Genomic DNA, 384,320 nt, shown 5'->3' with positions numbered 1-384,320 from the left:
TATCAATAAACAATATGTTAATTTGTGGATAAAATGTTCATAATGTGTGTATAACAAATGATTTTAAAAAAATTGTAAAAAAAAGTGTGTATAACCTTAAAAAAATCAAAAATAAAATTGACAAAAATGCTAGAGTTTCTTATACTATTGGGGACTGTCTTAGTGTTTTACATTACATTTAGAAGATAGATATATTCCACAGGAGGTGTCATGAATGAAAAGAACTTATCAACCAAAAAAACGTCATCGTCAAAAAGTTCACGGTTTCCGTAAACGTATGAGTACAAAAAATGGACGTCGCGTATTAGCAAGCAGACGTCGTAAAGGTAGAAAAGTATTATCTGCTTAATAAAAAATGCAAGGATCACTGGAAACAGTGGTCTTTTTATTTGTATTAATGTAGTTTTCAATAAAAAAATATATTATAATGAATAAGATTATGACAAGATAAAGGTAGTTTAATGAAAAAAGAATTTCGTGTAAAAAGTGAAATGGATTTTAAAAAAATTTTTGATAAACGACAATCAAAAGCCAATAAACAGTTTGTTATTTATTATTTAGAGAAAGAAAATCAAACGCATATTCGTGTAGGGTTGTCCGTAAGTAAAAAATTGGGAAATGCTGTTGTTAGAAATGGCATTAAGCGAAAAATTCGTCGTGCTTTTCACGAATTGGAAGGTAGTTTTCAAACAAATTATGATATAATTGTCATTGCGCGAACACCTATCATTGATATGAGTGTAGAAGACATTAAAAAAAGTTTATTACATGTGGCAAAATTATGCCAAATTATGAATTAAGGAGACTATATGGGAAATTTATGGACTAGTTTTGTAGAATTAGCATCACAATTTATTTTGTATTTATCACAATTATTTAACAATAATTATGCAATGGGTATTATTTCATTTACGATAATTACACGTATTATTTTATTGCCATTAATGCAATATCAAATGAAAATCACACGTAAAACCGCTGAATTGCAACCTGAAATGAAAAAATTACGTGAAAAATATTCAGCACGTGATCGTCAAACACAATTAGAATTACAATCAGCCATTAGTGAATTAAATAAAAAACATGGTGTGAATCAATGGGCAGGTTGTTTACCATTATTACTACAATTGCCAATTATGATTGCTTTATATCAAGCAATTTCTACGACAAAAGAATTAACTACCGGTCATTTTTTCTGGGCAGAGTTAGGTAAAACAGATGCTACGTTTATTTTACCTGCATTGGCTGCTTTCTTTACATGGTTAAACTCATGGTTGACGTTACAAGGTCAAACAAAAGACATGCAACAAGGAAAAGCGTTACAATTATACTTTTTACCAACAATGATTTTTTTCTTATCAATTAGTTATAACTCTGCATTAGCTTTATACTGGGTAGTAGGGAATATGTTTACCGTATTACAAACATTATTGTTAAATAATCCGTTTAAAATTAAAGCAGAACGCGAAAACAAAATTAAAGAAGAAAAAGCAAAACAACGTGCATTGAAAAAAGCTAAAGCACGTGCATTAAAACGTAAATAGAAAGGAATGCCAATGAATACAATTACAATGACAGCAGCAACTGTCGAATTAGCAATTGAAAATGGTTTAAAAAAATTAAATGCTTCTCGCGAAGATGTGATTATTGTTGTGTTACAAGAAAATAAAAAAGGTTTTTTAGGTTTTGGTCAAAAAGAGGCTATTGTCTCATTAACCGTTAAACCAAAATCATTTGAACAAAATGAAACAATTGTAGAAAAATCAGTAAAATCAGTTGAAAAAGATGTTAAATTAACTGAAAAAGTTGTTGAAGAAAAAAAGGTTTCAACAACTACTCAAAAAACAGTTGAGGCAACACCACAACCGACACATCATCATAAAGTTGATGCTAATGAAAAATATAAAGAAGTTGTTACTTATTTAGTGAATATTTCAAAAGAATACGGTGCGGATATTACAGTTGATGTAAAAGAAACATCTAAAAAATTAATTTTCCAAATTGAAACGGCTAAAGCTGGTTTATTAATTGGAAAATACGGTAAAATCATTAACGCTTTACAAGTGTTGACACAAACAATGGTGTATCGTGAAGATGAAAAAGCGCCAATGGTTATTGTAAATATTGGTGATTATCGTCAAAAACGTGAAGAAAAATTAAAAGAGATGGCTGATCGTACAGCAAAAAAAGTGCTTCGTACACGCCAAGCGGTTTATTTAGAACCACTACCAGCATTTGAACGTAAAATTGTTCATGCACGTATTAGTAGATACGATCAATTGGTAACACAATCAGAAGGTAAAGAACCACATCGCTATTTAAAAGTGGAATTTAATCAAAAACCTTTTTAAAGGATAAATCATTAAAATCGAAATTTTTCAATCTAGACTGTTGATAAACTAAATCATCAACAGTCTTTTTTTATGTTCATTATCGTAAGTAGTCAAACAAAAGGTACTGTTAAATTAGATTGATGTGTTATGCTATTCGCCCTAAAAATGATACAGCCAATTTTAAAACAACAAAAAATCCAACCTATTTTTTACAAGCAAAAACAGGTTGGATTTTATTTTATAAATCTTCAAATGCTTCTTCATCAGAAACAATTGTTAATTCGTCTTCAATAGCGTCTTTATCATCCACTAATGTATCTAAATCTGATGAGTAATCGTCTAAATCAGTTGTTTCCTCACTATCATCTAATTCATCAATGTCTTCATCATCATCTAATGTATCTAAATCTTCGTCTTCTGGATCATCGTTGCTGTAATCAACATCGTCATCACTTGTAACGAACGCATTAAGTTTTTTACGTTTTTTACGACGTACAGTTGTTTCTTCTTCTAATGAAACTAATTCTTCATCAATCGAATCAATTGCATACCATGAACGTAATCCCCAACGATTATCGCCTAAAGAAATAAAACTGCCGTCAATATTTAATTCCGTATAAAATACAGGCATTTGACGTTCCAATTTTTCGTCATTTAATTCCATGTATTCTTGAACAGCGACTAACAGTTCATTAAACTCCATTACGTCACCTTTTTGTTCTAAAATAGCGTGTGCTACTTCAACCATGGATAATTCATTTTTATTGATGCCTTCTAAACCAATCAATGTCATCTATCGGTACACCCTTTCACATTTGTATGTTTTAGTTTATCAGTAAATTAGTGTTTTTTCAATGAAAGCTACATGAAATTTAATTTTTTTTCACAAATTCTGATTTTAATTTCATTGCACCAAACCCATCAATTTTACAATCAATGTTATGGTCACCTTCAACTAAACGAATATTTTTAACACGTGTTCCTTGTTTAATGTCTTTAGGAGCACCCTTTACTTTTAAATCTTTAATGACTGTAACAGTATCCCCGTCTTGTAATAAAGCACCATTCGCATCTTTAACGATTAAAGTTGATTCTGCATCACTCTCGTTTGCGTCCCACTCATACGCACATTCCGGACAAACAAGTAAAGCGCCATCTTCATAAACATACTCACTAGCACATTTCGGACAATTTGGTAAACTCATTTTCTAACTCCTTGCTTTTTATTCTCAATCATCATATAGATAAATGGTTCAAAATGCAAGTTCTTGCTGTGGTGTAAAATGCTTTCAATTTTAAAAAGATGTCGCAAAAAAGAAAGAAAACATTAAAAAGCGTGATTTTTTTGTATTTTTAGGGCAAAGTCCATTATAATGGTAGAGCAATTAATTCACTAAAGAAGAGGCAAATATGTTTCAAACAGAATTTAAAGAAAAATATCCACACATTATAGCCACCGAAAATGGCTTATTAAAAGATTATACGTATACAAAAACAGGTGGAGCAGCAGAATTACTTGTTTTTCCGAAAACTAAAGACGAATTACACCATATTTTAACATTTACAAAAGAAAAAAATATTGCATTAACCGTTTTAGGTAATGCCAGTAACGTTATTGTAAAAGATAGCGGATTATCCGGTATAGTTGTCATGCTTGAAAAAATGAATGACATTTCAATTGATGGTGAAAAGGTTTATGCACAAGCTGGTGCAAAATTAGTGGATGTATCACAATTTATTCAAAAACATACGCTAACAGGATTTGAATTTGCATGCGGTATTCCTGGAAGTGTTGGTGGTGCGGTGTATATGAATGCCGGTGCGTATGACGGTGAAATGAAAGACGTTATTGTATCGGTTGATGTGCTCACACGAGATGGTGAAATGAAAACCTATACAAATGAAGACATGCAATTTGCTTATCGACACAGTAAAATTCAAGAAACAGGCGATGTTGTTGTATCGATGACGTTACAATTAGCCGTTGGACAACAAAATCTTATTGATGAAAAAATTAAAAAATTGACAGATTTACGCCAATCAAAACAACCGTTAGAATACCCAAGTTGTGGGAGTGTGTTTAAAAGACCGGAAGGGTATTTCGCTGGTAAACTGATTCAAGATGCACAATTACAAGGGTATCGTATCGGTGGTGTTGAAGTGTCTAAAAAACATGCCGGTTTTATGGTCAATGTTGATAATGGAACAGCAAGTGACTATGAAGCGTTAATCAAACACGTGCAAAACACCGTAAAAAAACAATTCAATGTTGAATTAGAAACGGAAGTGCGTTTCATTGGAAAATAAGACGGTTCAATTACAGTTACGATCATCTATTCAACAGCAACACGATACAGATGTTATCGAAAAAAAATATGAAGCAACGTATCATCTTGTAAATGGTGTACATTATTTTCGATTTGAAGATGATGAAACGGGGAAAAATACAGTAAAAATTGATGTCAAACAAAAGGTCATGACATTTTTGTGGGAAAAACACGCCATTAAAAGAGTGGTTTTTTCACAACAGGATGACACGCAAATGCACTATCATTTGCCGCAAGGTATGATGGTTTTTGATGTGCAAACAACAAAATTAGATTATCTGTTCAATGAGCAAGGCGACATGATTGCCTTTCATTTACATTACAAATTGAAACAGGACAATCAATTATTTGGACGCTATCGCTTACAGTATACTGTACAAAACTAACACAAAAAGGGAAAATATGGCAAAAAAAGCAAAATATCATTGGGTAGAAAAAGCGCTACATAGCGAACAAGACGTTAAAGCCTTTCAAGAAGAAACGGGGGTGGGACGACTATTTGCGCAACTGTGCTTACAACGTGGCATTGATACACGGGAAAAATTAGAAACGTTTAAACGACCAGATTTATCACAATTACATGATCCGTATTTAATGCATGACATGGAAAAAGCGGTAGAGCGCATTCGATGTGCTATTGAAAATGGCGAAAAAATTCTAGTCTATGGTGATTACGATGCGGACGGTATTACGAGTACGTCGATTTTATGTGAAGCGATTGATACACTTGGTGGAAATGTTCATTTTTATTTACCAAATCGGTTTACAGATGGGTACGGACCAAACGTTGAAGTGTTTCGGTACATGATTGATGTCGATAAAGTCGATTTAATTGTGACGTGTGATAATGGGGTAGCCGGTCACGAAGCGATTGCTGTTGCTATGTCTAAAGGTGTTGATGTGGTGGTAACGGATCACCATGAATTACCTGCTGAATTACCAAATGCGTATGCGATTGTCCACCCAAGACACCCAAAAGGGCAGTACCCTTTTGGTGATTTATCGGGTGCAGGCGTTGCTTTTAAAGTTGCAACGGCATTGTTGGACGATGTGCCAATGGAAAGTTTGGATTTAGTAGCTATTGGTACCATTGCTGATTTAGTCAGTGTGACAGACGAAAATCGAATACTTATTCATTACGGATTAGATATGCTGAAACAAACGCAACGCATTGGATTGCAAAAACTCATGGAAAGTGCAAACGTTAATACACAAAAATTGACGGCGGATAATGTTGGTTTTGCAATTGGACCACGATTAAATGCGATTGGTCGATTAGATGATGCAACACCGGGCGTTGAATTAATGATGACGTTTGATGATGAACAAGCCGATGAGTTAGTGGCGTTAATTAATGCAAAAAATGATGAACGTAAACAAATTGTTGCCAATATCGTGAATGATGTGATGCAACAAATTCAAGGAAATGCAGATAATTTCATTTTATTAGCGAGTAAAAATTGGCATGCTGGTGTATTAGGTATTGTGGCCAGTCAAGTCGTTGAAAAAACCGGTAAACCAACAATTTTGTTGCAAATTGATGAAGAAACGGGTATTGCAAAAGGTTCGGGAAGAAGTGTTGAAGGCGTTAATTTATATGATGTTTTAACGGAGTGTAGCGATTTTATCGCAAAATTTGGTGGTCATGAAATGGCTGCTGGATTAAGTGTGTCGATAGATAACATTGATGCATTGAAACAAGCGTTGCAACACATTGTCCCAGTCGTTGAAAGACCAACACGGTATTATGATTTAAGCGTAGAAAGTAGCGATTTAACGATTGATTTTTTACACGAATTAAAACAATTTGAACCGTATGGTACCAATCATGACAAGCCTATTTTTAAAATTGAAAATGAGAAATTGTCACAAACAAAATCTATTGGCGACAAAAAACAACACTTGAAGGGACGTATTGGGCAACTTGATTTTGTACTGTTTAATGCAGGACATGTGCAATCCCAGTTATTAGATGATATTGAAACAACGGCTTGGGTGCAGTTAGGCATTAACGAGTGGAATGGTATTGAAAGTGTCCAAGGACACGTTTTAGATACGCAAATTACGAAAAAACAGTGGTTTGATAAACGGACAACCGTTATCAAAAAAGAAGATGTGATGATTGAAAATGCCATTTATGTCTTTTTCAATCAAAAATATTACGACTTTTTTGCTACAAAAGTGCCAACAACGTCAAAAAGTTTAATGGCAGAGACGATTGATCATCATGAAAATTTATTTTGTGAACATTTGGTAATTTTTGATTGTCCAGAAACAATAGAATCGCTACAACATGTGTTAAACAAGGTAGCCTATGACAATGTCCATGTGATGTGTCATACACAAAAGAATTTATATTTAATTGGCACACCGACACGACAACAATTCGCTAATGTTTATAAAATTTTAGCCAATGAAAAGCAAGTCGTCCTTAAAAATCAGTTAGATCGTTTGTCCAAAGTATTGGGCATGCAAAAAGATTTATTAATTTTAATTATTCAGGTGTTTTTTGAAGCTGAATTTGTTAAAATAGAGGATGGTACGCTAACTTTTGTTGGCAATACACAAAAAGTGGATTTAATGCAAACGCAAGTGATGAAAAAACATCAACAACTTATGGTAGTTCAAAAAGAATTGTTATTTACGCCGTTTGCGACACTTCAAATACATTTAAAAATGGATGATAACAAGGAGTAACTTATGGATTTAAAACAATATATTACAACTATTCCGGATTTTCCAACACCGGGAATTTTATTTAGAGATATTACACCATTAATGGCTAATGGGCCAGCATATCACTATGCAACACAACAAATTGTAGAGTATGCAAAAGAAAATCAAGTGGATGTTATCGTTGGACCAGAAGCACGTGGCTTTTTAGTTGGGTGTCCAGTGGCAACAGAATTAGGCGTTGGTTTCTTGCCTGTACGTAAAAAAGGTAAATTACCGGGAGAAACGATTGAGGTATCCTACGATTTAGAATACGGCTCAAACGTTTTAGAAATGAACAAAGATGCCATCAAACCAGGGCAACGCGTGTTAATTACAGACGACTTATTAGCAACAGGCGGTACAATCGCTGCAACAATTGAATTAATCGAAAAACAAGGTGGTATCGTCGTCGGCGCAGCATTTTTAATTGAATTAGCAGACTTAAACGGCCGTGAAAAAATTGGCAATTACGATATTAAAGTATTGATGACGTATTAAAAAAAGCATAGACTGTTGACAAATTAGACTGTCAACAGTCTTTTTTCGTATCAGACGTTAAGTTGTACGGCTTACCGCGATGTACACGATACATCGCTCGTTCTCTACTACGTGCGAGAACGAAGCCATTCGTACAACAACGTCTGATACGATAATAGCGGTTAAAAATGATATAATTATAAACAAAATAAACACTCAAAATTTAGAAAAGAACTAACATAGAAACAGTAAATCAAAAGGTTCACTGTTTTTTTTTGTTCTATGTCAAATGGTGGTTATTAGTAAAAAAGTAGTGATTTAACACAAAATAAATTAGGGTCGACAGCTTATGCCGTCAACCCTAAAAATTGTATAGTTTTTTGATTAAATTTTTTATCTATCCGCTTCGATTAAGCCGTATTTGCCGTCTTTTCTGCGGTATACGACACACATGTCTTCTGTTTCCATATCGATGTAGGCGAAGAAATCATGTCCTAACATGTTCATTTGTAAGATAGCTTCTTCAGCGTCCATTGGTCTAAAAGGAATGCGTTTAATCCGTACAATTTCTAAATTATCGTTTTCTTCAACAACGTCTTCGTTCGGTGCAAAGGCATTTTCAAAAGCAAAACCGTTATCACGTGATTTTTTTTGAATTTTTGTTTTGTAACGACGAATTTGACGTTCCAATTTATCAATTACCAAATCAATACTTCCGTATAAATCAGGTGATGTTTCTTCAGCACGGAGAACTAAAAATGGAAGTGGAATAGTTACTTCAACTTTTGCAGTTTTATCAGGATAAACTTTTAAGTTTACATGAGATATAACAGACGGCACGTGTGTAAAGTAACGTTCTAAGCGTGTCAATTTCTTTTCACAATACTCACGAATCGCTTGAGTAACTTCGATGTTTTCTCCTCTGATATTAAATGTTAACATAATTATCTCTCCTTCCAGCCGACTATCGTCTAGAATATTTTATAGATTTCTCTACGTGAATAGTGTAACATATTTTTTATTTTTTTGAAAGCCTTTTCAAACGTATTTTTTTGATTTTAGAAAATTTTTTCAAGTGATTTTTAGGGTTGTTTTTTAGAGTGATTTCAAAGGATATGAAAAAACACCGCACAAACGGTGTTTTAATTAGGTAGAGTAGTTCACATTAGTAAGTGAATTTATTTCATTCGAAATAGCCGTTTTATTTTTGGTGTATATTGTGGAAAATGCGTTTCCAATAGACCAAGTTTTAATGAGGCGTAAGCATAGGCGATTGCGCCGACAATAGCCGTAACGACAACACGAATGATATTTGGTAAAAAGCCAAATTCAGATAATAGTCTAGTTAAGATTAAGTAAGATAGACTTGCAAAAACGGACATGAAAATGGTACTCAAAATCGTTTTTTCTAACGAGTGGAAAACCGCTCGTGCATTAAAGCGTGTGAGGTGTTTCATTTCTGTCCATAAATAAAAGAGTGCCAATAGCGCGGCTGAAATATCGGCTAATCCCGGACCAATTTCTTTAAATAGCGCAATGAAAATCATGTCCATTAATAATTTGGTCGCAATTAAGATACTAAATGCGCGCAGTGCAACATGGTGTTTGCCCATACCTTGTAACATGCTAACAAAAATACTAAATAACCCGCTCGTAATTAATGCCAGTGACACAAATTTTAAGACGTGCGCACCGTTGGCATCACTATAAAACACACGATACATCGAATTACCCACAATGTTTAAACCAATAGCGGTTGGCAAAATAATAAACAAGTAAAATTGTAAGTTTTTTGTGATGGATTGTGCCAATTCTTTAAAACTTTTTTTGTGGTATAGCGTGGCAATATTTGGAATGGTTGCCGTTGTCATCGCCATGGTTAATGAACCAACGATTGATGTCAATTTAATGGTGTTGGCACTAAACCATGAGTACGATATAGCCGTTTTTCTAGCGTCGTAGTCAGAAAAATCGTGTAAAATCGGACGGTATAAAAATTGATCGATAATGGCTAGTACGGAAGCTCCCATACTCATTAAAACAAATGGAATGGAATCTTTTAAAACCGTCATCAAACTCATTTTGAAATTGATATGAATATTTTTTTCGCCTAGGCGTATACGATCCATCAAGTATGGATACGCTTTGGCAAATTCAATGAGTAAAAAGATTAAGGTAACAGCTGCCCCTACAAACGCCGCAAAAGTGGATTGTTCCACCGCCTCGATGAATGAACCGCCCTTGATTTTCATCACATAGTAGGTCATCCCTAGCATATAACCAACACGCACAAATTGTTCGATAATTTGTGATACGGCAGGTGTTGTCATCTGCTGATTACCTTGAAAGAACCCGCGCAAAATACTAATCAGTGGCAAAATGACTAGCGTCGGGGTCAATGTTCGCAACACGCGAATATTGTCCATCATGTTATGTGTCGGCTGCACTGAATTGTTCGCGATAAACCCCGCTGACAAGTAAAAGATAGAAGCAGCGATTAATCCAAATGCCACCATGACAATTGCGGAATGTTTAAACAGTTGCATACTCGCTTTATATTCTTTTTGTGCATTGAGTTGAGACACTTGTTTTGTAATCGCCATTGGGAACCCAGCCGTAGCAATATCAATAAATAAAACATACGGATTATAGGCAATCGCATATAAACTGTTCGCCAATTCGTAATGCTCGCCAATCCATTTGGACCAGAAAATAATATAAACGGCACCAATTAAACGGGACAGTAAAAGCCCGGCAGATAGCCAAGCAAAGCCGTTAATTAATTTTTCATTGTTCGATAAATTATCGATTTGTGATAATTTATTTGCTTTTCTTTTTAACATAATCGCCTCTAAAGCATAAAATCATTTGCCGTATACGACAAACACGCTAGCTTCATTATACAATTTTTTAAGAAAATGTAAAAAAGAAAAAAACGGTGGTAAAATCCATTAAAATGAATTAGAGATTGAAAATCGATGATTTTTGTGCCACTTTTTGCAAAAAAACGGCTATATTATCATAAATAGCCTATGAAAATATGCTATAATAAAGGAATGTATAGGAGGTTTCTAGATGAGTAGAGGGTTTAAAATTGTATCGCAATATGCAGATAAAGGCATTAACTTACCAAAGCGTGCTACACATCACGCAGCAGGCTATGACTTTGAAGCGGCAGAAGATACGGTTATTCCAAGTGTGTGGAAAACATTATTTAAAGCAGTGGCTATTGAATTGAAGCAGTTTATTCAGCCAAGCACCACGACACCACAACAAGCGCAAGAAAACGAAGTGAATAAAGTATTAAAACCAGTTTTGGTACCAACAGGCATTAAGGCGTACATGAACGACGATGAGTATTTGCAATTGACAAACCGTTCAAGCAATCCGTTAAAACACTTTTTAGTTTTGTCAAACGGGGTAGGTATTGTGGATTCGGATTATTACGACAACGCCGACAACGAGGGACACATTTATTTCCAAATGAGTAATTTTGGATTGAGAGATAAAGTGATTCAAAAGGGCGATCGTATCGGTCAAGGTATTTTCTTGACGTTTTTAAAAGCGGACGATGACAGCACGTCATCACAGCGTGAAGGTGGTTTTGGATCATCTGGAACGCAATCGCTTGAGCAATAGGAGTAGCCATGGCAAAAAAGAGTGAACTGATTTTTCAATGTATGGCGTGTGGATACGAATCTGCAAAATATGTCGGAAAATGCCCGAATTGTCAAGCGTGGGGCGAAATGGAAGAAGTCTCAAAATTCCAAGATAACGCAAAGACAAACACACGTGTAGATTTTGAAGGCAACACAACAAAAGCATTACCCATTAAAGATGTGGCATTCACAAAAGAAAGTCGCGTTCAAACGGAACTTTCAGAGTTAGACCGCGTACTTGGTGGTGGTATTGTTTCCGGATCACTCGTTTTAATTGGTGGCGATCCTGGAATTGGGAAATCAACCTTGTTGCTTCAAGTATCGGCACAGTTACACAAATTAAATCATCGTGTACTTTACGTTTCGGGAGAAGAAAGTGCCTCACAAATTAAAATGCGTGCTCAACGTATTGGCATTACGGACGGGGAATTTTATATCTACCCCGAAACGCAAATGGCATCTATTATTAAAGCCATTGAGCAAGTTAAACCGAAATATGTCATTATTGACTCTATTCAAACGATGGTACACGAAGGGGCAACGTCTGGTATTGCTGGAAGCGTGTCACAAATTCGCGAAAATACCGCTACATTAATGCATTTGGCAAAAGCCAATAATATTGCGATTTTTATTGTTGGTCACGTTACAAAAGAAGGCACCATTGCTGGACCGCGTATGTTAGAACATATGGTGGATACGGTACTATATTTTGAAGGCGAAAAACATCAAAGTTTCCGTTTATTACGTGCGGTTAAAAATCGTTTTGGTTCAACAAATGAAATAGGTGTATTTGAAATGCATCACGACGGCTTAAAAGAAATTATCAATCCATCAGAGTTTTTCTTGGAAGAGCGATTAAAAGGTGCCAATGGTTCAGCCGTTGTTGTATCGGTGGAAGGCACGCGTCCATTATTGGTTGAAGTGCAATGTTTATTGACGCCAACAGCATTTGGCAATGCAAAACGCACATCGAGTGGTTTAGAATACAATCGTGTGTCGTTAATTATGGCGGTTTTAGAAAAACGAACAGGCATGTTGCTACAAAATCAAGATGCGTATTTTAAAGTGGCTGGTGGTGTGCGTTTAGAAGAGCCGGCAATTGACTTAGCGATTGCTGTGAGTTTGGCATCAAGTTATTACGAACAAGAAACGCAATTAACCGATGCCTTTATTGGAGAAATTGGATTAACTGGTGAAATTAGGCGTGTAACCGCGATTCAAGAGCGGGTAAACGAAGCTAGTAAATTAGGGTTTAAGCGTCTATTTATTCCACAAAACAATATTAAAGGTGTGAAAATCCCAAATGGGATACACGTTATCGGTGTTTCAACGATTAAACAAGCGTTAAGTGAAATTTTTAAACGCTAAAAGGTGTGAAACAGGTATGCGTACCTGTTTCACATGACATTAAGGAAAAGGAGGAGAGCATATGAAAAATATAGGCAAGAAAATTATTGTGGCTGTAGCCGTACTATTAGGTGCCAGTTTAGGTGCGTTGTGGCTACCACAATTTTGGTCTCTATTAAATATGGAGAACGCTTTATTGCAAAACGGCATTATAAATGGTATTATTGGCGCTATTTTATTTAGTTTACTGTCATTATTCCTAGCCAATCCGATATTAAATGTTGTGATGCAAATTGAAAATAAATTATTAAAAAAATCACCATTCTATCTATTGTTTGGAAGTATTGGTGCGATTGTCGGATTAGTCATTGGGACGTTGATTAGTTCCATTTTCCAATACATTCCCCTTCCGGGTGTTTCAGATGTATTACCGGTCATGATTACTGTTTTAGCCGGGTATCTTGGCTTTGGTGTTGGGACACGCCGTAGTGATACGTGGGGCAAATTGTTGAATCAATTAAAACCACAAAAAGTAGAGTCACAAATTTTATCGCGCAAAGCAAATGATACAATGCATCAATACAAAGTTGTCGATACAAGTACCATCATTGATGGGCGTATTGCCGACATTGTGGATACGCGCTTTATTGAAGGGACTTTGGTGATTCCGTTGTTTGTTGTGCATGAATTGCAGTACATTGCCGATTCATCTGACAATTTAAAACGTGCTAAAGGGCGTCGCGGACTAGATGTGTTAAATAGATTACAAAAATCGGATAAAATTAGTGTGGAAATTTACGAGGGGGATTTTGAAGATATTCCCGAAGTTGACAGTAAATTGGTAAAATTGGCAAAAACGTATGAAGCCATTGTTTTAACCAATGACTATAACTTGAATAAAGTTTGTGAATTTCAAAATGTGCCTGTACTCAATATTAATGAATTGGCAAACGCTATTAAACCGGTTGTTTTACCGGGAGAAACAATGCGTGTGTTAATCGTTAAAGATGGAACAGAACGTCAACAAGGGGTAGCTTACTTAAATGACGGCACGATGATTGTCGTTGAAGATGGGCATTATTACATGAATGAAGAGATTGATGTGGTGATTACGAGTGCGCTTCAAACGGCGGCTGGGCGCATGATTTTCGCTAAACCAGTACATTCTCAAAAGAAAATAAATGAAACAAAAGCATAAAAACATGACAATTTGAATAGAAATGTTTAAACTATTCAATGGCAAAGACGAAACATTGCTAAGGAGGAATATTGACCATGTCAAAACCAATTCGCGTGCGTTACGCACCAAGTCCTACTGGACATTTACATATCGGAAATACGAGAACGGCACTTTTTAACTTTTTATTTGCTCGCCACCACGGCGGAGAGTTCATCATTCGTATTGAAGATACGGATACAAAACGAAATATTGAACACGGAGAAAAAAGTCAGTTAGATAATTTATCGTGGTTGGGTATTGAGTGGGACGAAGGTCCGGACAAGCCAAACGAAAAATATGCACCGTACCGTCAGTCAGAACGTTTGCATATTTATCGACCAATTGTTGATCAATTGTTGGCAGAAGATAAAGCGTATTTATGTTACTGTACCGAAGAAGAATTGGAAGCAGAACGTCTAGCGCAACAAGAACGTGGAGAAATGCCACATTATAGTGGTGCACATGCGTATTTAACGCAAGAAGAGCGTGATGCCTTTGAAAAAGAAGGGCGTACACCTGTTGTGCGTTTCCGCGTACCAGAAAATACAACGTATTCATTTGTAGATATGGTCAAAGGGGATATTTCATTTGACAGTAATAGTTTAGGTGGCGATTTTGTCATTATGAAACGTGACGGTATGCCAACGTATAACTTTGCGGTTGTTGTGGATGATCATTTTATGGAGATTACGCATATTTTACGTGGTGATGAGCATATCGCCAATACACCAAAACAGTTAATGATTTATGATGCGTTTGGTTGGGACCGTCCAACATTTGGTCATATGACATTAATTATGAATGCGGAAACGGGTAAAAAATTAAGTAAGCGTGACGAGTCTATTTTACAATTTATTGAACAGTACAAAAATTTAGGCTATTTACCAGAATCTATTTTTAACTTTATTGGTTTATTAGGTTGGTCACCAGTTGGTGAAGAAGAAATCTTTACAAAAGAGCAATTTATTGAATTATTTGACGAAAAACGTTTAAGTAAATCACCAGCATCATTTGATGCGAATAAATTGGCATGGGTAAATAGTGTCTACATGAAAAAAGCGCCTCTTGATAAAGTCGTTGAATTGGCGTTGCCTCACTTAATCGAAAAAGGCTATGTTTCAGAAAACGCAACAGATGCTGAACTAGCACATGCTAAACAAGTGATTAGTCTATACCATGAACAAATTCATTGTGGAGCAGATATTGTTGAAGCGTCAAAAATTTTCTTTGAAGAAACATTTACGTTGAATGATGAAGCCAAAGAGATTTTACAAGGCGAGACGGTAGGTGTTGTATTGGCAGCGTTCCGTAGTAAGTTAGAAGCATTAACGGTGTTTAACGAAGAAAATATTAAACATGCGATTAAAGAAGTACAAAAAGAAACAGGCGTAAAAGGTAAAAACTTGTTCATGCCGATTCGTGTGGCGACAAGTGGTGCGTTACACGGACCCGAATTAGCCAAAACAATTGAAGCGCTAGGCAAAGAAAAATGCTTAGTACACATTAATAGTGTGGCGTAATAACCGTATAAAAACAGCGTTAGGTTCTAGACTTAACGCTGTTTGACGTTGTATTGCTCTGCAGTGGATAAGAGAGATGCTTTATCAAAATAGGGTGGATGGCTTGTGCCATCCACCCTAAAAACTTTATTTTGTAATTGGTTTACTATTGTGTGTTTTCATAATAAAGTATTGTGCGCATAGCAAAGCCGCTACGTAAATTAATGAAAAGTAGATACCATAATCAACAATAAAGTCTGCTGTAGGGGAAATATCAAAACTTGATAGTAATACGCCAGCACCGTAGTAACTTACAAAAACAATGATAATACCAGCAAATTTGTTGCTAAATTTATTGGCAATTAATCCTAGACAATTGAATAATGTTCGAGAACCAAAAAATCCTAATAAAATTAGCAGTAGCATGATGAATGGATTAAAGACGTATGTTGCTGTCTTATAAGCATAGGCAACTTCTGTTGGTGCTGTAAAAAAGAGTGAGAATAAACATAGCACACAACCACTAATCACAATAATGATATCTGTAATGATTTGTGTAAGAAAAATTTCTAAACGTGTAAAACCACCTTGAATCAGTGTTCTGAAATAAATGGGCGTATAGGAAAAACCCATAAAAATCAAAATTAAGAAACCTATCCAAACGAATATCGTTAAAAATTCAGGAGCTATAGAAATTCCTCTACCTTTAGTGGCCAGTAGACTAAAGAGCATAACAACACCGAAAACAGAAGCTATACTAATGAGTAAAACTTTAAATTGATCGACAAGAGTATATTTTAAACCATTTAGAATACGCATTATTGTTCTCCTTCTCTTTTTGTTAAATGAATGAATAAATCTTGCAGTTTAACAGGTGTAACGGTTAAACCTTCTGGTATTTGTCCATAAATATCGCCTAAAACAACGCTTTGTTTTAAACCGCCTAAATAATCGTTACCAATGACACTCATGCCACGTGTAAATTCATCAACTAATTGTGCATTTCCTGCAACGGATTTTGCCATTTGTGTTAAATTATCGGTACTATCTGCAACAATAATTTCACCATTATCAATAATGATGACATCTTGTAATAAATAGGCAACTTCTTCAATGATGTGTGTTGAAATAATAAAAGTGCGTTGACGACGTTCGTTGGCAGCCAATAATTTTTTGTTGAATAAAATACGATGGTTAGCGTCCAAACCAAGAACTGGCTCATCTAAAAAGACGTAGTCACATGGCACGCATAGTGCAACGATTAATTTTGCGATACTGCGATAACCTGTTGAAACGGCTTTTAATTTACGTGTAATATCTAAATCAAAGGCATTACATAAATCGTTAGCAAATTCCCAATCGAATGAGCCGTATAACGTTTCCGCTAAATTGAAAATGCGTTTGATTTTATAGTCAGGGTAGAACCAATCTTCGTCACTTGTTAAATAAACGCGTCTTAACATGTCAGGTGTTGTTAATAACGGTTGATTATCTAATAAAATTTCTCCAGAGGAAACGGATAATCGATTATTAATCATATTTAACAACGTGGATTTTCCCGCTCCATTTCGCCCTAAAATACCGTAAATTCGATTAGGCTCAATGTCAAAAGAAACTTGGTTTACCGCTAATTTTTTGCCGTAATATTTGTTTACATTTTTAACTTGTAAGCTCATTTTATATACTCCTTTTCAATTAGTGTTACAACATCTTCTTGTGATAGACCAAGAGATTTTGCAAGAGAAACAAACTGTGATAGTTGTTTTTTCATAAACGTATCTCTACGCTTTTTAGCAATTAGCGTATGTGCATTTTCTGTTACAAAAATACCGATGCCGCGTCGTTTTTCAACAACGCCTTCATCGACAAGTAAATTAATACCTTTTAGCACCGTTGCAGGATTAATTTGATAGCCGTTAGAAATTTCAGTTGTTGACGGAACTTGTTCGCCAGCTGTATAAATTTTTTCAAAAATGGCTTTTTCTAATTCGTTTGCCACTTGTTGAAATAACGGTTTTTCGCCAGAATAATCAAATTTCATGATGTCCCCCTTCCCTAATCGGTTAGTTATTTATGTAATTAAGTATATAACTGAATAAGCGGGAAATCAATAGCAAATATAAAATAATTGATAAAAATAGTAAAATCTTTAAAATAGAGCTATAAAACAAAAAGTTATCCACAATTTTCATAGATATTACGTGGATAAGTGGATAAAACTGTGGAAAAGGTGAATAAATGGGACTAATCTATTCAGAAAATTTTACAATTCGTCATCGAGATGTGGATCGCTTCGGTAAGGTAAAGTTGTCAATGCTTGTTCGTTTATTGTTAGAGGTATCCGGACAACAAACGCAAAACTTAATTCATCAGCATGGTAATCCAATGGCGGATAAAAATTTAACGTGGTTTATTTTACAACACGACATGAACATTCATCGTTTACCAACATGTGATGAAACCATTACGATTGAAACAGAAGCGTTAGCGTATAATCGTTTTTTCACCCATCGCCAATTTCGTGTTTGGTGCAATGGAGAATTGATTGTTGAAACGATGATGCGATTTGCGGTGGTGGATATGCTTGAGCGAAAATTAGTGCGCATTTCACCAGAACTTGTTGAACATTATCAAGCAAGTGAGATGATAAAATTAGACGCAATGGTCAAAATAAAACGTGTTGAAAATGCCCCTATCAAAATCAATGATTATGCAACGTATTTTAGCCATATTGATATGAATCAACACGTCAATAATGCAGTGTATGTAGACTGGGTGGTGGATAGTTTAGATAGTGCCTTTTTAGAAACACACCTACCTAAAAAAGTATCCATTGTGTACGAAAATGAAGTGCGTTTAGGCGATAGCATCACACATGAATTGTACGAAATAGATGAGATAACCATTCATCATTTAAAAAACGGAGATAAAAGTGCGGCTAAGGCACAAATCCACTGGGAACATATCAAGGTATAAAGCATTTAACGTAAAAAAAGAAGCTGTTAAAAGGCTTCTTTTTTGTTTAGAAAGATTAAAAAACGATAATGTAAGCGTTGTCAGAATTAAATTTTAATGATAAAATAACGGTGTAGAAAAATTTGGCAAATGATTCCTTTTTAGTTTTGTTGCCAGAACAATAGTGTGTATCGCTAAACGTAGTTAATAACCTATGAAGCGTGTCATTTGAGTTTGTATGAATTTTAAAAATAAATCGCATAAACGGGTTTAAAAGGGGGAACGTGTATGCTTTTTTATAATATATCACGTTATCGTAATGGTGATTTACAATGAAGTGATGTGGATTGTAAAAAATCGCAGAAAGAAAGTAGGCAGAAAAATGAAAAAAGTAGTTAGTAAAGTCATGTTGGGTATTCTATTTTTATCGTCAATTCTATTGTTTTGTCCGTCAAAGGTAGACGCTGAATTTTTAGATAGAAGGAAAGACATACATCCTAATATAACGGTAATTGGCACGATATACGTTGATGAAGTTGATGGTCAGTATACGGATGCAATTAAGCCTAACATTTTATTATTAGGCTGGATACCTAATATGACGCTTACAAAAAAGTTCGTTGATGTCAAAAAATATGGAACAGGATATGTATTATATTATAGGGGAATCTTGCAAGGTACAGAAGGTTTGAGAGGTGAAAAAGGGAAGAAGCGAGTATTTAAGCCTTTCTCAGGAGTATTTTGTTTTGTAAAATCCATTCCTACTGAATGTAATCGTTGGGGAATTTGTAAGTGGTAATCTGGTATATTTGATAATGCATGACAATACGTCATTTAAGTTTATGCAAATTTAATAATCATTTTGGATAATATAAAATATTTTTAAAAAAAGGGGAACGCTTATGAATTTTTACAATGTATCACGATATAAGAATGGTGATTTTTATATTTGAATGATGTAAATTTTTAAATAAAATAGAAAGAGAATGTTTAAATGAATAATTTGGATTGGTTGGAACGCTTTCGATACGACTCATTTGTGGATAATATAGGACGTATTGGTGAAGAAATTAAAATAGGATTAATTTTTATTGCATTTTCCATAGTGTTATCAACGCTCATTTTTTGTTACTTTAAATATCGTTATGACAAAAAGAGTAAAAATGAAAATAATTTTAAAAATGGTGTTGACAATGATTAATTAGTTTTGTTATACTTGCCTCGTAAATGAAACACGACGATAAAGAAAGTAAAACAACGGATTGTTTTAGAGAGCTAACGTTTGGTGAAAGTTAGTACAAAAAATTGTTTGAAAATGGCTTTTGAGTGGACTACCCGAATAGTGAAGGTAGTACGGGAGTGCCCGTTATAGCAACACAGTATAATTCTTTTGAACGTACTGGTAGAGGTTTTATTAGTGATAATAAAACGAATAAAGGTGGTAACACGAGTAGACTTTGACACTCGTCCTTTTTAAGCGAAAGCTTAGAAAGGGCGAGTTTTTTGTTTATACAAAAGAAAGGAAGAGCAAATGATTAACTTAACAAATGTCAGCGTGACGTTTAAGCAAGATAAACGCATCATTAAAGCGGTAGATGATGTCACGCTAAATGTAGAAAAAGGTGATGTATTCGGCATTATCGGTTATAGCGGGGCAGGAAAAAGTACATTGGTACGGACAATTAATTTATTACAACGTCCAACAAATGGAACAGTTCATGTCAATGGTGTAGATTTGACACAATTGAGTGCATCACAATTGCGTCAAGCACGCAAAAAAATAGGGATGATTTTCCAACACTTTAATTTGATGAATAGTATTAGCGTGTTTGAAAATGTCGCCTTTCCGTTATATAAAGCAGGATTATCCAAAGCGGAAATCGCTCAAAAAGTCAGTTCGCTACTGGAATTGGTTGGTTTATCGGATAAAACCGATGCGTATCCGCGTCAACTCTCAGGTGGTCAAAAGCAACGTGTTGCGATTGCACGTGCGTTAGCAAATGACCCGGATGTGTTGTTATGTGATGAGGCAACAAGTGCGCTTGACCCAAAAACAACGTATGCGATTTTAGAGTTATTAAGAGAAGTGAATAAACAGCTCGGCATTACCATTGTCATTATTACGCATGAAATGCAGGTCGTTAAAGAAATTTGTAATAAAGTGGCTGTTATGGAAGACGGGCGTGTTATTGAACAAGGCGATATCTTGGATATTTTCACAAATCCACAAAATGATTTAACAAAAGATTTCATTGATACGGCAACGCATGTGAATAAAGGCATTCAAACCGTTTTAGAACATGAAGAGTTATTGAATTTAAAAGATGGCGATGTTTTAGTAAAAATTGCTTTTACGGGAGCGTCTACGGGGGAACCGTTAATTACACGATTATCGACACAGTACAGTGTTTCTGCCAATATCTTGTTTGGAAATGTGGAAATTGTTCACAATACACCGATTGGTAATTTATTAGTCGCATTGTCCAGCGAAGTTGGCAACATTGAAGAGGCAATTAACTTTATTAAAGAAAATGCACACGTTGATATTATTGAAGATAGACGAAAAGGAGGTGACAACTAATGGATTTAACATCAATTTTTCCAAATGTGACCGAACGTGTCTATCAAGAAATTGTAAAAAGTACAATTGAAACATTAACTATGACGGCAATTACCGCCGTTATTGCAGGGGCGCTAGGTATTGCACTCGGTGTTTTATTGGTCATTACAAGACGTGGCGGTATTTTACAAAATGTATTTCTTTATACCGTTTTGGATAAATTAGTCAACGTGTTTCGTTCGATACCATTTTTAATTTTATCCATGTTAATTATACCGATTACCCGTGCACTTGTCGGAACAACGATTGGTATTCCGGGGGCGGTTGTCCCATTGATTTTTGCCACTGTTCCGTTTTTCTCTCGTCAAGTGCAACTAGCACTTTTAGAAGTTGACGCGGGTGTGATTGAAGCGAGTGTTGCAATGGGATTAACGCCATTACAAATTATATTTAAAGTCTATTTAAAAGAAGGCTTACCAAGTTTAATTCGTGCCGGGTCGTTGACAATTATTAGTTTAATTGGTTTAACAACAATGGCGGGTGCATTTGGTGGTGGTGGTTTAGGAAATCTAGCCATCGCTCGTGGATATAATCGCTTCCAAGGGGACGTGATGATCATTACGGTCGTTATTATTTTAATTATTGTATTTATTTGCCAAGCAATTGGTGACTTTTTAGAAAAAGCAACAACAAAATAAAATGAAACAACAAGGAGAATGAATATGTCATTTAAAAAATTAGTATTAGCAGCAACAACTATCTTTACTTTAGCAGCGTGTGGCACACAAACAGGTGGTACAGCAACAACAACACAAAACAAAAACGAAGCAAAAGTCGTTAAAATTGGGTTAAACGGAACAAATCATCCGCAATGGGATTACGTGAAGCAACAATTGAAAGAAAAAGAAAATATTGATTTACAAATCGTTGAATTTGAAGACTATGTCACACCAAACACTGCCTTAGAAGAAGGATCAATTGATTTAAACGCATTCCAACACATTTTATACTTGAAAAAATTTAATGCTGAAAAAGGAACACACGTTAAAGCGATTGGATACACAATGTATTCACCAATCGGCGCATACTCTAAAAAAATTAAATCTTTAGATGAATTGAAAACAGGTGATAAAGTAGCGATTCCAAACGACTCAACAAACGGTGCGCGTGCGTTACGTTTATTACACAATGCCGGTGTTATTCAATTAAACGACATTAACAACACATTAGTAACTGTTGCAGATGTTGTTGAAAACAAAAAGAACATTGAAATTGTTGAATTACCAGCCGCACAAACTTTCCAAGCATTAAATGACGTTGCAGCGTCAGTTATTAACTCTAACTATGCAACAGAAGCCGGATTACAACCTAAAAAAGATGCGATTTACTTAGAAGCCGTAAACGAATCATCAAAACCATATTACAACGTTATCGCTGCGCGTGAAGATCGTGCAAACGAAGAAGTTTTCAAAACCGTTGTTAAATATTACCAAACACCAGAAGTTGCTAAAATTGCAGAAGAAGCATTTAAAGGATCTTCATTAGAAGTTTGGACACGTGCAAAATTAGAAGAGTAATATCATAAGGCTAGGCTATCCTAGCCTTGTTTTATAAGGAGAATGACGATGGGTAGTATAAAAGAGTATGTTAAAACGATTGAACAAGATGTGATTGCGTTAAGACGCCATTTTCATCAACATCCCGAGCCAAGTTTAAAAGAGTACGAAACGGCTAAAAAAATTGAAAGTGAATTGGACAAGTTGAACATTCCGCATGTTCGTGTAGGCGAAACGGGTGTTTTAGCGACTATTAAAGGTCAAAAAGGCGATGGCCGTACAATTTTGTTGCGTGCCGATATCGATGCTTTAGAGATTGCTGAAAAAACAGGCGTATCTTATGCGTCGTTAAATGAAGGGTTAAGCCATGCATGCGGTCACGACGCACATACTGCAATGGGATTAGGAACAGCGCGTATTTTAAATGATTTGCGTGATACGTTCGCTGGTAAAGTGTACATTGCTTTTCAGCAAGCTGAAGAAATTGGTGCGGGTGCCAAACAATTTGTTGCATCTGGTCTAATTGATGATATTGATGAATCGATTGGTGTACATACGAACTCAGCATCCAAAGTCGGTACGATTTTAGCGCGTGGTGGTGCTGTAAATGCCTCATGTGATATTTTTAAAATTCATTTAAAAGGGTTGAGCGCACACGTCGGTAAACCTCACTTGGGAATTGATGCGGTAGTGGCGGCAAGTCAACTTGTCGTGTCGTTACAAACTATCGTTGCTCGTGAAATATCGCCTGTTGAAGAGGCCGTTTTAGGTGTTGGTCGCTTACAAGCGGGAACACGCTATAACATTGTTGCCAACGACGCCGAAATTGAAGGAACCATTCGTGCGTATTCTAATGAAACGCGCGCACAATTAAAAGCGGCGATTGAACGTGTTGTGAGTGGTATTGCGACAACGTATCGTTGTGAGTATGACATTAAATGGCACGATGCCGCAGCACCGGTCATTAACGATGCAGAATGTGCAAAAGAGGCATTAGCAGTTGCTCAAACGATTGATGGCTTTGATACATTTGTTGATACGTATGAAAAATCAATGGGTGCAGACGATTACGCAGACTATACAGTGAAAAAACCAGGCGTGTACGTTTTATTAGGTACACAAAGTGGTCATGATACCGCATACGGTCATCACCACGAAAAATTTAATATTGATGAACGTGCGTTAAGTTTAGGGGTAGAATTTGAAGTGAACTACATTTTATCACGTTTAAATAAATAGAAATCAAACTAAGTGGTATCAAGGTACTGCTTAGTTTTTTTGTTTTATCCTTTTAGCTAGTCATTGACCGAAAGATACGTTGCGCAGGTTATATAAAAAATACCAATTACGATAAACTAAAGGTGTAAAATAATGTTGCAGGAGAAGAAGTATGACCAAAGTGGAGAGTGTAAGAAAAAGTGTTGCCATTCTAATGTTGAAAGAATTTGATGTAAGAAATTTATAAATTGACTTCTGCACCCAAAAGTATATAATTTTAGGTGCAAGGGGGGTGACTTTTATGACAACAATCACAAATGAGGTTGAAAAGACAATGAGAGAAAATCAAGGCGAAATTTATTCAATTCATGATTTTTATTCTTTAGGTACAAAAAATACTGTTAAATCTATTTTATATCGCTTGAATGAAGAAAATAAAATAGAGAGATTAATAGATGGATTATACACAATGCCAAAATATAGTGAAATATTGAATGAATACTCGTATCCTGATACAAATAAAGTAGCAGAAAAAATTGCAGAAAAATTTTCTTGGACGATTGCTCCAACAGGAGATACTGCACTAAATTATACAGGACTATCTACACAAGTACCTAATGAGTATATTTATATTTCAGATGGAGCATATAGAGAGTATGAATATCGAAATAAAAAGATTATTTTTAAGCATACGACTAATCGAAATATTACATCATACTCAAAAAAACTGTCTATTTTGATACAAGCAATAAAAGCACTTGGTAAGGATCGTATTACAAATGAAAACATTAAGAAATTAGCGATTTTTAGTAAGAACATTAAGGAAGACTTGAAAAAAGATACTTTAAAACTTCCTTTTTGGATTCAAGAAGTTTTAAATAAAATAGAGGATCAACGATATGAATAGAATATTAGATTTATCAAACGAAGAATTAGAGCTTGTTATACAGAATACATCAGATAAATTAAATCTTTCAAAGGCAATTATTGAGAAAGATTTATGGGTTTGTGTGATATTGAATTATTTGTTTGGAAGCTTTAAATATAAGGATAATATCGTATTTAAAGGTGGAACCAGCCTATCTAAAGTATACAAACTGATTAAACGTTTTTCAGAAGATATTGATCTTGCACTTGACTGGAGAGTATTAGGTTATGGGGAAAAAGAACCTTATGAGGAAAGAAGTAATACAAAGCAATCAAAATTCAATGACAAGTTAAATGAAGATACAAAAGTTTTTCTAAAGGAAGAGGTACTTTATACTTTAGAAAAAGATTTTAAAGAAATATTAAAAGATAGAGATTTTTGCTTTTATATTGATGAAAATGATGAACAGACGATTTGTTTTGATTATCCAAAAAATCATAAAGATAGTTCTATATTGCAAGTTATACGTTTAGAATTTGGAAGTCTAGCAGAACCTATTCCAGCAAATAGACGAAAAATACAAACCTATATTAAAGAGGTCTATCCCAATGTATTTGATGAAGAAATAGAGGTAATAGCTGTAGATTCGTTACGAACTTTCTATGAAAAGATTACGATTCTTCACAGAGAAGCAAATAGAGTAAACGGAAACTATCCATCAAGATATTCAAGACACTTCTATGATGTATATCAAATGGTATGTACAGAAATGAGGAAAGATAGCTTCATGAATATGGAACTATTATCTTCAGTAATTGACTTTAAGAAAAAGTTTTATACTTCTAATTGGGCTAAATATGATGCAATCATGAAGGGAAATTTAAAACTTATTCCTAATAAAGAAGCATTAGAAATATTTTCTAAAGATTATGATAGTATGAAAAACATGATATTTGGGGAGAAACCTAAATTTGATGAAATGCTAGAAGAAATAGAAAAATATGAACAGGAATTAAATAGAAAAATACAAAGTAAAACATAGTATGGAAATTCGGCGATAGAAAATGATATTCTATTGACTTTTTTATTCAAAAAAACAAGGAGGAAAATATGAGAACAAATGATTTTTATAATCTATTGGAAATGGATTGGTTAGTAATGAAAGTCTGATAATTGATAAATAAAGTAAAGTCAAAATATAGAAAGTACATTAGATTAAAAAAGTAATGCAAATTACAATAGTCAGTTGCCCACTTCTGCAAGTTATGGTGACATACATGGTTAAATAATTTACATGGATAACGATTTATCTATTGTTCAACAGTCGTTACTTCATTAGGGGTAACGGTTGTTGTGCTTTTTATGTTATACTGTCAAGGACAATAATGATGGTGGTGTGAGTTGAGCGTTGCGTATTTAATGCGTTGGATATACACCACAGCAAAGGGAAAATATGGGACAATTTGATTATTTAAACGGGCTAACTTTGGCGTATGTTGGAGATGCCATTTATGAAATTTATGTGCGGGATTACTTGGTGCGAAACGGGATTACAAAACCGAACCATTTGCATCGTGCTTCAACACAATTTGTATCGGCAAAAGCACAAGCAATGATTATGCAAGCGATGTTAGATTGTGACGGGTTGTTAAGCGAACAAGAAATCGCTATTTATAAGCGTGGGCGGAATACAAAAAGTGCAACGTCAGCAAAAAATACTGATATTTTAACGTATCGTGTTGCAACTGGGTTTGAAGCGTTGATGGGTTATTTACATTTAGATAAACAAATCAATCGTCTTGAAGAACTGATTGCATGGAGTTTTGCGTATATAGGAGACAAAAATGGAAAAGAAACAACAAAATAAGCGTGGACATTACAAAAATAGAAAAGTAGTCACAAAAAAAGAGCCGTTTGTACAAAAAGTAGAAGAGGACGCCGTTGATAATGATTTTGTTATGGGACGTGTTCCTGTCATTGAGTTATTAAAGGGAAATCGTGATGTTAATAAACTTTTTATACAAAGTGAATTGTCTGGTGAAAAAATCAATGAGATACTGACATTAGCTAAAAAGAAAGGGATACAAGTTCAGTCTGTACCAAAAACAAAATTAGATACATTGTCTAATCATGCAGTTCATCAAGGTGTTATTGCAACCGTTGCGGCGCACGCCTATGCTCAATTGGAAGATATTTTCGAAAAAGCACAGCAAAAAGGCGAAGAACCGTTCATACTGATATTAGATGGAATTGAAGATCCGCATAATTTAGGGTCTATTATGCGAACAGCCGATGCGGTTGGAGCGCATGGTATTATCATTCCAAAAAGACGCGCGGTCAGTTTGACGTCAGTTGTGGCAAAAACATCAACAGGTGCCATTGAACACGTGAGTGTTGTACGCGTCACGAATTTAACGCAAACGATTGAAGAGTTAAAAAAACGTGGTGTTTGGGTATTTGCGACAGATATGCAAGGGACAACATATACGCAATGGAACGTAAAAGGGGCGCTGGCGCTTGTCATTGGCAATGAAGGCAAAGGTGTATCACGTTTAGTTAAAGAAAGTTGTGATGAACTATTAACCATTCCAATGGTTGGGCATGTTCAAAGTTTAAATGCCAGTGTAGCTGCGGGTATTTTAATGTATGAAGTTTTTCGTGGTAGACAACTGTAACCCTTAATTATGCAAAGGGGAGTGTGTTGTCGTTGTTATCAGAAAAAGAAATGATTATGCGATATAAATTAGGGGATGAAGATTGTCTTGAAATGCTGATTCAACGTTATATGCCGTATTTTCAGTCCAGTATAAAACGGTATCGTATAAAAGGGTATGACGTTGATGATATGCTTCAAGAGTGCCGTCTAGTCATGCTATGTACGATTCAAAAATTTGATGAAACTTATAATGTTTGCTTTTTTACGTATTTAAATCGGCTATTACACAATCATTTCTGTCGATTGTTACGGAATACAACAACCCAAAAACGATGTGGTGAAAAGCAATGCGTTTCATATGATGCTTTTGAAATGGATAACTATGTAGGAAAAGGATATTCTCAATCATTAAATCCGCTAGACGTATTATTAGTTCGCGAACAATTTGATTGTGCGTACGATACATTAACAAAAAAAGAAAAAGAAGCAATTTATCAAAAATATTATGTCAACAAAGAGAAAAAAGGACGTAATCATCATTTGTATCGGGGTAAAAAGAAAATAAAAGACGCCATACGTTGCCTATGATGGTTATCGATAAAATTGAAAAATACAAAAATAAGAAAATAAAACAACGAACACTGTTGAATGCACGATGTAATGACATGTACATCTGCGACTTGATGCGTGTTCGTTGTTTTTGTGTTTATTCGTACAGCGCCAATTTATGTGGCTCCGCTTTTGGGTTGGCTTTTTCTTTTCGATCATTCACTAAATGCAGTAAAACACAGCCGATAATGTAATTCGTCAATTGAATAGGGTTATTTAAATCTAAGTTGAGTAATTGTTCGATTTTACCCATACGATAACGGACGGTCTTGTGGTGTAAATACATTTCATTGGCTGTTGCGGCAAAATTGAGATTATTTTTTATAAATGTGTGCAATGTACAAAATAGTTCGTAATGATTATCGAATAACTGCTTGAGATTATTTGGAATAGCGGCATTGTAATCATCTTTAGGTAAACGAATTAAAAAGTTGAATACACCTAAATCATCTTCATCAATGATGTAGCTTGTGAAAAATGAATCGTTAAATTCTTTTAAACGTAATGTATTTGTTAATAATGTACGAATTTCTTGGTATGTGCCTACCGTACTTAAATAATAATGAACATTATCGATTTTTGGTAACAGTTTTTGTAATAAAGTTTTTGATATTTTTTGATTTGGTTTATGTACGTTAAATAGAAAAATAAGTGTATTTTTACTCTCGTAATAAACAAATAAAATATCACTTTTTGAAAAAGCTTTTTTTAAAGTATCTAATTTTAATACGTCTATATGTCTAGGTAAGTTAATCAATAAAATTTGATAGTACGGATGATGAAATAGATTGATGTCTTCCAATAAAAGTTTTAAATCGTACGTATCATCATGCATGCCAAATAAAATCGTAGAAATGGTTTTGTTACGATGTAAAAACAGTTCATTTTTTTTGTAATAATCTGCGTCAATTTTTTGAACTAAAATATCTAAAAATTTTTCTATCGCTAGAACGAGAGAACTATCAATTGTGTCGCTATCCAATTGAATTGTTAAAGTGTATTGTCTGAAATCTGAATGGTTGTGAATGTATACGTAATGATGGTTTGCGGTGGTGTCTGGCGCAGTGTTATAGGAACGTATCCGGTAAGTGTGTTTTGCAAAACCATTATCCACAATTTGTTCGGAGTATCTTGAACTAAGTGGTTTTTCAAATTGACTAGATGTAAATAGTTTATCTTCTAATGAGAGTGAAATGTGTTGATTCGTAAAATTGACAAATTGCTGGGCAAGATCTTCATATGAAAAGCGTGAATCGATAAACGGAGAAAATTGTTTATTTGCATCATAATATTGACGTAATAAAAACGATTCATAATTTAATATTGGTTCATGGATAGATAAAATAATCGATTCATACCCTAGTGTTCCAGGAATTTGAATTAAAGGGATTTCTTTTGTTTCGCACAAATCAATGAAATATTGAGGAACTTCATCAACTAAACGTTCAATTTTAAAAATAATACCGCTAATACCAATTGCGGCAATTTTGTCAAAAAACAAAAGAAGTGCCGCTTCATTTTGGTGTTGAAAAGCAGCGTAAGAGGTAATTAAAACTTGGTTTTTAACTGCCCAACGTTCAATATCAATTGCTTCAATAATCATAACGGATTCAATAATATTATCTAATTTATGTTCTCCAGCAAGCACTTTGGCGTGTTCTAGTAATTTTAATTTGAGTAAATCAACAATTTTCATAGCTCCTCCTTTAGACAAATGGATAAAAAAACGGCAAAAATTCTAAAAAATATGGCATGGAAACGCAATCATAACCGATTTATAATTAGTTTAACAAATAAAAACAAAGGAGTAAAGTTTATGTTAGTAACTGAAATTATCAAAAATAATTATCAAGACTCGATCAACTTGATGTTATTAACTCAACAAGTTAATACAATGGACGGTGTGATCAAAAGTCAGATTATGATGGGTTCTGATGCTAATAAAGATATTTTAGAAAGCGGAGGATTACTTTCTGACGAAGCGAAAACAGCTACGCCAAATGACTTGGTTATCGTTATTGATACAGATAACCCTGAAATTAAGTCAGCTGTTTTAGAAGTGGTTGATGAATTTTTATCTGATTTATCAGTAAAAGAAAATGACTCAACAAGTTCTAAAGAAGTAACAAGTTTACAAGAAGCATTAGAACAAATGCCAGATGCTAATTTAGCGTTATTTAGTATTCCTGGTGAATATGGTGCGTCAGAAATGGAAAAAGCATTAAATAAAGGTTTAAATGTTTTCTCATTTACTGACAATGTACCGATTGAAGATGAAGTGCGCTTGAAAAAACTAGCACACGAAAAAGGGTTATTAATGATGGGTCCTGACTGTGGGACAGGTGTTATTTCTAGTGTGCCACTTGCTTTTACGAACGTTATTACACCAGGAAATATTGGTATTGTCGGTGCGTCCGGTACAGGTATTCAAGAAGTTGCAACAATTATTGACCGTTTAGGTTGTGGTGTTGTACACGCAATCGGAACAGGTGGACGTGACTTATCTGATAAAGTAGGTGCAATTACAGTTAAAGATGCGATTGTAGCATTAGAATATCACGATGAAACAGATGTGATTTGTGTTATTTCAAAACCTGCTGCAAAAGAAGTGCGTGATGAAGTTGTTGCGTTATTACAAAGTGTTTCAAAACCAGTTGTTGCTATTTTCTTGGGCGAAAAACCGGAACATCACGAAGGTAAAGTTTACTTAGCACATACTTTAGAAGAAACAGCACGTATTGCTGTTGATTTAGCAAAAGGAGTTGCTGTAAACAGCCGTTACCAACAACCGCTAGAAAACACTGTTAATGAAACGTTGGCAGACGATAAAGTTGTTATCGGTTTATATTCTGGTGGAACGTTAGCATCTGAAGCGGGTATGCTTATTTCTGAAGCACTTGATTTAGGCAAGCTTGTCAAATCTGAAGGTTATATATTACGTCATAACGGTTACGACGTAATGGATTTAGGTGATGATATTTATACACAAGGTCGTCCACACCCAATGATTGACCCAGAAGTACGTATAAATAAATTTAAAGAGTATGCGGCTAAAGCAAATACAGGGGTTATCTTATTTGACGTTGTATTAGGTTACGGTGCACATGATGATATGGCAGGTGCGTTATTGCCATCCATTAAAGATATCATTGCACAAAATCCTAACGTACACTTTATTGCTACTGTTGTCGGAACAAAACACGATCCACAAAATTACGAAACAACTATTCAACGCTTAAAAGAAGCAGGTGTTTTAGTAGAATCAAGTAATGAAAAAGCCGTACGTTTAGCATTGAAATTTAAAGGTGTTGACTATGAAGCAGACGCTAAAAGTGTTGTGTCTTATTCAGGTAAACAAGTAACACTAACACCACCATCACAAGCGGTTAAAGCGTTATTACATCAAAAACCTAAAGTAATTAATATTGGTCTAAAAAGCTTCAATGAACCAATCATTAAATACGAAGGGGAATCTGTTCAATACAACTGGAGACCAATTGCTGGTGGTAATAAAAAAATGATTAGCATTTTAAATTACTTAGAGCAATTTAGTGAAGAAATCGATGCAGAAAATGCAACAGTTGTTCAACGCATGAAAGAAGTACAGCCGTTCTTGGTAGATGTGGTGAAAGCTAAAACAGTTATTCCAGAGTTAAATGATCCACAACAAAAAACGTTACTACACGCTGGGCCACCAATCACTTGGGAAACAATGACTGGTCCAATGCAAGGGTCATGTTTAGGTGCTGCATTATTTGAAAAATGGGCAGAAACAGAAGAAGAAGCACGTGAATTGTTTGAAAGTGGTGCAGTTCGTTTCATCCCATGTCATCATGTGAATGCTGTTGGTCCAATGGGTGGGATCACGTCTGGAGATATGGCGGTTCTTGTTGTTGAAAATAAAGCGGATAAAACGCGGGCTTACTGTACAATGAATGAAGGTATTGGTAAGGTATTACGTTTCGGAGCATACTCTCCTGAAGTTGTAACACGATTAGAGTGGATGAGAGATATTCTTGGTCCAACAATTGCCAGTGCATTGAAAGTATATGGTGAGGGTATTAACTTAAACGTGTTAATAGCAAAAGCAATTACTATGGGTGATGAGTTCCACCAACGTAATATCGCAGCATCATTAAACTTTGTGAAAGAAATTGTTCCAGCAATTACACAATTAGATATTGATTCAAAAGTTAAATACGATGTTATTAAATTTTTGTCAGATACAGATCAATTTTTCTTAAATATCATGATGGCAACAGGAAAAGTTATCGTAGATGTAGCACGAAAAGATGCAAAAGGAACAGTTGTAACAACAATGACACGTAATGGTGTTGACTTTGGTGTACGTATTGCGGAAACAAATGATGCGTGGTACACAGCGCCGGTAAATACACCGCGTGGCTTATACTTCACTGGCTTTAGTGAGGAAGATGGAAACCCAGATATTGGTGATAGTGCTATTACAGAAACTGTAGGTGTTGGTGCGATGGCAATGATTGCCGCACCGGGTGTAACACGCTTTGTTGGTGCTGGTGGTTTCCAAGAAGCGATTGCGACTTCTCAAGAAATGGCACGTATTTGTGTGACACGTAATTCAAATTGGTCTATTCCAAACTGGAATTTTGAAGGTAGTGTATTAGGTATTGATATTCGAAAAGTTGTTGAAACAGGTATTACACCAATTATCAATACAGGTATCGCGCATAAACAACCTGGGCTAGGTCAAGTGGGTGCCGGAACAGTATTAGCTCCGTTAGGCTGTTTTGAAAAAGCGTTAGAAGCCTATGCAATTTCAAAAGGATATCCTGGTGAATAATCCATATTTTAAAATTTATCAAACAAGTGACTGGGTATTTCCGTATCATCGATACGGAAATACCGGAACAGTCCATAGTATCTTCGAAACATCACTAAATATTTGTGTTTCTAATCAACTACTACATATTTCTTCGAGTCAATATTTATCAAGTTACGGCATAGCCGTGTCAAAAGAAAATTTTAATACATTAAAAGCGAGTATACGCATAGGCGATATTGTAGTCTTGAAAGCGCATAAAATTGTAATTTATACCCGTCGAAATACATTTGTTTTAGATGGGGAAAATAGTGAAATTGTCTGTTTGTGTAGTCACGAGGTGTCTGTTAACCAATTGGAACGTAAAGAGCTGTTGCTGATGGTGAATCATGTTCTCAAAAGACAAACTATAGGTATTGAAAATAGCGACAGATTTGAAACGGTACAAAAAATTTTATGTACACCACCTATACAAAAACAGCAATTTGAAGATGTTTTGAATTTTTTAATTGGTCGTGGGATAGGTTTAACACCCAGTGGAGATGACATCCTATTAGGTTATCATTTTGGTATTTATATTTTAACGGGTGTCAATCAATTAACAGGCAATATGCACACACATTTTTTAAACACGACAATCATTAGTCGCTGTTATTTAGAAGCGATGGTAAATCACCGTGTTGCTTCGCCAGTTTTTGAATTAAACTGTGCGATTAAAGTAAAAGAAAAAGAAAAAATACAAAAGGCGTTGGATAGTGTTTCACAAATAGGACATACTTCGGGAGTTGATTTTTTATTCGGATTCGCTATGGCAATTACTTTTGTTATCAATAAATTTGGAGGAATACACGATGAAACATAAAGTTGAAAAAGTCAATCAAAGTTATTGGATTCGATTGGTCGTATTGTTTTTCCTAGGTTGGATTTTAATGTACGCCACACGAACCGTATTTAATCCCGTAATGGGTGAAGTTGGTAAACAATTCGGTTTATCTAAAACAGATTTAGGGTTAGCCAATAGTATATTTTTCTTAACGTACGCTTTTGCACAAATTCCATTTGGAATTTTGGGTGATAAATATGGGCGTAAATTAGTTATTACAGTAGGATTTTTCGGATTAGCGCTTACAACATTTTTAAGTGGGTTAGCTCAAACCTTTACAATGTTTTTATGGATTCGCGCATTAGCCGGTATCGCACAAGGTGCATACTACGGTCCGCAATATGCCATGTCTAGTGAAGCTATTCCAAAAAATAAAGTCACATTAGGTAATGCTTTAATCAATAGTGGTATGGCATTCGGTACATCTGGTGGATTTTTACTTTCTAGTTCGATTGTGTTAGAAGGTGGTGCGCATTGGAGTCAACCGTTTTACATGGTAGCTGTACCAACCGCGATTGTCGGTGTGCTATTTTACACTTTATTAAAAGAACGCGTTACATATAACGATGTGCCTGTAGTACCAGTTGAAGAAACAACTCAAGAAATACAAGAAAAAGTAACGTTAAAACAAATTTTTGGTAATAAAAATTTAGTAGCCGTATTTGTTGTTTGTTTTGTAAGTATTTATGCAAACTTTGTTATCTTAACATGGTTACCATCATTTTTAATTCAAGAACGTGGATTTAGTGGAAATAGTGTAGGATTTATCGCTTCTCTAGTGCCATGGGCATCTATTCCAGGTGCATTATTATTTGCCACAATGAAAGATAAAATTGGTAGCACGAAAAAAATGATGCTATTTTTAATGCCACTAGCATTATTATCCGTCTTCTTAATTGCAAATGTAACCGATCAAACATTATTAATTGCGGTATTAGTGTTATACGGATTGACTGGTAAATTGGCGTTAGACCCAATTTTGATTTCTTATGTAAATGCATATGCACCAAAAGGTAGTTTATCTACTACATTAAGTGCGTATAACTTTATCGGAATGTCTGGTTCAATTTTAGCGCCATACGTTACAGGATATTTAGCAGATAGTGTAGGTTCAATGCAAGTTGGTTTCTATCTAGCAGCCGTATTGTTAGGTATTGGATTAGTGTTCTTCATGGTTATTGCAAAAGATACTAAAAAAAGCTGAGATACTCTATAGAAAAGAAGGTGAGTAAAAATGAGCGATAAATACTTTATCAGAAAAATTCTTATAGCCATATTATGTGGTGTAATTATCGGAGTCATTTTTAAAGAATCCGCTTCTGTATTAGACGTTTTTGGAAAAACATTTTTAAGAGCAATGCAAATGGGTATTCCATTGTTGGTGTTAGGTCAAGTTGTACAAGCTTTAGGAACTCTAGATAGAAAAGATCTTTCTGCAATGGGAATTAAAACAATTGTCATTTTTGGATTGTCGTCACTCATTGCTGCTTACTGGGGTATTTTATTTGCGACAGTTCTTCAAGCTGGCGCAGGTATCACCGTACCACAAGTTAGTGATAGTACCATTCAAGCTCAAACCATCAATTTAACTGAAACAATAGTGTCCTTTATACCACAAAATATAATGGAGTCATTAGCCAACGGAACCATTATTCAAATTATTATATTTGCCATTTTTATGGGTATAGCGCTAAACATGTATGTATCCAAACAAAAAGATAATATTGTTTTGCCGTTGTTGATTGAATGTAACGACATTATTATGAATTTAATTGGTCTAGTCATGAAATTTGCGCCAATCGGTATATTTGCAATGATTGCCGTATCTGTTGGTCGACTAGGTGTAGATATTCTATTACCAATGATTAAATATTTACTTGTATTTGGTGTTGCAACCGTAACGTTTTTAGGTGCGTGGGTACTCGTTGTATCGCTATATTGTAAAAAATCAATTAAATCTATTGTTTTGGGTATGAAAACAATGTCGGTTGTAGCGTTAGCTACCACATCATCAGCGGTTACATTACCGATTGCTATGGAAGATACATACAATAAGTTAGGTGTTAGAAAACGTGTTGTTGACTTAGTTTTACCTATGGGTGTGTCCTTAAATAGTAACGGTTCAGCGATGCATATGGCAATAACCGTTGTGACAATTGGTCAATTATACGGTATACCATTTGATATTACAAAATTGTTGTATATCGGTATTTTAGCAACATTTATTTCGCTAGCAAATGCTGTTGTGCCTGGTGCGGGACTTGTATCTTTAGCGATTATTGTACCGCAATTAGGATTGCCGATAGAAAGCGTGGCATTGTTTGCTGGTGTTGAATGGTTTGTTGGTATGTTAAGAACGATTACAAATGTTAATTCAGATGTATTCTCAGCGGTTGTTGTAGACCGCATGACAGCTCGTGATGTGGCGTAATAAAATATCGCTCCAACAACTATAAAAAGTGATGGAATAAGAAAAAGTATCAATAACGTAGCTTGTTAATGATGAGCAAAATGCAAATAAGGGTGATCACCAGTTATAGTTTATCAATTCAAAATTCACTTCAGACGTGTAGACGTCATATACAAATGTGTGTTTACTTAATTTAAAGGAGATAAAAAATGACACAAAAAATATTAGTGGCATTAGGTGGAAATGCTATATTAACAGATGATCCAACAGCGAATGGTCAAATGGAGGCGTTAGAAAAAACCGCCAAACAACTCACAAGATTAGTAGAATCTGGGTATCAATTAATTATTAGTCATGGAAATGGTCCGCAAGTTGGTAATTTGTTGTTGCAACAAGCAGCGGCTCATTCGCCAAAAAATCCGGCATTGCCATTAGATACTTGCGTTGCGATGACACAAGGGAGTATCGGTTATTGGTTACAAAATCGAATGCAAGATATTTTAAATCAAAAAGGTATTGATAAAAAAGTAGCCACTGTTTTAACGCAAGTGGAAGTTTCAGCGGATGACCCAGCGTTTGTAAAATTGACAAAACCAATTGGTCCGTTTTTGACACAAGAAGATGCAGCTCGATTACATGAAGAAACAGGTGATCAATTCATTGAAGATTCTGGTCGTGGGTATCGTAAAGTTGTTGCTTCACCAAAACCGGTTAATATTGTTGAAAGTGATGTTATTCAATTATTAGTAGATAATGAAATTATTACCATTGCTTGCGGTGGTGGAGGTATTCCACTTGTTCGTAAAGATGGTCAATTAAAAGGTGTGGAAGCAGTTATTGATAAAGATTTTGCTTCTGCAAAATTAGCGGAAATATTACGTGTAGATAAATTAATTATTTTGACAGGTGTAGATAACGTATATGTTAACTTTAATCAACCTAATCAAGAAAAGTTAGAGAGAGTAACGATTAGTCAATTAGAACAATATATTGACGAAAAACAATTTGCTGAAGGGTCTATGCTACCAAAAGTTAAGGCGGCTATTGATTTTGTAACAAATTATCCCGAAGGAGAAGCGGTTATTACGTCGTTAGAAAATATTGAAAGTTATTTGAGTAACGGTACAGGAACGCGTGTTGTTCGCTAAAATAAATATAGATATATAATACACAAACCAATGTGGATAGCTAAAATATCCCGATGAAACACCCCTAAATGTAGGGGTGTTTTTTTAGGTTTTGTCCATAATTTGTGGTTATACACAAATGGCTTGGGGATAAAATTTGTTTTTGTGGATAAATCAGTTGTGAAACATCTTTAAAAAGTGTGATTTTATCGTGTGTAACAAAGTTATCCACAAAAAACGGTGGATAACATGGCGAATTTTGTGGATAATCCAAAAATTAACGCTAAATTTTGTGAAAAAACGGTGATTTATACTAAAAACAGTCTGAACATTTTATTTTAAAATAGGTGTGTGTTTCCAAATCAGAAAAAGAGCTGTAGTAGCAGTATTTTTTTGACATATACGCTAAAAACGTGTATAATATCAGAACGCAAAACGAATTATATTGTCTGAAATTAAGGGTTGAAATATTGTCCAATCGTTGATTTAAAAGGCTTTTTCAGCAAAAGAATAAGAGTGTTTCACGATTTTCTTTTGCCTTTTTTATGCCTACAAACAGATTTTGTAACGTATTTGTAATATTTGTAACAAAAAATATATATTTGAGGTGACAGTAGTGGCAGGACAAAATGTTCAATACGGTAAACATCGCATTCGTCGCAGCTATGCACGAATCAGCGAAGTGTTAGAGTTACCTAACTTAATTGAAATCCAAACGGATTCATACGAGTGGTTTTTACAAGAGGGGATTCGCGATGTGTTACGTGATATTTCACCGATCGAAGACCATGCCGGTAAATTACAGTTAGAATTTTTAGATTATCAATTTCAAGAACCTAAATATGATTTAGGTGAGTCACGTAATCGTGATGTAAACTATTCCGCACCAATGTATGTTAAATTACGTTTAATTAACAAAGAATCTGGTGAAGTGAAAGATCAAGAAGTATTTTTCGGTGAGTTTCCATTAATGACTGAAATGGGGACGTTCATTATTAACGGTGCTGAACGTGTTATTGTATCGCAATTAGTACGTTCACCGGGTGTTTACTACAACGATAAAATGGACAAAAACGGTAAACGCACATTTGGTACGACATTAATTCCTAACCGAGGAGCATGGTTAGAATTTGAATCGGACGCTAAAGACGTTGCGTATGCACGTATCGACCGTACACGTAAATTGCCAGCGTCAGCATTGGTTCGTGCGTTAGGTTTTGGTTCAGACGATCAAATTTTAGATATTTTTGGACCAGATGAACAATTGAAAAATACAATTGAAAAAGATGTGCATAAAAATCTGTCTGATACACGTGTTGAAGAAGCGTTAAAAGATATTTATGACCGTTTACGTCCGGGGGAACCTAAAACGGCTGATAGCTCACGTAACTTATTGTTTGCACGTTTCTTTGATGCAAAACGTTACGACTTAGCTCCGGTTGGTCGCTACAAAGTGAATAAAAAATTAGATTTGGCAAATCGTTTGCTTGGTTTAACGTTGGCTGAAAACTTGGTAGATGTTGAAACGGGTGAAGTTTTAGCAGTTTCAGGGACAGTTTTAGAAAAAGATGTTTTAGAAAACTTGGCACCACATTTTGCGAACGGATTAAATACAATTGTATTAGAACCAAGTGCAGATGCGGTTGTTACAGATCCAGTAACGTTACAAGTTGTAAAAGTTTATTCTCCAGTGGATGCGGATAAAGTGCTACATATTATTGGGAATGCAACGATTGCTGAAGATGTGAAAAGTCTAACGGCAGCAGATATTATGACGTCATTAAACTATTTCTTAAACTTGTCTTACGGTATTGGTGATATTGATGATATCGACCATTTAGGAAACAGACGTATTCGTTCAGTAGGTGAATTACTACAAAATCAAATGCGTGTTGGTTTAACACGTATGGAGCGTGTGGTACGTGAACGTATGTCAATTCAAGATGTTGAAACAGTTGTGCCACAAACGTTAATTAACGTTCGTCCTGTTGTTGCGGCGATTAAAGAATTTTTCGGTTCTTCACAGTTGTCACAATTCATGGACCAAACAAACCCATTGAGTGAGTTAGCACACAAACGTCGTTTATCAGCGTTAGGGCCTGGTGGTTTAACAAGGGACCGTGCGGGATACGAAGTGCGTGACGTTCATAATTCTCACTATGGTCGTATGTGTCCGATTGAAACGCCTGAAGGGCCAAACATTGGTTTGATTAACAGTTTATCGTCATATGCAAAAATTAATAAATATGGTTTTATTGAAACGCCGTATAGACGTGTTGATTCAAGTACGCATAAAGTTACAGACCGTATTGAATACTTAACAGCAGATGAAGAAGCGAACTTAGTGATTGCGCAAGCAAACTCACCATTAAATGAAGATGGTAGCTTTGTCAATCCGGTTGTTATGGCACGTTCATCACAAGGTAACTTAGAAGTATCCATTGAAAAAGTAGATTACATGGACGTTTCTCCAAAACAGGTTGTTGCCGTAGCGACAGCATGTATTCCATTCTTGGAAAACGACGACTCAAACCGTGCGTTAATGGGTGCGAACATGCAACGTCAAGCTGTTCCATTGATTAACCCTAAAGCACCATTTGTTGGAACGGGTATGGAATATAAAGCGGCACACGACTCAGGCGCAGCGTTAATCGCGAAACATGATGGTGTGGTTGAATATGTTGATGCAAACGAAATTCGTGTGCGTCGTGAAAACGGATCTTTAGATAAGTATGCCGTTACAAAATTTGCACGTTCTAATGCGGGGACAAGTAATAATCAACGTCCTTTAGTAAAAGTTGGTGATGCTGTTGAGAAAAGTGATATTCTTGCGGATGGTCCGTCAATGGAAAATGGCGAACTAGCACTTGGACAAAACGTATTAGTCGCTTTCATGACATGGGAAGGTTACAACTACGAGGATGCCGTAATCATGAGCGAGCGCTTGGTTAAAGATGATGTGTATACGTCAATTCATATTGAAGAGTATGAAATTGAAGCGCGTGATACAAAATTAGGACCAGAAGAAATTACACGTGAAATCCCTAACGTTGGGGAAGATATGTTACGTAATTTAGATGAATTTGGAATTATCCGAATCGGTGCGAAAGTTAAAGATGGTGACATTTTAGTTGGTAAAGTAACGCCTAAAGGTGTGACAGAATTATCAGCAGAAGAACGTTTATTACACGCTATCTTTGGTGAAAAAGCACGTGAAGTACGTGATACATCATTAAAAGTACCACATGGTGGTGGCGGTATTGTTCGTGATGTGAAAATTTTCCGTCGTGAAAACTCTGATGAATTATCACCGGGCGTGAACATGCTTGTTCGTGTGTACATTGTCCAAAAACGTAAAATTAATGAAGGGGATAAAATGGCGGGACGTCACGGGAATAAAGGTGTCGTTTCACGTATTATGCCTGAAGAAGATATGCCGTTCTTACCAGATGGTACACCAGTTGATATTATGTTAAATCCATTAGGGGTACCTTCACGTATGAATATCGGACAAGTGCTAGAGTTGCACTTAGGTATGGCTGCACGTGAATTAGGTATTTATGTCGCTACTCCTGTGTTTGATGGTGCATCTGATGAAGATGTATGGGGTACAATTAAAGAAGCGGGCTTAGCTAGTGACGCTAAAACGATTCTTTACGATGGTCGAACAGGTGAACCGTTCGATAACCGCGTATCTGTTGGTGTGATGTACATGATTAAGTTGGCCCACATGGTTGATGACAAGTTACACGCGCGTTCAACAGGACCTTACTCATTAGTAACACAACAACCGCTGGGTGGTAAAGCACAATTCGGTGGACAACGTTTTGGTGAGATGGAAGTTTGGGCACTTGAAGCTTACGGTGCAGCATACACGTTACAAGAAATTTTAACGTATAAATCAGACGATACAGTCGGTCGTGTGAAAACATATGAAGCGATTGTTAAAGGTCAACAAATTCCAAAACCTGGTGTTCCAGAAGCGTTCCGCGTATTAGTTAAAGAATTGCAATCACTTGGTCTTGATATGAAAGTATTAGATGAAAATGATGATGAAATTGAGTTACGTGATATGGACGATGAAGATGAACTTGTTAATAGAAGTCTTTTAGATGAATATGTAGATCGTCTAAAACAAGTGGACGAAGAACATCAAGTTGAAGAAGAATATATTGAAGTTGATGAATTTGGCTCGTTAGATGAAGATGAATTTAACGGTGATTTAGAAATGTAGTGCAAATAGGCTATTGACAATCAATAGCCTAGCACATAATTTTACGGGCTTTGGGCAGCTCAAATAAAAATAACCAAAAGGGAGGTAGCCCCTTGATAGATGTAAATAATTTTGATAGCATGCAGATTTCGTTAGCATCGCCTGATAAAATTCGCCAATGGTCATTTGGTGAGGTAACGAAACCAGAAACAATTAACTATCGTACGTTAAAACCAGAGCGTGACGGGTTATTCTGTGAAAAAATCTTTGGACCAACAAAAGATTGGGAATGTTCTTGTGGGAAATACAAACGCATTCGTTATAAAGGTGTAAAATGTGATCGTTGTGGTGTAGAAGTGACACGTGCGAAAGTGCGTCGTGAACGTTTAGGTCACATCGAATTAGCTGCTCCAGTAACGCATGTATGGTACTTTAAAGGTATTCCTAGCCGTATGGGTCTTGTATTAGATATGAGTCCACGTGCATTAGAAGAAGTCATTTATTTTGCGTCTTATGTTGTTGTGGATCCAGGAACGACAGATTTAGAAGCAAAACAATTATTAAGTGAACGTGAATATCGTGAACATAAATTAAAATATGGTAATCAATTTACGGCCATGATGGGTGCTGAAGCCATCCAACAATTGTTACGTCGTGTTGATTTAGAAACAGAAGTTGCTGAATTAAAAGAAGAATTAAAAACAGCACAAGGTCAAAAACGTACTCGTGCCATTCGTCGTTTAGATATTTTAGATGCGTTTCGCAATTCTAAAAACGACCCAAGTTGGATGGTAATGGATACCATTCCAGTTATTCCACCTGACTTACGTCCAATGGTACAGTTAGACGGTGGTCGTTTTGCGACAAGTGACTTAAACGATTTATACCGTCGTGTGATTAACCGTAATAACCGTTTGAAACGTTTATTAGAAATTAACGCGCCAACAATTATCGTTCAAAACGAAAAACGTATGTTACAAGAAGCGGTTGACGCCTTAATCGATAATGGTCGTCGTGGCCGTCCAGTTGTTGGAGCTGGAAACCGTCCATTGAAATCTCTATCACACATGTTGAAAGGGAAACAAGGACGTCTACGTCAAAACTTATTAGGTAAACGTGTTGACTACTCTGGTCGTTCAGTTATCGTTGTTGGACCTAACTTGAAAATGTACCAATGTGGTTTACCAAAAGAAATGGCGATTGAATTATTTAAACCGTTCGTCATGAAAGAATTGGTAGAGCGTGAATTGGCAGGAAACATTAAAAATGCAAAACGTAAAATTGATCGTCAAGATGACGATGTATGGAAAGTTTTAGCAGAAGTCATTCGTGAGCACCCAGTATTATTAAACCGCGCACCGACATTACACCGTTTAGGTATCCAAGCTTTTGAACCAACATTGGTTGAAGGTCGTGCTATTCGTCTGCACCCGCTAGTATGTGAGGCGTATAACGCCGACTTTGACGGGGACCAAATGGCCGTACACGTACCATTAGGTCAAGAGGCGCAAGCCGAAGCGCGTTTATTAATGCTAGCAGCGCAAAACATCCTTAACCCTAAAGATGGAAAACCAGTTGTTACACCGTCTCAAGATATGGTTTTAGGAAACTACTATTTAACAATGGAATCTGCAGGTCGTGTTGGTGAGGGAATGATTTTTGCCACAGTCGATGAGGTGAAAACAGCTTATCAAAACGGATATGTCCACTTACATACGCGTGTAGCTATTGCTCCAAATGCATTAGGTGACAAACCGTTTACAGATGCTCAAAAAGAGTGTTTATTAGTCACAACTGTAGGTAAAATTTTCTTCAACGAAATTATGCCTGTTGAGTTCCCATACTTAAATGAGCCAACACAAGAAAACTTGGAAGTGGCAACACCAGATAAGTATTTTGTGGAAAAAGGTGTTAACGTTGTTGAATTTATTCAAAATCAAGAGATTGTTAAACCGTTTAAGAAGAAAAATCTTGGAAACATTATTGCGGAAGTGTTCAAACGTTTCCACATTACACAAACATCTGAAATGTTAGATAAGATGAAAAACTTAGGTTACAGCTATTCTACACGTTCAGGTATTACAGTTGGTATTGCGGATATTACGAACTTGGAAGCGAAAAAAGACATTTTAGATGAAGCACATAAAAAAGTAGATAAAATTACGACACAATTCCGTCGTGGTTTAATTACAGATGATGAGCGTTATCAAAATGTTATTGCTACATGGAATGCTGCAAAAGATGACATTCAAGTGGCGTTAATGAAATCGTTAGATGAACGTAACCCTATTTTCATGATGAGTGATTCAGGTGCACGTGGTAACATTTCCAACTTTACTCAGTTAGCGGGTATGCGTGGTTTGATGGCAGCTCCTAACGGACGTATTATGGAGTTACCGATTACATCTAACTTCCGTGAAGGATTATCCGTTTTAGAGATGTTTATTTCAACACACGGTGCGCGTAAAGGGATGACCGACACGGCCTTGAAAACAGCCGATTCAGGTTACTTAACACGTCGTTTAGTAGACGTTGCACAAGATGTCATCATTCGTGAAACAGATTGTGGAACAGATCGTGGTTTAACGATTCGTGCGATTAAAGAAGGCAATGAAGTTATTGAAAGTTTAGAAGAACGTTTAATCGGACGTTATGCAAAACGCTCAATTATTCATCCAGAAACAAAAGAAGTGATTGTACCTGCTGAAGCGTTAATTACAGAAGACGATGCACGTCGTGCAGTTGAGGCGGGCGTTGAAGAAGCAACAATCCGTTCCGTATTTACATGTAATACACGTCATGGTGTATGTAAACATTGTTATGGTCGCAACTTAGCAACAGGTAGCGAAGTAGAAGTTGGTGAGGCAGTTGGTATTATTGCTGCACAATCTATCGGTGAGCCTGGTACACAGTTAACGATGCGTACGTTCCATACGGGTGGGGTTGCCGGAGACGATATCACTCAAGGTTTACCACGTATCCAAGAAATTTTTGAAGCGCGTAATCCTAAAGGTCGTGCAGTCATTACAGAAGTTTCTGGACAAGTTGTTGATGTTGTTGAAAATGCAAGTGACCGCAGTAAAGATGTGACGATTCAAGGAACAACAGATACACGTACATACAACGTACCATACACATCTCGATTAAAAGTTGAGAAAGGTGATGACGTTCGTCGTGGAGATGCGTTGACAGAAGGGTCAATTGATCCAAAAGAATTGTTACGTGTACGTGATGTGTTGTCAGTGGAAACTTACTTATTACGTGAAGTTCAAAAAGTATACCGTATGCAAGGTGTTGAAATCGGCGATAAACACGTCGAAGTAATGGTACGTCAAATGTTACGTAAAGTGCGCGTTATGGATCCGGGGGCAACAGAAATTTTACCGGGTACATTAATGGATATTGCAGACTTTACAGAACGTAACTTATCAACGTTAATGCAAGGCGATACACCAGCAACGGCACGTCCAGTGTTATTAGGTATTACGAAAGCATCGTTAGAAACAAACAGTTTCTTATCTGCTGCATCATTCCAAGAAACAACACGCGTGTTGACGGATGCTGCAATTCGTGGCAAACGCGATCGTTTATTAGGTCTAAAAGAAAATGTTATTATCGGTAAAATTATTCCTGCTGGTACAGGGATGTTACGTTACCGTAAAATGCAACCAGAAGTGATGAACAATAAGACTGAAGGTGTTTACAGCATTGCTGACATTGATTACGAAGTAACAAACGAAGCAGATTTAACATTAGATTAAGCCAAATTAAAAAGTAAAAGCCCCGTTTATTCGGGGCTTTTTGTGTGGCATATTCACAAATAAAAGGTGTTCTATACTATTTGGTTCTATGTCAAATGGTGTTGGTGATCAAAAATTAAGCGACTTTATTAACCGATAACGAGGAATGTTAGGTTTTATAATATCTGGTGTTGGTGAAAAAGTGGCTATATCATTTTTAAGGTTGATGGCATAAGCTTTCAACTCTAATGACATGTAAACAAAATTTCTCAAATTAAAAGTTTTATGTCAAATAGGGGTGACGGCGCATGCCGTCACCCCCGCTAGTATAGTTGTAAACTTATTTGTCTAATGAAATTTCAATAAAATAATCGCAATGAATCACTTCAATTTTAGGGTCATTACATGTCGTTTTGAATAAATGTTGTACCACAAAATCGATTTCTGTATCACGCACCGCCCGCTTTTTATTTAAGACAATTAAATTGTCGTGTGTTCGAGCTTGTGTATAAATCACAGTTGTATTACCTAATGAATACGTTTCAACTAAATGAGCATCCGTATTTTCCAGTTGCTCTTTAATCAGTTCCGAGTTTGAGTTTGTGGTGTTGACTAGTCGCATAATAACCCTTCTTTCTAAAAGTGTGTTGTTATGACTATTATATACTAAAATTCATTTTTTTGTGAATAAATACACTTGAAAAAGTAAAATGTTCTTAGTATGATGATAACAATAGAAAGGTAGGACAAAAATGCAAAGATTTAAAGTAACCATAGCGTATGATGGTAGTGCGTATGTTGGGTTTCAACGACAAATCAATGGGAATACCGTACAAGAGGAAATCGAAAAAGCACTACGTAAAGCGTCAAAAGGTAACGCGATTTCTGTTGTAGCATCTGGTCGTACCGATTCGGGGGTGCATGCTAAAGGGCAAGTGATTCATTTTGATTATCCAGCAAAAATGCCCTGTGATGCGATGCAACGCGCATTAAATAGTTTACTGCCCGAAGATATACGTGTCGTAGCGGTAGAACACGTGAGTCAATTGTTTCACGCTCGATACCACACAAGTGGGAAACGATACGAGTATCGTGTGAGCGTTTCTAAAGTACAAAATCCGTTTAAAGCGAAATACACGTTGCATCATGCGTATCGCTTGGATATTGAGCGTATGCAATGTGCGCTCAACGATGTGTTGGGCACACATGATTTTACAAGTTTTTGTTCGACTAAAACGGATAAAGAAAATTTAGTGCGTACGGTAACGCGTGCTAGTATACACGAAGATAAAGATAACGAAGAAATTATTTTTACGTTTGAAGGCGATGGCTTTTTATACAATATGGTACGTATTTTAGTTGGAACATCTTTACAAATCGGAAATGGCTTGAAAGATGTTACTGAAATGAAGCGACTGCTTGATGTGCGTGACCGAAATGAAGCGGGACCAACCGCCCCACCACATGCGTTGTATTTAATGCAAGTCAACTATAAACCTGAAAATCAATGGTTTCAGACGTATGAAGAAAATAAAAAAACGCCGAACTAAAACGGCGTTTTAATCAGACTGTTGACAAATAAACTATCAACAGTTCGTATGGGTATTGGCAACAATAGATAAAGGAGACGATCATGTCAGAAAATAAGCGTAAAAAAGTGATTGTTGGAGTAATGATCACGACCATATTGGCTTGTGGCGCTACTTTAGTGCTACTCAATCAACCAAGTAAGACAATCGCTAAAAATGAATTGGTAACGACAAATAAAGTCGAAAACAAAAGTGAGAGTGCGATTAAAGCGATAGAAAGCCAACTATTGATTGAGCCGACAGCGGAAACAAATGTACAAGAGTTAGAGAAAAAATTAGCCGAGATAACAGATGCGGGTGTAAAGGCAAAACTAACGGAAAAAGTAAATGCCTATAAAGAGAAAGTTGTCGCAAAGGTAGACGAAAAGAAAAAAGCAGAATCAGCCAATACACCAAAGGTAAATGAAGCGTCAGCAAATACACCAGTGGCAACACCGCAGGTAAATGAATCGTCAGCGACTACACAAAATGTAAACGAATCGAACGGGAGTACACCACAGGTAAATACACCACAACCACGAGTGGAAGAACCAGCGGTAGTGAAAGACGAGCAACCCGCACCACCGAAACCACAACCTGCACAAACAACACAAGCGACAACGCAAGCACCTGTTACAACGACACAAAAACCTGCACCAAAGCCAGCACCGAAAAAAATTATTATAGGTAGTATTGGTAATAGTGGGAGAATGTTTGATACGGAACAAGAGGCTTGGGATTGGGGTATGGCAGAAATAGCAAAGAATCCAAATAGATTTGTTGTATCCCCTATTATTTATGATGATGGCACGACTAAATATACAGTTCATTTTGGTTAAAGGGTAATTACGTTTAAAGCAATATAGATATTGTGAATTGATAGGACTATCTTTTTAGGTAGTCTTTTTATTATGGAAAGGGGAATAGAAAAATGGAACTGACAACAATAAGACCGAGAGATAGGAATTTTTTCTTTTGGTTAGGAAAAAATAAAAATAAAAAGAAACTGAGGTATGAAATGAAAATATTCAAATGGTTAGCCACTCTTTTTACGGGGATGGCTATTTTATTAGGCGTAACAACACCAGTTCACGCCGTTAATGGAACGTTGACACTAAACCCATCATCAGAAAGTGGGACGATGCGTTTTAGTGGTCCGTCTGGAAATACGTGGGAACAGTATATGGTATTACGTGTAAATGGTGAAGCAGTATTTTGTTTAGAGCCAGCCGTAGAAGCGATTGCGGGTGCGTATGTAGGTAGGGAATTTAATGCTAACGAGTATATTAATGCAAATGTACAAATTAATACGGAAACCCGAACAAAGTTATCTCTTATAACGTATTACGGATATAAAGTAAATCCGACCGATAAGAATTATAGTTATACACAAGCGTTAGTCTGGGAAACAACAGGTGCGCGTGCCACAAGTTTTTCAGGGACGTTATCAATGGGAGAATACCAATCATGGAAAGCGAATGTATTGAATAAAGTAAATAATTATAAATCGGTATCTTCATTTCACGGACAATCGCATACGATAAAAGTAGGAGAAAGTATCACGTTAACTGATACTTATAACGTTATTCAAAATCTGTTTGTGCCAGCCGAAAACGGTGGTTATAGATTTGTGCGTAACGGCAGTCAACTAACCATTACGGCAACACCGAACGCGGCAGATGGGCGATTCACGTTTACACAGCACCGAGATAGTGTTATTCATGGAACGTCTATTGTTTATCGTAAGGCAGGCAGTCAAACAGTTGGTTCATTTAAGTTAGGCGACCCACAAGGAACATTTGTAAACTTAACGGCAATTAAAAACGGCATTATCCGAATCCATAAAACATCGGAGTTAGACGGTCAGTCGATTGAAGGTGTAGAATTTGCGATTGTGAATAAAGCGACAGGGCGAGAATTATCACGACAAAAGACGGATAAGAGTGGTGTGATTATATTTAGAGATTTACCAGCGAATGTCGATTATCTTGTAAAAGAAACAAAAGTAGCGAATGGTTATCTCAATAAACGAGTATCAAAAGAACATCGTTTACAACCGGGACAAGAATTTACCATGACGTTTACAAACGAGCCAACAACGGCAATAACGTCACAAGCAACCGCAGAACAAGGTGGTAAAGAAGTATATGCTCATGAGAACCAAATTGAAAAAGTCAACCTTGATAGATTAATCAAAGGAAGAGATTATAAAGTTGTATCGACACAATATGATAAAGCAACAGGTAAGGCATTAAGTCACCAAGAAAAAACGTTTAGAGCAGTGGATAGAAAACACACCTTATCCTTTACTTATAAAGCACCAATTGAATTTGCAGGTACGTTGGTGTAGGATAACTTTGCGCAATATAAGAGTAGCCAGCGCACATGACATTTCATTAGTTTATATTGCGCAAAGCACGAAAAAAGGTTATCTTCTTTGCTAAAGATAGCCTTTTTTTACGATAGAGCGCATTTATATTGGTATGAATCAATTGCTTATATCATTTTTAGGGTTGACGGCGTAAGCTGTCAACCCTATTTGGTGTCTTATGGCAAGACGTTGCCTGCGCTGGTGTAAATGTCATACCATTCTTGGCGTGTTAAGTGAACGTCTGTTGCTTTTGCGATATTGGCAATGCGTTCAGCATTCATTGATCCGACAACGGCTTGTATTTTTGCAGGGTGTCTTAAAATCCATGCGATAACAATTGCTTCAACGCTGATGTTGTAAAGTGCTGCGTATTTTTGTAATGTATCGTTTAAATTTTTATAATCTGGATGATTGAAAAACGTTCCTTTTTGCAAAGTGATTTGGAAAGGAGACCAGGCTTGAATCGTCACGTTGTTCATTTGGCAATATTCCATAACACCGGCATGGCGATCGCTTGCTTTATCTGTCCACATGTTTACGTTTAATCCACTATCGATTAGCGGTGTATGTGCCGGAGAAAATTGTAATTGGTTGACAACTAACGGTTCTTTCCAAAAGTGTTGTAAATATTCCATTTGGTATCTGTTTTGGTTGCTGACACCAAAATAACGCACTTTACCAGAAGATTTTAAAGTGTCAAATGCTTCAGCGACTTCTTGAGCGTCCATTAATGCGTCTGGGCGATGTAACGCCAAAATATCTAAATAATCAGTACCTAAACGTTTTAAAATCGTGTCAACAGAGTGTAAAATATGCTCTTTTGAAAAGTCAAAGTATCCTTTTTGAATACCACATTTACTTTGTAAAATGATATTTTGACGGTCGACACCCAACTGGGAAAGTGCGGTGTTAAATCGTTTTTCCGACTCTCCCGCTCCGTAAATATCTGCATGGTCAAAAAAATTAATGCCATTTTCTAGTGCGCTGTCCACTGCTTTTGTGGCTTGTGTATCGTCTAATCTCGCCATACGCATACAGCCAAGCGCAATGCGTGAACCTTGTAGCGAGGTGTTACCAATTGTTTGTAACATATCGACTGCTCCTTCTAACTTAATGCGTTTAGTATATCACAAAAAAGACGATAAAAAATAGGTGTGAGGGTGCCCACGTTTTAAGAAATGTAAAATAACGGCGTTGAAAAATGCAACACTTTATATAGTAGGTTTTGAAATGAACGCGTAAAAAATAAAACACAACGGATAATTTACCCAATGTTTTACAAAAACAACAATTTAATCTGTTCTTCAAAACGAAAACTTTACGTTTTGTGTTTACAAATAGCGTCTCTAGCGTTACAATGAGGAATGGTTACGATTTATAAAGGGAGGATATTCATGAAAAAATGGCTACGCATGATCATGTCTTTTTTATTTGTGGGTGTATTGTTTGGTTGTTCTGCAGCAACTACCACATCACAAAAGACAGAATCTACAAATGGTAAAAAAACAGTCTATACAACGTTTTATCCGGTATATGATTTAACGAAGCGCATTGTTGGAGACAAAATGAATGTGTCGTTAATCATTGAAGGTAATCAAGAGGCGCATGATTTTGAGTTGCAACCGTCACAAATGGCGAAAATTCAAAGTGCGGATTTAGTCGTTTATAACGGCGCCAATATGGAAACGTTTATTGATGATTTAAAAGAAAAAGTGAAAGATGAATCGAAATTTTTAGATTTATCACAAGGTTTAACGTTGCTTTCTAGTGGCGATGGCGTGACGAATGATAAAGTGTCGGTTAATCCGCATACGTGGTTAAGTGTTAAAAACGCAATGACACAATTACGCACCATTTATGAAAAAGCTGTTGCACTTGACGTGGACAATAAAGCGTATTATGAAGCAAATTTAAAAACGGCATTAGAGCAATTTAAAGCGTTGGACGAAATGTTTGAAAAAGAATTGGCGCATGTGCCAGTGGATAAACGCTATTTTGTTGTATCGCATGCAGCGTTTAATTATTTAGCGTACGATTATCAGTTAAAACAAGTGGCAGTGACGGGGATTTCACCAGATGAGGAACCGAGTGCACAACAGTTAAAAACAATTGCCGATTTTGTCAAACAACATGGTATTACAACAATTTTCTTTGAAGGAAAAGCGACACCAAAAGTGGCTGAAACGTTGGCAAAAAATACAAATACGAAAACCTCAACTTTATATACGATGGAAAGTCTATCTAAAGAAGAGATGGATAAAGGGTATTTAGAATTGATGCGTCACAATTTAAAAGCATTGGTGGAATCGTTCAATGAGTAGTAGTGCCATTTGTTTAGAAAATGTGACATTTGCCTATGATGACAAAGTGCTTTTTGATGATGTGAGTATTGCCATACCAAATCATTCATTTACGGCAATCATTGGCGATAATGGTGTGGGTAAAACAACTTTATTGAATGTGATGCTTGGTGAGTTACCGATACAAAGTGGGCAAGTTACCATTGGTGGACAACCGTGTCAAAAGGCGATTAAAGAACAACAAGTTGCCTATATTTCGCAACAAAGTTTACAAGCCTACCAACAATTTCCAACATCGATTGAAGAAGTGTTAGAGGTACATTTAGCCTATTTAAACAAGCAATCTAAAAAGATGGATTATTTACAGATGGTTAATTTACTAGGGCATCAGCACAAAAAATTAAGTGAATTATCTGGTGGACAATTACAACGTCTAGGTATTTTATTAGCCTTAGTACAAGACGCTCCGATTTTATTGTTAGATGAACCGACGAATAACATTGATGTCCATTTCGCAACAGAGTTATACGCTTTATTGGAACGGTTGGTTAAACAAGGTAAAACAATCGTCATGGTCACACACCATATTCATCACGCCTTGCCGTATGTTGATTATGTTTTGGAAGTGTCCAGTGGCATGTGCGCGATATGTGATCGTGAGCATTATCATGTACATGGGAGAGTGTGTGAATGTTAGAAATTTTTGAATATGAGTTTATGCAACGTGCGTTTATTGTTGGTACGCTTATCGGTATCATTTTACCGTGCATTGGGTTGCCGATGTTACTCAAACGTTTAGCGATGATTGGAGATTCTTTATCGCACGCCTCGTTAGCCGGGGTGACGATTGGGCTAAGTTTTGGCATTAATCCAATGGTGTCCGCCATTGTAGCGTGTGTGTTCGCCGGATTTAGCATTGAAGCCATTCGCTATCGGTTAAAAGCGTATCAAGAAGTGTCCACTGTTATCATTTTAGCGCTCGGTGTCGGGGTTGCCGGTCTGTTTTCCGGTTTTTCGGGCAACGGGAACGCGATTAGTTCCTATTTGTTCGGCTCGATTATTACGATAAATGACGGTGAATTTTTAGTGATTGTAGCAACAGCTTTAGGGGTGTTGTTAGTGTACTATGCATGGTTTAAGCAAATCTTTTTAGTTGTCTTCAATCCAATGTCAGCGCGTTTATTAGGTATCAATGTAAAGGTAGTGAACTTTGTCATTACCATCTTATCGGCAGTTGCCATTGCATTGTCGGCTAAAGCGATTGGTTCGTTGATTGTGTCGTCTTTATTGGTGATACCGGTTATGACGGCAATGCAGTACACTAAAACCTACAAAAAAACATTAATCTTATCGATTGTCATATCGTTAGTGTGCATTTATGCGGGGTTACTCGTGTCATATTATTTAAATTTAAAATCTGGGTCAGTTATTGTCGTCTTGGCAGTAATTGGGTTAATGGTTTCGTTATTAATGAAAAAGAAATAGGAGAAAACTTATGAAAAAATCAGTTGCTGCAATTGTGGCAGTTTTGGCAGCCGGTGTGTGTGCAGTTCAATTGGGAACAACGATATCGGCGCCAACAGTATCAACGTCAACAACCGCTAAATCATCAAAAAATCAAGTGGTTGAAACAACGGCTTTAAAACAACAGTTGGTCAAAGATAATACGACGCAAGTGTTAGTCGATCAAGAAGTTAAGGGCGAAGATGTTGTTAAAATTGTACAACATGGGGACCATTGGCATGTGCATACACGAGATGGTCGAGAAGTGATTACGTATACTGATCCAAATCAAAATAATGGTGCCGTATTAGAAATGGTGAGCGTGGTTTCGCTAGATGAATTGAAAAATATGGACGTTGTTTCGGTTGCTTTGCATGGGGACCATTGGCACGTGCATACACGAGATGGAAAAGAGTATGTAACGTATCGTGATCCATCTGCTTTGTTTAGCAATGTGACGGTTAATCCATATGCGCCACATCCGGTGCATGTTCATCATAGTGCAGCAGCTACCGCTCAAGCGCCTAAAATAGATGTTGTGCGTATTGCAAAACATGGCGATCATTACCATTTGTATACACGCGATGGGAAAGAAGCGGTTGTTTATAGCGACCCACGTCATTTGTATCCAAACGCTGAATATAATGAATATGGTGGTGGTCATCACGATCATGATGAGACACCAGTGTTAGCGGTAAAACATGGCGATCATTGGCATTTGTATGCTGATTTAGCAGGTACAGATGAAATTGGTTCAACACATGACAATCCAAAAATTAAATACCCAAACATTAAAGTGGTAGAAGAACACCACGATCATGAGCATCACCATCATCATGACGAGACACCGGTATTAGCGGTAAAACATGGGGATCATTGGCATTTATATGCCGATTTAGAAGGCAAAGATGAAATCGGCTCAACACATGACGATCCAAAAATTAAATACCCAAATATTAAAGTGGTAGAAGAACACCACAATCATGAACACCATGACCACGAAAACCATGAAAATGAAACACCAGTGCTAGCGGTGAAACATGGCGACCATTGGCATTTATATGCTGATTTAGCAGGTACAGATGAAATTGGTGAAACACATGACGATCCAAAAATTAAATACCCAAATATTAAAGTGGTAGAAGAACATCATAATGGAGAGGGTGATCATCATCAATTTGCATTTGACCCAAAAGATATTGTGAGTGAAGATACAGAAGGGTATGTTGTCCGTCACGGAGATCATTTCCATTATATTTACAAAAAAGACCTTCCAGTTGATTTTGTGAAACCTCATGAGAAAGAAAAATCAGAAGAACCAACGAAATTGCCAGATAATTTAGAAGAAAAAATAAATTATATTATAGCGGCGTATGGTGTTCCAAGAGAAGCCATTAAAGTGCATAATGGATACTTTGTATTTAATGAACCAACACATGAATATGATCCGTCTCATATTCATCCGTATGCTATTCCAGTTGATAAATTAAAAGTCCCTGTTATGACAGATGATAAAGAGGCGGATTTTGAAAATGAATGGTTATCTATTGCAGAACGAATGGGTGTTTCTCCGGAACAATTAGAAATTAAAGATGGTTATTTTGTTATTTCACATGGCGATCATAGTCATTATGTAAAAATTATGTCAGGTGGAGAAAAAGAATACTTTAAAAATAAATTGCCAGATATTGTTGGCGCCTTTGTTCGTGGTGATTTAGATAAAGATGTTGTTATCAATAAAGCGCAAGAGCTTGAAAAACAAGCGGAGAATACTTATAAAGATGACCCTAAGCAATTAAGACGTATTAAAACCGCTTTACGTCAGTTTAAAGAAAAAGTTGCTTTAGGTGGTAATTCAACGCAAGGTTATTTAGATATGTTGGCAGCTTTTGAAAAACAATATATTTTGTTAAATAAAGAAGAAGCATTGTCAGCAGAAGACCAAGCATTAGCGCAAAAACATAGTGAGCTTGTTGATAAAATCAATCGATTGAATTTATCAAGATTTTCAATCACAAAAGAAAATCTGTTAGATAAACTTTATAAAGTTAGTGAATCAAAAAATCTGCAACGATTAAATGATTTGGATCTATATATCAATGGATTTAATGATTTGAGAGCAAGACCAGGTATTACTGGATTACAGTTTTTAGATTATTTATTAGCCCATGTAGACGATAAAGAATTGTCTTATGATACAAGAGAATCTGTGTCAAATGCGATTTACGAATCTTATGAAGCAAGTATTATGAATCGCAAATCTATCTTCTCTATTTTCCATTTGATTGCAGACGCTAAAGATGCCATTCGTTTGTCTCATGAAAAACCGGAAGAAACAAATCATACAAAAACGGGTCCAAAATATGCGAGATTAGATGAACCATTTGAGTGGAGAGTACCGTCCGTTCGAGAAGATGCGAAACGTTTTGTAGAAGATGTTAGAGGGTTAATTGGACCAACTGATCCAACACCAACGCCGTCAAATTTCAAAGAAAAACCTGTTTCTGTTACACCAAAACCAAATACGGCAGTGAATCGTGTTGAAGAAGATACTACAAATCGTGCAGTAAGCGAAACACCAAACTCTAGTGAAGAAGTATCAACGTCTGATACGCCAGAAGTATCAACATCTGAAATGCCAGAAGGATCTTCAGAAACGGAAGAAAAAGAATCAAGAGATGTTACATCAGAAATGAACAATAAAGAAACAGAATCTGAGGATAGTGATGTGGTACGTGTGGTCAATCCAACTTCAGAAGAAGTAGAGGGAAACTCGACCCAAGCGCATCATTAAAACATGAAGTCAGTGACGGGTGACACAAAGGTCAGTATATGATGAAAGTAGAGAAAATTGATTCTATGTCAACTCGTGTTGGCGGCTAAAATTAAATAACTTTATCAACCGATAACGAGGCGTTTGCTTCGTTGTCGGTTTTCTTGTTTTTAAAAAAGTGATGAATCACTAAGATTCTAGCGCTTAAATGATAGAACGGGTGTTTTTTGTTTGTCTAATAGGTGGTGTATTTCAAATGCGAAATGGAAATGCCATGAAAATTACGGTAAATTAATTTGAAAATTTTTCAAAACCTATTGCTTTTTTGAATGCCATCATTTAAAATGGTTGCTATGACAACTAAAAGAGAAAATAAACATCCAGATTTTAAAAATATTATTAAACAAATAGATGATTTTTGTAAAAAAGAAGCCATTCGATTAGAGTTGGATCATTTAGATGGTCCGCAAGGCGAAGTCGTGTGCTATTTATTTGAACAACAATCGCAAGTCATTTATCAAAAGCATATTGAAGAACATTTACACATTGAAAAATCAGTGGCGAGTCGTTTAATTAAACGAATGGAAAAAAATCAATTTATTCGCTTGGAGCAGCACCCTACAGACAAGCGCAAACAGTGTATTCGTTTGAGCGAGTTAGGGTATCAAAAATACAATCGGTTAAAAGAGTTTCGAAACATTTTACATGAAACCGTTTTTGCGAATATTGATAAGAAAGATTTAGACTGTGTTGTTGCAGTCTTTAAACAAATTTCAAAGAATTTACAGGAGGAACAACATGATTAAATTGATTAAACGATTAAATGGCAAAGAGGTAGGCTGGATTTTAAGTGCTACAGTTTTTGTCTTCGTTCAAGTATTTTTAGATTTGAAAATTCCAGAATTTATGTCCGAAATCACAACCGTTTTACAAACGCCAAATAGTAGTGTGTCGGATATTTTGACACCGGGGTTATCAATGTTGAGTTTATCTTTAGCTAGTTTAGCTGTTAGTGTGTTTATTGGTTTTTCAGCAGCGCGTGTTGCTGCTAGTTTTTCAACACGTTTACGCCAAAATGTGTTTGAGAAAGTCATCGATTTATCTCCGGCACAAGTGAATGAATTTTCCGTATCCAGTCTTTTAACGCGTACAACCAATGACATTACGCAAATTACAATGTTGATTGCGATGGGATTACAAGTCGTTGTCAAAGGGCCGGTTATGGCGGTTTGGGCAATGAGTAAAATTGCCGATAAAAATCAGGCGTGGTTATTATTAACATCTGGTGCCGTCTTGCTTATTGTAAGTGTTTTGACGGTCTTACTCATTTTTGCTTTTCCGAAACAACGTATTGCACAAACACTTACCGATAAACTCAATGCGTCTTTACGTGCGATGTTGACGGGGGTGCGTGTTGTGCGTGCCTACAACGCAGAACGCTATGAAGAAAATAAATTTGAAGCAGTGAATACACAATTAACCGATTTAAATTTATACATGCAAAGATTGATGGCCATCATGAGTCCTGTGATGACATTATTGATGGGTGGATTAACTTTAGGTATTTATTGGATTGGAGCAATTTTAATCAATGAAGCGCAATTACTAGATCGCTTAACATTATTTACCGATATGATTGTCTTCTCGTCATACGCCATGCAAGTGATCTTTGGTTTTATGATGATGATGGTGATTTTCTTTATCTTGCCACGTGCGTTAGTATCCGCTCGTCGAATTAACGAAGTATTGGATGAACCAAGTCGTTTACAGTTTGGTGAGTTAGTCGAAAGTGCGGCAAACGATAAAGGTAGTGTCATCTTTAAAAATGTATCTTTTGCGTATGCAGATGATGCTGAAAAAGTGTTAGACAACGTTAGCTTTGAAGTAAAAGCGGGTCAAACTGCTGCCTTTATTGGTTCAACAGGTAGTGGGAAAAGTACATTAGTCAATTTAATTGCGCGCTTTTTTGATGTAACCGAAGGAGAAATTTTAATTAATCATGAACCGATTGCCAATTACACGCATGAGACACTAAATAATATTGTCTCTTACATTCCACAAAAAGCTATTTTATTCAGTGGGACAATTGATAGTAACTTAATGTTTGGTGATAGCAGTGCAACACCACTTCACACACAAGATAAAGAAAGAGCGTTGTCACTCGCGCAAGCATTGCCGTTTGTCCAAGAAAAAGAAGACGGCTTGGAAAGCGCGGTCGCTCAAAACGGAACGAATTTTTCGGGTGGGCAACGTCAGCGTTTAACGATTGCACGCGCTTTGGCTCGTAAAGGAGATATCATCATATTTGATGATTCATTCTCGGCGTTAGATTACAAAACAGATCGTGTATTACGCGCGCAATTAGCAAAAGAAACACAAGGCATAACAAAATTAATTGTGGCACAGCGCATTAGCACGATTATGGATGCTGATTTAATTGTCGTACTAGATGAAGGAAAAGTTGTGGGACAAGGGACACATAAAGAATTGTTAGAAACAAATGCAGTTTATCAAGAAATTGCTTACTCACAATTATCGAAGGAGGAATTAAGCCGTGGATAATCAAGTATCATTAAAAAAATTAACATCCGGTTTAGTTTTGCCATTAGTTGTGGCGTTAGGGATGATGAGTATTGCCAATGTGATTACAGTCATTGGGCCAGATAAAATTAAAGAGATGACCAATATCATCACAAAAGGCATCATGACGTCAATTGAAATGACTGAATTGCAAGCCGTTGCTACAGGGGTATTAACACTCTATTTAATTAGCGGTGTACTCGGTTATGCTCAAAATATTATCGTCAGCTCTGTGATGCAACGTTTTTCTCAACGTTTACGTACACGCATTGTCACTAAAATTAATCGATTACCACTGAATTATTTTGACCAACACGCACAAGGGGATGTGTTATCTCGTGTGACGAACGATGTGGATACGGTAAGTCAATCACTTTCTCAAAGCTTAGGTTCGCTGATTTCGTCCGTCATTTTATTAATCGGAACGGTGTACATGATGCTAACGACAAGCGTCGCCTTAACAGGTGTATCGGTGGCGTCTGTATTTATCGGATTTGGTTTGATGGTCGTGTTGATTAAACTATCTCAAAAATATTTCACACAACAACAAAGCAATATTGCTTTGATTAACGGGCATGTTGAAGAAATGTATACCGGCCACCACATTGTATATAGCTACAATGGGAAAGAGCAGGCAAAAACACAATTTAATGTGTTGAATGAAGCGCTATACCAATCATCGTGGAAATCACAATTTATTTCCGGCTTAATGATGCCAATGATGGGATTTATTGGTAACTTCGGGTATGTTGCCGTATGTGTGTTTGGTGCAGTGCAAGTGTTAGAAGGGCATACAACAATTGGTGTCATTGTGGCATTTATGATTTATGTTCGTCAATTTACAAATCCGCTCGGACAAGTCGCGCAAGGTGCAACCAATTTACAGCAAGCGTCTGCAGCGTTAAAACGTGTCATTGAATTTTTAAATGAAGAAGAAATGCTTGACGAAACACATTTGCAAACAGAATGGGTACCAAAAGGGTCTGTTGCATTTGAAGATGTTCATTTTGGATATTATGAAGATCAACCGATTATTAAATCATTTAGTGCGGACATTAAAAGTGGGCAAAAAGTGGCGATTGTTGGGCCAACAGGTGCTGGTAAAACAACAATTGTGAATTTGTTGATGAAATTTTATGAAGTGAATAGTGGCGCAATTAAGATTGATGGCGTAGATATTAGCCAATTGTCTCGCGAAACAGTCCACGATGCGTTCGGTATGGTATTACAAGATACATGGTTATTTGAAGGTACGATTCGTGAAAACTTGGTGTACAATTTAGACCATATTAGCGAACAACAAATGATTGCGGCAACAAAAGCGGTTGGTGTGCATCATTTCATTAAAACGTTGCCACATGGATACGATACCGTATTAAATGACAATACGAGTTTATCACAAGGCCAAAAACAATTGATGACCATTGCACGTGCGTTGTTAAAAGACGCGCCGTTATTGATTTTAGACGAAGCAACGAGTTCGGTAGATACGCGGACAGAACGTTTAATTCAAGAAGCAATGGATACGTTGATGAAAGGACGAACATCGTTTGTTATTGCGCACCGTTTATCAACGATACAAAATGCAGATGTCATTTTAGTAATGAAAGACGGAAATATCGTGGAAAAAGGAACGCATGATAGTTTATTAGCTTTAAACGGATTTTATGCAGACCTTTACAATAGTCAATTTGAAGAAAACTAAATTGTTTGTCAAATAGGGTTGATGGCTTATGCCATCAACCCTAAAATGATATCATCACTAAAAATCTGCCTAGATAGGTTTTGTTGAGAAACTATTTAAATTCATCTTGATAAAGTAAGTTAAACAACCATTGTAAATTAATCATGGGTTCGGTTTGTTGTTCTATCACGGGTTTTACAAACTGTTCTATCTCTTCTATAACTTTATTTTTATCTACTGAACTAACATCAAGTATTTCCATCTTTCTAACATTCGTAACATGAATTAATTCAAATTTTCTATTGAACCTATACGAAACATCAGTCCCGTCAGCGTAACTATACTCCGTTTCATCCGAGTAGATATTGCCGAATCTTTTACTACCATCTAAATTTTTAAAAGTATTTGTTCCATCAAAATTATACTTTATCCCTTCTATATCCGGTGTATATATCCAGTACAAATTATCAATTAACATAATCAATTCCGGTTTCTGACCTTCTCCTCTTGGCATATGCTTGGCGTAATAAACTGAATGTGATTTTAAGTTCAATAAACAATGCATTGATATGCCAAACAAAACTAATATGACGATAGATAATTTAGATATGAATTTTTTCAAAATCCTTGACCTCTTGATAATGTATTGGTTTTCAAATGGGTTTAACCACGTGATTATAATTTATGATTTGTGTAATGTCATTCATTGAATGATACAATAACAAAAAAACGCAAGTTCAATAAATAACGCACGTATTGAACTTGCGGTTTTTCTATGTCATCTAGTTGTTGGCGTACCATTCGTCACGCGTAATACCGTATTTGACGCTGTCATAATAAACGCCTTGCCAAAAACGAACTTTTGGAATATTGGCTTCTTGGCGTAGACCTAATTTTACGCTGGCGCGCATCATGCCCGGATTTCCAGACCATGTTGTTAAACCAATATGCTCAATTTCTGAATAATCATCAAACGTTTTTGAAATCCATTGTTGGAGTGCGTGTGTTCCGATACCCATTGACCAATAATTTTCGTCATAGATGACGATGCCGATTTCTAGCCAACGCGTATTTTTATCTATCCAATAGCGTGAGACTGCGCCGACTAATAATTCATCGACGTAAATACCCCAGTTATCTTTTGTGTTTTTATAGAATGGGCGTTCTTTTTGGAAGTCCTCAAAACTAAAAGCAAAGTAATCGTTAAAATAAGGACCGTTAAATTTTGACCACTCGGGATTTTCCGTAGAAAATCCAATTTGCCATAATCGATAAATGTCATCGGTGGTTTCAATAGGTTTTAGTGTAATATCCATTATGTCTCCTAACTATTCATTTACGCGATAGTAGGGATCAAGTGTTTTGCCGCTAATTTTTGCTTGTGCACCGAACATGCGGTCGCGTGTCATATCTGTTGTGTCGTTACCTTCATAAAATAGATCGTCGGGTATGCTTGTTCCGCTTGGAATGAAATTGAGAATGAATCCCGGTCCAGCACTAGAAATAGCCTGTGCGTAAGTAATCTTATCTGTTTTGGTAATATCTCCGAGTCTTAGCGAACCGCCCACAAGACCATTTTTGTCAAATGTCAGTTCATATCCGGCTTTATTGCGCCACGTTCCGACAACACTACTAAAATCGCCTTTAGCAATCGCGTCAATATCCATTTTCTTTTGTGATGCTTTGACGGTTGTCATGGTCGTCGTCATTTGTGTAGTTGTTTCTGTTGCTTTTTGAGTTGATGATGCCGTTTGAGGCGCTGGTTTAGTTGTTGCATTGGTTTGTTGTGTTGTGGTGGTACTGCACCCGCATAACAAACAAGCCCCAAACAATAAAATAGTTGATTTTTTCATAGCAATATCCCCTTTCATTATAAATCTATTTCATTATACACCACTTTAAATGAAAAAAGAAAAAATAAAAAACTGACGAACCGCTTGATTGTATTGGATGTTTATCATATCAGATGTTGTGTGTGGTACGAACGGTTTCGTTCTCGCACGTAGTAGACAACGAGCGATGTATCGTGTACATCGCGTAAGATGTACAACTGAACGTCTGGTACGAAAAAAGACTGTTGACAGTTTATTTGTCAACAGTCTATACGAACCGCTTGGTTCGCCATGTTTACGTTACGCTTTATTTTTTGTAAAAGCACGGAAAATAATTTTACATACTTCAACAATAGGGATAATCGCAAATGAGAAGCCTAACACGACTAACCATTGTTCAGCATTTAATAATGCAGAGCTAAAGAATGTATTAATACCTGGGATTAAAATAACACCCACTAACATTGCTGCTGAAGCACATACTGCAATGTTAAACCATTTATTTGCGAATGGTTTTTCAGTGAATAATGAAGCAGAAACGTATTTCACGTTAAATGCGTGGAACAATTGGATTAAACCAAGCGTTGCAAATGCCATTGTTTCCGCCGCTAATGATTTACCAGACGCATCTACACCATAAGCGTGTAAAGCAAACCAGTAAACGCCTAACGTTAAACCAGCTTCAAGTAAACCTTGGTAAATAATGCTTTCTAATACACCGTTTGATAAGAAGTTTGAACGTTTACCACGAGGCTTCATGTTCATAATACCTTTTTCGGTATCTTCTAAACCAAGTGCAATCGCTGGGAATACGTCAGTCACTAAGTTAATCCATAAAATATGGATTGGCTCTAAAATCGTCCAACCTACCATTGTCGCAACGAACAGTGTAACCACTTCACCCAAGTTAGCCGATAATAAGTATTGAACGGCTTTTTGAATGTTTGCGAATACTTTACGACCTTCTTTAACCGCATCAACAATCGTTTTGAAGTTGTCGTCGGCTAAAACCATATCTGAAGCACCTTTAGATACTTCGGTACCCGTAATTCCCATACCGATACCAATATCAGCCGCTTTTAATGAAGGTGCATCGTTGACACCGTCTCCCGTCATCGCAACCACTTTATTGTGTGATTGCCATGCTTTCACGATACGCACTTTATGTTCTGGAGACACACGTGCGTACACGCTATATTGTTCAACTTGTTGACGTAAGGCGTCGTCGGATAAGTTATCTAATTCAGCACCCGTTAATACGGCGTGATCTTGACCCTCTTCAATGATACCTAAACGTTTTGCGATCGCTTCGGCAGTGTCGCGATGGTCTCCCGTAATCATAATTGTACGAATACCCGCTTTTTTCGCCACCGCAATCGCTTCGCCCGCTTCTTGACGCTCAGGGTCAATCATTCCCACTAATCCAGCAAAGATTAAGTCGTTTTCGATTGTGTTTGTATCCACTACAGATGGGATAGTATCGATAATTTTATAAGCACCGGCAAGAACACGTAACGCTTGTTTTGCCATTGTAGAGTTGTAACTTAAAATTTCTGTGCGTGACGCATCGTTTAATGCACTCACTTGTCCATTGTTATTCACTTGTGTGGCACGGTTTAATAATTGATCAGGCGCACCTTTAACCGCAACAAAATATTTGCCGTTATCCAATTGATGAATGGTAGACATTAATTTACGATCAGAGTCAAATGGCACTTCCGCAACACGTGGTAAACGTGTGTTTAATGCCGTAACGTCCATCGCTTTATCTAAAGCAAATTTGACCATCGCTGTTTCTGTTGGATCCCCAATCAATTCGCCCGTTGCGTTGAATTTTGTATCGTTTGCTAAAACGATTGATTCTAATAATGGTAAATCTAAAGCAATAGTTTCGCTGGCGTCAAATAATGTGTTGTTGTAAAACACTTTTTCAACCGTCATTTTGTTTAACGTTAATGTTCCTGTTTTGTCTGAACAAATAATTTCAGTACCACCTAACGTTTCAACGGCAGGTAATTTACGCACCAATGCGTTTTTGTCTGCCATTGTACGTGTTCCAAGTGCTAAAATGATTGTCGTAATGGCAGGTAATCCTTCTGGAATAGCGGCTACGGCAATAGAAATGGCAGTTAATAACATCGCTGTTGCCGGACGACCTTGTCCTAAACCAATCGCAAAAATAAAGGCTGCAATAATTAAAATCGCAATCGTTAACCATTTACCCAATTGGTCTTGGTTTTCTTGTAACGGTGTTTTACTTTCTTTTTCAGACACTAACATCGTCGCAATTTTACCGACTTCTGTTTGCATACCTGTTGCGGTTACAACACCAACACCGCGTCCGTAAGTAACGTTTGTACTTGAAAACGCCATATTTGTACGATCACCAATACCGGCTTGATGCCCTTCAGGTAACGTTAATGATTTTTCAACGGGAACAGATTCACCCGTTAAGGCTGCTTCTTCAATTTTTAAAGAGCTAACTTCTAATAAACGTAAATCGGCTGGAACAACATCACCCGCTTCTAACAGAACAATATCACCGATAACGATTTCTTCGCTTTTTAATGTCGTTGTGTGTCCGTCACGCATAACACGTGCTGCAGGAGATGACATACGTTTCAAGGCTTCTACCGCCTCTTCGGCTTTTGCTTCTTGAATCACACCAATAATGGCGTTCAAAAATACAACTAACATGATGATGATGGCATCGTGAAATTCTGGATGACCTTCCGCAAATGACACCGCAACGGATAGGATAGACGCTGCGATTAAAATAATAATCATAAAGTCTTTAAATTGATCTAAAAACTTTTGTAAAAGTGTGCGTTTTTCACCCTCATCGAGAATGTTTTCGCCGTACTTGGCTAGACGTTCTTGCGCTTGAGTCGTCGTTAAACCATTCGCTGATGTTTCTAGTGCATCAAGCACTTCGTTTTCTTGTAATAAGAAAAAGTCTTTGTTAGACATTGTTTTTCCTCCATTTTGTAATGTAAACGTCCTTCGGACATAAAAAATGAGACTTATAGACATTTCTATGCCTATAAGTCTCACGGTTTAAGATAACACCAGCCTTTTGGGCTTGTTGTTGATGCTACCACACAAATGTGCCAGTTACTCCCTTATAAAAAGAACGTTTCAATTACCAATTATTATACAATAAAAAATAAGATTTGCAACAACCTATTTGCGTAAAAGAATGCGTAGGGGTGTTCTAAAGGTCTGTATAAACCTTAAAAAATAACAATTCGTATTTAAATCAATCATTTTTACAACGAAAATACTTTTATATTCAAAGTTTTTAAAAAGATTACATACAAGTGTGCGCAAAAATGGTATGATAGGTCATATACTAAAAATGAGGTGATACTGTGGCAAGTATTTATACACATAATCGATTTGGTAAACATGTCAAACATCATTTTCCAAAAGAATGGCAAAAAGCTATCGTGCAAAATGAATCGTTATATCTGTTAGGACAACAAGGACCGGATTTATTTTTCTTCTATCCAAAAACATTAATGAAATCAGATAGTCCCGGAACTGTCATACATAAACAAGCGGGCAAGCAATTTATAAACAATCAAAAAGACCGTTTACGCGCATTGCCTTTAAATCATCCACAATGGAGCTATTTTATCGGTTCTTTATGCCACTATATTTTAGACGTGCATATTCACCCAACGGTTGAAGCGGTTAAAAATGATGCGACAGGGTATAGTCACATTGCGGTAGAAACAGAGTTAGATCGGTATTACATTGAACAAGACGGTATGGTCGGTGTGGAATATCGTTTAGATAAACTCATTACGAAAGATGACGTAACCTATGAACAACACATTCCACCGTTTTATAACGTGTATGATAAGGCAGATCAAAAAACAGTAATGGGAGGCATTCGCTATTTTAGATTAGTGAAAAAATGGTGCTTTGCCAAAACGCCGTTGCGTGAAAAAATCGTTGCAAAACTCATTAAAGTGATTGGTAATGATACGCCAAACTTCAACGGTTTGGTCATGCACTTAACACCACTCCCCGAAGCACAACAAAATCAAGGACGTCTCGTATCCTGTGTGGATAAAGCGTTAGAAGCGGCGCCAACGTTAATTCAAAACGCGATTGATTTTATCCGTGAGGATGTGCCGTTGGTCGACTTCTTTAATTATACTTATGATGGAGATTATGTGAATGAACAATAAAATGACAAAACTGGAAAAACAGTGGATTTTGTATGATGTGGGAAATAGTGCGTTTTCGCTTTTAATCGCAACCATTATTCCGATTGTGTTTAACAATTTAGCCAAAGGAGAATTAAGCGAAGATGTGTATTTTGCGTATTGGGGTTATGCCGTAACGGCCGCAACAGTCGGTGTTGCAATTTTAGGGCCAATTATTGGGGCAATCTCGGATAGACCAAATACACGTGCTAAATTTTTTGGCTGGAGTGTTGCCATTGGAGCGCTCGGGTGTGCATTGTTGCCGTTTTTCAATAATTGGCTACCGTTTTTAATCGTGTTTGTATTAACGAAAAGTATTTATAACGTATCGTTAGTGTTGTATGACAGTATGTTAACTGATGTGACAACACCTGAAAAAATGGACATGGTTTCTTCTCACGGGTATGCGTGGGGATACGTTGGGAGTACAATTCCTTTTGTCATCAGTTTAGGATTGATGTTGTTTTATGAATCGATAGGATTGACGTTGCCTGTGGCATTAATTATTGCGTTTGTCGTGAATGCGTTATGGTGGGGATTGTCTGCTGTTCCATTAATGAAAAACTATAAGCAAGTTCATTCGACACCGAACGTACAATCGACAAAAGCGATTTTTTCACAATTGTTTGAAACGTTGCGTGAAATTCGACGCAATAAACATATCTTTTATTATTTAATTTCGTTTGTATTCTTTATTGATGGGGTATATACCATTATCAATATGGCAACAGCGTACGGGACGGCGTTAGGCTTGTCACAAAACAGTTTGATTTTAGCGTTATTGGCTACACAACTTGTAGCGTTCCCATGTGCATTGATTTTTTCAAAAATTTCAAAAAAATATCCAACGGGGTTATTGATTAAAGAGTGTATTGCTGCTTACGGATGCGTTTCTTTATTTGCGATTCAGTTGGATCAAGAGTGGGAATTTTGGATGTTGGCAATTTTTGTCGGTATGTTCCAAGGTGCGATTCAAGCGTTATCCCGTTCGTACTTTGCCAAAATCATTCCGCCACAAAAAACAGGTGAATACTTTGGTATTTTCGATATTTGTGGAAAAGGCGCGTCTATTATTGGTACGTTAACGGTCAGCCTTATTTCTCAAATTACAGGCTCACAACAATTAGCCGTTGGTGCGTTAAGTATCATGTTTTTCATTGGGTATGTGGTGTTTGGTTATTGTGAAAAGTTTGCAAAACACACCGCATAAAGTGATCAAAAGAATTAACTAAATAAATGATGATAATGTAGAAACTAGCCAGACAAAAATGATTTTGTCTGGCTAGTATTGTATAATGGAGTTACTTGAAAAATGCATGTATGATATGCGATATGATGTGTATATTAAAAACAGGATGATAGTATGACAAAATTTTTAAAATATATTGAAGCGTTAGAAAATTTAGCACTAGACGACACATTGTTAAACCATGAACGGTTAGTGTTGTTTATTAGTGGTAGCAATCATTACTATACGGCTAGTTTATCAGCTGAGCAATTAGCACTGTTAGACACGTTGAGTGTGAATGGTTTTGTGGGTATCAAAAGTAATTTTCCGTATAATCAACAATTTCATCATGACGGCATTGCTCCTTATGTCACCGTAGCACAAGCGGCACGAAGCAACATTGTCTATTTTTACCATACGTTATTTACAAAACGATTCCATGAGCAACTCAAACGGCATATGGAACCGTTACGTCAAGCCAAGGAAGTCGTCTTTGTTGCGAAAAGCTCGGGGTTAAATGTGTTGACGAAATTATTATCGCAATTGTCGTTGTGTGATACAAAAATAACGATTATCGCATTAGGTCCAGTTTCAAAAGGGCGATTTAAACCGTTGTGTGCATCGCATCGGTTAATGGTGTTAAAAGGCGATAAAGATCACTATAGTAAAGTGTTGGATAGACACCCGATTGATTATAATGTCGCATGTAATCACTATGACTATGAATCGACTCCAGATATTATTGATTTGATTTTTAATTTGGTTCATGGCAATCGCAAATAAAAGGGAGTCGTCATGAAAAACAGGCTATGTGACTTGATAAATGTGTTAAAAAACGATACAATACTAACGTTAGCACTCTTTGTATAAGAGTGCCAAATTATAGGAGGTTATTTATGATTAAACCATTATCAAAACGTGTTGTTTTACAACCCGTTAAAGAGGAAGAGAAAAAAGTGGGTGGCTTATTGTTGCCGGGTAGCGCTAAAGTGAATGACAATATGGCAAAAGTGATTGCGGTAGCAGATGATGTGAGTGCCATTCAAGTGAACGACACTGTAATTTTTGAACAATTTGAAGGTCTATCTATTGAGCAAGACGGTGAAGCGTTTATCATTATTAAAGAAGATAATATTGTAGCGATTGTACAATAAGAAAGACATGATACCACAACAGAAAAGAGGATAATATATGGTAAAAGAGATTAAATTTTCAGAAGACGCGCGTTCAGCGATGTTGCGCGGGGTGGACATTTTAGCCAATACGGTAAAAGTGACATTGGGACCAAAAGGGCGTAACGTCGTTTTAGAAAAGGCGTACGGCTCACCGCTGATTACAAATGACGGGGTGACAATTGCCAAAGATATCGAATTGGAAGACCATTTTGAAAACATGGGAGCGAAATTAGTTGCTGAAGTTGCTTCAAAAACAAATGATATTGCTGGGGATGGAACGACAACGGCTACCGTTTTAACTCAAGCGATTGTGCGTGAAGGATTAAAAAATGTAACGGCTGGAGCAAACCCTGTCGGGATTCGTCGCGGAATCGAATTGGCGACAAAAACAGCGGTAAGTGCTTTGCACGAGATGTCTGTTCCCGTAGAATCAAAAGCGGCAATTGCACAAGTTGCAGCGATTTCATCAGGCTCACAAGAAATTGGTGAATTGTTGGCGGAAGCCATGGAACGTGTCGGAAACGATGGCGTCATTACAATCGAAGAGTCTAAAGGGATTGAAACGGAATTGGACGTTGTAGAAGGCATGCAATTCGATCGTGGGTACTTATCACAATATATGGTCAGTGACACCGACAAGATGGAAGCGGTCCTTGAAAATCCATACGTGTTATTAACGGACAAAAAGATTTCCAACATTCAAGAAATTGTGCCAGTTTTAGAGCAAATTTTACAACAAGGTCGTTCGTTGTTAGTCATTGCCGATGATGTCGATGGCGAAGCGTTGCCAACATTAGTATTGAATAAAATTCGTGGAACGTTTAATGTCGTTGCCGTTAAAGCGCCCGGATTTGGCGATCGTCGCAAAGCCATGTTAGAAGATATTGCCGTATTAACGGGTGGTACAGTCATTACCCAAGATTTAGGGTTGGAATTAAAAGACATGACAATGAACGAATTGGGAACAGCTGGTAAAGTCGTTGTCACAAAAGATTCAACAACGATTGTCGAAGGTGCGGGTTCTAAAGAAAACATTGCGCATCGCATTCGTTTGATTAAAGCGCATTTGGAAGAAACAACATCAGAGTTTGATCGCGAGAAGTTACAAGAGCGTTTGGCGAAGTTGTCAGGTGGTGTTGCGGTAGTCAAAGTCGGTGCGGCAACGGAAACCGAATTAAAAGAGCGTAAATTAAGAATCGAAGACGCGTTGAATGCGACACGTGCAGCCGTACAAGAAGGTATCGTTCCTGGCGGAGGGAGCGCATTAGTTGCTGCACAACGCGCTGTGTCAGAACTTGTTGCTGAAGGCGATGTGGCAACAGGTGTTAAAATTGTAGTTCGCGCTTTAGAAGAACCGTTACGTCAAATCGTTGAAAATGCTGGATTAGAAGGGTCTGTCATCGTGTCCCAATTAAAAGAGAAAGAAGCAGGCGTTGGTTACAATGCTGCAACAGATGAATGGGTGAATATGATTGAAGCGGGAATCGTGGATCCAACAAAAGTAACGCGTTCAGCATTGCAAAACGCTGCAAGTGTATCAGCGTTGCTATTAACAACAGAAGCGGTTATCGCAGATAAACCACAAGTAGAAAACCATTCACACGCAGTAGATAACGGCATGGGAATGATGTAGTCTATTCGGTAGGTGTTTTAAAAAGTTTTTTGAAACACACCAATGTTTACAGTAAGAAAGCAAAAAGTTTCGGCTTTTTGCTTTTTTGTGTTTAATGTGGAAAAAATGGATGCCAAAAAGCATCTAGTAAAATAGAATCGAAATATAAAAAGGACTATACAGAGTGCTGATTGCATTTGTAATGTGCGCTAATCGTGTGATGCCATTTGACGTGGAAAAATAGTGAACAATAACGTTACTTGTTCAGGTGGTGTACTAGTGTTATGATGAGTGTGATTTATAGAAACTTGCCAGCAAGTCTTTAGAAAAAGATATTAAAGCGTACGTGTTCGTGAAGTGATGATGACACCAACGTCAAATTTTAAAAAAGACTACAATTTAAGGAGTTATGATGATACAAACAAAATTACCATTACCGACTTTTCCATTAGTGCATTGCATTACAAATGGCATTACAAATGAATATGTGGCAAATGCACTTCATGCATTTGGTGCGAAACCAATTATTGTAGAAGATAGACGAAGCATCGAACAAACGGTTCGCATGAGCGATGCGCTCTTTTTAAATTTTGGACATTTAACGAATGAAAAAGAAGCCGTCATTCGTGACGCGATGGCAGTAGCTTGCACTTATAAAAAACCTGTTGTCATTGATATTGTAGGAATCGCTTTAAATGCCGATCGTTATCAACTCGCCATGGATTTACTTGAATTAGGACCGAGTGTTGTTAAAGGAAATGTTTCGGAAATGCGTCATTTATGTGGTTTGGCAACGCAAGCACGTGGCATTGACAGTGCAAAAGATGATCATGAAATTGAAGCGGTTAATGAATTGTTACAAGCCATGCGCCAATTAGCTAAACGCTATCCACAAACGACGTTTTTAGCAACGGGTCACATAGACATCGTAGCGAATGCGACCGAGTGTATGTTGTTGAAAAATGGCGTGCCGTATTTAGATCGCTTTTCGGGTAGTGGCGATGTTGTTGGCGCGTTAATTAGTGCGGTATTGCCGTTTCATCAAAGTGCGTTTGATGCGGTTTGTGATGCGGTAAGTTATTTTAATATTGCTGGAGAAAGAGCGAATGCACGTGAAGGTATCGGTACATTTCGCATTGATTTACTCAATAAACTTGAAAAAGTACAAGAAACAGAGTGGGTAGAAGCCATTGAAATGGAAAAAAGATAACGGGTGAAAAAATGGCTTACTAAATGGGTTGTCAGTAAAAAGTAATTGCATCATTTTTTAAGGTTGACGACTGATGCCGTCAACCTTAATTTTATGTAGCAGTAGAAGTGTTTTTTTAAAATAAAAAGGTGCTGGTGCATCGTTTTCAAGCCATCAACACCAAATAGTATAGAACCAAAAAACGTGTGTCGCTAAATGCAACACACGTTTTCTATATAGCTTGTTGAGCGGCGATTAAATCCATCACACGAATTGAACGTGGTAAGAAACGACGGATTTCATCTTCGTTAAAACCAACTTGTAATTTTTTGTCGTCGATTAAAATGGGACGACGCATTAACGTTGGATTGTCATGAATCAATTCCAACAAACGACTAAGTGGTAGTTCGTCTAATGGAACGTTTAATTTTTTAAATGTTTTTGAACGTTGTGAAATAATCTCTTCTGTGCCATCTTCAGTTACACGAAGAATATTTTTAATTTCTTCGATAGATAGAGGTTCCGAAATAATGTTGCGTTCAACATAAGCAATATCATGTTCTTGTAACCAGGCACGCGCTTTACGGCAAGATGCACAACTTGGCGATGTATATAAGGTAATCATTTGTTTCAAGTCACTCCTTTCAAAGTGAAACTATTTCAAAAAACGGGTTGTGATACATCATCACAATGAACATTATATCATAATTAAAATTTAAAAAACAGATGTTTTTTGAAAAAAAGCGCCATTTAGCGCGTTTCTATACACTATATTGTAGCTTTTTAAAAGAAATAAGGCTATATCTTGTGTCTTTTACATGCTGATGTGACCGCTTTAAAAAACAACAATAAAACGTGTTTCTCATTCCATTTTAATATAAACCGTGTCCGCTTTCGTGTATAATGGACGTAACATATAAAGGTGGTAAATGTATGGACGATATTATAATTTTAGATGAAATCGTCATGAAACGTTCTTTAACGCGTATGACGCATGAAATACTAGAAAAGCATAAAGGGACAAACGATTTAGTCGTATTGGGTATTCGTACACGTGGCGTTCATTTAGCTAAACGAATTGTTGAAAACATTGAAAAATTTGAAGGTGTTCGCATACCTTATGGTGAATTAGATATTACAATGTATCGTGATGATCGCCATACAAGTGATGATATGCTGGATCCAACGATTAATGAAACCAATATACCGTTTGATGTAACAAATAAAAACGTTGTTTTGGTCGACGATGTGATGTATACCGCGCGTACGATTCGTGCAGCAATGGACGCCACTATGGCGCATGGTCGAGCAAAGAAAATTACGGTAGCGATTTTGGTGGATAGAGGTCATCGTGAATTACCGATTAAAGCCGATTATATTGGTAAAAACATTCCAACATCACGACATGAACAAGTTGAAGTGCGTGTTGTCGAATGTGATGGTGAAGATAAGGTCTTATTGAAAAAGGTGTAAAAATGACAAGAAGAAATATTGGTAAATTAACACGTCTAGTGACGGTAGATGATTTAAGTGTCGATATGATGCACGGGTTGATTCATCGTGCCCTTGCTTATAAAGGTGGCGCAACCTATCGATTTTTAGAACCCAAATTTGTTGCCAATCTATTTTATGAACACAACACAAAATCACATTATAGTTTTGAAATGGCGCAACATCGTCTTGGTTTAAAAGTGTTGAGTTTTGACCCGCAATCAAGTAGTGCCTACAAGGGCGAAAGTATGTATGATGCGGGTATGATGATGAGTATGTTAGGTATTGATGTTGTTGTATCTGCATCGGAGTCAGAAAGATATTATGAAAAATGGTTAGAAAACGAAACGTTTTCAAGCATTGTGATTAATGCGGGAGATGGCGATCATGAAGATCCCTGTCACGCATTGACAGATGCGATGACCATTTACGAACATTTTGGCACAATTGAGGGGTTAAAAGTTGGGTTTATTGGTGCAACGCACTTTTCTCGTGTTACTAAATCAACGATTAAAGTATTAAATCAATTAGGTGCACAAGTATTTTTTTCAGGGCCAGAACAATATCAAAGTAGAGAATGTCACCGATTAGGGCGTTATTTACAGATTGATGAAATGATACCGAATATGGATGTTATCGTTATTTTACGTGTCCAATCAGAAAGAGAAGATGTGGCACATCTTGTTGATGGCTACTATGAACAGTATGGTATGACCGTAGAGCGATTGGCGAAACTTAAAGAAAATGCGATTTTATTACATCCGGGTCCAGTAAAAAGAGATGTTGAAATAGCAAACGAAGGTGTAGAATGTGCACAGTCTAAAATTTTTATACAAGGTCAAAATTCGGTATATATGAATATGGCTATTTTAGAGGCAGTTTTAGCCTAATAACAACCCTTTGTCGTACTAACGGCAAAGGGTTGTTACATTTTGTGACATAAAACGCCGATTTAAATTGTAGGTGTGTTAAAATATGTTACAATAGCGACGAAAGGTGGAAACAAAATGAGTGAAAAAGAGTTACGACGTTCCTTGCCAGTATTTCCGATTGGAACGATGATGATGTTAACGGAATTATCAGCACGACAAATTCGATATTATGAAGAACAGGGGCTAATTTTTCCAAAACGCTCACAAACGAATCGGCGATTATATTCGTTAAATGATGTTGATCGCCTATTAGAAATTAAAGATTATTTAGAGGAAGGGTTGACGATTGTAGCCATTAAAAAGGTGTACGCCAATAAAAAAGTATCGCCTTTGGATCAAGCAAAACCACTTACAGACGAAGATGTTCGACGCATTTTATATAAAGAGTTAATGAATCAACAACAGTGGAAGCACATATCGACAACAGATAGGTAAATAGATGAAAAAACAAATTACAAAACAAATGATATTAGATGATATTCAAGAAAAGGATGTCCGTTATTTACGTCTAATGTTTTCGGATATTTTAGGGACTGTCAAAAATGTAGAAGTGCCGATTAGCCAAATTGAAAAAGTATTGGATAATAAAATGATGTTTGACGGATCGTCAATCGAAGGTTTTGTACGCATCGAAGAAAGTGATATGTATTTATATCCTGATTTAAATACGTGGCTTGTATTTCCTTGGGGAAATGACAACGGAAAAGTTGCCCGTTTTATTTGTGATGTATACAATCCAGACGGTACCCCGTTTGCTGGGGATCCACGTCATAATTTAAAACGTGTATTGGATGAGATGCATATTTTAGGGTATACACAATTTAACTTAGGACCAGAACCAGAATTTTTCTTATTCAAACTTGATGAACACGGTCAACCAACAATGAACTTAAATGATGATGGTGGGTATTTTGACTTAGCGCCAACTGATTTAGGTGAAAATTGTCGTCGTGACATTGTGTTGCAACTAGAGGAAATGGGATTTGAAATTGAAGCAAGCCACCATGAAAATGCCCCTGGTCAGCATGAAATTGATTGGAAATTTACAGATGCCGTAACGGCATGTGACAATATTCAAACGTTTAAATTAGTTGTTAAAACGATTGCACGCCAACACGGATTACACGCCACCTTTATGGCGAAACCAGTCGTGGGGATTAACGGTTCTGGAATGCACTGTAATTTATCTTTATTTACAGAAAAAGGGAACGCTTTTTATGACGAAACAGAAAAAGATGGATTAAGCAAAACGGCTCGTCAATTTATTGCCGGTTTAATGACACATGCACATGGTTATACAGCCATTTGTAACCCTACCGTCAACTCATACAAACGATTAATACCGGGTTATGAAGCGCCTGTTTATGTGGCGTGGAGTGGCAAAAATCGCTCACCACTGATTCGCATTCCAGCAAGTCGTGGCAACTCTACACGTGTTGAATTACGCAGTGTTGATCCGATGGCGAATCCGTATTTAGTGATGGCGGTGTTGTTGCGTTCGGGATTAGATGGTATTGTGAATGAATTGACACCACCTCCAGCTGTAGATCGCAACATTTATCAAATGTCGCCTGCAGAACGATTGGAAAATGGGATTACGGATTTACCAAGTAGTTTACATCAAGCGTTAAAAGCGTTGCAGCAAGATGACGTCATTCTTTCGGGATTGGGTGAACACATTGCGCAAAACTTCATTGCTGAAAAATCGTTGGAGTATCAAGCGTATCGTACGCAAGTTACAAAATGGGAACTCGACCATTATTTGAAACAATATTAGTCTTAAAATCGGTGATACAAATCAATTGTATTCACCGATTTTTTTAATTTTATAGTGTCAAAAGATGTGTGAAATGAATAAAAAAAGATAGTCTGAAAAAATATCGGAAATACTGTACAGAAAGAATTGACAGCGCTTCCATTTTTTGGTATATTTTACTTGAAAATATCATTGGTTGACCAGAAAGATGGTGATTAACATGTACAGTTAATTGTTGTTTCAAAGTTGCGCGTCTGTCTTTTATAAATACGGGGGTATATTATCATGGCAAAACGATGTAAACAAATGGTTGTTATTTTGATGAGTATTTGGTTTGGTATGGGGTTTGTTCAATCACCTACAGTACATGCAAAAACTATCCAAAAAAATCCAATTGCTCCGATGGAACATTATTATTGGGGTGGTTATAGAAAAGAAGGGGTACGAAAATATCAAGAGTGGGGGAATATTGAACGTGTATCAGATAATCTGGTTACACCAGGATGGATTTATTCACAGAAAAAATTAGAAAGAGGCGTTGAAGTGACAGGTGCTATTGATGAGATTTTAACGATTTCTCTCTTTTCTAGGGTATCATCAGAAAAAGGATATGGAGTGTTGATAAATACACCGGGGACCTATTACTTAGGATATAAAATATTATATGAAGTAGAAGAAGGATATCGTGTTAAAGATGACGTTTTTGGTGGGACATCTAGAAACTACTACAAGGTTCGAAGACCGGTGTACGGACAATATGAACCGGTAAGGGTGCATTAGTTATGGACATAAAAAAATTATTGATTAAAGACGAAAAACCGACTTTGTTAGCCTATAGTGTTGGGTTGTTTTTAGGTTTGTGCATCATTGGTTATATCGTTTTTATTCATTGGGAATGGATGTTATATAAAGAACCGCTTGGACAGAACGGTTGGAGATACGATGGGGATGAAGCAAACATTTATTTTGGTTTTAAACTATTGCTTGTTTGGTCAATTTTTAATGCCTTATTATGTGTTTGTTTGATGATTTTTCATAAATGGTTGAAAGAACAAGATTAAAAAAGCTAGGGGAACGTCGTTAAGACGCTTCCCTAGCTATTGTTTTGTTATTCACCTAAATCAACGTTGTGGTAAACTTTTTGAACATCTTCTAAATCTTCTAAAGCACCAATGAGTTTTTCGAATTTTGTTAAATCGTCACCGCTTAAAACAACTTCATTTTGTGGCAACATTTCAATTTCTGAAATGGTAAATTCAGTAATGCCCATTTCGTTTAACGCCACTTGAACGGCGTGGAAATCGCTCGGTTCAGCATAGACAATAGCGTCGTCTTCCTCTTGAATCACGTCGCGTACATCGATTTCTGCTTCGATTAGCGCTTCAAATAATTCTTCGGCATTTTTATTTGCAATACCAAAAATGGCAGTGTTGTCGAATAAATAAGAAACTGCACCAGAAACACCCATGTTTCCGCCGTTTTTACCGTATGCTGCACGTACATCAGATGCTGTACGGTTTACGTTGTTTGTTAAAGCGTCGACAATAATCATTGACCCATTTGGTCCAAAACCTTCGTAACGTAATTCAGAGAACGTTTCGTCTGAACCACCTTTTGCTTTATCAATCGCTTTATCAATAATGTGTTTTGGAACGTTATACGTTTTTGCACGATCAATAACGAATTTTAATTTTTGGTTTGTTGCAGGATCTGGATCTCCTTGTTTTGCTGCAGCATAAACTTCAATACCAAATTTGGCATAAATTTTACTGTTGGCACCATCTAATTTAGTTTTCTTTTCAACGATATTCGCCCATTTGCGTCCCATATAGTCACTCTTTTCTTTTAAAATTTGCTCATACATTATAACGCTTTTACTATAAGTAAGGCAACTCAAATTTAAAGTTGCCAAAAATGTGTTCGTGTTATAATGTAGAAGAAAAGGAGAATGGCTATGTCAATTATTCATGTTATTGGATTAGGAGCAGGCGATATGAATCAGTTACCTTTAGGGGTGTATCGCCATCTTGAATCAAAAATCAAACAAAAAGAAACGGTTTATTTACGTACGAAATTACATCCAGTGGTGGATACGCTTGTACAAGAAGGGCTAATTATTGAAAGCTTTGATGATACTTACGAGCAGTTTGATGCATTTGAAAAAGTGTACGAAACGATTGTGGAAAAATTAGTTGCTTTAGCAAACGACAACACAGAATTGACGTATGCAGTACCGGGGCATCCGATGGTGGCGGAAAGTGTTGTGCAACAGCTTCTAAAACGCGATGATATTACCGTAAATATTGTTGGTGGACATAGTTTTATTGATGACTTGGCAGCGGCTGTTCGTATTGATGTGATTGATGGATTTCAATTAGTGGATGCGTTAGATTTTCGTGTTGAAGATGTGGTGTTGACGCAACATGTAATGATCATGCAAGTGTTCAATGATTTTGTAGCCAGTGATGTAAAGTTATCTTTAATGAAGCGCTACCCGGATGATTATCGAGTGGCACTAGTTCATGCTGCCGGAACAACACAACAACACGTTGACTGGATGCCATTGTATGAAATTGACCGATTAGATGGCGTTTATAATTTAACAACGTTATTTGTACCGAAAATGGCACAAGATGATGCAACGGCATCGTTTCAAACGTTACAACATTATATGGCGCAAATTGCTCAAAACGATATTTGGTTGAAAGAACAGACGCACGAATCGTTGTTACCTTATTTTAAAGAAGAATTACAAGAATTTGAGCAAGCACTGAAAAACGATGATATTGATAATATGATTGAAGAATTAGGTGATTTGTTATGGCAAGTGTTATTTCAAACGAGCGTTGCCGAATATGACGGTTACTTTAATTTAGAAGATGTTTTAACGACGCTAAATCAAAAAATTCGACGTAGACACCCGCACGTTTTTGACGGTGTAACGGTTAATAGTGTAAAAGAGTTGGATGCGTTGTGGCAAAAAATTAAAAAACAGGAGAAAGCCGATGAGATTAGATAAATATTTAAAAGTATCCCGTTTAATTAAAAGACGTACAGTAGCTAAAGAAGTATCGGATAAAGAACGGATTTTAATTAATGGAAAAACCGCAAAATCAAGTACCCAAGTAAAAGTTGGTGATGAGATTACGTTGTTGTATGCTACAAAAACATTGGTTGTGCGCATTGAAAAAATTGTAGAGACGACTAAAAAAGATGAAGCGGATGGGATGTATACGGTTTTAAGTGAAACACGAGTTGAAAAAGAACCGCTATTTTAAAAAATACCATGGTAAATCGTTCATTTTCTTGCTATGATAGAAAAAGGAAATAGAAGGAGGCGATACTTTGGAAACAACTGAATCAAAACGGTCGCAGCAACGAAAAAGTAATCGCGTCTTTTTATGGCTATTGGGAACGTTATTGTTTGCGGCTACGTTATGTTTTCAAATTTTTAATAATGTGCAACAAACTGAACAATTGAAAAAAAATTTAGAAATTGTAAAAGTGGAAAATCAGCAAGCGAAAACAAGACAAATTGAATTGAAGACGTATGTTGATTTACTAAACGATGATGAATATGTATTGAAATTAGCGCGTGCAAGAGGGTTTTATACATTGCCTAACGAACTGATTTTTAACATTCCAGAAGAAAATGCCATGTTACAAAATGAACAGGCACGTCAAAAAGCACTTTCAAATCAAGGAGAATAAAAGTCTATCGTGGATAGACTTTTTCGTTTACAAGGAGGGCGTATGATTCAACCGTTTTGGAAAGATGACGATACCATTGTTGTTGCGGTGTCAGGTGGCGTTGACTCGGTTGTATTGCTACATTTGTTGCACCAACAAATCGCACCCAATCGATTAATTGTTGCGCACGTGAATCACTTTATGCGTGAAAATGCAAAAAACGATCAACAATTTGTTGAAGCGTTAGCAAAATCCTATGGCGTAACCTATGAAACGAATGTTACGGCACCGAATTTGAACAGTGAAATGGATGCTCGAGCGTTTCGCTATCAGTTTTTGCAATCGGTGGTGGAAAAGTATAGAGCCAGTTACGTGGTTACTGCCCATCATCGTGATGATTTTGTTGAAACGGTATTGTTGCATTTAATTCGTGGAAACGGGTTAAAGAGCGTTACGGGGATTCCAAAGTCACGTGCGTTTAATGATTTTTGTACGTTGTATCGTCCGTTGTTGGCGTATACGAAGAAGCAATTATATGCGTACGCTAAAGCACATCAACTACAATTTGTGGAAGATGAAACAAATGCGCAAACGCACTTTACACGCAATCGATTACGACACACGATTTTACCGTTATTACGGCAAGAAAACGAAAAATTTGACGAGCATATCGTTAATTTTGCAACGCAACTCAACGAATTGGTAAATGATGTAAATGTCAAAGCAATTGAAGATACGCTTGATATACCGACATTTCGTTTGTTAAGTGATTATGAAAAGCGGGAAATGATTGTGCAATGGCTTCACACGCACAATGTGTTGACGAACGATAATGTTTCGCATATTTTACAATTGACGCAGAGCACTAATGGACAAAAAAGTTTAGACCTAGGAAATGGCAAGCAGTACATTCAAACGTACGATTCGGCAACTATTCGTGATGCGATACCACCACGTCAAAAAAGAGAAACAGTAACGGTTGAACGCGTTGGTGTCATTGACGGATGGCAAATTGAAGTGAACGCTTTGCGGGGAGTCGCTGTTTCAAAAGAGCAATTGCCTGTAAGCGTGCGGTCAGTTTTGCCCGGAGATCGAGTGAAAATTGATTCGGGGCATAAAAAGGTAGCTAGATTGTTTATTGATGGTAAAATTCCTAAAGACGAACGGCAAGAAATCGCCGTTGTGGCAACGAAAAACAATGAAATTTTAGCAATATTAGATGAACGATTTGATTATTTGTATAAATCCGTAGAAACTGATAAAATAAACGGTGATAATCAACAAGTCTTCGTGAAAATAGAAAGGATAAATAGACATGATTCATAATGATATTGAAAAAGTGCTTGTAACACGTGAAGCGTTACGTGAATGTACAGAAAAATTAGGTAAACAATTATCTAAAGATTTTGAAGGCAAAAATCCTTTAGTCGTTGGCGTATTGCGCGGATGTATTATGTTTATGACGGATTTAGTACGCGAAATGGACATTCCGCTAGATATCGACTTTTTAGATGTGAGCAGTTATGGTGATGATACAGAATCGTCAGGAAATGTGCGTATTTTAAAAGATTTAGATACTAACGTTGAAGGCAGACATTTAATTTTTATTGAAGATATTGTAGACACTGGTCGTACATTACTAAAATTAAAAGAATTGTTTGAATTTCGTCGTGCAGCGTCAATTACCGTTGTGACGTTGTTAGACAAACCAGAACGTCGTGTGGTTGATGTGAAAGCAGACTACGTCGGGTTAGAAATTCCAAATGAATTTGTTGTTGGTTATGGATTAGATTACGCACAAAAATATCGTAACTTACCGTATATTGGCGTTTTAAAAGAAGAAATTTATAATCACGCATAAGACAAGCTTTATCGTTGGTGATTTAAATACCAATGTGATAAGATGAAGCGACAAAAATAACGATCATTATCGTTAGGAGGAACAAATGAACAAAAAAAGAACCTTTATCGGAGCGAATATACTCTACTTTTTATTAACTGTTACAGTGATATGGGGTTTATTTTCAATGGTAAATTCAGGAACTAGCGAACCAGTGGGTGAGTTGACAACAAGTGAATTAGTGCAACAGTTGGATAAAAAGAATGTGCAGTCATTAAAATTCCAACCCATTAACAGTGCCTATCAAGTGCAAGGTGAGTTAGTTGAACAAATTGAAAAATCAGAAAAAAATAATTCAATGTTCACGCAAGTGTTTGGCACAAATAAAGTTGCCTTTAAAAAGTTCACAGCGGTTGTTGGGGTAAGTCCTTATGTCCAAGAACAAATCCGTCAAAGTGCGCATAAAAATGACGTTGCGGTTGAAGATGTACCGGGATCAGATGGCGGATGGTTACAAATTGTTGTACAGTTATTGCCATTGATTATCTTCACATTCTTCATGTTTCAAATGATGGGCGCTGCAAATGGTGGTGCAGGTGGACGTAATCCAATGAGCTTTGGGAAATTCCGTCCTGAAGATACAAAAGGCAAACCAAGTAAAGTCCGCTTTAGTGATGTAGCAGGTGCCAAAGAAGAAAAAGAAGAATTAATTGAAATTGTAGATTTCTTAAAAGACCCACGTAAATTTACAGCACTAGGTGCAAAAATTCCGTCAGGTGTTTTATTAGAAGGCCCTCCGGGGACAGGTAAAACGTTATTGGCTAAAGCGGTTGCTGGAGAAGCAGGCGTGCCATTCCACTCCATTTCAGGTTCTGAGTTTATTGAAATGTTTGTTGGTGTTGGTGCCAGTCGTGTACGTGATTTATTTGATAAAGCGAAAAAAAGCGCGCCGTCTATTATCTTTATTGATGAGATTGATGCCGTTGGACGTCGTCGTGGTAACGGTATGGGTGGCGGAAACGATGAACGCGAACAAACCCTTAACCAAATGTTAGTTGAGATGGACGGTTTTGAAGGTAACGAAGGTGTTATTGTCATTGCCGCAACAAACCGTTCAGATGTTTTAGACCCTGCGTTGTTACGTCCGGGACGTTTTGACCGTAAAATTATGGTTGGCAACCCTGATGTGAAAGCGCGTAAAGAAATTTTAGAAGTGCATGCACGTAAAAAACCATTAGGTAAAGATGTTGCCTTGGAAGTTGTTGCGCAACAAACACCAGGTTTTGCGGGTGCCGATTTAGCCAACCTATTAAATGAAGCGGCATTGATTGCTGCGCGACAAAACAAAACTGAAATCAACATGAGTGATATTAGTGAAGCGCAAGACCGCGTGATTGCTGGTTTAGCAAAACGTGACCGTAAACGTACAGAAAAAGCCAATCGTATTGTTGCGTATCATGAAGCGGGGCACGCGATTGCTGGTTTAGTATTAGAAGCGGCAAATGAAGTACACAAAGTAACGATTGTCCCACGTGGAAACGCTGCGGGATACGTGATTTCCTTACCAAAAGAAGACCAAGTAGTTGTTTCAAAAGAAGAATTATTCCATCGCGTCGTTGGGTTATTAGCCGGACGTGCAGCGGAAGAGTTAATTTTTAATGAAATGTCTACGGGGGCAAGTAGCGATATTGAACAAGCGTCACAAATTGTACGTTCAATGGTTCGTGTTTATGGTATGAGTGATACCTTAGGTATGGTAGACTATCGTCAAGAAGTGAACGGTTATCAAATCGCGCAACCATACTCTGATGAAACGGCTCGTGAAATTGATAAAGAAATTATTGACATTATGCAAAAAGCACGTCAAAAAGCAACGGATATATTAGTTGAACATAAAGAGCAATTGCATACAATTGCTAATAAGTTAATTGAATTAGAAACAATTGATGGTCCAGCGATTAAATCATTGTTTGAAACGGGTAAAATGCCTAATGAAGTAGATGAACCAGCTGAATTTCCAAGTGAACAAACTTTGAAAGAAGTAACAGAAGTGAAAGAACCGGTTGTGATTGATGAAGACACATTGGTCAACGATGAGTCTACACAAGCTTAACAAACGGGTATAAACGAATAAAGCAAAGAACCGTTATCTATTTTGGATGACGGTTTTTCATAGGAGAAAAGATGACAGATTATTTAGTAAAAGCACTTGCGTTTGATGGTCAAATTCGTGCGTTTGCAGTAGACGCAACACAAACGGTCAAAGAAGCGCAACGTCGACACGACACATGGCACACAGCGTCTGCAGCATTAGGGCGTACGATGGTTGGTGCATTATTATTAGGTTACAATTTAAAAGGCGAAGAAAAATTAACGGTAGAAGTGAACGGGAACGGACCTGGTGGCAAAATTGTTGTCGATAGTAACGGGAAAGGGCAAGTGCGTGGGTATATTAGTAACCCGAAAGTTGCTTTACCGTTAAATGCAAAAGGGAAATTAGATGTGCGCGGTTGTGTTGGAACATCTGGGACATTAACCGTTCGTAAAGATTTGGGTATGCGTGAACCTTTCTCGGGACAAGTGCCGATTGTTGATGGTGAATTAGGTGAAGATTTTACGTATTATATGGCGCTTTCTGAACAAACGCCATCTGCCATTGGCGTCAGCGTGTTAGTTGATACCGATGATTGTGTCCGGACATCAGGTGGATTTATGATTCAAGTGATGCCAGGAGCAACAGACGAAACGATTTCTGAAATTGAAAGACGTATTGCTAAAATGCCACAAATTTCGGATTTAATGGATAGCCATCATTCACCTGAAGATATTTTAACGTTGATTTTAGGTGAAGAAAATGTGAAGTTTTTAGATAAACTACCTGTTTCGTTTTATTGTGATTGCAATAAAGAAAAATTTGAAAAAGGTCTAATGACACTAGGTGTGCATGATTTACAAGAAATGAAAGAGGAAGATGGTGGCATTGAAGTAACGTGTCATTATTGCAATGATAAATATTATTTTGATGAAGACGATTTACAAAATATTATTGATACCATTCAAGCGGGATAGGTATTATGTGAAGCGATAAAAACGATTTTAGTACACGTGTTTTTGAATACAGTTGCATTGAAAACGGTTGACGGTAATCGGTTTAATCACTAATTTTTAGTAAGTTGAAAAGTGCCGAGTTGTAAAATAAAGTGCAAAAGCAAAATAGTGTTATAAAAACAAAAAAAGACAGATAATTAACTGACTAAAATCCACTACAAAATTAGAAAGGTAATTATCATGTCTAAAACAAATTATAACACAAAAAAACAATATAAACAGCTATCTTTGATTGAACGCACAAAAATTGAAACGTTATTAAACGAAAAGAAACCAATACGATATATTGCTGAACAACTCGGACGAAATATATCTACAATTTATAGAGAAATTAAACGTGGAAGTGTTAATCAAATCGTTAATCGAAATGGTATCCAACGTGACGAATTAAAATATTACGCTGAAACAAGCCATTACATCTATAAAGCTAAGCAACAAAATAAATATCATAATAATTTAACTGAAAAATTTAGTCAGCAATTTTTCAAAGACTTACAACAGGTAGTTACTGAAAAATATAGAACCCATAGTATTGATACCTTTGTACATTGGTATCGGCAAAATCACCCTAATGAGAAGGTCCCTTGTACGAAAACGGTTTATACGTTTGTCCATCAAGGTATTATCCCTATCAAACCAATTGATTTACCCAAAATGGTAAGCATTAGAAAACGACCAAAAAAAGATAACACCAAAACATACAAGAAAAATATGGGAACATCTATCGAAAATCGACCAGACGTAGCGAATAATCGTACAGAATTTGGACATTGGGAAATTGATTTAGTCTTATTTAAGAAGACGAAAAATGAAGCACTATTATTAACGTTAGTAGAACGACAAACACGTTATACAATTATACGTAAAATAAATGATAAAACAGCACTATGTGTCTTACGGACATTAAAGAATATTTTTAAACAATATAGGAAATCAACCTTCAAGAGTATTACATCTGATAATGGTTCAGAATTCGCCTCGTTATCTGAATTAGAATCGAAATATTTAAACATTTACTATGCACACCCTTATTCATCTTATGAGCGTGGTACTAACGAAAACCATAACGGACAGATACGGGAGTTTTTACCTAAGGGTAAATCTATCAACACCGTTAAAAAGTCAACTATTCGTAAAATAGAATCCTGCTTAAATCAGAAAATACGACGTAAATTAGGTTATCGTACACCTGCGGAGTTATTTTTATTGCGGGTAGATTAATAGTTTAATAAAAACTGGTTTCCCGTCAAGGCACACTTCGTTTTTCGCCTTGACTAGAAAACCTTTGTTTTTATTGTTTGGTTATCAACCCCGCAAAAGAGAAAGTCATTATCTGTTTTTTTTGCACTTTACTTTACAATTGCCATAAGTTGAAAAGTTGAAAAAAATTCAAAAAATCACTTGTCAAAAAGTATGAAATAAGGTATTATTACAAAGTATCTTATTTGATACGGGGAGATAGCGAAGAGGCTAAACGCGGCGGACTGTAAATCCGTTCCTTACGGTTCGAAGGTTCGAATCCTTCTCTCCCCATTTTTTCTTGGGGTATAGCCAAGCGGTAAGGCAACGGACTTTGACTCCGTCATTCGTTGGTTCGAATCCAGCTACCCCAGTTTAGACTTTCGCAATCGCGTGGGTCTTTTTTTTTACCTAAAATGCATCGGATTTCCCACAAGAGCGTGTTTATTTGCTATAATGGGAAGCGTATTTAAAGGAGAATAAGTGTGAATCAGTTGAATCGTCATCGTTTCAGAATTGATTATGGGATCATTCTGACGATTTTTATTTTATTTGTCATTAGTATGATAGCCGTCTATTCCACAACGGTATTAATTAATGGAGGCAGCATTCAAGCGACCATCATGCATTTTATATGGTATGTTTTGGGTGGTTTTGCCATTGTGCTTTTATTGCAATTCGACGCTAAAAAATTATGGCGGTTATCTCTTGTTGCCTATATTGTGGGCCTATTATTATTGATTGCCATATTGTTTTTGTATGATAGACAGTTAGCTGCAGTATCCGGTGCGCGCAGTTGGTTTAGATTAGGTTCATTTAGTTTTCAGCCGTCAGAAATTGCTAAAATTTCGTTAATTATTTTTTTATCACGTGTCGTGACACAACACAACACAACGTACCGCAGACGTAATGTCAAAACGGATTGGCAGTTGTTGGTAAAAATTGTGGCGTGGACGTTGCCGTATTTGGCGTTAGTCGTGTTACAAAATGACTTAGGGACAACGTTAGTGATTATGGCGATTGTTTTAGGTATTGTCATTACGTCAGGCATCTCGGCTAAAATTTTAGTTCCAATGATTAGTGGTGTATTTTTATTAGGGGCGCTACTCATTTATTTAACGGTAAATCATAGAGATATTTTAGTGTTTCTTGGTTTTAAACAATATCAATTTGCTCGTATTGATGCGTGGTTGGATCCATTTGGTGCCGGTTATCAAAATTCATACCAATTGCGTAATGCCATTGTTGCGATTGCCACAGGTGGTACGTTTGGAAAAGGTATTGGTGTGAGTGAGGTACACATTCCGGTTCGTGAATCGGATATGATTTTTTCAACGATTGCGGAAAACTTTGGGTTTATTGGTAGTTTTGCCGTTATTATCGTTTATTTTGTGTTGGTGTATCAATTGATACGCGTGTGCTTTACGACAAAAAATGAGTTTTATACGTATATGAGTGTAGGGATTACCTCTATGATTGTGTTCCATGTTTTTGAAAACATTGGAATGAACGTTGGGTTACTACCGTTGACTGGTATTCCGTTGCCGTTTATCTCTCAAGGTGGGACCGCTTTAGTTGCCAATCTAATTGCGATTGGGTTAATATTAAGTATGCAATATCAAATTTATGGAAAGAAAAGGGTGGATGAAAATGAGCACTTTTAATCAAGATGAGTTAAAACAACGTTTAACGCCGTTACAATACGACGTGACACAAAACAGCGCCACAGAAAGACCGTTTACAGGGGAGTACGACGATTTTTATGAAGAAGGTATTTATGTAGACATCGTGAGTGGTGAGCCGTTGTTTAGTTCGACGGATAAATACGATGCTGGTTGTGGCTGGCCGGCATTTGCCAAACCGATTGAGGACAATTTTTTAACGCGTCACGAAGATAATACGTTAGCGCGTACACGTACAGAGGTGCGTTCAAAAGAAGCGGATTCGCATTTAGGGCACGTGTTTACAGACGGTTTAGAAGAATTAGGCGGTTTACGTTACTGCATTAATTCTGCTGCGTTACGTTTTGTGCCAGTGAGCGACCTTGAAAAAGAAGGTTATGGCAAATATTTAACATTATTTCAATAAATTGTTGTGAAAATCCCCTGTTTGTCAGGGGTTTTTTGTCTTTTTGGTAAAAAGTTGTATAATAAAAGAAAAGTGCATTTTGAGGGGAACTATGACAGTAGAATTAACACAAGAAAAAGTATTCCGTGATCCCGTACACGGCTACATTCATGTGCAACATCAAACGATTTTAGATTTAATTAACACAAAAGAATTCCAACGTTTACGCCGTATTAAACAGTTGGGTACATCATCATCAACGTTTCACGGAGCGGAGCATTCTCGTTTTTCACATTCACTCGGGGTGTATGAAATCGCTCGTCGAATTTGTGATAAATTTAAACGGACGTACAGTTCAAAATATGTTGGTGATGGCTTGTGGGACGATGCGGAACGTCTAGTAACTTTATGTGCGGCGTTGCTACACGACGTGGGTCATGGACCATTTTCGCATACCTTTGAAAAAGTGTTTGAAACAAATCATGAAAATATTACGGTTGACATTATTTTGTCGAAAAACACTGAAATTAACGACGTGTTGTCGCGTGTGTCGGCAGATTTTCCGGAAAAAGTGGCAAGCGTCATTCAAAAAACATACCCTAATCCACAAGTGGTGCAAATGATTTCTAGTCAGATTGATGCCGATCGCATGGATTATTTATTGCGTGATGCGTATTTTTCAGCGGTTAGTTACGGTATGTTTGATTTAAACCGTATTTTACGGGTGATTCGTCCACATCGTGACGGCATTTGTTTTGATGCGTCTGGGATGCATGCGGTTGAAGATTATATCGTGTCGCGTTACCAAATGTACATGCAAGTGTATTTCCATTCGGTATCACGTAGTGTAGAAGTATTGATTGACAATTTGTTCCGTCGTGCAAAGTATTGCTATGAAAAAGGCTTAATGACACAAATCGAAACGATGCCATTGTTAGTGCCGTTTTTTGAAAAAACATGGACGCTTGATGATTATTTACGTTTAGACGACGGTGTGATGACGACGTATTTTACAGCGTTTATGTATCAAGATGATGATGTCTTGAAAGATTTAGCGCATCGCTATTTAACTCGTAAATTGTTTAAGTCGATAGAAATTAAAGCAGATGAAACGTGTCAGCATGTGAAAGAAGCGATTCAAGCGCATGGGTATGATGTCGATTACTACACAGGATTTAACAGTAGTTTTGATTTGCCATACGATTTTTATCGTCCAAATTCGCAAAAAGCACGTGTGTCGATTCAATTATTGAATAAAGACGGTTCGTTAACCGAATTATCTCAAGCCAGTGCGCTTGTTGCGGCTTTAACCGGAAAACAAAATGGCGATAATCGATTCTTTTTCCCAAAAGAATTGATTAAAGATAAAGCGTTTTTGGAAGTTTTAAATACCGTTGATGTGAAAAAGTATTATAGTCAGCACTTGAACTAAATGGACAAATTAAAAAAGTGAATCACCCGTATTCAACATAAAGTTGGAGCGGGTGGTATTTTTTGTTATAATGAAACGAATACTTTGTGGGTGGCGATGATGTAATCGTATCAATAGAGTTGATACTTGATGAAATGAAAGGTAATATCTTATGCCGTCAATATTAAAATAAATAGCGTCCATAAAGTATAAGGGGAATGATTCATTAATGTTGTGACGTGACAATGAAGAAAGGAATAACAATATGGTTAAATTAGTGGCTATCGATATTGATGGTACTTTGTTAAATAGTGCAGGTGTTTTAACGGATGCAGTGAAAAACACATTAAAAAAAGCGAGTGAAAAAGGCGTGAAAGTGGTGCTGGCTACAGGTCGTCCGCTAAAAGGTGTGGAGGCGTTGCTCAAAGAGTTGGATTTAGTCGGTGGCGATCAGTACGTCATTACGTATAATGGCTCGCTTGTTCAAACAACGGATGGGACGAAAGTGATTAAAGAATACGGACTGTCTTTAGAAACGTTCAATGAAGTGAATGCATTGGCAAACGACTACGACGTGAGTTTCTATGCGGCGGATCGTTCGTATTTGTACACGACGCAACGTGATATTGGTATTTATGTGGCGTATGAATCTAACTTGGTCAAAATGCCAATTCGTGTGCGAACATTAGAAGAAGTGCAAAACAGTCAACTTAGCATTCAAAAAATGATGTTTGCTGATGACCCACAAAAAATTGACGATGTAGTGGCAAAGTTACCAGAATGGTTTACGCAAAAGTATTTTACGGTAAAAAGTACGCCGTTTTATTTGGAAATTTTGCATAAAGAAGCGAATAAAGGGAACGCGTTAAAAGCGCTGTGTGAGCATTTGAATATCCCTTTATCTGATGTGATGGCAATTGGTGATAATCACAACGACATGGATATGATTGTGATTGCTGGAGAGAGTGTTGCGATGGGTAATGCGGTAGAGGCTATCAAGCTTGCTGCTAAACATCAAACGACAAGTCATAACGAAGATGGTGTGGCGCACATCGTTTCTAAAATTGTTTTAGGTGATTAAAGATGTGGTTTATAGTGCTAATGAATGAAACGTGGCTATCCTTGACAGGATAGCCCTTTTTTTCAAACATAAAATCTTGTATAATAAGACGAATAGTGAGGAGAAAAGCATGAATTTAACACAAGAAATTAGTAAGCGCCGTACATTTGCGATTATTTCGCATCCGGATGCGGGGAAAACGACCATTACAGAGCAACTTTTATTATATGGTGGAGCCATTCGACAAGCCGGTACAGTAAAAGGTAAAAAAACAGGGAAATTTGCTAAATCAGACTGGATGGAAATCGAAAAGCAACGTGGTATTTCGGTAACCAGTTCCGTCATGCAAGTCGATTATGATGGCAAACGCATTAATATTTTAGATACACCCGGCCACGAAGATTTTTCAGAAGACACTTATCGTACACTAATGGCAGTGGATAGTGCGGTGATGGTTATCGACTCAGCGAAAGGGATTGAACCACAGACGAAAAAATTATTTAAAGTTTGCCGTATGCGTGGCATTCCAATTTTTACATTCATTAATAAATTAGACCGCGACGGTCGTGAACCGTTAGATTTAGTTGCCGAGTTGGAAGATGTACTTGGTATTCAAGCGTATCCAATGAATTGGCCAATGGGTATGGGAAAAGGCTTTTTAGGGTTATACGACCGTTATAACAAACGTGTGGAATTGTCTAAACCCGAGGAAAACGGAGACAACGACTATTTACCGTTGAATGAAAATGGAGAAGTCGATGGCGATTACACGTTTAAACTATCAACGTTATACGATCAAACATTGGAAGATATGTTGTTGTTAAATGAAGCGGGGAATCCATTTTCTTTAGAAGCTATCCAAGACGGTGAATTAACACCAGTATTTTTCGGTTCAGCTTTAACAGGATTTGGTGTGTCTACTTTTTTAGATGCCTTTGTTGATTTAGCGCCGTCACCAAAAGAAACGGAAACAAAAGAAGAAGTTGTCGTTGCGCCAGACAATACAGAATTTACGGGATTCATTTTCAAGATTCAAGCCAATATGAACCCGGCGCATCGTGACCGTATTGCTTTTGTGCGTATTTGTTCGGGCGAATTTACACCGGGAATGGATGTTACCGTAACACGTTCCAATAAAAAAATGAAACTATCGCATACGACGCAATTTATGGCGGATGCACGTGAGAGCGTGCAAACGGCGGTTGCAGGGGATATTATCGGGTTGTATGATACAGGAAATTTCCAAATTGGAGATACGTTGTTTACGGGTAAAAAGCCAATTCAATTTAAAGATTTACCACAATTTACACCAGAAATTTTTATGAAAGTAACGGCTAAAAATGTGATGAAACAAAAATCATTTCATAAAGGTGTTGAGCAATTGGTTCAAGAAGGTGCTATTCAGTTGTACAAAACGTACCATACAGAAGATTATATTTTGGGTGCCGTTGGACAATTACAGTTTGAAGTGTTCCAATACCGTTTATTAAACGAATACAATTCAGAAATTGTAATGACACCAATGGGGAATAAAATTGCCCGATGGATTGAAGAAGAGGACTTGGATCCAAATATGAGTTCAAGCCGTAACTTATTGGCACGCGATAGATTTGGCAATCCGGTATTTTTATTTGAAAATGCTTTTGCAGAACGTTGGTTTGCCGATAAATACCCAGATATTAAATTGAAAACATTATTATAACGACTCTATATCAAATCGGGTTGATGATTCATAAAAGATAGTGATTTAACAGATGTTTGGTCGCTATCTTTTTATTGTTCGATGTTAAATCAGGTTGATGCCTAATAAAATGAAGCGTGACGATTGTTGGTATCAAACTTAAAAAGGATGTGTCATTTTTTGAATGTGAGAGATATCGTATTGTCTTAATGGGTTGACGGTGTTTTATAATTTGCGTAGATTGATGGGATAGGTTATTTTTCAAAGTATTTTATACAGTGTATTGATTGAAATGAACAATTCTGGTTGTAAAAAGTCTATGAAGAATAGTTGACTTTTTCACAAAAAACAGTAAAATATGGAGTGTTCTGTTTCAGTAGCTCAGCAGGATAGAGCATTCGCCTTCTAAGCGAACGGTCGGGGGTTCGAATCCCTCCTGAAACGTACAAAGCAATCGAAAGTATGCAGAAAGTAAAAAAGATTGCAAAAAACAATAGGCTAAAAACGTTGATTTATCAACGTTTTTATTCAGACTGTTGACAATACCAATAAAAAATCCAACATATTTTTTAAAAAATGAAAAATATGTTGGATTTTGAATTTTAAAATACGAAATGAAGAATAATATCTCAAAAAATGGCTATCTCCAGTGAGTAGAATTGCCATTTTTTTCATGTTTTGGGCAGCACAAGATAACCAAGTATACTGTTGCATCTTGGTTACTCCTCTATATTGCGCAAATCGATACCCATGATTTTGCTTAGAGTCTGCAAAACTACGCTCAATCGTTTCTTTCCGTCGTTTATATAATGCTTTCCCAAACGTAGATAATCGACGTTCACGACATCTATCGTATACATCAGCATCTATCGCTCGACGTAGTATCCGTTTATTACTATTATCGCTTATACGATACTGTTTATATCCTTGTCTATCAATATTTCTGTAGGTATAAATTTCTCCCGTACGTGTATCCGTAAAACAATCTATAGATGAATTATATCGAAAAAATTTATGGTCAGGATTGCGATGAAAACGTCGATACCCAATCACAGAAAATATCTTTTTCTCTTCTAAAAATTTTAAAATGTCTTTTTTATAATATCCGCTATCTAACGCGACACAATTCACATTAAAATTAAATGTTTCGATTATATGTGTTAATCGCGACACATACGGTACACTATCATGCACGTTGCCTGGTGTAATAAAGCAATCCACAATAAAATTATGTTTACCATCTACACTACGATGGTCTAAGTACATAAATCCCTTTTCTTTATTATCTCTATGGTAATATCCACTTTCTGGATCAGTCGTACTTTCTTTAATGGATTTAGAGATGATTTTATCAGTGTAATTAAAAGGCTTTTTTCCAATAGCTTCTCGTTCAGCGTTAATTTCGTTTTCTAAATCTCGTTTACGTTCTTGAACGGTTTCAATAATAGCGTTTTTAAATTTATTTTTATTGGCATTTGCTTTAATATGTGTGGAATCTGTAAATAATGCTGTCCCACTAATTAAATGATGTGAGATAGCTTGGTGTACAATAGTGTTAAATATATCTTCAAACACAGAAGTACCTTGAAAACGGCGAATATAATTTTGAGAAAAAGTGGAATAATGAGGAGTTGGTTTAGAGAAAGGAAGGTTTAAAAACCATCTAAACGCCACATCAGTTTCGACACGTTTAATGGTTTCTCGCATTGATTTAATACCGTAAATATCTTTTAAAAAGACTAATTTAAATAAAACAACTGGATCTAAACTATTACGACCGTTGGTATGACTATAGTAAGGAGAAGTAATATCATAAATAAAATTGAAATCAATTGATTTATCAATTTTACGTAGTAAATGATCTTTTGGTACTAATTCGGATAATGTGTTTAATATGATTTCGTCATTTGGATGATTTTCTTTATAAAACATAAATTGTTCCCTCCTTTTTCTTATCTCTATTATACCACTTTTAAGTGTTATTATCGTATCAGACGTTGTTGTACGAATGGCTTCGTTCTCGCACGTAGTAGGGAACGCGCGATGTATCGTGTACATCGCGGTAAGCCGTACAACTTAACGTCTGGTACGAAAAAAGACTGTTGACAGTTTATTTGTCAACAGTCTGGCTAAAAACGTTGATTTATCAACGTTTTTATTGTTTTTAGGAAAAGAATAAAGCAAACTATAAAAAGAAAGTAAAAGGAATTAAATGAATTTGAAAGACACACAGAGGATACAAGTGTAAAAAACGGTATCAAAGGATACCGTCAACTATCTTATTATCTTCTTGTTCTTCTAACTCTGCTAAAATATGCAAATAGACATTTTGCGTTGTAGAAACAGTCGCATGCCCTAATCTTTTTGAAATGTACAAAATAGAAAAGCCTTTTAAAAGTAAAATAGAGCCATGTGTGTGACGTAAAGAGTGAAGTGTAATACTTTTGATACCACAACGAACACAAGCTTTTCTAAGTGTTTTATTTACAGCATTATTTGTTATTATTTCTTTATCTTGATTCATCATAATCAAACCGTTAGAAGTGTATATGTCTTCTGCCTGTTGCCATTCTTTTATTTTTCGTAAAAAAGAAATTAACTCGTTTGATAATTTAATAAATCGAATATTGTTTGTTTTTGTAGATTTGAATGTATTGGAATGTAAATAATCCCACGATCTATCAATTTTATATTGCTGTTTTTCCCAATCTAATCTATCCCAAGTCATTGCTAAAATTTCACCAAACCGCATCCCCGTTTCTAATGCGATGATACATATATTTCGGCTTGTAAGCTGTTGATGATACCGTTCATCTAATAAAGCACTTTTCAATTTTTTCGCTTCAGTAAGACTAATAAATTTGTTATCAATTGATTTTTCTCTAGTAGAGTTTCCTTTTAAAACAATCTTAGTAGCAGGATTGAATGGTAGTATTTGTTCTTCAACGGCGTGTGCTAAACACCCTTTAAAGTGATTATGATATTTTTTGACTGTGGCTTTCGCGAACGTTGTAGCCATTTCATTTAAAGCAGATTGATAAACGTTTCGTGTAACGTCAGAAAGAAGAGTGTTCCCAAAAAGTTCATTTGCTTTTTTTACGGTAGTTATATAAAAGTCATCTGCACGATTCCCATGCGATCCCATTTTAAATAAATTTATATATTTACTGTAGTATTCATAGAACGTTATTTCCTTAGGATTAACGTTAGCGCCTTGTTTATAATTTAATTCCACTTTTTTGGCTTCAAAGTCAGCTTCTTTTTTTGTTAAAAACCCACCTGCACTTTTATCAAACACAATTTCTTTATTTTTGATAAATCGAACACGATAGTGCCAAGTTTTTCCACGTTTATAAACTCTAGCCATTGTCTTTACCACCTTTCTGTATTTATGGTAAAATAGACAACATAAAGAAGCCTATTTTATAAGGTTTTTTTTGAAAGCATCCACACTCGCAGGTCGCCAAACTAGAGAGTGTGGATATTTTTATTTTATTACGAAATGATATTTTCGGATAATTTCATTTGCCTCCAATAACGCAAAAATGCCAAGGAAGTTAATCCTTAGCATTTTTGGTTGGCTGAACTTCAGCCCTTCTTTAAGATTACATTCCGTCATAGTCGATAAATTACTTAAGTTGTTTTAGTTGTTGTAATGCCTTTTGATTATTTTTTTGTAAGATTGATAATTGTTCTAATGCAATTTTATTTAAACTTTCTAATCTTTTAGATGAAGGAATATTATTTTTAATCATTTCAGCATTTAAAGTTTGTAGATTATTCATAATCAGTAATTGTTCAATTGTTGAATTATCTCGTAGATTACCTTTTTTATCAGGATACGTTTCTTTAAATTCTTTTGCGGTCATACCGTATAAGGCGACATTTAATAAATCGGCTTCGTTAGCATACGTAAAACGAATTTGTTGCTTTGTTAATTTTGGTGTAATTAAACGTTCTTTGATAGCATCGGTATGAATACTGTAATTTAATTTTGAAATATATCGATTAACTTGCCAATCAATTTGGTTTTTATAAGCTTCTTCTTGTTTTAAACGTTGATAATCTTGGATGATATATAGCTTAAATTCTGGAGAAATCCAAGAAGCAAATTCAAAAGCAATGTCACTATGTGCATATGTTCCGCCATATCTTCCTGAAGATGATTTTATCCCTACAGCACCGGTATTTTCAATCCATTTTTTAGGTGTCATAATAAAGCTATTTAATCCTGCTTGACTTCTAAACCCGTCGAATTCGACCAGTTTAAAATTAGGATTATTCATTTTTTCCCATGTACCTAAAAATTCTAATGTGTTCCTGTTGCGCAACCAATTTTTTATAATGTCGGCTGGATTGTCCGTATTTTTATATTTAGCAATATCGGTTAAACTGATATAATCACTATCTTTATTTAATATTGATATTTCATTTCCGTTCGCAACTATTTTAACCATATATTCCTCCCTACATCACCACAACCCCGATAAGTTGAATATCATCAAACTCTTGCACAATCAAATCATCATACTTTTTATTTAATGACACTAATCTCAAACCATCCACGTCACGATAAAATTTTTTCAAGAAACCTTGTCCATTTAAAATAAATACGCCAATTTGTCCGTGATTGATTTCATGTGACTTTTTAATAAAGATAATTTCATCATCTCTAAATATCGGCTCCATACTATCTCCATGAACACGTAACGCAATATCGTGATTTGGTACTGGTTTTGGATACGGTATTTCTTCAACAACTTCATCATATAAATCTAATCCCTTACCAGCGCTTGCTGCACCGTATAATTGAACAGTTACATATTCTTCTTCGTCTTCTTTTAAATCAGGGAAATCAATGATGTTATTTTGCTCGTCTAGTTGCGTGTTAGCGTAATTTAATACGTTGTGTTGTCGTTGTGATTCTAATTGAACAGAAGTCTCCACGATTGATTGTACGGTTGATGAGAGAGTAGGGGAAGTGTTATCGATTGGAGACACTAATTCATTATCTCCCAATAAATTAAATAATTTTTCAAAAGAAATTCCCATAGCATTAGCTACATTTTTAATCATTGGTATAGATGGAATAATAGGTTTTCCATTTCTAGGGTCTTTATTTTTTTCAAGAACAGAAACATAAGCTTTGCTTATCCCTGCTTTATTAGCAAATTGTTCCATAGATAATTTATTTTTATCTCTAAATTCTTTTATTATTACTCCTAAATGCATAATTACACACCACCTTGTCTAACATTTTGAACAAATTATAAAAAAACTTTTTAAAAAAATCAACTTTTTTTGTCTAACGCGTTAGACTATACATGTAAGGTTGATTAAGACCTTAACAAAAACGAAAGGAGTAATAATATGGTAGAGATACTAAAAAACCTAGTAGATGAGAACGTACTGGCAACAATACTCATACTACTAGGATTCATAAGAGAAGCAAGATTGCTTCTAAAAATAATTTTAAACTATGGGTTGCGAAAAAACAAGAAATTATATTGTGGAGAACCACAAATTACAATAGTCATTTAGCATTTCATTCTATAAATTACTTGATGATTTTATGTATTAAATAAGCATTGATGCTTTTTAACTTTAATCATCTTTTTGTATTTTGTATAGTATGAAATCTGGTATAGTCATGTTATTTTTTTTGGCTAGTTCCTTGATTGTCTTAATTTCTTCATCTGTAAATCTAGCGCCTAACATTTTAGTGCGTTGTCTACCGGTTGCAGGTCTGCCGCGTGGTCTTTTAGGATTTTCCATCTTGTTAACTCCCCTTTTAAATTATGTATACAAAAAGGTCAGATATTCCTTTTAATTAAAGCGCCAAAACCAATCAAAGGAGAATTATCATGACCTATGCACCTAGTATACATCAATTGTTGTTGATTGTATAACACTTTGTAAATCATTTATTTAAAAACAAGAAAACCGATAATAAAGGGTCTTCCGTGTTATCGGTTGATAAAGTTGTTTAATTTTAGATTACCAAAATCATTTGATATATCATCATAGTATCCGTTTTCCAATGACAATTGTTTTAAAAAAAAGTATATTGTGATATACTAAACTAAGTTTGAAAGTTGGTCGCTTTTATAGGGACTGACTAAAAGCGCATTATTGATGAAACGTGACGATGTGAACGTCTGGAAAGATTTTGACGTTTCTGTTTTAGTCCGTCGTTAAACTAGTTAAAGGAGGCTTAGTTATGCCATACACGCAAATTCCAAAAGCAACCGCAAAACGTCTGCCGTTGTATCACCGTTATTTACGCTTATTATTTGATGCGGGGATTTTACGTACATCATCAGCCGAATTAAGTGAAGCGGTGAAAATTGATAGTGCAACCATTCGTCGTGATTTTTCATATTTTGGAGAACTCGGTAAACGTGGTTACGGATATGATGTTGAGGCGCTACTAGCATTTTTTAATAAAACATTGAATCAAGACCGTCTCACGAACGTTGCGTTAGTTGGGGTGGGTCATCTAGGCCAAGCGCTATTGAATTACCGTTTCCAACAAAGTAACAGTGTGCGCATTAGTGCTGCGTTTGATGTTGATCAAGCGATTGTGGGGACGAAGCAAAGTGGTGTTCCGGTATATCACATTGATGAACTATCAAAACAAATTAAAGCACAACAAATTGAAATTGCTATTTTGACAGTGCCAATTAGTGTGGCACAAGAAACGGCAGAGAAAATTGTAGAAGCGGGGGCGCGTGGGATTTTAAACTTTACGCCATTACGTTTAACGTTACCCAAAGGATTCCGCGTGCAAAATGTCGATTTAACTAATGAATTACAGACGTTAATTTATTTCTTAGATACGGATAAATCAGACAAATAATATTTTTGATATAGGATAAATCAGTTAATAATGTGACAGCGTTATTGATTGATTTATCCTTTTTGATTTGAAAGAACGCTTAAAGTTGAAAATAATGGGTATCTATTTGATGCAGATTGGTCAAAAGAGTGATGTATCCTATATCGTGCAACGGATAACTTAAAGGTATCAGGTTGAAAAAGCGGAATAAATCATATTCGTCCACCTAGTAAGCATTGCATAATTTTGATATAATGGTGCTATTAATCTGAAGGAGGCACTCATTCGTGGCGAAACAAACATTTTATATTACAAGTCCAATTTATTACCCAAGTGGCAAACTCCACATTGGAAACGCCTATTCAACGGTAGCGTGTGATGTCATGGCACGTTATAAACGTTTACGCGGGTATGATGTATTTTATTTAACAGGGACCGATGAACACGGACAAAAAATTGAACAAAAAGCACAAGAACTCGGTATGACACCTAAAAATTATGTCGATGAACAAGCCGAAAATATTAAAGCGCTATGGGAACTTTTAGAAGTTTCAAATGATAAGTTTATTCGTACAACAGATGATTATCATGAAAAAGCCGTACAAGATATTTTTGAACGCTTGTTAGAACAAGGGGATATTTACCTTGGCGAATACGAAGGGTGGTATTCTGTATCCGATGAAGAATTTTTTACCGAAACACAATTGTCAGAAGTGTTCAAAGATGCTTCAGGTAAAACCATTGGTGGTATTGCACCGACTGGAAATGAAGTAAAACTCGTTAAGGAAGAATCTTATTTCTTTAAAATGAGTAAATACGCCGATCGATTAGTTGACTATTATGAAAAGCATGTCGACTTTATTCATCCCGTATCGCGTAAAAATGAAATGATCAATAATTTTATTAAACCTGGTTTAGAAGATTTGGCGGTATCGCGTACAACGTTTACGTGGGGTGTGCCTGTAAAATCAAATCCAAAACATGTGGTGTACGTTTGGATTGATGCTTTGTCAAACTACATTACAGGATTAGGTTACGGTAGTGATGACACGTCGAATTTTGATAAGTTTTGGCCGGCTGATTTCCACGTTATCGGAAAAGATATTTCTCGATTCCATATGATTTATTGGCCAACCTTATTAATGGCTTTAGATTTACCACTACCTAAAAAGGTGTACGCACACGGCTGGATGCTCATGAAAAATGGTAAAATGTCGAAATCAAAAGGGAATGTGATTTATCCCGATATACTTGTTGAACGTTATGGTGTAGATGCGACACGCTACTACTTACTACGTGAAATGTCTAATGAAGGTGATTCTATTTTCACACCAGAAAAATTTGTGGAGCGCACAAATTATGACTTGGCAAACGATCTTGGAAACTTACTAAATCGTACGGTTGCCATGATCAATAAATATTGCGATGGCATTGTTCCGCAAATCGTATTGGACAGTAATGATTTTGATAAACAATTACGTGAGGTAGCGACAACTACCATTGCAGATTACACCACAAACATGGATCAAATGTATTTAGCGAATGCCTTACAAAGCATTTGGGTATTAGTATCTCGCGCGAATAAATATATCGATGAAACACAACCATGGATTTTAGCGAAAGACGAAGCACAAAAAGCACAGTTGGATAACGTTATGGCACATCTTGCAGAAGCGTTACGTCTTTCTGCGTTGTTGTTACGTCCATTTTTAACGCACGCACCAAATCGTATTTTTGAACAATTAGGGTTATCAGATGCCAATGCCGTACCGTTTGAAGACATTACTTTTGGTCAATTACCATCTGGTAGTCAAGTGATTGCGAAAGGGGAACCTATTTTCCCACGTTTAGATATGCAAGAAGAAATTGAATACATTCAAAATCAAATGGGTGGTCAACCACAAGAAGTGGGAGTTGTTGAAGAAGAATGGACGCCTGAAACGGTTGCGTTGACAAGTGAAAAAGATGCGATTGCGTATGATGATTTTGATAAAGTAGAATTAAAAGTTGCCGAAGTGATTGCCTGTGGCAAAGTTGAAGGTGCGGATAAATTGTTACAATTCCGTTTAGATGCTGGTGATGAAGGTGGTCATCGACAAATTTTATCGGGTATTGCTGAATTTTATCCAAATCCAGAACAATTTATCGGTAAAAAAGTGGTCATTGTAGCGAACTTAAAACCACGTAAACTACGTGGACTAGTATCTCAAGGCATGATTTTATCTGCTGAACACAACGGTCAATTACAAGTTGTATTTGCACCAGAAAGTGCAGTAAACGGCTCTATAATTGCATAGTAACATCACTCGAGAAAGCGACGGCTTTCTCGAGTTTTCGTATATTTAGTAGGTGATGAATATAAAAAGGCGATTAAACTGGACAAGTTCAACAGATGCGTGTGCTTTTTTGTCCTGTTAAAACGTGCTATAATCGAATGGACATTAATGAAAAGTGAGTAGAACATGAAAGATTTTAAAGTCATTGACTTAAAAAAAGTATATGGCATCAAAACATTGCTAGACGGTGTGTCATTTACCGTTCGAGAGGGCGAGCATATTGGGTTAATTGGACAGAATGGAACGGGGAAAAGTTCGCTAATGTCCATTTTAAGTGGTCAAGACAGTGCGGATAGTGGTGTGATTGAGTGTGCCAAAGATTATCGTGTTGGGTATTTGCAACAAGACCCGCAATTAAATGATGAGGATAGTGTGTTTGAAGCGGTCTATCATGGGTTTTCACCGCTATTACAAGTGGTGAAAGCTTATGAATTTGCGGTGGCTAATTTAGAAAAAGAGCCAAGTAATGCACAATACCAAAAAGCCTATACGCATGCTGAACAAGAAATGAATCGAACAAATGCGTGGCAATACGATGTTACGATTAAGACGATTTTAACAAAATTGGGCATTACCGATTTGCACAAACGTGTTGGTGAGTTGTCCGGTGGGCAAAAGAAACGTGTTGGCATGGCACAAGTGTTAATCGAATCGCCAGATTTATTGCTCTTGGATGAACCGACGAACCATTTGGACTATGACAGCATTGCTTGGTTAGAAACGTATTTAGCGAATTATAAAGGCGCTTTGATACTCGTTACACATGACCGTTACTTTTTAGAACGTGTTGTGAGTAAAATGTTTGAATTGACACGCGGTAAAATCGAAGTGTATGAAGGGAATTATCAAACGTATATTACGCAAAAAGCTGAACGTGCTGCGATTACGCAACGCATGAATGAAAAAATGGACAGACTGTATACAGCTGAATTGGCATGGATGCGTAAAGGTGCAAAAGCCCGAACAACGAAACAACAAGCCAGAATTGATCGGTTTAAGGCGATTGAAGAAACGGTTAAAAGCCGGGTGAAATCCGATGACATGGAATTGCAAGTTGAAGGATCGCGTCTAGGTAAGCGCGTCTTTGATTTTGAAAACGTGACATTAACGATTGATAACAAATGTGTCATTAAAGATTTTGAATATATTGTTCAAACGCACGATCGAATTGGTATTGTTGGTGCAAACGGTGTTGGAAAATCCACTTTATTAAACGCTATGGCGGGGGAACGACCGTTTGATAGCGGTGTGTTTCAAGTTGGTGAAACGGTTAAGTTGGCGTATTATAAGCAATTAAACGACGATTTACCAACGGATAAACGCGTTGTTGCTTATTTGCAAGAAGTGGCTGAAGAGGTTGAAGTCACCGACGGCAATCGCGTGAGTGTGACGGAGTTGCTGGAGCAGTTTTTATTCCCGCGTCATACACACGGCGCGTTAATTGGCACTTTGTCGGGTGGTGAAAAGCGCCGATTATATTTGTTGCAGTTGCTTCTACATAAACCAAATGTATTGTTGTTGGATGAACCGACCAATGATTTGGACATTGCAACATTACAAGTGCTAGAAGATTATATCGAGCATTTTACGGGTGCGGTGTTGGTCGTGTCGCATGATCGCTATTTTTTAGATAAAGTGGCTGAAAAATTAATTGTTTTAGATGGAACGGGTCAATACGAAACATTTATTGGTAACATGAGCGAGTATATCGAACGGGAAAAGTCGATTGAAAAAGAGCAAGAATCTAAAGAAAAGATGACACCATCACTGAATACGCCATCAACATCATCAAAAGTAAAAATGTCTTATCACGAGAAAAAAGAGTGGGAGACGATTGAGCAAGACATTGAAACGCTAGAGATGCAACAAGCAACGCTTCAAGAAGAAATGGTGGAAAATAGTAGTGATTTTGCGAAGTTACAACAATTACAAGCACAATTGAATGACGTTGAAGAGGCGATTATGCAAAAGATGGAACGTTGGGAGTATTTGTCTGAATTGGCGAGCAGATAACACCACATCAAAAAGCTGTTCAAAAAAATCGTGCAGCAGGGAGATGAAACGGCTATCGGTACAATAAGAAAGAATGGGAAAATAAATGAAAAATATAATTCGTGTCAATGGCGCACGTACACATAATTTAAAAGACATCACAGTGGATATTCCGCGCGATCAGTTGGTCGTGATTACGGGGTTATCGGGATCGGGCAAAAGTTCTTTAGCGTTTGATACGTTATATGCCGAAGGGCAACGTCGCTATGTGGAAAGTTTGTCGAGTTATGCGCGTCAATTTTTAGGGCAAATGGATAAACCGGATGTGGATAGCATTGATGGTTTAAGTCCGGCGGTGTCGATTGATCAAAAAACGACGAGTAAAAATCCACGTTCTACCGTTGGGACGGTAACGGAAATTCATGATTATTTGCGTTTGTTGTATGCGCGTGTTGGAAAGGCGTATTGTCCAAATGATGGGACGCTAATCGAAAGTCAATCCGTAGAGCAAATGGTCAATCAAGTGATGCAGTTGCCGGAGCGTACGAAATTGCAAATTTTAGCGCCGATGGTTCAAGGGAAAAAAGGGCAACATAAAAAAGTCTTTGAGCAGTTGAAAAAAGACGGCTACATTCGGGTTCGTGTCAATGGCGAAATAGTCGACGTCAATCAAGAAATTGAATTGGATAAAAATAAAAAGCATACGATTGAATTGGTCGTGGACCGTATTGTTGTGCGTGAGGAAAGTCGTTCGCGTTTATTTGAATCGATTGAAGCGGCGTTACGCATGGCAAGCGGTTTCGTTTTAATTGATGTGATTGATGGCGAGCCGATGTTGTTTAGTGAGCACCATTCCTGTCAACACTGTGGCTTTACCGTAGGTCAACTAGAGCCTCGTTTGTTCTCGTTTAACGCACCATTTGGAGCGTGTCCTGCATGTGAAGGTTTAGGGAGTTCGTTAACGGTGGACAGTGAGTTAGTCATTCCTGATGATACGTTGACACTACAAGAAGGTGCGCTAGCGGTATGGCAAAATAGTCATTACTACATGGCGTATTTAAAGCAAGCGTGCGAACACTTTAACATTCCAATGGACGTGCCGTTTAAAAAATTAACAAAAGCGCAAAAAGGGTTAGTATTACACGGGTCAGGGATAAAAACTTTCCATTTCCACCATCATGGTGATTTCGGGTTGCGTGATGTGGATACGGTATTTGAAGGCGTTCTAACCAATGTCAACCGTCGTTATCACGATACATCGAGTGATTTCATTCGCGATTCGCTACGTGAGTATATGACGGAATTAACGTGTTCGGTATGTGGTGGACAGCGGTTAAACGAAAAAGCGCTTTGCGTAAAAGTAGCGGATAAATCGATTGCTGAAGTCTCTAATTTATCCATTGCAGATAGCCTAAATTGGTTTTCAAATGTTCAATTTTCAAGTAGTGATGAAGTGGTAGCCAAACCCATTTTAAAAGAAATTGGCGACCGTTTAACGTTTTTGAAAAATGTAGGGTTAACGTATTTAACGCTTAGTCGTACGGCGGGAACACTCTCAGGTGGCGAAGCGCAACGCATTCGCTTGGCAACACAAATTGGCTCTAATTTATCCGGTGTGTTGTATGTGTTAGATGAACCAAGTATTGGCTTGCATCAACGCGATAACGACCGTTTAATTGAGTCGTTGAAAAAAATGCGTGATTTAGGAAATACGTTAGTTGTTGTCGAACACGATGAAGATACCATGTTGCAGGCAGATTATTTAATTGATATGGGTCCTGGAGCAGGTGAACATGGCGGTCAAATTATGGCGTACGGGACACCACAAGAAGTTGTTAATAATCCAAATTCATTGACGGGACAATATTTAAAAGGAACGAAAAAAATAGACGTTCCAAAAGAAAGACGCGTCTGTGATAAAGGGTGCATTCATGTTGCGGGTGCTAGTGAAAACAATTTAAAACATGTCGATGTTGATTTTCCGATTGGTGTGTTTACCGCGGTAACAGGGGTATCTGGATCGGGAAAAAGTTCATTAGTCAATAGCATTTTAAAACGTGTCTTATTAAAAGAATTGAATGGCGCAAAAATAAAAGCAGGTCTACACGATACGATCAGCGGGTATGAAAAATTAGATAAAGTTATTGATATTGATCAATCTCCAATTGGACGTACGCCACGAAGCAATCCGGCAACGTATACGAGTGTGTTTGATGATATTCGTGATGTATTTGCTTCAACCAATGAAGCGAAAGTGCGTGGGTATCAAAAAGGACGCTTTAGTTTCAACGTTAAAGGCGGACGGTGTGAAACCTGTAAAGGTGACGGTATTTTAAAAATCGAAATGCACTTTTTAGCAGATGTTTACGTACCTTGTGAAATGTGTCATGGTAAACGATACAATTCAGAAACGCTTGAAGTGAAATATAAAGGTAAAACCATTGCCGATGTATTGGATATGACAATTGAAGAAGCGTTGGACTTCTTTAGTGCGATTCCAAAAATCAAACGCAAACTACAAACGATAATGGACGTCGGATTGGGATATGTTCGATTAGGGCAATCCGCTTTAACGCTTTCTGGCGGAGAGGCACAACGTATGAAACTAGCGAGTGAATTGCAACGTGTGTCCACTGGAAAAACTGTCTATATATTAGATGAGCCAACAACAGGGTTGCACGTTGATGATATTAAACGACTACTAACCGTTTTAAACCGATTAGTTGATGCGGGCAATACCGTTATCGTTATCGAACATAATTTAGAAGTGATCAAAACAGCAGATTACATTATTGATATGGGTCCAGAAGGTGGAGAAGGTGGAGGAAATGTATTGGCTACCGGAACGCCAGAAGAAATTGCTAAAGTAAAAGAGAGTTTTACAGGACAATATTTAAAGAAAATATTGAAATAAGCTGGGGTTCGGTCAAGTCCGATTGATGCTTCATGATATAAGGGGTGACGGTAAAATCGTTAATCCTAAACGACACATTCAATAACAAAATACTGGTGTCAATAATAGTAAAAAATAGCCGAGGGATTTCCTACGGCTATTTTTGATGGCGTAAAGTTTGTAAAAGTTTTTGCGCCGTTTCTTGATTGGCTGTTTTTTCTTGTTTTAATAATTCAGCTAATGTGATGGCTTCTTGTGCAGTTGCGCCGACACTTAACGCAAGTGATTTGAGTTGTAATGCCATATGTCCTTTTTGAATGCCTGTACTCACTAATGCGCGTAAAGCGGCTAAATTTTGAGCCAATCCCACACTAGCCATTAAAGATGCAAGTGTTTTGGCATCTTTTGCTTGTGAAATGACTTGAGCGATTTGTGCGCTTGGGTGAACGCTAATCGATCCACCGACGAATCCAATCGGTAACGGCACTTCAATCGTTCCTTTTAACAAGTGGTTTTCCGTCATTTCCCAACGTGTTATCGGTTGGTATTGTCCAGAATGTGTGGCATAGGCATGAACGCTGGCTTCGATCGCACGCGTGTCATTTCCTGTGGCTAAAACGACCGCCGAAATGCCGTTCATCACGCCTTTGTTGTGCGTGGTTGCACGATACACGTCTGCACTTGCCAACTGATACGCTAATACAATCCGTTCCGCAAGTTCTTTGTTTGTAAGGGTGTTGTCTGGAGCCATTAAATGAGTTGGGTCAACGGTACACGATACACGCACCAAACTATCCGTTGCATAATTGGATAAAATAGACAGTAGTGTCTTTTGTCCAATCAATTCACTAATATCACCAGCGATGGCTTCAAGCATTGTATTGAGTAAATTTGCGCCCATCGCTTCTTGTGTATCCACATGTAAGTAAACAATTAAAAAATGTGTTGAGTCGTCTTGGCTTATTTTATGTTCTACGCTCAAATTTCTAGCCCCGCCACCACGTTTCACAATAGATGGATAAGCGTTATTTGCTTTTTCTATCAAATCCTCTTTTTTGTCTAAAATCAGTTGTGCTAATTGTGTATCGTTTTCGTTTGTCACAAAGACGATTTGCCCAATCATACCGCGTGAATTTTGCTCAATCGTAAAGCCACCGCTTTTACCAATGATTTTCGCGCCAAACGTTGCTGCAGCAATAACGCTCGGTTCTTCCGTTGCCATTGGTGCGTGGTAAGTTTGTCCATCAATAACAAAGTCGGGAGCAATTCCCATTGGAACGCCATACAATCCGATGCAGTTTTCAATGATCGTATCAGCAATATCTAATGAGAGTGTTTGATGATTGGCTAAAGTATCCATATTGCCTAGAGATGACAACACCTCAAGACGTTCCTGTAATGTTTTTTTATAAAATTTTGTAAAATCCGCCATTTTTGTCTCCTTCATGACAAGAGTATAGCATATTTTATAGCCATTGGCGTATTTGTGTGATAGAATAATGACGAATAACGAAATGGAGTGAAAGTATGTATAAAATTTTATTAGGTTTATTAGCCGTGTTATGTGTTGTGATTATTATTGCGATAGTGATGCAACCAACTAAATCAAATGCCGCTAGTGCGCTAACAGGTGGTTCTGAAGATTTATTTGCACGTCGTAAATCACGTGGGTTTGAAGCGTTTATGCAACGCGCAACAATGATTTTGTTAGTGGTGTTTTTTGCACTAGCATTAGCGTTGATGTACTTAACATATAAAGGATTATAATAAAAAGCCACCAAAACATGATTTTGGTGGCTTTTTTGATATGTTAAAGACAATGCTTTTCCCCTATAAATTTGTTATACTATAAAAAATGGTAATCGGTAAATAAAGGAGTAATGCGATGAATTGGTTTGAAATGAAAGTGAGTACAACCACACAAGCCGTTGAAATGGTTTCAAGCATTTTAATTGAAGCGGGGTCTTCTGGTGTGGCAATTGTTGATCCAAGTGATTACGACACATTAAATGATGGATTTGGTCAATTAAAGCCCGAAAAATCAGAATTGTATGAGAGTGATGAAGTGTTTGTATCGGGTTACTTTCCCGACACAAAAAATATGGTAGAAATTAAATTGTACATTGAACAAAAATTAGAGATGGCGAAGCAATTTGATTTAGACCTAGGGCGTAACGAGTTAATGCTTGATCAAGTTCGCGAAGAAGATTGGGCAAATGCGTGGAAAACGTACTATAAACCGGTTCGTATTTCTCGATTTTTAACCATTAAACCAAGTTGGGAAGACTATACACCACAAAATAGTGAATGGATTATCGAATTAGATCCGGGAATGGCGTTTGGAACGGGGACGCACCCGACAACAAGACTTTCTCTTGAAGCGTTAGAACAAACATTGCGTGGTGGCGAGTTTGTGATTGATGTCGGCACGGGGTCGGGTGTGTTAAGTATTGCCGCTAAAGCACTTGGCGCAGGGGTTGTGCATGCGTACGATTTAGATGAAAAAGCAACAAGCATCGCACGTGAAAACATTGCCCTAAATGATTACGCTAAAGATGTTGTCGTTGGTGAAAATGACTTGTTAAAAGGCATTGATACACAAGCGGATGTCATTGTGGCTAATATTTTAGCTGAAATTTTAATGCATTTAGTTGAAGATGCGTGGCGTAATTTAAAAGAAGGGGGTACATTGATTTTAGCTGGTATCATTCAAAGTAAACGAGATGAACTAGTTGACGCATTGGTGGCGCAAGGGTTTGATATTGCTCAAGAAAATCGCATGAAAGATTGGGTATCATTAATTTGTAAAAAGCCGGTAGCTGATGCGGAAAAGGAGTAATATGCAACGTTATTTTTTAAAGAGTGCTGATAAAAATGCGCTAATTTTAGATGATGAACAGACACATCATGTTGTGCGTGTGATGCGCATGCGTGCAGGGCAACGCATTGAGGTTGTATTATCCAATCAACAAGCGGGTGTAGCCGAAATTACAGCAATTGAAGATACTGGTGTGACATTACAATGGGTGCTAGATGACACCACAACAAAAGAGCTTTTAGTAAATGTGACCATTGCGTGTGGATTGCCAAAAGGGGATAAGCTTGAGTGGATTGTGCAAAAAGCGACTGAATTAGGTGCCAGCGCTTTTCAACCGTTTGAAACGGCGTGGTCTGTTGTGAAGTGGGAAAACAAAAAGCAAAGTAAAAAAATTGAGCGTCTACAAAAAATTGCGCAAGAAGCTGCCGAACAAAGTCATCGTAATGTGGTGCCAACGGTACAACCGTTTTTGAGTAGTAAAGCCTTTTTACAAACGTTAAAAGAGTACGATGTTGTGATTGTGGCGTATGAGGAAACCGCAAAAGAAGGGCAATATGCAGCGTTTAAACAAGTGGTGCAGATGTTAAAGCCCGGTCAAAATGTGCTAGCGATTTTTGGTGCAGAAGGTGGTTTGTCTACTCAAGAAGTAGCTTCATTTGTTCAAGAAAATGCGGTTGTGTGTGGGTTAGGTCCACGAATTATGCGTGCTGAAACGGCACCGTTATATGTGTTAAGTGCATTATCGTATGCGTTGGAGTTAAATTAAAGGAGAATAGGAATATGGAATTAAATCGTTATATTGATCATACAATTTTAAAGCCAGAAGCAAGTTTAGAAGATATTACACGTATTTGTAGTGAAGCAAAAGCATTTGAATTTATGTCTGTTTGTGTGCAACCAACATGGGTAAAAGAAGCAAGTGAACAATTAAAAGATAGTGTCGTTAAAGTGTGTACGGTTATCGGGTTTCCTCATGGCGCAAACACACCCGAAACAAAAGCATTTGAAACGGGGAATGCCATTGAAAACGGTGCTGATGAAGTGGATATGGTGATTAATGTCGGTGCGGTAAAATCAGGGAATTGGGAACTGGTCGAAAAAGATATTCAAGCAGTTATCAATGTCGCGAAAGAAAAAGGCGCATTATCTAAAGTCATTATTGAAACGTGTTTATTAACCGATGAAGAAAAAGTAAAAGTTTGTCAAATTTGTAAAACGGTGGGTGCTGATTTTGTTAAAACATCTACAGGTTTTTCAACAGGTGGAGCAAGCATAGAAGATGTTCGTTTAATGCGTCAAACTGTTGGAGAGCAAATGGGTGTAAAAGCTAGTGGTGGTGTGCGTTCAAAAGAAGATGCGTTGGCGATGATTGAAGCGGGTGCAACACGTCTAGGTGCATCTAGCGGTGTACAAATTTGCCAAGGCGAAGTTTCTCAAAATGATTATTAAAGTGAATATATAAAAGACAAAAAGAAGATAATGTATAAAAAGTTATCTTCTTTTTATGTTTTTATCAATTAATGCATTGTTAGGATACTTTTTAACATAATATTTAGGACTCCAATTGTAAAGTAAAGTGCAAAAAAACAGATAATTACTTTCTCTTTTGCGGGGTTGATAACCAAACAATAAAAACCAAGGTTTTCTAGTCAAGGCGAAAAACAAAGTGTGCCTTGACGGGAAACCTGTTTTTATTAAACTATTAATCTACCCGCAATAAAAATAACTCTGCAGGTGTATGATAACCTAATTTACGTCGTATTTTCTGATTTAAGCAGGATTCTATTTTACGAATAGTTGACTTTTTAACAGTGTTGATAGATTTACCCTTAGGTAAAAACTCCCGTATCTGTCCGTTATGATTTTCGTTAGTACCACGCTCATAAGATGAATAAGGGTGTGCATAGTAAATGTTTAAATATTTCGATTCTAATTCAGATAACGAGGCGAATTCTGAACCATTATCAGATGTAATACTCTTGAAGGTTGATTTCCTATATTGTTTAAAAATATTCTTTAATGTCCGTAAGACACATTGTGCTGTTTTATCATTTATTTTACGTATAATTGTATAACGTGTTTGTCGTTCTACTAACGTTAATAATAGTGCTTCATTTTTCGTCTTCTTAAATAAGACTAAATCAATTTCCCAATGTCCAAATTCTGTACGATTATTCGCTACGTCTGGTCGATTTTCTATAGATGTTCCCATATTTTTCTTGTATGTTTTGGTATTATCTTTTTTCGGTCGTTTTCTAATGCTTACCATTTTGGGTAAATCAATTGGTTTGATAGGGATAATACCTTGATGGACAAACGTATAAACCGTTTTCGTACAAGGGACTTTTTCATTAGGGTGATTTCTCCGATACCAATGTACAAAGGTATCAATACTATGGGTTCTATATTTTTCAGTAACTACCTGTTGTAAGTCTTTGAAAAATTGCTGACTAAATTTTTCAGTTAAATCATTATGATATTTATTTTGTTGCTTAGCTTTATAGATGTAATGGCTTGTTTCAGCGTAATATTTTAATTCGTCACGTTGGATACCATTTCGATTAACAATTTGATTCACGCTTCCGCGTTTAATTTCTCTATAGATTGTAGATATATTTCGTCCGAGTTGTTCAGCAATATACCGTATTGGCTTCTTTTCGTTTAATAACGTTTCAATTTTTGTGCGTTCAATCAAAGATAGCTGTTTATATTGTTTTTTTGTGTTATAATTTGTTTTAGACATGATAATTACCTTTCTAATTTTGTAGTGGATCTTAGTCAGTTAATTATCTGTCTTTTTTTGTTTTTATAACACTATTTTGCTTTTGCACTTTATTTTACAACTCGGCCATAATATTTAGGAACATGCATGTAAATAATAATGTTGTAAAATATCATCGATGGTATTATACTATATGTAAGCGTTTTTAATTAAAAGGGGGTTGAAAAAAGAAAAGATTTTAATTTTTGTAAACGTTTTATTTTTGGGATGAAAATTTTAATTTCATTCATTATTTAAAATAATATTAATTTTTTATGGGGGGGAGAATATGAAAAAATATTCAAGTAGACGTGATAAGTTTAAACATATGAGTGTGTGCTCTTTAGTTTTAAGTTTATCACTTACAGCAAATGCAAGTTTTGTACATGCGACATCCAATTCAACAACTGCTGGAAATGCGAATACTATTCTGACGAATGTTAATTTACGTAGTGCAGAAAACTTTACGCGTAATGCTAATCACTTAGGGGAAATTACGAGTGTAAGCGTAAACCCGGATAATCCAAATATTTTTAATGTCGTTTATTCAACGGGACAAAAAGGGCAAGTATCTTTTTATGGAAATAACGTTGTAAGATATCATGTTGTTCAAGGTTCAGATACTTTCTTAGAAACGCCCGCACCATCAAGAGAGGATAGACCGGCAAAAATCCTTGACAAAACGCTGCAAGACTATCCGGCTTCTCAAGCTACATTAAGTGATGGAGGCGAAGTTTATCGTTTAAGCAATGATACTGTTAATGTAGAGTTAAATAAAAGTAAGGGTACGCTGAAAATTACAGATAAAAGAAATAACAAAGTGGTAGTTGAAGAAGCAGAACCGTTAGAACTAAAATCTGATTCTACAAAACAAGTTTTAAAAGCAGGACAAAATGCTCACTATTATGGTGGTGGGACGCAAAATGGTCGTTTTGCTCATAAAGGCGAAAAAATTAGAATAGTCAATGAAAATAACTGGGTAGACCAAGGGGTTGCTTCTCCTAATCCATTTTATTGGACAACTGATGGTTATGGTGTGTTAAGACATACGTTTAGACCAGGTTATTATGATTTTGAAAATACAGATAGCAGTAAAGTCATCACAACTCATCAAGAAAATAGATTTGATGCTTTCTATTTTGTCAGTCCAACGCCAGTAGATATATTAAGAGATTACTATAAATTAACAGGTCATCCAGTCGTATTACCTATCTTCTCATTATATGAAGGACATTTTAATGCGTATAATAGAGATACATGGGTTGAAGCAGATGCAAATACACCTGGAGCTGTTTATTTTGATGAGGTTCAAAAATGGTATAAAGAATATCAACCAAGTCAATTAGGGGATAGACAAGGTCTTAAAGAAACTTTAAATGGAAGTCCAGGTGATCCGAACTATCCGTTTACAGCAAGAGCAGTTGTTGATCGATATGAAAGAAACGATATGCCTTTAGGTTATATGCTTGTCAATGATGGTTATGGTGCAGGCTATGGTCAAACAGGAACACTTGCAGGTAATATAGAAAACCTTAGACAATTTGGTGAATACGCTTTAACAAAAGGTGTTAAAACTGGTCTTTGGACGCAATGTGATTTAACTCCTGATTTAAGCGCACCGCCTTTATTACAAAGAGACTTACCAAATGAAGTTGAACATGGTTTAGTTAGAGTTTTAAAAACAGACGTTGCATGGGTAGGACCAGGTTATTCATTTGGATTAAATGGGATAACTGATGCGGCAAGAGTTATATCAGAAAAAGGGAATGATGCTCGTCCATTTATTGTTACATTAGATGGTTGGGGTGGAACTCAACGATATGCCGGAGTTTGGACTGGTGACCAAACTGGTGGGAACTGGGAATATATCAGATTCCATATTCCGACCTATATCGGAACAGGTTTAGCGGGTAATCCAAACGTTACATCTGATATGGATGGAATTTTTGGTGGTCAAAATAAAGTTGTGAATACAAGAGATTACCAATGGAAAACATTTACGACAATGGAATTAAATATGGATGGTTGGGGAAGAAATCCTAAAACGCCATTTGCTCTTGATACCACAACAACTGATATCAACAGATCTTATCAAAAACTAAAATCAATGCTTATTCCATATAGTTACAGTGTGGCACACGAAGCAGCTGATGGGAAACCAATCGTTAGAGCGATGTTTTTAGAGTTCCCAAATGACGCTGTAAACTGGACAAAAAATGTGCAATATCAATACATGTACGGTCCTAATTTCTTAGTTGCACCTGTATATGAAAATGTTAAAGGAAATGACAACGGTGACGATGTAAGAAATGGTATTTATTTACCGAGTGATGCAGAATGGATTGACTATTTTACAGGTAAGATTTATACAGGTGGAAAAGTGTTAAACAACTTTGACGCACCTATTTGGAAAACACCTGTATTTGTTAGAAATGGTGCAATCATTCCAATGACGAAACCAAATAACAATTATACGCAAATAGATAATGCTTATAGACAAGTTGATTTCTATCCTCATGGTTCAACAAGCTTTGATTTAGTTGAAGATGATGGATTAACACAAGCGTATTTAAATGGTAAAACGGCAACAACACATATCACAAGTCATTTAGATCAAGATGTAGCTACTTTAACGATTGAAAAAACTAAAAATAATTTTGATGAATTTAAATCAAATAAAGTGACACAATTTAATGTCAACGTTTCTAAAGAACCAAGAAATGTAAAATTATTAGTTAATGATGTAGAAACAAGTTTAAGAAAAGTTGATACAGAAGAAGAATTTAATAACGGAACGAATGTTTATTTCTATGATGCTACACCGAATATCAATAAATTCTCAACAGCTGGTGGACGTTACCATAATACCGCTATTAATAAAAACCCAGTTGTCAAAGTTAAAACAGCTGAAATGGATGTTACAAATAACAAACTAGCGGTAAAAGTTGAAGGCTTTGCGAATGAAAATAGAGAAGGTGGCATTGGTAATGAAATCAGTACACCGGCTCCAACTTTAAGTAATGTACCTGAAAACAATACGCCAACAACTATTAGATTAGATTGGACACCAGTTGAAGGTGCAACAACTTATGAATTAGAAATTGATGGTATCGTCAACTCTAATATTAAAGAAACTAACTTCACTAATGTTGATTTAAAATATTTATCAGAACATAAATATAGAGTTCGTGCGATTACACCACAAGGACATACAGCATGGTCAAGTGAAGTGGTAAGTAGAACTAAAGATAATCCATTAAAATTTGCGGTAGAAGGTATAACAGCAACAACGAACACACCAGCTCAAGGTGGAACACCACTTAAAAATTTAGTGGACTTAAATGTAAGCAATCAATTCCACTCAAAATGGGGAGTGAATGCTCTACCTGAAACATTAACGTTAGATTTAAAATATGCTTACGATTTAGATAAGTTAGTGTATGTTCCACGTCAAGACGGTGGAAATGGTACGATAACTGCATTTAAATTAGCGTATAGTAATGATGGTATCCATTGGAAAGAGTATCCAGATACAATCAATTGGGCAGCAAATGGTACTAACAAAGAATTTAAGTTCGAAAATGTTTCAGCAAGATATTTAAGATTTAATATTAGCGGTGCTGTAGGAAGCTTTGTATCAGGTAATGAAATGCTAGTCTTCAAAAAAGAAGATGGTAAAAAACGTGTTGTAGGTGATTATACGAACGATGGCAATATTGATGCTAATGATATCACTTTCTTAACTAACTATGCAGGATTAAGAAGAGACATTGATAACGATTTCGGAGGATATGTAGAACTTGCCGACTTAAATAAAAATGATGTGATTGATGCTTATGATACTTACTATGTCACATCTTCACTAGAAGGTGGTCGAGCTAAAGAACCACTTAGAGCTAGTGGTAAATTGGCATTTAGAACAGATAAACAAAAAGTAAATGCTAATGAAGAAGTCGTGGTAACATTGGAAGGTAAAAACTTAGCGAATGTTGAAGCGATCAATGCAAGTATTCCAATTGATACGGATAAATATGAAGTGGTTGACAGAACAGTTAATGTAAATTCTGAATTATCTCGAATGACTAACTTCTCTAACGTTAGAAATCATGGTAACGGAAAACAAGAAGCGTTTGTCATGTTATCAAACAAAAAACAAGATCCAAGTATCTCTGGCAATATTGAAATTGCAACGATTAGATTAAGAGCGAAACAAGCTACCGATGTTAATTTAGCGTTTGAAAACACATTTGTTGTGGGTAGTGATTATACTGTTGTTGATTCTAATGCAGCTAATAGTAATGAAGAAGGAACTATAGTTCCTAAAGAAAGAATAACAGTTAGTGGTAAAGATGGTATTTGGCAAAATAATGAAGGCCCTGATAAGTTGAATGATGGTGATGAAAGAACATTAACAGAACTTAAATGGGACGTTTCATCAAACTATGTTGATGGAAAACTTCCGCCAGAAGTAACGCTTCCACAAGATATTACATTCACATTTAGTGAAGATGAACCAACTTATTTAAAAGGTATTGATGTCGTTAAGCGACCAAATTCAAATGGTACCGTTACAAAATATAAAGTTATTGCATACAATGGTAAAGATGTCGTTTATGAATCTGATGAAATTAAAAGTGCACTTAGTGAATCTGTATCACATCATGACTTTGATAAAGTTAGATTAGTCGATAAAGTTGTATTAAGAGTTCTTGAAGCAAGCACAACTCAAGGTGTTAATAATAGAATGATGACTTTAAAAGAAGTTAAATTCTATGAAGATAAAGATGCTCTTGTAGCAAATAAAGTAGCAAATGAAGAAATTACAGTTAGTGGTAAAGATGGTATTTGGCAAGCTAATGAAGGGCTTGATAAACTAAATGACGGTAATGAAAACACATTAACAGAGCTTAAATGGGATGTTCCGGGAAACCGTGTTGATGGGCAACTTCCACCTGAAGTAACGCTTCCTCAAAAAATTACATTTAATACTACTGAACGTTATTTAACAGGTGTAAGATTAGTTAAGAGACCTAATGCAAATGGAACGGTTACAAAATATAAAGTAGCAGTTTATGATGGTGATACACTTGTATACGAATCTGAAGAAATAGACACACCAATTACAGAACCAGATTCTTATAAAGAATTTGGAGAAGGAATTGTTAAAGGTAACAAAGTCGAGATTACAGTTATACAGGCAAGTACAACTCAAGGTGTTAATAATAAAATGATGACTTTAAAAGAAGTTGAATTATATGAAGTCGATAAAGAGTTATTGCCGTATAATGTTAAAAATCCAACATCAGAAGAAGATACATACAATGTAAGTTATGAGTTTGTAAGAGCGGATGGTGTAACAGTAAACTTACCGTCAGCGATAACTGATAAACTAAATGCTAAAAATCAAACAGGCGTAGCAAATGATACATCAGTAAATACTAACGATATTAGTACAGAAAGTTATGTAGATACAGAAAATCATGGTACATGGACGTTTACAGGATGGGATAAAACCGAAGCAACGGTCAATGGCGCTGACGTCGTATTTACAGGACGATGGAACTTTGTTGCAGATACATACACGGCAAGATATGCATTTACAAAATCAGATAGTGTAACACAACAATTACCAGAAGAGTTATTATCTAGATTAAATGGTAAAGATAGAAGCGATTTAGCAAGTGGAACACAAGTGAATACAGTAGGTATTGATACACAAGATTATAGAGATCAAAATAATCGAGGAACGTGGAAGTTTGTAAGTTGGGATACAACAGAAGCAACGGTCAATGGCTCTGATGTAGTGTTTACAGGAACATGGGACTTTGAAAAAGACCCTGAACCAACACCAACTACACCAGATAACAACACACCTGCTACTCCTGAACAGCCAGCAGTAACAGATAATAACGACACACCAAGTACACCAAACAATGACGAAACACCATCTCTACCAAATAATACGGTGGATACAATAACGTCTACTAGTGGAACGACAGGAAATAATGTCGAAATGCCAACAAGACCAGATGATATGGGTGCAACGTTAGACGCTGTTTATATGAAAGAAGGTGTAAATGTTACCTTCAATGCGGATAAAACAGAAGCAACGTTTGAAGATAATAACAAAGATACACCAGTAAGTGTTCGTATTCCGGTTAGTGGTTTAGAAGAAGATGTCGTGGCATTCGTTGTAGAAAAAGTAAATGGAACTGTACCAACGTTGCGTGAAGCACATGATATTTATGACATGTACTTTGTAGACAAAGCAAATAACAAAAAACAAATTAAATCTCCAGCGTATGTAACAGTGCCTGTTACACGTGTGGTAGACAAAGTTTATTATGTTAAAGATGATAATAGTGGCGTTGAAGAAGTACCATTTACTACAACTCAAGATGGAAAAGCGATTACGTTTAAAGTAGATCATTTTAGTCGTTATGCGATTGTCTTTAAAAATGGAGATACACCAAAAGCAACACAACAAGACTTGCCAAGTACAGGAGAACAAACATCTCATGTGGCATTGATGGGTATTGGTTTGGTACTTTTAGGTATTACCATTACGATTAAGAAAAAAGAACAATAACTAGTGGATAGAGAAAAACGAACCCGTTTTTCTTAGACTGAACACTATCAACAAAAATCCAACCTATTTCGTCATTGAAATAGGTTGGATTTTGAATTTATGCTATATTAAATGGTGTTGGTGACTAATAAAAGGCAGTAAATTAAATCGACTGTATAATTTTTAGGGTTGATGGCATCAGTTGTCCACCTTATTTGATAGAGTGTCCATATTTTTGTGGTGTAAAAGATGAAAAGACCGGACTTGGTAAAGTCGGTCTTTTTGCGTATTAACTTTAATTAGTGTTGCATCAGTCGTAAAAATTATTTTCTTGATAATAGTGCGCTGATAATAAAGGAAATAAACTGTTGCAATTTTGTGGTTTCTTCTTTTGTTAAACTGTTGTACGTTTTTAATGCGTTAAACAGTTGTGACGGTGTTGTTTTTGTAATGTCGCGAAAATCTTTAATGCCCGTTGAAGCAAGTAATTGGAAAAACGTATTGACTAAAAAGGACAATTCTTCACTCGTGTAATCCGTTAAAACACTTTGAAAAGTTTGTGTAATTTTCTTGCTTTCATCGCTTGTTTCATCTAAGTAGGTGAAGTCCGTCCCCTTGATTTCCCATGTATATGTGTCGTGTTGAACGGCACTTTTTGCGCTGCTCTTAACGATTTTTGGGGTGATTTCATGATTGAGTAAAAATCCAACGATTGCCGTTTCTGGCACAAACGATAAAATTTTATCCTTTAATAATGGATAGTGCCCGCTTGTTTTTAAATGCGCGTTAAATCCCGGGCCATCAAAATTGTGAATAGCGACAATTTTATCTTGGACAGATTCACTTGTAAATAACGCGCTATAAATGGCAAGGTTCCCACCTTTTGAATGTCCGCCGACGATAATGTTTTCGTGACAATCTCTTGAATAACTTTCCATAAACGCCCGGCTTAAATTTTGCGCTGGCACAACGGTTTGAAACGCCATATTAAAATCTTCTTTCCAACCAACTAGCGAAGTGTCTGTCCCGCGAAATCCAACATAGGTTGTTTTTTCGTCTAAGTGAATGAGCATCGCACAAAATTGAACTTCTTTTTCTTCGTGTATGACGTGTGTAAAGTGTTGAACCGTTAAATGTTGAAAACGTGGTGCGTTCGCCATTTTCTCAAATAACACCGCATCATTTTCGAATAAAAAGTCGAATGGGTGTTCTTGTGTTGTTTGGTAAGTGTCGTATAACGTTTTGATGGTATGTGGTGTAGAGTAATCGGCTAAATTGTCGAGTGGTAAATAAGTGAATCGCGTTAAAATTAAACTGTCCACAATATTAAATGGGCTATTTTCAAAAGATAAATCCCCGCGCCAATCAATATAATCTAAAAATGTTGTTGTCATATAGCCTCCTAATTGTCATGTTGCGTTAGGAATGTTGTGCCCTTTCACGATTTATGTGGTATACTTGAAATGAATTTTAATAAAGGTGTGAGTACATGGATTTTCTAACACAATTGATGAGTCATCCCGTTTTAATAACGGTGGATATTCTCATTGTTACATATATTATATACATATTAATTAATTTTGCCAGACAATCGCAAGCCGTTTCGGTTTTGAAGGGGGTTGTCTCCATTGTCGGTATTAAAATTATTTCGCAAACGGTGCAATTGTACGCGTTAAATTGGATTATTGATCAAGTGATTAACTGGGGAGTGATTGCCATGTTAATTATTTTCCAACCCGAAATTAGACGTTCATTGGAAAAACTCGGTCAAAACCCGCTGTTTAATAGTAAAAAAGACGATATTGCGCAAGATAATATCGAAGCGATGGTAGAAGCAATTACCTATTTGGCAAAACGTTATATTGGGGCATTGATTTGTATTGAATATAAATCTTCATTGAACGCTTATGCGAATACGGGTGTACCGTTAAATGCAAAAATTAGTTCGCAATTACTGATCAATATTTTTACGCCCAATACACCACTTCACGACGGAGCGGTCATAATTCAAGATAATCAATTAGCTGCGGCGAGTTGTGTGTTGCCGTTATCTGAAAACACAGCGATTCCGCAAGAGTTAGGGACACGACATCGTGCGGCGATTGGGTTAAGTGAACTCACAGATGCGCTGACAATTATTGTCTCTGAAGAAACAGGACATATTAGCGCAACACATCACCACGAGTTGCACAGACAGCTAACACCCGAGGAATTGACACAACTCATTCGACAAGTTGTGATTGACGATGGCATGCAAACGGGTCAACAGCCGTTTAAAGAACGATTAAAAACGGTATTGGTTAAGTTTGGAGGTCGTAAAAAATGATGAAATTATTACGAAAAAAAGTGATGATTCTGTTGTTGTCGCTTATGGCATCAATTGTACTTTGCGCTTATGTCTATGCGAATGTTGCAGCGTTATCTACTACACAATCCAATCCAGCCAGTGTCATTATGACAAAAGATGTTGTCAATGTGCCAGTTAAAATTAAAGATACATCGAATGCAAAATACGTATCGGGTATGCCTGAAACGGTAACGGTTCATTTGACAGGTCCGCGTAATTTGTTGTCACAGTTGACAGAACAAACGTTGACCGTTGAAACAACCGATTTAAGTGATGTATCAAACGGAAAAAGAACCATTCATTTTACGGTGGTTGGATTGCCGACTAGCGTAACGGGTGCGGTGACACCGACGACTACAGAGGTAAATGTACAAAATTTAGCGACATCAGAAGTTGCCGTTCAAGCGATTGCTCCTGAAGGTTTAGCGGCTGAAGGGTATCGCGTTGGGAATGTGACGGCTAGCCCTGAAAAAGTTGTTCTTAGTGGAAGTTCAGACACGATAGCGAAAGTGGATAGCGTAACGGCTGCGATACCGTCAAACGTCCAATCGCAATCACAAACGTATACACAAAGCAATGTAACGGTAGTTGTAAAAGATGCGGTTGGTAATCTGTTAGACGTTAAAGTTTCTCGAAAAGTTTCTGTTTCTGCACAAATTGTATTGGCAGAAGTTAAAGCGCCAATTGTTGCGTCGCTCATCAATAAACAAGATGCGTACAATTATAACATTGCTTTACAGACACCTACTGAAACACCTGTTGTAAATACGTCGGGTGGAACGCCTGTATTGACGGCGTTGGTTGATGTTTCTGCATTAAGTGAGGGAACGCACGAATTAACCGTTCCAATTTTAACGCCGTACGGTGTGACACTTTCACAAATTCGTGAATTGAAAGTGATTGTTGATGTGATCAAAAAATAATAAAAGTAATTAAACAAGGAGTTCTCGAGATAGATGGGAAAATATTTTGGAACAGACGGTGTACGTGGCGAAGCTAACGTAGAATTAACGCCGGAATTAGCATTTAAATTAGGTCGATTTGGTGGGTATGTCTTATTACAACACAAGCAAACACAAACAGACGAAGCACCTCGTGTAGTCGTAGCAAGAGATCCACGTATTTCAGGGCAATTATTAGAACAAGCATTGATTTCAGGGTTATTATCCGTAGGGATTGATGTGTTACAGTTAGGTGTGGTTTCAACGCCAGCTGTCGCTTACATTACGCGTACGCAAGGATTTGCGGCAGGTGTCATGATTTCAGCCTCACACAATCCAGCACAAGATAACGGAATTAAGTTTTTTGGTGCAGATGGATTTAAATTATCTGATGATCAAGAATTAGAAATTGAAGCGTTATTAGATGCACCAGAAGATACACTACCACGCCCAAGTGCACAAGGACTAGGTCGATTAGAAATGTACTTAGAAGGTGGATTGAAATATACAGAGTTTATTAAAAGTACGATTGTTGGGGACTTATCTGGTATTAAAGTGAGTTTAGATGCAGCGAATGGAGCAACAACGCCATTATTGCCAAGTTTATTTGCAGATTTAAATACGGAATTTCACATGATGGGACATCGTCCAAATGGAACAAATATCAATGATGGTGTTGGTTCGACACATCCAGAACAATTACAAGCGTTTGTGTTAGAAAATGGCTCTGATGTTGGTTTGGCGTTTGATGGTGACGGCGATCGATTAATTGCGGTAGATGAATTGGGTCGCATTGTAGATGGCGATAAAATTATGTTTATCTGCGGTAAATATTTAGCTAGTCAAGGCCGTTTAGCGAAAAACACAATCGTTTCAACCGTTATGAGTAACTTAGGTTTCCATAAAGCGATTGAAGAGGCGGATTTAAATACTGTAAAAACAGCAGTAGGCGATCGCTACGTCGTTGAAGAAATGCGTAAAAACGGGTACACATTAGGTGGAGAGCAATCTGGACATATTGTCTTTTTAGACTTGAACACTACAGGAGATGGTATTTTATCCGGAGTACAATTATTAAATGTCATGAAACAAACGGGTAAAAAATTATCTGAATTAGCTGACGAAGTAACCATTTATCCACAATTGCTTGTAAACATTAAAGTATCACAAAAAGATACTGCAATGGAGGTTCCAGAAATTAAAGCAATCGTTGAAAAAATGGAATCAGAAATGAACGGTCAAGGTCGCATTTTAGTGCGTCCATCAGGAACAGAACCATTATTACGTGTTATGGCAGAAGCGCCGACAGATGAATTGTGTCACTACTATGTGGAAACAATTGCTGATGTGGTGCGTGCAACAATTGGCATCAAGTAGTATTTTTAAGTTTGGATGAGTGTTTTTGGAAATAGGGGGCTATAGACTTTATGGAACGAGGAAATCAATTACGACGGCAACAAAAAAATAAAAAACAACAAAATAAAACGGTAATCATTGCGCTAATACCTTTGGTTGTGTTAGTCATTGCTGGATTGTTTGTGTTTAAACCGTGGGAAAATAAACAAAATGATATGAGTAATGAACCAGTTGTATCATCACAAGCTAAAGAAACAGCGCAATCCACAATGAAAGAATCGGTAACGCAGCAAACGACAGAACAAACAACACAACAAACAACGCAACACGAAAATACACAATCGGACGGCATTAAACGTGTGAATGGTATCATTGTTGTAAATAAAAAATACGCTTTACCAAAAGATTATAATCCCGGAGAAGATCCAACGGCTAAACAGGCATTTTTAAAATTAAAAAAAGCAATGCAAGATAAAGGGTTTGCAGTAGGTGATCAATATAGTGGGTTTAGAAGTTACACTTATCAAGAGCAAGTGTACAACAATTATGTTCGTACAGACGGAAAAGAAAAGGCAGATCGTTATTCTGCTAGACCGGGGCACTCTGAACACCAAACAGGATTAGCGTTTGATTTTACTGATGCAACAGGACAGTTGTTAGGAGATGGCGTTAAACACGATGCAACAGAATGGTTAGCGCAACATGCGCATGAGTATGGTTTTATTGTGCGCTATTTACCGGGTAAGGAACATATTACAGGGTATATGGCAGAAGCGTGGCATGTACGCTATGTTGGTGAAGTTGCCGAAGAAATTTATCGTTCAGGTTTAACGCTAGAAGAGTATTTACATGTTGACGGTGGCGATTACGCCAATTAAAAAGGTTTTAAGTTAAATAGGGTTGATGACGTATAAAGGTAGTGGTTTAACAGATGTTAAGTCACTATCTTTTCGTTTTAAGTCACAAAGTGATGTACGGCTCACCGAAATGGAGCCTATTTAATTTTTAGAGTTGATGGCATCATCCGTCAGCCTTATTTCGTAGTGAACATAAAAAATAGGCAACTCATTAAAAGTAATGAATAAAAAGTCTCGAATACAAAAGTGTTGGAGACTTTTTTAGACGAATTAGGTGCGAAAGCGTTGTTTTTATGGTATAGTAAAGTGTCTAATTGTGTGTATGGAGGAAGTATGTTTAAAATTGGAAATATAGATATTGTCAATCCCGTAGTCGTTGCACCGATGGCAGGTATTAGTAATTCGGCATTTCGTGTAACGGTGAAAGAAATGGGTGCAGGTCTAGTCGTTTGTGAAATGATTAGTGATAAAGGGATTCAATTTAGAAATGAAAAAACATTAAGTATGTTGCATATTGAACCTAATGAATATCCGTTATCTGTACAAATTATGGGAGGCAATAAAGAAACACTTGTTGAAGCGGCGAAATATGTTGAAGCCAACACGCAAGCAGCAATTATTGATATTAATATGGGTTGCCCGGTAAATAAAGTCATTAAGGCGGAAGCGGGGGCTAAATGGTTGCTTGATCCAAATAAAGTGTATGAAATGGTTGCAAGTGTGGTCGATGCCGTTAATGTACCTGTAACAGTTAAAATGCGTACGGGATGGGATGCACAACACGTTTATGCGGTAGAAAATGCTTTAGCAGCAGAACGTGCCGGAGCAAGTATGGTGGCAATGCACGGTAGAACACGCGTTCAAATGTATGATGGCCATGCAGATTGGAATGTTTTACGCGATGTTAAGGCGGCGTTGACAAAAATTCCATTTGTTGGAAATGGCGATGTGACGACACCTCAAGAAGCAAAGCGCCTGTTAGAAGAAACAAAAGCAGATGGCGTGATGATTGGACGTGCCGCATTAGGTAATCCATGGATGATTAAGCAAACGGTGCATTATTTAGAAACGGGTGAATTATTACCACCACATACACCACAAGAAAAAATTGAAATTGCTAAGGTGCATTTGCAACGTTTAGTGGACTTAAAAGGCGAAGCTGTTGCTGCACGCGAATTTCGTCAACACGCTGCGTACTATTTAAAAGGTATCCCGCGTGCATCAAAAACAAAAGTTGCAATTAACCAAGCAACGAAACAACAAGAAATGATTGATTTATTAGATGCTTTTGTAGCAGAAACATTAGAACGTGAAGCGCAAATGAGCGCCCGTTTGGAAAGAGAGTAAATATGGCAAACGAAGATGTAAAAGTAGAATTAAATGATCAGTTAATCGTTCGTCGTGAAAAAATGGATGATTTAGCACAAAAAGGTGTTGATCCTTTTGGCTGTGGTTTTGAGCGCTCGCACTTATCTGGTAAACTTCAAGAACAATTCAAAGATTTTTCAAAAGCGGACATTGCAGAAAATGATCCGTATACGGTAGCTATTGCTGGTCGTTTAATGACGAAGCGTGGTAAAGGAAAAGCCGGTTTTGCGCATTTACAAGATAGTCAAGGTCGTATTCAAATTTATGTGCGATTAGACGCGGTAGGTGAACGTGATTATGCAGTATTCACACATGCCGATCTTGGTGATATTGTTGGTGTTATTGGAACGATTATGAAAACGGATATGGGTGAATTAACTGTCCGTGCGCAACAATTTGTTCACTTAACAAAAGCGCTCCGTCCATTACCAGATAAATATCATGGATTAACAAATGTCGAACAAAAATATCGTCAACGTTATTTAGATTTAATTAGTAATGAAGATAGCCGTCATCGTTTTGTGTTGCGTTCACGCATTGTGAGTGAAATTCGTCGTTACATGGATTCACGTGGTTATTTAGAGGTGGAAACACCTGTATTGCATACATTAGCTGGTGGAGCAACTGCTCGTCCATTCATTACACACCACAATGCATTGGATATGGAATTATACATGCGTATTGCGACAGAATTGCATTTAAAACGCCTTGTTGTAGGTGGTTTTGAAAAAGTGTATGAATTGGGTCGCGTTTTCCGAAATGAAGGGATTGACACCACACATAACCCAGAATTTACGACAATGGAAGTGTATACGGCGTATACGGTATATACAGATGTTATGGATTTAACCGAAGATTTAATCCGTTCGGTTGCTCAAAAAGTGTTGGGAACAGCGGTGCTGACTTATGACGGTCAAGAGATTGATTTAGAATCGCCATGGAAACGTGTGCATATGGTCGATTTAATTAAAGAACAGAGCGGTGTTGATTTCTGGAAAGAAATGAGTTTTGAAGAAGCGAAAGCGTTGGCGAAAGAACACCACGTTCCATTAAATGATCATGATACAACTGTGGGGCACGTGATTAACGCTTTCTTTGAAGAATTTGGGGAAAAAGCATGTATTCAACCAACGTTTGTTTATGGACATCCGGTTGAAGTATCGCCTTTAGCGCGTAAAAACGATGAAGACCCACGCTTTACAGATCGTTTTGAATTATTTATTGTGACGAAAGAGTATGCGAATGCCTTTACGGAGTTGACCGATCCAATTGATCAACGTGAGCGTTTCGAGTCACAAATGGAAGAGAAAAATAAAGGAAACGATGAAGCGCATCCGATTGATGATGACTTTATCGAGTCGTTAGAGTATGGTATGCCACCAACGGGTGGGTTAGGAGTAGGTATTGACCGTCTAGTCATGTTATTAACCGATGCTCAATCTATTCGCGATGTTTTACTATTCCCAACGATGCGTCATCAATAATAAACAAGATGAAAAGGCTGTTTTATCGGCCTTTTTATCTATTGTGCCAAAAAGACGAAAGGCGTGTCTTTTTGGTAATAGTCCACTGATTTAAGGAGTTTTCTATGCAAATGAAAATGATGGTGCGGTACGGTGAGTTATCGACCAAAGGAAAAAATAAGAAAATGTTTACACAGCGCTTGGCGCATAACGTTAAGGCGGTATTGAAAGATTTAACGGATATTAAGGTGAAGCCGGAATTTGATTTTATGTACATTGAGTTTCCGAATGTTTATGAAGACGCGATTATTGATAGATTGGCGAATGTATTTGGCATTCAAAGTTACTCGCCTGTTTATACAGTTGAAAAATCGTTAGAGGCGTTGTCATCACACATCGTGTCGATGTTGAAAGACGAAAATCTTGATGGAAAAACGTTTAAAATTACAGCTAAACGGAGTGACCATCAGTTTGAATTGGATACGCAAGAATTAAATCGTTATCTTGGTGGTGTGGTGTTGGATGCTTATCCAATGTTACGCGTTCAAGTGAAAAATCCGGATATAAACATTAAAGTAGACGTTCGTTTAGAAGCCATATATGTTTCAACTAAAACATATAAAGGTGCTGGCGGATTGCCGGTAGGGACAAGTGGACGTGGGATGATGATGTTATCGGGTGGGATTGACTCACCAGTTGCTAGTTATTTAGCGTTAAAACGTGGTATGGATATTGAAATGGTGCATTTTTACAGTCCGCCATATACTAGTCCGCAATCGCTTCGTAAAACACAAGAATTAACAAAGGTGTTGACAAAATTTGGTGGTGCAATTCAATTTATCGAAGTGCCTTTTGCCAAAATTCAAGAGGCCATCAAAGAAAATTGTCCAGATGCTTATTTAATGACCATTACAAGACGTTTTATGTTACGTATTACGGACGCATTGCGTGAAAAACGTAAAGGGTTAGTGATTTTAAATGGTGAATCTGTGGGGCAAGTGGCATCACAAACGTTACATAGTATGATTGCCATTAATGCGGTAACGAATACACCGATTATTCGTCCAGTTGCTGCTATGGATAAACTAGATATTATTAAAGTAGCAGAAGAAATTGGGACATTTGAATTGTCGATTCAACCTTTTGAAGATTGCTGTACGGTTTTTGCACCGCCTTCACCGAAAACGAAACCAAATTTAGACAAGGTTATTGAATACGAAGCACGATTAAATGTTGAAGCGCTTGTTCAAGAAGCGGTTGATCATGTGAAAGTGTATGCTATTGATGCGTTATCGAATTTTAATGATGTAGATGACAATGCGTTAGATAATTTATTTTAATAGCATAAATAACTTGTACTAATGATATGGTTTGCCTGTACCATAACAACACAACAGAAAACGACAATAAAATAATTTTAAGAGTAGTACAGCGTCAAAAACTGTACTATTTTTGTGAAAAAACCTTTGAATTGTCATGTTTAAAGGTGTATGATGAGTGTAACGAAAATAAAAGGAGATTAGCGATGAGTTTATTTGAAAGTTTAAAAGGAAAGATTAGCGGAAAAGGTATTCGTATTGTCTTTCCGGAAGCAACAGATGTGCGTATTTTAGGTGCGGTTGTGCGTTTAAAAGCGGATGGATTGATGGAGCCGGTATTATTAGGTAACGTTGAAGAAGTGAAAAACATTGCTAAAAAACGTCGCATTGATATTTCAGATGTTGAAATTATTGATCCTGCAAACTACGACGAATTTGATGAAATGGTGAAAGTCTTTGTAGAGCGTCGTAAAGGTAAAGTGACAGAAGAAAAAGCGCGTGACATTTTATTAAACGGAAACTACTTTGGAACAATGTTAGTATACATGGATAAAGTAGACGGTTTAGTGTCTGGTGCTATTCATACAACAGGTGAAACGATTTTACCAGCGTTACAAATTGTAAAAACTAAACCGGGCATTACACGTACATCGGGTGCGTTTATTATGATGCGTGGAGACCGCGAACGTTATGTTTTCTCTGATTGTGCCATTAATATTGCGCCAACAGCACAAGAATTGGCAGAAATCGCAGTAGAAAGTGCAAAAACAGCTGAAATTTTTGATATTGAACCAAATGTTGCGATTTTAAGTTATTCAACAAAAGGATCAGCAACAGGTGTGGATGCAGATCGTGTTATTGAAGCAACAAAAATTGCTCAAGAAATGGCGCCACAATATAACATTGATGGCGAATTACAATTTGACGCAGCGTTTGTACCAAGTGTTGGTGAGCAAAAAGCACCAAATTCAACGGTTGCTGGTAAAGCTTCTGTATTTGTATTCCCAGAAATTCAATCAGGAAACATTGGTTACAAAATTGCACAACGTTTAGGTGGTTTTGAAGCTATTGGACCTATTTTACAAGGTTTGAACAAACCAATTTCTGACCTTTCACGTGGATGTAATGAAGAAGATGTCTACAAATTAGCTATCATTACAGCAAACCAAGCGTTAATTGACTAATCACCATTTATGTCAAATAAGGTTGATGGTATCGATCATCGATTTTAAAAGTGATGTAACTTAAAAATAGGAGTACCTTTTGTGGTGCTTCTTTTTTGTTTTCGTATTGTTGAAGGAAATGTTTCGTCAGCAAAGCGACTTTAACGCATTTAAAGTGGTTTTCTTGTGTGATTAAGATTTGTTTTAGGTTATAATAAGACAGACAAATAGTTTAAGTGTGTTGAAAATATAAGGGGATATGCTTGATATAATCGAAATGTGCAGATCATGTAAAATATAGCGTATCATAATATCCGCTAATGCTGTTTTTTAGCAGAAAATAGGGTGGCTGTCTTTTCAACACAACAAAAGGAGAATGAATGAAACGAATTTTTGACGAAGAATTACATGGATTGTATACGCGATTCATGAATATGGGGACGGCGGTCAACGATGCGGTTGCCAAATCGGTGAAGGGATTTGTGTTGCACGATGTGTCGCTCGCGAAAGAAGTGATTGATGCCGACGTAGCAATCAATGAAGAAGAAGTGAAAATTGAAAAAGATAGTTTTACTTTAATCGCCTTACAACAACCCGTATCTAGCGATTTGCGGAAAATTGTGGCAATGATGAAATCAACAAACGACTTGGAACGTATCGCAGACCATGCGGTGAGTATTTCGAACGCGACAATTAACGTGAAGGGGAATGAACGTTTATTGACAATCGAAGGTAAATTGGAAGAAATGGCAAGCGTTGTTGAAGATATGTTGAGTCGGGTGTTGAGTGCGTATGTTACGGTTGACGTGGACGCAGCTCGACAAATTGTGTTAGAAGATGAAAAAGTCGATAACTATTTAACGCAAATTCATCATGAAGTTGTTGAGGGAATTGTCGAAAATCCGAGCGCAGCCAAAGGTGGCGTGGAGTACGTTTTAGTTGCTGGATACTTAGAACGTATCGGAGATTACATCACAAATATTTGTGAACGTATCGTCTACATGGAAACAGGACAAATTTTGACGTTAAATTAATTGATAGATTGATTGATGGTTGTGGCGGAGTATAAAAATTATTTGTGACCACTTAATCATTTGCATGGTTATATAATGGTTTTTGAGTGAGTGGATACGGAAAATAGGCTAGGAAAATTTTAAAAGTAGCCTCTCGTTAAACTGATGAGAAACAGGCAACATATTTTTAAATAACTAGGAACAAAAAATGCTGTTACACTAACGATTAGTAACCGATTTGTAATGAAAAAGTCCCAAAAAAACATTGACATTAGCCCCTAAACGCTGTAATATTAACAACGGTATTGTTTGCCCCATGATAGGCCCCGGAAACTTATTATGTTAACAAACAAGAAAAGAAGTAGAACTTTGGAGGAAATAAAATGCGTACAACATACATGGCTAAGCCAGGCGAAGTGGAACGTAAATGGTACGTAGTTGATGCAACAGATGTTCCATTAGGTCGTTTATCAACTGTCGTAGCGAACGCTTTACGTGGAAAAATGAAACCACAATACACACCACACGTTGATACAGGTGATTTCGTTATCGTTATCAATGCTGATCAAGTGAAATTAACAGGTAAAAAAGCATCAGATAAAATTTACTACCGTCACTCAAACCACCCAGGTGGATTAAAAGCTCGTACAGCAGGTGACTTACGTGCTAATAACTCACGTCGTTTAGTTGAATTATCTGTTAAAGGTATGTTAGGTAAAAACTCATTAGGTCGTCGTCAATTTACGAAATTACACGTATACGGTGGCGCTGAGCACCCACATGCTGCACAACAACCAGAAGTGTTAGACATTACTAACTTAATTTAATCAAACGATACAGGAGGAAAAAACATTGGCAACTGTTCAATACATCGGCACTGGTCGCCGTAAACATTCAACTGCTCGTGTACGTTTAGTACCAGGAACAGGGAAAATCGTCTTCAACAAAAAAGACATCGAAGAATACATCCCATTCGCTTACTTACATGAAGTGGTTAAACAACCATTAAACTTAACACAAACTTTAGGTAACTACGACGTTTTCGTTAACGTAAACGGTGGTGGATTCACTGGACAAGCTGGAGCAGCTCGTCACGGTATTTCACGCGCGTTGTTACAAGTAGACCCAGATTTCCGTGGCGTGTTAAAAGCTGCAGGCTTATTAACACGTGACCCACGTATGAAAGAACGTAAAAAACCAGGTCTTAAAGCAGCTCGTAAAGCTAGCCAGTTCTCAAAACGTTAATATTATTTTTATATCAACAGTTTCAAACACCCCATGGTTCACACCATGGGGTGTTTTTTGCTGATTTTTAGGAAAGTTCATACCATTTTTTACACCAAATTTACACTATTTGACATAGAGTTAATTTCAAGCACTTTTCTCAATTTTGGGAAAGGTGCTTGTTGTGTTTGAATACGTTTTAAATACGGTCGTTACTTATTTTAAAAGTTAGTTTTTTGAGTTTTATAAAAATTAAACTGTTTTGTTTGACGACCATAGAATGTTATGTTATTTTATATTTATAAAAATAAGGAATTAAAATTTTATAAATATAAAATTTAGAGAGGAAAAAGGGATATTTATGATTCTCAATATCACTGATACAAATTTGAATTAGAATAGCCTTTTATGAGTTGAAATGAACGTTATTTTCAATACTAAAATTAATTATTTAAATGAAGCTTTACTATTAGCGACATATATTTGTAATACTAGCGAAGAGAAAGATGCCGAGTTATCTATAGAGTATAATAAAATTGGAGTATCTAAAGCTACGATAAATCAAAAGAATCAAGAATTTATCATGTTTTTAAAATCTATTAGATTTGAAGCTAGAAAACTATTAAAAAATTTTTTAGGTATTGATTTATTATTTCAAAATTTTGAAACTCACAAAACACCCGAAGTTGTTTATTTTTTAACGTATTCAAAATTTAAACAGAGCATTAAAGAATACTCGCATATAGAGTTGTTTTATAAAATTAAGGAAGATTTTATAAAAAATATGCAGGCATTAGGATTTGATATAACAGAAAAATTTACTTTTGAAGAACTCGACAAATTATCTTTATTTAGCGAACAACAGAGATATGCCATTTATAAATTAATACATAATATTAATGGTTTTTTTGATGATGTATACGATTTACTTTTAAAATTAGAAAATATAATTAAAAAACATGAACATATTATTCGCGAAAATTTAAAGACATTATACTCACAAATGGAAAATATAAATTTCATGGATATAAATCCAGAAATCAATTTAAAGTCAGTTATAGAGAGTTATGAAATTGATTATCTAGAAACGACAGTATTTCTTCAATTTACAGAATTTTATGGATTTAGTGTGGTTTTTGATAACAAAAATGAAAAACAAGGCTTTTTATTTTTAGGAGCGATACCGTTTTTGGTGTATAACGAATTTAAACCTATATCTGAAGAACAAGATGATATGCTTACTAAATTTACATTACTTTCAGATATGACACGTTTTAATATTCTGATTCTTTTATCAAAAAGAGCAATGTTTGGTCGCGAAATTTCAGAAAAACTATCAGTGTCATCGGGGACAATTAGTTATCATCTATCTAATTTATTACAGGAAAAAATGATTAATTCAGAAATTAGAGGGAAGAGAATTTACTATAGTATCAATTCATTAGAATTAAATAGAATGAGTCTATTTTTGAAACATCTAGGAGGAAACGACTATGACCAATAAACTTTTTATTCGTATTATTAAGGAAAATAGTAAAGAAACGACTTTAGCGATACTGTTCAATATTTTATACGCACTGTCAGTCACATTAGTATCGTATTCTTTAACATTTTTATTTGATGCTTATCAGTCGAATCAATATGAATTTTATAATGCGATGATGTTGGTAGGTGTTATTGTGGCGGTGACCATTTTATTATCATTTTTATCGGATTATTTTAAAGCAAAATACATTAGAAAAACAAATCGGACACTAAAATTAAAAATGGCGGATAGTGTTATGGATCATTCTTATGATTTAATAGCGATACGGGATACCGGTAAAGCAATGTCATGGTTTATTAATGATGCTGGTCAAATAGAATCACAGGCATTTTCTAATTTTATTAGTGCTATTTATCTTTTCACAATTGTAATTAGCGCGATTGCATCTTTATTTTTATTGCATTGGATTATTGCTGTAGTGTCATTAGTATTTCTTTGTGTTATTTTAATTCTTCCAAATGTCACACAGCGCTATATTGTTAAGGCACAAAGTGAATATACTGACGCTAATGAGAAATATACTGAATCGATTAGAGATAATTTTGAAGGTTTGGGAGTGTTTTTTATTGGTGGTGCATTAACTCAATTTAAAAATAATGTGCAAAAAGCAATTGAATTAAGAGAAAAACAATATTTTAGTTTTTCAATGACACAAGCAAAAGTTGGTAGCATTATGCTTTTGATGTCATTGATGTCACAAATTGGGTTGCTTGCTTTCGCTTTATTTCTTGTTAGTATTGGTTGGACAAGTGCGGGTAGTATTTTGAGTGTGGCTTCATTGGCAGGTAATTTATTTAATGGTGCACAAGGTTTCATAAAAGCAATGTCAACGTTTAAAGCGGCAGATGTTTTGTTAAACAAATTTGAGTATGTGAAAGAAGAAAAACCAGCGTTTAGTGAACAATTAACGACTATTACATTAAAAAATATTGCATTACAATATAATGATAACAAACTATTTGATGATTTTTCTTTTGAATTTTATAAAAATCAAAAATACATTATTGTTGGAGAATCAGGGAGTGGTAAATCTACTTTGTTAAAATTGATATTAGGATTAACTAAACCACAATTTGGGCAAGTGCAGATTAACGATATCGATCTTCATACAATTGATTTAAAAACCTATTATAAAAATATTTCGTATATCGATCAGTCAGTTTATTTAATGAATGGTACGATTAAAGATAATATTACGTTAGGAGAAAATGTTTCTGAAAAACGTTTAAATCAAATCATTCAGGCGGTAAAATTACAGTCATTTATAAATAAACAAGAATTTGGGTTGGATACGATGCTTAATTCAAATGGTCAATATATTTCAGGTGGAGAAAAGCAAAGAATTGCATTAGCACGTGCTTTAATTAAAAACGTTGCCTTTATTATTATTGATGAGTCTACTTCGCAGTTGGATAAAGAAACACGTGTCGCCATTGAGCAAACTGTTTTAGATTTAGAAAATGTGGGTCTTATTTATGTGAGTCATCATACGGATCCTAACGTCATCAATAAATTTGATCAGTTGATTGACAGTAAACTATTTAAATAATATTTAAAAAATATAAAATTATGCGATTTTGCTTAAATGTCATAATTCAGAAATTTTATTATATATTAAATCGCAAAAAATAGGTAAGCCACGTCTCGTTTAATCAAGGCGTGGCTTTTGTGATAAGGTGCTATTTTAATATAAAAAAGGTTATCAATAGTCCGTTGACACCCTTTTAACTCTTTTACCCGTTTATGACACAATTGACAACGATGGCGACATCAATTAATCGATTGACAGCGTAGCCAAAGGTTTTAGTAAATGGGGTGTTTTTTGTGTTCTTCATCAAAGCTCACACCATTTGATATAGAACCGTACGCTTATAATTTATTAGAGTGTATCATTTTTAGGGTTGGTAGCATAAGTTATCAACGTTATTTGGCATAGAGTTCCATTTTGAATACGTTTTATGAACTACCGTAAACTAAAAAGACTGTTGACAAAATAAATCTGTCAACAGTCTTAAGTTTATCAACAATATGTTGATGCACGGTTAATTTTTTTTGCCGGGCATAATAAAATTCACAACGATGGCGACGGCAGCGCCGATTGCTACGTCGATTAATCGGTTGGCAGCATAACCGAATGTTTCCGTAAAAGGTGTATTAAAGCAAATGATAAAAAAGGTAGAGACGCCTGTAATAATACCTTCGGGGTGTTTAGTTGCGTTACAAATGACAATGAGCAAAATGGTGCCTAGCGCGCCGATAGTGGCTTGCCATAAAATGTGAGAATCAACTTGCATTTGTACACTAATTGCAAGCATGGATACTAATACACCGACAAAAGTACCGATGAGTCGATGGACACTAAAATTTAATGTGCTAGCGTGGTCAGTTCGTAAACAATACACTGTGGCCAAGCAGGCTAGTACGGGTGTTTCTCGTTGTAATGAGTAAGTTAATAATAGACAAATGAATACGGAAAGGGCGGTTTTAAACGTACGCCAACCAATTTTAAAGTGATGCATGTTTTTCCTCCAAAAAGATAATTTTACTATAATGGAATCATTTTAAAAAATCAATGGGTCATTGTATCTTGAAGGACACGAAATGATGTTAAAAATAGTTTCAAAATTGCGATATGGATTATTCGTATGAAAATGAGATGATTTTAATTGATATAAAGGGCTTTGTTTGAAAAACATGCCTTTTTTTGAGACAATAAGCGTATTAAATACTAGGGGATTATTATGAGAAGAGAACAGGGGCGGCTTCAAAAAAGAAAGAGACAACAAAAACGAAAAAATATCATTCATTTTTCCGTAGTCATGGTGTTAGCAATAATTGTAGCATTTTTAGTATCACAATTAGTTGATTTGTCCGCGCCTTCAAGGCCGGTACAAACTAATGATAACAAGGTGTCTAATACAAATGAAACGAACACACCAAATCAACAAGTGCAAAAAGCACGGATTATGGCGAGTGGGGACATGTTGTATCATATACCTATTTATGAAAGTGCGTTACAGAGTGATGGAACATACGATTTTTCAAACAATTACAAGCAAATCAAATCCTTGATTTCATCGGCAGATTTGGCGTTGGGAGATTTTGAAGGAACGATTAATGAAGATTATCCATTAGGCGGGTATCCGTTATTTAACGCTCCAAAAGAAGTCGTATCTGCTATTAAAGATGCCGGATACGATGTGATTGATTTGGCACACAATCATATTTTAGACAGTGGATTGTCGGGTTTGAAAACGACGTATCAGGCGTTTGAATCTGCGGGATTACAACCGTTCGGAGTGAGTGTTGATGGTTCACGTGATATTTTGATTAAAGAAGTTAATGGCATTAAAATTGCTATTTTGGGATATGCTTACGGCTTTAACGGCTTGGAGGCACAACTCACTGATGCTGAATACCAAACACATTTACGTGATTTAAATGAACCCAAAATAAAAGAAGATTTAGAAAAAGCAGAAAAATTGGCTGATATTACGGTGGTGATGCCGCAAATGGGAATAGAGTATATGCTTTCTCCCACTAGCGAGCAACAACGTTTGTATCGTCAAATGATTGAGTGGGGAGCGGATATTATTTTTGGTGGGCACCCGCACGTTATGGAGCCGACTGAAATTATTCATAAAGACGGCGAACAGAAATTTATCATTTATTCGATGGGAAACTTGTTGTCGAATCAACGCGTGGAATCGATGGACGATACGGCTAATAAGGAATGGACTGAACGGGGTGTTATCGTTGAGGTTTCAGTTGAAAAGGCAAACGATCAAACGAAAATCAGTGACATTGTCTTGCATCCGACTTGGGTTTCAAGAGTAGCAATCCCGGGTAAAGTGCGTCAGAATGGTCTGCCTGCCTATGATTATCAAGTCGTGCTAGGTAAAAATTATTTAGAAGACGGAGAATATGTAGATAGTGTGGATTCAGAAACATTAGAACGTATTCGTCATGCATATCACGCTACATTAGAGTTTTTAAATTTACAATTTAAACGTTAACTAATCATAATCATTGTATAAAGTTATGAAACGTTGATATAACAACGTTTTGAGCAACTTGTCGGAATAATTGACAAGTTGCTTTTTTACGTTTGACCAAGACAGACCAAATGAAAGGTTAGTCGCCTTTTTAGTGCGATTTAGACGGATGACATAAGGTGCTAACTTTATTTGCTAAACAAAAAGGTCGTGAGACAATTTGTGTGAAATCATTTGCCATTTCCCCTATTTGATAAAAAAGAAAAAGGAGATTCTATTTTATTAAATGGTAGGGGCAATGGAATGTTATAAAATTAAAAAGGACAACTTTCAAAAATGATGCGTGCATCACTAGAATGGTTGTCCTTTTCATAATGGTTTAGATTGCATGACTAGTCATCATATGCTGATTTGCTTGATCCAAAATAATGGTTGTAGCGTTTTTTAAATTTATTAAATACAAATTCAACGAAAATACGCATAATGGCATAAATTGGAATACCAATAATCATACCGACAATACCCATTGTTGTACCGGCAGCCAATAACACAATAATAATCGTTAATGGGTGCATGTTTAAGTTTTTACCAATAATCAGTGGCCCTAAAATGTTACCGTCTAGCACTTGTCCGATTGCCCATACGATGAGAACACCAATCGTAATGAGTGTGGATTGTGTAATGGCAACGATAAGCGCTGGTATGAGCGCGATTAAAGCGCCAATGTATGGAATTAAACTCAACAATCCGGATAAGAACGCCAATACAAAGGCGTAGTTTAATCCGCAAATGGAGAAGGCGATGAAAAAGTAAACGCCAATCAGAAAACTGGTTAATAAACGACCTTTAATGTATCCCCCAACTTGTTGGTTGATTTTTCGAAATACCGTGTTGAGTTCGGAACGGTTATGATGAGGAAAAAGTTTTAAAAACGTATTTTTAAAACGGCGTCCGTCAATCAATAAGAAAAACAGAAAAATAGGGAATGTTAATAAGGCAATGACGACACTTGAAACCGCTGATAAAATAGCGGATAGCCCTTGTATTGTTGAACCTAGAGTGGATAAAAATTGATTCACAATATCGGATAAACTGTTACTTACAAATTCAATAATTTGATTGTAGTAAGATTGAAATTCATAAGTGGAACTGATACGTTGCAACACTTCTGAAAAGTTATTAATCATTGTCGGTAACGCTTGTGCGAAAGCGACGACTTGTTCGACGATTGTTGGAATGGCGATACCGATTAATAATAGGGCGATACTGAGTAAAATGAGGAGTGATAAACTAGCACCCAGAGAACGTGATACTTTAAAGGATTCTAATTTATCCACTAACGGTACAAACATATAATAAAAAACGATGGCTAAAATGAGTGGCGTTCCGATGGATGCCATCACGACAGCGATTGGTGAAAAGATGTACGAAATGGTACTAAGCAAATAGAGTGAAATGCTCAAAAGAACGAGCGCCACTAATCCGAACAGTAAATTGATGCCACCTAGAAATTCAATGAAAGGCGTTGTTTTTTTGTTTTGATGTTCCATAGAAAATAAATACCTCAACGTTTTGTTAGCCTAATTATAGCATACAAACATTGTCATGTCGTTCAAATTAACGTATAATGTGACAATAATAAAATGATAAAAAGGAAAGCAAGCGAACCTTGCTTTTTTGTGCGTATGCACGCTAGGAGATATATGGTAAAAATGATTGTGGGATTAGGGAATCCCGGAGAAAAATATCACGAAACAAAACACAATATTGGCTTTATGGTATTGGATGAATGGGCAAAACGTGAAGGTGTGACGTTTAATCATTCCAAACATAAAGGGTTATTCGCCGAACTTTTTATAAATGGTGAAAAAGTCCTTTTAGTCAAACCACAAACGTACATGAATTTATCGGGAGAATGTGTCAAACCGTTGATGGACTATTTCAAAATCGATAAAGACGATATGGTCGTTATTTATGACGATATGGATTTACCAATCGGCAAAATTCGTTTACGCCAAAAAGGTTCTGCGGGTGGGCACAATGGAATTAAAAGTTTAATTCAACACCTTGGTACGCAAGAATTTAATCGCGTACGCATGGGAATTGGGCGCCCATTAGAATTTGAAACGGTTATTCAGCACGTATTGTCTAAATTTTTAGGCATTTACAAAAATGATGTAGACGTGTCAATTGATAAAACGATTGATGCCATGAGCTATTTTGCTAAAACGAAGCAAGATAACGCCTTTTTAAATACGATGAATCACTTTAATTAATGGAGAAATTATGTCAACTGGATTAGAACAATTTAAAAAAGTTGGCTTACAGCAAGATGGACTCTTAGTGACTGGCTTAAGTGGCAGCGCTAAGGTTTTTGCTGTTTGTGAAACTTTACAACAAAAACGTGAAACGGTGGTGTACATTACCCCCAATATGTTATCAGCTACGCAAGCGTATGATGACTTTAATCAAATGGCGGGGGATTTACCCGTCATGTTATACCCTGTTGAAGAGAGTGTGTTTGCACAATATAGTGTGGCATCTCCGGAATTAAAAGCCCAACGTATTCAAGTGTTACATTTTTTATTGTCAAATGAACCCGGAATCGTCATTGTACCGCAAGCGGGTGTGACACAATTGTTGTCTCCCGTAGAAAATGTTAAAAAACATAACGTTCAGTTAAGCGTTGGCCAAGATTATGACGTTACCGCATTGCAACGTCAATTAATTGAGATGGGATACCATAAAGAAGCAATGGTGGAATCGCCGGGGCAATTTAGTGTGCGTGGTGGCATTGTCGATATTTATGAATTGTCTAGTGACACGCCGTTACGTATTGAGTTTTTTGATATTGAAATTGATTCCATTCGTCAATTTGATCCGCAAACACAAAAATCAATTCAAACGTTACAAGACGTTACCATTTTACCCGCTCGTGAAATTGTGTGGAATGCGGATTCCTTAAAGAAAGCTTCAACGCGGTTAAATACGGTAAAAGACACCGCCTTAACGAAAATAAAAGATGAACAAGTTGCATCTAGTTTAGATGTCTTTTTGACCCATCTAGCAACAAGATTGTCACTTGGCGAATTACCGGAAAATGTAGAGTTGTATACCGATATTTTATTTGAAAAACCAGCAACGTTATTAGATTATGCACCTAACAAAGCATTAATCATTATTGATGACTACGCCCGTATTATCGAACAAGATAAAGCGGAACAAATGGAAGTAGCAGAGTTTTTAACGCAAAAAGTAAACGATGCGATTGCTCTGCCAACACAGCGGTTAAAGAAAAGTATTAAAGAGGTATTATCGACAAACACTTTACGAAAAATATACTTATCCCATTTGTCAAAAGGGCTAGGCCGTTTAAAATTTTCACAAATTATTGAATGTGCCTACCGTAGCGTACCGCAATTTTTCTCACAAATGCCCTTAATTAAAACCGAATTGGAGCGGTTAGTCAAACAAGGCTACACCGTTACAATTCCGTTGAGTGATCATAAGCGGGTAGAAAAAGTAGCGGCTATTTTTGATGATTTTGGTATGTCACACGTACTGTCTGACTATACGCAGTTAACACCACAAACCATCAATTTAGTAGTGGGACCACTGCATAACGGGTTCGAATTGCCGCAAGATAAATTTGCGCTATTTACGGATCGAGAGTTATTTAACAAAGTGACAAAATCAGTGGCAAAACGCCAAAACTTAAATAATGCGGAACGGTTGAAAAGCTATTCGGAGTTATCCGTTGGTGATTATGTTGTGCATGTTTCGCATGGTGTGGGTCAATATAAAGGTATGGAGACGCTAGATATTAACGGCGTCAAACAAGATTACATGTCTATTGTGTATCAAGATGGTGCGAGTTTGTTTATTCCGGTAACACAAATTCACTTAGTACAAAAATATGTTGCTAGTGATGGAAAAGACCCGAAAGTGAATAAATTGGGTGGTACCGAATGGGCAAAAACGAAGAAAAAAGTCGCGAAAAAAATTGAAGATATTGCCGATGAGTTGATTGCGCTTTATGCCGAACGTGAAAAGCAAGTTGGTTTCGCTTTTTCAAAAGATGATACGCAACAAAGAGAGTTTGAAGAGTCGTTTGCCTATGCGGAAACGCCAGATCAGTTGCGCAGTGTTGCTGAAATTAAAAAGGATATGGAAAGTAACAAGCCAATGGATCGCTTGTTAGTTGGAGATGTCGGTTATGGTAAAACAGAAGTTGCCATTCGTGCGATGTTTAAAGCGGTACAAGATGGTAAACAAGTAGCACTTCTTGTACCCACAACCGTTTTAGCGCAACAACATTTTATGACGTTGCAACAACGTTTTGAAAATTACCCCGTTAATATTGGTTTATTAAGTCGTTTCCGTACGAAAAAGCAACAAGATGAAACGATTGAACGATTGAAAAAAGGAACGGTAGATATTGTTGTAGGTACACATCGTGTTGTTTCAAAAGACGTTGATTTCAAAGATTTAGGTTTGGTTGTCATTGACGAAGAACAACGATTCGGTGTTAAACATAAGGAACGTTTAAAACAACTGAAAACGCAAGTTGATGTGTTGACGCTAACCGCAACACCAATTCCGCGTACGTTACACATGTCCATGCTTGGTGTTCGCGATTTATCCGTTATTGAAACACCGCCGGCTAACCGCTTCCCCGTACAAACGTACGTTTTAGAACACAATTGGTCGCTTGTTAAAGATGGCATTGAGCGTGAATTGGCTCGAAATGGTCAAGTATTTTATTTACACAACCGCGTCGATACGATTACGAAAACGGCAGAAACGATTCGCAACCTTGTTCCCCAAGCACGCGTCGCACATGCACACGGGCAGATGAGCGAATTGGAACTTGAAAATGTACTCATGGATTTTATGAACGGTGTTTATGATGTGTTAGTGACAACTACCATTATTGAAACAGGTGTCGACCTGCCAAATGTCAACACGCTGTTTATTGAACACGCAGACCGCATGGGATTGTCGCAGTTGTATCAATTACGTGGTCGTGTCGGTCGTACCAATCGAATTGCGTACGCCTACTTTATGTATCAAGAAGACAAGGCAATGAGTGAAACAGGTGAGAAACGATTAGAAGCCATTAAAGAATTTACGCAACTTGGTGCCGGCTTTAAAATTGCCATGCGCGATTTATCGATTCGTGGTGCGGGTAATTTACTCGGGCAACAACAAAGTGGTTTTATTGATTCGGTTGGTTTTGACTTGTACTCGCAAATGTTGCAAGAGGCAGTTGAATTTAAAAAGACGGGTGTGCAAAAGGTAGAAAAATCAGTGGAAATTGATTTAGGGATAACGGCATACATTCCGTCTACATACGTTAGTGACGAACGCCAAAAAATTGATTTATACAAACGGATTCGTACCATTCAATCCGTAGAAGATTATCACAGTTTACAAGATGATTTTATTGATCGTTTTGGTGATTACCCGCAAGAAGTTGCCGATTTAATGGCGATTGGCATGATTAAATATTATGCCGAAAAACAAGGTGTTGAAAAAATTAAACGTTTAGGCAATGCCATTCGCGTGACGTACGATAAAGAAACATCTTCTCGTTTAACGGGGCCAAATATTTTTGAACAACTGTCTAAAACGAAGTTAAAGGCGAGTGTTGAACAAAATAATCAGCAATTCGTGATTCAGCTGACGGTCACTGGCATGGAAAGTTATGCCTATTTAGATGAATTGATGCGCTATTTGACCATAGATTAATCAAAATACAGGCGCTACAAAATTTAGTGAAAAATGACGTTTAAACAGTCAGTTATGATTAGCGTGTATACGGTGTGATCACCGTATGATTTTACAATAGCGTAAAGAAATATTTTCGTTTTTTGAATCCTGTTGAAAAGGTTGGAGTGTAGGCTCTAACCTTTTTTTCTTTTATTGCAAAAAAGTGTTGACACTTTTAAATTATTAATGTACACTACAATCACAGTTAAGCATACTTAACTTTTAGATATAGGAGGATAGATTTATGAAAAAAATATGGTTAATATTAGCAGGTGTGTTATTATTAGTAGGATGTACCACTCAAAATGCACCAGCTAACACATCAAATCAATCAACAAAGCCAAATGTAACTGTAACGACATCGTTTTTAAAAGATATGGTGAAGCAACTGGCAGGCGATGCGGTAACGGTAGAGTCGTTAATTCCGGCGGGAGAAGACCCACATTTATACATTGCTAAAGCAAGCGATTTGAAAAAATTACAAAATGCTAAATTAGTGTTGTATCATGGGTTACATTTTGAAGGAAAAATGGTAGACGCGTTAGAAAAATCAGGTACGGCGGTATCAAAAGAATTTCCAAAAGACCAATTGCAAACGTTAGACGAAGATGGCGAAGTTGTAACTGACCCACATTTCTGGTTTAATATTAAGTTATATAAACTAGCTGTAGAAACTGCAAGTAAAGAATTGGTGAAATTATTGCCGAATGAAGCAGATAAAATTAAAGCTAATACAACGGCATACTTGAAACAATTGGATGAATTAGATGCGTGGATTAAAGCAGAATTAGCAAAAATTCCAGAAGAAACACGTTATTTAATTACACCGCACGATGCATTTAATTACTTTTCAAAAGCATACGGTGTGAGTGTACACGCACCACAAGGTGTCAGCACGGACTCTGAAGTTGATAACAAAGCAATGATTGAAACCGTTGATTTAATTATTGCTAAAAAAGTTAAAGCCATTTTTGCTGAATCCACAACAAATCCTGAACGTATGGAAAAATTAAAAGCGGCGGTCGAAGCTAAAGGTGGTAGCGTAACGGTTGTTCGTGGAGACGGCGAAGAGTTATTGTCTGATTCATTAGCCCCAGAAGGCGAAAAGGGAGATACATACATCGAAATGTATAAACATAACATTAATTTAATGGTAAAATATTTAAAATAAACATTTAGGAGCAAGCAAACATGCAAGAAAGCGTTATTACGCTTGATGGCGTCAGCTTAGAATATGGAAGTGTTGTTGCACTTTCCGATGTTCACCTAGCGATTCCTAAAGGATCAAGAACGGCAGTTCTTGGTCCTAACGGAGCTGGGAAAAGTTCGTTAGTCAAAGCGATATTACAATTAGAAAAAATTAAATGTGGCAAAATCACATTAAATGGAAAACCGATTTCATTGAAACAAATTAGTCAAAAAGTTGCTTATGTCCCACAATCGTCTAATACGAATGTGCAATTTCCAGCAACCATTTTTGATATTGTTTTGATGGGACGTTTTGCGTTTAGCACACATTTTTTAAAACGACCAACTCAAGAAGATAAACAAATTGCTTTGAACGCTTTAGAACGCATGCAGTTGCTTGAATTGAAAGACAGACACATTACACAATTGTCTGGTGGGCAAAAGCAACGTGTTTTAATCGCGCGTGCTATCGCACAACAGGCAGATATTTACATTTTGGATGAGCCATTAGCAGGTGTGGACGTTGTCAGTGAGCAACTCATTATGGAAACGCTCAAAGAATTTCAACAAGAAGGCAAGACGTCGATCACAATTCACCACGATTTAAACACCGTTCAAAAATATTTTGATCACGTGGTTTGGATTAATCAAACGGTGATTGCCGACGGGTCGTTGGAAGACGTTTTTAATGCACAACTTTACCAACAAACGTACCACATTTCCACTGACACCATCTTTTTTAACGAGGGGTAGCGATATGTCGATTTTATTTGATTATTCATTTGTGACAGTCGCAATTGGCGCGTGTTTATTAGCGTTTTGTGGTGCTTTAGTTGGCTCTTTGAGTGTGTTGTCGAACCAAAGTTTAATTGGAGATACGCTTGCTCATGCATCATATCCCGGTGTCATTTTTGCGTACATGTTGACCCAAGATAGAGCGCCCATCATTTTAATGTGCGGCGCAATATTTTCTGGGTATGTATCGTATTATTTAGTGCATTATTTAACGGATAAATTAAACCATTCTTATACAAATGCATTGACCATTATATCGTCTAGTTTTTTTGGATTAGGGATGGTGTTAAATCAATTTCTGCAAGGGAATGCGCATTTTTCGAAAGCGGCACAAGCGGGATTGAAAAATTATTTGTTTGGACAAGCAGCCTTTATTCAAGAAGATGATATTTGGCTAATTGTTATTGTATCGTTTATAACCATTGCTATTTTTATCCGCTATTATGAATCGTTTTGTTTATATTTAAGTGATAAAACATTTGCCAAATTACAAGGTGTCAATGTTTCGCTAATGAAGCATTTAAGTACGTTTATGGTTGTTTTACTCATTAGTGTTGGTTTAAAAGTGGTAGGTGCAATTTTAATGAGTAGTTTCTTAGTTGCCCCTGCGGTAACGGGAATGTTGCCAAGCAAGCACTTTAAACAATCGTTAGTAATCGCTTCGATTACGGCGGTAGTAAGTGCATTTATTGGGACATATGCCAGTTCGACTGTCAAAGGGTTATCTACCGGACCAGCGATTATTATCGTAATGTCATTTATAGCGTTAGTCACTTTTGTATACCATACACGCCGTGAAAAAGGAGGTGGCACATGGAAGTCGCAATAATTTTGATTTTAACGGCACTCAATTGTCATTTAGTCGGACATATTTTAGTGATGCGTAATGAATCCATGATTGCTGATGCGTTGTCACATTCGATTTTATTAGGGATTGTATTAGGTTTTTTTACGGTAAGACAATTAAATTCGCCACTTTTAGTGGTGTTTGCAGCACTGTTTGGTGTGTTGACGATTTTATTGATTAGCCGATTAAATCAATCAGTTAAAATCAATCACGATACGGCGACGGGATTAGTATTTCCTTTGTTTTTTGCCATTGCCGTCATTTTAATTACAATGTATGCGAATAATGTACATTTGGATATGGATATGGTATTGATGGGGGAAATTATTTTTGCTCCACTATCGCGTATGGACGTTTTTGGGATTGATGTATCGGTAACGTTAGTGAAAGTATTGATAAACTTTATCGGTGTCATTATCTTTTTATGTGTGGCGTATCAACCGCTCAAGTTGTATTTAAGTAATCCAACACATGCCAAATTATCGGGTGTCAATACGTCGGTATTATCAATCAGTGTGATGTTATTAGTGGCTTTTACGACCGTCATGTCATTTGATTCAGTCGGTTCGATTAGTGTGATTGCATTTTTCGTTGCGCCGAGTTTATGTGTGTTGCATTATGTGAAGCATTATGGTGCATTTTTGTACTTAAGTAGTTTAGTGGCCATTATTGTTTCATTAATCGGGTATTATGTGGCGAGTGTATTTGATTTAACTGTAGCAGGAACGACAACAACGGTTGCGTTAGTAACAGTGCTTGTTTTACCAGCCATATTGAAACGTTTAAAAAGAAATGGATAAAGAAGATAATGCTGACAATTGTTGAGCATTCAGACTGTTGACACAGTAACGTGTTGGCAGTCTTTTTTCGTATCTCATGTTAAATTGTAGAACTTACGGCTCTATGTCAAAGGCTCATAAAGGTAGTGATTTAACAGATGTTAAGTCGCTATCTTTTCGTTTATGACTTTAGTCCGTCACGCACCGTAAGGTAAGTGACAAATGATTTTTGAGCCACAAAGTGATGTACACGATGTCTATATATAGACGGCTAATGTCATTAACTCTTTAAAACTTTTTTAGCACTCGTCAAAAAAGAGTGCTAAAAAAGTATTGACACTGCATTTGGAAAGTGTATAATTAGCACTATAAGGCACAGAGTGCTAATTATACAGAAGTTATGAAACAAGTGAGGTGTTGATAAGATGAATATAGAAAAATTAACAACGACAATGCAAGAATCCCTTGCCCAAGCGCAACAAATCGCGATTGTACGGCAACATCAAGAAATCGGGATTGCGCATTTATGGAAAGTATTTTTAACGCAAGGGCATTTTGTGCGTGGGTTATACGAAGAGTTGGGTGTTCATTTAACCGATTTAGAAGGCGTTGTCGATAAACAATTAGATAGTATTCCCGTAGTGAGCGGAAACAATATGCGGTATGGAGAAGCAATGAGTGCGTCGTTATTCCAATTGTTTGCTCATGCCAATGAAATTGCCAAAACATTCGGCGATGAATTTTTATCCACTGAAGTGTTTTTATTGGCGATATATGAACTGAAAAATGATGCGATAACCATGCATTTGCAACAATCACACCTAACAAAAGAGATGTTGCAAGAACGGATTGAAACGTTAAGAGGAGGGCAAAAAGTGATGTCACAAAATCAAGAACAACAGTATGAAGCGTTGAAAAAATATGGTGTCGATTTAACGCAAGCGGTGCGTGAAGGTAAAATGGATCCTGTTATTGGGCGCGATGAAGAAATTCGAGATGTGATTCGCATTTTGTCGCGAAAAACAAAAAATAACCCCGTATTAATTGGTGAGCCGGGTGTCGGTAAAACGGCTATTGTGGAAGGGTTAGCGCAACGTATTGTGCGTCGCGATGTGCCTGAAAATTTAAAAGATAAAACGTTGATGTCGCTAGATATGGGTGCTTTAATTGCGGGGGCAAAATATCGTGGTGAGTTTGAAGAACGTTTAAAAGCGGTGTTAAAAGAAGTGCAACAAGCTGATGGACAAATTATTTTGTTCATTGATGAGATGCATACCATTGTTGGTGCGGGTAAAACGGAAGGTAGCATGGACGCCGGAAACTTATTAAAACCGATGCTTGCACGTGGCGAGTTACGTTGTATTGGTGCGACGACATTAGATGAGTACCGCGAAAATGTTGAAAAAGATAAAGCGTTAGAACGTCGTTTCCAAAAGGTAATGGTCAACGAGCCAACCGTTGAAGATACGATTAGTATTTTACGTGGGTTAAAAGAGCGTTTTGAAATTCATCACGGGGTGAATATTCATGATAATGCGCTAGTGAGTGCGGCGGTGTTGTCCAACCGCTATATTACGGATCGATTTTTGCCGGATAAAGCGATTGATTTGGTTGATGAAGCGTGTGCGACGATTCGTGTGGAATTAAATTCGATGCCAACGGAATTAGATCAGGCAACACGTCGTTTAATGCAGTTAGAAATTGAAGAAGAAGCGTTGAAAAAAGAAACAGATGACGCGTCACAAAAACGATTAGTGACGTTACGTGAAGAATTAGCAAATTTACGTGAAGCTAGTACGGCGTTGAAATTGCAATGGGAAACAGAAAAAGAATCTTTAAGTGAATTGAGTAATAAACGTCAAGAATTAGAACGTGCTAAACATGATCTGGAAACGGCTGAAGGCGACTACGATTTAGAAAAAGCAGCCCGTTTACGTCACGGTTTAATTCCAGAATTAGAAGCGCAATTGAAAGTGTTAGAAAGTCGTTCATTAAACAATGACACCGAACGTTTAACACAAGAGGCGGTAACATCTGAACAAATTGCACAAGTCGTTGGTCGATTAACCGGTATTCCCGTAACACGTTTAGTACAAGGTGAACGCGAAAAATTATTACAACTATCTTCACGTTTACATGAACGTGTGATTGGTCAAGATGATGCGGTTCAACGTGTGAGTGATGCGGTGTTGCGTTCTCGTGCTGGATTACAAGATCCAAATAAACCGATTGGCTCATTCCTATTTTTAGGACCAACGGGTGTTGGTAAAACAGAGTTGGCTAAAGCGTTAGCGCAACAACTATTTGATAGCGACACACATATGGTTCGCATTGATATGAGTGAGTACATGGAAAAACATACGGTTTCTCGTTTAGTGGGAGCTCCTCCGGGGTATATTGGCTACGAAGAAGGTGGGCAATTAACCGAAGCGGTGCGTCGTAGTCCGTATACGATTGTGTTACTAGATGAAATTGAAAAAGCGCATCCCGATGTGTTTAATATTTTATTGCAAGTGCTTGATGATGGGCGCTTAACCGATTCTAAAGGACGTACGGTTGATTTTAAAAATACGGTGTTGATCATGACAAGTAATATTGGTTCGCATTTGTTGTTAGACGGATTGGATAGTAGTGGTCAATTGACACAAGTATCACAAGATGGTGTGAATGCACTATTAAAAGCACAGTTTAAACCAGAGTTTTTAAACCGTATTGATGACATTGTGATGTTTACACCGTTAAGTGAGCAATTTGTAAAAAGCATTGTGCATAAATTGGTAGCTGATTTAAACAAACGGTTACAACAACAAAATCTACTGTTGCAATTGAGTGATGAGGTGGTAGATTGGATTGTTGACAATGGATACGATGTCGCCTATGGTGCGCGTCCATTAAAACGCTTTATGACACATCATATTGAAACACCTTTAGCCCGTGAAGTGATAGCAGGACGTATTTCATCGCAAGCAACAATTCAAGGGTATTTGGAAAACGGAGAAATCGCGTTTAAAGTCATTGCATAAGTAACAAAAAACCTCACCGGATTCGGTGAGGTTTTACGATTTATTTTAAAGTAAAGCGAACAACGTAAAGGACGACTATAAACAATCCAAACCATATGTACTGATTATAGGTGTTGTCTTTGGTTTTTGTACGGTAGGTGATCGTTAGAGCGAATACGCTTAATGCTAAAAGTAAAAATACTGCTAGTCCAGCCACTGCTAAAGTGCCTAAAACAGAAAATAGTGGGTCGGGTGCTTTGACTTGTAATATAAACATAATGGCTATAAATAGTAGCCCAATAGCCCCTGATAATATAGCGAATTTAGATAATTTTTGTAGCAATTTACCGATTTTTTGTTTTTCAAATTCCATGATGACGTCCCCCTTTGTTGTACGACAAATGATTTTTAATTAAATGATACGCTTGTTCGTTGCATATGTCGATAGGTGTGGCCTAAAAATGTTGTAGAACAGACGTTTTTGTAGCCCATTTTTTGATAGAGTGCAAAAGCGTTATCGTTACCGTATTCACAATTTAATCCGATGATGGATTGTGAGGCATTAGCGTGCAAATAATTGAAAAAAGCTTTAGCGATGCCTTGACTACGATGTTGTGGAGCGACCACTAAACTATCTAAATACCATTCATCATCACAACTTTCACGTTCCATGTGTAATGGTGTGGTGTCTACATTCGGGAAACGTTTGCGAATATAATCGATGAGTTGTTTATCGTACGCAGGCTCTTTATGTCCGTCATAGCCATACAACACCCCAACAATCCGATGATTGATTTCGTAGACGAGTGCGTTACGATATGAGAATTTACTCTCGTCGCGTCGCATTAAATCGCACATGGTGTGTTTGAATGTTGCATCGTCTAAAAGTGTGAGTAGTGGGTGTGACATATCTTCCCAAATTATGCGAATGAGTGGGTAGATGCTAGAAATGTCGTCTAAAGTGGCGTGTCGAATGGTCATTACAATATTTTTCCTATATAAATTGGTCTAAAAGTGATATAATCTTTTCTGTATCATTATCGCATAAGGAGTAAAAAATGGCAAAAAGAAGATTTGTAGGACTAAGTATTATTGCGCTTTATATTTTAGGTTTAGAAATGTTTGGGAACATGGCATTTCACTCGTTTGGCTTTAGGGAAGATGTAGCTATTTTGTTTGCATCAAGTGCGGTAGTATTCTGTATTGTTGCCCTTTTAAAAGCAACTCATCTGGAGTTATTCAATTTTAGAAAAGTAAAAATAAAAAATATGTTGCTAGCAATTGGAATGGGGTACGCCTTAACGATTGTTGCCAATCTCATTATGCAATTATTGCCGAAAGTGGTGATGCGTAATCAAGCGTCAGTTGAACAATTATTACAAGGGTCAACTTTGTTAAACGGGGCAATGATTGTCATTGTTGTTGTGCCATTTTTAGAAGAAATTGTTTTTCGCGGGGTGTTTTTAAATTTATTGTTACCAAAACATCCTGTCATTGCCATTGTTTTATCTAGTGTACTTTTTGCTTTTGCGCACAGTGGAACGACTTTTACAGAGTTTGTGACCTATTTTTTACCAGGCATGATTTTAGGTTTTCTTGCATATTATTTTAAAGGGATTGAATATTCGTATGGGTATCATGCTTTTACAAATGCGTTAGGCTTTGTGGTAATCGCAGGTTTAGTCGGATAAGTGGAGTTTGAACATGATTGTAGTTAAAAATTTGAGTTACGCCTATAACAATGGCGAAGAAAAAGTAGAGGCACTACGTGATTTGTCGTTTACGATACCGAAAGGGCAGTGGGTTGCTGTGTGTGGTCATAACGGTTCGGGGAAATCAACGTTGGCTAAACTATTGGATGGTTTGTTAGAGGCGCGATCAGGTGTTATTGAAATTGATGGACTGACACTTTCACATGAGACGGTGTATGATGTGCGCAGTAAAATTGGAATGGTTTTTCAAAACCCAGATAACCAATTTGTTGGTGTGACCGTTGAAGATGATGTCGCGTTTGGTTTGGAAAATCAAGGTGTGGATCCAAAAGAAATGCAAGAAAAAATTGATAGTGCATTAGAATTAGTGAGCATGAAGCAATTTGCAGGTAAAGAGCCGTCACGTTTATCCGGTGGGCAAAAACAACGTGTCGCGATTGCTAGTGTGTTGGCACAACAACCAAAAATTATAATTTTAGATGAGGCGACGGCAATGCTTGACCCTAAAGGTAGACAACAAGTGTTACGTGTTGTGAAAGAACTAAAACAACAGTTTGATTTAACGGTATTGTCCATTACGCACGACATTGAAGAAGTGTTAATGGCAGATCGTGCCATTGTGTTACAAAAAGGAACGTTGCAATATGACGGCGATCCCAAAACACTATTTAGTGGACAATATGATGTTGATTTTCTTGGGTTAGCGAAACCGTATGAGCGCCAAATTTATGAATTGTTACAAGAAAAAGGTGTCGCATTACCAAAAGCGTACATGACAATGGAAGAGTTGGAGGAATGGCTATGTCAATCACTTTTGACCAAGTAAGTTACATTTATCAACCTAATACACCGTTTGAACATAAAAGTTTAAATGATGTGTCTTTGACGATTTCAGAAAAAGATTTTGTTGCGGTAGTGGGACATACGGGAAGTGGGAAATCGACATTAATTCAACATATGAATGCGCTATTAAAACCATCGCAAGGCGCAGTGAGTATTGATGCGTTTCAAATTACGCCCGAAACGAAAGATAAACAACTTAAACCGCTTCGTCAAAAAGTCGGCATTGTGTTTCAGTTTCCAGAAGCACAATTGTTTGAAGAAACGGTTTTAAAAGATGTTATGTTTGGCCCGCTAAATTTTGGAGATACACCCGAAATGGCGAAACAAAAGGCGATTGATGCTTTGCAGTTGGTCGGGATTGATGAAACATTATTCGAACGTTCGCCGTTTGAATTATCCGGTGGTCAAATGCGTCGCGTGGCGATTGCAGGGATTTTAGCCATTCAACCAGATGTTTTAGTGCTAGATGAACCAACCGCAGGATTGGATCCTAAAACCCGAGATTACATGATGAATTTATTTCATCGCCTACACCGTGAACGTGAATTAACGATTGTATTGGTAACGCACCAAATGAATGATGTGGTGACGTATGCCAATCGTGTGATATTGTTAAATCAAGGGAATTTAATGTTTGACGGTCCGGTTGATGCATTATTTGCCAATGAAGCGTTTTTGAAAGAACATCATATTGGTTTACCGCATTCGTTACAATTTGTGAAAAATTTAAAAGAAAAAGGGGTTCATTTTTCGAAAAACTACTACACGACGGAAACGTTGGTTGATGAACTCGTTTTACGCTTAGGAGGCGACAATGTTAGATAATGTTTTGTTAGGCCGCTTCTTACCGGGCGATTCGTTTGTCCACAAACTCGATTCGCGAGCGAAGTTATTATTTATTATGGCTTTTTTTGTGGTGGTGTTTTCTGCTAGCACACTTGCGGATTACGGCATTTTAGTGGTATTTTTATTAGTGTGCGTGTTGATGTCACGTATCACGCTAGGTTATTTTTTTCAAGGCATTAAGCCAATGATTTGGCTAATTTTATTTACAGCCTTTTTCCAAATTTTATTTGTGCAAACAGGTGAAGTGTATACGTCATTGTGGATTATTAAAGTAACGGATGAAGGGTTGTGGCAAGCGTTTATTGTCACGCTACGGTTTACCATTATTATTGGCATGTCGACTTTACTCACGTTGACCACTAATCCGTTAGGGTTAAGCGATGCGGTAGAAAGTTTATTATCTCCATTTCGTCGTTTTGGATTACCCGTACATGAAATTGCATTAATTTTATCCATTGCAATGCGATTTGTACCGACCATTTTAAACGAAGCAAGTACCATTATGAACGCACAGCGTTCTCGGGGTGTGGATTTTAATGAAGGTTCATTGCTTAAACGCATTAAAACGATTATTCCGATATTGATTCCACTATTTGCCAATGCCATTCGTCGAGCAGATGAATTGGCGAATGCCATGGAAGCTAGAGGGTATCAAGGTGGCGATACACGTACTAAATATCGTCAATTAAAATGGACATTTAATGACACGAGTGTGTTTGTCGTACTTGTTTTATTGTATGTTATACTCTATTTTACATAATGAATAACAGTGCTATCTTTGTTAAATTGCAAGGAACGGAAACAAAATTTTCTGTGACGTAACGCAATAAAAGATGGCACTTTTTGTTTGTGCTTGTGAAATGTGTGATATAATGAGCGTGGAGTGTACAAACATGAAAAAAATAATTAAAAAAGCTATAAAAGGCTATCAAAAATATATTTCACCGGCAACGCCACCAAGTTGTCGCTATGAACCGACGTGCTCACATTATGCTTTAGAAGCGGTCGAAAAACATGGTGCATTGAAAGGCAGTTTAATGGCGGTGGGAAGAATTTGTCGGTGTCATCCGTTTATTAAAGGCGGGGTAGATCCTGTTCCGGACTATTTTACGTTACGACGAAACACATTTAAACACGAAAAACAAGCGGAGGAAAGTCATGGGGAATCTGATTAAAGTCTGTCGCATGCGTTGGGAAATATACGTGATTCATGCTGCGTTAGCCATCATTACGGGAATGGTATGGTTTATATTTCACTACACTAAAGAATTTTTTTCAATGTATCAATCTGTAGCGCAAGTGCTTAATGTTTTGCAACTACTTTGTATTGTGTTGATTATTGGATTAGTTGTTATTGTGTGGTTACAACATCAAAAAGCAGGCGTATTTGCATTTTATGAAAATGGTGTACTCAATCAAAAAACAAATGTTTTTTATTTTTATCACGATATTATGACGTATAGCTTTATACCACAAAGTAATAAATCAGCCAATCAACTCTATTTTGAAACAGATGACGACAAAGAAGAAACGTTAAGCGCATTGTTAGATAAAGATGCCTTTCGCTTATTTCAAGAAGGGCATGCGCGTATTTGGGCAAAGTTTGTTGTGAAACAAATTGAAGCCAAACGTATCATTTCTTTTGATGTTGATGAAGATGTCACATCTTTTAAAATGAAAGTACATGGCAATGATGACGATAAAACATTGATTTTATCGCATGAAGGTATTATCTGTTACAATCAATTTTATCAATGGCACCAATTGTCACGATATGAATTTTCGTATTCAGGGATGTTGACCATAAAGGATACGGCACTTCAAACGGTGTTTATGGAACCGATTGTTAATATCGAACGATTTTATTTATTTATTCATGTGTTAGATCATTATATAAAGAGGGATTATGAACAAGCAATCAATTAGACAAATTTATATATTGTGTGCGGTGATACCATTAGCTATTATGATTGTCAACTTTATTATTTTGGGTATGTATCCATTTGGGAATACAACAGTTATGGCAATTGATTTTGCATCGCAATATATCGATTTGTTTGCTTATTTAAAACGCGCAGTATTATCACTAGACGTGGATAGCTTTTTTTATTCCTTTTCCAAATCGCTCGGTGGGGATATGGTCGGATTATGGGGGTACTATTTACTCAGTCCATTTAATTTGATTTATGTTATATTACCTTTTGAAGCGTTACGTATTTCGGCAACATTGACCATTTTGGCGCGATATAGTGCGATGGGATTAACATTTGGACATTTGCTCATTAAACGTTACAACGGTTTGCGTCACAAGCCATTATTGATTCCAATATTTGCAACGTTGTATGCGTTAAGTGGGTTTGCCATTGCGTATCAAATGAATCCACTATGGTACGATGCACTTGTTTTTTTACCACTCATTATCATTGGTGTAGAGCAAGTGATGGACGGGCGAAAAAATGTATATCATTACGTGCTTTTATTAGGTGCGATGATCATTATGCAATATTACATGGCATATATGATGTGTTTATTCATCATTTTATATGCATTGTTTTATGCCACACGTCTTTCTTTTGGAAATACGATTAAGCAAAAGCTAGTGAGTTATTTTAAACCGCTATTACGTTTAGCCATATGGTCGTTAGTAGCAGTAGGCATTAGCGCCATTATTTTATATCCAGTTGTGCAAAACTTGTTGATTACGAAAGGAACGTATACAGAAGTCGTTCGTTTTCAATGGGCATTTGAATTTAATCCGTTAGAAATTATTTCTAAATTGTTTATTGGTGCGTTTGATTATGACCAAATGCCAGCAGGTTTGCCAAATGTTTATGTTGGGGCAGTTGCCTTAATCGGTTTAATGCTCTATTTTTCAAATCAATCCATTCGAAAAAGCGAACGATTTGCTGCCTTTTTTGTGCTTTTGGTGTTTGTTTTATCGATGGTGCATGATTTTACGAATAAAATTTGGCATCTCGGTCAAACGCCGGCGTGGTTTTATCACCGTTTCACGTACTTAACCTGCTTTTTTATGGTGTTACTCGCCTATCGTGGTGTTGTCGGTCTGCAAAAACTATCCAAGCGCCGAATCATCGGTATTGTAGCCGTATTGTTAGGGCTTATGAGTAGCGCATTGACGCAGCAACATTCATTTATGACGCTACCACAACAACTGTTGTCAATGGCATTTTGGCTAGTGGCGTTACTGTTGCTGGTACAAATCTCTAAAGAAAGAGCGTTACCGTTAATACTTCTTTTTACGGTTGCAGAGTTAGGTGTGAATGCGAATATTGTCCAATCACGTATTGGGTATGCCCATGCTGGCTCGTTTTTAAATGCGTACTCTGTCCAAAAAGAAGTGATTGATAAAATTCGACCGGACAACACACAATTTTATCGCACTGCAAAACTGTTTAACCGCACTAAAAACGATCCGTTTATGTTTGATTTTCCGGGATTAACAAATTTCAGTTCGACGATGGAAGCCTCAACGCTCGATTTATTTGATTATTTTGGTGATGCCGGCGCAAATGCAGCGACGAATTATGGGAATGGAACGGCATTGACGGATGCGTTATTTAGTGTGAAATATATCGTACAAATGCGTAACTTGCCTGTGGATTTGCAAAATGATGAAAATATTTATGCGTTTACGCGAGAATCGACACGTAAAGATTTAAATGCGTATTATCACCCAACGTTTGAAAGCAGTCGATTACGCGTGTATCAAAACGATAATGTTTTACCGATTGGGTTTGCATCTAGTGATGCGTTAGTTAATTTGAGAATGGAGCGCAATGCGCCTGCGTATAATCAAAATCAAGTGTTAAATGCTTTACAGCCAAGTGATACAAAATATTTTGAGCAATTCGCCTTTTCAAATATTACACTCGATAATTTTGAAACAGACAATCCGAATAATTTAAGCAGTGTTGCTTTGAAGCGTATTGATAAGAATCGCAGTGCAACAATAACGTATCGCTTTACACCACAAACCAATGAAGCGTATTACATTTCTTTACCGGCAAGTACAAACCTAAGCAAAAATGATATTACGTTTGAATTGAACGGGCAAGTATATGAATATTATCGTACGTATGATCAACGACAATTGTTCAATGTCGCCTATGGCAATAAAGGAGAACCGATTGAATTTAAAATTTCAACGTCATCTTTAGACGAATTGACAATTTATAACGTGCAATTGTGGCGGTTGAATGAAGTGTTGACGCGTGAAGCGATTGCTAAAACGAAAGAAAATGGGTTAACTGTTACGCAATGGAGTGATAATCGTATCGAAGGGACGATTACATTGTCAAGCGAACAGACACATATGATGACAAGTATTCCGTATAGTCCGGGTTGGAAAGCGTATGTTGATGATAAAGAAGTCAACACACGACAAGTATGGAATAGTTTACTCGCTGTGCCAATGACGTCTGGTATGCACACTGTCAAACTGGTGTATACACCTGTTGGGTGGTGGATTGGCGTGAGTGTGACGGCAGCAAGTTTAGTCATTGTTGGCATTTATACAATATGGGAGAGAAGAAAAAATGATTCAATTTTATAATACATTAACCAATCAAAAAGAACCGTTTAAACCGTTAGTCGATGATCAAGTGAGCATGTACGTGTGTGGTCCAACGGTTTATAACTACATCCATATTGGTAATGCACGTAGTACGGTTGCGTTTGATGTTGTCCGTCGCTATTTAGAATATCGTGGCTTTACAGTCAATTACGTTTCTAATTTTACCGATGTAGATGATAAAATTATTCGTGCGGCAAACGAAATGGACATTTCACCACGTGAAGTGGCTGATCGATTTATTCACGCTTTTTATGAAGATACGGCGGCGTTAAACGTGAAAAAAGCGACACTTAACCCCCGCGTAATGGATAGTATTGATGACATTATCGCGTTTATTCAAGTGCTAATCGATAAAGGCTTTGCGTATGTGGTAGATGGCGATGTCTATTTTAAAACACGTCATTTTGAACAGTACGGTCAATTAAGTGGGCAATCGATTGATGATTTAATTGCCGGAGCAAGCCAACGGGTTGACGATGATACCGCACAAAAGCACGACCCATTAGATTTTGCGCTTTGGAAAAGGGCTAAAGAAAATGAAATTCATTGGCATTCTCCATGGGGATGTGGTCGTCCCGGCTGGCATATTGAATGTTCTGTAATGGCAACTAAATTTTTAGGCGACACCATTGATATTCATGCCGGTGGACACGATTTAACGTTTCCGCATCACGAAAATGAAATTGCACAATCCCAAGCAAAAACAGGTAAACCATTTGCAAACTATTGGTTGCATAATGGGTTTGTAACGTTTGATGGCGAAAAAATGAGTAAATCACTTGGTAATTTTGTGTTGGTGCATGATTTGATTCAACAAGTTGACCCTCAAGTTGTTCGCTTTTTACTTGCAACAGCCCATTATCGTAAACCGCTAGAATTTAAAGAAGATATTATTGCTGAAGCAACCGTTAATTTAGAGAAATTTAAAGCGACACTTCGACAAATTCAATTCCGTTTAAATACGGCGGTAACGGATATGTGTGTTAGTGATGAAACAATGTTAGAAACGATGCGTACACAGGAAAATGCTTTTAAAGAAGCCATGGACGATGACATTAATGCACCAAACGGCATGAAAGTGTTGTATGAATTATTGCGTGATATTAACGTCTACACACAACGTGAAACGGTTAACGCATCCGTTTTAGGTATTGTGAAAACGCGACTTTTAGCCATGTGCGATGTATTTGGTATGGTGTTAGAAGAGGAAGAAACATTATTAGATGAAGATATTGTTTCGTTAATTGAAGAACGGACTCAAGCGCGTTTAATTAAAGATTTTAAACGTAGTGATGAAATTCGTGATTACTTAAAATCACAAGGGATTATTTTAGACGATACACCACAAGGTACACGTTATAAACGAGTGTAGTGAGTGGTAAACAGATAGATAGTTGCAAAAGTGGCGGTTGATGATGCGTTGACGGTCACTTTTGCATTGATGGCATAACTTAGATGTTCGTCACAACGGGTAGTAAACTTGATAAAAACGCCATATTAAAGTAATATTGTATTCATAATGAATGGGAGGTGAGTTTATGGCAAAACAAAAGGACTATACAGCACAAGATGTGCTTGATTTATGTCGGACGTATATGAATGAAGAGCACGTTACATTTGTAAAAAAAGCCTATGAGTTTGCTGAACACGCCCACCGTTCCATGCAACGTAAATCGGGAGAACCGTATATTATTCACCCAATTCAAGTAGCGGGTATTTTAGCAAATTTGCATATGGATCCGCATACGGTAGCAGCAGGTTTTTTACACGATGTTGTTGAAGATACAGAATACACTTATGATGATATGGTGACACATTTTTCACAAAGCGTAGCCGACATTATTGAGGGTGTCACAAAAATTGGGCAAGTAGAGTACCAATCAAAAGCAGAAAATAAGGCGGAAAATCACCGCAAAATGCTTTTGGCTATGGCGCAAGATTTTCGTGTCATTATTGTCAAATTGGCAGATAGATTACACAACATGCGTACAATGGAGTACCAGACGGAACATAAACAGCAACAAAAATCAGAAGAAACGCTTGAAATTTACGCGCCTTTAGCGCATCGCTTAGGGATGAGTAAAATTAAGTGGGAGTTGGAAGATTTATCGTTACGTTACTTGGAAACACAGGCGTATTATAATATTGTGTCGCTGATGAGCTCAAAACGTGAAGAGCGTGAGGCGTGGGTAAATGAGACAATCGATGAGATTCAACATTTACTTGATGAGATGCACATTAAAGCAGAAATTAAAGGTCGTCCGAAACACATTTATTCTATTTACAAAAAAATGGTAAATAAGAAAAAAGAGTTTAGCGAAATTTATGACTTGCTGGCAGTTCGTGTGTTGGTCAATGATATTAAAGATTGTTACGCGGTGTTAGGGTTGGTGCATACTAAATGGACACCACTTCCAGGGCGGTTTAAAGATTATATTGCCATGCCTAAACCAAATATGTATCAGTCGTTACACACAACCATTATTGGTCCGGGTGGGACACCGATTGAAATTCAAATTAGAACGTATGAAATGCATCGTATTGCTGAAAACGGGGTTGCTGCGCATTGGGCGTATAAAGAGGGTGTGACGAGTAAAGTTGCCTCAACGCCTTTGCAAGAACGGATGAATTGGTTCAAAGATATGATGGAGTTGCAAAGTGATGCAACAAACGCCAGCGAATTTATTGAATCCGTTAAAACCGATTTATTTAATGATCGTGTTTATGTCTTTACACCAAAAGGTGATGTGACGGAATTGCCAAGCGGGTCAGGTCCGTTAGACTTTGCCTATAGTGTGCATACTGAACTTGGGAATAAAACGGTCGGTGCAACCGTCAACGGTAAAAATGTTGGATTAGATACGGTTTTAGTGAATGGCGATATTATTGATATTCGTACAAGTAGTAGTGCAAATCCATCACCCGATTGGTTAAAGATGGTTGTGACTAGCCGTGCCAAAAATAAAATTAAACGGTATTTAAAATCTCAAGAACGTGATGCCAGTATTGCGCGCGGACGCGACTTATTGGAAAAAGCGATTGTTGAGTTAGAATTTGATCCGAAAGAAATTTTGACGAAAGAACGTATCGATGACGTATTGGAACGCCTAAATGTACATACAATCGATGATATGTATGCGATGGTTGGTTTTGGTGAACAGTCCTCTCTAGCGGTAGCCAATCGTTTAACCGAAAAAGAACGCCGTCAAAAAGAAAAAGAATTAGAAATTCAGCAACTTTTAGCCAAGCCAGAACCGAAGCGCACTGTGATGACCATTCGTGATGAAAATGGTTTAATTGTGAGTGGTGGCGATAATTTATTAATTCGTTTGGCGCGGTGTTGTAGACCGGTTCCAGGAGATACGGTGACGGGGTATATTACAAAAGGCCACGGCATTACTGTCCATCGACAAGACTGCCCTAATGTCCAGTTGCCACATGCAGATGAAGCAAGGCTGATTGATGTTGAATGGGATATGGCGAATAAAAAAGTACATAAAGATTATGATACCGAAATTATTATTACCGCATATGATCGAAACGGTTTAATTAACGACATCATTACAACGGCAAATAGTACCGTTAAAAAAATGAATGGGATTAACGCAAAAATCAACGACCACATTGCAACCATTACATTGCGAGTAGGGATTGAAAATATTCAAGAGTTAAATCGATTACTCGATAAATTACGTATGATAACAGAAGTGTACCGTGTACAACGTGTCATTTCATAATGTAAAATGATCGCCTTTGGTCTTCGTGCCAAAGGCTTTTTTAAAGGAGAAAGTATGAAAGTAGTATTACAACGTGCTCGTTGTGCGAGTGTGAGCATTGATGGAAAAGTACATGGACAAATTGAAAACGGCTATGTTTTGTTAGTGGGAATTGCTGAAACGGATACAACAAAAGAAGCGGATTACCTAGCTAAAAAAATTGTGAATTTGCGTGTGTTTGAAGATGAAGACGGTAAAATGAATCAAAATATTCAATCTGTAGGCGGTTCAATCTTATCCGTTTCACAATTTACATTATTTGCCGATACAAAAAAGGGAAATCGTCCTAGTTTTATAAAAGCTGCCAAACCGGATATTGCGATTCCGCTATATCACTATTTTAACGATACTTTAAGACAATATGATATTCCTGTTGAAACGGGTGTGTTTGGAGCGAATATGCAAGTATCTTTAGTTAATGATGGACCGGTAACGATTATATTGGATACGGCTGAATAATTTAAATGGTATCGAACAAAAATAGGGTGTAATAAAAGTAGGTGGTTGTATGCTTTGCCATGTGTCATTAGTTACGTTGCAGACGCAAAAAGTTGGTGTCTTAACGCGCTATCTTTTTCATTATACCCATTTATGATACAATGAAGCGAGATTAAAAAGGAAGATGACCATGTTATTTGATACACATACACATATAAATACACCGCAATTTCAAGATGATTTAGATGCGACCATTTTGCGCGCAAAAGAACATGGTGTGACACAAATGGCGGTTGTTGGTTTTGATGAACCAACCATTTTAAAAAGTTTAGAATTATCGAAACAATACGACAATATTTACAGTATTGTTGGGTGGCACCCGGTTGAAACGCCCAGCTATACAATGGCACTTGAAAAACAATTGCAAGAATGGCTAACGCACGATAAAGTGGTGGCACTTGGCGAAATTGGATTGGATTATCATTGGAATACCGATACACCACAAAACCAAGAAAAAGTATTTAGACGTCAAATCGCCATTGCAAATGAGATGAATTTACCGATTGTGATTCACACGCGAGAAGCTCTGGAAGACACGTACCGCATTTTGAAATCTTCGTCATTTCAGGGTGGGATTATGCACAGTTTTTCTGGGAATATTTCCGATATGCAACGTTTTCTTGATTTAGGAATGTACATTTCGCTAAGTGGCGTGGTGACGTTCAAAAAGTCACTGGATTTACAAGAAGTTGCAAAAGTCGTTCCGTTAGATCGATTGTTGATTGAAACGGATGCCCCGTATTTATCGCCTGTTCCGTATCGTGGTAAGCGTAACGAGCCAAGTTATGTGTATCACGTGGCGGAGAAAATCGCGCAATTACGTGAGTGTTCGATTGAAGACATTGCAACTGCGACGACGCAAAACGCTAGAAAGTTATTTAGACTATGAAAGAAATCATTGTTGTAGAAGGACGAGATGATACGCGCCGTTTAAAAGAGGTTTTGGGTGTGGTGGATACGATTGAAACACGTGGATCGGCAATTAATCAAGAAACATTAGAGTTGATTAAAAAGGCGCACGAGTTTCGTGGCGTTATTGTCTTGTGTGACCCCGATTTTCCGGGTGAAAAAATTAGAAAAACCATTACACAATATATACCGACCGTTAAACACGCTTTTTTAACCGTTGCCGAAGCGACGCCAAAGCATAAAGGTTCTCTTGGTGTAGAACACGCGAGTGACGCGGCGATTTTGCGCGCGTTAAATGACGTGAAAAGTGTTCAAGACTACGAAAGTCAAACGCCTATTACTAAGTCATTTTTAATGCGTATTGGACTTGTTGGCTTAAATCAATCTGCTAAACGACGTGAGGCGTTAGCGAAAAAAATGGGTATTGGGCATGTGAATGGGAAACAGTTAGAAAAACGATTGAATGCATTTGGCTATACACCCGAACAAATTATGGACACGATGGCAATCGTATGGGAGGAAAATTATGGAACATTTTAGAGACATTGCAACACCGACACGAACTGCTGAAATCGTGAAAAAATACGGGTTGTCAATGAAAAAAAGTTTAGGCCAAAATTTTTTGATTGAACCGAATATTTTAACCAAAATTATTGAAGCGTCTGGCATTGATAAACAGACTAACGTCATTGAGGTCGGTCCGGGTATCGGGGCGCTCACTGAACGGATTGCACGTGTCGCCAATCACGTGTTAGCGTTTGAAATTGATCAACGTCTGTTGCCCGTATTAGCAGATACGCTTTCTCCGTATAATAATATAACGGTTGTACATGAAGATATTTTAAAAGCAAAATTACCCGAAGATGTGACGACGCGATTGGATATGACAAAACCGTTAAGTGTTGTAGCCAATTTGCCATATTACATTACGACACCCATCATTATGCATTTTTTAGATAGTCAATTACCGATTGATACCTTTGTGATGATGATGCAAAAAGAAGTGGCACAACGTATGACGGCTAAACCGGCAAGTAAAGCCTATGGATCATTGACCGTAGCCATTCAATATTACATGCATGCAGAATTGGCGTTTATTGTACCGAAAACCGTTTTTTCACCGCAACCAAATGTGGATTCGGCGATTTTAAAATTAACGCGTCGTGATAAACCGTTAGTGGATGTGTCTGATGAGACGTTATTTTTCAACGTCGTAAAAGCAAGTTTCACTCAACGCCGTAAAACATTATGGAATAATTTAACGCAATTTTTTGGAAAAGGTGAGAGCGAAAAAGCGTGGTTAGAAAATGCACTATCTTTAGCTAAAATTGAGCCGAGTGTACGTGGCGAGGCGTTAAGTATTGCAGACTTTGCACGATTAGCGAATGCACTGCATGCAACAAAATAAACGAAACAAGATGAGATAGCGTTCTGTTAAGAGCGCTATTTGTGTAGTGTTAAAAAGGGATTGCGGTACACCTAGTGAGTGCTATTAAAATGTTTATTTAAAAAAGTTTAAACATTGCCTTTATTGATACAAGATATGATAGGATAGGGGTATTGTTTAACATTAATCGATATAAAAACAGATTGATTATTTTGGTGTGCAATAACTTTTGCAAAAACACGTAAATGAACACAGATTTAAAATGGGACGAGTCCAGATTTTAGGTATCTTTCTCGTTTTTTGAAACTGAAAAAGAAAGGAAAAGTGCGATGAGAATATTGGTTGTAGACGATGAACGCGAAATCGTTGATTTATTATCCATCTATTTAAGAAAAGAGGGTTATTCAGTTATTAAAGCGTATGATGGTGTGCAGGCATTAAAAAAACTAGAAGAACATGACGATATTCAATTGATGATTTTAGACATTATGATGCCTAAAAAGGATGGGTTATCCGTTGTCAAAACCATTCGTGAAACGAATGAACAACTGCCAATTTTATTATTGAGTGCTAAAGGTAGCGATATGGATAAAATTAAAGGGTTGACAATCGGTGCAGATGATTATGTCATTAAGCCATTTCATCCACTTGAAGTTATCGCACGTGTCAAAGGTTTATTGAAACGTACAGCACCAGTTGAAGCAACAGATGACGCTTTACAAATGATTGATTTGGGTAAAATTATGATCAAAAAAGAGTTGCATGAAGTCGTGACGGCACAAGGAAAACAAGTTGCGCTAACGGCACTTGAATTTGGGATTTTATATTTATTGGCAAGTCATCCAAATCGTGTATATAGTGCTGAAGAAATTTTTGAGCAAGTATGGAAAGAAGAGCCGATTGTATCGGCGAAAACGGTGATGGTCCATATGAGTCATTTACGGGATAAACTAGAAAAAGCAACAGGTGGTGATAAAGTTGTCGAAACGGTATGGGGTGTTGGGTACAAAATTACACAACCTTAAACGAAAATATAATTTAATTGTGCAACTTGATCCAAAAGAAATTTGGAAGTTAATATTAGAAGGTATTATCACTTTAGGGGCGATGATACTCATTTATTTAGGGTTTTTATTTTTATTTTCTAAAATGTTGTATCCAAATGATAGTGCGACATTAGGGTATGTTTGGCGATTGATGGGAATCACCGAACAAAAGATTCAAATTGTACGGCATATTTTTACGTTAGCCATGATTATCATCACCGTATGGTTTACTTACTGGCGATTAAGCCGACGGTATTGGCAAATTGAGTTGCAACACGTTTTAATGGAATTGGAATACATTGCTTCGGGGCATTATGACCACCGCATTTCAGAAGATTTAGTTGGTCGTTTAAGTAGTGTCGTCTCCAGTATTAATAAATTAGTGGATTCGACAACGCGTGCTATGGTGGAAGAGCGGATTGTTGAACAAGCTAAAAATGAATTGATAACGAATGTATCGCATGATATTCGCACGCCCTTAACGTCTGTTATTGGTTATTTAGGGCTAATTGAAGAAGAAGCGTATGATAACGCAGATGAATTGAAACAGTACGTGCATATTGCCTATACGAAAGCGCAACAAATGAAACGGTTAGCCGATGATTTGTTTGAATATACTAAAATGACATCAGCAGAGATGAATTTACATCAGCAAAAAGTAAGTGTCTCTCGTTTTTTAACACAAATTGCAGCTGAATACGATACGCTCGTTAAAGAAAATCAACTTCACATTAGCGTTGATATGCCAAAAGATTATTTTATTTTTGTTGATGCACAAGCGTTAGCACGTGTATACGACAATATTATTAATAATGCAGTTAAGTATTCGCACGGCACGCACATTGTCTTACGCGCTCATCAAAACGGCGATAACATTCATTTGGCTATTTCAAATGACGGGATACCCATTGAACAACAGGCGTTGAGTCAACTGTTTACACGTTTTTATCGCGCCGACATGTCTCGAAACAGTGGTGTAGAAGGGTCGGGTTTAGGTTTGGCGATTGCACAAAGTATCGTCCACGCGCACAACGGAGAGTTAATGGTAAATTCAAACGAAACAGAAACCGTGTTTACCATCGTCTTGGAGAAATACCATGATTGAACTAAAACCGTTAACGCGTCAAGACGTCAATGAAGCATCTTGTTTAGTTGTATCGGTGTGGAAAAAACATTATCGTGGCTTGTTAAGTCAGTCGTTTTTGCAGAAACTTTCCCCAAATGCACATACCGAAAAATTTAAGCGTCAAATTGACAAATCTGACGGCTATTTGTACGGTGCGTATGACGGCGATGTTTTGGTAGGTGTTTTACAAGCGCTTGATACGGAAGATGGCATTCATTTGAAACAGCTATGCGTTAAAGAATCTGCACAAAGACAGGGCATTGGAAAACGGTTATTAACTGTTTTACCGCCTAATCGTAGTGTCAAAGCGCATGTCATTGTTGGAAATACAGTAGCGCATGCTTTTTATGAAAAAAACGGCTTTAAGAAAACAGGCGAACGAATGATGAGTGAGTATCGTGGTGGACGTTTTGCCGTTGATGTGTATGTTAGAAACAATCAAGCCAGGTAGAAATTAAGGTTGTGGACTGACACTGTCAACCTTAAAAATAATGCACTCAAAAAGTAAGTAAGGTTTTACAATTGATTCAATGAAATAGGATAAAGGTTAGAGAATCGTCTAACCTTTTTTGTTGTACCCAAATAGGCGTATTAAAGGGAATATCGTTTATATTTCAAGCAAAATATGCTAAACTATAGGCAAATTAACTATTTTGTAAAGGTAGGCAAAGGATTGGATCAACGTCTAGAAAAAATTGAAATACCGAACAGTGATGAACAATTAGCGCTCTTTGGCGCACATAATCAATTTATTCAATATATTGAAGAAGAATGTGCAGTTGTTGTAACAAGTCGCGGTGAAACCGTACATATTGCTGGAGAAGCTACGGCAGTTGAAAATGTTAAATCGCTTTTAGAGTGTTTCGTTTGGCTCATTAAACGGGGACATACATTAACACAAAGCGATGTGATGACGGGTATTAAGTTATTGCAACGGGGACGATTAGACACATTTTATGAATTGTACGACCAAGAAGTAGGGCGCACGATTAAAGGTGAAAGCATTAAAGCAAAAACGTTTGGCCAACGCCAATACGTTCGCGCAATTCAACGTCACGACATTGTTTTTGGAATTGGACCTGCTGGAACGGGTAAAACGTTTTTGGCGGTTGTATTAGCCGTTAATGCTTTACGCAACGGTGAAGTTAAAAAAATTGTACTGACTCGCCCAGCCGTTGAAGCCGGAGAAAGTTTAGGTTTTTTACCCGGTGATTTAAAAGAAAAAGTAGATCCCTATTTACGTCCAGTGTATGATGCGTTGCATGCCGTTTTAGGTGTGGAACATACAAATCGCTTATTAGAACGTGACATTATTGAAATTGCGCCATTAGCGTATATGCGCGGAAGAACGTTAGATCAAGCGTTTGTCATTTTAGATGAAGCGCAAAATACAACAGTCGCACAAATGAAAATGTTTTTAACACGACTAGGCTTTGGTTCAAAAATGATTGTCAATGGCGATATTAGCCAAATTGATTTAGGGAAAAATGTAAAAAGTGGTTTGTTGGACGCTATGCATAAATTAAAAGGGATAGATGCCATTCGATTTGTTACCTTTGATGAATACGATGTTGTGCGCCATCCGTTAGTCGCAAGTATTATTAAGGCTTATGCAACAACACCACAAAAACAAGATGAAAATAAAGTGAATCAAGAAGATGACATAAAAACGGATTGATACACTTAATCGTTGAGGGAATTATGAAAAAGATGATTAATCAATTAGATAAAAAAATTGGAAAAATATATGTCCCGTTTATTTTGTTACTTGTATCTATAGTGACGTTGCTATTAGCGTACCCGTTTTTACGTCAAAATATTGCACAAGTCAATATTAATACGATTGCCACGCAAACGATTCGTGCCAATAAAACGATTGAAGATACAGCAGCAACTCAAAAAGCAAAAGATGCAGCAGCTGAAAACGTGACGAAAGTCTACGCGCGTGATGATGAAATTGCTACACAAACGTTACAAATTGTATCGCAATTTTTCTCCGTAATTAGCACGTATCGTTCAGCGATTGCGACAACAACGGATACGCAAACGCCTATTGCCGAACAAATTAATGCGCGTGTTACACAGTTTTTCAAAAGTTTAGAAAATGAAAATGCCAATTTAAAAAATTACACGTATGCCTTTTCTGAAAACACCATTCGTACGCTTTTGACCGCTACCGACTATGATTTTTCAAATTATGAAAGAATTACAAAAAAAATCGTTGAAAGTATTTTACAAGACAATATTTATCCAACGACAACGGATACACGTAATGCGCAAGATAAAGCCAACAGCATGTTATTAACACAAACGTATTCAGATAGTACACGTGATATTGTGCATGATTTAATGACACCAGCTATTGTGGCAACTATGGTCGTCAATGAAGAAGCAACCAATCAATTGATTGAAACAACTAAACAACAAACTTCGGCAGTTGTAATTTTGCAAGGGGACGTTATTGTTCGACAAGGTGAAGTTATCACACAAACGACTTACGATAAACTTGCGTTGTTAGGAATGATTAATAACTCCGCCTTTTTTGAAAGTGTGACAGGTTTTGTGGTCGTGCTCGTGATTCAATTCGCACTAGTGTGGTATTTTATTCACCAACAAGCTGTTGAACAATCAAAACGTAATTTATACGTGAACATGTACGCCTTTTTCATGTTGTTCATGTTAGCCATCACTTTCACGCTAAATTCAATTCAATCATCTGGAGTGGAGTATATTGGATTAGTCGCTCCAATTGGTGTCGTACCATTTGTATTAGTCCCTAAAGCGAAGCGACGACTGGCTATATTACTCGTCAGCTTTTTAATCGTCATTTTCTTCTTTGTTGGAGATAGTGGTAGCTCGGTTCAAGTACCACTCGTATGGAAATTTTATACGTTAATTGGATTGTTGTCGTTGGCGGTGGTGTCAGGGCGTTCGTTACATAAACGCAATGAAAACTTTTTAACGCTACTCATTATATCCATCGGATTTATTGTTGGGTTGGCAACTGTACACGGCGTCGAATTATTTTCAAACACCTTTTTCAGTATGTTGGCTTACGCCGTTGTCAATGTGGCGTTAACTTACGCAATTATTCGACTAGGTCAACCGTATTTCGATTTATTATTTGAAGATAAAGCCATGTTGCGTATGATTGAGTTATCCAATCCAAATCAACCGTTATTAAAAGAATTGATTTCGAAAGCACCTGGAACGTATCATCATAGCATTATGGTTGCCAATTTGAGTGCAAATGCCGTTGAAGCGATTGGTGGCGATTCATTATTCACGCGTGTGGCATGTTATTATCATGATATTGGGAAATTGAAAGATCCAATATTTTTTACTGAAAACGTGCCAAAAGGTATGGAAAGTCCACACGATTTGCTAACGCCGTTTCAAAGTCGAGACATTATTTTTGACCATGTTAGTGACGGGGTAAAACGTTTGACGCAAGAACAGTTACCACAAGGGATTATTGATATTTGTGCGCAACATCATGGAACAACCGTCATGAAATATTTTTATGTAAAAGCAAAAGAAATGGATGATGCTGTAACCGAAGATGATTTTCGTTATCCGGGTCCAAAACCACAAACGATTGAATCAGCAGTTGTATCTATTGCCGATTCTGTAGAAGCTGCAGCACGTTCAATGAGTCAGCCAACACAAGAGTCAATTATATCATTAGTGCAGTCAACAATTAGATCACGTATTATTGATGGTCAATTCGATGAGTGCCCAATTACAATGAAAGATTTAAAAATTGTTGAAGAATCATTAATTTCCGGTTTATCAGGTACATACCATAATCGTGTCAAATATCCGAAATTAAGAAAGGACAAATAAATGATTGTTGATATTATAGATGAAACGGGAGAAGTTTCGAGTGAACATATTGAGTTGGTGGAGAAAATCGTTCAATTTGCTAACGAGTATATGGAACAGACGGATAATATAGAGTGTGCCATTACTTTGGTAGACAATGAAGCCATTCGTGTGATTAATCGTGATTATCGTCATAAAGATGTACCGACAGATGTCATTAGTTTTGCGCTTGACGACGATCACAGTGACGCGCAAATTGCTATCAATACGGATGCATCGTTTGCTCATCATATTGGCGACATTATCATTTCTGTTGAACGAGCTAAAGAGCAAGCAGAAGATTATGGGCATTCTTTTGAACGCGAGTTAGGTTTTTTAGCCGTTCATGGGTTCCTACATTTAAATGGCTACGACCATATGAATGAAGCAGACGAAAAAGAGATGTTTGGTTTACAAAATGAAATTTTCGAAGCGTTTGGGTTGGTGCGCTAATGGTTTTACAAACACATAAAAATAAATCTTTTTTTCAAGCGTTAAAGCATGCCGTTGACGGTGTGGTATATAGCGTTAAAAACGAAACGAATATGCGTATCCATTGCGTTATGGCTACGACAATTATTGCACTAAGTATTGTATTTCAGATTAGTGCAGAAGAATGGTTGTGGGTATTACAATGCATTGCATTCATCTTATTCGCCGAATTAGTCAATTCGGCGCTAGAAAAAATTGTAGATGCCGTAACACAACAACAGTATTACACATGGGCAAAACACGTGAAAGATATGGCTGCTGGCGCGGTATTGGTAAGTGCCATTTATACCGTATGCGTGGGTGCGATTATTTTCGTTCCGAGAGTCATGGAATTTATATTTTAAGGAGAAAACATGCAACACAATTCAAATTTTCGTTCGGGGTTTGTAGCCATTGTCGGCCGTCCAAACGTGGGAAAATCAACGTTACTTAATCGTGTGTTAGGTCAAAAAATCGCAATTATGAGCGATAAGGCGCAAACAACGCGTAATAAAATACAAGGTGTCTATACGGATAAACAAGCACAAATTATTTTTATGGATACACCGGGTATTCATAAACCAAAACATGCGTTAGGGGAATTTATGTTAGATGCGGCCTATTCATCTTTAAAAGAAGTTGAATTGGTCTTGTTTTTAATTAATGCCGGAGAACCGATTGGGCGTGGTGATCGCTTCATTATTGAGCGATTAAAGCAACAAAAAACACCCGTTTTTTTAATTATTAATAAAATTGATTTGGTGCATCCAGATGAGTTATTCACGATTATTGAAACGTATCAAAAAGAAATGGAATTTGCACAAATTGTTCCGATTTCAGCGTTACAAGGGAATAATGTCGATCATTTATTAGAAACGATAAAAGGTTATTTACCTGTAGGGCCACAATATTATCCAGCGGATCAAGTTACTGACCACCCGGAATATTTTGTTGTGTCAGAGTTTATTCGTGAAAAAGTATTGCAACTGACAAAAGAAGAAGTTCCGCATTCGATTGCAGTAGTGGTCGATCAAATGCAAAAAAATGAGCAAGGTAAAGTGCATGTTTATGCCACAATCATTGTAGAGCGCGCCTCTCAAAAAGGTATTGTTATCGGTAAAGGTGGTAAATTACTTAAAGAAATTGGAACGCGTGCAAGACGTGATATTGAAAACTTGCTAGGTGAAAAAGTGTTCTTGGAATTATGGGTCAAAGTTCAAAAAGATTGGCGCGACAAACAATCCATGCTAGACGATTACGGCTACAAGAAAAAAGACTACAAATAATGAAATCGCAATAAAATTAGGGTTGATGGCTCGTGCCATCAACCCTAAAATGATATAGCCGCATTCGCATTAGGTGATACGGATTAAGTGCTTATACAAAAAACTGACCTTTTTGGGTCAGTTTTTTAGCTTCTATTATTAACCTAAGCGAGCGAATGCTTCTTTTGTAATGTTTTTTAAAGTATTTGCGGAATGTGTCATTGCTTCTACTTCTACTTCGTTTAATGGAATTTCGATAATACGTTTAATACCACTACGTCCGATAACGGCTGGTGCGCCAAGATACACATCGTCTTGTTTAAATTGACCGCGTAATAATACGGATAATGGTAATACGGCATTTTCATCATTAAAGATAGCTTTTGTAATACGTGCTAATGCCACACCGATACCGTAGTATGTTGCACCTTTTTTCTCAATAATTTCATAAGCGGCATCACGTACACCGACAAACAATTTATCTAATGTTTCTTTTGTAATTTCTGGTGTGGATTTAATCCATTCGTGAATTTGTAAACCACCGATGTTAGCGTGAGACCATACTGGGAATTCAGTATCTCCGTGTTCCCCTAAAATGTATGCGTGAACGCTACGCGCATCAACGCCTGTTAATGTAGAAATTGCTTGACGGAAACGTGCACTGTCTAATGATGTACCAGAACCGATAACACGATGTGCTGGTAGACCAGAAAACTTCCAAGTAGCGTATGTTAAAATATCCACTGGGTTAGCGGCTACTAAAAATAGTCCGTCAAATCCACTTGCCATAACTTCTTTAATAATTTCTTGGTAAATGGATAAGTTTTTGTGTACTAAATCTAAGCGTGTTTCGCCTGGTTTTTGAGGTGCTCCAGCTGTTAAAACAACAAGATCAGCATCGTGGCAATCTGCATATGTTGCTGCATAAATTTTTTGAGGTGCTTGATATGCTAATGCATGAGACAAGTCAATAGCGTCTCCTTCAGCTTTTTGTACGTTAATATCAATAATCCCTAATTCACGACCAATACCTTGTGTTACTAATGCGAACGCGTAACTAGAACCTACTGCCCCGTTACCAACTAAAATAACTTTTTGTTTTGTAGAAACATTTTTAACCATAAATCCTCCAAAAATTATCTTGTGATTTTTTTAACAAAGTAAGTATAACACATTTTCAAAAAAAGAAAACCTTTTTTCAAAAAATTTCATATATTTTTTTGAAAAAGTATGCAAAAAAATGAAAATGCTGTTTTTAAAAATGTGTGGTATAATTGGAAAAACCATTATTTCAATAAAAATCTAAATGGTAGCACACTAGGTGAGGTTTATATGAGTGAGAAAAAACGAATGAAAGTATCTGTTGACGGTAAAGCATATACAGTAATTTCAACTGAAACCGCACAACATATTCGAACAGTAGAAGAAATTGTAAATGAACAGTTTCGTCAATTAAAACAAGAAATGAAAAATGTAACAAATGAAGATGTTGCGATTTTATTGGCTTTAAATACGGTGTCACAACAAATACAATTGACGCAAGAAGTCATGAATTTACGAAAACAATTAAACAATCGTTTTCAAGATAGTCACACACTTAAAGGGCAAAATACAAGTGTGTTTGCAAAAAATTCTACTCGACGGAGTGTGCATGCACAACAAATGAGTTTTGATGATTTTGTATCATCAAAAGAAACGATTTCATGATATAAGGTAAGGAGAAAAGCGTGAGTAATTTAATGATTATTGCTATTTTATTATTAGGTTCATTTTCTGGTGCTAGGCGTGGTCTAATTGTTCAATTGGTGCATACGGCAGGGTTAATCGTATCGTTTATTTTAGCTTCGTTTAATTTCAAAGCGGTGGCGAATGTCTTGGAAACATTAATTCCGTACCCAACAGGAACGACAGCGTCTGATTTAAATTTATATAATGTGATGAAAGCCGTACAGTTTGATCAAACGTTTTATAATGCGGTAGCATTTGTTTTGATTTTATTAATTGGTTGGATAGCAACACGTGTTGTTGCGGCAATGTTAAATAATTTAACGAAAATTCCAATTTTAAAACAGTTAAACGGCATTGGTGGTGGTGTGTTAGGGTTTTTATGTAATTGGATAGGTTTATTTTTTATCTTGTCGTTATTGTCAACGTTACCAATTGCACCAATTCAAAATATGTTTTCAGGAAATTCTTTAGCGACATTTATTGTGAAACAAACGCCAGTCCTTTCACAATACATTTTAGATCAATGGCTTGTTATGCGTTAATCAGTTTGAATAATAGAAAACTGTAAAACGTCTATACCATTAAAGAATACTTTTGCATATTTGTGGAATGTATTGATGAGTTATTTTAGAAAATAATGATGACAATTGATAATTAGGTGTTTTATCGTATCAAGCGATAAAACGCCTTTTTTTGTCGTTTTGACGTTGCTTTGTGGTAAAATAAAAGGAATGAAATATAAGGAAATTTGTATGCAAAAAAAATATTTAGAAAAATTAGAATTTGATAAAGTGTTGGAACAGTTGGCGCAGTTTGCCAAAAGTGAAATTGGTGTGCAAAAAGTTAGAGAGTTAATGCCGCTGACACGTCCTAATCAAGTCGTTATGGCGATGGAGCAAACGCAAGATGCGGTAACGGTACTACGTTTAAAAGGCGGACTACCCAATCCAATATTAAAAGATGTCACCGTACATTTAAAACGATTGGATATGCAAGGCATATTGAGTGCACTTGAAATTGCACAAATTGGAAAAGTGTTAAGCAGTACAAAAGAAATGGTGCAATTTTTTACAATGCTTAAAGAAGAAAAAATTGTATTGGCACATTTGCCTAAATTGGTAAGCAATTTAGTCGTGTTAAATCCATTGTTACAAACGATTATACGCAGTATTCATGAAACGGGTAGTGTGCTAGATGAGGCTAGTCCGGCGTTAAAAGGTATTCGTACGTCCATTAAACGGCAAGAACAAGCCATTCGTGAAACGTTGGATCAGTTGCTTCGTACAAAAGCCTCTCAATTGAGTGATGCCATTATTACCATGCGCGGAGATAGTTACGTCTTGCCCGTTAAACAAGAATTTCGTTATACGTTTGGCGGTGTCATTCGTGATCAAAGTAGTAGTGGTCAAACCGTCTATATTGAGCCAAAAGAAATTCAATCACTCACGACAAAATTGCGTCATTTACACGAAGAAGAACAAGACGAAATCAATCGTATTTTATGGGAGTTATGTGAAAAAATCGCCCCACATTCTGTCGATATTTTACTGAATAACCGTATTTTAGGTGAACTAGACTTTATTAATGCTAAGGCGTTGTACGCTAGAGATATTCGAGCAACAAAAGTTGATGTTGATAGCACAAATGTTGTGGCACTTTACGCGGCAAGACATCCGTTAATTGATCGTCGTGTTGTGGTGAAAAATGACATTTTAATTGGTGGCGATTTCCAAAGTATTGTGATTACAGGTCCAAATACCGGTGGAAAAACGATTTTATTAAAAACGCTTGGTTTATTACAAATTATGGGTCAATCGGGATTGCATTTACCCGTTGAAGAAGGTAGCCAAATCGGTGTCTTCACACAAATTTTTGCAGATATTGGCGATGAGCAATCCATTGAACAAAATTTAAGTACGTTTTCTTCGCACATGACAAATATTGTATCGATTTTAGATCAAATTGATGAGAAAAGTTTAGTGTTATTTGATGAGTTGGGATCGGGTACGGATCCACAAGAAGGTTCATCTTTGGCAATTGCTATTTTAGATTACATTGGACAAAAGCAAAGTTATGTCGTAGCAACAACACATTATCCTGAGTTGAAAATGTATGGGTATAATCGCTTAGGAACCGTCAATGCCAGCATGGAGTTTGATAGTGTGACGTTGGCACCAACGTATAAATTTTTATTGGGTATACCAGGTAAAAGTAATGCGTTTGACATTTCTAAACGGCTGGGATTAGACGAAACCATTATTCAACAAGCTAGAAGCCTTGTTCATGAAGATAGTCAACAACTGAATGATATGATTACGGCATTGGAAGAGCTTCGACAACACCTCACAAAAGAAAAAGAGCAAGTTGAGCGTGATGTGCAACAAGCCAATGCGATGCTTAAAGAAGCGCAAAAAGAAAAAGACACTTTAGAAGCACAAAAAGAAAAAATAATGCAACAAGCGCTTGATGAGGCAAATGCGTTAGTTGAAAAGACAAAAGAAGAAGCTAACGAAATTATGTCGCAAGTGCGTCAAATGCAATTGAGACAAGGGAATGCCGTTGTTAAAGAGCATGAATTTATTGAAAAACGGACACAACTTGAGCGGTTGAAACACGAAGAATCGTTGAAAAAAAATAAAGTGTTACAACGGGCTAAACGACAAAAGAATTTAAGTGTGGGAGATAACGTTGAAGTGATGTCATACGGGCAACGTGGTGTCATTGAACAAAAACTATCCCAAGAAGAATTCATCGTTAAAATGGGCATGTTGCGTATGAAAGTTACGGATGCAGATTTGCGTTTATTAGATGGCGATACGAACGAAAAACAAAAATACATTCCACGTTTACGTGGCGCGCGTACAAAAGTAACCAGTCAGTTAGATTTACGTGGGCAACGTTACGAAAATGCGTTAGTGGAACTAGATCGCTATTTAGATGCGGCGATTTTAGCCGGTTATGCACAAGTGACCATTGTCCATGGACGTGGAACGGGTGCTGTTCGTGATGGCGTAACGAAAGCGTTGCGAAAACACCGTAGTGTAGACAGTTTTGAATTTGCGCCGATTAATCAAGGTGGAAACGGTGCAACGATTGTACGTTTCAAAGGATAATAAGAAAGGGGAATAGAGATGTTTAAAAAGAATCTTTTGCTAGCAAGTAGTGTGATGTTGCTCGTTGCATGCGTTGTGTTTGGTATTTCAATCGGGCAATTGATTTCGCTTTGGGGACTACCCTATGTGCTATTGAGTGTTTTATTCATCGGCATTGGGTATTTATTTAAACAACACTTTTTCGGTAAAGTGCTATTAGCAATCAGTTTATTCATCTATATCGTTTTAACGAGTGAACATCTCTATTTTTTTATTGCGTTAGTGGCGTTAGTTATTTGTGGTAGTTTACTCACCAAAAGTATGATGGCTCAAACGATGCACCGTATGCAAAATTTGACGATTGATAATATGCCAACGCAATACCACGCTCAAGTGACGAAAGATACGTGGTTAGATCCGAGCGTCTCTTTGGATGGCAGTTTTTCTTTTGAAGATATTCACGATACGTCTTTAATTGGAGATACCGTTATTAATTTAACACAGACGATTTTACCCGATACCAATTCTGTCATTGTTTTGCATAAAGGTTTTGGTGACATTCGTATTCTTGTACCGTTAGATGTCGGTATTTTGTTAAGTTGTCATACGTTATACGGCAATGTACTTTTTGAAAAAGAAGATTACACTTTGAAAAATGCCAAATTAACGATGTATTCGAATAATTATGTGACGTCATCTAAAAAAATTAAAATTGTCACAACGGTGTATATTGGAAATGTCGAGGTGATGTATGTATGAAAAATCAATTTAAATGGCTTAATGTATTTAGCGTTGTTTTTTCAGCCGGACTATTTGCTATGATCATTACGGTTTTTATGTTGCGTCGCCATTTGACGTTCACGCGTCCCACCTCTGAAATGATACGCCTTATTAGTATTTTATTTGTGATGTTGTTTGTGATTAGTATTGTGGTGTCGGGGCTTTTGTATTATGGTCTGCGTGCTAGCCAACGACGTGTCGTTCAAAAATTACAGTGGTTAATTTTAGGGCAATATACACATAACATTTTTAAAAAGCAACAAGACACAACATACGCTCCTTTAGATTATTTAGGGGTTATTGACGAACAAATCAATTCACTCAGCTTCCAATTAAAAGATATTTCGGATAGTTTACTCGCGTTTAGCGAAAAGCATCAGCCGATTGCTTTAGAACAAGAAGAAGAAATTATTACACAAGAGAGAAAACGATTAGCGCGTGATTTACACGATTCTGTTTCACAACAGTTATACGCCGCAGCCATGATTGTTTCTTCGGCAAAATATACTATCGACGATTCGAGTGCCTTAAATCAACAACTAACTATTTTAGAAAATGTCATTAACGCTTCACAACGGGAATTGCGGGCGCTTTTATTGCACTTGAGACCGGTAACGTTAGAAAATAAAACACTTGCTCAAGGATTGACGCTTTTGTTAGAAGAAGTTCGTCAAAAAGTAGATGTAGAAGTTATTTCGGATATTGATACGTTTGATGTTCCAACAACAATTGAAAATCATTTGTTCCGGATTGTACAAGAGCTCATATCCAATACGTTACGACATTCTAAAGCAACACGAATTGAAGTGTATTTAAAAAAGGATAATCAAAAAATCAAATTGCGATTTATTGATAATGGACAAGGTTTTGATGTGAAACAGAGTATGATTGGGCATTACGGTTTACAAAACATGAAAGAACGTGTGCATGGTGTTGGTGGTCAAATGTCGATTGTGAGTGTGGCATTTGAAGGGACAAGTGTTGATATTACGATTTAGTCAAATGGGAGTAAAATGAAACGAATCGACAATTTTGTGGTAAGATAGAACACGAAGAAAAGGTGAAAATATGATTTCTGTATTAATTGTAGACGATCATGAAATGGTCAGATTAGGTGTGAGTACATTTTTAAGTGTACACAAGCACATTCAAGTTGTAGGGCAAGCGAGTAACGGGCAAGAAGGAATTGCATTGGCGCAAGCGTTGCGACCAGATGTTATTTTAATGGATTTGGTCATGGAACCAATTGATGGCATTCTTGCTACTCAAACCATTTTGCAACAGCAACCAGATGTGAAAATTATTATTGTGACCAGTTTCATCGATGATGAAAAAGTGTATCCCGCGATTCAAAGTGGTGCGTGTGGCTATTTGTTAAAAACAACACCGGCACCTGAAATTGTACGTGCCATTGAACAAGTGTACAATGGCGAGAAAATTTATGATGCTTCTGTATTGGAAAAAATGAATGCGGATAAGCAACCTCAAAAACATGATGAACTGACGCATCGTGAATTAGAAGTGTTATTGCTGATGGCACAAGGTAAATCCAATCAAGAAATTTCAGAGGAATTATTTATCGCTTTAAAAACAGTAAAAACACATGTATCGAATGTGTTAATGAAATTAGAGGTAGACGATCGTACGCAGGCGACAATTTACGCCTTTAAGAAAGGATTAATTAAATGAAAATTATAGTATTAAAAGATGCGCAAGCATGGTTTGAAAGAGAATTAGGTGTTGGTGAAGGTCGTGGTGTACGATTTTACGGAAAAGTGTACGGGTGTTCACCGATACATGATAACTTTTCGCTAGCCATGGAAGTGAATACGCCAAGTCGTCCAATTGTTCAAACCGTCATTAACGGTATACCGTATTATGTTGAAGATGGCGATGAGTGGTTTTTCGATGGGTATGATTTAGAAATTCAATACGATGATAAACGTGACGAACCGATTTATGTTTATAATAAAATCAATGACTAAATGGTGAGATAAGGAGGAAGACGTGTGTTACATTATAGAACGATTGACACGCAAGAAGAACCGGTAGAATGGGTGAATATTGTTAGTTTGTCTAATGAAGATAAAAAAATATTGAATGAAAAGCATGATCTATCTTATGAGTTTTTGGAATATGCTATCGACTTAGATGAACATGCACGTGTGGAAGAAGATAATGACAATATGGCGCGCCTACTCAGTTTTGACGTTCCATATTTTGACACACCTGCGAATAGTTATACGACACGTCCAGTTGTCTTTATTATTAAAGATACAACGATGTATACATTTGTGGACGATGAACGAGATTATTCACAAATTAATCACCTGTTAAATCGATCTGTTCAAAATGGTGTCTATTTGAGCATGTATCATATGATATTTTCAATATTGTACAACTTTTCAATGATGTATCACGAGAAATTACGCGTATTACATAAAGAACGCGATAATATTGAAAAGGCGTTTCGAACAAATGCAGACAACAAAGAAATTTACCGATTGATGAATGTTGAAAAAGGGTTAGTGTATTTATTAACGTCTTTAAGAAGTAATAAAATTGCATTAAATACATTGCGTCGTCGTTGGGGATATGGTGCTACCGCATTTTCTGATGGTGAAGCTGAAAAAATAGAAGATGTACTTGTCGAATTATCTCAAGCAATTGAAGTGTCAGAAATCAATATGATGTTAATTGAAAAAGAGAAAAGTACGTATTCTACCATTATTGACAATAACTTAAATGCAACGATGCGTTCATTGACCATCATTACGGCTTTATTGACAATTCCATCCATTGTTTTTGGATTTTTCGGAGTGAATACACGTATTCCGTTTCAAGATGATCCATTCGGTTGGATTTATACCATCATCATTGCATTAGTTTTAGTCGTTGGAACAGCCTACGCCTTTTGGAAAATGAAACTTGTTAAATGATGATCGCCCTACAACGTAGGGCAATTTTTTAATGTAAGGAGGTGCGACATGACCACGTATGCCGTTGTTGATTTAGAAGCGAGTAATCATCCGATAACTAACGAAAAATACATTATTCAAATTGGAATTACTTATGTAGAAAATCGGCTGGTTAGCGACACGTTGACACTTGATGTGAAACCGCCTGTTCCGATTTCTCAAGCAATTACTAACTTAACGGGCATTACCAATGAGCAAGTCGCAGATGCCCCTTTATTTGAAGATGTCGCTGAATACGTTGCCACACTTTTAGACGGGTGTGTTTTTGTTGCCCATAATGTCGCGTTTGATTACGGTTTACTCGTGAATGAGATGGGACGTGTTGGCGTTGAATTTTCCGAAAAAATACGCCTAGACACGATTGAGTTAGCACAAATTGTAATGCCAACTCAGACGTCTTTCGCCTTAAAAACACTCTCACAACAATTGGACATTTCACTGAACCACCATCATCAAGCTGGTGATGATTCAAAAGCGACCGCGCACTTATTCGTGTATTTACGAGATCAAATTGCTCAATTACCGTATCACGTGAATGAGGCAATCCACAGTTTATTGAATAGTAAAAACGAAGGACTAGCGCAATTGTTTAAAGATATTGGTGTTGGTAGTCTGCACATGCTACCTAAAGTGATTGTGAATGAAGAGGATGATCACTTGAGGCGTATCCATGCTGTATTGTCTACAAGACGTTTTCCAAAGGAGGTTGTATACCAATCGTATGAAATGTTTGTGGATACGGAAATACTAGAGTATTTCACGCAGCACCCCAATCAATTAACCATACAAGAAGCGCGACAAATTTGTCGTGTCATTGTCAGCTTATTACAAGAAGACGCAACAGGGAATTTAAATGAGTTGCAACTGCCTCAAAAATTATTTAAAAAATTAGGCGCAAAAGATGCAAATAACCCCTATTATCAAAAACAGATTAATCAGTTGAGAAAACAAGAAAATGTTTATATCACATACTACGATTTCATTAAATATTTTTCGTGTTTACAACAACATTTTGACGTTTCTAAACTAACATTACAGGTTTATGAACGCAACGCTTTGCAACGTGTCGCACGTCGTGTTCAAACGAAAAGACTGTCTTTGTCGACATGGATTTCACATCTATTTGCTTTAAAATCAGAATGGACACAACAATCGAAAGATACACAAAGCATTGATAATGTATTAATGGATTTGTTTTGGGTTGTGGATTTCTTGAAAAATGGTCAAACAACACGTCTTGAAAAAATGGAGCAAAGTAGTATGATAGAGTACTACTTGTCGAAAGTATCGGAAATGGACGGGTATGTTTTCATTCGATTGAAAAACATGCTAGAAAACATGAAGACTTTAGTGAGTAGTGGGTATCAAAGTGAGTTGGACGAACTCATCGCGCATATTAAAGAGTGCTTGACGCAACCGTCTCCGGTCGATTATGTCGGGGTTAATGTACACAAAACGGACGCGATAACGTTTTATACAATTGTGATACAACCTTTTTCTGTGGCGGAGTATTTAACGCGCAACGTTTTTGAAGCGTTTCGTAAAGTTGTTTTTTTAGATGCGATTCCGCACACAAGTTCTGTGAAAACGTATGTGGCAAACATGATTGATCTAGCGTGCGATGTGGCAAGTGGCGAAGAGATGATACATGGCGAATTACGTGTATCACGCGCACATCATTCGCAAAACTGGAAAGACAACTTAATGGTCAAAAAAATAGCGCAGTACATTAAAACGGTGAATGACAAAACGTTAATTGTCGTACCGAATCAACAAATTGCACAAGCACTTGGTGAATGTAGCGATACGGCAATACTCAATGACGAAAGAAGTATTGATCGTTACAATGACGGTGTGTTATCAAACAATAGTGCGGTAATAACGTGGCATTTATTTTCGGAACAGTACACGAATTTAACAAATGCTATGGAGATAATTGTTGTTAAACTACCTTTTACGACACCCGATAGTTTACACGTACAAGCAAGTAAAGATTTTTTACCGAAACGACAACATTATTTTACAACGATTGATGTAGTTTCGGTGCTATTAGATATGAGTCAAGTGGTTATTTCACGACATGAAAAAGGTTCTATCACGTTATGGGATGAACGCATTTTTCACGATTCTTACGGACATGTCTTCATGGAGGGGTTATCCCAAATAGTGAAAATAGTTGAAGTGTAGGCGAAAAACCATTAAAATCAATAGGTACAAAGATTGAAAAGAGGCATTCATGAAGAAAATTTTAATCTATTTGTCAAGCGTGTTTGTCGTTTTATTACTGTTGACAATTGGAGTTTTAGAAAAAAGTTTTTCAAAAGAAGAGCATGCGCGTCAGCAAGCAATTAGTTTAGTATCCGAATACAATGTGTTAAAACAAGTAGAAGAGTTTTACTGGTACCGTGGTCAAACCGAAACGTATACATTATACGGTCGAAATAATGATAATCAGCTGGTGTATATTGTGATGGATGTGAAACAAAACCGCGGTTACGTATATCATGATGCTGAAATTATATCTCGTGATGCGGTAATGCAACGTGCATTAAATCAATATCCTAGTGCAACGGTTCGTCGTGTGGTATTGGGATTGGAAAATGATCGCGTTATATGGGAATTGACGTATCGATTAAATGGTCAGTACAGTTATATCGTCTTTGATGCCAAAACAGGTAGCGTTTTACATGAAATCAAAAATGCAACAAATGAATAACTCGTGTTTGTTGTCTTTTAATAGATATGATACAATGATATTACTATTTGAATAACGGAGAAAATTATGAAAAGAATCACAATGGATCAAGCCAAAAAGTTTGTTGGACAAGAAGTGACCATTGGTGCGTGGGTTGCAAACAAACGTTCGAGTGGGAAAATCGCTTTTTTACAATTACGAGATGGTAAAGTTCACTTTCAAGCAATTGTTGTTAAAAATGATGTGAGTGAAGAAACATTTGAAGCGGCAAAAAGTTTAGGTCAAGAAAGTTCTGTTCTTGTGCGCGGTATTGTACAAGAAGATACACGTTCAAAATTGGGGTATGAACTATTGGTGACCGATTTAACGGTAGTGGGCGAAAGTCACGATTACCCGATTACACCAAAAGAACATGGAACAGACTTTTTAATGGATCATCGTCATTTATGGTTACGTTCAAGTAAACAACATGCCATTATGCAAGTGCGTAACGAAATTATTCGTGCGACGTACGAGTTTTTTAATAAAGAAGGATTTATTAAAATTGACGCACCTATTTTAACGTCAAGTTCACCGGAAGGTACGACAGAATTATTTGAAACCGATTATTTTGGGACACCGGCATACTTGAGTCAAACAGGACAATTATACGGTGAAGCGGCAGCGATGGCATTTGGTAAAATTTTTACGTTTGGCCCAACGTTTCGTGCTGAAAAATCTAAAACACGCCGTCATTTGACAGAGTTTTGGATGATTGAGCCGGAAATGGCATTTGTAGAGCACGACGAATCGTTAGACGTTCAAGAAGCCTATGTCAAATATTTAATTCAAGCGGTTTTAGATAATCAACGTTATGCGCTAGGTGTATTAGAGCGTGATGTTGATTTGTTACAAAAATACGTAAACGAACCATTTAAACGAGTAACTTATGATGATGCGATTGCATTATTGCAAGAAAAACAAGCTGAAAATGATTATGAACCAATTACATGGGGCGATGATTTTGGTTCACCGCATGAAACATTTATTTCTAATTACTATGGTGTACCAACATTCATTATGAATTATCCAAAAGCAATTAAGGCGTTCTATATGAAAGAACACCCAGAACGTGAAGATGTTGTCATTTGTGCCGATTTAATTGCACCAGAAGGTTATGGTGAAATTATTGGTGGTAGTGAGCGTAGTGTTGATTACGGCGCTTTACAACAAAAAATTCAAGACCTTGGATTGAGCATGGATGACTATGCATGGTATTTAGATTTGAGCAAGTATGGTGGTGTGCCACATTCTGGTTTTGGTTTAGGGTTAGAACGTGCCGTAACATTTATTTGTGGTACAGAGCACATTCGTGAATCTAGTCCATTCCCACGCTTATTAAATCGTATTTATCCTTAATGTTAAGGCGGTTGTTTCATGTAAACAACCGTTTTTAACGTATTGTTTGACGCATTTATACGATAAGCTCATGTTGATTAGGAGATGCTATGAGAGAAAAAATTGTAAATTTATTGAAACAGACCAGTACGCCATTACCGAGTGCGTTATTTCAACACTATCAAACGTTGAATTTGACGAGTGAAGAAGTGATGTTATTGGTGCAGTATGCTATTGAAGATGGCGATATGGAACGTGTTGCCAAGCAAATGCATTTGAATGATAACCAATTGGCTAAAATGATTAATGCTTTACTTGAAAAACAGCACATTACAATGGAAACGACAACAACAAGTGATGGAAAAATAGATGTCGTTTATTCTATGGAGCCAATTTATCAAAAATTAGCGACACTTTTATTGCAAGAAACACCAACACAACAAGCCAACACCCAAGATTTAATTACAACATTTGAGCAGGAATTTGGTCGGGCTTTTTCAAGCATAGAATTAGAAACGATTATCGGCTGGGTTAAAGAGGATCAATTTGAAGAAAGTCTCATTTTAATGGCGCTAAAAGAGGCGGTTATTTCACAAGCAGTAAATTTAAGGTATATTGAGCGCATTTTGTTAAACTGGCGTCAGAAAAACATTAAAACGGCGCAACAAGTACAACAAGAAACGCGAAAATACCGTCAATCGCTTGCGCAAGATCAACTGTTACCGTTAGATGAAAAAACCGTAAACGTTTTGACGATGAATCATACAAAGTAGGTACATTATGCTGAGTTCAAAAAAATTGAATGCCGTACTTGACTTAATGGCAAACGAATTTCCGAACGCGTGGTGCGAACTCACGTTTACAAATACGTTTGAGTTGCTTATTGCGGTGTTGTTAAGTGCCCGTACAACAGATAAAGCGGTGAATAAAATAACGCCACGATTATTTAAAAAGTATCCCACGCCAGAACATTTTATAGCAGTAGACGTTGAAGAGTTGATGGAAGATATTAACACAATCGGATTGTATCGTAATAAAGCCGTCCATATTCAACAGTGCTGCCAACGGTTAATTGATGTGTATGATGGTTGTGTACCGGATACGTTTGAAGATTTAACGTCTTTAGCGGGCGTTGGGCGTAAAACAGCCAATGTTGTTTTAAGTGTAGGCTTTAACAAACCGGCCATTGCGGTGGATACACATGTGGAACGCGTTAGTAAATGTTTAGGTGCCATACATGAAGATGCCACGCCTTTAGAAGTAGAAGAAATGCTCATGAAAAAAGTACCTAAAACAAAATGGAGTCAAACACATCACTTATTGATTTTTTGGGGTAGGTATCGTTGTACACGTTCGAAGCGAAATCACAATTGCCCAGCATGTCAGGCACTTTTAAAAGAAGTCAAGAAAAGTAAATCAGATGAATAATTAAATATAATCTAGGGGAACGCTTTTGGCGTTCCCCTAGATTAATTTGTAACAAATTATGTTTATTATACCATAAAAAAAGATGTATTTTTAGACTGTTTTTATATCAAATAATGTGATATAAAGAGCATGAAATGACAAGTTTTTTGGGGGAAGATGGATGTGTAAAAAGTTCAATCGTCCTCAAAATTTAGAAAAAATTGCGTAGTGTTTAAATTTTGTAATGGGTCAGTTTAGAAAGTGTGGCTAATATGAAAACCAATAAAAAGAAAAAAATCATAGTAAATATTTTAGTTGTTTTATTTTGTTTATTTGTTCTAGTGCCTGTGTTTCCATGGCCGTCACGAATGGTATATGAACTATTAAAAGCTATTTTTGGTTAAAAGAGCATCGAACACTTTTAAAAATATTTAAATTTTTTAGGTGTACGATTTACCAACATCAGTTATAAAAAAGACAGGAGCTTTTAAAAATAAGATTTAGAAGTGTCTGTTTTTGTGTCGTGTTCCAAATGTGTATAGAGCATAAATGGAATATAGGTTTTTACATTGGGCGGATACTTAATAAAATTGGGTTGGCGGGTATACCGTCAACCCTAAAATTCTTTAAATAGTGAGAAATTAGCGTTGTGAATTTAACTAACGCATTATGCGTTATCCAACGTTTCAAATGCCATGCGTCTAATCATCTCTTCGTGTTGTGGGTAGTCTTTCAATAATTGTTCTTGTGTAAATAATTCGAAATCGCGATAATCGAACCCCGGTGTCACACCACAACTCACGAGTGCAAAATCTTCGGGGTTGTCACTGTCAATGCTTGAGCCAAAAATAACACCACGCGGAACCGTATATTGCAAATGTTCCCCCGGTTCTAAACCTAGGCGAATGGCTTCGTATGTTCCATCGGGATAAAGTAAATGAATCGTTAAACTATGTCCAGTGTGATAGTACCAAATTTCATCGTTAGATAAACGGTGTAAGTGGGATGGATTATTTGCCGTTAATAAAAATAAAATAGATGTAGCAAAAAAACGATCTTGCCCATTGTGTGTTGTCGTTTCAGGGCTAGCGTACGTTTGTCGAAAGTATCCCCCTTCTTGATGTGGTTGTAAATCTAGTCGTTTTACCCAGTCCATAGCATTCATGAAAGCACCTCTTCTTGTTTTTATAATAACTCTATTATACAATACACCTATTGATTTGAGGTGGGAATATGTTACGATTAGCAACTTTTAACGATATGCCAATTTTATTAAAAATTATAGATGACGCGATTGCGTATTTAAAAAGTAGCGGAGTCAATCAATGGCAAGATGGGTACCCAAATGAGAAGGTCTTAAGAGATGATATTGAAAAACAGCACCTATACGTTATGGAACATTTCGGTAAAGTTGTCGGAATGAGCGTTATTCAAACGTTGAAAGAAGACACGTACGATACAATTGAAGGGCGTTGGCTAACACAAGGTGACTATGTAACGGTGCATCGTTGTGCGATTGAACGAGGTGAGCGGGGGAAACAACTTGGTAAACAATTGTTTTTAGAAATTGAAAAATATGTTGAATCTATGGGAATACATTCGATTAAAATTGATACACATGAAGATAATCAAGTGATGCAACAACTACTTAAAACGTTAAATTACGCGTATTGTGGCATTATTTATTTAAATAATCCATCACAAGACGCCCGTTTGGCGTATGAAAAAGTGTTGAATATTTCATAAAAAATAAAGTAATGGTTACTTACATATCGCATATCAAGTTAAGTACGGTAACGTTGAAATGTGAGCGCAGGCGTATCCATTACTTTTTTGTTAATTGATTAAATAGGGTTGATGGCTTATGCCGTCAACCCTAAAAATGTATATTCTTGATGTCGTTATGATTAAATTAGCGTTTAATTAATGCAAGCATTTTTAGTTGTGGAGTAGGCATCGGAAATGCATCAAACTGTTTTGGGTGCACCCATTGTCCAGATAGCGACGTATCGTTTGACGAAATGACACGAATATGCCATTTTAAATGGCTAAATAAATGGGTTACTTGTCCAAGACTTTGTACGTCTTCGTTCGATTCGAAGACATCTTTTCCAATTTCAATTAGTGGGAATGTCCACATGTTTGCTAATAGCCCCTTATTTTGACGTTGTTGTAATAAAAATTCGCCTTTGTCATTTTCAATGACAAGTGCATCATAAAAAACGTGTTGTTGTTTAGCTTTTGGACGTTTAATGGGATATTTATCCATTGTCCCATGTATATAAGCTTGATTAAATGCACGAATGGGACTAATTTCAGGTTTGGGATTTTTAGCTGAGCAAATATCACTTCCTAAATCCATCAGTGCTTGGTTGAAATCGCCCGGACGGTCAGGGTCAATTAATACATTTGTTAAGTATTCAAATACTTTTCGGTTTTTTGGTTCGCCAATATCTAAATTGATTTCAAATAAACGTGCCATTACGCGCATGACGTTTCCGTCAACTGCCCCAACTGGTTCGCCAAATGCAATACTTGCAATTGCACCAGCGGTATAGTTACCAATGCCTTTTAATTTTAGTAATTCGTCATAAGTGTTCGGCATGACACCGTTGTAATGATTCATAATTTGTTGTGCTGCTATTTGCATATTGCGCACGCGTGAGTAATACCCTAAACCTTCCCAAGCTTTAAGCAATTGCTGTTCAGGTGCATTGGCTAAAGCGGAAATTGTCGGAAATTGATGCATAAAATTTTTGAAATAGGGGATAACCGTTACAACTTGCGTTTGTTGCAACATAATTTCGGATACCCAAATTGCATACGGGTCTTTTGTTTGTCTCCAAGGCAGGTCGCGCTTGTTGGCGTCGTACCATTCTAAAAGTGTGGCTCTAAAACGATTGATTTTATCGTCGTTCCACAAAGTAATGCCGTTATCATTTAATAATTTATGAGTCATAGTCTTCCTTTAATTTTTTTATTGCTCTATCAATTGCATCAAACGAATAGCCTTTTTGCAGTAAATACGTCTTAATTTTAGACCATAAGTCATATCCGCTATATCGATTGTGATAAGTATTATACGCCTTTTGAGCAATTGTAATGGCGTTTTTATTTTCGTTTTTAGTAATCGTTGATGTATCCATTTGATTTAAAATCGTCTGTACCGTCTGGATTGAAAACCCGCGTTGCATTAAATGGTTAGACAATTTTTGTCGTAACGCATTGGATGAAATGACGTCTTGACGTTTTATAAATGCCGTTGCAACTTGTAACGCAGTGTCGTTTTGTGTATCGTCGTCTATTTCGTTGAGCACTTGAGCAACAATCTCTTGCGCAATCCCTTTTTCTTTCAGTTTTCGACGAATGTGAAACTCACCTTTCCCACTAACGTTTAAAGATTCCTCAACAAACGCCTGTGCATAAAGCGTGTCGTTAATATACCCATCACTTTTTAATTGCTTAATCGCCAATTCAATCATTTTTTGTTGCGTATTTATGACCGTTTCATCTTCGCTCACATCCAACAGTTTAGCCAATTTGTCACGAACCTCTTTTTCGCTCCGCATGCGATAGGAAATATAATTTACCCCCGCACTGTACAAGCGTTGAAAATGATCATATTTCAAAATTTTAGTTTGTTGTTGTGGTGTAATTTCCATGCCCTTATGTAAAGTAAAAAATAAGAGTGTTTGCTCACTAACACCAAAAGCAAATTGGTCATCGATAAAAATATTGAAACGGTGCTTATTGTTTTGTTGCACTTCAATGGTTGTAATTTTTGCCATAGTGTCCTCGCAAAAGTTTGATACGTCTATTGTAACATGGATGATTGAAATACAAAATGCGATGCATCACGTTGTTAAAATCATCTACGTATAAAGAAAAGGTACAGCCACGATAAACGGCTATACCTTTTTAGATTTTTTCTTTTTAATGATAAAGTAGACGATTAGTCCAATTAGCGCAATTAGTAAAATGACGTAAAAAATACGTGACAGACCGTTTACAGAATCGGCAGCTGAATGCCAGTTTTCACCAGCTTGATGACCTAGCCAAACTAATAGCGCATTCCAAATGGTTGTGCCAATCGTTGTATAAATGGTAAAAGGTACCATGTTCATTTGGCTCATTCCTGCTGGAATAGAAATTAAACTACGAACAACGGGAACGCAACGTGTAAATAGTACGGTGAATGCGCCGTGTTTTTGGAACCAGCCAATAGCTTTGTCTACATCGGTACGTTTAAACCCGAGTATTTTTCCAATTTTTCCATCTAAAATATTTTCAATGGTTTCTTTTTTTAATTTTGCACCGAGTAGGTATAAAATTAAGGCACCCACAACGGAACCGCCTGTTGAAGCGATAAGGACACCTAAAAATGAAAGTGGTGTCGATGCAATTAAAAATCCCGCAAATGTTAAAATGATTTCTGACGGAATCGGCGGAAATACATTTTCTAAAGCGACAAGTAAAAAAATCGCTAAATAGCCATACTGACTCATAAATTGCGAAATAAAGTTTTCCATAGCAACCTCCTTATTCTAGACATAATAGGCATTATACATTAAAATGGCGAAAGATGCTATCAGGCTAAAGGAGAAATTAGATGATACGATTAGTTGCGGTGGACATGGATGCCACTTTTTTGAAAGACGATAAAACATACGATGTGCCATTGTTTAAAAAAGTATTTTCGCGTTTAAAAGAACGCCATGTTCGATTTGTTGTTGCCAGTGGCAATGGCGTGAGCAAATTAGAAACATCGTTTGACGATGAGGATAAAAAACATATTATTTTTGCAGGAGATAACGGCAATCACATTCAATATCGGGATAATCTCATAAAAGTTCACGGTATTGAGCGTACAACCGTAATTGATTTGGTACAATTTTTAATGACACAAGAAGGGTATTATCCCATCATTAATAGCACGCAAACCAATTACATTTGCCCCAATAATCCAGAAGATGCACTTGATGCGTTTTATCGCTATAACGTTTCTGTAACAGAGTTATCGACTATTGAGGACTTACCACTTGATGCACCACTATTAAATGTTGCCGTCTACTTTAGAGGGACGCTCGAACATACAAAAGACTTTGCTCAAAAACTTGTGAAACGTTTCCCCGAGTTAAACGCTGTAACGAGTGGTGAGCAGTGGCTGGATATTTTTCGTGTCGGTGGTGGAAAAGGCTCTGCCATTATATATTTACAACAACAGTTTGGTATTCACCCACAAGAATGCATTGCTTTTGGCGATAGTTTAAACGATGTATCCATGATGAAAAGCGTAGGTATTAGTGTCGCGATGGGCAATGCCGATCCACAGTTAAGTGAATTCTGTACGTACCAAATTGGTACAAACAACGAACAAAGCGTGTTAAAGTTGTTAGATGAGTTACTAGAACATGGTGAAGAGGCGTTACAACAATATAAAAAATAGCGATATACCACTCAGTAATGGGTGGTATAAATTTTTGCAAAAAAATTTTTATAAAACGCTTGCATTTTATTTTTTATGTGGTAATATAACCACATAAGGATTGTTACTGGGTGGCAGGCAAGACCTAAATAGATACGAGGGGGACTTACGAAAGTAACTTCTTTTGGTATCTGTTTAGGTATTTTTTATTTTTGCAGTGTAAATTGTGAAAGGAGAACACCTATGCAGATTCAAAAAGTGTTTAACAATAATATTGTGTTAGCGCTGTCCAATCAACAAGAAATTGTTGTCATGGGAAAAGGTATTGGCTTTCAAAAGAAAGTCGGCGATGAACTAGATGCCGCGTTAATTGAAAAAACATTTGTTTTACAAGATAACGACACCGCAATGATTTCGCAAGTGTATGTGGACATGCCCGAAGAAGAGATTGATGTTGTATTAGCTATTATTAAATTAGCAGAGGCGACTTTGCAAGAATCATTTCAGTCAAATCTCTACATTACTTTGGCAGATCACTTAAAATTTGCGTTTGAAAGAGTGAAAAAAGGACTAGTCGTTAAAAATCCACTTTCCTATGAAGTGAAAAAATTTTATCCCGTTGAACATGAACTCGGCAGACAAGCACTTGCGCTTGTGAAAGAGCGTTTAAATGTGACGTTGGATGAAAGCGAAGCGACGGCAATTGCATTACATATTGTGAATGCTGAAAAGGATGGACCGTTATTAGAACGCACCGTTCAAATTACGCGCATTGTACAAGAAATTATGGATGTGGTACGACTACATTATGGTCGGGAATTAGATGAAAGTGATGTATCATACAATCGCTTTACAACACATTTACAATATTTTGCACAACGTATCGTAACCAAAACGATGCAAGGAACGAATGATTCATTCTTGTTTGAACAAGTACGTGCGAACTACCCCGAGGCGTTTGCGTGTACGGATAAAATCAAAGTGTATGCCGAAGAAGCACATCACTTTGCAATGGGACGTGATGAACAAGTTTACTTGACCATTCACATCCAAAAATTAATGAATAAATAACCAATCCAACATAGGATTGTTACTGGTAAAGCAGGCAAAACCTAAATGGATAGACTAATGGCAACTCCACTGTGTGCACCTTTGGAGAACCTTTAATCTATGCGTTTAGGTTTTTGTTGTTTTTACCAAAAAAAGAAAGGTAGGAAATATAAAAATGGCTAAAAATTACGATGAATTAGCAAAAGATATAGTTGCCCACGTTGGTGGCGCAGATAACGTTTTAAGTTTACGTCATTGTATGACACGTTTACGTTTTGTATTAAAAGATGAGTCTAAAGCAGACGAAAACTACTTAAAACAACGTGAAGGCGTTGTAACTGTTGTAAAAAGTGGCGGGCAATTCCAAGTTGTTATTGGTAACCACGTACCAGATGTGTATGCAGCCGTAACAACTGTTGGTGGCGTACGCGGTGAAGGAAGCTTAGATATTACAGAAGATGATGATGTTAAACCAACAGGTTCATTATTTGACCGTTTTGTTGACACAATTTCAGGCTTATTCCAACCGTTTTTAGGCGCTTTATCAGCTGCCGGTATTTTAAAAGGTATCACAGCTATTGCCGGAGCAATGGGTATGCCAAAAACAGACGGATTATACATTATTTTAAACACATTAGGTGATGGATTATTCCAATACTTACCATTTATTTTATCAATTACTGCAGCAACTCGTTTCAAAATGAATCAATTTACAGCAATGGCAATTGCTGGAGCGATGTTATATCCAGGTTTACCTGCAGCAGTTAAAGAAGCAACATTGTTTGGTATGAAAATTCAATTACCATCATCAAGTGGATATTTATCAACAGTATTGCCAATTATTTTAGCACTATTATTAGCGTCAAAAGTTGAAAAATTCTTTAAAAAAGTTACATCTGATTACATTAAATCATTTGCTGTTCCAGCAATGACAATTTTAATCACAGTACCATTAGCGTTTATGGTAGTTGGTCCAGTTGCCAATATTGCTTCAAAAGCTGTTGGTGATGGTTTCTTAGCAATTTACAACGTTTCACCAGTATTATACGGTGCCGTATTAGGTGCTGCATGGCAAGTATTAGTAATGTTCGGTTTACACTGGGGTCTAGTGCCATTGATGATTGCGGACATTGCACAAAACGGTATGTCAGTTATGTTAGTAGCTGCAGCATTACCTAACTTTACACAAACAGGTGTGTTAAGTGCGATTTGGTTAAAAACAAAAGAACCAAAAGTTAAATCTGGTTTAGTTCCAGCGTGGATTTCTTCAATCTTTGGTATTACAGAGCCAGCAATTTACGGTTATACATTACCAATGCGCACACCGTTCATCGTTTCATGTGCGGTATCTGCAGTAATTGGTGCATACTTAGGATTCTTTAACGTTATCCAATACTCAACAGGTGGTTTAGGAATTTTCCGCTTCCCATCATACATTGATCCAAGTGGTCAAGACACATCAAGTGTTGTTCACTTAGCAATCGGAACTGTAGCAGCAATCGTACTTTCATTTGCCGTACAAATGTTTGTTAAAGTGCCAACTTTATACGGAACACCAGAAGTAAAAGTTGATGCACCCAGTAGCAGCAAACAAGAAGAAGTAACACCATTAAAAGCCCCTGCTCAAGAAACAGTAGCTGCACCATTATCAGGTACAGTAGTAGCATTGAGCGATGTACAGGATCCAGTATTTTCAAGCTTAGCATTAGGAAAAGGTATTGCGATTGAACCAACAAGCGGTGAAGTAGTTTCACCTGTAAATGGTACAGTAACAACTATTTTCCCAACAGGACATGCTGTAGGTATTACATCTGAAAATGGAGCTGAAATTTTAATTCACGTTGGTATGGACACTGTTCAATTAAACGGTGAAGGCTTTACTCAATTTGTAAAAGCAGGCGACGCAGTTGTTGCTGGTCAAAAATTAGTATCTGTTGACTTAGAAGCTGTTAAAGCAGCAGGTTATTCAACAGTAACACCAGTTGTTGTGACAAACACAGCAGATTTTGAGGACGTATTAACAACTCAAGAAGGTACAGTTACAGCTGGAGACTACTTGTTGACAGCGGTAAAATAAGACGTTAAAAAGGAGTTGGACTTAGTCCAACTCCTTTGTTTGTTGATGATGCAATTTGCGATACATTCTTGGAGAACAATTGAACAATTTTTTAAATTGTCGATTGAAATGTGCTAAATTTGAAAAACCGCATTCTGTTGCGATGGTTAATATTGAGTCGTTACTATCTTTTAATCGTGTGACGACATGTTTTAAACGGGTTTGAATGAGGTAATCAATGGCACTGACACCAACATTTTGCTTGAAAAAATTCATAAAATGTGACTGGCTATATCCACAGACTTGAGACAACGTATCAATCGTTAACGGTTCATCAAAATGTTTGTTCATATAGTCGATGACTAATCGGATTTTTTCTTCACGGCGATAGGCGTCGGGATGTTCAGCACGTGTTTGTGTGAGTGATGACGAATAAATGTGATAAAACAATTCATTGACTAAAGATTTGAGAAGCAATGAATGGAACGGTTCTTTATGTTCGATACACGCAAATATCTTGTGCAACGTTTTATACAACATCACATACGCTGGGTGTGTTGGGCGAATATGCACAATAAATTCGGTTAGTCCGTTTTGAAGTGTTTTTAAATAGCGAATACCACTGTAATCATCAATGGATAAGCCGATTAAATCTAAATGGACGTTAAACGATTGATAAACATGTGGTGTTTTATCATCAACTGGGTGAATAGAGTGCAATGCATTCGGGTGAATTAAAATAATGTCGCCTGCATTACTATAAAAGATGTGATTGTCAATATGAAAACGTGCAGAGCCTTTTTCGACAAAGATAAATTCACATTCGGGATGCCAATGAAATAAAACATCGGGTTTTCCGTTTCGCATTTCAATTTTGGAATACGAATAAGGTAATAGGGAGTGGTGATATTCAATGTGTTCACGCAAATTGTATGTACTCACAGTAACCTCCAAACAATAGAATAGTATAAGATGTTAAGAGTATTGTAACAGTATTTTATAAAAAAGAATAGTATCATATAGGTGCAAAAAATGAAAGAGGTATAAATAAATGAAAAATGTATTTCCAGATGGCTTTTTGTGGGGTGGCGCAACAGCGGCTAACCAATATGAAGGTGCTTATAATGTAGATGGTAAAGGGTTATCTGTTCAAGATGTTTTACCAGATGGAGTCGGTCGTGTGACAGAAGCACCAACAGAAGATAATTTAAAATTAGTTGGTATTGATTTTTATAACCGTTATAAAGAAGATATTGCGTTGTTTGCTGAAATGGGATTTAAAGTGTTTCGTACGTCAATTGCGTGGAGCCGTATTTTTCCAAACGGTGATGAGTTAGAGCCAAATGAAGCAGGCTTACAATTTTACGATAACTTATTTGATGAATTGGCAAAATATGGTATCGAGCCTTTAGTCACGTTATCACACTATGAAACACCGCTACATTTAGCACGTGAGTATAACGGCTGGGCAAATCGTAAAATGATTGATTTTTATGCGCGTTACGTTGAAACCGTATTTAAACGTTATAAAGGTAAAGTAAAATATTGGTTGACCTTTAATGAAGTTAACTCTATTTTACACTTTCCATTTATGAGTGGCGGTGTGAATACGCCTAAAGAGGAATTATCAAATCAAGATTTATATCAAGCTGTACATCATGAATTAGTTGCTTCCGCACTAGCAACAAAAATTGGTCATGAAATTGATCCAGACAATAAAATTGGGTGTATGGTATTAACAATGCCATCATATCCAATGACGCCAAATCCGGAAGATATGTTAGCGATGCGTGAATTTAACAATCAAAACTATTTATTCTCAGATATTCACGCGCGTGGTAAATACCCAAATTACATTAAACGCTTTTTTGAAGAAAATGGCATTGACATTCAATTTGCACCGGGTGACAAAGAATTAATGGCTGAACATACCGTTGATTTCATTTCATTTAGCTATTACATGAGCATTGGTGTGGCGCACAATCCACAAGATTACGAAACACGTCGTGGTAACATTGTTGGTGGTGTGATTAATCCTTATTTAGAAGCGAGTGAGTGGGGATGGGCAATCGACCCGGTTGGCTTACGATTGGTGTTGAATGATTTTTATGATCGTTACCAGCTACCGCTATTTATCGTGGAGAACGGTTTAGGGGCGAAAGATGTGTTAGTTGACGGGCCTAACGGTAAAACGGTTGAAGATGATTACCGTATTGACTATTTGAAAAAGCATTTAATTCAAGTGGGAGAGGCGCTACAAGATGGTGTTGAAGTGTTAGGTTATACAACATGGGGATGTATTGACTTAGTGTCTGCATCAACGGCACAAATGAGTAAACGCTATGGTTTTATTTATGTAGATCGTAATGACGACGGTACAGGAACGTTAGAACGTTACAAGAAAAAATCGTTTAACTGGTATAAAGATGTCATTGCAACAAATGGAGCTTCTTTATATTCATAAAAGTAGTGTAATGAAACGAACTTTATATTGAAGATGAGAATAGACGACAATGCGATACGATGTATGTGTGTTGTTGGTATAATTGGTGAAATGACATAACACAACAAAACGAGAGGATAAAAGCATGAGTAATTTAGAATTTCCAAAAGGATTTTTATGGGGTGGCGCGACGGCGGCAAACCAATGTGAAGGGGCGTATAACGTTGATGGGCGTGGATTAGCGAACGTTGACCTTTTACCCGTAGGAAAAGACCGTTTTTCAGTCGTAACGGGTGAGCGCAAAATGTTAGAATTTGAAGAAGGGTACTTTTACCCAGCGCAACAATCTATTGATTTTTATGGACACTACAAAGAAGATATTGCACTATTGGCAGAAATGGGCTTTAAAACGTTCCGTCTATCAATCGGTTGGAGTCGTATTTTCCCAAATGGTGACGAGTTAGAGCCGAATGAAAAAGGTTTAGAGTTTTATGAAAATGTATTTAAAGAGTGTCAAAAATACGGTATTGAGCCGTTAGTAACCATTACGCACTTTGACTGTCCGGTACATTTAATTAAAGAGTATGGCGGTTGGAGAAACCGTGAAATGTTAGTGTTTTACGAAAGATTATGTCGTGTGTTATTTACACGTTTCAAAGGATTGGTTAAATATTGGTTAACTTTTAACGAAATCAATATGATTTTACACGCGCCATTCATCGGTGCTGGCATTGTCTTTGAAGAAGGCGAAAACAAAAAACAAGTGAAATGGCAAGCGGCGCACCACGAATTAGTGGCAAGTGCTATTGCAACGCGTGTGGCACGTGAAATCGACCCAGAAGCAAAAATCGGTTGTATGTTGGCGGCTGGTCAATATTATCCAGAAACGTGTCATCCTGAAGATGCGTGGAAAGCACTACAAAGCGATCGTGAAGGATATGCGTTAATTGATGTTCAAGTGCGTGGATATTATCCAAATTACGTGTTGAAACAATGGGAAAAAGACGGTATTGAAATTAACATTACTGAGGAAGACAAAAAAGAATTGCGTGAAAACACTGTTGATTTTGTGTCATTCTCATACTATTCAAGTCGTGTGGCAACACACCGTAACGATGCGGTAAAAACATCGGGAAATATTTTTTCATCTGTTAAAAATCCATATTTAGAAGCAAGTGAGTGGGGCTGGCAAATTGATCCACTAGGATTCCGTATTACGTTGAATACGTTGTGGGATCGTTACCAAAAACCGTTATTCGTTGTAGAAAATGGATTGGGTGCTGTAGATACGCCAGATGAAAATGGCGAAATTCATGATGATTATCGTATTGCTTATTTACGCGAACACGTTAAGGCAATGCGTGATGCTATTAATGAAGACGGTGTAGAACTATGGGGATACACAACATGGGGATGTATCGATTTAGTTTCTGCTGGAACAGGTGAAATGAAAAAACGTTACGGTTTTATTTATGTCGATCGCGACAATGACGGTAACGGGACATTAAAACGTACGAAGAAAAAATCATTTGATTGGTATAAACAAGTGATTGATTCAAACGGAACAAAATTAGACTAGGGTACTATGTATTTCTTGTAAAAACAACTATTTGCCGATATAATGATTTTGTAATGAGTCATCGGCTCAAGGGGCATCTACTGCAAATTTTAAAGTAAAATAAATCTGTGATAGAGGCCAAAATTAACCGACTAAAAGCGGCTCACAAGGTGTGAGTCGCTTTTTATTCAAAGTAGTTTGATGTGTGATGGGTTTAAGTTGTAAAGGAGAAGATATGAAAAGAAGAGTGCATGTTGATTCGAAAAATAAAATAGGGGTTGCTGTTGTTCTATTGATTATCTACTTAGTTTGTATTTTTGGTTTAATGCAAACGACACCTCCAACAACGACACCAAATACGACCGCTGAAACAACTCAACCTAATGAACGTGTTCGGGTTGCTTTAACAGGTGATTTTTTGTGGGAGCAAGGGCTTTACGATTGGATGGATCATTATCAATTTGGTACTTACTTTGATAAAGTTAAACCGTATTTGCAATCTGATTTGACAATAGCAAACCATGAAGTGCCTATCGGTGGTGAAGAATTGGGCATTTCTGGAACGGAGTTTACGTTTAATGCACCAAAACAAATTGCACAACAATTACCAAGTATCGGTATCAATTTTGCAACATTAGCTAACAACCATACGTTAGATATGGGCTTAAAAGGGTTAAATAATACGTTGCAATTTTTAGATGAAGCAGGTATTGCACATACTGGAGCGTATCGTAATGCGGATGACGCTGATAAAATCAAAGTTGTTGATGTTAAAGGTATTAAAATAGCAATTTTAGCCTATACGTATGATACGAATGTACCTAGAATTGAGGGAAATCATGTCTCATACTTTTTATCAGAAAATTTAACCTTTGATGCAGCGCATCGAGAAAAATTAAAAGCAGACATTAAAAAAGCAAAAGCGCAATCCGATTTAGTGTTTGTTGCGATGCACTGGGGTACGGAATTCACATATGAGTTGACTGAAACACAAAAAGAAGTGGCTACATTTTTAAATGAACAAGAAGTTGATTTAGTTATTGGAAATCATCCGCATACCGTTCAAAAAGCAGAACAAAAAACGAATGCCAACGGGTATCACACCTTAGTTTTTTATTCACTTGGTAATACCGTTTCATCAGATGTTCAAGTCAGTCGTGCAACGCCAGATTTCCAAGTGCTGTATCACATTGGTGCGTTAGTGAATCTGGATATTGTCAAAAAAGACAGTCGTTACCAGTTTGAAAATGTAAAAATCATTCCTATTGTCAATCATTTTGAAAAAGGCGATACGAATTATCAATTGGTGCCTTTAAAAGACTATAATCAAGAAATGGCCGCTAAACACACTCAAGCGATATATAATGCAGACTTTAATTACGAATGGATTAAAAATCAAATGAAAACAGTGTTTAGTTCATCGGGATTACAATTGCTTGATGAATAGATTAAAAAATGACATAGATATTAAAACATAATCAATAAAACGACCCTTATTTTTCATGGTATAAACAGAGTATAGTATCGGTTTTTCATATGAAAATATAAGAAATGGTCGTTTTTTTCGTTTACTATGTAATAGTAAAATATAATTCTTTTCAAGGAGAACAAATATGACTAAAAAAACATTCCCTAAAGGATTTTTATGGGGTGGCGCAACAGCTGCCAACCAATACGAAGGTGGTTATTTATCAGGTGGTAAAGGATTAAGTACGTTAGACGCCATTACAGGTGGTGACGTGAATACACCGCGTATGATTACATTTAAAACGGTTGATGGTGAAATCAAACGTGTAACACGTGAAGAATCTTTACCAGCAGGTGCGGTTGGATACGTTGATCCAAATCAATACTATCCAAGCCATGTGGCGACAGATTTTTACAATCATTATGAAGAAGATATCGCACTATTTGCAGAAATGGGATTTAATTGCTTCCGCATGTCAATTGCATGGAGCCGTATATTCCCAAATGGAGACGATGCACAACCAAATGAAGAAGGTTTAGCGTTCTATGATAAAGTATTTGACACGCTTTTAAAACACAACATCGAGCCGGTTGTGACAATCAATCACTTTGATATACCAATGCATTTAGCAGACCACTATGATGGCTGGGCAAATCGTAAAACAGTTGATTTCTTTGTGAAATTCTGTGAGGTGGTATTTAAGCGTTACAAAGATAAAGTGAAATATTGGATGACGTTTAACGAAATTAATATTTTACGTAGCTGGACACAAATTGGGATTCATTCAACTGACCCACAAACGTTATATCAAGCAAAACATCACATTTTCCTAGCAAGCGCATTAGCGGTGAAATTAGGGCATGAAATCAACCCAGAAAACCAAATTGGGATGATGGTATGTTACGTGCATAGCTATCCAGAAACTTGCCGTCCAGAAGATGTTATGGAATCCATTCAATTTAACCGTGAATTAGAATTTTACATGGATGTTCAAGTGCATGGAGAATATCCACGTTACAAATTAAAACATTTAGAACGTCTAGGTGTGAATTTAGACGTTTCACCAGAAGATGCAGCGATTTTAAAAGCAGGTACAGTAGATTATATTGGATTTAGTTACTACATGACAGCCGTGTCATCATCTCAAGTAGATGAAACAAAAATGGTTATTGGTAACCAAATGAAAGTCGCTAAAAACCCATATTTAGAAACAAGTGACTGGGGTTGGTCAATTGACCCACTAGGGTTACGTATTGCCTTATCTAAAATTTATGACCGTTACCGTATTCCAATGTTTATCGTTGAAAACGGGTTAGGTGCTGCAGATACTCTAGAAGCAGATGGTTCAATTAATGACGATTACCGCATCAACTATTTTGATAAACATATTCGCGCAATGTATGACGCGATCGAATTAGACGGTGTTGAATTGATGGGATACACACCTTGGGGTTGTATCGATCTTGTGTCTGCCGGAACAGGTGAAATGAAAAAACGTTACGGTTTCATCTATGTTGATATGGACGATAAAGGAAACGGAACATTGAAACGTTCTAAGAAAAAATCATTTAACTGGTATCGTGATGTCATTACATCAAACGGTGCATCATTAAATTTATAATGTAATGATATGAAAAAGTGTACTAACAGGAGAACGTTTATGAAAATGAAAACAACATTTCCGAAAGGTTTTTTATGGGGTGGCGCAACGGCGGCTAATCAAGTAGAAGGTGCGTTTGATAGTGATGGGAAAGGACTATCTGTTTCTGATGTATATACGTTTGATAGTTCACGTCCTAAAGAAACGTGGACAGATCAATGGCATATGATGACACATGAACAAGTAGCCAATGCACAAAATCCAAATAGTACGGAATATTATCCAAAACGATACGGTGTTGATTTTTATCATCACTATAAAGAAGATATTGCTCTTTTTGCTGAAATGGGATTTAAAGTCTACCGTATGTCGTTAGCTTGGACACGTATTTTCCCTAACGGTGACGAATTAGAGCCAAATGAAGCTGGGCTAGCATTTTACGATAAGGTGTTTGATGAGTTGTTAAAATACGGTATTGAACCGTTGGTGTCATTGTCACATTATGAAATGCCACTACATTTAGTAACACAATACGGTGGCTGGGTGAATCGTCAAGTTGTTGATTTTTATGTTCGATTTGCTACAACTGTATTTAAGAGATATAAAAACAAAGTAAAATATTGGGTGCCGTTTAATGAAATTAACTGTGTGAAGCATCATCCGTATGTTAGTGTGGGTGTTGTAGAAGAAAATCACCCACATATCGAGCAGGCGAAATATCAGGGGGCACATCATCAATTTCTAGCGTCCGCATTAGCTATTAAACAGTTGCGTACCATTATTCCGCAAGCGAAAGTGGGTACAATGATTTCGTATCAGTTGCTTGTCCCATATAGTTGTGATCCAGACGATATTCAAAAAACGGTTGAAAAACAACGTGAATCGCTATTCTTTTCCGATGTTCAAGCGCGTGGATATTATCCCGCTTACACCGCACGAATGATGGCAGAAAAAAATGTTGAGTTAATCATTGAAAACGGTGATTTAGAAGTGATGCGTGAAAATCCTGTAGATTTCATTTCGTTTAGCTATTACATGTCGAGTGCGGTAAGTGCACATCCAGAACGATTAGAAGGCGCGGTTGGAAATTTAATCACTGGTGGTGTGAAAAATCCTTATTTAGAAAGTAGTGATTGGGGCTGGCAAATTGATGCTAAAGGGTTGCGTACTGCGTTAAATCAATTGTACGACCGTTATCAAAAACCGTTATTTATTGCTGAAAATGGATTGGGAGCCGTAGATGTATTAGAAAACGGGACAGTTAACGACGACTACCGTATTAATTATTTGCGTAAACACATTGAACAAGTGTTAGAAGCAATTAAAGATGGAGTTGATGTATTTGGTTATACATCGTGGGGATGTATCGATATTGTAAGTGCCTCAACATCACAAATGTCAAAACGATACGGCTACATTTATGTTAACCGTGATGATGACGGCAATGGTGATTTTAAACGATACAAGAAAAAATCGTTTGATTGGTACAAAAAAGTGATTGCGACAAATGGGCAAGATTTATCGTAGTTTGTGCACCTTTAAGCAGATGTGTTATTTATGATTGGCGAATTTGTTTTGTGATGTGTATAAAGTCAAAAAAATAAGACTTATAGAATGTCTGATAGACCCGTTCTTTAATGGAGTTAAACTTTATGGCGAATACCATCAACCTTAAAAATAATACAACTATAAAATCATCATAATACTATTCTATTTGTTTGTTAAACAATAGAATAGTATTATTTTTTAATACAAAACAACAAGAAAAAACAGACTGTAAGCGTTACACTAACTATATATTAAAACAGATTAAAGGAGATAATGTATGTTAAAAGAAACTGTATTTCCAACCGATTTTTTATGGGGCGGTGCCATTGCCGCTAACCAAGCAGAAGGGTCATGGGACGTTGACGGCAAAAAGCCAAACGTAACAGATGTTATGGTTGGTATTGGAACCGATAAAGATACACCAAGTATTCGTTTTAACTACGAAAAAGGTGTTTATGAAGAAGCGTACCGCGACGATAAAGTGTACTTGAGTCACGATGCCGTTGATTTTTATAATCGCTATGAAGAAGATTTAGATTACATGCAAGAAATGGGATTTAAAGCGTTTCGTACAAGTATTTCATGGAGTCGTATTTTCCCGAATGGTGATGAAAGTGCCCCTAACGAAGCAGGATTAGCTTTTTACGATAAGTTATTTGACGCGATTATTGCACGTGGTATGGAGCCTGTTGTTACCATTTCTCACTACGAAACACCACTTGGCTTAATTGCAAATTACGGTGGGTGGACAAATCGCAAGTTAATTCAATTTTATGAAAACTATGTTCGCACCATTTTAGAACGTTACAAAGGTAAAGTGAAGTATTGGATGACGTTCAATGAAATTAACAATTTATTTAGAATGCCTTTTGTAGCCGCGGGTGTGGCAAGTATGAATCCAACAGACCCAACACGTCCTGTAGCCGATTTAACACGAGAAGAGTTGTATCAAGCAGCGCATCATATTTTTGTAGCACATGCGCTTTCAGTGAAGTTATGTCATGAAATTGACCCGGAAGCCAAAATGGGTGCAATGTATAGTTTCTCTCACTTGGCAACATATCCACTAAACTGTGATCCTGAAAATGTTCTAGGTGCTTTGAATTTCACGCGTCATTCTTATTTCTTTGGAGATGTGATGTGTCGTGGTGTCTATCCAGGATATGTTAAACGCATTTGGAAAGAAGAAAATATTACCGTAACATTTGAAGACGGCGATTTAGATTTAATTAAACATAACACGTCTGATTATATTGCGTTTAGTTATTACCGTAGTGCAGTCTATGATAAAAATGCTGCAGTTACCGTAGATACGGGTGGAGCAGCGGGTGTTGAAAATCCTTATTTAACAGGTACGTCACCAGCACCATGGAAATGGCCAATTGATCCGATTGGTTTGCGTTATGTATGCAATATGTTAACAGACCGTTATCAGTTGCCGTTAATGATTACGGAAAATGGGATTGGTTTAGATGAAGCACCAGATGAAAATGGTCAGATTAGTGATAAACCACGTCAACAATATTTGCGTGATCATATCGAACAATTAAATGAAGCGATTAAAGACGGTAGCGATATTTTAGGTTACTTGTGGTGGGGGCCGTTTGATATTGTGTCTGCTGGAACAGGTGAAATGAAAAAACGTTACGGATTTGTTTACATTGATCGTCACAATGATGGAACGGGTACATTGAAACGTACGAAAAAAGAATCGTTTGATTACTACAAACAAATTATTGCATCAAATGGGGAAAATTTAGAGTTTTTAGCATAAAAGCGTTCAAAAGGAACTAAAAAGATTTGATTACCCAATTTGTTGTTGTGTAGGAGGACATGAAAATTGAGTAAAATTTTATTTTTAGATGTTGATGGAACGATGACCAATTATTCTGGTGAAATTCCAGAATCTACGGGTAAAGCCATTAAATTGGCACGTCAAAATGGGCATAAGGTCTACGCTTGTACCGGACGAAGTCGTGCTGAAATGCCGGATCGTATTTGGAATATGGGGATTGATGGCATGATTGGCGGGAATGGTAGTTATATTGAACATCATGGCAAAGTGCTTTTTCACCAAACGTTAACAAAGGAACAATGCCAACGCGTTGTCGATTGGTTACATGAGCGTGGTTTAGAGTTTTACCTTGAAGCCAATAGTGGCTTATATGCCAGTGAAAACTTTAAAGAAAAATCGCAACCTGTCATGCGTGAATACGAACGTCGTAAAGGTAGACAACCGAAAGAAGTGCATGAGATTCACGGAATGATTTATGATGAAACAAACCTTTATCGTGATGATGTGAATAAAATTAGTTTTATTTTAAGCACTTATCAAGACCATTTAGACTCAAAAGCAATATTCACTGATTTAGTCGCTAATACGTGGGGTGGCGCTGGAGAAATTGCGTTGTTTGGAGATTTGGGTGTCAAAGGGATTGATAAGGCAGTGGCGATTTATAAATTATTAGATTTTTTAAAAGCGGATATTAAAGATACGTTTGCATTTGGAGATGCAAAAATTGATATTCCAATGTTTGACATTTGTGAAGTTGCCGTTGCTGTAGCTAGTGGCGGTGATGAAGCTAAAGCGGCAGCAGATTACATTACCGATGCCGTAGATGATAATGGTATTTACAATGCGTTTCAGCATTTTAATTTAATTTGAGGTGCGTAAACACCACAATTCAGCGTATAGGAGGAATGAAGATGAGAAAGACGATTTATTTGACGCGACACGGGCAGACGATTTTTAATGTTGAAAATCGCACGCAAGGTTCGAGTGATTCGCCGTTGACGCCTTTAGGTATTGAACAAGCGCAAAAAGTAAGAGATTTTTTTATTGAAAAAGGAATTACCTTTGATGCGGTATATAGTTCAACGCAAGAGCGTGCTTGTGATACGGCAGAAATTATGAGTGGCGGTATGCCGTATACGCGATTAAAAGGGTTGAAAGAGTGGGATTTTGGCGTATTTGAAGCATATCCCGAACATTTAAAAAATGGTGTTCGTGATCCGAAAAAATTGTCGTATGAAGATAGTTTAGTGGCTTTTGGTGGGGAATCTCGTCAAAGCGTTGGGGAACGTATGGAACGTGCGTTATGTGAAATTGCTCAAAGTAAAGGCGATACGATTTTAGCCGTATCACACGGTGGTGCGATGTGGGCGTTTGCTTTAACGGCTAATATTGATCGTATCCCTAAACCGCCATATCCAAATTGTTGTGTGATGCATTTAGAGTATGAAGATGGTCAATTTTATTTTATTGAATTAATTGATGTTTTAAATGCCAATGTGAAATATGACATTTTAGAAAGATAATTTATATCACAGTTCTTGCAGTTTTTATTTGAACTTGTTATGATACCCTTAAATAAGGGGGGATAACAATGTTTAATTTATTTAAAAAGAAAAATGATAGTAGCAATGACTTTACCGTAAAATCACCACTAAGTGGACGTGTAGTACCGCTAAGTGATGTGAACGATCCAGTATTTTCTGGGTTATTGTTAGGAAAAGGGATTGCCATTGACCCAAGTTCTAAAGAAGTCGTTTCTCCGGTTAATGGGACGGTAACGACTATTTTTCCAACTGGACACGCTGTAGGCTTGACGTCACAAAGTGGGATTGAAGTGTTAATTCATATTGGAATGGATACGGTTCAATTGAATGGAGAAGGTTTTACGGCACACGTTAAAGAAGGAGATACCGTTTCTGTTGGTCAAAAATTAATTACGGTAGATTTAGAATTTGTTAAATCATCAGGGTATTCAACCGTAACGCCAGTGGTTGTCACAAACACAGCTAATTTTGTTGATGTGAAATCAACACTTTCACAACAAGTCGTTTCTGGTGATGAATTATTGACAATTGAAAAATAAAAATAAAGACAACGTGTGAAAAACATGCGTTGTCTTTAGTGTTAAAAAGGAGATACTATGATGATTCATAATTGGCAAGCGTTTATCGAACAGGAACGTCTGCAACCCTACTATGTGAAATTAATGCATGAAGTCAATCAGCGACGAATACTCGGGAATGTTTTTCCCCCTGAAAATCAACTGTTTAACGCTTTTGACATGACGCCGCTAGAACAGGTTAAAGTGGTGATTCTTGGGCAAGATCCATATCATCAAAAAGGACAAGCCAATGGATTAAGTTTTTCAGTGAATAAAGGCGTTAAGTTGCCCCCTTCTTTACGCAATATGTTTATCGAATTGGCCGATGATATTGGTTGCGATGTGTCAACGCATGGCGATTTAACGCATTGGGCAAAACAAGGGGTGCTTTTGTTGAATACCGTCTTGAGCGTGGATGAAGGCAAGGCGAACAGTCACAAAAACTTAGGTTGGGAGACGTTTACGGATAATGCGATTCGTTTGTTAAATGAGCAAGAACGTTCGATTGTGTTTGTGTTGTGGGGTGCACAAGCACAGAAAAAACAAACGCTCATTACAAATTCAAAGCATTATATTGTGCAATCGCCGCACCCTAGTCCCTTATCAAGCTATCGTGGATTTTTTGGTAGTCGCCCTTATTCTACCGTTAATCATTATTTAATAGCGTCTAATCAACAACCGATCGATTGGGCAATAAAAGAGAACTAAAAAACACGCCAAAAAAACACGCCAAAAAACACGCCAAAAAAACACGCTGGGTTGCGTGTTTTTTGTTTGGTATAGGTTGATGTTAAAAGGTATCGAAACTAACAGAAGTCTTATCGTTGTTGTTTGGCGAGCGGTTCTAAAAGTAATTGCGTATACGTTTTTTTATGTTTGACGACGTCAATATACGTTTTAATGAATACACCACCTAAAACAATACATTGACAAACTGTCATTAACCAAACGAAAGCGACCATCACACTACCTAGAGAACCGTATACGGGATTGCCACCGCTTGAAAAGAGTGCATTGGATATTTTGTAGAAAAGAGATAGTAAAAAAATCGCAATCGTTACAACGAGGGATCCAATAAATAACGCGTCAAATGGCATGTAGTGATGCTTATAAAAAATGCTCGAAAATTTATAAAAGAACATGAACACACCAATCGATAATAAAAATGGAAGTATTAAACTCATCATAAAAATTAAACCGTCTGATAAATCTTTTAATAACGGTGTACCGAACTGTTCCGAAATGTTTTGAATTAGGGAGATGATTTCGTTAGTAAAAATATTAAAAATGAGTAACGATGCCATTACCACTAAAAAGGCGATAGTATAAAAAACAGAGAAAATACGATCGAAAAAAGGAATTTTTTTGAAAAAATCAATTTTATCGTTCGATGGAATTTCAAAAATACTATTTAATGTAAGCGTTAAGCCTAAAAAACCTTGTGATCCTATCCAAAGCGCAGAAAATAGTGCAACGATGGACAATGAGGACGATACGTGAAAAACATTTTCGACAACAGTTGAGAAAACTTGCTGAATATCTTTAGGTAATGTATTTAACGTTTTCAAAATCAGTTGATCGAATCCAGGCGCAACAAATGAAAGCATTTGAAGTAAAAAGACAAGTAATGGAATAAATGACAAGATAAGATGATACGCCAAAAAGGTAGCGGCGAACGATGAATTACTCGTCTTTAGTTTTAATGAAAAATATTTTGTAAAATGAATGATTTTTTTCATACAACCTCCTATGCATTTTATTATAAATGAAAACATTAAAAAAAGCTAAGATAACTAGGTATATTCATTGAAAGCGCTGTTAACTTAGTGTAAAATTGTTCTACAACGCTATGAAACGAAGGGACGTTTACCAACCATAGCGCAACGATTAAAAAATAAATAAGGGGGGAAATGTATAACGGTTGGTGTTATACAATAAAAAAGATGTCAAATATGATGAGTAAAATTAGAAAAGTCTTTTTTGTACTAGTAACGTGTTTGGCAATGGTAGGTGCTACAGTATTACCAAGAACGGTAATCAATGCACAAGGCGATACAACAACACAGGAAGATGCGGGCTACATGAAAGTGTATTCTGTTGATGCCGGACGTAAATATTTTTCAGTCGATCAAATTAAACAGATTATTGATAAAATCGCTACGCTCGGATTTTCACATTTGCAATTATTATTCGGTAATGACGGATTACGTCTTGTGTTAGATGATTTATCAGTGAGTGCAGGTGGCGAAGAATATAGCCACGAACGTGTTAAAACAGCCATTGAAAATGGAAATAGACGTTACTACGACGATCCAAACGGTAACGCTTTAACACAAGCACAAATGGAAGAAATTTTAGCACATGCACAATCACGTGGCATTAAAGTGATTCCTGGTTTAAACTCTCCAGGACATATGGATACCATTTTAAATGCAATGGAAGAGTTGGGTATTACAAATACGCGTGTTGTTAATGGTTCTAAAACGTCTAAAACAACGGTTGAATTAGAAAATACGAAAGCCGTAGAATTTACAAGAGCGTTGATTAGTCGTTACGTAGCGTTCTTTAACGGCAAAGCAGAATTCTTTAACCTTGGTGCAGACGAATACGCTAACGATACAGGTTCAGGTTTTGCTTATTTACAATCACGTCGAACAAAAGATTATCAAAAATATAAATATACATTGTTTATCGATTATATTAATAGTATTGCTCAAGTGATTAAAGACAATGGTATGAAACCAGTGGCGTTTAACGATGGAATTTACTATAAATCTACTGATCGTTTCGGGACATTTGATTCAGACATTATTGTAGCTTACTGGATTGCTGGATGGAACGGCTATGATGTGGCTAAACCATTCTATTTAAATAGAAAAGGTCATAAATTATTAAATACAAATGATGGTTGGTACTATGTTGTCGGTTTAGATGAGTATACAGACAGCACACACAATAACCCATATACTGGACCTAAAGCGCATGAGCGTTTACCAAGAATCCAATTTACTGGATTACCAGGTGGTCGTGGTGAACCCGTATTAGGGGCAATCGTTTGTATGTGGGCGGATTACCCATCAAACACTTACGATGCAAGTGTACCATTTGCCTTTTTAGATAAATATGCGCAACAACATAATCAATATTTCAACCGTCGTTACATTACAGAATATGTAACAACTGACGGTGTAGAAATTGAACCATCTACGATTAACGATGAAAAACAATCAGCAAAAACATTTGATGATTATGAATTTGTAAGTAGTGAAGACACTGAATTCGGTATAAAATACAAATACGCTAAAAAATTAACAACTAAATATGTTGATGTAAACGATGAAGAACTTGAAGTTGTTAAACAACGTGAATTTGCTACAAATAAAGAGTTCCCAGGGTATACATTTGTTGAAACAAGACTTGGAGAAGAAGTGACAACACATGTTTACTACAAAAATAAAACAACAAAATTTGTAGACGAACAAAACGCAGATGTTGATACACAAGTAGTGGGTCGTGAATTTGCAGCTCAAAAAGATATCGATGGTTACACATTTGTAGAAACAACAGTTGCCGATGATGTGACAACACATGTTTACTACAAAAATAAAACAACAAAATTTGTAGACGAACAAAACGCAGACGTTGATACACAAGTTGTAGGTCGTGAATTTGCAGCTCAAAAAGATATTGACGGTTACACATTTGTAGAAACAACAGTTGCCGATGATGTGACAACACATGTTTACTACAAAAACAAAACAACAAAATTTGTAGATGAACAAAACGCAGATATTGATACACAAGTAGTGGGTCGTGAATTTGCAGATAAAAAAGTGATTGATGGTTATACATTCGTAGAAACAACAGTCGCAGATGATGTAACCACACACCGTTATGAAGTTGTAACCGATAAAGTGTTAAGCAACACTCCAACCGACGTTAGCGTTATGGGAACAAGCGTATCATTAAAAGATGCAACAGCATTAGTTGTTGAGCCAAAAACATTAGCTAATGTAACAAACGAGTATAATGCATACGACATTACATTAGTTAACGAAAAAGGTGATGTGGTACAACCAAGTGCACCTGTTCGTGTTGTGTTACCAGCTACAAAAGAAGTAGACGGTGTATTCTATATTAACGGTGACAATAAAGAAGCGATTCCTTTCACACGTGAAGGCAATACAGTTGTATTTGAAGTAGAACACTTTAGTGTGTATGCGGTTGTTTATAAAGCAGAGGCATCTACAACAATGCCAACGCCACCAACAGAAAAACCAACACCACCAACAGATGAAATGGCAAATACAACAACACAACCAACAAATAACATGACAAATATGCCAACACCGCCAACAAGCGAAATGGCAAATACGTCAAAACAACCAACAAATAACATGACAAATATGTCAACATCATCAACAGATAACATGACAAATATGCAAACACAATCAAATGAACAAAAAGATACATCAAAAATGATGTTGTTACCAGAAACTGGAACAGCAGCAAATGATTACCTGTTCATCGGTGTAGCGTTTGTGATTTTAAGTGGTATCGTATGGCAAGTACGTGCTAAAAAAGATGAAATGAAATAGTCAAAGTGACGCAAAAAGCTGGTGATTTTATCATCGGCTTTTTTGTGTGGAAATCAAAGGGTTATGTCGATTAGAGTTGATGACGTATACAATCAGCGCTAAAAATGATAAAGCCGTAAAGGTAACAACGCATACCGTCATTCTTAAAAAGTGTGCAATCAAATCAAATTTAGAACGTTAATAGAAGTTGTAACGTTTACATTTTGAAAATAGGTGTTTTTGACTAGGCAAAGGACAGCGATAGTGATAAAATAACAAAGTTATTAAGCGAAAGCGCGGAGGAAATATGAAAAAAAGAGAAGATATTCGTAACGTAGCGATTATTGCGCACGTTGACCACGGAAAAACGACATTAGTCAATGAGTTATTGAAACAATCGCACACGTTAGATGCGCGCGCAAATATTGAAGATCGTGCGATGGACTCAAATGATATTGAAAAAGAGCGCGGTATTACGATTTTAGCTAAAAATACAGCAGTACAATACCACGATACACGTATTAACATCATGGATACACCAGGACACGCTGACTTCGGTGGAGAAGTAGAGCGTATCATGAAAATGGTAGACGGTGTTGTTTTAGTTGTCGATGCGTATGAAGGTACAATGCCACAAACACGTTTTGTGTTGAAAAAAGCGTTAGAGCAACATTTAACACCTATTGTTGTGGTAAATAAAATTGATAAAGATACAGCACGTCCAGCAGAAGTTGTGGATGAAGTGTTAGAGTTATTTATCGAATTAGGTGCAGATGACGATCAATTAGAGTTCCCGATTATTTACGCTTCAGCTATTGGTGGAACATCTAGTTTATCGGATAACCCAGTTGATCAAGAGCCAACAATGGATCATATTTTTAATACGATTATTGAACATATTCCAGCACCTGTTGACAATAGTGCTGAACCGTTACAATTCCAAGTGTCTTTATTAGATTATAACGATTATGTTGGTCGTATTGGTATTGGACGTGTGTTTAGAGGGACAATTAAAGTTGGAGATTCCGTTTCCGTATTAAAAATTGACGGATCAACGAAAAACTTCCGTGTGACGAAATTATTCGGCTTCTTTGGTTTGGATCGTGTTGAAATTCAAGAAGCAAAAGCGGGTGATTTAATTGCCGTTTCTGGTATGGAAGATATTTTCGTTGGTGAAACGGTAACACCAGTAGACGTACAAGAAGCGTTACCAATTTTACATATTGATGAGCCAACTTTACAAATGACGTTTTTAACGAACAATTCGCCATTTGCTGGTCGTGAAGGAAAACACGTGACATCACGTAAAATTGAAGAACGTTTATTAGCCGAATTACAAACAGACGTTTCATTACGTGTTGATCCAACAGATTCGCCAGATGCATGGATTGTATCTGGACGTGGAGAGTTGCATTTAGCCATCTTAATTGAAACGATGCGTCGTGAAGGCTATGAATTACAAGTGTCTCGTCCCGAAGTGATTATTCGCGAAGTGGATGGTGTCCGTTGTGAACCATATGAGCGTGTTCAAATTGATTCGCCTGAAGAATACATGGGTTCAATCATTGAAACATTGAGCTTGCGTAAAGGTGAAATGCAAGAAATGGTACATACGGGTAATGGACAAATCCGTTTGATTTTCTTAGTGCCAGCGCGTGGGTTAATTGGTTATTCAACAGAATTTTTATCAATGACACGCGGATACGGTATTTTAAATCACACATTCGATTGCTACTTACCAGAAATTAAAGCTAAAATTGGTGGACGCCATAACGGTGCGTTAGTTGCGACTGAATCAGGAAAAGCAACAACGTATGCAATTATGGGTGTTGAAGATCGTGGTGTTATTTTTGTGGAGCCGGGAACAGAAGTGTACGAAGGTATGGTTGTTGGTGAACATTCTCGTGAAAATGACCTAGCCGTAAATGTGACACGTGCAAAACAAATGACAAATATCCGTTCAGCAACAAAAGACCAAACAGCAGTTATTAAACGTCCACGCATTTTATCATTAGAAGAGTCTATTGAATTTATGAGTGACGATGAATACTGTGAAGTAACACCAGAAAGCATTCGTTTAAGAAAACAAATTTTAGATAAAGGCGAACGCGATCGCGTTGCTAAACGTAAGAAAAAAGCTGAAGAAAGTGCACAATAAGATATTATGCACTTTGTGAATAGATAAAGACAAGGCTTGGGAAGACTTTCCCTAGCCTTGTCTTTATACGGAAAGGAAGTATATGTCGGTTATCAAAAAACTCGGATGGTTTTTTAAATTAGAATGGAAACGTTATTTAATCGGAGTTATATCTTTAATACTCGTCAGTGTGTTAAATTTAATTCCACCAATGATGATGGGAAATGTCATCGACCACATTGCAATAGGCGATTTAACGACAGGTCAACTTGTCCAAAATGTTGCAATGTTAGTAGCAGCTGCTTTTTCGATGTACGCACTCCGATTTATTTGGCGTCAATTCATTATTGGAACCTCAAATAAATTAGGACGATTATTACGTTCTCGCTTATTTAAACAATTTACAAAAATGTCACCGTCATTTTTTCAAAAACATCGAACAGGTGATTTGATGGCACACGCAACAAATGACGTTCGTGTCGTGAATATGTTAGCCGGACCCGGTGTTATGTCCGCGGTTGATGCATCGGTTACCGCGTTAGTAACCTTAATGACAATGTTTTTTGGATTGTCATGGCAATTAACGCTATTAGCCATTTTGCCACTACCAATTATGACCGTATTAACAACTTTTGTGAGTCGTCGTTCATATAAAAGTGTATTGGAATCGCAAGAAATGTTTTCGCAATTAAACAATAAAGTGCAAGAAAATATTTCGGGTATTAAAGTTATTAAATCATTTGGATACCAACACAGTGAGATGGCAGATTTTGAAAAAGTCAATGACGCAGCATACATGACAAATATGAAAATGACGCGTTATCAAGCACTATATGATCCAGTAACAGGTGTTTGTATTGCGGCAAGTTACGCGATTACGTTATGGTTTGGTGGTTATCTCATTTCTCAAAATCAATTAACGTTAGGGAATATGATTACTTTTGTAACGTATTTGGATATGTTAGTTTGGCCACTAAAAGCGTGGAGTTTTTTAGTGAATATGATTCAACGTGGGAACGTGGCGTATGAACGCATTGAAAATTTATTATCCCAAGAAAGCGATGTGTTTAATGAAGCAGATACTCACATGACGTTTGATCATGCCGATTTAGTTTACGCTATTGATAGTTTTCAATACGACCATTCAGAAACATTGCGCGATATTCACTTTACACTGTTTAGCGGTCAAACGTTAGGCATTGTCGGTCCAACGGGAAGCGGTAAAACAACACTTATCAAATTACTGCTTCGTGAGTTTGATGTGACGAACGGGAGTATCACATTTGGCGGTAGCGATATTAAAACGATGAGTTTGAACGCTTTGAGAAGTCATATCGGCTACGTGCCACAAGATCAAATGCTGTTTGCGACGTCTATTTTGGAAAACATCCGTTTTGCTAATCCCGAATACTCGATTGAAGATGTTAAGCAGGCGGCGAGGTTGTCGTGTGTAGCAAACGACATTGAAAGCATGAACGACCAATACAACACCATTATTGGAGAGCGCGGGGTGTCTTTATCAGGGGGACAGAAACAACGCATTGCGATTGCGCGTGCCTTGATTATGAACCCGCCAGTGTTGATTTTAGACGATTCATTAAGTGCCGTTGATGCGAAAACAGAGCACATTATTGTAGATAATTTAAAATCCAGTCGAAAAGATAAAACGACCATCATTACGGCACATCGTTTAAGTGCGGTAAATCATGCTGACTTAATTTTAGTCGTGGATAACGGTCAAATTGTAGAACGTGGTACTCACGATGAATTGATTGCTCAAGGTGGCTGGTATGCAACAACGTATCAATCACAACAGTTAGAAAGCGAGGAGGTTTTATGATGAAAACATCACAATGGGCGCTTTTTAAACGTTTAATCGGGTATTTGAAACGGTATAAAGGATTAACTTTTTTATCGATTTTATTTTTAGTTGCCTTCACGGTTACAGAAAGTGTTATTCCGTTAGTTGCGCGCTACTATATTGATGCGTACATTACAACAAATCAAATTACATCGGGGTTATGGGTCATTGCTGGGTATTACCTCATTTACTTAATGCATATCATTTTAGGTTATGTGGGTACGCTATTGTTTGCAAAAATTTCGTATGGTGTTGTACGGGATATGCGGCAAGACGTTTTTGATAACGTTCAACGTCTTGGCATGCGTTATTTTGACCAGTCAGCAAACGGGACGGTTGTATCCCGAATTACGAACGATACCGAAACGGTTGCGGTAATGTTCAATGGGTTATTAACCAATATGATTCGTGCAATTTTTCTATTTTCTGCCACGTTGTATACAATGATTTGGTTAGATGCTAAATTAACGGCGATTATTGTCCTATTTTTACCCGTCATTATGTTGTCTATGACGATGTATCGTCGCTTATCTGCGCCAATCATTATGAATACACGTGCCAAACTAGGTGAATTGAATGCCAAATTATCCGAAAGTATTGAGGGTATGCGTGTTATTCAAGCGTTTAATCAAGAAGAACGTATATTTGACGAATTTGACCAATTAAATGAAGAACACTTAGTGTCGGCTAATCGTTCAATTAATATCGATAGCATTTTCTTACGTCCAGCGATGTCTCTTTTACAGTTATTGGCGTATGCGTTATTGGCGACCTATTTTGGATTAACCTTTAAAGATGCCGGTTTAACGGCAGGCTTAATGTATGCGTTTATTCAATATGTCAATCGTTTGTTCAACCCGTTGATTCAAGTGACGCAAGATTTTGCCACACTACAAACGTCTATGGTATCGGCAAGTCGTGTATTTGACTTAATCGATGAAGATGTGTATGAACCAGAACAGTTAAATGCAACACATGCTGCGATTGAAAATGGAGATGTTGTTTTTGAACACGTTTCATTTAGTTATGATGGGGTAAACAATGTATTGAATGACATTAGTTTTACCGTCAAAAAAGGTGAAACAATTGCATTTGTTGGGCATACAGGTAGCGGGAAATCATCCATTATTAATGTATTGATGCGTTTTTATGAGTTTTCTAAAGGTAGTGTTACAATTGATGGCGTCAATATTAAAGAATATCCACAACAAGTGATTCGCGATAATATTGGATTGGTTTTGCAAGAACCATTTTTATTCCACGGAACAATTGCCGATAATATTCAAATGTATCAGCACTTAACACGACAACAAGTCATTGATGCGGCAAAATTCGTAGACGCCGATGAATTTATTTCAAAACTCGATAACGGATACGATGCACCAGTTGCCGAAAGAGGTAGCACTTTATCAAGTGGACAACGTCAGTTAATTGCTTTTGCGCGAACCATTGCACTAAATCCTAAAGTTTTAATTTTAGATGAGGCGACGGCGAATATTGATTCTGAAACAGAAGAGATGATTCAACGATCGCTACATAAAATGCGACAAGGACGTACAACGATCGCTATTGCGCACCGCTTATCAACAATTCAAGATGCTAACTGCATCTACGTATTGGATAAAGGGCGTATCGTCGAACAAGGGACACACGAAGAATTATTAGCGTTGCAAGGACAATATTACGATATGTACCGATTACAATCAGGTAAAGCATAGCGTGTGAGTTGTTATTTTTTCGATGTGAAAAGATAGCCAAAAAATAAAAAGTTTGATATAATTCAAATGTACGGCAATAGAATTTCTATGAACCGGGTCAGATACGGAAGTAAGCAGCTCTAAGTAGAAAGTCTATGTGCTGTACATTTAGTGTTTACGCAGGTAAACACCTTTTTTTATATTGTGATAAATTGTATGAATTGGACACGCATAAAGTAAAGAGGGAAATGATGAAAACCATTAAATTAAAACAACGTGCCGTACAACACGTTAAATCAGGAAATCCACTGTTAATAGAGGGGGATATTTTAAATACAAAAGATATTGTGTTTGGAGAAATCGTTGAAGTGGTTGATGCAAAAAATGGAGCTTTTTTAGGTAAAGCGCTATTGGGTCAGCAAAATAAAGGTGTGGGTTGGATGTTTACAACAAAATCATCTGAAACGCTAGATGCTAAATTTTTAGAACGATTATTGACAAACGCCAAGCAAAAGCGTCAATTGTTTTTTGCATCGTCAAAAATTGATGCGTTTCGTCTATTTAATGGTGAAAGTGACGGTTTAGGTGGTCTAACGATTGATGTTTATAAACACGCTCTCGTCATTTCTTTTTATTCGCAAGCTATTTTTACGTATCGCCAATTCATTTTTGATGCGCTAAAAATAGTGATGAGTGGCTATTCCATTTTTGAAAAATGCCGATTTGAGCAAGCGCCTTATGACACTAATCATGTATTTGGCGATAATAATGAACAATTCATCATTCAAGAAAATGAAAGTCGATTTAACGTTCATTTAAATGATGGGTTAATGACGGGTGTTTTTTTAGATCAACGGGATGTCCGTGATTACGTTAGACGTCATGCAAAAAATAAAACGGTACTCAATACGTTTAGTTATACCGCAGCGTTTTCCGTTGCAGCTGCACTTGGTGGTGCGTTAAAAACGGTAAGTGTGGACGTAGCAAAACGAAGTATTGAATTATCAACCCAGCAATTTAATGTCAATGCCTTGTTGTTAGAAAATCACGCCTTTTATGTCATGGATGTATTTGACTATTTTAAATACGCACGTAAAAAAGGTGAAATGTTTGATATGGTCGTTTTAGATCCACCAAGTTTTGCGCGTACAAAAAAACGAACGTTTTCCGTATTAAAAAATTATGGAGAATTGTTAGAAGACGCCATTCATTTGACGAATGTAGGCGGTGAAATTATCGTTTCGACAAATGCGTCGAATTGGAAACGAGATGATGTGTTGCGAATGATTGATGAAACGTTTACCCGTTTGAATCGAAAATATGCGATTAACGCTGAATTTAAACAGCCAACCGATTTTACAACGCTTAAAACATTACCGTCTACACAATATTTAAAAGTGTTTGTTGTAAAAGTAGTTGCTTAATTGACTTTTTGGTAGGTTTTAGATACTCTTGTTTATAAGAAAGTGCATGCAAAGAGGTGTGTTTATGGAAAATATAGAACTAGTCATTGTTTCGGGAATGTCGGGTGCTGGTAAAACAGTAGCGGTACAAAGTTTAGAAGATTTAGGATATTTTTGTATCGATAATATGCCACCTAGATTATTAACGGGTTTTTGGGAATTAGTGAAACAAACCGGAAACATTAAACGTATTGCGTTGGTAGTTGATGTTCGTACGCGTGAGTTTTTTAATGAAGTGATTGAAACAGTAGACGATGTGGACAATACACGCATTTTATTTTTAGAAAGTAGCGATAGTGTACTAGTCTCTCGCTATAAAGAAACGCGCCGACAACACCCTCTAGCACGAGGTGGTGTCACTTTGACACAAGCCATTGCTCAAGAGCGCTTTTTATTAAGTGATTTAAAAAGACGTTCACAAAGTGTCATTGATACGTCTGAAATTTCTCCACGCACGTTGCGTGAGCGCATTATTGCAGAGTTTAGCGCTGCCGATAGCCAACTTTTCCAAGTGAATGTCATGTCGTTTGGTTTTAAATATGGATTACCCATCGAAAGTGATATTGTCATGGATGTTCGTTTTTTACCAAATCCGCATTATGTCAGTGAATTGCGTCCTCAAACAGGGTTAGATAAACCGGTTTATGACTACGTTATGGAGCAAGAGCAAACACAACTCTTTTTTGAAAAACTAAAAGATTTAATTCAATTTACTTTACCCGGATACAAAAAAGAAGGTAAAACCAATATTGTTATTGCCATTGGGTGTACAGGTGGTCAGCATCGTTCAGTAGCATTAGCAGAACGTTTAGGTAAAACGCTATTAACTGATGGATATGATGTACAAATGACACATCGTGACATCAATAAACGAAAAGAGACGGTAAATCGCTCATGAGACGTAAAAAAGTAACCATTATAGGTGGTGGTACGGGGATTCCCGTATTGCTCAATGAATTAAAGAACTATCCTATTGATATAACGGCGGTTGTAACTGTCGCAGACGACGGGGGTAGCAGTGGTGTATTGCGTGATTACATTAATATTGTGCCACCGGGAGATATACGGAACTGCTTAGTTGCCTTGTCGGATATACCCGATATTTATCGTGATATTTTTCAATACCGTTTTCATACCGATGATAACTTTTTTGCTGGGCATGCGATTGGTAATTTAATTATTGCAGCACTAACGGAAATGAAAGGAAATATTTTCGATGCCATTACAACGTTAAGTAACATTATGCGTGTCAATGGGAAAGTGTATGCTGCTTCTGATGAGCCGTTAGTGCTACATGCCAATTTTATGGATGGCACCAGTGCGGTTGGCGAATCTGAAATTGCAAAACACCGTAAACGCATTAAAGAAGTTTACGTCACCCATCGAAACAATAGGATCGAAGACGCCACGGCAAGACCGGAAGTGATTGATGCCATTATGGATGCGGATATGATTGTGTTAGGGCCGGGGAGTTTATTTACAAGTATTTTACCAAACTTGATGATTCCAAATGTTAAGCAAGCGTTATTAGATACAAAAGCACATGTTGTTTACATTTGTAACATTATGACACAGTTAGGTGAGACGGAATCATTTTCAGATGCCGATCATGTACGCGTGCTACATCGACACTTAAAAGCAATGTGCATTGATACGGTACTTGTTAATAATGCTACTGTTCCCGATGATTATTTGAATCAACAAAAAGGTGAAGAGTATCTTTTCCAAGTCCGCCATAATTTTGATGGTTTACGTGGAGAAGGGTGCCATGTTATTTCTACAAACTTTTTAGAAATGCGTGATAATGGTGCTTTCCACGACGGCAAAAAAGTAGTAGAAGAATTGATTGGATTATTAAATCGTCCAAGAATGTAAAGGAGGGGCTTCATGTCATACGCAGCGGACATCAAAAAAGAATTAACGACGTTGACGGTTCATAAAGAACATGCCAAAGCAGAATTGTCTGCGCTAATTCGTATGAATGGGGCAGTGACTTTGCAACAACAAAAATTTGTGTTGAACGTCCAAACGGAAAATGCGGCGATTGCACGACGAATGTATTCGTTACTTAAAGAGCATTACGCAGTAGAAAGTGAATTGCTGGTGCGAAGAAAGATGAAATTAAAGAAAAATAACGTGTATATTGTACGTCTAAAAAGTGGGACAACAGAAGTGTTGAACGATTTGCGTATTATGGATGGGTTATTTTTTAGATCACACGTGTCATCCGAGATTAAAGACAATAAAGACAAAATGCGTTCGTATTTACGTGGTGCGTTTTTAGCGGGTGGTTCGGTCAATAATCCGGAAACGAGTAGTTATCATTTAGAAATTTATTCAAATTATGAAGATCATAATGAAGATATTTGTGAAATGATGAATCAATTTGGGATGAATGCACGAATTATTGAACGACGGAATGGCTACATCACCTACATTAAAGAAGCGGAAAAAATTGCAGATTTTCTTGTTTTGATTGGTGCGTTCGGTGGTATGATGAAGTTTGAAGATGTTCGAATTGTGCGCGATATGCGTAATTCCGTCAATCGAATCGTAAATTGTGAAAATGCCAATTTGAGTAAAGTGATTAACGCATCGAGCAAGCAAATTGAAGCGATTGAGTATATTGATCGTACGGTAGGGCTTAGTGAGTTGCCTGAAAAGTTACAAGAAGTTGCCCAATTGCGTTTGCAAAATCCAGAATCCAGTTTAATTGAAATTGGAGAAATGTTGAGCGGTGGTGCCGTATCCAAATCGGGTGTGAATCATCGTTTGCGAAAAATTGTAGCTTTTGCTGATGAGTTGAAGAAAAAAGGAGTATAGCATGGCGATTAAAGACGAAGATTTTATTAAACAACAAGTTGAAACGTTGGGAAAAGGATTGGCTAAATTCATCGATCCATCCGAATTAGTCAACTTATTCAAAAAAGATGACGCTACTGATAAAGACGAAACCGCAGATGAAGAGGCGTCTGAATAAAATTGGTTCTATGTCAAATAGGGTTGATGACTTATAAAGATAGTGATTTAACAGATGTTAAGTCACTATCTTTTCGTTTTAAGTCACAAAGTGATTTGTATGTTATTGCGTACTGAAAATAAGTGTTCAATGCGTGTTTATTTTCGTTACCTTTTTTGTGTAGTTATTAAAAGTATATCCTATGAGATGCTTTTTTTGTATCACTGGCTAACTTAATTCTATAATTTACTTCAAATTGCTTTAATATACTAACTACTTTTCAAAATAGTCTAAAAATGATATGATAACAATGATGTTTTATACAATTTTGAGGTAGAGGAAAATTTATATATGGCAAACTTATTGAAAAAATTTATTGAAAATGAAAAACGTGAATTGAAACGTTTAGAAAAAATTGCTGATAAAGTGTTAAGTTTTGAAGATGCAATGGCTCAAAAATCTGACGCTGAGTTAAGCGGTATGACGGAAACGTTTAAATCACGTTACCAAGCAGGAACATCACTAGATGATTTATTGCCTGAAGCGTTTGCGGTTGTACGTGAAGCAGCAAAACGTGTACTAGGCCTTTTCCCGTATAAAGTACAGGTCATGGGTGGTGTGACGTTACACGAGGGTAACGTTGCTGAAATGCGTACTGGTGAAGGTAAAACGTTAACAGCGACAATGCCGGTATATTTAAATGCACTTTCTGGTGAAGGTGTCCATGTGATTACGGTAAACGAGTATTTATCTGCACGTGATGCTAAAGAGATGGGTGAATTGTATAACTTTTTAGGCTTAACGGTTGGGTTGAATACGAGTGGTATGTCATCAGACGAAAAACGACAAGCATATGCTTGCGATATTACATATAGTACAAATAGTGAATTAGGTTTTGACTACTTGCGCGACAATATGGTGACTGAAAAAGAACAAATGGTACAACGCAAATTAAATTATGCCGTTGTCGATGAAGTAGACTCTATTTTAATTGATGAGTCACGTACACCATTAATCATTTCCGGTGGTGCGGATGAACGTGCTAACGCGTTATATTTACGTGCTGACTTTTTTGTAAAAGGGTTAAAAGAAGATGTTGATTATGAAATTGATGTTCAATCTAAATCGGTATCTTTAACAGAAGAAGGTATTACACGTGCAGAATCTGTTTTCCATACGGACAACTTGTATTCTGTAGATAATACATTGTTAGTGCATCATATTGATCAGGCGTTACGTGCCAACTATATTATGATTCGTGATATTGACTATGTTGTTCACGAAGGCGAGATTATGATTGTTGATCCGTTTACTGGACGTATGATGGAAGGTCGTCGTTATTCAGAAGGTTTACACCAAGCCATTGAAGCAAAAGAGGGTGTTGAGGTTCAAAACGAATCTAAAACAATGGCAACCATTACATTCCAGAACTACTTCCGTATGTACAAAAAATTATCTGGATGTACAGGTACTGCGAAAACAGAAGAGGAAGAATTGCGTGAAATTTACAATATGCAAGTAACGTCAATTCCAACGAATAAACCGATTAAACGTATTGATGCAGCGGATGTGCTATATCCAACGTTAGAAAGTAAATTTAAAGCGGTTGTAGCAGATATTAAAGAACGTCATGAAAAAGGACAACCAATCTTAGTTGGTACAGTTGCGGTTGAAACGTCAGAATTATTATCTAACCTACTTGTAAAAGCGGGCGTTCCGCACGAAGTGTTAAATGCGAAAAATCATGCTAAAGAAGCAGAAATCATTATGAGTGCTGGTCAACGCGGAGCGGTAACGATTGCAACGAACATGGCAGGTCGTGGAACGGATATCAAATTAGGTAAAGGCGTTAAAGAATTAGGCGGTTTATACGTTATTGGTACGGAACGTCATGAGTCACGTCGTATTGATAATCAGTTACGTGGACGTTCTGGTCGTCAAGGTGATGTTGGTGGTAGCCAATTTTATTTATCGTTACAAGATGACTTAATGAAACGTTTTGGTAATGATCGCACACGTGAGTTTTTAGCAAAATTAGCTCAAGGCGATGGCGACAACGTTGAAGTGATTCAAAGTAAAATGTTTACGAAACAAGTTGAGTCTGCTCAAAAACGTGTTGAAGGAAATAACTACGATGCGCGTAAAAACGTTTTAGAGTATGATGAAGTCATGCGTGAACAACGTGAAATTATTTATGCACAACGTCAACAAGTTATTCAAGAAACAGAATCTTTAGAAGATGTTGTGAAAGGTATGATTTCACGAACAATTGATCGTGAAGTTGATGCGTATACAAATGGTGATAAAAAGAATTGGAACTTAGCAGGTTTAGTGAAATTTGCAGGTGCCGTTCTCGTACACCCTGACACTGTTTCAGTTGAGCAATTTGAAGGTAAAACAGTAGAACAAATTAAAGCGGATTTATTAAATCGTGCAATGGCTGTTTACGACGAAAAAGTACAATTGTTAAGTTCACCTGAATATGTGTTACAATTCCAACAATTGTTGATTATTCGTTCAGTTGATGAAGAATGGACAACGCATATTGATGAAATGGATCATTTACGTACGGGCGTTGGTTTACGTTCGTATGCACAAACTAATCCATTAACAGAATATCAAAAAGAAGGTTTTGAACGCTTTAATGAAATGATTCATTCCATTGAATATGAAGTGTCTCGTATTATGTTAAAAGCCAACTTACGTAGTAACGTGGAGTAATAAAGACTAAATAAAATCGCGTAAAACATTGTTTTATGCGATTTTATGTTAATGAGAATTAAAAGGTAACAGAGCATTATAAAATAGTTTTGAAACGTGCTTTGTATTTGAGTGATACTGTAAAAGAGAAAGGGAAAATATGGAACTAGCAGAAGTTAGACAATTTATTGAGACGGCAACACAAAAATTAGTGACGTTTGGGCACTCTCTTTGACTTAGAACATTTAGAGATGACCATTGCGTCTTTAGAAAATGATATGTTGCACCCTAATTTTTGGGACAATAATGAGGAAGCACAAAAAACAATTGCCCAACTCAATGAGCACAAATTTGTTTTTGATACGTTTCAACAGTTGCAAACCGATTTATCGGATGTGTCAGATTTATACGACATGCTAAAAGAAGAGTATGATGAATCGTATGCAGATGATATGGTTCAAATGATTGAATTGTTGGATGAAAAATTGGCACAATATGAATTAAATATGCTGCTTGATGGGCCACACGATAAACATAACGCCATTTTAGAAATACATCCCGGAGCTGGTGGGACGGAATCGCAAGATTGGGGAAGCATGCTGTTGCGGATGTATATGCGTTGGGCAGATAAACAAGGATTTAGTGTAGAAACGTTAGATTACCAAGATGGTGAGGAAGCGGGGATTAAGAGTGTGACGCTGCTGATTAAAGGCGTCAATGCGTATGGCTACTTAAAAGCGGAACGTGGTGTGCATCGTTTAGTGCGCATTTCACCATTTGATGCTGCAAAAAAACGCCATACGTCCTTTGCGTCGGTTGATGTGATGCCGGAAATTACGGACGAGTTAGAAGTGACTATCAATGCAGATGATTTACGCATTGATACGTTCCGTGCAAGTGGTGCGGGTGGGCAACACATTAATAAAACGTCTTCGGCTATTCGGATTACGCATATTCCGACAGGTATTGTTGTGCAAAGTCAATCGCAACGTTCACAATTTCAAAACCGCGATCAAGCGATGAAAATGTTACAAGCGAAGTTGTATCAATTGGAAGAAGCGTCACGCATGGATGAAATGAATGCTATTCGTGGAGAACAAAAAGAAATTGGTTGGGGTTCACAAATTCGATCATACGTTTTTCATCCGTATGCCATGGTAAAAGACCATCGAACGAATGTATCGGTTGGGCAAACGTCACAAGTTATGGATGGTGACTTGTCCATTTTCATTGATGCCTATTTAAAACAACAAATCGGTCAAAGTGTTCGTCAAGATGACTAATGTCTGTTTATTGTCAATTGTATGACGTTTTACGCTGAGCAGTTGAGTCAGTTGCAAACGGATAAAACGATAAGCATGTATCATCGTAAAAAGGCAGTTTAGTCAGTAAATTAGATTAATTGTCGTGTTTTACGACAAAGTGTCGTAAAATGCATGGTTTTATGCGTGAAATTGCACAAAAAAGTGGCTATATCAATTGATTTAGCGCGATTTGTATGCTATTATAGTAGTATAAAAATGATGGAAAGGAGTAAACGGCTGTTTACTCCTTTGTTTTATCGTATGATACGGTAGGAGGTAAGATGAGTAAAGTAGTTGAATTGGTAACACAATTATTTCATGACATCAACACTGAGAACACATTTGAGTTAGTCGATGTAGAATTTGTCAAAGAGGGGCAATCTTGGTTTTTACGTATTTTTGCGGACAAACCAGAGGGTATTGATCTTGATGATTGTGCATTAATTAGTGAGCGATTAAGTGAACGATTGGATAGCATGAACCCGGATCCTATTCCGCAAGCGTACTTTTTAGAAGTGTCGTCACCGGGTGCGGAACGTCCATTGAAAACGGAAAAGGATATTGAGCAAGCAATTGGCAAATATATTCATGCATCATTCTATCAAGCACGAGATGGACAAAAATTCATTGAAGGTTTTTTAGAATCATTTGAAAATAATCAATTAACGTTGTCTGTAAAAGACAAAACGCGTCGTAAGCAAGTCGTTATTCCACGTGAGTCAGTTGCAAAATTACGATTAGCTATTGAATTTTAATAGAAAACCAAGGAGTCAATCATGAGTAAAGAAATGCTACGTGCCTTAGATGTTTTAGAAACTGAAAAAGGCATTTCAAGAGAAATTGTTATTGAAGCATTAGAATTGGCGTTAGTGTCTGCTTATAAGCGTCATTATGGCCAAGCGCAAAATGTAGAAGTTACATTTGATCAAAAGAAAGGTAACATTCACGTTTATGCGGTTAAAGAAGTTGTTGAATACGTATTTGATTCAACGCTTGAAGTGAGTTTAGAAGATGCGTTACAAAAAAATAAAGCGTATGAAGTTGGTGATAAAATTCGTTACGAAGTAACACCAAAAGACTTTGGACGTATTGCTGCACAAACGGCTAAACAAGTCATTATGCAACGTATTCGTGAAGTGGAACGTGAAATTATTTATAACGAATATATTCAATATGAATCCGATATTTTGACAGGGATTGTTGAACGTTCGGATGCACGTTACATTTATGTGAATCTTGGAAAAATTGAAGCAGTATTATCGAAACAAGATCAAATGCCAAATGAAACGTACGAATCACACGACCGCATTAAAGTGTATGTGTCTAAAGTGGAAAACACGACAAAAGGCCCTCAAGTGTTCGTTAGTCGTTCACATCCGGATTTGGTGAAACGTTTATTTGAACAAGAAGTTCCTGAAATTTATGACGGTGTTGTAGAGATTGTTTCAATTTCACGTGAAGCAGGGGATCGTTCAAAAGTTGCGGTTAAAACAAGTGATCCGTATATTGATCCAGTAGGGACCTGTGTTGGACCTAAGGGTCAACGTGTGCAGGCGATTGTAGACGAATTGGGTGGCGAAAATATGGATATTGTCTCTTATAATAGTGATCCAGCAATATATATTGCCAACGCATTAAATCCTGCGCAAGTGAGCGATGTTATTTTCTTGGATGAAGAACAAACAAGCTGTATTGTTGTTGTACCAGATTCTCAATTATCATTAGCGATTGGAAAACGTGGACAAAATGTACGTTTAGCGGCACGTTTAACGGGTAAAAAAATTGATATTAAATCTGAATCAGCATACGAAGACTATTTGTATGCATTAGAAAACCCAACAGTTGAAGAAGAAACGTTTTCGATTGAAGAATTAGCGTTAGAAGAAACAGCAACAGAGGAATAAGATGAAAACAAGAAAAATACCGATGCGTAAATGCGTGGTATCTGGAGAGATGTTTCCGAAAAAAGAGTTGACACGCATTGTTAGACAGCCAGATGGAACGGTAGTGATTGATGCAACGGGACGATTGAATGGTCGTGGTGCTTATATTTCACTCAATCCAAGTTTGGTTGAAAAAGCGAAAAAATCAAATGTATTTGAGCGTCAATTAGACGTTAAAATTGACGAAGCGTTTTACGATGAATTGTTTGCTTATTTAGAACATAAAAAAGCAAGGAGTTTATTGGAGTATGTTGAATAGTCAAAAGCAGTTAAATTTATTTGGTTTGGCGACGCGTGCTGGGATGCTGGTTTCTGGTGAAGAAACGGTGTTATCAGAAGTGAAGAAAAATAAAGCGAAATTAGTCGTTATCGCCAATGATTTAAGTGAGAATACGAAAAAGAAAATGACGGATAAATGTCATTATTATAAAGTGGATTGTATTGAGCAATTCACGACAATTGAAATGAGCCAAGCGATTGGAAAAAAACGCTCTATTTTGGCGTTTACGGACAATGGCTTTGCCAATAGTTTTAAAAAATTAGCACATATTAACACAATAGATGAAAATGAAAAAGGAGGTATTGGATGAGTAAAAAACGCGTTTATGAATTTGCCAAAGAAAAAGGATTGACGAGTAAAGAAGTGATGGAACGTGCCAAATCGTTGGGCATTTCGTTTCAAAGTCATATGTCAACAATGAGTGATGCGGATATCGAAAAATTATCCAAGCCAGCACAAAAGGTAGCGCCGACAGTCGTGCATAAAGATAAAAATCCGATGGTTGTTAAGGCGCAACAATCTCAAGCCAAAGACAATCGTCCGCGTCCAAATGGAGCAACGGATAACCGTCAAGGTGGGTACCAACAACGAGACAATCGTCAAGGCGGATACCAAAATAATCGTCAACAAGGTGAAGGTGGTAACCGTCAAGGTGGGTACCAACAACGAGATAATCGCCAAGGCGGATACCAAGGTAATCGTCAACAAGGCGAAGGAGGTAACCGCCAAGGTGGGTACCAACAACGAGACAATCGTCAAGGTGGATACCAAGGCAACCGTCAACAAGGTGAAGGTGGTAACCGTCAAGGTGGGTACCAACAACGAGACAATCGCCAAGGCGGATACCAAGGTAATCGTCAACAAGGTGAAGGGGGTAATCGCCAAGGTGGGTACCAACAACGAGACAATCGCCAAGGCGGATACCAAGGTAATCGTCAACAAGGCGAAGGAGGTAACCGTCAAGGTGGGTACCAACAACGAGACAATCGCCAAGGCGGATACCAAGGTAATCGTCAACAAGGCGAAGGAGGCAACCGTCAAGGTGGATACCAACAACGAGACAATCGTCAAGGTGGACAAGCGCGTGGGCCACGTCCGCAATTCAATGCGTTTGATAAAGACAGTGATGATGTGAGACCACAATCACGTCCTAGTCAACCACGTCAATCACGTGTTAGTGGCGATGTGCCGGTAGTAGATACGCGTAAACCACAATCACGTCGTTTCCAAGATAAACCAAAATCACCAAATCGTGATAATGATTACAGTAAAAAGAATAATAATCGTCGTAATGACCGTCGCCAAGACGACCGTTATGGAGATGATCGCGTTCGAAATGGTAAAAAACGCCCAGCTAAAAAAGTTGAAACGAAAAAAGAATTGCCACAACGTAAATTCCGTGAATTACCAGAAGTGTTAGTGTATACAGATGGTATGACAGTTGCGGAAATTTCAAAACGTATTTATCGTGAACCGTCAGAAATTATTAAAAAATTATTTATGATGGGAGTTATGGCAACATTAAACCAAGGATTAAGTGCAGATGCCATTGAATTGTTAGCCGCAGACTACGGTATTGAAGCAGAAGCAAAAGTAGTTGTCGATAATACAGACTTAGATAGTTTCTTTGATGCTGAAATTGATGAATCAACATTAATTGAACGTGCACCAGTTGTTACGATTATGGGTCACGTTGACCACGGTAAAACAACGCTATTAGACTACTTACGTAAATCTTCTGTTATTGATACAGAAGCAGGTGGTATTACGCAACATATCGGTGCTTATCAAGTCGATGTAAACGGCAAACCGGTAACGTTCTTGGATACTCCGGGGCATGCGGCCTTCTCAGCAATGCGTGCTCGTGGTGCAGACGTAACGGATATTACCATTATTGTTGTTGCCGCAGATGATGGTGTGATGCCACAAACAATTGAAGCGATTAACCACGCTAAAGCAGCAGACTTACCAATTATTGTAGCGGTGAATAAAATTGACAAACCAGCAGCAAACCCACAACGTGTGATGCAAGAGTTATCTGAACACGGCGTTATTGCAGAATCTTGGGGTGGAGACGTTCCATTCGTTGAAATTTCAGCTAAATTTGGTCAAAACATCGAAGAATTGTTAGAAATGATTCTTTTAGTGGCAGAAATCCAAGAGTTGAAAGCAAGTCCAGATCGTTTAGCGTTAGGTACCGTTATTGAAGCGCGTTTAGATCCAAGTCGTGGTGCTATTGCAACGTTATTAGTACAACACGGAACATTACATGTCGGAGACCCGATTGTTGTCGGAAATACGTTTGGACGTGTACGGACAATGGTCAATGACCACGGACGTCGCGTGAAAAATGCTAATCCATCATCACCAGTAGAAATTACTGGTTTGAATGAAGCACCACAAGCCGGAGATCGCTTTGTAGTGTTTGAAGATGAGAAAACAGCTCGTGCAGCTGGTGAACAACGTGCTAAAAACGCACAAGTTGAGCAACGTAATTTACGTCAACGTGTGACATTAGACAATTTATTCGCATCATTAAAAGAGGGCGAATTAAAAGATGTTAACGTCATCATTAAAGCCGATGTACAAGGTTCAGCAGAAGCCTTGGCTTCAAGTTTACAAAAAATTGAAGTTGAAGGTGTACGTGTTCGTATTGTGCACTCTGCAGTTGGAGCGATTAACGAAAGTGATGTGACATTAGCCGCAGCAAGTAATGCGATTTTAGTTGGTTTTAATGTGCGCCCGACACCACAAGCAAAAGTACAAGCAGAAGCAGAACAAGTGGATATTCGTTTACACAACATCATTTATCGTGTGATTGAAGAAATTGAAACGGCGATGAAAGGGTTGTTAGATCCTGAATACGAAGAAAAAGTAATCGGTGAAGTGTTAGTTCGTGAAACGTATAAAGTGTCTAAAGTCGGAACAATTGCCGGGGCGTATGTTGTTTCAGGTCATATTGAACGTAACTGTAAAGTACGTGTCATTCGTGACAGTATCGTTATTTTTGACGGTGAATTAGCAAGCTTGAAACGTTTTAAAGACGATGTTAAAGAAGTGAAACTTGGATTTGAGTGTGGTTTAATGATTGAAAACTTCAACGATATTGAAGTGGACGATGTGATTGAGCCATACGTGATGGTTGAAATTAAACGTTAGTCAGGAGGAAAATAGATGGCAAACTTTAGAGTAGAACGAGTGCAACAAGAAATTTTCCGTGATGTAACAGAAATTTTAAGAACGGTTGTAAAAGATCCGCGTGTTGAAGGGGTCACCATTACAGGTGTATCTTTAACAGGTGACTTACAACAAGCGACAATTTATTATAGTAGTTTGTCTGAACTGGCAAGTGCTAGACAAGCAGAGCAAACAGGACTAGATAAAGCTAAAGGAATTGTACGTAAAGAGTTAGGCAATCGCTTATCCATTTACAAAATTCCTGAATTGACTTTTAAACGTGATGAATCTGTTGATTACGGAAATCGAATCGAAGAGTTAATTCGTCAAATGAATCAGCAATAAAACGTTTCTCCGCCTACTTGACGGCGATGCGTTATGCGATAATTAAAAATTAAAAAATATTATGTAAAAAAATTGTAGATTTTCAATAGATGAAATGCTATAATGGTCAAGTCTGAAGAAATATCTTCAATAGTTAGAATGTTTGGAGGGAAGAAGATGCGCGTAAACATTACATTAGAATGTACAGAATCAGGTGAACGTAACTACATCACCACTAAAAACAAACGTAACAACCCAGAACGTATTGAAGTGATGAAATATTGTCCAAAATTACGTAAGCGTACGTTACACCGTGAAACTAAATAATCATTGCAAGTGCCTTTTTTAAGGCACTTTTTTATTGAAGGATTAGTATGAAAGAATTAAAAGACATTATTCACACGTTTTTGAAAAATAAAAATATAAAGCAATTGATTGTATCGTTATATGGCAATGCGGTAGTCAAATATATATTTTTTGGTGTTTTGTCCACACTAGTAAACTTCGGCATTTTTTATGTGTTGCATAAAATGATCGGTTGGGAAGTTTTTCCTGCTAACTTAACGTCAATTTCGTGTGCGGTATTATTTGCGTATGTTGTCAATGCGCGGTTTGTTTTTGAATCGAAAACGACAGGCTTTATACCAATTTTACAAGAAATGGGAAAATTTATTGGCGCGCGATTAAGTACGCTTTTATTAGAATTATTTGGTGTTAGTTTTTTAGTGGACACATTACACAGCGATGCAACCATTTCTAAAATCGGTATTAACGTCATTGTCTTGATTGCCAATTACGTTTTTTCAGCGTTTATATTTAAAAAGAGATAACCGTTTGAGCATCCCCCAAAGTTAGATTTGAGTCTAATTTTGGGGGCGTTCATTTTTGGCTATCTCTTTTTTAAGGCATCAATTTCTTTTTGCATGCTTTCGATGGTTTGTTGTTGCTGTTGTAGGCTCATTTCAAGTTGACTAAGTTGTTGTTTTTGTTGAGAGTTGATACGATTGTTCGGCTGAATCGTACCGATATAAACTTGAATAATGAGTAATACAAATAAACTAATAATGATTAAGTACAACCAGCTTAGTTGCGTAAATAGAGCGTTTATTTTTTTGAGTGTTCGTTTTGCTGACATGATTTCTCCTTATTTCACAAAGTGATAAATGGCATGCGCTACACCATCGTCTACGTTTGATAATGTTGTGTATTTTGCGACGTCTTTGATGTGTTGTACAGCATTGTCCATTGCCACGCCATACCCAACACTTTCTATTATCGACAAATCATTCATATTATCGCCTAATGCCATAATATTTTCCAATGGAACGCTTATTTGTGCTGCCAATGCGCTAACGGCGTGACCTTTAGTAGCGTCAATAGACGTAATTTCAATGTTTGTTGGATGACTGGATGTAATGACGACATTATCAATAGATGAAAGAGCTTGCTTTAGTTTTATTAAAACGGACTCATCCGTTAATGTTGTCATGAAAAATTTTAAAATGGTACGGTCATCTGATTGTGCGATGAGATTTTCAAGACTGTCAACAAATTCAATGTGTAATGTATCCATTAAATTGTTTACGGCTTCTTGAATGGTTTCTTGTGTTGCGCCGGGCAAATGACTTTTTGCAAAGCGTTGTAACATGAATTGGCGTTTTTCTCTATTATCGGTTGTGACACTTTGAACAGTCGTGATTTCAATGGCGAGTTCGTCTTCGAATTGTCGAGCGATTGTTAAAATGCTTTTGGACACTTGCTGAGAAAGGGCAAATACATCTGTTAATTGTCTATTGGTATCATAAACCGCCGCACCGTTTGCCGTAATGAGTGGACAAGAAATATTCGCGCTATCCAATACGCTAGCAGCTTCATTTAAATGTCGACCAGTTGCAATCGCAAAGGGGATACCTTTGTCAGTGGCGTACGCAATAGCGTCTTTATTTTTTTGAGAAATGAGCATGTCCTTCCCGATAAGTGTTCCGTCCATATCCGATACAATCAGTTTTATCATGCGTCCTCCAAATGTGTTATAATAATTACTAACATTGTAACATAAAGTATAAAAATATTGTAGGAAATGAAAATGAAGAAAAAAACGAAGAAAAAACTTGTTCGTACGGTACAACATAGTGGCTTGTTTTTTATGATTGTATTGGTAGGATTTGTTTTTGCGCTTTTGATGATTGTGAAAAGTCAGCAAAATACAGATGATGCGTCCAATACAACTGTTGCTCAAATTCCAGAAAGTCAACGACTTGCATTTTTTGATAAAATTCGTGCTGCTTCTCAACAAAATCAACGCGATTATGGTGTGTTTGCCAGCATTACCATGGCTCAAGCGGCGCTAGAGTCTAATTTTGGAACGAGTGGCTTGGCATCAGAATATTACAATTTATTTGGTGTAAAAGGTAATGCAGAAAATGGCGTGTTATTGCCTACGTTAGAATTTTTGAATGGCCAATATGTTGAAATAAAAGATTATTTTGTTGTCTATCCTTCGTGGGATGCCTCTATTGTGGCGCACGGGCAATTGTTATATAACGGAACGAATTGGAATAATCAATTGTATCGTGACGTGATTATTGCTAAAAATTATCACGATGCCGCTATTGGATTAGTCAGTGGTGGTTATGCAACAGACCCGAATTACGCCAGTAAAATTATTCAAATGATTGAACAGTATAAATTGTATGAATATGATAAATAATGTCGTATACATTAACGAATCATATAAAAAGACTGCTGACCCGTTAAAGTGTCAACAGTCTATAAACAGTGAACAGTCGGTGTTCGCTGTTTTTTTGTGATTGTATTTTTGATTTGTGTCAAATCGATTGAATAAACGTTTGGTAGGCGCCATATTGTTTAAACAATTGTGCAATTTGTTGGGCGTTATGTTGTGTGTCGCATAACGCGAATAAACAACCGCCTAAACCGCCACCCGTCATTTTTGCACCCAATGCGCCATTAGTTTGTGCAATAGCAACTAAATGATCTACCGTTGGGTGTGACACCCCTAATAAACGCAACGTGTCATGGGCTTCATTAAAAATAGCACCTAATGCGTGAACATCTTTTGTCAATAAAGCATCACGTGTTTGGTACGTTAAGCTTTCCAATGAGAGCATCAATTTATTGTGCAACTCTGGATGAGTGTTTTGCAAGTGAGCCACTTTTTCAATGGCTAATTTAGTTTGTCCGGTAATGCCTGAATCGGCAATCACTAAATAAGCGTTGACGTTCATGTCGATTTCTTGAGAGGTGGTACCTTTTTGAAACCACATCGCTTTTTGTGAAATGATCGTTGACGCGTCTAACCCGCTAGGGTTGCCATGAATCAGTTTTTCGGAAAGTTCAGATAAGTTGAATAATTCTTGTTGTGTTGGAATGCGCTTGTAATAGGCAAAGAGTGCTTTAATAACGGAAATGCTGACCGCAGCACTAGAGCCCATCCCTCTTTCCAATGGAATGTTACTGTCAATTTTAATGTGAAGATTCGGTTGATACTGCTTCAAATATAAAAGTGTTTCGTGTACAACAACGTTTAAACTACTTAACAATTCGGGAATATCATCCAATAATCCTTCATATAAATCACAATAAAGATAAATCCCACGGTTTGATGGGGTAATGGTTGTGGTCACGTTTACCGCAGAACATGCCATGGCAATGGCTGGTTTGGCGTAAACGGCAGAATGTTCACCGATTAAAATGATTTTACCACTAGCTACTCCGGTAGTAGCGGTTGATGTTTGTTTTGAAATTAGCATAGAATACTCCTTTATAACGACATCAGTTTACGTAGTTTTCATTAAAAAGTAAATGTTGTTAAAGAAAATTTAAAAAACAAGTGGTATTTTGATTTTTATTGAGCGATTTTGAGCGATTTTGATTGAAATTGTTTTTGAGATACGCTATAATGACGGCGTAAGGAAGGAATGTGTGATGTTAGCAAAACAAAGACATGATTATATTTTAAATGAAGTGCAGACAAAAGGTAGTGTGCTACTGACGCATTTAACAAAAGTGTTAAATAGTTCAACGGCTACTATTCGTCGTGATTTACAACATTTAGAAGACCACGGATTATTGACGCGTGTCCACGGGGGTGCAGTGCGTCGCCAAAACACGTTAGAATTATCCGTATCTGAAAAAGCAGCTTATCAAGTGTTACCTAAACAACGTATTGCGCAATATGTGAGCGATAAATATATTCAAGATGACACACTCATTTATTTGGATGCCGGTTCAACAACACATGCGTTAATTCCCTATTTAACCAATCGTCATATTACGGTCGTCACGAATGGTGTGCATCATATTGATGCGCTAATCGCAAATGGCATATCCAGCATTTTGCTTGGCGGACATATCAAGCATAATACGCTAGCGGTTGTCGGTTCTGCAGCCAGTGAGCAGTTAGATCATTACCATTTTGATGTTGCCATTTTAGGAAGTAACTGTGTCGATTTATCTATTGGTTGTTCAACACCAGATGAACGCGAAGCAATACTCAAACGGAAAGCACGCGTTAGGTCGAAACAAGCGATTGTTATGGTTGATGAGACAAAATTCAATACACAAACGCATTTTGCATTTGCAACGTTAGATGATGTTGTTATTGTTACCGACAATGCGCCAATGGATTACACCACAGTAGAAAGGATTATTTAAAAATGATTTATACGATTACATTTAATCCCGCAGTTGATTTGGTCGTTAAAGTGGACGATGTTCAGTTGGGTGATTTGAATCGGTCGACGGGCGAAGATTACGTTGCCGGTGGAAAAGGTATCAATATGTCAGTCGTTTTACAACGATTAGGCGTCGAAAATACAGCGATTGCTTTTTTAGGTGGATTTAGTGGCGAGTATATTGTGCAACAACTCGCTTTGGACAATATTCCGGTACATAAAATTGCAGTAGAGGGTATTACGCGAATCAACTTAAAACTAAAAAGTAAACAAGAAACAGAAATCAATGCACAAGGGGCGTATGTGTCTGCTGAAAATATGAATACGCTAATCACTTATTTAAAAGATAATTTATGTGATAAAGACGTAGTCATGTTAGCGGGGAATAAAGCACCGGGCATGTCAAAAGATGATTATGTGCGTGTGGCGATGGTTTGCCAAGAAACAGGTGCAAAATTAGTGTTGGATACGACTAAAGAATTATTAACAGCTTGTTTGCCCTATCGTCCGTTTTTAATTAAACCGAATCATCATGAATTAGGTGAAATTTTTAACGTAGCCATTCAATCGGTTGATGATATTTTAACGTATGTTCACCAATTGCAAGATATGGGTGCAACGAACGTTTTAGTTTCTCGTGGTGGTGATGGTGCCGTATTGGTGAGTGAAGATAATCAAGTGTACGCGGTAAATGTACCTAAAGGTGAGTTAGTAAACTCGGTAGGTGCCGGAGATTCAATGCTTGCTGGATTTTTAAGTGAGTATATGCGAACACAAAGTTATGCAGATGCGTTAAAAATGGGAACGGCAACCGGATCAGCAACGGCATTTAGTGTCGGAATTGCGACGAAAGAAAAAATTGATAGTGTATTACCACAAATTAAAGTGGAACAATTGCAATAGAAAGGAAAGATATCATGAAATTATCAAGTTTATTTTTAAAAGATGCAATGGACTTGTCATTACAAGTTGAAACAAAAGAAGAAACGTTATCTATTTTAGCAAATCGTTTTGCACAAATTGGTGGAGTGAGTGATGTTGACGGTTACGTAACCAATTTAACAAATCGTGAAGCGCAATCAACAACAGGTGTTGGTGATGAAATCGCGATTCCACATGCACAACACGAATCGATTACACAACCAGCCATTGTTTTTGCGCGTTCAACGCAAGGTGTGGAATGGGCATCGTTTGACGGACAAAAAGCAAAATTAATTTTTATGATTGCTGCACCAGCTGGAGCAGGTGGCGAGCATTTAAAAGCGTTAGCCAGCTTATCAAAAGTTTTGATGAATCCTGATGCTAAACAAGCACTATTGGCGTCTAACACACCTGAAGAAGTTGTAAGTGTTATTGAACAATTTGAAGAAAAAGAAGAAAAAGAAGCTGTTGAAGAAAACACTTCATCAAAAGACGCTTACATTTTAGCGGTAACGGCATGTCCAACAGGAATTGCACACACCTTTATGGCAGCTGAAAAATTACAACAAGCTGCTAAAGCAGCAGGCGTTGCCATTAAAGTGGAAACAAATGGACAAGGTGGCGTGGAAAACCGTTTAACAAAAGAAGATATTGAACGTGCAACAGCTATTATTGTCGCAGCCGACAAAAATGTAGAAATGGCACGTTTTGATGGTAAACCTGTGATTATTCGTAAAGTTGCTGACGGTATTCATAAAGCAGATGAGTTAGTTGAAAAAGCTTCAAAAGCCGATGCACCAATTTTTAAAGCGGAAGGTGCCGTTTCTGTGGAAAGCCAAGATGATGAAAACGAATCATTAGGGCGTAAAGCGTATAAACACTTAATGAACGGTATTTCTCACATGTTACCGTTTGTTGTAGCCGGTGGTATTTTGATTGCGATTTCATTCTTCTGGGGAATTAATGCTTTTGACCCAAAACATCCAACATACAATCAAATCGCATTAATTATTTTCACATTAGGTAAATTATCATTTGCGATGATGTTACCGATGTTAGCTGGTTTTATTGGACATTCTATTGCAGACCGTCCCGGTTTAGTTGTTGGGGTTGTCGGTGGTATGTTAGCTAACCCAGGTGCATTTGGGGACGCGGGGACATTAGCAGACGTGTTAAGTTTACAGTCTTCAGGATTTTTAGGTGCATTAGTTGCTGGTTTTGCGGCAGGTGGTATCATTATCGCTTTACGTAAAGCATTTAGCTGGTTACCAAAATCACTTGAAGGGTTAAAACCAATCTTTATTTTCCCAATTTTAGGGGTTGTATTAATTGGTTTAGTGATGATTTTAGTGAGCGCACCGTTAGCTTCAATTACAGAAGGATTAACGTCATTTATCAATTCGATTCCAAAAGAAGCAAAAGCATTAGTTGGTTTTGTTGTTGGAGCGATGATGTCTATTGATATGGGTGGTCCAATTAACAAAGCAGCTTACGCAACAGGTACAGCGTTAGTAACGGCTGCGGCAACAGGTGTTGGTTCAGACGTCATGGCAGCGGTTATGATTGGTGGTATGGTTCCGCCTATGGCTATTTTCTTGTCAGCAATTATGAAACGTGACTTATGGCCAGCGTCTCAACGCGATTCAGCATTAGTGAACTTTGTGATGGGTGCAGCGTTCATTACAGAAGGTGCGATTCCATTTGCTGCGTCAAATCCAGCTAAAGTGATTCCTGCTTTAGCAACTGGGGCAGGTGTTGGTGGTGCATTGAGTATGCTATTTGGTGCATCAAGTTTAGTACCGCACGGTGGATTGTTTGCGGCATTAGTTGGTGGTATTGTAAACATGCCAATGTTTATCGTGTCATGGTTAATTGGTTCTTTAATCGGAGCAGTATTGTTAATTGTGTTACTAGGTAAAAAAGCAAAATAATGAAAATAATAAGGGTTATCTTAAATAAGGTAGCCATTAGGGTTGATGGCGTATGCCATCAACCCTAAAATTTTAATGCTTTGTTCGATGAGTTAATCGGAGCAAAGCGTATCTATCCTATAAAATCTGTTTAAATGAGTGTTTGAAAATCAGGAAAATGCAGACAAATGCATCAATTAAACGTGATAAAACGCGGTGCCTTTGTTATAATGACAAAGGCATCGCTATTTTGGAGGGACGTATGTATTATTTAGCCTATGGGAGTAATATGAATCGTGAATGGATGGCACAGTTATGCCCGACGGTACAAATGATTGGTAAGGGCAATTTGCCAAATTATCACCTTGTTTTTAAAGGGCAAGACAATGGTGTATATGCAACGATTGAAAAATATGCAGGAGAATATGTCCCATTTATATTATGGAAAATCAATAAAGGTGATGAAATTGCCTTAGATGCATACGAAGATTATCCAAAGTTATACAAAAAAGAACATTTAACAGTCAGTGTCGATAATCAGTTATATGATGCAATGGTTTATATGATGAATGAACGACCGTTTGGTGTGCCAAATGATGCGTATTATAACATGATTCAAACGGCGTATTGCATGTACGATTTAGACACTTTATTATTAGAAAAAGCTTTACACCACTCAAGTCAACACATAGAAAAAGGAGAATAGAATGGCATATTTTAATGTTGGAAAATTAGTGAACACACATGGATTAAAGGGAGAAGTGCGCATCATTTCCATTACCGATTTTGCTGATGAGCGCTATCAAAAAGGGCAAAAATTAGCGTTATTAAAAGACGGGGAATGGATAAAAGATGTGATTGTTTCAAGTCATCGCAAACATAAAAACTTTGATATTGTCACATTTGAGCAACACCCATCGATTAATGATGTGGAACAGTATAAAGGTTTAATGTTAGCCATTGATGAAAATTATTTGACCGATTTAGAAGACGATACGTATTACTATCACGAAATTATCGGTTTAGAAGTCTATGTCGAAAATGAATTTATTGGTAAAGTGAAAGAAATTTTAGAACTTGGTTCCAATGATGTGTGGGTTGTACAACGCCAAAAACAAAAAGATGCGCTAATTCCATTTATTCATGATGTTGTTTTAGAAGTCGATATTGCAAACAATCGTGTACAAGTCGCAAATATTGAAGGGTTGTTAGATTGATGAAGTTTAATGTATTGAGTTTGTTTCCTGAAATGTTTCAAACGTTGGAACATTCGATAATTGGAAAAGCATTAGATAAAAATTTATTGTCGTTAAACGTTGTTAATTTTCGAAATTTTGCATTTAATACGCAAAAGCATGTGGATGATTATCCTTTTGGTGGTGGAGCAGGTATGCTTTTAAAAATTGAACCGCTTGTTTTAGCGCTTCGTTCCGTTATGGATTTGCCCGCCCAAAAACCACAGCAACGAGTCGTCTTATTAGATCCTGCTGGTGTGCCGTTTACACAAGCACTGGCACAAGATTTAGCAAGTGCTCAAGAAATTACCTTTATTTGCGGACATTATGAAGGGTATGACGAACGCATTAAAAACTTTGTTACCGATGAAATTTCGTTAGGAGACTATGTTTTAACGGGTGGTGAACTCGGTGCAATGGTCATGATAGATGCGATTGCGCGACTATTGCCCGACGTTTTAGGTAATCATGAATCCGCCATTACCGATTCGCACGCGACTGGCTTACTCGAACATCCGCAGTATACACGACCACGTGAATTTGAAGGAATGGGCGTTCCGGATGTGTTGTTGAGTGGCAATCACAAGTTAATCGAGGAGTGGCGTGAAAAGGAGAGCTTGAAAAAGACGTATCTCAAGCGTCCCGACATGTTTGAAAAACTGACATTAACCAAACGACAAGAAAAATTATTTGAGGAAGTGAAAAAAGAGATTGAAGAAAGTATTTAATGAAGTGCCATCGCCAAGTTTTGTAGTCGATGAGCGATTATTGCGTAAAAATTTAGAGGTGTTGCGTTACGTCAAAGAACAGACGGGATGCAAAATTTTATTGGCACAAAAAGGATTTTCAATGTTTCATTTTTATCCGGTCATGCGTGAGTATTTAGATGGAACGACAGCCAGCGGATTGTTTGAAACGAGATTAGGATACGAAGAATTTGGTGGAGAAACGCATGTCTTTTCGCCAGCGTTTACACAAAAAGACATGGAAGAAATTTTGCCGATGGTAGAGCATATTGTGTTTAATACGCCAACGCAGTTAATGCGTTTTAAAGATATGGTGAAAGCGCAAGAGCATGGTGTTGAAATCGGTATTCGAGTGAATCCACAGTTTTCAACCCAGCCAGATGAACACGCGATTTATGATCCGAGTGCGCCGTTTTCACGTTTAGGGACAACGTTATCAAATTTTGATGAAGCCATTGTGCCGTATTTAGACGGAATTCATTTTCACACGTTATGCCAACAAAATTCAGACGACTTAGAGGCAACGGTTGAAGTGCTTGAGCAAAAATTTGGCAACTATTTACACGACTTGAAATGGATTAATTTTGGCGGTGGGCATCATATTACGCGTGAAGATTATGATGTGGAACGATTAATTCGTGTCATTAAACGCGTTCAAGAAACTTATGGTGTAACGGTTTATTTAGAACCGGGTGAAGCCGTTGCGTTAAATGCGGGATTTTTAGTGGCGACCGTTATTGACATTAATTATAACGATATGAATTTAGCAATTTTAGATACGTCAGCAAGTACACATATGCCGGATGTATTGGAAATGCCGTATCGCCCTTATGTTATTGGGTCGTATGAAGCAAATGAAAAACCATATACGTATCGATTCGGTGGGCCAACGTGTTTAGCGGGAGATGTTATTGGAGATTATTCATTTGAAAAACCTTTACAAATTGGTGATCGTGTTGTCTTTACGGACATGGCAATTTATTCAATGGTAAAAACAAATACGTTTAACGGTATGCCGTTACCAAGTATAACAGCTGTTGACATGGCGGGAAATTGGCATATGGTTAAGGAATTTGGGTATAGCGATTTTAAAGAACGACTATCTTAATAAACGCATGCATATCAATTTTTGATGCCGCAAATTACAATAGTAAGTTAGCCACTTCAGGCAAGTCATAAGGACATACATAATTAAATAATTTACGTGGATAACGATTTATCCATTGTTCAACAGCCGTTACTTCGTTAGGAGTAACGGCTGTTGTGCCTTTTGGGAACCACCGTCTAATCAAGCGATTTGAATTTTCATTACTACCACGCTCATAAGAAGAGAACGGATGTGCGTAATAAATAGGACAATTGACTGCTTCATCTAATTTTAAAAACTCCGAACCGTTATCAGCTGTTAAAGAGCGGATTAAGTAATTTTGTTGAATGTCTGTCAAAGCGGTATTAACGCTGTGAGCAGTTTTATCAGGAATAAGACGAATGATTTCAAATCGCGTTTTTCTATCTGTTAATGTTAATAACTGTTGTCCACGGTTCTTGTTTAAAATGACTAAATCAATTTCAAAATGCCCAATTTCTTTTCGTTCGTTAATGTCTTGTGGACGCTGTTCAATAGAGAGAGCATTTGCTTTTCTTGGTGGACGTTTTTCATTTGATTTTATTGGCTTAGTTTTTCTAGGGTAAATCAAATGTTTGCGTGAAATACCTGCTATCCATCCTTTATATATCCATGTGTAAATTGTCGTAAAAGACGGCATATCCGGTAATTGACTAATCATTTCAGGGGAATATTTCTGCATAATTTTTTCTCTGATGATATTTTCTTTTTCTACAGTCCACGTATCCGTTCTACCTACGGCTAAACGTAAATGATTATAATCGTTCTGTGCTTTTTGAGCAGAGTATTCTATAGTGCCACCATGAAAAGATAAATCAATCAGTCCGCGTTTAATTTCGTTATTAATCGTTTGGTGATTTTTACCTAATAATCTACCAATTTCTCGGTTGCTTTTTCCTTCTTTTTTCCATTTTTCAATTAAATAACGCTCTTTTTCTGTAATATGTTTGCCTTTTGTGTTATAGTGTTCTTGCATCTCTAGGTATCCTTTTTGTGTTGTTACTAAAAGTATATCCTATGAGATGCTTTTTTTGTATCACTGGCTAACTTAATTCTATAATTTACTTCAATTTTTGATGCAGGTGTTTGCTATTGTTTTTACTGTTTTTATACAGTAAAATGGTGTGTTGTGCTTTAAAGTACATGCAAAAAATGTGAAGGAAAAAATTTAATGAAAAAACAAAATATTATTTTAACGGTTTTGATACTATTAGTTAGCATCTTTATGCCGAGTGTATCTGCTTTTGCAGCAGGAAGAGATTTAACGAATCAAGTTGCAATCAGTGATATCGTGGTGAAAGATGAAACTGGGACAAAAGCGTTGTCGGGAAATTCTGAGACAGCAGGAACAAAAAGAGCTGTAACGGCATTTTTTACAGGTAAGTACGATTTATCAAAATTCGGTGCTACGCTTGTATCTGGAGATTATTTTACGGTAACGGTTCCAGACTATATTCATTTAGTATCAGGTACTTATCCGTTGACGCATCCAGACACTAATGTTCAACTTGGAACAATGCGAACTGATGAAACCACTGGAAAAATAACATTTACATTTAATGAGAATATTGAAAGCGAAGCAAATGTAAGAGGTGGTTTTTCTGCTGAATCAACATTGAGATTACAAAAAGGAAATAATTCATTCAGATTTCCAGATGGTACAGAGTATAATGTAACGTATAAGTATGAGGAAGATCCTTATGCTTCATTTAAAATTAAAGGCGAAAGTATTTATAAAGTAACTTCTAATAGTAATGAAGAATCACTAGGGTGGGAAGTACGGATTAATCGAAAAAAGCACGATTATAAAGACTTAAATGTGACGGTAAAAGATGGTATCAATATTGAAAACAATACGCTAACAACGTATTTAAAAGATTCTTTTGTATTGAAAAAAGTAGATTTTGATGATGCGGAATCTTTATTCCCAGATACAGTATCAGAAGAAAATATAGCTGTAACTATGAATAACGCTGAATTTGATGCAGCACCAGCTGGGACAATGGCATTATTAACGTTTAAAAATGGTGGAACAGCGTTTGAATTAAACTTAGGAAATGCAGTAGGGACAAACAGCTACCTTTTAAATTATCGTACAACTAACCCAGGGGATCAAACTGAAATTAAAAATGCAGTATCTTTATTAGTCGGTGGTCAGGCGCAAAGAACGTTTGAATCTCAACTCGGTCGTGAAAACACTGCAACAGAGCATACAATAGGACAAGTTGCGGTTCAAAAAGCCGGTGCAACTATTGAATCTGATTTAGCGGGGAAAATTCAAATTACAAAGTTTGATGCTGATGATGCAACAACGTTATTAGAAGGTGTCGTATTCGTCGTTACAAAAGAAGACGATGCATCGGTATCTTATGAAATTACAACGGATAGTAAAGGTGTTGCAACAACGCCAAAATTAGCGCCCGGCACATATAGCATTGTTGAGAAAAAGGCGAAAGCTGGGTATGTTTTAGACGTTAATCCAAAACGTGCTGAAATGACAGAAGCGCAAACGCCTGTTCGAATGAATATCTCTAATAAAAAAGGTGAAGCTGTCAAACCCGTTGATGTCGTATTACAAGCAACAAAAGTGTTGAATGGCAAGGCGTTAACAAATGACCAATTCACATTTGAATTGAAACAAAACGGACAAGTTATCGCAACGGCAACGAATAACGCCGACGGTAGTGTAACGTTTGATGCCCAAACGTTTAACGAAGTAGGTGCATTCACGTACACCATCACAGAGAAAAACGATAATCAAGCGAACGTGACGTATGACACAAGTGAAAAACACGTGCTTGTCGAAGTTGTAAAAGATGACAACAACCAACTTGTTGCGAACGTGATGTACGATAACACAGCAACCGTACCAACATTTACAAACACCTATACACAACCTCAAGCAACACCAGTACAAGTGACGTTACAAGCAACAAAAGTGTTGAATGGCAAAGCATTAACAAATGACCAATTCACATTCGAATTGAAACAAAACGGACAAGTTATCTCAACGGCAACGAATAAAGCAGACGGTAGTGTAACGTTTGATGCACAAACCTTTAACGAAGTGGGTGCATTCACGTACACCATCACAGAGAAAAACGACAACCAAGCTAATGTAACGTATGATGCAAGTGAAAAACACGTGCTTGTTGAAGTGACAAAAGATGACAACAATCAACTTGTTGCAAATGTCATGTACGATAACGTGGCAACAGTACCAACGTTTACAAATACATACACGCAACCGCAAGCAACACCAGTGCAAGTGACGTTACAAGCAACAAAAGTGTTGAATGGCAAAGCATTAACAAATGACCAATTCACATTTGAATTGAAACAAAACGGACAAGTTATTGCGACTGCAACGAATAAAACAGACGGTAGTGTAACGTTTGATGCACAAACGTTTAACGAAGTGGGTGCATTCACGTACACCATCACAGAGAAAAACGACAACCAAGCCAACGTAACGTATGACACAAGTGAAAAACATGTGCTTGTCGAAGTGACAAAAGATGATAACAATCAACTTGTTGCGAACGTGATGTATGACAATTCAACGACAGTACCAACATTCACAAACGTATATACACAACCGCAAGCAACACCAGTACAAGTGACGTTGCAAGCAACAAAAGTGTTGAATGGCAAAGCGTTAACAGATGACCAATTCACATTTGAATTGAAACAAAATGGACAAGTTATCGCAACGGCAACGAATAAAGTAGACGGTAGCGTAACGTTTGATGCACAAACGTTTAACGAAGTGGGTGCATTTACTTACACCATCACAGAGAAAAATGACAACCAAGCCAACGTGACGTACGATGCAAGTGAAAAAAACGTGCTTGTTGAAGTGACAAAAGGTGACAATAATCAACTTGTTGCAAATGTGATGTACGATAACACAGCAACAGTACCAACGTTTACAAATACATACACGCAACCGCAAGCCACACCTGTTGATGTAACGTTCCAAGCAACTAAAGTATTGAATGGTAAAACATTAACAGACAACCAATTCACATTTGAATTGAAACAAAACGGACAAGTTGTCGCAACGGCGATGAACAAAGCCGACGGTAGTGTAACGTTTGATGCACAAACGTTTAATGAAGTAGGTGCATTTACTTACACCATCACAGAGAAAAACGACAACCAAGCCAACGTAACGTATGACGCAAGTGAAAAACACGTGCTTGTTGAAGTGACAAAAGATGACAACAATCAACTTGTTGCAAACGTGATGTATGACAATTCAGCGACAGTACCAACATTCACAAACGTATATACACAACCGCAAGCAACACCAGTGCAAGTGACGTTACAAGCAACAAAAGTGTTGAATGGCAAAGCATTAACAAATGACCAATTCACATTCGAATTGAAACAAAACGGACAAGTTATCGCAACGGCAACGAATAAAGCAGACGGTAGTGTAACGTTTGGTGCCCAAACGTTTAATGAAGTGGGTGCATTCACGTACACCATCACAGAGAAAAACGACAATCAAGCCAACGTAACGTATGATGCAAGTGAAAAACACGTGCTTGTCGAAGTGACAAAAGGTGACAACAACCAACTTGTTGCAAATGTGATGTACGATAATACGGTAGATGCTTTGATTTTTGTAAATACATATCATGAACCAAAACTACCACCGCAACCAACACCACCGACACCTGAACAGCCGGAGAATCCATCAAATGAAATGGAAACACCGCCTACTCAACCAAGTCAGCCAACTGATAACGCAAACGTACCTCCAGTGGAAAATAAAGTACCATCTCCTGTAAAAGAGATGCTACCACAAACAGGGTCAAATACGATTTTATCTTCTGTATTAAGTGTTATCGGACTAGGATGTATCGGTGTGTCAGCTATGATGTATCGACGTCGACAAAGATAATGAAAACTATAAAAATGTGTTAGTGGAGACAATCCGCTAACACATTTTGTGTATAAAAGATGATAAAACAACAATGATGAGTGTAGGGCGTATGTATCATTTTTGTGGTACGCTAAAAGTATGAACGCACGTATCACTACGTGGGTGCCAACGATTGAATAAAGCGTATAGAAAAAGGAACACGTTAAGTTTTTGAAACGTTAACGTGTTCCTTTTTGATGCGACTAACATCGTCTTAATGGTGTTCTTCCTGTGGTGCTTTTTGGACTGGCGGTAAAATTTTTGTTGCTAAAATAACAGTAACGGTTGCGCCAATCGCTAAATAAACCGCATGCATAGCGTTATAACTCATTTGAGTTAGTTGCGCGCCCAAGTAAAATGTAACTTGTGCAATAATAAGCGCCCAAATAAATGTGATGATGTATTTCATAACACGCCTCCTCAATATAAATGATATTATACGCCTCAATTTGTCATAGGACAACTAGGAACGTTCATAAAAATAAAATACGCCAATATATAGCAACAGATGTAAAAATTTTTTTAAAATGCGCTTTTCCATATGTAACATGGTATAATAGATGATAGTTTAATTTGTAAAGGAATTTGTATATGAAAGAGAGTATTGAAATATTTAAAAGATATACCCCACTATTAATCGAATTAGTGATGCGCGATGTCAAATTACGTTATCGCAAGTCTGTTCTTGGGGTGTTTTGGACGTTGCTCAATCCGTTGATGATGATGGTCGTGTTATCCGTTGTATTTTCACACCTATTTCGCTTTAACATTGAAAATTATCCACTCTATATTTTAAGTGGCCAATTAATTTTTAATTTCTTTTCCGAATCAACCAGTTTAGCGATGTCATCCATCTATTCCAATGCGGCATTAATTAAAAAAATATACATTCCAAAATATTTATTTACTTTATCTAAAATCATTTCAAGTTTGATTAATATTTTGTCATCGTTTTCTGCGCTCATTATCGTGATGATCGTCACCCGCGCCGAATTACACGCGACAATTATATTAGCCATCATACCGATTGTGTTATTAACGATTTTTTCGTTAGGTGTTGGTCTGATGCTAGCAAGTTTAGTCGTGAAATTCAGAGATATTATCCACTTATACAGTGTTATCCTAACGGTATTAATGTATATGATGCCAGTCATTTATAACGTATCCATATTGCCATCTGTCATTTCACGAATTGTTTTGTTTAACCCGCTTACACAAATTTTGATTTTTTTTAGAGATGTGACGATATATGGACAAATGCCAACACTCTTCACATTAGCGTATAGTACGGTTGCTGCATTCGTGATGTTAGCACTTGGGTTACGTGTATTTTATAAAATACAAGATACATTCATTTTATATATTTAAGAGGTGATCGTATGACGTATGTAGTCGATATCGATAACGTATCAATTAAATTTAATATGTCTCGCGAAAAAATTGATAACTTAAAAGAGTACATGATTAAAAAATTAAAAGGTGACATTCAAATGGATACCTTTTTAGCGTTAAATCAAGTGTCTTTAAAAGTCAAAAAAGGCGAAGCCGTTGGGTTAATTGGATTAAACGGTAGCGGAAAAAGTACCTTGCTCAAAGTGGTTGCGGGCGTTTTAAAACCCGTTAGCGGCACTAAAAAAGTAGTAGGAACAATGGCGCCACTTATTGAATTAGGCGCCGGATTTGATTTCGATTTAACAGCGAATGAAAATGTCTTTTTAAACGGAGCAATTTTAGGGTATTCACGAAAAGAAATGTCACAATTTTATGACGATATTGTAGATTTTGCAGAATTACACGAATTTATGGACGTGCCAATCAAAAACTTTTCATCCGGTATGTTAGCGCGGTTAGCCTTTGCGATTGCAACAATCGGCAAACCAGACATTTTAATTGTGGATGAAGTGTTATCCGTTGGAGATTACCGTTTCCAAGAAAAATGTGAGCAACGCATTCAAAAAATGATGGACGGCGAAACGACCATTCTGTTTGTGTCACATAGTATTGAGCAAGTTGAAAAAATTTGTAATAAAGCACTATGGCTTGAAAAAGGTGTTGTCAAAATGTATGGCGATACGAAAGAAGTGGCTCAAGCTTATAAAAATGCGTATTAAGGAATGAAAAAAATGAAATTTAAAAAAATAGCATTAGTTCTATTCGTCATATTGGGTGCGCTACTTAGTTCGATGAGTTCAAACACGCGCAGTTTATATAGCACTAAAGCAGATGCGAGTACAGAATATGCACTGTTAGGGAATCGTGGTGAACAAATGACGCTAACTCAAACCATTATTCCTGATGGATTTGGACTAAATCAAATCGAAATGAACATTCAAAATAACGTAGTTGAAGATACCGCAGTTGAGTGGGAAATTAGAAACAAAGATAATCAAGTCATCCTTTCTAACGCAACAACACTTTTCCAACTGTTGAATGATACAAAAAGTAAAGTGACGATTTCTTTAGCAAACGTGTCGAATCGTCCGCTAAATGTGGAAAACAGTCAATTAGCGATGAATGAAACGTATATGTTTTCGATAAAAGGCAATATTGGTGGGGTGTTTTTTGCAACGGCACCGCGTTACAATAACCAATTGTTACGTGTGAATGAAATGCAAACGACGCAAAGTTTAGTCGTTAAAGCCGTTTATGGCATTCAGCCATCAACATTTTTTGTACTAATCGGGTTATTGGCATATATCGTTTTCTTTATGATAGGCATGCTAAAGTTATTTAGATAGAGGTATTTATGAAATTACAGAAAGCAATACAAAAAATTGAGTACGTTTACGACGATGCATTATATTTGTGTGTTAAAGGCGCACTTGCGCTGTCGATCGAATATGATGACATCAGCATTTTTGCCACTTCGGACGACGAAGGAAAGCAATTACTTGATTATACATTAGCACAGAAAAGCGATACCTTTACACTACTGATTTCTGTAGATGAAAACTTTTTTGATAACATTTATATTTGGGCAAGTTTTGAAGATAAACACCAGTTACTACGTTGTGTTACGGAACAAAAACAAAAGCTTTTGTATAAAAAACGTCAACGCGTGTTAGGTGCAGTAGATGTTCTTGAAGATTATGGGTCATTTGTCTATTTAAGTGGATGGGGAATTCATCCCCTAACGGCAAAAAGTGTTAATGTTTCGATTGAACAATCCGGAGTGTCTATTCCTGTACAATCGTTCGAGCGTACAATCGTTCGTAATCATATTGTTGATACGTATGGCAATGAAGATTATGGATTTATCGTGACGTTTGATGGCGAACAATTAAACAAACGTAAATCATTTTCAGTTGTTTTAACAAGCGAAAACGATCAAACCGTAAGTTTACCAATGCGTATTCGCCAACATGCCAAAAAACAATTTCATATTGATCAATTACACTATGCATCAGGCGAAGATACGGCGTTAGTACAATTATCGGGTTGGTACATTGTACCGACTGATAAAGACGTTGAAATGGTACTTCAAACGCAATCGGGTGTTGAATTACCTGCTAATATCACAGCTGTTGAACGTGGCGATTTACATCAACAAAATATGGTCACGCCATTTGATAATGCGGGTGGATTTGATGTTCGTTGCGATGTGCCGAACGATGAAAGTTTAGTGCTTGTTTTTAAAACAAGTGAAGAACAATTTGAGTTACCACTTTCAATAGATATGATGAAATCGTTCAATCAAACAAATGTGATGACGCGTGTGAAACGCGCCGTCAAAAGTGTGAATAAAACAAACATTAAGCGAGCCATTGATTATTACCATATTTATGGTTTGCAAACGACATTGACAAAAGTCAAACAGGCACTATTGCATGGGACGCACACGCACAACTACGCAGCGTGGTATGACAGCGTGCAACCGACACCACAACAATTACAAGAACAACGCGAAACGGTATTTGACTATATGCCTAAAATTAGTGTTGTTGTACCAACGTATCGCACCCCTGAAAATTACTTGCGTGAAATGATTGAGTGTGTCTTGAATCAAACGTATGCCAATTGGGAATTGTGTATTGCCGATGGATCAAATGACGATGGTGAAGTCGTTAAAATTATTGACGAGTACGCTCAAAACGATGCGCGAATTGTTTACACTGTTTTAGATGAAAATCTAGGTATTTCAGGAAATACGAACGCATGTTTAAATATTGCCACAGGTGATTTTATTGCGTTATTTGATCACGACGATTTATTACCGCCTCAAAGTTTATTTGAAATTGTTAAAGTGTTACAAGACACATCTGTTGATGTGGTGTATACCGATGAAGATAAAATTGATGAAACGAGCACCGTTCATAGCGGACCGCATTTTAAACCGGCATTTAGTTTAGAATTATTGCGCTCATTAAATTATATTACGCACTTTTTTGTTGTGAAGCGTACCATTGTTGATCAAGTGGGTGGCTTTAGAAGTGAGTTTGACGGAGCTCAAGATTTTGACTTTATTTTAAGATGCTGTGAAGTGGCAAATAAAATTGAACATATTGGACAAATTTTATACCACTGGCGCATTCATTCCAATTCAACGGCAGGTAATCCAGAAAGTAAGTTGTATGCGTATGACGCTGGTGCACGAGCAATTCAAAGTCACTTGGAACGTTTAGGTATTCAAGGACATGTTGAAAATATTGGATTTACAGGATATAAAACAACTTTAGAGCCAGTCGGTAATCCGTTAGTGTCAATTTTAATTCCAAACAAAGACAATATCGATGTGTTGGAAACGTGCGTAGCATCGTTGTTTGCACAAGAAGAATATACCAATTTTGAAGTGATTATTATTGAAAACAATAGTACGGAAAGCGAAACGTTTGACTATTACGAAAAATTAAAAGCATTACATGACAACGTGCAAGTTGTTGTGTGGGATGGTATTTTCAATTATTCAGCAATCAATAATTTTGGAGCAACATTTGCCAAAGGTGAATATTTACTGTTATTAAATAATGATACAGAAATGTTAGAACCAACAGCATTGCGTGACATGGTAGGTGTTGCTGTTCAAGATGGCGTTGGTGCAGTCGGTGCAAAACTACTGTATCCGGATCATACTATCCAACACGCCGGGGTCATTTTAGGAATAGACAAAGTGCCAACACATATTTTAGTCAACGTTCCCGACTTGGATAAAAGTTATCGACATAACGCGTTAACGAACTATTTGGCAGTAACGGCGGCATGCCTATTAACACCACGTAAAGTGTTTGATGAAGTGGGCGGATTAAGTGAAGAATTTGTCGTTGCCTTTAACGATATTGATTATTGTTTAAAAGTTTATGAACGTGGTTATCGCATTGTCAATAATGGATTTGCGAAATGGTTACACTATGAATCCAAATCACGTGGGTATGAAAATACGCCTGAAAAAATTAAACGATTTTTAGGAGAAAAAGAACGCTTTAAAGCAAAATGGGATAGTCATTTTCCAAATGGCGATCCGTATTACAATCACGAATTACCACATTAATGAAAGGAGGAGATGCAATGAGTTTTCAAATGGGATTTACACTTGTTTTTTTAACGGTGTTAATTTTTTCCTATCTTGGAACAGGGTGGTGGTGGCGATACATCAAAGCAAAAGACAAACCGTCAGAACGTAAAGTCCATCAAACACCAATTGTAACAATGGGTGGAGTCGTTATTTTTGTGTTTTACTGGTTAGCCGTCATCTTTTTAACCGTGACATTTCGATTAGTCATTCGTGAACAATTACCACTTTTCATTGCATCTTTACCGGTATTCATTACAGGTGTGTATGACGATGCGTATGAAATTTCACCGATTTATAAATCAGTGGGCATTTTAATCGGTGCGACAATTATTTACTTTACGACTGAATTTCGTATTTATTCTGTATTCGTAGAGTGGTTTGATAATCCGTTGTTGGCGGAATTAGTTGGTTACGGCACGACGGTTGTGTGGATTTATTTTGTCACAAACGCCTTTAATTTGATTGATGGATTAGATGGCTTATCAACGGGAGTGTCCATTATTGCATTAGCGACATTGTCGTTTGTCAGTTACTTCTTTTCACCAATCAGTGTGTTTATTTTAACGATGATGGTATTGTTACTAATTGCAACGTTACTAGGGTTTTTGCCGCATAATTATCATCCGGCACGATTATTTATTGGCGATACCGGCGCATTGTTTATGGGATTCATGACTTCCGTATTTTGTTTAATGGGCATTCAACGTCCCGGGTATGTGTCCGTCGCCATTCCAATTATCATTATTGGCTTACCGCTAACAGATGCTATTTGTGCGATTATTCGCCGTTTGTTAAAAGGACAATCCATTACCAAAGCAGACCGGTTGCATATGCACCATAAATTTTTGAAAAAAGGAACAACACATTCTCGAACCGTCTTGACAATGTACGGTATTGCGATGTGCTTTGCAGGTGCGGCAATTTTATTATCACTAGTTGAAACTAAAATTGATAGACAAATTATTTTAGGGCTAAGTGTGATTGGCGAGTTTTTATTAATTGATTATTTAAACTTACTCGATTTAAAGAAACCGCTAATTTTTCGAAATCACAAATGGCATGATGAGGATAGATAAAGGAGTAGTATATGGCGGACAATGTAAGACGTGGCATAATGGCTATTGGAATAGCACTTCTTATTTTTATTGTATTGCGCGTGGTGTTTTGGGTTTTAGGATTATTACTCGTTTTAGCCGTTGTTTCGGGGGCGGTGTTTTGGGTTTATACGAAATTAAAGCACTCGAAACCAACAAAAGACGCTGACAATATTATAGAAATGGAATTTGAAGAATTAGATTAATGCAATAAAATGATTGAACACTAGCGATGAAAACCAAATGAAAATTATTGTTTTTTTTCAAAGCTGTTTTATAATTATCTTATAAAAAGAAAACGTAAGGAAGGAGAATACAATGCTAGAAGTTAAAGGACTACATAAAACATTCGGCGAATTAGTAGCGAATAACAATGTATCGTTTACTGTAAAAGAAGGTGAAATTCTTGGGTTAATCGGACAAAATGGAGCCGGTAAATCGACGATTTTTCGTTTAATCTTAGACTTTATTTTAAAAGATAAAGGTGAAGTGCTTTGGAAAGGTAAACCACTAGGTAAAGACGCGTACGATGAAATCGGTTATTTACCAGAAGAACGCGGATTAAACGTTAAAATGACAATTGAAGAGCAATTGTTGTATTTTGCGTTGTTAAAAGGGAAATCAAAAAAAGAAATTAGCCCTAAAATCGATGAGTGGTTAGAATTGTTCCAAGTAAAAGGAAAACGTAAAGATAAAATCAAAACATTATCTAAAGGAAATCAACAAAAAGTACAAGTGATTGCCACATTAATTCACGAACCAAAATTAGTGATTTTAGATGAGCCATTTAGTGGTTTAGACCCTGTAAATGCAGAATTATTGAAACAAGGTATTTTAAATTTAAAAGCCAAAGGTTCTGCGGTCATTTTCTCCAGTCATAATATGGAAAATGTATCCGAATTATGTGATACATTACTAATGATGCATCATGGGGATCCCGTATTATACGGAACGATTCAAGACGTTCGTGAATCATTTGGCCGTACACGTCTCTTTTTAGAATGCGACACACCAATTGAAGCCATTCAAAATGTGACGGGTGTGTTATCTGTATCTCCAGCAAAACATAGTGGTGTCAACGTACTTTTAGAAAATGAAGCAGTTGGTCATGATTTATATGATTTGGTTACAAAAAACGGCTATATTTATGCGTTTAGTCAACAACCACCAACACTTGATGAAATTTTTAAATTGAAAGTAGGTGAACGCCATGTCTAAAAAAGTGCAAAGTAAATTTTCAGTTATTTGGAAAGAAACGTATCGTCGCAATGTTAAAAGTGCCGGTTTCATTTTCATGGTGTTAATGCCGTTAATTATGTTTGGTATTTTCAGTGTTGTTTTTAGTGTTATTTCGGGTGAGCGTGCAAAAGCAAATGAAGCGACAATTAGTTTGGTATCAACGGATAACGCTTTAGTACAAGCAATCAAAGCATCTCCAATAAAATTAACTTTTGTCGATGTTGCTAACGAACAGGAGGCTGTTCAAAAATTAAGCGATAGCACGATTGATGGGTATGTTGTGTTATCACGAAATGAACAAAATGATATTAGTGTAACGTTGAATCGTAAAGCGACAAGTAAAGATGCTAATTTAGACATGCTTAGACAAGTCGTACAAGCGTATCGCCTCAATGAAAAATCAGTACAATTAGGTGTTTCTTCTGACCAATTACAAGCATTAACCGATGTAAAAGTTGCATTTTCTGAAAATAAATTAAATGAAGTAGCGCTTGCTAATGGTACGGTTCAAATTGATGATGAAGGTAATGCTAAAGATAATTTGCGTCGTGGCGTTGCGTATGCTGTTGTCATCATTATGTTTATGTTCGTCATGAATTATGCAGGGGCAATGGGACAAGAAATTGCCACTGAAAAAGGGACACGAATGATGGAAGTTGTTTTATCTAGTACAACGGCAAACACTCATTTTTACGGTAAGTTTTTCGGTGTAGTCATGGTATTATCAACACAGTTGTTGTGCTATGTGGCTATGGCGATACCAGCGTATTTCTTTATCGATACTTTTAAAGAAATGATTAATCAATTTATACCAAACGTTGATATTTTATCGACAATTAGTGATATGATTATTTTTAGTATTATTATTTCGTTAATTGGCTGCTTAATTTACATTAGTTTATCTGCGTTGTTAGGATCAATTGTTTCAAAAGTAGAAGATGTTGCTAAAGTAATGACGCCGGTAACGCTTATTGCAGTGGCTGGATTTTATGTAGGGATGTTTGCGCTAAGTATGCCAAACAATCCAGTCGTGCGTATTTTCTCATTAATTCCATTAACAACACCGTTTGTTATGCCGTTCCGTTTAGCAGCGGGAACAGTGTCAATAGAAGAATTGTTTTTAGCTACTGGAATTAGTTTGTTGAGTGCCGTTGTTATTTTATACATATCTGTTTTATTCTATAAAACAAATGTATTAATTTATTCGGACAAAGGTGCTATAAAAGCGTTGAAACAATCATTGATGTTACGCAAACAAAATAAAATGCATAAATCATAAAACTTGTCTATAAATTTAAAATCCAACGTATTTTCAAAAAAAAAAGAAAAATACGTTGGATTTTTAGTTGTATTGTCAACGGTATGAGATTTTTAAGTTAAAATAAATTTTCAATTCATGTCCTTTTTAGTATCTCGTATGATTGCATGTATCAACAACGATGAACTTGCTATTAACATAATAGGTTTTATCCATGGAATGTAATCAAACAATATTTTTCCATTAGTGCTATCAACTTTAACATAGCCAAAGAGAGCGATAATACATAATATAATATACAGTATTTTAAATAGTCTAAATAGTATTTTTTTCATGTCCATTTAATACACCCTTACATCCATATACCAAGCGTTAATATCAATTGTTAAATGATATTTATATATTGGACGCACCACTTAATATAACGCTTATTTCTCCTTATAATTACCATATTTTAAAATCGCAAATTACAATAGTAAGTTAGCCACTTCAGGCAAGTCATAAGGACATACATAATTAAATAATTTACGTGGATAACGATTTATCCATTGTTCAACAGCCGTTACTTCGTTAGGAGTAACGGCTGTTGTGCCTTTTGGGAACCACCGTCTAATCAAGCGATTTGAATTTTCATTACTACCACGCTCATAAGAAGAGAACGGATGTGCGTAATAAATAGGACAATTGACTGCTTCATCTAATTTTAAAAACTCCGAACCGTTATCAGCTGTTAAAGAGCGGATTAAGTAATTTTGTTGAATGTCTGTCAAAGCGGTATTAACGCTGTGAGCAGTTTTATCAGGAATAAGACGAATGATTTCAAATCGCGTTTTTCTATCTGTTAATGTTAATAACTGTTGTCCACGGTTCTTGTTTAAAATGACTAAATCAATTTCAAAATGCCCAATTTCTTTTCGTTCGTTAATGTCTTGTGGACGCTGTTCAATAGAGAGAGCATTTGCTTTTCTTGGTGGACGTTTTTCATGTGATTTTATTGGCTTAGTTTTTCTAGGGTAAATCAAATGTTTGCGTGAAATACCTGCTATCCATCCTTTATATATCCATGTGTAAATTGTCGTAAAAGACGGCATATCCGGTAATTGACTAATCATTTCAGGGGAATATTTCTGCATAATTTTTTCTCTGATGATATTTTCTTTTTCTACAGTCCACGTATCCGTTCTACCTACGGCTAAACGTAAATGATTATAATAGTTCTGTGCTTTTTGAGCAGAGTATTCTATAGTGCCACCATGAAAAGATAAATCAATCAGTCCGCGTTTAATTTCGTTATTAATCGTTTGGTGATTTTTACCTAATAATCTACCAATTTCTCGGTTGCTTTTTCCTTCTTTTTTCCATTTTTCAATTAAATAACGCTCTTTTTCTGTAATATGTTTGCCTTTTGTGTTATAGTGTTCTTGCATCTCTAGGTATCCTTTTTGTGTTGTTACTAAAAGTATATCCTATGAGATGCTTTTTTTGTATCACTGGCTAACTTAATTCTATAATTTACTCCATATTTTAAAATAAAAAAACAGTCTGAAAATATTGTTTTTATTGTGGTATAATTAATAAATGTACAGCGCAATAAAATGTAAAAAGAGTATATAAATTTCATGCGTTAGACTGTTGATAAATCAGAAGTGTCAACAGTTTGAGAGTCATCATTTATTGGTGACTCTTTTTACTTTCTCATTGGTTCTTAATTGGTTAATGCAGTAAAATTTGTTATAATGAGTAGGCAAAGGCGTTCGCGTCTTTTTCTATTTTTACGAAAGAAGAATGAATGATGTCTAATCTATTACAAACAATGAACGAACGTCAAATCGAAGCGATAACGACTACCCAAGGTCCGTTATTAGTCATGGCTGGAGCGGGTAGTGGGAAAACACGTGTATTAACACATCGCATTGCCTATTTAATTCAAGAAAAGGGTGTTCAACCGTGGCGTGTTTTAGCCATTACGTTTACAAATAAAGCGGCTAAAGAAATGAAAGAACGTTTAGAACACCTTGTTGGAATACTGTCTCAAGATATGTGGGTGTCAACGTTTCATGCAATGTGTGTCAAAATTTTAAGACGAGAAGCACAACACATTGGCTATACGCGTAGTTTTACGATTGTGGACAGTGCTGAACAAAAAACATTAATTAAACAAATTTTAAAGAGTAAAAATTTAGACGATAAAAAATTTAACGATAAAGTCATTGCTGCCTTTATTAGCGATGCTAAAAATATGATGCTGTTACCCAGTGATGCCAAAAAACAGGCGAATGATTGGTTTACGGGCGTATTAGCAGAGTGTTATGAAGCGTATCAAGAAAAATTGTTTAAAAATCAGGCATTTGATTTTGATGATTTAATTATGAAAACGGTAGAACTATTCCGAAATCATCCGGAAGTTTTAGCAGATTATCAACAAAAATTCCAATATATTCATGTAGATGAGTATCAAGACACAAACAAAGCACAATATGAACTCGTTTTAATGTTATCAAAAATGCATCAAAATTTATGTGTCGTTGGAGATGCCGATCAAAGTATTTACGGTTGGCGTGGTGCAGATATGCACAATATTTTAAATTTTTCAAATGACTTTCCGCATGCAAAAACTGTATTATTAGAACAAAATTACCGTTCAACACAAACGATTTTAAATGCGGCAAACGATGTCATTGCAAACAACACCCAGCGAATTGCTAAAAAATTGTGGACACAAAATGATGTGGGAGCAAAAATTGCGCGTTATCAAGCGTTTTCTGAAACAGATGAAGCAAGTTTTGTAGCGCAAGAAATTCAAAAACACACAAACGCAACAGGTTGTTATAACAATTGTGCCGTTTTGTATCGTGCTAATGCGCAGTCGCGCGTGATTGAAGAAGCGTTAATGCGTCATAAAATACCGTATCGTATTGTCGGTGGGTTGCGCTTCTATGATAGAGCAGAAATTAAAGACGTGCTTGCCTATTTAAGAATCATCGCCAACCCTGATGACGATTTGAGTTTCGAACGTGTTGTCAACGTACCGAAAAGAAGTGTCGGAAAAACAAGTTTAGAAAAATTACGCGCATTTGCACTTGAACACGGTATATCTTTGTTTAAGGCGGCACAAAATGTAATGGCTGTCGGTTTGCCGAATAAAGCAACTAAAGGTGTATCTGAATTTGTGGCGCTGGTGACACAAATGCAAGCGTATCGTGATGGGTCAATGAAAGAAATGGTAACAACGCTACTTGAAAAATCAGGATATGAAGAGATGTTGCGTCAAGAAGGTACGCTGGAAGCAGAAAGTCGTTTAGAAAATATTCAAGAATTTCAATCGGTAGCGGCGACTTTTGACGATCAAGAAAGCGAAACGAGTGAAGACGTTCCTAAATTAATCGAGTTTTTAACGGATTTTGCATTAGACAATCCACGTGATGAAGAGGATAATGAACAGGCGGTTACATTGATGACGCTACATGCTGCTAAAGGTTTGGAGTTTCCCGTTGTCTTTTTAGTTGGATTAGAGGAAAGTATTTTTCCGTCAAGTCGTAGTGTGTTTGAAAGCGATGACGAAGAAGAACGTCGCTTGATGTATGTTGGTATTACACGTGCACAAAAACAGTTATTTTTAACCAATGCCACGTCACGTTTATTGTATGGGCAAGTACAACGCAATATGCCGTCACGCTTTTTAGATGAAATTAGTGAGACGTGGTTAGAACAAGTGGGTAGCGCGTATCGTTATGGCGGTTCGTCTAAAATGGGTATGCCAACAACACCACAACAAAAAAAACAGCGAATCAATACAATATTGCCGAAGCGTCCGATAACGACAAAATCGGCTGGTGACTGGAAAGTTGGCGATAAAGTGTCGCACGGTAAATTTGGTATTGGGACAATCGTTCGCATTAAAGGTAGCGGAGACGATTGTGTGCTGGATATTGCGTTCAACGAGATTGGTATTAAACCGTTAATGGCAAGTTTTGCGCCAATTACAAAAGTGTAGAGGGTCATATGAAAGAAAGAATTGAATGGCTAAAAAAAGAATTACAACAACATAATTATCAATACTACGTTTTAGATAATCCGCGTATTAGTGATAGTGAGTATGACGCGTTGTATCGTGAGTTAGTCGCGTTAGAAGAAAAATATCCGCAGTGGATTACGACTGATTCGCCAACACAGCGTGTCGGTGGGCAAGTGTTAGAAGGGTTTTCCAAAATTACGCACAAATCGCCGATGTTGAGTTTATCCAATGCGTTTTCGTATGAAGATTTAGTCCAATTTGATCAGCGCGTTAAAGAATCAGCGCGCAGTGTTGAGTATTCTGTTGAACTGAAAATCGACGGATTGGCGATATCTTTAATTTACGAAAATGGTGTTTTAAAAACTGGTGCAACGCGTGGAGACGGCATGACGGGAGAAGATATTACGTCTAATATTAAGGCGATTGCCTCCATACCGTTACGCTTGCAAAAGCCGCTAACGCTCGAAGCCCGTGGCGAATGCTTTATGCCAAAGCAGGCGTTTGCCAAATTGAACGATGAACGTGAAGCGTTAGGAGAAACCGTTTTTGCCAACCCAAGAAATGCAGCGGCGGGAACGTTACGTCAATTGGATGCAAAAGTTGTCGCTTCTCGTCAATTGGATGCGTTCTTTTATGCCGGCGAAATTGAGGGGACATTGACACAAGTGGAGCTTTTAAAAGCGTTGCAAGAAAGTGGTTTAAAAATCAATTCGATGACACAAACGTGTGACACAATTGAACAAGTGTGGGACTATATTGCTAAAATAAACGATGAGCGTCATCGTTTGCCATACGACATTGATGGTGTCGTCATTAAAGTAAACCGCTTCGACGTTCGTGAAGAAGTTGGGTATACGAATAAAGCGCCGAAATGGGCGATTGCCTATAAATTTCCGGCGCAAGAAGCAACAACGACATTAATGGATATTGAATGGTCAGTTGGACGAACGGGTGTGCAAACACCAACGGCTGTTATGGAGCCGGTAGTGCTTGCGGGGTCAACGGTGCAACGCGCTAGTTTGCATAATATGGATCTTATTCGTGAAAAAGATATTCGTATTGGTGATACGGTGGTGATTCATAAAGCGGGCGATATTATTCCAGAAATTAAACGTGTAGTACTTGAAAAACGATTAGAGAACGCACCGGTTTATTCCGAACCGACACATTGTGTAGCGTGTGATAGTCCATTAATTCGTTTTGATGGAGAAGTGGCACTACGTTGTGTGAATCCATCGTGTACGGCGCAATTAAAAGAAGGTGTGGCGCATTTTGTTTCACGACAAGCGATGAACATTACCGGTTTAGGCGATAAGGTGAGTGCAAAACTATTTGATGCGCATTTAATTCATGACGTTGCCGATATTTACGCATTGACATTGGAGCAGTTGCTAAATTTAGACAAAGTACGAGAAAAATCGGCAACAAAATTATTGCAATCCATCGAGCAAAGTAAACAAAATTCTTTAGAGCGTTTAATTTTTGGATTAGGTATACGCCATGTTGGTATTAAACAAGCAACGCAGTTAGCGATGCACTATCAAACGATGGATGCCTTATGTCAAGCTAGCACACTAGAGTTAAGTGGAATTGACGGTATCGGTGGTGTTGTAGCGCAAAGTATTGAAAACTATTTAGCGTTAGAAAGTGTCCAAAATGTATTGACGCGTCTAAAAGAAGCAAGTGTCAATATGAATTATTTAGGTGTCCCATTGGCGCAAATTGCGCAACAAAATAGCGTGTTTTCAAATCAAGTGATTGTTTTAACGGGTAAATTAGAGCACTTGACAAGACAAGAAGCAACCGATATGATGACACAACTAGGAGCGAAAGTGACACAAAGTGTGTCTGCAAAAACAACGTTACTTGTGGCAGGAAGCGATGCCGGTAGTAAGTTGAAAAAAGCGCAGGCATTAAATGTGCCAATATGGGACGAAAATCGTCTCATTGAAGAATTAAAGAAAGCAGAGCAATAACGTGAAAAATTTAAAAAAATTCGCAACAATGGCATGTGTACTCCTGCTAGCAGCGTGCTCTACGCCATCAAATACGAATGTATCGAAAACAAAGCAAGAAGAAAGTGTTGGTCCTCAAACAACGCAAGCGGGTGTTTATGCGGGAGACTACCGTATGATTTTCCTTGATGGAAAGTATCCGGTATCAAAAGCTCGTGGGGTGACAGCTGGATTAACAACTGCAACAAATGTGAGTGAATTTGAAAATGGATTGATGGATATTTCAAAAAGCCATTTTTCCCCTGATAAGTATTACTTTTTAGAAGGTCAATTTATTACGCAAGAAGAAGTTACGAAATGGTTAGGTGTCCAAACGGATGCTAATCCGGATGGGTTAAACGTAACAACACCCGGTCAAAAAGATGCTATCGTGTCTATTTTAGAACAAGATTACATGTTACAAGTTGACGGTAATTTTGAATTAAATGGCATTAGCATTGGTATCGGTCTTAACCCAGAAATCCACTCTACTATTACGTTGAGTGATGAGCAATTGTTACAAATTGGAAAATCAGCCGCCAATAAAATTTTACACCGTTTACGTCAAAAAGACGGTATGGGCAGTATTCCAATTGTTTTTGGATTGTACAAACAATCGGTAAGTAACGGATTATCACGTGGTGTGTATTTAGAGTCTAGTGTATCTAAATCAGGTGAAACGATGGGTAATTGGTCGCAAGCCAAAATTGAAAAACGTGTTTTCCCTGTTGATACGGATAAATCAGAAGAGTTTGTCATCTTTTCTCAATTCAAGAAAAATGTAGAATCATTTTTCCCGAATTTAAATGGAGTTGTGGCTGAAGCGACTTTTGGCAATGCGTCATTAACGAAATTAAACATTACAATTACCACACAATTTTTTGGACAAGCAGAATTAATCGGTTTATCACAATATCTTGTAGAACAAGCAAGTGTGTATAACCGTGAAAATTTACAAGTTGTCATTCAAGTGCAATCCGTTCGTGGAACGGAAGTTGTTGTATCTAAAAACGCCAAAGATACACAATTCACTACGGTGATCTTAAAATAATAAGCATACATAGTATGCGCAGACTGTTGATAAAAAGTATCAGCAGTCTTTTTGTATTCATAATGAACGTACGACTTACCACAATGCACACAAAGATATCGCGTATTTTCTGAAAATTTATTCGTATAACAACGTTTGATACATTAAAGAAAAGCAATTCGCGATGTTAAGAGTAGTGTCTGTTGATGGATAGATGAAATGCAATCAAAATTATGGTATACTATTAGACAAACTGAGCAAAAGGAAGACAAGTAAATGGCTTTAAAAAAAGAAGACGTTTTACACGTTGCAAAATTAGCAAAATTATCTTTTGAAGACAATGAAATTGACCATTTAACCGAAACGTTAAGTAATATTATTGACATGGTCGAACAATTAAATGAAATTGATACGACAGGTGTTTCAGTGACAACACATGGGATACCCGTAGTGAATGTATTTAGAGAAGATGAAGCGGTTGAAGGCACTTCTCGCGATGAGTTGATGCTAAATGTGCCAAAACATCAAAATGGCTTCATTCAAGTACCTGCAATGCTAGAAGAGGGAGGAGACGCATAATGAATACACGATTTCAAACGTTAACCGATATGCGCCAAGGGCTGATTTCTAAAGAGTTTAGCGCCGTTGAATTAACGCAGTCTATTTTTTCAAATGTAAAAGCAATTGATGCTAAAGTAGAATCTTTTCTAGCGTTAAATGAAGAAAGTGCATTACAACAAGCGAAAGCAAGTGATGAAAAAGGCTATGATGCCACAACGGTAACAATGCAAGGTTTACCAATCGGTATTAAAGATAATATCGTAACAAAAGGACTGTTAACGACGGCATCTAGTCGCATGCTAGAAAACTTTAATCCGATTTATGATGCAACCGTTGTTGAAAAATTAAACAACGCTGGTGCAGTGACTATCGGAAAATTAAATATGGACGAATTTGCAATGGGTGGTAGTACAGAAACATCTTACTTTGCAAAAACAAAAAATCCGTATGACTTAACACGTGTTCCAGGTGGTTCTTCTGGTGGGTCAGCGGCGTCTGTTGCTAGTGGGATTATTCCGGCGTCTTTAGGTAGTGATACAGGTGGTTCTATTCGCCAGCCAGCGTCATTTACCAACTTAGTTGGGATGAAACCAACTTATGGACGTGTGTCACGTAACGGTTTAATTGCCTTTGCGTCTAGTTTGGATCAAATTGGACCAATGACACGCACCGTTTCTGATAATGCGTTAGTGTTACAAACGATTAGTGGGCACGACGTTAAAGATGCGACGAGCAGTACGTTAGCGGTTCCTGATTATGTATCGCAATTAGCGCGCGGTGTCAAAGGTATGCGTATCGCTGTACCAAGTGAATATTTTGGTCCGGGTATTGATGAAGAAGTCAAACAAGCGATTTATAAAGCGATTGAAGTATATAAATCATTAGGTGCAATTGTGGAAGAAGTGAGTTTACCACACTCTAAATACGGTATTCCGGCGTACTATATTATCGCCTCATCGGAAGCGTCATCAAACTTACAACGTTTTGACGGTATTCGTTACGGGTATCATGCAACCGATGCAGCAAACTTGGAAGAGTTGTACGTTAAGAGTCGTTCACAAGGGTTCGGAACGGAAGTGAAACGTCGCATTATGTTAGGAACGTTCTCGTTAAGTTCTGGATATTACGATGCATACTTTAAAAAAGCAGGACAAATTCGTACGTTGATTAAACAAGATTTTGAAGCTGTGTTGAAAACGTATGACATCATTTTAGGGCCAACGACAACGTCAGTGGCGTTTAAAATGGGAGAAAACATTAAGGATCCGATTGCAATGTACATGTCTGATTTATTGACGGTACCGATGAATTTGGCTGGTGTCCCAGCAATGTCGATTCCCGCAGGGTTTAATGCAAACGGATTACCAATTGGTATGCAATTAGTTGGTCGCTATTACGATGAGTTAACCTTGTATCAAGCAGCATATGCTTTTGAACAAGCAACTTTACACCACAACCAAAAACCAAATCTATAGGAGGCGTGTCAATGAATTTTGAAACAGTAATTGGTCTTGAAGTCCATGTCGAATTAAAAACAGAATCAAAGATGTACTCGCCAACGCCTGCACATTTTGGTTCTGATCCAAACACAAATACAAACGTGATTGACTGGGGATACCCCGGTGTTTTACCAACGTTAAATAAACGTGCCGTTGAATTTGGTATGCGTGCCGCGCTAGCGTTAAATTGTAAAATCGCCACACATACAAAATTCGATCGTAAAAATTATTTTTATCCAGACAACCCAAAAGCGTATCAAATCTCACAATTTGATTACCCAATTGGCTATGACGGCTGGATTGATATTGAAGTCAACGGTGAAACAAAACGTATTGGTATTGAGCGTGTGCATTTAGAAGAAGATGCAGGGAAAAATACACACGGCGAAGATGGGAACTCTTATGTTGACTTAAATCGACAAGGTGTGCCGTTGATTGAAATTGTATCGCATGCGGATATGCGTTCGCCAGAAGAAGCGTATGCCTATTTAGAAGCGTTACGTCAAATTATTTTATATGCCGGTGTTTCTGATGTGAAAATGGAAGAAGGTTCAATGCGTTGTGACGCAAATATTTCTATTCGTCCATATGGACAAGAAGCATTCGGTGTAAAAGCAGAGTTGAAAAACTTAAACTCCTTTAACAACGTTCGTAAAGGGTTAGTCTTTGAAGAAAAACGTCAAGCGAAAGTGTTGCGCATGGGTGGAGAAATCCAACAAGAAACACGTCGATACGACGAAGCAACAGGACAAACGATTTTAATGCGTGTTAAAGAAGGAGCAAGTGATTATCGCTATTTCCCAGAACCTGATTTACCATATTTAGACATTTCGCAAGAATGGATTGAAGCTGTCAAAAAATCGATTCCTGAATTGCCACACATGCGTCGTAAACGTTATGTTGAAGTATTGGGATTACCTGAATACGATGCAATGGTATTGACATTAACAAAAGAGATGTCTGATTTCTTTGATGCAACGGTTGTAAGTGGAGCTAATGCTAAACAAGTGTCAAACTGGTTGATGGGCGAAGTATCTCAATATTTAAATGCGACAAAAATTGAACTGTGGGATACACAATTAACGCCAAGTAATTTGGCGGGTATGATTCAATTGATTGAAGATGGCACAATTTCGTCTAAACAAGCAAAAGAATTAATGCGATTGCTTGCTAAAGATGGTGGAGATGCTAAAGAAGTTGCACATGCCAAAGGGTTAGTACAATTATCTGATCCAGCCGTATTGCTACCAATTATTCATGAAGTGTTGGATAACAACGGTCAATCTATTGAAGATTTTAAAAATGGAAAAGATAGAGCAGTCGGATTTTTAGTCGGTCAATTAATGAAAGCGACTAAAGGTCAAGCGAATCCAACCGTATTAAATCAATTATTGTTGGAAGAGTTATCTAAACGTTAGGATGGAGAGTATGACAAATTTACCAATTAAATACCGTTTAATTAAAACGGAAAAACATACCGGTGCTCGTTTAGGTGAAATTATTACACCGCACGGAACGTTTCCAACGCCAATGTTTATGCCGGTTGGAACGTTAGCGACTGTCAAAAGTATGGCGCCTGAAGAATTGAATGCCATGGGTGCAGGTATTATTTTAAGTAACACTTATCATTTGTGGTTAAGACCGGGTGAAGACATTGTTGAAGAAGCCGGTGGCTTACACAAATTTATGAACTGGAATAAAGGGATTTTAACCGACTCCGGTGGTTTTCAAGTATTCTCGTTAAGTGATATGCGCAAAATTACCGAAGAGGGCGTGCATTTTAGAAATCATTTAAATGGGTCAAAAATGTTTTTATCGCCAGAAAAAGCGATTAACATTCAAAATAAATTAGGTCCAGATATTATGATGAGTTTTGACGAATGTCCGCCATTTCACGAATCGCGCGATTATGTTGAAAAATCAATCAATCGTACAACGCGTTGGGCAGAACGTGGGCTAAAAGCACATGCTAATCCGGATAGACAAGGGTTATTTGGTATTATGCAAGGTGCAGGATACAAAGATTTACGTTTGCAACACGCCAAAGATATGATTTCTTTAGATTTCCCTGGGTATTCTATTGGTGGGTTATCAGTCGGTGAAACAAAACAAGAAATGAATACCGTTTTGGATTATTTAACGCCTATCATGCCAGAAAATAAACCGCGTTATTTAATGGGAGTTGGATCTCCTGATGCGTTAATCGATGGTGTCATTCGTGGTGTCGATATGTTTGACTGTGTGTTACCAACGCGTATTGCGCGTAACGGAACATGTATGACGAGTCGTGGTCGATTAGTTGTTAAAAATGCTAAGTATGAAAGAGATTTTCGTCCGATTGATGAGCAATGTGATTGTTACACTTGTCGAAACTACACGCGTGCCTACGTTCGTCATTTATTTAAAGCGGATGAAACGTTTGGGTTGCGTTTAACAAGTTATCATAATTTATATTTCTTGTTGAATTTAATGAAAAATGTGAGACAAGCGATTTTAGATGATAATTTATTAGAGTTTAAACAAGATTTCTTTGAACAATATGGTTTAAATGTTGCCAATCCAAAAAACTTTTAATCAACATTAAGGAGAAAAATTATGGAATTTTCTATTTTGTTAAGTGTCATGTTAGTTGTTATGATGTTTATGTCTTTTCGTCGTCAAAAGCAACAAGCACAATCTGTAAATGAAATGCAAAGCAATCTAGTGCCGGGGACAACTGTTGTTACCATCGGCGGTTTACACGGAGTTGTTACAGAAACAACAGATAAAACGGTTGTTTTAGATTGCGAAGGTATTTATTTAACGTTTGAACGTCGTGCAATTGCACGTATTGTTGAAAAAGCGCCGACACATTCCGTAACGGTTGATGAATTATATCCTGAACAAGATGTCCAAGAAGAGTCTATCGTTGAAACGGTGGACGCTGAGTAATTCGCTATGAAAATTGATCGACTATCTATTTGGTTTTTATTAAAGGCGCGAGAGTTTCATAAATTAGGTTATACTCATGTCAGCGCCAAACAAATTAGAGATTATTGTGAACGTTTTTTATGGAAGAGAAATAAACCGGACACGTATAAACAATTGAAAAGCGCTATACAACACATCACCCCTAATCAATTTTTTGATTATCAAACGCTCTTGATTCAAATGAATCAAGATAACGATGTGAGTAGTATTGATTTTTCACAACTGGATTGACAAAATTATCTATTTTTTCTAAAATATTTGTATACGAATAGTAAGTTTAATGCTGTTTGAAGAAAGCCAATGGCTGATGTGAATTGGTAACAGGTTATTCCGAATCCACGTAAGTAATGAATTAAGAAAACAATTTGATGAATTAATTCCGGGTGAGCCCGTTACCGCTTTAATAATGAGGATGCACATAGTGCATTGAAATTGGGTGGCACCGCGGAAGAGAGTCATTTCGTCCCAAAATACAGGATGAAATGGCTCTTTTTGTATTTTTATAAAAGGAAAGGAAGGCAAGATGTTAGATTTAAAAGATATTCGATTTAATCTAGATGCTTATAAAAAGGCAGGGGCAACACGCGGAGTAGATGCAAAGGTGTTCGATGAGTTGATTGCCCTAGATGAAGAACGCCGTCAACTAATTGTAAAAACGGAAGATTTGAAAAAGACGCGTAATGATGTGACACAAGAAATCGCTCAGTTGAAACGTCAAAAAGAAAATGCCGATAATAAAATTGAACAAATGAAATTAATTGGCGAAGACATTAAAGCGATTGATGAACAATTGTTAAAAATTGAAGACGCCATTACACAACATTTATACAACATTCCAAATATGCCACACGAATCTGTACCTGTTGGTAAGGACGAGAATGACAACGTGGAAGTGCGTCGTTGGTCAACACCAAGAGCGTTTGATTTTACACCAAAACCACATTGGGAAATTGCAGAAGATTTAGGCATTTTAGATTTTGAACGTGGTGCAAAAGTTTCTGGAAGCCGCTTCGTGTTTTATAAAGGCTTAGGCGCACGTTTGGAACGTGCTTGCTATAACTATATGTTAGATATGCACGTTGAAGAGCAAGGGTACACTGAAATGGTAACGCCGTATATTGTAAATGCCAATTCAATGTTTGGGACAGGTCAATTCCCTAAATTTAAAGAAGATGTATTCCAACTAACTGACGAACGTGATTTAACGTTAATTCCGACAGCGGAAGTGCCATTAACAAATTACTATGCAAATGAAATTTTAAAAGAAGAAAATTTACCAATTTATTTAACGGCGTTTAGTCCATCATTCCGTTCAGAAGCGGGTAGTGCGGGTCGTGACACACGTGGTTTAATTCGCTTACATCAATTCCATAAAGTAGAAATGGTTAAATTTGCACATCCGGAAAAATCATTTGATGAGTTAGAAAAAATGACGCAAGACGCTGAAGCGATTTTACAAGGGTTGGAATTACCGTATCGTGTATTGAGCTTGAGCACCGGAGATATGGGCTTTTCAGCTACAAAAACATACGACTTAGAAGTATGGATTCCAGCACAAGATACGTATCGTGAAATTAGCTCATGTTCTAACTGTGGCGATTTCCAAGCACGTCGTGCAAAAATCCGTTTTAGAAATGAAGAAACTGGAAAAACAGATTTTGTCCATACATTAAATGGATCTGGTTTAGCAGTTGGTAGAACGGTAGCGGCGATTTTAGAAAACTATCAAAATGAAGACGGTAGTGTAACCATTCCAAAAGCGTTAGTTGCGTACATGGGTGGTATTACAAAAATAACAAAAGGAAATTAATTATGGCGATAGAAGTAGCTACTTTAGCAGGTGGATGTTTTTGGTGCCTCATCGAACCGTTTGATACACGAAAAGGTGTAGAGTCGATTGTATCTGGTTATGCTGGTGGTGATGAAGTCAATCCAAAATATGAAGATGTCAAATATCAACGTACAGGACATGTCGAAAGTGTTCAAATTACGTTTGATAATGAACAGATTTCATTCAAAGAAATATTAGATGTGTATTGGACACTCATTAATCCAACGGATGATTCGGGGCAATTTGATGATAGAGGCGACTCGTATCGTGCCATGATTTTTTACCATAATAACGAACAAAAATTAATCGCCGAGCAATCTAAAGCGAGTCTTCAAGAAAGTGGACGATTTGCAGATGAAATTGTGACGCCAATTGTGCCGTACAAAAACTTTTATTTAGCAGAAGAATATCATCAAGATTTTTACAAAAAATCGCCAGAGCGTTACAAACAATCACATGAGATTTCTGGTAGAGATGAATTTAAAAAACAATACTGGGGAGAAAAATAAAATGAACAAACAAAAATTATACATTACAATATTTAGTGTTATTGGCGCGTTATCAGTGTTTATGCCATGGGCATCTATTTCATCGTTTGGTGTGTCACAAAACTTTTCGGGAATTGATGGTGATGGAAAAATCACATTGGTTTTATTTATTATAGCGTGTGTACTATGTCTTATTGGTAATAAACAAGAAAAATTACAGAAAAATTTTATTTATGGCATTTGGGCAATTGGTGCAGTGAATATTATTGTATTTTTAGTGTTGCAAACAAATGCAGCTAAGGCTTCAAGTTTTACAGCTCGATTTGTGAGTGCAGGAGCAGGACATGGTGCGTACGTTATGCTTATCTGTGCTGTAGCCATCATTCTATTTTCTATTGATAAATTACAATTGACAGAAAAAGCGGATAATTTCATTGCGTCAATTAAAGATAAAAACAAATAAATCATGCTGATTAAAGACGTTTTTCGCTTACAATTAGTAAGCGAAAAACGTCTTTTACTTTTTAAAAACTGCTATTTTCATAAGGTTTTTCAAAAAAACGAAAAATAATGAAAAAAAGTTAAAAAAAAGGTTGACGGTTTCAGGTGAGTTTGATATTATAACTAAGTCGTCAAGACGACATAGCCCTTTGAAAACTAAACAAAGTAAAGACAAACCAAATGTGTAGGGATTATTAAGTCAATTAATAACCAAACAAAACAATAAATCGGATGAAAATTCGAACAAGTCAGTAATTTAAATGAGCTTTAAAAACTCAAATTTTTAATGAGAGTTTGATCCTGGCTCAGGACAAACGCTGGCGGCGTGCCTAATACATGCAAGTCGAGCGGGGTTGTGAAGAGTGCTTGCACTTTTCACGCTTAGCGGCGGACGGGTGAGTAACACGTGGGTAACCTACCTACAAGATGGGGATAACAGTCGGAAACGACTGCTAATACCAAATAGTCAGCACATTCGCATGAACGTGTTGGGAAAGGCGGCGTAAGCTGTCACTTGTAGATGGACCCGCGGCGTATTAGCTAGTTGGTGAGGTAACGGCTCACCAAGGCAATGATACGTAGCCGACCTGAGAGGGTGATCGGCCACATTGGGACTGAGACACGGCCCAAACTCCTACGGGAGGCAGCAGTAGGGAATCTTCGGCAATGGACGAAAGTCTGACCGAGCAACGCCGCGTGAGTGAAGAAGGTTTTCGGATCGTAAAACTCTGTTGTTAGAAAAGAACACCTCTTAGAGTAACTGCTAAGAGATTGACGGTATCTAACCAGAAAGCCACGGCTAACTACGTGCCAGCAGCCGCGGTAATACGTAGGTGGCAAGCGTTGTCCGGATTTATTGGGCGTAAAGCGAGAGCAGGCGGTTCCTTAAGTCTGATGTGAAAGCCCACGGCTCAACCGTGGAGGGTCATTGGAAACTGGGGAACTTGAGTGCAGAAGAGGAGAGTGGAATTCCATGTGTAGCGGTGGAATGCGTAGATATATGGAGGAACACCAGTGGCGAAGGCGACTCTCTGGTCTGTAACTGACGCTGAGTCTCGAAAGCGTGGGGAGCAAACAGGATTAGATACCCTGGTAGTCCACGCCGTAAACGATGAGTGCTAGGTGTTAGAGGGTTTCCACCCTTTAGTGCCGCAGCTAACGCATTAAGCACTCCGCCTGGGGAGTACGACCGCAAGGTTGAAACTCAAAGGAATTGACGGGGACCCGCACAAGCGGTGGAGCATGTGGTTTAATTCGAAGCAACGCGAAGAACCTTACCAAGTCTTGACATCCTTTGACCACTCTAGAGATAGAGCTTTCCCTTCGGGGACAAAGTGACAGGTGGTGCATGGTTGTCGTCAGCTCGTGTCGTGAGATGTTGGGTTAAGTCCCGCAACGAGCGCAACCCTTATTACTAGTTGCCAGCATTCAGTTGGGCACTCTAGTGAGACTGCCGGTGACAAACCGGAGGAAGGTGGGGATGACGTCAAATCATCATGCCCCTTATGACTTGGGCTACACACGTGCTACAATGGACGGTACAACGAGCAGCGAACTCGCGAGGGTAAGCGAATCTCTTAAAGCCGTTCTCAGTTCGGATTGTAGGCTGCAACTCGCCTACATGAAGCCGGAATCGCTAGTAATCGCAAATCAGCACGTTGCGGTGAATACGTTCCCGGGTCTTGTACACACCGCCCGTCACACCACGAGAGTTTGTAACACCCGAAGCCGGTGGGGTAACCAGCAATGGAGCTAGCCGTCTAAGGTGGGATAGATGATTGGGGTGAAGTCGTAACAAGGTAGCCGTATCGGAAGGTGCGGCTGGATCACCTCCTTTCTAAGGAAAAGAAGGAATGCACAAAGGAGTTTTTACATTGTTTAGTTTTGAGAGGGTTATCTAAGTGAAAAGATAAACCACTCAAAGAGTTGGGGGATTAGCTCAGCTGGGAGAGCGCCTGCTTTGCACGCAGGAGGTCAGCGGTTCGATCCCGCTATTCTCCATGTACCTGAAAGGGTACAAACAGACCTTTGACAACTGAATACAATTAAGTAAAACAAACCAAAAATTTTACCGAGAAACAGAAATGTTTGAAAAAAGAGTTTTTTAATGAAAAACGAATCGCGTTTAAACTCATATTGATCATAGATTAGTATGGTAGGTTAAGTAAATAAGGGCGCACGGTGAATGCCTTGGCACTAAGAGCCGAAGAAGGACGGGACGAACACCGATATGCTTTGGGGAGCAGTAAGTACGCAATGATCCAGAGATTTCCGAATGGGGGAACCCACTACATGTAATGGTGTAGTATCCATGTGTGAATCAATAGCACATGAGAAGGTAGACGCAGGGAACTGAAACATCTCATTACCTGCAGGAAGAGAAAGAAAAATCGATTTCCTGAGTAGCGGCGAGCGAAACGGAAAGAGCCCAAACCAACGAGCATGCTTGTTGGGGTTGTAGGACTGCAACATGGGAGTTGAAAGGATAGAAGAACAACTTGGGAAAGTTGGCCAAAGAGAGTGAAAGCCTCGTAATCAAAATCTTGACAACCTCTAGCAGGATCCTGAGTACGGCGGGACACGAGAAATCCCGTCGGAATCCGCCAGGACCATCTGGCAAGGCTAAATACTCCTTAGTGACCGATAGTGAACAAGTACCGTGAGGGAAAGGTGAAAAGCACCCCGGGAGGGGAGTGAAAGAGAACCTGAAACCGTGTGCTTACAAGTAGTTAGAGCACGTTAATGTGTGATAGCGTACCTTTTGTAGAATGGACCGGCGAGTTACGATTGCGTGCGAGGTTAAGTTGAAGAGACGGAGCCGAAGCGAAAGCGAGTCTGAATAGGGCGAAATAGAGTACGTAGTCGTAGACCCGAAACCAAGTGACCTACCCATGAGCAGGTTGAAGGTGTGGTAAGACACACTGGAGGACCGAACCAGGGCACGTTGAAAAGTGCTTGGATGACTTGTGGGTAGCGGAGAAATTCCAATCGAACTTGGAGATAGCTGGTTCTCTCCGAAATAGCTTTAGGGCTAGCCTCGTTGTAAGAATATTGGAGGTAGAGCACTGTTTGGACTAGGGGCCCCTCTCGGGTTACCGAATTCAGATAAACTCCGAATGCCAAATATTTATAAACGGGAGTCAGACTGCGAGTGATAAGATCCGTAGTCGAAAGGGAAACAGCCCAGACCACCAGCTAAGGTCCCAAAGTATCAGTTAAGTGGAAAAGGATGTGGGGTTGCTTAAACAACTAGGATGTTGGCTTAGAAGCAGCCATCATTTAAAGAGTGCGTAATAGCTCACTAGTCGAGTGACCCTGCGCCGAAAATGTACCGGGGCTAAACTGAACACCGAAGCTGTGGATTTGCGTGAAGAGCGCAAGTGGTAGGAGAGCGTTCTAAGGGCGACGAAGCTACACCGTAAGGAGTGGTGGAGCGCTTAGAAGTGAGAATGCCGGTATGAGTAGCGAAAGACGGGTGAGAATCCCGTCCACCGAATAACTAAGGTTTCCTGGGGAAGGCTCGTCCTCCCAGGGTTAGTCGGGACCTAAGGCGAGGCCGATAGGCGTAGTCGATGGATAACAGGTTGATATTCCTGTACTTGTTCGAATCGTTTGAGCGATGGAGGGACACAGGAGGTTGAAAGAGGCAACTGCTGGAATAGTTGTACTAAATCACGAGTCTGATGAAGAGTCAAATGCTTTTCATCGATAAGGATGAGTGATGATGGGGTCGTGAAATATGAAGTAACGGCTATCTTATCAATCACACTGTCAAGAAAAGCTTCTAGCAAGAGACGAACAACCCGTACCGCAAACCGACACAGGTAGTTGAGGAGAGAATCCTAAGGTGAGCGAGCGAACTCTCGTTAAGGAACTCGGCAAAATGACCCCGTAACTTCGGGAGAAGGGGTGCTGACTTCAGGTCAGCCGCAGTGAATAGGCCCAAGCGACTGTTTATCAAAAACACAGGTCTCTGCAAAATCGAAAGATGACGTATAGGGGCTGACGCCTGCCCGGTGCTGGAAGGTTAAGAGGAGAGGTTAGCGCAAGCGAAGCTTTGAATTGAAGCCCCAGTAAACGGCGGCCGTAACTATAACGGTCCTAAGGTAGCGAAATTCCTTGTCGGGTAAGTTCCGACCCGCACGAAAGGCGTAACGATTTGGGCACTGTCTCAACGAGAGGCTCGGTGAAATTATAGTACCTGTGAAGATGCAGGTTACCCGCGACAGGACGGAAAGACCCCATGGAGCTTTACTGCAGTTTGATATTGAGTGTTTGTGTAACATGTACAGGATAGGTAGGAGCCTAGGAGAGCGGGACGCCAGTTTCGCAGGAGGCGCTGGTGGGATACTACCCTTGTTACATGGCCACTCTAACCCGCACCGGTTAACCCGGTGGGAGACAGTGTCAGACGGGCAGTTTGACTGGGGCGGTCGCCTCCTAAAATGTAACGGAGGCGCCCAAAGGTTCCCTCAGAATGGTTGGAAATCATTCGAAGAGTGTAAAGGCAGAAGGGAGCTTGACTGCGAGACCAACAAGTCGAGCAGGGACGAAAGTCGGGCTTAGTGATCCGGTGGTACCGTATGGAAGGGCCATCGCTCAACGGATAAAAGCTACCCTGGGGATAACAGGCTTATCTCCCCCAAGAGTTCACATCGACGGGGAGGTTTGGCACCTCGATGTCGGCTCATCGCATCCTGGGGCTGAAGTCGGTCCCAAGGGTTGGGCTGTTCGCCCATTAAAGCGGTACGCGAGCTGGGTTCAGAACGTCGTGAGACAGTTCGGTCCCTATCCGTCGCGGGCGTAGGAAATTTGAGAGGAGCTGTCCTTAGTACGAGAGGACCGGGATGGACACACCGCTGGTGTACCAGTTGTTCTGCCAAGAGCATCGCTGGGTAGCTATGTGTGGACGGGATAAACGCTGAAAGCATCTAAGCGTGAAGCCCCCCTCAAGATGAGATTTCCCATCTGTAAGAAGAGTAAGACCCCTGAGAGACGATCAGGTAGATAGGCTAGGAGTGGAAGTGTAGTGATATATGGAGCGGACTAGTACTAATCGGTCGAGGACTTATCCAAGAAACGTGAGAAAGTGAGTAGGTTTGGTTAATAATTGTATTCAGTGGTGAGAGGTTTGAAAGAACTTTTCGAAAAAGAATAAGTGTGGTAATGATGGAAAGAAGGACACACCTGTACCCATGTCGAACACAGCAGTTAAGCTTCTTATCGCCGATGGTAGTTGGAGGGAAACTTCCCGCAAGAGTAGGACGTTGCCACGCTCATTTTTTAGGAGGTTTAGCTCAGCTGGGAGAGCATCTGCCTTACAAGCAGAGGGTCAGCGGTTCGATCCCGTTAACCTCCATGAAAACGAGTGATTAGCTCAGTTGGTAGAGCATCTGACTTTTAATCAGAGGGTCACAGGTTCGAGCCCTGTATCACTCATGCTTTTTAACAAGCAGCGGATGTGGCGGAATTGGCAGACGCACCAGATTTAGGCTCTGGCGAGTAACATCGTGGGGGTTCAAGTCCCTTCATCCGCATGAAAAAGACAGCCGGCTTAGCTCAGTTGGTAGAGCATCTGATTTGTAATCAGAGGGTCGAGGGTTCAAGTCCTTTAGCCGGCATATGAATGCGAAAGTAGTTCAGTGGTAGAACACCACCTTGCCAAGGTGGGGGTCGCGGGTTCGAACCCCGTCTTTCGCTTGTGTGAAGAGCACAGATGCCGGGGTGGCGGAACTGGCAGACGCACAGGACTTAAAATCCTGCGGTGGTTAACACCGTACCGGTTCGATTCCGGTCCTCGGCATTATTTTATTGGGGAAGACCTAATAGAAGGAGCACCCATAGCTCAATTGGATAGAGTACTTGACTACGAATCAAGCGGTTACAGGTTCGACTCCTGTTGGGTGCATAGCGTAAGCTTACGGGAAGTAGCTCAGCTTGGTAGAGCACTTGGTTTGGGACCAAGGGGTCGCAGGTTCGAATCCTGTCTTCCCGATTATAATATTTTGGCGGTGTAGCTCAGCTGGCTAGAGCGTCCGGTTCATACCCGGGAGGTCGGGGGTTCGATCCCCTTCGCCGCTATATTGACTTTGAGCTATTAGGGACCTTTAGCTCAGTTGGTTAGAGCAGACGGCTCATAACCGTCCGGTCGCAGGTTCGAGTCCTGCAAGGTCCATTGTCATTATGGAGGATTACCCAAGTCCGGCTGAAGGGAACGGTCTTGAAAACCGTCAGGCGTGTAAAAGCGTGCAAGGGTTCGAATCCCTTATCCTCCTTTTATATTATCGCGGGGTGGAGCAGTTGGCAGCTCGTCGGGCTCATAACCCGAAGGTCGTAGGTTCGAGTCCTACTCCCGCAATTGATTGGTTCCGTGGTGTAGGGGTTAACATGTCTGCCTGTCACGCAGAAGATCGCGGGTTCGATTCCCGTCGGGACCGTATTAGCGGATGTAGTTTAGTGGTAAAACTACAGCCTTCCAAGCTGTTGTCGCGAGTTCGATTCTCGTCATCCGCTTTCCTTTAAGGAAGCAACAGGGCCTATAGCTCAGCTGGTTAGAGCGCACGCCTGATAAGCGTGAGGTCGATGGTTCGAGTCCATTTAGGCCCATTTTATATTATGGCCCGTTGGTCAAGCGGTTAAGACACCGCCCTTTCACGGCGGTAACACGGGTTCGAATCCCGTACGGGTCATTCAAACGTTTGTTTGATGTTTTATAATGACATGGAGGATTACCCAAGTCCGGCTGAAGGGAACGGTCTTGAAAACCGTCAGGCGTGTAAAAGCGTGCAAGGGTTCGAATCCCTTATCCTCCTTAATATTGTCGCGGGGTGGAGCAGTTGGCAGCTCGTCGGGCTCATAACCCGAAGGTCGTAGGTTCGAGTCCTACTCCCGCAATTGATTGGTTCCGTGGTGTAGGGGTTAACATGTCTGCCTGTCACGCAGAAGATCGCGGGTTCGATTCCCGTCGGGACCGTTTGGTTCAGTAGCTCAGTTGGTAGAGCACTTGATTGAAGCTCAAGGTGTCGGCAGTTCGATTCTGTCCTGAACCATATTAGCGGATGTAGTTTAGTGGTAAAACTACAGCCTTCCAAGCTGTTGTCGCGAGTTCGATTCTCGTCATCCGCTTTCCTTTAAGGAAGCAACAGGGCCTATAGCTCAGCTGGTTAGAGCGCACGCCTGATAAGCGTGAGGTCGATGGTTCGAGTCCATTTAGGCCCATTGATAAAGCAGATTTTTCAATTTTTTGGGGAAATACTCAAGAGGCTGAAGAGGCGCCCCTGCTAAGGGTGTAGGTCGCGTTATAGCGGCGCGAGGGTTCAAATCCCTCTTTCTCCGTTGCTTTATCATACTGGCCCGTTGGTCAAGCGGTTAAGACACCGCCCTTTCACGGCGGTAACACGGGTTCGATTCCCGTACGGGTCATCATGTAATCAGAGCTTGGCTCTGTTTTTTTTTATTTTAATAGGCAAATTTTTCTTTCTTGTTTATAATGGTAGTAATAATAATTGGATGAGTGAATTATGGACAATGAATTTTCTGGAATTGTAATGTTTATCAAGGAACATAAAGATGTTGATGCGATGGTCAAAGTGTTTTCACGTGAGTTTGGGAAACAGATGTTTTTTGTTAAACAATTGAATTCGGGCACTCATTATTTGAAGCCGGTGTTAGTAACGGGAACAAGGGCGCATTTTGTTGGAAAGATTAATTTGAACGGGCTGTCGTTTTTACGCGATTATAAGCACAACATATCGCTTTGGAAACAAATGGATGATATTGTCGTTCAGGCGTATTTGGCTTATTTTATTGCGTTATCAGATGCTGTCATTGAAGATCGGATTGTCAATGTTAAGCTATTTGATTTGTTGTGGAATTGTTTGGAAATGGTTCACCAAAACTTTGATATTGAAGTCATTGCAATGATGTTTGAATTGAAAATGTTGGATTTTTGGAATGTTCATCTATCGTTTGATGAGTGCGTCATTACAAAACAAAAAGGTGTACCGTTAGATTTTTCATTTAAATTTGGTGGCTGTATTGCCACTTCACAATGGGATAAAGATGTGTATCGGTTAAAATTAAATCCAAACGCTATTTACTTAATGCATCAATTGCAACAAGTGCCATTTGAAAAAGTATCTCAAATTAAAATTTCTGACAGTCTTAAAGGTGAAATGCGTCGGGCAATTGATGTCATCTATGATGAATATGTCGGTATCAAATTGAAAAGTAAAAAATATATTGAAGATTTAAAAGATTGGTTTTAGGGGGAAAATATGATTTATGGTATTGGTCTAGATGTAACCCCGATAAGCAGAATTGCCCAAGCAGTTAAAAAGAATGAGCGATTTGTTGATCGTGTGTTAACGCAAAAAGAATTGGAATTGTATCATGCTTTTACAAGTGATAATCGGAAAAATGAGTTTTTATCGGGACGTTTTGCTGCTAAAGAAGCTTTTTCAAAAGCGTTTGGAACGGGGATTGGTGCGCTTTCTTTTTTAGATATGGAAATATTGCCAGATGAACGCAATAAACCTATCATGAGTTGTACAAAGTTTCAAGGAAATGTATTTGTATCAATTACACATTCTAACGAGTTGGCGATTGCACAAGTCGTATTGGAGGTTGAATAATGGTTGTAGGTCATAATAGAGCGGTTGCTGCACATATCAATTTAGAGCACATTTCACATAATATCCAGTTAATTAAGGAAAACTACTTAACAACACAACAGTTTTTTGCGGTGGTAAAAGCTGACGCGTACGGTCATGGCGCCATTGCAGTGTCCAAACACATTGAAGCACAAGTAGATGGTTTTTGTGTGGCGTTGTTTGATGAGGCGCTTGAGTTAAGACAAAGTGGAATTGCCAAACCGATTTTAGTGTTGGGACATGTAGATCGCCATGTGATTCAAGCATGTATTGAAAATGACATTAGTATCACGTTTAGTGACATTGAATTTTTAAAAACGGTGTATGCACTAAATGTTAAAGGTCAACTAAAAGTACATGTTGCTGTCAATACGGGTATGAACCGAATCGGTGTTGATACGATTGAACAATTACAAAGTATTGAGCAATATCTTCAAGAACGTCAGGAGCAATTTTTATTTGAAGGCATTTTTACACATTTCGCTACGGCGGATGGAGAAGATGACAATAAAGTAAACAAACAATACGAATTATTTGATAGATTTGTATCGTCTTTAAATGTGAAACCACGCTTTGTGCATTTGGCAAATTCAGCGATGACACTATGGCGCGGGCATTTTCCAAGTGATATTATGCGTGTGGGGATTGCCATGTACGGTTTGAATCCGTCTGATTTTGTGTTGGATATGCCATTACCATTAAAACCTGCCTTTACATTGACTGCACAAATTGTACACGTACATGAATTGAAAAAAGGTGAGTCAGTCAGTTACGGTGCGAAATATATTGCCAAAGCAAATGAAATCGTGGCGACGTTGCCTATTGGGTATGCTGATGGTTGGCGTAGAGCGTACGGACAAGTGGGTGTCTATTTAAATGGACAAAAATGTGATGTACTTGGTGTCATTTGTATGGATCAGATGATGATTCGTGTACCAAAAGGGACACAAGTTGGAGATGTGGTGGAATTGATTGGCACACATCAAACTGCCAGTGATGTGGCGGTATCTGTCGGAACAATTGGTTATGAGGTGTTATGCGGTATTTCTAACAGAGTTGTTCGGCAATATGATTGAAAATATGCTATAATGAAAAAATGAAGAAAAGGAGAAATCACTATGGATATTAAAATTATGTCTTTAGGCGGTGTACGTGAAAATGGAAAAAATATGTACGCTGTAGAAGTAAATGATGTCATCTATGTGCTAGATTGTGGTTTAGTGTATCCTGAAGAAGAATTGCTTGGTATTGATGCTGTCATTCCGGATTTTACATATCTTGAAGAAAATGCAAGTCGCATTGCTGGTGTATTTTTAACACATGCCCATGCAGATGCGGTAGGTGCTTTACCCTATTTTTTACAAAAAATTGATGTGCCTGTTTTTGGGACAGCTTTAACGATTGAAATTGCTAAAAGTGGTGTCGTTGATCAAGGGTTAGTGAATCGCTTAGACAGTTTCCATATTATTGATGAAGATACAGAAATTGAATTTAATGATGTTGTTGTCTCATTTTTTAAAACGACACACTCTGTTCCTGATTCAGTCGGTATTGTATTAAAAACACAAAAAGGATCAGTTGTTTATACAGGTGATTTTAAATTTGACCAAAGTGCAACAACCGATTACAAAACGGATTTTGCTCGATTAGTGGCTATTGGAAATGAAGGTGTTTTAGCGTTATTAAGTGATTCAGCTAATGCAGATGCTTTATTTGAAAGTGAAAGTGAGCAAAAAGTTGGCTTAGATATTTTAGATACATTTTCTAATGCACAAGGACGCATTATTGTATCTTGTATTGCAAGTAATATTTTACGTGTACAACAAGTTATCGATGCGGCTTATAAAACTGATCGTAAAGTCTTTTTAACCGATCGTGCGTTAGTCGAAACGATTGAAATTGCATTACGTTTGAAAAAATTAGTGTTACCCGATAAATCAATTTTATGTAAATTATCTGATTTAAAACGTTTTGCAGATGATGAAGTGGTTCTTTTAGAAACAGGTTCTAAAGGTGATCCAATTTTAGCGTTGCAACTGATGGCAAAAGGTCGTCATCCTCAAGTGAACTTAAAAGAGGGTGATTTAGTGTATATCACAACAACACCATCTATTGCTATGGAAACGACTGTTGCTAAAACAAAAGACTTTATTTATAAAGCGGGTGCAACGGTTAAAACGGTATCGGATAATGTAAAAGTGTCTGGACATGCTTCACCAAATGATTTGAAATTAATGATAAACTTACTTAGACCAAAATATATTGTTCCAGTCATTGGTGAGTATCGTATGATGATGAAACATTCATTGGCAGCACAAGAAATTGGTTATGCATCTGATTCGATTTTTTTAATGAATAAAGGGGATGTTTTACATTATACAAATGGTGAAATGACATCATTTGGATCAATCCCAGTAGGTAATATCTTAATTGATGGTAGTGGTGTTGGAGATATTGGTAATGTGGTGTTAAGAGATCGTAAAATTTTGTCTGAAGACGGTATTTTAGTGGCAGTTGTTACCATTTCTAGACGTCTTGGTAAAATATTGGCAACACCGCAATTGATGTCACGCGGTTTTGTATACGCTAAAAATAGTAATGAATTGTTTAAAGAGTGTGAACAATTAGTGTCACAAACGATTGAAGCACATTTAGATCGTGGTGAATTTGAATGGGGTCGTTTACGTAATGAAGTACGTGATGAATTGTCACGTTATGTCTTTGAACAAACGAAACGACGCCCAGTCGTGTTACCAATTATTATGGAAGCATCTAATTATAAACAGTCTTAAATTAAGGAGAACATATGAAGTTAAAAGGTGTTTTATTTGAAGCTTTTTGGGCAAGTGTCATCGGTTCTGTTTTAGCACTTGGTGGATTATTTTTAAATATGCCCGTATCATCTATTGTATTACCTCTATTTGTGGTTGTTTTGATTTCTGTTCGACACGGTTTCGTATTTGCTATGCGAATTGTGCTTGTGATTAGTGTGATGGTGTTGTTGGGAAGTTATTTAAAAACAGGGCAATGGGACGCATTAGCCTATTTGACGCATTTTACCTTGTTGAATACTGGTGTTATTATTGGTGTATTTTCTAAAAACATTCACCGTAATTTAAACAATAAAAAAATTAAGGTTGTGGAAACAAATGTTGTGGCAGCACAATTGTTATCAGCAAGTATTATTGCAGTGATGCGTTTAGTGAGTGATAATGTACCGTTATCTATGTTGGATATTTTATTTTATGCGATATCTAGCATTTGTTTCGTTTTAATTATTGCATTCGTGAAACCAAAATGGATTTTAACAACACGCTCACGTTATTTATCCAGTAAAGAGCGTAGCCGATTATTAAATGATTAAATGAGACTATCGTTATCGTTGATAACGATAGTTGTTTTATATAGGAGAATTTGTGAAAAAGAAACAAAAAGAAAACATTGCCATTTTAGTGGCGATTGGTATTATGGTGCTTTTATTTATTTCATCGTCACAACCTTACGAGCAACAAACCGCTATACCGCTATTGCGACAAACGCTACATTTTAAACCGTTTGAAAGTGAATTGCGCCATATTGAATTTTTATATGCGGGGCAACTCATTAGTGTGCGGGAATTGGGTTATTTTGAATTTGTCGAATTTTTTATACGAAAATTCGCCCACTTTAGTACCTATTTTATTTTAGGGTATAGTTGGCTATATGCATTATCCGGAAAAATACGTGATAAAAAAACGGCACTGTTAGTGAGTTTGCTATTGTGTGTGTTTTATGCCGCATTTGATGAGTTTCATCAAAGTTTAACGCCTAATCGTACACCGTTATTAGAAGACGTCCTACTGGATAGTTTTGGATCGATTTTAGGGATAGGTGCTTTGTATTTGACCGATGCTTTTCGTTTCAAAAAACGACGATAGATAGATGAAGAACTGCTTTTTTAAGCAGTTTTTTGGTGTGTGATGTGGTATAATATGCAAGGATTGCAAAGGCAATAGAGTAAGATTTGGAGTAGATAAGAAATGGCACAATTATTTTTTAGATATGGCGCAATGAATTCAGGTAAAACGATTGAAATTTTAAAAGTGGCGCATAATTATGAAGAACAAGATAAGCCGGTTGTCATTATGACAAGTGCGATTGATGATAGAGATGAAATCGGGTATGTATCTAGTCGAATTGGGTTGCGTCGTCAAGCCATTGCGATTACAGATAATATGAACGTATTTGAAACGATTTCTCGTTTGCCAAAACCGGCATGTGTCCTAATCGATGAGGCACAATTTTTGAAAAAAGAACATGTGTTGCAATTGGCACGCATTGTTGATGAATTGGATATTCCGGTTATGGCGTTTGGCTTGAAAAACGATTTTAGAAATGAGTTGTTTGAAGGTTCAATGCATTTATTGCTTCAAGCCGATAAAATTGAAGAGATGAAAACGATTTGCTGGTATTGTCATAAAAAAGCGACAATGAATTTGCGTATGCATGAAGGAAGACCGGTATATCATGGTGAACAAATTCAAATTGGTGGGAACGAATCCTATTTTCCAGTTTGTCGTAAACATTACAAAAACCCATTAGACTAAAGTTATGATTGTGGTGAAATTAATTGTTTATTTTAATGCGTGATGCATGATATTACTGAATAGGTGCTAATGAGCGATAAATAAATGTTGAATTTTACTGTGTTTTAAGGGCAGTGATGTTTAGAAAAACAATAGATTAAGTGATGAGATAATAACACAGCAAGGAGAAAGACATGTTTGATCAGTTAGAAAGTTTAATTATTCGATATGAAGAATTATCGGAGTTGATGAGTGACCCGGAGGTAATTGGCGATACGAAGCGTTTTATGGAGTTGACGAAAGAGGAAGCGAATTTACGCGAAAAAGTGGCGACGTATAAACGTTATAAGGCGGTTGTTCAAGGGATTGCGGATACTCAAGAATTGCTTGGAGAAAGTTTAGATGCCGAAATGGCGGAGATGGCAAAAGAAGAGTTGTCGGATTTGAAAAAAGAAAAAGAGCAATTGGAAGAAGACATTAAAATTATGATGTTGCCAACCGATCCAAACGATGGCAAAAATATTATCATGGAAATTCGTGGTGCTGCTGGTGGAGATGAGGCGGCGTTGTTTGCGGGAAGTTTGTTTAATATGTATCAAAAATACGCTGTTGCACAAGGCTGGCGTGTGGAAGTGATGGATGCAAACATTACGGGTATTGGTGGATATAAAGAAATTACGCTTATGATTACGGGTGATAAAGTCTTTTCAAAATTGAAATATGAAAGTGGTGCGCATCGTGTGCAACGTGTACCGGAAACGGAATCACAAGGGCGTGTGCATACGTCAACAGCAACGGTTGTTGTTATGCCTGAAGCGGAAGAAGTCGAAGTGGATATTCAAGAAAAAGATATTCGTGTCGATATTTATCATGCTAGTGGTGCGGGTGGTCAGCACGTCAACAAAACGGCATCGGCTGTTCGTTTAACGCACTTGCCAACGGGAATTGTTGTGGCGATGCAAGATGAGCGTTCACAGTTGAAAAACCGTGAAAAAGCGATGAAAGTGTTGCGAGCACGTGTGTATGACCAAATTTCACAAGAAGCACAATCTGAGTATGATGCTAATCGTAAATCGGCAGTTGGGACGGGAGATCGTTCGGAACGGATTCGTACGTATAACTTCCCACAAAACCGTGTAACCGATCATCGTATTGGTTTAACTATTCAAAAATTAGACCAAATTTTAAATGGTAAATTAGATGAAGTGGTTGATGCATTAGTGTTATACGATCAAACACAAAAATTGGAGCAATTAAACAATGGCGAACAATAATCGCTATATTGACGTGTTGCAGAGTGCGCAACAAATGTATGCTAACATACGTAGCGATTTGTTTGAACGATTGCTATGTGATCGATTGGGCTGGAATAAGACAGATTTTATTTTACACGCACAGAAGTTGGCTACACCAGAGCATCAAAAGCAATTTGAAAAAGATGTTGAGCGACTTGTTTCGGGAGAACCGTTACAATACATTGTTGGGTGCGAATGGTTTTATGGGCGGTGTTTTACAGTCAATCCACAAGTGTTAATTCCTCGACCAGAAACAGAATTGCTTGTCGAAGAAGTGTTGCACATTAGCCGACGTAAACAACGCCCTTTAAATATCGTTGATATTGGAACGGGCAGTGGTGCAATTGGTGTCACTCTAGCGTTAGAATCTAAAAAAGATAATGTGACTATTACGGATATTTCTAAAACGGCGTTACAAGTTGCTAAATGTAATGCACAACAGTTAGGTGCTGGTGTGCATTGTGTGGAAAGTGACGTTTTTGATGGAGTGGATGAACGTTTAGGAACGTTTGATATTATTGTCAGCAACCCACCGTATATTAGTGAATCTGAGCAGCACCTTATGGATGAAAGTGTGTTAATGCATGAACCACATTTAGCGTTATTTGCAAAAGATAACGGTTTAGCCATTTATGAAAAAATATTGCATCAAGCCAATGACTATTTATCTAAGGATGGTATTATTGTTTTAGAAATTGGTTTTTCTCAGGCAAATGATATTCGACGGTTATCACAGTTTTATTTTCCAAAAAAGAGTGTACGTGTGATAAAAGATTATGCACAACTGGATAGACTTGTCATTATAGAGTAGGAGAAATTATGACGACAACAAAGTTAATTACACCCGAACGTTTAGATACAGCAGTTGAATTATTGAAAAATGGAGCGGTAGTTGCCTTTCCAACAGAAACGGTATATGGCTTAGGCGCTATTGCCAACAATGATGATGCCGTTAAACAAGTGTACGCGGTTAAAGGCAGACCGAGTGATAATCCATTAATTGTACACGTTGCTTCAAAAGACATTGATGGGTATATTGTTGATAAAGTGCCTTATTTGGATGCCCTAATCGAACGCTTTTGGCCAGGTCCTTTGACCGTTATTTGTGGTATTAATGCTACTGCCTTTGCCCCTTCGTTACATGCCAATCGTGATACAGTGGCATTGCGCATGCCAAATACGGCTTTAACATTAGAGTTAATTGAAAAAGTCGGCTTTCCAATTGTGGGACCTAGCGCTAATACATCTGGTAAACCAAGTCCGACACGTGCTGCGCATGTGCTGGATGACTTTTTTGGGAAAATTGAAGGTGTTTTATATGGCGAAAATGCTAAAATTGGTATTGAATCAACGGTGGTTGATGCAACTCATCCAAATGGGTTAGTCATTTTACGTCCGGGTGCTATTACGTTGGAGGACTTGGCGTGTTTTCCTATATTGGAAAATATTAAGCAGGAAACAAATCCAAGCGATGTCCCAATGGCTCCGGGTATGAAATATAAGCATTATGCACCACGTCAACCGATTTATTTAATTGACTCGCAACATCCGGATCTTTGGGATAAAGCGTGTGCGTATTTCCAAAAAGAGCAATTAAAAATTGGTATTTTAGCCGATGAAAATTTAGTTGAGTGTTATGAAAATCGCGCGTATAAAACCTATAGTTTAGGTGGTATTGAAGATACACATAGTGCTTCTAAGTTTTTATATGACGGTTTACGTTTTTTTGATAAATCTGATGTAGATGTGATTTTAGCGCAAGCGTATGAAAAATCAGGTATTGGTATTGCGCTGATGAATCGATTAGAAAAAGCGGCAGATAACAACTACTTTGAAGGTAAGTTATACGATTAAAACGTTAAAGCAAAGCCGAATTAACGAAAAGTTAAGAATCTACTTGAAAATCTATATGAATAATGGTTTAATAAGAGTAAAATAAATTTGATGATAAAGACACGATTGTGTAGCGGTCATTTTTAGAGAGAATTGGTTTGGTGAGACAATTCATTGCCCTATGCAGTTACCACTTTTGAAAAGCTATTTTGAAAAATAGCCGGTTGTAACGTTATAACACTAAAGTAGATACGTTAGTAGTATCTAAAGTTGGGTGGAACCACGTTTATTTGACGTCCCATGAAGCGCACCATGCGTTTCATGGGACTTTTGTTTTTATTATCGAAAATAAGGAGGATTATATGATTAAAGTTACATTTCCAGATGGTGCAGTCCGTGAATACGAAAGCGGTACAACACCACACGACATCGCTGCTTCAATTAGCAATGGTTTAGCTAAAAAAATGTTAGCGGCAAAATATAATGGAGAATTGATTGACCACAACCGCGAGTTAACGCAAGACGGTAGCATTGAGTTGGTTACTCCAGATCATGAAGATGCACTAAGTGTATTGCGTCATTCTAGTGCGCATTTATTAGCGCATGCTTTACGCCGTCTATATCCAGATATTCATTTTGGTGTTGGTCCAGCTATTGCTTCTGGATTTTATTACGATACGGATATGCCAAATCAATTAACTGAAGAAGAATTACCAAAAGTTGAAGCTGAGATGATGAAGATTGTGAAAGAAAATCATCCAATCGTTCGTCGTGAAGTGACTCGCCAAGAAGCGTTGGACTTATTTGCAGACGATCCATATAAAGTTGAGTTGATTACAGCATTACCAGAAAGTGAAATTATCACCGTTTATCAACAAGAAGATTTTGTGGATTTATGTCGTGGTGTTCACGTGCCATCAACAGGACGTATCCAAGTATTTAAATTGCTTTCATTAGCGGGTGCTTATTGGCGCGGGAACGCGAACAATAAAATGATGCAACGTGTTTATGGAACAGCATTTTTTGATAAAAAAGACTTGGCAGAATTTATGAAAATGCGTCAAGAAGCTAAAGAACGTGATCACCGTAAATTAGGTAAAGAATTAGACTTATTTATGATTTCTCAAGAAGTCGGTTCTGGTTTACCGTTCTGGTTACCAAAAGGCGCAACCATTCGTCGTACTATTGAACGTTACATTACCGATCGTGAAATTAGTTTAGGCTATCAACACGTATATACACCAGTCATGGCAAATGTTGATTTATATAAAACATCTGGTCACTGGGATCACTATCATGAAGACATGTTTCCACCAATGGATATGGGTGATGGCGAAATGTTAGTGTTACGCCCAATGAACTGTCCGCATCATATGATGGTCTACAAAAATGACATTCATTCCTATCGTGAATTACCAATTCGTATTGCTGAATTAGGGATGATGCACCGTTATGAAAAATCAGGAGCTTTATCTGGTTTACAACGTGTGCGTGAAATGACATTAAATGACGCGCATATTTTCGTTCGTCCTGATCAAATTAAAGACGAATTTAAACGTGTGTTAGAATTGATTGTTGCGGTATACGAAGACTTTAATATTAAAGATTATCGCTTCCGTTTAAGTTATCGTGATCCAGAAGATAAAGAAAAATACTTTGACGATGACGCAATGTGGAATAAAGCAGAATCAATGCTTAAAGAAGCAATGGATGAGTTTGGATTAGAGTATTTTGAAGCAACAGGAGAAGCCGCTTTCTACGGGCCAAAATTAGACGTTCAATTTAAAACAGCAATGGGTATTGAAGAAACAATGTCAACCATTCAGTTGGACTTCTTATTACCAGAACGTTTTGATTTAACATACGTTGGTGAAGATGGCGAAAATACACATCGTCCAGTCGTGATTCACCGTGGTGTCGTATCCACAATGGAACGTTTTGTGGCGTATTTAATTGAAGAGTATAAAGGTGCATTCCCAACATGGTTAGCACCAGTTCAAGCAACTGTTATTCCAGTTAACTTTGATATTCATGCACAATACGCACAACAATTAACACAACGTCTACAACGTATTGGTATGCGCATTGACTTAGATTTACGCTATGAAAAAATGGGTTATAAAATCCGCGCTTCACAAATGCAAAAAGTACCGTATCAATTAGTTGTTGGTGATGATGAAATGGCAAATGATACAGTAACCGTTCGTCGTTACGGATCAAAAGAGACATTAACATTAAGTGTAGATGAGTTTATCGCACGCGTACAAAAAGAAATTAGTAATTTTTCACGACCTGCTGAACAATAGGTGGGTATTGATTTAATTTTTGTAATTTTTCTCAAATTATAATCGTTAATCAGTCGCTTTATGTAGGGCATAAGGTATTCAGTATTCAATAGCCGTTACTTCGTTGTGAGTAACGGCTATTGGTTTGGTGATTGCTGATTATTTCGCGTTTATAATCTGATAGTTTTACTATTGATGTTGTCACCGTTTTTTTGTTTTTTGCTGAAATTAGGTACTTTTTCTGTCATGTGTTTACGTTTTGTGATATAGTAATAGTGCATCTCGTAGTATCCTTTTTGTGTTGTTACTAAAAGTATATCCTATGAGATGCTTTTTTTGTATCGTTGGTGAACGTAATCATATACTTTGGCCTTTAAAATTTTAGGAAAAGAGTTGATGAAATTTGGAGAAAAATTTGAATACTTGGCAGAACCTTGATATTGAGAATGTTATAAATAATGTTGAAAGAAATGCGCTATCAGCTTCTGGGAAACGTTTTATTCATTCAATGAAACCGTCATCCGATTTAAAAATAGTCAATAAAAGATTAGATGAAACTTATGAAGCGTATCAAATATTACAACATAAATTACATGTCCCTTTTTTATCGTTAGATACGTTTGAAGGATTGATGAAAAAAATTGAAATGGGATATATTCTAACACCAGAAGAGTTAGTTGAATACGCTGATTTTTTACGTGGTGTTCGATTATTGATGCAATTTTTTAAAAAGTGGCAAAGTCTTGCACCTACTTTAAATCGATATGCGCAAGGGTTAAAGACGTTAGAGCATGTAGAAACGGCAATTTATGAAACGGTGTCTAAAACGCAAGTGTTATCTACTGCTAGTCGTGAATTAAACAAAGTTCGTCAACGTTTAGATTTATTGAACAAAGAAATCTCAAAAAGTATGGGAAAAGCCGTAAAAAATCCGGCATATAAAGAATATTTACAAGAGGCGCTTGTTATTGAAAAAAATGGACGACCAACTATTCCAATTAAAAGTTCTTTCAAAAATAAAGTGCCAGGAACGATTGTTGAAGAATCGGTTAAAGGTTTAACGACGTATATTGAACCAGTGGGTGTGACTAAGTATGTTGAAGAAAAAATACAATTGATTTATCAAGAACAAGATATTGAATATCGTTTGTTATCTGAATTAACGAGTACAATTTTTGATTATTTACATGTTCATGTCCAAAATGCTGAAATTATGGTGCAATTAGATGTTGTCTTTGCACGTGCTAAATATGCACTAACCTATGGCGGTCAACGTGTATCTGTCAATAAAGACAATATTATTTCACTTAAAAATGCACGGCATCCTATGATAACACCATTTGTTCCGTTGACTATTGAACTGGGAAAAAATTATTTAGGATTAGTGATTACCGGTGTTAATGCGGGTGGAAAAACGGTTGTATTAAAGACGGTAGGCTTATTAACCGCTATGACAATGTACGGTTTATTGATTCCGTGTGATGAAGGTAGTCATATTGCTATTATGGATCATATTTTTGTATCGATTGGCGATCATCAAACAATACATCACTCATTGAGCACTTTTTCGAGTGAAATGTCGACTATCGCATATATTTTAGAAAATGCTACGAAACATTCGTTAGTGTTACTAGATGAAATTGGAACAGGAACAGATCCAAAAGAAGGCACGGCATTATCGATTGCCATATTAAACGAATTATTTACACGTCAATTATTATTGTTGGTGACGACACATTATAGTGAAATAAAAGACTATGCCGTGAAAAATCCGTATTTTGAAACAGCGTCTATGCAATTTGATGAAGAAACACTAACACCTAAATATCAAATGTTAATGCAAACCATTGGAGAAAGCCGCGCGTTTTGGGTAGCTGAAAAAATGAAAATACCAAATCACATTATTTTACAGGCGAAGCAACATGTCACAAATGGACAGTTTCAAATACCTAAAATGAATTGGATCGGTAATGAAATAGCTATTCCGGAAGATAAAAAAGAAGTACCATTTTCTAAAGGAGATATTGTATTTGTCGGTTCATTGAATAAAGAGGCTATTTTTTACGAACAAGAAACCATGTCACATGATGGATGGGTATTTGTCGATAAACAGATGTATAAAGTGCCATTACGTCGCTTGCAGTTATTAAGACAATCCAAAGATTTGTATCCTAAAAATTATAATTTGGATTTATTATTTGTTGCGGATTATCAAGAATATAAATTGAATAAAGATTTACAGCGTGGATCGAAAAAAGCATGGAAAAAGCATCGCGTGAATAAAGAAAAGAAAAACGTTGAGTCAGTAGAAAATAGAAATTTTTAAAACAGAAGATAAATTTTTATGACAAACAGTTAATAAAAGATGGTGCGGTTAGTCACTATCTTTTTATGTTTCAATGAAATAACGCTTTTTTCTAGCGTGTTTGCCTTTTGTGTTATAGTGTTCTTGCATCTTGTAGTATCCTTTTTTTGTTGTTACTAAAAGTATATTCTATGAGATGTTTTTTTTATCATTGGCTAACTTAATTCTATAATTTACTCTGTGGTTATTTTTATGAAAAACAATGTTGACAAATAAAAAAACGTTGATTATACTATCCTTAACATAAACGTACACGATGAAAAGAAAAGTAAAAGTGGCAACTTTTTAGAGAGTTCTCGGTTGGTGGAAGAGAACAAGGAAAAAGCTTTGAAAATGGTCTTGGAGTGTTAGAAATCGATAGTTAGGTTTCTACGGGTAAGCCCGATATAGCTTCGAAGTATACTACAATTGTACGTACTTTAGTTAGAGGATCATTGATCAAATCAAGGTGGTACCGCGTTATTGACGCCCTTGAACAAGCTTAGGCTTGTTCAAGGGTTTTTTGTTTAAATGGTTTTCGTGTATAGGTTTTGTGTAATTGATCATAAAGGAGACGGATAGCGATAGGTTTAATGATGGTGTCAACTATTCGTAAGATAGGTTGATTAAAAATGAATTGGTTAATGATGTGTCAGCATTAAAGTTTATGAAAAATAGGAAAATAAATTAAATTTGTATCGTTGGAATGGCGTTAGAGTGTACGCTATTTAAAATGAACGATGCGTCTATAATGGAGGAAAATATGAAAAAATTATTAACATTAGTTGCAAGTATTTTTGCATTAGCTGCCTGTGGGCAAGCGACAACAACACAACAAACAACGACAACAAAAGCACCTGAAGTCGTGAAAATCGGGGTGACGGGTTCACAAATGCAATCGGTTTGGGAATATGTTGCCGAAAAAGCGAAAGCAGAAAATATTGATTTACAAGTGGTAACATTTAGTGATTACGTGCAACCGAATACGGCGTTAGCTGAAGGTTCTTTACAAATGAATGCTTTCCAACACCGTCAATATTTAGCGCAATGGAATAAAGATCATAAAACAGATATTAAAGAAATCGGAACAACGTTTATCGTGCCGTTATACTACTTCTCAACAAAATACAAATCATTAAGTGAGTTACCAGAAGGGGCAACAATTTTAGTGCCGAGTGAGGTAGCTATTCAAGGTCGTGCGTTAGTGGCGTTACAGACAGCTGGTGTCATTAAGTTAAAAGATGGCGGAAGCTTAAAATCAAATCTTCAAGATGTTGTAGAAAATCCTAAAAACATTAAATTGATTGAAGCAGAATCTGCACAAGCACCACGTTTATTACAAGATGTTGATGCTGCTGCGGTAAATGGTTCAATGGCACATGACGCTGGGTTAAAAGTAGCTGATCACATTTTTACAGATGGTGATCATCTAGATACAATTCCACAAGATCGTTACAACATTATTGCTGTAAACGGTAAAGATGTTGACAATGCCACATACAAAAAAGTGGTAGAATTATTCCAAAGCGAAGATGTTATTGCTAAATTAAATGAAGTTGCACCGGGTCAATACTACCCAGTGTGGAAAAAATAATCGTCTTAAAGTGATATGATGAAATGAACACGAGCATGAGTTGAACGCTTATGCTCGTGTTTTTGATTGGGATTGTCTTTAGTGGAGGATACCTTAATGTGTAGTAGCCTTTAAACGTTTAGAAAAACAAAAATACCAACTGTAATTGTCGTTACAGTTGGTGTTTGCGTGTTTTATTTTGTTCCGAATAAGCGGTCACCGGCATCGCCTAAACCTGGCATAATGTAGCCATTTTCATTTAAGCGTTCATCTAGGCACGCTGTGTAAATGTCAATCTCTGGATGGGCTTGTTTTAATACCGCAACACCTTCTGGTGCAGCAACTAAACAAACAAATTTGATTGAGCTAGGGTGAGCACCGCGTTTAATTAAGGCATCAATTGCGGCAACTGCAGATCCACCTGTGGCTAACATCGGATCCACAACAAATAATTGGCGTTCTGCAATATCACTTGGTAATTTCACAAAGTATTCGACAGGTTCTAATGTATCATGGTCACGATACATACCGACATGACCTACTTTAGCAGCTGGAATTAATTCGAGAATACCATCTACCATACCTAAACCAGCACGTAAGATAGGAATAACGGCCACTTTTTTACCAGACAATGTTTTTTGAATTGTCTTTGTCATTGGTGTTTCAATTTCCACATCTTCAAGTGGTAAATCGCGTGATACTTCATAAGCCATTAACATTGAAATTTCGTCGACAACTTCACGGAACACTTTTGTACCACAATTTTTTTGACGAATCATTGTTAACTTATGTTGAATTAGCGGATGATCTAAAATGACAAATTTACCCATGTGAACTACCTCTTTTTCTATTTATTTTCAACATTTTATCTTAAAAAAAAGCGGTTGACCAGCATTTTATCATAAAAAAAGGAATAAAATGATATTTCAAAAAGAAGTGCACTTTTATGTTTTAAAATGTGATAAAATATATTTGATTTTCACTTTCGAGGTGTGTAATGAAACGATGTTCTTGGGCGCTCCATCATGATTTAGATCAGCACTATCATGATACCGAGTGGGGAAAAGCCGTACACGACGATCAATTGCTATTTGAAATGCTAATTTTAGAAGGCATGCAAGCCGGTCTAAGTTGGCATATTATTTTAAAACGACGTGACGGTATGCGTAAGGTGTTAGATGGGTTTGACTACGATAAAATTGCACAATATTCAGATAGCCAGTTAGAGTTGTTGATGCAAGAAGAAGCAATCATTAAACACCGCTTAAAAATTGAATCACTGCGTACGAATGCACAAGCATTTCAATTGGTACAACAAGAATTTGGTTCGTTTGATGCCTATATTTGGTCGTTTACGCATGGTACAGTCATCAATAATGATATTCCTGATGAATCGTATCGACAAACGTCAACAGCACTATCTGATCAAATTAGTAAAGATTTGAAAAAAAGAGGATTTAAATTTGTTGGGAGTACGATTGTGTATGCTTATTTGCAAGCTATCGGTGTTGTTAATGATCATTGGAATGAATGCGTTTTTAAAGAAGGAGGGGTATGATAATGAAATTGTTACAAGAAATGGTATTGAAGCATGGAAAAGTATTTCCGAATAATGTTTTAAAAGTTGATTCATTTGTGAATCATCAAATTGATGCGCCGTTGATGAAAGCGGCTGGCGATGCTTTTTTTGACTATTTTAAAAATAAAGGTGTTACTAAAGTTTTAACCATTGAAGCTAGTGGTATTGCGCCTGCTTTAATGACGGCATTATGTTTCGGTGTTCCCATGGTTTTTGCCAAAAAAACACAACCCTCAACGTTGAAAAAAGATACGCTATATGAAACGGAAGTGTTTAGTTTCACAAAAAATGTCGTCAGTCGGGTTATTTTATCAAAAGAGTATTTAACAAGTGACGATAAAGTTTTAATCATTGATGATTTTTTAGCGAATGGTGGCGCGGTTATCGGTTTGGATGATTTGGTGAAACAAGCTGGAGCGCAAACGGTAGGCGTTGGTATTTTAATTGAGAAATCATTTCAAGATGGGCGCAAAAAATTGGAAGACAATGGGTTTGACGTCCGCTCATTGTGTCGCATCGCTTCGTTAGATGATGGGAAGATTTGTTTTGAAAATGAGGAATAAGATGAAAAAAGTAAAATGGTTGATGTTGTTGTGTCTACTGTTGTTTCCAAGTGCCAACGTATTTGGTGAAACGCTGAATGAGTATACAAAAGAGAGCTTAACACAATTGGGCTATACACCTTATAATGATGTGACGTCAGCAATGGTTGTTGATGTGCAAACGGGTGATGTGTATTTTTCGCATAACGAAAATAGAGTGGTGGATCCAGCTAGTATTACCAAATTAATGACGGCGTATCTTGTTTATGAAGCAGTGGCTAATCAGAGCGTATCGTGGGATACAAAAGTGACCGCCACGGCCAATGATGCAGCAATTAGTCGTTTGCCTGAACTGTCTAACACAACCATCATTGAAGGTGAAACGTACACGTTGCAAGATTTGATGTATATGCATTTAATGAGTTCGTCTAATGTGGCGAGTGTGATGATGGCTAATTTGTTGAGTCATAATGATTTATCGGCCTTTGTCGGTCAAATGAATCGTACGGGTCAGCAGCTAGGACTTCGTCATACGACGTATACGAATCCGAGTGGTGCGGTGACGGCTGATTTTTCTGGGTTAATTCAAATTTCGGGATATCCTGCTAATCAACCAAGTTATAGTACGGCGTATGATGTGGCGAAATTGACGGTAGAATTATTAAAACGATTTCCAGAAATTGTCAATATTACGCAATTAACGCAAGTGAGTGTGGGAAAACATACGGCGTATCCTGAAACGTTAACGTCAACGAACGTCACTTTGCCGGGTATGCCATTAGGTTATGCGGGTGTAACGGGTTTAAAAACGGGAACAAGTGGAGAGAGTGGCTATAGTTTTGTAGCGAGTGCGAATCGTGGTGATATGCAGTTGGTTGCCGTTGTGTTAGGTGTTGGTCGATATGAAGACGGTTTAGGTAATATGGATCGCTTTTATTATACGAATGCTTTACTCGATAAAACGTATCGTACGTATTCCAAAAAAGTGGTGATTGCTGCTGGAGAATATATGGTGAATGATACGGAAATTCGTGTAGAATCGCCATATGAAGCAGTGGTGTCTCAACAAAGCGTATCACAAAATTATCGTTTAGAAAATGATGCGTTAGTGATACAACGTCCGTTTCAAAATTTATATGGAAAAACAGAAGATACGATACTTGTTACAAATGTGACTAAACTAAAACAAGAAGAAGCTAGAAGACAGCAAGAACAATTATTGTTGGGAATCGTCATTGTCGTTTTAGTCGTGTTTGTTGTTGGTGTGTTGTGGCGTAAATTAAATGGGCGTCAAGCACGAAACAAGCGTCGATATAAATAATGGGAAACTAGACTAACTTTAAAGGAGTGGTCTAGTTTTTTGTTTTTTTGATTTTGTAGCTTAAATACGCTAAAATAGAGCCATATGATAAAGGTGGAGAACGCATGGGAAATCAATTGGAATTGCGCATTACATTGGATGATTTTGAAGGTCCGTTAGACTTATTGTTGCATTTGATTAAAGAAACAAAAATGTCGATTGAAGATGTACCGATGTTATTAATCGTCGATCAATATTTAACGTTTATTCGCTCAATGCATATTTTGCAATTAGATGTTGCTGGCGATTATTTAGTGATGGCAGCAACGTTACTAGAAATCAAAAGTCGGTTATTGTTGCCACGTGTTGAAACGGTGGATACTGACGATGAGTATGAAGAAGATGAAAATTTAGAAGAAAACTTAAAATTGCAGTTAATTGAGTATAAAAAATTCAAAGATGTTGCGCATGTTTTAAAAGAAAAAGAAGATGAACGTGGTCAATTTTTTTCAAAAGAGCCGAGTGATTTGCATCATTTAAATGAAGTCGTGCCTTTACAAGATGGAGAAGTGAGCCTAGAAGATGTTGTTAAAGCGTTTCAACGCATGTTTGAAAAACAGGCACAAAAGCAACCGTTACATGCTAAAATTGAAATGAGTAAATTAACTGTAGAAGAGTCAATGCAAACGATTATCAATCAATTGACGACGTTTGAATCAGCGGATTTATCGGATTTAGTAAGCGACAAGGATACGTTATTAGCAACATTCCTTGCGCTATTAGAATTAACACGTACACAACAAATTACATTTAAACAAAGTACACCGTATGAACCGATTAAATTATTTAGAGGTAATCTTTTTGGAAAAGTGGATCATATGCAAGTGACAAGTGGTATTTAAATGTGTATAGGCTAAATAGTATAGTTTAGTGAATTTTTATGTATAGCGAACGAATCGTGAGGTTTTGTTTGCGTTAAGCAGTTGTATGGTTTAGTGATGCGCTAATAAAGGTGTAGCGTGTGAGAGATATTATTATGGACGCATCATGACAATAGGAGGAAGAATGACATTACAAGCAACCATTGAGAGTTTATTATTTGTGTCTGGCGATGAGGGGTTATCGCTAGGTGATTTAGAATTGCTTTTAAAACACCCCCAAGAAGAATTAAAAGAAGCCATTCAAGCGTTGCACGATCGGTATTTGAATGATGCAAACTCTGGTTTGGCGTTAGTTTCGTTTGCCCATCGGTACCAATTAGTGACTAAAGGTGTGTATGCGGACGTGGTGAAGCAATACGCACAAGCGCCGTTTGCGACAAAGTTATCGCAAGCGTCTTTAGAAACGTTAGCCATTGTTGCGTATAAACAACCAATTACTCGTGCCGAAATCGACCAAATTCGTGGCGTACAGTCATCGGCGACATTGCAAAAATTACAATTGCGTGATTTAGTACAGCCGGTTGGTCGCCAAGATACACCAGGAAAACCCATTTTGTATGGGACGACAGAATATTTTATGAACTATTTTGGTGTAACGGATATGAGTCAGTTACCGGATTTATCAACGTTTACGGTAGCCGACGATGAGGAATTAATGGATTTGTTTAGTCAGCGTTATACGCAAGCATCTAGCAAAGAAACTGAGGAAAACTAATGGAAAGATTACAAAAAGTGATGGCGCATGCGGGTGTTGCATCGCGTCGAAAATGTGAAGAATTAATTGTCGGTGGGCATGTAGAGGTTAACGGAAAGTTAGTGACCGAACTTGGATTTAAAGTGAGTGCAAATGATAAAATTCAAGTAGATGGCGTCCCTTTATATAAAGAAGAGTTAGTGTATTACTTATTTAATAAGCCAAAAAATGTCATTAGTGCGGTGCATGACGATAAAAATCGTCGTGTGGTAACGGATTATTTTACCGAAGTTCCGCAACGCATTTATCCAGTCGGTCGTTTAGATTACGATACGACAGGTTTGTTGTTGCTGACGAATGACGGTGAGTTGGCACAATTGTTAATGCATCCAAAATATCAAATTGATAAAACGTATGTTGCCAAAGTAAAAGGGATTCCAACAGAACGTCAATTAAAACAATTGAGAAAAGGTGTGATGATTGATGGTAAAAAAACGTCTCCAGCACAAGCTCAAGTGCTTAGTGTGGATCATGATGCACAAAGTGCTTTAGTTGAGTTGGTGATTCACGAAGGGTGGAATCATCAAGTTAAAAAAATGTTATTAAGTGTAGGGCTTCCGGTTACCAAATTACGCCGTGAACAGTTTGCGTTTTTAACATTAGGTAGCATGCCAACAGGGATGTTTCGCCCATTGAAAAAACATGAGGTCAATAAGTTAAAGAGAATGGCTAAAGGGGAACTAGTCAAGGATAACGGATAGGCAGATAGGTTATTTGTTGTAGGGGATAAAGAGAAATTTTTTGATGTTTAAATGATATACTGTGTGTTTTAAGGTGCAGTCGAATCAACTGTGCATTGCAGAAAGGAAATGGATATGCATTATAAATTTTTACTATTTGATATTGATGATACGCTTCTAGATTTTGGCGTTGCGCAAAAAAATGCGTTTCAATTGTTTTTGGCGGATTATGGGATTGTCTTTACGGATGCCATTTATGAAGCGTACCATGTTTACAATCAAGCGTTATGGCATCAATATGAAAAAAGGGAGATAGAAAAAGCACAATTGTTAGCGGTGCGTTTTCCTAATTTTTTAAAGCGTTTTGATGTACGAATTGATGATGGTCTTGAGGCGGATAATCGTTATCGCTCTTACTTATCACAAGGTAATCAGTTGATTGATGGCGCATTAGAACTCGTTCAAAATGTTGCAAGTCAATACACGATAGCCGTTGTAACAAATGGAGTGTCCCATACACAACGTACACGTCTGGTAAATAATGGTTTAAGTGAATATTTTTCTCGTATTTACATTTCGGACGAAATAGGTGCTCAAAAACCAGATGCACAATTTTTTGATGCAGTTAAATCAAGTTTGGGTGTTGTCAATCCAAGTGATGTGTTAATTATCGGAGATAGTTTAACTGCAGATATTTTTGGTGGACAGCAGGCAGGTTTTGATACGTGTTGGGTAAATAAAGAAAATAAAGAAATGACGTTAGAGCACCCACCAACAATGATTATTTCAACGATTAAAGAATTGATGGGAAAACTGTAGTACAGAGTTAGCGTCAGCTGATTGATGCGCATATTATAAACAGATACAAAAAACGGCACGCAATGATTTGCGTGCCGTTTTAACTATTTAGGCGTTGTGGCTTTTTTCAATGGTTGCGATAGCCATAGAAATGGCTGAATTAAAGGTACATTTAAAGTGCTGTTCAATTCATTTAAATGTAGTTGCTAGTCTACCAGCTAGCTTTTTTGATTCCGGGAATCAAACCTTTTGATGCTAATTCACGGAATTTGACACGTGACATGCCAAATTTTCTCATGTATCCACGTGGTCGGCCGTCGATTAAGTCGCGGTTTTTGTAACGTGTTGGATTTGAGTTGATTGGTAGTTTGCGTAGACCTTCGTAATCGTGATTAGCTTTTAATTCTAATCGTAGGTCTTTATATTTTTCAATAAGTTCACGTTGGCGTTTAGCTTTTGCGATCTTTGATTTTTTTGCCATACTAACCTCCTTAAATAGTTATGATTACGTTTTAGAGTATACAATAATTGATTTTTCTTTGCAATAAGAAAACGTAAACTTTACGATTTAAAAGTTTGATTTATTTTTTAGGTGGTGCAGAGTGCGTTGTTAGCGATAATGCAGAGCAGATAACACCACCTCACAATAAAAATAAATAGGTGGAAAAAAAGCCGTAAAGAGTATAAAATAATGATAACATTAGAGAAGGAGTCGGTTATGGCACGGGCGAATCGAAGAAAAAAAGAGCAGCAAGAGTCGTTGGTGCTTGTTGATGGTTATTACATTCCTGCTGAAATCAAAGATGCTTACATTCAACTGAAACATTACTGTATTGATGAATTAATAGAGGAGTTATCCAAAACTTGTCATCATGTCGGTTTGGAAAATGATGGTGAGTATGTGTTTGTGTACGGAGAAGATGAAGAGCACAATAAGCGGTATGTGATTGAGTTATCGCCTATAAAAATTTCACAAATTGAAAAAGCAATTGGGACAAAAAAACTCGCCGATTATATAAAGGAGTATGAAAATGGATAAATTAAAAGTTCAAATTTTATCGTTGTTGGAAAAAGATGGTCGCTTAACGTATCAAGAGATTGCCGTTTTACTTGGTCAAGAAGAATCGCTTGTTAAAAACGTTATTGATCAGTTAGAACAAGATGGGATTATTTGTGGTTATCAAGCGTTGATCAATTGGGATAAAACAAATGATTCGGATGTATCGGCCGTTATCGAATTGAAAGTAACGCCGCACAAAGGATCTGGATATGATTGGATTGCAGAAAAAATTGGGGGATATGAAGAAGTAGAAGCGTTGTATTTAATGTCTGGGCGATATGATTTGCTTGTGATTTTGCGTAAAGCGCCAATGCGTGCTATTGCCAAATTTGTGAATCGTATTGCGGTTATGGACGATGTGGTATCGACTGCAACGCATGTCGTTTTAGAACGATATAAAGATCATGGCACTGTTATGGCAGATGCTGAAACCGATCAAAGAATGGTGGTATTCTAATCATGAAGCATCCATTAAATAAAGTGATTCAAACGTTTGAAGGATCGGGCATTCGTCGTTTTTTTGGAATGGCATCACAGATGAAAGATGTTATTTCGCTAGGTGTGGGGGAACCAGATTTTGAAACGCCATGGCATATTCGTGAACGTGCGATTGAATCCATTAGAAAAGGACAAACATTTTACACAGAAAATAGTGGATTGCTTGAATTGCGTGAGGGGGTCGCTCAATTTGAGAAAAGACATCACAACTTAGAGTATGACCCTAAAACAGAAATTATGATGACGATAGGGTGTAGTGAAGCGATTGATTTGGCGTTTCGTGTCATGCTAGATCCGGGTGATGAAGTGATTGTGGTACAACCGTCATATGTATCCTATATTCCTAGTATCACGTTAACTGGCGCTAAACCTGTAGTATTACCGTTAAAAGAAGAAAATAAATTTAGATTAACACCACAAGAGTTAGAAAATGCTATTACGCCGAAAACAAAAGCGGTGGTCATTAGTTTTCCGAATAATCCAACAGGTGCGATTATGGAAGAAAATGAATTGCGTGAATTGGCGAAAGTGATTAAAAAACACGATATTTTTGTTGTGTCAGATGAAGTGTACAGTGAGTTGACCTATACGGATACACCGCACTTTAGTATTGCAAGTGTTGAAGGAATGAAAGAGCGAACGGTTGTTTTAAATGGGTTTTCAAAAGCTTTTTCAATGACTGGTTGGCGATTAGGGTATGCAATGGCACCTGAAATCATCATTCAAAATATGATTAAAGTTAGACAATATACAACGGTTGCGCCGACGACATTTGTGCAATATGCGGCAATAGATGCGATTAATGATAGTGATGATGATATAGAAATGATGCGTGAAGCGTACAATCAAAGACGTCGTTTTTTAATGAATGCATTTTCGAAAATGGGAATTGCCTGTTTTGAACCCGAGGGAGCGTTTTATGTTTTCTTGAATATTAAACAGTTCAATATGTCGTCTGAAGAATTTTGTATGCGTTTATTAAAAGACCAAAAAGTTGCGGTTGTACCCGGTTCAGCATTTGGGGCAAGTGGTGAAGGGTATGTGCGTATTTCTTATGCGTATTCTTTAGATCAATTAAAAAAAGCGATGGCACGTTTGGGTGAATTTATCGATGCGATTCGTCAAGAAAATATCAATTCATAACTTTAGGATTGATGGTGTGGTTTTTAAAAGTGAATCGTACATAAAAAGAGATTTAAAAACGGTTGCTAACTTTTTTATGAGAAGTGACCAACTGAAAATAGTAGGGAATCAAATTTTGAAGAGGTGTAAAGAAAAAAACTTGACACCTCTTTTGTTTTATATTAAACTAACAAAGTATTACATTTTAGGAGGATAAAAAATAATGGCAGTTAAAATTCGTTTAAAACGTATGGGTTCTAAAAAATCACCTTTTTACCGTATTGTTGTAGCTGATGCACGTTCACCACGTGATGGACGTATTATCGAAAAAGTAGGTACTTACAACCCATTAACAGAACCTGCACAAATTAATGTGGATGCTGAATTAGCGTTAAAATGGTTACAAAACGGTGCACAACCAACAGATACAGTACGTAACTTATTATCAAAAGCAGGCGTAATGAAAGCTTTCCACGAAGCTCGTCAATCAAAATAATAGATTGTGGAATGTTGCGTTTGTAACATTCCATTTTAGTATAGTTAAAGGAGTATGGATATGCCGAATGTTGAACAATTGCTATTAGCAATGGTAACACCGTTAGTCGAATTTCCAGAACAAATGACTGTTCAAATTGAAGAAACAGCGGAATTTATGGAATACCGTCTCATGTTACATGCAGAAGATGTTGGTCGTGTGATTGGTCGTCAAGGACGCGTAGCACATGCGATTCGTACTATTTTATATAGTGTTAAAGATCGCGGAGATAAACGTGTACGTTTAATTATTGATGGATTAGAAGATAGCGAATAATTTTCTACAAATCGTAACAAAGATACATAATATACGTAAAGTGCCTTTTTCAATTAGCAAAAAGGCGCTTTTTTTATTGCTCTATAATATATGGTGTTGGTGGCTTTCAAAAGAAAGTTATCAACACTTTTTAAATTGTATATGGTGCTGGTGATTTATTGAAAAAGCATTAAAATTATTTTATGGTGCGTGTCGATTTAATATCACACTCAAAATGTGATAAAAAATTGTACCATTTTTTAGTGCTAAGGCTATTTGATATAGGTATTTTTTCAATTTGGCGTACCGCTGAATATGCGGCGAACGATTTAATAGTTGTCCTCTAAAGCAGAATGTTTTGAGACATTCTGCTTTTTTGTGGTTTTTATTTAAAAAAATGTGGTGGAAAGTGGTGGATTGTGGTAGAATATGGTAGAAAAATTGTATCTTGAGTTAGAGGAGGTGATTGTACATGTTAATGGGCGAATATAAACACACGTTAGACACAAAGGGTCGTGTGATTATTCCAACCAAATTACGCGAAGAATTAGGTGATAAATTTATTATTACGCGTGGATTAGATGGCTGTTTGTTTGGGTATCCTATGCAAGCATGGCAATCACTGAGTGATAAGTTGAGTGAAAATTTACCGTTGAGTAAAAAGAATGCTCGACAAGTTGTGCGTTTCTTCTACTCGGCAGCAGCAGATGTTGAGTTTGACAAACAAGGGCGCATTATGATACCACAACCTTTACGTGAGTACGCTAATTTAGGGAAAAATGTCAGAATTGTGGGTGTTTCAGACCGTTTAGAAATTTGGGATGAAACAATGTGGAAAAATTACTTAAATGAAACACAAGATAACGTTCAAGACTTAACGGAAGAAATCGAATTTGAATTCTAATAAAAATAGTGATGAAAGGTGATACAGTGCATGTTCAAACACGTGAGTGTGTTGTTACACGAAACAGTTGACCAATTGAATATTAAACCAGATGGGATATATGTGGATTGTACATTGGGTGGCGCTGGACACAGTCAATATTTATTGTCACAATTATCTGAAAAAGGACATCTATATGCGTTTGATCGTGATAGTGTCGCCATTGATAATGCTAAAGTTGTTTTAAAAGAATATGTTGATAAAGGGGTGGTTACTTTTATAAAAAGTAATTTTTCAAACATTAAAGCAGAATTGCATCAACGCGCTGTTTACGGCGTGGACGGTATTTTATACGATTTAGGTGTCTCATCACCACAATTAGATGTCGTTGAACGTGGATTTAGTTATGCCAACGATGCGCCGTTAGATATGCGAATGGATCAAGAGCAGTCTTTGAAAGCGTACGATATTATTAATGAGTGGGATTACAATGAGTTAGTGAAAATTTTTTATCGCTACGGTGAAGAAAAGTTTTCTAAACAAATTGCACGAAATATTGAAAAAATTCGTCAACAACACCCTATCGAAACGACGGGACAATTGGTGGAAATCATTCGAAATAGCATGCCAATGGCGGCGAAAAGAAAAGGTGGTCATCCAGCCAAACGCATTTTCCAAGCAGTTCGTATTGCCGTTAATGACGAATTAGGTTCGATAGAACAATCGCTGGAAGATGGGTTGAGTTTGTTGAATAATGATGGCAGAATGAGTGTCATTTCATTTCATTCGTTGGAAGATCGAATCGTTAAAACAATTTTTAAAGAATATAGCAGTGTCGAACCAACTTTGGCGAAGTTGCCAATTTTAGCAAGTGAATATGAGAGTGATTTTCAGTTGGTGGTTAAAAAACCGATTTTACCAAGTGAAGAAGAAATTGAAAATAATTCGCGTTCAAAAAGCGCCAAGCTACGCGTTATAAAAAGGGTTAAAGGGAAGGAGTCATAATATGGTCGAAGAAATACTATTGACGACACAAAAAATGGTACGTGATAAATCAAAAGCATTTACGCTGACACTCTTTGAAAAAGTAACAGCAGTCATACTATTTTTAGCGATTGTATTGTTAATGTTTGTTACCATTCATACACGTTCCTCGCTTGATGCGGTTCAACAGCAAGTGGAAACCATTCGCCTTGAAACGCGTGCGATATTAGATGACAATGTCGTTTTACAACAAAAAATAGATCGTTTAACAACATCCGATCGTTTAGAAGAAATTGCTAAGTTGTATGGATTAAGTAGAAACGAAAAAAATGTAAGGTCAGTAACTAGATGAGAAATATCAAAAAACCAAGTTATATCGAATCTGTTTCGATAGGCCGATTATATTTGAAAATATTACTTGTTGTCTGTGTTATATTTGGTCTACGTTTAGCGCAGTTAATGTTATTTAAAACGTCGAACGGGCAAGATTTGACCAAATTAGTCACACAGCTATACAACCGTGAAGATGTGATTACAGCACGTCGTGGAAATATCTATGACGTATCGGGTGATATTGTAGCAACAGACGTTAAAACGTATTCGTTATACGCTGTATTAACTGACGAGTATAAAGGTGTTGCTAAAGTTGAAGATAAAGTAACTACCGCAAAAAAATTGGCCAAGCACTTAAAACTTTCGGAAAGTGATGTGCTCGGCTTTTTAAATAAAAGCAACGTGAATCAAGTTTCTTTTGGAAATGCGGGGACTAATTTATCGTTTGATACAAAAGAGGCAATTGTTGCTGAACAGTTGCCGGGTATTTATTTTAACGAAAAAATTTCACGTCATTACCCAAAAGGGTATTTTTCAAATAATATTATCGGTTTGGCACAAGATGTGCGTGAAGATACGAGTGTTGAAATTGATACGAATCCGTTACGTGGTGTTACGGGTTTGGAATTAGTTTATAATGCACAACTAACAGGTATTGATGGCATTGTACAGTATGAAAAAGACGTTCATGGCTTGCCAATTGCCGGCAGTCAGAATGTTATCGAGCAAGTCCAACATGGGCATAACATTTATACCACCATCGATAGTCGATTAAATGATTATTTAGAAACGATTGTGCAAGATGCATTTGAAACGTATAAACCTAAGGCGTTAAACGTCATGGTTGTGCGTCCGAAAACAGGAGATGTTGTTGCGGTAACACAGCGTCCGACATTCAATGTTTCTGCCCAATTGTATCCGGAAAATGGATGGGTCAATCAGTTAGTTGAAAACGCCTTTGAGCCGGGGTCGACAATGAAAGCTTTATTGTTGGCGGCCGTGGTAAATGAAGGGATATATAGCCCGATGGATTTATACCGTTCGGGAAGTGTGGAAGTTGGCAATATTACCATTCACGATTGGAACGTTTCTGGGTGGGGAACCATTACGTATTTAGACGGTTTAGCACAATCCAGTAACGTTGCATTTGTCAATTTGGTGAGTCAGCTTGGATATGATAAATGGAAAAATTATTTAGATGCATTTGGTTTTGGTAAAAGTACACAAAGTGGATTTGCCAATGAAAGTGCAGGGGTAAATAACTATAGTACGGAAGAAGTTAAAGCGTCGACTGCATTTGGGCAAGGGATTTCTGTAACGAACTTACAGATGGTACAAGCGTTTACCGCCATTGCCAACGAAGGGAAAATGCAAAAATTAAGATTTGTTGATCGTATTGAAAATGCGACAACGGGGAATGTGACGTATCAACCTGTAGAATCAATCAATACACCTTTGACACCTGCAGCAGCAAAACAGACGTTGGACTATTTAAAACAAGCGGTGTATCGAGACAGTAGTACAGCCGTATCGTACCGATTGGATAATACGGAAATCGCACTTAAAACGGGTACGGCACAAATTTATGATGAAGCACGTAAAAAATATTTACTAGATGAAGGAAATTATATTTATTCAATGGTGGGTTATTTACCTGCACAAGATCCTGAATATTTAGTGTATATCACAATGGAGCATTCATCAGCGGCTGCGTTGCCAGTAATTTTTAAACAGTTTGCCAATTTTGCGTTAACGTATATTAACAAAAACAAAACGGCATCTGATGAAGTGTCAACACAAACGAAACCTGTTGAACAAGTCACTGTGCCTGATGCGGTTAATGCTAGTGTTAAGGTGACAAAAGATGCGTTTGAAAAACTTGGATTTAAAGACTTGTATTTCTTTGGAACGCAAGATACGGTCATTAAGCAAATGCCGGTAGATAATACCGTCTATCGCACAGATGAAAAAATGATGTTTTATACAGGTGGAGCAATCGTTATGCCGAATATGGTCGGTTGGACGTATCAAGACGTACAACGGTTTGGTCAATTAACGGGATTAACGATTAAATTGAATGGTCAAGGATACGTTACACAACAATCGATACCGACTGGTCAAGTGATTGACAATCCAAGTAACCAAATTGAGTTGACCATCACTTTACAGGCGAAACAAACTGAAACAGTGACGAAAAAGGAAACAACGACAACAACGAGTGAACAAAGTTCGTCTACAACAAGTACGACACGATAGGAGAAGGATATGAATACGATGCAGCTATTTGTGGAATTAGCCATTGCTTTTTGTGCCACGTTAGCGATAACAACAAGTGTAATGCCGTTTTTCATTATTTACTTTACGAATAAAAAAATCGGGCATGTGACACGAGAAGAAGGACCAAATTGGCACAATGTAAAAAGTGGGACACCGACCATGGGTGGAATTGCATTTTTAATTGCAACATCGATTACGAGTCTTGTTTTTTCGGTATACAAAGGCTGGATTAACTTAACAACTAGTGCATTAATTGTGGTGTTTATTGCTTTTGGGATTATTGGCTTTTTAGATGATTTCTTAAAGTTAGTCCGCAGACAAAATGAAGGATTAACGTCCAAACAGAAATTTATTGCGCAATTAGTATTTAGTCTGTTTGCCATTTGTTTATTGGTGTTTTCTGGACATGATACAAGTTTATCTATACTATTTTTTGGAAAAGTGAATAACGTTGTGCTTTATGGTGTGTTTGCAATCGTGTGGATGACTGGCTTTTCGAACGCTGTCAATTTAACGGACGGATTAGATGGGTTAGTTGCGGGAACGGCTAGCATTGCGTTAGCCGGCTATGCCGTTATTGCTTACCGCCAAGCACAATTTGATATTTTATTTTTCTGTGTCGCTCTAATTGGGGGATTATGTGGATTTTTTATATTTAATAAAAAACCTGCGAAAATTTTTATGGGTGATGTCGGCTCATTAGCATTAGGTGGCGTATTTGCCATGATTTCAATGCTGCTACATGTTGAGTGGAGTTTACTTTTAATTGGATTAGTATTTGTCATTGAAACGGCAAGTGTTATTTTACAAGTAGGCTCTTATAAGTTAAGAAAAAAACGGATTTTTAAAATGAGTCCATTGCATCATCATTTTGAAATGAGTGGATGGAGCGAATGGAAAGTCGTTCTTGTTTTCTGGCTTGTTTCAGCGTGTGCAACGATTTTATATTTATGTGTATTTTAATAGATAAACAGAAGCTTTTTCGCTTCTGTTTCTATCTATTTTTGCATGGTTGTTGAAAAGCAATTGCTATGCAAAAGGAGATAGAAGAAAGGGTTATGATGAAAGTTATTGAACAATTTAAATCAAAAAAAGTAGTGGTTTTAGGGTTAGCGAGAAGTGGTTATAATGCTGCGTTATTATTGCAACAACTAGGCGCAATTGTTGTTGTAAATGATGGGAAAACGCCAGAAGACTTAACGCATGTGAAACATCTTGAAAGTTTAGGTGTTACGGTAATTACAGGGCATCACCCCGATGATTTAATTGATGAAACAATCGATTATGTTGTTAAAAATCCGGGCATACCATATGAAAACAGCGTGGTTAAACAAGCACAACAACATGATATCCCGATTTTAACGGATGTTGAATTAGCGTATTTAGTTTCTCAAGCACCAATTATTAGCATTACAGGATCTAATGGGAAAACGACAACAACAACGTTAATTGCGAATATGTTAGAAAATCATCCCAATTATGAACGTGTTTTGTTGGCAGGTAATATTGGTGTGCCATCAACAACCGTTGCGCAAAACGCAACAGAAAACGATATGATTGTAATGGAAATGTCTAGTTTTCAATTAATGGGTATTAAAGCGTTTAGACCTAAAATTGCCGTAATTGTTAACATTTTTGAAGCACATTTGGATTATCATCATACACGTGAAGCGTATGTTGAGGCGAAGTTGAATTTATTAAAAAATCAGACAAATGAAGATTATTTAGTATTAAATGGAGACATTGCTGAAAGTTTTGAATTTGCCAAGCGCACTCAGGCGAAAGTGCATTATTTTTCTAAGGCGAATACGCAATGTAGTGCTTATGTTCAAGACGAGTGGGTGTACGTTTTAGGTGAACCGATTTTTCCTGTTTCAGCCATCCAAGTGCCCGGGACACACAATTTAGAAAATGTACTTGCTGCAACGTTAGTTGCAAAATTGAGTGGACAAACGAATGATAAAATACACCAATCAGTGAGTGTGTTTTATGGTGTGGAACACCGTTGTCAATTTGTTAAAGAAGTTGATGGCCGACGTTTTTACAACGATTCAAAAGCGACAAATATTTTAGCGACACAAATGGCGTTACGCGGTTTTGAAAAACCGGTATTATTAATTGCTGGTGGTTTAGATCGTGGAAATGGCTTTGAAGCGTTAATTCCAGATCTTGTAAAAGTGAAAAAAATGTTTGTTTATGGACAAACAAAAGAAAAATTAGTTCAATTAGCCAATCAACAATCTTTAGAAGTGTATGCTTTTGAGTCGCTAGACGAGGCGACGTATGCTGCGTTTGAAAAATCGAGCAAGGAAGATATTATATTGTTATCTCCGGCTTGTGCTAGTTGGGATCAGTTTGATAGTTTTGAAAAGCGTGGGGAGCGGTTTGTTGAAATTGTCGAAACGATAAAATCATAAAGAGGAAAAATCATGAAAATTGTATTATCAGGTGGAGGTACGGGTGGCCATATTTACCCAGCTTTAGCGTTGCGAGAATATATTTTAACACAATATCCTGATGCGGAATTTTTATATATTGGTACAGAAAAAGGGTTAGAAAATACGATTGTTCCAAAGTATAATATTCCATTTGAAACGATTAAAGTACAAGGAATCCGACGATCGTTATCGTTAGAAAATATTAAAACAGCCGTTTATGCGGTAAGTAGTATTTTTACAGCTAAAAAAATATTGAAAAAATTTAATCCGGATATTGTTATTGGAACCGGTGGCTATGTTTGTGGTCCTGTGTTGTATGCTGCATCAAAATTAGGGATACCGACGATTATCCATGAACAAAATAGTGTGGCTGGTGTAACGAATAAAATTTTAGCAAAATACGTCACAAAAATTTGTACGTGTTTTGAAACGGTCAATCGTGATTTTGAAAAATACACGTCGAAAATTGTGATGACGGGCAATCCACGTGCACAAGAATTGTTACAAGCTAACGTTGATGAAAATGCATTAGAAGGATTTGGGTTACAAAAAAATAAACCGACTGTCTTGTTTTTTGGCGGTAGCCGTGGGGCGATGAATTTAAATGCACATGTTGTGTCGTATTATAAATTATATACGCAAATGAATACACAATTCATTTTTGTAACGGGGCAAGCCCATTATAATGAAATTGCGTCACAAATTAGTGATACAAAACAATTCAAAGTTGTACCGTACATTAACAATATGATTGATGTCTTGCATGCCGTTGATTTAGTCGTTTGTCGCAGCGGAGCAACAACACTCGCCGAATTAACCGCGTTAGGCGTACCAAGTGTTTTAGTGCCGAGTCCTTTTGTGACGAATAATCATCAAGAAAAAAATGCGCGTTCGTTAGTAGATAAACAAGCGGCAGAAATTGTATTAGAAGATGAATTACCAAGTGAAAAATTATATCATTACGTTTATGATTTAATGCATAATCGCGAACAACTTGAAAAAATGTCAAAAGCGGCACAAAAAATGGGGATTACCGATGCTTCAAAACGTATTTTGAATGTGATTCGTGAAATTTTACGATAAGGAGAAACACATGAGAGAAAAACAGGCAAAACCGATTATCCATCGTGATATGACACGTGTTGAAAAGATAATTAGTTTTATTTTGTTTATGATGCTAGTGACGTTTATTTATTTATCGTTACCGTTATCACGATTACAAGGTGTTTATGTCCGTAATGCTGGTGATGTAGAGAGTCAAAAAATTATTGATGCTTCAAAATTAAAAGTGAATCAGCATTATTTTGAAACCATCTTTTTATCTGGTGGCATTACACAGCGGATTCAACGTGAAGTGCCAAAAGTGAAAAATGTGACTTACTTATTAGATGAGGGCAATCATTTGACGTTATCTATTGAAGAGTATCCGGTTATTGCAACAGTAGAACACGGTAACGGGAAACAAGTTGTTTTACAAAATGGACAGCTATTAGATGAGTATGTTCAAAAATATATTGGATCTGTTCCAAGTCTTGTATGGGATGGTCCATCTGAAAGTTTATCTCGTTTTTCGCAAGAGTTTGCAAAATTAGATGATGCGATACGTCTACAAGTGGCGTCTGTGACGTATCATGAAACAGATCGATTAATGACGGTGTTATATATGAAAGATGGTAATCAAGTGAAAGTAAATTATACAGACTTTCATCAAAAGTTAAATTACTATAATCAGTTTGTATCAAATATTCGTCATCAAAAAGGAATTTTTGATTTAACGGTTGGTATATTTTTTTCACCGTATGAATAAAAAATAAAAAATAAAAAATATAAATTATAATATATAGATAAAATGCTAGGGTTTACACGATTTTTATGGTAAACTGAAGCTGATAATATACTTATCTTATGATTGAAATGTGAAATTTAAAAAGTAAAAGTTTAGGGAGGAAATAACATGGTAGAAAAATCCTTACATGTTGGTTTGGATATTGGTACATCTTCTATCAAAGTTGTCGTAAGTGAATACGCTAAAAACCAACTCAATGTTATTGGTGTAGGCGTTGAACGTTCGCCTGGTGTTAATCGCGGTATCATTGTTGATATTGATATGACTGTAGAAGCGATTAAACGTGCGGTTAAAAAAGCAGAGCAACGTGCCAACGTGACAATTAAAAATGTAGTTGTCGGTATTCCAAGTGTTCAAATTGCTATTGAACCATGCCACGGTATGATTGCTGTTTCAAGCGAAAATAAAGAAATTACAAATAAAGATGTTGATAATGTCATTTCTGCAGCGAAAGTAAAATCTGTTCCGCCAGAAAGAGAAATTATTTCTATTTTACCAGAAGAATTTATTGTTGATGGATTTGATGGTATCAAAGATCCACGTGGTATGATTGGTGTGCGTTTAGAATTATTTGCACATTTAGTAACTGGACCAAAAACAATTGTTCACAATATTCGTCGTTGTGTTGAAAAAGCGGGGCTAACAATTCAAGAATTAGTGATGCAACCTTTAGCTACAGCTAAATCAGCGTTATCAGCTGGTGAACGTAGTTTTGGGACAGTGCTTATCGACATGGGTGGCGGTCAAACAACGGCTGCTGCGATTCATGATGATCAAGTGAAGTTTGTGTACATTGATCAAGAAGGTGGCGAATATGTCACACGTGATATTTCTACTGTGTTAAATGTGACTGTTGAAAATGCTGAAGCGATTAAACGTGACTATGGGTATGTTCATGAAAAAGATACTTCAGAATCTGGCTATTTCTTAACAGAAGTTGTTGGCCATAAAGAATTAATGCGAATTGAAGATTCTTATTTATCTGAAATTATTGAAGCGCGTATTGTTCAAATTTTTGAAAATGTGAAACGTGCACTTGATGAAGTGGATGCATTGGCATTACCGGGCGGTGTTGTATTAACCGGTGGTGGTGCAATACTACCGGGCGTAACAGAATTAGCTCAAGAAATTTTTGGTACAAATGTTCGCTTATACATCCCAGAACAAATGGGATTAAGACATCCAAGTTTCGCTCAAGCACTAGGTCTGTTAGATTATATTGTGTCATTAGATGATATTCATCATGTCGCACAACACGACACAAAAAATTATCGTGCACCACAAGTGAAAAAAGTGGTGGAACAAAGAGAAAACGAAACGGTTTCTACTAAAAAACCAGAAAGACAAAATACGGATACTACACAAGCGCCTTCAAGCGATAAACCAAGGTTTATGGATCGTGTGTCAAAAACAGTTAAAGGTTTTTTTGATGCGTTAGGTGAAGAATAGGAGAAGAATATGACTATGGAATTTGATACATTAAATAATAGAGCCGTCATCAAAGTCATCGGTGTTGGTGGTGGTGGCGGAAACGCTGTTAACCGCATGATTGAAGAAGGCGTTAAAGGCATTGAGTTTATCGTTGCTAATACAGACGTTCAAGCATTATCTGCTTCAAAAGCAGAAACAAAAATTCAATTAGGACCAAAATTAACAAAAGGATTAGGTGCAGGTTCGATTCCTGATGTTGGTCAACAAGCTGCTATGGAAAGCGAAGAACAACTAACACAAGCGTTAGAAGGCGCTGATATGATCTTTGTGACTGCCGGAATGGGTGGTGGAACAGGAACTGGAGCTGCTCCGGTTGTTGCACGTATTGCTAAAGAATTAGGTGCGTTAACAGTTGGTGTTGTAACACGTCCGTTCTCATTTGAAGGTCCACGTCGTGCAAAAGGTGCTGCGGAAGGTATCGCAGAAATGAAACAATATGTGGATACATTAGTTGTTATTTCGAATAACCGTTTATTAGAAATTGTTGATAAAAAGACACCTATGTTAGAAGCGTTCCGTGAAGCAGATAACGTATTGCGTCAAGGTGTACAAGGTATTTCTGACTTAATTACTGCACCAGGATATGTTAACTTAGACTTCGCTGATGTTAAAACAGTGATGAAAGATCAAGGTGCTGCATTAATGGGTATTGGTATTGCTAGTGGCGAAAACAGAATTGTTGAAGCAACAAAACGTGCTATTTCTTCTCCGTTATTGGAAGTATCTATTGACGGTGCAGAAAATGTATTGTTAAACATTACTGGTGGTACAGATTTAACATTATTTGAAGCACAAGATGCAAGTGAAATCGTAGCAAGTGCAGCAACATCTGATGTCAACATTATTTTTGGTACATCAATTAACCATAATTTAGGTGAAGATGTTATCGTTACCGTTATCGCTACTGGAATTGATCCAGATCGTTCACGTACGTCAAGTACAAAGCAATATGCAAATTTTGCAAGTACAGCTTCAGTTGAAAAAGGACATACATTCCAAGAAAAACCTAAATTTGTAGAGCCTTCAGCAACTGCAAAAGATCGTAATTTATTTGGAGATTGGGATATTCGTCGCGATACAACTGTTCGTGAAACAAGTGTAGATAATAAAACATTGAACTATAATGAAGCGACATATATTGAGTCTGATTCAGAGTTGGATAATGATGGTTTAGATACACCGCCATTTTTTAGAAAAAGACGTAAATAATAGACGTGATCTAAATCTATAATGAGGAGCAGTTATCATGGGAATTTTCGATAATTTTAAAGGGATGCTTTCGGCATCTGACGAACAAAATGAATACGAAGAGTTAACGCAGAACTATTATGAAGATGGCGCAACCCCTGTTGTTACATCTACAACACGTCCGAACGTTAAAGCAGTGCCATCAAGAGCAGTAGTTAACATTTGTGAGCCACGTGTTTATTCAGAAGTTGAAGATATGGCGACTTTATTGATGGATAAACAAGTGATTATTGTGAACTTTAAACGTATGGATAAAGCGCAAGCTGGCCGCGTAATTGATTACTTAACTGGAATCATTTTCGCCGTGAATGGTAGCGTGCAAAAATTACAAAATGAAATTTTTCTATTTACTCCAGCAGATATTACAATTGCGGGTGTTCTAGATGGAAATGAAGATCAAAACGTTACAGATTATTTAGATATGGTGTAGTCTATGTTTGATCGTGTTCATCAGCATTTTAGAAAAGAAGAACACCAATTTATTGATAAAATCTTAGAGTATAAAAGTAGAGTTGAAGATACTTATGTCGATGTCGTTTGTCATTTTTTGACACCGCGTCAATTGAAAGTAGCTTCGGCTCTTTTTTCTAAAGATGATGTCGTAAAGTGGTATGAAAGTCAGTTGCCAACGGAACGTAAACGAGCCGTTATTTCGTATAACGTTCCAGAAAGCGATGATTTTGAAGAAGTGATTTTAAATATTCAATATCCATCTAAATTTTATCAATTGAAGCATAGTAGTATTTTAGGTGCAGTTTTAAATTTAGGGGTTAAAAGAGAATATATTGGTGATATTGTTACTGATGGTGAGCAATGGCAAATGATTGTTGCCAAAAGTATTGCTGATTTAATTTGTCAAGATTTACAGCGGATTGGTAAAGCGTCTGTAAAAGTGGTTCCCACAACTACACTTTTAGAAGCGGTGGATACAGGTGAATTGGTGGAAACGTTAGTGTCTTCTTTGCGATTAGATACGATGATTTCAGAAGGGTTTAACGTATCACGCGCACTTTCTAAAACAATGGTTGAAAGTGGAGTCGTTTCATTGAATTGGGTAGTTTGTGAGAAAAGTGAAGTCGAAGTTTGTGAATGGGATGTTATTTCTGTACGTGGGTATGGTAGAATGACGTTGCAACAGATTGTGGGCACGACTAAAAAAGGGAAATTTAAAATAATATTGCGTAAACAAGTTAATCGTAAAAAATAAATCAGTTTTTATACGACTTTTTAACCTTATTGATGATATTTTTAATAAATTCATGTATAATTAAGCAGAGCTTATTATAAAGGAGGACGCTATGGCAATTACACCGTTAGATATAAACAGCAAAAGTTTTTCAAGAAAATTTAAAGGATACAATCCGGATGAGGTAGATGATTTCTTAGATCGCGTTATGCTAGAAATGGAATCGTTACTAAAAGAAAAACGTGAATTAGAGAAAAAAATTAAATTTATGAGTGAACAAGTAGAACATTACATGAGTCTACAAGATACATTAAATAAATCGATTGTTGTTGCACAAGATGCGGCAGATCGCGTAATTGCAAATGCGAACAAAGAAGCTGATATTATTATAGGAGAAGCTAAACGCGTATCTAATGATATGTTGGCAAATGCAGCAGAAAATGCAAACAAAGTGTCAAATGAAACAGAAACATTAAAACGCACAGCATCTGTATTCCGCAAAAAATTCCAATTGCTTGTAGAATCACAATTAGACATGATTCAAAATCAAGAATGGGATCGTTTATTGGAAACACAAACGCAAATTGCTGAAGTGCCAACTATTGATGAAGTTTTAGAAGAACGTGTTCAAACAAGTCATTTTGACGATTTACATGAAACAATCGTTTTAGAAGAAAATCATATTATTGAAACACCTGAAAATTTAGAGGTGTAGCGTAGGACAAGTGCCTTTTTAATCAATTCTTAGCGAGCTAGAGTATGGTGAAAGTCTAGTGTGTTGAGTAAAGGTATATCACCTATGTTCATTTAGAAAAACTAACGGTTTGTCTCGTTATCGACAACTAGAGAAGTTATTAGGGTGGTACCACGACCACAATCGTCCCTATATTTGCTGAATGACAGCAAATATAGGGTTTTTTGTATTTAGGAGGAGAAGGTGTTTAAAAAAGGTTTATTAACAGGGGTATTATTATTTGGCTTGTTTTTTGGAGCGGGCAATTTAATATTTCCGCCTAATATTGGTGTTTTATCGGGTGATTATTTTATATATGCCATTTCCGGTTTTATTGTCTCTGCCGTTGGGTTAGCGACATTTACATTAATTGTGTCATTGTTTACTGGAAAAGGGTATCAAGAATTAATGAGTGATTTGATTCACCCAAAATTTGCCTTAGTTTATTTAGTGGCACTATATTTAACCATTGGTCCATTATTTGCGATTCCACGTACGGCTACGACGTCATTTAGTATTGGTATTGAACCAGTATTGGCCAATGAGTATAAAGGGATAGGGCTAAGCGTATTTGCAATCATTTATTTTGCCTTTACGTATTGGTTGGCAGTATCGCCTACAAAACTATTAGACCGTATTGGTAAAGTTTTAACCCCACTATTTGCGGGTATGATTGTATTAATTATTATATTAGGGTTACAACAATTGCCACATTCACCAATGAACGTAGCAAGTATTGATTATAGTGGCGCTGGAAAAGCGTTCGGATCTGGTGTTTTAGAAGGATATAATACGCTTGATGCGTTAGCAGCGGTAGCGTTTAGTGTCGTTGCAATGGACACCTTAAAAACGTTTGAATTTAAAACGCAAAAAGACTATAAACGTACCATTTTATTTGCTGGTGTGAGTGTAGCGTCTTTATTTAGTGTGTTGTATGTAGGGTTGGCGTTACTTGGTAACTATTTTAAACTGCCAGATACTTTTAAAGGTAATGTAGGAACGTACATCTTATCAGAAATGACGCAACGTGTATTTGGTCCATCTGCACAAGTGTTTTTAGCCGTTATGGTCATTGTAACGTGTTTAACGACAACAGTAGGATTAGTCGTTTCAATTAGTAAGTTTTTTAATACAATCTATACGAAGTTTACTTATATCACCTATGTCCGTCTATTTTGCTTGTTAGGCTTTATGATTTCTAATTTTGGACTAGATACAATTATTTCATTAGCCGTACCTGTTTTGTTGGTGCTATATCCGATAACGATTGTGATTGCGTTACTGGTCTGCCTGCATCAATTGGTAACACTGTCTAAAGTAGGTATTCGTTTAACGATGGGTATTGTGACGATATTAAGCTTTTTACAAGTTTTATCTACAATCAATGGATTTCATTATTTTAAAACGGTGATATCTTTAATACCGTATCATGATATAGGTGTTCCTTGGTTGTTGCCGGCTGTTGTTGGAGTAGCATTAGCCATTATATTACCGTATCAAAAAATAACAAAATTCAAAAATAATGCTGAGGAGAAAAAATGATGAAAATGAAAGAAACTTTATTAATTGGTAAAACAGATTTTCCAATGAAAGCTGATTTGCCTACAAAAGAAGTGACGTTACAAAATAAATGGAATGAAGCGAACGTTTATGAAAAACGTCAACAATTAAACGCGGGTAAACCAACGTTCGTGCTACACGATGGACCACCTTATGCCAATGGTGCCGTTCACATGGGACATGCTTTAAATAAAATTTCAAAAGATTTTATTGTCCGTTCGAAGTCGATGTCTGGTTTTAGAGCACCGTTTGTTCCGGGATGGGATACACACGGTTTGCCAATTGAACAAGCATTAGCCAATAGTGAAGGTGTCGATCGTAAAAAAATGTCAACTGCCGAATTTAGAAAATTGTGTGCAGAATATGCGTGGCGTCAAATCGATGGACAACGTGCCGAATTTAAACGATTAGGGATTGGTGGTACATGGGATAATCCGTATGTGACACTAAAACCTCAATATGAAGCAGAGCAAGTGAGAGTATTCGGTAAAATGGCTGAAAATGGCTATATTTACAAAGGGTTAAAACCAATTTACTGGTCACCATCAAGTGAATCTTCATTAGCTGAAGCAGAAATTGAATATAAAGACGTTGAAAGTCCATCCATTTATGTTGCTTTTAAAGTTAAAGATGGAAAAGGTTTATTAGATAGCGATACATCATTTGTGATTTGGACAACAACGCCATGGACATTACCTGCCAATTTAGGTATTTTCCTACATCCAGATTATACATATGCGCATATTTTAGCGGATGGTAAAAAATATGTTGTGGCTAAAGAATTAGTCAATAGTGTAGCTCAAGCTGCAAACTTTGAAAATGTTGACATTTTAGCAGAATTTTCTGGAAAAGATTTTGAATATATGACGGCTCAACATCCGTTTTATGATCGTGAATCTTTAGTGATGGTTGCAGACTATGTAACGTTAGATAGTGGTACAGGTTTAGTTCATACTGCTCCAGGTCATGGTGAGGATGACTTCTATTATTCACGTCAGTATAATTTACCGGTATTATCACCAATCGATAATCAAGGTCACTTTACAGATGAAGCACCTGGCTTTGAAGGCATGTTCTACATGAAAGGGAATAAAGTGATTTGTGAGTTGCTACAAGAAAAAGGAGTGCTATTAAGTTTATCTTACTTTACACATAGCTATCCGCATGATTGGCGTACTAAAAAACCAGTTATTTTCCGTGCGACACCACAATGGTTTGCTTCGATTGATAAATTTAGACAAGAAATTTTAGACGTTATTGAAAATGACGTGACATGGTATCACCCGTCAGGTAAAGTGCGTATTTATAACATGGTGCGCGACCGCGGTGATTGGGTTATTTCACGTCAACGCGTTTGGGGTGTTCCGCTACCTGTATTTTACGGTGAGGATAATGAGCCAATTATTACGCCTGAAACGATTGAACATGTGGCTAATTTATTCGCTGAACACGGATCAGATATTTGGTTTGAATGGGATACAAAAGATTTATTGCCAGATGGGTTCACACATCCAAGTAGTCCAAACAATCAATTTACAAAAGAAACAGATATTATGGATGTTTGGTTTGATTCAGGTTCATCACATGCAGGTGTTCTTGCAGCGCGTGAAGAATTGACTTATCCAGCTGATCTATATTTAGAAGGTTCGGATCAATACCGTGGGTGGTTTAACTCTAGTTTAACAACAAGTGTGGCGACCCAACATAAAGCGCCATATAAAGCGGTTTTATCTCAAGGTTTTGTAATGGATGGCGAAGGTAAAAAGATGAGTAAGTCTTTAGGAAATGTTATTTCTCCAGCAGCCGAAATGGAAACAAAAGGTGCAGACATTATTCGTCTTTGGGTAAGTTCGGTCGATTATGAATCAGATGTTCGTGTAAGTAAAGAGATTTTAAATCAAATTTCTGAATCTTACAGAAAAATTCGTAATACGTTACGTTTCATGCTTGCGAATACAAGTGACTTTGATCCAACAACACACGCTGTACCATTTGAACAAATGGGAGCTGTTGACCAATATATGATGATTAAAATTGATCAACTTGTAGAAAAATTGTTAAATGCGTATGAAAAATATGAATTTTCAACAATTTACCAAAGTGTAATGAATTTCTGTACAGTAGATTTATCACAATTCTACTTAGATTTTGCTAAAGATGTTATCTATATTGAAGAAAAAGACAACGTTAATCGCCGTGCAATGCAAACGGTAATTTATGATGCGTTAGTAAAATTGACTAAATTATTAACACCAATTTTAGTTCACACAGCTGAAGAAGTATGGCAATATATGCCAGAATCAGAAGAATTTGCGCAATTAAGTGAGTTTCCAACTGTGGTTGGCTACGCAAACGCTGAAAAAGTTGTTTCCGAATTTGAAACGTTCTTTGATATGCGTGATGTTGTATTAAAAGCATTAGAAGAAGCAAGAAATGAAAAAGTTATCGGTAAATCATTCCAATCAAAAGTAACGATTTACCCTACACAACAATTACAAGCATTTGTTCAAAAATATGCGCTTAACTTAGAACAGTTATTGATTGTATCTGATTGTGAAATGAAAGATGTCGATGCGACTGTGCCAGAAAATGCCGTATCACAAAATGGTGTATCTGTTGTCGTATCTGTTGCACAAGGTGAGGTTTGTGAACGTTGCCGTGCTACAAAACGTGAAGTGGGTACAATTGAAGGAGCGCCAACGTTGTGTCATCGTTGCCATCACATTGTAAGCAAACATTTTCCAGAAGCGTTAGTTACAGAGACTAATGAATAAACATGAAAAGCACTTTGCTATGGGTAAAGTGCTTTTTAGTGTGCTATAAATATGTCCGATAAAAATGTTGGCAATTGTAGAGTAAAGTGCAAAAAGCAAATAGTCACTTTTTCTTTTGCGGGGTGATAACCAAACAATAAGGGTTCTATGTCACATAGGGGTGACGGCATCAGTCGTCAACCCTAAAAAGCATTTGAAAACACGATAAATAAAAAGGACAAATCGTTGAATGATTTGTCCTTTTTGTCTGGTTAATGATTGGATTGTCTAGTGGTCTCTTGTCGAGTAGACTGTTGTTGAGACGATTCAGTTCGCGTCGTTTGTGGACGTGGTGTTTCGTCGGATTGTTGAGTAGTTGTTGAACTAGACGTTGTTGTTGACGACGATGTAGTTGATGTTGTCGTTGTTGTTTGTTGTGTTGTCCGCATCACTTCGGCTTGTCTAGAACCTTTAACGTATAATTCACTACCGTATTTAACAACACTATCTGGCATCTTCCAGTTTTCATTTTCGGTTTGTGATGCTAAGTAGGTCATGATATGTTTATAAATCATTGATGGATAATAAGACTCTTGTCGACCGACATAGTTTCCTTCTTGCATTGGGTTGTCGTAACCTACCCAAGTGGCAATTGAATAGTTTGGTGAATAACCGACATACCATGCGTCTGGTGCTGCGTAGGTGCTAATATTACCTTTTGTGACAATTGCTAATTGGTCATCTGTATAGTTTGTAGAACCCGTTTTTCCTGCGTGATACAAACCGCTAACCGTTGCGAATGCTGCCGTATTTCCGGGGACACCTTTTAACATGTCGGTAATCATATAGGCTGTAGAATCTTTCATGGCGCGTGTACCCTCACCAACGTACGTAGCGCTTTCGCCGGTAGAGGTGGTGATTTGTCTAATGGTAAATGGTTTATAATAAATACCGCCGTTACTAAATGCTGCATATGCCGCAGACATTTGTAATGTACTTGCTTCAAAACCAATTGCGTTAGATTCAACCAGTTGATTTTTTCCGTCGTTTTGTACGGTCACGCCTACTTTGTTTAGGAAGGCATTAGCATTATCTACACCAACGTCTTTCATGACACGTAGTGCAGTCGTGTTACGAGATTGCACTAACGCGTTGCGTAATGTCATGTTGCCGTAATATTCTTTATCCCAGTTGTATAGAGCAGGGCCGTTTGTATAGTTGATTGGTGAGTCACTGACAATTGTACCTGTAGAATAGTTCAAATATTCAATTGCTGGACCGTAATCAATCATCGGTTTTGATGTAGAACCGACGCTACGATTGTTGGAGATGGCACGATTAATACCGAATTGTACATTTGTATTTCGTCCACCCATCATGGCAACAATGGCACCTGTTTTAGGTGAAATAACCGTTACAGCAGCTTGTATATTGTTGTCTTGCCATTGAATATAGTCGTTTGAATTTAAAATATCTGCTAATTTAATTTGTGCTTTTGTATCTAAATGAGTGTAGATGGATAATCCTTGAGTGTAAGGGTCTAAACTTGTTCGTGTCGCTACTTCAGCAAGCACTTGTTGAATGTAGGCGTCCATAATGAGTTCGTTATTACTTTTTTCAGCACGACGATCAATCATGTCTTGTTGAACAGGTATCGCAATTGCTTCGTCATATTGCGCTTTAGTAATTTTATTGTTGTCTAACATGGCATGTAAAACGATATCCCGTCTGTTTTGTGCATCTTCTGGATGAGCCAATGGATCATATGCAGATGGCGCTTGCACCATTCCGGCTAATAAAGCCGCTTGTGCAAGATTTAATTCAGAGGCGTCTTTACCATAATAGTATTTAGCTGCCGTTCCAAATCCGTACGTGTTATTTGCCATGAACGTTTTGTTTAAGTACAGGGCAAGAATATCTTTTTTCGTATATTCTTTTTCAACTTGCGTTGCTAAATACACTTCTTGAATTTTACGTTCAATGTTACGGTGTTCTTCTCCGGTAGAGAAAACGGATAATTTAACAAGTTGCTGTGTAATGGTACTACCACCTTGAGTAGCCCCGCTTTTTAAGTTTGAAAGTAGTGCACCACCAATACGAATTAAGTCAAACCCGTTATGTTCATAAAATCGGCGATCTTCAATTGAAAGGATAGCATCTTCAATATTTTTAGGAATATTGCTCGGATCAATTAGCACACGATCGTTGCCACCTAGTTTGGTTACAATTTCGCCATCTTTATCATAGATGGTTGACGGTAATGTTCCGATTAATGCATCTTGCGTAATTTTTGGTGAGTTTGCGATAATCGTTGCGGTGTAAATGACAACACCAACCGTTAGCAAAACAAATAGTGTCACAAACGTAATGGCTAATCGTTTTAACCAAACAAGCCATTTCTTTTGTGTTTTTTTAGTGGACGTTTTTTTCGTAGGTGATTGTTTTTGATTTGTTGATTTATTTAAGCGAGATTGTGTCATAATCTCCTCCTTAAAACTTATTATTTTGCGCAATTAACTGATCAATGATTTCTAAATAAGGAATCGTTGGATTAAACCTGATTGGCATTTCGTATCCGTATTTTTCAAAGAACGCCAAAGGAATTGATTTTCTGCCTGAATCACTATGCTGTTGTTTCCAAAAATGAATAAATTCTTGGGCTTTTAATAAAAATACGCGATTTAAACTAGAAAATTTCACAAGAATAAACACAATTCCTTGTTGCTGTAAACACTTTTCCATATGGCTAATTTGGTGTTCGTGAAAATTACTTAATGGAAAAGAGGTTTTATTGCGTGTTTCTTTTGCTTCGAAATCTAAATAATAACCTTTATAGACACCGTTATAATCGGTAGTAGACGCTTGCCTGAAATACGCTTCTTTAATCATCGCGGCTGTACGCTTTGGATAATCGACTTTTACAATTTGAATGGGCGTTGGCTTTTTGTGAATGACCGCAATGCCTTTTTGCAAATAGTAAAGGTTTGATTGATTAATTTGTTCTTCAAATCCCATTCCACGATTGGCATAATAGACGTGTTGATTTTTTTGCTGTTGTGTCGTTGTGCCATTAGGGTAATTGATTGTCATATCGTATGTCCTTTTAAAAATAGATACATTAAAACAACATAATTATACCATAAAATGCGGTATAATCACATTTTGAAATTTAAAATAAACATAGTATAATACACAAGGAGGTAAAAATCATGATAAAAAAATATATAGAAAAACAATTACATCTCTTTTTTGAAGATGATACGCTACTCAAACAAGCGTTTACACACTCTTCTTACGCTAATGAGCATCAATTGTCTGCGTTGAAACATAACGAACGCTTGGAGTTTTTAGGGGATGCCGTCGTTGAAATTGTCGTTTCAGATTATTTGTTCCACAATTTTTTGCAATGGCCAGAAGGTAAATTAACACGATTACGTGCACAGCTTGTTTGTGAACAAATGCTTTCTACTCTTGCAAAGGAATGTGGCTTTGACCAATTAGTGTTGTTGGGAAAAGGTGAAGAAAATAGTGGGGGACGTACACGTCCGTCATTGTTATGCGATGTGTTTGAAGCGTTTGTTGGAGCGTTATATTTGGAAAAAGGAATTGAGGTGGCTCGAGCATTTGTGTTGAGTCAAATTGTTCCTAAAATTAATGATCAAACGCAAAATCCGTTTACGGATTACAAAACGTTGTTGCAAGAGCATTTACAACGTAATGGGAATGTATCCATAGTATATGACATTATTAAAGAAGACGGATTAGCGCATGACAAAACGTTTGAAGCGACGGTTTCATTGAATGGACAAGTCATTGGTACAGGTATTGGGAAAAATAAAAAGGATGCACAGCAACAGGCTGCAAAACAAGCCTATGAGAAAGAAGGGTTTTAGACGATATGCATTTAGAACGAATTGAAATATCAGGATTTAAATCCTTTGCTGATAGAACGGTTATTGAATTTGATAAAGGGGTCACAGCGGTAGTTGGTCCTAACGGAAGTGGTAAAAGTAATCTATCTGAAGCGATTAAGTGGGTGTTAGGTGAACAGTCAGCAAAAAGTTTACGTGGTAAAAAAATGGACGATATTATTTTTGCTGGTTCACAAACACGAAAAGCAACGAATATTGCTGAAGTGACGTTAGTTTTAAATAATGAAGATCATTTTTTACCGTTAGAATTTGCGGAAATTCAAATTACACGTCGGATTAATCGACAAGGGGATAGCGAATGCTTTATTAATAAAAAGCCTTGCCGTTTAAAAGATATTGTGAATTTATTTATGGATTCAGGTTTAGGTAAAGACTCGTTTTCCATTATTTCACAAGGTAAAGTGGAAACGATATTTCATAATAAACCGGAAGATCGACGCGGTATGTTTGAAGAAGTGGCGGGTGTTTTAAAGTATAAAACACGTAAGCAAGAAGCTTCTCGAAAACTAGATAGAACGCAAGAAAATTTAGATCGTGTGGAAGATATTTTGTTTGAAATTGACAAACAATTATTGCCGTTACAACGACAAAAAGAAAAAGCGTTATTGTATCAAGAAAAACGAACCGCATTGAGTAGTATCGATATTGCATTGATGGTAGCTGAAATTGATACAATGTCGCAACAAATGTCGATTACACAAAATGAATTAGCATCGCTTCAACAAGAGTTGACACAGACTAAAACAACGTCGCAAAACAATGATATGGCGTTGGCGCAGCACAAAATTCAATTGAATCAAGTGGATAATGCCGTTGCACAATTACAAGAGAAATATGTAGAAACGGTGCGCCATTTAGAACAAACAACGGGTGAGTATAATTTAGCGAAAGAGCGTCTATCTTTTTCAACGCAGACAAAAGGACAACAAGAATTTGCACAGTTTGAAAAAGAACAAGAAAAAAACAGACTGGAAAAAGCCATTGAGCAAATTGAGCAACAACAAGCTGAGCGTCAAAAAGAATTAGCGGCATTAACGGCTCAAGTGAATGATTTAAATCATCAAAAAACATTGTTGGATGCGCATAGTCAAGAATTAGTTGAAGAACAACGACAATTATATATTGATGCGCTTCAACAACAAGCGCGTTATCAAAACGATGTGCAAACTGCAGAAAAAGAAATACAACATGCCAATAGCCAGATGATGCGTATTCAGCAACGTGAAGACGATTGTAATCGTCAAATTGTTGTGGTATCTACTGAAAAAGCGAAATTGGAAAAACGTTTAGATGAGAGTAAATCAGAAATTGAACGGTTAAATCGTGACTATCAAGAATCGCAATCACAATTAGTCAGTCACCAGCAAGCGTTTAAGCAATTGGAACAAGACGTACAACTAAATGCGCAAAAATTAGCGCAGTTGTCGGCTAGAAAACAGTCTTTACAAGATTTAGATGAAGATTTTGCCGGGTACTATCAAGGGGTTAGAGCAGTTTTAAAAGCACAGTCACAACTAAAAGGTGTGCATGGTTCTTTAGCGCAAATGATTGATGTGCCAAAACCGTATACGGTGGCGATTGATATTGCTTTAGGGGCGAGCTTACAACACGTTATTGTGGATGACGAAAATAGCGCTAAACAGGCGATTGAATTTTTAAAACGCCAAAAATTAGGAAGAGCAACATTTTTACCGATTCAAGTGATTGCAGCGCGTCAGTTATCTAGCGATGTTTTACAAAAAGTGAAGCAAGTGGATGGGTTTATCGGTGTAGCGAGTGAATTGGTGCAGTCAAAACCAGTTTATAAAAATATTGTTGCTAATCAATTAGGTCAAACGATTATATCGAAAAATTTAGATGCGGGTAATCAAATGGCTAAAGCGATTGGCTATCGTCATCGTATTGTGACTTTAGAAGGTGATGTTATTCATGCCGGAGGATCCATGACGGGTGGTGCAACACAACAAAAAGGTCAATCGTTATTATCTCGTTCATCTACTTTAGCTGAATTGAAACAACAAATCGCACAATTAAAAGACAAGCAAAATGAAGCCAAGCAACAATTGTCGCAGTATCAATTGTTGGTGGATGAATGGTCTAAAAAAGTGTCGAGCATTCAACAGTCGGGGACGCAATCTCGATTGTTGGAACGCGAAAGTGACGTATCATTGCAACGTGCCATTGCACAGTTAGCACAGTTAAATGAGCAGTACAAACTTGTGCAAATTGAAAAAGCGGCTCTTTATGATGAATTGAACGAAAGTACGGTCGCATTGGATAATGCGCAGCACTTGTTAACACATAGCCAAAAAACAGTGAAACAAACGCAAGATGATTTGTCGAAATTGAATGTTTCTCAAGAGGAGAAGGCGGAACAGTTAGCGTTGCTGGTGCCAAGATTAAATGATGCGACGATGCAATTGGCGGTAGAAAAAGAAAAAGAGCAAGCGGATAATGAGCAAAAATCGCAATTGAACAAACAGTTGCAACAAGTGATGCATAGTTTAGATGCGTTGATGTCACAATATTCACAAGAAAATCAAACAGCTGAGCAATTGCAAGAGTTGATTGAAAAAACGGCTGAAGACATGGAGAATTTAACGCAATCTAAAACACAATTAGATCAACAGTTAAGTGATCATCGAATCGAAAAAAGTCGTTTAGATGCGTTGGTTGTTGAACTAGAAGAAACACAACGTCAACTGCAAAAAGCGTTAGAAACTGCATTGAAGCAAGAAGGTGTCGTACAAGCGCGATTGGAACGTTACGATGTGAGCATTGATACCCATTTAAATCGTTTATCACAAGAATATAATTTAACGTATGAAGCGGCAAAAGAAGAAAAAGCATTAGAGATGAGCATTACCGATGCGGTTTCGTATGTGTCGCGATTAAAACGTGAAATTGAACAAATTGGGCCTGTAAATATGACAGCTATTGAAGAATACGATCAAGTATTTAAACGATTTACAACGATGTCACAACAACAAGCCGACTTGCAGCAAGCTAAAGAGCAATTGCTTTCTACCATGTTGGAAATGGATAATGAAGTAGCGCATCGTTTTAAAGAAACGTTTTTTGCCATTAAATCTAAATTTGAACAAACGTTTCCTAAGCTGTTTGGTGGTGGTCGTGCAACGTTAGAATTAACGCAACCGGATAATTTATTAGAGTCTGGAATTGATATTATTGCGCAACCACCGGGCAAACGATTGCAAAATTTAAGTTTATTATCAGGTGGCGAAAAGGCATTTACGGCGATTGCATTGTTGTTTGCGATATTAGAAGTGAAGCCAGTACCGTTCTGTTTATTAGATGAAGTAGAAGCGGCTTTGGATGAAGCGAATGTTGGTCGATACGGACGTTATTTAAAAACATTTATTGATCAAACGCAATTTATTGTCATTACGCACCGTAAAGGGACGATGGAAGAAGCGGATGTGTTGTATGGTGTGACCATGCAAGAATCGGGTGTTTCTAAGTTGGCATCTGTTAAATTTGAAGATTATACAATCGATTAATCAAAAGACGAGATAACGTGTTGGTTATCTCGTCTTTTGGAGTAGAAAAAATAGGGTTAATGGCGTATGCCATCAACCCTAAAAGATTATAGACTATTTTTTAAAATGTTTGCGACATCGGTAGTAGTTAGGGTTTCTAATCTGCCGAGTGTGCCATAAAATGTAGCGTGTTCAGCCATTTCTTGAATTTTACTCGTATCGATATTTTTTTGTGATAACGTTGTTGGTGCGCCTAATGATGCCCAGAAGTTTTGTAATGCATCAATACCAGCGATAGCGGTATTTGTAGGCGTGTCTTTTGTAATGCCAAATACATTTTTGGCGAATTTTTCAAATCGTTCAACGTGTTTTGGCATGACGTAACGCATCCAATTTGGCATAACAATAGCTAATCCTTCAGCGTGTGCAATATCGTAGTATGCACTTACGGCGTGTTCAATACCGTGGCTAGACCAGTCTCCACTATATCCCCAACGCATTTGGCCGTTTAAAGCAATTGTTCCACACAACATTAATGTTTCACGTGCGTTGTAATCTGTAGGATTTTGAATAGCAGTAGGTGCAGTTTCAATAATTGAACGCATAACCCCTTCAATCATGCTGTCTTGTACAATGGTGTTAGTGGCTTCGTTAAAATATTGTTCAATTAAATGGCTCATCATATCAACGATACCATTAACTGTTTGATTTTCAGGTAATGTATAAGTGTATGTTGGGTCTAAAATTGAAAATTTTGGAAAGACTAGCGGAGAGCCCCAGCCAAATTTTTGGTGTGTTTCCCAATTGGTGATTACACTACCAGAGTTCATTTCAGAAGCAGTAGCCGCTAATGTTAATACTGTTCCAAATGGTGTTGCTTTTGTGACACGATGTTTTCCGATAACGATGTCCCAAGCTGGACCGTCATAATGTGCGGCAGCTACAATTAGTTTTGTACAATCGATAACGCTTCCGCCTCCGACGGCTAAAACGACATCGATATTATTTGCTTTAATCATATCTGCTCCACGTTGCGCAGTTGTGACACGTGGATTTGGTTCTACGCCAGATAATTCGAATATTTCAAAATCGGCTAATTTTTGGATGATGGTGTCATACAATCCTGTTTTTTTGATGCTTCCTCCACCGTATACCAATAGCACTTTTTTTCCAAAGTGTGCTAATTCTTTGTCTAATTGCTCGATTTGATTTTGACCGAAAATTAATTTTGTAGGATTTTGATAAATAAATTTAACCATAAGTTACCTCTTTTGTTTTGATACAATTAGTTTACAACGTAAAAAATAAAGGTGCAATTAAAAGTGCTTAATAATCCGGATTTTAGATAAGTGATGACGTCAAAAAGGCTAATGACAGCAAAAAAATGAAGAAAAAAATGAAGAAATGGTGTAAAAATCGAAAAAAATAACGAATATTATAATAAATTTTAGAAAAAGTATTCAGTTATATACGGTAATGTGTTACAATAACTATAATGTTTTTTGTTAGGATTTAGGGGTACAGTCAGTGATAACAGATATTAACAACTTGTTCGTACTAACTACAAAGAATAGAATTACTTGTGCATAGCACGAACAGGAGGATTTCCAAATGGAAAAAGGAACAGTAAAATGGTTTAACGGTGAAAAAGGATTCGGTTTCATTACACGTGAAAACGGTGAAGATTTATTTGTACACTTCACAGCTATCCAAACAGACGGTTACCGTACATTAGAAGAAGGTCAAGCAGTTGAGTTTGAAATTGGCGAAGGTGCACGTGGCCCTCAAGCAGTAAACGTTGTTAAATTATAATAAATGTTTCGCCTCCCGAAAGGGAGGCTTTTTATTTGGTGGAATGTCGTGTTATAGAATTTCGTTTGAAAGTTTAGTATAATGTTGAATAGACAAGATAGGAGAATATTTATGATTACATTAAAATCACAGCGTGAAATTGAAGAAATGAAAAAATCTGGACAATTGCTTGCGAGTATTCATGAAGCTTTGCGTACGTTTATTAAACCGGGTTTGACAACTATGGATATTAATAAATTTGTTCATGATAAAATTGTAGAAGGCGGTGGTATACCGGCACAAATTGGATACGAAGGCTATGAATTTGCGACGTGTACAAGTGTGAACGATGAAATTTGCCATGGTTTTCCAAGTAGTAAGCGTGTTTTAAAATCGGGAGACTTAATTAAGGTCGACATGTGCATTGATTTAAACGGTGCAATGTCTGATTCGTGTTGGAGTTATGTTGTCGGCGACTCTACACCACAACTTGAAAAATTAATGGCGGTTACACAAAAAGCACTTGAACTCGGTATCGCTCAGGCGAAAGTGGGCAATCGTATTGGAGATATTGGGCATGCGATTCAAACGTATGTTGAAGGCGAAGGGTACGGTGTTGTTCGTGACTTCATCGGGCACGGTATCGGTCCAACAATTCATGAAGGGCCACAAGTGCCACATTATGGTCAAGCGGGGAAAGGATTACGTTTAAAAGAAGGTATGACGATTACGATTGAACCCATGGTGAATACGGGAACATGGAAAATGAAAATGGACGACAACGGTTGGACGGCGCGTACGCAAGACGGTGGGTTAAGTTGCCAATATGAGCATACGTTAGCCATTACTAAAGATGGTCCAATTATTTTGACGCAACAATCTTTTGAAGGAGAATAATGATGAGTATTTTAGTCACAGGTGGAACGGGATATATTGGTAGCCATACAGTTGTTGAGTTGATTGAACAAGGTAATGATGTTGTTATTGTCGATAACTTAGTCAATAGTAGTGTCATTGTTTTAGATAGAATCGAGCAAATCACAGGGAAAAGACCAAAATTTTATGAAGTGGATGTATGCCATTATGATGAATTAAATGCCGTATTTGAAAAAGAAAACATATCAGCAGTTATTCATTTCGCAGCGCATAAAGCAGTCGGTGAGTCTGTTCAAAAACCAACGCTATACTATCGTAATAATTTAGATGGATTGGTGACTTTGATTGATGTGATGAAAGCACACGATGTGAAGAAAATTGTGTTTAGTTCTAGCGCGACTGTTTATGGATCAACAAATGAAGCGCCGTATTTAGAAAGTATGCCAATTAGTTCGGCAATGAGTCCTTATGGTAATACAAAAGTGATGTGTGAACAAATTTTAAAAGATGTGCATGCTTCCGATAATGATTGGGAAGTGACGTTGTTGCGTTATTTCAATCCAATTGGTGCGCACGAAAGTGGCTTAATCGGTGAGGACCCTACGGGTATTCCGAATAACTTGATGCCTTTTATCGCTCAAGTTGCCGTTGGAAAATTAAAACAATTGAGTGTATTTGGTGATGATTATCCAACGCCGGACGGGACGTGTGAACGTGATTACATTCACGTTGTTGATTTAGCCAAAGGGCACGTAAAAGCTTTAAATTATATTAAAGCAGGTGTTTCGATTTATAACTTAGGTTCGGGTGTTGGAACGAGCGTTCTGGAGTTAGTGCGTGCGTTTGAAAAAGTGAGTGATGTCAAAATCAACTACACGATTGCACCACGACGTGCCGGAGATTTAGCGGTCATCTATGCCAATACAGACTTGGCGTTCAAAGAATTAGGTTTTAAAACGGAAAAAACAATTGAAGACATGTGTCAAGACACATGGAGATGGCAAAGTCAAAATCCACAAGGGTTTAGATAATTGTATGTTGTATGAATATTAGCATCGTTCGTAAAAATGAGCGATGCTTTTTGTGCTATGTCAAAAAGTCGTGGTAACGAAAAAAATAATGGCTATTTAAAATTTTTTATCGCTTTTTGTGGTCAAACAAACGATAAAATTTATGTTTTAACAATAAAAAAGATGACGATTGTTTTAGGTTTATCCTAATTTATTTGGTGCTAATTTTTGTAGAAAACAATTGACAGATTTAATATATCAATTTAATATAATATATAGAAAGAATCGGTTTTAAAGCGATGAAATGGGGGTGTGGCTTTTTAATTTCCGAAAAAATGTAAGCGTTTAAATAATAAAGGGGGAAAAATATGGTAAACACTATAAAAACTAAAAAGTATACAAAAACACTTTTTACAATTAGTTTATGTTCTATGGTTTTAGCATCTGTTGCGCTAAACCAAAATCATCAAGCTATGGCTGTTGAAATGACACCACCAAGTAGTGTGTCTTCTAGCGATAACAGTCGTTATTTAGATTGGACTGCGACATCAGCCATTAAAGGAAAAGCAACCGTTAAAGAGGAAGACGGTGTTCGTTATAACGTTTTAGAGCCATCTAACACAAACGATAATGGTGCTAATATCGCTGTTTTTGAAAAAAACGGTTTGCAAGTTGATGAACAAGGAAATGCTACCGTTGGACTAACGTTTATTGAACAATCAGAAACAGGACATGGTCGTTTTGGTGTGTTATTACGTTACAAAAATCCAAATAATTTTATTTTTGTTGGGTATGATAAACAAGGATGGTTTTGGGAATATAAAGTATCCGGTGTTGGTAACTGGTATAGAGGAACACGTGTGCCAGCGCCTGCAAAAAATTCAAAAAATGAGTTAGTTGTCAGTTTAAAAAGTGATGGGCAATTAAATGCGACTGTCAATGGAAATAATGTCATCAATACAGAAGTTATGCCAGCAAATGTGTTAAGTGCTTTACAAGACAGCAGCAAAGTGGCGTTAAAAGTCGGTAAATTTAATAGTGAAGTGACGAAGGTCGCGATTAAAACGGATAATCAAGATGATTTGACTGTACAACCGGATAATAACAGTTCTGTATCAGTAGGAACGTCTGTTGCTGATACCGATGCACAAGCACAATATGACACCATAACATCTGGAACGCTTGATGTTAAATTAGATCGTGCCTTTCCACGTATTCGTGAATATACATTGGACGGTGAGCATTTACAAGGACAAGTTACAGCAACCAATACACTACGTATCAATGGGCATAGTTTGACACCACAAGTAGCGTATGAAAAAGTGGGTCAAGATAAAGCTGTTTATACAATGACGCTCAAATCAGAAGAACACATGGTTGATGCTGTTATTAAAGTTCAAATCAGGGTAGAAAATAACATTGTTCACTATGATGTGATTGATATTGACAATCATTATGATGTTGTTGCAGGACAACAAATAGATGATGTTAGAAAACTCATTCAAACGATTGATATCCCAGGTTACTTTGTTTCTGTATCAAGTGCCAATGAACAGTCCGCTTTTGCAGGGGCTAGAATGTCAGTGAATACACATGAAAAAGGAGACGTGTACTATAATCCATCACAATTAAAAACAGCTGATGATTTTGAACGAGGATTTATGTATGGGTTTGTCTCTGATAATCATTTAGCAGCTGGTGTATGGAGTAATTCTCAATATAGTTTTGGTGGCAGTAGTGATGATTATACACGTTTACGTGTTTCAAAACATAATGCTGATTCACAAGCGTATGTGGGTATTGGTAGTTCACCATTTATTTATCAAAAAGCACATGCTGGTAAAGTGTATCATCAACGAACATTTGTGTTGCCAAGTGCCAAAATTGTTGTTACAAAAGATCGAAATAATGACAACACAATCGACTGGAAAGACGGTGCAATTGCCTATCGTGACATTATGAATAATCCGGTAGGGTATCAAAGTGTACCAGATTTAGTAGCGTATCGTATTGCTATGAACTTTGGTTCTCAAGCTCAAAATCCATTTTTAATGACATTGGACGGTATTAAAAAAATTGCCTTACATACAGATGGTTTAGGACAATCTATTTTACTAAAAGGATATGGTAGTGAAGGGCATGACTCTGGTCATTTGAACTATGCCGATATCGGAAAACGGATTGGTGGGGTAGAAGATTTCAAAACATTGATTGCTGAAGCGCAACCTTTCGGTGCGAAATTAGGGATTCACGTGAATGCTTCAGAAACGTATCCAGAATCTCGTTATTTCACAGAAGATCGATTAATGAAAACGGCTAATGGTGAATATAGCTATGGTTGGAACTGGTTAGACCAAGGTATTAATATCAACGCAGCGTATGATATGGCAAATGGTCGTGCCAATCGTTTCCAAGATTTAAAAAATGTTCTCGGAGACGGATTAGACTTCATTTATGTCGATGTTTGGGGGAATGGACAATCTGGAGATAACAATGCGTGGGCAACGCATATGTTGGCAAAAGAAATCAATGAATTAGGTTGGAGAGCAAGCTTTGAATGGGGTTATGCAGGTGAGTATGACTCAACGTTTCAACATTGGGCAGCTGATTTAACATATGGTGGGTATCGCTTAAAAGGTATCAATAGTGATATTGCTCGATTTATTCGTAACCATCAAAAAGATTCATGGGTCGGCGATTATCCAGCCTATGGTGGTGCTGCCAATTATCCATTACTTGGTGGATACAGCATGAAAGACTTTGAAGGTTGGCAAGGAAGAAGTGACTATCGCGGCTATATTACAAACTTATTTGCTAACGATGTCATGACAAAATATTTCCAACATTTTACCGTATCCAATATGACTTTAGGAAATCCTGTAACCATGACGGATAATGGGGCGACATATTCTTATACACCTGAAATGTCTGTTACATTGACCGATTCACAAAATAATAATCTTGTGATTACGAGAAAATCAAATAACGTTTCTAGTCCTGAATATAGACAACGGACGGTTGTGTTAAATGGACGTACAATCCAAGATGGTTCAGCTTATTTAGTGCCTTGGAATTGGGATGCTAACGGAAATCCATTAGCAGAAGATAAACAAAAAATGTATTACTTTAATACACAATCAGGTGCAACACAATGGCAATTGCCAGATGATTGGCACGTTGATCACGTATATCTTTATAAACTAACCGATCTTGGAAAAGTGGAAGAGAAACAAATTGCTGTACAAGATGGAGCTATTTCATTAAATGAATCAGCAAACCAACCATATGTCCTATACCGTACACCACAAAAAAATGTGGAAGTTGCTTGGAGTACCGGTATGCACCTTGTTGACCAAGGATTTAATAGTGGGTCATTATCTCAATGGGCGATATCTGGAAATAAAGCGTCTGCTGAAATTGTACGTTCTCAAGGGGATAATCCAATGTTACGTCTGTCAGGAAATCAAGAAACGGTTTCTTTAACACAACGCTTAACAGGATTAAAACCAAATACAACGTATGCTGCATATGTCGGAGTAGACAATAGAAGTGATGCGAAAGCGTTCATTCGTGTAAACACCGGAGAAAAAGAGGTCGAAAATTATACGAAACGTTCAATTGCGTCTAACTATATTAAAGCTTATGCACACAATACATGGTCACAAAACGCTACAATCGGTAATAGCAGTTTCTTCCAAAATATGTATGTTTACTTTACTACTGGAGATAATGTCGATAATGTGACGTTAACGCTAGCCAAAGAAAGTGGAGACGGTGAAACTTATTTTGACGATATTCGTGTTTTTGAAAATCAATCCACGATGTATGGCGACTCACATGATTCTACAGCGAATAAAGTCTTTAAACAAGATTTCGAAAATGTCGCACAAGGTATTTTCCCATTTGTTATTGGGAACGTTGAAAATGTTGAAGATAATCGTACACACTTATCTGAAAAACATGAACCATACACACAAAGAGGATGGAATGATAAAAAAATCTCTGATGTTATTGACGGAAATTGGTCATTAAAAACAAATGGATTAAGTGGCCGTAATAAATTAGTGTATCAAACCATTCCGCAAAACTTTAGATTTGAAGCAGGTAAAACGTATCGTGTGTCATTTGACTATGAAAGTGGTAGTGATAACACCTATGCCTTTGTTGTTGGTAATAGAGCATATGAAAATCCAAACACTTTATCTAAACAAACACCATTAGAAAATACATGGGTTGATAGTGATACAGCAAAACGTGCTTCGTTCCTTGTTACAGGAGATGAATCTGAAAATACATGGATTGGTATTTTATCAACAAGTACAGCGGGTGATACGAGGGGAGATACCGGAAAAGCAATTAACTTTAAAGGTTACAATGACTTTATGTTAGATAATTTAGTCATTGAAGAAATTGAATTAACTGGAAAATTACTTGTTGATAACTATGTAAAAGAACACTTACCAATTCCAGAAGGGTATACAACAGATACGTTAAATGCTTATAAAGAAGCGTTATTTGCATTGAATTTAGTGCCTGAAGACATTACGCTTGAACAAGCGCGTCAAGCGATTGCAAAAGTTGATGCCGTATACGATGCACTTGAACCCGAAATCGATGTGATTACATCCGAAGACATTGAAAGCGTAGAAGCACCTTCTCAAAGAGGGGAAGGGATTACGAATGCTTTTGATGGTGATTTATCAACAATATGGCATACACCATGGAATGGTTCATCTATCAATAGACCGGTGACGGTTGTATTAAAAGAACCGAAAGATATTACTGGTTTAGCTTATGTACCACGTCAGTCAGGAAATAATGGTATTTTAAAAAATGTCACAGTGGTTGTTACAGATGATAATGATCAAGAGCATACGTATTCAGCAACAAATTGGGCGAATAATAGTGCTGAAAAATTATTAGAATTTGGCGAAACTGTAAAAGCGAAAAAAATTGTGTTAACAGGAACGCAATCTTATGGGGATCCTAAAAATACATTCCAATCAGCAGCAGAGTTTTACTTCTTGCTACCTGAAAAAGAAGTGCCTGCACTTGATGAAGCACCTTATGAAGCGGCACTTGAAAAAGCAGAATCATTATATGGTGTAGCAGATAAAGTGAATCGAATCAAAGATATCTTTAATTATGCCAAAGAACATGAATTGTTAACGCCGGTTACATTGAATTATTTTGTTGATGCTTTAACACAATTAGAATCCATTCCGGATTTTGTGACAAATGGTATTCATGTGACAATCAACGAAGGTACAGACGGTAAAAAAGTAGCGGTATTTGAAGATGACGATAAAGATACAGATGCAGTCGTTCGTATTCCAGTATCCGGTTTAGCAAATGATGTTTATGCTTTTGTTGTGAAACATGTGGCAAGTGAAGTGGCTAATTTAAAACCGGAAGATCATGATCTTTACGATATGTATTTTGTTGGTAAAAATGGAGAGAAAAAACAAATTACAGAATCAGCTGATGTGACTATTCCAGTTACAAGAGAAGTTGAACATGTATATTACGTTTCTGAATCAGATAAACAAATTGCTGGTGATGTACCATTTACGTTGAATGAAGATAAAACAACGGTGACATTCCGTGTTGAACATTTCAGTCATTATGCAATTGCCTATAAACCAATTCCAAAAAATGATGGTTCAACAGTAGATACAACAACAGAAACACCAGATACATCAAGTACAATGACTGGATCTGCAACAGAAACACCAGATACATCAAGTACAATGACTGGATCTGCAACAGAAACACCAGATGCATCAAGTACAATGACTGAATCTGCAACAGAAACATCAGGTACATCAAGTCCAACAACTGAAACAGGTGCAACAACTGAAACAGGAGAAACAAATACTTCGATGTCAACGACACAACCGGAAAAAATGACGACAACACAAAATCGTCCAAATGGTAATGTCAATGGAGCATCTAATACAAATCAAGATAAACCAAAAATTTCTGTTTCTGTTCATCCTGTAACAGCATCTAATAAAGAAACAACAAACCAAGGAGGAAAAATTTTACCGAATACAGGTGATTCCTCTACTACAACAATTACGATTGGATTGATTGGAACAGTTGTTGGTGCAGTAATGAGTATCGTATCTAGAAAACGAAAAGTTAAATAGACGTATAGCTTAATCATCACCCAAGATATCGTCTTGGGTGATTGGTTATATGTTTTGATATAGAGTACATATAAAAGAAATATAGAATTAGCAATGGTATTATTCATAGTGTTATCTTATATATTATCGATATCGAATATATTGTAAAAACAGCTATAAAATACAAACAAATTCTTTGGTGATTTAAATATTAATGTAAAATAATGCAACGAAAAATGTAACCGCATACAAAAAGTGATTGGTTTATTAAAGCATATAGCCAATATGTAAATCGATAAATCAAATTTAAATAGCTTTTATTGACTAAAAAATCATTCACTTAGAGCAAATAATATCACTGTCTTTAAATAAGATACGACAATGATATGTATGTAAAGAGCCATTTGCCAAATACATTTCAACGCAACACGTTTTATGTGTTTGTCGGAATGCGTTTTACCGTATTTGGATTGGGAAATAGTATTTAAAAAAGGGGGGAAAAAGATGAACAAAATCATAAAATGGATAAGCGCTATATGTGTGATGTTCCTTTGTATCATTGGGTCAAAAACAATACATGCAACAGAAAACACCTATCAATTCTATCCAACAGTACAAAACGCCACTTACCAAGAAGAAAATTTATCTTTAAATAATCAGACGCTTTCACTTTATTTTGGAAATGGAATTGATGAAGAAACAAAAGTTTATGCACGTCAGTTATTGGCAGAACATCATATTGCTTTTCAAGAGGTGACGCAAAAAGTAGATGATGGCATATCGTTAAATGTTGAAATTACAGATACACAAGAAAACTTGTTTAGTCATTGGGATGCTTATTCATTAAACATTAATGCAACAGGTATTCATATTATTGGAAAACATAAAGATGCAGCTTATTTTGGTTTAACAACATTACATCAAATATTAACGCAATCAACAAACCAAACGGTTCGTTATCTTACAATTTCCGATTATGCAGATGTGAAATATCGTGGGTTTATTGAGGGGTATTACGGTATTCCGTGGTCTCATGAAAATCGTCAATCTTTAATGCGATTTGCAGGTCAATTTAAGGCTAATACGTATATTTTTGCACCAAAAGATGACATTTATCATAGTCAACAATGGAAAGCGTTATATCCAGAAGAAAAATTATCGCAAATACGTGAATTAGTAGAAGTGGGTAAATTAACAAAAACACGGTTTGTTTGGACAATTCATCCGTTTATGAGTGGCGCTCGTTTTAATTTTTCACAGTATGAAGAAAATTATAATTATTTAATTAATAAATTTGAACAACTGTATACAACGGGGGTACGTCAATTTGGTATTTTAGCCGATGATGTGGGTTCTATTGATCGCAATCAATTATTACGTTTATTAAATGATATTAGTCAATGGGCAAAAGATAAAGGAGACGTAGAAGATATTCTATTTTGTCCGGCTGGTTATAACACAGCCTTCCAAGGTAATTTTTCAGAAATGAAAAAATTGAATGAAGCACCGGATAATATCCAATTTTTCTGGACTGGCGAAACAGTTGTTAATAGAGTAACAAATCAAACCATCAATCGTTTTAAAACATCTTCTACAACAGATGGGCACCCAGGTAGAGCACCGTATTTTTGGTTAAACTGGCCTGTAAATGATTATAAAAAAAGTCGTTTATTAATGGGTCCAGCTGGCACATTATTAGAAACAGGTGTTACTGATTTAGCTGGTTTAGTGACCAATCCAATGCAACAAGCACAAGCAAGTAAAGTGGGTATTTTTGCTACAATTAATTACGGTTGGAATACACACCATTTTTCTTCTGATGATGTGTGGCATGACGGTATGGCGTATATTGAGAAAAACCAAACAGATGCTTTACTAGAAATTACTAGACATTTACAAGATGTATCTCCAAGTGGACATGGTTTAGTCATGGAAGAGTCAGCAATGTTTAAAGATTTGATAGCATCTTATCAACAAGCCGTAGGGAATGGTACATCTGTAAAAGAAATAGGGGCAGCTTTAATACAAAAATATCAAGTGTTGTATCAAGCGACACAAGATTTTTTAAATGGTGCTGAAAATGAAGGGTTAAAAGAAGAAATGGCACCGTGGGTAAATACACTTGCCAATATTGCGCAAGCAAGTCAGTCGTTTATTGAAAGTGCAATTGCTTTAGAAGATAACAATACAGAAAAAGCATGGTTAGCCTATTCCAAAGCTGTAACGCAAGAAGAATTATCAAAAACACATACTGTACAAAATATTAGTAGTGTAGATAAAGTAGAAGCGGGTGCAAAACGTTTAACGCCATTTATGCAATTTTTAAAAGAAAAAATGGCAGATAAAGTGAAACGAATTGTATTGCCACAAGATGATGACACACCATCTGCACCAGAAGCACCTACGTTGATTAAATCGTCTCATTTCAACAATATTTATCAAGGTAGTGAAGCAAGTATGCTTGATAATAATCCAAATACATTCGTTTGGTACAGTATTGCAGGGAATTCATTACCGCGTGATGCGTATTTAGGAATTGACTTACATGAGGTGTATCGTATTGGAGAAATTTCGTTTTTACAGGGAACAACATCTAATGACGATATTTTTAAAAATGCGGTACTTGAATATTCAGTTGATGGTGTGACGTATCAACCATTTACAGATACACTTTACAATCAAAAAGATGTTCGATACGATGCGACGCAACAAAATATAAAAGCACGTTATATTCGTTTGAAAAATGGTGGCAATACAGAAAAATGGGCTGCCATGAGAGAAATTAATGTGGCAACGGTAGCCAATCAACAGCTTATTGAAACCAACGTTGAGAGCTTAAAAGAATTACCGGCACAACAAACCGCACAACGATTTACATTAAACCCAAAAGCACAAGTGACATTACAACCGAATGAATATATTGGATTGGATTTACAACGTATTCGCTCTTTAAAACGAGTGACTATTGAGCACACTAGTCAATTACCAATTTATGTAGGAATGAACAGAGATGACTTAAAACCATATACATTAGAAACTGTTCCGAATGTACGTTATATTGTGATAAAAAATACAACGGACAGTCCAGTAACATTTGACATTCAACAATTTAATGTCGAAACAAATGATGTTTTACCGTTGAAAGTGAAAGATACAAACTTTACGGATATGGAAAATCCTTTAGCGGCATTTGATGGCGATTGGAATACTAAAGCATGGTTTAAAAATAGTCAATTAGCAGGAAAATATGTTGTGTACGATTTGGGTCAAACGATTACTTTAGACAAAATCAAACAAATTGTATCTGACTCAGAACATGACTATATTCGCCATGGTAAAATTTCAGTTTCTGAAAATGGTACAGATTTTACAGATGTTTTAACATTGGGAGATACTGAAAATGATTTAGAAATTGAAGGTGTTTATCCAGATAGAGAAGTCCAAGTTTTAGGTAAATCTGCTAATGTTAATCATTTACCTGTTCGTTATATTAAAGTTATGCTAACGAAAAATAAAAGCGGTGATGATAAATGGGTACGCTTTAATGAGATTGTGTTAAATGACCGTGAAGAATTAAAAACATCCAATAATCCAACTTTTGATGTAACACCTGCTGTAAGCAATGCTGACAGACCAGAAAACATGGTAGATAAACATTTAAATACAGCTTTTAGAGGCTCACAAGCTGGAGGAGAGTTACATTATCATTTATCACAAACAGCTTTCCATAATACTTTGACGGTTATTCAAAATGATGAAGTATCTCATACAAAAGTAAGCGTTCAAAATCGTGAAGGCTACTGGCAAGAGATTGGTGAATTAACAGGTGGTATCAATACATTTAACTTAAAAGATAAAGGTGATATTGTCACTGTAAAACTAACATGGCAAGAAAATAATCGACCTGTTATTTATGAAATGTATACCACTGATGGCATCAATCGTTTACCATTACAAAACTTATTAAAAGAAATTGCGACTTTAAACGAAAATGATTATGCAGAGGGTTTCCCTGCCTTAATAGAAAAAGTGACTGAGGCAAATCGTGTGTTACAAGATGATGAGGCGACTACAGAACAAATCACCCAAATGGTGCAAGCGTTACAAGAGAAAATCAATCAATTAAAAAAATATCATACATTTACGTCAAATGCATCAACAGATGTGGTAGTTAAAATTCCAGAGGACGACGCTATCAAAGATTTAGAGATGAAAATTGAATCAGCGACAAGTTCAACTTTAGATGAAACACATAAAGAGTACGATTTATATGATATTTATTTCGTGAAAAAAGGAACGACTGAAAAAGTAGCCGTTACACAACCAGCTAAAGTTACATTAAATGTAAAAGAAAATAAAACCGTTGCAGAAATCGTGTATATTAATGAACAAGACGAAAAAGAAAGTTTACCATTTGATGTCATGCGTGAAGAAAATAAAGTTGTGTTCCAAGCGACACACTTTAGTAAATATGGTGTGGTGTATACATCATCTAAACCGGATGAACCAGAAGAAAATAAAACAGAAGGAAATAAACCAGACGAAAACAGACCAGATGAAAATAAACTGGACGAAGTGCCTGTGGAACAACCGAAAGATGAAGCACCAACGACCACAACAAGTCAAACCGAAACAAATCTAACAGAAACAACCACATTAACAACAACGACAAAACAAGAAAAAGCAGAAGACGAAATCACATCTGTAAGTACAAATGTTGTATCAAAAGAAATGACAGATGCAACAATGACAAAACAAAGAGAGCACTTGAGTAGTGACTCTTCACAACAAGTAACAGATAAAAGCAGTACACAAAATAACCGCCAAAAAGAACAATCAAAAGAATTACCGGATACGGGTGAACAAAATCACTGGGTACAGGTAGTTTTAGGTTCTGGTTTATTATTACTAGGTATTGGGATAATACTTTATATACGTCGTAAAAAATAAGGGGAAAAAATATGAAAATAAAAAAAGGTTTAAGTATTTTGTCTGTGGTATCGTTGTTAGTCGGGGTTAATGGTTATCGAGTTATGGCAACAGAGTCAATTACACAAAAAGTAAATGTTGCACTAAATGCACAGGCAACGGTAAATGATTCGGAAACAAACTATTGGGGTGCTGATAAAACTGTTGACGGAATTATCAATAGAGAAGAAAGTGTCAAACGTAATCAGTCTCGTTGGTCAACGAATATAGGAACAACGAATAAAATATTAACAGTCGATTTACGACAAGAAAGAACATTTCAAGAATTTCGTATTGCTTGGGAAAGACAAAATATCAAAGGATTTCGTATAGAAGTATCTCAAAATGGAACGGATTATACATCCGTTTATGAAAAAACAGATGATAGCTATGTTGAATTAGATACAACTGTTCGATTAAACGCAGAGCAAACAGCACGCTATGTACGATTGGTGGTAACTAATTATGATGGAGGAACAATCAATTGGGCATCGGTTTCTGTATACGAATTTCAAGTCATTTCAGAAATGACATTGCCGAATTTAGCGTTGCACAAAGAAGCGACAGCAAATGGGCATGAAGATGCTAGTTTATCCGCAAATAAAGCAACAGACGGTAGTATCGATACAAGATGGGCGAGTACCGTGGGACGAAATCAAAAATGGTTACAAGTTGACTTGGGCGAAGTTAGAACAGTAGGCTCAGTTGTGTTAGAGTGGGAACGTAAAAATGCTCAAGATTATACAATACTTGTCTCTGAAGATGGTCAAAATTGGACAGAAGCAAAACATAATACAGCGGCACCTGAAGCTTTTAGAGAAACGATAAATTTCGATCAAAAACACCAAGCACGCTATATTAAAGTCCAAATTAACCAATTTAATCCGAGTGCACCAAATCGAACAAGTGACAAGCCAATTAACTGGGCAACCGTTTCGATTATGGAATTAGAGGCGTATAGTGAAAGTGTTTCTCCCGAAAAACAAATCACACTTCAAGATGTTGCCAATGGCTTACAAGTGCCTGAAATTACTTCAGACACAACATCGTGGACATTACCAGAAGTACCAAATGGGTATACGGTTTCTTTTATTGGTGCAGATTTAGAACAAGTTATTGACCGGGATTTAACGATACATAAACCATTGGTCGATACACCTGTTGTGGTAAACTACAAAATTTCTAAAGGCGCAGATAGTGTTGAAACAGCCGCTATTCCTGTTACGGTACCAGGACAATATACAGTGGAAGAAACAGATAACGTCAAACCAACTGTTGTTCCTGCGATTGCAGAATGGAAAGGTAAAACGGGCGAGTTTTCTATAACAGATAACACACGTATTGTTGTAAACCCTACTGATAGACAAGCGCTACAAGATGTTGTGAATAGTTTTAAAGAAAGTTATACCGAATTAACGGGTAAAGCTATTGATATTGTTGAAGGCACAGATGTTCAACCAGGAGATATTTATTTCTATTTAAATCCAGAAAATAGTGGTTTAAAAGAAGAAGGCTATTTCATGAATATTGATGATGCCATTCGTGTGGAAGCTAGTCACGTGAAAGGTGCGTTTTGGTCTACACAAACACTTTTACAACTTTTGAAACAATCTACACAAATACCAAAAGGGTTTGCTAGAGATTATCCAAAATACGCTGTTCGTGGATTCGTATTAGATGTTGGGCGTAAAATGATTAGTATGGAGCATTTAAGAAATACATTAAAACTTATGGCTTGGTACAAAATGAATGACTTACACGTGCATTTAAACGATAATTTTATCAATGTCGAACGTTACCAAACAACAGATAATCCTTATGGTGCTTATTCAGCATTCCGTTTAGAGTCTGACATTAAAGAAGGCGGTAATAACGGATTGAATAAACAAGACTTAACAAGTAAAGATTTATTCTATACAAAAGCAGAATTTAAAGCATTTATTCAAGAAGCAAAAAGCAAAGGTATACAAGTTGTTCCAGAATTTGATACACCTGCCCATGCATTAGCTTTTACAAAAGTGAGACCTGATTTAACCATGACCAATCATAATGTAAGACGTTGGGTTGACCATTTAGAAGTAAGTAATCCAGCTGCTTTACAATTCGTAAAAGATGTTTGGAATGAATATTTGGATGGAGACGATGCTACATTTGCAGATACAGGCGTTATACATGTTGGGGTGGATGAATTTGAAGGGAATAATGAAAGTTTTAGAAAATTCACAGACGATTTACTTGCCTTTTCACATGAAAAACATAAAACACCAAGACTATGGGGTAGTTTAACCGCTAAATCTGGAGTGACACCTGTTCGTTCCGAAAATGTTCAAATGAATATTTGGAATGCAGGTTGGGCAAATCCTAGTGCCATGTATAAAGCTGGCTATCAATTAATCAATACATTAGACGGTCCTTTATATATCGTTCCAGGTGCGGGTTATTACAATGACTTCTTAAACACACGTAATTTATATCAAACGTGGGAACCAAATAAAATGGGTTCAGTTACGATTCCAGCTGGATCTAGCCAAATGTTAGGTGGTGCCTTTGCAATTTGGAATGATAAAATTGACCAAGAAGCAAACGGTATTACAGAATACGATGTCTATAAACGTTTCCAAGCCGCTTTACCAACGCTTGCTACAAAATTGTGGGGAAATAGAGATATGGGTGACTACAACACCTTTACACAAGCGCTTGAACAAATCGGTGAACCTGCAAATCATAATCCATATCATGAGGTGACATCAAAAACAGATACTATTGAAAAATATACATTCAATAAACAAAATTTAAATGATACATCAGGAAATGCTTATCATGGTACCAATGCAGAAAATGTTGAGTATGTAGACGGTAAAAAAGGAAAAGCCTTAAAATTAAATGGTGGTACAAGTTACTTTAATACACCAATTCAACATATTGGTCCAAAAAATGTTGTATCATTTTGGGTAAAATTAAACCCTGATGCACAAGGCGAACAAATTGTATTAGAATCTGATAAAGTTGCGATAAAAGCCGTTCAAAAAGAAACGGGTAAAATGGGTATTTCACTTGAAGGATATGATCATTCATTTGAGTATACTTTACCAAAAAATGAATGGGTACATATCATGATAAAAGGATACGAAAACAAAACGGAACTTTATGTCAATGATGTGTTAACAGATACTTTAGGGCGTGGACAAACAGGCAATAAATTTGCGACACTTGTTGTTCCTGCTGCAAGAGTAGGTAGTAAAACACATGCTTTAAATGGGTTATTAGATGATTTGGTTATTGCAAAAGCAACGGTAGAACAAGATGATCCGATTGATCCAACAAACTTTACAGTATCCACTGATAATGAAAATAGCGACGGACGTATTCAAAGTGCCTTTGACAATGATTTAAATACGATTTGGCATACAAAATGGAGTCCAGCTAAACAAGAATTACCAGCAACTATTTTAATAGATATGCAAAAAGAAATAGAGATTGATAAATTTGGTTATGTTGCTCGACAAATTGGTACGAATGGGTATATTAAACGATTTAAATTATCTGTAAAAACAAATGAATCTGATGAGTATACACCGGTATATGAAGGTAGATTTAGTCCTGATAAAGCAAAACAATTTGCTTCATTTGCACCTTCTCTTGCACGATATGTTAAAGTTGAAGTATTAGAGGGTGAAGCAGGGTTTGGTTCGGCAGCTGAATTTTCTTTATATGAACACGACATGAAAAAAGTGCTGCGTGATTTAGTTTCAGAGGTTAATGATAGTTATGTACAAGAAGACTATACTGATTTATCTTGGCAAGAGTTAATGAAACGCCAACAAGAAGCGCAAGCTGTTTTAGATGATGAACAGGCAACAAAAGATCAAATTGATACAGCACTTGATGCATTAAATAATGCTACTCATCGTCTCATGTTAAAAGATGAAAGTCCAGCAGAGCCATCAACAACAACGCCAACACCAGATAGCACAAGTACAGAAACAACAACTACGACTACAACAACTACCCAAAATACAGAAAGTAGTCAAACGACAACGACTCAGCCGGATGACGAAGTGACGACAGGTACAGCCACTCAAACACCACCAAGTGAAAGTCCAGTCACAACACCAGCAACAAATCAAAATGAAACAACATCACAATCTGGAGAAGGTACACAACCAGCAACAACGCCAACACCAGATGGTACAAGTACAGAAACAACAACGACAGCACCGGATAGTACAAGTACAGAAACAACAACGCCAACACCAGATAGCACAAGTACAGAAACAACAACGACTACAACAACTGCCCAAAATACAGAAAGTAGTCAAACGACAACGACTCGTCCAGATGATGAAGTGACGACAAATACAACCACTCAAACACCACCAAGTGAAAGTTCCGTCACAACACCAGTAACAAATCAAAATGAAACAACATCACAATCTGGACAAAGTACGCAATCAGCATCAACGACGACAAGTAGTACAACAAGTCCTGTACCAAATGCGTTTGATAAAGGGCAAGAAAATGAACATGTCTTGATTGATGAAAAAACAGGTATCCAAGCAAGCAATCCTCAATACGATAAAGAACAACATGTTTTAGTCGTAAAAGAAAAAGCGGCTATCCCTGCTTTAAGTTCTCAACCTCATACTGCTTATGATATCTATGTGTTAAACAAAAAAACACAACAAGTTGAACAGATTGCTGGAGAAACAAAAGTTTTTGTACCAACACGTCAACGTGTTCAAAAAGTACATTATATTAAGGACGATCAAGTAAAAGAGGATGTGCCTTTTGAAAATGTATCCGGTGGTATTGTTTTCCGTACAACGCATTTTTCTATCTATGCGCTAGTATATAATCATGCTGATTTACCAGATACAGGAGCAAGTAATGATTTTGTATGGCAAGTAGTCGGTTTAATGTTATGTTTAAGTGCCGGTTATTTACTACGTAAAAAATCAAAAATATAAATTTTAAGGGTTGATGGCTTATGCCATCAACCCTTAAAATTATACAGCCATAATAAAAAAGTTATGAGAAAAATGGTATGCGTATTTCAATTTTAACAAATTAAATCAGTTTATGTGTATTCATTGATGATATGCAGTCGTTAATAAATGGCTAATTTCTTTTCTAATTTAGCTTGCCCTAAAGCGTACGTTGTACAAATGATCCAATAGATGAGCGCTACACAAAAGTAAACCGTCATGTAATCTGATTTGGCACCACCGATGGATTTGGCTTGATTTAAAATTTCAGGAACGGTAATTGCCGCTGTTAACGAAGTGCTTTTCACGATGTCTAAAAGAACATTTGTCATTGGTGGCACACAAATGCGTGTTGCTTGGGGGATAATAATGTATTTAAAGGTTTGTGTTTTACTCAATCCTAAAGCGTATGCAGCATCCCATTGTCCTTTGTCAATGGCTTGTAATCCAGAGCGAATAATTTCTGATATGTATGCACTAGACATACTTGTAAACGCAATAATGGATGCACTAATGGCATCAAGTTGTATTCCCATAAAGGGTAAACCGAAATAAATGAAAAATAGTAAAACCATTAATGGCACACCACGCATTAATGAAATGTGTGTTACGGCAATATAACGTAACACGCGTAATCGTGATTGGCGCATTAACGCTATAAAGAATCCGAAAAACGTGCCTAAAATAAAGCCAATTAATGATAACCCTAATGTATAAGGTAAACCTTGTAAAATGCGTGGAATCGCATAGATGGCTAATTCAAGGTTGAATAGTGCTTCCCATTTAATCATATCATTCTCCTATGTATAAAACAGGCGAGACTTTATCTCGCCTGCTTTTTTATTCTACGTCAGAAAAATCAACAACTGGATATTGTTCGACATTGTCTAATGGTTTTGATAAATCTTGTCCAGCGTAGTATTTTTCTGAAATGGCTTTTAATGTCCCATCTGCTTTCATTTGAGCAATTACACCGTCAATTTTTTCTTTTAATGATGTATCCGTTTTACTCATAATGATAACAGATTCTGATGGATTATATTTAACGTTCCCCATTTTAACTTTAATGTCTGGGAATTTTTCAGTAATTAATTTTACGGCAATCACTTGTGTAAAGTAATCATTTGGCACAAAGTCGGTACGACCAGTTGAAACATCACGTAAGTAAACGTCGTTTGTAACGTTGTCGTAAATAACAGGCTCTCCACCCAATTTTTTAGTGATTTTCATAAAAGTCGTTCCTGCGCCACCACCAGCTTTTTTGCCTTTCCAGTCGCTTAAATCGGTAGCCGTAATGTTTGATGAATCGTCCGCACGAACAATCATCCCACCGATAGAATATTTGTAAGATTCGGATAAATTATATTTTTCCGCACGTTCTTTTGTTGGCGTGAAATTGTTAATTGAAATATCAACTTTTCCGCTATCTACTGATGTTAACGCTTCAGCAACACCGATTTCTGTGTATTCTACTTTAAGGTTCAATCGTTTTGCGATTTCGTTCATCATGTCGATTTCGTAACCGACCAACGCGTTTTGATCGTTTTTGTAAGACGTTGGATATAGCGTTCCAGGTGTGGCTACTTTAATCGTTCCGGCAGCTTCAATTTTTTGCCAAGTTGTTTGTGTTTTTGTTGGTGTTGTTGAGCAAGCAGCAAGTAAAAATGCCGTTGCAACAGAAAGTAATAGCTTAAATTTTTTCATGTTGTCCTCCTTAAATTACTGTGTCATCATAACAATGAATAGTACAGTTGTCAATGGTAAAAACCTTGTTAAATTAGTATTTTTTGTGTTATAAAACAAAAGTGTATAACTGTTATATTACAGTCCACAAGAGTTATTTAGAGCAAAAAAATTCCATTTTTTAACTTTTTATAGATAATAAAAAGAGAATAAACAGTAAAGAGGTATTGAAGATGCAAACATTTGATTATATCGTTATTGGTGGTGGAAGTGGCGGTATTGGCTCGGCAAATCGTGCAGCACTTCGTGGTGCAAACGTATTGGTTATTGAAGGTAATTTATTAGGTGGTACATGTGTGAATGTCGGGTGTGTGCCGAAAAAAATTATGTGGTACGGTGCACAAGTGGCAGAAACATTAAACTTATATGCTAAAGATTATGGATTTGATGTCCCACAAACGCCGTTACAGTTTGAGACGTTATTAAAAAATCGTGATGCCTATGTTGAACGTTCACGTGCAGCGTATACGCGTAGTTTTGAAACTAATGGTGTTAGTGTTGTTGAAGGATACGCTAGCTTTGTTGACAATCATACGGTATCGGTAAATGGTGAACTGTATACTGCACCGCATATTTTAATTGCGACAGGTGGAAAGCCAAGTGTGCCTAACGTTGAAGGTAGTGAATATGGTGAAACGTCAGATGACTTTTTTGAATGGACAACATTACCGCAATCCGTTTTAGTGGTGGGTGCAGGGTATATTGCGGTGGAATTAGCCGGTGTTTTAAATCGTTTAGGCGTAACAACACATTTAGCGGTTCGACAAGATAAACCGCTTCGACAATTTGATGACATGTTGTCAGACTGTTTGGTAGAGGAATTTGATAAAACGGGCATTACATTTCACACGCACGCAACACCACAGCGTGTCGTTAAAAACGATGATGGAACATTGACGTTTGAAAGTACAACGGGTGAGACGATTGTTGTGGAACGCATTATTTGGGCAATCGGGCGCCATGTGAATGTGGACGCTCTAGGGTTAGAAAATACTTCGGTGACATTGAATGAAGCGGGATACATTCAAACGGATGACTATCAAAATACGAGTGCTAAAGGTGTTTACGCGGTGGGAGACGTTACGGGACGAGCAGCATTAACACCTGTTGCCATCGCGGCGGGTAGAAGATTGTCAGAACGATTATTTAATGGCCAAACCGATTTAAAATTGGATTACAGTTTAATACCAACCGTTATTTTTTCACATCCTGCAATTGGAACAGTTGGTTTGAGCGAAAAACAAGCGCGCGAACAATATGGAGATGACGTGAAAGTGTATACGTCAACGTTTGCGTCTATGTATACGGCTGTGACAAGTCATCGCCAATTAGTCAAAATGAAATTAGTTGTCGTTGGAAAAGAAGAAAAAGTCGTTGGGTTACACGGTATTGGCTATGGATTAGATGAAATGGTACAAGGTTTTGCAGTAGCTATGAAAATGGGAGCGACTAAAGCAGATTTTGATAATACGTTAGCGATTCATCCAACAGGATCAGAAGAATTTGTGACAATGCGCTAAATCAAAAAATTAATAAATGTTTAAGTTTTTCATAATGTTCCCCATAAAGTAACAGGACTTGATATACTGTAAACAGATAAATGTAATGGAGAAGGTTATGGTACAAATCGGTATTGAAAAAATAACATTTTATACACCTGAATATGTGTTGAATATGTCAACGTTGGCAAAAGCAAGAAATATTCCGGTATCAAAATTAACACTTGGGTTAGGCCAAGAAATGATGGCTGTACCACCGGTGTACGAAGATGCTGTAACAATGGCGGCAAATGCAGCCAATCAACTATTAAGTGATGAAGATAAGCGCGCTATTGATTTGATTTTAGTCGGTAGCGAATCGGGTGTAGATAATTCAAAATCTATTGCTGTTTATGTTAAAGAATTGTGTGGTATACATGAGCACGTTCGTGCGGTTGAGTTGAAGCAAGCCTGCTACGGTGCGACAATGGCGTTGCAATTAGCTAAAAGTCATATTGTCGATTATCCTGAAAGTAAAGTGTTGGTCATTGCTAGTGATATTGCTAAATACGGGTTAAATAGTGCTGGTGAGCCAACGCAAGGTGCTGGTGCCGTAGCAATGTTAATTAGTGCCAATCCTAAAGTGGCTGTATTAAATCGTGAACGCACGTTCTTAACACGTGATATTATGGATTTTTGGCGTCCGGTTTATTCGCCGCTAGCTTTTGCGGACGGTAAATTTTCGACGCAACAATATCTTGAATTTTTTACAGATGTTTTTACACGTTACTTAGATACAACGAATGAAACGTTAGATGATTTTGCGGCAATTTGCTTCCATCAACCGTTTACTAAATTAGGTTTAAAAGCGTTAGGAAACGTTTTAGATCAATTAGATGAGACAGAAAATAATCGCATGCGCTTGTTATCCGCATATCACATGAGTCGCTTATATAACCAAATGGTTGGAAATATTTATACTGGCTCACTTTACTTGAGTTTGATTTCACTGTTAGAAACATCAAATAGTTTGCGTGGTGGAGATAAAATCGGATTGTTTAGTTACGGATCTGGCGCTGTGGGAGAGTTTTTTACATTGACGCTATGTGATACGTACAAAGAAAATCTGTTTACTTCCGTTCATAAGCAAATGCTTGAAAATCGTCAATTATTAACGATTGAACAATATGAAGACATTTTCAGTGTATCACTGCCAGAAGATGGACAAAAAATGGAAGTGGATGCTCCATCACATATTGTGGTGTTATCCGGTGTTGATCAGCACATTAGACAATATCGTCCTAAAAATGAAATGATGCTCAATCGGTTAGATGCTTAATCAATTGTGTTGATGGCTGATATTACAAACCTTAAAAATCAATAGTTAAAAAATAGTGTCAATTTGGCACTATTTTTTTGTGTCATTTCACAATAAAACGCGTATGTTATTGATGAAAGGAGGGGTAATATGAATGACGTATCTATTGTTGGCAGATTTGTAAAACCGATTGAGGTGAAAGATTTTGGACAAGAAAAGTGTGTCATTAATAATGTGGTAGCCGTTGGTCGTAGACGAAAAAGTGAAGCGGGACAAAATGCTGATTTTATACCCGTTACCATTTGGGGTAAAACGGCTAGAGTTGTTGAAAAATATTGTCAAAAAGGTAATATGATTGGCTTGTCCGGACGTCTGTCATCAAGACAATATGATTCTAGTGATGGTAAACACCACTTTGTTGTTGAAATGGTTGTTGAAGATGTTCATTTAGTTGAGGGTAAACGTTTTTTAGATTAAACAACTCAAAAGGCGTATTGGATTGTATCAGTAGACAAAAAATGCGTTTAAGGTCGTGTTTCACTAACATTACTTAAACTGTTGATAAAATAAAGATTAACCATTTTTTTCGTATTAGCCACTAAGTTGTACAACTTACCACAATGTACACAATATAGGGTACTTGTTTTTTACAAAGTATATAGAATGTGTTACGATAACAGCATACGAAAATGAGTAGAGGTTAATGATGAAAATAGAAGTATTTGATCGCATTGTAACGGGTTATGACGATCGTCACGCCCAATTTGAAGCGGAACGTATGCAATTGATTTTAGAAGGTTTAGGTAGTTTAGAACAGTTTGAAACGGGATATTATGTATTTGGAGAAGATAATTTTTCACAAGACGTTTTATCACAAATTGCTGAACATGGCATGGATATTTTACCGCTAACATATATTGATGGTGCATTACATCAACAACGAGACTATTTGAGTAATGAAGAAGTAATGGCGTTGACGGGTATTGAATTTGAAATTGTTGATGAACACGAACACGATCATTCGCACGATCATGCACACCATCATCACGATGATTTAGGAGGATGCAGTTGTGGACACCATCACTAATGTATTAAAACGCACACCCATTGTTGTTTTTGATGAAAGTGATAGAGCGAGTGAACAATTGTATCAGCCATTTGCGTGGGGAGATGTATTTTTAAGAGCAGTCAATAAAAACCCCGATTCATCCATTTTGCATATTTGGCCGATGGAAAATACGTTAATTTTAGGAATGTTAGATCGCCGATTACCGTATTGTGACGATGCCATTAAGACGGTACGAACAAACGGGTATCGTGCAATTGTGCGTAACGTGGGTGGTTTGGCGGTTGTTGCAGACGAGGGGATATTAAACTTTTCGTTTATTTTACCGAAACGACCAGATGAAAAATTATCAATTCAAGACGCGTACATCTTTATGTACGACTTTATTTGTGAAATGTTTTCGTCATATCGCAAAAAAATTGAACATTTTACGATTGAAGACTCTTATTGTCCCGGAGATTTTGATTTAAGTATCAATGGTAAAAAATTCGCAGGGACTGCTCAACGCCGTTTTAAAGATGGTGTGTCCATTTCGATTTATTTAAGCGTTTGTGGCAATCAACAAAAACGTGGTGAATTGGTGCGTGCCTTTTATCAAGAGGGTAAAAAGAACGAGCCAACAAATTACGCTTTCCCAGACGTGAACCCATCAGCCATGATGAACTTAGAAGATTTGTTAGGTGTAAAATTAACGGTTGACGATGTCAAAACACGTTTAATGGAGACGTTGAAACGATTTAATGACAATGTTTCATCACTTGATGTGACACCAGAGTTAAAAAAACAATATCGTGAATTTCATGATAAAATGATTGAGCGTAATCGTAATGCTTAAAAGGTACTGACCTAAAAGTTACAACAGGTAGGTTAGAAAACGATGACGTGATACGTTTAGTTTTTCAAAGCATGACGATATCAAGATTAAATCGGAGAAAATCAACAGCGTAGTGCCGTTTGTTTTTCTCCCATTTTCATTATAGAATGACTTTTAGATTATAAGGTCAATAATTAACAGTTTAAAGTGTTGATTATTGATCTATTTTTTGTTGACCGTTTCAAATAAACTATTGTTAAAAATACAAAAATTACATATAATTGACGAAATATAAAATAAAGGAGGTTATTATGAACCAGAAAAAATTTGGTTTTTTTACAGCACTGTCTATGCTGATTGGTATTTGTATCGGGTCTGGTATATTTTTTAAAACCGCGAACATTTTATCTTCAACAAACGGAAGTGTTTCATTAGGTGTACTAGTATTTGTATTGGCAGCGATATGTATTGTTTTTGGTGGATTAGCCATGGCAGAATTAGCACTACGTTCAAAAAAAGAAGGTGGGCTTGTTGGTTATTTTGAAGAATTTGTATCGTTTAAATGGGCAAGTGCATACGGTTTATTTTTTATGTCGCTTTATTTACCAACAATTACGGTTATTCTCTGTTGGGTTTCAAGTATTTATACAATGGTTTTATTCGATATACAAGTACCTAAACAGTATGAATTATTCGTTCAAGTTATTATCGGTGTTGTATATATGATCGTGTTTGTTTATTTAAATACGCTTTCAACAAGACTCGGAGGACGTATTCAATCACTGACAACGATTATTAAGTTAATCCCACTATTTTTAATCGCACTGACAGGGTTAATTTTTGGGAAAGAGCAACAGACGACTTTACAAAGTTTATCTCAACTGGATATGGGTATGTCAGGTTGGCTTTATGCAATAGTACCGATGAGTTTTGCGTATGACGGCTGGACAGTATCAACAACTATGGTGCATGATGTTGCAAATCCACAAAAAACATTTAGAAAAGTGCTGATTATGGGGCCGTTGCTTATTTTAAGTATTTATGTTCTTTACTTTTTAGGGGTGACATCTTTCTTGGGAGTGGACACCGTTTTGAAAGAAGGGAAAAATGCTGTCTTTTTAGTGAGCGATATGTTATTAGGTAATATTGGTGGAAAAGTATTATCTATCATTGTCCTTATATCTGTTTTAGGTACGACAAACGGTCTTGTTATGGCGATGATACGTATGCCACAAATTTTAGCTAGCAAAGGCATGCTGGGGCGCTATTCAAAACAAGTTGATAGCACAGAATCAGGTGTATCGAAGCAATCAAGCATCATCGCTGTATGTATCTTGTCTGTATGGTTTGTGATTCACTACGTTGTTATGCAGTATATGCTTTTAGGAGAAAGTGATATTAGTGAAATTGCAATTGTATTTAACTATATTTTGTACACTTTATTATATACTCAAGTCTATAAATTCACGTCTATTAAAAATCCGATTTTTAGATATGTCGTACCAACGGTCGCTATGTTGGGTTCTGGCGTCATCTTGTTTGGTTCTTTAACAACAAATGCAGTTAATATTGTATTATTTTTTGGTGTTTGTGCCATTCCTTGCGCTTTAGGTTATCATCTAGGTAAAAAAGCACTGACACAACATCAAGATTCTATGACAAATGGTACTGGGAATTAAAAATTAAGTAACTTGATTAACCGATGACGAGTTTTTTTCGTTATCGGTTTTCTTGTTTTTAAATAAACACTGCATAAATGTATATTTCAGTTATGAAATGATACAAAATAAGATGCCCGGCGCGCTTAATCGTCTAGTGATTTGTAAAATAAGGTTGATAATTTAGAAAAGGTAGTGGTTTAGCACAAATGAAAAGGGGTGACGGCTTATGCCGTTCCCCCCCTCTAAATCGAAATAAATTAGTGAGCGTCTAGTAATTGCGTAATTTGATTCCAAATTTTATCTTTGCCTTCGCCTGTTTCGCTTGAAAAAATGAAAATTGGTGTATCTTGTGATAACGATAATTTTTTACGGAACATCGATTCATGCTTATTCCAAACGCCCCGTTTAACCTTATCAGCTTTTGTGGCAATGATACGGTAAGGAATATCATAATATTCTACAAATTCTTTCATTTGAACATCTTCTAATGTAGGTTCGTGTCTGAAATCCATGAGTAAAAACACCATTTTTAACGGTTGTCTTGTTGTGAAATACTCTTCTAACATTTTCCCCCATTTCGCCCGTTCAGATTTGGATACTTTTGCATAACCATAACCTGGCACATCGACAAAATGAAATTTATCATCAATATTATAATAGTTTAATTGCTGTGTTTTTCCTGGTTTACTCGATGTACGCGCTAAACTTTTTCGATTGATGAGTTTATTGATAAATGATGATTTACCAACGTTAGATCGACCAGCTAAAGCGATTTCGATCATTTCAGTTTCAGGGTACTGTTTACTCGATACGGCACTTATGACAAAGCTTGCTTTATTTACGTTCATAATTCCTCCAAAAGTCTTTTCTGTTATTAGTATACCATATGTGATAAAATCACGTATATTGGAGGATATATGGAGACAAAAAATTTTTATAAAGCGTATGCCAAAGTAGTTATCCCGCTAATGTTACAAGGTATGATTACGAAATTTGTTTCAATGATCGATAATTTGATGGTTGGACAATTAGGCGATACATCAATTGCGTCCGTTGCGATGGGAAACAAAATTTTAGACATTATCATGTTCACTGTTTTTGGTGTATCCGCAGCAGTCAGCGTGTTTATTGCACAATACTACGGCGCTCAAAATGTCGAAAAGCAAAAGGAAGTTTTTCGTATTGGGTTACTCATGAGTGGGACGGTGTTTATTGTTGCTAGCAGTATTTTGGCGATTTTCCCGCAACAAGTGGTGCATTATTTTGTACAGGACGCCACGATTAAAGAAGCTGTCTTAAATTATATGGGCATTATGATTATCGGGTATATTCCATTTGTCGTTTCAATTAACTACGCCACAGCGTTAAGGGTAATTGGGCAAGTTAAAATGCCGTTAGTAGCCAGTTTAGCTAGTGTGGCTGTAAACAGTATCGGAAATTATATGTTGATTTTTGGGAATTTCGGATTTTCTCCAATGGGAATTCAAGGTGCGGCAATTGCTACCGTATTTTCCAGAATTGTAGAATTTACAATATTAATCTATTTTACAAAACGTTATCATTTTTCATTTGATACAAAAGTTAGTCAGTTATTTCATGTACCGCGTTACATGGTAAGAGAAGTGATGTTTAAAGCGTTACCGCTAACGCTCAATGAAATTATATGGTCATTTGGCCAAGCAACCATTTTAAAAACGTATGGTTCACGTGGTGATGAAGCGTTGGCAGCGTTAGCGATTACCGAAACGACATCATCAATCTTTTTTGCTTTTGCACAAGGGTTAGCGGGTGCAACACCTATCTTTATATCACAATTATTGGGTGCCAATCGCTTTAAAGAAGCTTATCAAAACAGCGTTCGTATGATGAAGTCAACCGTTGTCGTAGCCGTTGGGTTAGGGGCACTTATGTTTACAATGAGTTTTATTGTACCGAATATTTATCAAGTATCAATCGTGTCTCATCAAATCGCAACGCAAACAATACAAATTGCATCGCTATTTTTCTGGGTGTACTTAACCAATACACAATGCTATTTTATTTTACGTGCAGGTGGCGATATGAAATCCACTTTAATTGTTGATGGCTTATATATGTGGTCTGTCACCATTCCCGTTATTTCAATCATCGCTTATATGACACAACTGCCGTTAATTCCAATGTACATTATTGGTCAATCTTGCGATTTAGGTAAATTGGTTGTTAGTTTAACGATGTTTTTTAAGAAAAAATGGTTAAAAAACAGTACAATTTAATGAAAAATGCATCTATTCGTAAAAAAAAGAAGCGCTTTATGTATTCGTTACCAAAAAAATGGTAAAATAGAAAGAGCAGAAAAAGGAGAAAAATTATGACGGTTACAATTCAGCAATTAATTGATACTTTGCATATTAAAGTTCAGCATGGCTGTGATAATTTAAATCGAACGGTATCAACGAGTGAATTATCGAGACCCGGATTAGAATTGTCGGGATATTTTGATTATTACTCAACAGAACGTATTCAAGTATTTGGTAGAACCGAAATTGCATTTTTGCAACAATTACCAGATGAAAAAGCGAAAGATGTCATTAAACAATTATGTCATCCAGAAATCCCTGCTTTTATTATGGCGCGTAATTTACCAGCGCCACAACTGCTTGTCGATAGGGCAAAAGAAGTTGGTATTCCGATATTACAAAGCGCCAGCAAAACAACGAGTGTCATTAGTAATTTAACGAATTATTTAGAAACGCAATTAGCAGTGCGTGAATCTATTCACGGTGTATTTATCGATGTTTACGGTGTTGGTGTTTTAATTACAGGAGATAGTGGTGTTGGTAAAAGTGAGACGGCACTAGATTTAATTAAAAACGGGCATCGTTTAGTTGCCGATGATCGTATCGATTTTTATCAGATTGATGAATTGACACTTGTCGGAGAAGCACCAGCCATCTTGAAAAACTTATTAGAAGTTAGAGGAATTGGTATTGTTGATGTTATGACAATTTTTGGCGCAAGTGCTGTAAAAGAAACGAAAAAATTAGAAATGATTGTGCATTTAGAAATGTGGGACGGACAAAAAATATTTGATCGTTTAGGTAACAATCAAGAGACGGTAAGAATTATTGATGTGGATGTTCCTAAATTCACTATTCCGGTAAAACTTGGTCGTAACTTGGCAAATATTGTTGAAGTAGCAACAATGAATTATCGTGCAAAAAATATGGGATTTGATGCGACGCAAGCATTTCAAGAAAAATTGAATCAACTCATTGAAATCAATTCAGGAAAGGAGTAGAGGCTACTTATGATAAATCCAGAAATATTTAGAATAGGGCCGCTATCAGTTCGTTGGTATGCAGTGATTATTTTAACTGGTGCTATATTGGCAACGTGGTTGTCTAATCGTGTGGCACAACGAAAAAACTTTCCAGATGAATTTATAAACGATTTACTGTTTTACTTATTCCCAATAGGTATTGTCGGTGCGCGAATTTACTACGTGGCATTTACATGGGATGAGTATAAAAATAATTTATGGGATGTTTTTAAAATTTGGGAAGGTGGCATTGCCATCTATGGCGGACTAATCGCAGGATTACTCGTTATTTATTGGTATGCTAAAAAGAAACATACACATCCGTTAGTGGTATTAGACATTATTGTGCCGTATGTGTTGTTGGCACAAGGGATAGGCCGCTGGGGAAACTTTATGAATCAAGAAGCTTTTGGAGCCGCCGTTTCTCGACAATACTTAGAAGCACAATTTATTCCATCGTTTATTATTGATCGTATGTATATTGGTGGAACGTACTATCAACCGACATTTTTATATGAATCGGTATTAAGTGTGATTGGCTGTATCGTATTAATTGTTTTACGAGAAAAATGGCAACATTTAAAAATTGGTGATTTAACGTTAGGTTATATTTTCTGGTACGGTATTGAACGGTTTATTGTAGAAGGTATGCGCAGCGATAGTTTATATATCGGTGCAATTCGTGTATCGCAAGCGTTGTCTGTTGTATTAGTTATTTTTGCCATTATCGCCTTTTTTGTGAAAAAGAAATGGATACAACAATCCTTTGCAACTTATATGTATTCGCCGACGAGGAGGGATTAAATGAAACAAAAAGTTGCCGTTTTAGGTGCTGGTTCATGGGGGAGTGCACTAGCTAAATGTTTAAGTGAAAACGGACATGATGTGACGTTGTGGGGCAATCATCAACAACAAATTGATGAAATCAATCGCACGCACACCAATGAGCAATATTTAAAAAACATTACACTACCGACAAATATTTTTGCCACAACGGATACCCAAAAGGCGTTGCAAGATGTGGATGCGGTTGTGTTTGTTGTTCCTACCAATGCGGTAAGATCAGTTTGTGAAACGATTGCGCCGTATTTATCTTCTCGCCCAATGATTATTCATGCTGGTAAAGGATTAGAACAAGGAACCAACTTACGTATTTCAGAAGTGATTGAACAGCAAATCGACCGTGAATTGTATAAGGAGATTGTTGTTTTATCCGGGCCAAGTCATGCTGAAGAAGTTGCTAGAAAAGATATTACGACAATTACGGCAGCAAGCAAGTGTATTGAAGCTAGCGAATATACTCAAAAATTATTTATGAATCATTATTTTAGAGTATATACAAATACGGATATTATTGGCGTAGAATTAGGTGCCGCGTTAAAAAATATTATTGCTATTGGAGCGGGGGTTATTAACGGTATAGGATTTGGCGATAATGCCAAAGCAGCGTTAGTGACACGTGGATTAGTTGAAATCACGCGATTTGGATTACAGTTCGGTGCGTTACAAGAAACATTTTCAGGGTTATCTGGTGTTGGTGATTTAATTGTAACGTGTACAAGTATACATTCGCGCAACTGGCAATTTGGAAACTTAATCGGAAAAGGATTGTCTAAACAAGAAGCGCTTGATAAAATTAATATGGCAGTTGAGGGGGTCTATACGGTGGAAGTTGTGTATGACATTGCACAAAAACACGGTATTGATATGCCAATTACACAAGCCATTTATGAAGTGATTTATGACGGTGTATTACCGAAAAATGCTATTGAATCGTTAATGAACCGTGATGGTAAATCAGAAAGATATATTTAGTTAGGGAGGAAAAACGAATGATTAAAAAAGTAAAGAAAGCCATTATTCCTGCAGCAGGATCAGGAACACGTTTATTGCCAGCTACAAAAGCGATGGCAAAAGAAATGATGCCGATTGTTGATAAGCCAACGATTCAATTGATTGTAGAGGAAGCGGTAGCTTCAGGTATTGAAGATATTTTAATTATTACGGGTAAAGGTAAACGTCCAATTGAAGATCACTTTGATGCTAACATTGAATTAGAAGCAACATTACGTGAAAAAGGAAAATTGGATTTATTAAAATTAGTTGAAGATACTGCTGGTGCAAACATTTATTTTGTTCGCCAACCATATCCTAAAGGGTTAGGAGATGCTGTATTACAAGCTAAAGCGTTTGTTGGAGATGAACCGTTTGTCGTTTTATTAGGTGACGATATTATGGCTGATGAAGTACCTTTAACAAAACAATTAATGGATAGCTATTACGCAACAGGTGCAAGTCAAATTGCGGTTGTAGAAGTTGATCCAAGTCAAACGGGTAGTTACGGAATTATTGATGTGGAATCAAAAATTTCAGAAGATGTTTATAATGTTAGAAAATTTGTTGAAAAACCAAAACCAGAAGATGCGCCAAGTAATTTAGCAATCATCGGTCGTTATTTATTATCTCCAGAAATTTTTACTATTTTAGAAACACTTGAACCAGGTGTTGGTGGCGAAGTACAATTAACAGATGCCATTGATAAATTAAATCAAACACAACGTGTATTTGCGAAAACATTCCACGGTATTCGTTACGATACGGGTAATAAATTAGGGTTATTAACAACAAATATTCAGCATGGTTTACAACACCCTGAAACTAAAGATGGGTTGAAAAAATATATTTTAGAATTAGCAAAAGTTTTGGAAGCTGGTGAATAAAATGGAAAAAATTTATGATGTTATTGTTGTAGGTTCTGGTCCTGCCGGTATGACGGCAGCACTTTATGCATCTCGTGCCAACTTGTCTGTCTTGATATTAGAAAGAGGCATGCCGGGTGGAGAGTTATTAAATACATCAGAAATTGAAAATTATCCGGGTTATCCGTTAATTGCGGGTCCAGATTTAGCACAAAAAATGAATGATAGCGCATTAAGTTTTGGTGCGGAATCAGCATATGGAAATGTATCCAACATTGCTATTGAGGGTGATGTTAAAGTGGTTACAGTCGGTAAAAAAACGTATCGCGCATACAGCCTCATTATTGCGACTGGAGCACACCATCGTAAATTGGGTGTGCCAGGTGAAGAAGAATTTTCAGGACGTGGTGTAAGCTACTGTGCCGTATGTGATGGTGCCTTTTTCAAAAATCGTCATTTAATCGTTGTTGGTGGTGGTGATTCTGCTGTTGAAGAAGGTGCGTACTTGACACAATATGCATCAAAAGTAACGATTGTACACCGCAGAGATGCGTTGCGTGCACAAAAAATTTTACAAGACCGCGCCTTTAAAAATCCGAAAATTGAATTTATTTGGAACAACACAGTTGAAGAAGTTGTTGGTGAAGATGGCGTTGTAACGGGTGTTCAATTGGTCAATACGCAAACAGGTGAAAAATCATTTGTTCAAGCAGATGGTGTGTTTATCTATGTTGGTGTACTCCCAAATAGTGAACCGTTTAAACAATTAGGGTTGGAAGAACAAGACGGATGGATTGTCACAGATAATGATATGGCAACTAACGTGCCCGGAGTGTTTGCTGTTGGTGACGTCCGCTTTAAAACACTACGCCAAGTGGTGACGGCTGTTGGAGATGGCGGTCAAGCTGGGCAAGCGGCATATCATTATGTCGAAACATTAAAAGAAAGATTAAGTGAGTAATGGGAAGAAAAGAAGATCGTAAAGCACAAGAAAGACAGAAAAAAAGTTTACGCTATAGATTATTAACCATTTTATCTATAGTATTTGCCGTTGTAGGTATAGGACTTTTAGCACAGCCGTTCGTTAGTAACTATTTATTAACGCAACGCATTCAAGAACAAGAAAGACAACTTTCTCAATTGACACGTGAAGAAATTGAGGCGAATCAAAACGCGAATGCGTCATTTGACTTTAATGACGTACAATCGTTGAGTTTAGAATCAATTTTAGCGGCAAGTCAAAATAAAGCTAAAGTACAGTCAATTGGAGAAATTGCCATTCCATCGGTAGGTATTAATTTGACGGTTGCTAAAGGTGTTTCAGATTTAAATATGTCTGTAGGTGCAGGAACACTTCGATCTGATCAAGTTATGGGCGAGGGGAATTACCCTTTAGCTAGTCATTATTCATCATACGGTGACGGAAAACTATTGTTTACACCGTTGCTTAAAGTTGAACTTGGCGACAAAGTATATTTAACTGATTTGAAAAAAGTTTATGTTTATGAAACGTACTGGAAAGAAGTTGTTAATCCTGACAGAGTGGATTTGGTTGAAAATACGCCGGGTGACAATATTGTAACATTGATAACATGTAGTGATGGTAGTGCGGCATACCGTTTAATTGTGCGTGCGCGTTTAACGGCTAGCTATGATGTTTCACAAGCGCCTACTGAGGCGATTGAAGCATTTAAATTAACAAAACATACATTACGTTAGGGTAAAAAAATGAAAAAATTATTTTTAATTTACGGTGGTAAAAGTCAAGAGCACGATATTTCCATTTTAACGGCTTTAAACATTTCAAAATCGTTGGATTATCAATTATACGAAGTTTATCCAATTTATATTGCTAAAAATGGAGTGTGGCATGCGTTAAACCGTTTGGAATGTGGTGCACAAAGCGAACAAGAATTGACGGCGATTTCACAACATAGTGAAGTTTTACCGACTGTTATAAAACAAGATAACGCAATCGTATTTCCTGTTTTACATGGTCCAAATGGAGAAGACGGCACGATTCAAGGGTTGTTTGAAATGTTAGATGTTCCATATGTTGGTACGGGTGTTATGGCAAGTGCGTGTGGAATGGATAAAATCATTTCTAAAAAAATATTTGAAAAAGCGGGTATTCCACAATTAGCCTATGTTGAGGTGTACAAAAAAGCTTGGGAAGATGATGCACAGTCACTAATTCAAAAATGTGAAAATGAATTAACGTATCCAATGTTTGTCAAACCAGCAAATATGGGTTCAAGTGTAGGGATATCTAAAGCTGAAAATGTGTCTGAATTGGAAAATGCCATTCGTGTTGCGTTGCGTTATGACCGTCGCGTTGTTGTTGAAACGGGAGTAATTGCACGTGAATTAGAAGTGGCGATGTTGGGCAATGATGATGCTAAAGCGTCTGTTGTGGGAGAAGTGTTAAAAGTTGTTGATTTTTATGATTTTGAAGAAAAATATAAAAACGGTAACGCACAATTACAAATTCCTGCTAAGATTGATGAAACCATTAGTCGTCAAATTCGAGACTATGCCGTTACTGCGTATAAAGCGTTAGATGGTTCTGGATTAAGTCGGGTAGACTTTTTCCTAACAGAAAACAACGACATTTATATTAATGAAATCAATACATTACCGGGCTTTACTCAATTTAGTATGTACCCATTATTGTGGGAAGCGACAGGTATTGCTTATGCAGATTTGATTACTGAATTATTACGTCTTGCACAAGAACGATACGATGAGAAAAAATTGTATCAACAAGTGAATTAATGCTATATAAAACCACTGAACACGTTGTCAAAGCAGCGTGTTCAGTGGTTTTTTGTTTAGTTTTATATCATTTTTTTGATAAAAATAATAATTTCATATGAAATTCAAGTTTTTTAGTATGTTATTCTATGTTTTTACGAACGTTAGTCGAGTATAGTATACATGTAAACAACGAAAGGGGTTATAAAATATGGGACAACAATTAGATGCGGTGTTTCTTTGGACAACGTTTTTAGCCGGTATTCTATCATTTTTCTCACCATGTATTTTACCGCTATTACCGGTATATACAGGTATTCTAATGGAGGAAACGGGAGATAAAGCAATAAGAATAGGAAAAATTAAAATTTATACCAAACCAGTTTATACGACGTTAGCATTCATTTTTGGTATTTCAACAGTTTTTCTAACATTAGGATTTGGTGCAAGTTTTTTAGGAAAATTAATTGCTAGTAACTATACACCAATCATTATGGGAACAATTGTTGTGATTTTAGGTTTACATCATGCTGAATACATTCGTATTCCATTTTTAGAACAACAAAAATCAACGACAATATCTACAAATAAAAATCAACTGCTAAATGCTTATTTATTAGGATTTACATTTAGTTTTGGTTGGACACCTTGTATAGGACCTGTGTTAAGTGCGGTTTTTGCATTATCTTCATCAGGTGGAAGCAATAGTTTACTAGGTGTGATGTTAATGGGGGTTTATGCATTAGGGTTAGCCTTACCGTTTATCGTTATTTCTTTAGCATCAACGCTATTTTTAAAACATGTTGCTAAAGTTAAAAAATATATGATACGTATTAAAAAAGTTGGTGGCTGGTTAATTATTTTAATGGGATTATTATTAATCTTTGGACAAGCAAACTTTTTATCAACACTTTTTCACTAATTAAACTATAAATTATACAAAATAAGGGAGAAAAATAAGATGAATAAATATATTAAAAGTTTAGGTGTATTAACAACAGCGTGTGTATTAGTAGGTTGCGGACAAGCCGCTATGAAAGATGACAATAAAGCGGCAAGTTCATCCATGATGAAAGATGGCAAAATGGATGACAAAAAAATGAACGATAAAAAAGATGATAAAATGATGAATGATAAAAAAGACGATAAAATGATGGACGACAAAAAAGATGACAAAATGATGGACGACAAAAAAATGGGCGATAAAAAAGATGACATGATGAAAAATCAAGGTGAAATGGCACCAAACTTCAAACTGATGGATGTTAACGGTAAAGTACATACATTAGATGAATACAAAGGTAAAAAAGTATTTATTAAAGCATGGGCATCTTGGTGTTCTATCTGTTTATCAACATTACCAGAAACACAAGAATTAGCCAAAAATGAAAAAGATTTTGTTGTATTGACAATCGTTGCGCCAAATTATCACAATGAAAAATCAAAAGAAGATTTCTTGAAATGGTTTAATGGAACAACCTTTACAGATTTACCAGTTTTATTTGATGAAAATGGAGAATATTTCAAAAAATTAGGTATTGTAGGCTACCCAAGTGCATTATTTATCGGTTCAGACGGTACGCTTGTAAAACAACAAATCGGATACATGTCAGCAAATGACATTAAAGAATTTATGAAAACAGTTAAATAGAGGTGTACGATGAAAAAAGGCGTCCTTATTGGAATAGTTATCGTTATTTTCGGTCTGTTGTTCTTCCAACGCTATGTCATTTCAAAAAATAACGATACGCAATCTATTGAAAATACAGTAAAAGAACAAGTTTCTGCACAAAGTAAACAAATGCCGCAAGGAGAAGGGAACGTGGATAAAAGTATGTTGAAAGATCTTTATTTAGCAGGGGGCTGTTTCTGGGGATTAGAAGAATATTTTTCACGAATCAATGGTGTCATTGATGTCACATCAGGATATGCTAATGGTAAAAGTGATACAACAAATTATCATTTGATTTCTCAAACAGATCACGCTGAAACAGTACATATTCAATACGACCCATCTAAAGTCAGTTTAAGAGAATTATTGTTATATTATTTCCGTGTTATTGATCCAACAAGTGTAAACAAACAAGGAAATGATAGAGGTAGACAATATAGAACGGGTATTTACTATCAACATGATGAAGATAAAACGGTTATCGATGAAGTCATCGCTGAAAAAGAAAAAGAACTCGGTCAAAAAACAGCTATTGAAATTGAGCCATTAAGACATTACATTTTAGCAGAAGAGTATCATCAAGATTACTTGAAAAAAAATCCGGGTGGCTATTGTCATATCGATGTCACTGAAGCCAATGTGCCGTTAGTTGATGTTACAAAATATCCAAAACCATCTCAAGAAGAGTTAAAACAAACATTAACAAAAGATCAATATTTAGTCACTCAAGAAAATAAAACAGAACAAGCTTTTTCAAATCAATATTGGGACTTTTTTGAAGAAGGTATTTATGTAGATGTGGCTACGGGAGAACCGTTATTCTTCTCAAAAGATAAATTCCAATCTGGATGTGGTTGGCCTAGTTTCACTAAACCAATCAATACAGAAGTGGTAACGTATCATAAAGATACAAGCTTTAATATGACACGTATTGAGGTAAGAAGTCGCGCTGGTAATTCTCACTTAGGTCACGTGTTTGATGACGGACCAAAAGATAAAGGTGGCTTACGCTTCTGTATCAATAGTTTATCCATTAAATTTATTCCAAAAGCAGAAATGGCTGAAAAAGGTTACGATTACTTATTGCCTTATATGGAATAATAAAAGTAAGTGCTTAAAAGGATAGTGTAGACTACCAATACGATTTGACGAAAAACTACATCCAATACACATTGTGGTGTAGTTTTTTGTTTGTTATCGATGAATAAAAACTATAAAATTTGGCGATAAACCACTGTATAAAACACATTTAATCCAAGGGTGTAAGGGCTACCGAGCGCTCTTTTGTTTGTGATATAATAAAGGAAAGAAGGTGGGAAAATGTATACAATTTTAATTGTAGAAGATGAGTCGTTTATTCGAAAAGGATTAACACAACTCGTCGATTACGACACGCTTGGCATAACGAAAGTTCTTGAAGCGGATTGTGGTGAAAAGGCGCTGACCATTTTAGAGCAGCAATCAGTCGATATTTTATTAACAGATATTAATATGCCTAATATGGACGGCATTACATTGGCGACAAAAACGAAAGAATATTATCCGAATATACATGTTGTCTTTTTAACAGGGTATGATTATTTTGATTATGCATTGGCAGCATTAAAATTGGGAGCAGATGATTATATAGTAAAACCCGTTTCTAAAAAGGATGTCGAAGTCATTTTAAAAAAAGTGATTTTAAATATTCAAAAAGAGCAAAAAGACAAGACACTTTTAGAAGTAGTTGATACTCAAGTGAATGATTCCAAACAAAATCAAATTCAGCAAATCATCAACGAACATTTTGCAGAACCTGATTTTTCATTGGTGAAATTAGCGAGTTTATTAGGGTTTGCTCCAACTTATACCAGTTCACTCATTAAAAAGCAGTTTGGAATGTCTTTTCAAGATTATGTCACAGAAAAACGCATAGCGCACGCTAAAATTTTATTGTTGTCGAGTGAATTAAAAATTTATGAAGTGGCACAAAAAGTGGGATATGATGATGTGAATTATTTTTCAATTCGTTTTAAACAAGTGGTGGGAATGTCACCTAAGAAGTTTCAAAAAGGAGATAATGAATGATGAACAGAAAATCATTAGCGTACAAAGTAACCATATATGTGTTCACCATGATGGTTATCTTTCTTGTTGGATTAGGTGGTTTTTACTACGTTATGGCGTCGCAAACGATTGTTGAAATGACGGAAAAGAATACGAAACAAGTATTGGATCGTGTCAATCACGACTTATCCGCTTACTTGGAACGGTTAAGACAAAGTACATCTGCTTTATCAAATAACGCCTCTATTCAATCATATATTTTAAATGAAACGCCTCAAAATAAAACAAATTCACTTGAACTGATTGACACTTTTTTAAAAACGGATAGTCAAATTTTGTCCATTATTTTAATTACGAAAGATGGTCGCGTGTTATCCAATTTAGATAGCATGGATATGTCGTTATCAAAAAATATGATGGAAGAAGAGTGGTATAAACAAGCCATTAAACAAAAAGGTGTTGCCGTCTTAACGTCCATGAAAACAACACAAGACAATAAAGAAACACAAGTCATTTCGATGACGCAAGATATTCATAATGACCAAGGGGAAAATATCGGTGTTTTACGCATGGACGTGTCTTCAACAAGTTTAGATGCTTATTTAAAACAATTGAACTTACAAGAAAATGGTGAATTGTTTATCGTTGATGATATGAATCGTATTTTGTATCAATCTGCCAATCAAGTGGAAGGCACTCGACATGATTTAGCCGAAATTATGCACATTAAAGAGACTGAAATGGGCTATATGAATGGACAATATACGTATGCACAGTCAAATAAACTAGGGCAATCTACATGGGAATTAGTTGCAGCCGTACCGCTATCCGAATTAAAAGATGTTCAGTTACACTTGCTTGTGGCGTTTAGTCTGTCCGGAATTTTTATTTTCGTCGTTGTTGGGGGTGTTTTATTGGTGCTCGTTAGAAAATGGACGAGACCTTTAAAAGACTTGCAAAAAACGATGCATCAAATTGAAAATGGAGATTATTCGGCTAGAGCGCTTGTTAAAGGAAGCGAAGAAGTACAAGATTTATCGCTATATTTTAACCGTATGCTAGATGAAATTAATCGTCTGTTGGAAAATATTAAAGAGAAAGAAAGAGATGTTCGATCATTTGAATTACAGGCGTTAACGAGTCAAATTAATCCGCATTTCTTGTATAATACGTTAGATACAATTATTTGGATGGCGGAATTTAATGATGGGCAAAAAGTTGTCGATATGACAAAAGCATTGGCACAATTTTTTAGACTATCTTTAAATGGTGGTCATGAATTGATGACGTTAGAAAATGAATTTGACCATATTAAACAATACTTATTCATTCAAAAACAACGATACGAGGATCAATTGGAATACGACATCACGCTTTTAGAACAGGCTAAAGAGATACAAGTGCCGCGTTTGATTTTACAACCAATTGTTGAAAATGCCATTTATCACGGGATTAAAGGGTTAGATCGAAAAGGCATGGTTCGTGTCTTTATGACAGAAAATGCTACGCATTACGGCATTACTATTCAAGATAATGGACGGGGAATAAGACAACAAACAAAAGATGTGACATCACATAAACGTCTAGGAGGTGTTGGTTTACATAATGTTGATGAACGCTTAAAATTATATTATGGACAAGCGTATACAATGGAAATTGATTCACAAGAAAATCAATATACTGCCGTCACATTGTGGATACCTAAAAGTAACAATTTATAAAAATCATATCAGTATTTCTATACGTTTCGACTGTTGACCAATTAAAGTGTCAACAGTCTTTTTGTATTAGCAGTTGAAGCGTAGGACTTAAAGTGATGTAAATAGGACATTGTTTGTGTACGCTATTTTTTAAAGTGATGTATGCAAACCAGTTAAAAACAACAGATAAAAGATAGAAGATACTACAGATTAAATCGCATTGACTAGAAAGCGATAAAAATTTGTCGAAAATCGATTGAAATGATGTACTTTATAGAGAAAACAAAAAAATAGAAAAGAGGGAAGAAATGTCAGAAAAAATTTAAAAAGCTCCTGAAATCATTCAGGAGCAAATCAATGATAGGACCAGTGTTGGCACGGATTATTTACAGCAAAGTGCTGAAGGCAGTATCAAACCTGAGTCAGTAGTTGACTCCTTTGAGCAAACTGTTACCAGTCACCCGACGTCATCCTATCCTTTATTACACTTTAGCACAAAGTTTAAGCAAATACAAACAAGACGAGTGGTCATCCGGTGACTTCTGCCGATTTAAAACGATTGAATCAGTATGCACCATCAATACAAAACGTAGCACAATAGTATCTTCAAGAATTAGCGAATCAAAAAATGAATTATATTTATGAATTTATATGCTGGTGCAGTTATTTTCGGAAAAATATTTTGAATTACAAAATAATTTTTGTTGAAAATTTAAAATAACCTTGATACAATGCTATCTTGTATGAACTTGCTTCTAATATATGTAAAGTTATGATACAATGAATGTGTATGTAATCTGCATTTTAGGAGGAAAGTTGTTCATGTCAATTCAAATTCAAACACAAGATGGGTCAATCGACTTTAAAACAGATGTGATTGCCACAGTTGTTGGTACAACAGTTACTGATAATTATGGTGTTGTCGGTATGGCAAGTAAAAATCAAATAAAAGATAATCTAAATGCTATTTTAAATAAAGAAAATTATTCACGTGGTGTTGTGGTAACACAAAAAGATCATTCAGTCGTAGTTGATGTGTATATTTTCGTAAACTATGGCACAAAAATTTCAGAAATTTGTCGAAATGTACAACAGCGTGTTTCTTATGATTTAAAACATTTATTAGGTATTGTTGTCGATTCAGTCAACGTGTATGTACAAGGTGTACGTGTGGTTGAAGACTAGGAGGAAATAAATTCGTGAGTATAGAACAATTAAACGCACAGTCGTTTAGAGAGATGGTTCAAGTAGGCGCGGCGCGTCTGGATGAGCAAGCAGAATATGTGAATTCGTTAAATGTGTTCCCTGTTCCCGATGGAGATACAGGAACAAATATGAATATGTCGTTTACATCAGGTGCACAGCGTGTAGAGTCTTCGACAGCCAACACAGTTGGTGAATTGGCAGTTGATTTAGCCAAAGGATTATTAATGGGAGCTCGTGGTAATTCAGGTGTTATTTTATCACAGTTATTCCGTGGTTTTTCAAAAGCCGTTGAATCATTCGATACGTTAAACGCACAACAATTTGCGGATGGTTTTACACACGGTGTTGAAATTGCGTATAAAGCCGTTATGAAGCCAGTTGAAGGAACGATTTTAACCGTTGCTCGCTTAGCTGCCGAAGCTGGTCAAGTGAAAGCTAAATCATCAAAAGACATTATCGAAGTCATGCGTGCAATTATCGACGGCGGACAAGTTGCGTTAGAAAGCACACCCGATTTACTACCCGTTTTAAAAGAAGTTGGTGTGGTAGATAGCGGTGGACAAGGGTTAATGTTTGTCTATCAAGGTTTCCTAGAATCATTGACAGGCGAAGCTGTTCCCGTACAATTAGCATCTAATAAAAATGACAAATTAATTAGTGAGACATTCCGTAATGATTATGGAAAAGAAGCGCACGTTTTTGAAGGCGACATTACATTTGGATACTGTACCGAAATTATGGTGAAAATTGGTGATGGTGAAACCGTTACCGATGAATTTGATTACGATACATTCCGTAATTATTTAGATGGATTAGGTGATTCACTATTAGTTGTTGCAGACGATGAAATCATTAAAGTACACGTGCATACAGAACGTCCCGGAGAAGTCATGAATTACGGACAAAAATTTGGTTCGTTAATGAAAATCAAAGTGGACAATATGCGTCTTCAAAATGAAGAAGTGATTCGTCATAAAAAAGAAGCAGCACCTGCTGAAAAAGTACCATTTGGAATTGTTGCCATTGCAGCTGGTGATGGTGTTCAAACGTTATTTGAAGACATGGGCGTTACGGTGATCATTAATGGTGGTCAAACAATGAACCCTAGTACACAAGACATTTTAGATGCTATTAAACAAGCAAATGCTGAACAAGTGATTGTTTTACCAAATAATAAAAATATTCAAATGGCAGCGGAACAAGCTGCGCTTGTATCCGAAGTACCAACAAAAGTGGTACCATCAACAACGATTCCACAAGGTATGACAGCGATGCTAGCTTTCAGTGAAATCAATACATTGGAAGAAAACGCTGAAGCAATGACACAAGCTTTAGCTAACGTAACGAGTGGGTCAATTACAAACGCTGTAAGAGATACACAAATTGATGGTATTGATATTAAAAATGATGACTTTATGGGATTAATTAATGGTAAAATTGTATTATCTCATGCGGATCGTGCTCAAGCCTTATTGAAAACTTTACAACAAATGATTTCGACAGATACTGAAATTGTTACAATTTTAGTCGGTGAAGATGCACCAGACGGTGAAGTTGAGACAGTCGTTAGTGAATTGGAAGCAGAGTTTGGTGATGTAGACTTTGATGTTTATAGTGGAAATCAACCTGTTTATCATTACTTAATAGCAGTAGAGTAATATATTGTCGCACGATAGATCGTTGATTTATCGTGCGTTTTTTATTTAGTAGGAGGTAGACGATGTTATCTTTACAAGATAGTGTGCGTGTATTGCCGGGTGTAGGGGATAAGCGTTTAGAAGCATTGAAAGATTTAGGTATTACGACGATAAACGATCTATTATTCCACTTTCCATTTCGTTATGAAGATATGAGCGTGCGTCATTTGGACGAATTAATTGATCAAGATAAAGTAACGCTTAAAGGGGTTGTTTTAACGACGCCTGTCATCAGTTTTTACGGCGGTAAAAAAAATCGACTATCGTTTAAAATGGCGATTGATGAACACATTATTGGTGTGTACTTTTTTAATCAACATTATTTAAAAAGTCGTATTGTTCAAGGAGAAGAAGTCGTTGTTTTTGGAAAATGGGAAGAAAAAAAACAAGCTATCCTTGGTATGAAGCTAATTACCCCGGAAAAAAACACGTCACAAACATTTGATGCCGTTTATCACGTCAATAAATCCATTAAGCAACAAACCATCATTCAATTAGTGAAATATGCACTTGATGAGTATGAAGACTTGATAATGGAAACAATGCCAAAAACATTGCTTCAAAAATATAACTTTATATCATTAAAGCAAGCAATTCGTGCAATGCATTTTCCTAATTCGTTACAAGAACACCACATCGCTAAACAACGCATGATTTATCAAGAGCTATTTGAGTATCAATTTAAATTGTCGCAATTAAAAAAAGAGCGCTATACGACAGAAACGATGCCTATCGCGTATGACAATCAACGCATTAAAGCGTTTGTCAAGCAAATTCCGTTTGAATTGACGAATGCGCAAAAGCGTGTGAGTAATGATATTTGTCGGGATTTGTTAAGCCCGTTTGCGATGAATCGTTTACTGCAAGGCGATGTTGGGAGTGGGAAAACGGTTGTCGCAAGTATTGGCATTTTAGCAGCTATTGACGCGGGGTATCAAGTAGCGTTAATGGTACCGACTGAAATATTAGCCCAGCAACATTTCCAAACCTTATCAGCGTTATTGGATAAGCAAGGCGTTCGGACGGTTTTATTAACGAGTAGCACGAAACTAGCGGACAGAAAAGTGTATTTACAACAGTTAGAACAAGGTGACGTTGATTTAGTTATTGGGACACATGCGTTAATTCAAAATGATGTGTATTTTAAACATTTAGGGCTAGTCATTATTGATGAGCAACACCGTTTTGGTGTGATGCAACGCCAATTGTTGAAAAATAAGGCGAGCGTTAATAATGTGCTATATATGACGGCGACCCCTATTCCACGTACGCTAACAATGAGTATGTATGGTGAAATGGATGTGTCGATTATTGATGAATTGCCTAAAGGACGACAAGTCGTGCAAACGAAATGGGCAAAAGTGGAATCTTTTGATAAAGTATTGGATTTTACGAAAAAGCAAATTGAGCAAGGGCGTCAAGCGTACTTTATTGCACCGCTCATTGAAGAAAGCCAAGAAAGTGATTTACAAAGTGCACAAGCGTTATACGACACCATTCAAGACTATTATCAGGGGACAATTACAATGGCACTGTTACATGGAAAAATGAAAGTGCAAGAAAAAGAAGACATTATGAATAATTTTTCAGCTGGCAATATTCAATTGCTTGTGTCTACAACAGTTATTGAAGTTGGTGTCAATGTTCCAAATGCTACGGTGATGATTATTCACGACGCTGAACGGTTTGGATTAGCACAGTTGCATCAATTGCGCGGTCGTGTAGGGCGCGGAAGCTATCAATCGTATTGTGTGTTGATTGCTTCACCTAAAACGCAACAAGGTAAAGAACGTATGAAAATTATGTGTGAAAGCAATGACGGTTTTTATTTGAGTCAAAAAGATTTAGAAATGCGCGGTGGTGGAGATGCGTTTGGCGCGAAACAATCGGGAATGCCGTTGTTAAAATGCGCCGATTTGATTCGTGATGTCAATGTTTGGCAACAAGTTATCGAAGATGTACGGTTATTTTTAAAAGACGATACGAATAAAGAGTATCTTTTGTTAAAAGAGCGACTTTTTGATAAAATGGAACTAGTTTAAAATATGAGGTAAACCGAATGAAAAAAATTGCAATCGATGCTATGGGTGGCGATTACGCACCGAAAGAAATTGTTGAAGGTGTGATGCAAGCAGCACAAACGTTTGATGATGTCGAATACGTCTTATATGGTGATGAATCAAAGATTAGACAATATTTAACAAATGATTTACGTGTAACAATTGTGCATACGGACGAAAAAATTAATAGTGATGATGAACCGGTAAAAGCCATTCGTCAAAAGAAAAATGCATCAATGGTTTTAGCCGCGCAAGCGGTTAAAAATAAAGAAGCGGATGCTATCTTTTCAGCGGGGAATACAGGCGCACTTTTAGCAGCGGGGTTATTAATTGTCGGACGCATTAAAGGAATTGATCGTCCGGGGTTAATGCCGACGCTACCGGTGTTGAATGATCCAACACGTAGTTTTGTATTTATGGACGTAGGTGCAAATGCGGATTCAAAACCGGAAAACTTGAATCAATTTGCGACATTGGGTTCGTATTATGCACAAGCGGTACAAGGGATTGAACAGCCTAAAGTTGCTTTATTAAATAACGGAACCGAAGACAGTAAAGGTAGCGAATTGACAAAAACGGTCTATGGATTATTGAAAGAACGTACAGATATTCATTTTATCGGTAATATTGAAGCGCGTGAGTTGCTATCTGGACAAGCTGATGTTGTTGTCACCGACGGTTTTACGGGAAATGCTGTTTTGAAATCGGTTGAAGGCACCGCCATGTCTTTAATTTCGCTAATTAAGAACACTATTAAAAACGGCAATGTAAAAACTAAAGTCGGCGGTCTACTCGTTAAAGATGCGCTAAGTGGCATCAAAGATGTGTTAGACTATTCAAAACATGGTGGAGCGGTCTTGTTTGGATTGAAAGCGCCCGTCGTTAAAACACATGGGAGTGCGGATGCTACGGCTGTGTTTTACACCATTAAGCAAATTAGAACAATTTTACAATCGCATGTCATTGATAATTTAGTGGCACATTTTGAAAAAAGTGAGGAATAATACATGAATGAAGTAATTTTTAATCAAGTTGCAACAATCATTGCAGAGCAATTTAATGAACCAGTAGAAAATCTAACACCACAAACACGATTTAAAGAAGATTTACATGCAGCCTCTATTTCAATCGTGGAATTGATTATGGCGTTTGAAGAGGCGTTTGGTGGTACGATTGAAGACGAGCAAGCTGAAAAATTGCAAACCATTGGCGATGCGGTTGCATACATTGAGTCAGCACAAGCATAATGACTAAAGTAGGGTTATTATTAGAGGGCGGTGGCATGCGTGGCATGTACACTGCTGGTGTATTAGATGTGTTAATGGAACACGACATCACAGTGGACGGTATGGTGTGTGTATCAGCCGGTGCCTTATTTGGTGTGAATTATTTATCTAAACAAAAAGGACGTGCCTTACGGTATAATTTAAACTATTTGTTGGATAAGCGTTATATGGGATGGCATAGTTTTTTGACAACGGGTAATATGGTGAATAAAGAATTTACGTATTATACAGTGCCATTTACATTAGATCCGTTTGATAACGAGACGTATAAATCGTCAAATATTCCGGTACATGTGCCAATTACGAATGTCGAAACGGGGCAAGCTGAATTTGTCATGGTTTCCGATGTATTCCAGCAAATGGAAGTGTTGCGTGCTGCCTCAGCTTTGCCAATTGTGTCAAAACTCGTAGAGATTGATGGAAAATTTTATTTAGATGGTGGTATGGCGGACAGTATTCCTATTGATTTTATGCAAGAACAATCATTTGATAAAATCATTATTGTATTGACGCGACCTAAAGATTATCGCAAGAAAAAGGTTATTAAGTGGGTATATCAATTGTTGTATCGTCGATACCCTAAACTAGTTGAAACGATTGCCAATCGTCATGAGCTTTATAATGCGACTGTTGAAAAAATAGTGAAATTGGAAGAAGAGGGCAAAGTATTTGTGATTCGCCCAACGGAAAACATTACGATTGGACGTTTGGAAAAAAGCAAACAAAAAATTCAAGACATTTATGATTTAGGTTCACACAATATGCAGCAGCAATTAGAAAAACTGTATGCTTATTTAGAAAAAGAATATTAGAGTGACATCGTAAATGTGATGGTTAAAAGGAGAAACATATGGACAGTAGAACAATGATTTCATTAGTTTTGTTAGTGGTATTTATTGTGGTGATTGTTTGGAATAAAAAAAGTGATAAATAATAGTTTTAGGGGCGATGGTATTCACCATCGCCCTAAACGTTTATAAAATAGTATGAATTAAAGGATTAACGTTTATAACCCCATCCAAAAGGGACTTTATTTTCAGTCCCGTTTTTAATGCGTATAATATTGGTGCGATGACGGTAAATAATGAAAATAGCCAATACACTTAAAATACACGTTAATAATAAGTTGTTGTATAAAATATAAGATAAAATCGTTAATATAATAGCCGTCACCATACTGGATAAGCTAACAATACGTGTAAAAAATAGAAGGATTAAGAACAGTGTAACGCCGATAATAAATAATAAAGGATATATGGCTAATAATACACCTGCCGTTGTTGCGACGGCTTTACCACCTTTGAATTGCGCAAAGATAGGGAACGTATGCCCGATAATGCTGGCTACACCGATAATTAAAGGCGAAATGTCAGGTAATAATACAAGTGCTAATACGGTTGGAAAATAACCTTTTAAAATATCAATCATTAAAACAACACTTCCAGAAAGTTTTCCCAATACACGAAAGGCGTTTGTGCTTCCTGAATTGCCGCTACCGTGCTCACGGATGTCAATGTTGTGGAAATGCTTGCCAATCCAAATTCCCGTTGGAATAGACCCCATAAAATAGCCGAAAGCAATGAGTAAAAATAGTGTCATGATAACTCCTTTAGTTTGAAATACAAAACACATTTTACCACGAATTGTATGGTGGGTAAACGTTTATTAAAAATGGAAATATAGAGCGTTCAAAGGTGATGCAAAAACGTGTTTAAAAATGTTAATAGAAAATGACACTGCTTTTTGACGTGTGACTAAATGGAGTGTATGATACGAAGTGTAAAATAGTTTTTTGATGGAGGGGGATATGGAAAAAACGTGGACAACACGAAAAGGCAATCAGTACACGATTAGCTTAACTCGTGAAAAAACGAATAAAAAAGAATTATTAGAGGGTTTATTAGGTTTAATGGTAATAAGTATCGTAATAAGGTATTTCTTTTTAAAGGATCGTAACTTAAAAGGTAAATCAAAATGATGTTGTTATTACAAAAAATAAAAGGAAATAAAACTAATAAATTAAGCCACAAAAAAATCTTTTACAATTCTTATTGAAGATTGGGCGATTTATATAATAAAAAAATTGAAAAATACCGTAGTTTTATAAGAGGAATTATATTATTTTAACGTTAATCATATGAATGTGTTATAATCAAAATAACAGACCATTCAAAACTGAAATTTTGCTAGAATGAGCAGTTTGACGATAAACCGAAAAGACAATTTGAGGTTTTAGAGCTGTGTTGTTTTGAATGGTTCCAGAACGTTAGGGAAAGACGACAGGGAGTTAAGACAGTTTTAGAGCTGTGTTGTTTTGAATGGTTCCAGAACTTCAACAATATCACCACGACGTACACGTTCGTTTTAGAGCTGTGTTGTTTTGAATGGTTCCAAAACCGCATTCAAACAGGCAGTTATGAAAAAGATGTTTTAGAGTTGTGTTGTTTTGAATGGTTCCAAAACTTTGTTGGCGATTATGCAAATTGAAAGCGGGTTTTAGAGCTATGTTGTTTTGAATGGTTCCAAAACGTACATTATCGAAACATGAACGATGGGCAAGTTTTAGAGCTGTGTTGTTTTGAATGGTTCCAAAACTGCTTCAGCATCTATTGTTACTAACCAAGAGTTTTAGAGCTGTGTTGTTTTGGATGGTTCCAAAACTAGGCTATATCATTTCACCGGATACTAAATGTTTTAGAGCTGTGTTGTTTTGAGTGGTTCCAAAACTTATGCACTGAAACATATTAGCGAACAAAAGTTTTAGAGCTGTGTTGTTTTGAATGGTTCCAAAACGGATTATAAAAATACTGAGAATATGTCTATGTTTTAGAGCTGTGTTGTTTTGAATGGTTCCAAAACCTCTTTCAACAATCTAATCTGCTCTTCAGTGTTTTAGAGCTGTGTTGTTTTGAATGGTTCCAAAATTTAAAAAGCCCTATCCGGTTGGATGGGGCCTTTTTTTGATACGCTTTTCAAATTTTAGTGACTATTTGTAAGCGATGACACGTCATAAAATAGTGATTTTTTAATGTTGAACATAAAAAAACACCACTTTTCAGTGGTGTTTTTGAAAAGGACTAGCCTAATTTGTTGTAGTATTCAACGACTAATGCTTCGTCAATTTCAGCAGATAATTCTTCACGACGTGGTAAACGTGTGAATGAACCTGTTAATGATTCAACATCAAATGTTACGTAGTCTGGACGACCGAAGATACCTTCAGCAGCAGCTTTGATGATTTCAACGTTTCTTGATTTTTCACGAACTGAAATCACTTGACCAACTGATACGCTGTATGATGGAATATCAACGCGTTTGCCGTCAACAGTGATATGACCGTGGTTAACTAATTGACGTGCTTGACGACGAGTAGTTGCTAAACCTAAACGGTATACAACGTTGTCTAAACGTTGCTCTAATAACACCATGAAGTTTTCACCGTGTTTACCTTCGCGGATTTTACCAGCTTTTTTGAATAATGTCGCGAATTGACGCTCATTCATTCCGTACATATGGCGTAATTTTTGTTTTTCTTGTAATTGTAAACCATATTCTGATAATTTTTTACGGTTGTTTGGACCGTGTTGACCTGGTGCGTAAGCACGACGAGATAATTCTTTACCAGTTTCTGTTAAAGAAATCCCTAAACGACGTGATAGTTTCCATGATGGACCTGTATAACGTGACATTTTGAAATCCTCCAATAAATTTATTTTTTTGGAGTAAAATAAGTAGGCATATAGACTGAATACGTGCAGTTTTTCTTATAATCTTCACCGTTGCAGCCGCTGGTTACACAATTAAACGCAGTTGCGCGAAAGACTGTTGACGTGTTTTCCTCTATACTTGCTGCATATTTTACACAACCAATAGTATACTTGATTTTCCTTTGTCCTGTCAATTAAAAAATGTTATAATAAGGCTACTTTTGAGAATTTGAGGGAACGTCATGAATGGAATTTTAGCCTTGTGGAAAGAAAAGGGGATGACAAGTCACGATTGTGTCTTTAAGTTGCGTAAAATTTTAAAAACGAAAAAAGTAGGACATACTGGAACGCTCGATCCACAAGTCGATGGCGTGCTACCGATTTGTATTGGCAGTGCGACGAAAATGGTTGAGTTCATGATGAATTCTGACAAAGAGTATTATGGTGAAGTCACATTAGGTTTTTCAACGACTACCGAAGATGCGACGGGGGATGTGGTGGCGTCTGCTCACATCGAAACAGTGCCTAGCGCAGATGAAATTGATGCGATTATGGAAAGCATGACAGGCACGATAACACAAGTGCCGCCCATGTATTCAGCGGTAAAAGTGAATGGTAAAAAATTATATGAATACGCACGTGCCAATCAAACCGTTGAACGACCAGAACGTATTGTAACCATTCACCAATTTAAACGCGTTAGTGATGTCGTGGTACATGAAAATGGAACGGTATCGTGGCAATTTGTCGTACGCTGTTCAAAAGGCACGTACGTTCGTACGTTAGCAGTTGATTTAGGTGAAAAATTAGGGTTTCCAGCGCATATGAGTCAGCTTACGCGTACATTAAGTGCAGGTTTTCAAAAAGAACATACCGTTACATTGCAAGCGTTAGAACGTATGACGGATAGCCAAAAAGCTTCCATTTTAAAACCCATTGAAGAGGCGTTTGTCGATTATCCGCGTGTCACGATTGACGATACGTTATGGGAAAAAATCAAAAATGGAGCGGTTGTTGAAGCTTTTACACCACACGATAAAGTGTTTGTGGTGTATGACACAAAAATAGTGGCGTTGTACGAACAGCATCCTTATAAAAAAGGGATGATGAAACCGAAAAAAATGTTGTTAGGAAATGTAGAATGAAAGTAATTGAAATCGGGTATCCCTATGTCAAAGAAGCGATTGATTCTCGCGCGTGTGTGTTAGCGCTTGGTTTTTTTGACGGGATTCATTTAGGGCATCAAAAAGTAATTGAAACGGCGAAAAAAATTGCCCTTGAAAAAAAATTAGCGCTTGCCGTCATGAGTTTTAATCAACATCCATCTGTTGTCTTTAAAAAATCAGATGATGTGTCGTATTTAACGTTGCGACAAGAAAAAGAAGCGTTATTATCGCATTTAGGTGTCGATATTTTTTATATCGTTGAGTTTACGTCGGAGTTTTCAAAATTAACACCAGAACAATTTGAAGCGTTGTATATTCGTGGATTAAATGCTAAAACGGTTGTATCCGGTTTTGATTATCGCTATGGGCATAAAGCGTTAGGCAGTTTAAACGACTTTGCGACACGACAACAAGATATTGATGTCGTCGTTGTTGAAAAAGAAGATTTAGCGGGTGAAAAAATCAGTTCAACACGTATTCGTCATGCGTTATCAACAGGTCAAATCGAATTAGCCAATCAATTGCTAGGACGTTGTTACACGATGAGTGGTGTTGTTGTGCATGGAGATGCGCGTGGGCGGACAATTGGTTATCCAACAGCTAATGTGAAAGTAGACGCCAAGCAAATGTTACTGGCAATTGGGGTATATGTTGTGCGATTGTATGTCGGCGGTAAATGGTATGACGGTATGGCGTCAATTGGGCGCAATATTACGTTTGAAGCAAACCGACCGATTACGGTTGAAGTCAATATTTTTGATTTTAATCAAGATATTTATGGCGAACGCGTTAAAGTGGAGTGGTTAGACTATTTGCGCGGAGAATTAAAATTTGATGGTATTGATGGATTAATGGATCAGTTACACCAAGATAAAAAAAATACACTAGAGTATTTAAAACATTAAAAAACGGCTCGAAAAGTTATCGAGCCGTTTTAATTTATCCAAAAAAGCGTAATACACTAAAGAGTTGCATAAATACACCTAACAATAACACGCTTAATGCCATTAGCGTACCAATAATGGTGATTCTTTGCATTGTTGATTTTTTTTGTTTTTTCTTAGCCATAGTGTTCTCCTTTATTCAAGCATTATTAGTTTAACGTAAAATAATCAATTATTCAACTAGACGGCAAGCATCAATTTTTTCTTCGTTTGGCGTAGCAGTTACTGTTTTTTGATTATTGTAAATGACAAAGCCGGGTTTTGCACCGTTTGGCTTTTTAATGTGTTTAATAGCGACATAATCGACAGGCACATTATTTGATAATTTAAATTTTGAAAAATAGGCTGCTAGTTCTGCACCGAATTGCAACGTCTCATCTGTTGGCGAGCTACTTTGTATAATGACGTGTGAACCGGGAATATCTTTTGCGTGTAACCAAATAAAATCTTTTGGCGACTGCTTTAGTGTTAATTGGTCGTTTTGGACGTTATTTCGACCAACTAAAATTAATGTACCGTCATCACTTGTAAAACGAAGCGGTCCTAATTTTGAAACGACATTTTTTCGTTGCGCTTTCTTTTCTTTAATATAACCGGAACTGACTAATTCCGATCGAATGGCTTCAATATCCGATAACGTCGCAAACTGTAATTGCACAAGCACACTTTCTAAATAAGCATTTTCTTGTGTCGCTTGCTCTAGTTGAGCGGTTAAATGTTGTAAAGAGAGTTTGAGTTTTTGATATTTTTTAAAATAGTCTTTCGCATTTTGTGTCGCGTTTTTTTCAGGTTTGAGCGCAATGGTAATCGGCTTATAATCATCATAGAAATTGTCCAACGTCACTTCAAGCATACCCCGTTCAATTTGATAACTATTCGCCGTTAATAACTCACCTTTAATGCGCAACGCATCACTATTTTGTGCCATGCGCATATCTTCATTCATTTTTTCGATTTTCTTTTCATTGCGTGTGACAATGGCTTGTAATCGCTGATAAATGGCATGCGTGAGTGAACGAATACGGTCATTTGTCGATTTTTTTTCGTAGTAATGATCGAGTTGTTCGCTTAATGACGCGTACGTGCTCATGGTTGACGTTATATCAACTGCATAAAATGTATCGCTATTTGTATAGGGCATCGTCGGCAATTTGCAATAGTCTATAATTGCTTGGGGTAATGTACAGTTTTGCAATGCTTGAAATTCAAAAATTTGAGTGATGGTCGGCATTGAAAAGCCTTGTAGGCAATTTTGCACGTGCTTTGGTGACGGGGAATCACCCAATAATTGCGTTAATTCGTGTACCGTAGCTAGATAAGGATTTTTTTTGTGTTGTTGTGGCGGTAGGACATATTGCGCGTTTGGCAATATGGTACGGTGCGAATTTTTGTAAAGCGGAATGTGTTTCATGCATTCAATAATCACATTAGTGTCCGGTTGAATTAAAAAGACATTACTATGTTTACCCATCAATTCGATGGTTAAATGATAAAATTTATCGTCTCCAATATCGTCACTGCCTTGTAAAATAAAGGTGATTATCCGATCTAATTCAATTTGTTGAATGGCAATCAATTTAGAACCTTCTAAATGTTTGCGTAGCACCATACAAAAATTTGAAGGGGTATCCGGGTTTGTAAATGGTGCGTTTGTGAGTTGTACACGATGAGACTGTGCCGAAATATTAAATAATAATTTATAATTTTTGCCGTTGGAGCGAAAACTAAATACAAGTTCTTCTTCGATGGGGTGGTGTATTTTTGTGATACGACCGTTTATAAGAACTTGTGATAATTCGCTCACCATGCGTGCTGTATAAAATCCGTCAAAACTCATTTCCTACCTCCATAATGCTTACTCATTATAAAATGTTTTTCTTAAAAAAGCGACTGAAGCGATGCTATTTTGTTTCAAATTTGGTATAATACGACTTATGGATATAGTAAGGAGAGCGACATGATTAAAAAACGTCGAAAATCGCATATTCCTTTGCGATTAAATATTTTATTTTCTGTAGTGGTCATTTTATTCGGCGCATTAGTGTATCGCTTGGTAGATTTACAATTTAACCAAAAAACAAAGTACGACACCGTATTAAGTCAAACCAGTGCCATTCGTGTCAAATCAGACGCGACACGTGGACAAATTTTTGATAAAAATGGTGTTTTATTAGTTGGAAATGAATCGTACAAGACGATTGACTATACCCGTTTTCAAACAAAAACAGAAGATATGTTAACGTTAGCTAAACAGGTTGCTAATTTAATTGATGTGCCTATCGATCAAGTAACACCAGAACAATTAAAAATTTATTTTATCGCCACACATTCAGATGAAATTAGTCGTAGAGTCGGCGAAACGAAATTAACGGGTGCAGATTTAGTACAAGCAC

322 protein-coding genes, 28 tRNA genes, 3 rRNA genes, 1 other RNA gene, 1 CRISPR repeat array and 4 other annotated features (1 of these 359 running past the window's edge) are annotated in these 384,320 nt (G+C 37.0%); of the genes, 301 read left to right on the top strand and 53 right to left on the bottom strand.

Translation table 11 applies throughout. From position 1 onward, the window contains the following. Positions 1–214 precede the first annotated feature (214 nt). From rpmH to J7S27_06690, 4 genes are all read left to right on the top strand, one after another. A complete protein-coding gene (gene rpmH / locus J7S27_06705; GenBank protein ID QTU82953.1) occupies positions 215–349 on the top strand; it encodes a 50S ribosomal protein L34 in 135 nt (44 codons plus the stop codon). A 112-nt stretch (positions 350–461) separates the two neighbouring features. Then, positions 462–800 (top strand): ribonuclease P protein component, encoded by a 339-nt coding sequence (gene rnpA, locus J7S27_06700; protein QTU82952.1) that lies wholly within the window; start codon positions 462–464, stop codon positions 798–800. Between the two features lie 9 nt (positions 801–809). Next, positions 810–1,544: a membrane protein insertase YidC gene (locus tag J7S27_06695; protein QTU82951.1), complete on the top strand. Its 735-nt coding sequence runs from the start codon at positions 810–812 to the stop codon at positions 1,542–1,544. A 12-nt stretch (positions 1,545–1,556) separates the two neighbouring features. Beyond that, positions 1,557–2,351 (top strand): protein jag, encoded by a 795-nt coding sequence (locus J7S27_06690; GenBank protein QTU82950.1) that lies wholly within the window; start codon positions 1,557–1,559, stop codon positions 2,349–2,351. A 220-nt stretch (positions 2,352–2,571) separates the two neighbouring features. On the opposite strand, the gene rpoE is transcribed toward J7S27_06690, so the two are convergent. Both rpoE and J7S27_06680 read right to left on the bottom strand, forming a co-directional pair. Continuing rightward, a complete protein-coding gene (gene rpoE, locus J7S27_06685) occupies positions 2,572–3,126 on the bottom strand; it encodes a DNA-directed RNA polymerase subunit delta (protein QTU82949.1) in 555 nt (184 codons plus the stop codon). A gap of 79 nt (positions 3,127–3,205) precedes the next feature. Further along, positions 3,206–3,538 (bottom strand): alkylphosphonate utilization protein, encoded by a 333-nt coding sequence (locus J7S27_06680; protein ID QTU82948.1) that lies wholly within the window; start codon positions 3,536–3,538, stop codon positions 3,206–3,208. A gap of 205 nt (positions 3,539–3,743) precedes the next feature. Here J7S27_06680 and murB point away from each other — a divergent pair, with 205 nt between their 5' ends. Genes murB through J7S27_06660 form a run of 4 tightly spaced genes read left to right on the top strand, consistent with a single transcriptional unit; the run spans position 3,744 to position 7,873 of the window. Beyond that, positions 3,744–4,640 carry a UDP-N-acetylmuramate dehydrogenase gene (gene murB, locus J7S27_06675; GenBank protein ID QTU82947.1) on the top strand — a complete coding sequence of 299 codons (897 nt, stop codon included), beginning with the start codon at positions 3,744–3,746 and terminating at the stop codon, positions 4,638–4,640. Further along, on the top strand, positions 4,630–5,046 hold the full coding sequence (locus J7S27_06670) for a DUF1934 domain-containing protein (protein QTU82946.1): 417 nt from the start codon (positions 4,630–4,632) through the stop codon (positions 5,044–5,046). Before murB ends, J7S27_06670 begins: the two co-directional genes overlap by 11 nt. Positions 5,047–5,062: 16 nt before the next feature. Then, positions 5,063–7,357, top strand: a complete 2,295-nt coding sequence (gene recJ / locus J7S27_06665; GenBank protein ID QTU82945.1) for a single-stranded-DNA-specific exonuclease RecJ — start codon at positions 5,063–5,065, stop codon at positions 7,355–7,357. Between the two features lie 3 nt (positions 7,358–7,360). Next, positions 7,361–7,873 (top strand): adenine phosphoribosyltransferase, encoded by a 513-nt coding sequence (locus J7S27_06660; protein QTU82944.1) that lies wholly within the window; start codon positions 7,361–7,363, stop codon positions 7,871–7,873. 372 nt (positions 7,874–8,245) lie between these two features. Here the strand turns inward: J7S27_06660 and raiA are convergent, their stop codons facing one another. Together raiA and J7S27_06650 are read right to left on the bottom strand one after the other, a co-directional pair. After that, positions 8,246–8,794 carry a ribosome-associated translation inhibitor RaiA gene (raiA, locus tag J7S27_06655; protein ID QTU82943.1) on the bottom strand — a complete coding sequence of 183 codons (549 nt, stop codon included), beginning with the start codon at positions 8,792–8,794 and terminating at the stop codon, positions 8,246–8,248. Between the two features lie 236 nt (positions 8,795–9,030). Further along, positions 9,031–10,695, bottom strand: a complete 1,665-nt coding sequence (locus tag J7S27_06650) for a polysaccharide biosynthesis protein (GenBank protein ID QTU82942.1) — start codon at positions 10,693–10,695, stop codon at positions 9,031–9,033. A gap of 232 nt (positions 10,696–10,927) precedes the next feature. Here J7S27_06650 and J7S27_06645 point away from each other — a divergent pair, with 232 nt between their 5' ends. The 4 genes from J7S27_06645 (at position 10,928) to J7S27_06630 (ending at position 15,597) form a co-directional block, all read left to right on the top strand. Continuing rightward, positions 10,928–11,491, top strand: a complete 564-nt coding sequence (locus J7S27_06645) for a dUTP diphosphatase (protein QTU82941.1) — start codon at positions 10,928–10,930, stop codon at positions 11,489–11,491. Between the two features lie 8 nt (positions 11,492–11,499). After that, positions 11,500–12,879, top strand: a complete 1,380-nt coding sequence (radA, locus tag J7S27_06640; GenBank protein QTU82940.1) for a DNA repair protein RadA — start codon at positions 11,500–11,502, stop codon at positions 12,877–12,879. A 70-nt stretch (positions 12,880–12,949) separates the two neighbouring features. Further along, complete coding sequence (locus J7S27_06635) at positions 12,950–14,056, top strand: PIN/TRAM domain-containing protein (protein QTU83630.1); 1,107 nt, start codon at positions 12,950–12,952, stop codon at positions 14,054–14,056. A gap of 77 nt (positions 14,057–14,133) precedes the next feature. Then, the gene (locus J7S27_06630; protein QTU82939.1) at positions 14,134–15,597 is read left to right on the top strand and encodes a glutamate--tRNA ligase; all 1,464 of its coding nucleotides are present in this window, start codon (positions 14,134–14,136) and stop codon (positions 15,595–15,597) included. 126 nt (positions 15,598–15,723) lie between these two features. On the opposite strand, the gene J7S27_06625 is transcribed toward J7S27_06630, so the two are convergent. From J7S27_06625 to J7S27_06615, 3 genes are read right to left on the bottom strand one after another with little or no spacing between them, the layout of a single operon-like run. Then, entirely contained in the window at positions 15,724–16,395 is a 672-nt protein-coding gene (locus tag J7S27_06625; protein ID QTU82938.1) for a hypothetical protein, read from the bottom strand. Continuing rightward, positions 16,395–17,252: an ABC transporter ATP-binding protein gene (locus J7S27_06620; GenBank protein QTU82937.1), complete on the bottom strand. Its 858-nt coding sequence runs from the start codon at positions 17,250–17,252 to the stop codon at positions 16,395–16,397. The genes J7S27_06625 and J7S27_06620 overlap by 1 nt, the downstream gene beginning before the upstream one ends. Next, the gene (locus tag J7S27_06615) at positions 17,249–17,617 is read right to left on the bottom strand and encodes a GntR family transcriptional regulator (GenBank protein ID QTU82936.1); all 369 of its coding nucleotides are present in this window, start codon (positions 17,615–17,617) and stop codon (positions 17,249–17,251) included. Before J7S27_06615 ends, J7S27_06620 begins: the two co-directional genes overlap by 4 nt. 197 nt (positions 17,618–17,814) lie before the next feature. On the opposite strand from J7S27_06615, the gene J7S27_06610 reads away from it, so the two are divergent. The 12 genes from J7S27_06610 to J7S27_06555 all read left to right on the top strand — a co-directional run bounded on the left by J7S27_06610 (position 17,815) and on the right by J7S27_06555 (position 27,977). Continuing rightward, positions 17,815–18,552, top strand: coding sequence for a hypothetical protein (locus J7S27_06610; protein QTU82935.1), 738 nt, complete (start codon positions 17,815–17,817; stop codon positions 18,550–18,552). 361 nt (positions 18,553–18,913) lie between these two features. Next, positions 18,914–19,330, top strand: coding sequence for a hypothetical protein (locus J7S27_06605; protein QTU82934.1), 417 nt, complete (start codon positions 18,914–18,916; stop codon positions 19,328–19,330). 195 nt (positions 19,331–19,525) lie between these two features. Continuing rightward, entirely contained in the window at positions 19,526–19,732 is a 207-nt protein-coding gene (locus J7S27_06600) for a hypothetical protein (protein QTU82933.1), read from the top strand. 27 nt (positions 19,733–19,759) lie between these two features. Continuing rightward, positions 19,760–20,006 (top strand) — a binding site (T-box leader). A 56-nt stretch (positions 20,007–20,062) separates the two neighbouring features. After that, positions 20,063–21,112, top strand: a complete 1,050-nt coding sequence (locus tag J7S27_06595) for an ATP-binding cassette domain-containing protein (protein QTU82932.1) — start codon at positions 20,063–20,065, stop codon at positions 21,110–21,112. Beyond that, a complete protein-coding gene (locus J7S27_06590) occupies positions 21,112–21,789 on the top strand; it encodes an ABC transporter permease (protein ID QTU82931.1) in 678 nt (225 codons plus the stop codon). Before J7S27_06595 ends, J7S27_06590 begins: the two co-directional genes overlap by 1 nt. Positions 21,790–21,813: 24 nt before the next feature. Next, positions 21,814–22,668 (top strand): MetQ/NlpA family ABC transporter substrate-binding protein, encoded by an 855-nt coding sequence (locus tag J7S27_06585; protein QTU82930.1) that lies wholly within the window; start codon positions 21,814–21,816, stop codon positions 22,666–22,668. Between the two features lie 33 nt (positions 22,669–22,701). Further along, the gene (locus J7S27_06580; GenBank protein ID QTU83629.1) at positions 22,702–23,886 is read left to right on the top strand and encodes an amidohydrolase; all 1,185 of its coding nucleotides are present in this window, start codon (positions 22,702–22,704) and stop codon (positions 23,884–23,886) included. 280 nt (positions 23,887–24,166) lie between these two features. After that, positions 24,167–24,772: a hypothetical protein gene (locus J7S27_06575; GenBank protein QTU82929.1), complete on the top strand. Its 606-nt coding sequence runs from the start codon at positions 24,167–24,169 to the stop codon at positions 24,770–24,772. Further along, positions 24,765–25,775 carry a nucleotidyl transferase AbiEii/AbiGii toxin family protein gene (locus J7S27_06570; GenBank protein ID QTU82928.1) on the top strand — a complete coding sequence of 337 codons (1,011 nt, stop codon included), beginning with the start codon at positions 24,765–24,767 and terminating at the stop codon, positions 25,773–25,775. Before J7S27_06575 ends, J7S27_06570 begins: the two co-directional genes overlap by 8 nt. Positions 25,776–26,186: 411 nt before the next feature. Further along, positions 26,187–26,600 carry a Mini-ribonuclease 3 gene (locus tag J7S27_06565; protein ID QTU82927.1) on the top strand — a complete coding sequence of 138 codons (414 nt, stop codon included), beginning with the start codon at positions 26,187–26,189 and terminating at the stop codon, positions 26,598–26,600. Next, positions 26,578–27,408, top strand: a complete 831-nt coding sequence (rlmB, locus tag J7S27_06560) for a 23S rRNA (guanosine(2251)-2'-O)-methyltransferase RlmB (GenBank protein ID QTU82926.1) — start codon at positions 26,578–26,580, stop codon at positions 27,406–27,408. Before J7S27_06565 ends, rlmB begins: the two co-directional genes overlap by 23 nt. A 26-nt stretch (positions 27,409–27,434) precedes the next feature. Further along, the gene (locus tag J7S27_06555) at positions 27,435–27,977 is read left to right on the top strand and encodes a sigma-70 family RNA polymerase sigma factor (GenBank protein QTU82925.1); all 543 of its coding nucleotides are present in this window, start codon (positions 27,435–27,437) and stop codon (positions 27,975–27,977) included. Between the two features lie 118 nt (positions 27,978–28,095). Here the strand turns inward: J7S27_06555 and J7S27_06550 are convergent, their stop codons facing one another. Further along, positions 28,096–29,694: a PucR family transcriptional regulator gene (locus tag J7S27_06550; protein ID QTU82924.1), complete on the bottom strand. Its 1,599-nt coding sequence runs from the start codon at positions 29,692–29,694 to the stop codon at positions 28,096–28,098. A 120-nt stretch (positions 29,695–29,814) separates the two neighbouring features. Here J7S27_06550 and fdrA point away from each other — a divergent pair, with 120 nt between their 5' ends. The 7 genes from fdrA to rpoC all read left to right on the top strand — a co-directional run bounded on the left by fdrA (position 29,815) and on the right by rpoC (position 45,190). Further along, the gene (gene fdrA / locus J7S27_06545; protein ID QTU82923.1) at positions 29,815–32,817 is read left to right on the top strand and encodes an acyl-CoA synthetase FdrA; all 3,003 of its coding nucleotides are present in this window, start codon (positions 29,815–29,817) and stop codon (positions 32,815–32,817) included. Continuing rightward, on the top strand, positions 32,810–33,658 hold the full coding sequence (locus tag J7S27_06540) for a DUF2877 domain-containing protein (protein QTU82922.1): 849 nt from the start codon (positions 32,810–32,812) through the stop codon (positions 33,656–33,658). Before fdrA ends, J7S27_06540 begins: the two co-directional genes overlap by 8 nt. Beyond that, complete coding sequence (locus tag J7S27_06535) at positions 33,648–34,883, top strand: MFS transporter (GenBank protein ID QTU82921.1); 1,236 nt, start codon at positions 33,648–33,650, stop codon at positions 34,881–34,883. The genes J7S27_06540 and J7S27_06535 overlap by 11 nt, the downstream gene beginning before the upstream one ends. 30 nt (positions 34,884–34,913) lie before the next feature. Beyond that, a complete protein-coding gene (locus J7S27_06530; protein ID QTU82920.1) occupies positions 34,914–36,110 on the top strand; it encodes a dicarboxylate/amino acid:cation symporter in 1,197 nt (398 codons plus the stop codon). Between the two features lie 188 nt (positions 36,111–36,298). After that, positions 36,299–37,237, top strand: coding sequence for a carbamate kinase (gene arcC / locus J7S27_06525; GenBank protein ID QTU82919.1), 939 nt, complete (start codon positions 36,299–36,301; stop codon positions 37,235–37,237). A gap of 595 nt (positions 37,238–37,832) precedes the next feature. Beyond that, complete coding sequence (gene rpoB / locus J7S27_06520) at positions 37,833–41,450, top strand: DNA-directed RNA polymerase subunit beta (protein ID QTU82918.1); 3,618 nt, start codon at positions 37,833–37,835, stop codon at positions 41,448–41,450. 92 nt (positions 41,451–41,542) lie between these two features. Continuing rightward, on the top strand, positions 41,543–45,190 hold the full coding sequence (gene rpoC, locus J7S27_06515) for a DNA-directed RNA polymerase subunit beta' (protein QTU82917.1): 3,648 nt from the start codon (positions 41,543–41,545) through the stop codon (positions 45,188–45,190). A gap of 319 nt (positions 45,191–45,509) precedes the next feature. Here the strand turns inward: rpoC and J7S27_06510 are convergent, their stop codons facing one another. Next, positions 45,510–45,791, bottom strand: coding sequence for a DUF1827 family protein (locus J7S27_06510; protein QTU82916.1), 282 nt, complete (start codon positions 45,789–45,791; stop codon positions 45,510–45,512). Positions 45,792–45,921: 130 nt separating this feature from the next. Here J7S27_06510 and truA point away from each other — a divergent pair, with 130 nt between their 5' ends. The 3 genes from truA (at position 45,922) to J7S27_06495 (ending at position 49,087) form a co-directional block, all read left to right on the top strand. Beyond that, positions 45,922–46,719: a tRNA pseudouridine(38-40) synthase TruA gene (truA, locus tag J7S27_06505; protein ID QTU82915.1), complete on the top strand. Its 798-nt coding sequence runs from the start codon at positions 45,922–45,924 to the stop codon at positions 46,717–46,719. Between the two features lie 83 nt (positions 46,720–46,802). Then, positions 46,803–47,576: a hypothetical protein gene (locus J7S27_06500; GenBank protein QTU82914.1), complete on the top strand. Its 774-nt coding sequence runs from the start codon at positions 46,803–46,805 to the stop codon at positions 47,574–47,576. Between the two features lie 179 nt (positions 47,577–47,755). Beyond that, positions 47,756–49,087 carry a Cys-Gln thioester bond-forming surface protein gene (locus J7S27_06495; GenBank protein ID QTU82913.1) on the top strand — a complete coding sequence of 444 codons (1,332 nt, stop codon included), beginning with the start codon at positions 47,756–47,758 and terminating at the stop codon, positions 49,085–49,087. Between the two features lie 197 nt (positions 49,088–49,284). Here the strand turns inward: J7S27_06495 and J7S27_06490 are convergent, their stop codons facing one another. After that, positions 49,285–50,199 carry an aldo/keto reductase gene (locus J7S27_06490; GenBank protein QTU82912.1) on the bottom strand — a complete coding sequence of 305 codons (915 nt, stop codon included), beginning with the start codon at positions 50,197–50,199 and terminating at the stop codon, positions 49,285–49,287. A 303-nt stretch (positions 50,200–50,502) separates the two neighbouring features. On the opposite strand from J7S27_06490, the gene J7S27_06485 reads away from it, so the two are divergent. From J7S27_06485 to J7S27_06455, 7 genes are all read left to right on the top strand, one after another. Then, positions 50,503–51,429 (top strand): zinc ABC transporter substrate-binding protein, encoded by a 927-nt coding sequence (locus J7S27_06485; protein ID QTU82911.1) that lies wholly within the window; start codon positions 50,503–50,505, stop codon positions 51,427–51,429. Next, positions 51,422–52,105, top strand: coding sequence for an ATP-binding cassette domain-containing protein (locus J7S27_06480; GenBank protein ID QTU82910.1), 684 nt, complete (start codon positions 51,422–51,424; stop codon positions 52,103–52,105). The genes J7S27_06485 and J7S27_06480 overlap by 8 nt, the downstream gene beginning before the upstream one ends. After that, on the top strand, positions 52,099–52,893 hold the full coding sequence (locus J7S27_06475; GenBank protein ID QTU82909.1) for a metal ABC transporter permease: 795 nt from the start codon (positions 52,099–52,101) through the stop codon (positions 52,891–52,893). The genes J7S27_06480 and J7S27_06475 overlap by 7 nt, the downstream gene beginning before the upstream one ends. Before the next feature lie 10 nt (positions 52,894–52,903). Next, on the top strand, positions 52,904–55,705 hold the full coding sequence (locus tag J7S27_06470) for a pneumococcal-type histidine triad protein (protein QTU82908.1): 2,802 nt from the start codon (positions 52,904–52,906) through the stop codon (positions 55,703–55,705). Positions 55,706–56,037: 332 nt separating this feature from the next. Then, positions 56,038–56,490 carry a MarR family transcriptional regulator gene (locus tag J7S27_06465; protein QTU82907.1) on the top strand — a complete coding sequence of 151 codons (453 nt, stop codon included), beginning with the start codon at positions 56,038–56,040 and terminating at the stop codon, positions 56,488–56,490. Further along, positions 56,483–58,246, top strand: coding sequence for an ABC transporter ATP-binding protein (locus J7S27_06460; GenBank protein ID QTU82906.1), 1,764 nt, complete (start codon positions 56,483–56,485; stop codon positions 58,244–58,246). The genes J7S27_06465 and J7S27_06460 overlap by 8 nt, the downstream gene beginning before the upstream one ends. A 61-nt stretch (positions 58,247–58,307) precedes the next feature. Beyond that, the gene (locus J7S27_06455) at positions 58,308–59,969 is read left to right on the top strand and encodes an ABC transporter ATP-binding protein (protein ID QTU83628.1); all 1,662 of its coding nucleotides are present in this window, start codon (positions 58,308–58,310) and stop codon (positions 59,967–59,969) included. A gap of 91 nt (positions 59,970–60,060) precedes the next feature. On the opposite strand, the gene J7S27_06450 is transcribed toward J7S27_06455, so the two are convergent. The 4 genes from J7S27_06450 to J7S27_06435 all read right to left on the bottom strand — a co-directional run bounded on the left by J7S27_06450 (position 60,061) and on the right by J7S27_06435 (position 64,750). Continuing rightward, positions 60,061–60,570 carry a hypothetical protein gene (locus J7S27_06450; protein QTU82905.1) on the bottom strand — a complete coding sequence of 170 codons (510 nt, stop codon included), beginning with the start codon at positions 60,568–60,570 and terminating at the stop codon, positions 60,061–60,063. A gap of 160 nt (positions 60,571–60,730) precedes the next feature. After that, a complete protein-coding gene (locus J7S27_06445; protein ID QTU82904.1) occupies positions 60,731–61,264 on the bottom strand; it encodes a GNAT family N-acetyltransferase in 534 nt (177 codons plus the stop codon). A 12-nt stretch (positions 61,265–61,276) separates the two neighbouring features. Continuing rightward, positions 61,277–61,801 carry a hypothetical protein gene (locus tag J7S27_06440; GenBank protein ID QTU82903.1) on the bottom strand — a complete coding sequence of 175 codons (525 nt, stop codon included), beginning with the start codon at positions 61,799–61,801 and terminating at the stop codon, positions 61,277–61,279. 279 nt (positions 61,802–62,080) lie between these two features. Next, positions 62,081–64,750 carry a cation-translocating P-type ATPase gene (locus tag J7S27_06435; protein QTU82902.1) on the bottom strand — a complete coding sequence of 890 codons (2,670 nt, stop codon included), beginning with the start codon at positions 64,748–64,750 and terminating at the stop codon, positions 62,081–62,083. 401 nt (positions 64,751–65,151) lie between these two features. On the opposite strand from J7S27_06435, the gene J7S27_06430 reads away from it, so the two are divergent. From J7S27_06430 to J7S27_06405, 6 genes are all read left to right on the top strand, one after another. Then, complete coding sequence (locus J7S27_06430; GenBank protein QTU82901.1) at positions 65,152–65,979, top strand: zinc dependent phospholipase C family protein; 828 nt, start codon at positions 65,152–65,154, stop codon at positions 65,977–65,979. Further along, on the top strand, positions 65,969–67,207 hold the full coding sequence (locus tag J7S27_06425; protein ID QTU82900.1) for an MFS transporter: 1,239 nt from the start codon (positions 65,969–65,971) through the stop codon (positions 67,205–67,207). The genes J7S27_06430 and J7S27_06425 overlap by 11 nt, the downstream gene beginning before the upstream one ends. A 153-nt stretch (positions 67,208–67,360) precedes the next feature. Further along, positions 67,361–68,008: a hypothetical protein gene (locus J7S27_06420; protein QTU82899.1), complete on the top strand. Its 648-nt coding sequence runs from the start codon at positions 67,361–67,363 to the stop codon at positions 68,006–68,008. 113 nt (positions 68,009–68,121) lie between these two features. Then, the gene (locus J7S27_06415; GenBank protein ID QTU82898.1) at positions 68,122–68,379 is read left to right on the top strand and encodes a co-chaperone GroES; all 258 of its coding nucleotides are present in this window, start codon (positions 68,122–68,124) and stop codon (positions 68,377–68,379) included. Positions 68,380–68,416: 37 nt separating this feature from the next. Further along, a complete protein-coding gene (gene groL / locus J7S27_06410; GenBank protein ID QTU82897.1) occupies positions 68,417–70,033 on the top strand; it encodes a chaperonin GroEL in 1,617 nt (538 codons plus the stop codon). Positions 70,034–70,424: 391 nt separating this feature from the next. Beyond that, complete coding sequence (locus J7S27_06405; GenBank protein QTU82896.1) at positions 70,425–71,222, top strand: hydroxyethylthiazole kinase; 798 nt, start codon at positions 70,425–70,427, stop codon at positions 71,220–71,222. Positions 71,223–71,433: 211 nt separating this feature from the next. Here the strand turns inward: J7S27_06405 and spxA are convergent, their stop codons facing one another. Beyond that, on the bottom strand, positions 71,434–71,826 hold the full coding sequence (gene spxA, locus J7S27_06400; GenBank protein QTU82895.1) for a transcriptional regulator Spx: 393 nt from the start codon (positions 71,824–71,826) through the stop codon (positions 71,434–71,436). A 308-nt stretch (positions 71,827–72,134) separates the two neighbouring features. Here spxA and pyrR point away from each other — a divergent pair, with 308 nt between their 5' ends. From pyrR to J7S27_06370, 6 genes are all read left to right on the top strand, one after another. Then, positions 72,135–72,674 (top strand): bifunctional pyr operon transcriptional regulator/uracil phosphoribosyltransferase PyrR, encoded by a 540-nt coding sequence (gene pyrR, locus J7S27_06395; GenBank protein QTU82894.1) that lies wholly within the window; start codon positions 72,135–72,137, stop codon positions 72,672–72,674. A 2-nt stretch (positions 72,675–72,676) separates the two neighbouring features. Continuing rightward, positions 72,677–73,582, top strand: a complete 906-nt coding sequence (locus J7S27_06390) for an aspartate carbamoyltransferase catalytic subunit (protein ID QTU82893.1) — start codon at positions 72,677–72,679, stop codon at positions 73,580–73,582. A gap of 117 nt (positions 73,583–73,699) precedes the next feature. Further along, a complete protein-coding gene (locus J7S27_06385) occupies positions 73,700–74,059 on the top strand; it encodes a MerR family transcriptional regulator (GenBank protein ID QTU82892.1) in 360 nt (119 codons plus the stop codon). 4 nt (positions 74,060–74,063) lie between these two features. Continuing rightward, positions 74,064–75,401, top strand: a complete 1,338-nt coding sequence (gene glnA / locus J7S27_06380; protein ID QTU82891.1) for a type I glutamate--ammonia ligase — start codon at positions 74,064–74,066, stop codon at positions 75,399–75,401. A gap of 264 nt (positions 75,402–75,665) precedes the next feature. After that, on the top strand, positions 75,666–76,160 hold the full coding sequence (locus J7S27_06375; protein QTU82890.1) for a hypothetical protein: 495 nt from the start codon (positions 75,666–75,668) through the stop codon (positions 76,158–76,160). A gap of 2 nt (positions 76,161–76,162) precedes the next feature. Further along, positions 76,163–76,441, top strand: coding sequence for a hypothetical protein (locus J7S27_06370; GenBank protein QTU82889.1), 279 nt, complete (start codon positions 76,163–76,165; stop codon positions 76,439–76,441). 47 nt (positions 76,442–76,488) lie between these two features. Here the strand turns inward: J7S27_06370 and J7S27_06365 are convergent, their stop codons facing one another. After that, positions 76,489–77,208, bottom strand: coding sequence for a YebC/PmpR family DNA-binding transcriptional regulator (locus J7S27_06365; GenBank protein ID QTU82888.1), 720 nt, complete (start codon positions 77,206–77,208; stop codon positions 76,489–76,491). A gap of 126 nt (positions 77,209–77,334) precedes the next feature. On the opposite strand from J7S27_06365, the gene J7S27_06360 reads away from it, so the two are divergent. From J7S27_06360 to J7S27_06285, 16 genes are all read left to right on the top strand, one after another. Beyond that, positions 77,335–78,399 (top strand): nucleotide pyrophosphohydrolase, encoded by a 1,065-nt coding sequence (locus J7S27_06360; protein QTU82887.1) that lies wholly within the window; start codon positions 77,335–77,337, stop codon positions 78,397–78,399. Continuing rightward, positions 78,386–78,658 carry an RNA-binding S4 domain-containing protein gene (locus J7S27_06355; protein ID QTU82886.1) on the top strand — a complete coding sequence of 91 codons (273 nt, stop codon included), beginning with the start codon at positions 78,386–78,388 and terminating at the stop codon, positions 78,656–78,658. The genes J7S27_06360 and J7S27_06355 overlap by 14 nt, the downstream gene beginning before the upstream one ends. Positions 78,659–78,725: 67 nt before the next feature. Next, positions 78,726–79,091 (top strand): septum formation initiator family protein, encoded by a 366-nt coding sequence (locus J7S27_06350; GenBank protein QTU82885.1) that lies wholly within the window; start codon positions 78,726–78,728, stop codon positions 79,089–79,091. A gap of 42 nt (positions 79,092–79,133) precedes the next feature. Further along, the gene (gene tilS / locus J7S27_06345) at positions 79,134–80,396 is read left to right on the top strand and encodes a tRNA lysidine(34) synthetase TilS (protein QTU82884.1); all 1,263 of its coding nucleotides are present in this window, start codon (positions 79,134–79,136) and stop codon (positions 80,394–80,396) included. Then, a complete protein-coding gene (hpt, locus tag J7S27_06340) occupies positions 80,386–80,931 on the top strand; it encodes a hypoxanthine phosphoribosyltransferase (GenBank protein QTU82883.1) in 546 nt (181 codons plus the stop codon). The genes tilS and hpt overlap by 11 nt, the downstream gene beginning before the upstream one ends. Before the next feature lie 85 nt (positions 80,932–81,016). After that, on the top strand, positions 81,017–83,023 hold the full coding sequence (ftsH, locus tag J7S27_06335; protein QTU82882.1) for an ATP-dependent zinc metalloprotease FtsH: 2,007 nt from the start codon (positions 81,017–81,019) through the stop codon (positions 83,021–83,023). Positions 83,024–83,094: 71 nt separating this feature from the next. Then, positions 83,095–83,979 carry an Hsp33 family molecular chaperone HslO gene (gene hslO / locus J7S27_06330; GenBank protein ID QTU82881.1) on the top strand — a complete coding sequence of 295 codons (885 nt, stop codon included), beginning with the start codon at positions 83,095–83,097 and terminating at the stop codon, positions 83,977–83,979. A gap of 219 nt (positions 83,980–84,198) precedes the next feature. Next, complete coding sequence (locus J7S27_06325) at positions 84,199–85,239, top strand: IS30 family transposase (protein ID QTU82880.1); 1,041 nt, start codon at positions 84,199–84,201, stop codon at positions 85,237–85,239. Between the two features lie 231 nt (positions 85,240–85,470). Continuing rightward, a tRNA-Tyr gene (locus J7S27_06320) sits at positions 85,471–85,551 on the top strand. A gap of 8 nt (positions 85,552–85,559) precedes the next feature. Then, positions 85,560–85,631: transfer RNA gene (locus J7S27_06315), tRNA-Gln, on the top strand. Between the two features lie 189 nt (positions 85,632–85,820). Beyond that, entirely contained in the window at positions 85,821–86,921 is a 1,101-nt protein-coding gene (locus J7S27_06310) for an FtsW/RodA/SpoVE family cell cycle protein (protein ID QTU83627.1), read from the top strand. Further along, positions 86,908–87,345, top strand: a complete 438-nt coding sequence (msrB, locus tag J7S27_06305; protein ID QTU82879.1) for a peptide-methionine (R)-S-oxide reductase MsrB — start codon at positions 86,908–86,910, stop codon at positions 87,343–87,345. Before J7S27_06310 ends, msrB (J7S27_06305) begins: the two co-directional genes overlap by 14 nt. A 91-nt stretch (positions 87,346–87,436) precedes the next feature. Further along, a complete protein-coding gene (locus J7S27_06300) occupies positions 87,437–88,756 on the top strand; it encodes an HD domain-containing protein (protein QTU82878.1) in 1,320 nt (439 codons plus the stop codon). 244 nt (positions 88,757–89,000) lie between these two features. Then, entirely contained in the window at positions 89,001–89,816 is an 816-nt protein-coding gene (gene yidA, locus J7S27_06295) for a sugar-phosphatase (GenBank protein QTU82877.1), read from the top strand. A 109-nt stretch (positions 89,817–89,925) separates the two neighbouring features. Further along, a complete protein-coding gene (locus J7S27_06290) occupies positions 89,926–91,497 on the top strand; it encodes a peptide chain release factor 3 (GenBank protein ID QTU82876.1) in 1,572 nt (523 codons plus the stop codon). A gap of 349 nt (positions 91,498–91,846) precedes the next feature. After that, positions 91,847–91,920 (top strand) — tRNA-Arg (locus J7S27_06285). Positions 91,921–92,004: 84 nt separating this feature from the next. On the opposite strand, the gene J7S27_06280 is transcribed toward J7S27_06285, so the two are convergent. The 5 genes from J7S27_06280 to J7S27_06260 form a co-directional block, all read right to left on the bottom strand. Then, on the bottom strand, positions 92,005–93,408 hold the full coding sequence (locus J7S27_06280; GenBank protein ID QTU82875.1) for an IS1182 family transposase: 1,404 nt from the start codon (positions 93,406–93,408) through the stop codon (positions 92,005–92,007). Positions 93,409–93,733: 325 nt separating this feature from the next. Further along, complete coding sequence (locus J7S27_06275; protein QTU82874.1) at positions 93,734–94,843, bottom strand: site-specific integrase; 1,110 nt, start codon at positions 94,841–94,843, stop codon at positions 93,734–93,736. Positions 94,844–95,105: 262 nt separating this feature from the next. Next, positions 95,106–95,933 (bottom strand): KilA-N domain-containing protein, encoded by an 828-nt coding sequence (locus J7S27_06270; protein QTU82873.1) that lies wholly within the window; start codon positions 95,931–95,933, stop codon positions 95,106–95,108. 10 nt (positions 95,934–95,943) lie between these two features. After that, positions 95,944–96,708 (bottom strand): LexA family transcriptional regulator, encoded by a 765-nt coding sequence (locus J7S27_06265; protein QTU82872.1) that lies wholly within the window; start codon positions 96,706–96,708, stop codon positions 95,944–95,946. 372 nt (positions 96,709–97,080) lie between these two features. Continuing rightward, positions 97,081–97,251: a hypothetical protein gene (locus J7S27_06260; GenBank protein QTU82871.1), complete on the bottom strand. Its 171-nt coding sequence runs from the start codon at positions 97,249–97,251 to the stop codon at positions 97,081–97,083. 445 nt (positions 97,252–97,696) lie between these two features. On the opposite strand from J7S27_06260, the gene J7S27_06255 reads away from it, so the two are divergent. The 4 genes from J7S27_06255 to uvrA all read left to right on the top strand — a co-directional run bounded on the left by J7S27_06255 (position 97,697) and on the right by uvrA (position 105,556). Beyond that, positions 97,697–98,335 carry a redox-sensing transcriptional repressor Rex gene (locus tag J7S27_06255; GenBank protein QTU82870.1) on the top strand — a complete coding sequence of 213 codons (639 nt, stop codon included), beginning with the start codon at positions 97,697–97,699 and terminating at the stop codon, positions 98,333–98,335. A gap of 266 nt (positions 98,336–98,601) precedes the next feature. After that, a complete protein-coding gene (gene metG / locus J7S27_06250; GenBank protein QTU82869.1) occupies positions 98,602–100,611 on the top strand; it encodes a methionine--tRNA ligase in 2,010 nt (669 codons plus the stop codon). 165 nt (positions 100,612–100,776) lie between these two features. Beyond that, positions 100,777–102,663, top strand: coding sequence for an ABC-F family ATP-binding cassette domain-containing protein (locus tag J7S27_06245; GenBank protein ID QTU82868.1), 1,887 nt, complete (start codon positions 100,777–100,779; stop codon positions 102,661–102,663). An 85-nt stretch (positions 102,664–102,748) separates the two neighbouring features. Beyond that, positions 102,749–105,556, top strand: a complete 2,808-nt coding sequence (gene uvrA, locus J7S27_06240) for an excinuclease ABC subunit UvrA (protein QTU82867.1) — start codon at positions 102,749–102,751, stop codon at positions 105,554–105,556. Positions 105,557–105,692: 136 nt separating this feature from the next. Here the strand turns inward: uvrA and J7S27_06235 are convergent, their stop codons facing one another. After that, entirely contained in the window at positions 105,693–106,967 is a 1,275-nt protein-coding gene (locus J7S27_06235; GenBank protein QTU82866.1) for a hydroxymethylglutaryl-CoA reductase, degradative, read from the bottom strand. 95 nt (positions 106,968–107,062) lie between these two features. Here J7S27_06235 and secG point away from each other — a divergent pair, with 95 nt between their 5' ends. The 4 genes from secG to deoC all read left to right on the top strand — a co-directional run bounded on the left by secG (position 107,063) and on the right by deoC (position 109,802). Further along, positions 107,063–107,302, top strand: coding sequence for a preprotein translocase subunit SecG (secG, locus tag J7S27_06230; GenBank protein QTU82865.1), 240 nt, complete (start codon positions 107,063–107,065; stop codon positions 107,300–107,302). Positions 107,303–107,420: 118 nt separating this feature from the next. Continuing rightward, the gene (gene prmA / locus J7S27_06225; GenBank protein ID QTU82864.1) at positions 107,421–108,374 is read left to right on the top strand and encodes a 50S ribosomal protein L11 methyltransferase; all 954 of its coding nucleotides are present in this window, start codon (positions 107,421–107,423) and stop codon (positions 108,372–108,374) included. A 1-nt stretch (position 108,375) separates the two neighbouring features. Then, entirely contained in the window at positions 108,376–109,119 is a 744-nt protein-coding gene (locus J7S27_06220) for a 16S rRNA (uracil(1498)-N(3))-methyltransferase (protein QTU82863.1), read from the top strand. Between the two features lie 14 nt (positions 109,120–109,133). Continuing rightward, positions 109,134–109,802, top strand: coding sequence for a deoxyribose-phosphate aldolase (deoC, locus tag J7S27_06215; protein ID QTU82862.1), 669 nt, complete (start codon positions 109,134–109,136; stop codon positions 109,800–109,802). Between the two features lie 253 nt (positions 109,803–110,055). Here the strand turns inward: deoC and J7S27_06210 are convergent, their stop codons facing one another. After that, positions 110,056–111,096: an IS30 family transposase gene (locus tag J7S27_06210; protein QTU82861.1), complete on the bottom strand. Its 1,041-nt coding sequence runs from the start codon at positions 111,094–111,096 to the stop codon at positions 110,056–110,058. Between the two features lie 307 nt (positions 111,097–111,403). Between J7S27_06210 and J7S27_06205 the strand changes: the two genes are divergently transcribed. After that, a complete protein-coding gene (locus J7S27_06205) occupies positions 111,404–117,703 on the top strand; it encodes a discoidin domain-containing protein (protein QTU82860.1) in 6,300 nt (2,099 codons plus the stop codon). Positions 117,704–118,005: 302 nt separating this feature from the next. Here J7S27_06205 and J7S27_06200 read toward each other — a convergent pair whose 3' ends face one another. After that, positions 118,006–119,076, bottom strand: a complete 1,071-nt coding sequence (locus J7S27_06200) for a DUF2974 domain-containing protein (protein QTU82859.1) — start codon at positions 119,074–119,076, stop codon at positions 118,006–118,008. 95 nt (positions 119,077–119,171) lie between these two features. On the opposite strand from J7S27_06200, the gene cdaA reads away from it, so the two are divergent. From cdaA to J7S27_06135, 13 genes are all read left to right on the top strand, one after another. Next, positions 119,172–120,008, top strand: a complete 837-nt coding sequence (cdaA, locus tag J7S27_06195; protein QTU82858.1) for a diadenylate cyclase CdaA — start codon at positions 119,172–119,174, stop codon at positions 120,006–120,008. Beyond that, complete coding sequence (locus J7S27_06190; protein ID QTU82857.1) at positions 120,005–120,952, top strand: hypothetical protein; 948 nt, start codon at positions 120,005–120,007, stop codon at positions 120,950–120,952. Before cdaA ends, J7S27_06190 begins: the two co-directional genes overlap by 4 nt. Positions 120,953–120,985: 33 nt before the next feature. Continuing rightward, a complete protein-coding gene (locus J7S27_06185) occupies positions 120,986–122,347 on the top strand; it encodes a phosphoglucosamine mutase (protein QTU82856.1) in 1,362 nt (453 codons plus the stop codon). Positions 122,348–122,541: 194 nt separating this feature from the next. After that, entirely contained in the window at positions 122,542–123,204 is a 663-nt protein-coding gene (locus J7S27_06180; protein ID QTU83626.1) for a M15 family metallopeptidase, read from the top strand. A gap of 312 nt (positions 123,205–123,516) precedes the next feature. Beyond that, entirely contained in the window at positions 123,517–124,530 is a 1,014-nt protein-coding gene (gene dusB, locus J7S27_06175; protein ID QTU82855.1) for a tRNA dihydrouridine synthase DusB, read from the top strand. 2 nt (positions 124,531–124,532) lie between these two features. Next, entirely contained in the window at positions 124,533–126,035 is a 1,503-nt protein-coding gene (gene lysS, locus J7S27_06170) for a lysine--tRNA ligase (protein QTU82854.1), read from the top strand. 104 nt (positions 126,036–126,139) lie between these two features. After that, positions 126,140–127,354, top strand: a complete 1,215-nt coding sequence (gene thiI / locus J7S27_06165; protein QTU82853.1) for a tRNA 4-thiouridine(8) synthase ThiI — start codon at positions 126,140–126,142, stop codon at positions 127,352–127,354. 185 nt (positions 127,355–127,539) lie between these two features. Continuing rightward, complete coding sequence (gene pta / locus J7S27_06160) at positions 127,540–128,517, top strand: phosphate acetyltransferase (GenBank protein QTU82852.1); 978 nt, start codon at positions 127,540–127,542, stop codon at positions 128,515–128,517. A 359-nt stretch (positions 128,518–128,876) separates the two neighbouring features. Further along, on the top strand, positions 128,877–129,530 hold the full coding sequence (gene phoU, locus J7S27_06155; GenBank protein ID QTU82851.1) for a phosphate signaling complex protein PhoU: 654 nt from the start codon (positions 128,877–128,879) through the stop codon (positions 129,528–129,530). A gap of 362 nt (positions 129,531–129,892) precedes the next feature. Then, complete coding sequence (rplM, locus tag J7S27_06150) at positions 129,893–130,336, top strand: 50S ribosomal protein L13 (GenBank protein QTU82850.1); 444 nt, start codon at positions 129,893–129,895, stop codon at positions 130,334–130,336. Positions 130,337–130,361: 25 nt separating this feature from the next. Continuing rightward, a complete protein-coding gene (rpsI, locus tag J7S27_06145) occupies positions 130,362–130,754 on the top strand; it encodes a 30S ribosomal protein S9 (protein QTU82849.1) in 393 nt (130 codons plus the stop codon). Positions 130,755–131,151: 397 nt separating this feature from the next. After that, complete coding sequence (locus J7S27_06140) at positions 131,152–132,237, top strand: winged helix-turn-helix transcriptional regulator (protein ID QTU82848.1); 1,086 nt, start codon at positions 131,152–131,154, stop codon at positions 132,235–132,237. Then, positions 132,227–133,828, top strand: a complete 1,602-nt coding sequence (locus tag J7S27_06135; protein QTU82847.1) for an ABC transporter ATP-binding protein — start codon at positions 132,227–132,229, stop codon at positions 133,826–133,828. The genes J7S27_06140 and J7S27_06135 overlap by 11 nt, the downstream gene beginning before the upstream one ends. A 493-nt stretch (positions 133,829–134,321) precedes the next feature. On the opposite strand, the gene J7S27_06130 is transcribed toward J7S27_06135, so the two are convergent. Then, positions 134,322–134,798 (bottom strand): FUSC family protein, encoded by a 477-nt coding sequence (locus J7S27_06130; protein QTU82846.1) that lies wholly within the window; start codon positions 134,796–134,798, stop codon positions 134,322–134,324. A gap of 222 nt (positions 134,799–135,020) precedes the next feature. Here J7S27_06130 and J7S27_06125 point away from each other — a divergent pair, with 222 nt between their 5' ends. Next, on the top strand, positions 135,021–136,295 hold the full coding sequence (locus J7S27_06125) for a CapA family protein (GenBank protein QTU82845.1): 1,275 nt from the start codon (positions 135,021–135,023) through the stop codon (positions 136,293–136,295). Between the two features lie 371 nt (positions 136,296–136,666). On the opposite strand, the gene J7S27_06120 is transcribed toward J7S27_06125, so the two are convergent. After that, on the bottom strand, positions 136,667–137,824 hold the full coding sequence (locus J7S27_06120) for an AI-2E family transporter (GenBank protein QTU82844.1): 1,158 nt from the start codon (positions 137,822–137,824) through the stop codon (positions 136,667–136,669). Positions 137,825–137,977: 153 nt separating this feature from the next. Here J7S27_06120 and J7S27_06115 point away from each other — a divergent pair, with 153 nt between their 5' ends. The 7 genes from J7S27_06115 to clpB all read left to right on the top strand — a co-directional run bounded on the left by J7S27_06115 (position 137,978) and on the right by clpB (position 148,678). Then, positions 137,978–138,550 carry an aminoacyl-tRNA hydrolase gene (locus tag J7S27_06115; protein QTU82843.1) on the top strand — a complete coding sequence of 191 codons (573 nt, stop codon included), beginning with the start codon at positions 137,978–137,980 and terminating at the stop codon, positions 138,548–138,550. Then, on the top strand, positions 138,537–142,025 hold the full coding sequence (mfd, locus tag J7S27_06110) for a transcription-repair coupling factor (GenBank protein QTU83625.1): 3,489 nt from the start codon (positions 138,537–138,539) through the stop codon (positions 142,023–142,025). Before J7S27_06115 ends, mfd begins: the two co-directional genes overlap by 14 nt. Before the next feature lie 265 nt (positions 142,026–142,290). Next, complete coding sequence (locus J7S27_06105) at positions 142,291–143,217, top strand: zinc ABC transporter substrate-binding protein (GenBank protein QTU82842.1); 927 nt, start codon at positions 142,291–142,293, stop codon at positions 143,215–143,217. Positions 143,218–143,237: 20 nt separating this feature from the next. Next, on the top strand, positions 143,238–143,987 hold the full coding sequence (locus J7S27_06100) for a metal ABC transporter ATP-binding protein (protein ID QTU82841.1): 750 nt from the start codon (positions 143,238–143,240) through the stop codon (positions 143,985–143,987). A 4-nt stretch (positions 143,988–143,991) separates the two neighbouring features. Beyond that, positions 143,992–144,858 carry a metal ABC transporter permease gene (locus J7S27_06095; GenBank protein QTU82840.1) on the top strand — a complete coding sequence of 289 codons (867 nt, stop codon included), beginning with the start codon at positions 143,992–143,994 and terminating at the stop codon, positions 144,856–144,858. Beyond that, complete coding sequence (locus tag J7S27_06090; GenBank protein QTU82839.1) at positions 144,843–145,676, top strand: metal ABC transporter permease; 834 nt, start codon at positions 144,843–144,845, stop codon at positions 145,674–145,676. The genes J7S27_06095 and J7S27_06090 overlap by 16 nt, the downstream gene beginning before the upstream one ends. A 404-nt stretch (positions 145,677–146,080) precedes the next feature. After that, a complete protein-coding gene (clpB, locus tag J7S27_06085) occupies positions 146,081–148,678 on the top strand; it encodes an ATP-dependent chaperone ClpB (GenBank protein QTU82838.1) in 2,598 nt (865 codons plus the stop codon). A gap of 40 nt (positions 148,679–148,718) precedes the next feature. On the opposite strand, the gene J7S27_06080 is transcribed toward clpB, so the two are convergent. Continuing rightward, positions 148,719–149,030, bottom strand: coding sequence for a hypothetical protein (locus J7S27_06080; GenBank protein ID QTU82837.1), 312 nt, complete (start codon positions 149,028–149,030; stop codon positions 148,719–148,721). 35 nt (positions 149,031–149,065) lie between these two features. Beyond that, on the bottom strand, positions 149,066–149,638 hold the full coding sequence (locus J7S27_06075; protein QTU82836.1) for a GNAT family N-acetyltransferase: 573 nt from the start codon (positions 149,636–149,638) through the stop codon (positions 149,066–149,068). Between the two features lie 77 nt (positions 149,639–149,715). On the opposite strand from J7S27_06075, the gene J7S27_06070 reads away from it, so the two are divergent. The 21 genes from J7S27_06070 to era all read left to right on the top strand — a co-directional run bounded on the left by J7S27_06070 (position 149,716) and on the right by era (position 171,015). Continuing rightward, a complete protein-coding gene (locus J7S27_06070) occupies positions 149,716–150,348 on the top strand; it encodes a CPBP family intramembrane metalloprotease (protein QTU82835.1) in 633 nt (210 codons plus the stop codon). A 13-nt stretch (positions 150,349–150,361) separates the two neighbouring features. After that, entirely contained in the window at positions 150,362–151,195 is an 834-nt protein-coding gene (locus J7S27_06065) for an energy-coupling factor transporter ATPase (GenBank protein QTU82834.1), read from the top strand. Continuing rightward, positions 151,165–152,037: an energy-coupling factor transporter ATPase gene (locus J7S27_06060; GenBank protein ID QTU82833.1), complete on the top strand. Its 873-nt coding sequence runs from the start codon at positions 151,165–151,167 to the stop codon at positions 152,035–152,037. The genes J7S27_06065 and J7S27_06060 overlap by 31 nt, the downstream gene beginning before the upstream one ends. Continuing rightward, complete coding sequence (locus J7S27_06055; GenBank protein QTU82832.1) at positions 152,027–152,818, top strand: energy-coupling factor transporter transmembrane protein EcfT; 792 nt, start codon at positions 152,027–152,029, stop codon at positions 152,816–152,818. The genes J7S27_06060 and J7S27_06055 overlap by 11 nt, the downstream gene beginning before the upstream one ends. Positions 152,819–152,951: 133 nt before the next feature. Beyond that, positions 152,952–153,233, top strand: a complete 282-nt coding sequence (gene yidD, locus J7S27_06050; protein QTU82831.1) for a membrane protein insertion efficiency factor YidD — start codon at positions 152,952–152,954, stop codon at positions 153,231–153,233. Continuing rightward, positions 153,217–153,984: a hypothetical protein gene (locus tag J7S27_06045; protein QTU82830.1), complete on the top strand. Its 768-nt coding sequence runs from the start codon at positions 153,217–153,219 to the stop codon at positions 153,982–153,984. The genes yidD and J7S27_06045 overlap by 17 nt, the downstream gene beginning before the upstream one ends. Then, positions 153,965–156,631, top strand: a complete 2,667-nt coding sequence (locus tag J7S27_06040) for a YfhO family protein (GenBank protein ID QTU82829.1) — start codon at positions 153,965–153,967, stop codon at positions 156,629–156,631. The genes J7S27_06045 and J7S27_06040 overlap by 20 nt, the downstream gene beginning before the upstream one ends. Continuing rightward, the gene (gene cysS / locus J7S27_06035) at positions 156,615–158,024 is read left to right on the top strand and encodes a cysteine--tRNA ligase (protein ID QTU82828.1); all 1,410 of its coding nucleotides are present in this window, start codon (positions 156,615–156,617) and stop codon (positions 158,022–158,024) included. Before J7S27_06040 ends, cysS begins: the two co-directional genes overlap by 17 nt. Positions 158,025–158,190: 166 nt before the next feature. Continuing rightward, positions 158,191–160,389, top strand: a complete 2,199-nt coding sequence (locus J7S27_06030; protein QTU82827.1) for a bifunctional (p)ppGpp synthetase/guanosine-3',5'-bis(diphosphate) 3'-pyrophosphohydrolase — start codon at positions 158,191–158,193, stop codon at positions 160,387–160,389. 54 nt (positions 160,390–160,443) lie between these two features. Beyond that, on the top strand, positions 160,444–160,887 hold the full coding sequence (gene dtd / locus J7S27_06025) for a D-tyrosyl-tRNA(Tyr) deacylase (GenBank protein ID QTU82826.1): 444 nt from the start codon (positions 160,444–160,446) through the stop codon (positions 160,885–160,887). Positions 160,888–161,056: 169 nt separating this feature from the next. Next, a complete protein-coding gene (locus tag J7S27_06020; protein QTU82825.1) occupies positions 161,057–161,815 on the top strand; it encodes a TatD family hydrolase in 759 nt (252 codons plus the stop codon). Beyond that, positions 161,812–162,375 carry a ribonuclease M5 gene (rnmV, locus tag J7S27_06015; GenBank protein ID QTU82824.1) on the top strand — a complete coding sequence of 188 codons (564 nt, stop codon included), beginning with the start codon at positions 161,812–161,814 and terminating at the stop codon, positions 162,373–162,375. Before J7S27_06020 ends, rnmV begins: the two co-directional genes overlap by 4 nt. Next, positions 162,362–163,243 (top strand): 16S rRNA (adenine(1518)-N(6)/adenine(1519)-N(6))-dimethyltransferase RsmA, encoded by an 882-nt coding sequence (rsmA, locus tag J7S27_06010; GenBank protein QTU82823.1) that lies wholly within the window; start codon positions 162,362–162,364, stop codon positions 163,241–163,243. Before rnmV ends, rsmA begins: the two co-directional genes overlap by 14 nt. A gap of 308 nt (positions 163,244–163,551) precedes the next feature. Next, positions 163,552–164,247 carry a response regulator transcription factor gene (locus J7S27_06005; protein QTU82822.1) on the top strand — a complete coding sequence of 232 codons (696 nt, stop codon included), beginning with the start codon at positions 163,552–163,554 and terminating at the stop codon, positions 164,245–164,247. Next, on the top strand, positions 164,201–165,373 hold the full coding sequence (locus J7S27_06000; GenBank protein ID QTU82821.1) for a HAMP domain-containing histidine kinase: 1,173 nt from the start codon (positions 164,201–164,203) through the stop codon (positions 165,371–165,373). The genes J7S27_06005 and J7S27_06000 overlap by 47 nt, the downstream gene beginning before the upstream one ends. After that, positions 165,366–165,845 (top strand): GNAT family N-acetyltransferase, encoded by a 480-nt coding sequence (locus tag J7S27_05995; GenBank protein QTU82820.1) that lies wholly within the window; start codon positions 165,366–165,368, stop codon positions 165,843–165,845. Before J7S27_06000 ends, J7S27_05995 begins: the two co-directional genes overlap by 8 nt. Before the next feature lie 174 nt (positions 165,846–166,019). Beyond that, complete coding sequence (locus J7S27_05990; protein QTU82819.1) at positions 166,020–167,072, top strand: PhoH family protein; 1,053 nt, start codon at positions 166,020–166,022, stop codon at positions 167,070–167,072. Positions 167,073–167,095: 23 nt separating this feature from the next. Next, positions 167,096–169,240: an HDIG domain-containing protein gene (locus J7S27_05985; protein QTU82818.1), complete on the top strand. Its 2,145-nt coding sequence runs from the start codon at positions 167,096–167,098 to the stop codon at positions 169,238–169,240. Beyond that, positions 169,241–169,711 carry an rRNA maturation RNase YbeY gene (gene ybeY, locus J7S27_05980; GenBank protein QTU82817.1) on the top strand — a complete coding sequence of 157 codons (471 nt, stop codon included), beginning with the start codon at positions 169,241–169,243 and terminating at the stop codon, positions 169,709–169,711. Then, positions 169,711–170,094 (top strand): diacylglycerol kinase family protein, encoded by a 384-nt coding sequence (locus tag J7S27_05975; GenBank protein ID QTU82816.1) that lies wholly within the window; start codon positions 169,711–169,713, stop codon positions 170,092–170,094. The genes ybeY and J7S27_05975 overlap by 1 nt, the downstream gene beginning before the upstream one ends. 9 nt (positions 170,095–170,103) lie before the next feature. Continuing rightward, complete coding sequence (gene era / locus J7S27_05970) at positions 170,104–171,015, top strand: GTPase Era (GenBank protein QTU82815.1); 912 nt, start codon at positions 170,104–170,106, stop codon at positions 171,013–171,015. A 138-nt stretch (positions 171,016–171,153) separates the two neighbouring features. Here the strand turns inward: era and J7S27_05965 are convergent, their stop codons facing one another. Then, positions 171,154–172,116, bottom strand: a complete 963-nt coding sequence (locus J7S27_05965; GenBank protein ID QTU82814.1) for an L-lactate dehydrogenase — start codon at positions 172,114–172,116, stop codon at positions 171,154–171,156. Positions 172,117–172,326: 210 nt separating this feature from the next. Between J7S27_05965 and zapA the strand changes: the two genes are divergently transcribed. From zapA to nth, 13 genes are all read left to right on the top strand, one after another. Continuing rightward, a complete protein-coding gene (zapA, locus tag J7S27_05960; protein ID QTU82813.1) occupies positions 172,327–172,701 on the top strand; it encodes a cell division protein ZapA in 375 nt (124 codons plus the stop codon). Between the two features lie 20 nt (positions 172,702–172,721). Further along, on the top strand, positions 172,722–173,264 hold the full coding sequence (locus J7S27_05955) for a CvpA family protein (protein ID QTU82812.1): 543 nt from the start codon (positions 172,722–172,724) through the stop codon (positions 173,262–173,264). A gap of 210 nt (positions 173,265–173,474) precedes the next feature. After that, complete coding sequence (locus tag J7S27_05950; protein QTU82811.1) at positions 173,475–175,835, top strand: endonuclease MutS2; 2,361 nt, start codon at positions 173,475–173,477, stop codon at positions 175,833–175,835. A gap of 18 nt (positions 175,836–175,853) precedes the next feature. Continuing rightward, positions 175,854–176,573, top strand: a complete 720-nt coding sequence (locus tag J7S27_05945) for a cell wall-active antibiotics response protein (protein QTU82810.1) — start codon at positions 175,854–175,856, stop codon at positions 176,571–176,573. After that, on the top strand, positions 176,570–177,592 hold the full coding sequence (locus J7S27_05940; protein QTU82809.1) for a sensor histidine kinase: 1,023 nt from the start codon (positions 176,570–176,572) through the stop codon (positions 177,590–177,592). The genes J7S27_05945 and J7S27_05940 overlap by 4 nt, the downstream gene beginning before the upstream one ends. A 70-nt stretch (positions 177,593–177,662) precedes the next feature. Further along, positions 177,663–178,283 carry a response regulator transcription factor gene (locus J7S27_05935; protein ID QTU82808.1) on the top strand — a complete coding sequence of 207 codons (621 nt, stop codon included), beginning with the start codon at positions 177,663–177,665 and terminating at the stop codon, positions 178,281–178,283. After that, positions 178,280–178,579, top strand: coding sequence for an iron-sulfur cluster biosynthesis protein (locus tag J7S27_05930; GenBank protein ID QTU82807.1), 300 nt, complete (start codon positions 178,280–178,282; stop codon positions 178,577–178,579). Before J7S27_05935 ends, J7S27_05930 begins: the two co-directional genes overlap by 4 nt. 24 nt (positions 178,580–178,603) lie before the next feature. Continuing rightward, positions 178,604–179,533, top strand: coding sequence for a magnesium transporter CorA family protein (locus J7S27_05925; protein QTU82806.1), 930 nt, complete (start codon positions 178,604–178,606; stop codon positions 179,531–179,533). 48 nt (positions 179,534–179,581) lie between these two features. After that, positions 179,582–181,759 (top strand): hypothetical protein, encoded by a 2,178-nt coding sequence (locus J7S27_05920; GenBank protein QTU82805.1) that lies wholly within the window; start codon positions 179,582–179,584, stop codon positions 181,757–181,759. 49 nt (positions 181,760–181,808) lie between these two features. Further along, the gene (locus J7S27_05915) at positions 181,809–182,288 is read left to right on the top strand and encodes a DUF5590 domain-containing protein (protein ID QTU82804.1); all 480 of its coding nucleotides are present in this window, start codon (positions 181,809–181,811) and stop codon (positions 182,286–182,288) included. Positions 182,289–182,354: 66 nt separating this feature from the next. Then, the gene (gene asnS, locus J7S27_05910; GenBank protein ID QTU82803.1) at positions 182,355–183,665 is read left to right on the top strand and encodes an asparagine--tRNA ligase; all 1,311 of its coding nucleotides are present in this window, start codon (positions 182,355–182,357) and stop codon (positions 183,663–183,665) included. Positions 183,666–183,754: 89 nt separating this feature from the next. Then, the gene (locus J7S27_05905; GenBank protein ID QTU82802.1) at positions 183,755–184,417 is read left to right on the top strand and encodes a DnaD domain protein; all 663 of its coding nucleotides are present in this window, start codon (positions 183,755–183,757) and stop codon (positions 184,415–184,417) included. A 7-nt stretch (positions 184,418–184,424) separates the two neighbouring features. Further along, the gene (gene nth, locus J7S27_05900; GenBank protein QTU82801.1) at positions 184,425–185,072 is read left to right on the top strand and encodes an endonuclease III; all 648 of its coding nucleotides are present in this window, start codon (positions 184,425–184,427) and stop codon (positions 185,070–185,072) included. A gap of 646 nt (positions 185,073–185,718) precedes the next feature. On the opposite strand, the gene J7S27_05895 is transcribed toward nth, so the two are convergent. After that, entirely contained in the window at positions 185,719–186,216 is a 498-nt protein-coding gene (locus J7S27_05895; GenBank protein QTU82800.1) for a cupin domain-containing protein, read from the bottom strand. Positions 186,217–186,284: 68 nt separating this feature from the next. On the opposite strand from J7S27_05895, the gene J7S27_05890 reads away from it, so the two are divergent. After that, on the top strand, positions 186,285–186,797 hold the full coding sequence (locus tag J7S27_05890) for a GNAT family N-acetyltransferase (protein QTU82799.1): 513 nt from the start codon (positions 186,285–186,287) through the stop codon (positions 186,795–186,797). Between the two features lie 166 nt (positions 186,798–186,963). On the opposite strand, the gene mutY is transcribed toward J7S27_05890, so the two are convergent. The 3 genes from mutY to J7S27_05875 form a co-directional block, all read right to left on the bottom strand. Then, complete coding sequence (gene mutY, locus J7S27_05885) at positions 186,964–188,010, bottom strand: A/G-specific adenine glycosylase (protein QTU82798.1); 1,047 nt, start codon at positions 188,008–188,010, stop codon at positions 186,964–186,966. Beyond that, the gene (locus tag J7S27_05880; GenBank protein QTU82797.1) at positions 188,000–188,839 is read right to left on the bottom strand and encodes a RecX family transcriptional regulator; all 840 of its coding nucleotides are present in this window, start codon (positions 188,837–188,839) and stop codon (positions 188,000–188,002) included. Before J7S27_05880 ends, mutY begins: the two co-directional genes overlap by 11 nt. 120 nt (positions 188,840–188,959) lie before the next feature. After that, entirely contained in the window at positions 188,960–189,580 is a 621-nt protein-coding gene (locus tag J7S27_05875) for a DedA family protein (protein ID QTU82796.1), read from the bottom strand. Between the two features lie 80 nt (positions 189,581–189,660). Between J7S27_05875 and J7S27_05870 the strand changes: the two genes are divergently transcribed. The 3 genes from J7S27_05870 to J7S27_05860 all read left to right on the top strand — a co-directional run bounded on the left by J7S27_05870 (position 189,661) and on the right by J7S27_05860 (position 193,603). Continuing rightward, entirely contained in the window at positions 189,661–190,497 is an 837-nt protein-coding gene (locus J7S27_05870) for an HAD-IIB family hydrolase (GenBank protein ID QTU82795.1), read from the top strand. A gap of 222 nt (positions 190,498–190,719) precedes the next feature. Next, on the top strand, positions 190,720–191,547 hold the full coding sequence (locus J7S27_05865; GenBank protein QTU82794.1) for a PRD domain-containing protein: 828 nt from the start codon (positions 190,720–190,722) through the stop codon (positions 191,545–191,547). A gap of 154 nt (positions 191,548–191,701) precedes the next feature. Next, complete coding sequence (locus tag J7S27_05860; protein QTU82793.1) at positions 191,702–193,603, top strand: PTS glucose transporter subunit IIA; 1,902 nt, start codon at positions 191,702–191,704, stop codon at positions 193,601–193,603. Positions 193,604–193,624: 21 nt separating this feature from the next. Here the strand turns inward: J7S27_05860 and J7S27_05855 are convergent, their stop codons facing one another. After that, on the bottom strand, positions 193,625–194,524 hold the full coding sequence (locus tag J7S27_05855; GenBank protein QTU82792.1) for an AraC family transcriptional regulator: 900 nt from the start codon (positions 194,522–194,524) through the stop codon (positions 193,625–193,627). Between the two features lie 109 nt (positions 194,525–194,633). Here J7S27_05855 and J7S27_05850 point away from each other — a divergent pair, with 109 nt between their 5' ends. From J7S27_05850 to ung, 10 genes are all read left to right on the top strand, one after another. After that, positions 194,634–196,046, top strand: a complete 1,413-nt coding sequence (locus J7S27_05850; protein ID QTU82791.1) for a glycoside hydrolase family 1 protein — start codon at positions 194,634–194,636, stop codon at positions 196,044–196,046. Between the two features lie 124 nt (positions 196,047–196,170). After that, the gene (ascB, locus tag J7S27_05845; GenBank protein ID QTU82790.1) at positions 196,171–197,604 is read left to right on the top strand and encodes a 6-phospho-beta-glucosidase; all 1,434 of its coding nucleotides are present in this window, start codon (positions 196,171–196,173) and stop codon (positions 197,602–197,604) included. Between the two features lie 214 nt (positions 197,605–197,818). Continuing rightward, complete coding sequence (locus J7S27_05840) at positions 197,819–199,030, top strand: CapA family protein (GenBank protein ID QTU82789.1); 1,212 nt, start codon at positions 197,819–197,821, stop codon at positions 199,028–199,030. A 166-nt stretch (positions 199,031–199,196) separates the two neighbouring features. Then, positions 199,197–200,672 (top strand): family 1 glycosylhydrolase, encoded by a 1,476-nt coding sequence (locus J7S27_05835; GenBank protein QTU82788.1) that lies wholly within the window; start codon positions 199,197–199,199, stop codon positions 200,670–200,672. A gap of 45 nt (positions 200,673–200,717) precedes the next feature. Next, positions 200,718–202,178: a glycoside hydrolase family 1 protein gene (locus J7S27_05830; GenBank protein QTU83624.1), complete on the top strand. Its 1,461-nt coding sequence runs from the start codon at positions 200,718–200,720 to the stop codon at positions 202,176–202,178. Positions 202,179–202,476: 298 nt separating this feature from the next. Continuing rightward, complete coding sequence (locus J7S27_05825; GenBank protein ID QTU82787.1) at positions 202,477–203,973, top strand: glycoside hydrolase family 1 protein; 1,497 nt, start codon at positions 202,477–202,479, stop codon at positions 203,971–203,973. A gap of 66 nt (positions 203,974–204,039) precedes the next feature. Next, positions 204,040–204,864, top strand: a complete 825-nt coding sequence (locus J7S27_05820; protein ID QTU82786.1) for an HAD family hydrolase — start codon at positions 204,040–204,042, stop codon at positions 204,862–204,864. Positions 204,865–204,905: 41 nt separating this feature from the next. After that, a complete protein-coding gene (locus J7S27_05815) occupies positions 204,906–205,517 on the top strand; it encodes a histidine phosphatase family protein (protein QTU82785.1) in 612 nt (203 codons plus the stop codon). A 68-nt stretch (positions 205,518–205,585) separates the two neighbouring features. After that, positions 205,586–206,077 (top strand): PTS glucose transporter subunit IIA, encoded by a 492-nt coding sequence (locus tag J7S27_05810; protein ID QTU82784.1) that lies wholly within the window; start codon positions 205,586–205,588, stop codon positions 206,075–206,077. Between the two features lie 60 nt (positions 206,078–206,137). After that, positions 206,138–206,803 (top strand): uracil-DNA glycosylase, encoded by a 666-nt coding sequence (ung, locus tag J7S27_05805; protein ID QTU83623.1) that lies wholly within the window; start codon positions 206,138–206,140, stop codon positions 206,801–206,803. 110 nt (positions 206,804–206,913) lie between these two features. Here the strand turns inward: ung and J7S27_05800 are convergent, their stop codons facing one another. Then, the gene (locus J7S27_05800) at positions 206,914–207,834 is read right to left on the bottom strand and encodes a YihY/virulence factor BrkB family protein (protein QTU82783.1); all 921 of its coding nucleotides are present in this window, start codon (positions 207,832–207,834) and stop codon (positions 206,914–206,916) included. A gap of 216 nt (positions 207,835–208,050) precedes the next feature. Here J7S27_05800 and J7S27_05795 point away from each other — a divergent pair, with 216 nt between their 5' ends. The 20 genes from J7S27_05795 (at position 208,051) to J7S27_05700 (ending at position 231,347) form a co-directional block, all read left to right on the top strand. After that, complete coding sequence (locus J7S27_05795; protein ID QTU82782.1) at positions 208,051–210,693, top strand: family 20 glycosylhydrolase; 2,643 nt, start codon at positions 208,051–208,053, stop codon at positions 210,691–210,693. 286 nt (positions 210,694–210,979) lie between these two features. Continuing rightward, the gene (typA, locus tag J7S27_05790; GenBank protein ID QTU82781.1) at positions 210,980–212,830 is read left to right on the top strand and encodes a translational GTPase TypA; all 1,851 of its coding nucleotides are present in this window, start codon (positions 210,980–210,982) and stop codon (positions 212,828–212,830) included. An 82-nt stretch (positions 212,831–212,912) separates the two neighbouring features. After that, positions 212,913–214,649, top strand: coding sequence for an ABC transporter ATP-binding protein (locus J7S27_05785; GenBank protein QTU82780.1), 1,737 nt, complete (start codon positions 212,913–212,915; stop codon positions 214,647–214,649). Then, positions 214,646–216,388 (top strand): ABC transporter ATP-binding protein, encoded by a 1,743-nt coding sequence (locus J7S27_05780; GenBank protein QTU82779.1) that lies wholly within the window; start codon positions 214,646–214,648, stop codon positions 216,386–216,388. Before J7S27_05785 ends, J7S27_05780 begins: the two co-directional genes overlap by 4 nt. Before the next feature lie 60 nt (positions 216,389–216,448). After that, an RNA gene (gene ffs / locus J7S27_05775) (signal recognition particle sRNA small type) lies at positions 216,449–216,544 on the top strand. A gap of 74 nt (positions 216,545–216,618) precedes the next feature. Next, entirely contained in the window at positions 216,619–217,791 is a 1,173-nt protein-coding gene (locus J7S27_05770) for a class I SAM-dependent rRNA methyltransferase (GenBank protein QTU82778.1), read from the top strand. A 46-nt stretch (positions 217,792–217,837) separates the two neighbouring features. Next, complete coding sequence (gene rapZ / locus J7S27_05765; protein QTU82777.1) at positions 217,838–218,728, top strand: RNase adapter RapZ; 891 nt, start codon at positions 217,838–217,840, stop codon at positions 218,726–218,728. Beyond that, complete coding sequence (locus J7S27_05760; GenBank protein ID QTU82776.1) at positions 218,725–219,705, top strand: YvcK family protein; 981 nt, start codon at positions 218,725–218,727, stop codon at positions 219,703–219,705. Before rapZ ends, J7S27_05760 begins: the two co-directional genes overlap by 4 nt. Before the next feature lie 12 nt (positions 219,706–219,717). Then, entirely contained in the window at positions 219,718–220,653 is a 936-nt protein-coding gene (whiA, locus tag J7S27_05755; GenBank protein ID QTU82775.1) for a DNA-binding protein WhiA, read from the top strand. A gap of 1 nt (position 220,654) precedes the next feature. Further along, entirely contained in the window at positions 220,655–220,810 is a 156-nt protein-coding gene (locus J7S27_05750; protein ID QTU82774.1) for a hypothetical protein, read from the top strand. Positions 220,811–221,140: 330 nt separating this feature from the next. Beyond that, positions 221,141–223,510 carry a preprotein translocase subunit SecA gene (secA, locus tag J7S27_05745; GenBank protein ID QTU82773.1) on the top strand — a complete coding sequence of 790 codons (2,370 nt, stop codon included), beginning with the start codon at positions 221,141–221,143 and terminating at the stop codon, positions 223,508–223,510. A 139-nt stretch (positions 223,511–223,649) separates the two neighbouring features. Further along, a protein-coding gene (gene prfB, locus J7S27_05740) for a peptide chain release factor 2 (protein QTU82772.1) occupies positions 223,650–224,772 on the top strand; the annotation gives its coding sequence in 2 pieces (ribosomal slippage) (positions 223,650–223,721 and positions 223,723–224,772; 1,122 coding nt in all). 302 nt (positions 224,773–225,074) lie between these two features. Next, positions 225,075–225,548, top strand: coding sequence for a ribosome maturation factor RimP (gene rimP / locus J7S27_05735; GenBank protein QTU82771.1), 474 nt, complete (start codon positions 225,075–225,077; stop codon positions 225,546–225,548). A 21-nt stretch (positions 225,549–225,569) separates the two neighbouring features. Then, the gene (gene nusA / locus J7S27_05730) at positions 225,570–226,697 is read left to right on the top strand and encodes a transcription termination/antitermination protein NusA (GenBank protein ID QTU82770.1); all 1,128 of its coding nucleotides are present in this window, start codon (positions 225,570–225,572) and stop codon (positions 226,695–226,697) included. A gap of 1 nt (position 226,698) precedes the next feature. Beyond that, the gene (locus tag J7S27_05725) at positions 226,699–226,995 is read left to right on the top strand and encodes a YlxR family protein (protein ID QTU82769.1); all 297 of its coding nucleotides are present in this window, start codon (positions 226,699–226,701) and stop codon (positions 226,993–226,995) included. After that, positions 226,985–227,326, top strand: coding sequence for a YlxQ-related RNA-binding protein (locus J7S27_05720; protein QTU82768.1), 342 nt, complete (start codon positions 226,985–226,987; stop codon positions 227,324–227,326). Before J7S27_05725 ends, J7S27_05720 begins: the two co-directional genes overlap by 11 nt. Further along, positions 227,323–230,175 carry a translation initiation factor IF-2 gene (gene infB, locus J7S27_05715; protein QTU82767.1) on the top strand — a complete coding sequence of 951 codons (2,853 nt, stop codon included), beginning with the start codon at positions 227,323–227,325 and terminating at the stop codon, positions 230,173–230,175. Before J7S27_05720 ends, infB begins: the two co-directional genes overlap by 4 nt. A 15-nt stretch (positions 230,176–230,190) precedes the next feature. Further along, the gene (gene rbfA, locus J7S27_05710) at positions 230,191–230,538 is read left to right on the top strand and encodes a 30S ribosome-binding factor RbfA (protein QTU82766.1); all 348 of its coding nucleotides are present in this window, start codon (positions 230,191–230,193) and stop codon (positions 230,536–230,538) included. A gap of 156 nt (positions 230,539–230,694) precedes the next feature. Further along, positions 230,695–230,844: a 50S ribosomal protein L33 gene (rpmG, locus tag J7S27_05705; GenBank protein QTU82765.1), complete on the top strand. Its 150-nt coding sequence runs from the start codon at positions 230,695–230,697 to the stop codon at positions 230,842–230,844. 47 nt (positions 230,845–230,891) lie between these two features. Then, entirely contained in the window at positions 230,892–231,347 is a 456-nt protein-coding gene (locus J7S27_05700; protein ID QTU82764.1) for a GtrA family protein, read from the top strand. Between the two features lie 59 nt (positions 231,348–231,406). On the opposite strand, the gene J7S27_05695 is transcribed toward J7S27_05700, so the two are convergent. Beyond that, positions 231,407–231,652 (bottom strand): hypothetical protein, encoded by a 246-nt coding sequence (locus J7S27_05695; GenBank protein QTU82763.1) that lies wholly within the window; start codon positions 231,650–231,652, stop codon positions 231,407–231,409. Positions 231,653–231,661: 9 nt separating this feature from the next. Beyond that, complete coding sequence (locus J7S27_05690) at positions 231,662–232,531, bottom strand: HAD family phosphatase (protein QTU82762.1); 870 nt, start codon at positions 232,529–232,531, stop codon at positions 231,662–231,664. A 72-nt stretch (positions 232,532–232,603) separates the two neighbouring features. On the opposite strand from J7S27_05690, the gene J7S27_05685 reads away from it, so the two are divergent. Next, positions 232,604–233,227, top strand: a complete 624-nt coding sequence (locus J7S27_05685) for a glycoside hydrolase family 73 protein (GenBank protein QTU82761.1) — start codon at positions 232,604–232,606, stop codon at positions 233,225–233,227. Positions 233,228–233,345: 118 nt separating this feature from the next. Here the strand turns inward: J7S27_05685 and mvk are convergent, their stop codons facing one another. After that, on the bottom strand, positions 233,346–234,290 hold the full coding sequence (gene mvk / locus J7S27_05680) for a mevalonate kinase (GenBank protein ID QTU82760.1): 945 nt from the start codon (positions 234,288–234,290) through the stop codon (positions 233,346–233,348). A 175-nt stretch (positions 234,291–234,465) separates the two neighbouring features. On the opposite strand from mvk, the gene J7S27_05675 reads away from it, so the two are divergent. The 7 genes from J7S27_05675 to nspC all read left to right on the top strand — a co-directional run bounded on the left by J7S27_05675 (position 234,466) and on the right by nspC (position 241,134). After that, positions 234,466–235,194, top strand: a complete 729-nt coding sequence (locus tag J7S27_05675; protein QTU82759.1) for a DeoR/GlpR transcriptional regulator — start codon at positions 234,466–234,468, stop codon at positions 235,192–235,194. A gap of 2 nt (positions 235,195–235,196) precedes the next feature. After that, entirely contained in the window at positions 235,197–236,117 is a 921-nt protein-coding gene (gene pfkB, locus J7S27_05670; GenBank protein ID QTU82758.1) for a 1-phosphofructokinase, read from the top strand. Between the two features lie 14 nt (positions 236,118–236,131). After that, on the top strand, positions 236,132–238,066 hold the full coding sequence (locus J7S27_05665) for a PTS sugar transporter subunit IIA (GenBank protein ID QTU82757.1): 1,935 nt from the start codon (positions 236,132–236,134) through the stop codon (positions 238,064–238,066). Between the two features lie 241 nt (positions 238,067–238,307). Next, the gene (locus tag J7S27_05660) at positions 238,308–238,751 is read left to right on the top strand and encodes a gamma-glutamylcyclotransferase (protein QTU82756.1); all 444 of its coding nucleotides are present in this window, start codon (positions 238,308–238,310) and stop codon (positions 238,749–238,751) included. Position 238,752: 1 nt separating this feature from the next. After that, a complete protein-coding gene (gene rimM / locus J7S27_05655) occupies positions 238,753–239,262 on the top strand; it encodes a ribosome maturation factor RimM (protein QTU82755.1) in 510 nt (169 codons plus the stop codon). After that, the gene (gene trmD, locus J7S27_05650; GenBank protein ID QTU83622.1) at positions 239,262–240,008 is read left to right on the top strand and encodes a tRNA (guanosine(37)-N1)-methyltransferase TrmD; all 747 of its coding nucleotides are present in this window, start codon (positions 239,262–239,264) and stop codon (positions 240,006–240,008) included. The genes rimM and trmD overlap by 1 nt, the downstream gene beginning before the upstream one ends. After that, positions 239,992–241,134 carry a carboxynorspermidine decarboxylase gene (gene nspC, locus J7S27_05645; GenBank protein QTU82754.1) on the top strand — a complete coding sequence of 381 codons (1,143 nt, stop codon included), beginning with the start codon at positions 239,992–239,994 and terminating at the stop codon, positions 241,132–241,134. Before trmD ends, nspC begins: the two co-directional genes overlap by 17 nt. 34 nt (positions 241,135–241,168) lie before the next feature. Here the strand turns inward: nspC and J7S27_05640 are convergent, their stop codons facing one another. Then, positions 241,169–242,128, bottom strand: a complete 960-nt coding sequence (locus J7S27_05640; GenBank protein ID QTU82753.1) for an IS30 family transposase — start codon at positions 242,126–242,128, stop codon at positions 241,169–241,171. A 195-nt stretch (positions 242,129–242,323) separates the two neighbouring features. Between J7S27_05640 and J7S27_05635 the strand changes: the two genes are divergently transcribed. After that, the gene (locus J7S27_05635; GenBank protein QTU82752.1) at positions 242,324–246,064 is read left to right on the top strand and encodes a hypothetical protein; all 3,741 of its coding nucleotides are present in this window, start codon (positions 242,324–242,326) and stop codon (positions 246,062–246,064) included. A gap of 235 nt (positions 246,065–246,299) precedes the next feature. Here J7S27_05635 and J7S27_05630 read toward each other — a convergent pair whose 3' ends face one another. After that, complete coding sequence (locus J7S27_05630; GenBank protein ID QTU82751.1) at positions 246,300–246,494, bottom strand: YjzD family protein; 195 nt, start codon at positions 246,492–246,494, stop codon at positions 246,300–246,302. A gap of 182 nt (positions 246,495–246,676) precedes the next feature. On the opposite strand from J7S27_05630, the gene J7S27_05625 reads away from it, so the two are divergent. From J7S27_05625 to J7S27_05590, 8 genes are all read left to right on the top strand, one after another. Continuing rightward, the gene (locus tag J7S27_05625; protein QTU82750.1) at positions 246,677–247,453 is read left to right on the top strand and encodes an ABC transporter permease; all 777 of its coding nucleotides are present in this window, start codon (positions 246,677–246,679) and stop codon (positions 247,451–247,453) included. An 11-nt stretch (positions 247,454–247,464) separates the two neighbouring features. Further along, positions 247,465–248,196 carry an ABC transporter ATP-binding protein gene (locus tag J7S27_05620; GenBank protein QTU82749.1) on the top strand — a complete coding sequence of 244 codons (732 nt, stop codon included), beginning with the start codon at positions 247,465–247,467 and terminating at the stop codon, positions 248,194–248,196. 12 nt (positions 248,197–248,208) lie between these two features. After that, positions 248,209–248,823, top strand: coding sequence for a hypothetical protein (locus tag J7S27_05615; protein QTU82748.1), 615 nt, complete (start codon positions 248,209–248,211; stop codon positions 248,821–248,823). A gap of 8 nt (positions 248,824–248,831) precedes the next feature. Further along, positions 248,832–251,570, top strand: a complete 2,739-nt coding sequence (locus J7S27_05610; protein QTU82747.1) for a glycosyltransferase family 2 protein — start codon at positions 248,832–248,834, stop codon at positions 251,568–251,570. 17 nt (positions 251,571–251,587) lie between these two features. Further along, a complete protein-coding gene (locus J7S27_05605) occupies positions 251,588–252,670 on the top strand; it encodes an undecaprenyl/decaprenyl-phosphate alpha-N-acetylglucosaminyl 1-phosphate transferase (protein QTU82746.1) in 1,083 nt (360 codons plus the stop codon). A gap of 11 nt (positions 252,671–252,681) precedes the next feature. Further along, positions 252,682–252,894: a hypothetical protein gene (locus J7S27_05600; protein ID QTU82745.1), complete on the top strand. Its 213-nt coding sequence runs from the start codon at positions 252,682–252,684 to the stop codon at positions 252,892–252,894. Positions 252,895–253,006: 112 nt separating this feature from the next. Continuing rightward, positions 253,007–253,906, top strand: a complete 900-nt coding sequence (locus tag J7S27_05595; GenBank protein QTU82744.1) for an ABC transporter ATP-binding protein — start codon at positions 253,007–253,009, stop codon at positions 253,904–253,906. Continuing rightward, positions 253,899–255,206: an ABC transporter permease gene (locus J7S27_05590; protein QTU82743.1), complete on the top strand. Its 1,308-nt coding sequence runs from the start codon at positions 253,899–253,901 to the stop codon at positions 255,204–255,206. Before J7S27_05595 ends, J7S27_05590 begins: the two co-directional genes overlap by 8 nt. 446 nt (positions 255,207–255,652) lie before the next feature. Here the strand turns inward: J7S27_05590 and J7S27_05585 are convergent, their stop codons facing one another. Continuing rightward, positions 255,653–256,612, bottom strand: a complete 960-nt coding sequence (locus J7S27_05585; GenBank protein QTU82742.1) for an IS30 family transposase — start codon at positions 256,610–256,612, stop codon at positions 255,653–255,655. A 365-nt stretch (positions 256,613–256,977) separates the two neighbouring features. Between J7S27_05585 and pcrA the strand changes: the two genes are divergently transcribed. The 53 genes from pcrA (at position 256,978) to J7S27_05320 (ending at position 292,641) form a co-directional block, all read left to right on the top strand. Beyond that, complete coding sequence (pcrA, locus tag J7S27_05580) at positions 256,978–259,179, top strand: DNA helicase PcrA (GenBank protein ID QTU82741.1); 2,202 nt, start codon at positions 256,978–256,980, stop codon at positions 259,177–259,179. A gap of 8 nt (positions 259,180–259,187) precedes the next feature. Next, positions 259,188–261,176 (top strand): NAD-dependent DNA ligase LigA, encoded by a 1,989-nt coding sequence (gene ligA, locus J7S27_05575; GenBank protein QTU82740.1) that lies wholly within the window; start codon positions 259,188–259,190, stop codon positions 261,174–261,176. Position 261,177: 1 nt separating this feature from the next. After that, complete coding sequence (locus tag J7S27_05570; GenBank protein ID QTU82739.1) at positions 261,178–262,245, top strand: CamS family sex pheromone protein; 1,068 nt, start codon at positions 261,178–261,180, stop codon at positions 262,243–262,245. A gap of 255 nt (positions 262,246–262,500) precedes the next feature. After that, entirely contained in the window at positions 262,501–262,803 is a 303-nt protein-coding gene (gene gatC / locus J7S27_05565) for an Asp-tRNA(Asn)/Glu-tRNA(Gln) amidotransferase subunit GatC (GenBank protein QTU82738.1), read from the top strand. Further along, entirely contained in the window at positions 262,803–264,260 is a 1,458-nt protein-coding gene (gene gatA, locus J7S27_05560; protein ID QTU82737.1) for an Asp-tRNA(Asn)/Glu-tRNA(Gln) amidotransferase subunit GatA, read from the top strand. The genes gatC and gatA overlap by 1 nt, the downstream gene beginning before the upstream one ends. An 11-nt stretch (positions 264,261–264,271) precedes the next feature. Further along, positions 264,272–265,702, top strand: coding sequence for an Asp-tRNA(Asn)/Glu-tRNA(Gln) amidotransferase subunit GatB (gene gatB / locus J7S27_05555; GenBank protein ID QTU82736.1), 1,431 nt, complete (start codon positions 264,272–264,274; stop codon positions 265,700–265,702). A gap of 10 nt (positions 265,703–265,712) precedes the next feature. Next, the gene (gene tgt / locus J7S27_05550) at positions 265,713–266,858 is read left to right on the top strand and encodes a tRNA guanosine(34) transglycosylase Tgt (protein ID QTU82735.1); all 1,146 of its coding nucleotides are present in this window, start codon (positions 265,713–265,715) and stop codon (positions 266,856–266,858) included. A gap of 21 nt (positions 266,859–266,879) precedes the next feature. Further along, complete coding sequence (yajC, locus tag J7S27_05545) at positions 266,880–267,215, top strand: preprotein translocase subunit YajC (protein ID QTU82734.1); 336 nt, start codon at positions 266,880–266,882, stop codon at positions 267,213–267,215. Positions 267,216–267,221: 6 nt separating this feature from the next. Further along, complete coding sequence (locus J7S27_05540; GenBank protein ID QTU82733.1) at positions 267,222–267,485, top strand: hypothetical protein; 264 nt, start codon at positions 267,222–267,224, stop codon at positions 267,483–267,485. An 18-nt stretch (positions 267,486–267,503) separates the two neighbouring features. Continuing rightward, positions 267,504–267,725, top strand: a binding site (T-box leader). Between the two features lie 52 nt (positions 267,726–267,777). Then, complete coding sequence (gene serS, locus J7S27_05535) at positions 267,778–269,064, top strand: serine--tRNA ligase (protein ID QTU82732.1); 1,287 nt, start codon at positions 267,778–267,780, stop codon at positions 269,062–269,064. Positions 269,065–269,066: 2 nt separating this feature from the next. After that, positions 269,067–269,594, top strand: coding sequence for a peptide-methionine (S)-S-oxide reductase MsrA (gene msrA, locus J7S27_05530; GenBank protein QTU82731.1), 528 nt, complete (start codon positions 269,067–269,069; stop codon positions 269,592–269,594). A 1-nt stretch (position 269,595) separates the two neighbouring features. Further along, positions 269,596–270,036, top strand: a complete 441-nt coding sequence (locus tag J7S27_05525; GenBank protein QTU82730.1) for a hypothetical protein — start codon at positions 269,596–269,598, stop codon at positions 270,034–270,036. A gap of 320 nt (positions 270,037–270,356) precedes the next feature. Next, a 16S ribosomal RNA gene (locus J7S27_05520) occupies positions 270,357–271,911 on the top strand. Positions 271,912–272,002: 91 nt separating this feature from the next. Continuing rightward, a tRNA-Ala gene (locus J7S27_05515) sits at positions 272,003–272,075 on the top strand. Positions 272,076–272,232: 157 nt separating this feature from the next. Then, a 23S ribosomal RNA gene (locus J7S27_05510) occupies positions 272,233–275,150 on the top strand. Positions 275,151–275,233: 83 nt separating this feature from the next. Continuing rightward, positions 275,234–275,350 (top strand): 5S ribosomal RNA (gene rrf, locus J7S27_05505). Together the 16S, 23S and 5S rRNA genes with 25 tRNA genes alongside form the textbook arrangement of a ribosomal RNA operon. A 10-nt stretch (positions 275,351–275,360) precedes the next feature. Next, positions 275,361–275,433 (top strand) — tRNA-Val (locus tag J7S27_05500). Positions 275,434–275,440: 7 nt separating this feature from the next. Continuing rightward, positions 275,441–275,513: transfer RNA gene (locus J7S27_05495), tRNA-Lys, on the top strand. 16 nt (positions 275,514–275,529) lie between these two features. Continuing rightward, positions 275,530–275,611: transfer RNA gene (locus J7S27_05490), tRNA-Leu, on the top strand. An 11-nt stretch (positions 275,612–275,622) separates the two neighbouring features. Then, positions 275,623–275,695: transfer RNA gene (locus J7S27_05485), tRNA-Thr, on the top strand. A 7-nt stretch (positions 275,696–275,702) separates the two neighbouring features. Further along, positions 275,703–275,774: transfer RNA gene (locus J7S27_05480), tRNA-Gly, on the top strand. Between the two features lie 18 nt (positions 275,775–275,792). Next, positions 275,793–275,877 (top strand) — tRNA-Leu (locus J7S27_05475). Positions 275,878–275,908: 31 nt separating this feature from the next. Continuing rightward, positions 275,909–275,982 (top strand) — tRNA-Arg (locus tag J7S27_05470). A gap of 13 nt (positions 275,983–275,995) precedes the next feature. Beyond that, positions 275,996–276,069 (top strand) — tRNA-Pro (locus tag J7S27_05465). A 12-nt stretch (positions 276,070–276,081) separates the two neighbouring features. Continuing rightward, positions 276,082–276,155 (top strand) — tRNA-Met (locus tag J7S27_05460). 20 nt (positions 276,156–276,175) lie between these two features. Then, positions 276,176–276,249: transfer RNA gene (locus J7S27_05455), tRNA-Ile, on the top strand. A 10-nt stretch (positions 276,250–276,259) separates the two neighbouring features. Continuing rightward, positions 276,260–276,349, top strand: a tRNA-Ser gene (locus J7S27_05450). A 10-nt stretch (positions 276,350–276,359) separates the two neighbouring features. Then, a tRNA-Met gene (locus J7S27_05445) sits at positions 276,360–276,432 on the top strand. A gap of 6 nt (positions 276,433–276,438) precedes the next feature. Further along, positions 276,439–276,511, top strand: a tRNA-Asp gene (locus tag J7S27_05440). Between the two features lie 5 nt (positions 276,512–276,516). Further along, positions 276,517–276,587, top strand: a tRNA-Gly gene (locus tag J7S27_05435). 19 nt (positions 276,588–276,606) lie between these two features. Further along, positions 276,607–276,680 (top strand) — tRNA-Ile (locus J7S27_05430). A gap of 11 nt (positions 276,681–276,691) precedes the next feature. After that, positions 276,692–276,763 (top strand) — tRNA-Glu (locus J7S27_05425). A gap of 33 nt (positions 276,764–276,796) precedes the next feature. Next, positions 276,797–276,886: transfer RNA gene (locus J7S27_05420), tRNA-Ser, on the top strand. A 9-nt stretch (positions 276,887–276,895) separates the two neighbouring features. Continuing rightward, positions 276,896–276,968: transfer RNA gene (locus J7S27_05415), tRNA-Met, on the top strand. Positions 276,969–276,974: 6 nt separating this feature from the next. After that, positions 276,975–277,047: transfer RNA gene (locus tag J7S27_05410), tRNA-Asp, on the top strand. Positions 277,048–277,050: 3 nt separating this feature from the next. Continuing rightward, positions 277,051–277,123 (top strand) — tRNA-Phe (locus tag J7S27_05405). A 5-nt stretch (positions 277,124–277,128) separates the two neighbouring features. Next, positions 277,129–277,199 (top strand) — tRNA-Gly (locus J7S27_05400). A 19-nt stretch (positions 277,200–277,218) separates the two neighbouring features. Then, a tRNA-Ile gene (locus tag J7S27_05395) sits at positions 277,219–277,292 on the top strand. A gap of 27 nt (positions 277,293–277,319) precedes the next feature. After that, positions 277,320–277,409, top strand: a tRNA-Ser gene (locus J7S27_05390). A 15-nt stretch (positions 277,410–277,424) separates the two neighbouring features. Further along, a tRNA-Glu gene (locus J7S27_05385) sits at positions 277,425–277,496 on the top strand. A 98-nt stretch (positions 277,497–277,594) separates the two neighbouring features. Next, complete coding sequence (recO, locus tag J7S27_05380) at positions 277,595–278,341, top strand: DNA repair protein RecO (protein QTU82729.1); 747 nt, start codon at positions 277,595–277,597, stop codon at positions 278,339–278,341. A 9-nt stretch (positions 278,342–278,350) separates the two neighbouring features. Beyond that, positions 278,351–278,707 (top strand): holo-ACP synthase, encoded by a 357-nt coding sequence (locus J7S27_05375; protein QTU82728.1) that lies wholly within the window; start codon positions 278,351–278,353, stop codon positions 278,705–278,707. Then, a complete protein-coding gene (gene alr / locus J7S27_05370) occupies positions 278,707–279,801 on the top strand; it encodes an alanine racemase (protein QTU82727.1) in 1,095 nt (364 codons plus the stop codon). The genes J7S27_05375 and alr overlap by 1 nt, the downstream gene beginning before the upstream one ends. A 42-nt stretch (positions 279,802–279,843) precedes the next feature. Continuing rightward, positions 279,844–281,517: a ribonuclease J gene (locus J7S27_05365; GenBank protein ID QTU82726.1), complete on the top strand. Its 1,674-nt coding sequence runs from the start codon at positions 279,844–279,846 to the stop codon at positions 281,515–281,517. A gap of 14 nt (positions 281,518–281,531) precedes the next feature. After that, positions 281,532–282,089 carry a hypothetical protein gene (locus tag J7S27_05360; protein QTU82725.1) on the top strand — a complete coding sequence of 186 codons (558 nt, stop codon included), beginning with the start codon at positions 281,532–281,534 and terminating at the stop codon, positions 282,087–282,089. A 52-nt stretch (positions 282,090–282,141) separates the two neighbouring features. Next, complete coding sequence (locus J7S27_05355; protein QTU82724.1) at positions 282,142–282,642, top strand: VanZ family protein; 501 nt, start codon at positions 282,142–282,144, stop codon at positions 282,640–282,642. A 102-nt stretch (positions 282,643–282,744) separates the two neighbouring features. Next, positions 282,745–283,311 (top strand): thymidine kinase, encoded by a 567-nt coding sequence (locus J7S27_05350; GenBank protein ID QTU82723.1) that lies wholly within the window; start codon positions 282,745–282,747, stop codon positions 283,309–283,311. Positions 283,312–283,484: 173 nt separating this feature from the next. Then, positions 283,485–284,564, top strand: coding sequence for a peptide chain release factor 1 (prfA, locus tag J7S27_05345; GenBank protein ID QTU82722.1), 1,080 nt, complete (start codon positions 283,485–283,487; stop codon positions 284,562–284,564). Beyond that, on the top strand, positions 284,551–285,396 hold the full coding sequence (gene prmC / locus J7S27_05340) for a peptide chain release factor N(5)-glutamine methyltransferase (GenBank protein ID QTU82721.1): 846 nt from the start codon (positions 284,551–284,553) through the stop codon (positions 285,394–285,396). Before prfA ends, prmC begins: the two co-directional genes overlap by 14 nt. An 8-nt stretch (positions 285,397–285,404) precedes the next feature. Further along, positions 285,405–286,439 (top strand): threonylcarbamoyl-AMP synthase, encoded by a 1,035-nt coding sequence (locus tag J7S27_05335; protein QTU82720.1) that lies wholly within the window; start codon positions 285,405–285,407, stop codon positions 286,437–286,439. 81 nt (positions 286,440–286,520) lie between these two features. Beyond that, positions 286,521–286,722 (top strand) — a binding site (T-box leader). A 58-nt stretch (positions 286,723–286,780) separates the two neighbouring features. Further along, positions 286,781–288,724: a threonine--tRNA ligase gene (gene thrS / locus J7S27_05330; GenBank protein ID QTU82719.1), complete on the top strand. Its 1,944-nt coding sequence runs from the start codon at positions 286,781–286,783 to the stop codon at positions 288,722–288,724. A gap of 394 nt (positions 288,725–289,118) precedes the next feature. Then, a complete protein-coding gene (locus J7S27_05325) occupies positions 289,119–291,029 on the top strand; it encodes a hypothetical protein (GenBank protein ID QTU82718.1) in 1,911 nt (636 codons plus the stop codon). 286 nt (positions 291,030–291,315) lie between these two features. After that, positions 291,316–291,544 (top strand) — a binding site (T-box leader). Positions 291,545–291,810: 266 nt separating this feature from the next. Next, positions 291,811–292,641 carry a methionine ABC transporter substrate-binding protein gene (locus tag J7S27_05320; GenBank protein QTU82717.1) on the top strand — a complete coding sequence of 277 codons (831 nt, stop codon included), beginning with the start codon at positions 291,811–291,813 and terminating at the stop codon, positions 292,639–292,641. 173 nt (positions 292,642–292,814) lie between these two features. On the opposite strand, the gene upp is transcribed toward J7S27_05320, so the two are convergent. After that, positions 292,815–293,450, bottom strand: a complete 636-nt coding sequence (gene upp / locus J7S27_05315; GenBank protein QTU82716.1) for a uracil phosphoribosyltransferase — start codon at positions 293,448–293,450, stop codon at positions 292,815–292,817. 167 nt (positions 293,451–293,617) lie between these two features. On the opposite strand from upp, the gene J7S27_05310 reads away from it, so the two are divergent. From J7S27_05310 to J7S27_05280, 7 genes are all read left to right on the top strand, one after another. Beyond that, on the top strand, positions 293,618–294,178 hold the full coding sequence (locus tag J7S27_05310; GenBank protein QTU82715.1) for a DNA-3-methyladenine glycosylase I: 561 nt from the start codon (positions 293,618–293,620) through the stop codon (positions 294,176–294,178). A gap of 2 nt (positions 294,179–294,180) precedes the next feature. Continuing rightward, positions 294,181–294,762, top strand: a complete 582-nt coding sequence (locus J7S27_05305; protein QTU82714.1) for a xanthine phosphoribosyltransferase — start codon at positions 294,181–294,183, stop codon at positions 294,760–294,762. A gap of 1 nt (position 294,763) precedes the next feature. Then, a complete protein-coding gene (locus J7S27_05300) occupies positions 294,764–296,062 on the top strand; it encodes a D-alanyl-D-alanine carboxypeptidase (protein QTU82713.1) in 1,299 nt (432 codons plus the stop codon). A 104-nt stretch (positions 296,063–296,166) separates the two neighbouring features. Then, positions 296,167–296,943, top strand: a complete 777-nt coding sequence (locus J7S27_05295) for a segregation/condensation protein A (protein QTU82712.1) — start codon at positions 296,167–296,169, stop codon at positions 296,941–296,943. 163 nt (positions 296,944–297,106) lie between these two features. Continuing rightward, complete coding sequence (gene scpB, locus J7S27_05290; protein ID QTU82711.1) at positions 297,107–297,697, top strand: SMC-Scp complex subunit ScpB; 591 nt, start codon at positions 297,107–297,109, stop codon at positions 297,695–297,697. Continuing rightward, positions 297,697–298,437, top strand: coding sequence for an rRNA pseudouridine synthase (locus tag J7S27_05285; GenBank protein QTU82710.1), 741 nt, complete (start codon positions 297,697–297,699; stop codon positions 298,435–298,437). The genes scpB and J7S27_05285 overlap by 1 nt, the downstream gene beginning before the upstream one ends. 114 nt (positions 298,438–298,551) lie before the next feature. Beyond that, positions 298,552–299,235, top strand: coding sequence for a YjjG family noncanonical pyrimidine nucleotidase (locus J7S27_05280; protein QTU82709.1), 684 nt, complete (start codon positions 298,552–298,554; stop codon positions 299,233–299,235). A gap of 190 nt (positions 299,236–299,425) precedes the next feature. Here the strand turns inward: J7S27_05280 and rpsN are convergent, their stop codons facing one another. Further along, a complete protein-coding gene (gene rpsN / locus J7S27_05275; GenBank protein QTU82708.1) occupies positions 299,426–299,695 on the bottom strand; it encodes a 30S ribosomal protein S14 in 270 nt (89 codons plus the stop codon). A gap of 210 nt (positions 299,696–299,905) precedes the next feature. Here rpsN and J7S27_05270 point away from each other — a divergent pair, with 210 nt between their 5' ends. The 20 genes from J7S27_05270 to ileS all read left to right on the top strand — a co-directional run bounded on the left by J7S27_05270 (position 299,906) and on the right by ileS (position 320,437). Continuing rightward, positions 299,906–300,253, top strand: a complete 348-nt coding sequence (locus J7S27_05270) for a hypothetical protein (protein ID QTU82707.1) — start codon at positions 299,906–299,908, stop codon at positions 300,251–300,253. After that, positions 300,246–300,731: an Lrp/AsnC family transcriptional regulator gene (locus tag J7S27_05265; protein QTU82706.1), complete on the top strand. Its 486-nt coding sequence runs from the start codon at positions 300,246–300,248 to the stop codon at positions 300,729–300,731. The genes J7S27_05270 and J7S27_05265 overlap by 8 nt, the downstream gene beginning before the upstream one ends. A gap of 2 nt (positions 300,732–300,733) precedes the next feature. Further along, on the top strand, positions 300,734–301,915 hold the full coding sequence (locus J7S27_05260; protein ID QTU82705.1) for a pyridoxal phosphate-dependent aminotransferase: 1,182 nt from the start codon (positions 300,734–300,736) through the stop codon (positions 301,913–301,915). 202 nt (positions 301,916–302,117) lie between these two features. Beyond that, entirely contained in the window at positions 302,118–302,390 is a 273-nt protein-coding gene (gene rpsP, locus J7S27_05255; protein QTU82704.1) for a 30S ribosomal protein S16, read from the top strand. A gap of 60 nt (positions 302,391–302,450) precedes the next feature. After that, the gene (locus tag J7S27_05250) at positions 302,451–302,705 is read left to right on the top strand and encodes a KH domain-containing protein (GenBank protein ID QTU82703.1); all 255 of its coding nucleotides are present in this window, start codon (positions 302,451–302,453) and stop codon (positions 302,703–302,705) included. 451 nt (positions 302,706–303,156) lie between these two features. Continuing rightward, positions 303,157–303,588: a division/cell wall cluster transcriptional repressor MraZ gene (gene mraZ / locus J7S27_05245; protein ID QTU82702.1), complete on the top strand. Its 432-nt coding sequence runs from the start codon at positions 303,157–303,159 to the stop codon at positions 303,586–303,588. 30 nt (positions 303,589–303,618) lie between these two features. Continuing rightward, on the top strand, positions 303,619–304,572 hold the full coding sequence (gene rsmH, locus J7S27_05240) for a 16S rRNA (cytosine(1402)-N(4))-methyltransferase RsmH (GenBank protein ID QTU82701.1): 954 nt from the start codon (positions 303,619–303,621) through the stop codon (positions 304,570–304,572). A gap of 1 nt (position 304,573) precedes the next feature. Next, entirely contained in the window at positions 304,574–304,903 is a 330-nt protein-coding gene (gene ftsL / locus J7S27_05235; protein ID QTU82700.1) for a cell division protein FtsL, read from the top strand. After that, positions 304,900–307,140: a transpeptidase family protein gene (locus J7S27_05230; protein QTU82699.1), complete on the top strand. Its 2,241-nt coding sequence runs from the start codon at positions 304,900–304,902 to the stop codon at positions 307,138–307,140. The genes ftsL and J7S27_05230 overlap by 4 nt, the downstream gene beginning before the upstream one ends. A 9-nt stretch (positions 307,141–307,149) precedes the next feature. Further along, complete coding sequence (locus tag J7S27_05225) at positions 307,150–308,124, top strand: phospho-N-acetylmuramoyl-pentapeptide-transferase (GenBank protein QTU82698.1); 975 nt, start codon at positions 307,150–307,152, stop codon at positions 308,122–308,124. 98 nt (positions 308,125–308,222) lie between these two features. Beyond that, entirely contained in the window at positions 308,223–309,578 is a 1,356-nt protein-coding gene (locus J7S27_05220; protein ID QTU83621.1) for a UDP-N-acetylmuramoyl-L-alanine--D-glutamate ligase, read from the top strand. Positions 309,579–309,590: 12 nt separating this feature from the next. Then, positions 309,591–310,682 (top strand): undecaprenyldiphospho-muramoylpentapeptide beta-N-acetylglucosaminyltransferase, encoded by a 1,092-nt coding sequence (murG, locus tag J7S27_05215; GenBank protein QTU82697.1) that lies wholly within the window; start codon positions 309,591–309,593, stop codon positions 310,680–310,682. A gap of 10 nt (positions 310,683–310,692) precedes the next feature. Then, positions 310,693–311,406, top strand: a complete 714-nt coding sequence (locus J7S27_05210; GenBank protein QTU82696.1) for a cell division protein FtsQ/DivIB — start codon at positions 310,693–310,695, stop codon at positions 311,404–311,406. Between the two features lie 147 nt (positions 311,407–311,553). Beyond that, entirely contained in the window at positions 311,554–312,894 is a 1,341-nt protein-coding gene (gene ftsA / locus J7S27_05205) for a cell division protein FtsA (protein QTU82695.1), read from the top strand. 15 nt (positions 312,895–312,909) lie between these two features. Beyond that, positions 312,910–314,145 carry a cell division protein FtsZ gene (gene ftsZ / locus J7S27_05200; protein ID QTU83620.1) on the top strand — a complete coding sequence of 412 codons (1,236 nt, stop codon included), beginning with the start codon at positions 312,910–312,912 and terminating at the stop codon, positions 314,143–314,145. 37 nt (positions 314,146–314,182) lie between these two features. After that, positions 314,183–314,614, top strand: a complete 432-nt coding sequence (gene sepF, locus J7S27_05195; GenBank protein QTU82694.1) for a cell division protein SepF — start codon at positions 314,183–314,185, stop codon at positions 314,612–314,614. A gap of 3 nt (positions 314,615–314,617) precedes the next feature. Further along, positions 314,618–315,391, top strand: coding sequence for an RNA-binding protein (locus J7S27_05190; protein ID QTU82693.1), 774 nt, complete (start codon positions 314,618–314,620; stop codon positions 315,389–315,391). Between the two features lie 91 nt (positions 315,392–315,482). Next, positions 315,483–316,085 carry a DivIVA domain-containing protein gene (locus J7S27_05185; GenBank protein QTU82692.1) on the top strand — a complete coding sequence of 201 codons (603 nt, stop codon included), beginning with the start codon at positions 315,483–315,485 and terminating at the stop codon, positions 316,083–316,085. A gap of 222 nt (positions 316,086–316,307) precedes the next feature. Beyond that, complete coding sequence (gene brnQ / locus J7S27_05180) at positions 316,308–317,645, top strand: branched-chain amino acid transport system II carrier protein (GenBank protein ID QTU82691.1); 1,338 nt, start codon at positions 316,308–316,310, stop codon at positions 317,643–317,645. Then, positions 317,645–320,437: an isoleucine--tRNA ligase gene (gene ileS, locus J7S27_05175; GenBank protein QTU83619.1), complete on the top strand. Its 2,793-nt coding sequence runs from the start codon at positions 317,645–317,647 to the stop codon at positions 320,435–320,437. The genes brnQ and ileS overlap by 1 nt, the downstream gene beginning before the upstream one ends. Positions 320,438–320,688: 251 nt before the next feature. Here the strand turns inward: ileS and J7S27_05170 are convergent, their stop codons facing one another. Both J7S27_05170 and recU read right to left on the bottom strand, forming a co-directional pair. Continuing rightward, positions 320,689–322,896: a PBP1A family penicillin-binding protein gene (locus J7S27_05170; GenBank protein ID QTU82690.1), complete on the bottom strand. Its 2,208-nt coding sequence runs from the start codon at positions 322,894–322,896 to the stop codon at positions 320,689–320,691. Between the two features lie 10 nt (positions 322,897–322,906). Then, positions 322,907–323,506, bottom strand: coding sequence for a Holliday junction resolvase RecU (recU, locus tag J7S27_05165; GenBank protein QTU82689.1), 600 nt, complete (start codon positions 323,504–323,506; stop codon positions 322,907–322,909). 119 nt (positions 323,507–323,625) lie between these two features. Here recU and J7S27_05160 point away from each other — a divergent pair, with 119 nt between their 5' ends. Both J7S27_05160 and smc read left to right on the top strand, forming a co-directional pair. Beyond that, entirely contained in the window at positions 323,626–324,309 is a 684-nt protein-coding gene (locus tag J7S27_05160) for a ribonuclease III (GenBank protein QTU82688.1), read from the top strand. A 5-nt stretch (positions 324,310–324,314) separates the two neighbouring features. Then, complete coding sequence (gene smc / locus J7S27_05155; protein QTU82687.1) at positions 324,315–327,869, top strand: chromosome segregation protein SMC; 3,555 nt, start codon at positions 324,315–324,317, stop codon at positions 327,867–327,869. Between the two features lie 86 nt (positions 327,870–327,955). On the opposite strand, the gene J7S27_05150 is transcribed toward smc, so the two are convergent. Next, complete coding sequence (locus tag J7S27_05150) at positions 327,956–329,107, bottom strand: iron-containing alcohol dehydrogenase (protein ID QTU82686.1); 1,152 nt, start codon at positions 329,105–329,107, stop codon at positions 327,956–327,958. 352 nt (positions 329,108–329,459) lie between these two features. Between J7S27_05150 and J7S27_05145 the strand changes: the two genes are divergently transcribed. From J7S27_05145 to J7S27_05120, 6 genes are all read left to right on the top strand, one after another. Further along, positions 329,460–329,660: a cold-shock protein gene (locus J7S27_05145; GenBank protein ID QTU82685.1), complete on the top strand. Its 201-nt coding sequence runs from the start codon at positions 329,460–329,462 to the stop codon at positions 329,658–329,660. Positions 329,661–329,771: 111 nt separating this feature from the next. After that, positions 329,772–330,536, top strand: coding sequence for a type I methionyl aminopeptidase (gene map, locus J7S27_05140; GenBank protein ID QTU82684.1), 765 nt, complete (start codon positions 329,772–329,774; stop codon positions 330,534–330,536). A 2-nt stretch (positions 330,537–330,538) separates the two neighbouring features. After that, entirely contained in the window at positions 330,539–331,546 is a 1,008-nt protein-coding gene (gene galE / locus J7S27_05135) for a UDP-glucose 4-epimerase GalE (GenBank protein ID QTU82683.1), read from the top strand. Between the two features lie 347 nt (positions 331,547–331,893). Then, on the top strand, positions 331,894–337,677 hold the full coding sequence (locus J7S27_05130; GenBank protein ID QTU82682.1) for a discoidin domain-containing protein: 5,784 nt from the start codon (positions 331,894–331,896) through the stop codon (positions 337,675–337,677). 483 nt (positions 337,678–338,160) lie between these two features. Continuing rightward, the gene (locus J7S27_05125; protein QTU82681.1) at positions 338,161–342,606 is read left to right on the top strand and encodes a beta-N-acetylglucosaminidase domain-containing protein; all 4,446 of its coding nucleotides are present in this window, start codon (positions 338,161–338,163) and stop codon (positions 342,604–342,606) included. A gap of 11 nt (positions 342,607–342,617) precedes the next feature. After that, the gene (locus tag J7S27_05120) at positions 342,618–347,591 is read left to right on the top strand and encodes a discoidin domain-containing protein (GenBank protein ID QTU82680.1); all 4,974 of its coding nucleotides are present in this window, start codon (positions 342,618–342,620) and stop codon (positions 347,589–347,591) included. Between the two features lie 140 nt (positions 347,592–347,731). Here J7S27_05120 and J7S27_05115 read toward each other — a convergent pair whose 3' ends face one another. Both J7S27_05115 and J7S27_05110 read right to left on the bottom strand, forming a co-directional pair. Further along, positions 347,732–348,400, bottom strand: coding sequence for an amino acid ABC transporter permease (locus tag J7S27_05115; GenBank protein ID QTU82679.1), 669 nt, complete (start codon positions 348,398–348,400; stop codon positions 347,732–347,734). Between the two features lie 49 nt (positions 348,401–348,449). Further along, positions 348,450–349,313 carry a transporter substrate-binding domain-containing protein gene (locus tag J7S27_05110; protein ID QTU82678.1) on the bottom strand — a complete coding sequence of 288 codons (864 nt, stop codon included), beginning with the start codon at positions 349,311–349,313 and terminating at the stop codon, positions 348,450–348,452. Between the two features lie 212 nt (positions 349,314–349,525). On the opposite strand from J7S27_05110, the gene gorA reads away from it, so the two are divergent. From gorA to J7S27_05080, 6 genes are all read left to right on the top strand, one after another. Further along, positions 349,526–350,872 carry a glutathione-disulfide reductase gene (gene gorA, locus J7S27_05105; GenBank protein QTU82677.1) on the top strand — a complete coding sequence of 449 codons (1,347 nt, stop codon included), beginning with the start codon at positions 349,526–349,528 and terminating at the stop codon, positions 350,870–350,872. Between the two features lie 97 nt (positions 350,873–350,969). Further along, positions 350,970–352,169, top strand: coding sequence for a hydroxymethylglutaryl-CoA synthase (locus tag J7S27_05100; protein ID QTU82676.1), 1,200 nt, complete (start codon positions 350,970–350,972; stop codon positions 352,167–352,169). A 129-nt stretch (positions 352,170–352,298) separates the two neighbouring features. Then, a complete protein-coding gene (locus tag J7S27_05095; protein QTU82675.1) occupies positions 352,299–352,625 on the top strand; it encodes a single-stranded DNA-binding protein in 327 nt (108 codons plus the stop codon). Positions 352,626–352,851: 226 nt separating this feature from the next. Next, a complete protein-coding gene (locus tag J7S27_05090; protein ID QTU82674.1) occupies positions 352,852–353,235 on the top strand; it encodes an arsenic metallochaperone ArsD family protein in 384 nt (127 codons plus the stop codon). After that, on the top strand, positions 353,219–354,049 hold the full coding sequence (locus J7S27_05085) for a lipoate--protein ligase family protein (protein QTU82673.1): 831 nt from the start codon (positions 353,219–353,221) through the stop codon (positions 354,047–354,049). Before J7S27_05090 ends, J7S27_05085 begins: the two co-directional genes overlap by 17 nt. A 290-nt stretch (positions 354,050–354,339) precedes the next feature. Continuing rightward, positions 354,340–355,707 (top strand): APC family permease, encoded by a 1,368-nt coding sequence (locus J7S27_05080; GenBank protein QTU82672.1) that lies wholly within the window; start codon positions 354,340–354,342, stop codon positions 355,705–355,707. Between the two features lie 239 nt (positions 355,708–355,946). Here the strand turns inward: J7S27_05080 and J7S27_05075 are convergent, their stop codons facing one another. After that, complete coding sequence (locus J7S27_05075; GenBank protein ID QTU82671.1) at positions 355,947–356,537, bottom strand: YihA family ribosome biogenesis GTP-binding protein; 591 nt, start codon at positions 356,535–356,537, stop codon at positions 355,947–355,949. Positions 356,538–356,606: 69 nt separating this feature from the next. On the opposite strand from J7S27_05075, the gene J7S27_05070 reads away from it, so the two are divergent. The 19 genes from J7S27_05070 to J7S27_04980 all read left to right on the top strand — a co-directional run bounded on the left by J7S27_05070 (position 356,607) and on the right by J7S27_04980 (position 376,922). Then, complete coding sequence (locus J7S27_05070; GenBank protein QTU82670.1) at positions 356,607–357,944, top strand: MATE family efflux transporter; 1,338 nt, start codon at positions 356,607–356,609, stop codon at positions 357,942–357,944. 95 nt (positions 357,945–358,039) lie between these two features. Then, positions 358,040–358,969 carry an HPr kinase/phosphorylase gene (locus tag J7S27_05065; GenBank protein ID QTU82669.1) on the top strand — a complete coding sequence of 310 codons (930 nt, stop codon included), beginning with the start codon at positions 358,040–358,042 and terminating at the stop codon, positions 358,967–358,969. 9 nt (positions 358,970–358,978) lie between these two features. Further along, positions 358,979–359,794 carry a prolipoprotein diacylglyceryl transferase gene (locus J7S27_05060; protein ID QTU82668.1) on the top strand — a complete coding sequence of 272 codons (816 nt, stop codon included), beginning with the start codon at positions 358,979–358,981 and terminating at the stop codon, positions 359,792–359,794. Beyond that, entirely contained in the window at positions 359,795–360,805 is a 1,011-nt protein-coding gene (locus J7S27_05055) for an NAD(P)H-dependent glycerol-3-phosphate dehydrogenase (GenBank protein ID QTU82667.1), read from the top strand. It abuts the gene before it with no gap. 20 nt (positions 360,806–360,825) lie between these two features. Continuing rightward, positions 360,826–361,710, top strand: coding sequence for a UTP--glucose-1-phosphate uridylyltransferase GalU (gene galU / locus J7S27_05050; protein ID QTU83618.1), 885 nt, complete (start codon positions 360,826–360,828; stop codon positions 361,708–361,710). A gap of 1 nt (position 361,711) precedes the next feature. Continuing rightward, positions 361,712–362,650 (top strand): thioredoxin-disulfide reductase, encoded by a 939-nt coding sequence (trxB, locus tag J7S27_05045; protein ID QTU82666.1) that lies wholly within the window; start codon positions 361,712–361,714, stop codon positions 362,648–362,650. Continuing rightward, entirely contained in the window at positions 362,650–363,408 is a 759-nt protein-coding gene (locus tag J7S27_05040; GenBank protein QTU82665.1) for a class A sortase, read from the top strand. Before trxB ends, J7S27_05040 begins: the two co-directional genes overlap by 1 nt. Before the next feature lie 9 nt (positions 363,409–363,417). Then, positions 363,418–364,464 carry a D-alanine--D-alanine ligase gene (locus J7S27_05035; GenBank protein QTU82664.1) on the top strand — a complete coding sequence of 349 codons (1,047 nt, stop codon included), beginning with the start codon at positions 363,418–363,420 and terminating at the stop codon, positions 364,462–364,464. A gap of 190 nt (positions 364,465–364,654) precedes the next feature. Further along, positions 364,655–365,365 (top strand): cytochrome c biogenesis protein CcdA, encoded by a 711-nt coding sequence (locus tag J7S27_05030; GenBank protein QTU82663.1) that lies wholly within the window; start codon positions 364,655–364,657, stop codon positions 365,363–365,365. Positions 365,366–365,404: 39 nt separating this feature from the next. After that, complete coding sequence (locus tag J7S27_05025) at positions 365,405–366,094, top strand: redoxin family protein (protein ID QTU82662.1); 690 nt, start codon at positions 365,405–365,407, stop codon at positions 366,092–366,094. A gap of 9 nt (positions 366,095–366,103) precedes the next feature. Further along, a complete protein-coding gene (gene msrB / locus J7S27_05020) occupies positions 366,104–367,216 on the top strand; it encodes a peptide-methionine (R)-S-oxide reductase MsrB (GenBank protein ID QTU82661.1) in 1,113 nt (370 codons plus the stop codon). Between the two features lie 219 nt (positions 367,217–367,435). Further along, the gene (locus J7S27_05015; protein QTU82660.1) at positions 367,436–368,182 is read left to right on the top strand and encodes a response regulator; all 747 of its coding nucleotides are present in this window, start codon (positions 367,436–367,438) and stop codon (positions 368,180–368,182) included. Further along, entirely contained in the window at positions 368,179–369,882 is a 1,704-nt protein-coding gene (locus J7S27_05010; GenBank protein QTU82659.1) for a sensor histidine kinase, read from the top strand. The genes J7S27_05015 and J7S27_05010 overlap by 4 nt, the downstream gene beginning before the upstream one ends. A gap of 801 nt (positions 369,883–370,683) precedes the next feature. Beyond that, on the top strand, positions 370,684–371,046 hold the full coding sequence (locus tag J7S27_05005; GenBank protein QTU82658.1) for an Asp23/Gls24 family envelope stress response protein: 363 nt from the start codon (positions 370,684–370,686) through the stop codon (positions 371,044–371,046). Between the two features lie 14 nt (positions 371,047–371,060). Continuing rightward, the gene (locus tag J7S27_05000) at positions 371,061–372,725 is read left to right on the top strand and encodes a DAK2 domain-containing protein (protein QTU82657.1); all 1,665 of its coding nucleotides are present in this window, start codon (positions 371,061–371,063) and stop codon (positions 372,723–372,725) included. 62 nt (positions 372,726–372,787) lie between these two features. Next, a complete protein-coding gene (recG, locus tag J7S27_04995; GenBank protein ID QTU82656.1) occupies positions 372,788–374,806 on the top strand; it encodes an ATP-dependent DNA helicase RecG in 2,019 nt (672 codons plus the stop codon). 17 nt (positions 374,807–374,823) lie between these two features. Beyond that, entirely contained in the window at positions 374,824–375,828 is a 1,005-nt protein-coding gene (plsX, locus tag J7S27_04990) for a phosphate acyltransferase PlsX (protein QTU82655.1), read from the top strand. Between the two features lie 3 nt (positions 375,829–375,831). Continuing rightward, positions 375,832–376,071: an acyl carrier protein gene (gene acpP, locus J7S27_04985; protein QTU82654.1), complete on the top strand. Its 240-nt coding sequence runs from the start codon at positions 375,832–375,834 to the stop codon at positions 376,069–376,071. Beyond that, on the top strand, positions 376,071–376,922 hold the full coding sequence (locus tag J7S27_04980; protein ID QTU82653.1) for a patatin family protein: 852 nt from the start codon (positions 376,071–376,073) through the stop codon (positions 376,920–376,922). The genes acpP and J7S27_04980 overlap by 1 nt, the downstream gene beginning before the upstream one ends. 187 nt (positions 376,923–377,109) lie before the next feature. Here the strand turns inward: J7S27_04980 and plsY are convergent, their stop codons facing one another. After that, a complete protein-coding gene (plsY, locus tag J7S27_04975; GenBank protein QTU82652.1) occupies positions 377,110–377,709 on the bottom strand; it encodes a glycerol-3-phosphate 1-O-acyltransferase PlsY in 600 nt (199 codons plus the stop codon). 208 nt (positions 377,710–377,917) lie between these two features. Here plsY and J7S27_04970 point away from each other — a divergent pair, with 208 nt between their 5' ends. After that, on the top strand, positions 377,918–378,088 hold the full coding sequence (locus tag J7S27_04970) for a hypothetical protein (protein QTU82651.1): 171 nt from the start codon (positions 377,918–377,920) through the stop codon (positions 378,086–378,088). Between the two features lie 251 nt (positions 378,089–378,339). Beyond that, positions 378,340–379,035: a CRISPR direct-repeat array (repeat unit 36 nt; unit sequence GTTTTAGAGCTGTGTTGTTTTGAATGGTTCCAAAAC). A gap of 152 nt (positions 379,036–379,187) precedes the next feature. On the opposite strand, the gene rpsD is transcribed toward J7S27_04970, so the two are convergent. Then, a complete protein-coding gene (gene rpsD, locus J7S27_04965) occupies positions 379,188–379,799 on the bottom strand; it encodes a 30S ribosomal protein S4 (protein ID QTU82650.1) in 612 nt (203 codons plus the stop codon). Positions 379,800–380,059: 260 nt separating this feature from the next. Here rpsD and truB point away from each other — a divergent pair, with 260 nt between their 5' ends. Next, a complete protein-coding gene (gene truB, locus J7S27_04960) occupies positions 380,060–380,962 on the top strand; it encodes a tRNA pseudouridine(55) synthase TruB (GenBank protein QTU82649.1) in 903 nt (300 codons plus the stop codon). Further along, positions 380,959–381,888 carry a riboflavin biosynthesis protein RibF gene (gene ribF, locus J7S27_04955; protein ID QTU82648.1) on the top strand — a complete coding sequence of 310 codons (930 nt, stop codon included), beginning with the start codon at positions 380,959–380,961 and terminating at the stop codon, positions 381,886–381,888. The genes truB and ribF overlap by 4 nt, the downstream gene beginning before the upstream one ends. Positions 381,889–381,922: 34 nt before the next feature. Here ribF and J7S27_04950 read toward each other — a convergent pair whose 3' ends face one another. Further along, the gene (locus J7S27_04950; protein ID QTU82647.1) at positions 381,923–382,051 is read right to left on the bottom strand and encodes a DUF4044 domain-containing protein; all 129 of its coding nucleotides are present in this window, start codon (positions 382,049–382,051) and stop codon (positions 381,923–381,925) included. Positions 382,052–382,099: 48 nt separating this feature from the next. Further along, the gene (locus J7S27_04945; GenBank protein QTU82646.1) at positions 382,100–383,764 is read right to left on the bottom strand and encodes an NFACT family protein; all 1,665 of its coding nucleotides are present in this window, start codon (positions 383,762–383,764) and stop codon (positions 382,100–382,102) included. A 120-nt stretch (positions 383,765–383,884) separates the two neighbouring features. On the opposite strand from J7S27_04945, the gene J7S27_04940 reads away from it, so the two are divergent. Then, positions 383,885–384,320, top strand: partial view of a penicillin-binding protein 2 gene (locus J7S27_04940; protein ID QTU82645.1) — the 5' end (the start) only. The gene runs 1,592 nt beyond the window's last position; 436 of the gene's 2,028 nt are visible here — the first part of the coding sequence; it begins with the start codon at positions 383,885–383,887; its stop codon lies beyond the right edge, outside the window.

The sequence above is a fragment of the Carnobacteriaceae bacterium zg-C25 genome, assembly GCA_017945845.1.
Lineage (GTDB): Bacteria > Bacillota > Bacilli > Lactobacillales > Aerococcaceae > WM01.
Note: the sequence above shows the minus strand (reverse complement) of the source record. Positions and strands in the feature narration are given on the sequence as shown.

Bases quoted from the DNA above. Each gene is read 5' to 3' on its own strand.
- J7S27_05010 (QTU82659.1), top strand. From the start codon at position 368,179: ATGATGAACAGAAAATCATTAGCGTACAAAGTAACCATATATGTGTTC.
- J7S27_05625 (QTU82750.1), top strand. From the start codon at position 246,677: ATGAAAGAGAGTATTGAAATATTTAAAAGATATACCCCACTATTAATC.
- J7S27_06490 (QTU82912.1), bottom strand. From the start codon at position 50,199: ATGTTACAAACAATTGGTAACACCTCGCTACAAGGTTCACGCATTGCG.
- hpt (QTU82883.1), top strand. From the start codon at position 80,386: ATGATTCATAATGATATTGAAAAAGTGCTTGTAACACGTGAAGCGTTA.
- J7S27_05880 (QTU82797.1), bottom strand. From the start codon at position 188,839: ATGGCAAAAATTACAACCATTGAAGTGCAACAAAACAATAAGCACCGT.
- J7S27_05365 (QTU82726.1), top strand. From the start codon at position 279,844: ATGGATATTAAAATTATGTCTTTAGGCGGTGTACGTGAAAATGGAAAA.
- J7S27_05070 (QTU82670.1), top strand. From the start codon at position 356,607: ATGGAGACAAAAAATTTTTATAAAGCGTATGCCAAAGTAGTTATCCCG.
- lysS (QTU82854.1), top strand. From the start codon at position 124,533: ATGGCAAACGAAGATGTAAAAGTAGAATTAAATGATCAGTTAATCGTT.
- J7S27_05375 (QTU82728.1), top strand. From the start codon at position 278,351: ATGATTTATGGTATTGGTCTAGATGTAACCCCGATAAGCAGAATTGCC.
- J7S27_05285 (QTU82710.1), top strand. From the start codon at position 297,697: ATGGAAAGATTACAAAAAGTGATGGCGCATGCGGGTGTTGCATCGCGT.
- J7S27_06425 (QTU82900.1), top strand. From the start codon at position 65,969: ATGAACAATAAAATGACAAAACTGGAAAAACAGTGGATTTTGTATGAT.
- J7S27_06415 (QTU82898.1), top strand. From the start codon at position 68,122: ATGATTAAACCATTATCAAAACGTGTTGTTTTACAACCCGTTAAAGAG.
- J7S27_05145 (QTU82685.1), top strand. From the start codon at position 329,460: ATGGAAAAAGGAACAGTAAAATGGTTTAACGGTGAAAAAGGATTCGGT.
- era (QTU82815.1), top strand. From the start codon at position 170,104: ATGCAACACAATTCAAATTTTCGTTCGGGGTTTGTAGCCATTGTCGGC.
- J7S27_05190 (QTU82693.1), top strand. From the start codon at position 314,618: ATGTTTGATCGTGTTCATCAGCATTTTAGAAAAGAAGAACACCAATTT.
- J7S27_06650 (QTU82942.1), bottom strand. From the start codon at position 10,695: ATGTTAAAAAGAAAAGCAAATAAATTATCACAAATCGATAATTTATCG.
- rbfA (QTU82766.1), top strand. From the start codon at position 230,191: ATGGCAAACTTTAGAGTAGAACGAGTGCAACAAGAAATTTTCCGTGAT.
- J7S27_05635 (QTU82752.1), top strand. From the start codon at position 242,324: ATGAAAAAACAAAATATTATTTTAACGGTTTTGATACTATTAGTTAGC.
- infB (QTU82767.1), top strand. From the start codon at position 227,323: ATGAGTAAAAAACGCGTTTATGAATTTGCCAAAGAAAAAGGATTGACG.
- J7S27_05865 (QTU82794.1), top strand. From the start codon at position 190,720: ATGCAGATTCAAAAAGTGTTTAACAATAATATTGTGTTAGCGCTGTCC.
- J7S27_05115 (QTU82679.1), bottom strand. From the start codon at position 348,400: ATGATTAAATGGGAAGCACTATTCAACCTTGAATTAGCCATCTATGCG.
- J7S27_05220 (QTU83621.1), top strand. From the start codon at position 308,223: ATGAAAGTTATTGAACAATTTAAATCAAAAAAAGTAGTGGTTTTAGGG.
- J7S27_06370 (QTU82889.1), top strand. From the start codon at position 76,163: ATGGACATAAAAAAATTATTGATTAAAGACGAAAAACCGACTTTGTTA.
- J7S27_05590 (QTU82743.1), top strand. From the start codon at position 253,899: ATGTCTAAAAAAGTGCAAAGTAAATTTTCAGTTATTTGGAAAGAAACG.
- J7S27_05525 (QTU82730.1), top strand. From the start codon at position 269,596: ATGAACAAACAAAAATTATACATTACAATATTTAGTGTTATTGGCGCG.
- secA (QTU82773.1), top strand. From the start codon at position 221,141: ATGGCAAACTTATTGAAAAAATTTATTGAAAATGAAAAACGTGAATTG.
- trmD (QTU83622.1), top strand. From the start codon at position 239,262: ATGAAGTTTAATGTATTGAGTTTGTTTCCTGAAATGTTTCAAACGTTG.
- spxA (QTU82895.1), bottom strand. From the start codon at position 71,826: ATGATTACCTTATATACATCGCCAAGTTGTGCATCTTGCCGTAAAGCG.
- deoC (QTU82862.1), top strand. From the start codon at position 109,134: ATGGAATTAAATCGTTATATTGATCATACAATTTTAAAGCCAGAAGCA.
- J7S27_06220 (QTU82863.1), top strand. From the start codon at position 108,376: ATGCAACGTTATTTTTTAAAGAGTGCTGATAAAAATGCGCTAATTTTA.
- J7S27_05995 (QTU82820.1), top strand. From the start codon at position 165,366: ATGATTGAACTAAAACCGTTAACGCGTCAAGACGTCAATGAAGCATCT.
- J7S27_06365 (QTU82888.1), bottom strand. From the start codon at position 77,208: ATGGGACGCAAATGGGCGAATATCGTTGAAAAGAAAACTAAATTAGAT.
- yajC (QTU82734.1), top strand. From the start codon at position 266,880: ATGGAATTTTCTATTTTGTTAAGTGTCATGTTAGTTGTTATGATGTTT.
- J7S27_05795 (QTU82782.1), top strand. From the start codon at position 208,051: ATGAGTAAAATTAGAAAAGTCTTTTTTGTACTAGTAACGTGTTTGGCA.
- J7S27_05605 (QTU82746.1), top strand. From the start codon at position 251,588: ATGAGTTTTCAAATGGGATTTACACTTGTTTTTTTAACGGTGTTAATT.
- clpB (QTU82838.1), top strand. From the start codon at position 146,081: ATGAATATAGAAAAATTAACAACGACAATGCAAGAATCCCTTGCCCAA.
- truA (QTU82915.1), top strand. From the start codon at position 45,922: ATGCAAAGATTTAAAGTAACCATAGCGTATGATGGTAGTGCGTATGTT.
- prfA (QTU82722.1), top strand. From the start codon at position 283,485: ATGTTTGATCAGTTAGAAAGTTTAATTATTCGATATGAAGAATTATCG.
- msrB (QTU82661.1), top strand. From the start codon at position 366,104: ATGAAAAAAGGCGTCCTTATTGGAATAGTTATCGTTATTTTCGGTCTG.
- glnA (QTU82891.1), top strand. From the start codon at position 74,064: ATGAAAAAACAAATTACAAAACAAATGATATTAGATGATATTCAAGAA.
- J7S27_06200 (QTU82859.1), bottom strand. From the start codon at position 119,076: ATGACAACAACATTTTTAGATTATATTGATTGGCGCGGGGATTTATCT.
- J7S27_06095 (QTU82840.1), top strand. From the start codon at position 143,992: ATGTCGATTTTATTTGATTATTCATTTGTGACAGTCGCAATTGGCGCG.
- J7S27_05585 (QTU82742.1), bottom strand. From the start codon at position 256,612: ATGCAAGAACACTATAACACAAAAGGCAAACATATTACAGAAAAAGAG.
- arcC (QTU82919.1), top strand. From the start codon at position 36,299: ATGACACAAAAAATATTAGTGGCATTAGGTGGAAATGCTATATTAACA.
- recJ (QTU82945.1), top strand. From the start codon at position 5,063: ATGGCAAAAAAAGCAAAATATCATTGGGTAGAAAAAGCGCTACATAGC.
- J7S27_05280 (QTU82709.1), top strand. From the start codon at position 298,552: ATGCATTATAAATTTTTACTATTTGATATTGATGATACGCTTCTAGAT.
- J7S27_06245 (QTU82868.1), top strand. From the start codon at position 100,777: ATGAAAGATTTTAAAGTCATTGACTTAAAAAAAGTATATGGCATCAAA.
- J7S27_05685 (QTU82761.1), top strand. From the start codon at position 232,604: ATGAAGAAAAAAACGAAGAAAAAACTTGTTCGTACGGTACAACATAGT.
- J7S27_05750 (QTU82774.1), top strand. From the start codon at position 220,655: ATGGCGATTAAAGACGAAGATTTTATTAAACAACAAGTTGAAACGTTG.
- gatC (QTU82738.1), top strand. From the start codon at position 262,501: ATGGCTTTAAAAAAAGAAGACGTTTTACACGTTGCAAAATTAGCAAAA.
- J7S27_05360 (QTU82725.1), top strand. From the start codon at position 281,532: ATGAAGTTAAAAGGTGTTTTATTTGAAGCTTTTTGGGCAAGTGTCATC.
- J7S27_05030 (QTU82663.1), top strand. From the start codon at position 364,655: ATGGGACAACAATTAGATGCGGTGTTTCTTTGGACAACGTTTTTAGCC.
- J7S27_06280 (QTU82875.1), bottom strand. From the start codon at position 93,408: ATGTTTTATAAAGAAAATCATCCAAATGACGAAATCATATTAAACACA.
- J7S27_05840 (QTU82789.1), top strand. From the start codon at position 197,819: ATGAAAAGAAGAGTGCATGTTGATTCGAAAAATAAAATAGGGGTTGCT.
- J7S27_05895 (QTU82800.1), bottom strand. From the start codon at position 186,216: ATGAATGCTATGGACTGGGTAAAACGACTAGATTTACAACCACATCAA.
- J7S27_06090 (QTU82839.1), top strand. From the start codon at position 144,843: ATGGAAGTCGCAATAATTTTGATTTTAACGGCACTCAATTGTCATTTA.
- J7S27_05335 (QTU82720.1), top strand. From the start codon at position 285,405: ATGACGACAACAAAGTTAATTACACCCGAACGTTTAGATACAGCAGTT.
- J7S27_05110 (QTU82678.1), bottom strand. From the start codon at position 349,313: ATGAAAAAATTTAAGCTATTACTTTCTGTTGCAACGGCATTTTTACTT.
- J7S27_05905 (QTU82802.1), top strand. From the start codon at position 183,755: ATGAGAGAAAAAATTGTAAATTTATTGAAACAGACCAGTACGCCATTA.
- rpmG (QTU82765.1), top strand. From the start codon at position 230,695: ATGCGCGTAAACATTACATTAGAATGTACAGAATCAGGTGAACGTAAC.
- J7S27_05915 (QTU82804.1), top strand. From the start codon at position 181,809: ATGAAGAAAATTTTAATCTATTTGTCAAGCGTGTTTGTCGTTTTATTA.
- J7S27_06595 (QTU82932.1), top strand. From the start codon at position 20,063: ATGATTAACTTAACAAATGTCAGCGTGACGTTTAAGCAAGATAAACGC.
- upp (QTU82716.1), bottom strand. From the start codon at position 293,450: ATGGGTAAATTTGTCATTTTAGATCATCCGCTAATTCAACATAAGTTA.
- ftsA (QTU82695.1), top strand. From the start codon at position 311,554: ATGGTAGAAAAATCCTTACATGTTGGTTTGGATATTGGTACATCTTCT.
- ung (QTU83623.1), top strand. From the start codon at position 206,138: ATGATTCATAATTGGCAAGCGTTTATCGAACAGGAACGTCTGCAACCC.
- msrA (QTU82731.1), top strand. From the start codon at position 269,067: ATGGCGATAGAAGTAGCTACTTTAGCAGGTGGATGTTTTTGGTGCCTC.
- J7S27_05810 (QTU82784.1), top strand. From the start codon at position 205,586: ATGTTTAATTTATTTAAAAAGAAAAATGATAGTAGCAATGACTTTACC.
- J7S27_05890 (QTU82799.1), top strand. From the start codon at position 186,285: ATGTTACGATTAGCAACTTTTAACGATATGCCAATTTTATTAAAAATT.
- pta (QTU82852.1), top strand. From the start codon at position 127,540: ATGAGTTTATTTGAAAGTTTAAAAGGAAAGATTAGCGGAAAAGGTATT.
- rimM (QTU82755.1), top strand. From the start codon at position 238,753: ATGGCATATTTTAATGTTGGAAAATTAGTGAACACACATGGATTAAAG.
- J7S27_05850 (QTU82791.1), top strand. From the start codon at position 194,634: ATGAAAAATGTATTTCCAGATGGCTTTTTGTGGGGTGGCGCAACAGCG.
- J7S27_06680 (QTU82948.1), bottom strand. From the start codon at position 3,538: ATGAGTTTACCAAATTGTCCGAAATGTGCTAGTGAGTATGTTTATGAA.
- J7S27_05125 (QTU82681.1), top strand. From the start codon at position 338,161: ATGAACAAAATCATAAAATGGATAAGCGCTATATGTGTGATGTTCCTT.
- J7S27_06030 (QTU82827.1), top strand. From the start codon at position 158,191: ATGGCAAAACAAAAGGACTATACAGCACAAGATGTGCTTGATTTATGT.
- recU (QTU82689.1), bottom strand. From the start codon at position 323,506: ATGACAATCAATTACCCTAATGGCACAACGACACAACAGCAAAAAAAT.
- J7S27_06445 (QTU82904.1), bottom strand. From the start codon at position 61,264: ATGGATATTACACTAAAACCTATTGAAACCACCGATGACATTTATCGA.
- J7S27_05985 (QTU82818.1), top strand. From the start codon at position 167,096: ATGAAAAAGATGATTAATCAATTAGATAAAAAAATTGGAAAAATATAT.
- J7S27_06625 (QTU82938.1), bottom strand. From the start codon at position 16,395: ATGCGTATTCTAAATGGTTTAAAATATACTCTTGTCGATCAATTTAAA.
- J7S27_05090 (QTU82674.1), top strand. From the start codon at position 352,852: ATGATGAAAATAGAAGTATTTGATCGCATTGTAACGGGTTATGACGAT.
- J7S27_05640 (QTU82753.1), bottom strand. From the start codon at position 242,128: ATGCAAGAACACTATAACACAAAAGGCAAACATATTACAGAAAAAGAG.
- J7S27_06385 (QTU82892.1), top strand. From the start codon at position 73,700: ATGAGTGAAAAAGAGTTACGACGTTCCTTGCCAGTATTTCCGATTGGA.
- J7S27_06455 (QTU83628.1), top strand. From the start codon at position 58,308: ATGATGAGTATTGCCAATGTGATTACAGTCATTGGGCCAGATAAAATT.
- J7S27_06360 (QTU82887.1), top strand. From the start codon at position 77,335: ATGTCAATTATTCATGTTATTGGATTAGGAGCAGGCGATATGAATCAG.
- J7S27_05025 (QTU82662.1), top strand. From the start codon at position 365,405: ATGAATAAATATATTAAAAGTTTAGGTGTATTAACAACAGCGTGTGTA.
- J7S27_05350 (QTU82723.1), top strand. From the start codon at position 282,745: ATGGCACAATTATTTTTTAGATATGGCGCAATGAATTCAGGTAAAACG.
- J7S27_06115 (QTU82843.1), top strand. From the start codon at position 137,978: ATGGTAAAAATGATTGTGGGATTAGGGAATCCCGGAGAAAAATATCAC.
- J7S27_06235 (QTU82866.1), bottom strand. From the start codon at position 106,967: ATGGCGGATTTTACAAAATTTTATAAAAAAACATTACAGGAACGTCTT.
- uvrA (QTU82867.1), top strand. From the start codon at position 102,749: ATGAAAAATATAATTCGTGTCAATGGCGCACGTACACATAATTTAAAA.
- J7S27_05170 (QTU82690.1), bottom strand. From the start codon at position 322,896: ATGACACAATCTCGCTTAAATAAATCAACAAATCAAAAACAATCACCT.
- rpsD (QTU82650.1), bottom strand. From the start codon at position 379,799: ATGTCACGTTATACAGGTCCATCATGGAAACTATCACGTCGTTTAGGG.
- J7S27_06530 (QTU82920.1), top strand. From the start codon at position 34,914: ATGAGCGATAAATACTTTATCAGAAAAATTCTTATAGCCATATTATGT.
- J7S27_06045 (QTU82830.1), top strand. From the start codon at position 153,217: ATGGGGAATCTGATTAAAGTCTGTCGCATGCGTTGGGAAATATACGTG.
- tgt (QTU82735.1), top strand. From the start codon at position 265,713: ATGACAAATTTACCAATTAAATACCGTTTAATTAAAACGGAAAAACAT.
- J7S27_06080 (QTU82837.1), bottom strand. From the start codon at position 149,030: ATGGAATTTGAAAAACAAAAAATCGGTAAATTGCTACAAAAATTATCT.
- J7S27_04980 (QTU82653.1), top strand. From the start codon at position 376,071: ATGACTAAAGTAGGGTTATTATTAGAGGGCGGTGGCATGCGTGGCATG.
- J7S27_06695 (QTU82951.1), top strand. From the start codon at position 810: ATGGGAAATTTATGGACTAGTTTTGTAGAATTAGCATCACAATTTATT.
- J7S27_04970 (QTU82651.1), top strand. From the start codon at position 377,918: ATGGAAAAAACGTGGACAACACGAAAAGGCAATCAGTACACGATTAGC.
- J7S27_06020 (QTU82825.1), top strand. From the start codon at position 161,057: ATGTTATTTGATACACATACACATATAAATACACCGCAATTTCAAGAT.
- J7S27_05610 (QTU82747.1), top strand. From the start codon at position 248,832: ATGAAATTACAGAAAGCAATACAAAAAATTGAGTACGTTTACGACGAT.
- hslO (QTU82881.1), top strand. From the start codon at position 83,095: ATGACAGATTATTTAGTAAAAGCACTTGCGTTTGATGGTCAAATTCGT.
- J7S27_06040 (QTU82829.1), top strand. From the start codon at position 153,965: ATGAACAAGCAATCAATTAGACAAATTTATATATTGTGTGCGGTGATA.
- J7S27_06550 (QTU82924.1), bottom strand. From the start codon at position 29,694: ATGAAAATTGTTGATTTACTCAAATTAAAATTACTAGAACACGCCAAA.
- J7S27_06460 (QTU82906.1), top strand. From the start codon at position 56,483: ATGATTAAATTGATTAAACGATTAAATGGCAAAGAGGTAGGCTGGATT.
- rsmA (QTU82823.1), top strand. From the start codon at position 162,362: ATGGAACATTTTAGAGACATTGCAACACCGACACGAACTGCTGAAATC.
- J7S27_06470 (QTU82908.1), top strand. From the start codon at position 52,904: ATGAAAAAATCAGTTGCTGCAATTGTGGCAGTTTTGGCAGCCGGTGTG.
- plsX (QTU82655.1), top strand. From the start codon at position 374,824: ATGAAAAAAATTGCAATCGATGCTATGGGTGGCGATTACGCACCGAAA.
- ribF (QTU82648.1), top strand. From the start codon at position 380,959: ATGAAAGTAATTGAAATCGGGTATCCCTATGTCAAAGAAGCGATTGAT.
- pyrR (QTU82894.1), top strand. From the start codon at position 72,135: ATGGACGATATTATAATTTTAGATGAAATCGTCATGAAACGTTCTTTA.
- J7S27_05935 (QTU82808.1), top strand. From the start codon at position 177,663: ATGATTTCTGTATTAATTGTAGACGATCATGAAATGGTCAGATTAGGT.
- J7S27_06070 (QTU82835.1), top strand. From the start codon at position 149,716: ATGGCAAAAAGAAGATTTGTAGGACTAAGTATTATTGCGCTTTATATT.
- J7S27_05760 (QTU82776.1), top strand. From the start codon at position 218,725: ATGAGACGTAAAAAAGTAACCATTATAGGTGGTGGTACGGGGATTCCC.
- J7S27_06375 (QTU82890.1), top strand. From the start codon at position 75,666: ATGGCAAAACGATGTAAACAAATGGTTGTTATTTTGATGAGTATTTGG.
- msrB (QTU82879.1), top strand. From the start codon at position 86,908: ATGAGCACTTTTAATCAAGATGAGTTAAAACAACGTTTAACGCCGTTA.
- J7S27_06495 (QTU82913.1), top strand. From the start codon at position 47,756: ATGAAAATATTCAAATGGTTAGCCACTCTTTTTACGGGGATGGCTATT.
- J7S27_06105 (QTU82842.1), top strand. From the start codon at position 142,291: ATGAAAAAAATATGGTTAATATTAGCAGGTGTGTTATTATTAGTAGGA.
- truB (QTU82649.1), top strand. From the start codon at position 380,060: ATGAATGGAATTTTAGCCTTGTGGAAAGAAAAGGGGATGACAAGTCAC.
- gorA (QTU82677.1), top strand. From the start codon at position 349,526: ATGCAAACATTTGATTATATCGTTATTGGTGGTGGAAGTGGCGGTATT.
- J7S27_05040 (QTU82665.1), top strand. From the start codon at position 362,650: ATGGGAAGAAAAGAAGATCGTAAAGCACAAGAAAGACAGAAAAAAAGT.
- J7S27_06660 (QTU82944.1), top strand. From the start codon at position 7,361: ATGGATTTAAAACAATATATTACAACTATTCCGGATTTTCCAACACCG.
- J7S27_05665 (QTU82757.1), top strand. From the start codon at position 236,132: ATGAAATTATCAAGTTTATTTTTAAAAGATGCAATGGACTTGTCATTA.
- J7S27_05265 (QTU82706.1), top strand. From the start codon at position 300,246: ATGGATAAATTAAAAGTTCAAATTTTATCGTTGTTGGAAAAAGATGGT.
- typA (QTU82781.1), top strand. From the start codon at position 210,980: ATGAAAAAAAGAGAAGATATTCGTAACGTAGCGATTATTGCGCACGTT.
- fdrA (QTU82923.1), top strand. From the start codon at position 29,815: ATGTTAGTAACTGAAATTATCAAAAATAATTATCAAGACTCGATCAAC.
- plsY (QTU82652.1), bottom strand. From the start codon at position 377,709: ATGACACTATTTTTACTCATTGCTTTCGGCTATTTTATGGGGTCTATT.
- rimP (QTU82771.1), top strand. From the start codon at position 225,075: ATGAGTAAAGTAGTTGAATTGGTAACACAATTATTTCATGACATCAAC.
- J7S27_06690 (QTU82950.1), top strand. From the start codon at position 1,557: ATGAATACAATTACAATGACAGCAGCAACTGTCGAATTAGCAATTGAA.
- J7S27_05035 (QTU82664.1), top strand. From the start codon at position 363,418: ATGAAAAAATTATTTTTAATTTACGGTGGTAAAAGTCAAGAGCACGAT.
- J7S27_05660 (QTU82756.1), top strand. From the start codon at position 238,308: ATGTATTATTTAGCCTATGGGAGTAATATGAATCGTGAATGGATGGCA.
- J7S27_05120 (QTU82680.1), top strand. From the start codon at position 342,618: ATGAAAATAAAAAAAGGTTTAAGTATTTTGTCTGTGGTATCGTTGTTA.
- secG (QTU82865.1), top strand. From the start codon at position 107,063: ATGTATAAAATTTTATTAGGTTTATTAGCCGTGTTATGTGTTGTGATT.
- J7S27_06485 (QTU82911.1), top strand. From the start codon at position 50,503: ATGAAAAAATGGCTACGCATGATCATGTCTTTTTTATTTGTGGGTGTA.
- J7S27_05690 (QTU82762.1), bottom strand. From the start codon at position 232,531: ATGATAAAACTGATTGTATCGGATATGGACGGAACACTTATCGGGAAG.
- J7S27_05595 (QTU82744.1), top strand. From the start codon at position 253,007: ATGCTAGAAGTTAAAGGACTACATAAAACATTCGGCGAATTAGTAGCG.
- J7S27_05260 (QTU82705.1), top strand. From the start codon at position 300,734: ATGAAGCATCCATTAAATAAAGTGATTCAAACGTTTGAAGGATCGGGC.
- serS (QTU82732.1), top strand. From the start codon at position 267,778: ATGTTAGATTTAAAAGATATTCGATTTAATCTAGATGCTTATAAAAAG.
- J7S27_05065 (QTU82669.1), top strand. From the start codon at position 358,040: ATGACGGTTACAATTCAGCAATTAATTGATACTTTGCATATTAAAGTT.
- J7S27_05600 (QTU82745.1), top strand. From the start codon at position 252,682: ATGGCGGACAATGTAAGACGTGGCATAATGGCTATTGGAATAGCACTT.
- J7S27_05830 (QTU83624.1), top strand. From the start codon at position 200,718: ATGAAAACAACATTTCCGAAAGGTTTTTTATGGGGTGGCGCAACGGCG.
- J7S27_05100 (QTU82676.1), top strand. From the start codon at position 350,970: ATGGTACAAATCGGTATTGAAAAAATAACATTTTATACACCTGAATAT.
- rapZ (QTU82777.1), top strand. From the start codon at position 217,838: ATGCAAAGAGGTGTGTTTATGGAAAATATAGAACTAGTCATTGTTTCG.
- J7S27_06270 (QTU82873.1), bottom strand. From the start codon at position 95,933: ATGGTTAAAATAGTTGCGAACGGAAATGAAATATCAATATTAAATAAA.
- J7S27_05270 (QTU82707.1), top strand. From the start codon at position 299,906: ATGATAACATTAGAGAAGGAGTCGGTTATGGCACGGGCGAATCGAAGA.
- J7S27_06265 (QTU82872.1), bottom strand. From the start codon at position 96,708: ATGCATTTAGGAGTAATAATAAAAGAATTTAGAGATAAAAATAAATTA.
- J7S27_05975 (QTU82816.1), top strand. From the start codon at position 169,711: ATGGTTTTACAAACACATAAAAATAAATCTTTTTTTCAAGCGTTAAAG.
- J7S27_06590 (QTU82931.1), top strand. From the start codon at position 21,112: ATGGATTTAACATCAATTTTTCCAAATGTGACCGAACGTGTCTATCAA.
- J7S27_06130 (QTU82846.1), bottom strand. From the start codon at position 134,798: ATGCATCACTTTAAAATTGGTTGGCGTACGTTTAAAACCGCCCTTTCC.
- dtd (QTU82826.1), top strand. From the start codon at position 160,444: ATGAAAGTAGTATTACAACGTGCTCGTTGTGCGAGTGTGAGCATTGAT.
- J7S27_06180 (QTU83626.1), top strand. From the start codon at position 122,542: ATGAGTAATGAACCAGTTGTATCATCACAAGCTAAAGAAACAGCGCAA.
- J7S27_05225 (QTU82698.1), top strand. From the start codon at position 307,150: ATGAATACGATGCAGCTATTTGTGGAATTAGCCATTGCTTTTTGTGCC.
- J7S27_06440 (QTU82903.1), bottom strand. From the start codon at position 61,801: ATGAAAAAATCAACTATTTTATTGTTTGGGGCTTGTTTGTTATGCGGG.
- J7S27_05080 (QTU82672.1), top strand. From the start codon at position 354,340: ATGAACCAGAAAAAATTTGGTTTTTTTACAGCACTGTCTATGCTGATT.
- J7S27_06570 (QTU82928.1), top strand. From the start codon at position 24,765: ATGAATAGAATATTAGATTTATCAAACGAAGAATTAGAGCTTGTTATA.
- prmC (QTU82721.1), top strand. From the start codon at position 284,551: ATGGCGAACAATAATCGCTATATTGACGTGTTGCAGAGTGCGCAACAA.
- J7S27_06605 (QTU82934.1), top strand. From the start codon at position 18,914: ATGAAAAAAGTAGTTAGTAAAGTCATGTTGGGTATTCTATTTTTATCG.
- J7S27_06205 (QTU82860.1), top strand. From the start codon at position 111,404: ATGAAAAAATATTCAAGTAGACGTGATAAGTTTAAACATATGAGTGTG.
- J7S27_05320 (QTU82717.1), top strand. From the start codon at position 291,811: ATGAAAAAATTATTAACATTAGTTGCAAGTATTTTTGCATTAGCTGCC.
- recG (QTU82656.1), top strand. From the start codon at position 372,788: ATGTTATCTTTACAAGATAGTGTGCGTGTATTGCCGGGTGTAGGGGAT.
- ascB (QTU82790.1), top strand. From the start codon at position 196,171: ATGAGTAATTTAGAATTTCCAAAAGGATTTTTATGGGGTGGCGCGACG.
- yidA (QTU82877.1), top strand. From the start codon at position 89,001: ATGGTTAAATTAGTGGCTATCGATATTGATGGTACTTTGTTAAATAGT.
- J7S27_05720 (QTU82768.1), top strand. From the start codon at position 226,985: ATGTTGAATAGTCAAAAGCAGTTAAATTTATTTGGTTTGGCGACGCGT.
- trxB (QTU82666.1), top strand. From the start codon at position 361,712: ATGGAAAAAATTTATGATGTTATTGTTGTAGGTTCTGGTCCTGCCGGT.
- J7S27_05540 (QTU82733.1), top strand. From the start codon at position 267,222: ATGAAAATTGATCGACTATCTATTTGGTTTTTATTAAAGGCGCGAGAG.
- acpP (QTU82654.1), top strand. From the start codon at position 375,832: ATGAATGAAGTAATTTTTAATCAAGTTGCAACAATCATTGCAGAGCAA.
- J7S27_06185 (QTU82856.1), top strand. From the start codon at position 120,986: ATGGGAAAATATTTTGGAACAGACGGTGTACGTGGCGAAGCTAACGTA.
- J7S27_05055 (QTU82667.1), top strand. From the start codon at position 359,795: ATGAAACAAAAAGTTGCCGTTTTAGGTGCTGGTTCATGGGGGAGTGCA.
- cdaA (QTU82858.1), top strand. From the start codon at position 119,172: ATGGATTTTCTAACACAATTGATGAGTCATCCCGTTTTAATAACGGTG.
- J7S27_06500 (QTU82914.1), top strand. From the start codon at position 46,803: ATGTCAGAAAATAAGCGTAAAAAAGTGATTGTTGGAGTAATGATCACG.
- J7S27_05945 (QTU82810.1), top strand. From the start codon at position 175,854: ATGTTTAAAAAGAATCTTTTGCTAGCAAGTAGTGTGATGTTGCTCGTT.
- rnpA (QTU82952.1), top strand. From the start codon at position 462: ATGAAAAAAGAATTTCGTGTAAAAAGTGAAATGGATTTTAAAAAAATT.
- rsmH (QTU82701.1), top strand. From the start codon at position 303,619: ATGTTCAAACACGTGAGTGTGTTGTTACACGAAACAGTTGACCAATTG.
- J7S27_05700 (QTU82764.1), top strand. From the start codon at position 230,892: ATGAAAGAATTAAAAGACATTATTCACACGTTTTTGAAAAATAAAAAT.
- J7S27_05780 (QTU82779.1), top strand. From the start codon at position 214,646: ATGATGAAAACATCACAATGGGCGCTTTTTAAACGTTTAATCGGGTAT.
- J7S27_05825 (QTU82787.1), top strand. From the start codon at position 202,477: ATGTTAAAAGAAACTGTATTTCCAACCGATTTTTTATGGGGCGGTGCC.
- J7S27_06600 (QTU82933.1), top strand. From the start codon at position 19,526: ATGAATAATTTGGATTGGTTGGAACGCTTTCGATACGACTCATTTGTG.
- J7S27_06565 (QTU82927.1), top strand. From the start codon at position 26,187: ATGGGACAATTTGATTATTTAAACGGGCTAACTTTGGCGTATGTTGGA.
- thrS (QTU82719.1), top strand. From the start codon at position 286,781: ATGATTAAAGTTACATTTCCAGATGGTGCAGTCCGTGAATACGAAAGC.
- galE (QTU82683.1), top strand. From the start codon at position 330,539: ATGAGTATTTTAGTCACAGGTGGAACGGGATATATTGGTAGCCATACA.
- J7S27_05870 (QTU82795.1), top strand. From the start codon at position 189,661: ATGATACGATTAGTTGCGGTGGACATGGATGCCACTTTTTTGAAAGAC.
- J7S27_05630 (QTU82751.1), bottom strand. From the start codon at position 246,494: ATGAAATACATCATCACATTTATTTGGGCGCTTATTATTGCACAAGTT.
- J7S27_06005 (QTU82822.1), top strand. From the start codon at position 163,552: ATGAGAATATTGGTTGTAGACGATGAACGCGAAATCGTTGATTTATTA.
- J7S27_05815 (QTU82785.1), top strand. From the start codon at position 204,906: ATGAGAAAGACGATTTATTTGACGCGACACGGGCAGACGATTTTTAAT.
- recO (QTU82729.1), top strand. From the start codon at position 277,595: ATGGACAATGAATTTTCTGGAATTGTAATGTTTATCAAGGAACATAAA.
- J7S27_06300 (QTU82878.1), top strand. From the start codon at position 87,437: ATGACAGTAGAATTAACACAAGAAAAAGTATTCCGTGATCCCGTACAC.
- J7S27_06210 (QTU82861.1), bottom strand. From the start codon at position 111,096: ATGTCTAAAACAAATTATAACACAAAAAAACAATATAAACAGCTATCT.
- J7S27_06575 (QTU82929.1), top strand. From the start codon at position 24,167: ATGACAACAATCACAAATGAGGTTGAAAAGACAATGAGAGAAAATCAA.
- nusA (QTU82770.1), top strand. From the start codon at position 225,570: ATGAGTAAAGAAATGCTACGTGCCTTAGATGTTTTAGAAACTGAAAAA.
- raiA (QTU82943.1), bottom strand. From the start codon at position 8,794: ATGTTAACATTTAATATCAGAGGAGAAAACATCGAAGTTACTCAAGCG.
- map (QTU82684.1), top strand. From the start codon at position 329,772: ATGATTACATTAAAATCACAGCGTGAAATTGAAGAAATGAAAAAATCT.
- rplM (QTU82850.1), top strand. From the start codon at position 129,893: ATGCGTACAACATACATGGCTAAGCCAGGCGAAGTGGAACGTAAATGG.
- sepF (QTU82694.1), top strand. From the start codon at position 314,183: ATGGGAATTTTCGATAATTTTAAAGGGATGCTTTCGGCATCTGACGAA.
- J7S27_05005 (QTU82658.1), top strand. From the start codon at position 370,684: ATGTCAATTCAAATTCAAACACAAGATGGGTCAATCGACTTTAAAACA.
- murG (QTU82697.1), top strand. From the start codon at position 309,591: ATGAAAATTGTATTATCAGGTGGAGGTACGGGTGGCCATATTTACCCA.
- J7S27_06135 (QTU82847.1), top strand. From the start codon at position 132,227: ATGACCAATAAACTTTTTATTCGTATTATTAAGGAAAATAGTAAAGAA.
- J7S27_05305 (QTU82714.1), top strand. From the start codon at position 294,181: ATGAAATTGTTACAAGAAATGGTATTGAAGCATGGAAAAGTATTTCCG.
- J7S27_05210 (QTU82696.1), top strand. From the start codon at position 310,693: ATGAGAGAAAAACAGGCAAAACCGATTATCCATCGTGATATGACACGT.
- J7S27_05725 (QTU82769.1), top strand. From the start codon at position 226,699: ATGAAAACAAGAAAAATACCGATGCGTAAATGCGTGGTATCTGGAGAG.
- rpsP (QTU82704.1), top strand. From the start codon at position 302,118: ATGGCAGTTAAAATTCGTTTAAAACGTATGGGTTCTAAAAAATCACCT.
- alr (QTU82727.1), top strand. From the start codon at position 278,707: ATGGTTGTAGGTCATAATAGAGCGGTTGCTGCACATATCAATTTAGAG.
- J7S27_06465 (QTU82907.1), top strand. From the start codon at position 56,038: ATGACAACTAAAAGAGAAAATAAACATCCAGATTTTAAAAATATTATT.
- J7S27_05620 (QTU82749.1), top strand. From the start codon at position 247,465: ATGACGTATGTAGTCGATATCGATAACGTATCAATTAAATTTAATATG.
- rpmH (QTU82953.1), top strand. From the start codon at position 215: ATGAAAAGAACTTATCAACCAAAAAAACGTCATCGTCAAAAAGTTCAC.
- J7S27_05800 (QTU82783.1), bottom strand. From the start codon at position 207,834: ATGAAAAAAATCATTCATTTTACAAAATATTTTTCATTAAAACTAAAG.
- ftsH (QTU82882.1), top strand. From the start codon at position 81,017: ATGAACAAAAAAAGAACCTTTATCGGAGCGAATATACTCTACTTTTTA.
- J7S27_06310 (QTU83627.1), top strand. From the start codon at position 85,821: ATGATAGCCGTCTATTCCACAACGGTATTAATTAATGGAGGCAGCATT.
- J7S27_05930 (QTU82807.1), top strand. From the start codon at position 178,280: ATGAAAATTATAGTATTAAAAGATGCGCAAGCATGGTTTGAAAGAGAA.
- J7S27_05675 (QTU82759.1), top strand. From the start codon at position 234,466: ATGTTAGCAAAACAAAGACATGATTATATTTTAAATGAAGTGCAGACA.
- J7S27_06535 (QTU82921.1), top strand. From the start codon at position 33,648: ATGAAACATAAAGTTGAAAAAGTCAATCAAAGTTATTGGATTCGATTG.
- J7S27_05695 (QTU82763.1), bottom strand. From the start codon at position 231,652: ATGTCAGCAAAACGAACACTCAAAAAAATAAACGCTCTATTTACGCAA.
- J7S27_05615 (QTU82748.1), top strand. From the start codon at position 248,209: ATGAAATTTAAAAAAATAGCATTAGTTCTATTCGTCATATTGGGTGCG.
- J7S27_06290 (QTU82876.1), top strand. From the start codon at position 89,926: ATGAATTTAACACAAGAAATTAGTAAGCGCCGTACATTTGCGATTATT.
- J7S27_06140 (QTU82848.1), top strand. From the start codon at position 131,152: ATGAACGTTATTTTCAATACTAAAATTAATTATTTAAATGAAGCTTTA.
- J7S27_06260 (QTU82871.1), bottom strand. From the start codon at position 97,251: ATGGAAAATCCTAAAAGACCACGCGGCAGACCTGCAACCGGTAGACAA.
- J7S27_06585 (QTU82930.1), top strand. From the start codon at position 21,814: ATGTCATTTAAAAAATTAGTATTAGCAGCAACAACTATCTTTACTTTA.
- murB (QTU82947.1), top strand. From the start codon at position 3,744: ATGTTTCAAACAGAATTTAAAGAAAAATATCCACACATTATAGCCACC.
- mutY (QTU82798.1), bottom strand. From the start codon at position 188,010: ATGACTCATAAATTATTAAATGATAACGGCATTACTTTGTGGAACGAC.
- J7S27_05990 (QTU82819.1), top strand. From the start codon at position 166,020: ATGCTAAACTATAGGCAAATTAACTATTTTGTAAAGGTAGGCAAAGGA.
- scpB (QTU82711.1), top strand. From the start codon at position 297,107: ATGACATTACAAGCAACCATTGAGAGTTTATTATTTGTGTCTGGCGAT.
- J7S27_06420 (QTU82899.1), top strand. From the start codon at position 67,361: ATGACAAAATTTTTAAAATATATTGAAGCGTTAGAAAATTTAGCACTA.
- J7S27_05075 (QTU82671.1), bottom strand. From the start codon at position 356,537: ATGAACGTAAATAAAGCAAGCTTTGTCATAAGTGCCGTATCGAGTAAA.
- J7S27_05185 (QTU82692.1), top strand. From the start codon at position 315,483: ATGGCAATTACACCGTTAGATATAAACAGCAAAAGTTTTTCAAGAAAA.
- dusB (QTU82855.1), top strand. From the start codon at position 123,517: ATGTTTAAAATTGGAAATATAGATATTGTCAATCCCGTAGTCGTTGCA.
- J7S27_06475 (QTU82909.1), top strand. From the start codon at position 52,099: ATGTTAGAAATTTTTGAATATGAGTTTATGCAACGTGCGTTTATTGTT.
- J7S27_05860 (QTU82793.1), top strand. From the start codon at position 191,702: ATGGCTAAAAATTACGATGAATTAGCAAAAGATATAGTTGCCCACGTT.
- J7S27_06630 (QTU82939.1), top strand. From the start codon at position 14,134: ATGTCAAAACCAATTCGCGTGCGTTACGCACCAAGTCCTACTGGACAT.
- J7S27_06480 (QTU82910.1), top strand. From the start codon at position 51,422: ATGAGTAGTAGTGCCATTTGTTTAGAAAATGTGACATTTGCCTATGAT.
- zapA (QTU82813.1), top strand. From the start codon at position 172,327: ATGAGTGAGAAAAAACGAATGAAAGTATCTGTTGACGGTAAAGCATAT.
- J7S27_05875 (QTU82796.1), bottom strand. From the start codon at position 189,580: ATGGAAAACTTTATTTCGCAATTTATGAGTCAGTATGGCTATTTAGCG.
- J7S27_05230 (QTU82699.1), top strand. From the start codon at position 304,900: ATGAGAAATATCAAAAAACCAAGTTATATCGAATCTGTTTCGATAGGC.
- J7S27_05785 (QTU82780.1), top strand. From the start codon at position 212,913: ATGTCGGTTATCAAAAAACTCGGATGGTTTTTTAAATTAGAATGGAAA.
- whiA (QTU82775.1), top strand. From the start codon at position 219,718: ATGTCATACGCAGCGGACATCAAAAAAGAATTAACGACGTTGACGGTT.
- groL (QTU82897.1), top strand. From the start codon at position 68,417: ATGGTAAAAGAGATTAAATTTTCAGAAGACGCGCGTTCAGCGATGTTG.
- J7S27_05920 (QTU82805.1), top strand. From the start codon at position 179,582: ATGACCACGTATGCCGTTGTTGATTTAGAAGCGAGTAATCATCCGATA.
- J7S27_06055 (QTU82832.1), top strand. From the start codon at position 152,027: ATGTTAGATAATGTTTTGTTAGGCCGCTTCTTACCGGGCGATTCGTTT.
- J7S27_05950 (QTU82811.1), top strand. From the start codon at position 173,475: ATGCAAAAAAAATATTTAGAAAAATTAGAATTTGATAAAGTGTTGGAA.
- J7S27_06255 (QTU82870.1), top strand. From the start codon at position 97,697: ATGCCATACACGCAAATTCCAAAAGCAACCGCAAAACGTCTGCCGTTG.
- J7S27_05060 (QTU82668.1), top strand. From the start codon at position 358,979: ATGATAAATCCAGAAATATTTAGAATAGGGCCGCTATCAGTTCGTTGG.
- J7S27_06075 (QTU82836.1), bottom strand. From the start codon at position 149,638: ATGACCATTCGACACGCCACTTTAGACGACATTTCTAGCATCTACCCA.
- J7S27_06120 (QTU82844.1), bottom strand. From the start codon at position 137,824: ATGGAACATCAAAACAAAAAAACAACGCCTTTCATTGAATTTCTAGGT.
- J7S27_06645 (QTU82941.1), top strand. From the start codon at position 10,928: ATGAGTAGAGGGTTTAAAATTGTATCGCAATATGCAGATAAAGGCATT.
- J7S27_04950 (QTU82647.1), bottom strand. From the start codon at position 382,051: ATGGCTAAGAAAAAACAAAAAAAATCAACAATGCAAAGAATCACCATT.
- cysS (QTU82828.1), top strand. From the start codon at position 156,615: ATGATTCAATTTTATAATACATTAACCAATCAAAAAGAACCGTTTAAA.
- J7S27_06275 (QTU82874.1), bottom strand. From the start codon at position 94,843: ATGGCTAGAGTTTATAAACGTGGAAAAACTTGGCACTATCGTGTTCGA.
- prmA (QTU82864.1), top strand. From the start codon at position 107,421: ATGAATTGGTTTGAAATGAAAGTGAGTACAACCACACAAGCCGTTGAA.
- ybeY (QTU82817.1), top strand. From the start codon at position 169,241: ATGATTGTTGATATTATAGATGAAACGGGAGAAGTTTCGAGTGAACAT.
- nth (QTU82801.1), top strand. From the start codon at position 184,425: ATGCTGAGTTCAAAAAAATTGAATGCCGTACTTGACTTAATGGCAAAC.
- J7S27_05300 (QTU82713.1), top strand. From the start codon at position 294,764: ATGAAAAAAGTAAAATGGTTGATGTTGTTGTGTCTACTGTTGTTTCCA.
- rpoE (QTU82949.1), bottom strand. From the start codon at position 3,126: ATGACATTGATTGGTTTAGAAGGCATCAATAAAAATGAATTATCCATG.
- J7S27_05130 (QTU82682.1), top strand. From the start codon at position 331,894: ATGGTAAACACTATAAAAACTAAAAAGTATACAAAAACACTTTTTACA.
- ftsL (QTU82700.1), top strand. From the start codon at position 304,574: ATGGTCGAAGAAATACTATTGACGACACAAAAAATGGTACGTGATAAA.
- pcrA (QTU82741.1), top strand. From the start codon at position 256,978: ATGTCTAATCTATTACAAACAATGAACGAACGTCAAATCGAAGCGATA.
- ftsZ (QTU83620.1), top strand. From the start codon at position 312,910: ATGGAATTTGATACATTAAATAATAGAGCCGTCATCAAAGTCATCGGT.
- J7S27_06065 (QTU82834.1), top strand. From the start codon at position 150,362: ATGATTGTAGTTAAAAATTTGAGTTACGCCTATAACAATGGCGAAGAA.
- rpsN (QTU82708.1), bottom strand. From the start codon at position 299,695: ATGGCAAAAAAATCAAAGATCGCAAAAGCTAAACGCCAACGTGAACTT.
- J7S27_06510 (QTU82916.1), bottom strand. From the start codon at position 45,791: ATGCGACTAGTCAACACCACAAACTCAAACTCGGAACTGATTAAAGAG.
- gatA (QTU82737.1), top strand. From the start codon at position 262,803: ATGAATACACGATTTCAAACGTTAACCGATATGCGCCAAGGGCTGATT.
- J7S27_06390 (QTU82893.1), top strand. From the start codon at position 72,677: ATGACAAGAAGAAATATTGGTAAATTAACACGTCTAGTGACGGTAGAT.
- J7S27_06435 (QTU82902.1), bottom strand. From the start codon at position 64,750: ATGTCTAACAAAGACTTTTTCTTATTACAAGAAAACGAAGTGCTTGAT.
- radA (QTU82940.1), top strand. From the start codon at position 11,500: ATGGCAAAAAAGAGTGAACTGATTTTTCAATGTATGGCGTGTGGATAC.
- J7S27_06610 (QTU82935.1), top strand. From the start codon at position 17,815: ATGGGACTAATCTATTCAGAAAATTTTACAATTCGTCATCGAGATGTG.
- J7S27_05310 (QTU82715.1), top strand. From the start codon at position 293,618: ATGAAACGATGTTCTTGGGCGCTCCATCATGATTTAGATCAGCACTAT.
- J7S27_06190 (QTU82857.1), top strand. From the start codon at position 120,005: ATGATGAAATTATTACGAAAAAAAGTGATGATTCTGTTGTTGTCGCTT.
- rnmV (QTU82824.1), top strand. From the start codon at position 161,812: ATGAAAGAAATCATTGTTGTAGAAGGACGAGATGATACGCGCCGTTTA.
- gatB (QTU82736.1), top strand. From the start codon at position 264,272: ATGAATTTTGAAACAGTAATTGGTCTTGAAGTCCATGTCGAATTAAAA.
- J7S27_05835 (QTU82788.1), top strand. From the start codon at position 199,197: ATGACTAAAAAAACATTCCCTAAAGGATTTTTATGGGGTGGCGCAACA.
- J7S27_05095 (QTU82675.1), top strand. From the start codon at position 352,299: ATGAATGACGTATCTATTGTTGGCAGATTTGTAAAACCGATTGAGGTG.
- tilS (QTU82884.1), top strand. From the start codon at position 79,134: ATGATTCAACCGTTTTGGAAAGATGACGATACCATTGTTGTTGCGGTG.
- asnS (QTU82803.1), top strand. From the start codon at position 182,355: ATGAAAAGAATCACAATGGATCAAGCCAAAAAGTTTGTTGGACAAGAA.
- J7S27_05160 (QTU82688.1), top strand. From the start codon at position 323,626: ATGATAAAAAAATATATAGAAAAACAATTACATCTCTTTTTTGAAGAT.
- J7S27_05150 (QTU82686.1), bottom strand. From the start codon at position 329,107: ATGGTTAAATTTATTTATCAAAATCCTACAAAATTAATTTTCGGTCAA.
- mvk (QTU82760.1), bottom strand. From the start codon at position 234,290: ATGCTAATTTCAAAACAAACATCAACCGCTACTACCGGAGTAGCTAGT.
- yidD (QTU82831.1), top strand. From the start codon at position 152,952: ATGAAAAAAATAATTAAAAAAGCTATAAAAGGCTATCAAAAATATATT.
- pfkB (QTU82758.1), top strand. From the start codon at position 235,197: ATGATTTATACGATTACATTTAATCCCGCAGTTGATTTGGTCGTTAAA.
- J7S27_05015 (QTU82660.1), top strand. From the start codon at position 367,436: ATGTATACAATTTTAATTGTAGAAGATGAGTCGTTTATTCGAAAAGGA.
- J7S27_05250 (QTU82703.1), top strand. From the start codon at position 302,451: ATGCCGAATGTTGAACAATTGCTATTAGCAATGGTAACACCGTTAGTC.
- ligA (QTU82740.1), top strand. From the start codon at position 259,188: ATGAAAGAAAGAATTGAATGGCTAAAAAAAGAATTACAACAACATAAT.
- J7S27_06125 (QTU82845.1), top strand. From the start codon at position 135,021: ATGAGAAGAGAACAGGGGCGGCTTCAAAAAAGAAAGAGACAACAAAAA.
- phoU (QTU82851.1), top strand. From the start codon at position 128,877: ATGAAACGAATTTTTGACGAAGAATTACATGGATTGTATACGCGATTC.
- mraZ (QTU82702.1), top strand. From the start codon at position 303,157: ATGTTAATGGGCGAATATAAACACACGTTAGACACAAAGGGTCGTGTG.
- thiI (QTU82853.1), top strand. From the start codon at position 126,140: ATGCAAATGAAAATGATGGTGCGGTACGGTGAGTTATCGACCAAAGGA.
- J7S27_06325 (QTU82880.1), top strand. From the start codon at position 84,199: ATGTCTAAAACAAATTATAACACAAAAAAACAATATAAACAGCTATCT.
- J7S27_06060 (QTU82833.1), top strand. From the start codon at position 151,165: ATGGCTATGTCAATCACTTTTGACCAAGTAAGTTACATTTATCAACCT.
- J7S27_04945 (QTU82646.1), bottom strand. From the start codon at position 383,764: ATGAGTTTTGACGGATTTTATACAGCACGCATGGTGAGCGAATTATCA.
- rlmB (QTU82926.1), top strand. From the start codon at position 26,578: ATGGAAAAGAAACAACAAAATAAGCGTGGACATTACAAAAATAGAAAA.
- J7S27_06100 (QTU82841.1), top strand. From the start codon at position 143,238: ATGCAAGAAAGCGTTATTACGCTTGATGGCGTCAGCTTAGAATATGGA.
- J7S27_06615 (QTU82936.1), bottom strand. From the start codon at position 17,617: ATGAAATTTGATTATTCTGGCGAAAAACCGTTATTTCAACAAGTGGCA.
- J7S27_06355 (QTU82886.1), top strand. From the start codon at position 78,386: ATGAGATTAGATAAATATTTAAAAGTATCCCGTTTAATTAAAAGACGT.
- J7S27_05940 (QTU82809.1), top strand. From the start codon at position 176,570: ATGAAAAATCAATTTAAATGGCTTAATGTATTTAGCGTTGTTTTTTCA.
- J7S27_05965 (QTU82814.1), bottom strand. From the start codon at position 172,116: ATGGTTAAAAATGTTTCTACAAAACAAAAAGTTATTTTAGTTGGTAAC.
- J7S27_05770 (QTU82778.1), top strand. From the start codon at position 216,619: ATGAAAACCATTAAATTAAAACAACGTGCCGTACAACACGTTAAATCA.
- smc (QTU82687.1), top strand. From the start codon at position 324,315: ATGCATTTAGAACGAATTGAAATATCAGGATTTAAATCCTTTGCTGAT.
- J7S27_06620 (QTU82937.1), bottom strand. From the start codon at position 17,252: ATGAGCTTACAAGTTAAAAATGTAAACAAATATTACGGCAAAAAATTA.
- J7S27_05295 (QTU82712.1), top strand. From the start codon at position 296,167: ATGGGAAATCAATTGGAATTGCGCATTACATTGGATGATTTTGAAGGT.
- J7S27_06405 (QTU82896.1), top strand. From the start codon at position 70,425: ATGATACAAACAAAATTACCATTACCGACTTTTCCATTAGTGCATTGC.
- ileS (QTU83619.1), top strand. From the start codon at position 317,645: ATGAAAATGAAAGAAACTTTATTAATTGGTAAAACAGATTTTCCAATG.